Source organism: Christiangramia oceanisediminis (assembly GCF_022570735.2).
GTDB lineage: Bacteria > Bacteroidota > Bacteroidia > Flavobacteriales > Flavobacteriaceae > Christiangramia > Christiangramia oceanisediminis.
Genome location: NZ_JANCNS010000002.1, coordinates 57,672 through 519,044, shown reverse-complemented (window position 1 = coordinate 519,044; position 461,373 = coordinate 57,672). Strand labels below are relative to the sequence as shown.

Here is a 461,373-nt window from a genome sequence, read left to right as displayed (position 1 = left end):
CAAGAAAGAGGCATTGAGGTCTATATGCTCACGGGAGATAACAGTAAAACCGCATTAGCTGTTGCAAATCAGGTAGGAATAACAAATTACCAAGGCGAAGTAATGCCTTCGGACAAAGCGGCTTTTGTCGAGAAATTACAGGCGGATGGAAAGATAGTAGCTATGGTTGGCGATGGGATTAATGATTCCCACGCTTTGGCACAGGCGAATGTAAGCATTGCAATGGGTAAAGGTTCGGACATAGCAATGGATGTCGCAAAAATGACCTTGATAACGTCAGATTTGCAATCCATCCCAAAAGCATTGGAACTGTCAAAAAGAGCCGTGTTGGGCATACGTCAAAACTTATTTTGGGCATTCATTTATAACATCATCGGTATTCCAATTGCAGCGGGAATTCTGTATCCCGTAAACGGTTTTTTATTGGACCCGATGATTGCAGGCGCAGCAATGGCATTCAGTAGTGTATCTGTTGTTGCAAATAGCTTAAGACTTAAACGAGTAAAACTTTAATAATAAATAAATTCAATACTATGAAAACTTTAAAATTTAAAACAAATATCAATTGTGGTGGGTGTGTATCAAAAGTAACCCCTTTTTTAAACAAACAAGAAGGTGTAGAAAGTTGGGAAGTAGATACCTCTAATCCTGATAAAATCCTAACCATTGAAAGCGATGGTGCAACCGAAGAAGATGTAAAATCGGTTTTGCAAAAAGTGGGATTTAAAGCGGAAAGTTTAGATTCAAATTAATAGATGTTCCTTAATGGCTTCATCAATATGACGTACACCCTTATTTTCGGACTTATTCTTCTGTTCATATTTTTTCTTGTTTCGAGAATTGGAGGAAAAAAGGTCGAGTCCTTTACCGAACAATGGCATCCTTTGCTGAAGGAAAATGTACTTTTTTATCGGAACCTTTCCACAGAAAAACAGGTGGTTTTTCAGCAAAAAATGATGCTGTTTTTAAGTGAGGCCTATATCGACACTGTGAAGCTTGAATTGGAAGAATTGGACAAGATTTTAATTGCGGCAAGCGCAGTAATCCCTGTTTTTGGCTTCGAAGAATGGCACTACACCAATTTAAGCGGCATCCTTTTATATCCAGATAAATTTAATGAGGATATGCACTCTAGTAGTAAGGATAACGCATGGAATATTGGTGGAATAGTTGGGAATGGAAGGTTCGAGAAACAGATGATACTTCCTAAAAAAGCATTATACCACGGCTTTAAAAATACCAGCGATAAAAGTAATACCGGCATACACGAATTCGTACATCTTATAGATAAGTTGGACGACAGAACAGACGGTGTGCCAGAACAGCTAAGGGAACATCAATATGCAATACCTTGATTAAATTTAATCCATGAAGAGATGAAAGCGATAAATGATAACCATTCTGCTATTAGAAAATATGGAGGAACCAATCAAGCTGAATTCCTGGCCGTTGCTTCAGAGTATTTTTTTGAACGTCCAGACTTCCTAAAAAAGAAACATCCCGAATTATTCAAAATGTGATTAAATGTTTTAATCAAAAAATGACTGATGTTGCCTAAAGATGTGAGGTCTTAAAATGGATTGATAAGAACAGAATGAAGAGGAGCACATTCATTAATTCTATCGTTTTTTGGTACTAGAAGCTTTTCCCAAAATGTTGAGCTCTGAAATTGTCACTGATGAAGTTGGATAAACTTTAAGAGTAAAAGCATATTTAATTCTACAGAAGACCGAGCTGTAAAACGGATTGCTTTTTTCACTAAATTCGCTGCGCTATTCAAAATGGGAAAAAAGATTCAAATAGTGATAATTGTACTTACCCTTGGCATTTTTTTAGTGCCAACGAGCGTATGGGCACATATTGATCTTTCCCACCCATCTGAAAAAATCAGTTGTGCAGATAGTGCAGAACACTCAAAGAGCGATTGTTGCAAGGGTCATAAAAGCCAAGACAAGAAAGAAAAGGATTGCGATGGAACCTGTGGAAGTATTTCCTGCCATTGCCCATCAACCACAATTTTACCAATAAATTATTCTTCAACTTCAGAAGCATCAAATCCTGTTGCTATGGCTGCTTTCAAAAATCTTTGGAACTATGCAAAACAACAGCCAAAACCAGTCTATTTCCAGATTTGGTCCCCGCCAAAATTAAGTTAGTTCATCTACCTTGACAGCCAAAGCTATGTCAGATTGAAAACGAACTTCTTGTTTTCAAAATTAAAACGTATCAAATAATTCAAATCTTTTATAATGAAATCAATATTTAACATATTGATAGTGCTATCGGTGGTGCTATCAACAACTACGGGCTTCGCCCAAATTAAAAACCCAACAAGGGAAACTGTAAAAATTCTCGGTAACTGCGATACGTGTAAATCAGCTATCGAAAATGCGGGAAAGCTTAAAAATGTGGCCAGCGTTACTTGGAACAAGGACAGCAAAATGGCAGAAATAAGCTTCGATTCCGAAAAAACAAATCGGGACGAAATATTAAAACGCATCGCGTTGGCAGGTTATGACAACGACGAATATCTGGCACCGGATGCTGCTTATGCACAACTTGCCGAATATTGCAAGTACGAAAGACAGCAAAAGCAGCCCATAAGGGCTATGGACCATACCAAAATGGAGAAGAAAAAAAATAAACCAATGGAAGAAATGACAATGCCTGAAATGACGGAAACAAATCCAATGGAAGCCGTGTTCAATAATTATTTTGCTATAAAAGATGCCCTGGTAAAAACCAATGCGACGATAGCGAATGGAAAATCTGCGGAATGGTTGACTATATTAAAAAACTTGAAAACAGAAGCGTTGACGGCGGAAGGGCAAACCGCTGTAACCAAGGTAATGCCATCTTTAATGGAAGCCGCAAAAAGCATTGCAGCAACCAAGGATATTGGCAAGCAACGGGAAACATTCAAGGTTCTGTCAAAATATATGCACGATATAATTTCTGTTTACGATACCAATGAGACCCTTTATTACCAATACTGCCCAATGCAGGATGCCAATTGGTTGAGCAAGGACAAGACCGTTAAAAATCCCTATTATGGTTCTCAAATGTTAAGCTGTGGCTCTACCGTGGAAACTATTGACACTAAAAATTGAATTCAATAAAATTTGATTTTTGATACCAAAATGAAAAAAATTATAATAATAATCCTGTTTCTCGAAACGCTTTCCATAAAGGCACAAAATATAGTGCGCTACGACCTATATGTTCGTGATACCATCGTAAATTTTACGGGTAAGGAAAAACGTGCCATCGCAGTGAACGGACAAATACCAATGCCAACGCTAACGTTCACAGAAGGCGACATTGCCGAAATTTATGTGCACAATGAGTTGGATGAAGAAACAGCCCTGCATTGGCACGGTCTGTTTTTGCCCAATAAGGAAGATGGCGTACCTTACCTTACCCAAATGCCCATTCCGCCGCATACCGTCCATAAATATACCTTCCCAATCATACAGCACGGGACCCATTGGTACCACAGCCATTTTGGGCTTCAGGAACAGATTGGTATGTATGGTTCTATGATTTTGAACAAGAGACCGGACGATAAGACCTTCAGAAAAGGCATTGACGACCTGCCCACCATTCCCATAGTATTGAGCGAATGGACGGACTTGAAACCAGAAAATGTGCATCGTATGCTCCACAACGCATCCGACTGGTTTGCCATACAAAAAGGGACTACACAGAGTTATGCCGAGGCTATTAAAAAGGGGCACTTTAAAACAAAACTTCATAATGAATGGAAACGGATGCTTGCAATGGACGTGAGCGATGTGTATTATGACAAATTCCTCATCAATGGCAAAAGTGAAAATGAAGATACATCCCTCAAGGGCTTAAAAGCTGGCGATAAAGTACGGCTGCGCGTTTCAAATGGCGGTGCTTCCAGTTATTTTTGGCTTACCTACGCCGGTGGTAAAATAACCGTGGTGGCCAACGACGGTAATGATGTGGAACCTGTGGATGTTGATAGAATGTTTATTGCTGTATCAGAAACCTATGATGTGGTTGTTACCATTCCTGCGGACAATACTGCCTTTGAATTTTTAGTAACACCGGAAGACCGTACAAAATCGGCTTCCATATATCTTGGAGAGGGCATCAAAAAACTTACGGAACGGCTTCCAAAACTGAAATATTTTGAAGGTATGGAAATGATGAACGAAATGATGAAGATGAACGGCGATCTGGACCAAATGGGAATGAGTATGAGTATGCAGCAAATGGATATGAACGTGGTGATGTATCCTGAAATAACCGGTCCTGAGGATAACGGAAAAGACAAGAAAATGGAAATGGATGGCGAAGATCCTAATGGCCACAAAATCGATGGAAAACAGGATATGGATGGAATGAAGATGAGCGAAGCTATGTACAAGAGCAACGAACTTGCAAACATTACGACCCTCAACTACGCTATGTTGAAATCGCCTACGGTAACAAAACTTCCACAGGATGCACCCATAAAGGAACTGCACTTTACGTTAACCGGCAATATGAACCGTTATGTTTGGAGCTTGGACAATAAGGTTATTTCAGAAAGCGATAAAATATTAATAAAAAAAGGGGAGAAAGTAAGGATTACCCTGTATAACAATTCAATGATGCGACACCCGATGCACCTGCACGGCCACGACTTTAGGTTGCTCAACAGCCAAGGCGAGTATGCACCGCTAAAAAATGTAGTGGATATTATGCCTATGGAAACCGATGTTATCGAGTTTGAGGCCAATGTAGAAGGCGACTGGTTTTTTCACTGCCACATATTGTACCATATGATGAGCGGTATGGGCAGGGTTTTCAGTTATGAAAACCAAGAGCCAAATCCTTTGATACCAAACCCTGAATTGGCGTTAAGAAAATTAAAAGGTGACGACCGGGATTTCCACCTGATGGTAGAAAACGATTTTGCGACCAACGGAAATGATGGATTGCTGATGGCTCAAAGTACACGATGGAGTTTTGGCACCGAATGGCGTTTGGGCTACAATGATATGCACGGTTATGAAACAGAAACACACATAGGAAGGTATATTGGAAAAATGCAGTGGCTGATACCGTTTGTTGGGTTTGATTGGCGCTATAGAAAATTGGGACATAATGAGGTTGAGGAAAATTTGTTTAGCCAAAAAAACACCAAAGATAAACGCTCTTTAGTGAGCATAGGAGTCAATTACACCCTACCGATGTTGGTAATGGCACAAGCAGAAATATTTACGGACGGTAATATCAGGTTACAATTTGAGCGCAATGATATACCCGTAACCCAAAGGTTGCGTATGAACCTGATGTGGAATACAGATAAGGAATATATGGCTGGTTTGCGTTATATCACAACACGTAATTTGGGGATTACCACTCATTTCGACAGTGATATGGGTTTTGGAGTCGGTCTTAATTTAAATTATTAATGGAAAATTATGTCCATTCCATCATTGGTAAATTCAAAAATAGAATTTCTACGTCATCAAAAAGGAAATTAGGTTTTTCATACGGCGTTAGATTTCCAACTTGTAAAAATTAATGAATTAACAATCGAAAAAGATGGCAGATGTTGTTTTTTAGAAGTTCACCACACTATTCAGTACATCATCTGCTTCTTTATGGATAAAATTGCCCCATAATTCAAGGTGGTTTTTAAATCACTATGTCTATATAATTTGTAGCATTAAAGGATTAATGGAATCGCCGGCAATCTTGTATGTCTGGCGGTGTGATTAGAAAGACTTTTATTTTTTCTTTTTAGCTATTTTTTTTAATGTTTTTTAGAAGGTTCGTAGTAATCTGATCATAAATAAAATTGTTCAGTTTCTCTGTTTAAAGGTTCACGGAGGCATTAATCACTCCATCTTCCTCTGATGGGATTCTATTGCACGGAACCGTCAATAGTTGCAGCTAAATTCCAGTTTTTTATAATTATGTGTCATTCTGCTTTACCTTTCATTTTATTTTAAACCGACCAGATAATTTTTGCAAATTCCTTTTTAAAGCATTTAGGATTTCATTATTCGTGTAAGGATTGACACTCCCGGCATAGGGACACCAAAAACCCCTATTACTTTTTTGTGTTCGTAAATCTGATCAAAGGTACTATAATCCTGCGCGCGGTCCTTAAAATCGCCATAAATACCCGGATCGCCTGGTACGGGTTCCCAAAGGTTATCTTTTCTGTGTAGATCTTCTTGCTCATTTGTTAACTGACCCTCAATCCCGTATTTTGCCATATAATGGTCAAGAAAATCGGGCACTAATTTATTTCGTAAAATTGTTTGAATCGTAGGGTATCCTACCATCCTTAGCCGATCTACTGTTTTTCGACTTCTACAATGGCCCTGGCCGCAACTTCCGGCTGGTATATTTTTCCCACAGGCATAGGTTTTTGGATAAACCTTGTTTTTACCCAGACTGCTCCACTTCAAAATCCTGTAATTCTTTCAGAAGCCTTTCGGTGCCTTCCACAGTAATTTTTTGATAAAGAGGGCTGGATTCTCATGAAAAATCATAATAAGCCGCAAGATGCACCACAGAGGCAATTCTATTTCCATAGGCAAAACGTACTCGTTCAAAGGCATTTTTTATACTGGTATCTGAGGTGAAGTCTATACATACACATTCTGCCGTGGGTGGAGGAAAGGGATAACCCACATTATCCAGCCCTACGACAAGATACTTTTTAGCAAGTTCGTTAATATGGTTAGCCCACTGCTTCCACTCACAACAATAACTTCTTTATTTGCCTGAATTGCCGGTTTGTCCATGCCTTATATTATACTATAAATTTTATACTTCGTCCATCTACCCTATCTCTTTTATGGGATTTAAATTCATATGCTTCACATCAGGATCGTCACACCAACTTCACTGTCACCTTCCAAATTTTTTCAAAAAAACCCGGACGTGGCCGGGTTTTTAACAAAACTTGATTTAAATCTTTAAGCTTTAAAAGTAGCACAAGCTTCTGCACATTCGCGACATGCTTTCGCACAATCCTTACAGTGCTGTGCATCATGTTTATCACATTCCTGAGCACATTTTTCGCATACTTTTTTGCAATAATCAACTAACCCCTGTACATCTTTATAACTGGTTGCTAAAATTTGACTTAAGGCAGAACAGGCTTCAGCACAAACATGGTCTATACGAATACAATCTACCATCATCTTTACATCATCTTCATCAAGACAGGCATCTGCACAAAAATTACAATGGTTAATACAATTTCCAAGGGCTTTAATTAGTTTTTCATTTCTCATAATTTATTAAATTTTTTGATTCTACATAAAATTAAGCATGCACATTAAAAATTACTTTTAAAATTATGCTAAGGTCTTTCTGTTTTAAATTATTTTAACTTAGATGTAAAATAATTAAGAATATTTTGTGTCTACATGTTCCCAATTCCATCCTTCCTGACGCACTAAAGTTTTGAAAAATAGACGATTTTTGCTCACCTTTGCTGAAAACCCATCCGTATCAAAATTCTCCAGTATAAGTTCCTTTTCTAAAAGCCTATGAGTAGTTGAAGCCGGAGGGCCCGAAGGTAAGAGCCTCATGTGGGTTACCTCGGCGATTACTTCAAAATAATTATCATAAGCTACTATTAGTGGTTTTATGTCTTTAGAATCAGGTCTGAATTCCTCTTTAATTTGATCTGAAATAATCAACAAAGCTTCATAAAGCCTTGCCAGTTGCAGAATAATCGCATTTTTCCCTTTATTATTATGAAAATAGTGAATTACCGGGTAAGCCCGGTGTTGCTGGCTATATTTGATTATGGAGTCTGAAATTTCATCAATTTTACCTGTTAGCCGATCGAAATTTTCACCATTCCAGGCACTCATTACAATTTCTTCGGGACTGCTTCCCAGTGTACTTAAACTTATGCCAAGTTTACGCTGGTCTATGACTGCTGAAAGGACCGGAATAAAATAGGTGACAGACATGGTGAGGAGAATAAGCCCTGTAAAGGAATATATAGTGGTAAGTACCCTCCAAAGATCGGTGGAGGCTACATAATCCCCCATTCCTAAAGTTGAAACCGTAAATCCACTATAATACGTAATTTGCCAGAAACCGGCCGGAATTTTTGTGGTACTATCTATAATAGAGCCAGGAGAAGAATAAAGTATAAAAACCATGCTCGCCCATAAAAAGAATACCCAGATTAGCACAATAGAAATTAGTAGAAAATAACCCGCATGGGCCAGCAATTTAGAATTACCGTTCCTGCCAGAAATCAGCAATAAAAACTTCCAGAAAAAATGTGAAAAACGGCTGGTAAGCCAACCCCCACCCTGCATGGATAAAGTGGTTTGCAGAATATCCAGAACTATGGCGACATACAGGATTATTCCGATAATTAGATAAATTTCCATATAGGTATTTTTGGTTAGTTAAATAGGCCGAAAAATTAAGGCATTCAATTATTTTGATAGAGAACTAAATAAAATTTGGTCTAAGTTCATGCCGTATCGAGCCATTCTATTCAGGATATTAAAATTTTTAAATGATGGTGAAAAATATCCGGTGTCAAAATTAAAGCTTAGATTTTATATAAGAAATCAAGTAAAGATAACATAATGTAAGGATTATCATAAGATTAAACTTAAGAAAGATAATCTCAAATTAAAAGTTAATAACACTATCCAGAGCTTCATCAGCATCACGATGAATAAAATTTGCCTGATAATTTAAAGTGGTTTTTAAATCACTATGTCTATATAATTTTTGCAGCATTAAAGGGTGAATTCTATCACCTGCAATATTTCCAAAGCTATGACGGGCTATATGATTCGATAATGTTTTATCAATGCCACAGAGTTTAGCTATTCTTTTTAAATATTTATTGAGAAGTTTAGTGGTGCTCTTTGTCCTTGTATAAATTCGTTCAGCTTGGGTTTGATCTACTTCCCGTAAAAAAGGGAATAAATATCCGTTATTTAATTTCTTATCTGGGCGATAGTAATCAATTATAATCCTAGCTTTATCAGGAATTTTTAAACTTAAAGGCTTACCATTTTTTTCCATGACATAGTATAAACGGTTATCCTTGAAATCAGACCATTTTAATTTAATTACATCTGAGATTCGCATCCCGGCAAAATAAAAAGAAAACAACCATATGTTGTGAGTATGCCATATAGTTCTGTACTTCTCTAATTCGAGTGATTCTATCTTCTCAATTTCTTCTACATTCAATCCAATTTTATTACCTGAGGATATTCTAATTTTCTCTTTCTCACCAGCAAAAGGATAATATTTCTGGGCAATTACTCCTTCTTTAATTGCAATATTATAAAGAGTTCTAATGAAAATAAGCTGATTGGTTATTGTCCTTGGTTTATGATTCAGGTAAGAAGAACAAAATGTCTTATATTTTCTAATAAAAGATTCGTCAATATCCCTGAATCTTAGGTTATCATTTTTTTTAAAATATGCAACGCCATCCATCCAGTGATATTTAGATCTTCTTGCCTCGCTCACTCGCTTTAACCGTCTTTGTTTAATTTCTTGGATGATTTTTGCCTTACTTCTCGAATTCTTTAGTTGTATAAATTCTTCAATATTATATAGTATTGATAACTGCGCTTTAGCAACTGAAAAAACTCCCGTGTCATATTTACTTTGAATATGTTCAGTGGCAACAGTAAAGAAAGATTTAGAGCCATCTGGCCCTTTTAATTTTTGTTTTATTTGCCTTGGCGTAATTTTTTTCTCTGCATTGAAATAGATATCATTGACTTCAATCATCCTTTTCATCAAAAAGTTATTTAACTGCTTAAAGTTTGGATGAGTCTTTTTAACCTTACAAGCAACGTTATCCCAATCTTTTTCAAATACAGAATGTCCCAGCCAAACATAATTCGTTTTATAATTTTCGCTAATTCTTAAGGCCAGAGGTATCCTTCCATCCTTCTTTTTCATGTTTTTCCTCAAAACAATCTTTAAATTTGCCATACAGTTAGGATTTAAAACCCTGTAATATAATAATTTACACCTAAAAACTAGTACAGAATAAGTACAGAATCGGTTGATTTTAGGCCATATTATATAATATCAAAATTTATCAAAACAACATTAACTAATTGATTTTCAGGTGTTTTAGATAGATTTAACTTCTAGCAGAATATTTTCATAACCCGGAGGTCCCGAGTTCAAATCTCGGTCTCGCTACAATAAAAAATCCCTGCATTTTTGTAGGGATTTTTTTATGGAAGAATTTGTTACTTATGTACTGTATTCTGAAAAATTCGATAAGATCTATATCGGGTACACTTCCTCGTTGATCCAACGATTCTATTCTCATAATTTTTATTCAAGTACAGGACATACCGCCAGGTTCAGGCCCTGAAAGGTTATTTTATTAGCTATATTTTGATCAAACCTATTCGCTTGAGGATTTGAGATAATACTAGTGAAAATGTTGAGAATAGAAGAGCAATAACTAAATGTTCTGATTTTAAAACCTTCAATGAGAGCGCTTCGCTGAGGAAAGGAATGGCATACCCCAAATAAGTTATAAATAAAGAGACTGCAATGGAAATCCATACCCACTTATTTTTGGTAACCTCATTTTTTAAAAATGAGACTTTCCTGGAAGGCAAATTAAAAATGTTTAATAACTGGGCCAGAACAAGCGTATTGAAAGCGATATTATTAACCGCTGTGTACTCTAGTTTTAAATAAAAATGGGAATAGATCACAGCTCCAATTACTGCGATAGTGACCGAAGTACCATATATGATAGTAGCAATCCAGTGTTTTTGGGTGATGATCTGTTCATCCGGTGGCCTTGGAGGCATTTTCATGATCCCACTACTCCCCTTCCCCAAGCCCAGGGCAAGCGCAGGAAATATATCGGTAATCAAATTGAGATATAAAATTTGCAATGGCAGTAATGGTAATGGTAGTTTGGTAAAACTAGCCGCCGCAACCGAAATCACCTCGGCCAGGTTACAGGAGATTAAAAATATCACGAAATACCTGATATTTTCAAAAATAGCCCTCCCCTGTTGAATGGCTAGTTTAATCGCTACAAATTTATCATCAAGCAGGATTACATCTGCCACTTCCCTGGCTGCTTCGGTTCCTCTAATTCCCATGGCGATCCCGATATCTGCTTCGCTGAGTGCAGGAGCATCGTTAACCCCATCCCCCAGCATGCCAACCACACCTTCATTTTCCTGCAGAAATTTTACCAGTTCCAGTTTCTGGGCTGGCAGCATTCTCGCAAATACCCGGGCCTCCAATACACGCTTTTTCTTTTCCTCATCAAGGTTTTTGAAGTCTTTTAAGTCGGTCCCCAGAAAGCTTAAATTTTCAATCTGGTCTGCAGCAACAATTCCAGTGGCTTTTGCAATATTAATAGCAGTTCCACGGTGGTCGCCGGTTATCATCTTTACCGAAATACCAGCCTTATTATAGACCTGAATAGCCTCAGCCACATCCTCCCTGGGTGGATCCAGGAATCCGGCAATAGCGATTAATACCAGATCCTGACTAAATTCAGTTTCTCCTGGCAGAGTATCCATATGTTTACTGGCAAAAGCCAGAACCTTTAACCCATCGGAAGCCAGGTCTTCAACCTTTTCAAGCCATTTCGCAGAATCCTGAAATTCCTGGATCTGTCCGTTTACGAGAACATACCGGCATCTTTCGAATATACTTTCGGGTGCGCCTTTAAGGTTAATACTAAACCGGTCTCCCTCCTTATTGACGGTCGCCATAAGTTTGGTTGAAACATCGAAGGGAAATTCCTTAACCTCGGGATGTTCATTGATGATTTTGATTAAATCTATATTGGTTTCATGTGCGAATCCCATCAATGCGTTTTCCAGTGCATCCCCGTTCTGGTTAGATCCAGATGGATTCGAATTATTACAAAGGACCGCAATCTTTAGAAATTCAGCCATCGAATCGTGGGATCTTGCCAAACCTGGGATATCCTGGTTTGTAAGCTCCAATTTTTCATCATGGAACTGAATAACTTTGAGCTGCATATCATTTTCGGTAAGCGTTCCGGTCTTATCGGTACAAATGGTATTGGTTTCTCCAAGAGTTTGAACAGACTCCAGCTTTTTGATCACAATATTTCTTTTGGAAAGTTTTACCATTCCCCTAGCCAGGGTAAGAGTGGCCACTACTGGCAATCCTTCTGGAATCGCGGCAACTGCCAGTGCAATACCGGTTTTGAACATAAGTTCAAGATCATTTTCTGAAAAAAGACCGGTAAGCACTATTATGGCCGAAAGTGACAGGGTAAGTATAATGAGCCAGTTAGTGAGTCTGATGAGCTTTTTTTGAAGCGGCGCTCTTTTTTTGCGGGCACTACGGCTTATTTCGCTAATCTCTCCAATCGCGGTCTTATCTCCCGTAAGGCAAACGATTACCTTTGCATTACCGCGGGATACCATCGTGCCATTAAAAACCATATTACTTTGATCGGTTATTCTAACTTCTCCTGATAAAATTCCACCATTTTTAACGACCTCATCACTTTCTCCGGTTAACATTGATTCTTTTACAAGCAAACTTTGTTGATCAATTATCCTTGCATCGGCCGGAATTACCTCACCTTCCTTGATCAAAAGAATATCCCCGGGAACCACCTGACTGGATGGAAGACTAATTTCTTGCCCATTCCTGATTATTCTTGAGTTAGTTTGAACCATCTTATTAAGGGCATCGAACGATTTCACCGCCTGGTATTCCATTGCGAAACCTATAATCGAATTGATTATGACAACCAGCAATATTGCGATGCCTTCAATCGTCTCGCTAAAAAGAAAGGCAAGTATCATTGCTCCCAGTAAAATGTACACAATGGGGTTCAAAAACTGCTCGAAAAAAATTTTCCAGGCACTCCTCGGTCTTTTCTGACTCAGGAGATTGGCGCCATATTTTTTTAGGCGCGAAGCAGCTTCTTCAGAACTTAAACCGGAATCAGCCCGGGTTCCAAGGCGGTTTAATAATTCATCAATTTTTACCGAATACGCATTTTGAATCATTTTTCTAATGATTTTTATACGGAAGGATTTATCACTCTTTAAATAATGAAACTAGACAATAAAATTATAACATTCTAAGAAACAGCAACTTACTATTATTTTTCGATTCCATTTGAGTAAGTTTTCAAAACTCTTGACTATCTTTATGAAAATGATATGTTTTGAAGTTAGAAGACGATTTAAAAGACCGATTTTATCAAAAGCTTGGAGCACTTTTTTATTCGGTGGCGGCTGCCGATAAAGTTGTGCACCCAAAAGAAATAAAGACCCTTAAGGAACTTATCCTCAAAAAATGGAAGGCAACCGAAGCCTATAAAGATCATTTTGGGTCTGATGTTATCCATCAAATGGAAGTGGTATTCGACTGGCTGGAGTATAAGAACACTGCTGCCGAAGAAAGTTTTAACACATTCAAGGATTACTATTTAGATAACAGGTCCCTGTTCACCCCCGAACGTAAAGACCTTATTATGAAAACCGCTTCCAAAATAGCTCACTCTTATGCAGATGTGAATAAATCTGAACTGATCATCCTTTCAAAACTGGACCAGCTTTTCAAAGATTGAGAATATATTTAGGTTGATCTATCATGCTTTGACGGTAAGAACCGGAATGTCTGAATGATTTGCCATTTTTTCCCCGAGACTATTGAAAATGATCCTGGACAGTCCCTTTCTACCATGGGTTGGCATCACGATTAGATCGGCCTTAACCTTTTCGGCATAATTGTAAATCCCAGCCTCTATATTAAAATCATTATAAAAGACTATCTTATTCTTGAACTCATCCCTTTTCATTCCCTGCTCCTCAAAGAATTTATCAACATCATTTTCCATTAAACCGGTACTCATAAAATCTTCAGGTGTGTTCACATAAATAAGGTCATAATGCAAAGAGTGATCTTTGAGGAATTCATCGGCTTTCTTAAAGGCCGGGATCATATCGGTATTCAGGTCGCAGGCCATGATCACTTTTTTCAGGTTAAAATATGGCTGCGTTTTTTTCACTACAAAAACAGGAACCCCGGCAGATCTCACCACCTTTTCTGCATTTGAACCAATAAACATTCCCTCAAGGCCGTGAGCACCGTGAGTACCCATAACGATCGCATCAAAATCAAGTATATCAGAAAGAGCTCCAATTTTATCAAATTCAACCTGTCTCCTGATCTCGGTTTTAACCTTTATCCCGGAAAGGAAATCTTTATCCAGGAATTTGTCGAAAGACTCATTTATGCGTTTATGATAATCGATATTTTCATATAATTCCATGGCTTCCTTACGGCTAAGGAATGCATCCTCTCTTTTTATCATGTATAGTGCGATGATCTCGGCATCGAACATACTGGCCAGGTTCGCAGCATATTTCAGTGCATAATCGGCAACTGGTGTGAAATCGGTAGGTAACAGAATTTTTTTCATGATCTTAGAATTTCAAAACTAATTTAATTCATGGTATGCGATTAAAATATGATGAAACTCAGTTTTCAGGCAATTCGGAAACAGACAAAAAAAATCCCGGTACAGGTCCGGGATATCCATTTTTATGATATTTAATCTTAGTCCTTTTCGGGAACTTCAGCATCTCTGTTCACATAGGCTGAAACGCCACGTATAAAATCATTTACGATATCTTCCATCACTTTTCTCGCATTTGAGGTCAGCGGGTAGGGTTCTGAATTAACATCGGAATAAAATGCCCAGTCATCGGTTCCACCAACAATCTGGAATGCTGGTGCATCTGGGCTGGAAAGCTCTACGATCTCTACGTCGTATCTAATTTTTTCATTTTCGAACCTAAAAGCCACATCAAACATGGCATCCCAGGTGAACGAACTACCATTATCTTCGATCGTGAATGCCTGGGGCACGAAAACCTGGTATTCCAAATACTGATCTTTAATCTCTCTTGTTCTCGCTTCCTGGGTGTTGGAAATGGTGAATTCAGCCCACATCTTAGCCGCCAGGAATAGCTGTGAATCGGTTTTACCTGGATATTCCCTCACTACAGAATCTTCAAATCCGGCGGGTGATAAAGTGAATTTTTCGGCAAGCTTTTGTGAATTCACTATAAATGGAAATAATAGGCAAATAAGTGCAATTCTCATCATCTGTATTTTATGGTTAATCCCAAGTTAAGGAATTAAGCTTCCGCAGAAAGTTAAGAATAAGGCAATAGCTGTTAAACTATCTTTAATTACCGGCATTTTTTCGTTGCTGTCTCTCCAGTTTTCTGAAATAACCGCGGAAAAGCCAGTTATGCCTGAGGGCTTCCATGTTTTCGTTCAGTTTTACTGAAGATTGCTTAATATTTAGCATCGTGGTATCAATATTCTCAACCAGTTCCCTATTCTGGCTAAGATAATTAAGCGCGCCTTCACCTTCTTTGATTTCGGTGATCATTGAATTCACCCGGGCTGTGATATCTATGATCTGTGAACTGGCAGAATCCAGGTTCCTGATCACATTTTCGATACGATCTCCTGAAAGGGTATCACTTAATAAAGTTCCAGCCACACTCTCCTGAATATTGATCCTGGCAAGCTCGGTATTGATTTTTCTCATCGCCCTGCTCGTTTGTGCGCTGGTTTCCTTTAGATTCGCAAGGGTTACCTGGATATCCCTGGCCAGCGTGGTATCGCTTACCAGCACACCAAGGGTTCCCCTGGCTTCCAGTATCTTTTCTGTGATCTTCAGTAGGTCTGAAGTGAGCAAAGCGGCATTCTCATTGGTAACGTTTAGTGTGGAAAGCATATCATCGGCTCCTATTCTACTATAAGTTTTAATGGTGTCGCCTGCGCTAATGGCCTTAAGATCTTCCTGGCCGGGTAAAATATTTACTACCATACTTCCAACGAGCCCATCTGAACCAATCGATGCGATAGCATCTCTTTTAATGAAACGAGCCGTGTTTTCTTCCACCATCATTTGAACAATGATCCTTGAGTCTCCTATCATCTCTATTTTACTCACTGTACCCACGTTAATTCCCGAGTAACGCACATTGTTACCAATTTGAAGGCCGTTTACGTTCTCAAATTCTGCAAAAACAGCCATGTTTCTGGTGAATAGATGTTGCCTGTTCCCAATAAAATACAGTGCCGCGATGAGTAATATTGATCCCAGGCTTACAAAAACTCCTAATTTTATTTTTTGTGAAGTCGATTTTTCCATGTCTTTAGGTTTTAAAAAAGGCCTGAACCTTCGGGTCCTGGGATTTAGCCAATTCCTCGAAGCTGCCTTCGGCATAATTGATCCCATCTACCAGGAGGATCATCCTGTTCGAGATCACCCTCGCACAATCAACATCATGGGTGATTATAAGAGAGGACGTATTGTAGGTCTCCTGTATGTTTCTCATTAGCTGAATGATTTCCTTAGAGGTAATAGGGTCTAACCCCGTGGTAGGTTCATCATAAAGAATGATCTCAGGCTTCAGGATCAAGGCGCGGGCCAGGGCCACTCGTCGCTGCATACCGCCGGAGAGCTCAGAGGGCATTGAATCGAGAGTATGTTCAAGGCCTACATTTTTAAGTGCCTCCAGAACAAGGCTTTCGGTATCTTCTTCCATTTTCAGCTGCTTTTTATGTCTTCTTAATGGAAATTCAAGATTCTCCCGCACTGTCATCGAATCATAGAGAGCACTGCCCTGGAACAAAAAGCCTATATGGGTTCGAAGCAGATCCAGTTCTGCCCTTCCTAATACTTCGATATCCTGTTCCTTGATCCTGATGATCCCACTATCGGCCTGTATCAGGCCAACCAGGCATTTAACCATGACCGACTTCCCGGAACCCGATTTTCCCATCACCACCAGGTTCTCTCCTTCGAATAATTTCAAATTAAAACCATTAAGAACATCCTTATCCCCGAAAGATTTTTTTAGGTCCCTTATTTCCAGGATGGGCGATATATTTTTCGAAGTTCTCATCAGCCATAATAAATATCGGCCACGAAGACCGCTATAAAGTCAATCACAAATAATAGCATAGAAGTGTATACAACCGCTTCATTCGAGGCTTCCCCAACTCCTACGGTTCCTTTTGAACAGTTATAGCCTTTATAACAGCCCACAAGTCCAATGGCAAAACCAAAAAAGAAGGTTTTGATAGTAGCTGGTATCAGATCTGAAAATTTGAGGGCGTCAAATACCTGGTTGAAATAAAGAAGAAATGAGACTTCACCTTTAAGGTTTTCTATAATCGCCGATCCCAGTAAGGCGATGGAATCTCCTAAAATGACGAGTAAAGGTATCATAAGCGTAGTAGCAACAATGCGCGTTACAACAAGGTATTTAAAGGGATTTGTTCCAGAAACCTCCATGGCATCGATCTGTTCGGTTACCCGCATCGAACCAAGCTCGGCTCCAATCCCTGATCCTATTTTCCCGGCACATATGAGGGCGATTATCACCGGGCCAATTTCCCGTACAATGGAAATACTCACCATAGAAGGCATCCACGATTCAGCTCCAAATTGCATTAAGGTAGGCCTGGACTGAAGGGTGAATACCAATCCGAGAATAAAACCGGTAACCCCAACAAGTAAAAAAGACCTGTTTCCCATTTGGTAACATTGCCTGAGCAATTCTTTAAATTCAAAAGGAGGTTTAAATACTTCCGCAAAGAATCGGCCGGTAAATAATACCAGCTCCCCGGCTTCCTCGAAAAACGCCCCTATCCTGTTGGAACTTCCAGTCACATCCTGACCAATTAAAGTATTAAAGATAAACAGAAAGACAGACTACTCAAAAAGCTGTAAAACAAGTTATTACAAATAAGATATAATCTTAAAAACACTTACCAGGTCTCCTTTCTGTTTATCTGAAATAAAGTAAGTTCAAATAGCTTAATCAGGCCATGATAAATATCAGGTTCTCAGCTTATTTCCAGGTGATATTCATTTATCAGAAAATTTGGGCATAGATAATAGAAGTAAAGCTTTAATCTTTCCATAATGCTGACCAGCCTCCGCCGTAGCCCTTTTTCACTTCACCTTTTATAGAAGACAAAATAAGAACTAGAACCCCAACGCTCATATCGCTAATGATCGCAACGGTAGTTTCATATCCAAGAATCCAGGGCGCTACCAGAAGCCAGATACCAACTGGAATATTCCATTTTCGAACTCCCCTGGTCGCTTCCCAAATGGCCACTACAGAGAATGTAATGATAATTGGCCCGGCAATATGACCACTGTCTGCGGCACTTTTAGGATAATTTAAAATGCCTGGAGCAATCATTAACCACAATCCTAATAATGTATTGATTATTCTTGCCCACATTTTATTCTACTTTTTGGATTTCAGAAGATGAACCCCAGAAAACTTTCCAGGTTGAAGCTCCGGCTTTACGGGCTCTTTTCATGAATTGAAGACTGGCCAGCATCTCGTCCATGGCCGGTCCTATCATCGCGATAGAGATAACCGCAGATGCCAGGCATAAAGTACACCAGGCCGAAAATAAAACCGGCTGGAAGACTACCAGCATAACACTCACAAAACCAAGTGGTCCAACTGCCAGGCCGAATACGATTACTATCCACGGCATTTTTTTCCATCGACCGGTACCACCTATTACCCCGGTTACAGCATCAAGTAAATAGCCAAAGGCTCCCAGTGCTGCATCAGGAATTGGTAGCACATGAGAAACTTTGGAATTAAGGATGGTGATACTACCATCTCCAAAAAAGGGTTCCCATACACTGTCTATTAACTCGAACTGATACAGTGATAGATAACCGGCAATAAAAAAACCGATCATTGCCAGGATCACAATAGGAATCCTTTCAGACCACGCTGCCGGATTATAATCCCAGCCTGGAGGAATCAGATTTTTTTTATCCGCCATAATCGAGATCATTTTCTTTGTACCATTTTTTGGGATCTCTCTTCAAATTCTGGATCATTTCAGGTATGGTATCCAACACCCTATGAGAAGGTTCCCAATCTAAAACTTTTTTAGCCCTACTAATGTCAAGTTCATAATGATCATCTGCCCGGTCTATCATCCATGGTTTTATAAAAGGATCGCCCATAAGATTTTGTGTCCAGGCTCCAGCTTTAGCAATGGATTTTGGCATTTCGTAAGTTTCCCATTCCTCTCCATGGATATGCTTTCCAATCACATCCTGTAGATCCTGATAAGTAGGTGAACTGGGTTCGCCAATATTGATAGGAATCTCACCCGGAAGATCTTTTCTCCGGTCTACCGTTTTGAGGATGGCATTTAATACATCATCCAGATGTACAAAAACATTTCCATGATCAAGTTCACCTGAATAAAAATGGCTTACCAGCTCTTTTTCGTAAATACGTTTAATTTGCTGACTTATAGGAATGGAGTGACAATGTTCATCATAGATACCGGCAATCCTTAAAAAAACCGTATCGATATCTTTATTGTTCTCCCTGATGAGATCTTCGGTCTGAATTTTTGATTCGGGATAACCCCAATTAGCTTCGACTGGACAGTCCTCATGGATCTTCTTTCCGGGTTCCGTAGGTTTATAGATCAAATTGGAACTGGCGTAAATGAACTGGTCTACTTCAAAGTCCTGTAATTGACTAAGAAACTTCCTGGTACCCTTAATATTGATCTCTTCGTAACCAGGACTTTCTTTGGTATTGAAGCTATAGAAGGCTGCAAGGTGAATTACCGATGCGATCTTACTTCCATAGCCATAACGGATTCTTTCCATAGCAGCATCGATAGCCTTTTCATCGGTAATATCAAAATTAACGCACTCGGCTTGCAGAGGTGGATACGGTGGACCTAACCTATCAAGGCCAACCACCCTGTAGTTTTTTGCCAGTTTCTCAATTAATGGAAATCCAACAAGACCACTACTTCCGCTGATGATAACGATCTCCTTTTCTTCATTTCTAGCACCCTGGTCTGGGTGTTCAATAATCTCGTCCATATTCAAATTGATTGGTTTTCCATTAATTTAAAAATTTACCCATGCAGCAGCAAGTTATTGGGAATCAACATTGGCTGTATTAACCTAACTTTATAAAACAGATCTGGGTTTACTGGTTTAGATAATGAAAAGCCTTTAAATAAAGTTAAAATTTAGCTAATCAATTTAGAGCTTTTCAGGTTTTAGTATTTTAATGAAAAATGTAACTATGAAAAAGCTAGGAAATACCAGCCTTAAAACTTCTCCTATAATCTTCGGCGGAAATGTGTTTGGTTGGACAGTGAACGAAAAGGACTCTTTTGACCTGCTGGATAGGATACTCGACATGGGCATTAACCATATCGATTCAGCCGATGTTTACTCTCGATGGGCAGATGGAAATTCGGGTGGAGAATCAGAACGAATCCTTGGAAACTATTTTCAGAAGCGCGGTAAACCAGACAACCTGATCATTGCAACCAAGGTAGGTTCCAGTATGCAGCAGGGAGGCGATAAGAACATTTCCAGGCAACATATCCTAAAAGCGGTAGAAGACTCCTTACAAAGGCTTAAAACCGATCATATAGATCTTTACTATACGCATTGGGACGATAATAAAACCCCTGTTGAAGAAACCCTGGGTGCTTATGAACAATTGATAAAGGAAGGAAAAGTTCGTTATATTGGTGCTTCTAATCTTTCAGCAGACCGACTTAAGGAGTCTATCGATGCTGCTCAGAATAATAATCTCCCTAAGTATGAAGTTTTTCAGCCAGAGTATAGTCTCGCACAAAGGGAGAAGTTCGAAAATGGTATTAGAGAGATCTGTATGGAAAACAACCTGGGAGTGGCAAGTTATTTTTCACTGGCCAGCGGGTTTCTAACAGGAAAATATGAATCGATAGATGATGTAAAAGGAACCGACAGGGAGATGTTTTTAAAGGATTATTTTGACGATAGAGGTAAAAAAATCTTAACTGCCCTGAAGGATATTTCAGAACAACGCAATCTGCCGCAGGCAGCAATAGCATTGCGTTGGATCATGCAAAGGCCGGGGATAACAGCGCCTATTGCCAGCGTTTCTAAAAAGGAACATTTAAAGTCTTTCGAACATGCGATGAAACTGGAACTAAGCGATGAAGAAATGAGTATTTTGAACATGGCAAGCGAATAGATAAGTAAGCCTCCTGCCGGGAGGCTTTTTTATTCTTCTTCCCTTACATCTACAACTTCATACATATTCTTGCTATCTACCTGTACTGGCTGATAATAGGTTTCCCCATACTTAACAAATGTCTGGTCCCCTATCCTAACTTCTTCGCCGCCTTCAGGCAAATTGGGTACAATGGTGCCAGCAGTTGGAGGAACCACCTTATAGACTTCCCCATCCTTTTCGTAATAGGCACCACCGTAATAATAGTTATTGGTGGTTTCATTAACCTGTACTGTCTGTGCTTCAGCAGGTAACTCCTTAACTTCGGCCCCAACAGGTGCCTGCACCACTCTGTAGCCATTATCTTCTTCAACATAATAGGTTCCACGGTCATAATGGTAACGCTGATTTTCAATACTAACGATAATTGCCGTGGTTGCTAAACTGGTAACGAAATAACCCCATGGATGCCAGTAAGGCCCCCAGTAGAATGGTCTGAATGGATGATAATAATAAGGCCAGTAAGTATAAAACCGAAATCCGCCAAAGATATATGGAGGCCTGATATAAACCCTCGAACTACGTCTTACCTGGGTATTCCTTATATTGATATCCCGGCTGTTGTCTATATTAATATTTATATTATCCCGGCTATTATCGATATCGATCTTGTCCCGACCTCCGGGATTCCTGTCTCCCGGATTCCTGTCTCCCGGATTCCGATCACCTGGGTTACGATCTCCAGGTCTCTCTTTGCTTATGTTTTCCCTGCCAGTGCTGGGCCTGGTGTTTGGTGGACGTTTCACTTCAGACCTATCCAGTTTTTTATCCCGGCTGATATCCCTGGAAGGCATTCGGTTATTACTGGCTTTAACATGGCCGCCATTGATAGACCTGTTTGTAGGCCTGGTCATATTTCGGGTATTTACATTTCTTGCAGGTCTGGAAGGCGCTGGTCTCGCTGCAGGTCTTGCGGCAGGCCTTGACATTTGAGGCCTTCCACCTCTGTTTATACGCTGGGCCTCCAGGTTTTCAACCGGAAAAATGAAAAATAATACGGAAATAATCAGGACCATATATGGAATTCGAAAAGAAAATAAAGTCTTCATCTGGATTTAGATTTAATTCTGTGGTCTAAAAGCTTTTTGTTGCCATAATAGCTATATTCTTCGCATTTGGCGGTGGCTCAAAGGAAAACATCTCGACTGGAAGTCCAGGATTGACCTCCCAGTTGGTGAAATTTACCAGGTATTGTTTGTAATCCTCATCTTTATGAACGATCAAAAATCGCTGCGGAAGAAAAAAGGCATCGTTAGATATCCATAATTGCACATTCGACGATTCATTTACCGCCATAATATGAAAGCACTTAAGACCGTCTACCTCCTTTTCACCCAGGTATTCAATATGATCGAAACTCTCTAGAAGAAGGTCCACGAAATCAGGAAAAAAAACATCGGCAGCGGGGAATTCTATTTCAAAATTTCTATGGATGCTGTCCATCATACTTACGATATCACCAGGAGCATCCACAACCGAGTAGTTATTTTCATCAAAGGAGTAATACACAAGGGATTCCCCATTATACCAATAGCCCTTATGCCCGTAGGTTCCATCTACCTGAACATGCATTTTGTCCGGCCCTACCATATAAACCTGGTTCTCCGAAAACTCCTTCACAAGACCATATTTGCTATCTTCGACATCCTGCGCTATAGTAGCGGTAAAACTAACCGCATTTAAACCGCCAATGAAATCGGCCATACGATCCAGAATCCTTACTGCCACCGTGTCCAGGGTTTTTTCGTTTTGAGAATGGACCGATAGATTACAGACCAGGAACAAAAAAATCATACTTTTTTTCATAGAAATCAACTTGATCTCTTTTCGCATTAAATCAGCAATTTTAAGGATTCAGGGGCGATATGTTTATTCTGAGATCTTCAGCGAAAAGAATTAGACAAAGATTGCTCTTGTAAATATAAACAACTAATTATTAAGTATTTACAAGTTTTCGATTTCCTGGTATTCTTTAACATCTAGACCCTTACCAAATTTCACCAGTAATTTCATTGACTGCTCACGTGGGATATGATGGTAAATACATTTGGATTCAGCAATAAGGATTATCTCCCCATTGTTGATTTCTGGAGCATCAGGAATAAATATGCTTAGGATTCCATTTTCACTTCTATGAGTGATGAAACCAATGTTGAATGAATCATCCCTTTTAAATAATATTGATTTCCAATCATCTTCATCACCAGAGTCTTCTTTAAACAACCTGAATTTCAGTCTTCTCAAAGCCGGAAAAAGAGTATAAATGGTTTCTTCAAAAGTAGAATTCCATTTATGCAGTAATCCCCGGTGGATCAATATTCCACTTACATAACACAGTAAAACAATAAAGAGTATTGCGAGCACGCCTATGGTCGCCCTTCCGAAGATGGTTTCGATCCCCATAAAATTTGCCAGTTTTTGCACAACAGGTCTAACCAGGTGGATAGCTTTGATAAGGATCGCTATAAAGATCACAATGGGACATAAAAAAAGCAGTCCCCCAACAAATAAAGAGCGGAAAGTAGTTTTGAAAGCAGACATGTTCTAAAATTGAAGTTTATTTTCTTAAGATAGTTCAAAAAGTTGATTTACAGAAAACTACAATTCTTAGAACTTCACAAAAAATCTCATCAAAATGAATTGAATGAGGGTTTTCAAATAAATTATTCAGTTATCAGGAGCTTAGTTTTTCCATTAATTCATCCAGGTTAATACTCACCTGTTCTCCAGATTTCATGTGCTTCAGGGTGAATTTTTGATTGTTCATCTCCTCTTCCCCGGCCAGGACGGTGTATGGAATATTCCTTTTATCGGCATATTTCATTTGTTTCCCCATTTTGGCTGAATCTGGGTACAGCTCGGCTGTGATATTGTTCGCTCTCAGGCTATTGATCGCCTTTAAGGCATATAAAGCTTCCTTTTCGCCGAAATTGATGAATAATACCTTCGTATTCTGTGAAACAGTTTCTGGAAAAAGACCCAATTCTTCGATCACGAGATAGATCCTGTCCAGGCCAAATGAGATCCCTATCCCGCTCATATCTTTTAACCCGAAAATGCCAGTTAGGTCATCATAACGGCCTCCACCTCCTATAGAACCCATTTTCACCTTTTCTGGAGCGGCCACTTCAAAAATGGCTCCGGTGTAATAATTGAGTCCACGGGCAAGGGTCACATCCAGGTCCAACCTTGCAGTTTTTAAAGGCATGGCTTCAATAGCGCCTTGAATAAACTGCAATTCTTCAATTCCTTTCTGCCCGCTTTCAGAACCTTCCAGAATACTTTTTAAGCCATCGATCTTTTCAGCAAAACTTCCTTTCAAATTAAAAATAGGCTGGATCTTGTTTATGGCTTCTTCAGAAATGCCTTTTTCACGCATTTCTTTTTTAACTCCTTCCTCTCCTATTTTATCTAGTTTATCCAGTGCCACGGTGAAATCGATGAGTTTATCCTGTTCACCTATCACTTCAGCAAAACCCGAAAGCACCTTACGGTTATTGATTTTGATCGTCACCCCTTCTAGGCCCAGTTTTGAAAACACAGCGTCGTAAAGCTGTACGAATTCAACTTCCTGCCAGAGACTTTTGCTTCCAACCACATCGGCATCACACTGATAAAATTCCCTGAACCTTCCTTTTTGTGGCCTGTCTGCCCTCCAAACCGGCTGGATCTGGTATCTCTTAAAAGGAAACTCGATCTCGTTCTGGTGTTGAACCACGTACCTTGCGAAAGGAACGGTTAAATCGTAACGCAAGGCCTTTTCGCTGATCGAAGAAGTTAACCTGGTGCTATCCATTTCAGAAATAGCCGACTTATCAGCCTTCTTTAGAAAATCTCCTGAATTCAGGATCTTAAAGATCAAACGGTCACCTTCATCCCCGTATTTTCCCATCAGGGTTGATGAATTCTCAAAACTGGGAGTTTCAATGGGTTGAAACCCGAATCGTTTAAATTCGGTTTGGATTGTTTCAAAAATATGATTTCGTTTCGCGACTTCTTCCGGTGAAAAATCCCTGGTACCTTTTGGTATTGACGGTTTTTGTGCCATGTTCTGTTTTAAGCTGAATTTGCTATTTAGGACTGCAAATATCTTAATTTTTGACCGAACCCAAACAAATTTGAAATTTTAAGTAACATTCCATTCACTTTATAGTCTAATCTTACAGGACCGAAAAAATCAAACATGTTTTCACTTTTCAGGGAAAATATCCGAATAGCCCTCGATTCAATAAGAAGTCAGTCACTTCGAACCATTCTAACGGTTCTGATCATCGCTATTGGTATCACCGCGCTCGTAGGAATTCTTAGTGCCGTAGCGGCTCTTGAAAACACCATCAGCAATGATTTTGCCTCGATGGGAGCGAACACCTTTAACCTGCAGCGCTACGAATTTCGAACTCAGAGCTTCGGAAATGAGGAAAGAAAGATAAATCCTATTATTAGCTATTCAGAAGTAACGGAATTCAAAGATAAATTCGAATACCCCTTTACCGAGACGGCCATCTCTTTTACCGGGACCAGTTCAGCCGAAATAAAATATGAAAATGAAAAAACCGATCCGGAAATTTCTGTTTTAGGTGTGAATGAATTTTACCTTCAGAATTCTGGGCTCGAAGTTGAAGAAGGACGGGAATTCAATGTTTTTGATATCGAGAACAATAACAACGTGGCTGTTATTGGTGCTGATTATAAAGATGGGATCTTTAATGGGATGGACCCTATCAATCGTACGATTAGTATTAGAGGTGCGAAATTCAAGGTAATTGGAGTGCTTGAATCCAAGGGAAGCACCTTCGGAAACAACCAGGACCTTCGGGTTTTCATCCCAATTCAGCACGCGCGATCCATCTTTTCCCAGCCAAACATCAACTATAACCTGAGCGTAAAGGTTGAAAACAAGGAGTTACTGGATGAAGCTATGGATGAGGCCATCATCACCTTTCGGAATATTCGGGGTTTAAAACCCATCGAAGAAAACAATTTTGGCCTGGAACGCAGCGATGATCTTATAAACCGGATCCTAAGCATTACCAGCGTTTTAAATATCGCCGCATGGATCATCTCTGCCATCACCATTTTTGGATCTTCGATCGCTTTGATGAACATCATGCTGGTATCGGTAACGGAGCGTACGAGAGAGATAGGAGTTCGTAAAGCTCTTGGAGCGAAGAAAAATACCATCGCTAATCAATTCTTCCTGGAAACCCTTGTTATTGGGCAAATTGGTGGCATTCTGGGAATAATGCTGGGAATACTTATTGGATACCTGGTCGCCAACTCTCTGGACTTCGATTTTACCACACCCTGGAAAGCCATGTTATGGGCCACAGGGATCACGATTCTAGTTGCTATACTAGCGGGAAGTTATCCAGCAGCAAAAGCAGCAAAACAGGATCCTATTGAGTCGCTTAGATACGAGTAAAATTAATTTGAAAATGTATTAATTTGAAAATGTATCAATGAATTTCGAAAATTGAACTTCTGAAGCATGGTTATCCACTAAATGCTATTCTAAAAATTGAAAATGTATCAATTGGAAAATTCACCAATGAATCGATCATTGAATTTCTCAACCATGGTTATTCACTAAATGCTACACTTAAATACTTCAAAATTCTTAAATTATCTCATTTTCAAATTTTCTCATTTTCAAATTATCTCATTCTCAAATTTTCAAATTGATCATTCCTGAACAATTTCCGCAAAATAGCGATACAGCTCTCCCTTTGTGATGTTCGCTCCCTGCTTGATAAGGGCAAAAATATCCTTATTTCGATCGTCGCCAATAGCTTTGGCAGATGTATACATATTTACAGAATCATCCATTAAATTATTCTGTAACCAGGAATAACCCTGGCGGGTAGTGATATCGATATTATCTGAATCGACTTTTATAGCGATCAGGTTAATGGTTACCTGGTCTATATGAAACAAGAACATTTGATTAGGTGAGAAATGCTCCAGGTATTCAACCTTATTAAGGACGCCTTCCCAGATAAGGTCGCTAAATACATCCATTTCCTGTTCGGCCACTTCAGGCTTTTCCTGTTTGATCTTTTGCCATTCATCTGCAGTGATAGACTGGGTCGCCAGGAAATTGATGAATTCCTGCTGCATCTCTTCAAACTGTTCTTTTGTTAGCCTTGCGTATTTCATAAATATTCCGATAATTATTAAAGGGATCCCGAAAAATCTTCAGGTTTAGTTCAACTAAGAGTTTGGTCTACAGTCAAAATTCAGTTTCACTAAAATAGAAAAGCCCACTCATGGAATGAGCAGGCTTTATGTTATGAGTAAAATAAATTAAGCTTCGCCTACAACGTCGAAGGTAAAGTTAGTCACTACTTCACGGTGAAAACGCAAAGTTGCTTCATACTGTCCCAGACGCTTGATGTTTCCACCAGCGATGCTAATATATTTTTTATCAATTTCAACACCTTCTTTAGAAAGTGCCTCGGCCAGATCTCCATTAGTGATAGAACCGAATAACTTGTCACCTGCTCCTGCCTTAGCAGTAAGTTTGATATCAAGACCGTTCAGTTTTTCAGCTTGTTTCTTAGCCTCGTCGATGTGTTTTTGCTCTTTATAGGCGCGCTGCTTCAAAGTTTCCTGAAGAACCTTTTTTGCAGAGGGAGTTGCCAGTTCAGCAAACCCTTGAGGAATAAGATAATTTCTTCCGTAACCGTTTTTTACAGTTACCACATCATCTGTAAATCCTAAATTATCTACGTCTTTTTTAAGTATCACTTCCATAACTGCCTCTTTTTATTTTAATAAATCACCTACGTAAGGCATTAATGCTAAGTGACGGGCGCGTTTAACGGCTGTAGCCACTTTTCTCTGGTACTTTAAAGAGGTACCTGTTAAACGACGAGGTAACAATTTACCCTGCTCGTTAACAAATCCCATCAAGAAATCTGGATCTTTGTAATCAACATACTTGATACCAGATCTTTTAAACCTACAGTACTTCTTTTTGGTTGTAGTCTCTATATTAAGCGGAGTTAGATACCTGATCTCTCCGTCTTTCTTTCCTTTTGCCTGTTGTTCAATAGATGTTGCCATACTTACGCTTTTTCCTTGTTACGTTTTCTTCTTTTTTCAGCCCAGGCGATCGCATGCTTATCTAACTTAACAGTTAGGTAACGCATCATGCGCTCGTCTCTTCTGAACTCAAGTTCCAAAGGCTCGATAGCTTCACCAGGAGCCTTAAATTCGAATAGGTGGTAAAAACCACTTTTTTTGTGCTGGATTGGGTAAGCAAGCTTTCTAAGCCCCCAATCTTCCTTAGCTACCATCTCGGCCCCTTTCGAAACAAGAAAATCTTCGTATTTCTTAACTGTCTCCTTTATCTGCTCTTCAGATAAAACGGGATTCAAGATGAAAACAGTTTCATAATTGTTCATAAAAATTTACTTTAAATTAAATCGGGTGCAAAAATAGAACTAATTATTGATTTATCAAAGCTTTAAATATTAGATAAAATACGAATTCTATCGTTGAAATTTTTTTTCACCTTGTATTTCTTATTTTTAATGAGTAATATTGTTAATGCCTAATTCTTAAACCGTGGAAGAAGTTTTACTCAAATGTGCTGTCGTAGATGATTCCAGCCTTCAAAGGCTATCAATTGTAAAATTGATCAAGGATCACCCCAACCTAAAACTGGTAGCCGAATATAACAATGCCATAGAAACTAAAAACGGCCTTCTTGATACGGAAACCGACCTGATCTTTCTGGATATTGAAATGCCAATTCTCTCTGGATTTGAACTGTTGGACAATCTTCCCAACAAACCGCAAATTATATTCGTAACCGGTAAGACTAAATATGCCTTTAAGGCATTTGATTACGACGCGGTAGATTATATCCACAAACCTGTGACCAAAGACCGGTTCAACAACGCGGTTAACAAGGCAGTAAACCTTTATAAATTAAAACATCAAACTGCGGCTCCTGAAGATGATGATTTCATTTTCGTGAAAAGCAATCTTAAGAACCGAAAGGTGTTCCTAAGCAAACTCAAATACATCCAGGCATTGGGTGATTATGTGAAATTTGTGACCGAAAAGGATAATTTCGTGGTACTCGCTACCATGAAGTCTTTTGAAAAGCAATTGCCCAGCGATCGTTTTCTTAGAACTCATAAATCGTATATCGTGAACCTGGACAAGATCGAACGCTATAATTCCAAGAATATAGAGATCGACAAGGAGAAACTTCCATTAAGCCGTCATAAGAAAAATGACCTGGTAGAAGCTTTAAGCGCTATACAGCAGTAAGAAATAAAATATTCAATTTAGAGCCGTTCCCTATGGAGCGGCTTTTTTTATTGAGGATCTACATTGGCCACTACCCTTACCGACCTATAGGCACCAATACTTTTAAAGCTATTCAGCACTTTTTGAATGATTCGCTTGGTTTTTCCCAGGGATTGCTTCTGCGGAATCTTTACCAGTATGTTCTTGTAATATTCATTCCTGATCCTGGCTACCGGCGGAAATTCAGGCCCCAGAACATACGGATCAAAAACGCTGTTCAGGGATCTTGAAAGCCATTCGGCAGCTTCATTGGTTTTTGAAAAGTCCCGGCAACGAACGGTAAGCCGCACCAGCCGGTAATAAGGCGGGTATTTGTACTGGTAACGGTCTTCCAGCTGCTCTTTATACATTTCCTTATAATCGGCCGTGGAAACCTGCTGGATGATCCTGTGATGCGGATTATAACTCTGAATAAGCACCTTTCCTCTTTTTTTCGTTCTACCCGAACGTCCAGCCACCTGGAGCATTAACTGAAAACTGCGTTCATGAGCCCTGAAATCAGGAAAATTAAGAAGATTATCGGCATTCATGATTCCTACCAGGCCTACTTTTCGAAAGTCAAGCCCTTTGGTAAGCATTTGTGTGCCGATTAGAATATCGGTTTCCTCGTTCTCAAAAGCGGCAATGATCTTTTCATAAGCGTATTTTCCTCGCGTGGTATCCTGGTCCATCCTTGCAATCCTGCTTTCAGGAAACAGGGCTTTCAATTCGGTTTCTACCTGCTCGGTTCCAAAGCCTTTAGTGCTGATCTCATTACTCCGGCAGGCCATACATTTATGCTGCATGGCGATATGATAACCGCAATAATGACAACGAAGCTGATTGTTATGACTATGATAGGTCAAACTTACATCACAATTAGGACATTGCGGCGAATGGCCACAGGTGTTACACTCCAGGATTGGCGAAAACCCCCTTCTATTTTGAAAGAGGATGATCTGTTCCCCCTCTTTAAGACATTCCTTGATCTCATCGATCAGCCTTTCAGAAAAATGCCCGGTCATTTTTTTCTTTCGATGGGCAGTTTTGATGTCTACCACCTCTACTTCCGGCATCAGGACATTTCCATAGCGACGGGTGAGTTCAACCAAAGCATATTTATTGTGATCGGCATTAAAATAGGATTCCAGAGAAGGCGTGGCCGACCCCAGAATGATATTCGCCTTGAATTTAGCTGCTAAAACCACGGCCGCATCCCTGGCATGGTAACGAGGGGCAGGATCAAATTGTTTAAAAGTAGCTTCATGCTCCTCATCTACAACGATTAGTCCAAGGTCTTTAAATGGCAGAAATATACAGGATCTTGCCCCAATTACGATCCTTCCTTTTTCTGAATTATTCAAAACATGACGGTACACCTCTACCCGCTCATTCAAAGAATATTTGCTGTGATAGACCAGCACTTTATCACCAAAATAAGACTGAAGGCGTTTTATGAGTTGAGTGGTAAGGGCGATCTCCGGGAGCACGTATAAAGCCTGCTTTCCATTTTGGATAGCTTTTTCAATAAGTTTAATATATAATTCGGTCTTCCCAGACGAAGTGACCCCGTGAAGTAAACAAACCCTGTTTTCCCTGAAATTATCCTGGATGTGCTCAAAGGCGTGCCGCTGATCCTCATTAAGATGGATCTCCTTGTTCTGGCTTCCACCATCAAATCCAACCCGATCTGTATCCAGGAAAAACTCTTCGAAAATTCCTTTATCGATCAGGCTTTTTAAGACCGAAGCACTTGCATTAGATTCTTTAATGAGTTCTTTTGTCTTCAGCGATTTTTTAGATCTAGCCGTAAGCGCAAAATAAGATAACAGGATCTCACGCTGTTTTGGGGCCCTGGAGAGTTCATCCAAAAGCTGGTGCATTTCAGCTTCTGCCGAATAAGCCTGATTTAGTCTTACATACCTAACCTGCTTAGGTTTGTATTGCTCGTAGATCTCCTGGTTAAGATCAACCAGAGTTCTGCTTACGAGCTTGTTGATAACCGGAAGCACTTTTTTCTTATCCAGCAACTGCTCGATCTCCTGTATCTTCATAGAAGACTGTCGCTGTAGGGCTTCAATAACCAGGTATTCTTCATCATTGAGAGCATCCCAGTCAACCTCTGAAGACTTCTTAAGTTTCACGATGCTTTCACTTTCCAGCAGGAAAGCGCCTGGCAGGGCAGCTTTCATAACTTCCCCTTCCGTACACAGATAATAATCGGCTATCCAGTTCCAGAACTCCAATTGTTTTTCAGTAACAACCGGCGATTCGTCCAGTATCTGATGAATGGGTTTCGCTTCATAAACCTTTGGCGGATCCTGATGTATCGCAGCCACTATCCCTGTATAGATCCTGTTCTTACCAAAAGGAACAGCCAGCCGCATTCCAGGCTGGATGAATTGAAACTCCTCTTCAGAAATACTATAGGTAAAGCGATTATCCAGAGGCAGGGGTAAAATAAGATCTGCGAAATAGGCCATTCAGGTTTGGTTTGGTCAAAAAAAGAAAAGCTGTCTTAAAAAGATCACTTTCAATTTCTTCAAAATTATAAGAATCCTGAAAATCTGAAAGTAAAATTTAAAGACAGCTTTGCCTAATTATTTATTCGGCTCTTTCCCAGGTACGAGTTTTATAGAACAGGGAAACATATCCTCTAACATTTAGTACATCTGGATTTTCATCATCGATCCAGATCTTGCATCGGTATTCTTTCCCGGTCTTAGGGTCCACAACATTACCGTCTACATATTCATCACCGTTCTTCTCCAGGCCCCACATTACCGTCATACCTTCAATAGGTTTGTTCTTTAGGTCTCCTTCACATTTGGTACAAACACGGTTTCGATCTTCTTCCCGTAAAATGCGTTCTACCTCTCCATAGATCTCTCCATTTTTTTCATATATCCTGATTATGGAATTAGGCTCACCGTTTTCATTGAAATTGGTCCATTTCCCAGTTACCTCCTGGCAATTTGAAGTTAGACCGAAAAAACAAAAAATGATGATATTTAAAAGCCGAAGTTTCATCTTACTTTCCTAACATGGCTTCCTTAAGATCGTCATCGGCAGGGTTGTTAGAAAGCCAGATCCCGAAGAGAGCCTTTTTAAACTCCATCCCTTCAATGGTTCCCAATTCCTTGTCGTTCTTGTAGGCTACCACACCTTTTGTCGGAAGATACACGATATCAAAAACATCGTTCTTGGTGATCTCTTCCATAAAAAAGCTTTTGAATTTATCTATTTTCGATTTTAGGGGAGCCGTATTCCCATTTGTAGAACTCTCAAATCCGTCATTTACAGCCTCGATCATCTTATCGCTTGAAATTAATTTAGAAACGATATGTAATTTAATGGCCATAGGCTCATTAGCGGCCATGATGGTAGAAGCGTTAGAAGATTTATTGGCAAGGTAAAGCCCGCCGGCATATAGATCTATCCATAATTTTTCTCTTACTCCAGCCCCATTCAGTTTCAGGCTTTCACCCTGGAAGGTTTCATTATTTGGAAGGCTCACCCCTCCAACTTTTGTCTGAGCTGAAGAAAGGTTAATACTCATAACGGCAATCATTAAAAAAAGTACTTTTTTCATAGTTTATTTAAGTTAATTATTGATTTAAAGTTATCTAATTTTCCTTTGCAGCCTAAGAAGCGAGGCGTTTAATTCGAATCCCAGTAATAACATATTGGAATTCAGCCATATATAAAACATCAAAATCAGCAAAGCTCCAATAGAACCGTATAATTCGTTATATCTGGAGAAGTTCGTGATATATAAACTGAACAAAAATGTAGTAAGCAGGATCAAAATGGTAGTAAATAATGCGCCTACCGAAAAGAACCTTGCCTTTCTACCTTCCCTTGTTCCGAAATAATAAAGTATAGCCACCGCTGTATAAATTAATACCACAAAACCTGCATAACTAATTACCTGTGCTCCCGGGCCATTTGGATCTACAATCCCAAGATCACCCAGATCATCTAGCGCATAGGCCAAGTAAACAGCCCCTATAACCGAAAGGAGCAACAATAATGCCAATATAAAGGAAACTCCCACGGCAACAGCATATTGCCTGGGGATAGACCTGTTCGCCTTGGTGTGATAACTGAATTCAAAACCGGTGAAAATCGCATTTACTCCATTCGTCATTAAAAATATGGAAAGAATAAAGGAGAACGAAAGCAAACCTCCTCTTGGGTTTTCAGCGATATCCTGGAAGAACGGACCGAAAAAATCGGAAGTCTCCGGTGGTAACAGGTCGTTCATGAACACCAGGAACTTGATCTGGAAATCATCTATAAATGTGATATAAGGGATCAGGTTAAGTACAAAAAGCAGGAATGGAAATATCGCCATAAAGAAGCTAAATGCAATGGAACTTGCCCTGGTAGAAAAAGTTCCCTTTACGATCCCACCCCAGTATATGATCCACAGGTTATAAAGCGTAAGTCCATCCAGACCCGGTAATATGATCTTTTTGGCCCGTGCTTTCAGGCCATTGGAGATCTCTGTGAGTTTGGAGTTGATCGCTTTCCTGGGAGCCATGTTACACGGCTTTTAGACTAAGATCAAGATTATGTACAGAATGGGTAAGAGCACCGCTGGATACAAAATCCACTCCACATTCGGCATATTCCCGTACTTTTTCCAGGGTGATGCCGCCACTGGACTCGGTGAGGCATTTTCCTCCTATCAATTCTACTGCTTTTCGGGTTTCCTCATAATTAAAATTATCGATCAGAATGCGGTAAATACCATCTGATTTCAGGATCTCGCGGATCTCCTCCATATCCCTGGCTTCTACAATGATCTTAAGATCCAGGTCATTTTCCTTTAAATAAGCTTTCGTTTTTTCGATCGCTTTGGTAATACCACCTGCAAAATCGATATGATTATCTTTAAGCATGATCATATCATAAAGCGCGAAACGGTGATTTTCCCCACCACCAATCTTTACAGCCCATTTTTCCAGCGCCCTGATTCCTGGTGTGGTCTTTCTTGTATCCAGGATCTTTGTTTTGGTTCCCTCCAGTTTCTGAACAAATTCAGAGGTTCTTGTTGCTATTGCGCTCATTCGCTGCATAGCGTTAAGCACGAGCCTTTCAGCTTGAAGAATAGACTGTGAGGTTCCTTCAATATAAAAAGCGACATCTCCTTTTTTAATTCTATCCCCATCATTCATCAAAATGTTCATCTTAAGATCTGGATCAACATATTCAAAAACCCTCCTGGCAAATTCGATCCCTGCCAGGACTCCCCTATCCTTTACCAGCAATTTTGCTTTTCCTTTAATTTCTGAAGGAATACAGGCCAGGGAACTGTGATCCCCATCTCCTACATCTTCCCGAATCGCATTTTTAATTATTATTTCAATTTCTTTTTCGAATTGTTCCGGTGAGATCATATTCTCTGCTTATTTTTGTAAATGTAGTAAAGTCTCTACTAAAATAAGGGAATGACAATAAAATTAGTCTGTATCGGGAAAACCGATAAAAAGGAACTGGAAGACCTGATCGATATCTATTTTGCCAGGCTTCAGCATTATGTAAAATTTGAGCTTGAGATCATTCCAGACCTTAAAAAGGCCAAAAATCTTGATGAAAATCAGCAGAAAGCAAAGGAAGGCGAATTGATCCTTGCGGGTGTTCAGAATGCTGATTTCATGGTTTTGCTGGATGAGAATGGCAAACAATTCAGTTCTGAAAGCTTTTCAGAATATATTCAAAAACGAATGAATACTGGCCTAAAGAGACTTATTTTTGTAATTGGCGGACCTTACGGATTTTCACCTGAGGTCTATCAACGAGCGAATTCAAAAATTTCACTTTCAAAAATGACCTTTTCCCACCAAATGGTAAGACTTTTTTTTACCGAGCAATTATACAGAGCCTTTACCATCCTGAAAAACGAACCCTATCACCACAGATAAATGAAATTAGTATTTGCCACCCACAACAAGAACAAGTTCAACGAGGTACAAACCATGTTACCTTCACATATTGAACTTCTTAGCCTGGAAGATATAGGTTGCACCGAGGAGATCGAGGAAACCGGCGACACCATTGACGAAAACGCCATTCTTAAGGCCGAGTATGTTAAAAATAATTACGGCCACGATTGCTTTGCAGATGATACCGGACTCGAAGTGGATTCGCTTGCCGGGGCTCCCGGAGTCTTCTCTGCACGTTACGCGGGGGAGCCTAAAGATGATAATGCCAATATCGAAAAATTATTAAGGCAATTAGAGAAACAAAATGACAGGTCGGCTAGGTTTAAGACCGTTATCGCTCTTAATCTGGATGGCAGGGAGAATTTATTCACCGGGATTTGTCAAGGTGTTATTTTAAAGGAACGAATTGGTTCTATGGGCTTTGGCTACGATCCCGTTTTTCAGCCTAAAGGTTATACAAAAAGCTTTGCGGAAATGAACATGGATGAAAAATCAGTTATCAGCCACAGGGGAATCGCTTTTAGAGAGTTGATCGAATATCTCTCCAAGTAATTTCTAAATTTCTGAATATTTTATTGCTGAACCGAAATTAACATTCTGCGGAATAGCCTGTAATAACAGGAGTCCAGGCAGCTTAAATTTCTGATTTATAAAGATTTAAACTTATTATTTCTAAAAACTCATTGAAACCAGAAATAATAGTGTACATTTGCCGCTTGAAAAATTCCTCAGGGTGAGGATGTGTTACTGGAAGTTTAGGTTTAAGTATGTCGATTCGCTTCTTATGTAACACTTACATATCATAATCGAATACTTACATAAACGAATGAACGCATTCCAAGAACTTGGACTGGACGCAGATTTGCTACAGGCCATTACCGACATGGGCTTTGAAACCCCAAGTGAAGTACAGGAAAAATCAATCCCAATTTTATTACAACAGGAAACCGACCTTGTGTCTCTGGCACAAACAGGTACCGGTAAAACAGCCGCTTTTGGTTTCCCGCTAATTCAGAAAATCAACCCGGGATCTAAAAAGACCCAGGCTTTGATCCTTTCTCCAACTCGTGAACTTTGTCTTCAGATCACCAATGAACTGAAGCTCTATTCAAAATACAAGAAATCATTGAACGTTGTCGCTGTTTATGGTGGTGCAAGTATCACCGAACAGGCGAAATCTATTTCCAGAGGTGCACAGATCATCGTGGCTACACCGGGAAGGATGCAGGATATGATCAGGAGAAACCTGGCCGATATTTCGAATATCGACTACTGTGTGCTGGATGAGGCAGATGAAATGCTGAACATGGGCTTTTATGAAGACATCAAAAGCATTCTTTCTCATACTCCACAGGAAAAGAAGACCTGGCTATTTTCGGCAACCATGCCAAAAGAAGTAGCGAAGATCGCAAAGAAATTCATGAGCAACCCGGTTGAAATAACCGTAGGTTCAAAAAATACCGGAACTGCTAACGTTTCTCACGAATATTACCTGGTAAATCATCGCAACCGCTATGATGCCCTTAAAAGGCTCGCAGATGCGAATCCAGATATCTTTTCGGTAATTTTTTGTCGTACCAAAAGAGATACGCAAAAGGTTGCTGAAAAACTTATCGAAGATGGTTACAACGCAGCAGCACTTCATGGTGACCTGAGCCAGAACCAGCGTGACCTGGTTATGAAAAGTTTCAGAACACGCCAGATCCAGATGCTGGTAGCTACCGATGTTGCTGCACGTGGAATTGATGTGGATGATATTACGCATGTGATCAACTACCAGTTGCCAGATGAAATAGAAACCTACACTCACCGTAGCGGACGTACAGGACGTGCAGGAAAACAGGGAGTTTCTATGGTGATCATTTCAAAAAGCGAAGTTCGCAAGATCAGGACTATTGAAAAGATCATTCAGCAGAAATTCGAGCAAAAGGAAATTCCAGATGGAAAGGAGATCTGTAAGATACAGTTATTCCATTTGGCAGAAGATATCAGGAAAACCGAGATCAATCATGATATTGATCCTTACCTTCCTACGATCAATGAAGCCCTTGAATCTTTCACTAAAGAAGAACTTATCAAGAAGTTCTTTTCGGTAGAATTCACCCGTTTCTTTAATTATTACGAGAAAGCGCCAGATCTTAGTTCAGAATCTTCCGGTGGAAGGCCAGAGGTTTCTGAAGGAAACACAAGATACTTCATCAATGTAGGTTCTAAGGACGGTTTTGACTGGAAGAGCCTGAAAGACTTCCTTAAGGAGGAATTAAACCTTGAAAGAGACGATGTATTTAAGGTAGATGTAAAGGGTAGTTTCTCTTTCTTTAATACCGATGAACAGCATACCGATCTTATTCTTAGCACCTTTAGCGAATTCAATCACAACGGAAGATTTGTGAACGTTGAAGTTACTAAAGACAAAGGTTCTGATAAAGGTGGACGTCGAAGAGATCGCGGTGGATCAAAACGAAACGGAAAGAACTTTGATAAAAAAGGAAGTGATTTTGGCGGTCGAAGAAGATCAGACAGAACTGAAAAAAAAGGTGGGCGCAAAGCCAACCGAAGCAAGAATATCGAAAATTCTCTGAAAAGGAGAAGATCGAAAGCCTAATTAAAAAGGGTTAGAAAAAATGCCAGACTTAAATCTTTAAGTTTGGCATTGTTTTTTAGGAGGATTTTATATTTTTAGCCCCCAATTGTTATGAAACAAACCTTACTCCTATTTTTCATGCTTTTTACCGCCATGGTTTCTGCACAGGACGTGGTGACCGGTACGGTAATGAACGCAGCAAATGACAATCCTATCGAGAATGTACACATCGTAAACCTTAACCAGGTTAAAGGTGCAGTGACCAATGAAGATGGTGAATTTGAATTACAGGCAACCGTTAATGATACGCTGTATTTTTCTTACCTGGGATTCAGATCCATTAGGGTAAGGGTTACCAACGACTGGTTAAAATATGGAAATGTTAAGGTAAAAATGACCGAACTTGGTTTTGCCCTCGAAGAAGTAACGGTTAACACCGTTAATCTTACCGGTTACCTTGAAATAGACGCCAAGAACATCCCGATCTATGAAAATTACAGGTATAGTATCTCGGGATTAAATACGGGTTATGAAGGCGGTGACACTTCGCCAAATGCTGTAACAAAGGCCATAAGGTCGCTTTCCAATCCTGCCGATCTGGTCTATAATATCTTCGGAAACCGGCCCCGGCAGATGAAAAAACTGCGGCAAATGAAACAGGATGAAAATATTCGTAATCTGCTTCGGAATAAGTTTGACAGGGAAACCTTAATGGCTCTACTTCAGGTAAACAAGGCTGAAATTAACGAGATACTAAATAATTGTAATTATTCTGAAGATTTCATGAAATCTGCGAACGATCTTCAAATCCTGGATGCCATCAGCAGTTGCTACGAGGAATACAAGGTGCTTCAGAAGAATTAAAGCAAAGTATTATTATTTATCAAGTATTCGTTTAAGTTGTCTTAAACCTATTTCCAGCTCCTTTCCAAAAGCTTTCTCTGGCGGATAAAATAAACTGATAATGGTCAAGGGAAATGCGAGGTTTCCGCGAATTCCCCATACCAGTTTTGACTTTTCGGGTTCCAGCTCCTTAACCCCAATATAGGTTATGGCGTTGACCTTAAATGGCTTTACGAAAAGAATCCTTGTTTCCAGGACTCTCCCCTGCTTTGTTTTGGTGATGCGCTGAATGCCCTCTCCAACCTTGCGATTGCCTTTCCAGTAAAAACTGGCTCCAACCTTACCATCGTCTCCCTTATATTTCATAACCGCATTAGAATCCCTCGTAAACCACGGATTCCAGTGTTGTTGTTTTTTCAATTGCCGTACGAAATTAAAAACCTCTTCACGAGATCTCCTTATGATGACGGTACGACTAATATCATATTCCTTTTTTACCCAGGCGTGCAAAAAGGCAAAAAAAGTGATGATCGCAATAATGAGATAAAAAAACAGAGTCATGACTTAGGGCTATGGTCGGTAAAAAGTTACGAATAATTACGATTTGAGAAAGCGTTCTATAATCTGATCTGAATTTTTTATCGTTTTTTTCATCCATTCCAGCCTGATCCTGAACTTTTCTTCGTCACTCAGACGCCAGGAAATTTGAGAATGCTTCAGCCTTTGAGTAAGACTATGAAGAATAATGGCCGCTGAAACCGAAATATTGAGACTCTCTGTAAAACCTACCATAGGGATCTTGATACAGGCATCTGCCTGCTCGATCATTTCCTGGGGTAAACCATCTTTTTCGGTTCCGAAGAAAATGGCTGCGGGCGATGTTAAATCGAATTCTTCAGGAGTGACCGCATTTCCATGCGGACTTGTTGCCACTATGCGATATCCATTTTTCTTCAAATTCTCCATACAGGCAGCGGTGGAATTATATCGATTGATGCTTACCCATTTCTGGGCTCCCATGGCAATCTCTTTATCGATTCGCCTCGGAAATTTTTCTTCGATCACATGAATGTTCTGAATTCCGAAAACATCGCAACTTCTAACCACAGCGCTGGTATTATGTAACTGGTATACATCCTGGGTAACCAGGGTTAAGTGGTTGGTCCTTTCAGCCAGAACCTTATCAAAAAGCGACTTACGTCTGGGGGTAAGATATTCTTCCAGGTAATTTGAAATACTTTCATCCATCATAGGAGGTAAAAATAAAAAAACCCGGCTTTAGGCCGGGCTTTTCCTTAATACTTATTTTCAGTTTTTAGTCATTCGCACCAATATCTCCCTGGGCTACAATTGTTGCCAGATCATCAGCACTTAAATGAACATTGATATAGCCATCATAAGTTATCAGATCTGAATAAGATACAGCCTCACCAGCATCCGTTTCAGATATAGGGGTCATACTCATTCCTGTATCTCCGTCTACCGATTCAAGTGATATTGCGATATCTCCTGGAGCTTCAGCTACCGATCCCATATGGATATGAGCCGGATGGCTTCCTCCTGCAGGAGTTCCTTCAATATCAAGAGTAACAAGGGTTTCACCACTCATTCTTTCCTCGAAAGTTGCGGTACCACTAATGCCATCTACATCCCTGCTATCCAAATCGTAGGTCATTGACTCACCTGTAAGTTCGTTAGATCCAATATCGGTTTGAGCAACTACGGTTGCAAGATCATCAGCACTAAGGTGCACATTGATATACCCGTCAAATTCAACCAATTCATCATAGGTGATCGCATCGCCAGCATCGGTCATATCGATCATGGTCGTACTCATTCCAGTTCCACCATCTACTGGTTCGAGGCTAATGGCAATTCCACCACCTTCAGCAGCCGAATTAAAATGAATATGCGCCGGGTGCATATTTCCACTTGATGTTCCGTTCAGGTCAAGTTCAACGGTAGTACTCCCGTCTTCATTTTCCATAAAAGTCGCGGTTCCCGAAACTCCGGAATCTGACCTTTCTTCCAGATTATAAACCTTCGTTTCTCCTTCAAAAGGAATGTCTACGGCATCGTCGTCATCACTACAACCTACCAGGCCTACAATACTCAATAATAAGATTGATAATTTTTTCATTTCTAAACAATTTTAATTTAAGTTCTTATGCTTCGAAGGTGGGAAATCCGTTAGTAGATGGAGTGAAAGTTTTCCTAAAATCTATTTGAAGTAACTAATTTTAACTCCAGGTTGTGAGTTCTGGCCCTACAAACTATAAAATGTAACTTTCTTTAACTTATCCCTGTAATTATCATAAAAATTTTTAAAAGGATCGTTTAAAATTCTGTTGCACAGGCCTGGACAAAAAAATACCCGGCACATGGCCGGGTATTAAAATCTCAGAGGACCTCAGTATTATTCGTTGGAACCAATATTACCCTGCGCAACCAGCACATCAAGCTGCTCGGCACTCAGGTGAACATTGATATATCCATCATACATGGTCAAGGTTTGGAAATCGACCATTTCAGCCTCTTCACCTTCAGCAGCATTAAATTCACTAACATTGGTAAGGCTCATCCCGGTTTCGCCCATTACACTATTAAGTGTGATAGCGATATCACCAGGTGCTTCAGCAACCGATCCCATATGTATATGAGCGGGATGCATTCCATCTACAGGAGTATTCTGAATAGATAGTGTCACCAAAGTTTCTCCATTCACCCTTTCTTCGAACATGGCAGTACCCATAATTCCATCAATATCTACACTACCTAGATCGTAAGTTGCAGATTCTCCGGTAAGGTCATTCTGGCCAATATCTCCCTGGGCTACAATCACACCTAGTTGATCAGCGCTTAAATGAACGTTCACATAACCATCATAATCTAATACTTCTTCATACCCGAACAAGCTTCCGTCATCAAGACTCGCAACATTGGTCATACTCATTCCGGTACTTCCATTAACCATGTTAAAGGTAAAAGCGATATCACCGCCTTCTGCTGCCGTGTTCATATGGATGTGTGCCGGATGCATTCCTCCATCAGGTGTATTGTCCAGCATAATAGTCGCAAGGGCTTCACCATTTATTCTTTCTTCGAAAACCACGCTTCCCATTATTCCGTCCACATCCTTAGATCCAAGGTCATAGGTTTTAGTTTCCCCGGTGAGTTCATTTTGTCCAATATCTCCCTGGGCTACCAGAGTACCAAGATCATCTGCACTCAAATGTACATTGATGTATCCATCATAATTCAGCAAGTCATCATAACCAAACATAGTACCATCATTAAGTTCTGCTACATTGGTCATGCTCATCCCGCTGTCTCCCATAACAGGGTTGAAAGTAAAAGCGATATCTCCACCTTCAATAGCAGTATTCATATGAATATGAGCAGGGTGTATTCCATCTTCAGGGGTGTTTTCAAGCATCAGGGTTGCCAGGGCTTCTCCATTAACTCGCTCTTCAAAAGTGGCAGTTCCCATAATTCCTTCTACATCTTTAGATTCCAGCTCATAGGTTTTTGATTCACCGGTAAGTTCGTTCTGTCCAATATCTCCCTGGGCAACCAGGGTACCAAGATCATCACTGCTTAAATGTACATTTACGTAACCATCGTAGTCCAGTACGGCATCATAGCCAAACATACTACCATCGTCAAGTGCTGCTACGTTGGTCATACTCATTCCAGAATCCCCATTAACAGGATTGAACGTGAAGGCTATATCACCCCCTTCAGCAGCTGTATTCATGTGAATATGTGCCGGGTGCATGCCACCGTCAGGTGTATTGTCTAGCATAATAGTCGCAAGGGCCTCGCCGTTCATTCTTTCTTCAAACATCACGCTCCCCATAATTCCGTCAACGTCACGGGATTCAAGCGTGTAGGATTTTGATTCTCCAGTAAGGTCATTTTCACCTATATCACCCTGGGCGATTAAGGTAGCAAGGTCATCTGCGCTCAGGTGAACATTGATGTATCCATCAAACTCGATAGCCTCCATATAAGTTATTGAAGTACCATCATCCAGAGCAGAAAATGTAGTAGTACTCATTCCTGAAGATCCATCAACAGGATCGAGGGAAATGGCTATATCTCCTCCTTCAGCTGCCGAATTATAATGAATGTGAGCAGGATGCATACCTGAGGTCGTGCCATCCAGGTCCAGTTCTACAGTAGTACTTCCATCTTCATTCTCGGTAAAGGTGGCGGTTCCTGAAACCGAAGAGTTCATGGTAGAAGAAAGGTCGAAGGTCGTGACCTCGCCCATAAAATCATCGCCTTCATCAACAGGCAGGTCGTCATCGCTACTACAACTCATAATTAGAAAAGGCATGGCCATTAGTAGCATTTGGAATAAATTTTTCATAAGTTCAATTAAATTTGATTAATTAATTTTTTGGTGAAAAGCATATTTTACTTTTCTGATCTACCTTACTTACGGGCTTAGGAGAGCTGCCGGACGTTAATTAAATCAAAAAACCATCTTAATTTTTTGTTAACATGAAGAAGCTGGTCATATTAAGCGGTGCAGGAATAAGTGCTGAAAGCGGTATTAAAACCTTTCGCGATGCCGATGGGCTTTGGGAAGGCCATGATGTAATGGAAGTGGCATCTCCGGTTGGATGGGATAGAAATAAAGAACTGGTCCTCAATTTTTATAATCAGCGAAGAAGGCAATTATTAAAAGTTCAGCCCAATAGGGCCCATGAAGCCCTAGTTGACCTCGAAACGAAATACGATGTACATATCATTACCCAGAATATAGATGATCTCCACGAACGGGCAGGTAGCACTCAGGTGGTTCATCTTCATGGAGAATTGCTGAAAGCACGCAGCACCTTTGATGATGACCTGGTGATGGATTGGAAAAACGATATACGAATAGGTGATTTTTGCGAGCATAACCGGCAGTTAAGGCCCCATGTAGTATGGTTTGGAGAACCGGTACCCATGTTTCAAAAAGCTGCTGAAATTATGGAAACGGCAGATATTGTTGTTATCATAGGTACTTCCATGCAGGTTTACCCTGCAGCCGGGTTGGTAGATTTTGCCCCTCGGGATGCCCGGTTCTATTTTATCGATCCCAGGCCAAATATTCGGGAATCAGACAGACTTGAAATTATTGAAAAAACAGCGGTAAAAGGAGTGCCGGAACTGGTAGATCGTTTGCTGAATTCCTGATTTATGGAGATTCGTAATATTCTCCAGGAAATGAACACCAGCCTGGCCTCGAGAGAAAACGCGGCCAAAATTTTAATAGGCAGACCCCGGTTGATCCAGGATGCAGTTTCTCTTTTAAATGAGAATGAAACGAAATTAAGTATCAAGGCACTCTACTGTCTTGAGATCCTTGCCAGAAAAGATATTGACTTGCTGATGGATCAACTCAAGCATTTAACCCATTATGCAAAAACTTCAGAAAATTCTTCGGCTAACCGATGCCTGGCAAAAATATTCAGCCTCGCAACAGAGAAGGATTCATTAGCTGGAAAAACCAGTTATCTCCCTTCAGAAATAAAAGAAAGCATTATGGAAACCTCGTTTTCATGGTTGATTAGGGAGGAAAGTATAGCTGTAAAGGTTTTTTCCATGCAGACCCTCTGGGATTTAAGATGTGAAAACGACTGGATAGCTGCAGAATTGAAGGCTGTTCTGCAAAACGATTTTCCAGGTGCCAGTGCGGGATACCAATCCAGGGCGAGAAAGATTCTAAGGAAATTGAACCATGAGTTTTCAGATAAGATTTGAAGCGGTATCTTTACGCTTTTAATTTTAAAAAGTAAAAGATGACATCGCTTACCGCAATCTCGCCTATAGATGGTCGTTACCGGTCGAAAACAAAGGAACTTGCTGCTTATTTTAGTGAAGAAGCACTTATTAGATACCGGGTTAAAGTAGAAGTTGAATACTTTATAGCCCTGTACGAGCAGGGATTACCACAGTTGAAGGATGTAGATAAGTCCAATTTTGAAAAATTAAGAGCTCTTTATAAGAACTTCAGCAGCCTGGATGCACAGGCAGTGAAGGAAATTGAGAAAATAACCAACCATGATGTAAAGGCCGTAGAATACTTTTTAAAAGAAGAGTTCGAAAGGTTAGGCATGACAACTTCCAAGGAATTCATTCATTTTGGTCTTACTTCACAGGATATCAATAACACGGCCATTCCTTTAAGCTTAAAAGATGCCATTGAAGCTGTCTATTTACCTGTTGTAAATGAAGTAATCGAAAAGCTTGAATCCCTGGCCGAAGAATGGAAGAATATTCCGCTTCTTGCCAGAACTCACGGCCAGCCTGCCTCTCCTACCCGACTTGGAAAGGAAATAGCGGTTTTTGTAGTAAGGCTAAAAGAACAATTAAAATACCTGAACAACATTCCGCATGCGGCAAAATTTGGAGGCGCAACCGGTAACTTCAATGCTCATAAAGTCGCATTTCCGGAGATCGACTGGAAAAAATTTGGAAGCGATTTTGTCGAAAATAAGCTGGGTTTACATCATTCATTCCCAACCACTCAAATTGAACATTACGATCATATAGCAAACCTTTTTGATGCGATGAAACGCATCAACACGATTTTGCTTGATCTTGACAGGGATATCTGGACCTATATTTCAGTCGATTATTTTAAGCAGAAGATCAAAAAAGGTGAGATTGGTTCTTCAGCCATGCCACATAAAGTGAATCCTATAGATTTTGAAAATAGTGAAGGAAACCTTGGGATTGCCAACGCGATATTTGAACACCTGGCGGCAAAACTTCCTGTAAGTCGACTTCAGCGCGACCTGACAGACAGCACCGTACTAAGAAATATAGGAGTTCCAATTGGTCACACCATAATTGCCTTTAAATCTACCTTAAAAGGTCTCAATAAACTTCTGCTGAACGAAGAAAAGTTAAATGCTGATCTGGAAGCTAACTGGGCTGTAGCTGCTGAAGCCATTCAAACCATTTTAAGGCGCGAAGGCTATAAGAATCCTTATGAAGCACTAAAAGGTCTAACCAGGACCAATGAAAAGATCACAAAAGAAAGCATTTCAAAATTCGTAGATGAGCTGGACGTTTCAGATGAGATCAAGGCAGAATTACACAAAATAAGTCCACAAAATTATACGGGCATATAACTAAAAAAGCCCCGGGCAGTCATTGCCCGGGGCTTTTTACTCAACTAATTAAAAATATTATTCTTCAGAAGTTGAATTCCCTGAATTCAAACTTTCATCAGAATCCTTAACCTTCCCTACAGAAGTAGAATCGCTCTTACTCATAGAAGGATCAATGATACCTGCAAGAGTTTCAAAGCCCTGCATATTGATGTCTTCTTTGTCCAGGGATTTCATCATTTGCATGATCTTTTCCGGATTCATATCCTTTCCCAGGATCCTGGCAACTCCCAGGCCTTTTTCATCGTCATATCCATATACGATCAATTCATCGATGGCATCATCTTCCCCTGTAAAATAGATCGCAGCTTTACGGTTCCCACCGCCATATTTCATAAGCATCTTATATTTCTCGCTGGTAAAGATCTCATCAAGCCTGGCTTTTTCAGTTTCGAATTTTTCCGGATACTGGTCTGCTCTCAGTGCAAGAACATTTACCTTTTTGATGCTTTCCATGGTTTCACGCTGTTCAGCATTCAGAGACTCAAGATTTGTGAACATACTGGTTGGCACATCAAGGGCCAGAAAATCGGTGTCTTCCTGACTTTCTACGTAATATTTCTGCAGACTTTTACTGTCATCACACGAAGTCATAAAAGCGGTGAAAAGCAGTACAGATAGAATTTTGATAGTTTTCATGATCTAGGATTTTTGATTGGCTTTTTTAAGTTCTTGGGCTCCGGGCATGTTAAGGTCCTCGGTTAACTTATACAGTTGAGACAGGTTAATATTACCGGTAATACTCAGAATTAGGGACATGGGTTCATTATTCTCTTCCCCTTCCAGGAACATCAGTAATTCCTTAACATAATTGTCACTGCTTCCGGGAACCGAATAGAATTTGATCAAGTTCCCAGATTCCTTTACGCTCATCAATTCGCTAAAAGGTTTTTTGTTCAGATAGGTCTTCACATCGGTAGACATCATCTTTCTAACCTCGGGTTTAGTGGTCTTATAGATCTGTATCTGCTCCAGCCCATCGATTAATTTTTTATAGGCAATAGATTCAGGATCATCTCCCATTTCAATCTTATTAGCCATTTTAAAGGCCTGTGGAGATACGGTGAACATATCCACCCCGGCCATATCTTCATATTTTTTAAAGTTCTGAGATACTGAAAGTGCCGGTAATAGGCCAATTAGCAAAATAATTAGTAGTCGTTTCATAGTTTAAAGTATTAGTCGGTTTTTAGAATCTTATTTGTTGTTTTATTGAATTCCTGAAGATAAACGAGGTCTGCAGTTCCTTCGTTCATCAACTGGGATACCATATTTAGGGTTTCCTTGGTTTTTTGAATGGCCATTTCCTCATCACTTACAGAGCTTATGTCATTCTGGTTCAGATCCTGGCTGGATTCATTAAAGAAATACAGACCCACCGCCACAATAAATATGGCTGCGATAGAAGACCAGGCGATCTTTCTGCTGGATGACCCCATTTTGGTTTGGGTCTCAAGCCTTTCATCCTTTTGCTCACTTGTATATCTAAAGATGAGTTTATAGGAACTTAGATGTGGAGGCACCTCATTTTTGAGAAAATACTCCCGAAGCAGGTTCTCCTCTGCTACCGAAGTTCTGCCTTCGTCATAGCGCTCCAGCAGTTTTTCAATTTTATTGAATTCCATAGTTATGTTTTTTTATCAAGTTTTCTCTAATCGCTTTTCTGGCCCTGGACAAAGCCACCCTGATGGCGGTCTGGTTCATTTCCATGATTTCAGCGATCTCTTCATATTCGTATTGTTCAATATCCCTCAGCTGAAATATCATTTTTTGCTGTTCCGGTAGTTTTTCAACTATCCTGCCAAGAAGGGCCATTTCATCATTAACTTCAATTTCTGACTGCAAGGAAGGTGCATTGCTTTCATAATTTTGATGCACGATTCGCAAATGGCTGTTCTTTTTCGATTTCAGCTGATCAAGACAGTAGTTTTTAGTTACCGTCATCGCAAAAGCCTCTACATTGGCATAATGCTTGATCTTTTCCTTTCGGTCCCAAAGTTTAAGAATAACCTCCTGGGTGGCATCTTCAGCCGCCTCCTTCGAAGTAAGGAGCCTTAATGCCAGGCGATACATCTTATCCTTTACAGGATCGATTATATTCAGGAAGGTTCGTTCTTTCATTTGGTTTGGTTGGTTTTATACTGCCTTCTCATCTTTACGACGAATCACAAATAGTTTTGTTACAATTATTTTTTGATTAGCCCTAACTAAGCTATTTTTAAAGCCTTATTAATTTATTAACCTATTACGAGTCTATGAAAATTTTTAAATATTTTATGTATTTCCTTCTAACAGGAGCTTTTCTCGTTTCATGTTCAGAAGATGACGGAATAGAACCCAATCCTAAACCGGAAGGTCCGGAACCAACCGGAAACCTTGAACTAGAGATCAAGGATTTCGTATGGAAAGGAATGAACGAGATCTATGTATATAAAGACCAGGTGGTTGTGCTTGGAGACGATTATTTTAATACCCAAACCGAACTTAATGAATATCTTGAGGAATGGGATACTCCTGAAGATCTTTTTTACGATGGTTTAACGATCCCACAGGATAGATTTAGTTTTATCACCGATGATTATATAGCCCTGGAAAATAGTTTCAGCGGAATTTCTGAAACCACCGGTGTGGATTTTAGACTCTATAGGTTTTCAAACAGCGATAATCTTTTTGGAGTAGTAAGGTATATCATTCCTGGAAGCCCTGCTGAAAATGAAGATATTGAAAGGGGTGACCTATTTAGAAGGCTAAACGGCCAGGAGATCACCATTTCTAATTACCGGGAAATTCTAGCCAGCAGCTCTATCACTTTTGAAATAGCAGAGCTGGTGGATAATACAGTGACGCCAACAGGAGAGTCGGTTACTATTGGCACACAAACCATTACTGAAAATCCAATTCTGGTTAACAAGGTGATAGATGTAGATGGATCTCCGGTAGGTTATCTTTTGTATAACAGCTTTGTAGCAGACTTTGACGAGGAATTGAATGCAGCTTTTGCCGAATTCAAAGCCAATAATGTTACCGATCTTATTATCGATTTTAGATATAATGGAGGTGGAAGCGTACGAACGGCTACCAGGCTGGCGAGTATGATTACCGGTCAGTATACCGATGAAATTTTTGCCAAGCAACAATGGAATAACAAGTATCAGAATTACTTCCTTGAGAACAATCCAGACAGGCTTTATAATCGCTTCACAAATACAATAGATGGTGAAATGATCAATAGCCTGAATCTTGATAAAGTGTATGCAATTGTCTCATCCTCTACGGCATCTGCGAGTGAACTGGTATTAAACGGACTCGAACCTTATATCGATGTTGTGATAATTGGCGATATGACGGTTGGAAAATCTCAGGCTTCTGTAACGCTTTATGATTCTGATGATTTCGGTAGAGGGAATGCTAATCCAGATCATAAATATGCTATTCAGCCACTGGTTTATGAATCGGTAAACGCAAATAATGTGGGTGTACCTTTTGATGGTCTTAGCCCTGATATTGAAATAACCGAAGATATTGGAAATTTAGGCGTCCTGGGTGAAGTATCAGATCCTTTACTTTCAACTGCTATTGAAGCTGTTAAAGGTAACAGATCTGTAATTGGTCTTCTGCAAAAACCAAACTGGTATGAGGGATATTCTGAATCTGGTGCTCTAAGTCCTACCTACCAGAGAATGTACACCGAAGAACTGCCTGAGATTCCAGGACAGAAGAAAAGATTGGATTTCGAAAAACAGTAAACCTAATAATTGGATATAAAAAAGCCTCGCTGAAATGCGAGGCTTTTTTTATACACTAATCTTTATTAATTAAAATAGAAATTATTAGGAGCAACACCGGTTGAAAATTCAGCAATAAAGATACCTGAGGTATCATAAATGGCAACACTACCCGCTGAAGCAAAATCTCCTGCATCTGAAGTGTAAATAAGTCCGTTTTCAACTTCAAAACCATACATCTGTCCATACAGTGAAGAGCTTTCGTAACTGAAAACAGGAGTTTCAGGAGCTACTGCTGAAGCAGTTTGCATTGCGTATACCGAAGTTCCCGACGTAAAATAGATCATTCCGTCTTCAATATCCAGATTGGCAGTATTACCAATAGCACTTAGATCTACCATAGCCGTCTGCTGAAAGTTTTCGGCATCTACTACGTACAGGTTTTGATTGGTTAGAGCATATAAAGAGCCATTTTCAACAGCTAAAGAGTTCAATCCTTCCATCTCCCCTTCTTCATTTTCGAATAACACAATATTTTCCTCAATACTGTTGGTATTTGGGTTGAAAACACGAACAGCGTTCCCAGTTCCATAGGATGCACCTTCAATATAGATCATGCCGTTGCTTTCAACGATTTCAGAAATCGTTCCTCCGGCTACAACAGCTTCTTCTACCTCAAGAGTTTCAAGATCAATAACCGCAACATAATCATCCTCCACAGAGCCAAAATCGGCTATATTGGTAACATAAGCCTTACCATTGAGAATCGTACCGTAAACCGGCACATTCAAACCGTTATCTACTGCTCCTTTATATTCAAAAGTATACCTATCCACCACGGTGATCATATTTGAACCGTTCGAGATGATATAAGCATTTTCCTCATCAAAAAAGATGGACTGCACATACAGCCCCAGGTCCATTCCCTGGTTCACCTGTTCAAAAATATTGTGTTCAACTGCATTGAGATCTTCATCCAGGTAAGATACGGTTCCAGCAGATTGTGACCCCTCATTCAATATAAGTACACCATTAGCATAATCTCCGGGTTGTTCTGTTTCTGGAGGTATTCCATCATCATCAGTGCTACAGGAATTCAGAAAAAAGGCACCTGCAAGGCCCAATAAAAAAAGTTTGCTGTTTTTCATAGTTAATTGATTTTATAAATTGATATTCAGAAAAATATTGAAATTGGTTCCCGGCATAAACCGGTCTTCCACATTTTGATAATCACTATTAAGTAGATTGTTTATTCTCGCCCCGGCGATCCATTGCCGTTTTTCATCCATAGCGTAACTGGCAGAAAAATTAGCCAACACATAGCCGTCAAGGGACTCACTATGGTCTGTTCTGGTAAAAACTTTAGCGTTATAAAGCAGCTGAAGTGAAGGCGTAAAACGTTTCCAGGTATAACCAGCAGTACCGGTTACCTTGTAAAACGGAACATATATAAGCTGCCTGCCGGTATCGCGATCCTGTGAACTGGTATAGGCAAAACTCGCCTGCACGTTCAATTGCTGGTTGTCTTCAAATAGTTTCTCCCAGGACACACGCGATTCGATACCCATTATTTGTACTTCATCTTCATTTCGGGGTCTCCACACGCCATTTTCACCTGGCAACCATCGAATCATTTGCTGAAGCTCATTATAGAAAAGCACCAGTTCAACATCTAAATCTCTTAAGCTGAATCGATTACCTATCTCACCCTGGATGGAAGTCTCTGGATCAAGCTCAGGATTCCCGGAATTGGTCCAGTACAGATCGTTATAGGTTGGTATTCTGAAGTTCTTAGAGGCACTTAGCTGAAGTGAGTAAATATCATTGAATTCATAATTCGCACCAAGAGAAAACAGCACCGGGCTCTCATAATTCTGGGTGATCTCTTTTCGTAAGCCGGCCTCGTATTGAAATTTATCAGAAAGAGCCTGTTTGAATAAAAATGCAGCTGAAAAGATATTCCTTGAATTACTTCCCAGATCACTGCCCTCTCCATCGATATAAGTATTTTGAAGCACCGTATTGATAAGGATGTTTTCTCCTGCCTCATAACTGAGGTCGTATTTAGCGATCAGGTTTTTTGCAACTCCAAGGCTATAAACATCAGATTCAATATTTGCATAATACCTGTAGTTTTCGGTGATATAGGCAAGAGTAGTGACCTGGTCAAAATCTGAGAATTCTGAATTCCATTCCAGTAAGTTTCTGGAATTTAAGTTTGTATACCTTGTTCTGGGTTCTGAAGGCCTGATGAGTGAAAAATGTCTCTCCCCTTCAAAAAGCTCACTAATAAGTTTGATCGTATTGTTAAGGTGGAACCTATGTCCTAGACTTAAATTAATGGCATTGTTATAATACTGGCCGTTCAGGTTCTCTCCCCGATCTTCAGGATATTCATAATCGTTATCACTGCTGTTCCTGGCAAGTGACAAATTAAAGCTCCAGTCATTTTTCGAAAGTTCCAGCTGGTATCTCGCGTCTATCGTATTAAAACTTCCATAGCGAAATACCAGGTGGTGTTCGGTTCTTTCTCTGAAACTAATGATATTGTTCAGGTGAACACTCCCCCCTATGGCACCTGTCCCGTAAACCACACTTCCGCCACCTCCGCGAATAGCGATCTCGTCATAAGCCCCGGAGTTTATCGTATTAAAGTCCAACTGCCCGTTGAACTGGGAGTTGATATTGATCCCATTCCACACTACAGCCGTTTGCGAGGCAGTTGTACCTCTAAATGAAGGGGAACTCACCATACCTCGCCCATTTTCCTTGAAATATACCGGGCTGTTAAAATTCAGGATATCGGTAAGTAACGGATCATTATTTCTGATCAGGGAGTCGGAAAGCTTATGAACCTGTTGACCTGTAGAAAATTCCAGCAACTTCTCGTCGCTCAATAGCACGGTGTCTAAAACGGTAATATCAGTCTGCGCCTTGAGAACAGGGCAAAAGCCAATAACAAATAAGGTATAGAATAGTATGTTTTTCATTAGCGGTAGACCTTTATCCCGAAAGTCACTCGATTTTAGTTTGAAATTCGGGCAGGTCTCCTGGCTCACGTACTGCAATTAACCTTCCCATCTACCTGAGGTAAACAGTGGTTTGAAGATGATTGCAGCCGCCCCGGTATATCGGGACAAAGCTTACAGTTGCGGGAACAGCTCAGGCTTTTGAAGTTAGAGATAAGAAGGTAGAAAAACGAACTCTGCTTCCAATCTGGATTTTACCGGTATGGAAAGCTCGCACTTCCCAATTCGTAAATCCCACTTTACCTGATTCCCTTTTAATCCACGCAGAAATAAATCGGCGCTGAACCAAAATTTCAGTGCGAAAGTAAACAAATTTGTTTAACAAGAAGATCAAAAAATTAAATAATCTTACTTTTGAACTCCAAACGAATGAACGTGCAGAAACTAATTTTCCTAATTCTTGCTCTCGGATTCCTGTCCTGTAAAAACCAGAAGGCTGAATCTGTAAACCAGACTGTAGGTGAAGAGGTGAAAATTGAATATGCATCCGGATTCAGTATAACAGAATTTGAAAATTACAGTTTACTGAAGGTGAATACGCCCTGGCCTGAAGCTGAAAAGCCATTCGTTTACCTTTTATATTCTGAAAAATCCAAGATCCCTGAAAACATTCAATACGATCAAAAAGTACAGGTGCCGGTAGAAAGTATCGTGGTGACTTCCACCACTCACATCCCGGCGCTCGAGGCTTTGAACGAGGAGAATTCCCTGGCTGGATTCCCGGGACTGGATTATATCTCTTCCGAAAAAACGAGGAAGATCATCAAATCGGGAAACATCTCTGAACTGGGCCAGAATGAAAATATAAATACCGAAGTATTGATAGATCTTGCTCCGGAGTTGGTCATAGGCTTTGCCATAAACGGTTCCAACAGCAGCCTGGAAACGATCCAGAAAACAGGAATTCCGGTGATGTATAATGGCGACTGGACCGAGAACAGCCCGCTGGGAAAGGCCGAATGGATCAAGTTTTTCGGAGCTCTTTTCAGCAAGAAAGAATTAGCGGCCAGTATTTTCGAAGATATCAAAACCGAATATCTCAACGCAAAAGACCTGGCTGGAAAGGCAGATGAAACTCCTTCAGTGATCGCCGGTTCGATGTTCAGGGACAACTGGTATATGCCCTACGGAAACTCCTGGCAGGCTCAGTTTTTTGAAGACGCAAACAGCAATTATCTATACTCCGATACCCGGGGTGAAGGTAGTCTTTCCCTTGCTTTTGAAAGCGTGCTGGAAAAGGCTGAAGATGCCGATTTCTGGGTGAGTTCAGGTCAATTCACTTCGTATGAAGAACTCATTTCAGAATCAGAGCACTACAATCGCTTTAGATCGGTTAGAAATGAGAATGTTTACAGCGTAAGTCTTTCAAAAGGCGAAACTGGCGGCATCATCTATTACGAATTGGGACCGCAACGCCCCGACCTTGTTCTAAAAGACCTGATCACGATATTTCATCCGGGCCTTTTAAAGGATCATGAACCGGTTTTCTTTAAACCTTTGAACTAATGCTGAACCAACGGAAATACTCCATAGCACTTATTCTTTTATTTCTGGCGGTTATAGTTACGGCCCTGTTCAACATAAGCCTTGGTTCGGTACAGATACCCGTTTCAGAGGTGACTTCGGCCCTGCTTGGGTTTGATGTTGAAAAAGACACCTGGAAATATATCATTTTAAATTACAGGCTTCCGAAGGCCATTACAGCCATTGTGACCGGTTCCGGACTTGCCGTAAGCGGACTTTTAATGCAAACCTTATTCAGAAATCCGCTTGCAGGACCTTATGTACTGGGTTTGAGCAGTGGCGCCAGCCTTGGGGTAGCCATCATTCTGATGGGTGCTTCGGTTTTTGGAGCCGCCTTTGCTTCCATTCTTCTTTCTGAATGGAGCCTCGTCATTGCTTCCAGCCTTGGAAGCTTACTGGTCATGTTCGCAGTTATCCTTGCCTCCGTCAGGCTTAGAGATACCATGGCAATCCTGATCATAGGTTTGATGTTCGCCAGCCTTACCGCCGCGATTGTTAGCGTTCTCGCCTACTTCAGCCCTGCTTCCCAGTTACAGCAGTATGTTTTCTGGTCTTATGGAAGCCTGGGCAACCTAAGCTGGGAAGAGGTGTATATCCTTGCTGTTTTCTGGCTGGCCGGGATCCTTATCAGCATAGCCAGCATCAAAAACCTTAACTCTCTACTGCTGGGAGAACAATATGCCAGAAGCCTGGGAACCAATATTAAACGAAACCGGTTTATGGTCATTATCGCGACCAGCCTGTTAGCGGGAAGCATCACCGCCTTTGCCGGCCCCATAGCTTTCGTTGGACTTGCTGTTCCACACCTGGTAAGACAAATCATTCCTTCATCGAATCATATTACATTAGTTCCTGCGGTGATATTTGGCGGGGCCATCTTAATGCTGATCTGCGATACCATCGCCCAATTACCCGGCAGTGAATATAGTTTGCCAATTAATGCCATAACTTCGCTTATAGGGGCACCGGTAGTGATCTGGCTGCTGGTACGAAAAAGAAAATTCAACTTTTAGATGAGCCTGGAAACCTCAAATATCGTCCTTGAAACCAAAGACCTTGGCATAGGTTACCGCAAGGGAAGTACCTCCCAGGTTGTGGCTAACGGTATCAATCTTAATATCAGGGAGGGTGAACTAATAGCCGTAATTGGTGTTAATGGAGCAGGTAAATCAACCTTATTACGAACTTTAAGCGGAATACAACCTGGTTTGAATGGCCAGGTACTTATTGATAACAAACAGATCACCAATACCGATCCCGCTGAACTTTCCAAAAACATCAGCCTGGTGCTTACAGAACAACTCATCTCCAAAAACCTGAGCGTGCTTGAGCTGGTCGCCCTGGGACGGCAACCCTATACTAACTGGATAGGCCGTTTGAGCCGAAACGACCTGAAAAAAGTGATGCATGCCATCAAGCTGGTTGATATTGAGAATATCAGGAATAAAAAGTGCCATGAGTTAAGCGACGGCCAGTTTCAAAAAGTTTTGATAGCACGCGCCCTGGCCCAGGATACATCGCTCATCATTCTCGACGAACCTACCACTCACCTGGACCTGTACCACAAGGCCTATGTGCTGAAATTGCTTCAGCAACTTAGTCGTGAAACTAAAAAAGCCATCATTTTCGCATCTCACGAGATCAATCTCGCACTCCAGTTATGCGACAAAATGCTTATTCTTAAAGATAAAAAAGCGCTTTTTGGAAAGCCTGAAGAACTTATTAAATCCAATTCACTTAACGACCTGTTTCCTGGTCATTTAATTCAATTCGATAAGGAATCCTCCAGTTTCAAGATAAAATAAGATGCCGGTAAATTTTGCCTTCCCATCTTTCGGGCGTTCATAAATAAGTATATTTGAAAAAAGCAGCTACTACATGAACGAATTTCTTCTAACTGGAATAATTGCCCTAGTTTCCCTGGGAACCGGTTTCTTTTTAGGCAGGCTAATCTCCAACCTAAGATCTAAAAACGAACAAAGCCGACTGGAAGAAAGAAACGCTCAACTAAAAATTCAAATAGAAGGTCTTAAAAATCAGGTTTACAATATTTTAGAAGAACATAAAGAAAACATTCAGCAACTAAAAAATGAGGCCTATTCCAATCTTCAAAAAGCTGAAAAGGAGCGAGAGGAGATCAGAGCTCAAAAGGAAAAATTAAGCCTTGAACTGGCCACGAAAATTTCGGAATATGATAACCTGAAAGAACGAAATGAGGAGCAAAAGGCAGAAGTAGAAAAATTACAGGAAAAATTCGCCAAGGAATTTGAGAATCTCGCAAACCGTATACTGGATCAGAAATCTGAAAAATTCACCTCTATCAATAAGCAGAATATTGAGAATATCCTGGACCCGCTTCAGAAGAAGATCAGGGAATTTGAAGATAAGGTGGTCAAAAGCGATTCGGAATCTGTAAAACGACATGCAGAACTTGGTGAGAAACTCAAATTCCTGAACGAACAAAGCCTGAAGATAAGTGAAGATGCGAATAACCTCACCAAAGCCCTGAAAGGTGATACCAAAATGCAGGGAAACTGGGGTGAAATGGTTCTGGAAAGGGTTCTGGAACGAAGCGGACTGCAGAAAGACAGCGAGTATTTCGTTCAGCAAAGCTTTCAAAGTGAAGATGGCCGAAGGCAAATGCCAGATGTGATCATTCATTTGCCAGGTGACAAAAAAATGATCGTGGATTCCAAGGTTTCCTTAAACGCTTACGAGCGCTATATCAACGGTTTGGAGGAAGCTGAAAAATCCAGTCATCTTAAAGATCATTTAATTTCGGTTAGAAACAGGGTGAACGAGCTTTCCAACAAGAACTACCATCATCTTTACCAGATGGAAAGCCCGGATTTTGTTTTGCTTTTCATCCCTATCGAAGCGGCTTTTGCGATCGCCTCAAACGAATACCCGGCCCTTTATAGTGATGCTTTCGAAAAGAACATCATCATCGTAACTCCTACCACACTCCTGGCGGTTCTGAAGACCATAGACAGCATGTGGCAGAATGAAAAGCAAAAGCAGAATGCCATAGAGATCGCCACTCAGGCTGGCGCGTTATATGATTCTTTCACAAATCTTACAGACGAATTATTAAAGGTGGGCAAACAACTGGGGACTGTTCAGAATTCTTATGAAGGGGCCATGAAAAAGCTCACCGGGAAAGGAAATCTTCTCAGGAGAGTTGAAAAACTTAAAAAATTAGGAGCCAAAGCCAGTAAACAGGTTGACCAGAAATTAATGAATCAGGCAGAAGTTGAATATCAAGGAGAGCAAATTGAAAATAAAATCAAATCATAAATGACAAAAACTACTTTTTTAAGCCTGCTTGCAGCATTTTTATTGTTTTTACAGGCAGGTGCACAGCAAATCTATTTTCCAGCCGCCGGTGAATGGCAGTCCAGGAAAGCCTCTGAATTCAACCTGAACTTACAGGCAGCCGTGGATTTTGCCCTGGCAAACGAGTATTCAGAATCGAAAGATCTCAGGCGGGCCATTTTAAAAGGGTTTCAGCATGAACCCTATCATGAGATCCTTGGCCCAACAAAACGCCGTGGAGGCCCTGCCGGGATGATCCTGAAAAACGGCTATGTGGTTGCAGAATGGGGTAATACCAAACGAGTGGATATGACCTTTAGCGTTACAAAAAGCTTTCTTGCTACCACTGCTCTTCTTGCAAAGAACCAGGGTTTGATCGCTAACTTTGATGATAAGTTGACCAATTATGTATGGGATGACACCTTTGAAGGTGAGCATAACTCAAAGATCACCTGGAAGCATTTGCTACAGCAAAACTCTGATTGGAGCGGGCAGCTTTGGGGTGGTTTTGACTGGGCAGATCGTCCGCCACGCGACACGGGTATCGATGATTGGAGATCAAGAGAACTCCACGAACCAGGAACTCATTTTAAATACAACGATGTTCGCGTGAACGTGCTTGCCTATTCTTTGCTGAATGTTTTCAGGAAACCTTTGCCAAAGGTCCTGAAGGACGAGATCATGGATCCAATAAATGCGTCTTCTACCTGGAGATGGTTTGGTTACGATAATTCCTGGACGACCATTGACGGTTTCAAAATGCAGTCGGTTAGCGGCGGTGGGCATTCCGGAGGTGGCATGTTCATCAATACCGAAGATATGGCGAGGTTTGGCCTGTTGTTCATGAATAACGGAAACTGGAATGGCAAAAACCTTATCCCTGCCAGCCTAATCGAAGAAGCTATACAGCCTTCAGAGCCAAATCCAGCTTATGGATATATGTGGTGGCTGAACAATGGTAACCGGGAAATGGAAAATATCGACAGGGATATTTTTTATGCTGCCGGATTTGGTGGTAATTTTATCGTTGTAGACAGGAAGAATCAGCTGGTGATCGTAACACGATGGCTTGAGCCATCAAAACTGGAAGATTTCCTGGATCTCATTTATAAAAACCTGTAATATGAAAAGAATTTTAGGCTATATCCTCGGTGGAATTCTGATCCTGTTCCTCGTTTATTTCGCGTTCATTTACTTTATCCCGTATAGTGAAGGAACCCGAAGCGGTGAATTGATCAAATTCAGCAAAAAAGGCGTGGTGTCCAAAACCTGGGAAGGCGAGATTAGCCAGGGAATCAGCGGGGCGCAAATCTTCCAGTTTTCAGTGATGGATAAGGAAAACGAAGTAATAGAAAAGCTGCAGGAATTTGAAGGCAATTATGTCAAGCTTACCTATATTGAACGCTACGATACGTTCTTCTTCTGGGGGGACACCAAGTATTTTATAACGGCCGTGGAAAAATCTGAAAGTCCGCATTTTAGAAATTAGACATGCAAAAAGATTATAAAAAAGTAGAAGCCAGCCAGGTGGTGATCTCAGAACTGATGCTTCCCTCCCATTCTAACTTTAACGGTAAGATCCATGGGGGCTATATACTTTCCCTGTTAGACCAGATCGCATTTGCCTGCGCCTCCAAGCATTCGGGTGCCTATTGCGTGACCGCCAGCGTTGATACGGTTGATTTTTTAAGACCTATCGAAATCGGTGAATTGGTGACGATGAAGGCTTCTGTTAATTATGTAGGCCGAAGCTCTATGGTGATCGGGATTCGCGTGGAAGCTGAAAATATTCAAACCGGCGATACCAAACATTGCAATTCTTCCTATTTCACTATGGTCGCGAAAAACAACCAGGGAGAATCTGTTGAAGTGCCCGGCCTTATTTTGCAGAATGATAATGAAATTAGACGCTTCGCTAAGAGCATCAAAAGAAACAAAATGAAGAAAAAAAGGGTTCAGGAGTTCCATGAAACCGATTTTTCCTCAGAACGCTACCTGCATCTGCTCGAGGAACATAAAGTGAAAATAGAGAAGGATTGAAGTCTTACGGTTTCATATTTGCCATTTTCATCGCCATTGGCATCGCTTATTTTTTTCCCGAAGGAGCCAGCCTGCTTCCGTTAAAGACCATTACTGATGTTGGTATAGGCCTGATCTTTTTCTTTTACGGGCTTAAACTCGCTCCTGCCGAATTTAAAGCCGGTTTATTGAATTACAGGGTGCATATAATCATTCATTTGACCACTTTTATAGTTTTTCCGCTCCTTTGCCTGGCTTGTCTACCCTTATTTGATGAAGGCCTGGCATCTGAACTCTGGATCGCTTTGTTCTTTCTCGGCACTTTGCCTTCTACCGTATCATCTTCGGTAGTGATGGTTGCCCTGGCCAAGGGGAATCTGCCAGCCGCCATTTTCAATGCGAGCCTTTCGGGTTTAATTGGAATTATCGCAACACCCCTCTGGATTGGATTTATACTTGAAAAAACTGCCGATTTCGACTTTCTGAACGTGCTTCAGAAATTATGCCTGCAGATCATCGTCCCGCTGGCTATAGGCTTATTCCTTCAAAGGTTTTTTGGAAACTGGGCCAGAAAATATGGCAAACAGCTGAGCCTTTTTGATAAAACAACCATTATCCTGATCATTTACTATAGTTTCAGCAATAGCTTTAGCTCAGACCTATTAAGAAGTATACAGGCCGAAGAACTACTCAAAATGGCAGTTATTGTACTGGTTTTATTTTTCGTGGTCTTTTACGGCCTTGCAGCAGTTAGCAATTTTATAGGCCTTAATACCGAAGACAAAATTACGGCCCAGTTTTGCGGAACCAAGAAATCTCTGGTACACGGTTCGGTTATGGTTAGGGTGATCTTTGGAAGCTCAGCGAATTCAGGTTTGATCCTTCTGCCCATCATGCTCTACCATTCGGCGCAATTGATCCTGGTAGCCTGGTATGCTGAAAAATATAGAAAAAGAGCCATTCAGCCAGCAGACTTCAGCTCTTAGAGATATAAAGCGATCTCTACAATATTGTAGGTAAAGAGAATCCAGCCTGCGATCAGGAATAATCCACCAATGGGAGTAACCGGACCGAGAATTTTAATTTTTTTGCCCCTTGAATCACTAAAGGTTAATCCGTAGATACTGAATGAAAACAGCATAGTGCCAATTATAAAACACCAGGCGGTAATGATCTCCCCTATTTCAATAAATGGAAATACGATCCCGGAAATTATCAGCATGATGGAATGATAAATCTGGTATCTCACGCCTACCTCGTAGCTTCTTAGCTGGTCATCATTAAAAGACCGCCTTAAAGCATGAGCCCCAAAAGCACCCAGAACTATAGCCAGTGTTCCGAACAAACCGCCAAAAATCAATACCGTTTCTTTCATACAGCAATAAAAAAAATCATCCTGAGCAGAAAATTAGAAATTTCGATTCTTACTCAGGATGACTTTAGGTTTATTTTAATGTTCGTTCTACTTGCTCAGGTACATTTTCCTTCTGGAATACAGATCGTAAAACTCATCATCCTTTAAGCTATCAATGAACAGAATGCTTTCACCGGTACTCTTCATTTCAGGCCCAAGCTGCTTGTTCACCTTCTGGAACTTATTGAAAGAGAACACCGGTTGCTTGATCGCGTAGCCTTCCAGTTGAGGGTTGAATTTGAAATCCTTGATCTTCTTTTCACCCAGCATCACCTTAGTCGCATAATTCACGTACGGCTCTTTATAGGCCTTGGCGATGAACGGCACTGTTCTGGAAGCCCTTGGGTTGGCTTCGATAATATATACCTTGTCATCCTTTATTGCGAACTGGATATTGATAAGACCTACCGTATTCAGTGCCAGCGCGATCTTCCTGGTGTGATCCTTAATCTGTTGCATCACCAGGTCTCCCAGGTTGAAAGGAGGTAGCAGTGCGTTGGAGTCTCCTGAGTGGATTCCACAAGGCTCGATATGCTCCATAATTCCGATGATGTAGACATCCTCCCCGTCACAGATGGCATCGGCCTCTGCTTCTATCGCTCCATCAAGGTAATGGTCTAATAACAGTTTATTGTTAGGGATCTTTCGAAGCAGGTCTACCACATGCTCTTCCAGTTCATCCTTATTGATCACGATCTTCATTCCCTGCCCACCAAGTACGTAAGAAGGTCGTACAAGGATAGGGAAATTAAGCTCATCTGCAAGGGCAAGTGCCTCTTCCGCAGTTTCTGCAGTTCCGAATTCAGGATACGGAATATCATTCTTCTGCAGCAGCGTGGAGAAACTTCCACGGTCTTCGGCAAGATCAAGAGCCTCAAAACTGGTTCCCATGATCTTGATACCATACCTGTCCAGCTTTTCAGCCAGTTTAAGAGCGGTTTGCCCACCAAGCTGAACGATCACCCCATCAGGATTTTCATGCCTGATGATGTCATAAATATGTTCCCAGAATACCGGTTCAAAATAAAGTTTATCGGCTGTATCAAAATCGGTTGAAACAGTTTCAGGGTTACAGTTGATCATTACGGTCTCGTAACCACATTCAGCAGCAGCCAGAACCCCGTGTACACAGCTGTAGTCGAATTCGATCCCCTGCCCGATCCTGTTTGGACCAGATCCAAGAACTACAATTTTCTTTTTATCAGAAACCTTGCTTTCATTAGCGATGGTGATCTCTCCGTCCCTGGTTCTTATCTCCTCTTCAAAAGTTGAATAATAATACGGGGTTTCAGCCTTAAACTCGGCCGCACAGGTATCTACCAGTTTGTACACCCTTTTTACACCAAGCTCTTCTCTTTTCTTATATACTTCGCTTTCCCAGCAATCAAGCATATGTGCGATCTGCCTGTCGGCGAATCCTTTTTGTTTGGCCTCCAGGAGTAATTCTTTTGGAAGCGTATTGATGTCGTAAGTAGAAATTTCGGTTTCCAGTGCATGAAGTTCTTCATACTGCTTCAGGAACCACATATCGATTTTAGTGATCTCGTGGATCCTGCTCAGTGGTATTCCCATCTGGATCGCATCGTAGATCACGAATACCCTGTCCCAGCTAGGATTGGTCAGTTTATCGATGATCTGGTCATAATCGGTATAACCTTTTCCATCGGCACCAAGACCATTTCTTTTTATTTCAAGGGATTGAGTTGCCTTATGAAGGGCTTCCTGGAAAGATCTTCCAATCCCCATCACCTCTCCTACAGATTTCATTTGAAGACCCAACGTACGATCTGCTCCTTCAAATTTGTCGAAATTCCATCGTGGTATTTTCACGATCACGTAATCCAGTGACGGCTCAAAAAGAGCTGAAGTAGATTTCGTGATCTGGTTTTCAAGCTCATCAAGATGGTATCCCAAAGCCAGCTTTGTCGCTATTTTGGCGATTGGATATCCGGTAGCTTTTGAAGCCAAAGCAGAAGACCTGGAAACACGAGGATTGATCTCAATAGCGTAGATATCTTCCTTCTCATCCGGACTTACAGCGAATTGTACGTTGCATCCACCTGCAAAGTCACCAATATTGCGCATCATTTTGATCGCCATATCTCTCATTCGCTGGAAGGTCTTATCACTTAAGGTCATCGCCGGAGCTACGGTAATGGAATCTCCGGTATGTATCCCCATGGGATCCATATTCTCAACGGTACAGATGATCACAACATTATCATTCTTGTCCCGCAATAATTCTACCTCATACTCCTTCCAGCCCAGAAGCGCCTTATCTATAAGCACCTCGTGAATTGGTGAAGTTTCAAGACCATAGGTTAGCATTTCGTCAAAATCTTCGGCCCTATGTACAAAACCTGCTCCACCACCACCAAGAGTGAAGGAAGCCCTGATTACTAGCGGGTAACCAAATTCCTGTGCCACCTCTTTTCCCTGAAGATAGGAAGTAACGGTTTTAGCAGGAGCAACAGGAATCCCGATCCTTCCCATTAATTGTTTGAACTGTTCCCTGTCTTCACAAATATTGATGGCATCGATATCCACACCAATAAGACGAACATTAAAATCGTTCCAGATACCCTTTTCATCTGCCTCGATCGCAAGGTTCAACGCGGTTTGTCCTCCCATAGTTGGCAGAACTGCATCGATCTCTGGATGCGCCTTCAGGATCTCAACGATTGATTTTGTAGTAAGTGGCTTCAAATAAACATGATCGGCCATCGCCGGATCGGTCATGATGGTTGCCGGATTGGAATTTATAAGAATGGTTTTTATCCCTTCTTCTTTCAGTGATCTTAACGACTGGGTTCCTGAATAATCAAATTCACAGGCCTGTCCTATAATGATTGGTCCAGATCCTATAATTAAAACGCACTTGATGTCTTTGTTCTTTGGCATGATAAAATGTTGTGTTTCCGTATAGTTGTGATTTGCTAAAATTAAGAAGCGCCTGGGTATAAAAAAAGGCGTTACTCAAAAAGTAACACCTTAATTATTTCGAACACCGTGAATCATTAGTGTTTATGTCTGTTTTCAGAAGATACAGATAATTTCTTTCTACCTTTAGCCCTTCTCCTTGCAAGGACCTTTCTTCCGTTTGCACTGGCCATACGCTCCCTGAAACCGTGCTTATTTTTCCTTTTCCTTTTAGATGGTTGAAACGTTCTTTTCATTGTGAGTATCTTTTATCTTCTAAAAATTCGTTTTTGGCTGTCTTTAAAACTGCGTGCAAATATACAAAGCTTTTTAAGTACTGCAAATACTAAATTAAAATAATTTTTATTTGTTTTTATTACCTTTGCCGCCTGCAAAACCAAAACTATAATGTTCAATAAGAATATCAAACTAGTCATAGCCGGATTAATCATTGCTGCTTCTATCTGGCAATTCGTAGAAGGAAACATAGGGAATGGGATCTTTTTGATCCTTCTTTCAACTATTTTTATCTTCCTTTATTTCAAAAACGAAATGATCCTGTTGGCTTTTCTGCGTCTTAGAAAGCAGGATTTTGAAGGAGCCAACAAATGGTTGAGCAAAATCAATGACCCTGAAAAAGCTCTTACTAAAAAACAACAGGGCTATTACTGGTATCTTCACGGACTTATGGTTTCGCAGTCCAATATTACCCAGGCTGAAAAATTCTTTAAAAGAGCGATTAAATTAGGCCTTTCCATGGATCACGATCTTGCGATGGCCAAATTGAACCTGGCAGGGATCGCCATGACCAAACGCCGAAAAAGAGAGGCTACCAACCTCCTGAATGAAGCCAAGAAGCTGGACAAGCATGGTATGATGAAAGACCAGATCAGGATGATGAAGGAACAGATGAAGAAGATCTAGTCAACTTTTCTACATTTTAACTAAAATACAGGCAGTTTAACGAAAATATTTTCGTGCAACATCAGTGAGGACTACATTTACCCTTGTAACAGCCCCACAATCGTTGCATGAAAAAACTAGTATTAGTTTTACTTCTTATTGGCCCCATGGTTTTTTCCCAGCAAAATTTGCAGGATAGGATCTACTTCTCTGAGGCTCTCTTCGAACATCTTTCAGATTATAACAAAAAAGCTGACCTGGCGTATAAGCATAATGATTATGAAAAGGGGAAACAGTTGTTCGAATCTTTTACTTCCAATAAGCTCGAAGGCTCTTATATGGACAACTTCAAATTCAAAACCCTAAGGAAGAAAGAAGTACAGCTTTACCAGTTCAAAAAACCAGTATTCCTTATTACCTATGCATCCTGGTGTATCCCTGGCAAAGGTGAAATTCCAGCCCTGAATGAACTGGCCTCACAATACGGCAATCAAATAGATTTCGTTGTCCTGTTCTGGGATAAGCGTGAAAAGGCAAAGGAACTTTCGGAACAGTTCTCTTCAAAAATATCGGTTGTATATGTAGATGAAACCCAAAACCAGGGAGCTTACGTGGTAAAACAATTGAAACATTCCCTTGGATTGCCCACCTGTTTTCTGCTTTCGGGTAATAAAAAGATCATGGATATACGCCGAAGCGTCTTTCCTTCGCTACAAACTTCAGCCGAAACCGCTTACCGCGAAAACTTCATCGCCCTTGAAACATCGATCACAAAAAACCTGATCAACCAGCAGTTCGAAGAAGTTTACGCAGAAAATGTAAGTCTCGATTAAGAATAGTTCTTATCTGCTTTCCGGATAATATCCTTCGGCGGGAATATCGATATAATACGTCTTTCTAGAGGCATTCTTAAGATGGTCGTCTCTTAACCACGGGTTATGTACTTTCAGCACTTTATAATTGATACCAAATTTCTTCGCGAAATCAGGAAAATCCTTAACGACCGTATCTACCTTTACTTTATTGGTGGGGATATGCCCGTAAAGATCGGTTTCCTCGAAATTGAAACCATACTTATCAGGGTTATTCATGATCTCCTTCACCGCAAGTATCCTAAATACATATCGTCCGGTCTCCTCACCTAACAGCAAATCGTAATAATCATTAACTTTTTGTCTCTCCAACTGCTTATCAATCCCATACTGACCGGCATTATATGAAGCTGCAGCCAGGGTCCAAGAACCAAACCGTTGTTTCGCTTTTTTCAAATAATCTGCCGCAACCCTGGTAGATTTTTCAATATGGTAGCGTTCATCTACATTATCATTGATCTCCAACCCGTATTCTTTCCCGGTAGCTTCCATGATCTGCCAGAACCCTATCGCCCTTGCCGGAGATATTGCCTGGGTCAATCCGCTTTCTATCACCGCCAGGTATTTAAAATCTTCTGGTATCCCCTCCTCTTCCAGAACAGGTTCAATAATTGGAAAATACTTGTTGGCTCTTTTCATAAGTAAAAGAGCATTGGACTGCCAATAGGTATTTACTAGCAGCTCCCTGTCCATTCGTTCATAAACATCGGGATCTTCCAGTGGAACAGCTTCACCGGCAAATTCCATTTCCTTGGGAATCGGCAATGCCTTGATGCGGTAGGATTCAGCAACACTTTTATCATCTCTTTCCCGGGCTTCATTATTTGTCACTTCCCGGGATTCTTCAGAATCGGCATCTCTTTGTACCGCATTGATGCTTACTCCACATACCACAATAAGTCCTATCGCCAAAAGCGCATTTTTCAAGATTTTCATCATCATTTAATTAATATGTTCCTGTTTCTTTTTTATTTTCAACTTTCCCGAAAGTATCAGTTCCGGAAGATGTTCGTTAAACCATTTATACCGGTTAATGATCATAACATGAGTACCACCTTTAATAACGATGGCATTCTTGATATGTCTAATCGGGAACACCTCGTCTTTATCCCCATGGATATGGATGATCTTTTCATCTGGTTTTTCGCATTTCCAATTAACCATATTCTTTATAGCCCAGTCAAGATATCGCTTGTCTGTGATCGAAATAAACTGCCTGTATAGTTTAGCTCTTTTCTTGAGAAAATCTCCAACGGCAATTTTCTCGAAATATTCCTTATACCCTGCCAGGCTGGTAGGTATCAACCTGAAAAGACCTGTCTTCGAAGCGAACTTCATTCGAGTTGGAAGCTCATCGGTACATTTCACACTGGAAATGATGATAAGCCTCTTAAGCTTCAGCATCTTTGCTAATTCCTGCACAATAACCCCGCCAAATGACACGCCTATAAGAACAGGATTATCATGATGAATCATTTTTGCGATCCGCCCGGTATAATGCTTCAAACTTTCGTTCTTTTCCGGGATCAGCCATTGGAGCATATGAACTTCAAAGGTATTCTTTGGAAGGCTTATCTTTTCAAAAATAGCCGAATCGGTTGCCATCCCCGGCATGAAATATACATGTATAGGCTTTTCGTTCTGTTTCATTTTAACATGTATATAACAAGATTTACTGGCATTAAATCGTAAATTTAACAGTCAAAATTAATGCTTAAAACTCGTCTTTCAAATTTACCAGGAACAAAAAATGGAGAAAATATTTCATCCTGCAAATACGCGGGGAAAGGCAAATTTCGGCTGGTTAAATGCTAGTTATTCCTTCAGTTTTGCCAATTTTTTCGATCCTAACAAAATACAATTCGGCAAATTAAGAGTATTAAATGATGACTATGTAACGGGTGGAATGGGTTTTGGAACTCATCCTCATGAAAATATGGAAATCATAACTATTCCACTAAAGGGGCAGCTTCGCCACAAAGATTCTATGGACCATACAGCAGTGATCAAGGCCGGTGAAGTTCAGGTGATGAGCGCTGGTACAGGTGTTGAACATAGCGAATTCAATACTGCTAAAGAAGAATTGAATATGCTTCAGATATGGATCTTTCCTGAACAAAACGGACTGGAACCCCGGTATGATCAAAAAGACTTTTCAGAACTCATCAAAAAGGACGAATTGATCAATGTTGTTTCTCCTAGGTCAAATCAGAACAAAGATGCCTTATGGATCAACCAAAAGGCCTACCTTCACCTGGGGGAATTCGATTCTGGCAAAAAAATTGATTATCAATTACATGACATAAAACACGGAGTGTATGTTTTCCTGATTGAAGGTGAAGCCGAAGTTGGTGGAAAACTCCTTCAAAAAAGGGATGCGATAGGAATATGGGAAACCAATGAGATCACTCTGGATATTAAAAACCCTTCAAAGGTACTGTTAATTGAGGTGCCTATGAACTAAACCGAATTGATATGAGTAATGAGGACCTAATAATTACCGATAATGAGTTTTTGAGGCAGTTTGAAACGCGGATCAACGAGGAACTCGCAACAATCGAATATTCTCAGCAGGACCGAAAAATTTTCCTCACCAAAATAATAATGCCTGAAAATACCGAAGATCGGCAGGAAGATTTTATCAAGGCCGTCCTTTCTGAGATAAAGGAACGAAACACCAGAGTTGTTCCAACCAGCCCCGAAATAGCAGGGTTTATGAGAAGGAATCGCCGCAAGTACAAAGACCTTCTGCCGGTTGGGATCAATATCTAAACAGCAACAGGCTCCGGAAGCTCTTCAAATCTCACCATACCGTCATCATCGATCTCGGTAAGCCTTATCTTTTGCAGGGTATTCACCTTGTTAGGGTTCCAGGGCGCTTTCACTTTCACATAATTTTCGGTAAAGCCGTGGATATAGCCTTCCTTATTCTCTCCCTCAAAAAGCACTGTTCCGGTTTTCCCTAACTGATTTTCATAAAAGGCCCTTCTTTTCTTGGCGGAAAGACCACGTAACATCTTACTTCTTTTTTTACGAACCTTCAAAGGCACCACTCCATCCATTTCAGCAGCCGGAGTATTATCTCTTTCAGAATAAGTAAAAACGTGTAGATATGAAATATCAAGCTCGTTCAGGAAATTATAGGTTTCCAGGAAATGCTCATCGGTCTCGCCGGGAAATCCTACGATCACATCAACACCTATACAGGCATCGGGCATTACTTCCCTGATCCTATTAACGCGGTCTACATAAAGATCGCTCATGTACCGTCTTCGCATCAATTTCAAGATCTCATCGCTTCCACTTTGAAGAGGAATATGAAAATGAGGTACAAAAGTCCGACTCCTGGAAACAAAATCGATGGTTTCATTTTTCAACAAATTTGGCTCTATTGATGAGATTCGTAGACGTTCGATTCCTTCCACTTCATCCAGAGACTTAACCAGGTCTAAAAAGGTATGCTCGTGCTTTTTATTGCCAAACTCTCCTTTCCCGTAATCTCCAATATTTACACCGGTAAGAACGATCTCTTTGATTCCCTGTTCCGAAATTTGAGCGGCGTTCTTCAGTACATTTTCCAGTTTGTCACTTCGGGATATCCCGCGTGCCAGGGGAATCGTACAATAGGTACACTTATAGTCGCAGCCATCCTGTACCTTCAAAAAAGCCCGTGTTCGATCCCCAATGGAATAAGAACCTACATAAAAATCGGCTTCATTGATCTCGCAGGAGTGCACTTCCCCGAAGTCGTTTTTGGTAAGGTCATTCAGGTAATCGGTTACCTTAAATTTTTCAGTGGCACCCAGAACAAGGTCTACCCCATTTACTTCCGCCAGTTCTTCGGGTTTTAGCTGGGCGTAGCAACCTACTGCGATAAGAAATGCATTTTCATTAGCCTTTTGCGCCTGTTTTACGATCGTTTTGAAACGTTTATCGGCGTTCTCGGTAACCGAACAGGTGTTGATCACGTAGATATCGGCCTTTTCAGTGAATTCCACTCTCTGAAATCCGTCATCTTCGAAGTTTCTTGCTATGGTAGAAGTCTCGGAGAAATTGAGCTTACAACCCAGGGTATAAAATGCAACTTTTTTAGCTTCCATAAACCATCATCTAAATTTCCCATTCCAAAAATGGGCTGCAAAGATACCAACTAAATATGGTTCTTTAAAATGCTTTGAAAACAATAGCAATCTCAGGCTTAGGGCCTTGCTTAATTTTTCCGGATTTTTTCGTATATTCCCTATCCTTTTTTAAAAATATTGTCATGAATTCCGGGAATACCAAAGGCGCCATTTTAGGCCATACGAGCACCAAGCGCCAGCCAGCACTCACCACATCACCCGGGACTAATTCCGGGAACAGTTTTAAAGGGATTTTACAGCGAAGCAAGCTTACCGAGCAGGACCTGGAACAATTTCAGCAAAGCATTATCGAGGCTCACCGCAAAAAGAATTACAGGGTGCTCTTGATAACCGGTATTATTTTCACCTTTATTGGCAGTTTAGCTTACTACTTTTTATCCTAGTCTCTTCTCCATTTAGAAGTTTGCTCGAAGACATGCTTAAGGATATCTTTATCCTCTTCAGTAAAATCTGTATTCCTCCTTTTCAGGACTAATTCTGCTGTTTCGTAGACCTTCTCAAGTTTGTAAGTTGAAGTTCCGGCACTTCCTCCCCAGCTAAAACTAGGAATAAAATTCCTTGGAAAGCCGCTTCCGAAGATATTTGCACTTACGCCTACCACGGTACCGGTATTAAACATGGTATTGATCCCGCATTTACTATGATCACCCATGATCAGCCCGCAAAACTGAAGTCCGGTTCTGGCAAAACGCTCGGTCTCATAATTCCAGATCCTCACTTCGGCATAGTTGTTCTTCAAATTGGAATTATTGGTATCGGCTCCCAGGTTACACCATTCTCCCAGAACCGAATTACCTAGAAAACCGTCATGGCCTTTGCTGCTGTTCTGGAACATCACCGAATTATTGATCTCACCCCCTGCCTTGCAAAAAGGGCCGATGGTAGTAGCTCCATAAATCTTAGCGCCCATCTTCACCACGGCATTATCACAGATCGCAACAGGACCTCTAAAAGAAGAACCTTCCATCACCAGCGCATTTTTACCAATATAAATGGGACCAGATGAAGCATTCAGCGAACAGTTTTCAACCTCGGCGCCTTCTTCAATGAAGATATTTTCAGCAGCCTTCGTATAATTAGAAGGGTGAATTTCCTTGGATTTTCGGCCTTTGGTCAGCAGCTCAAAATCCATTTTCAGAGCTTCATCATTCCTGGAGAAAATATCCCAGGTGTTGGCGATGTGTATAAGATCTGTCTCAACTTTGATCTCTTTGAGACTATCTGTTTCTGCTGAATTTTCTGAATTCTGAAAATAAGCAAGCAATAGACCATTCCAGGTTAACTTCTCACCTTCCTTTAGATCCCTTACTTTCTGAATGAATTCTGAAGCTGGTAGAACCGAAGCATTGATAAAAATATTCTTTTCCTGAAGTTTCAGCGGCCATTTGCCGGAAAGATATTCCTGGGTTTGGGTAGAAGTTTGAACCCCAAGAATCTTTTCCCATTTTTCCCTGATGCTCAATATCCCGATCCTGATATCGGCAACAGGCCTGGTAAATGTAAAAGGAAGTAGGTCGTTCCGTGAAGGTCCGTCGAAAAGAATATAATTCATCGTGCGTTGATTTTTGTCAAAATTAAAAGTTCCTGTCTACTATAAAGTGAAAGAAATCAAAAAAAGCCGCTGAATAGCGGCTTAGGATATATTATTAAACAGGAAAAATTACTTTTTCTTGAATTTTGCGTATTTGTTCTTGAACTTATCGATTCGTCCCGCACTATCAACCAGTTTGGTCTGACCAGTGTAATATGGGTGAGAAGTTCTGGAAATTTCCAGTTTTACCAACGGGTACTCAGTTCCGTCAACTTCAATAGTTTCTTTTGTCTTTGCAGTAGACTTTGTGATAAATACGTCTTCGTTAGACATATCTTTAAAAGCTACTAATCTATAATTTTCCGGATGGATTCCCTGCTTCATCGCTTTGATCTTTATAATTTTCGAGATGCAAATTTAAGTATTAACTCTCGAACTGCAAATATTTTTCCAAAAACTTTTTGTTGAATTTAGATGTAACGATTTCCTATATTTGTTAACTAACTACTAAAACAACCAAAAACTTCAATCCTGATGGAACAATCCTCCAAAAAATTAGCAACCAGTTACGGACTATACCTTGGTATTTCTTTCGTAGTTATCCTTGCTCTTGCCTATGCATTCGATCTTTCTTTATTCACCAAATGGTGGTTTGGCATAGGATTAATAACCTTTGGTATTGTCCTGGCTGCCATGGCAACCAGCAAGGCAAAAAAATTGAGCAGCAGCCTTTTTAGCTTTAAAAATGCTTTTGGCACCTATTTTCTCACTATAGTAATAGGAACTTTTATTTCCCTGGTATTTAACATCATCCTTTTCAATGTAATTGATCCTCAGGCCGCTGAAACCCTTACCGAACTTACGATAGAAACATCAAGAAAAATGATGGAAAGCTTCGGCGCGCCGGAATCACAGATCAACGAAGCCTTACAAACAATGCAGGATGAAAACCAGTATTCAGCGATCAATCAGTTAAAAGGTTATGCCTTTCAACTAATTATGTATGCTGTAATAGGTTTGATCGTTGCCCTGGTAATTCGTGAAAAAGACACTACAAACGCTTAATAAATGCAAATATCGGTTGTAATACCTTTACTAAACGAGGAACAATCTCTGGTAGAATTATATAATTGGATCGCAAAAGTACTGCGATCCAATTCCTTTTCTTATGAGATCCTTTTCATAGACGACGGAAGTACTGATGGCTCCTGGGAAACCATAGAGGCTCTGGCTAAAAATGATGATCGGGTAAAGGGAATCAGGTTCAACCGAAATTACGGAAAATCACAGGCTCTCCACGCCGGCTTTTTGCAGGCACAGGGAGATGTGGTGATCACTATGGATGCCGATCTTCAGGATAATCCCGAAGAGATCCCGGAATTATACAACATGATCGTAAATCAAAAATATGACCTGGTTTCGGGCTGGAAAAAAAAGCGTTACGATAATGTAATCACCAAAAATCTTCCTTCTAAAGTCTTTAATGCTGCCGCCAGAAAAACTTCCGGTGTGAAACTTCATGATTTCAACTGCGGATTAAAGGCTTACAAAAAGGAAGTGATCAAGAATATTGATGTTTACGGTGAAATGCATCGATATATCCCGGTACTGGCTAAAAATGCCGGGTATTACAGGATAACCGAAAAAGAAGTTCAGCACCAGGCCCGTAAATACGGAACCACCAAATTTGGAGTAAACCGCTTTATCTATGGTTTTTTAGACCTTATAAGCATTTGGTTTCTTTCTAAGTTTGGGAGACGTCCCATGCACCTGTTCGGCGCGCTTGGCGTACTCATGTTCATCATTGGTTTTGTGACCGCTGGCTGGATAGGTCTTTCCAAATTGTACAAGCTCTATCATGGAATTCCCAATATTCTGGTTGTAAATAATCCATGGTTCTATATCGCCCTGGTGGTAATGGTAATTGGTACCCAATTTTTCCTGGCTGGCTTTTTAGGTGAACTCATCCTTAGGTCAAAAAGAGAGAAAGATCGCTACCTCATTAAGAAAACCACCCCCAATATTTAAGGCAAATAAAGGATTAATCCTTATTTTTGCTAAGCAAAAAATTAATTTTATGGCTACTATTAAACCTGAGATCCTTCAGAAGGCCAAGTCATGGCTAACCGATATATTCGATACCGAAACAAAAGATGAGATCAACCGCCTCATCAAGGAGAACCCGAAAGAATTAGAAGAAAGTTTTTACAAGAATGCTGAATTCGGAACTGGCGGAATGCGTGGTGTAATGGGAGTTGGAACCAACCGGATCAACAAATACACCCTTGGAAAAAACACTCAGGGCCTCTCAGACTATCTTAAAAAGTCTTTTCCTGATGAAGATCTTAAAGTAGCCATTGCATATGATTGCAGGAATAATAGCCAAAAACTGGCAAAGGTGGTTTCTGATGTATTTTCAGCTAATGGGATCAAAGTATTCTTGTTTTCTGAACTCAGGCCTACACCAGAGCTCTCATACGCGGTAAAGGAGCTTGGATGCCATTGCGGGATCGTTCTTACTGCCAGCCATAATCCACCGGAGTATAACGGTTACAAGGTTTACTGGCAGGATGGCGGGCAGCTTGTGCCGCCTCAGGATACCGAGCTTGTTGAAACCATTAACAACCTGAAGTATGAAGCGATCAATTTCAAGGCTAAAGAAGAACTTATCGAAAAAATAGATTCGAAAGTTGACGAATCTTTCGCAAAGGCTTCGGTAGAAAATGGGAGTTTCGACATTCCGTCTTCGGCCAGGGAAAACCTAAAAGTTGTCTTCACTTCCCTGCATGGAACTTCTATTACCATGGTTCCCGAAGTTCTTGAAAAAGCAGGCTTTAGCAATGTAGCCATTGTGGAAGAACAGCGAGAGCCAAACGGAAATTTCCCCACCGTGGAATCCCCGAATCCGGAAGAGCCGGAAGCTTTGAAAATGGCGCTGGAACTGGCCGATAAAAATGGTTCAGATATCGTTATTGGCACCGATCCTGACTGTGACCGATTAGGAGTTGCGGTAAGAGACCTTAACGGGAAAATGATCCTGCTTAATGGAAATCAAACCATGCTGGTAATGACCTGGTTCCTGCTGGAGCAATGGAAGAAAAACGACAGGATCAAAGGAAAGGAATTTGTAGCCTCCACCATCGTTTCCACACCTATGCTTAAGAATTTAGTGGAAGATTACGGCGTTAAATACATGGAAGTCCTTACCGGCTTCAAATGGATCGCCAAACTTATCAAAGATCATCCAGAACTGGATTTCATTGGTGGCGGTGAGGAAAGCTTCGGTTATATGGTAGGTGATTTTGTGAGAGACAAAGATGCGGTAACCTCTACCCTGCTGGCTTGCGAGATCGCGGCTAAAATGAAATCAGAAGGCAGTTCGTTCTACCAGAAGTTGCTGGAACTTTATAAAGATTACGGCCTATATAAAGAAGAACTCATTTCGCTGGTAAAGAAAGGTATCGAAGGTGAGAAAGAGATCAAGCAAATGCTCATAGACCTTCGCGAAAACCCCTGGAAAGAGATCGATGGGGAGAAAGTGATCCTTATCGAAGATTATAAAACTTCTGTAGCCAGGAACATACAGGATCATTCAGAAAACAAGATAGCTATTCCAAAATCCAACGTGCTTATCTATTACACCGAGAACGGCACTAAAATAGCAGCAAGGCCCAGCGGGACAGAGCCTAAGATCAAATTCTACATCAGTGTTAATTCAGAGTTGGCAACTATCGAGGATTATTTTAAAGAAGACCAGAAACTAAGTGTGAAGATCGCCCGGATCAAACAGGAATTAAAATTGGGCTAATCAAAATTTAAATGAGTTATTTCCGGAAAATACTTCAGTTCGCGAAACCATATAAGCGATTCGCGATCCTGAACATCATATTCAATGTTTTATATGCCATATTCAGCACACTTTCATTCCTGGCGTTCATCCCGATGCTGCAGGTGCTCTTCCAGGAAAAGGAACCTATCTTCGTAAAACCGGAATGGAACGGTAAACTGGTAGATCTTGATGATTATGCAGGAAATTATGCCAATTACTTTCTAAACCAAAGAGTGGAAGAATATGGCGAGATCTCGGCATTGATCACCATTTGTCTCGCCGTCATCGTTCTGTTTTTCCTGAAGAACCTGTTCAATTACCTGGCGATGTTCTTTATTGCCAACCTTCGGAATGGTATGCTGAAGGATATCAGGAATAAGATCTACGATAAAATAGTTGAGCTGCCAATTTCATTCTTTTCAGAAAAGCGAAAGGGAGACTTTATTTCCAGGATCACCAGTGATGTCCAGGAAATCCAGTCCTCTTTTCTCAGCATGCTGGAAATGTTCATCAAAGAACCTCTTACGCTCATTTTTACGCTTGCAGCGATGATCGCTATTAGCCCGAAGTTAACCTTATTCGTTTTTATATTTCTACCCATAGCAGGGCTACTGATCTCTTCAATAGGAAAAAAGCTGAAAGCAAAATCTACAAGTGCACAGCAGGAAAATGCCAATTTTCTTTCGCTGGTGGAAGAAACTCTATCCAGCCTGAAGATCATAAAGGGATTTAATGCTGAAGACCGATTTCGCCAGAAATTTCATGATAGTACCGGAAAATTGAATAGTATCCTGAACGGTCTCCTTCACCGGCAGGACCTCGCCTCCCCTATGAGCGAATTCCTGGGAGTGGTGGTGATCACTGTAATTCTATGGTTTGGTGGAAATATGGTTCTTATTGAAGAATCTATGGATGCTTCAACCTTTATTGGTTTTCTGGTTCTTACCTATAATATTCTTACGCCCGCAAAGGCTATTTCTAAAGCCACTTACAGCATACAAAAAGGAAATGCAAGTGCCGAAAGAATCCTGGAGATCATTGAAACCGAAAGCAATATCAAGGACAATCCAGATGCGATTAACAAAGCTTCATTTGATTCGGCAATCGAAATAGAGGATATCTCTTTCAGCTATGAAAAAGAAAAAGTACTAAAGCATTTTAGTATAAAAGTACCGAAGGGAGAAACGGTAGCACTGGTAGGTCAGTCGGGATCAGGAAAATCTACCATTGCCAACCTTATCACCAGGTTTTATGATGTGAATGAAGGAAGAATAAAAGTTGATGGGACCGATATTAAAAATATTAAAAAATCATCCCTTCGCGATCTTATGGGACTGGTAACCCAGGATTCCATACTTTTTAACGATACGATTCGCAACAATGTGCTGCTGGGAAAAAGCAATGCAACAGACGAACAGATCGTTGAAGCACTAAAGATTGCGAATGCGTGGGAATTCGTGAAGGAACTCCCGCTTCAGCTCGATACCAATATTGGTGATAGCGGAAACAAACTTAGCGGTGGCCAGAAGCAAAGATTATCCATTGCGAGGGCCGTTCTTAAAAATCCGCCCATTATGATCCTGGATGAAGCCACATCAGCTCTGGATACCGAAAGCGAAAAACTCGTTCAAAAGGCGCTGGAAAACATGATGAAGAACCGCACCTCTATCGTGATCGCTCACAGGCTGTCTACCATTCAAAATGCCGATAATATAGTGGTCATGCAACGTGGAGAAATTGTGGAACAGGGAAAACACCAGGACCTAATCGCAGCAGACGGCACCTATCGCAAACTGGTAGAAATGCAGTCTTTTGACTAAAAAACCTTGACTTAGAAGAATAAAAAAATGGATGATAGCAATATCATCCATTTTTTATCATAGTTTATTTCCACTTTGGGGCAAATGAAAATAAATCGATTCAATTCGTTTTTTGGGGCAAAAAAAGATTAAATCATTTCTGGGGCTAAATATACAACTATATTCATTTTAAGCAAGTAAATTTGACATTTAATCATGCTTTTTATTCCTTTTATCGATCAAAAAGGCCTGTATTGCGCATTTTTTCTTACATGATAATCGATAACATTTAGTCTTTTTAACCTATTACCAATTAATTACCTTTGCATCTGCTTTAAGGGAAATTTAATTAAGCCAGGATCTTGCAAAATTCCGAATACCAGTTTGTAAGTAGATTACAGGATAAGTCTACATGTGAAGAAGCTTTTAGGGAGCTAATTGCTACCTACAAAGAAAGGCTTTACTGGCATATACGTGGAATTACTAAAGATCATGACGATAGCGATGATATTCTTCAGAACACTTTTTTAAAGATTTACCGCAACATCGATCAGTTTAAAGGTGACAGCAAGCTATACAGTTGGATGTACAGGATTGCGACCAATGAATCCATCACCTTCCTTAACAAGAAGGCCAAACGCATGAAAATTTCTTCAGAAGAATTACAGAACCAGATCATCGATAATCTGGAAAGTGATGTTTATTTTGAAGGAACTGAAATTCAACTTAAATTACAGAGAGCCATTGCTACCCTGCCAGATAAACAGCAACAGGTCTTCAATATGAAATATTTTGAAGAACTAAAATACCGGGAAATGTCTGAAATTCTGGAAACCAGCGAGGGTGCTTTAAAGGCTTCCTACCACCATGCTGTAAAAAAAATTGAAGAATTTTTAAAAAATAATTAAACCTTTAAGTAGATTACTAGTCAAATAACTGATGAAAACCAATAATTCAAAATATCAGGATAAATCTGGATTTAGGGTTCCCGAAGATTATTTCGAGAGCTTTGACGCCCGAATGATGGATAGATTGAAAGAAAATTCTTCTTTCGAACTGCCTGATACAGCAAGGCCATTTAAAGTTCCTGCCGGCTATTTTGATGATTTGGAATCCCGCATCTTAGATAAATCAAGGCAACAGCCAAAAGGCCGGGTGATAAACCTTTTCCGAAGTGAATATTTGTATTATGCAGCCGCTGTTGCAGCTATATTTATCCTGATGCTTGGGAATTTTTATAAGGTAGAAACCACCGAAGAACTTGGATGGGATGATATCGAAATCTCTGTAATGGAAAATTACATTGATGAAGGCTATGAAATGGGCTATATAGATCTCAATACTTTTGACCATTCAGAATTTATTTCTGAGGATGGTACGCTTATTGACGATTCAGACTTTGAAAATGTAAGTACACAGGACGCTCTGGATTATTTGGATGAAAATCTGGAAGATCCTACCTATATACTAGAATAGATGATGAAAAAAGCTATATTAATACTATTCGTTCTTTTCGCCAGCTCGAACCTGATGGCGCAGGAGACCGATTCTGATCGGTGGGAACGCATAAAAGCACTGAAGGTGGCCTTTTTTACTCAGGAAATGAACTTTACCAATAAAGTTGCTGAAAAGTTCTGGCCAATCTACAACAAGTATGAAAAATCAAGGAGAGAGCTTCATAGGCGTGAGCATGTTGATGTTGAGAATGTTGAATGCATCAGTGAACAGGAAGCCAACAGACTCCTTGAAGAATTTCTAAATGTTGAAAATGAAGAATACCAGATAAAAAAACAATTGTTCCGGGATCTTAAGGAGATCATTTCGGCCAAGGATATCATCAAACTTCATAAACTGGAAGGTGAATTCCATAAAAAGTTAATTAAAGAATATCGTTCCAAAAAGGAAAATAAAGATTCTAATAGCAGTGAATAGCCTTGCTATTCATTTTTAGTTTTTTGGTTAGTTAGTAGTTAATAATCCGGCAATTCTTTTGCCGGATTATTCGTTTTTATAGAAGTTTAGTTTTGCGATCCTGCCTTTACCGGCTGCGTAGGCCGTGGTATCATTAAGAAATCTCAATGTGTAAAATCCGTCATCTGAAAGCTTTTCCCAGTTTTCGCCTCCGTCCTTAGAGTAATTGATCCCTTTAAATCCAACAGCTACAACCTCTTTTCCACCAGAATTTGGAACATATCGAACGCTGCTTCTGTAACCGGGCTCCTTGCCTTCAGCCACAAGTTCCCATGTTTTTCCACCATCTGTGGTGATGGCTTTATTTCCATAATTACCCTCTGGATTGGTATAATCGCCACCAATTATGATCCCTGTATTTTCATCGTAAAAGTCCATGCTGTATCCTCCGGTGGTAGGCTTTCCCTGTAAAAGTGGAGTGTCATAGACTTTCCATGTTCTGGCTTTATCAGGAGAATAGAGAATTCTCGACTTAGTTCCTCCGGTAAGAATCCAGGTTTTATCACCAACAATGGAAATATTGGAGTTACTGGCGGCAAAAGCCGCCTCTCCTTCTGCAGCCTGGGGCAGGGATTCACAATCCAGCTTACTCCAGCTGGAACCACCATCACGAGTAACAAGAATGGAAATGCAGGTCTCTGTAGGATCACCCATAGCAATTCCTTCCTGATCGTTCCAGAATGCCATCGCATCATAGAACACTTTTTCGTTTTCTTCTTTATAGACGAGTTCCATATTGCCAGAATTTCCGGTTTTAAATAACAATCCCGGATTTCCTACGCTCAACATAAAGAAATCATTGGCAGTGCTCGCAACTGCCCTGAATTCAGGCGTAATACTGTCAAAATTCTGAACACTGGTTTTCCACTGGCCGTTAGAGGAATTGTACAATCCATAGACCCCGTTACTACCGGCAAAAGCGAGGTTATTCCCAATCACTTCGATAGCCCTCACACTTAAGGAATCATCCTCCAGGATCACTTCGGTCTTTACCGATCCAAAATAAGTAGGTTCGGCTTCAACATTTTTATCGGCATCATTTTTACATGAAAGAATACCTAAAACAAGCAGAAAATAAAGTCTTTTCATAAACTGGATTTTGGCCAAATATAAATTAATCCCATTCAAAAAAACGTAACTTTGCCGCTTTAAAGCAAATTTATGCGCCTACATAGAAACCTGGTTTTTGCAACTGTTGATGCCCTCAATGAGATCTTTAATAATGGAGAATATGCCGATAAGGTTATCGAGAAAACCCTTAAACGTGACAAACGATGGGGTTCTCGAGACAGGAGTTTTATTGCCGAAACCACCTACGATATTGTTAGGTGGAAAAGGTTATATGCCGAGATCGCTGATGTAAAAGAACCTTTTTCCCGTGAAGATCTTTTCAGGATCTTCGCTGTTTGGTGTGTTTTAAGAGGGCTTAAATTACCTGATTGGCCACAATTTGAAGGTACCCCGGTGCGTAGGATTAAAGGTAAATTCGATGAACTAAGCCGAATTCGTAAATATCGGGAATCTATTCCAGACTGGCTGGACGAACTTGGGGTGCAGGAACTCGGTGAAACGAAATGGACCCAGGAATTAAAGGCGCTTAATGTTCAGGCTCCTGTTGTGGTTCGTACAAATACCCTGAAGATCAAACCTTCTGAACTCGCCGCTAAGCTGGAAGAAGAAGGCATTGAAACCTCGAATCTCAGAAATTATCCAGAAGCCCTGGAATTAAAGGAACGGGCTAATATCTTCAGAACACAGGCCTTTAAAGAAGGTTTTTTCGAAGTGCAGGATGCAAGTTCCCAGCGCGTAGCTGAATTTCTGGATGTAAAACCCGGGATGAGAGTTGTGGACACCTGTGCCGGCGCCGGTGGAAAAAGTCTGCATCTTGCAGCCCTTATGGAGAACAAGGGACAGATCATTGCCCTTGATATCTACGGAAATAAATTGAAGGAATTAAAGCGAAGAGCTAAAAGAGCCGGAGCCCATAATATTGATACCCGCAGTATTGATTCTACCAAGGTGATCAAAAAATTATACGATACGGCAGACCGTGTTTTGATCGATGCTCCATGCAGCGGTTTAGGAGTTCTTAGCAGGAATCCAGATGCTAAATGGAAGCTGCAGCCTGAATTTCTTGATTCTATAAGGAAAACTCAAATTGAAATCCTTCAGAAATATTCCAGGATCGTTAAAAAAGGTGGTAAAATGGTTTATGCAACCTGTTCGATCCTGCCTTCAGAAAATGAAAAACAGGTTCAGTTATTTTTAAAAACAGAAGAAGGTTCACAATTTCAGTTGAAAAAAGAGAAAAAGATCCTCTCCCATGAAAGTGGTTATGATGGATTTTACATAGCTCTGCTGGAAAGGAATCAATAAACTATTTTACAGGATTTTATTGGATGGATTGAAGCAACAGGTCTCCATTAGGTCCATGTAAAAAACTTGCGGTCACCTCTTCACGGGTCTCTAGTTGTTCCTGCAAATCTGGGCACATGCTTCTGCAGTCTATTTTATATCGATCATGAAGATACATGGTGTTTTCCCGGTTGGTGATAAAACTGGTGCCATCCCATTTGATTTTTACATCAAAGACCTCGGTGTCAGGAACCTTTTCTTTAGACCTCTGATTGACCAGAATATATAAAAATCCAGAAGCATCCTGTGGCGGATCTGCAACTTTCACCTTCCTAACCCTTAGGCTATAAATATAACCTGGTTCATATTCAAATCCCTCAATGGGATCATAGAAATAAGACCAGTCTTCCCCTCCTATTTCATCGCCCTCCTGGATTAGATAGACAAGTTGCGGGAACGGGCCAAAGCCGGTTACCTGGTAATGGTTAACCTTCATCTGTACGACGCTGGTAGATTCAAGATCTCCAATTAGTTCACAGGAATACAGGCTAAAAACCAGTAGTACTCCCAATAGCGGATTGATGTTTAATTTGAATAACATGATTGATGAATTTAGAATGATACTATTAAGATAATCATTAATGCAATAAATAGGAATTTTACTTTCTTAAAATATTTAAACTCCTCGAGAAAAATCTTAAATTTGTCCCTTTAAAAAACAACACAAAAACAACATATGATCCTTTTCTTCGGGAATCAAACCACTAAGGTTTTTGCAGTAGAAACTCACTCCGAGCTTTCTGCTCTGGAAATTTCAAAATTAAACTGGCTTTTCGGGAATACTCAACAAATCAATAAATCTGCGCTGGCAGATTTTTTTGTTGGTCCACGTGCGGCCATGATCACTCCCTGGAGTACCAATGCTGTTGAGATCACCCAGAATATGGGAATTCATGGCATTATTCGAATTGAGGAGTTCCTAAGGGTAGATGAGCATTTTCATGATTTCGACCCTATGCTCTCTCAAAAATATGAAAGCCTAAACCAGGACATATTTGATATACATATCAATCCGGCTCCCATCATCGAAGTGGAGGATATCGAAGCATTCAATCAACAGGAAGGCCTGGCATTGAATGCTGAAGAGGTAACTTATCTTGAAGATCTATCTAAAAAACTGGGTAGAAAGTTAACCGATTCGGAAGTATTTGGATTCTCGCAGGTAAATTCAGAGCATTGCCGCCACAAGATCTTCAATGGTACATTTGTGATCGATGGCGAGGAAAAACCGGTATCTCTTTTTAAGCTGATCAGGAAGACTTCAGAAGAAAATCCAAATGAAATCGTTTCGGCCTATAAGGATAACGTAGCCTTCATCAAGGGTCCGAAAGTGGAACAATTCGCGCCAAAGGCTCCCGATGTTCCGGAATATTACCAGGTAAAGGATTTTGATTCGGTGATTTCCTTAAAAGCCGAAACACATAATTTTCCAACTACCGTAGAACCATTTAATGGCGCGGCTACCGGAAGCGGAGGAGAGATTCGGGACAGGCTTGCAGGAGGAAAAGGTTCCCTCCCACTCGCCGGAACTGCGGTTTATATGACCTCCTACTCCCGACTGGAGAAGGACAGGAAGTGGGAAAACGGAATGAAAGAACGGGACTGGTTATACCAGACTCCAATGGATATCCTTATCAAAGCTTCCAACGGAGCTTCTGATTTCGGAAATAAATTCGGGCAGCCGCTGATCTCAGGATCTGTTCTAACCTTTGAACATTCCGAACATGACCGAATGCTGGGTTATGACAAGGTGATCATGCTTGCGGGTGGAATTGGATATGGAAAAGAAAACCAGGCCTTGAAAGATGTTCCGAATAAAGGCGATAAGATAGTGGTGCTGGGTGGTGAAAATTACCGGATTGGAATGGGAGGTGCTGCAGTATCTTCGGCTGATACCGGAGAATTCAGCAGTGGGATCGAATTGAATGCTATTCAGCGTTCAAACCCGGAAATGCAAAAACGTGCTGCCAATGCCGTTCGCGGGATGGTAGAAAGCGATGAAAATCCAATTGTTTCCATTCATGATCACGGGGCGGGCGGACATCTGAACTGCCTGAGTGAGCTGGTAGAGGAAAAAGGTGGAAAAATTGACCTGGATGCCTTGCCTGTTGGCGATCCAACCCTTTCAGCAAAAGAGATCATCGGGAACGAATCCCAGGAACGAATGGGTCTTGTGATAGGAGAAGCCGAAATCGCCAGGTTGAAAAGAGTGGCTGATCGCGAACGCTCTCCCATGTATGAAGTTGGTGATGTAACGGGTGACCACCGGTTTACCTTTGAAGGAGAAAAATCTGGTCAGAAACCTATGGACCTGGAACTCTCTGATATGTTTGGAAGTTCACCTAAAACGGTTATGACCGATAAAACGGTTAAAAGGAATTATGAAGAGGTAGATTATTCAACCGCGAAAGTTCATGAATACCTTGAGCAGCTTTTACAACTCGAAGCAGTGGCCTGTAAAGACTGGTTGACAAACAAAGTAGACCGTTGTGTATCTGGAAGGGTAGCCAAGCAGCAAACTGCCGGTCCATTACAGCTGCCACTTAATAACTGTGGTGTCATGGCACTGGATTATAAAGGCAAGGAAGGTGTAGCTACTTCAATAGGCCACTCCCCTGTTTCAGCCCTAGTAGATCCTGTTGCCGGTTCCAGAAATTCTATTGCTGAATCATTGTCCAATATCATATGGGCTCCCCTGGAAAAAGGTTTAAAGTCTATCTCGCTTTCAGCTAACTGGATGTGGCCATGTAACAACGAAGGAGAAGACGCCAGGTTGTACGAAGCGGTTGAAGGAGTTTCTAATTTCGCGATATCTCTGGGAATTAATGTTCCAACCGGGAAGGATTCGCTTTCCATGAAACAGAAATATAAGGATGGTCAGGTGATCTCTCCGGGAACGGTGATCATTTCAGCTGCCGGACATTGTAATGATATTACGAAGGTTGTAGAGCCGGTTCTTCAGAAAAATGGTGGAGATATCTACTATATTAACCTTTCTCAGGATTCCTTTAAACTGGGAGGTTCTTCATTGGCCCAGATCCTGAATAAAATAGGAAACGTAGTTCCAACCATTCAGGACGATAAAAAATTCGCTGAAGCTTTCAATAGCGTTCAGGAGCTTATTAAAAAAGATCTCATCCTTGCCGGTCATGATATCGCTTCAGGCGGGTTGATCACCAGTTTACTGGAAATGTGCTTCGCCGATAACGATCTGGCTGCAGACCTGGATCTTTCAGCTTTGAATGAAAAAGATATCGTAAAACTCCTTTTCAATGAAAATTGCGGACTCATCTTCCAGGCAAAAGATGCTTCAGTTGAAGAGATTCTGAAGGAAAAAGGAATTGAGTTCTTTAATATCGGGAAGGTAATTTCAGGCAAAAATCTAAAAATCAGGAACGCAGGTGCCGATCTTAGCTTCAATATTCCTGAATTACGGGATACCTGGTACAAAACCTCATTCCTGCTGGACGAAAAGCAAAGCGGTATAGATAAGGCTACCGAGCGTTACCATAATTATAAAGAACAGCCTCTGGAATTTAAGTTTCCAGAACATTTCACAGGAAAACTGCCAAAACTTGACCCTTCAAAACCAAGGATCAAGGCAGCCATCATCCGCGAAAAGGGATCAAATTCTGAAAGAGAAATGGCACGTGCCATGTATCTTGCAGGTTTTGATGTGAAGGATGTTCATATGACCGACCTGATCTCTGGAAGAGAAACCTTAGAAGACATTAGATTCATTGCTACCGTGGGTGGATTCTCAAATTCAGACGTTCTGGGAAGCGCCAAGGGTTGGGCCGGTGCTTTTCTCTATAATGAGAAGGCAAAACAGGCGCTGGACAATTTCTTCGCTCGGGAAGACACGCTTTCATTAGGAGTTTGTAATGGCTGCCAGCTATTCATAGAACTTGGATTGATCAATCCAGATCACGAGCAAAAGCCAAAAATGCTTCATAACGAATCCCATAAGTTCGAATGTAATTTTACTTCGGTTGAAATACAGGAAAACAATTCGGTGATGCTATCTAGCCTGGCCGGAAGTAAGCTGGGTATCTGGGCTGCTCATGGTGAAGGTAAATTCAGTTTCCCATATGAAGAGGAGAAATACAATATCGTTGGGAAATATGGTTATGAAGGATATCCTGCAAACCCGAATGGATCTCACTACAACACGGCGGTACTAACTGATGATACGGGAAGACACCTGGTAATGATGCCTCACCTGGAGCGATCTACTTTCCAGTGGAACTGGGCCCACTACCCTAAAAACAGAAAAGATGAAGTTTCACCCTGGTTGGAAGGATTTGTCAACGCAAGAAAGTGGTTAGAGAATAAATAAAAAAAGGAGCTGAAAAGCTCCTTTTTCAATTATATACTTCAAGATTATTTATTTAGAGGATATTCCTTGAAAATATCATTTACCATATCCTGGATCCCACCTACAGTGGTTTGGTTATAGATATCATTAGAAGCTACACCTCTCCAAACGGTATTTTTAGTCTCGCTGTCTACCAGCTGTACCACTAGCGTACCTTCTTCATAAGAATAAGTATCGGTATTATATCCTACTACACTATTGTAATTGGTATAGCCATAGTAATAATACGGTTCGTAATAAGAGTTAACGGCCGTTACTCCGGTGGTATATGGATAGGTAGCATAAGCAGGATCTACGTCTCTGGCCACTTCCTGATCAACTTTGGTACTAACAAGAACTAGAAGATCTGGATTTTCTCTATCCAGGGCATAACCTTCCTGCTTGAGATTCTTATTGATGACATCTACTATGGTTGCATTAACTTCTTCATCGTTATAATTACGGTTCTCTACCTCAGCATTGGTATTTGGCAAGTAGGCGAAACTATCATATTTGCCCAGATTAACCTCGGTTGGCTGACTTGTGTTCACTCTTGGACCGCAACCAATCAATGTTAAGGCCATGATGAACAACATTAAATTCAAACTTTTCATAACTATTTTTTTTGATTTAGAATATAAGATAAGAACCAGTTAGGGCAAAGGCGAATAAAACCAGTCGTTTAGAATGAATTTAACCTTAGGCCGGTAATTTTAAAATATTTTATAATAAACCACTGGCTTTTAGTTTAGAAAATGATAAGCAATTGCAAAATTCCTAATCTTACAAATGTAATTTTGTAAAATTTCATTTGAATCAGCTATTAAAATTGCTATTTTGCAAGGAATATCATAAACGACTAACTTCGATGAACGAAATTAAAAGACTCTTTGACTTCCCATATTATCAACTCGATAATCATCCTCTCAAAGAAGCCTTCGCCACTAAATATAATGGCGAATGGAAAAGCATTTCAACTCAAAAATATATAGACCAGGCAAATACGGTTAGTAGGGGGCTTTTAAAGTTAGGTGTAAAACCTAATGATAAGATCGCTGTGATCTCTACTTCTAACAGAACCGAATGGAATGTTCTTGATATTGGAGTTTTACAGATTGGTGCTCAAAATGTCCCTGTATATCCAACTATTTCTGAAGAGGATTATGAATATGTGATTAATCATAGTGAGGCTATTTACTGCTTTGTTTCAGATAAGGAGGTGCTTGATAAAGTAAATAGTATAAAAGAACGCACCAAACTCAAGGAGGTTTATAGCTTTGATGATATTAAATCCTGTAAGAACTGGCAGGAAGTCCTCAAATTAGGTGAAGACAAGGCCAACCAGGACGAAGTTGAACAATTGAAGAAATCAGTGAAGCCAGATGACCTGGCCACTCTTATCTATACTTCCGGGACAACGGGACGTCCTAAAGGAGTTATGTTAACTCATGAAAATATCGTTAGTAATGTGCTGGGCAGTGCACCACGTGTTCCCTTTGAAGTGGGATCTTATGTAGCTTTAAGCTTTCTCCCGGTATGCCATATTTTCGAACGAATGATCCTGTACCTTTACCAGTATTATTCGGTTTCAGTCTATTTCGCGGAATCTATAGATAAGATCAGCGATAACCTGAAAGAAGTAAAACCACACGTGATCACAGCGGTGCCTCGATTGCTCGAAAAAGTATATGATAAGATCGTTGCCAAAGGTTCAGACCTGGGTGGAATTAAGCAGAAACTATTTTACTGGGCGATCGAACTTGGCCTGGAGTACGAACCTTACGGAGCTAACGGCTGGTGGTATGAACAGCGTTTAGCCATTGCTCGAAAACTAATTTTCTCCAAATGGAAAGAAGGTCTTGGAGGTAATATTGAACTCATCGTTTCAGGAAGTGCAGCCCTGCAACCCAGACTTGCCCGGGTTTTTGCCGCGGCCAATATCCCCGTGATGGAAGGATACGGTTTAACTGAAACCTCTCCCGTTATCGCCGTAAATGACCAGCGTAATCATGGATTCAGGATCGGAACCGTTGGAAAGGTGCTTGACAATGTAGAAGTGAAAATCGCTGATGATGGGGAGATACTTACCAAAGGTCCAAACGTGATGAAAGGATATTTTAAGGAACCTGAAAAGACCGATGAAGTTCTGGATAAGGATGGATTCTTTCATACAGGGGATATTGGAGAAGTAGACTCAGATGGTTTCCTTAAGATCACCGACAGAAAAAAAGAAATGTTCAAAACTTCAGGTGGTAAATATGTGGCCCCTCAGTTAATAGAAAATATCATGAAGCAATCGAGATTCATCGAGCAGATCATGGTAGTTGGAGATGGTGAAAAAATGCCAGCAGCTTTAATTCAGCCAAATTTCGAATTTATCCAGGAATGGGCTAAACGAAAAAATATTGACCTGGGTGACGGCAGCAATGCAAGCATTGCAAACAATTCTGTAGTGAAGGATCGAATTGAGGAAGAGATCGAATTCTATAATCAAAAATTCGGAAAATGGGAACGGGTGAAAACCTTTGCACTCACACCGGACGTTTGGTCTATTGAAGATGAGCACCTTACTCCTACCATGAAACTGAAACGCAGGAATATTAGAGACAGATACCAGGAACTTTATGAGGAGCTATACGGCAGGTTCTAAATAAAGCATTGACAGATTGATAGAAAAAACTCCTCCCGCAACGAGGAGTTTTTTTGTTTTAACATTTTTAGAGCATATAAATTCAGAAATATGAAAATTTTAAATTATTTTATTATGCATGCATAATATTTTTTTCTAAATTTGGGTGCATTCAAATTAGAAATGAAAGAAAAAACTATAGATTATGTATTGAGGGCTACCTGGATGGCCGTCTCAAAAATGTATAATGAAGAAGCGGGAAAAGCCGGTAGTACTATGGCCACTGGTTTTGCCCTATTAAGTATAGATCCCGAAGAAGGAACCCCATCTACTTCGCTTGGCCCCAAAATGGGAATGGAAGCGACCAGCTTATCTAGAATGCTTAAAACCATGGAGGAAAAAGGACTGATCATCCGGAAGAAGAATCCTCATGATGGTCGCAGCGTGCTGATTTACTTAACCGAATTTGGAAAGGAAATGCGTGATTATTCACGCCGTGTGGTACTTAGATTTGATGAAGCCGTAAAAGAATCGGTTTCAGAGGATGACTTAAAGACCTTTATAGAAGTGGCCAATACCATTATGGATTTGATCACTGAAAAGAAGATCTATACCGAAGAAATTAAAATAAGATAAAAATCAAGGTTCTCTGAAGATCACGGGACCATTAAACAATAAAAACCAACAAATGAAAAGAAGGATTAATAAAGTTGCAGTTATCGGATCCGGAATCATGGGTAGTGGTATCGCTTGTCATTTCGCCAACATAGGCGTGGAAGTGCTACTGCTCGATATCGTTCCGCGAGAACTGAACGAAAAGGAAAAGAAAAAAGGACTAAGCCTTGACGATAAGGTAGTTCGCAACAGGATCGTGAACGATTCTCTTCAGGATTCGGTAAAATCGAAACCCTCTCCTATCTATCATAAGGATTTTGTGAACAGGATCGAGACCGGTAACCTGGAAGATGATATCCATAAAGTCTCGGAAGCAGACTGGATCATTGAAGTAGTTGTTGAGAAACTTGATATTAAAAAGCAGGTTTTTGAAAATCTTGAAAAGCACAGAAAACCGGGAACTTTGATCACTACAAATACGTCCGGGATCCCTATCAACTTCATGACCGATGGAAGAAGCGATGACTTCAAAAAGCATTTCTGCGGAACTCACTTCTTTAATCCTCCAAGATATTTAAGATTATTCGAGATCATTCCTGGAAAGGAAACTTCAAAAGAGGTTCTTGAATTCCTTGAAATGTATGGTAGCAAATACCTTGGGAAGAAAACAGTTCTTGCTAAAGATACTCCTGCCTTTATTGGTAATAGAATTGGTATTTTCTCAATCATGAGCCTTTTTCATATGGTAAAGGATATGGGAATGACCATCGAGGAAGTTGATAAACTAACTGGCCCGGTGATAGGTCGCCAGAAGTCGGCAACCTTTAGAACCGTAGACGTTGTTGGCCTGGATACTCTGGTACATGTCGCTAATGGTCTTTATGAGAATGTTCCCAATGATGAACAGCATGAACTGTTCAAATTGCCAGATTTCATCGAAACCATGATGGAAAATGAATGGTACGGAAGCAAAACCGGACAGGGTTTTTATAAGAAGATCAAAAAAGATGACGGTTCCAGCGAGATCAAATCCCTTGACCTGGATACCATGGAATACCGGGATAAAAAAAGCGCTTCGTTCGCAACTCTTGAGCAAACCAAATCTATCGATAACGTGGTAGATCGCTTTGAAGTTCTGGTAAACGGAGATGACCAGGCCGGAGAATTCTACAGAAAGACCTTCTCGGCATTATTCGCTTATGTTTCGAATCGTATTCCGGAAATTTCAGATGAGCTATATAAGATAGATGATGCCATGAAAGCCGGCTTCGGCTGGGAACATGGTCCGTTCCAGATCTGGGATGCGATCGGGGTTCAGAAAGGTATTGATATGATGAAGGAAGAAGGTTACGAGCCGGCTTCCTGGGTGAATGAAATGCTCGAAAGCGGTAATGACAGTTTTTATACCGTTAAGGAAGGGAACACCTACTATTACGATATTCAGGATAAAAAACAGACTAAAGTTCCCGGGCAGGATGCATTTATCATCCTGGACAATATCAGGGAATCGAAAGAAGTATTCAAGAATAGCGGCGTAGTCGTTGAAGATCTTGGAGATGGCATCCTTAATGTTGAATTCAGAAGTAAGATGAATTCCATTGGTGGTGATGTATTAGATGGGATCAATAAAGCTATCGATATTGCTGAAAAAGATTACCAGGGACTGGTTGTTGCCAATGATGGTAAGAACTTCTCGGTTGGAGCCAATATCGGGATGATCTTTATGATGGCTGTGGAACAGGAATACGATGAGCTGAATATGGCGATCAAGTATTTCCAGGACACGATGATGAGAATGCGCTACTCCTCTATTCCAACAGTTTCAGCACCACATGCCATGACACTTGGTGGTGGATGTGAGCTTTCCCTACACGCAGATAAAGTTGTAGCCGCAGCTGAAACTTACATTGGCTTAGTAGAATTTGGTGTTGGTGTGATCCCCGGAGGAGGTGGAACCAAGGAAATGACCCTTAGAGCCGCCGATACTTTCCAGAAAGACGATGTAGAGTTAAACCGACTAAGAGAACACTTCCTGACTATTGGAATGGCGAAGGTTTCCACTTCAGCACACGAGGCGTATGACCTGAACCTCCTTCAGAAAGGAAAAGACATCGTGGTGGTAAATCCAGATATGCAACTGGCAATCGCTAAGAAGCATGCATTGCTAATGGCAGAGAATGGATATACCAGACCTATTGAACGAACCGATATCAAAGTTCTGGGTAAACAGGCATTAGGAGCCTTTCTTGTGGGAACAGACCAGATGGCTGCCGGTAACTATATCAGCGAACACGATAAGAAGATCGCCAATAAACTGGCTTATGTAATGGCCGGTGGTGACCTTTCAGAAAATCAGAAGGTAAGTGAACAATATCTATTAGAACTGGAACGAGAAGCCTTCCTATCACTTACCGGAGAGAGAAAAACCCTGGAAAGACTTCAGCATATGTTGAAGAATGGGAAGCCCCTTAGAAATTAGTATTAAGTATTGAGTAATTAGTTTTTAAAAAGATGCACAAACTGAATGATCTTAAAATTTGGAATAAAGCGATGATTATAGCTGAAGAAATATATAAGCTCAGCGCTGGATTCCCTTCCGATGAGAGGTTCGGTTTAACAAGTCAAATAAGACGTTGTGCTATTTCCATACCTTCTAACATTGCAGAAGGAGCTGGAAGAGAAAAAAAGGGAGAATTTAAAAACTTTCTAAGCATTGCATCCGGATCTTCCTACGAACTTTTTACTCAACTGACTCTCGCATATAAACTGAACTTAATTTCAAAGGAATTGGTTGATCCAATCCTTGAAAAGGTAACAGAAATTCAAAAGATGAATTATTCATTAATAAAAAGTTTAAAACAGTAATGCAGTTCTCAATACTCATTACTCAAATCTAAATACTAAAATGAAGACAGCATATATAGTAAAAGCATACAGAACCGCGGTAGGAAAAGCTCCACGCGGAGTATTTCGCTTTAAAAGACCAGATGAACTGGCAGCGGAAACCATCGAATATATGATGGATAAACTTCCCGATTTTGACAAAAAACGTATCGACGATGTGATCGTAGGTAATGCCATGCCTGAAGCAGAGCAGGGATTGAACGTAGGTAGATTGATCTCCCTGATGGGATTGAAGATCGAAGACGTTCCCGGAATGACCGTGAACCGGTATTGTGCCTCAGGACTTGAAACCATATCGATCGCTACCGCAAAGATCCAGAATGGAATGGCCGACTGTATCATTGCCGGTGGTGCCGAGAGTATGAGCTACATACCAATGGGTGGTTACAAACCGGTTCCCGATTATAAACTCGCCAAGGAAGGTAATGAAGATTATTACTGGGGAATGGGATTAACTGCCGAGGCAGTTGCTAAGAAATACAAGGTATCTCGTGAAGACCAGGATGAATTCGCTTACCAGTCACACCAAAAAGCGATAAAAGCCCAGGCTGAAGATCGATTCCAGGACCAGATCGTTCCGATCAAAATCGATGAAACCTTCGTGGATGATAATGGAAAAAAACAAACGAAGTCTTATACGGTAAATAAGGATGAAGGTCCAAGAAAAGATACTTCAGTTGAGGTGTTGAACAAATTGAAACCGGTTTTTGCTGAAGGCGGAAGCGTGACTGCCGGGAACTCCTCACAAATGAGTGATGGTGCTGCATTTGTGATGGTAATGAGCGAAGAAATGGTAAAGGAGCTGAACCTTGAACCAATCGCCAGGATGGTGAGTTATACCGCTGTAGGTGTAGAACCAAGAATTATGGGGATAGGACCAGTCTATGCGATCCCAAAGGCATTGAAACAGGCCGGTTTGAAACCCCAGGACATGGAACTTATCGAGCTGAATGAGGCCTTCGCTTCCCAGTCTCTGGCCGTGATCAGGGAATTAGACCTTAATAAAGATAAACTGAATGTAAACGGTGGAGCCATTTCTATGGGTCACCCGCTGGGTTGTACCGGAGCGAAACTATCGGTTCAGATCTTTGACGAAATGCGCAAACGCGAATTGAAGAATAAGCATTGTATGGTGACCATGTGTGTGGGAACAGGACAGGGTGCTGCCGGAATTTTTGAATTCCTCAACTAGACTTAAGATCTGAGAATCTAGAAAAGAGACTATAAAAAGAATAAATATTATCAATTAATTGAGTTACTGAGTCTAATATCTCACTTCTCAATACCAATATCTAAATAAATGAGCACAGATACAGCAAAAAAAGATCTTTTAAGAGGTGGTCAATTCCTTGTTAAGGAGACCAAGTGTGAAGATGTCTTCACCCCTGAAGATTTTAACGAGGAACAAAGAATGATGCGCGATTCAGTTAAGGAATTCGTAGATCGCGAAATTTGGCCTCATAAGGAAGAATTTGAAAAGAAGAATTATGAACTTACCGAAGAGGTGATGCGCAAAGCAGGGGAACTTGGTTTCCTTGGGGTTGCCGTACCAGAAGAATATGATGGCCTGGGAATGGGCTTCGTTTCTACAATGCTGGTTTGTGATTACATTTCTGGAGCTACAGGTTCTGTAGCTACTGCTTTTGGAGCCCATACGGGAATTGGAACAATGCCAATTACTCTTTATGGAACCGAAGAGCAAAAGAAAAAATATGTTCCAAAACTGGCTACCGGTGAGTGGTTTGGCGCTTACTGTTTGACAGAGCCGGATGCAGGATCTGACGCAAATTCAGGAAAAACAAAAGCTGTCCTTTCTGAAGATGGTAAATATTACAGCATCAGCGGACAAAAAATGTGGATCTCCAATGCTGGTTTTGCCGACGTGTTCATCGTATTCGCAAGGATCGAAGACGATAAGAACATCACCGGGTTCATCGTTGAAAACGATAAAGAAAACGGGATCTCTTTTGGAGAAGAAGAAAAGAAACTCGGAATCCACTCCTCCTCTACCCGCCAGGTATTCTTCAATGAAACCAAGGTGCCGGTAGAAAATATGCTTTCTGAGCGTGGCAACGGATTCAAGATCGCGATGAACGCGCTTAACATTGGCCGAATCAAACTGGCTGCCGCTTCACTGGATGCCCAGAGAAGGGTGACCGATCTGGCCGTTAAATATGCCAATGACCGCGTTCAGTTTAAAACCCCTATTGCCAAATTTGGAGCGATCAAATCTAAACTTGCTGAAATGGCAACTTCAGCTTATGTTGGGGAAGCAGCAAGTTATCGTGCCGCCAAGGATATCGAAGACCGAATCAATATACGCCTTGAAAACGGTGCTTCACATTCCGAAGCTGAACTAAAAGGTGTGGAAGAATATGCCATTGAATGTTCCATCCTGAAAGTCGCCTGTTCAGAAGATATTCAGAATTGTAGCGACGAGGGAATTCAGGTTTATGGTGGTATGGGATTCTCTGCCGATACACCAATGGAATCTGCCTGGAGAGATGCTCGTATCGCCCGTATCTATGAAGGTACCAACGAGATCAACAGAATGTTATCTGTAGGAATGTTGGTGAAAAAAGCGATGAAAGGTCATGTAGATCTTTTAGGTCCAGCTAAAAGCGTGGCCGATGAGCTAACCGGAATTCCATCTATGGATAAACCGGATTATTCAGAGCTTTTCGCTGAAGAGAAAGAAATGGTCGCGAAGCTTAAGAAGGTATTCCTGATGGTTGCGGGAAGCGCCGTTCAGAAATTCGGGCCAGGCCTGGAAGAGCACCAGCAATTATTACTTGCCGCTGCCGACATCCTGATCGAAATCTATATGGCAGAATCTGGAATTCTTAGAGCTGAAAAGAACGCGAAGAAAAACGGAGAAGAGAATCACAAGGAAGAGATCGCCATGGCCAAATTATACCTGTACCATGCTGTCGAGATTGTAAATACCAAGGCTAAAGAGGGAATTGGATCTTTTGCGGAAGGTGATGAGCAACGTATGATGCTTATGGGACTTAAGCGATTCACCAAGTATCAGAATATGCCTAATGTGGTTGCATTAAGAAATACGATCGCAGAAAAACTTACTTCTGAAAACAAATATTGTTTCTAAGGAAACATTCTTTAAACTGGAAAAAGCCACTCGATGATTTGAGTGGCTTTTTGTTTTCACCCTACCGATAATAACTCAAGTTGCCGGTTTTTAGAAGATTTCAGGAAATATGGTATATTAACGATTCTGCTAATCGATTTTGAATATGACCCTGAAAACTATAAAGCTGGCCATATTAGCCATCCTCTTTCCCGGATTCGTCTTACTTGCACAGCAAGGCGCCGATAGCATAGACCAATCTGATGATCACAAATTACCACCCAAGGAAATTCTTATTGAGGATAGTACTGCCAATGCCGGAACTAATCTTGCGGAATATGAAAAGGCTTATTTTATTGCAAGCCGCTGGAATGCAGGTATAGGATATCCTCCGGAAGATATCAATTTACAAACACCACAGGCAACACTTGAACATTTCATCATCAATTCCAGGAATAAAGATTACGAGCAGGCTGCGTATGCCTTAAATCTCAATTTGCTGCCAGACGACATTAGCCAGGAAGATGCAGCTATGCTTGCAGAAAAACTCAATTTCGTACTGGAGCAGCGAATTTCAATTGGTTGGGACGGATTATCAGACAGGCCAGATGGACAGATCGATGTAAGTACCTCGACCAACCAGGCCGTGGCAGGCCAGCCACGCCGAAGTATCAGTTTCGGGCAAACAGATCTTAATAACCGCGTTGTTGATTTCAGGCTGCAACGCCTTAAGTATAAAGACAACAGCCCTGTGTGGCTCATTTCGGCTCAAACGGTAGAAAATATCGAACCTTTATACAAGGCTTTTGGCCCGCGAAAGCTGGACAGGTTGATCCCGGGATGGATGAGCTTCGAAGTATTCGGCATTCCCATCTGGAAAACCATTGGTACGATCATCCTGATGATCATGGCCTATTTTATTGCTAAGATCGTTTCCCATTATCTTCGGAAATTGTTCTCAAATACTGAAAAGTACTGGATTCGAAATATTGCTTACCGGCTCGCTTCTCCCGCTGGTGCTGTTGTAGGGATCCTATTTTTCTACCTTTTGCTCAACAACCTGATTTCCTTTACAGGTCCGCTGGCAAGAGGTATTTATGCCTTACTACTTATAATCATCATCAGTATCATAACCTGGCTGGTCATGAGAGTGATCGATTATATCATGGACTTTTTTGCCGAGCACAAGGTTGGCGATTTGAACCAGGAAGAAAATGCACAGGCTAAAAAGCTAATGACCTATATTTCGGTAGGCCGGCGCATCTTCATATTTGCTATAGTTATCATTGGTGCCGCGATAATTTTCTCACAGTTTCCCTCGCTGGAACAACTTGGTATTTCCCTGATGGCCTCTGCGGGAATAGCAACGGTGCTGTTTGGTATCGCTGCGCAGAGCACATTGGGCAATATTATAGCCGGAGTGCAGATAGCAATAACCAAACCGGCCAAAATTGGTGATGCTGTGATCATTGATGATTCCTACGGTTTTGTAGAAGATATCACCTTCACCTATATGATCGTAAAGACATGGGACCTGAGGAGGAAGGTAATTCCTCTGAAGACCGTCATTTCTGACAGTTTTGAAAATCTTTCCATGACCAATGCTCAAAGCATAGAAGCTGTTCAGGTGTACGCTGATCATCGAATTGACGTGGACCTCGTTAGGAAGAAGTTTTCGGAGTTGCTAAAAGCTTCAGATCTATGGGATGAAGATGAAGAAAAAACACCCATGGTACAGGTCACTGAAGTTGATAATAAATCCATCAAGATTAGATGTTTATGCAGTGCTAAGGATTATCCCACTACCTGGGACCTGCATTGTGAACTCCGGGAAAAGATCGTTGCCTATATATCTGAACTGGAAGATGGCTTTTACTGGAGCAAGGAACGTGTGGAACTGGAAGATAAAAGAAATCAAAGTGCTTCTGAGAAAAATGACTAGGCATTTATCCTGTTTGCCCTCAGTTTTTAATTGGCACCTTGAACATTCATATCAAGTTTATAGATCGCCTTACTCGCAGTAATGAACAGGGTTTTATTATTCTGTCCTCCAAAAGTGACATTTGCTGTCCAATCCTGGTCTACAGGTATATTAGCGATCTTACTGCCTTTTTCATCAAAAATTGTTACTCCCTTTCCGGTTAGGTACACATTCCCCCGTTCGTCAAGGGTCATACCGTCTGACCCCATTTCAACAAACAGTTCCTTATCAGTAAGACTTCCATCTTGCATGATCTTATAGGAATAGGTTTTCCCGGAGCCAATGTCACTGATATAAAGTAAAGCCTTATCTGCAGAACCGATTATCCCGTTAGGCTGAACAAAATTTTGAGCTACCACCCTAACTTTACTTCTGTCTGGAGACAAATAATATACATTCTTAGATTCGAGATCTGGTTCCTTTCTGTTCCAGTAAGCTCTCTGGTAATAAGGATCGGTGAAATAGATTCCGCCTTTCTCATCTATCCAAAGGTCGTTAGGGCCATTCATTCTTTTACCATTGATATCTTCCAGGATTACCTTTACGTTTCTGTCAGGATCAATTTCCCATAATTCTGAATTTTCATCTGAACATGAGATCAAATTTCCCTTGTTGTCAAAATATAGACCATTGGCTCTTCCGGTGTTTTCCATCCATAACGAGATTTCGCCGCTGTCTGCAGACCATTTGTAGATCCTGTCGTTAGGCTGGTCCGTAAAGAATATATTTCCTTCAGAATCGGCAGCTGGTCCTTCAGTAAATTGAAATTCATCAGATAATAATTGCGGAGTAGCATTCGATGGAATAATTTCTTTTTGCCCACAGGAACTAAACGAGCAAATAACTATAGCGAAAAGAAGGCTTTTAAAAGTTTCAATCATAACTACAAATTTCGCTTAAATGAGATCTGGATAAAGAATTGATTTACTTTTTCCACGAAATCCTTTTTGGTTAAAATTCCTTTAAAGCATAGCCTAAAATATCCATAGCGCCTCATTTTTAGTAGTTTTAAGTTAAAATAATGAAAATATATGATGGATCTTAAAATGAATACCACCACCTATATAATTTGCGGAATCCTGGTTTTAGTCTTACTGTTTTCAATTAGTTTCTATATTCTGAAAAGACTGGGAAAAGATCCTCGAAACATACTCCCGGTAAATTTTGCACATAAGATAAGGATTCCCTTGTTAATCTTTCTTGCCTCCCTACTGGTGAAAGTCGCTATTCTGGGTGATATTTTCGGATATGAAACCACAAAGGAAATTTTTGGCCATTCCAGTACTATCGGAATTATTTTTAGCCTTGCCTGGCTACTTATACTTTTATTCAAGGTAGTTAAAAAACGAATGCTCAGAAAATATGATCTTGAAACTGAAAACAACCTAAAAGCACGGAAGGTCTATACGCAGTACATGATCCTTGAAAATATCGTCATTTTTATTATCGTGATCCTGGCACTGGGTATAAGCCTGATGAGTATAGAAAGCATACGGTCTATTGGCGTAAGTGTACTTACCTCCGCGGGTATAGCCGGTATCATCATAGGTCTTGCCGCCCAAAAAGCGATTGGTACCCTTTTGGCGGGGATTCAAATCGCCATCACGCAACCAATAAGGCTTGATGACGTCGTGATCGTAGAGGGTGAATGGGGTTGGATCGAAGAGATCAATCTCACCTATGTGATCGTGAGAGTCTGGGATAAACGAAGACTGGTGGTTCCCACTACCTATTTTATTGAAAAAACCTTTCAGAACTGGACAAGAACTTCAGCAGATATACTGGGTACCGTGTTTATATATACAGATTATGCCCTTCCGGTAGATTCTATTAGAAAGGAACAAACCAGGCTTTTAAATTCTACCGATTTATGGGATGGAAAGGTAAATGTTTTACAGGTTACCAATACCACAGAACGTACGGTAGAGCTACGCGTCCTGGTAAGCGCCAAAGACTCGCCTACGGCCTGGGACCTTAGGGTGTTTCTAAGGGAAAAATTACTTGATTTTATCCAGAGGGAATATCCACAGCATCTGCCAAAAACCCGAATAATGGTCAACGACAAGGCCGCGAACGATCATTCCTGAAAAAGCATCCCCTCAGATATTCCCTTGCTAAAGTTAGCCGCAGTTTCTATAAGAGCCAGGTGAGAATATGCCTGGGGAAAGTTTCCTAACAAACGCTTGGTCTTAAAATCGATATCCTCGCTAAAAAGTCCCAGGTGATTGCTATAGGATAAAAGCTGGTCAAACATATCCTTTGCTTTTTTCTCCTCTCCAATTTTATAAAGGCTGTCTATCAGCCAAAAGGTACAAATGGTAAAAGAAGAGCTAGGCTTCCCAAAATCGTCATTATTGCGATATCGATACATCAAACCGTCTTCACATAGTTCCTTTTCAGTAGCTCTTACCGTACCTATAAATCTTGGATCATCTGCTTCTATAAAGCCGTAAGATTGCATCAACAAAGTAGAAGCATCCAGGTCATCTGATCCGTAATACTGTGTATACGCCTGTTTTTCCTCGTTCCAGCCATTTTCATAGATATCCTGGTAGATCTCCTCCCTAAGCTCTTTCCAGTGCGTATCATTGATTCCCATCCTAAGTACCTCGCCTATCTTGATGGCCCTGTCTATGGCTACCCAGCATAATAATTTGGAAAAAATAAAGTGACGGTCTTCGGTTCGCAATTCCCAGATTCCCTTATCGGGTTTTTTCCAGTTTTCTTCAACGATCATCACAATACCGCGTACCACCGTCCAGAGTTCTTCCGAATTTTCAAGTGAGGTTTCGAACATCAGGAATTGCTGGTAGATCACTTCCATCAGAATTCCGTATATATCGTTCTGCTTTTGGATATAAGCTGCATTCCCGGTTCTTACCGGAGAAGAACCCTCATAGCCTTTTAAATGGCTAAGAATATGTTCGGTCAATTCCTTTTCACCATTGATACCATACATGATCTGTATCTTTTCATCCTTATGCGGAATAATATCTATGATAAACTGAAGGAAATCCTTGGCAGATTTAATATGCCCTAGTCCAGCCATTACTTTAATGACCATGGAGGCATCCCTGATCCAGCAAAAACGATAATCCCAGTTTCGCTCCTCCCCGATCGTCTCGGGAAGCGAGGTAGTAGCTGCAGCGAGCACTGCACCTGATTTTTTATAGCTCAATGCCTTAAGTACCAGGGCACTTCTCATGATCTCATTACCATAATGAGTGTATCTCGTGGATTTATCGCTCCAGTTCATCCAGTAAACCTTGGTACGCTGGAATTTGAGATAAGATCTGTCCAGGGATTGTTCCACCAGCTTCTCATGATATCCTATAAGGCAATATTCATTGCCTTTCAAGGTAATTTCCTTGCTTTCCAGAACATCATCAAGGTTAAAGCTGGAGTAAAAATAAATGGAATCGTATTTCCCCTCTTTGGTAAAACTTTTTATATAATCACCTTTATTCTCATTATAGGTCTTCTCCTTCGAAAAATCCAGTTTAGGATCATATTTGATCCTCAATTTTGGAGCTCCCCCGGTTAACCTGAAAAACCGAATAATATCTGGGGGGGCATAATACTGCCCGTCTTCCTGGGCATACCTTGGCATAAAATCGATTAGCTGAAAGGAATCTGTACCATTGTCGAAGGTAGTACTTAGTATATTGGTTTCCCACAAATACTCCTGGTTGATCTCATAATCATCATCTACCAGGATCTCGAAACTTCCCCCTATCTCCTCGTCCAGAATTTTGCAAAAGATCGCCGAAGAATCAAAATTTGGTAAGCAGCACCAATCTAAAGACCCTGTTTTTGAAATGAGCGCGGCACTTTTACAATTTCCAATTATTCCGTAATCCAAATTATCCATATATCTTAAAAATCCTTTAAATGAATGGCTGTCTGAAATGATTTTCGGAAATTTAATAAAATTCAAATTCGTCACAACAGTATTTACATTAAATTATGAGTAAAACCATCATCCTTTCTAACAGGCTACCACTTCAAATATCCATAGAAAATGATAAGCTGGATGTCACTCCCAGCGTTGGAGGACTTGCAACCGGCTTAAAATCATTTCATAAAGACGGCGATAGTGTATGGGTTGGCTGGCCCGGTCTTACAGAAGAAGAGATTCCCGAAGATCTGAAAGAAGATGTTCAGAAAAAAGCTAAAGAAGAAAACTGTGTGGCGGTACACCTTACTTCGGCCGAAATCGATGGTTTTTACTATGGTTTCAGTAACCGAACCGTTTGGCCTCTCTTCCATTATTTCATGGAGTATACTGAATCTGATGAAGAACACTGGCAGATCTACAAGCAGGTAAATCAGAAATACGCCGATAAAATACTGGAACTATATAAAGACGGAGACGTGATCTGGGTGCATGATTACCAGTTACTGCTGGTTCCCAATATGATCAGGGAACAGGAACCCGAAGCCGTTATCGGGTTTTTCAACCATATCCCTTTTCCATCCTATGAAGTTTTCAGAACGCTTCCCTGGAGAGATGAAGTTCTAAAAGGTGTATTGGGAGCAGACCTCATAGGATTTCATACCTACGATTATGAGCGTCATTTCCTGAGTTCGGTAAGTCGTATTTTAAGACATCAGGTAGATTTTAATGAGATCACCCTGCCAGACAGGATCGTAAAAGTAGATTCCTTTCCTATGGGAATCGATTACAGGAAATTCGAGCAGGCCGCATTAGATCATTTTGAAAAAACCAGTGAAACTAAATCTGAACTGCAACGCAGGCTGGATCACCACCTCGATGCAACTCCAGACGCTAAACTGATATTAAGTATAGACAGGCTGGATTATACTAAAGGGATCGCCCACCGCATCAGGGCTTACGAATATTTCCTGGATAGAAATCCGGAATATATTGAAAAGGTAAGGCTGGTCATGCTGGCGGTGCCCTCAAGATCAAATGTTCCACAATACCGAAGACTCAAGCGCGAAGTTGATGAACTGGTAGGTAGGATCAATGGAAAGTTCTCTACCGTAAACTGGACACCTATCTGGTATTTCTATAGGTCAATGCCATTTGAGAATTTGATAGATCTGTATACTACCTGTGAGATCGCCCTTCTTACTCCAATTCGAGATGGAATGAACCTGGTAGCAAAAGAATATATCGCTACGAGGACAGATAAAACCGGAGTCCTCATTCTAAGTGAAATGGCTGGAGCGGCACATGAAATGAACGAGGCCCTGATCATTAATCCGAATAATTTTGAACAGGTTTCTGAAGCTCTCAAAACAGCCTTCCATATGCCAAAAGAAGAGCAAATGGAACGCAATAAAATGCTTCAGAAGCGACTTCGAAGATACAGCGTAGAGAAATGGGCTCAGGATTTCATGAAAGCCCTTAGAACCACTCGTGAAAACAGGGATGCGTTCAAATCTATCCGAATCACTCCGGAGATTTCTGATGAAATCCTGAAGCAATTCAGACAGGCAGAAAAACGCATTCTCTTTATAGACTATGACGGAACCCTGGTAGATTTTGTTGATAAGCCTGAAAATGCAAAACCAGATGAAGATCTGAAAGAATTGATACGCGCGCTGAACGAATCTGAAAATACCGATGTGGTCCTGATAAGCGGAAGAGACAAGAACACGCTTGGAAGCTGGTGGCAGGACGTTCCTGTAGAATTGATTTCAGAACACGGGGTATGGATGCGCCAGATCAACGGTGAATGGGAACTGGCAGAAAATGTAAAAAGCGAATGGATGGATGCCGTAAGGCCCGTAATTGAAAGTTTCGTTGACCGTACTCCGGGTACTTTCATTGAAGAAAAGAATTATTCCCTAGCCTGGCATTATCGAAAGGCAGACCCCGAACTTGGTGAAATTCGTGCCAACGAATTGAGCAACACGCTCAAAGAACTTATCGCTAATCGTGGTCTAAGTGTTCTGGAAGGAAATAAGGTTCTCGAGATCAAAAGCAGTGATGTGAATAAAGGTAAAGCCTGTACCAAAAAACTGGTTGGAGAGAACTACGATTTTATATTCGCGATCGGAGACGACTGGACAGATGAATATATGTTCAGGGAATTACCCGAAACCTCCTACACCGTTAAGGTAGGAATTAAAAAGACCAGTGCAAGATACTATGTTGAGGGGACTCCAAGGGTTCGCACCCTGCTTGAAAAATTCAATGAAAATTCCTGATACGATCGCAGTGTTAAAATATTAGCAATTCGTAAAATCTTTTAAAGATAGATTAACTCGCAGGCCGCGGTAAGGCTTTAATTTCTGCTTAATTTTACATTGAAACTTAAATCAAATCAATTTAAAACCAAAATTTATGAAATCAGGAAAAATGTTAGTAGGGCTATTATCTGGTGCAGCATTAGGAGCTGCTGCCGGACTACTTTTTGCACCTAAGAAAGGAAAAGATACAAGAAAAGCTATCACCGATAAAGGAGATGAATATATCAAAGGTGCCAATAAAAGCATTCACGATTTTACCGATTCCATTAATCATAAAGTGGAAGCACTAAAATCAAGAACAAAAGCTAATTTAGCCGGATCAAAATCCAAAAAGAAAATTAATGAAGCAAAAGCAGAGATGCATGAAATGCGTGCCAGCTAATTTGTAGAAATTGATTAAGTTTAAAACCCCGGGAAAAATTTCCCGGGGTTTTATTTTTTAGATATCCGCCAAACTTCTGTATTTTAGGATGCCAAAAATATAATTATGATTAAAACAATCCCCCAATTATTTATTCTGTGCCTTTTTTTAACTGGCCTTAGCACTAGCCTACATTCACAGGAAACCGATAAGAAACTTTATGAAATTATCGATAAGGTATCCTCAGACAGTATTGAACACGATATTAGAAAGCTTGCCGGTTTCGGTACCCGAAACACCTTCAGCGATACCGTCTCAGACACTCGTGGAATTGGTGCGGCCAGAAGATGGATCAAATCTGAATTTGAAAGTATTTCAACACGTTGCAATAACTGTCTTGATGTTTTTTACCAGAAAGATTATGTAACGCCTGAAGATGGACAGCGCATCCCTAAGGAAGCCTGGGTTGTGAACGTGGTCGCCATTCAAAAAGGCAAAAAGTATCCTAACAGATATGTCATCATGAGTGGAGATATAGATTCCAGGGCCAGCAATACCATGGATTATGAAACAGATGCTCCCGGAGCCAATGATAATGCCAGTGGAATGGCCGGAACCATGGAAGCTGCAAGGGTTTTATCTCAATATGAATTTGACAGCAGTGTCATTTACGTGGGGCTTTCAGGTGAAGAACAGGGATTGTTTGGAGGTAAAGGCCTGGCTGAATATGCCAAAAAGAACAACTGGGATATTATTGGAGTTCTGAATAATGATATGATCGGGAATATTGAAGGAGTCGATGGAGTGATCGACAACCGAAGTTTTAGAATATTTTCAGAGCCCGTCCCTCCTACCGAAACCGAGGAGGAACGAAGAATGCGCAGATTTTATGGTGGCGAGGTCGATGGAATCTCAAGACAATTGGCGCGCTATATCCATGAAAATGTAGAAACCTATATGCCCGAGATGAACCCGATGATGATCTACAGGTTAGACCGGTTTGGAAGGGGTGGTCACCACAGGCCGTTCAACGACCTGGGATTTGCCGGGGTTCGAATTATGGAAGCCCATGAGAATTACAACAGGCAACACCAGGATATCAGAACCGAAGACGGAGTAGCCTATGGCGATGTGATTGAAGGAGTAAACTTTGATTACGCCAAAAAATTAACTGCTGTAAATGCCATTAACCTGGCCAGCCTTGCCTGGGCTCCACCAGCGCCTGAAAAAGTTGAAATTGGAGGCATCGTGGAACCAAGTACCAGGTTAAGATGGGAACCAGTAAAAGGCGAAATTGCCGGGTACAAGATCTACTGGAGAGATACCACTTCACCGCAGTGGCAATATTCTAGATTTGTTGGTGATGTAACAGAATTCACGCTCGACGGGATCGTGATCGATAATTACCTTTTTGGCGTAGCCGCTGTTGGTAAGAATGGCCATGAAAGCCTGGTAGTATTTCCTTCAGGAACCTTTAGATAAAAGACTCAAGACCATGAAAAAATTCAATCCTTTTTTACTTCTGTTCCTAATTGCCCTTGTAAGTACTGGCTGCAGGAACGAGAAAAAATCTGATGAAGTTTCAGTTTCTGAAAATCAGAAGTCAGAGACTACAAACATGGAGTCTAAAGGTCTTTCAGATTCTCCAAGACATCACGAGTGGGTTACGCTCTCTTATGATGACAGGAATTTAGAGGCATTTGTAGTGTATCCAGAGAAAAAGGATAAGGCCAAACCCGTTATTTTAATTCATGAGAACCGGGGATTGAACGACTGGGCAAGACTCTTTGCAGATAAACTTGCCGGAGAAGGATACCTGGTCATCGCTCCAGACCTTATTTCGAATACGGTTGAAGGAAAAAAGAAGACAACCGATTTTGAAGATTCTGATGCTGCCCGTGAAGCTATTTACAACCTTGACAAAAATCAGGTTACAGCAGATCTGGATGCCGCCTTCCAGTATATTAAAAATGACCCTGCCTCTACCGGGGAAGTTGCTGTGGTAGGCTTTTGCTGGGGTGGTTCTCAAACTTTCAGATATGCCACGAATAACGAAAAAATCAGCAGCGCCCATGTTTTCTACGGAACGGGTCCTGAGGAAGCTTCAGAAATAGCCGAAATCAACGCACCTATTTATGGTTATTATGGCGGAAATGATAACAGGGTAAATTCCACGATCGAAAAGACCGAAAAACTGATGAAGAATGCCGGAAAAACCTATGAGTATAAGATCTATGAAGATGCAGGTCATGCTTTCATGAGAAGCGGGCACCAGCAAGATGCTGAGCCCGGGAATAAAAAAGCACATGACCAGGCCTGGAAAAGATTACTGGAACTTCTGGACTAATAATAGGTACTTCTTTATACTTTAAAACCCGCATCCTGATTGGATGCGGGTTTTTAATTTACACCTGTTTCCAGTCAACTAATTAACAATACTTTACCGGTTGCTTAAACAAATTTGGGAAATGCTATAATTATTTTAGTTAGATCAATCTAACGGATATATTATGACAGATATTAGAGTAGAAAAAAAGAAACCAAAATGGCCCTGGCTGTTTATGATCTTTATCATCCTTGCCATCTTGCTTTTCCTGTATTTCTATGGCGATACTGAAAATGACGATACTGAAATGGAAACAACCGAAATGGAAGAGGTGACCCAGAGTTTTGGAAGAACTAAATTAGTTGATCTCCATGACGAAAGAATTAACTGTTAAAAAACATAGTTATGAGTGAAGCAGAGAAGAGATTATATTATATGAGCGAATTAAAGGATTACCGGGTCAATAAAGAAGATTTTGACATTCGGGGCTGGATATTAAGAGACCTGGACAACCGAATCGTTGGAGAGATAGACGATTTTCTTGTCAATCTGGACCTGGGTAAAGTGGTTTATGTAGACGTAAAAGTAGACCAGTCGATTATTGAAACTAATCATGATCCCTATGCCGCGAGTCCGAATTCAGAATTAAGGGAATTCATAAATAAGGACGGTGAAAACCATATTATAATTCCCGTGGGTTTGGTCAATATCAACCGTAAGGAAAAGTATGCTTATACGAGAAGTATCAATTACCAGACCTTTGCCGATACCAAGCGCTACCAGAAAGGAACTACGATTAGTAGAACCTATGAAGAACAGGTTATGGAATCTTATGACCGGAGAAAGGAGACCTTCGATACCAAAAACTCACCAAATAGGAGTAAACAGTATACCGATGCAGAACTGGCAGATCTGGCCAGGCAACATCCGGATAAGAAAAATGCCGGAATAGTGCATGAAGAAAATCGGGAACAAATTAAAAGAGAAAAAGCCCGTTTACGCAATGAATCAAATCCGGAAGAACCGATGTATGACGATTATGAAGCTGAAAAGATGCATCGTACCAATCTGGGCAATATGAGACCAGAACGCAGCCTGGACGACGACAGCGAATGGCTGCATGAAGACCATGGCCTGATCGATACCGACCCGCATGTAAAATCGCAACCCAAAAAACGGGTTACCGATAAATTCTACGATAGAAAAGAATTCAGGTAAGACGATCCATTATTTCTAAAAATCAAAACTTTAGCAAAGGGAAGCCGTATCGGCTTCCCTTTTCCTTTTTCTATACCGCATAGATATTTTTATTAAAATTGTATCTTGAGGCTCATTTTCGATAAAATCAGTAATAAAAAGCCAACTTATCTATGAACAAAATTTTCCTGAGTTTGTCTCTTTTGCTTATCACTTCAATAGCCATGGGACAAAAACCTGATCTTAACCTTTTTAAAGAAAAAACGCCCCGAAATATTGGTCCAGCTGGAATGAGTGGTCGGGTTACTTCGATAGACGTAGTAACCAAAAACCCAGATATCATGTATGTTGGAACCGCTTCTGGGGGATTATGGAAATCTACCAGTGGAGGCGTTAAATGGGAACCTATATTCGATGACCAGGTAACTGCTTCTATTGGTGCAGTGGCGATCGATCAATCCAATCCTTCTGTGGTCTGGGCAGGAACCGGCGAAGGAAATCCACGAAACAGCCTTAACGGTGGCTATGGGATATTCAAGTCCCTTGATGGGGGAAAGACCTGGAAAAATATGGGACTGGAAGAAACCAGGCATATTCACCGGGTGATCATTCATCCAAACAATCCCGATATCGTTTATGTAGGTGCTATTGGTTCGCCATGGGGAGCCCACGAAGAACGAGGAGTTTATAAAACAACCGATGGCGGAAAGACCTGGGAAAAGATACTGTATTCCAATAACCTGACAGGTGCTGCAGACCTGGTTATGGATCCCAACAATCCTAATAAATTGATCGCAGCCATGTGGGAGCACAAAAGAGACCCATGGTTCTTTAAATCTGGAGGCGAAGGTTCCGGGCTTTATATCACTTTTGACGGTGGAGAAACCTGGGAAGAAAGAACCTCTAAAGATGGCCTGCCGGAAGGCGAATTAGGCCGAATGGGGCTTGCGATCGCGCCCAGTGATTCAGACATTATTTATGCTTTGGTTGAATCCAAGAAGAATGCACTTTATAAATCGGAAGATGGTGGTTTCAACTGGAAAATGATCAACGATAAGGATGAAATTGGAAACAGGCCATTTTACTATAGCGACATTTTTGTTGATCCTCAAAATTCAAACAGGGTATATTCGGTATTTACCTATGTAAACGTTTCAGAAGACGGAGGAAAAAGCTTTGAAGAGCTTATGCCTGCCTATGGCGTAAGCAATGGTATACATCCAGATCATCACGCCTGGTGGATACATCCGGAAGATGGAAGTTTTATGATGGATGGAAACGATGGCGGACTGAATATTACCCGGGATAAGGGAGAGACCTGGCGTTTCGTGGCGAATTTGCCAGTGGCCCAGTTCTATCACATCGCGGTGGATAATGAATTTCCGTACAATGTGTACGGCGGAATGCAGGATAACGGAAGCTGGAGAGGCCCCGCCTATGTTTGGAAATCCCAGGGCATTCGCAATTCCTACTGGCAGGAGATCTCTTTTGGAGATGGTTTTGATGTGGTGCCAGACAGGGACGATAGCCGCTACGGCTGGAGTATGAGTCAGCAGGGATATGTAAGTCGCTATGATTACCTAACCGGAAACAACTACACTGTAAAACCTACCCATCCCGATCCCGAAGTTGAATTACGATTTAACTGGAATTCGGCGATCAATATCGATCCTTTTGATAACAGTACTATCTACTTCGGAAGCCAGTTCGTGCATAAAAGCACCGATAAGGGCGAAACCTGGGAAGTGATTTCACCAGATCTTACCACGAACGACCCTGAAAAGCAGAAACAGGGAGAAAGCGGTGGGCTTACCATGGACGCAACCGGAGCCGAAAATTTCACCACTATCCTGGTGATCGAACCTTCACCGGTAGAAAGAGACATGATGTGGGTTGGTACCGATGATGGAAAAGTTCATTACACCACAAACGGTGGAGAAAGCTGGACCGATGTAAGCAATAATCTTCCTGGTCTGCCGGAAGGAAGCTGGATCGTTCAGATCAAGGCGTCTAATAAGAATAAAGGTGAAGCACTTCTGGTAGCCAACGATTACAGAAGATACAATTATGAGCCTTACGCTTATAGAACTACCAATTACGGGAAGAGCTGGAAACGAATCGTGGATAGTGATGATACCGAAAGTTATGCCCTGAGCATCGTGGAAGATCCTGAAACCAAAAATCTGCTGTTCCTTGGAACCGATGACGGACTTTATATCTCATTCGATGCCGGAGCGAACTGGCAAAAGTATACGAATGGTTTCCCTACGGTTTCGGTAAAAGACCTTGTGATCCATCCACGGGAGCATGACGTGGTAATCGGAACCTTCGGAAGAGCTGCATGGGTACTGGATGATATTCGTCCTTTCAGGGCTGTTGCTGAAAAACAGGACATCCTGGATCAAAAACTCGAGCTTTTCGAACCGCCAACAGCTTACCACGCCGCAAACCAGCAACCAACCGGAAGCAGGTTTGGCGGTGATGCCATGTACCATGGAGATAACAGGGATCGAGGTGCCAGGATCACTTATTTTGTTCAGGTTCCGGAAAAAGATAGCTCGGCTGAAAACAAGAAAAGCGAGCAAGATGCTGAGAACAACGAAAAACAGGAGAAAAAATCTGATTCAATTTCTCTTAATATCTATGATGGCGACCGATTGATAAGAACTCTTAAGAGGAAGCTGCCAGACAGTACAGGCCTATACACCATGAACTGGAACCTGGATGAAAAGGGTGTGGAAAGACCTTCCAGGTCAACCAGGGAACGCAACAGGGAGCCCGGAGGTGTGGATGTAAAACCTGGAACCTACAGGCTTGTAATGAGTGTTGGTGATACCTCTTCCGAAGAAATGATCAAAGTAGAATCTGATCCCCGCCTGGATATTTCCCAGCAAAATATAGAGGAAGTTTATACCAGTCTTAAACAACTTCAGGATATGACCGAGGTTGCGGGCGAAGCTGTAGCACAACTGGTGGAAAGCAAAAACATCGCTGAAACTTTTCAGAAGGATATGAAAGCTGAAAAAGATGGAAAGGAAACCTACAAGGAAGAACTGGAGGACACCAAAGAGATCATCAAATCTATAGATGAGCTGCTGGCCTTGTATCTTGGCAAGGTAGACGAACGCCAGGGAATCACCCGTAACAGTGAAATGACGGTAATGGAACGAATTGGCCAGGCCTCAGGTTATGTGGGCAGCAGGCAGAACGGAATGACAGCTACCGAAGAAAGGTTGATCACTTATGCCGAAAATGAGCTAAATGAGGCTCTTGAAAAGACCAACGAATTCTTCAAAAAAGACTGGAAGGAATACCGGTCAAAAATGGAAAATATTGAGATCCCTGTTTTTGAAGAAGTAAAAACCTTTGAATTAAGGAATTAATTCCAGCTCTCGAATATATAAAAGCCTCGCTATTGCGGGGCTTTTTTTATATGATTCCATGTTCCGCGGAATGATTGATGGCCTTATCGCTATCCCTAAAATAACAGGTGCTCACGCCCATATCGTTTAGATTGGAAAGTACATTCTTAACTTTTTTGTTCTGCTTACTGGAAGTTTGCCTGATGTAAACCGCGCGAATATTCACCGGAAAGGTCTTGCAAATGCGTTCATACAAATACGGGTCATGTTGCGAATCGTCGCCGAGCAACACATATTTTAAATGAGGATAGAACGAGATAATGTCTTTGATCTTAATGAATTTATGGTCATGGTCTCCCCTGCCCGATTTTACAAAATCACGAAGGCCTGTTTTGATCTTCTTCAGTTTGATAACCGCCTTGGGTAGTTCATGAAGGTGGGCAAATTCTGAAATAAAATCATACAGATTCCATTCACTACTGGAAACAAAAAAGAACGAATTGGACGCTTTTGAATTGTCATCCTGCCCGGCAAGACTTAGCTTCTGGTAATGCCTTACCACGTCATCAAAAACCTTTCGCTTGTTGATGTTTTTGGACAGCATGACATATAATTTCTTGAAAAAGCTATTGCTGTGCGAGATCAGGAAAGTATCGTCAATATCAGAAATGATCGCCAGTTTACTTTCATAAGGCTTTAATAATTCGCCTTTTTCAATGATACCAAAATCGAACATTCTACAACTCACCTCGTATTCATGCCAGCCCGGTTCCAGCTCTTCCTCGAAGGGAACGCTAAATCTAAAATAACCGTCGTCCATGGTTTTGGTAGTGACTTCCATTTCCCGGAATTTTAGACGCACCTCGTAATTCTGCAAAGGCTTTATCCTGAATTTGTGAAGGATGGAATAGGCATGTTTTACACCTTTTTTATCGACACTGTACTTATCTGGCGCCCAGGATTCGAACAAATGTCCAAAAACCACTAATTCTTCATTATTTACGTAACCCCTGTAAAGTTTAAGATCGAGTTTCAAAATATTAGCCTTTTTTTTAAAATTCCTTCTATTCAAAATAAGTATTTTAGACCGATTCTTAAACAGGCTTACATGAATTTTAAGGAAGTTTTATTGATTGTAAATCCCATTTCAGGAGATATAGACAAGCAAAGAATCATCAATAAAGTAAAAGAAGAGGTTCAAAGAAGAAACGCAGATTTTCATCTTTACAGAACTACAGGGGAAAATGATATCGAGAAAATAAGAAAATTTCTCGATGTTCATGAAATAGGTCGTGTACTTGTTGCAGGAGGAGACGGGACCATTAACCTGGTTGCTGAAACCATCAGGAAATATGATCTGCCAATGGGAATTATTCCGGCCGGTTCGGCTAATGGTCTTGCTTTAAACCTCGAGCTTCCAGACGAACTCAATCAACAGGTCAAAATAGCAATGGGTGACAATTTTATCAATTATGACATCTTAAGTTTAAATGATACTATTTGTTTACACATGAGTGATCTAGGGATCAATGCAGAATTGATAAAAAATTACGAAAACTCTAATTTCAGGGGTAAGCTGGGATATCTCATCCAGTCCATTCCTACGCTTATTAAAAGCGGATATCCTTTCGAGTTCGAGATACAGTCAAAGGGTGAAGACCGGGAAGCCCAGGCAGCTCTGCTTGGAATTGCCAATGCTAATAAATATGGTACTGGTGCCAATGTAAATCCAATAGGAAGACCAGATGACGGACTTTTCGAGATTCTTATATTTAAACGAATAAGCCTTGGTGAAGTATTAAAAACCCTTAGAAATGAAACCAATTTAGACCCCGAATTCCTGGAGATCATTCAAACCAAATCTGCTAAAGTAATTTGCAAAAAACCGGTTTCCTTCCAGATTGATGGTGAATACATTGGAGAAGAAACTGAAATAAAGATTAGTATCCTTCCGGAAAAATTGAAGATTGCGGTTCCCGCTTAGGAAAACTAACAGTACCAATCCAAACATTATTCTTACAAAAACAGCCAGTAGACCGAAAACTCCAGGTAGGTTTTCAATCTTGACTGGCTGTTTTTAGTATTATTTCTGAAATCTGCCTTTCTAAGGTTGTTTTTCCATCACTGCCAGAACTTCTTCTGCCTGTTCTGTCTCATTGATCTTAATCAACAGCAGGTTATCACTATTCCTCGCTGCAAGAATATAGGTAGCCTTTGAAGTCGTAAGAGTGGCCATATCCTTAACATCTCCCGGAACAAAGAAACCACTGTTCCTTGCCTCTACGGCTTTAAAATTCCCTTCGCCATCGCCTTTAAGCAACAATCCAATACCGGCATCGGCACGTGGGGTTTCTACTTCAGAAGCATACAGATTCCCGGCGATCAATACATCCAGATTTCCGTCTCCATCAAAATCCTGGGTGAGAATACTATTGATCGGTGAGATCTGAGCTTCCGGAGGGAGTTGATGAAGCACAAATCCGTTTTCGGTATTTTCTATATAAACACTTGCAAATGATTGAACCTTGTAATGCAATGCATTCTCAAGATAGTCGGTTGTATATATATCCTCAAGATTGGCATTTGCGTAAGAATTGTAGTCTTCAAATTTCTTTTTGATTCCGGGCATTTGTTGTGAAGAACATTCTCTTCCTCGAACAGGAAATTTTTCACCATCATTAAAATAGCTTAAAACGATATCCTTTTGCCTGTTTCCATCAAAATCATAATAATAGATATCAAAACTCGCATCTTCACTGGCTTTATACTTATAGTTCATGCCAAGGTTTCCTACTATAAAGTCCATATCTCCGTCATTATCAAAATCACCTGCCTCGATACTGAACCACCAACCTGTGGTATCACCTAGTCCAAGCTGTTCTGAAACCTCTATAAAGCTACCGCCATTATTCTTAAACACCCTAATAGGCATCCATTCACCAGCAATTACCAGATCTGTCCAGCCGTCCTGGTCGAAATCTGTCCAGGTCGCACTGGTAACAAGCCCAAGATCCTGGAAGCCAGGCGCAACCTTGGAAGTAACATCTACAAATTTCGGATTTCCGGGTTGAGACCGATTTTCAAGCAAATAACTACTGGCAGGGGCAGGATAATTTCCAGGAACCAGTCTACCTCCCACGAACAGATCCAGATCACCATCTTTATCGTAATCATAGGCATAAACATTAGATCCACTGGTGATCATTTCTGGCAAAGCTTCCTTAGAGCGCCTGAATTCACCATTTTCGTTAATATACAGTCGGTCTTGTAACATATTTGAATTCTTATCGAACTCATTACCACCACTCACTACATACAGGTCGTTATCTCCATCTCCATCTGCGTCAAAAATGAGGGCTCCAAGATCTTCATGCATTTTATCATTGGTGAGGTCACTGAATTCCTTTCTTACAAAATTACCTGCATTAGTTTGAAAGTAGACTCCTGGAGCATACTGCGAGGCAGCTCCTACGAACACATCATCAAGGCCATCACCGTTGAGATCGCCAACCGCAAGACCAGGCCCAAACATGGAGGTTTTATGCGGAAGCAGTACCTCCTTATCGAAGTCATTATAGATATTTTCCCTGTGCTCGTAATCCAGATTTAGATCGGCAGCTGTAACCTGCGAAAACATTGGTTTTTCAGGAGTTTCGATCTTATTTGGTTGCAACTCCCTGGCATCGGCATAATTTATAGTTACCAGCTGATCTGCGACCATATCTTTGAATAGCTGTTCCTTTTGATCTGGCCATACCACGCGTACCTCCTCGACGCTCTCATTAGGCCCAAGTCCAAAATGCATTCTGGGCGCAACCGAAGACTGGAAACCCCTGGTAAGTTGAAGTTCCTGCATCTGGGCTTTCTCCCCGTTTTTTAAATAGACCCTGGCACCAATCCCATCAGGATTTTTTTCCGGCCCGTTGAAATCGAAAGCCAGGTAGTGGTTATTTGCAATATTGTTGTTAACAAAAACACTGGCTTCATCATCTATATTATTGGTTACGATCTCAAGGTCACCGTCGTTATCCAGGTCTACATATACAGCACCATTTGAAAAGCCTTTATAGCTTATTCCCCAGTTCTCGTTCACTCGTTCAAAGCCCAAATCACCTTTATTTCGGTAAACGAAATTATCTATTTTTTCAGAAGGAATTTGAAGAGACCTGGCTAGAAGGCTATCCTTATTAGTTGGCAATTTTTTGATCTTATTGAAATAATCCTTATTGTTGATCTCCCTCCTGGTACCGTTTGAAATATAAACATCTTTCCAACCATCATTATCCAGATCGGCAAATAAAGGTGCCCAGCTCCAGTCTGTTGCCTGAATTCCTGCCTGGTTGGCCAGGTTGCTAAAGAATGGTTTTTCACCCTTAAGGTTACCCGCACTGGTTTGCAGGGAATTATACATATACTGGTAATGAAATCCTGAATTCACAGTTCCCCAGAACAGATCGGGATTCATACTTGCCATATTTGCTTTTGCACGACGATTATTTTTGGCCGCCATATCTACCTGAAGAATATCAAGCAAACCATCATTATTATAATCGGCTATATCAACCCCCATACCGTAGAAAGAGGTTTGGCTGGTGGCATCCTTTATAATATCGGTAAAAGTACCATCCTGATTATTCATCCACATATAGTCTGGCATGCTGAAGTCATTGGATACATAGATATCTGGCCAGCCGTCATTATTAAGATCTCCAATAGTAGCGCTTAGAGAGAGTCCGAAGGATCTAAGCCCGGCCTCATCGGTAACCTTAGTGAATTTCCCTCCATCGTTACGATACAGGTTATCGGTTTCCGTATCCTTAACGTTCTGCATCTTATAAAGATAATATCCGTTAGGTGCATCGAAATTCGTAGGCGGGTAATTAGCTACATAAAGATCTAAATCCCCATCCAAATCGTAATCGAAAAAGGTTGCCTGCACGCTGTGTCCCTTATCTGCAATCCCGTATTCTTCAGCCATTTCGGTAAATGTACCATCGGTATTATTAACATATAATAAATTTTCCCTGGGTTCGAATTTTCCGGAAGCAGATACATAAATATCCAGATAACCGTCATTATTAATATCAACCATGGTAACTCCTGTAAACCACCTGTTATCACCTTGAAGGCCTGCCTTCTCTGTAACATCTTCAAATTTCATATCACCTTTGTTAAGGTACAGCCGATTAGGCACCATATTGCCAGTAAAGAACAAATCGATAAGCCCGTCATTATTGACGTCACCCGCAGCAATTCCTCCACCCATGTACAGATAGGAATAACTAAAATAATTTATACTGTCGTTCTCTTCCAGTATGTTTTTGAAATCGATACCGGTTTGTTCCGCATTCAGCCGGGTAAAGTTCTTTTCCTCTTGTTGTTCCTTCACATCGGTTACACAAGCGCCCAGGCTTAGGAGGGAACCAATAAGTCCCAGGAAAAGATTTTTCTTCATTAATCTGCTTATCTGCTTATTCATAAAGTTGAAATGAATGTTTAATGCAATATCTCCTATAAAATCAAGAGCCCGCCAAAATAGATCATTTGATCTATTTAAGCCAGCTCTTGGTTAGTTTTTAATTATGGTATTCTACTCTCTAATTCGCTGAATTAGTATCCAGGATTCTGCTCTAAAATTCCTCCGGAAAGGTCAATAGCGGTAGTTGGAATAGGCATGATCACCATATATGGTCGCCATGGAGAAGTTTTTGGACCAAAGTTAGGAATGGTTGATGTTTCATTATCAACATATTCCTCGATTACATTACCCATGTAATCTGCTCCCCATCTTGCAAGGTCAAAGTATCGGTGACCTTCCATGGCAAGTTCAAGCCTCCTTTCAAAGCGTACTGCTTTGATAGCAAATTCCTGGTCTGGAAAAGAATCGTATAATTCAATATTATAATTTGCTGCAGGTGAACCATCTTCAGCCATCACCACTGTCATGTTCATGGCTCTTTCCCGAACCCTGTTAACATAGTCCAGCGCAGTATCAAGGTTACCAAGTTCAGCAGCAGCTTCAGCAGCCATCAATAATACTCCTGAAAATCTCATCACGTTGTAATTGATTCCGGAATGTTGCTGACCCCAGGCACCGGTTCCTTTGTTTACATCTTCCCCAGCCTGGTATACATTCTTCTTTGGAAGATATGGACCAGAAATATCTGCAAAACTGTTACGTATCCATTCCTTTCCCGGATGTACACCATAACCATTATACTCTATACCACGTCTTCCTACTGTATAATCCAATCTTGGATCCAGCGGGCCGGTTTCCGGAGTAAATGGCTCTGAACTTTCTATCCCGTAATCAGTCGCAACATCAGTATTACCATAAGTATCCAGCATAGGCAAACCGTTTTCGGTCTTGTAGGCATTCACAAGGTCCTGGGTTGGCACGTAGAAACCACAGCAAAAACCAAGTGCGTTCGGGAAGTTAAGCGTACCTCCCACGTTTCCATTAAAAGACTGTCCTCCATCGGCTGCAAACTGAACCGCGAAAACCGATTCAGCACTGTTTTCTCCAGCAGCTGTAAAATTCGCAACGAATTCCTGGTTTAATGCGTAAGGTCCATTTTGGATCACATCCTGTAAGATGTTAAAAGCATCCTGCCACTTCTCCTGGAATAAATAGGCTTTTCCTAAAAAGGCTTTTGCTGTCCAGGAAGTTGGTCTTCCTGCCTCAGCCTGCATTTCTGGTAAATTATCCACTGCGAATTGCAGGTCAGCTTCTACCTGATCCCAGATAGGCCTAGGATTTGGCTGGTTAAATTCGCTATTTACGTAGTTCTCTACAGAAATGAACGCAGGATTCCCAAACATTTTTTGTAGCTCAAAATTATAATAGGCTCTCAAAAATCTTGCTTCCCCTTCTTTTGCTGAAAAGTCTTCAGCCTCAATTCCGTTAATAACGCTAATTACAGAGTTTGCCCTGTTTACACCGGCATATAATGCCTCCCATCTACCTAAAATATATGGGTTAGCAGGGGTGAAAGCATAGGTCTCCAACAGGAACAGATCCAGCTGATCCCCATCGGTACTTCCCTTATGGGCATCGTCTGACATTACATCGAACCACCAGTTATCGGGTCCAACCGCAAATACGTTCCCGCCATTATTATTAACAACACCGGTAAGTGCAGAATAGGTTCCTGTAAGTAATAGGTCTACTCCCTGTGGATTCTGTAAAGCTTCATCACTTAAGGCTCCCACAGCAGGGGTTTCGGTAAATTCCTCACTACAGGCGATAAAGGCCAGTATAGGTAGGAAATAATAAAATATCTTCTTTTTCATTTCAATTAGATTTTAATATTGATACCAAATGTATAAATCTGAGAAACCGGGTAGACGGGTTGATAACCGTTACCGATACCTCCACCGGCATCTACTCCTAAAGTAAGACTGTCAAATGATGCTATTTCAGGATCCAGGCCGTCATAACCGGTAATAGTGAACAAGTTAGTACCTTGGACGAAGATTCGCAAGTCCTGAAATCTTAATTTTTCGACGATAGTTTCAGCAAAATTATATCCAATCTGCAGATTGCTCAATCTTATAAAAGAACCATCTTCCACAAAGAAGGAATTTGGATTTGTTTCAGCATTCCTAATCGTTTGGCTAAGCGCCGGCATAGAAGCATCTGGATTTTCTGGAGTCCAGGAGTCTAACACCCTGTCACTTCTGTTCGCATTAAAGAACAATGGGAAATCTGTAAACAACTTCTGATAGTTATAGATATCATTTCCCTGAGAACCATTAAAAAATGCGGAAATATCAAAGCCTTTATAGGCTGCAGTAAGGTTAAGACCGAAGGTATAATCTGGATGAGGAGAACCAATATCGGTTCTATCATCATCATTGATCACGCCATCTCCGTTTATGTCGGCATATTGCAAACGCCCCACCCCATCAGCAGGATTAGCAAAACCCTGGTCTGCAGCGGCAGCAACTTCTTCTTCTGTTCTAAAGATCCCTACAACCTCTCTACCGAAGAAATAAGATAAAGGTTTACCTTCTTCGGTTCTGGTAATAGCTCCACCTCTAAAGCCCACATTTCCGGTCTGGAACTCACTAATAAGATCGGTTACCTCATTCCTGTAGTGAGACAGATTGAAGTTCGCGCTCCAGGTAAAATCCTTAACAGGATCACTATAGTATCCAATGCTAAAATCAACACCGGTATTCTTAATAGAACCAACATTCACCCAGGGAGCCGAGGCATCGATCGCGGTGGTACTTATCGTACTAAAATCCTGTGTGATGAGATCTTCAGTGGTAATTTCATAAAATTCAATTCTGGTTTCCAAACGACTGTCCAGCATGTCTAAATCTAACCCAATGTTTTTGGTAACACTGGTCTCCCATTTCAGGTTAGGGTTTCCTACCTGGCTTAGAACAGCACCAGAAGTAATACCACCATTACCATTAAATGGGTAATCAGCAACCTGATTGTTAAGATTAGAAATGTTTATTGTAGGGTTACCTACTGGTAAGGACTGATTACCAACCTCACCCCAGGATCCTTTGATTTTTAGCCTGTTCACAAAAGCATCAGTGGGATAAAATCCTTCCTCACTAATCACCCAACCTACACTAAATGATGGAAAAACATCGCTTTTGTTATCTCCCCTGAATCTTGAAGACTCATCCCTTCTTAGGGTACCGGAGAAAAAATATCTACCAGCGTAGTTATAGTTCACATTTCCGAATAATGAATAAAGTGTATTGGTTTGATCGAAGGCATAGTCGATAATCGGGTCTCCTGAACCATTGGTAAGAAGATAAAAATCTTCATCTTCAAACAAATATCCATTACGAGATATTCCTTTTCCTTTCCCTCTGTTAGACAACGACTCAATACCTGCCACTGCATCTACGCTATGATTTCCGAAGTTTCCACCGTAATTAATGGTGTTTGTCCAGATCCACTGATAATTATTGGAATCCTGCTCGGTTAGAGTGTTAGTTGAACGTGGCTCTGAGTGTTCAGGGTTCACTGGAAGAAAGAATCTTCCGTCATAGGTTTGTAGATCTCCGGCGATAGAAGTTTTCACATTTAGCCCTTCTACGATCTCTAAAACAGCATATAAGTCTCCAAATACCCTTAACTGTTTATTATAATTGTCTGATGCTCTTAGCAAATTAGCTACCGGGTTGGTTGGGTTACTTAAACCGGCGGCCGCATTATAGGTACCTGTAAAATTCCCGTTATCGTCTCTAACCGGCAATAGGGGAGATTGTCTTAAGGCATTATTTACCTCATCAGATTGTGAACGTTGATTGCTAAAAGAAACATTCAGGTGATTACCTACTCTTAATCTGTCTCCGATTTTGAATTCAGAGTTTAAACGAGTAACAGCCCTTTGATAACCTGTTTCAAGCTGGATACCTTCTCTTTTAAGATAATTCACAGAAAGAAGAAATTTACCAAATTCGTTTCCATTCTGTAAACTAACCGAAGCATTATAGGTAGGTGCTGTTTGAAATATTTCATCCAGCCAGTCTGTTCCTCCTGGAGGCACGGTTACGTCTACTGGAATTCCCTGGATCATATTGGGGATTACAGGTTCTGGCCCGCTGCCGTATTGAGGATGAGTTACCTCTGCCCCATCATTTCTTAAAGACTGGAAAATCATTTCTCCATGTTGTTGCGGGTTAAGAAGACCAGGTAAATTGGTTGCCCTGGCGAAACCTGCATAGGTATCTACTGCAATTGACGGACCAGTCATTCCATAATTACCACCCTTAGTAGTAATAATAACCACCCCGTTGGAAGCCCTTGCTCCGTAAATAGCAGCGGCACCATCCTTTAGAACGTTCATCTGTGCTATATCGCTTGCATTTAAACTGTTCAGGATAGAAGGGTCATCTGTTTGCACTCCGTCTATAATATATAAAGGGTTGTTGTTATTGCTGGTACCAAAACCACGAATCCTCACCACTGGAGTACCACCTGGAGAGCCGTCATTCTGCACCGTTACACCTGTAACCCGACCCTGAAGCGCTTCTGCGGCGTTTACAATTGGAGCCTTGGTAGCTTCCTCGAGATTTACAGAGGATACAGATCCTGTCACGTCGGCCCTGGTTTGCTGGGTATATCCCAATACAACGATCTCATCAAGTTGGCTGGCGTCTTCCTCCAGCCTAACATCGATCACATTGCTTTCTCCAACAACGATCTCATTAGTCTGGTAGCCTACGTAACTAAATACCAGAGTTGCTCCTTGAGGTGCGTCCAGGCTGTAATTTCCATCAAAATCGGTTTGAGTACCTGTATTGGTACCTTTGATAAAAACATTCACGCCAGGCATCGGTACAGCATTTTGGTCAGTAACCGTTCCCGAAACTGTTTGCTGGTCAGTAATTTCCATCGCGTTAAAGGCGAAAACATTTGTACTACTCATACTAAAAAGCATGATGCCAATACAAACCCCTAAGAAAATACTTTTTCTTTTTCCCAGTGGAAACCACGCTGGGAGAGTAGAGATTTTCATGTTCATAATTTAATTAATAGTTAATTAGTTAAAGAGTTAACACTAAATGTAAATAAAATCTTAACAAATCCACAAAAACACTTCTTTAAAATTTTCAATTTATTTGAAAAGACTTCCATCTTTTTATAATATTTCAACGAAAACGTTATCGTGTTTACAACTATCTAACTTGTTGTTTTACAGTTATTTACGAATAGATAAATCAAAAAATGAATTGTGAATATTTACTGAAAATAATGGTTGATAACTTTAGCAATAATATGCCGTATACCTCAGAAAATTAATGAAATAGGGTGTATTGAAGGCCATTTTAAGGCATAATGAAGCCTCGTAATTATAGTTAAAAAGTCATTTAAAGACTGTTGAACCAAAATGAATTGATCAAAATAGACCTGAAATTCCCAAAAAGGGATAGGAAAAAATTTAATAAAACAATAGGAAGATAGTAGAGAGATTTTTGAAATAATCAGGTAAAATTGAAAAATTTATTTCCAGGTAACTTTAAAAAGAAAATGTTAATACTTTCTCTTTTTGGTTCTGCCAGAAATCTGGCACTCTTTTGAGCTTATAAAATAGACTATTTGTTTTGAATCTAATTGCATTGACATTCGCAGTAAAACCAGGAATTATTATTTAATATCTGGATTTAATGGTTAAAAAAAGCCTCTGGAACTAAATCCAGAGGCTTCTTATTCCAAATCGATAAAAACTAATTTATAGGCTCATCGCCTTTCCATTACCAAGCTCATCTACTGGCCCGCAAGGAATATATTGCCCTGGAATTGGATCATACCAAAGCACATTCTCTCCAACTGCTTCAGAATTCTTCCAGGCCCAGATGCCAAGATCTCTTACAGTATTCAGGTATTCATAGGCACCAGCGTCTGGATTCATCTCGGTTTCCTGTTCCTGAGGTAATGCATCCTGGGTTTCGGTAGTACGCTTAAGAAATTCTTCCTTTTGAGCAGGTGTAGCCTTTAAATATTTTTTGATGATAGCTTCAAAATCTTCTCCACTGCCGTCATCCTGGTTTTTACCGAACTCATTCTCAAAAGCCTGTGAAAAGTTCTCCGCACCCCTGTTGAAACGCTGTCTCTGATCTTCGCCGGCCACTTCGTCCATATAAGCATCGATGAATTGAGCTATATTAAGATCGGATGCCCCTGGAGTTTCTGTAGTTGGTAAGATCACATCAAGGATCCTTTTAAGAGCAAAACCGTGAGAGGCACTTAAAAAGACAGGTTGCCAGTCATATTCCGGTTCATTTTTACAACTTTGTAACAAACTTAAAGCGCTTGGTCCCATAATTAGGAACCCAGCTCCCATTCCAATATTTTTTAAAGCTTTTCTTCTATCCATAATATTCTAATTAGGCGTTGGATTTTTTAAAGTTTTTCGCCGCATGATCGGCTGCCCTGGCTGTTAATGCCATATATGTTAAAGAAGGATTCTGGCAACCCGAGGAAGTCATACAGGCACCATCGGTTACATAAACATTAGGTACGGCATGAACCTGGTTGTAGGCATTCAACACAGAAGTTTTAGGATCCCGTCCCATTCTCGCTGTTCCCATTTCATGAATTCCAAGACCTGGAGCACCAAGAACATCATAAGAGCTTATATCCCGGAACCCTGCTTTTTCGAGCATGGCAACTGCCTGTTCACGCATATCCTTACGCATTTTGAGCTCATTTTCCTTAAATTCTGCATCAAATGTAATGGTTGGTAAGCCCCATTCATCCAATTTATCATAGTCCAGGGTCATTTTATTGTCATGATATGGCAAACATTCACCAAAGGCCAGTAGACCCATGGTCCAGCCACCTGGCTCTGAGATCGCTTTTTTCAGTTCCGTTCCGTAACCAAGTTCGGCAACAGTTTCGCTCCAGTCAGACCTGCTTGCTCCGCCCTGGTAACCATATCCCCTAAGGAAATCCACATCGCTATCCTGGCCATTCAAATTCCGGAATCTTGGGAGATAGATCCCATTGGGTTTTCGGCCTTTGTAATAAGAGTCTTTGAATCCATCGTATTTCCCTGAAGCTCCAACCCTGAAGTGATGGTCCATAATATTATGCCCAAGTTCTCCACTATCATTACCAAGTCCATCTGGAAATCTATCAGATTTAGACTGCATAAGTATACTGGTGGAAGCCATTGCAGATGCACACAGGAAGATCACGTTCGCATAATATTCGAATTCTTCCTTGGTCTCAGCATCGATAACCTTTACCCCTTTCGCCAGTTTCGTTTCCGGATCGTAGATCACTTCAGAAACTATGGAATGAGTTCTCAAATCCATATTTCCTGTTTTACTTGCAGCTGGTAAGGTGGAAGAATTACTGCTAAAATATGCCCCATAAGGACAACCGCGAATACAGCGATTCCTGAACTGGCATTTAGACCTGCCCTCGAACTTTTTATCGCCTGTAATATGTGCAACCCTTCCGGAAGTCATCACCCTTCCGTTAAAATTGTTTGCGATGCTTTGTCTAAGATGATCTTCCACACAGTTCAGATCCATTGGAGGTAAAAATTCACCATCTGGCAACTGGTTCAGGCCTAATTTTTCGCCACAAACTCCAATAAAGGATTCAACCTTATCATACCATGGGGCGATATCTTTATACCTGATTGGCCAGTCTACCGCGATATTATCTTTTTTATTCGCCTCAAAATCAAGGTCGCTCAACCGGTAACTGTGTCTTCCCCACATGATAGACCGGCCACCAACGTGATAGCCTCGCATCCAGTCAAATCGTTTAGTTTCATTATAGGGATGTTTGATATCATCTACAAACCAGTGTTTGCTGGGTTCTGAAACCGTATAGCCTGTCCTGGCCTGTTTATATTGCCTTTTCTCATCTTCCCTGGTTACCTGGCCTTTAAATTTATAATCCCAGGGATCGTCGTTCATGGTTGGATAATCCTTAACGTGTTCCACCATCCTTCCCCTTTCCAGGACAAGTGTCTTAAAACCTTTTTCGCAGAGTTCTTTGGCGGCCCAACCACCACTAATCCCTGTCCCTACAACTATTGCATCGTAGGTATCATCTTCATAGAAGTTGCTCACAATTTTTGCTTTTTAGATAAAATATTCATTCGAAGTCTCTCAAATATATAAATTTATGGCTATTATTTTGCGTCTTTAAAAAAAAGACTACTTTTAAATTGAAGTAATCCAAAAATTTTAATCAACTCAACTAATTAACTCTATGGCTTCTACAAAATACGGAATTTCCTCCTTACTATTCCTATTTATCATCATTACCAGCTTAGGCTTTGGTTCGTGTAAAAATGATACTAAAAAAAATGATCAATCCACTGCTGAAAAGACCCAGCAAGCCACGAAAGACTCTTTGTTCTTCGATATTTCATTGGCTCAATGGTCGCTTAACAGGCCTATTTTCGCTGGTGAACTGGATCCAATGGATTTTGCTAAAAAAGCTCACGAAATGGGTTTCACCGGAATTGAATATGTAACCGGTTTTTATGCTGAACGAATTAAAAATGCCAATGACCCTGAAGCTGAAATGCAGGTAGTTCTGGACAGCCTCAAGGCTAAAAGTGAGCGTTATAATGTAAAGAATTTACTGCTAATGGTAGATGGTGAAGGAGATATGGCTGTCAACGATGCTACATCCAGGGACCAGGCTGTGGAAAATCATAAAAAATGGGTAGATGCAGCGCAATTCTTGGGATGTCATTCTATTAGAGTGAACTTATTTGGTGCTACTCAAGAGGAAGAATGGAAAAAAGCAGCGACCGATGCACTTACTAAATTATCAAAATACGCCGCAGGAAAAAATGTAAATGTTCTCGTGGAGAATCACGGGCAACTTTCCTCAAATGCTGACCTCCTGTTAGAAGTAATCGAAGCTGTAAATATGGAGAATTGTGGTACCCTACCCGATTTTGGTAATTTCTGTATCAAAAGAGAAGGAGGCGAAAGATGGGAAGCTAAATGTATTGAGGAGTACCCAAAATATGAAGGAGTTCAAAAAATGATGGCGCATGCTAAAGCCGTTAGTGCGAAGTCATATTCTTTTGATGACCAGGGCGAAGAAGAGGTTATAGATTATCGAAAAATGCTTGAGATTATTAAGGATGCCGGTTATACCGGATATATTGGGATCGAATTCGAGGGAACAGAGATTCCAGCCGAAGAAGGCATCATGGCTACCAAAGACCTTTTAATACAAGCCGGAAGACAACTATAAACCAAACCAAGCACCTACACTATGACTAAACTTGTTAGATTTCAACTTTCCCTGATGATGTTCCTGGAATTCTTTATTTGGGGAGGTTGGTTTGTAACCCTTGGAACTTTTCTTGGAAATAACCTTAACGCTACCGATGTACAGATCTCTACCGCCTTTTCAACCCAATCATGGGGTGCTATTATAGCACCATTTATCATTGGGCTAATCGCAGATCGCTTTTTTAATGCAGAACGAATTCTAGGCTTTCTACATATTATAGGAGCAATATTGCTTTATATGATGTACATCAGCACCGATTTTTCAGGATTCTATCCGTTGGTTCTGGGTTATATGATTGCGTATATGCCCACTCTTGCACTTGTCAATTCGGTTAGTTTTAACCAGATGACAGACCCGGCAAAGGAATTTTCATTCATCAGGGTTTTTGGAACTATAGGCTGGATCGTAGCCGGACTAGTGATTAGCTATGTATTCTTCTGGGATGCTCCGGCGGCGAGAGAAGAGGGAATGCTAAAATACACCTTTTTAATGGTGAGCATCGCTTCGGCATTTTTGGGATTATTCAGTTTTACGCTCCCAAAAACTCCTCCAAGTACCGATAAATCAAAAAAAGTAAGTGTTGTGGAAACCCTTGGGCTGGATGCGCTGGGATTACTTAAGGATAAAAATTTCCTCATGTTCTTTATAGCTTCGGTACTAATTTGTATTCCACTGGCTTTCTATTATCAAAATACCAATCCGTTTCTTTCAGAAATAGGTGTTGAGAACCCTACTGGTTTAATGACCATCGGGCAGGTATCTGAAGTGCTTTTTTTACTGCTTCTGCCCTTTTTCTTTAAACGCTTCGGTTTCAAGATCACGATTATTGCAGGTATGCTGGCCTGGTCTTTAAGATACATTCTTTTTGCCTATGGAGATACTGGTGAATTGATGTTCATGCTAATCACGGGAATTGCACTCCATGGTATTTGTTATGATTTTTTCTTTGTTTCTGGACAGATTTATACCGATTTTAAGGCAGGTACGAAATACAAAAGTTCTGCACAGGGCCTTATCACCCTTGCTACTTATGGGGTGGGAATGCTGGTAGGTTTTTATGTTGCCGGCCTGATAACCGATGCTTACCTGGTAGGAGATAAATTACATGACTGGCAAAACATCTGGTTATATCCCTCCTCATTTGCATTTGTAGTTTTGGTACTTTTTGCCTTATTTTTTAAAAATGAAAAGATCGATAAAAAGGAAATAGAAATATAAGCAACCAAATTATGAAAAAGATAAAACTGGGGATCCTGGGCGGTGGTGAGGAATCCTTAATAGGAATTCTTCACAGAGTAGCAGCAAACATGTTCGACCAGTATGAGATAGTGGGCGGGGTCTTTGATTCTGAACACAGCAGAAGTGTTGATTTTGGAAATAAACTACAGCTGGACAAATCGCGTATCTACCGCGATCTTGACCATTTAGTTGAAGCTGAAATGAAGTTGCCAGAAAACGAAAGGATGCAGGTGATTTCGGTTTTAACACCTAATTTCCTGCATTTTCCCATGTCTAAACAATTACTGGAAAATGGTTTTCATGTAATTTGTGAAAAACCCCTTACCACTACCCTGGAAGAAGCAAAAACACTCGAAAAGATTCAGCAAGAGAAAGGAAGCATTTTCGGAGTTACCTACACTTATACCGGCTACCCAATGGTAAGGCAAATGAAAACCATGATCCAAAATGGCGAAATTGGCTCCATTCAAAAGGTTGATGTACAATATTACCAGGGATGGATCAATCCGCTTATACATGACAAGGAAAAACGTAGCACAACATGGAGACTGGATCCCGAAAAATCGGGCATCAGTTGCTGTATAGGAGATATAGGAACCCATGCATTCAATATGGCCGAATATGTGACCGGTTTGAAAATCCAGGAGATACTGGCAGATCTTAATTATCTTTACGAAGATAACCCCATGGATATCGACGGTACCGTTCTTTTAAGATTTTCAGAAAAAACCAAGGGCGTACTTAGAGCCAGCCAGATCGCAACTGGGGAGGAAAATAATTTTACCGTAAAGATCTACGGAGATAAGGGCGGATTAAAATGGGAACAGGAAAACCCTAATTATCTTTATCTATTGAAAGAAGGTCAGGCTTTGCAGGTACTTAAACCGGGACATCCCTATAATAGTGAATTTTCACTGGAGGGAACAAAATTACCCCCAGGACACCCGGAAGGGATCTTTGATTCTATGGGTAATATCTATTTCGGGATTGCCAGGGCGATCAGAAAAGAAAAAGGTTTTGAAGGGGCTTTCCCTAAACTAAGCGAAGGCGTTCGTGGAATGAATTTCATTGAAAAAACCGTCGAGTCTCACAAACAGGGAAATACCTGGGTAAAATTATAGAATGAAAAGCTTTCAAAAAAGAAAAGATTATGAATACCATTAAAGGACCGGCCGTATTTCTGGCTCAATTTGTAGATGATAAAGAACCCTTTAATTCACTTGACGGCCTTTGTAAATGGGCTTCAGACCTTGGATACAAAGGCATTCAAATCCCAACCTGGGAAACGGGCCTCATAGATCTCAAAAAAGCTGCAGAAAGTAAGACCTATTGTGACGAGCTAAAAGGAAAGGTAAATTCTTACGGACTTGAAATCACCGAACTCAGCAGTCACCTACAGGGCCAGCTTGTTGCAGTTCATCCCGCTTATGATATCATGTTCGATAATTTTGCACCGGATAAATTTAAAGGGAATCCTAAAGAACGTACACAATGGGCTATAGACCAGTTAAAGTATGCTGCAAAGGCCAGCAGAAACCTGGACCTTGATGTTCACGGTACCTTTAGTGGTTCACTTCTCTGGCATACGGCACATCCATGGCCACAAAGACCAGACGGTTTGCTGGAGATGGGTTTTGCTGAACTCGCCAAGCGCTGGCTACCTATTTTAAACGAATTTGATGAACAGGGCGTTGATGTTTGTTATGAGATCCATCCGGGAGAAGACCTGCATGACGGGGTTACTTTCGAACGCTTTCTGGAGGCTACCAATGCGCATAAAAGAGTAAATATTTTATACGACCCCAGCCATTTTGTGCTGCAGCAACTGGATTATATCACGTATATAGACCATTACCACGAATACATCAAAATGTTCCATGTTAAGGATGCCGAATTTAATCCAACCGGCAAAAAAGGAACTTTTGGTGGTTATGCAGACTGGAAGGATCGCGCAGGAAGATATCGCCACCCGGGAGACGGACATGTTGACTTCAAAAGCATCTTTACCAAATTAACCGAGTACGGCTGTGATGTTTGGGCCGTTCTGGAATGGGAATGCTGTATCAAGTCTCCTGAACAGGGAGCACGCGAAGGTTCTGCATTTATTCAGGACCACATCATAGAGGCTACTCAAAAACGATTCGACGATTTTTCGGGATCTAAGCCAGATCAGGAGAAATTAAAACAAATTCTAGGACTCAATAAAAACTAAAAAATGAAAAGATCAATTATTTTAACCTGCTCTATTCTGGCAATTCTATCTTCCTGTAAGGACGTGGAGAAAAAGGAAGAAAATATCGCCAAAACCGAAACTGAAGAAAAGATGACTGAAGACAAACAGGAAGAATGGCAGGAACTTTTCAATGGAGAGAACCTGGATGGATGGAAAGCCTATAACAGTGATAAAATTTCAGAACAGTGGAAAGTAGAAGATGGTGCAATAGTCTTTAGCCCGATGAAAAAGGTAAAAGGCTCGGAAAACCTGATAACCACCGAAGAATTTGAAAGTTTTGAACTTTCACTTGAGTGGAAAATTTCAGAAGGTGGAAACAGTGGCATCATGTGGGCCGTACAGGAAAAGAAGGAATTCGGCGAGCCATATATTACCGGGCCGGAAATCCAGGTTCTGGATAATAAAAGGCATCCAGACGCTAAAAATGGTGAGGATCGTACCGCAGGTGCACTTTACGACCTGGTAGCTCCTTCACAGGATGTTTCCAAAGCGGCTGGCGAATGGAATAAAGAAGTAATTCATATAGATTACGAGAATAACACCGGCTGGGTAGAACTAAATGGAACCAAAATAGTAGAATTCCCCTTACATGGCGAAAAATGGCAGGAGCTGGTTAATAATTCCAAATTCAAAGACTGGAAGGAATTCGGAACTACCAGGAAAGGACATATCGCGTTACAGGATCACGGCGATAAAGTATGGTTCAGGAATCTCAAAATAAGAAAACTATAATTTTCACTTAAAGCTGCCATCAGGCAGCTTTTTTTTTGGATTTTTATATCTCAATTAAAATGTAAGAGATGGAAGCGATCAAAGTGAAATTCAAGAATAAAGACTCGCAGGAGCTTAGTGGTGTCCTGGAATTACCTGGCATTAAACCACCTGCCAATTTCGTAATATTCGCCCATTGTTTTACCTGTAACAAGAATTTTCACGCGCCGAAAAATATCAGTGAAACACTGGCCTCGAAAGGTTTTGGGGTACTTCGTTTCGATTTTACAGGACTGGGCGAAAGCGAGGGCGACTTTCCTGATACCAACTTTTCAGCCAATGTAGAAGACCTGATAGCAGCCGCAAATTTCCTGGAAACCGAATATAATGCACCAACCATCATAATCGGCCATTCTTTAGGCGGTGCTGCAGCGCTGTTTGCCGCTAAGAAGATTTCATCTATTAAGGCCGTGGTTACGATCAACGCCCCTTCCAAACTGGAACACGTTAAAAAACATTTTTCATCTAGCCTGGAGGAAATTTCGGCCCAGGGCTATGCAGAGGTCAAGATTGGGGGAAGAACATTCCGGATCAAGGAGCAGTTCGTAAAAGATCTGGATAAGAATCAGGAATCCCTTGCCTTAAAAGATCTTAAAAAAGCATTTCTAATCCTGCATTCACCACAGGACGAAATCGTTTCGATACAACATGCCGAAGAGCTATATACGGCAGCCTGGCATCCAAAAAGTTTTATCTCACTTCAAAACAGCGATCACCTGCTAAGCAAAGCCGATGATGCCAGGTATGCCGGTAAATTAATTGCCGCATGGTCTTCCAAATATGTCATTGAGCCTGCGACCAGGGAACTGGAAACCGATCATGAAGTTATGGCCAACCTTGGAAAGGAAGGTTTTACAACTCATATCGTGGCCGGGAATCATCATTTTGTGGCTGATGAGCCTAAAAGTGCTGGTGGAAGTGATTTGGGACCAAATCCTTATGAATTATTATCAGCGGCGCTCGCGGCCTGCACTTCCATGACGCTTCAAATGTATGCTCGACGAAAGAAATGGGTGCTGGATAATGTCGAGACCCATGTTAATCACTCCAAAAAGCATCCGGTGGATTGTGAGAACTGTGAGAAGGATTCAGCAAAAATAGACCAATTTGAAAGAGAGATTCTTATTCACGGACAGCTGGACAACGCCCAAAAAAATCGATTGCTGGAGATCGCAGATAAATGTCCGGTGCATAAATCACTGGAAGCCCAGGCTAATATTAATACCAAATTAATAAGCCCTGAAGATTGATTGCAGGATCATCTCATTGTTAAGCTATACTTAAAACTTTGGTAGTACCTGCTATTACATTTAATTTAGTTAGTAACAAATTGTAAAAAACCAATCCAATAACTATGAAACGTATTAGTTTATCACTTCTTGTTTGTGGCAGCCTTTTGATCTTTGGCTGTAAAAATGAAAAAAAAGATAGCGACGAGGTCAATTCTGAAAACAATACAGAAATGACTTCTGATATGAACAAGGAGACCGAAGAAGTAAAAAAGATACAGGTTGAAATGAATGCGGTTAGCGATTCCAATCTTAGCGGAAATGTGGTTTTCACCGAAGAAAATGGCGAAGTTTCCATGACGGCTATTATTAGTGGTCTTGCCGAAGGACGACATGCTATTCATATTCATGAAAACGGCGATTGCTCTGCAGCAGATGGTTCATCGGCCGGTGGGCACTGGAATCCAACAGACCAGCCACATGGAAAATGGGGTAGCTCTGATGGTTTCCACAAGGGAGACATCGGGAATTTTGAGGTAGATGCCAACGGTAATGGAACTGTGAATTTAACTACCGATGAGTGGTGTATAGGTTGCGGGGATCCAAATAAGGATCTTAAGGGTAAAGCCGTGATCGTACACGACGGAGTAGATGATTACACTTCTCAACCTTCCGGTGCCGCCGGGACAAGAGTTGGTTGTGGTGTAATTGGAATGTAGTTCCATTAAAACCTAAAAAAGGAGCGGCTTTCCAGCCGCTTTTTTTTTGATTTAAATAAAATCCTCTATTTTTAGATACTGAAACCTATTATATGCAACAGGACGGGCTAATTCTGGAATTACAAAATGGTAACCAGAGGGCATTTGAAAGATTGTATGAACTCTACTCTGAAAGCATCTTCGGAATAATTTACAGTATAGTTCAGGACGAAAAAATCGCTGAAGAAATTCTCCAGGATGTATTTTTAAAGGTCTGGGATAATGCCGGTTCTTATAATTCTGATAAAGGCCGATTCTTCACCTGGATACTTAATATAGCCAGGAATGCTTCCATAGACGAATTGAGATCTAAACGGCATAAGAACAAACAAAAAAACCTCAAGGCCGATAATTTCGTAAATGTATTAGAGAATAGTACACATTTCTCCAACCGAACTGATGCAATTGGTATTAAGAAATATATCGCCGTTCTTAAACCGGTTTGTAAAAAATTAATAGACCTCCTGTTCTTTAAAGGTTTTACCCAAAAGGAAACGGCTGAAGAATTAAAAATGCCTTTGGGAACCGTTAAAACTAGAAACAGAGCCTGTATTAATAAACTTCGGGAATTATTAGCTGAATAATGGATATAAAAGAATACATATCGTCTGGTATACTTGAATTATACGTATATGGTGCTCTTACCGAGGAGGAAAGCCGTGAGGTTAGCCGCGTATTAAAAGAACATCCTGAGATCAGTAAGGAAGTAGAAGAGATAGAACAAGCCTTACAGGAACTTTCTACAGCTGCGGCTCCATATTATCCTGAAGACATTTTAGCGAGGATAAGAAGCAAGATAACCAATAGCAGAACAATTCCGCTGAAACCAAAAACCAGGACTAACTGGGTTTCTTATATAGGCTGGGCGGCCTGTCTACTTTTATTTGTTGGCCTTTTCTTTCTGATGAGAGATAATAATCAATTGAGGGATCAGCTTAACTCAGAGCGGGTTAAAGTAGCTCAACTGGAACAACAAATCGCAGATGCACGCAATGACGCCGAAAAAACACGTGAGCTGCTGGCCGTACTTAGGAGTAAGAATATCTCAAGGGTTCCACTACAGGGACAGGCACCGGCACCAGAAGCCTATGCAACCGTATACTGGAACCAGCAGGAAAACAAAGCCTATATCGATGGAAAGGATCTGCCTGAACCACCTTCGGGAATGGTTTACCAGGTCTGGTCACTTAAACTTGACCCGCTTACACCTACAAGTATTGGATTGCTAAGTGAATTCCAGGAAGATGATAATAAGATTTTTACCCTGGATAACGCAAACGAATCGGAGGCTTTTGGAATCACACTTGAACCGGAAGGCGGTAGCGAAACACCAAACCTGGAACAACTCTATGTGTTAGGTACCGTTGCAGCGGCTCCATAAGAAGAATATTTCATAAACAGAAAAGCCCTATGCATCGCATGGGGCTTTTCTTTGAACACCCAGAGAGAATTTCCGGGGAAATTTCCTGCTCTCCAAGTATCTAACCAACCAAAAAATCAAAACCTCAAATCTAAAATTTGAGAAACAAGAAATTATGTACAGAACTCTAAAGTTCTATATTAAAATATACGAAAGGTTGGTATTTTCGGTTTTAAAAAACTGTGTATTTAACAATTAAATATCAATTGTTCAGCCAGGATTTGAAGTCTTTAACCCGCTCCCTGCTTACTATCAGAGGGAATTCATCAAATTTATCAAGTTTTATCTGAAGTCTCGAATTCGTATAAGAGAGGATATCTTTGATGGAGCCTATATTAATGATACATTTTCGATTGATCCGGTAGAAATGTTTTGGATCTAATTCGTCTTCCAATTGCTCCAGCGGAACATCAACCGGATAACTTCGGCCGGAAAAACTATAAAGGTAAGTTGCCTTATTTTCAGAATAAAAACAGGCGATCTCAGAAACCTCCACCAGCTTTAGATGCTGTCCCACCTGGGCAGTATATCTAGACTTATAGCTCTTTTCCTTAACCGGCAGGTTTAAAAGGCTTCTTAGGTGGTGAAGATCAACCTGCTCATTTGGCTGTATTGATTTCCGAAACTTGGCTATGCCAATTTCAAGTTCTTCTTCATCAATGGGCTTAAGAAGATAATCTATACTATTAAGCTTAAAAGCACGAAGGGCATATTCATCATAAGCAGTGGTGAATATTATAGCACTTTCTGTATCAACATGCTCGAAGATATCGAAAGATAAGCCATCGCTCAACTGGATATCCAGAAAAATAAGGTCGGGATGCTCTTCGTTCTTTAGCCATTCTACCGATTCAGTTATAGAATGTAATAAGGAGATGACCTTTATACCATTTCTTTCAAGCATACGCTGCAACCTTCGTGCTGCCGGCTTTTCATCTTCAATAATTATAGCTCTAATTGCTGCCATATCTATTATTCCCAGGTTTTTCTTTTGTCCCGGTCCATGATCTCACGGGTCTTACGCTCTTCCCAATCCCTGCCAAAGAATAAGCTGGATCCAAAGACGCTGGCCCAGTGAGCGAATAAGCCTATTCCCCAGAAAAAGATGGTAGAATAATTAGAAATGTTGGTCAACCCGTTGATAAACCCTTCATCCTGCGTTGTTACTATAAAAATAGCCGCATTGATAAACAGGAATACAACCAGGTGAGTGTAAAACCCTTTAATGCTTTCTACCTTCTTCTGAGCTTCTTTATAACTCATACGTTTTTTATAATCTGACTCCATTATTTCCATGATTTAGATCGTTGTTCTTCTTTTTCCATCAATTCCTGAATTTTACGTTCTTTCCAGTCTGAACCAAATCCAAAAACCGAGAATCCATGGATGGTTAGACCTATCCCCCACCCGAATAAAGGAAACCAAAACCACTGAAAATCCCAGTAAGTATAATAGTTCACAAATATTAGAAAAGGAATTACCACTGCGTATGAAATAAGGTTTCCATAGAATTCCTTGATCTCCTTTACGCGTTGTTTTGCCTTGAAGTAGGCATTTTCCTGAAGTTCATCATCTGTTTCCATAATTGAAATTTGTTTGGTTAATAGAGGTAATTTCACTCTGAAGAGCTCGTCATTCTGTTCTATTTCCAGTTTGCGGCTGGTGACTACGTCATAGCGGTTCACGATATTCTGAAGCCCCACCCCTTTTCTGGTACTCAGGACTTCTTTTTTCTGAAAATTATTTTCCACCACGAGATAAGCATCGCTTTCATAGATTCGAATTCTAAGCGGTTGATTTTCACTTACGATATTGTGCTTTATCGTGTTCTCAAGAAGTAATTGAAGAGAAAGAGGAACTACCCTGGCATCTTCATATTTCAGCTTATCTGGTATCTCGAAAAAAATAGAATTCTCGAACCTCATTTCAAGCAATTTAATATAGGTGCTCGCAAAGTTCAATTCTTCCTGTACGCTAACCAGTTCCTTGTCTTTTTGTTCCAGGACATAACGATAAACCTTAGATAAAGAAGTAGTGAATCGCTGCGCCTGTGCAGGATTTTCATCTATCAGTGAAGCCAGTACATTCAAACTATTAAAAAGGAAGTGTGGGTCTAATTGATTTTTTAAGGCATCGAACTTTGCCGAGGCGGTTCCTGCAATAATCTTTTGTTCCTTCACCTTCTTTTCCTGTATCGCCTTATACGTATAGATCAGGTGAAAGAAGAGCGAGACGATGGTGGTGAATAATAACGGGAATAAATAATAATTAATTCGTTCGTTCTGAATAAATTCATCGAATGGCATTCCTTCGAAAATTGTCTTATTTACTAACCGGCAAAAAAAGAATCCGGCCAGGGTAACGGCGATCGTTCCAAACGAAGCGAGGATCACGGTTCTTAGATTTGCTCCTTCGTATCCAATCTTGTTCACGAACCAGATGATATAAAAGCCGTTCAACATGGTTAGCACAAAAGAATAGAAATAATACATGCCCCAGTATTCAGGATCGGTAAGCTTTTCAAACCTCATACCTGAAAAGGTCGTATCAAGAAGAATCACGATAAGACAAACGACCACGCTAACCTTCAGTATTTTTAATAGATCCTTCATTGTATTTTAATTCTGATGCTAATTTGGGATGAAACTGGAAAAACTTAAAATCATAGTTTCTGAACTGTCAGATTTCCTTACCCAATTGTCATTCGGTTTCTTTTAGCTTTTCCTTTCTGAAAATTAAATAATCTTTAACAATTAAATGAATAACTTGGATGCTAAACCAAAAAATTAAAGAATGACCATTTTTGAAGCACTCAGGCAGGAGCATGAGATTCAGCGGGATCTTATCGCAAAACTCATCGAAACTGAAGGAAAGACCGAGGAACGAAAAAAGATATTCAGCGACCTTAAACATGAATTGAAGATCCATGAAGATGCCGAAGAAAGACATTTCTATGTGCCTTTAATGGAGAAGGACCTTACACAGGAGAAAGCAAGACACAGTGTAGCCGAACACCATGAAATGGATGAACTGGTAGAAAAGCTGGAAGATACTGAAATGGACGCTTCCAACTGGCTGAAGATCGCCAAGGAACTGGAGCATCAGCTTATTCATCACCTGGACGAAGAAGAGCATGAGGTCTTTCAGATGGCTGGCAAGGTTTTAACCGAAAAACAAAAAACCGATCTGGCTTCAGATTATAACAAGGAGATCAGAAAGAATCGATAAAAAAATCCCCGCCTTTTGAAGCGGGGATTTTTTTTAAACTTTTTCCTTATCAAGGCTCATTCGCTCCTCGTGGCCTTTAAATGGCCTGATGATAAGTCTCGCTGCCTTGTCATAATTGATATAATTATAGATCCAGTTGAAAAAGGTAACGGTTCTGTTCCTAAAGCCTACCAGGAACCACAGATGCACGAACATCCATACGAACCACGCAAAAAAGCCTGAAAATTTCCATTTATGAAGGTCTACGACAGCTCGGTTTCTACCCACGGTTGCCATGGTACCCTTGTCGAAATATTCAAAAGCTTCCAGCTTCTCCCCTCTTATTAAACGCTTGATGTTCTTTGCCAGATGTTTTCCCTGCTGGATAGCAGGTTGAGCAACCATAGGATGACCTTTTGGAAATTCTTCGGTTTGCATAAGCGCAATATCACCAATAGCAAAAATGTTCTCATAACCATTTACCTGGTTAAAGGCGTTAACCTCATATCTATTCGCTTTTTCAACTATGGCCGATGCGTTCAATCCCTTGACCGGGGCTCCGGTTACCCCCGCAGACCAGATAAAGGTTTCGGTCTTGATGGCGAGATCGGTATTGGTTTCTACAAGATGGCCATCATAAGACTCCACCATAGTATTCAGGTGAATCTTCACTCCCAGTTCTTCGAGCATCTCATGCGCCTTTTCTGAAGCATGTTCACTCATAGGTGGCAATACCCTGTCCAGCCCTTCCAGTAAATGAATGTTCATTTCATTTGGATCAAGATCTGGATAATCTCTTGGCACTATATGGTTTCGCAGCTCGGCTATCGCACCGCTTAACTCAACCCCTGTAGGCCCGGCCCCAACCAGCACAAAATTCAATAAGGATTTTCTTTTTTCAGGATCATCAGTAATAGTGGCCTGTTCGAGATTTTCAAGGATCAGGCTTCGAATATTCAATGCCTGCGGAACTGTTTTCATCCAGATACCATGCTTCTCGATACTTTCATTTCCGAAGAAATTGGTTTTGGAACCAGTGGCGATCACCAGGTAATCATAGACCAGATCACCAATATTGGTATGAACCGTATTCTCTTCGGCAGAAATGGATTTAACCTCTGCAAGCCGAAAAAAACATTTCTCGCTGGAACGGGTTATTTTTCTTAAAGGATAGGCGATCGAATCAGGTTCCAGCCCTGAAGTGGAGACCTGGTATAACAAAGGCTGAAAAGTATGATAATTATGGCGATCCAGTAAGACCATTTGCATATCTTCTTTAAGGATCTTGCGTGCGAGTGCCATTCCGGCGAAACCACCTCCTATAATTACAACTCTTGGCAGACTGGTTTTTGGGATATTCATGTATTCGGCGGGTTTTATCCAAATTTAATATTTATAGAAGTAATTAAGGAGCGATTAACTTTAAATTAAAGTTTTTTGTAACAAAACCTCTATTTTAGGTACCTATCCTTTGCTAACCAAACTTTCGTGAACAAGGAATTAGAACATCAGTTTGTAAAGAACCTGGAGAAGCATCAGAACATAGCGCACAAGATCTGCAGGATTTACACTCATGACCAGGAATCTCACAATGATCTTTTCCAGGAGATAACCATTCAGCTGTGGAAGGCCTATCCCAAATTCAGGGGGGATGCCAAGTTTAGCACCTGGATGTACCGCGTAGCCCTGAACACTGCCATTACTCTTTACCGCAAAAAAAAGAGAAGCATTAAAACCCAGGATTATGACAGTGTTCACTTTAAAATAAAGGCCGAACCTTATGATGATGAGATCGAAAAGCACTTAAAATTGATGTACGACGCAATTCGGGAACTCAATGATATAGATAAAGCCCTGGTTTTTCTTTACCTGGAAGACAAGAATTATTCAGAGATCTCGGAAACCCTTGGAATAAGTGAGGTGAACGCACGGGTAAGAATGAATAGAATAAAAACAAAATTAAAGAATATTATTAATCCTTGATAGTATATGGATAACCTAGATCTGTTAAAAAAGGATTGGAAGAAACAGGAGGCGAACCTTCCTCATCTATCCTACGACCAACTCTACAAAATGATATGGAAGAAATCTTCCTCTATCGTAAAATGGATATTTGTTATTAGTATTCTGGAATTTATTCTTGGAGCTGCGCTTAATATCATTCTGGTAGACGAGGAATATTGGGCTGAAATGGAGAAATACGGGCTTACTGAATTCACCATAGCCGTATATATAATTTCTTATTTAATAACCTTTTATTTTATATACAGGTTTTACAGGAACTACCAGCGTATCTCTGCTACAGAAAGTGCGAGAATTTTAATGCAGAATATTATCAGAACCATTAAAACCGTAAAATATTATATAGGTTTTATCCTGATTTCCACCGGGATCGTATTTTTAGCAACCTTCGTACTGATGATTCGTTCGCATGCATTGACGGCCGATTCCAATGGAACCGATATGTCCTTTGACACGAAACAATGGATACTTTTTATAGGTGGGACACTACTGGCCCTAGCAATCATTCTTGGAATAATATGGTTGCTCTACCGGGTGGTTTATGGAATTTTGCTTCGTCGTTTGAACAAGAACTACAAAGAACTCAAGAAGTTAGGGATTAATTAATTAGGTATCTGTTTTAATTTAAAGGCCTGCTATGCCGGGCCTTTTTTATTTGAATGTATTTAATACCCCCAACGTCTCTGCTCGTTGAGATCTTCCATAGCCTGGATCTCCTCGGCAGGAATAACCTTTAGGAACGAAGGATGCTGTTCAATCGCGTACTCCAGCTTTTCAACGATCTCTTCAATCGATTCATTTTCATAATCGATATCCAGCGGTTCCTTGATCTGAAAACTCTGAAGAATTCCACGTTTTTTTATGCGCAATCCTTTCTTGTCAAAAGATCTTCGAAAACCATCTATCACGATAGGGATGACGATAGGCTTATGGTTTTTTATAATATGCGCCGTTCCTTTTCTAATAGGTTTGAATGGCTTGGTAGTTCCCTGCGGAAAGGTGATCACCCAACCATCTTCAAGGGCTTTCCCAATATTTTCGGTATCATTGGGATTCACCTCTCTTTTTATCTCTTTTCCTTTAGACCGCCAGGTGCGCTCTACGGTAATAGCACCTGCATAGGCCATGATCCTTGCAAGTAAACCCGCTCTCATGGTCTCCCTGGCAGCAACGTAATAAATATTAAGTTTAGGTTGCCAGATATAACCAACATTCTTGATACTGTCTACCCTGCCGCTAAGGCTGGCATTAAAAACATGGAACATGGCAGTAACATCGGCAAAATAGGTTTGGTGATTGGATACGAAAAGCACATTGGTTGGAGGCAGGTTTTTGATAATCTCTGAGCCTTCAATCTGTAATTCATTGAATCCTCGATATCTTCTATGGGTAAGCACTCCAAATATTCGAATTAGCCATTTCTTTAATATCAGATAATGTCCAAACGGGTTTTTCTTCAACAATCCCATGATTTTCACTTCAATTTTGCAAATTCCGAAAAGAATTGCCGACAAATATACTAATTTCCTTTCCTATTGGATCTTTAAAAGCATTTCTCTTATCTCACTTAGCATCATGCCTGTAGCACCCCAAACCACGTAGCCGTTAAGTTTATAGGCTGGCACTTGTATGTTTTTGGCGTAAGAAGTCGTGAGGTTCTCACTTATCAAATTCTTATCATCCAGGAAATCGAATAAACTCACCTCCAGTATCTTTTCCACTTCAGATTCCTGCGGAATCATTCGCGGGTTATTTTCAACCAGTCCAAGGTATGGTTGAACCCAGAAATTGGAAGGTGGGATATAGAGCTTAGTTAGCTTTTTGATCACCTGTATATGATCTCTGGGAATTCCTATTTCTTCTTCCGTCTCCCTTAAAGCTGTTTCTTTGAGATCACGGTCACTCTTCTCCAGTCTTCCTCCCGGAAAACCTACCTGCCTGGAATGCACCCCTTCATAAGCGGTTCGTAAAATCAAAGCCAGTTGAGTGTTCCTGTCTGAACCAGGATAAAAAACGGCCATTACACCTGCCTGCTGCGGGTTTCGTTCAGCCATATTAATCTGGGACAATTCCTGGATTCGAAGCATTGGAGCCAGTTTTCTATGAGCGGCTTCCCCGGGAAGCGGCATTTTTTTTAACTTTGAAATTCTGTTTTTAAAAATTTCGAATTCCATGTTTAGAAATCTTTCTTTTTTTGCAATTGTTTTTTTTGCGGTTTTAGCAAGTTGTGAAGATAAGCAATCTTCTTCTAAAGCTAATAAACAGCCAACAGCGGAAGAATTGAAAAAGCAACGGAAAGAAGACTCTATCCAGCGAGCCAGGGATAGTATATTCGAATTAAGAAAAAAGGAATTGGCAAAATCTGACGAGGAAACAAAGATCGAACAGAATCCTATGTTTCCTATCGTACAGGAAGAATTTATTCCTACCATGCTCGAATACGGAAAAGAGAATCCCGAAACAAAGGTTAGAATCAAGACCAAATTTGGAAATATTGACGTTCAGTTATATCGCGACACCCCTCTTCACCGGGCAAATTTCATCATGCTGGTAAAAAACGACTATTTTAACGACACTTTCTTTCACCGGGTGGCACCTGGTTTCGTGATCCAGGGTGGAAATGCTGACAACCGCATCACTGCCAGAAACCGCGGCGATGTTGGAAATTATCTTATTCCAAGCGAATTTGATGCCGGGCATAAGCACACCTACGGAGCATTTTCAGCAGCCAAATATGCTGAACAGAATGTGAGCAAGGCCTCTTCACCATTTGAATTCTTTATCGTGATGGATAAAGGCGGTACACCGCATCTCAATAATGATCATACGGTTTTTGGAAGGGTGATAAACGGAATGGATGTGGCTGAAAAGATCGCGCAGGTAAAAACCGGTAATTCTGAATGGCCTATCGATAATATTGAAATGGAAGTCGAGATTCTGGATTAATTAACGTTGCGTGTAGTAATTATAATCCTGGATCACGCGTTTCACAAAATCAATAGGGCGTTCTTCTATTTTAACCTCCAGCAATTCTTCTAATTTTTGGCTAAGAGATAGGATGATATGATGCTGACCTTCGCGTTTTGCAGTTCGGTACAGGTTCTTCACTTCCTGGATATCAGTGTCGCTCAAAACCGTCACCTGAGGGTATTTTGGCTGGTAATCTTCAGGGATCTCCACCATGAGGGTTTGTCCCAGATTTAGATCACTTCTTTCAGAAATTACCGTGGTTCCGGCCGCGATATCGCCAAGACGCTGACCTTTCCCGTTCAGTAATATAGTCACCACTGCTACCCCACCACTGGTTAAGCTGATGTCTATGATTCTTAATAACCACCTTACCAGGAAATTTGAAAATTCGGGACGAGTGCCGTCTAATTTCACTACCCTGATATGTAAAAGTGCTTTTCCGGGCGTGCGGCCGTTCCAGGTGGTTTCCCAAATCAAATAATATAAAAACGAAGGCAGGCCCAGGACCAAATAATACATAAATTCGCTGCTGCCTATATTGCTAAGAGCACCCATCATAATACCTGCCATCACCATATAGACGACGATGATTGCCAGGTCAACAAAAAAAGCCAGGATGCGTTCCCCTATTCCCGCCACATTTTGCTCTATGCTTATATTTTGAGCAGTTTCGATTTGAAAATTATCCATTAAATATGTTACTTTGGGTTTAATTCAGAAAAAATGCGCGAGGCTGCTTTTATAAAGCAAAATAAAGATAAATGGGTTAAGTATGAAAGCCTCCTTCAAAATTATCGAAGCCTGCCTCCAGAACAACTTTCAGACATTTATATAGAGTTAAGCGACGACCTTAGTTATTCCCGTACGTTCTATCCCAAAAGCAATACGGCCCGGTATCTAAACGGTTTGGCTTCAAAGGCACATCAGTATATTTATGGCAACAAAAAAGAATCTGGAAACAGGCTCATCAGGTTCTTTAGCCTTGAGTTCCCTTCCCAGTTTCATAGATACCAGAAACAGCTGTTGCTGAGTTTCCTGATCTTTGGCGTTTTCACCCTTATTGGTGCCTATAGTTCGTCGACCAATTCGGCCTTTGTCAGGTCTATACTTGGAGATGCCTATGTAAATATGACCCTGGAGAACATTGCGAACAATGATCCCATGGCCGTTTATAAAAAAATGGCTGAAACCGATATGTTCCTGGGCATAACCATCAATAATATCAAAGTTTCCCTGATGGCATTTTCACTGGGAATCCTGGCCGGCCTGGGAACGGTTTACCTGCTTATGCAAAATGCGATCATGCTGGGCAGTTTTCAGTATTTCTTTTATGAAAAGGGATTGCTTTGGGAGTCTGCCAGAACAATATGGATTCACGGCACCATCGAGATCTCGGTGATCATCGTGGCTGGTTGTGCAGGCCTTGTGGTGGGAAAAAGCATCCTGTTCCCCGGCACTTACACCCGGCTCAAATCCTTTACCATGGGTGTTAAGGATGGAATGAAGATCGTAATAAGCACCATCCCGTTCTTTATTGTCGCTGGTTTCCTGGAGGGCTTTGTTACCCGTATCACCGGAATGCCAGACTGGCTTGCGATCCTGATCATTACCGGTTCACTGGCTCTTATAATTTTCTATTATGTTTACTATCCCTTATACCTATTAAAAAAATCCAAAAATGACTCAGGATTACATCAAATTCAAGAAACACCATGAGCTGGGAGAGATCTTAAGCCTTACCTTCAAATTCATTAGAGAAAATTATAAGCTGGCCAGTAAGATACTTCTTAAGGTCGTGGGTCCGGTATTCCTGGTACTGGTCGCCGCGATCGCGTATTATTCCTTTGCAACTATGGGCAGTATCTATGGCGAAGGAAATGGCTTTAGCGGGATCCTCATTCCCATGCTTGTGCTTTACCTTGCTTATATGCTGTATGTATCAACAGTAACAGGCACTGTCTACCACATCATTAAATCTTATAACAGGCATAAGGGTGAGATCGTGGAAACCGAAGTGGTGGAAGGTATGAAAACCGACTTTGGTAAACTCCTGCTATTAACCTTTCTTTCATGGATTATCATGATCGCCGGCTTTATGTTCTTCCTAATTCCCGGTATCTACCTGGCAGTGCCAATGAGCATGGTCAACGCGATCCTGGTTTTTGAAAGGAAAGGCATTGGTGAAAGCATTTCCCACAGTTTCCAGCTTATCAAACAAAACTGGTGGATGACCTTTGCAAGTATCCTTTGTGTAGCTCTTATCGTTTATCTTATTGGGCTGGTTTTCCAGTTACCCGCAATAATTTACATGATCTTTAAAACCATAATAAGCGCGACTGAGCACTCTGCCAGTGATGGCAGCAATATGTTCGGAACCGGTTTTGTAGTGTTGAACGTCATAACCTCCATTATCCAGTATATTATATACAGTATTACCCCCGTAGGTTTCGCACTTATTTATTTTGACCTGAATGAAAAGCAAAATTTCACCGGAACTTACGAAGCTATAGAAAACCTGGGAAAGAACTAAAATTGAAAAAAATCCTCTTAATAGTAATTCTTTTGATCGCCTGCGGAAGTCTTTCTGCACAGGATGCCGATAGTATTTCTGAAACCCGGCAAATACAATACGACCTGGATTCAGATTTGGAACCAGTAGCATTCGATCGTGAAAAGATCGAAGAGTATAGGTCTCAACCTGAATATTCCTATATAGAAGTTAATGTAAAAGAAAGCTGGTGGAGCCGGTTCAAAAAATGGCTGAACGCGAAATATAACCAGTTCATCAATTGGTTATTTGGAGAATATCAACCCAATTCCCTGCTGGCTTTTTTCATTTCCATCATTCCATACCTGTTACTGCTATTATTACTTGGCCTTATAGCATGGCTGTTTTCACGGCTTAACCCGGGGAAACAGGTTTTACGTACTCAAAGGCCTTCCGAAGTTTTTATTTCAGAAGAAGAAGAACTCGTAAAGGGAGAAGATCTTCCGGCACTTATCAGTAAGGCCATCGGGAATAAACAGTATAGACTTGCCGTAAGGTACCATTACCTCAACAGCCTGCGCAAACTGGATGAAAAGCATTTAATAGCTTATGCCTTCCAAAAGACCAATAAAGATTACCTGGAGGAGATAAAGAATGAGGCTTTAAAACGGCAGTTTTCCGAGATTAGTAAATTATACGAATTCATCTGGTACGGCAGTTTTGATGTTTCGGAACCTGATTTTCACCTGGCTGAAAAAGGCTTTTCCCGAATGGATAGGCACCTAAAACAGGAAGCTTATGAATAGGACCTACAAAATAGCCCTTGGAATGTTCCTGTTCTTGGTAATTTCTATAACCTGGCTGGAAAGCACTGAACCAGAACCCATCAACTGGACTCCCAGCTATACGAATCTGGACAGGATACCTCTGGGCGCCCGAATTTTCTTTGAGAGCTGGAAGGAGACCAACCCGGAGATCAGGGAAATTGAAATTCCGCCGTATGAATTCCTGGATTCAGATGCGCCTGAAGGCACCTATTTTTTCCTGAACGATCGTGTAGGTTTTGATGATAATGAGCTCGATCGTTTGCTGTCATGGGTTTCAGCAGGAAACAGGCTGTTCATTTCGAGTTATGGTTTTGGGGAAAACCTGGAGGATACCCTTAACCTGGAACTGAGCTCTTATATAGACGCTAAAGCATTCACCTCCAGGCCAAAAATGAACCTGGTTAATCCAGATCTTGAACTGGAAAAGAGTATCGAATTCGACCAGGACCTGCCTTCAGTCTACTTCAGTAAGATCGATACCAGCAGCCAGGTTGCACTGGGTACTTCTCAATTCGACCTGGAAGACCCCCAAAAATACCTGAATTTCATAAAAACCGACTTTGGCGAAGGTGAGATCTATTTACATTCCGTTCCGCAGGCATTTAGTAATTACTTTCTCTTAAAGGACAAGAATTATCGATATCCAGAGGCTTTGCTCGCATATTTACATGCTGAACCTATCCTCTGGGACGCCTATTATAAATCTGGCAAAAGTTTTTTCACCTCCCCTTTATATATTCTACTGAATAACCGGTCCTTAAAATGGGCTTACTATTTCATGATACTGGCCGCGATATTATTTATACTTTTTGAAGGAAAAAGGAAACAACGAGCAATCCCAGAGATTTCACCGGCAAAAAACAAAAGTGTTGAATTCACCAAAACTATTTCAAGTCTTTACCTGGAACAGAAAAGATTCCATGAACTCGGGCTGAAGAAAATCGCATTGTTCGAAGAATTCATCCGCAATCAATACAGGATGGAAACCGGTAATCCTAATAGTGATTTTCAGCGTAACCTGGCCGCAAAGAGCGGAAATAGTCTGGAAGAAACAAAGCGACTTTTTGATAGAATACGTACTTTTCAGCAAAGCAAGAACAATTCAAAACAGGAGTTCTTTGAACTCAGCAAATGCATCAACTCATTTAAAGCATCAAATGGAAAACAATAATCCCAATCAAAGCGAAGAATTAAAATTTGAAAACAGGATTCCCCTGGATGACCTGAAGGACTCGGTTCAAAATCTAAAAGACCAGCTTTCAAAAGTGATAGTTGGTCAGGAAAATTTTGTGGAACTCCTAATTGTCGGCCTTTTATCCAATGGTCATGTTCTCATAGAGGGAGTTCCCGGAGTCGCAAAGACGATTACCGCCAAATTATTCGCCAAATGCCTTCAAACCGAGTTTAGCCGGATACAGTTCACACCAGATTTGATGCCGAGCGATGTCCTTGGAACTTCGGTCTTCAACATGAAAACTTCAGAATTTGAATTTAAGAAGGGTCCTATTTTTTCTAATATCATCCTGATCGATGAAATAAACCGCGCACCGGCCAAAACCCAGGCTGCGCTTTTCGAGGCGATGGAGGAAAGACAGGTCACCATAGATGGACAAATGTATACGATGGAGCCGCCATTCATGGTCCTGGCTACCCAGAATCCAATTGAACAGGAAGGTACTTATGCCCTACCCGAAGCCCAGCTGGACAGGTTCCTTTTTAAAATAGACGTGAATTATCCAAATTTAGAGGAAGAGGTACAAATTCTTCAAACACACCATAACAGGAAGGGAAAATTACCCGAGGCTGAAATTGAAGCGGTTTTAAGCCCGGAAAAGATTGCCGGTTTAAAAGAGCAGATCCATTCTATTATTATCGAGGAAAAACTGCTGAATTACATAGCAGAACTGGTGAATAAGACCAGGAATCATCCTCACCTCTACCTGGGTGCCAGTCCCAGGGCTTCTATAGCGATCATGAATGCAGCGAAGGCTTTTGCTGCTATTTCAGGACGTGATTTCGTAATCCCCGAGGATATTAAACAGTCATTAAAACCTGTGATTGGTCACCGAATTATTTTGTCTCCAGACCGGGAAATGGAGGGAATGACGCCCGGAACCGTAATCGATATGATCACTCAGTCTGTTGAAATCCCTCGTTAGTGATACGGTTTATAAGATCCATATACTTTAGTGAGCGGTTTTTTTACGCCCTTTTCGCCATCGCATTTTTCTTTCTATTATCCTTCTGGTTTGGATGGCTATACCCGGTAAACTGGGTTGTTTCGGCTATTCTCCTAATTCTTGTATTTACTGAACTGATAAGCCTTTATAGATCGAATCTCCTTAAAGCTGAACGAATACTGCCAGAGAAGTTTTCAAATTCAGATAATAACAGGGTCGAAGTAATTATAGAAAATAAACATGTTTTCAAGGTTTTCGCTAAGGTGATCGATGAGATCCCGGTTCAGTTTCAGAAAAGGGATTTTTTAAAAAAGCTTGAGCTGCCTGCAAGGGATCGGGTACAATTTGACTATTTCTTAAGGCCGGTTCAACGTGGTGAATATAAATTTGGTGGCCTCAATATTTACGTTTGTAGTATTTTGAAACTGGTAAAAAGACGCTATATTTTTGACAGTGAAGCCATGGTAAAGGTCTATCCGTCATTTGCCCAGATGAAAAAACTTGATTTTCTGGCCATGGATCAAAAGATTAGCCTACACGGCATTAAACGCATCAGGCGTATTGGTCATACCATGGAATTTGAACAGATCAAGGAATATGTTAGAGGCGATGACGCCCGCACAATTAACTGGAAGGCGACAGCCAAGCAATCGAGTCTGATGGTCAATCAGTTCCAGGATGAACGGTCGCAACCAATCTATTCGGTCATAGACTGTGGGCGAGTGATGAAAATGCCTTTTGAAGGCCTAAGCCTTCTGGATTACGCCATCAACAGCAGTCTGGCTTTTTCAAACGTTGCCCTGAAAAAAAAGGATAAAGTTGGCCTTCTCTCCTTCTCCAACAAGGTGGACAGTTTGATCAAAGCCAGTTCAAAATTGAGTCAGCTCAACAATATCATGGAGGCTCTTTATAACGTGAACACCGGGTTTTACGACAGTGATTTCAGCCTGTTGTATTCAAGGTTAAGAAAACACATTGGTCATCGAAGCCTGCTGCTGTTATATACCAATTTTGAACATATGTCGGCTTTAAACAGGCAACTTCCCTATCTAAAAGCTCTGGCTAAACAACACCTCCTGGTTGTGATTTTCTTTGAAAACACCGAGCTTACCAGGCTCAACAACATAGAACCAACCAATACCAGCGAAAGTGCACACCAGGTTATTGCAGAGCAGTTCACCCATGATAAGAACCTTATGGTTCGGGAACTTGAAAGACATGGTATCCAGGCATTGCTAACACCTCCGCAGAAACTAAGCATCAACACCATCAATAAATACCTGGAAATAAAAGCAAGGGGACTTCTCTAACAGTTCGACCACTGATTTCTACAATTCGGTAAGTTGGTTTTTTAAAACGGGAATTCCAGGCTTAGGTTTGTTTCATAATCAAAAAACTAAAGTATTATGAAAACTCTAATCGTATTATTAGCAATCGCAGTAGGATCATGCACCCTGTCCCAGGCACAAAACACCGGAAACATCAGCGCGCAGGTCACCAATTTGACCAGTGCTGAGGGAGAGGTTCTTTTCGCCCTTTATACCGCCGATAAGTTCATGAAACAGGAACCTGACTTTTCTGGTAAAGCATCGATCACAGACGGACGGGCAAAAGTGGTATTTGAAAATGTACCTGCGGGAACTTATGCTGTTGTAGTACTCCACGACAAAAATGGAAATGGTCGTATGGACTTTGACTCATCGGGTATGCCTATGGAAAGTTTCGGAACCAGCGGAAGTAATTTTCAGTATGGTCCTCCCAGCTGGGCCGAAGCGAAATTCGATTACGAGGGCGGTCAAAAAGAGGTCGAGATCAGGTTATAATCGTTTATCATCAATCAAAGGACTATTCATTTTTTCATCTGCTGAAACCCTTCCTGTCAGGAAGGGTTTTTTCATAGATAAAACATAGTTAAAACTTAAATAGAATAAGAAAAACCTATAACTTTGTAAGCGTAAATTAAACATCATGACCATAACCCAGCTTCATTACGTACTTGCCGTAGCCGAACATAAGAACTTCACCAAGGCTGCGCAAAAGGTATTCGTAACCCAGCCTACTTTAAGCATGCAGATCCAGAAACTGGAAGAGGAACTGGAAGTTACTATTTTCGACAGGACCAAAAAACCCATACAGCTTACCGAGGTTGGACAGAAGATCGTTCAGCAGGCCCGGAACATTGTAAACGAAAGCGACAGGATACAGGATATCGTTGACCAGCAAAAAGGATTTATTGGCGGAATTTTCCGCTTAGGAGTGATACCAACGGTTATGCCCACTCTACTGCCAATGTTCATCAAGAATTTCATCAATAAATATCCAAAGGTCAAGCTTAAGATCGAGGAATTACATACCGAAGCCATCCTGGAAAAGCTTAAGGAAGGCCACCTGGACGCCGCTATTGCCGCTACTCCACTGGAGCTTGAAGGAATTAAGGAAAACGTCCTGTACTATGAACCCTTTGTAGGTTATATTCCGGAAGGTCATTCATTACACAAGTCAGATAAATTAGATGTGACAGAGCTTGATATCAACGATATGTTACTGCTGGAAGACGGGCATTGTTTTAAAGATGGGGTTATCAACCTATGCAAGGCATCCAGGGATTACGAGGAAGAGCAATTACAGCTGGAAAGCGGAAGTTTTGAAACCCTGATCAAACTTACCAATGAAGGACTGGGGATGACCCTCTTGCCCTACCTGCATACTCTTGATATGAAAGAAAAGGATAAAAAGAACCTCAAAATGTTCAAAGATCCGGTGCCTGCCCGTGAGGTAAGTCTTATTTATAACCGCAGTGAATTAAAGATGCAGATCATCGAAGCCTTGCGAAGTACCATAGCAGGCGTGGTTAAAGGAGCTATTACCTTCCAGAACGTTAAGATCATAAGCCCATTAAACAATAAAAAGGAGCTTAAACTAAATTAGAAAAAGCGGCCTGAGGCCGCTTTTTTTTGTTAGGTATTTAAATAAATTAAACATTGATTTAGTTCGGGATTCTGCCGGGTTAAAGCCAGGATCCAAAGTCTTAATTCCTCAATTTCGTGAGGCAGTAAACGTTGAATGGCCTTTCGAACCTCCTTGCAGAACAAGTTTGCATCAAAACTTACCTTATCCAGTACAGTCTTGGTGTATTCAAACATCGCTCTCGCCATAATTTGAAATAGTTTAAGTTAAAGTTAGGTTGATAAAAAAGTAGAAGTGTACTATAGGCTTAGTGATTTTAATGTCTTAAATATACTAAATCTAATTATAGTTTAACAATTTTGTAGGATTTTAACAAAATCAAAATCGGTTATCGCCGCTCAAAACGTCTCCTATACCACCAAGGATACTACCTTCTCCTTTATCCTTACCACCACCCTGAGGTGCCGCCTGGTGAATCCTGCTCGACAATCTACTAAAAGGCAGGGATTGAATAAAAACAGTTCCCGGGCCTGTAAGGGTAGCGAAGAACAAACCTTCTCCTCCAAAAACGGTGTTCCTGATGCCACCTACGAATTCGATATCATAATCCACGCTTTGAGTGAAACCTATGATACATCCCGTATCCACTTTAAGTTTTTCCCCGGCGTGTAATTCTTTTTTGGCCATAGTCCCACCTGCATGAACAAAAGCGAGACCATCACCTTCAACCTTTTGCATGATAAAACCTTCTCCTCCAAAAAATCCTCTTCCAATTTTCTTACTAAATTCGATACCAATACTTACTCCCTTCGCGGCACACAAAAAAGCGTCTTTCTGACAAATGAATTTCCCGTTAAATCGGGTCAGGTCAATGGGTATGATCTTTCCTGGATATGGAGATGCAAAGCTGATTCGTTTTTTGCCCTGTAGTTCATTCGAGAAGATGGTCATAAAAAGGCTTTCACCGGTAAGCAGGCGCTTTCCGGCCCCAATTACTTTACCAAGAAAGCCTTCATTCTGTTTAGAGCCGTCACCAAAAATGGTATCCATCTTAATGCCTTCATCCATCATCATAAAGTTTCCTGCCTCGGCTATCACCGCTTCTTGTGGATCCAATTCCAGTTCTACATATTGCATCTCTTCGCCAAATATCTGGTAGTCTATTTCGTGTGCGTTCATTATGTTAAGCTTTTGGCTTAAAGCCTATAGCTCTAAGCATGGTTGTTATTCTATTAATAGTGCTATTAAGCTTTCAGCTTATTGCTTAGGACTCTTAAGCTTTACGGTCCACTCGAATTCAAAGACTGAAACCTCCACTCCTTCTTCATTGATACCTACAGACTTCATCCAGAAGGTTTGTCCTTCTCCATTAGCGATGGTCTTCTCAAGGGCTTCATTAACCTTTTTTCCATCATAACAGGTAAATCGGATTTTGCCGGTTGCCTTTTTAGAAAAAGTTGATCGATTCTGCGCCACCAGCATGGAAATTTTCTCATTGGATGCCTGGATGCGGTTCATCACCAAAGCGCCCGTACTAAGTTCGGCGGCCATGGCCTGTACCGCGAAATACATGGAATTGAAAGGATTTTGGTTGATCCACCGGTGGGTCACTCCTACCTCGCATTCGGTTTGGTCTATATGTTTTACTCTCACTCCACACAGCCAGGCACTTGGCAGTTTCAGCATCAGGAAGTTGTTCAGTTTTGAGGGAGAAAGCTTCATTTAATGGTTTTTTGATTGGTTCAATTGTAAAAATAGGAAATATTATCCAGCCTTAAATTCCTAATATTTTGTTAAATTTAGGTACTTTGTTTTGCATAATACCTTCTTTTAGATATATATTTGTATAAGATTCTAATAGGTTATATATCATCAAATCAAAAAGTCATGAAAACATCATCAATCAATTCAGCAATGGCTTACACAAATTCCGAATTTGGAATAAGCCGAAAATTTCAGATCTATATGGTTATAGCATTCATCTATCTATTTTTTATAACCAATATGTTCCTTTAAGGAAATAATTAAAAACAACATCAATGACATCATCAACAAACATCAATCAAAACAGGACTCTGGCAACCGTACTTCATCTATCGGTATTTTCACAGTTCTTTATCCCGTTGGGGAATTTCATTTTTCCAACGCTGTTATGGCTAAGCCGCAAGGAAGACCCTTTTGTAGATCATCATGGAAGAAATGCCTTGAACTTTCAGTTAAGCATCTTTCTCTACTCGGTATTCTTAATTGCGGCAGGAGCTGTAACGATCCTGTTTTTTGGATTACAATTAGGAGAAGGAAAACCCTTCTATTTTGGAGACGACCAGTTCATGCTAGGTGATTTTTCAAAAGCTATTCCATTTATAGTGATCATCAGTATCCTGGGGATTATCTTACTGGGTCTTTTTATTCTTGAAATATTCACCGTGATATCTGCCAGTATCAGTGCTCATGAAGGTAAAGCATATAAATATCCATTAACCATCAATTTTTTAGGATCTATTGATCCACAAAGTAATCATCAATTCAATCAATCAAAAAATGAACAGTTTAATTCTACACAAAAACAAGCACTATGAAGATAGAGAACACAAAAGCCCAAATGCGTAAGGGTGTACTGGAATATTGCATTCTCTCGGTTCTCCGGGATGAAGACGCCTACGTGGCCGAGATTCTGGATACGCTTAAAGACGCCAAGTTGCTGGTGGTAGAAGGGACCATTTACCCTCTTCTAACCAGGCTTAAGAATGCAGGACTTCTTTCCTATAGATGGGAAGAGTCTTCCAGCGGGCCACCACGTAAATATTATGGTCTCACCGAGACCGGGAAAATTTTTCTCAGGGAATTAACCGGAACCTGGGATGAACTGCAAACAGCAGTGAACATTGTAACCACTCAAAAAAAGAAGAACCATGAATAAGACAGTAAATATAAATCTTGCCGGCATTTTCTTTCATATAGATGAGGATGCATATGCCAAGTTACAGAGGTATCTGGAGGCAATAAGGCATTCTTTCTCCAATACGCAGGGACGCGATGAGATCATCTCTGATATCGAGGCCCGTATTGCTGAATTATTTAATGAAAAGATCAAGAATGAACGGCAGGTAATAAGCAGTAAGGAAGTTGAAGAGGTCATCACTATAATGGGACAACCCGAAGATTACCTGGTAGATGATGAGATCTTCGACGATGAACCGGGAAGAAGCCGAAGCACGAAATCGGTGGGTAAAAAATTATTCAGAGATACTGAAAACGGATATGTTGGCGGAGTTTCCTCCGGACTGGGACACTACCTGGGAATAGAAGCCATCTGGGTGCGCCTTTTGTGGATTCTTTTGACCATTTTTTCCAGTGGTGCCTTTATCCTTATTTATATCGCCTTCTGGATCTTTGTTCCGGAAGCAAAAACCACGGCCGATAAACTGGCCATGCGCGGAGAGGAGGTTACCATCAGCAATATCGAAAAGAAGATACGTGAGGGTTTTCACGAGGTTTCAGATAGTATAAAAAATGTAGACTACGAGAGATATGGAAGGCAGGCAAGCGCCGGAGCCAGCTCGGCAGCTACAACCCTTGGTAATATTATCAAGTTCTGTCTGAAACTGATCGTAAAATTCGTTGGGATCTTATTATTATTAATCGCAGGTTCTACCTTAATCGCTCTTTTTGTTGGGCTGTTCGCAGTAGGCACCTTCGGGATCGTAGACGCACCATGGACCGATTATATAGATATGGTGAACAGCGGCGCTCCATTATGGTTAATATCCTTACTCACGTTCTTTGCAGTTGGAATCCCGTTTTTCTTCCTGTTCGTATTAGGACTAAAGATCCTGGTGAAAAACCTGAAGTCCATAGGAAGGATAGCTTCGCTTACCCTGCTGGGACTGTGGTTAATTTCGGTGATAGGTTTAAGTGTAATAGGTGTCAGCCAGGCTACTCACCGTGCATTTGATGGGGAAGTTGCCAGCTCTGAGAACCTGATGGTTACTCCAGAGGACACTCTTTTCCTGAGAATGCGTAACAACCCGGAACTTTCCAGGAAGACCTGGAAAAGTTCCGATTTCAGGGTTGCCTATGAAAATGGCAACAAGGTACTGGTGGGTAACGACATCAGGCTTATCGTGAAGTCTACGAAGGATTCCATTGGAAAGATCGAGGTGCTTAAATCGGCAGAAGGAAAAGATTTCCAGGATGCGCGAGAACGTGCCGAAAACATCAATTATTCCACGAGTCTTTTAGGGAACGAATTGTTACTGGACAGTTATTTCACCTCCGATTCCAGCTTTGGCTACAGGGATCAGGAAGTACAGGTAACGGTCTTCCTCCCGGAGGGGATCACTTTCTTTGCTGATGATAATACGTCATCTTTCCATAGAAACGCCGATTACTATGGGGATATTCTTATTAGCGGCGAGGAAGAGCATTTCCTGAAGGTACTCGAAGGTGAGACCAGCTGTGAAGACTGTCCGGTAGAAAGCTGGGATGAGGATTCCAACGAAAACTGGGGAGATGAAACTGAAGACAACGACCCTTCAGACGACTTTAACGCCAGGGTTGATGTGGATGGAAAGGAAGTGAACATTCGAGTGAATGAAGAAGGAATTGAAGTGAACGATAAAAAAGCTCATCGAATCACCATAGACAGCAACGGAATCGAAATTAATAACAATTAGTCATGAGTTCATTGATCAACCTTTTAATTAGTTTTTTGATGGGAATTTTTTTCGGACAGGAAATGATTCAATCTGAAACAGCACAAAGCGATCCTCAGATAGAGCAGGTCGAGGTTTTTAAGGAACTTCAGGTCAAACAACACATATTGAACAGCTAATCTTCCAAAGAAAAAGCCTCCTCGCGGAGGCTTTTTTTATATTTGATAAATCTAAATCTTCAATATGTATAAATTTCTACCCTTATTTCTGCTATTATTCGTAGTTCCTTCGAATGCCCAGGATAAATTAAAAGGCAGCCGGAATGTGAAAACCGAGCAATACGATCTTTCAACATTCCACTCCATAAAAGTGTCTGGCGAACTGGAAGTAGGTATCCTTAAAGGAAACCAACCTATGGTAGAGATCGAAGCCGATGATAACCTACACGATTATATACTTACCGAAGTTCTTGACGGTGTCCTGGTGATCAAACCGGTTAAGGAATTTCAGAAGGCCAAAAGACAGGAACTTAGAATCACGTTTACTGACAGTCTCAAAAGTATCACAGCAGAAGACGAGGTAGAGATTTCCGGGCTTCAGGATATTTATTCCGGTGATCTAAGCCTTCAGGTAAAGGATAAAGCAAGGGCTTACTTTACCATCAAAGCCAGGGTTTTCAGCCTTACCCAGCATGATGATTCAAAATCTGAACTCAATATCAATTCGGAAAAAGCTCGGTTCCAGATCAACAAATCTTCCCAGGTGGAAGCCCTCGTCAACAGTCCGGCCTTCGAGATCGATCTTTACGAAAAGGGCTCGGCCAGTATTGAGGGAGAAATCCAGGAATTACAGGTTCGAGCAGACCAGTCATCCAAATTCGATGGTGAAAATCTTAGCAGTTCACAGGCCGAAGTACTGGCCCAGGGAGATTGCGAATTAAAGATAAATGTTACCGAAACGCTCAGGATTCATGCTACCGGAGATAGCGAGATCGAAATTTATAATGAGCCAAAGATCGAAATTCTGGAATTTAAAGGAGAAGCAAGTATTTCAAAAAAAGAATTCAGCAGCGGCCTGTTCAAATAAATCTTTACTATTAAAGTTTTCCAAAAAATATCCTGCGCAAGCAGTGATAACCTATTTTTACCTCTTCATTTAAAAACAGATAAAAATGAAAGGTATAATAAGAAATCTTGGTATAGTACTTTTTTTGAGTCTTGCTTTTGTTTCGTGCAGAAATGCTGCAAACGAAGAAGAGAAATCTGAAGTTGAGCAAATGATGGAAGATCCAAATAACGAGGTGAAAGTGAAAGACGGAGGTGATAAGATAAAAATCGAAACGCCCGAGGGAGATGAGATCAAGATCAAAAAAGACGAAGACGAATATAAAAAGAAGGTAGATCGGGCCGATGGCAGCGAGTCTAAAGTAAAGATCGACGGAGACGAGGTCAAGGTCAAAACCGATAACTAACAGAGAGCCCTGAAAAGCAAAAAATCCCGCAAATGCGGGATTTTCTATTTATATACACTTCTCAAACTTATACGGTTTCTGGCCTGGTTTGAGGTTTTTCGATGTCTTCTTCGGTTTCGATCTCTGCAAGGTATCTTTCTGCATCAAGCGCTGCCATACAACCGGTTCCAGCTGCTGTGATCGCCTGCCTGTATACCTTATCCTGAACATCTCCCGAAGCAAAAACTCCAGGAATATTGGTTTTAGTAGTCTTGCCTTTGGTGATCACGTATCCGGTTTCATCCATATCCAGCCATCCCTTGAAAATATCGGTATTTGGCTTGTGACCAATAGCTACAAAAAATCCGGTGATTTTGATCTCCTCTTTTTCCCCGGTCTGGTTGTTTACCATACGTAAACCTTCCACAACCTGGTCACCAAGGATCTCGTCAACTTCGGTGTTGTACCTAAGGTCTATATTTTTCGTGGTTTCAACCCTGTGTTGCATGGCCTTAGAAGCCTTCATATAATCTTTACGAACCAGCATGGTCACCTTGTTACAGATATTGGCAAGATAGGTTGCCTCTTCTGCAGCAGTGTCTCCACCTCCTACGATGGCAACATCCTGGCCTTTATAGAAAAATCCGTCGCAAACGGCGCAGGCAGATACTCCTCCCCCACGCAATCTTTGTTCGCTTGGCAAACCAAGGTATTTAGCGGTAGCGCCGGTAGATATGATCACACTTTCAGCTTCGATCCAGGTCTTGTTATCTACGCAGGCCCTGTGGATGCCACCAAATTCCTTTGAAAATTCCACTTCAGTGATCATTCCTATTCGAACTTCAGTTCCAAAACGCTCGGCCTGTTCCTGAAGATCCATCATCATCTTTGGTCCATCAATTCCCTGAGGGTAGCCTGGAAAATTATCCACTTCGGTTGTAGTGGTAAGCTGCCCACCTGGTTCAAGACCTGTATACATCACAGGTTTCATATCGGCACGCGCCGCATAGATCGCAGCGGTGTAACCTGCAGGACCTGAACCTATGATCAAACATTTTATTCTTTCAGTATTTTCGCTCATCTTACTTATTTTTCACTTTTGTAAAAGTAGGTAGTTTAATCAAAAACTTACAATGATTGTTATTAAGATCCTCTATTTGTTAATAAAGGCCAAAAATCAGGGCAAAAACTGCCTGAGCCTGAACAAAATTAAAAGATAAAATTACCTTTGCCAAGTATGGAAATGAGTTTGTTCAACATCTTCGACCTGCTTGGTACCGTCGCTTTTGCCATTTCCGGTGCCCTGGCAGCTATGAACAGGCGCATGGACCTTTTTGGTATTTTTATCATAGGTTTTGTTACCGCTACAGGTGGCGGTACCTTAAGAGATGTTTTAATTGGCCAGACACCTGTTAACTGGATGCACAACTTATTTTATGTTTATTTGATAGGCATTTCGGTCATTATAGCGATCATTTTTCGCAACAAACTGGAATATCTTAAAAAGTCTCTTTTTCTATTTGACACCATTGGTCTTGGAGTATTCACTATAACCGGTGTGGAAACCGGAATACAGAATGGCCTGCATCCTTTGATTTCCATTGCCCTTGGGGGTATGACAGGTGCTTTTGGAGGTGTGATCAGGGATATCCTGTGTAATGAAATTCCCGTTATCTTCCGCAAGGCAGAACTTTATGCAACTGCATGTATCATTGGCGGACTGTTCTTCGTGATCATGCACCGCTACCAGGTAAACATCGATGTGATCTATGTGGTCACTTCCCTGATCGTTATAATCATCAGGCTTTTAGCTGTAAAATACCACCTTACCCTGCCTAATTTTTATCCAAAATCCACTAAAGCTGATTAATATCATCCTAATATAAAAGCCTGATTAACAATAGTTTCAGTATCTTTATGCAAAGCTTTCCATATGCAAAGAGATACGAGGATAGTCATAGTTGAAAATAATTTATGCAGGGCTGCCAAATTATCCCTGCAGCTGGATCAACTGGGTTATCAAATCACCGGCATTTTTTCACGAGCCAAGGAGGCTTTAAGTTTTATTAAACAGGAGGCGCCAGATTTGGTTCTGCTTGAAGACCGTCTTTCCGGAACCTTGAACGGCTTTGAGTCGAATTCGAAAAATTCGGCTTTCCCGGTATTGCGTTTTAAAGAGGAACAACCCGCAGAGAAGTTGCTGAAGAAGCTTTCCCAGCTTAATTTTCAGAAGCGATTAAAGAAAACCTTTAAGCAAATAAAACCTGCACAGCTGGCACCTCCCCGGGCAGAACATTTTATTCTGAAAGACCGCATTTTTATCAGGGACCGGGATAAAATGCTTCGCATTTCACTGATGGATATTCAATATGTGGAAGCAGACAGAAACTATTGCAGGTTGCACACCCGAACCAGAAAATACCTGCTGGTCACTACTTTGAAGGAAGTGGATGAAAAACTTTTGAATTCCAACTTCCTGCGCATTCACAGGTCTTTCCTGGTTAACCTAAACCATATAGATGAGATTGGTAAAAATTACGTCATCATCAATTCAAAATATATCCCACTAAGCAAGGCCGTAAGGAACGAATTACTGGAACATTTAAGGGTATTGTAAGGAATACTGAATTTTGCCAAAGTTGCTGTTTCTGCTAACTCATTTGACCACTACGGTAAAAGAATCGGGTGCTTCGTCCTAAACCAAAGCAAACCAACCTTAATATTAATTAAATTTCGGTTACCCATCATCTATCGTTGAACCAGCCATTAATCAAATCAAAAAACAACGTAAGATGAAAACAAAAACACAACTGCTAGTTCCTATCCTTCTACTACTCCTCAGTTTTAATTTAAATGCTCAAAAAGACAGGTACCAAATGTACATGGTTCATGAAGATCATGTTGTAGACGGCAAGATGGATAAACATATCGAAGCCGATAAAACGGTGCTAAATGCCATTAAGCAGCACAAGATCAATACCAGCTGGGTGACGTTTCAAAGCGAGGATAACCGGGTGATGTACCTGGTCCCAATCAACAAAATGGCCGATCTGGATAATGATCCGTTCGAAAAGCTGGGTAAAAAGATGGGACAGGAGAATTTGGAGAAAATGTTCAGTGCCTTTGACGATACTTATAGTCAACATGGAGATTATATCCTGATGCTGGACAAGGAATTAAGCTACATGCCAACCGGCATCACGCAAACACCAACAGGAAAGAATTTCAGGGAAATCACTTATTACCATATTCCGCCAGGAAAAGAGAAAAAAGCTGAAGAAGTAGCTCGAAAAGCCAGAGACCTCTATACCAAAAAAGGATCTAAGGTGCATTACAGAGTCTATAAAAGCGGTTTCGGAAATATGGGCAATTTCTACATGGTCGCTGTGGCAGCAGAAAACAAAGATAGCCTGGAGAAGATGAGAGCTGAGAATCAGGCGCTTTTAGGAGCAGAAGGTGAGCAGCTGGCAAACGAAATTCAGGCAACCATGCCCAAACAGGATAGATACCATGGCAATATGAGGATGGACCTCTCTTACGCATCTAATAACTAATACCAAAAAATCAATATCATGAAAAATTATTTGAAAAACATCGGATTCCTTTTAAGCTTAATATTTTCACTTTCATTATTCGCTCAACAGGCTAACCAGGCCTTCTGGATACACGAAGACCAGGTAAAACCTTCGATGATGGAAAAATATATGAGCATTTCTAAAAATTTCGTGGAACAGTGCAAAAAGCACAATCTTAAAGATGCTGAATGGAACACGGCCTATATGAATGATGGTACTGTGCTTTCCATAACTCCAATAAGCAGTCTCAGCGATATTCAGAACATGTCTTTTGAACCTCTAAGGGAAGCCATGGGAGATAATGAATTCCAGAAGATATTCGAGGATTTCGACAAATGTTACGACAGGCATGGTGATTACGTGGTAGTATTGGATGCAGGCCTTTCTTATATGCCAGATGGACTGAATACCGAAACCCCGGGGAAAAATCACAGGGTGTGGCACCGAATGGAGGTTTCTCCTCAAAACCTGAGTAAAATAAGAAAGGAAATGACCGATCTTAAACAGGTTTTTGCTGATAAAGGCTCCAAAATGCATTATCGCATCTATAGAAGCGGATTTGGCAATGTGGGTAATTATTTCGTCGCGGTAATCTCTACAAAGGACGCTGCTGAATACGCGACTATGGCCGCAGAAAATGAAAAAGTTATAGGTGAGGAAGGAAAAAAAGCTTTTGACGATGTCTTCCAGTATGTGGAAAAATATGAGGTGAAACAGGGTGGAATGATGCCAGACCTTGGATATAAAGGTGAATCTTCAACTGCTCAGGTAACCAAAAACTAAAATATGAAACGTATACTTATAAGCTTATTTGCAGGTCTTCTAATGATCTCCTGTAATAATCAGCAAAAAGAATCAGAGCCTGAAAGATACTCCCAGGATTCTGAAGAGATCAATACCCTCAAATCTGCGATAAGCGATTATGAAAAAGGAGACTGGGAAGCGATGAAAAAGCATTATGCTGATACCGCCCAGGTTTTCCACAACAGCAAACAGGGGAAAAAGATCGGAGAGATCGTCACACAGCACCAGGAAAGTCTTTCAGATTTACCTAGTTATGGGTTTGTTGATGAGGACAATGACTTTGAAATGGTACTGACCAACGACGGCCATACCTGGGTGAATTTCTGGGGTGACTGGAAGGCTACTCTTCCCCGAAGTAATCAGGAGGTCATAGTGCCCGTTCATCTTACAGCACAGTTCAAAGATGGTAAAATAGTAAGGGAGCACGGTTACTGGGATAGTGCCATTATGAGCATGGCCATGCAGCAAAACGATACGGTTCAGGAAACTCCTGAGTAAGCTTATGAATTCTAAATAAAAAAAGATGATACATAGAAAATTAATGCTTGTCGTCCTGTTGTTCTCTATATTTATGATGTTTGATCTAAAAGCACAAGATGCTACAAGAATAGATCCTGAGCATTATAAAGTTGAATTAGAGAATGATCAGGTTAGAGTTCTGAGAATTAAGTATAATCCGGGGGATGAATCTAAAATGCACACTCATCCTGAAGGTGTAGCTGTATTTCTTACCGATCATTCCGCTAAAATGAAGGCTGGAAATGGTGGTGAAATGCAGTTAGACGGAAATGCCGGGGATGTTTTATGGGTAGACAGGGCTCAACACCAACCTAAAAATACGGGTCAAAATACGTTTGAATTGATCCAGGTGGAATTAAAGAACAGTACAGCAGGCAAGAAAAGCCTGCACCTATTCAAACTACCTGATGGAGTTAGTGAAAAGCAATTGCGGGATTTCCTTCAGGAAATGAATACTGCCATAAGCGACGAGGGCTATCCAAATGCAGGATATCACCTTTACAGGATAACTGACGATCATAATGAGTATAAATATTTTATGGAAGGAGTCTGGCCAGATGCTGCAACTTATGATAAGATTCATGAATCCAAAAGCTGGAAGGCAGCTGCCGATAAAGGCAGGGATATGATCGAAAAGATCCAGGCCCAGGAATTATATCTCAAGGCTGAAAGAGTGAAGTAAGCCTGAAAATTTTAAAATAAAAAAGGTGCTGAAAATCTCAATTTTCAGCACCTTTTTCTATTCTCTTTATTTCTAATGCGGAAGCTTCTTTCGTAACAGTCCGTACACGAATGTTCCAAAAATAGCTGCCAGGAACAACACAATTACCGAAACATAGCCAGCACCGATAAGGGTGTAAATAGGTCCCGGGCAGGCACCGGCAAGGGCCCATCCTAAACCAAATATAATTCCACCAAACATATACCGGCTAAAGCTCCTGTTCTTCGGAATGAACTGTATCTCTTCACCATTCACATCCTTCACATTTTTCTTTTTGATCAGCTGTATTCCCAGCACACCTAAAACGAGTGCAGAACCTATGATCCCATACATATGGAACGAGTCAAAACTGAACATTTCATAGATCCTGAACCAGGAGGCGGCTTCAGATTTGAACATAACAATTCCGAAAAATATACCTGTAACTAAATATCCTACTACTTTCATATCTTAAAATATTATTGGAAATAACAGGTGGATCATAACCAGTCCACCAATGAAAAATCCTACTACGGCGATCAGGGAAGGCAATTGCAGGTTACTTAAACCTGAAATCGCGTGGCCAGAAGTACATCCACCAGCCCATCTCGCACCAAAACCTATCATAAATCCGCCAATTATAAGGATGGCCAGAGATTTCCAGTTAGTAAGCGCCTCAAGACTATAGAGCTCGTCCGGGAGGTAAGCTTCCCCGGTGCTCTGAAAACCTAGTTCCTTCAGGTTCTCAACCGTATCAGGGTTGATCTGTACTGCCGGATCGGCAGTTAAAAAGTTCATCGCTATAAAACCTCCAATCGCAGCCCCAAGGATCACTATTAGATTCCAGCGCTGGGCTCTCCAGTTAAAATCGAAGAAACTGGCTTTTGAATCGGCACCGCACATGGTGCAAATAGTTCTGAGGTTAGACGACATCCCAAACTGTCTTCCCTGGAAGAGCAGCAGGAACATGATTAGCGCAATTAGGGGCCCGGCCACATACCAGGGCCAGGGTTGCATGATTAATTCCATAAGCTATTTTTATTGAGTTGCAAATAAACGATAAGAAAGCGCTTCATTCAGTAACAATGGTTACATAGAGGATTTCTAATCGTTTTCCTTAAAATAGTCTGCAATGTTTTGTAGCACCTTTTGTGAAAGCCTTACAAGGGTTTGAGAGCTGTAACCAGCGCTTTTATCAAAGGCGATCACATTTTCCATCTTTTCAGTGTTTTCTGAAAGCTCCTTTTTTCCATCCCCATCGAAAATGGCATAATTATTTTCAGCTGATATCCATTCAGCAAAAGCTTTCTGGTCAAAAGGAAGGCCCAGTGACGTATTGATCAGGATCTTTCCATTCCCAAATTGGTCAAATTCACTGTTTCCCATGATCTCTGTATTTTTCGGAAGATGAAATGAGATCACTTCACAGGTTCCCAGGAGCTTCTCTAATGGCAGGTATTCGATCCCATCTTCCTTTTCTTCTTTACGAGTCCGGCTGAAGTAATAAAGTTCAGGCCCAAAAGGTTTCAGGCATTTAGCAAGCAACTGCCCGGTCACCCCAAAACCAATGATCCCGACTTTTAGATCGGTTAACTCTCGAGGCAGGTCTTTCCACTGTTTTCCCTTATAACCATTCAGCAGTTGAATAAGTTCAGAAATGATAAACTCAGCAACGCCGGGATCCCCGTAATCGAAAATACCTTTTACGACAATATTGCGTTCCCTGGCAAAATCCACCGCAACGTTAGCCGACTCGTCATCATAAAGGCTGCAGGCCATTCCAATATATTTCAGATTCCCGCAATTTTTAATGACCTCCTCTCCTATCTGGGTTCTCCAGGAAACAATGACCGCTTCGGCATCCCCTATCCGTTCGATCACCTCCTTTTCCGTTTCCGGATAATCATGGTAGACCTTAACCTCATCGGCATATTTTTCCAGATCGTTAATGCCCTCTTTATTCAGTTTGGTTTCATCTACGCAAACAATCCTGTTGAATTTCATAAAGGAGGTTTTTAATTAATATTCGTCATCCTGAACTCGTTTCAGGATCCATATAAAATGAGTTTCAATCTGAGATGCTGAAACAAGTTCAGCATGACAGCAATCAAAAACAAAAAAGGCCCGAATCTCTTCCGGCCTTTTCTAGTTATAATGGAATATTCCCGTGTTTCCTGTTTGGCCGCAAGACATGTTTATTCTCCAGGGCACTGAAAGCTTTTATAAGTTTTCGCCTGGTATCTCTTGGCATGATCACTTCGTCGATAAACCCACGCTGGGCCGCCTCGAACGGAGTGGCGAATTTCTCGGCATATTCGGCCTCTTTTTCGGCCAGTTTGTTTTGAGGGTCATCTGAAGCTGCGATCTCTTTTCGGAAAATGATCTCCGAAGCTCCCTTAGCCCCCATTACGGCAATTTCAGCAGTTGGCCAGGCAAAGTTAAGATCGGCTCCAATATGCTTGGAGTTCATTACATCATAGGCTCCACCATAGGCTTTTCGGGTAATTACCGTGACCTTTGGAACGGTAGCCTCGCTAAGCGCATAAAGTAGCTTCGCTCCGTGTAAAATGATCCCATTCCACTCCTGGTCGGTTCCGGGAAGGAAACCAGGTACATCCACGAGTACCAAAAGCGGAATATTAAAACAGTCGCAAAAACGGGTAAATCGCGCTGCTTTTTTAGAGGAATCCACATCTAAAACTCCAGCAAGGCTCATAGGCTGATTCGCGATCACGCCCACGCTCCTGCCTCCAATCCTCGAAAATCCTACGATGATATTATCGGCATAATCCTTATGGATCTCAAAGAACGAATCGTCATCGATGATACCTTTGATCACTTCATGCATATCATAAGGTTTGTTGGAACTATCCGGAACGATGCCTTCAAGAACCTCCCTATGCTCATCACCCAGCTCATAAGGCAGTTTTTCAGGCGCCGACTGATTATTCTGTGGCATATAACTGATCAATTGCTTGATCTTCTCCAGCGCGATAATATCATTGGCTGCCGTTAAATGAGTTACCCCGGATTTTGTGGAATGTGTACTGGCACCTCCCAGTTCTTCTGAAGTTACCGACTCATTGGTTACGGTTTTTACCACGTTAGGTCCTGTAACGAACATATAGGACGTATCCTCTACCATGATGGTAAAATCGGTCATCGCGGGAGAATAAACGGCTCCCCCGGCGCATGGTCCCATGATCGCCGAGATCTGCGGGATAACTCCTGATGATTTCACGTTCCTGTGAAAGATATCAGCATAACCTCCCAGGGAACGAACCCCTTCCTGGATACGGGCGCCACCAGAATCGTTCAAACCAATTACCGGCGCTCCTACCTTTACAGCCATGTCCATGATCTTACAGATCTTTTCGGCATGGGTTTCAGAAAGAGAACCTCCAAAAACGGTAAAATCCTGCGCGAACACGTAAACCAGTCGGCCATTGATGGTCCCGTAACCGGTGATCACCCCGTCACCGTAAAATTTCTGTTTTTCCATCCCGAAATCGGTGGTTCGGTGCGTGACCAGGATCCCGATCTCTTCAAAGGAATTTTCATCTAACAAGTATTCCACACGCTCACGGGCGGTTAATTTCTTCTTTTCGTGTTGCTTGGCTATGCGTTTTTCACCTCCACCCTTATGAGCTTCGGCTAACTTTTCTTTTAATTTATCTAGATTCTGACTCATTGTCTATGATTCTGAATGGTTAGTTTTGTGGAATTCTAAGCTGTTCCTTATCCTGAAGGTACTGTTTCAGGGCCATTAAAGCGGCCAGCCTTGCTTCCTCTTCGGTTTCCTCCTTTAAAGCCTCCGGCGAATAGTATTTCTTTACGAAATGAGTATCGAAATTTCCTGATCGAAAGGCCTCATGCTGAAATACGAACTTTCCGAAAGGCAAAGTGGTGCTCACCCCTTCCACGATATAATGATCGATGGCCTTGATCATCAACTGAATCGCCTCTTCCCGGGTTTTCCCGTAGGTAATGAGTTTCGAAAGCATGGGATCATAATAGATTGGCACATCCATTCCTTCCTCAAATCCATTATCAATCCTGATCCCTTCTCCTGAAGGCAATTCATATTTTTCCAGGTTTCCGGTGCTTGGCATGAAATCCTCTAGTGGATCTTCGGCGTACACTCGCAATTCCAGGGCATGACCTTTGATCTTAAGATCTTTTTGGCTCATCTGAAGTTCTTCACCCCTTGCGACCAGGATCTGCTGTTCTACCAGGTCGATCCCGGTAATCAATTCGGTTACCGGATGCTCTACCTGCAGCCTGGTGTTCATTTCGAGGAAATAGAAATTCCTGTTTTCGTCAAAAAGGAATTCCACGGTTCCGGCGCCAACATAATCACATGCCTGGGCTACTTTAACCGCTGCCTCGCCCATTTGATTCCTCAGGTTCTCATCGAGCACTACTGAAGGTGCTTCTTCCACTACTTTCTGGTGTCTTCGCTGTACGCTGCACTCCCTTTCAAAAAGGTGAAGGAAGTTGCCGTGAGTATCGGCTAAAACCTGTATTTCGATATGCCTTGGTGAGGCTACATATTTTTCAATAAAAACAGAACCATCCCCAAAGGCCGACTCGGCCTCACTGATGGCTCGTTTCATCTGGTCTTCCAGGTCCTTTTCCCTTTCCACGATTCGCATTCCCTTACCTCCACCACCGGCAGAAGCCTTTATCAGGATAGGATATCCTATCTCTTTCGCGATCTCCTTGGCCTTTTGGGTATCGGTGATCGCTTCATCGATCCCTGGTACCATAGGGATTTCATAGGCCTTTACCGCGTCTTTCGCGGCCAGCTTACTTCCCATGATCTTAATGGCCTTTGAACCCGGGCCTATCCAGGTGATGCCGTTTTTTTCAACCGCTTCGGCAAAACCTGCGTTTTCACTAAGGAATCCGTAGCCTGGGTGAATTCCGTCTACATTTAGCTTTTTAGCTACCTCGATTATTTTATCGCCTTTCAGGTAAGATTCGCTGGAAGCTGCACCGCCTATGCAAACCGCCTCATCAGCAAATTTCACATGAGGTGCATTCCTGTCGGCAGTTGAATATACAGCCACGGTATCGATCCCCATCCTTTTGATGGTCTTCATCACACGCAGTGCGATCTCACCCCGGTTGGCTACTAATATTTTTTTCATATACTTTCTTTAAATGACCTCTAGACTCTTGTCGAGGTTACTTGCATTAATAAAGTAATTCGTACTTCTAATTTCGTCCTTCTAACTTCGTAATTCGCCTGGTTTACTCCATTTCAATGAGCAACTGGTTCTTCTCTACGGTATCCTTTTTTTCTACGCTAACCGACTTTACCACTCCGTCCCGTGGCGCGGTTAAGGTGTTTTCCATTTTCATGGCCTCCAGGACAAGCAGGTAATCGCCTTCTTTCACCTCGTCGCCTTCCTTGACGTTCACTTCCAGGATAAGACCGGGCATTGGAGCCTTGATGTCATTCACCTGCTGCGAACTACCAAGAGAAAGTCCCATTTCGCTGATTAGCTGGTCCAGTTCATTGTTGATCTTTACCGAATACAGGTTCGAATTGATCTTGATCTCGTAATTTCGTTTCAGGAATTCCGGCTTAAAGATCTCGGCCGTAAATGATCGATGTTCTTTTAGGAGGTGGTATTTGTTTTTTGAGACCTTCTGGGTGTCCAGAGCTTCGATCTCTTCACGGGTAAATTCGAATTCGAAATTCCCGTTCACTTTTACCTTGTATTTATTATCCATAAATCGCTTTATGTGTTGGTTTTTATATACAGAAGCGTAAATATAGAAAATTTAAGAGGTATGAAGTGTTGTGGAAATCTCAAAATATGGGGCAGTTTCCTATAATTTCTGCATAAACTGGATCGAAATGAGATACCTGGTTTTTGATTTTGCAGGAATTTTAGGTCTCGAATCTGATCGACCTGACATTACAATTTAGGTCATTCCGAAGGAGAGAAGCGACTGAGGAATCTATTTTCGATAGGTCTCGACTACGCTCGACCTGACAATGGTTTGTCATCAACTTTACAACTAAGCTAGATTGCAAGATATAAGGTCTCGACTCCCTACCAACTGGCAGGCAGGCGTTCGGCTTGACAATCCAATTTAGGTCATTCCGAAGGAGTGGAACGACTGAGGCAATCTCTATGAATCATGACTCAACTTGAAAAGAGATCGCTTCGCTGCGCTCGACCTGACACTAAAAAAAGCAACCTTATTTAGGTCATTCCGAAGGAGAGAAGCGACTGAGGAATCTATTTTCAATAGGTCTCGACTCCGCTCGACCTGTCACGACAAAAAGCAACCTTATTTAGGTCATTGCGAAGGAGTGAAGCGACTGAGGAATCTATTTTCGATAGGTCTCGACTCCCTACCAACTGGCAGGCAGGCGCTCGACCTGACATTGCTAAAACCAACCTTATTTAGGTCATTGCGAAGGAGTAAAACGACTGAAGCAATCTCGATAAAACCTGAACCTTCTTTTGGAGAGATCGCTTCGCTGCGCTCGCGATGACTTCTAAGAGTCATTGCGAAGGAATGAAGTGACTGAAGCAGTCTCTATTAATCTGAAATCAACTAAAAGAGTATCTCTTCGCTACGCTAGCGATAATACTCAAATTAATTAAATTTATAATATGCCTAATTCTTTTGTCTATATTCTAAGTAGCAGAAATAATTCAGTTTTATATACTGGGGTTACTTCTAACCTTTTAAAGAGACTTATCGAGCATAAAACAAAATTTTATCCAAATAGCTTTACAGCTAGATACAATTGCAGCAAACTGGTTTACTTCCTGGAATTCCAAAATATAAAGGATGCTATATCATTTGAAAAGAAAATAAAAGCTGGGAACAGAAGAAATAAGGAAAAATTGATCCAAAGCCTCAATCCAGATTGGAAAGATCTTTCAGAAGGCTTGATTATGAAACCATAGAGATCGCTTCGCTGCGCTCGCGATGACTTCTAATAGTCATTGCGAAGGAGTAAAACGACTGAAGCAATCTCTATAAAACCTCAATCTGTTTTTGAAGAGATCGCTTCGCTGCGCTCGCGATGACTTCCTAAGTTTATTACATAGGTCTCGACTCCGCTCGACCTGACACAAACAAATCCTTTCTTTGGTCATTGCGAAGGAGTGGAGCGACTGAGGAATCTATTTTCGATAGGTCTCGACTCCGCTCGACCTGACAATCCAATTTAGGTCATTGCGAAGGAGTAAAACGACTGAAGCAATCTCTATAAAACCTGAATCTACTTTTGAAGAGATCGCTTCGCTGCGCTCGCAATGACTGCTGAGAGTCATTGCGAAGGAGTAAAACGACTGAAGCAATCTCTATGAATCATGACTCAACTTGAAAAAAGATCGCTTCGCTGCGCTCGCGATGACTGCTGAGAGTCATTGCGAAGGAGTGGAACGACTGAAGCAATCTCTATAAAACCTGAACCTTCTTTTGGAGAGATCGCTTCGCTATGCTCGCGATGACCTGCTATCTTGCTTTGTGGTTCAATTCATCTAACTATGTCACTGCGAAGGATGAAGTGACTGAAGCAGTCTCTATGAATCTGAAATCAACTAAAAGAGTATCTCTTCGCTACGCTAGCGATAATACTCAAATTAATTAAATTTATAATATGCCTAATTCTTTTGTCTATATTCTAAGTAGCAGAAATAATTCAGTTCTATATACTGGGGTTACTTCTAACCTTTCAAAGAGACTTATCGAGCATAAAACAAAATTTTATCCAAATAGCTTTACAGCTAGATACATTTGCAGCAAACTGGTTTACTTCCTGGAATTCCAAAATATAAAGGATGCTATATCATTTGAAAAGAAAATAAAAGCTGGGAACAGAAGGAATAAGGAAAAATTGATCCAAAGCCTCAATCCAGATTGGAAAGATCTTTCAGAAGGCTGGATAATGAAACCATAGAGATCGCTTCGCTGCGCTCGCGATGACATAAAAAACCCGGGTCATCAGCCCGGGTCTCATTCATCAATCATTTATAAACATCAACCTATTTGAACTCCTTTATCGCTTCACTAAGGTCATAAACCTTGGTAGATTCGAATAATCTATCCAAGATACTGCTTCCGGCTGCCGACCTGTATCCGCCTGCACAATGAACCACTACGGGTTTATGCGATGGGATCTCGGTGCTTTCTTCCCGAAGCTCGTTCAACGGCACAGCAATGGCCTCCTCGAAGATCTTGCCTTCGGCTAGCTCAGAATTGTTCCTGATATCTACTATGGTATAACTATCCCTGTTCTTTTTAAAATCTTCCAGGTCAAATTCAGCAGATTTCGCCTGAACCTCTTTGCCCAGTGTGATTACTGCTTTTACCTGTTTTTCATAGCCTATCTTGGCGGTGCGCTCCAAAAGTTCCTCCAGTTTATCAACGCTATCCAGCACCAGGTAGAAATCCTCTTCAGGTTTAACGATGGCGCCAAGCCAGGTCTCGTATTTGTCATCTTCAGACCGTGCCATGATATTGATCGAATTGGGAAGATGTGCCTTTTTGAATTTAGACTCGTCACGGGTATCCACCACCAGCACATCCTTATCCACTTTATCAACATTCAGCATAAGCTTGTTGGCCCATTTGGCCCTTTGTACATTTTCAGGACCGGTCTTATTGATATCTACATTGAATCCAAAATAAGAAGGAATAAACGGCTGATCTTTCAGGATCTCTTCTATGAATTCCTCTTCGGTTTGATCTTTAAAGGCCCAGTTGCCCTGGCGTTCGTTACCCAGTGTACTTGAAGAAGCATCACTCATATTCTTTCCGCATAATGATCCGGCGCCGTGAGCGGGATAAACCAGTGCATCATCTGGAAGATCAGTAAACTTATTTTGAATGGTGTGATACATTTGTTTGGCCAGGTCTTTCCTTTTGGCTTTCATATTCCCGGCTTTCTCCCGAAGATCGGGCCTTCCCACATCCCCTATAAAAAGCGTGTCACCTGTGAAAAGGGCTGTTTTTTCATCATCTTTTGCGATAACCGTAATACTATCAGGTGAATGACCTGGCGTGTTGAGAGCTTTGAATTCCACTTGTCCGATCTTAAGGGAATTTCCCTCATCAAAGGCTTTATGTGGATAATCGGCTCCAACTTTATCACTTGTGTATATGGTCGCCCCGGTTTCTTCATGTATCTGCATATGACTGCTCACAAAATCGGCATGAGGATGTGTTTCGAAAACCGCAACGATCTTCGCCTCCTGTTCTTCAGCATACAAGTAATATTGCATCGGGTTTCTCGCTGGATCCACAAGCGCCATTTTACCATCGCTAACAATAGCGTAGGAATAATGTGCTAAAGGACCGTCCTTGAATTGTTTTATCGTCATTTCTCTATGTTTTAAGTTTTACTTGCTTTCAGTTTATTTTCCTTTCGGAAGGGATACAGTGTTTGATTCTTAAAGTCTTCGGGGAAATTTTCATCTCCGCTAAAGCCTAATTCTATCTGCCTTCCGCTCTTTGGAATATAAGCCGTTCCGAACAAATAATCCCAGATGCTCAGGCTCAGGCCGAAATTCATTCCGTAGGGATGATCTTTAGGCAGATCTTTAGAATGGTGCCAGATGTGCATCTTCGGATTATTAAAAATATATCCCAGCGGGCCATAGCTCCAGCCCAGGTTCGCATGATTGAGATGCCCAACCAGCACCGCGAACATATGAACCACGAAGAATTCCTTTATTCCGAAGCCAATCATCGCCAATGGAATATACTGCACCGTTTTGTAAATAATGGTCTCCATAAAATGAAACCTGAACTGGGCAGCAAATCCCATTTCCTTTACGCTATGATGGATCTTATGGAACTGCCATAACCAGGCTCTTTTGTGCAATTGCCGGTGAACGTTCCACTGGATGAAATCGGCGATCACGAACATGATCAATAACTGGCTCCATACCGGCAACTGGTCTATACGAATGGCCACGATATTCTCGATCCCGAAAAGGGCAAGAAAATCATTGAACAGTTCCACCCCAATATTGCTCAGGGCATTATACCCAATGAGCGAAAAAAGGAAAAAATTGAACAGAATATAAAAAGAATCCAGCCAGAATCCCTTTCGGAAAACCTTCTGATCCTTTCTCCAGGGAATGATGACCTCCAGGAGCCAAACCAGAATTGACAATCCAATAAGCCAGTAAAAGTAACTGGTCCAGGATGGATTGGTGATTTCATTAACCAGGTAATTGAAATACCCGGTAAATGAATTCTGTATGATCTCTAAATACTTGTTCAAGGCTTTTTTAATTTTCGTTTACAAAAATAGGATTTTAAGACAGAGCAGGAAGTAACCTTTGTTACAGAGCTTTTTGATAAGCTTAACGCCTTAAGAATTCAATTGTTAGAATGAGTTAAAAATTCCGTGTTCCGCTGGCATCTTTTTATTTTTAGATTGAAAAAGTTGAATTATGAGCAGAGATATTTTAAAACATAAGATAGGCCTGGGAGGTGTGGCCATAGGAAATGGATTTAAGGTAATGAGCGATGCTCAGGCCCACCAAACTTTGGAAGCGGCCTGGAACGCTGGCATCCGATATTATGACACCTCACCCTGGTATGGCCATGGCCTAAGCGAGCGCCGATTCGGCCACTTTTTACATAACCAGAAAAAAGAAGATTATATTTTGAGCACCAAGGTTGGAAGGCTTTTCTGGGCTACTAAAAATGTTCCCAAAACTATGTGGAAGGAGCCTTCGCCTTTTGATTATAAATATGATTATTCGGCTGAAGCGGTGCGAAGGTCGGTAGAAGACAGCCTGCAGAGACTGGGCGTGGAAAGCATCGATTTTGCCTTTATCCATGATCTTTCTCCAGATCATAACGATGAGTATAAAGACGGAACTACCTGGCTGGACCATTTCGAGGTGGCCCGGAAAGGTGCGATGCCTGAACTAACAAAAATGCGTGAAGAAGGCCTGATTAAAGGCTGGGGACTGGGTGTAAACACCATAGAGCCGATCCTGAAGACACTAGAGGAAACCGATGCCGATCCGGATATTTTCCTGTCGGCCATTCAATATTCCATCGTAGATCATAAGGATTCAATAGATAGACTATTCCCGACAATTGATAAACATAATGTCGCCCTTATCACCGCAGCTCCCTTTAATGCAGGATTGCTTTCAGGGCAGGACCGTTATAACTATGGTGGTGAAATGCCGGATGAAAAAGTCAAAAAACTGAACGGCATCAAGAAGATCGCAGAAAAGCATGAAGTAGATCTAAGTACGGCTTCACTACAGTTTTCTCATGCTCCCAAAGTAGTGAATACCGTTCTTGCCGGGGCCAGTAAACCGGAACAGGTTCAGGAAAATGCTAAAGCATTTGATATACAGATCCCTTCAAAATTCTGGAAAGATCTAAAAAAGGAAGGATTAATAGACGAAAGAGCCGAGGTTCCCGGTTAATCGAAATCGGGTAATTCTTTTAAAGTCAGATACTGGTGCCTTCCGAAGCTTATATAAAAAAACCAATACCCAAATAGCATCATCATTAAAGTACCAAGAAATAAGCTATTGATACCATATTTCAGGTAAATAATAAAGTATAGTGAGCATATAACCATGGTAACCGGGAAAAGATAAGTTGACCACATAAAGCCTGTGATCTCTACATTTTTAAGTTCCCCTTCCTTGAGATTTATATATAAGGGTTTACTCCCACACCAGCCCATTTTGGCGATCAGCTGGTACTCTCCTTCGGGAACTTCAAAAGAAAGGATCTGGTTATGTTTTATCCTGCTGAATTGAACCCCGTTCAGGTAGAGATCAAAAGTTCTCATTTTGTTGGCCCACTCGGTATTTCGTCTGATCAGCAATTTAGGCATCCCGATAAATTATGCTTTTGTGTAACATTTGTTACAAAACTATTTTGGCTAAGTATCTACTTTTGAGCGCACTAAGAAATTAGTGATTTTCATAATTTGATCAAAGTTTTGATCACAGCCGGTTCTGCCCTACACAGAACTGGCTTTTTTATTTATAGAATTCACTTATTTCATCAAGACTTTTTCTGTCCAGATCTGGTACCATAGCATCCTGGGCCGCATAACCAACCGGAAGCAACAGGTAGGCACGCTCATTCCTGGGACGGTTTAAGATATTGGCCAGGAAATTCATGGGACTTGGTGTATGCGTGAGGGTGACCAGGCCTGCCTGGTGAATGGCCGTTATGAGCATTCCGCAGGCGATCCCAACCGATTCGTTCACATAATAATTAGTGTGTTTCTCCTCGTTCTCATCCAACCCGTAAACCTCCTTAAACACAACGATAAGCCAGGGTGCGATCTCCAGGAATTCCTTATTGGCATCGGTTGCGAGGGGAGCCAGATCCTCTAACCAGCGATCGCTCATTCTCCCGCTGTAATTCTCCTTTTCTTCGGCTTCTGCTGCCAGTCTTATCTGGGATTTTAGTTGCGGATTAGATATTGCGCAAAATTTCCAGGGTTGCTTATGAGCTCCGGAAGGAGCAGTTCCGGCGGTCTTTAAAAGGTTCTGAATAATTTCTTCGGAAACTTCCCTGTTCGAAAACTCCCTAACCGACCGCCGGGAGTTCATTTCCCTGTAAAATTCTTCAGATAGTCTTTGCATTTCGGCTGCAGATACCTGCTTTGAATCATAGGCTAAATGACGGAAACCGTTAATAAATTTTTCCCTGGTGGACATGGCTGGTTGTTTCCTTCAAATTTAAAAAACAGAATCGAGAACTTAACAGTCCAAGACTCCGGAAAATGATCAGACCCTGGATAGTTTCCCCATGAAATGAATCAATTTCTGTTTAAAACCTGTGAATGGCGGATGCAGCATATCTGAAGCGGCAAGCGATCTCTGGTGCATAACGGCTCTTTTCTTGGAAAAGGTCTGGAAACCATCAAAACCATGGTAATGCCCCATCCCGCTATTTCCAACTCCACCAAATGGCAGGTTGTGCTGGGCAAGGTGGAAGATCGTATCGTTGATACAAACCCCGCCTGAAAGTGTATGTTTAAGCAAATGATCGATACGCTTGCGGTTAGAGTCGAAATAATAAAGGGCCAAAGGTTTAGGGTGTTCGTTTACATACCCGATCGCCTGTTCAACATCGGGCCGGTTCACAACTGGCAATAAAGGCCCGAAGATCTCTTCCTGCATGATCTTCATTTCATCGCTAACATCGAACAGCAATTTCGGACTCATCTTTTTGTGTGAACTTACCTCTTCTTCTGAAAGCTCAACTATCCTAGCGCCCTTTTGCCTGGCATCTTCAAGCAGTGAATGCAAGCGGTCATAATGACCCTGGTTGATGATACAGCTGTACTGGTTGTTTTCTGAAAGATCGGGATAAGCCGAACCTACCTTTTCCCTGGCTGCTTTTTCAAATTCAGAATTGAGCGAAGCAGGCATGATCACATAATCGGTAGCGACACAGGTTTGTCCGCTATTCAGCAGTTTTCCAGCCATGATCCGGCTTACCGCTTTTTTGATATCGTATTTTTCATGGATAATGGCCGGAGATTTCCCGCCGAGCTCGAGGGTAACCGGTGTAAGATTAGATGCCGCGGCCGCCATTACTTTTTTCCCAATATTGGTAGACCCGGTAAAGAAAAGGTGATCCCAGGGCATCGAAGAAAAATCCTGGGCCAGACCGGCATTTCCGGTAACACAATGGATATATTCTATTGGAAATGTTTCATTGATCATTTCCCGAATCACTTCTGCCGATCGGGGAGCAATCTCTGAAGGTTTTAATACCGCATGATTTCCGGCGGCGATCGCATCTACCAGTGGACTTAAGGTTAGCAAAACCTGGTAGTTCCAGGCTCCCATGATGCCAACCGATCCCAATGGCTGGAATTGATAATACGCACTACTGGGCAATAAGAACCAGGATGAAGAAACCTTTTGCCTTCTCATCCAGGTTTTCAGGTTGCTCATCGCGTGCCGGATCTGGTCATGCAGCGGGAAGATCTCCAGCACCAGGGTCTCTTCCTCGGCCCGAAGGCCAAAGTCGGCAGAAACGGCACTGACCAGGTTATCTTTGTATTTTTCAACGGCATCGGCCAGGCTCTTCAGGCTTTCCATTCGTTTTTTGTAATCTGGAGGAGCCGCCTTAAAAGATGCCTTTTGTTCTTCCAGTATTTTCTTCAGTTCATGTTTGTTCATTTTGCCTTCCTTTAAAATGGTCCATAGAATGATGTATCCCGAAAACTCTTCCAACTATAACATCCAGCCAGCGTTTGGGTAGTATTCCCTTGAGAAAAGGCAGGGTATAGACGATACCAGGCATTCGCAGGATGATGCGATCGCGTTCAATGGCCTTCATGATCTTTTTAACCGCTTTTTCAGGATTCAGGATAGGAATGATAGGCGATCTTACCCCTTCAAACATCCCGGTATCGATATAATAGGGAGTTACCGTAAGCACCTGAACACCGGTCTTTTTTCTTTCCATCTCCAGCCGAAGTGAATCAGACCAGCCGGTCATCGCCCATTTACTGGCACAATAAACGCTCATCCCGGGATTGGATAGCATACTTGCCGCCGAGGAGATATTCACGATATGGCCTCTGCCCCTGTTCACCATGCCCGGCAGCAATTTCAGGCATAATTTCATGGGGGCGATGGAATTCACCTGCATGTCTCTTTCGATATCGGTAGCGGTATGCTGTAAAAAATCCTTCCCGGTGACCACTCCTGCATTATTGATCAGGATGTCTACCTCCCAACCTTTTTCCGTTATTTTCTGAATTGCCCCCTCAACCTCTTTTTCCAAGGTAATATCTACCGGCAAACATAGCAATTGATCCTCCCGCACTTCTAATTTCCCCTTTGCTGAATGTAAAGCCTGTTCATCCCTGTCTAATAACACGAGGTTTTTAGCGCCCTTTTGAATGCTTTGGATGGCCAATAACAAACCGATACCAGAGGCTCCGCCCGTGATCAATACGGTGCTGTTCCTGAATTTTGTCAAAATAAGAATACTAGTTATCCCTTAAAAATAGGTTTTTAAACCCAGACTGCTTAAATCAAAAACAGGGAATCATTAGATCCTTATTCGTATTCTTGATGAAAAGCTGATTGCGATGGATCTACAAACAAGAAAAATAGAATTTGTTCAGGAGTTTTTAAAGCTTCAAAGCGAAGAGGCTGTTATACGGCTTGAAAAGGTTTTAGAAGAAGAATTATCCTCTCATTCTGAAACTCCTTCTATATCTGCCGAAAATCTAAATAAAAGAATAGATCATTCGATGAAGGATTCCGAAGCTGGGAGATTGACAGAAAACGAAGACCTAATTTCAGAAATAAAAAATTGGCGCTAAAGATCTTCTGGACGGATTTTGCGAAGAAGGAACTGCGGGAAAACTTCAACTATTTAAAGCAAAATACAACACTGAAAATTCCTCGAAAAGAAACTCAAAAAATTATCCAGGCAACTGAGAGATTAAAGCAATAACCGGAACCGTGGATATTTTTGATACTCAGCAAAATCCCTTAAAAATTAGCAGATCGAAGTAACTATTTCCAAGTCTAACGATCATAATCCTAATTCTGAATTCATTATTTCTTCCTGAAGAGTCCAAAACTGAAGTTCTGGGTAGCATCCCAGGGAGTTGAATGGTCCATGTTCTGAAGGCTGATCACTTCAAAATCAGACTCCAGCATTTCTTTAAGGTCTTCAGTGGAATATTGCCTGATCTCGATGCCGCTGCATTTGGTAGGTCCCTTATCAGAAAAAGTAGCCAGGATGAGATATCCACCCGGTTTGAGGTAAGAATTCAGTTTTTCCAGGTATTTTTCAACCTGTTCATCTTCTGTTAGGAAATGAAAAGCAGCCCGGTCATGCCAAAGGTCAAATTTTTCTTCGGTTTCAAAAGTGGTAACATCACTCTCGATCCATTTCACCTCATCGGCTTTTGATCCCAATCTATGCTGAGCTTTTTCTATAGCGATACCTGAAATGTCCAGCACATTGAGACTCTTATAATTCAGCTTCAGCAGGTTATCAACCAGGAAAGAATCACCTCCACCAATGTCGATGATATTCGCATTTTTGGATAATGCGAGGGATTCGATCAGGTTCAGGGATGACTCCGGCCTAGACTGGTACCAGCTGGTCTCTTCGAATTCCTTTTTTCCGTAGATATCGTTCCAGTGTGACTTTAGATCTTTCATTTCAATCAAATTTTAGAAGCCGGCACAGTCTCCAGAAGGGACATTAACTCCGGCGGCCTGTTCATAGACCAATTCGGCACCCAAGTGGCCTACGTAAACCAGGATTCCGCTGCCGGTAAGCATGACCAGCACAACAAGTATTCGCAGGATCTTTCCGGAGAGCAGATCGAACCTGTTAATAAGGTCCAGCAACAGTGACCCGCTGAAAAACCATGCAGTAAGATACGCATTATTTTCATGGGTTTTTAACACGGTTGGATCGCAAATTTGGCGGGAGACGATGCCATCGGCGAGGTTGCCGGTATAGATCGCAATCCATATCCCCACAACTCCGAGAGCCAAAAGCAGGCTACCTCCCTGTCGCCAGGTTGGGGTTGGAATCCAGATGCCTACCAGTTTAAAAAGACTGGCGACAAGTAATAAGGTTATTGGAAAATGAACGGACAGAGGATGATAAACCTCTGTCCGTATAAATTCTGGTAATTCGATCATTAGTTACTCCATGATCTTCACAGAGATAGGATCCAGTCTTTTTCCAACTTTCTCTACCTCTACCTCTACTTTCTGTCCTTCTTCCAGTTCAGAAAAATCAACCTCGCTACCATTACGGGTAAGGCTGGTAGTTTCAGTGAAATATAGTTCCAGCGTTTTGTTATCGTCTGTACTTACGTAGATCTCTGTCTTTTCAGGTTCTACTTCCTTAATAGTTCCCTGGTAAGTTCCAGATTCCACTACATCGGTGCTTTCGCCACAGGCTACAAAAAGCATGATAGCACTTACGAAAAGGCCTTTCAAAATTGAAGATTTCATAATGTTTGTTATTTAGTTACGTTTTTCAGCCGACCAAATTACCTAAAATAGGCAGTACTCCCAAGCTGTTAGTGACTTTTACCATTAATTTAGGATAAGTATTTAAGTATCAGTCTTATTTCCTGATTCGAATATTGATCATATTAAAAGATTTCATCAAGTGATAGAGTCCCGGCAGGATGATGGCTCCTCCAATTATCAATGAGATCGCCAAAACCTTGATCACGGGCTCTGGCGCCGTGCCCTCCAGCAAATTCAATTCCCCATTCGAGGTAATGATCAAATTGGGAAAATGGGCATGCACCGCGGCAAAGATAACCAGCAAAATCTGTATCCCTGCCAGCACACGAGTTAAAATACTATGTTCCCTGCGAATGCTTCGCCATAAAAAGATGAGCAAAATAGCTGAAAGACCTATGGCCGCTAATGATATCCAGTTCTGTAGAAAATCCATCACGAAAACCATCCTGGTCAAATACCCATATAAAAGCACACAGCCCCCAACAATGACCAGCACCACGGTATAAAAGGCCGATTTTCTGCTATAGATCTTCCTGGGTTCATCTGCGGTTTCCCCAATCAATAAGGTAGCTGCAAGAAATGCGCATAATGCCGCATAAAACAGCCCGGTTAGAATCGCGAACGGATTTAACCAGGGATCTATAAAAATATCCTTAAAACCAACGGATGCATAATCTTCGGTAAGCAGTATCTCCCCTGAAATAAGGGCTCCAAAACTCATTCCCAGGAAAACAGGAGTGATAAAACTGGAAATCCGGAACACCCGGTTATACCATACCTGGGAGGCATCCACCACCGCGTCATAATGCCTGAACACGAATGCCACTCCCCTGAATGTGATTCCCAGCAATACCAGCGTAAGCGGGATATGCAGGTGAATAATGATGACATTGAAATAGGCCGGGAAGGCGATCCACAGAATGACAATAAGAATGATCAACCAGATGTGATTGGCTTCCCAAACAGGTCCCATCACGTTATAGATGGTTTCACGATTGAGGTCCCTGTCTTTTTTAGACGAGAACAATTCCACGATCCCGGCTCCGAAATCGGCTCCACCGAGAAACACATAAAGGAACAGGGAAAAGAAGGTGAAGAACAGGACTATATACAGCATGGCTTAATCTTTAGATTCGTTTAAAACTTTGATCTGCCTGGCCATCAACCAGCTCACGGTAAGACCTAAGGAAAGATAGACCAGCAAATACATGAAAAAACTATATTTAAGCCCGGGCATGGGTGTCACTGCTTCAGAAGTTCTCATTACCTGGTAGACGATCCATGGCTGGCGGCCTACTTCGGTCACCACCCACCCAGCTTCCAGTGCGATAAACCCGAGCGGGGTGAGCAGGGCAAAGAACCACCAGAATTTCCGGTTGTTGAACCAGCTCTTTTTCTTTTTTAAGGCAACAAAATATATAAGAGCGGCCAGCATCAGCAAGGTTCCAATGCCTACCATCACCTGGAAGGCATAATGAACGATGGCTACCGGTGGCAATTCATCTTCTGGAAATTCATTAAGTCCTTTCACTTCAGCATCAAAATCCCCAAAAGCCAGAAAAGACAGGGCATTTGGAATCTCTATCTTGTGGGAGACCTCTTTTTTCTCTTCATCAACCAGCCCACCGATAAAAAGCGGAGCGCCCTTTTCGGTCTCAAAATGCGCTTCCATGGCCGCGAGTTTAACCGGCTGTCTTTCGGCTACATCCTTGGCGGAAAGATCCCCGCTAATAGGTTGAAGCAGGGCAGCGACACCTCCAAAAACGATAGCGATCTTGAAGGCCTTTTTATGAAGTTCTGGCTGTTTATTTCGAAGGATCTGAATGGCATGAATACCTGCCACCGCGAAACCGGTCGCAGCAAAAGCAGCCAGGGTCATATGCAATGCCTGGGTAAACCAGGCCTCGTTAAGAAACGCTGCTACGGGATCTATATTCACGAATTCCCCGTTCACGACTTCAAAACCTGCCGGTGCGTTCATCCACGCATTCGCCGAAACTACAAGAATTCCCGAAGCGACTCCGGAAATCCCAATGATGATACCCGTGATCCAGTGAAAGGTTTCGGGCAACTTCTTCCAGCCATACAGGTAAAAACCAAGGGCGATGGCTTCCACGAAGAAAGCAGCGCCTTCCAGTGAAAAGGGCATCCCAATCACAGGGCCGGCATGTTTCATAAATTCCGGCCAGAGCATTCCCAGTTCAAAGGAAAGAGCGGTACCAGAAACGGCACCGGTCACAAAGAATATAGCCACTCCTTTTAACCAGGCCTTGGTAAGTTTAAGGTAAATTGGATTGCGGGTATTGAGCCATTTGCGGTGTGCCACGACCATAAAGAATGGCATTACCATCCCGATACAGGCAAAAATGATGTGAAATCCAAGGGTAAATGCCATTTGAAGTCTGGCGTAATCAAGGTTTTCCATTTACGGAATTTTGGGGTTGGTGAACAACCTGTTTTGGATGCTAAATTTACGGAATTTAGCACAGGAGACCTTAGGCTACGGCAGTGAATTTTCTGAAAGAATCATTAAAAAATCCGGATAGATGGAAAGCCAAACCATTCTAAAGAAACCTTGTGAAACAAGTATCTCCTGGTCTCCTTTCAGGAAGTCTTACACGTTTTGTTTTCCCCCCGTTTAAAAACCAGAATTGCGATCCAAATACCCGGACAAAAAAATTCGGAAGATATTTTAGCCTTTACAACTCCAACACCTTCCGAATCAGCTTTTTAATTTACGAAAAAAATCTATAACTCTTTCCAGATAATGTAAATTCCCATGATCAGGACGAAATATCCGAATGCTTTCTTCAGTTTTTGTCCGTTGATGAAATTATTCAAAAATACTCCCAGCCAGATTCCTCCAACTGACAAACCTGAGAAAATGAGTAGGAAAACCCAGTCTATCTCCATATTCTGAACATCCCCAATAAAACCGATCAGGGATTTGATGGCAATAATAAGTAAGGAAGTGGCAACGGCCTTTTTCATGGGGAGCTTGGCAAGCAGGACCAGCGCGGGAATAATGAGGAAACCTCCTCCAGCACCAACTATCCCGGTTAGCACTCCTACCACCAGACCCTCAATGATAATAAGCGGGTAATTATATTTTACTTCGGCTTCAGGCAGGTTGGTTCCATTATTCCGTCCCATGATCATGGAGATCGAAGCGATGATCATGATGATCGCAAAGAACAGCATGATCCCAATATCCTTTGTAAGTGTAAAGCCAGAGATGGTAAAGATCTCATCCGGGATCGCGGGAACCATATACTTCCGGGTAAGATAAACGGCCAAAAAAGCCGGGATGGCAAACACGATAGCCGTTCTAAAATCGATCAATTTCTTCGGAATATTCCGCAGCGCGCCCACCAGGGATGAAGTCCCAACCACGAAAAGTGAATATGCGGTGGCCGTTACCGGGTTTATCGCCAATAAATAAACCAGCACCGGTACGGTTAGGATAGAGCCTCCCCCGCCAATTAAACCCAAAACCACACCAATTAGCAATCCTCCAACGTAACCTAATATTTCCAGTAATTCCATTTCTTAAATTTATTCAGGGCAAAAGTATGGCCAGAACAGGGCTTACACAGTAACAAGTGTTACAGTACCTAAAGATCGATCACTTTAATCTGGTTACGCTGCAGGGAAATACGGCCATCCAGCTCCAGTTTTTTGAGCAACCTTGAGATCACGACCCTGGAGGTATGAAGGTCGTAGGCTATTTGCTGGTGGGTACTTTGAATGTTCTCATCGCCATTGATCTTAGCCTTGTCACGAAGGTACCGCATAAGGCGCTGATCCATATTCAAAAAGGCCAGGGCGTCTATGGTTTCCAGCATTTCGGAAAGCCTGGAGTGATAGGACTCAAAAACGAAATTACGCCAGGATTTATATTTTCCGGTCCATTCTTCCATTTTGGAAATAGGCACCATTACGAAGGTCGTATCACTTTCAGCCACCGCCCTGATCTCGCTTCGGGTTTGTCCCAGGCAGCAATTAAGGGTCATGGCACAGGTGTCACCTCGCTCGAGGAAATAGAGCAAAAGTTCATCGCCATCATCATCTTCCCGGAGAATCTTGATAGCCCCGCTAATTAGCAAAGGCATACCGGTAACATAATCCCCTATTTCGATGATCTTTTCACCGGCAGAAACCTTTTTCAGGGTGCCGGTACTGGCGATCTCATCGATTAGTTCTTTTTCGAAAAGGAAGCCGAAAGCTTCTTGTAATTCCGAGAGCATTCTTTTAAGTTTTATGGACTAAAATTATAAAGAATAAACAAGAACTAATCCCAGCGGAATGCTAGGGTTTAGGTTAGGAGTTGTCTTTTTTTTATGATTTCGGGTTCAAGGTTTAAGGTTCAAGGTTGGGAATTGGGAGTTGTCTGTTTTACAATTCCGGGTTCAAGGTTTAAGGTTCAAGGTTGGGAATTGGGGAGTTTGGAGTTCGGGGTTGTCTGTCTTAAAATTCCAGGTTCAAGGTTTAAGGTTCAAAATTTAGGAGTTGGGGGGTGTCTGTTTTTATGAATTCGGGTTCAAGGTTTAAGATTCAAGATTGGTAATTGGGAGTTTGGATTTCGGGGTTGTCTGTTGTCTGTTGTCTATTGTCTTTTGTCTTTTGATATTATCTATAATCTATTGTCTAATTTTATATTAAGCCTTCAGGTTACTTCTTAATACTATTATCACTATAAAATACCCACTGAATACTCATTACTAAATACTGATTACTCAATACTCAATACTAGTTTAGGAAAACTTTAATTCCGCAAGGCTTTTTCAGGCCATTGTTTAACAGCTTCTTATTACAGAATAGCTGCCGTAGTGGATATATTTAGTTCAGAAAAAAATTGCGAACTAAAATTTAAATTATGTCTGATCAAAAAGAATTAAAAACCTATAATCCGGCTACCGGAAAGGAGCTAAAAACCTACCACTTCATGAGTGACCAGGAAATGAACGATGCCGTACAGGCCTGTCATGATGCTTTCCTGGAATGGAAATCAAAGCCCGCTAAGGATCGTGCAGCGGTGATCAAAAAAATAGGCGAAAAACTAACCGAGCGTAAGGATGAATTTGTTGAGTTGATGACCCGGGAGATGGGAAAACTCCTGAAGCAGGGTCACCAGGAGATCGAGCTTTGTTCGGCCATTTGCGAATATACAGCCATGAACGGTCCTGAATCGCTGCAGGACGAAGAGCGCGAGTTACCGGAGGGCGGTAAGGGTTATATCACCTACTCTCCTATTGGAGTTATTTACGGAATCCAGCCCTGGAACTTTCCGTGTTACCAGGCCTTGCGCTATTCTATCGCTAATTTGATGGCGGGGAACGGAGTACTCTTAAAACATGCTGAAAGTGTTACCGGCAGTGCCCTACTCTTGCAGGAGATCTACGAGGAAGCCGGGCTTCCGAAGAATTTATTTAAAGTTCTAAGGATTTCGCATGAGCAGAGCAATCATGTGATCAAAAATGACCTTGTGCGAGGAGTAACCTTAACCGGAAGTTCTGAAGCAGGGAAAAAGATCGCGAAAATGGCCGGAGAGGAACTCAAGAAAACCGTACTCGAGTTAGGTAGTAACGACGCCTATATCGTACTGGAAGATGCCGATCTTGACCTGGCGGTAGAAACCTGCGTACAGGGAAGGATCTATAATAATGGAGAAACCTGCGTGGCCGCCAAGCGATTTATAGTGGTTGACGAGGTTTATGAAAAGTTCAAAGAGTCATTTGTGAAGCAAATTTCCAAGGTAAAAGCCGGGGATCCTACCAGGGAAGACAGCGATATTGGCCCTATGGCGCGCGAAGACCTGAGGGACCAGCTGCACGAGCAGGTAGAGGAAAGTGTGAAAAAAGGCGCTAAAATATTATGTGGCGGCAAAAAGCCAGATGGTGAAGGTTATTTTTATCCCGCCACTGTGCTGGCGGATCTAAAGCCTGGAATGCCGGCTTATGACGATGAGCTTTTTGGACCGGTAGCTTCCCTGATCAAGGCCAAAGATGCTGAAGATGCGATGAGAATAGCCAATAGCAGCCGGTTTGGCCTTGGCGGTGGTATCTTCAGCAAAAATGAGAAGAAAGCTCACGAACTGGCAAAATATCATTTTGATACCGGGATGGTCTTTATCAATTCCTTCGGACTTGCCAAACCTAACATGCCTTTTGGCGGCGTGAAAGATTCCGGTTATGGAAGAGAACACGGCGGATTTGGTTTACACGAATTTGTAAATACCAAGGCGGTGATGCTGCCAGAATAGAATATTTATTCTGAAATTTTCAACCGGGACTAATGTCCCGGTTTTTTTTGATCATTTTTTCACAAAAAAACAAACCTAAGAGTCTGTTTTTCAACTATTTTTACACATCTATTCTGTTGATTATGAAAAAGGTGACGCTGTTCTTTTTTGAACACCGGGACGGGCTCAAGGTGGGCCTGGACTTCAAGTATGATTTACCGCTGAAGGAATTTCTGAAGCAGTTCCCGGGCCTGCGCTGGACAAAGACCTTCGCATGTTTTTATATCAATTCCAACCGGGAGCAACTTGATGCACTTATCAGGCACCTGGAAAAAGGCGGTGTAAAATATGATGATTCGCTGCTGGATTATTCAGAATTAGCAGAAAAGGCACTTCCTGCACAACCGCTGAATTCAAGGTTACAGGGATTTGAGCGATACCTAAAGGGGCTAAGGTTCAGCAAAAGTACGGTTAAGACCTATCTTAATTTTGTGAAAAAATTCCTGGAAATGTATCCCGAAGTGACCACCTATACCGAGAATGACCTTGCTCGCTTTATCGAGGAGCAGGTCGCCTCCAGGAAATACGCGATAAGCTCCCACCGGCAATGTATTAGTGCTTTAAAGCATTATTTTGAATTCTCCGGGCTTGCCCTCTTTGATATGGACAAGCTAAAGAGACCTAAAAAGAGCAGTTTTCTCCCAACGGTTCTCAGCAAAGAAGAGGTTCTGGACCTTTTACGGCTCACCCGGAACCTTAAGCATCGCTGTGCCCTGGCGATGGTCTATTCTTCTGGACTTCGGATTGGAGAATTGCTGAACCTGGAGCTTAGGGACATCGATATAGATCGGCGGCAAATATTCATAAGACAGTCTAAAGGCAGGAAAGACCGTTATGTGATGCTGGCCGAAAGTTTTTTACCCTTATTATATAATTATCTGCAAACATATATGCCGAAGCGTTATTTCCTGGAAGGCTTTAGCGGAAAACAATATACGGCCTCGGCAGTTAGAAGCTTTTTAAAGGATGCCTGCAAGCGGGCGAACATCAAAAAGAAGGTTTCACCACACACGCTACGGCACAGTTTTGCCACTCATATGCTGGAGAACGGGACCGACTTGCGATATATACAAACCTTGCTGGGTCATGCCAAGCCGGAGACCACGATGATCTATACCCATGTGGCGCAGCAGGATGTGGTAAAGATACAGAGCCCACTGGATGCGAGCATCAAGGAATTATTGGAGCGTGGGGATAAGCGCGAGGCAAACCTGCGTTTATCCCAAAACTTTCTCGGATAAATAACTATATTGCTGCGGATATAACGAGTTAGCCACAATGTCAATAGATGTACTTTCCTGAAATAGGTTGACTAAAAATTAAACCTTTTAGCACTATACCTAATGAAAGAACAAAATCAACACTGTCGAAAAACTTCCTACAAAAAAGTAGGTTATGATCTTAAGCTGGTTATCATCGATCAAATCCAAAATGCACAGATCTCGATCAATCATGCTTCCGATAAGTATCAGGTTTCAAGAGCTTCCATCTATTACTGGTTGAAAAAATACAGTACTTTAGAACAAAAGAAACAAGGGATGAGCAAGAAAGATGAAATCAAGAAACTAAAAGAAAAGATTGAGGAACTGGAGTTTGTAAAAGACTTCCAACAAGACATTATTGCTGACATGGAACTTATTACGGGGGTTGATATGTCAAAAAAGTCATTGCCCAAAACATTAGCAGACGAGATCGAAAAAAAGAAGCAAAACCGTTTAAAAGAAAATGGTTGATCCAATGTTTTGGGGTTTCTAAACAAGCTTTCTATAAGCGGTTAAAATCTCATCAGAAAAGGCAATGTCAACAACAGATTATCATTCGCCTCATCAAAGAGTATCGCAGACAATACGGACTGCGCACCGGTGGAATTAAACTATATCAGGAATTAAAGGCTGATATGAAAAGACTCGGTATTAAAATAGGAAGAGATAAATTCTATCGTATAATGCGAATGAATAACCTGCTCGTTCCTAAATTAAAGCGGTTCCATATCACAACCGATTCAAAACATCGATTCTTTAAATACAAAAACCTGGTAAAAGATAAAGTTCCCACCAGACCGGAACAACTTTGGGTAAGCGATATTACCTATATCAAAACGCAGAACGGACACAGTTATCTGGCATTAGTCACAGACACCTATTCCAAGCAAATTATGGGGTATAAACTGGCAAGCCATATGAAGACATCACTGTGCATCGATGCCCTTAGAATGGCCATTAAAAATAGAAAATACAAGAATCAGAAACTCATCCATCATTCAGATCGTGGAATTCAGTATTGCAATCCTCAATATACCAGCTTTGCTGAGGAACATGGAATACAAATGAGCATGACCGAGAAGTACGATCCCTACGAGAACGCCGTGGCTGAGAGAATCAACAGAACCCTCAAATATGAATATGATTTAATACGAACTATAAAAAATACTAACTTAGCCAGGAAGATGGTCAAACGGGCTGTGGAGATTTACAACAACAAAAGACCCCATTTTAGTCTCAAACTGAACACCCCTAACTTTGTGCATATGAATAGAAATGTAGACTATCATTCCTACAAAAGGGACAAACAAAATTTAGAATTATTGACCATTTAAACTGTCGAAAATTGAATCAAAAATGGTCAACCTATTTCAGTATAATACAAGAAAGTCCTGAGATTAAAAAGTAAAAATTCAGATTCTAACGTATCCTCAATTTTAGTAAATTTCTCAAAACTTACATCATATGACAAAAGAAGAAATGGATGATCTACTAGATTCATCGTTTGAGAAATGGAATAATCGTATAATACATGAAAAAATAACTTTAGACATTCTAGATTCAATTCCAGACTCAGAATTAGAACAAGCTATATTTGATAATATATGTTTAGCTTTTAATGAAGACTTTGCTAATGAATTTGAAGTTATCCAAAATATGAATATTGGAAAACAAGCTTTTTATTCAACTTGGATTCTGGAAGGAGAGGTAAATAATGGTGGATTTAATCAATTCTATTTCAATTCAAGTGGCGAATTTGCTGAAATGGCAGAAATAGGATTTTCGGTTATTGGAGCACATAAATATGCACAATTAGCTAAAGAAGCGAACAAAACTTTAAGAGATAATTTTGAGTGGCTTTCAAAATTTGATGATGGAACTCTTGATAGCTTTCAAGAATCTTACAAAGACAATCCTCTGAATGAAATCGATGATAGGTTTTATGAATTGGAGGAGAAAGAAAGAATTAGCGATTTAAGAATTAAATATATCAGGAACAATAGAAAACAATTTATTAACTAGACACTGTGGCTAACAAAGAACTAAGGTAAATTCCAAGTCCTTTTAAGCTAATTTCGACATATAATTTTCCTGGTAATAAGTTCCGGACTTAGCGATGGCAAATGCCTGTTTCAGGAGTTTATTACATACTGCTATTAGTGCCAGTTTCTTACTCTTTCCCTTCTCTACGATTCGCTCATAGATTTCCCTGCAGGCCTTGTTGGTTTTACAGGCAGTGAAGCTACACATGAAAAGTAAATTCCGAAGCTTTCGATTGCCTACCTTGCTGATTCGACTGCGACCTCTTACACTGGTTCCGGATTGCCTAATCGTCGGAGTGATGCCGGTATAACAGCAAAGCTGCCTGGCGTTCTCAAAACTGGTAAATCCGTCTGTGAGAACGATCAATAACATCGCCGTCTTCTTTCCCATTCCCGGAATGCTGGTTAATTGCTCCAGTTGTTCTTCCTGGGTTTTCCTGACTAGGGATTCCAGCTTGGTTTCAATCTGATCTAATTCCTTCTCTAATTGCTTCAGCATGCGTAATAACGATCTACTGACCGTATTTGAAGGTGTTCCCAGAGCTTTCTCTCCATGGATCTTGTTCTTTACGGCTGTACGTTGCTTCAGGTAAAGATCCTGCAGACTCAGCAGCTGCAAACATTCTGCCTGAACAGAATTTCTAGCCGTATATAAAGGAACTTTATTGGCTTGGGCATATTCACAGATCGCTCTGGCATCACTTTTATCCGTCTTGACCTTGGAGAGCTTCATCTGAATAAAACGCTTCACCGAAAGTGGATTCACAACCGACACCGCTATACCTTTCTCATACAGATACTGAGCTAATCTGTAATGATAATAACCAGTGGCTTCCATAACTACCAAACTGTCTTTATTAATAAACTTCAGTAAGCCCTTAAAGCCTTTTTCATCATTGGAGAATTGATCATGCTTGCCATCCTGGTCAACTACATCAAAGAATGATTTACTGATGTCTACTCCGTAAAAATGTTTAATTTTATCCATAAGAGAATGATTGGAAAGAACAGCTACTTTGGTTTTCATCGACTTAAAAACGAGATCCAGGTCTCACAGAACTAAACGAAATTAAAGTAGAAAAGAGAGGGGATCACCATTGTTGACGGAATCTCAAGTTCCCACGGTTCATGTAATCTTATTCCTCTCTTTTGTTCTTTCTGGTTATACATTCAAAATTTAGAGAAATTAAACTTAAGACGGCTTATCGCAAATAACGGGTATTACCGAAAAAGTGTAATTTTAGAAACCAGGAAAGAAAACAAATAATCCGACAACTTCGCGTCCCAACTCCCGCAACTTGCGATAACCGCAGCCGTTGGGCGTAATTATTTACAAAAATTCTACTCCATTTTAAATAATACGGATATTTTAACTATTTTTGTACGTATAAATATTTGTTTTATGGATACAAAGCTGACATTAAAACTTAACCAGGAAATAATTGAACAAGCGAAAAAATATGCTTCCGATAAGAAAATGAGCTTATCAAGAATTGTAGAAGCGTATTTACAATCGCTGACTACTGACAAAAAAGATTCAGATTTTGAAATTTCTCCATTTATTAAAAGTCTAGCTACTGGAACAAAAATTCCGACTGACTTAGATTATAAAAAAGAGTATTCAGATTCATTATTGGAGAAATATAAATAAATGAAAAAAAGATTATTTCTAGATACAAATGTCATTCTTGATTTACTCGGGGAACGAGATCCTTTTTATGATTCCATTGCTAAAGTAGCATCGTTAGCCGACAAAGAACAATTAACAATAGTTGTTTCTCCAATATCATTTGCCACATTAAACTATTTTCTTTCCAAATTTGAATCTGCAAAAATTGCTCAAGAGAAACTGAGAAAATTCAAAATCATATGCGAAATCTGTAAACTTGATGAACACATTATTGAAAAGGGATTGAACTCTGATTTCAAGGATTTTGAAGATGCCTTACAATATTTCAGTGCGACTGATTCAGATTGCGACATCATAATAACCAGAAATGGAAAAGATTTTAAAAAGTCTTTGCTACCAGTGATGACTGCAAAAGAATATTTGCAGAGTATAAAAACAAAATAACTACGCCCAACAGCGGTTCATCTCAAATTCCGGGTATTGAGGAAAAAGTGTCATTTTAGAAAACAAGAACTAAAACGGTAAGCCGACAAGTTTGCGTCCCAACTCCCGCAACTTGCGATAACCGCAGCCGTTGTGCACAATTTTATAACAGATGAAAATCACTTATTTAATAATATTTTTTTCTACAATTTCGGTTTATAGTCAAGAAATTGAATACGAACTTATCTTTAAAGATTCTTGTTCTGAAAAAATTATTGAAAGTGATTTATACCATCTTGAAAAGAATGGAAAATCCTACTCAACATTTGAATCAGATGAAGGAAAAATAATACTTCCTGAAAAGGGATTATACAAACTTTTTGCATCAGAAATAGGAGAAGTTCATCAGGTGGAAATAAACCAGGAGATAAATTCAGACACTTTATATATACCTAAAATTAGAGAATATCTTTTAACTCACACTGAACCGAATTACATCTTTAGAAAATGCGACAAAAAATGTGAAGGTATTGAAACAGGATATTATTCAAATGGTACAATTCGGTTGGTAGGAGAATTTAAAAATGAACTCGTAGTTGGAGAATTAAAACGATTTTATCCTAACGGGAAAATTAAGGAGGTTTCTATTTACAATAAACGTGGTTTTTTAACCAAAAAAACTGAATTTGATGAAAATGGGGAATTAATCAAATAAAACTGTGCACAACAGCGGTTCATCTCAAATTCCGGGTATTCCGAAAAAAGTGTAATTTTAGAAACCAAGAAACAAAACCGGTAAGCCGACAAATCCGCGTTCCTACTCCCGCAACTTGCGATAACCGCAAACCGTTGGCACTAATGCAAACAATAAATTTGAATGAATAAACAGGATTTAATAAAGAGAACTGACAAACTTATTGATCAAGGTAGAAAAGTCTTAGCAACTAAAAAATTTGTAGAGTTATCTGGAGAAATAGTAGATAGAGGTTTAAAAGATGGATTCCGAACTGCATCCTTATCATTTATTAAAAATTTATACGGTGATTCTCATATTTATTATAAAGATTTTGAATCCAGAGTAAAGGGAGTAGGTTTCCGAGAGATTGAAAGTGGAATAAACATTTTGCTCGCTATAAAAGATGAAATAGACAATGATTGGCTATTGGCAATAACTATGATGATTTCTGCTGAAATTTTCTCAGATTTTCTTGAAATGGGTAAATACTTACTCGATCAAAATTATAAAGATGCTGCGGCTGTAATGATTGGTTCTGTATTAGAAGAACACTTACGTTTAATCTGCAAGAAAAATTCAATAGATATTGAGTTTACAAATAATGCTGGAGACACTAAAGCTAAAAAAGCAGACACAATGAACGCAGATCTTGCTAAAGCTAACGTTTACGGAGTTTTAGAGCAGAAAAATGTAACTGCCTGGTTAGATTTACGAAATAGAGCTGCTCATGGTAAATATACTGAGTATACCAAGGAACAAGTTGAGATTATGTATCAAGGAGTTTTAAATTTTATTATGACTAATAAGTAGCACTAGTGCCAACAAAGAACTAAGGTAAAATCCAAGTACTTTTAAGCTAATTTCGATATATAATTTCCTTGGTAATAGGTTCCTGATTTGGCAATGGCAAATGCCTGTTTCAGCAGCTTGTTACATACGGCAATCAATGCCAGTTTCTTACTCTTCCCCTTCTCTACGATTCGCTCATAGATTTCCCTGCATGCTTTATTGGTTTTGCAGGCCGTGAAGCTGCACATGAATAGTAAATTCCGAAGTTTACGGTTGCCAACCTTGCTGATTCGACTACGACCTCTTACACTTGTTCCGGATTGCCTTATCGTGGGAGTAATCCCTGTAAAACAGCAAAGCTGCCTGGCATTCTCAAAATTGGTAAATCCGTCTGTAAGTACAATTAGGAGCATCGCTGTTTTCTTTCCCATTCCTGGAATGCTGGTTAATTGCTCCAGTTGCTCTTCCTGGGTTTCTCTGACTAATGATTCCAGCTTGGATTCGATCTGACCTAGTTCCTTCTCTAATTGCTTTAGCGAACGATTCAAAGATCGAGTGACTGTCTTCGAAGGTGTACCGAGGGCTTTCTCCCCATGCGTCTTGTTCTTCAAAGCAGTACATTGTTTCAGGTAAAGATCCTGAAGACTCAGTAGCTGCAGGCATTCTGCCTGAACTGCATTCCTGGCTGTATACAATGGAACTTTTGTAGCCTGAGCATATTCACAGATCGCTTTGGCATCGCTCTTATCGGTCTTGATCTTGGAGAGTTTCATCTGAATAAAACGCTTGACCGAAAGTAGATTCACAACCGACACCGTTATACCTTTCTCATATAGATACTGGGCTAACCTGTAATGATAATAACCTGTGGCTTCCATGACTACAAGGCTATCTTTCTGAATAAACTTAAGTAAGCTCTTAAAGCCTTTTAAATCATTGGAGAATTGATCATGTTTACCATCCTGATCTACTACATCAAAGAATGATTTGCTGATGTCTACTCCGTAAAAATGTTTAATTTTATCCATAAGAGAATAATTGGAAAGAACAGCTACTTTGGTTTCATCGACTTAAAAACGAAATCCAGGTCTCACAGAACTAAACGAAATTAAAGTAGAAAAGAGAGGGGATTATCATTGTTGACGGAATCTCTAGTTCCCACGGTTCATGTAATCTTATTCCTCTCTTTTGTTCTTTCTGGTTATACCATCAAAATTTAGAGAAATTAAACTTAAGACGGTTCATCGCCAATAAGCGGCACCGTTAGAAAGAAAATAATTATCTTGACCAACAAACCAATACTAAGCCGACAAATCCGCGTCCTCACTCCCGTGACTTGCGATAAGCGAAACCGTTGTGCAGCATTTTAAACAAAGATTTTCTAAAAAATAGAATAAAAGCAATAATCTTTTTGTGTAAAATCTTAAAAGAAAAAAAGAAGCTTTAAATTTAATACACCAGATTAAGCATAAAATACATGAAAAAAATTTTTTTAATACTCCTATTTTTTCCATCACTGATATTTAGTCAAAGTTCAAATGATTTAAAGCAAATGAGTCTGGCAGAGCTAAACGATTATTTATTCACAGAAATGGCTTTAAATAAAAACACAGAGCCTTTAAATAAAATTGCAACTGATGATTTTGTTTTAATTGCTGCGCCTGGCATGATTGAAAACAAAATGCAGGCCATTGAGGGAGTTGATAATTTGAATATATCTTCTGTCAAAGTAACGATTGATAAAATTTTAGAAAAAGAGAACATCGGAATTGTAATAGGAGTTTTAGAAATGGAGGGGACAATTATGAATAGACCCGCACCAAAAAGAATAAGGTATTCAAGTGTTTTTATTAAAGAGGATGGAATGTGGAAACTTCAAACTCGAACGATGACCCCAATGAGGATGTAGAGGATTAATTATACTCATTTTGCTTGTTTCATTTTCCTATAAAGGGATAAATATTAATTGCAGAGGGAATGGACTAACATGCTCTGGTTACAAAACAATTAAGTAATTAAAACGCAGCACAACAGCGATTAACGAGACCAATATGCGTTATTCCGGGAAAAACAATAACTTAGAACTCCAAACAACAAAATAACAAGCCGACTACTCCGCGTGCTAATCTCCGCAAACTGGCGTTAATCGCAACCGTTGTGCAGCATTTTAATTGAAAGCTTTAAAAAAATTACATGACGTCAATATAGCTTCATTCTTTTAGTAGAGCATTTTAAAAAAATAAATCAACTTTCTTTTAAAAGTTTTAAATTTATTAATAAGACGGTTAAGGATTCCCCCTCTTCTTATGGATAAACATTCAACTAATACACCTATATTATGAAAAGAAAAAATCAAATTCGCCGAGTCCTTTTTCTTTTTATACTTTTTTCAGTGTGTCTTAATGCTCAAAACGAGCCGATAGCTTTATCAGGAGTAAATCTTTGGCATAATGGTAGCTTTACACCGAATAGGACAGTTCTAATTGAAAAAGGAATTATAAAAGAAATCTACGAAACTGGTGCCAAAAAACTTATTGATTCTGTCAAAGAAATAGATTTGAAAGGTCATTATATTATTCCCGGCCTTATCGATACCCATGTTCATATGGGAATGGGAAATAGGGCTCTTCCTCGTTCTCCTGATACCGCCAGATTAGAATTCAAAAGATGGATTTACAGTGGTGTAACTTCTGTAAGGGATATGGGTGGAGATGCACGCTTACTGGCCTATGAAAACAGGCTTATTTTTCGTAATGAAAATCCTGGTCCTGAAGTTTACTTTTCATCAACATTTGGAGGCAATGATATGATGGATAAGGATATTCGTATGAAAATAATAACACAAGGTGTGGAAATGGAAAATGCAGGATGGACACAGAGGGCTACTCCAGAAATGGATGTTAAACTGAGTGTTACACTGGCCAAAGGTAGCCTGGTAAGCGGGATTAAATTCTATGCGGGAATTGATGCAGACTTAATAAAAGAAATTACTGAGGAAGCTCACAAACAGGGCCTGAAAAGCTGGGGCCATTTAACTGTTTTTCCGAATAGGCCTATAGAAGTGATTGAGGCTGGCGTAGATGTGGTGTCTCACGTTTGGGGAGCATTCTGGCAAGATGAAGATGTGGATCCTACTAAAAGAATCCCTTTTACCCACACTAATTTCAACAATGCTCGAACTGCTATTTATCCAGCGGATCTTTCGAATCTGAACGCCGACAGTCCCGAACTAAAAATGTTACTGGATGAAATGGTGAAACGAAATGTAATCTGGGATATCAATTACTCGGTATATAATACAAAAATGCACGATTTATATAGAGCATATGCCATGGCTGCTAGTAATGCAGGAGTAATGCTATCTACGGGCACAGATTATTATAATGATATTACCGATCCATATCCAACTGTCTTCAAGGAAATAGAAGATCTGGTAATTGATGGTATACTGACAACTGCACAGGTACTTGAAGCAGCTACTTTAAATGGAGCTAAGGCAATAGGTATTGAGAATACACACGGTACAATAGAAAAAGGTAAAATTGCCAATTTAGTAGTGTTAAGAAAAAATCCAATAGAGGATATAAAATCTATAAGGGCAATTGAGTTTACGATGAAGAATGGAAATATTTTTTACAGAAAAGATTACAAATAAATCACTATACAAGGTGTAACCTTGTGTTCTAATGCATAATTCAATATTAAAACGCAGCACAACAACGCATAACTCAAATAGGCGGCACCGTTAGTAAGAAAAAGTTTATATTCACCAAGAAACAAAATAGGTAAGCCGACCAAGCTGCATAACCTACTCCGCCAACTTGTGTTATGCGAATCCGTTAGCTGCAATATTTCCACAAAATAAAGTTTCCATATATAGAAACTTTTGTTTAATTTTGATTCAAGTTAATTTGATAAAAATTGAATGAAAGAAAAATTTGATGTTCTCTTTTTGGACCAGGCAATAGACTTCATAGAAAGTTTGGATCCGAAATCCAGGAAGAAAATAATCTACAATATTGATAAAGCTAAATATGTAAATGATCCAAGGTTATTTAAAAAGCTGACAGAAAATATTTGGGAATTCAGAACAAAATTTAGCGGAATTCAATATAGATTATTTGCGTTTTGGGATAAATCTGATAACAAAGAGACTTTAGTAATTTCAACACACGGAATTGTCAAAAAAGTCAGTAAAGTTCCAAAAGCAGAGATTGATAAAGCAGAAAAAATCAGAACTGATTATTTAAAAGAAAAGTAAGAGTTATGGAAACAAAGAAGAAAAATAGAAGAATGACTTTAGACCAAATGAAAGATAAACATATTGGGGAAATTGGTTCTGAAGAAAGAGAAAAATATGAATTTGATTTAAGATTAGATGTACTTGGAGAAATGATAAAATCTGTTAGAAAAGAAAGACATCTAACTCAAGAACAACTCGGAGAATTGATTGGTGTCCAAAAATCTCAAATTTCAAAATTAGAGAGGAATGCTAAAAATGTAACTATTGAAACTATTTTAAAAGTTTTCAAAGCGTTAAAAGCAAATATTAAGTTCAGTATAGAAATGGCCGATGGAGATTTCAAGATTGCCTAGGACAAGAAATACAGCAGCTAACAGCGGTTAATCTCAAATTACGAGTATTGCGAAAAAAGTGTAATTTTAGAAATCAAGAAATAAAACGGTAAGCCGACAAGTCCGCGTCCCCTACTCCCGCAACTTGCGATAACCGCAGCCGTTGTGCAAAATTTTTAGATAATTATCCGATTATGAAACCTATCGTAAGAATAATATTATTTCTTTTAATTACCACATTACCTAGTTGTAATTCAGAAGAAGAAAAAGCTCTAAAGTTGACAGGAGAAGTTATTGATGCCAAAACTGATACTATCATTTTAATTAAACCTAATCAAGATGTAAGATTTGATTCTTTAATCAAAATCCCTGTCATAAATGGAAAATTTGAATATAACGAAATGCTTAAAAACCCAGAAGTTGTTCAACTAGCATTTGCCGAGTCAGTTAAAAATGGTGCTTATAGACCTATGCCGTTATTTTTAGAAAATCAAAAAATCAAATTGACAATCTATCCAGAAGATGAATTCGATAGAAATAAAATTGAAGGTGGTGAATTAAATTATGATCACGAAAAATATAGAGACAAATTCGAAGCAAAATTCAATACTCAAATCACTCCCATTCGAGATAGTTTAAGTCAATTATTCAAGACCAATAATTACTTTAGTGAAAAGGCAAAAAAGCTTCATGAAGAATTAAGAATATCAAAAAGTCAAGATGAAAAGCTCACTATTTTTAAAGAATTAGAAAATTTAGAAAAAAACGAACAGCATTTGAGCCAGGCAGCTGAAAAATTAGAAGAAAGATTATATCCTATCCTAGAAAAACAAAAGCAATTTCAACAATCTTATATAGAGGAAAATCCTTCATTAATATCTTATCACCTATTTTTAGATAATCTTATTTACAATAAAGAAAATATTGATTTAAAACAGGCAAAAAAAAATTATCAAATTCTCTCTAAAGCCAACCCAGGCCATCCCTACAATGAATTATCTTCTAAATTGATATCTGCGATTGAAAATTTAAAAGTCGGAAAAAAATATATAGATTTTTCTGCTCCGGATTTAAATGGTAAGAAGATAAAATTATCTGACAAAATTGAGGGAAAAGTTGCCTTATTAGATTTGTGGGCTACGTGGTGCGGACCTTGTATCAAAAAAACCAGAGAAATGATTCCTATTTATGAAGAATATAAGGATCAAGGATTTACAATTGTAGGTGTAGCTGGTGAATTTAAAAATACGGAAAGATTAGAAAGATTTCTTGAAAAGGAAAAATGGCCTTGGAAAAACTTGGTTGAATTAGATCGTAAAAATAACATTTGGCAAAAATATGGAGTTGATGGTAGCGGAGGTGCTCTTTTCCTTATTGACAAAGATGGAACAATACTTTCTAAGGATCCTACTGCCAAAGAGGTCACACAATTACTTAAAAGTCATCTTTAGTACTAAAACTTTGCACAACAGCGGTTAATCTCAAATTCCGGGTATTGCGGAAAAAGTGTAATTTTAGAAACCAGGAAAGACAATGGTCAATCCGACAAGTCCGCGTACGTACTCCCGTAACTTTCGATAATCGGAACCTTTGTAAAAAAATGGTGCTATTCAAAATCCGTTTCTATATTGCAATGGAAAAGATGAATTTATTTTCTAAAGATAGCTCAGATATTATGACCTTCAAGAATCTGACATTTGGTTTAATATTTCTATTGGTTTCATTCAAACCAGAGTTTAAATATCAAGATCAAGCTTTACTTAACGATATTTCTAGGGGATTACTTAGAAGCGGTAATAAAACGAAAAAAGCATATTAGAAATCAGATAGTAACGGATATTAATGGAAAACATTGGACTTCCAACTTAACTTATACTAACCTGAATAGGATAAAAAATTTTGATATTGAAAAAGATTCTGATATCATAGACTTCAATAGGGTTTTTAGTAAAGAGAATTTTCAAGTTTTAAAAAAAGAAAAGCAGTATAAAACCTGGTCAAAAATTTTTCCTGATTTGAAATTTCACAAAAAGAAGGAATCAAATTTTATTGTATCCCTTCCAATTTTAAACGAAGAAAAAAATTATGCAATATTCTATGTTGGAGACGATTTTAGCGGAAATCTAGTTGTTTATAAAAAAGAGGGTAATGAATGGAAATATTTTGCCATAGGTTCAATTTGGATATCCTAAAGTGTAGAAATAGATTTCTAGAGATTTTATTATAAGCATCACATTTTACAACAGCGGTTCATCTAAATTTCGGGTATTGCCGAAAAAGTGTAATTTAGAAAGCAATAAAGAGAAACGGTAAGCCGACTAATCCGCGTCCTCATTCCTGTGACTTGCGATAGCCGTAACCGTTATAATGTGTTTTCAGAAACTAAAATCTATATAAAATGAAATTATTGCTCCTTCTATCAATAGTAATTCTGTTCAATTCGTGTGTTGAGAATTCTCAGGAATCTTTAATAGGAAAACAGTTTTCGGATCATAAAAGAATAGCTGCCCTAGAAGATTTTGAAAAAGTATCTGATACAACCTTTTATATTAATCAAGAAATTGAAAAAGAATATAGTCTACTAAATTTGAAAAAGGCGAACACTGATCTTATCGTTTATTCCCTGATTAATTCAGATCCAAATGAAAAAAGATCTTATACAATTTTAGATACACTGATGATTAATTCAAAAAAATCAGAAAAAATAACAATTGGTTATTGTGAATTTAATTTAAGGAACCAAAGCGCAGGAAATATCATAGCCCTGGTTGAAACAATAGATAATAAAAAAATGTTTAATCAAAGTATTAAGGCAGCCTGGAGTGCAAATTCCCAAACTGAAAAAATCGAACATATAAATAATTTAAAGAATATCCAGTGCCTTAATGCCTGGTACGATGGTGAAAGCGAAACCATTACTTATGACGAATTAGAAGACTAGCAAACGCACTACTACAGCGGTTCATCTAAAATTTTGGGTAGTGCAAAAAAATGTAATTTTAAACATCAAGAAAGAAAATGGTTAGTCCTACAAACCCGCGTCCCATACTCCGCGAACTGGCGATACCGGGACTGTTCTAGCAATTAACCCTCGATACCTAGTTCCGACTTCTAAATCAGCCTAACTAACTATAATTCAGATTTTTAATTTAAATTAGATTATGACCAAAATAATCTGAAAAATGAAAAATCTAGTAACAGCATTTATAGTTTTTAGTCTTATTTCTTGTGATAACAACCACAAGAAAATAGTAAATACCGACGATAATTCGATAGATGTGAAAAATGAACTTGCTTCCATTGAAGAAACAAGAAATAATTTTGAAATGGCTATTGCTGAAAAACGCTATGAGGATCTAGCCAAGTACGCGACTGAAGATCTAATTTCATTGACTCCAATATGCGGAGACTGGGAAGAATATAAAAAAATGATGAAAGATCCTTCTGGACTATTTAGCTACGATAGCATTCGAATGAAACCAGGAGAAACTATTTTATTAAATGATTCAATTGCTTATGATTTTGGAACCAGTTCAAGTTTCTATACTAATTCCCAGGGTAAGGCAGTAGAAATAAAAGCTTCATTTTTAGCTATTTTGAAAAAAGATAAAACTGATGGAGTTTGGAAACTCCATAGAGAAGTTGCTACCACCAATACAAAAGACTAATAATAAAAACATACTTGTGCAAAGGCTCCTTGCTGCAACAGCGCGAATCCCAAATATCGGATAGTCTGGAGAAAATGCTTATTTTAGAAATTTGAAATCACAAGGCCTGCAACATCGCGTCCGAAGTTGTTATTGCTAGATTTATACTGCAGCAAAAGGTTTCGAAATAGTAAAAAAACAATTCAATGATCAAAGGAAAACGCCTTTCTCCCTGTTTGTAAGTATCAAAATTCACAACTCAAAAAATGGTAAAATTTTTAGGTCATTTCCGCATTATGAAGTATCATAAAATTTTCTTGCTATTACTTTTTATCAATTCAGCTTATGCTCAAGATATACCTTCAAAGACTGAATTAGAAAATGAAATAATTGGAACCTGGCATCTGGAAAAAAGTCCTGAAGATAAGATTGTATTTTTCAAAGATGGAACTTTAAAAAGGTTTATTGGAGATATTTTGAAGTCAACAAGTCACTATAAGATCACAAAAGACTGTAACGGAGAACAGCTTTTAGATAATTGGTTTCTTAAAGAAACAGATAGTGATGGAGTTTCTAATTGTGTTTACATTGAAGGGATCAATGCTAATAATAATGGGATTTTATCTTTAATGACTACATCTCAAGGTAAGATAGTGATTTATACAAAAGAGGATTAAACCAAGTCTCTGTAGATGGAAACTTGCAATACAACCCATATTTACAATTCAGGTCCTCTTTAAACAGAAAATTCTATCAATGAATTAGATATAAGCCTATTAAAGGTTGACCATTCTTGGTTCTGTTTTTAGAACATTTGAATGGTGCTTAGCAAGTAATAAACATCATTTCACTCCTACTTTTCTGTCATCCATATGCCATTTATTCATAAAGTTAAAAGTTCCAATTCATGGTTTGGAAATACTTTTGATCAACCTCAAAAAGTTTTCCTTGACAAACGGACTTGGTGCATTATCTAGAATGATGCTATTATCCTGATCCAGGATGATATACCTCGGAATACTTTGAACCTTAAAGAATTTTACAAGGTCTGATTCAAAGTGATTTTCAATCCAGAAACTATTAGAGCTGTTTAGATTTGGATTTAGGTCTTGGACTCCTTTTTTCCATTTTTCAGTAGTGGTGTCTAATGATAAATAGATCCATTGGATATCAGCAATTTCCTTTAGCTCTTCCTTAAGGCCAGAAGTTTCCCGAATGTCCCTGATACAGGGAGGACACCAGCTGGCCCATAGATCCAGGATTTTTAATTCCGGGCCTTGCTTCAAAATTTCCTGCAATGTTATACGCGCTCCGGAATGGGTCACCAATTCCGATTGTAAGACTTCTTCGGAAAGTTCAAAATTAAAATTGCTTAATTCGTCGCTGATTTCGGCCATTCTGGATTTATAGCTGTCTTTCTCGAACCTGGGCTCATATTCAGAAATTGCCGATTTCAAAGTTTGGATGTTATTTTTACTGGAGCCAAAGCCTTTGTTATGATAGTCACTGATCATTCTGGCTATGGCATAATCTCTTACTTCACCTTCAAAATGCTCTTCAATGAACTGTTTTTCAGCTAAAAATTTCTCCTTGGTATAAGGCAGGTTTTCTGAAGACAAAAAATAATACCTGATAAACGGATTGATCGAGTTTTTGTAGAAAGTATTGGTTATATCTGGATTAGTTGAAAAATCCTGGACATCGATGCTTCCGAAATATTCACTGTAAGAGAACATGGTTTCAGATTTCCCAGCTTCTCGCTGAAGAATCGGGAGCAAACCATCCTGCTCATTAAAGTAAAACTCACGGTTGCTGGACGGAATATTCCTGGGTTGGATCAGGTTATTGAAATATTCGTATTTCAGATCTTTACGAATGCTTGAAATTGCATTTTCAGTTAGATCTTTATTATCTGAAATATATGCTCTCAAAAATTCAAGTTTCTTTTGATAGATAGCTGCTATGCTTTTCCCGTATTCCTGAATGTCACCCGAGTAATTATTTTTAGCGTAATCTGGGGTTGCATCATATAGATCCTGGTAAAAACTATTTTCAGGATCGTCGGGTCCCAGGGAGTGAATTTTACCATCTTTCATTTCAAACCGGACGGTTTCGCCGGGTTTGATAAAAAACTTGGTTCTGTAATACTTATTATCGCCTATTGCCATAATTTCCATGAACTGTGGACTATCCAGCGAATTCAATTTCAGCCTCATGGAATCATTGCTAATCTCCTTTTCCTCATCCTTATGATTTGTTCCGAACAAATATGAATGATTAATTACATTGAAGTATTTAAATGCTTTGGCATCGTCCCCCTTCCCAATGAGAACAGCCGGTTTTGGGGTGCTGATCTCTGTGTTGTCTACCTGACTCTCACTTTCCAAAACTGCTTCCTGTTCGTCGGTTTGCCTGGCATCCTCTCTGCAACCGGCTATGATAAGGCTAAATAAAACTAAAAAGATGAGGCGGGGGCACTTATTCATTAGGGTCAATTTTCTGAAAAGGTATATAAAATGAAGCATCCGGCTATAAACACACCCTCATTTTAACATACTACACCGTTATTTGTTTTGATAATACGCATATAAGATTTGGCCGAAAAAAATTTAGACTTGTCTTTTAACCCTTTAAATTTCAACTTAGTTCTGAGGCCTTGACCAACTGGAAAGATAATTAGCGTGTAAAAAATTAAAAACTTATGACTTCAAAACGATCAATTTCAGATTCAGATTCAGAAGCTATCATTAAAATTTTAAAAGATCGCTTCAACAAGGCCCATGAAAGATTTCCCGGCCTGGATTGGGCACTTATTCAGAAAAAACTGGAACAAAATCCTGGAAAACTCTGGTCTATCATTCAAATGGAAAGAACGGGTGGTGAACCAGATCTACTGGATTATGATAAAGACACGAATCAATTAACTTTTTGCGACTTTTCAAGAGAAAGTCCTAAAGATAGACGAAGCCTTTGCTATGATCAAAAAGCGCTGGAATCAAGAAAAAAATTCAAGCCAAAAGATAGTGCCATGGGAGTTGCTTTAAATATGGAAGTCGAATTAATGACCGAAGCTCAGTACAGGAAATTGCAGCGAATTGATAATTTCGACACCAAAACTTCCAGCTGGTTACAAACCCCAGAAGAGATCCGGGAATTGGGAGGAGCTATATTTGGTGATTTTAGGTACGGTCGCGTCTTCATCTACCATAACGGTGTAGAATCTTATTATGCTGCCAGGGGATTCAGGGCTATGTTGAAAATTTAGATCTTTAGTTTCTGAATTAATCACCTCCATTTTCCCCGATCTGTTGCTAATTATTATATTTATCGAATACTTACTCAAACCAGAAATACAGCTTCATGAAAAAAATCCAGGTGGGTTTTTTGATGTCTTACGATTACGAATTGCTCAGAAACTCCATTCCGTTAGTCTATGAGCATTCAGACTCCATAACCATTGCCCTGGACATTAACTTCAGAACCTGGACCGGTGAAAGATTTACTGTTCAGGAATCTTTCTTCAACTGGTTGGAAGAGATGGATACCAAAAATAAAATCCAGGTATATAAGGATGATTTCTATGATCCCAACATGGATCCCATGGAAAATGAAGTGAGGGAAAGAAAGATGCTTGCGGAGAGGATGGGCACCAGGAATTGGATCATCCAAATAGATAGCGATGAATATTTCACCGATTTTGAAGCCTTTACCCTGGAGTTAAGAAACCGGGATAAATACCTTATAAACCCAGAAAAGAATAAAATACAGATCGCCGGTTATTATGTGAACTTATATAAATATACAAATGATGGGATTCTGTACGTTTCTGGAGTGCGTAATCAGAAATTCGCCACCAACTATCCCAATTACGTTACCGGTAGAAATACAAAAGAACGGGTAATCTACGTACCTGTTATCGTAATTCATGAATGCCTGTCCAGAAGCGAGGAAGAGATCAAACAGAAATTATCCAATTGGGGTCATTCACATCAGATCAAGGCCGATGCCTTTTTGGAAAAATGGCGAAAAGTTGATGAGACCAATTTCAAGGAGTTTCAAAACTTCTTTTACCTGGAACCCGAAAAATGGAAATCCCTTGAATTTATTAAGGGCAGATCCCTGCAGCAACTATCAAAAAAGCTTTCAGAAAGAAAGCTTGAACCATCCCGGTTCTACCTTGCAAAAAAGAATTTTGGCCAGTGGTTCAAATTCCTGTTCAAATAATTTTTTTCAATAAGGGTCCCTGGTTCAACTTTGAGCATCCTGTTCAAACGATTATTCCATATCCACATGAATTAACCAATAACTTTTCCTGGTTTAAAAAAGACACCTATTACTAATCCTGATTTTAACACTTTTAGTCCAACGGACTGTGATCATAATCTGGATGGAAAAATACTTTATCTTTAATACTCTACTAAATATAAAAAAGAACCGGGAGCAATATCCTCCTCCTTATTCCCTACCGATTTGACAATGACATTAAATTCGGTTTTGGCCTCATATCCCAGGAAACTGGCGGTTACATTATAAGAGCCGGGTTCAATATTTTTAATTACGAACAAACCATCTTCATTCACGGTAGAACCTTTCTGTGTTCCATCTAAAACCACGGTGGCACCGAATAATGGAAAGCCCGTATCATCATAAACATATCCTCTTAATTCTCCTGTGGGATCCTGGGCAAACAGTACACCTGTATTCATCAATATAATCAACAGGTAGAAGATCTTTTTCATAGGTTTTTGGCTCATGAAGATTTGTAAGGCGAAATTATATCAATAATAAATCAGGTTTTTATTCGAATTAAACCAACCGCAAAATTAACTTCTTGCTTAATTTTTATTAAATGTATAGGTTTTATTTAACTCCTGTTGAATCTTAAGGAGTTCTAAAAGTGCATCGGCTTCTGGCTCAAAAATACTACCTTCAAAGACACTCCTTATACCTGGTAAAAAAGAATTCAATCTTCGCCAGGCTAAGTTGTCGAAATCGATTCAACCATTTAAAAGCAAGTTATGAAAGCAGTGCATATTACAGGATACGGCGAGTTTGAAAAAAATTTGGAATTTAAAGATGTTGAAAAACCAGAGATCTCTGAAAAGGAAATCCTGATCGCTGTAAAGGCCGTGTCTCTTAACCCTATAGACTACAAGATCGTAAAAGGAAACCTTAAGGAACTTCTTCAACTTGATCTTCCTGCCGGTATCGCTTATGACGTAAGCGGTGAGGTGGTAGAAACAGGATCTGCTGTTGAAAATTTTAAAGAAGGTGATGCCGTTTTTGGAAGGGTTCCCCAGGAATACATGGGTACTTTGGCTGAATTTGTGAAGGTAGATCCTGGCGTCATGGCTCACAAACCCGAAAATGTGACTTTTGAAAAGGCTGCGTCTCTTCCTTTGGTTGGACTTACAGCTATTCAGTCTTTGGAAAAAGTAAATTTAAAGGAAGGAGACCGTATCCTCATTCATGCGGGATCTGGCGGAGTGGGTAGTTTTGCCATTCAGTATGCAAAAGAAAAAGGCGCCATCGTTTACACTACTACCAGCAGCAGTAACCTGGATTGGGTAAAGGCCCTTGGAGCAGATAGGGTCATCGATTATAAAAATGAAGATTATAAGCAAGTTGCGAATGATCTGGATATTGTTTTTGACACTTTAGGAGACGATTACACTTTCGAGGCATTCGGAATTATAAAAGAAGGAGGTAAGGTAACCAGTATTGCGGGACCACCAGATGAAGAATCGGCCAGTCAAATGGGAATTCCAGACTATGAATTACCAGGAAAATTAGAAGATTTAAAGAAGCAAAAGTCAGCCGATTATAAATTTACATGGATGCAGCCAGATGCAGGCCAGCTAAAAGAGATCAAAACAATGATTGAGGAACGGAGCATCAGGCCGGTAGTAGATCTTATCTACTCTTACGAAGATTCTATAAAAGCATTTGAATACCTGGCAAAAGGACATGCACAGGGCAAGGTGATCATTAGTTTACAGGAAAAATACAATACAGGAAATTAAACTTTCAAACTGTATCTTTAGGCTTGATTCAAGATTAGTTCCGCTTTACGCAACAAAGCATAAATAGTTCAGTCTTTAGAACAAAACATTTATAGTATGAAAGGGATCCTTATTTTAGCCTGTTCTTTCCTGTTATCTGCACAAGCTATTAGCCAGTCAAAAAGCATGTTTTCAAATTCTGAAGTTCAGGATGACCTCGATTTCCTGTATAATTCGTTGATAGATGCCCATTACAATGTTTTTGCCTATACCAGCGAAGATGAGTTCAAATCAACTTACCAGACCATAAAAAAATCTATCCAGAAAGACTCTTTAAATTTACTCCAGGCTACCAGTTACCTTCAACAATTAACCGCTGCCGTCAAAAATGGCCATACGGCAATTGAATTTCCCGGCCAGGCTTATGCCGAATTTGTTTATAATGGCGGAAAGGTCTTCCCGCTGGAACTGGCATTTGAAAACAGGAAAGCATTAGTAAGAAAGAACTGGTCTTCAAATGCAAATATTCAGCCTGGACAGGAAGTTCTAAGCATTAATGATAGGTCCATAAAGGATGTTGTAGATAGCATTTCAAAACAGATTTCTGCAGAACGCAGCTATTTTACCCAGGTAAAGATCGAAATGTATTCTTTTCCCAGGTATTACTGGCAGGTGTTCGGAGAACAGGAAAACTTCAGTATAGAGATCTCGGAAAATAAGGATGTTGACTCCTATACTCTAGAGGCTATAAAAGCGCTGGATGAGTATGAAATGAAACGCAAAGAAGTTATGAACGCAAAAATGAAGCTTGATTTCCTTTCTGAAGCTGCCTATTTAAATCCCGGAAATTTTGGTGGTGATGAAAAGATTTATCAAATATTCATCGATTCGGCTTTTACAGAAATAAATAACAGGAAGACTGAAAATCTTATCATAGACCTTCGCAATAATATGGGTGGCGATAACTCCTTTAGTGATTACCTGGTATCTTATTTTGCGGATAAACCTTTTCAATGGAATTCCAGCTTTACCTTGAAGACAAGTAAATTTTTGAAAGAGAATGTTCGCAAAACCAGGGACACGACCAATCCCTTCTGGAAAGAAGCACTTGAACATGCCGATGGGGAAATCTATGATTATGCATTCGACTCCTACCAACCTCAACCAGCATCCAGAAGATTTGAAGGCAAAGTGTATGTTCTGGTCAACCGGCAATCACATTCCCAGTCTGCAGTGACAGCAGCACAGATCCAGGATTATGACTTCGGAACTATAGTTGGCGAAGAGACCGGTGATTATCCTTCTTTATATGCCTCTATTTTCGGCTTTGAACTTCCGAATACAGGCATCAATGTAAGCGTGTCAAAAGGTTATATGGTAAGGGTAAATGGCAGTACTGCAGAAGAAGGGGTAATACCAGATATACCTATACGTGACCATTTGCTGGATGAAAACGATGAAATCCTGAATATTTTATTAGGAAAACTGGAAGCAGACTGATCAAAAAACATTTATTAGGCCTGTCTTTGAGCGACGATCAGATTATATATTTATAAAATAGTATAGGAAACTGTTCTATAAGCTAATCATAATATTTGCAAAACCTTCGCATAACCTCTCTCTGTTAGCTTTGTAAAAAAGCTGCCTGTGACTATCCAGAAATTTCTTTTAAAATTTTTATCCTTACCCTTATTTGAAACTGAAAAAGTTTTCTGCTTTTACCTGGAAAAGAAAAAACGGCTCGGGTCTTACAGGGTAATTCATTTGAAGGACTGTGATTTGCTACCCGCACGCAAGGGCCGGGTCAAACTGGGTTATTTTGAAAGTTTTGAAGACCTATTGGAATCTTCAGAAAAAGAATTTGGAAAGGTAAAATTGTGCAAGCAGTGCTGTAAATTTTCCGCAGATCTGTAAAAAAAAGGGTGTACTCATCCCCCACCTGATGTACACCCTTAACTAACTTAAATAATCGTAACTACTCTTCAAAAATCGGTAATTCGATCCTTATATATGTTTCCGGTTTATTAGTAAAACTTTAAACCTTTGATAGCTCATTTAAAATATGGAATTTGCCAGTAGGAGCATAATTTATCATGCAGTCTTGATGCTACAACCAACCGCCTTGGTGGAAGCAGGTTCCGGTTGCCCTCCTTTTTCCATAGATTGGATGGCCTTTTCCACGAACTTTTCATCCACGCTTCCTGGATCGCGAGGGCTATCGTCTATTGCACCATGGTAACGTAAAACCCTGTTGGCATCTACTAAATAGACTTCCGGAGTTCTCGTGGCTCCATATTTTGGAAATATTTCCTGACCTTCGTCAATAAGGTATAAAAATGGAAATCCTTTTTCCTTTGCATTCTCTTTCATGGCCTGGAAACTATCTCCTGGTTGTACAGCCGGATCATTCGGTTGGATCGCTACCACCGGGTAACCTTTAGGTGCATACTTTTTATGCAGCTCGATAAGTCTTTCTTCATTGGCAACAGCATAAGGACAGGTGTTACAGGTGAAAACCACAATATAGCCCTTGGGTTTGTTTCCATTCGCATCCATGATATTATCGAAGCTATACATCTTCCCGTCAATATTTTTCAAGTTAAATTCAGGGGCCTTATCCCCTACCTCGATTCCACCGGAATTGGTAATAACAACAGGCTGCTCAGCCAATACAGAGTCTGAACTACTGAACGAAAATATGCCCAATGCCAGAATTAAAAATAGTGTTCTCATGATCTTTGATTTTTGATTTTATAAAAAAGCATTTAGTTCCTTTTTGATCTCTGAAGAATTCTCGAAAGAAGTTCCAATCAGTTTGTTTTGATTCTTATTGTAAATGTAGGTAGCCGGAATCGCTCCAGACCATTCCGGTGAGACCCTGTCTATCCAGTCGTTATATTTCCCATCCAGCAGCACTACAACTTTTGAATTCAAATTCCTTTCCTGTACGAACGGAACCAATTTGGTCTCTACTTGGTCCGGGAAATCAAGACTTACCAGAACAACCTTCAATTTACGGTCTTTATAGGCTGAATCGATTTCTTCAAAATATGGCAGTTCCTTGATACAGGGTTTACACCAGGTTGCCCAGAAATTGATAACATACGTAGTATCGTTTGTAAAATTAAAGACCGGTTCCAGGTCTTCGAACTTCTCATAAACAGGTATTCCCTCTAATCGCGTATTGGGTTCTGGCCATTTTTCCGATCCTTCTACAGGGGAAACAGAGCTGTGCCTGGTTTCTTCGGCAGTTCTGGTATCCTGATCCTTACAAGCATAAAAAAAGACTGGCAGGCAGCAACTGGCGATAAGAACCGGAATTTTATTTAAGAAAGTGATTTTAAACATTTTGATCTAATTCATCAATTTTTTTGAAAATTGAATTTACGCAATATTTAGTTATCTCATTATAAGCGCATCACAAATTAATAGAACAATTGGTTACTTATTTTCACTTGGCCATGTAAATCCTTACCTGGATATTCTTATTAAACCTCTGGACATTTATAAGTCAGAAAATCACAGAAATGTGATATTTGTTACTTTCCGATCGAATAGCATGGTCTACTTTTGTACCATAATGTTGAATTATCAGGATTCAGAAAATTGAGAATTATGAAAATAGAACAGATTTATACCGGTTGTCTCGCCCAGGGAGCTTATTATATTGAAAGTAACGGAGAAGTTGCGATCATCGATCCCCTTCGTGAGGTGCAACCATATATTGATAAGGCTGAAGAGGCTGGTGCCAAGGTCAAATACATTTTTGAAACCCACTTTCATGCCGATTTTGTCTCTGGTCACGTAAGTCTTTCAGAAAAGACAGGCGCACCGATCATCTATGGCCCCAATGCCAATCCACAATTTGATGCGATCATAGCTGAAGACGGACAGGAATTCAAATTAGGTGAGCTAAGCTTCGTTGTACTTCACACCCCGGGTCATACCATGGAAAGTACTACTTATCTATTAAAGGATAAAAATGGAAAGGATCATGCCCTGTTCACAGGTGATACCTTATTCCTTGGAGATGTAGGCCGTCCCGACCTTGCCCAGAAAGCGGCCAGTATGACTCAGGAGGAACTGGCTGGTATTCTATATGACAGCTTAAGGAACAAGATCATGCCACTTGCCGACGATATTACCGTTTATCCGGCTCACGGTGCCGGTTCAGCCTGCGGAAAGAACATGATGAAAGAGACCGTGGATACTTTGGGTAACCAGAAAAAAATGAACTATGCCTTGAGGGCAGATATGACCCGTGATGAATTTATAAAGGAAGTTACTGATGGTCTTCTTCCTCCCCCAGCCTATTTCCCTATGAACGTACAAATGAATAAGGAAGGTTACGCCGATATCGATGATGTGCTGAAAAAGGGACAAAGTGCGTTAAGCCCGGATGCTTTTGAAGCTGCGGCTAACGAGACCGGGGCGGTAATGCTGGATATTAGGCACCAGTCTGAATACGCGAAAGCTCATATTCCTGGTTCCATATTCATTGGACTTGATGGAAGTTTTGCTCCCTGGGTTGGAGATTTAATAAGGGATGTTCAGCAGCCAATTCTGCTTATTGGTGATGAAAATAGAATTGAAGAGGCCATTACCAGACTTTCGCGAGTTGGTTTCGACAATACCCTTGGATATCTCGAAGGCGGATTCGAATCCTGGATAAACGCAGGTAAGCAAACCGATTCGGTGAGATCGATCCCGGCAGACCAGTTTAAGGAAGAGGCTAAAGATGCACCGGTATTCGATGTTCGCAAGCCGGGCGAATTCCAGGCAGAACATGTTGCAAATGCAACCCATACCTCGCTTTCAGAGATCAATGACCACCTGGCTGAATACCCTGAAGATAAAACCTTCTACCTGCATTGTGCCGGAGGTTATAGAAGTATGATCGCGGCTTCTATTCTAAAAAGTCGTGGCATCCATAACCTGGTTGATGTTCAGGGTGGATATAAGGCAATTAAAGAAGCAGGAGTTGAAACGACCGATTATGTGTGTCCTTCAACCTTGAAATAAGATGAATGAATGATTGATGAGGGCGGCAGCAATGCCGCCTTTTTTATTTTCTCAAGACCAGGGTCGTCATGGCCCTCTCATCCTGGACATTGGTCGTCTTCACTGGTTCAATAAGCCCGAGCCCGAAATTCTTAGAAATATCTGCAATTTGTTGTCGTGAAATAAAGAATTCGGCGCTTTGTTTGCTTATAGTATCCTTCAGCCTAATCGACCTTTCTTCAAATCCAATGTTTGAAGCCGTTCGAATCAACAAACTGCCACCAGGTTTTAGAACTCTTTCCAGTTCTGAGAACATTTCCAGGAATTGTGCCTCGCCTTCAGCAAAATGAAGTACGGCACAACAAAGGATATGATCAAAAACAGCCTTTTCAAAAGGCAGGTTGGTTAGGTTGGCCCTGATGAAACTATTGGAAGATTCAGGATATAAATTTTTTGCCTGCTGAAGCCTTTCCTCGTCAACGTCTACCCCTTTGAAATCGAACCGGCAGTTGTAGAACCACTTCAGGTTTCTGCCATTTCCGCAACCGGCATCGAGAATATTCTGGCCATGCTGGTATCTTTTTTTCAGGATCTGGTCGATCACGTAAATATCCATATTCCCAAAAATATCAAGGGTCTGCTGAAGCTCCATATTATTGAATTTATGCCCAAGTTAATGTAATTTCATCATTTGAATTTGGTAACCAAGGTTACTTTCCAGGATCACTTTTAAACCTACTTTTACGCTATGAATAAAATACTGATCATTATGTCGCTATTTACAACATTATTTGGAAAAGCCCAGGAAGATGAAAATATCAAAGTCCTCGCCCCTTCTGAGTACGAATCTGCAGTATGCGCAGGTGAAGTCCAGTTAGTAGATGTGAGAACTCCGGGAGAATTCAACCAGGGAGCAATCGAAAATGCCCAGAACCTCGATTTTTTCAATCAGAAGGCTTTTCTGGCCGGGCTGGAAAAACTGGATAAAAATAAACCGGTATATGTTTATTGTAAATCCGGTGGACGAAGTCAGAAGGCTGCCCAGATCATGAAAAAAATGGGTTTTTCAAGGATATTCGACCTTGAGGGTGGCTTCAGCAATTATAAATTTTAAAAACATGAATCTAATTGGTCTCATTGGCGGTACCTCCTACCATTCCACGATCGTTTACTACAGACTGATTAACGAAATGGTTCAGCAGGAAATTGGACCACAGGCCAATCCACCCTTGCTTATCTACAGCCAGAATATCGAATTGATGCGTGCCCAGGAGATCGATAAAATTAATGCGGCCTACCTGGAAACTTCCAGGATGCTGCAGAATGCAGGTGCAAAAGCAATTGTGATCTGTGCTAATACTCCGCATATGGTTTTCGATTTTGTGCAGCCAAAAATCAATATCCCTATTCTCCATATTGCTGATGCCGTTGGGAAAGAAGCGAAAAAACGGGGTTTGAAAAACCTGGGACTACTTGGAAACAGGCCCACTATGACCATGGATTTTATTCCGAAGGTGTTAAAGGAAAATTATGGTATCAACATCATAATTCCTGAAGACCATTGCCTGGGACAGGCTCATCATTATGTATCTAAAGAACTTACCCAGGGGATATTTTCTAAAGAGGCCAGAACCTTCTTCTTAAACCAGATGAAACTGTTGAAAGAACGGGGAGCAGATGGAGTCATTCTTGGTTGCACGGAATTGCCGATCCTGTTTGAAAATACTGAATATGAGCTTCCCCTATTATCTACCACCGACCTTCATGTTCAAATGGCGGCCGATTTTATACTGAACAAGGAAAACAAAAAATAAAAAAGCATCCTTTTTCCAGGATGCTTTTTTCTTATTCAGAATATCTGACTTATAATTATTCAGCGATCTGCTCTTCTTCTACCAGTTCTTCGTTAATTTCTTCGGAAGATACTGTTTCCGCATCTTCAACTCTAATGTCATTCAATTCCTCCTCACCATCGAAATATGGGAACACATCCAGGATGGGTGATTCGGTTATAGCCGGAATACTGAATTCGCCCATGGTATTCTGCATGGCCTGATTAGTATTGTCGAATGCCTCTTTTACATCATTGGCCTGGATAAGCATATACATATTAGACTTTTTCTCCTTGCCGCTTTCGTCATCAAAAGCGATCAGGGTCACCTTACATTTGAACCAGCGATCGGAATTCTCAAAAGGATGCACCTCTGCCAGGTTGGCCACCTTGATGTTGGTGATCATGAATTCCTCGCTCGTTAGGGTTTTCATCTCTTCACTAATTCGGGCCTCGGCTTCGGTATACGAAACTGCATCCAGCAAATAGGTTTCGGTAGTTGGTTTTTGTTCCCCGCTGTCCAGGGTCTTTCTATATTTCACTTTACATTCGTACCAGGTTGCGCTCATATTTTCTGTTTTTTTAGGGTGGACAAATATAACGGAGTCGATAGTACCTTCAGGTTAAAATCGGGATTAGATATCCACAATTATTTCCGTAGAAATAAAGAAAGGGAACCTGTTTAAGATTCCCTTTAAAATTGAATTTTCTAATTTATTTCTTATCAGCAAGTTCCCGGGTTAACCAACCTCTCCTGCTTGCCGTTGCGATGGCATACGGGGTGATCCAGAACAACCCGAATGTATACAGAATACTGTATGAATAAGCCCAGAACGATTCAGAAAGTTTATACTTCTTCGCATAGAACAACACCGGGAAACTGGACCAGATCAGGATGCTTAACAGCGTAGAACTGATGAACAGTAACGGGTGCGTGAAGATGAAGAAAAGCATGAACAACACGAACGGGTAACTCATGATCAACTTAAGAATCTGGTTGATGAACAGGATCCTTGGCCCAAACTTGGAACCTTCCCTGAAGTTAGTGAATACATATTGCGCCATAGCAAGGTTCTCACGAACATTACTTCTTCCCCAGCGTATGAACATTTTATAAAGTCCGCTGTACTTTTCAGGTACATTGGTGTAGGCATAGGCGTTTCTCTGGAAAAGCACGTGATAACCGTTTTTCAGGATCATATTGGTCATGGCGCGATCTTCACCAATATCTGAAGGCTGCCCCATAAAGGTCTGGTTGATCCATTCCGGAAGAACCTTGAAAACCGCCTCACTCCTATAGGCTGCCAGCGCACCCGGGGTACATAGTACCGATTCCAGGCTGCTTTCTGCTGAACGAACGAATTCAAAGCTCAATACAAAACTCACGTCCAGCATCTTTGGAAGCAGTGCTTTTTTGGTATTATTCAGTACACGAATATTTCCTGCTACCGCACCACACTTTTCATTTACCACGAACGGACTCACCAGGTTTCTCAAGGTATCCTTGCTAACGATGGAATCACTATCTACCGTAACAAAGATCTCTCCGTTTCCAAGCTGGAAGCCGCGGTAAAGTGCATGGCGCTTTCCTTTATTAACAGGCTGCTGGTAAATTGAAAGTCTGTCACCCAGCACTTCCTTTGCTTTCTGCATCCATTCCCAGGTATCATCCTTACTTCCGTCATCGATTGCCAGTAATTGCAATTTATCAACCGGGTAATCAGATTCTGCAAGGCTCATCAGTGTTGCCCAAACCTGTTTTCCCTCGTTATATGCGGGAACGATCACCGTGGTGGTAGGCAACCGGCTATCCTCCACTCCTTTTACTGCTTTATACCTGATGTACAGGTACAGGTTGTACGCAAAAAAACCGATCTTAAAAACAAATAACACGGTTAAGAGTGAAAAGAACAGGTATCCCCAGATGGATTCCACTCTTCCCAGTTTATAAGCTGTAAAATCATTCTGAAGCAGATACGCCATATAGGCTGCTGCGATCAATAAAATAAAGCTACTGGCCCTAACCAATACCCCCTTTAAATTTCTCGAGGTTGCAGGCTGGTCTTCCTCGAAATAGACCGGCTTTTTAGCCTTTCCTGCCTTATTATTTGTTGAATTGCTTGAATTCATATTATTAAATTTCATCGTTTTCTCTTTTGATTCGAGCCTTTTAGTATCCCGGCTGTCTGCATTGGGCCTAGCAATTCATATGCCAATTCGCAATGCCTTATTATACAGTGTTTTGAAAACGGTTATTTTGAGAGACTGTGGTGTCATACCACAGTTTTCGAATCAGAATTACCCACAATCAGTGTGGAAAGATCAAAAAGGTGTAAGCGAATGTTTCAGAATTAAATTCGTTAATACTGCTTAAAACTGATCCTGTATTTACATGTAATTGATTAATTTTAAGATATATAGCATATTTATTTAAAACCTTTAATTATGAAGTACCTGGTAATTCTATTGTTCCTGGTTGGATTTTCCGGGATCGCACAAAACGACAACTGGAAAAAGCTGGCTGAAAAGAACGTGGCTTTTAAGAATGAAACCGATAAGATCAATCTTGTAGGAAATGAACGCAACGTAGATAAGATCAAGATAAAATGTGTACAGGGAACCGTACAGCTTAGAAAAGTTAAGATCATAATGGAAGGTGGCGAGGAAAAAGAATATGACGCCCGGGGCGTTGGAATCCTAACCAAGGGGATGTCTTCCACGGCATTCGCGGTTCCTGGAAAAGACGACAAGGTTAAACGCGTGGAACTGGATTATGACTCCAAGGGAAATGTTGTGCTCACCAAAAGGGCCAAAGTGGAGATCCTGGGCAGGAAAGGCAAAGATGATGATGACGATTAGCTTATAATTAAAAATCGTAATTTTCAGAAAAAACAATCAGTACTTCAAATGGCCTGATTTCTGCTTGATTGCTATCAACCTTTAATTAATCTTCATATGAAAAAATTATTGCTACTTGGTTTAATAATCGCGGGAAGTATTTCCATTTCCTGCAAAGATCAATCTGAAAATACTTCTAATGATACGGAAGCTATGTCTGAAAAAACAGTTCAAAAAGCAAATCTCATAGACGGCAGCTGGGAGGTGAACTATATGGCGGCAACGCCAAAACCGATGGATTCGCTTTATCCCAGGGTCAAACCTACAATGATCATCAACACAGAGAAATCCCAGATATCCGGAACAACTGGCTGCAACAACTTCAGCGGCAGCCTGAACATCGATGGCAATCAATTCAATCTTGGGGATGCCATCGCCCTGACCAAGAAAATGTGTCCCGATATGACCGGCGAAGAAGCCTTTATGAAAAATCTTGAACGAGTAGATACTTATTCGGTTACCGAAAAAGGCCAGACGCTTAACCTGATCAGTGGCGACATTGCCATTATGAGGCTGGAAAGGAAGAAAGAATAGACTTCAGATCCTGGTCTGAAAAGCATTCCACAAAATCAATCGCAAACCAACATAGAAAATAAGAACGGCGGTAAGTATTCCCAACAGCTTGAGGTTTAATTTTCTGCTCGAGAGGTAGGACCCAATACTACCACCCAGAATAACAGCTATTGCCAGGTTAATTAACAGGCTTCCGTCTATTCGGAAAGTTCCGGCCATATTCAGTCCAACAAGCCCAGAAACTGAATTTACCAGGATAAAAACCGATGCCAGTGAAGCAATGACCCGTGGGTTTTGCCATCCTAAAAGGTTGAGGCCTGGCGACAGGAATATACCTCCGCCTATCCCGGAAATTCCTGAAAGAAGACCAATTCCACCACCCAAAATCAATTTCTTGAAAATGGGGAATTCAGATGACCTTTTCTTCGGCCTTAAAAATTTCAATATCATAAAAATTCCTGCAAGCATTAATCCGCAGCCCAGTATCAAAAAGAACAAATATTGGGGGAGTTTTATCACAGCACCGAGGTACGCCATGGGAATACTCAAAACAAAGAAAGGCCAGAAACTACCAGGTTTCATTACTTTATTTTTCAGGAAAACAAGGCTGCCAATACTCACCACGCAAATATTCAGCACAAGTGCCATCGAACGGATCTCGTAAAAATCGGTAAGCACAAGGCTAAGAATGGCCAGGTAACTGGAACCACCTCCAAAGCCAACTGAACTGTAGAACAGGGCGATGATGAAAAAAATAACAGGCAGGTACTCCAGGGCCATTTCAGGAAATTAAATAACAGGTAACTGCTTCACCTTTTTTAATGAGGGTCCCGGCATCTATATAAGCTAGTGCGTTGCTCAATGCCATCGATCGGATCATAGAAGAGCTCTGGCCACCGGAAATTTCAACCGAATTATTCTTAATTCGTGCCTTAAGAAAGCAAGGCCGGTCGCCTTTATTTTCGATATCGCGTAAAGCGGGGATTTGGATCTTTGGTAGCCCCGCATTATTTGATCCTGAACTGAGTTGCAGAAATGGCAATACATACATATAAAAGCAACTAAGCGAAGATGCCGGGTTACCCGGAAGCGCAAAAACAAAACTGTTTTCTCTTCTTCCGAAGTATAGCGGTTTTCCGGGTTTCTGAAAGACCTTATAGAACTGTTCCTGAACCCCGTTCTCCTCCAGGGCCTGTTTTACGTAATCATAATCACCAACCGAAATTCCTCCTGAAAGTATAAGAACATCACAGGTTTTTAATGCCTCTGCTATGCCCGAACGAATCTTTTCAAGGTCGTCCTCTATCTGGACCCGGCTGGCGCAGCTAAAACCAAATTGTTCACAGGCAGCTGACAGGGCATGACTATTCGATTCGTAGATATGTCCGGCCTTTTTAGGAGTACCGGGCTCTATCAATTCATTCCCGGTTGCGATGAGGTGAACAACCGGCTGTTTAAAGACCCTAACACGGGCAATTCCTAGTGATCCTAACAAACCAATCGCAGCAGGATTGATGCTGAATCCTTCTTCAAATACGGGATCTCCTTTTTTAAACTCCTCGCCCTGCCTTCGAATACACTGGCCGGGCCTGATTTCTCCCTCGATGACTATTCGGTCATTCTCCCTTTTTACCTTTTCCTGCATTATCACGGCGGTGGTTTCGGCAGGCACCCGGGCACCTGTAAAAATGCGAACCGCTTCACCGTCTTTGAGCCTGACCTGATCAATATCACCGGCGGCCACTTCCCCGGTAACCGTATATTCTGAATAATTTCCGCATAAGGCGTAACCGTCCATCGCCGAATTATCGAAGGAGGGCATATCGAATGGGGCCTTAACTGCTTCAGCGAGATTAAAGCCAAGACAGTCATCCAGATTTCTGAACTCTGTTTTTAATTGAGGATCCTGGTTCCTGATTATGTTGAAAGCTTCCTGTATACTTACCATTATCCGCCTATTGAGATCATGGACCGATTATTTTCATAATGCGCTGCGTCCATTTTTACATCCATACCGTCCCTGGAATATTTCTTGGTTTTGATGGCATTAAGAATAACCGGTTCTATTTGCTCGCCACCCCGAAGTGGACCAAGCAGGTCGGTTTCAGAATTGGAAAAAAGGCAGTTCTTTATTTTCCCGTCAGCCGTTAACCTGATGCGGTTACACTCAGCACAAAATGGGTTGGTAATGGTGCTCACAATAGCAAATTTGCCCTTGTGGCCTTTAACCCTGAAATTTTTCGAGGTGCTGTGTTTCGGGTTTTTCAGCTCCTGGACCCCATCATATTTCGCTGAAACTATATCCAGGATCTCCTGTTCGCCAACGCCTTTGCTCCAGTCCCATTTGTTTCCTTTGAAGGGCATGAATTCGATGAATTTAGCCGTGAGATCTTTGTATTTCGTTAACTCTATAAAATCGTTGATCTCTTTATCGTTCACACCTTTGATCAAAACGATATTCAGTTTTACCTGCATTTCCATTTCGAGTGCCAGTTCCATATTTTTCATGATCCTGTCGAAATAATCCCGTTTGGATATAAAGACTGACCTGGCCTTATCCAGCGTATCCAGGCTGAGATTGATCTTTTTCAGGCCGATTTCACGGAAGAGATCCAGGTATTTATCGAGCAGTATTCCATTAGTAGTGATCTTAAGAGTCACGCCCAGTTTGGCGAGCTCCCTTACCAGATAGCCAAAATTCTTCCTAACCAGCGGTTCGCCCCCGGTAAGCCTGATCGTGTCCACACACAGATCACGGAATTTTCTGGAAATCTCGATGATCTCCTCAAGGCTCATGATATGCTCCTTTTCCATTAGTTGTATACCTTCTTCCGGCATACAATAGAAACAACGCAGGTTGCACCTATCTGTCAGCGAGATCCTGAGGTAATTATGAACCCGTCCAAAATTATCGATTATTCGTTTTTCTTCAGTCATGTCTTTTTCCCTTTATCACTTTAAACACATGCAGGACATGTGGAAAAATCGCATCCATACATTCTGCGGCTCCACGCGTGGATCCTGGAAATGCCAGCACGAGTTTTTCGTTCATGATCCCTGCAACCGAGCGGGAGAGCATGGCATAAGGCATACGCTGCTGCCCGTAATTTCGCATTTGTTCTTCCACCCCGTACAGCCGAATATCCAGCAAAGGCTCAACGGCCTCGGGAGTCCTGTCACGCGGGCCAGCGCCTGTTCCGCCGGTAAATATGATCAAATCGGATTCTGAATTTTTAAGGGCAGAGCTTATTTCAGAGACCACATCCGGGATGATCCTTACTTCGGAAACTATCCCCAGTTCTTCCAGTTTTTCTGAAATGGTCTTTCCTGCCCTGTCCTCTCCTTCTCCCCGCGAGATCGTATCTGAACAGACCACCACCAGGGCGCTCAATCCTTCTGAAGCAGGTTTAAAATCAGATTTACCTCCTTTTTTAGATTCCAGGCGGATATTTTTGATCTCAACATTCTTATCTATGGGCTTTAGCATATCGTACATGGTTAAGGCCACGATACTGGCACCATGCATGGCTTCCACTTCAACACCGGTTTTATAAATGGTTTTCACACTAAGCGTGATCTTTATTTCCAGGCCCTCGATATCAAACTCGACCCCGGTATATTCGATTGGGATGGGATGACAGTCGGGTAATAATTCCGGAGTTTTTTTAACGCCAAGTAAACCGGCAGTTTTGGCCATTTCGAAAACGTTACCCTTCGGAACTCGATTATCCCTGATCGCATGGATGGTTTCATCTTTTGAAACCCTAACGATCGCCACAGCTTTCGCCTCTCTTAAAGTTGAAATTTTATGCGTTATATCTACCATCTATTTATTTACTTTCCATTGGTGCGTTTCATCTTCAAGGATCTCTTTTCCAAAAACCGGAACCTTTGCCTTGATCTCCTCTACCAGCCAATTACAGGCTTCGATCGCGATCTTTCGATGTGCGGAAGAGGTAAAGACAAAAAGGCATATCTCCCCTGTTTTAACAGTTCCCAGGCTATGATAAATATGAGCACAGGTCATATCGAATTTTGAAAATGCCGCTTCCCTGATCTCGTGAAATACCTTTTCAGCCATTTCTTCATACGCCGAATACCCAATGGCCTGTACCGTTTTACCCTCGATCTCATCGGCCCTTATCTGGCCAAGAAAGATGCTGTGAGCGCCGATACTGGTCTTGCTCTGGTGATTGGCTATCGAGTTAGCGATCTTTTCTGGCGGGATCGCGCCGTTCATAAATACTTTCTTCGGTTTTTTGTTCTTCATTTAATGCTAGATTCTTTCGGTTTTTGAAGCATTTGAGTGGTTCGCTTCAGATTCTTTTGAAATGATATTGTCGATGCCTCCTTCAACATTCTTCAGGTTCTTAAAACCATATTCAGAATTCAGAAGATCAACTATTTTTCGGCTTCGCTTACCCGACTGGCAAAAAACCAGTACCTCTTCCTCCTTCGGAATTTCCCATAAGCGTTCATCCAGTTGACTTAAGGGTATTTTGATCACTTTTTCTGAATCCAGTTTTGGCTGCTCGAATTCTTCCCTGATATCGAGATAGATCCTGGACTCATCGGCCAGTTTACATTCAAGTTTTACAGGCTGGATCCCGGATTTATAAATTTGGTCAATTTCTTCTGGTCTTTTAGTAATTTTTAAAACCTGATATTGTCCTGATAAGCTATTCAGAACTTTCAGTTTTCCAGCTAGAACTTCCCCAATTCCAAGAATAAGTTTCAAAACTTCTACGGCCTGTAGCACTCCCAGTAATCCGGCCGTTACCCCCAAAACCCCGGTTGCTTCACAACTGATATTTTCCCGGGTGGTTTTAGGAAATAAACACCGGTAAGACGGGCCGTCCTGGAAATTAAAAACCGATAGCTGTCCCTCATTTTTAAAGATCGAGGCATAGACCCAGGTTTTTCCAGTAAGTATGCAGGCGTCGTTGATAAGGTATTTGATTTCAAAATTATCGGTGCCATCCAGGATAATATCGTAAGATCGAAAAATAGTCTCGGCATTCGTGATGGTGAGCGCTTCTTCTATCGTGTCAATTTGAATTTCTGAATTTAGCCCGCCAAGTTTTTCGGCTGCAACAAAGGCCTTTGGTCTGCCGATATCCGCTTCAGTAAAAAGGATCTGCCTGTGCAGGTTAGAAAGTGAAACCCGGTCATGATCCATCAGGCCTATTCTACCCACTCCCGCACCTGCAAGATATTGCGCTGCCGGACATCCAAGCCCACCAACACCCACGATCAAAACACTGGCTTTCTGTAGTTTTTCCTGGCCAGAAACCCCGATTGAGTCTAATTGTATTTGTCGGTCATATCTCATCATCCTCCCGCAAATGGTGGTAAAAAGGCTATTTCGTCACCTTCGGTTAGTTCCTTGTCATCTACCAGGTCCTGGTTAACTGCTATCTGTACCGAATCGGGATCTGGTATTTGATATTGCTTTATTTGTTTTAGCTTGAATTCCTTTAAACTCGCTCCTTTTTCCAGCTCGAGCTTCTCTTCGGTCTTTCCGGCCGCTTCGGCCACCTGCCCGAAATATTTCACATTGACTTTCATCTTACTCCATCTGTTTTAATAATTTGACATCTTCCGGGGTATCCACATCAAAATTGCCTTTCTGGATCGGTATGCTTTGTAAATCCAGGTTCAAAGCTGAGATCAATTTTTTAGCACCCTGATCACCCTTAAGCTTTTCCAGTTCAGAAAACAACTTTGCTGAAAAAACTGCTGGAACTCCCACTGTGCTAGCATATTCTGAAAAAGTGGCTTCTTTCTCATTTTTTAAATGCGCCTTCAGCAATTCTTCGATTTCCCTGGAAGTGATAAATGGCTGATCAGATACCAGGATAACCAAATGCTCGAGATCCGGATTCATTTTCAGGGATTCTCCCAAACCAATCCTGATACTGGACGCCATACCTTCCTCCCATTTTGGGTTCAATACAATTTTAAACCCGGTCGTCTCTACTTCTTCCTGGATCATCGTTGAACGGGCACCAAGCACCAACACTTTAGTTTGAAGAGGTAAATCCTTTACCGCATCGATCGCATGCTGAAGCAGGGACTTAGCTTTAAATTCAACCAGTTGCTTGGGGTGACCTAGCCGGCTGGAAGAACCTGCTGCCAGTATTAGTACGCCTATTTTACTCTTTTCGTTCAAAGCTTTACTTTATTGAAACTATTATTCGTTTTGTCATGGATAGGCGCCTGCTTTTCCCGAAGTGGCCTTGCACTTTTCCCGGTAAGCACTGCCTGGATCTCCGCAAGTATCGAAAGACCGATCTCGGCCGGGGTTTCAGCTCCTATTTCAAGCCCAACCGGGGCGTAAATCCTGTCGAGAAAACGTTCATCGGGTTTCACCCCTTCTTTTTCCAGATCATCAAGCATTCGCTGATACTTTTTCCTGGGACCTAGGATCCCGATATATGCCAATTGTGACTCCTCTTTTAGTAATTTCAGCACGGCCAGATCATATTTATAATTATGACTCATCAGGACTACGAATGTTTGCTTATCTATAGCTATATCCTTTAAACTATCTTCGGGTTTTGAAACGATCACCTGGCAGGAACTGCCAAAACGCCTACTATTGGCATGCGTAGGCCTGCCATCGGTCACGATCACTCTCCAGCCCAGTAAATCTGCCTGGCGAGCCAGGATCTGTGCATCATTTCCCGCTCCTACCAGGACAAGTTTTATGGGCGGCCGGTAATTCTGAATAAAAAACTGAAGACTGCTGCCACCCAGGTTAGCTTCTCCAAAATATGGAATATCCTGCTCCAGGCATATTCGCGCCTGTTTCATGATCACCGATTGCAGTTCAGCTGGAATATTTTCCCTTAAAAATTTCCTTGTTTGGGCCAAAATCAGGCTCGTTCCCTTTTGAGGGGCAGAGCTGTCTAAACTGAAAACAATGGCTATGGCCGCCGGCTGTTCGTTGAGAACTGCCATTTTCAACAATTCACAGGAGTTCTTATCATTTTGATAATCCTGGGGTTCAAACAGAACCTGGATAATACCGTTACATCCCAGCTGTGCACCAATCACTGCATCCTCTTCATCGCTGGTATCATAAGTGATCAATTTATTCTTTCCCTGGTTCCAGGCGAGCAGGGCCTTTCTCAATGCATCTCCTTCGAGGCACCCACCGCTAATGGCACCGGTGATATTGCCAAATTCATCGATAAGCATTCTCGCACCAGCTCTTCGGTAAGAAGAACCTTCAACATGAACCACCGTCGCCAGAACACAGCCGGTTCCGTCCATTTTCAGGCGGTCATATTCAGCAAGGATCAATTCCAGTTCCCTCATACCAGTTCTTTTTTGAGATTTTTAATAGCCGAATGTATCTGCTCAAATGCAAATTCAATATCCACCAGGCTTGTAGGTCTTCCAAGGCTGAACCTGAATGAAGACAGGGCTTCCCGGTCACTCAGCCCCATGGCCTTTAAAACATGACTTGGTTTTACAGTATTGGAACTACAGGCCGAACCTCTTGAAATAGCCAGCTTATTCAATCTTTTAAATAACAAATCTCCATCAACATCATTAAACCTGATATTGGTGGTGTTGGGAATCCTTTCCGAATTTGCTGAATTAACCTCAACTTCCGGTAAACTAAGGAGTCTTTCTTCCAGTTGATTTCTCAGATCATCCAGCCTCTCAAACTCATTTTCCATTTCGGCCCCTAGAATTGAAAAGGCCCTTCCAAAACCCACAATCCCTGGTACGTTCAGGCTGCCGGGGCGAAGGCCCTGTTGCTGCCCCCCGCCAAAAATATAGGGCTGAATATCCTTTTTAAGATCTCTATTTAAATAAAGGGCTCCTACTCCCTTTGGTCCATAAATTTTATGAGAAGAAAAAACAGCCAGGTCAATACCCAGGTTTTTAAGATCCACCGGTATTTTTCCAACGGCCTGGGTGATATCGCTCATCAGTTTTATCCCTTTGGAATGAACCACGCCAGAGATCTCTTTTATAGGATGAATAAGCCCGGTTTCATTGTTCGCCAGCATAATACAAACCAGGATTGTTCGAAGAGTGATTGCATTCTTTAGCTCATCCAGGTCTATATTCCCGGCAGCATCAACTTCTAAATAGGTCACTTCAAAACCCTTTTTTTCCAGCGACTGCATACAGTCCAGGATAGCTTTATGTTCGGTTCTACAGCTAATGATGTGGTTACCTTTAGAGCGATTTCCTTCACAAAATCCGAATAACCCAATATTGGCGGCTTCGGTAGCTCCGGAGGTAAATAAAATTTCGGAAGGTCTTGCATTTAATACGCGGGCGATCTGTTCCCGGGACTCTTCTACTGCTTCAGCTGCTTCCCAGCCAAATAGATGGTCACTACTTGCATTTCCGAATTTCTCTCTGAAAAAAGGCATCATAGCCTCCAGCACCCGCTCATCAACCGGGGTGGTCGCATTATAATCCAGATATGCCATTTGAGGTCTGTTCATAAAATCGTTATATATTCATGTATATATCGGTTTTCAAAAAATCGGAATAAAAAATACCGTGCATCATTTTGCTTATTTTAAGGTATCTATAAAATGCTGCTGCTTTTCAAGCACTTCCTTTAATTCAGCCTGAAGTTTTTCAAACCTCTTCATAACATTTAGTCCATGCTCGGTTACCGCTGCTCCACCCCCATGCGAACCACCTTTCTTAAGAATAACCAGGGGTTCTTCTGAATGCTGGTTAAGCCGCTTTACGATATCCCAGGCCTTTTTATAGGACATCTTCATCTCATCAGCCGCTTTAGATAAGGAACCTTCCCGTTCGATAAACCTCAGCAATTCATTAGGGCCCGGGCCGTATACCTTTTCTCCATCTTCCTCCACCCAGCATTTAAACCTGAATTCTTTCATTCAAATAAATCGATCTAGGTTTTCAACTCGGTTTGTTTTCCATTAAGCTGATTTATATACGGCTGATCATAAAATCGCTGTCCGGTAGCTTTATAAAGTGCATTAGCCAGAGCCCCCATAATTGGTGGAAATGGTGGTTCTCCCAAACCGGTTGGATCTATGCCATTTTCAACAAAATGAACATCTATCTTTTTAGGTGCCTCACTATGTCTTATTAACCTGTAGGTATCAAAATTATGCTGCTGTGGAACGCCATCCTCAAAGGTGATCTCACTGTAAAGCGCGTGGCCAATCCCGTCTATCGTACCTCCCTCGACCATATTCTTGGCAGCATCAGGGTTTACCACGATCCCGCAATCTACTGCGCAAGTCACTTTATCGATCAAAGGCTGATTATTTTTAACCGACATATCCAGGATCTGCGCCACGTAGGAATTGTGACAATAATAGGCAGAAACACCTCGACTTAAGCTGCTACTGCCATTGCTCCAGCCCGATTTATCTCGAACCAGCTCTAATACACCAGCGTAACGTGCAGCATCATAATCATTATTTTCTCCAACGGGATCGGTTTCGGCCCTTTTTAGCATGTCAAGCCTGAATTGTATTGGATCCTGTCCCATTTCTTCTGCCAGCTCATCCAGAAAGGATTGCTCTGCTCCAGCGATGAAATTAGATCGTGGCGCTCTGAATGCTCCTACCGATATATTGGACTCCAGCGTCCAACTTTCAGCGAGATAATTATCGATGGCTCCAGCCGGAAACCTGTTGGCAAAAAGCGGACTCTCAGGAATACCGCCGGCGTTTACATGTAAAGCAGTAAGCTTATTATTCCCATCAAGCGCAGCACGGTAAGCCACGTGATAGGCCGGGCGGTAGACACCATTGGACATATCGTCTTCCCGGGTATAGATCAGTTTTACGGGTTTGCCCAGTTTATCTGAAATTACAGCTGCTTCCACGAGGAAATTTCCATATAAGCGCCTTCCAAACCCTCCTCCCATTCGGGTCATTTGTACATCAATATCTTCCAGGGCTAAACCAAGACGTTTGTTAACCGATTTTTCGGCGTATTCTGGTGTTTGAATTGGCCCCAGTAATTCAGCTTTCCCGCCAGAAACATTCGCATAAAAGTTCATGGGTTCCATACAGTTATGCGCCAGGAATGGGCAGGTATAGGAACGCTCAATTACCCTGGCTGCATTTTTAAAAGCCTTTTCAGGATCACCATCTTTTCTTACGACTTCCGCTTTTTTAGATCCTATTTCGGCCATCAGGGAGGCATGAAGTTTACTGCTTTCTAGTCCCGATGTATCCTCCATAGCGGCACTCTTTTCCAGGATCTGTATCTGTTCAACAAGATCTGGTTTTAATTCCCATTCTATCTCTAATGCTTTTTTGGCTTTCATGACCTGCCAGGTGGATTCTCCAACGATCACGGCCAGTTTCGAGAAGGCCGTTACGTCGCTCCATTCTTTTTCCATATCCTCGGGATAGGTGTCTATGGTAAAGACATCCACGATGCCCGGCATTTCCTTAATCTTTTCAGCATTCATAGTTTTAAGCTGCATTCCAAAGGCAGGCGGCTGAACCATCATGGCAATCAGCATTCCTTCTTTATCCACATCAATGCCATACAACGGCTGGCCGGTAACGATCTTTTTCGCATCCACGTTCTTGCGCGAGGTTCCAATTATTTTGAATGAATCATTATCCTTTAATTCAACTTCTTCCGGAACCTCAACCTGAGCTGCAGCTTTGGCGATCTCACCATAACCCATGCTATTTTCACTATTAGCATGCTTGATTATTCCATTTTCAACTGAAAGTTCGGAAACCGGAACTTCCCATTGGTTAGCCGCTGCGGTTAGCAACATTTGCCTGGCCGTGGCGCCGGCTGTTCTCAGGGATTCCCACCCCTGTCTAATAGACTGACTTCCTCCGGCAAGCTGTCTTGTGAAAATATCGGTATTCAAAGGAGCCTGTTCAACGATCACATTATTCCAGTCTACATCAAGCTCTTCTGCAACGATCATTGGCATGGAAGTCTTTACGTTCTGGCCAATTTCAGGGTTGGGTGAGTAGATAGTTACCACACCGTTATCCCCAATTTTAAGATAGCCGTTAAGCTCGAACCACTCATCGGGCATTTGCATGGCCATTTCCTTGCCTCCTTCTTCAGTAGCCTTTTTACATGCCATCCAGTTGAAGCCAATTATCAGGCCTCCACCCGCGATCGAAACACTTTTAATAAAAGATCTTCTTCCTATTCCTGTTTTAACCTTGGTCATTTTTCTAAAATTTTAATTGAATTGTGGCTTAGGCCAACTGAGAATCTGAAGCCGTTTTTATCGCCGCCTTGATACGGGTATAGGTTCCGCAGCGACAAATATTCCCATTCATCGCATTCTCGATCTCTGAATCGCTCGGGTTTGGATTGCGATTCAGCAATGCACTGGCGCTCATGATCTGGCCCGCCTGGCAATAGCCACACTGCGGAACATCATGTTCCAGCCAGGCTTTCTGAACCGGATGATCTCCATTTTCTGAAAGTCCTTCTATTGTAGTGATCTCATTACCAGCCGCCGAAGACACAGGCAACTGACAGGATCTCACGGCAGAACCGTTGAAGTGTACGGTACAGGCACCACACTGGGCAATACCACATCCATATTTGGTTCCAACCAGCTTTAGGTGATCGCGTAATACCCAAAGCAAAGGCGTGTCTGGATCCAGATCCAGACTCTGTTTTTTTCCGTTGATTGTTAGACTGAATTCTGCCATGATAAAATTTTTCAAAAAATTAGTAATTAAATTCCGAATACCCTAAGATAATCTATCTTTTAATACTTGTTTTCCGGCTAAAAAATTCAGACCTAAACAATTAATATTCAAACAATTGTATATTCTGAAAAATTTCAGAAAATGGAAGATAAGTTTAGACCTGCTCAGTTTTAATTCGTATTTTCGCCATATCAGCAGGCTTCCCAATCTACCAACCAAGGAATACCCCAATTTTTATAAATCTTGTTTTAACCTAAAGGCTAAACTTATGCGACTTCTTAGTCTTTCAAAAAGTGGAGATAATTACCTGGTCAAGGCGAGGACCATACGGCGTATATTTGGAATTACCATAAGCACAACCGTGCAGGAATATATTAACCGGGTAAATGAAAATGAGTGGTATAGTATCGAGGGAAAAAAGATAACCGATTACCGAAAAACACAACTAGACAAATGGTTAAAAGACCATCAAAGATTCATTGAACATTAGCTCATTTCCTTCAATATCAGGATGGGTACCTTTGTATTGAAATCGACTTCTTCGATAACTGCTTTGCTGAATAATTTTGAAAAGAAACCCTGTTTCCTTTTATAAAGAGCTAACAAATCGCTTTCCCGACTTTCAATGAATAAATGTACGCCAGTGGTTACACTGGTTTTGGTAAGATTATGGAAACTGAATTCTATATCGCTTAAAAGTCCGGCCAGGTTTTCTTTTTGAGCTTCCTGTTCCTCAGTCATTTTCTTATTATCCACATTGATATAAAGCACTCTTACCGATGCGTTGAGATAAGAGGAAAGATCTATTAATGCGCTGAGTTCCCTGAGCTTATATGGGCTCCTGAAATTAGTGGGAAATACGATCTCCCTTTCTGGTTCGTCGATCAGCTGAATACTTTCAGGTACCACCAGGATCGGACAATTTTCAACTTTATCGATAATCCGGGAGATGGCATTGTCGTAAGCCACGTTAACCGCAGCGCTATCTCCTATTGCTCCAAGCAAAATAAGATCAATACCATGAGTATCCACCGCTTCCTGAACTCCTTCGGTTAAACTTCCATCATGGGCGATAGTTTCAAAATTATGTTTCGGGTTCTCCTTTCTGAAGCTTAAACCTTTCATCAACTTGTCAAGCCCGTGGGTAGCCAACTTTTCGGGATCATTTTCCTCATCTTTTAATATAGACAGGTTGTCACCAAGAAAGTTAGCAGAGCCAAATGCATTTAATATATAAAAGGTACAGGCTTCTTTTCTGTAGATAGCCAGTCCGTAGATCAATGCATTCCAGGCGTGTTTCGAAAAGTTGGTAGGGACCAGGATCTTCTTTTCCATAAGGTTCTAATTTCCGGCTTTGAAGTTTAGAATATAACGTAAATATATACTAAAGTGAGGCTTATAAAAATAGTGCCACTAAATTATTGGTTTATTGAGCAGCTTTATGCTCATTTAACATTGGTCCCAGAACCTCCCAGACATTACTTGCCACTATTTCCTGGCCTTCGGCGGTAGGGTGTATCCCGTCATCCTGATTGAGATCAGGTCTCCCGGCGACGTCTTCCAGAAGAAAGGGAATTAACTCCAAATTGTTTTTAGCGGCTAATTCCGGAAAGATCTCTTTGAACTCTGAAGTATATTCAGGTCCCATATTAGGCGGAATTTGCATTCCGGCAAGAATGATCCTGGTATCAGGATTTTCCTGTCTAACAAAATCGATGATCTCCTGGAGATTATTCCTGGTTTCGGATAGCGGGATTCCTCTTAGACCGTCATTGGCCCCAAGTTCCAGCACAAAAATATCAACGTTCTGCTTCAACACCCAGTCTATGCGGTTCTTCCCGCTTGCCGTGGTCTCCCCGCTTAAGCCCGCGTTCACCACTTTATAATTATATCCCAGCGAATCTATCTTTTGCTGAATTACTGCCGGGAAGGATTCTGCAGAATCAAGGCCAAGCCCTGCGGTTAGACTGTTCCCAAAAAAGAGAATGAACTTTTCAGGCTCTTTGGTTTCGGTCTCAGGGCTTTCCGAAACTTCTGGGTTTTGAGCTTCCTCCTTCTTTTCAGAATTCCCACACGAGATTAAAAGAAAAGAAAAGATCATAAAGGTCAACCCGGTATATCGAGATATCGTTGTATTCATAAAATCTGAAGTCATTTTTAAGCCTAAAAAGGTAAGGAACAAGACTAATAAAATGAAAACCGATACTATAATTAATTTAAGATTCATAACATTCCTGAAATCGCACAATAATAGACCGTCTAATTCCCCGAAAAATTTCATTTTTGCAGTCGATAAAATAGATTCTGCATTCTGACTAAAACTGTCAAAAAAATACCATCCCTTTTATTTTTAGGATTGCACCTGTGCTTCCTGATGGCTGCAATGCTTCAACCTGGCGCAGACCTATTACATCAATTTTCACTGATACTGACAGGTATCTTTCTGGGCATATTTTACCGGGAATTCTTAATTAAAGAGAAAGGTATATTTAAAAAGACCGATCTCGTATTGATAATTTTTACTGGCCTAGGAGCCCTCATTACCTACTGGTTTAATGTTTTTTTTCAACTGGGACCAGTTCTCGCCGCTGGAATTATAGGACTAGCCGGTTCTTTCATTCCTTACCTTAACCGGAAATCGGATTTGTTAAGAGAATTGCCCGTAGCCCTTTATTGCGGTGCCTTCGCCGGAATGACCTCTCCCCTGGTAGCTGGCAGCTATTCCTTTATTATTCTGGCTGGTTTGATGAGCGGAATTATCCTGGCCATTTCAAAGACCAGCTTTCACGGCTTCGGCGGAAAACTGGGTACCATCGCTTTTGGCGGCGTTTGCTGTGTTTCCCTCATAATTTATATCCTGAATTAAAATGGAAACGACCATCATTCTGTTTTCGGGTTCGCTGTTCGCATTGCTTACTTTCTACATCAACAATAAGTTACAGCTCGGCGGGATTATGGCTTCGGCAGCAATTTCGGTACTGGCAGCCCTTTTTTTTAAATTCTCACCCAACCTACTTTCCCCCTATCTAACCGCCACCATTCCAATTATCGCAATGGGAGCTTCGTTCGTAGGAATGGCCAGCTCAAGGGTGATTAGAAAATACTGGGTCATTGGCCTGGCAGGACTGGTTTTTTCAGTAATGTTTCTAATTGGCAGTCCGTTTTTTGATGGATTTGGCGGAAGCCTTGGCAGCTCGGCAGCGATCGCTCTGGGAAGTGTTTACGGGTTTAAGCGTCTCAAAGCTACCATATCCCGATCCTTATCACGCTAGAACAGTACTGAAACGAGCGTTAAAACATTAGGAGACTTCTCTTAATCTTTAGCGATAAATTGAAATCATTTCTTATTTTACCAATTGGGAAATTTAGCAGAAAAACATGGCTCATATTTTAAAGGTTAGTAACCTGAAGAAAACCTATTCAAGCGGTTCAAAAGAATTAACCGTGCTGGAAGATATCAATTTCGAAATTCAAGAAAAGGAAACCTTCTCTATTGTTGGTCCTTCCGGAAGCGGAAAGACAACACTTTTGGGATTATGCGCAGGCCTGGACCAGCCAGATTCCGGAGAAATTGAACTGTGCGGCACGAATCTTCAGCAACTCGATGAAGATGAGCGAGCTTTTCTCCGAAATAAAAAAGTAGGTTTCGTCTTCCAGGATTTTCAACTCATCCCTACCCTTACGGCACTGGAAAACGTGGCAGTTCCTTTGGAATTGCAGGGTGATCCCAGGGCAGAAGAAATAAGCCGTGAACTGCTAAGCAAGGTTGGGCTTAAAGACCGGTTCGACCATTACCCTTCCCAGTTATCGGGTGGAGAGAAACAACGGGTAGCTGTGGCGAGAGCCTTCAGCAACCGTCCTTCGATCTTATTTGCAGATGAACCAACCGGAAACCTGGACGAAGAGACCGGCCAGAAAGTAGTGGAATTGCTTATGGACCTGAATAACGCTGCCGGAACAACCCTGGTGATCGTCACCCACGACCTGGAACTTGCGCAAAAAACCCAGCGCATACTTCGTTTAAAAGGCGGACGAATCCTGAAAACCGAAGCGGTATAATGAGCAAAAGTTCAACGAAAACCAATTTTGGATGGTTGTTAAAAATGGCCATAAGGGACGGAAAAGCCAGTACAAAAAAACTTATGTTATTCATGGCCTCCATCGTTCTTGGAATCGCCGCGGTCGTATCCATCCAGTCATTCAGCAATAATTTAAAGAAAAACATCGCCCTGCAATCAAAAGCATTGATGGGTGCAGATTATATCATCGACAGTGACAAACCAATCACTCCGAGAGTTGAATCGATCATCGATTCACTTGGTGGAGCAGACGGCAGGGAGATCAGTTTCGCCTCAATGGCAGCCTTTCCTGGCAACCAGGGAACTAAACTGGTCCAGGTTAGGGGTATCGAAGGCGGCTTTCCTTTTTATGGCGAACTGGAAACCAATCCTGCAACAGCCGGGATAGAATTTCAGCAAAAAGATGCTGCCCTGGTCGATGCTACGGTGATGCTTCAGTTAGGACTCAAGATCGGGGACCCCATCAAAATCGGGAATATTTCCATTCCTATCGCAGGCGCCTTAAAATCGGTACCGGGTAGTTCCTCCATATTCAGTTCGGTTGCACCACCGGTTCTGATCCCGCATAATCTTATCGAAAAAACAGGGCTTGTTCAGACCGGTAGCCGAATCGATTATAAGTATTATTTCGTTGCTGAACCAACTACCGATATGGACAGGCTGGACCGCGAACTCGACCCGATGCTCGATGCCAACGAAGCCGATCTGGATACGCATACGTCCACCAGTGACCGATTAGGGCGAAGATATGAGAACTTCGGGAAGTTCCTGAACCTGGTGGCTTTTATTGCTTTGCTGTTAGGCTGCGTTGGAATTGCCAGCGCCATCCATATTTATATCAAGGAAAAGCTGAAGACCGTTGCTATTTTGAAATGCCTCGGCATCAGTAAAAAGAATAGTTTCCTCATCTTTCTGTTACAAATAGCCGGGATCGGGTTTTTAGGAGGTGTGATAGGGACCTTCATTGGAGTGCTGCTTCAGCAATTATTCCCTTTGATCTTACAGGACTTTATTCCTATCGAGATCGAGATCTCCCTGGAACCACGGGTGATCTTTATTGGAATTTTACTGGGAGTTTTGATGTCTATCCTTTTTGCCCTTTACCCGTTGATCGGGACGCTCTATGTGTCCCCTTTGCAAACGCTGAGGGTCGAGGAAAGCAATCCGGTACGATCCAGAAAGGCGGGCCTTTTCGTGCTGGCTGGAATCTTTTTATTCATATTTCTGTTTTCATACTGGCTGCTGGAAGACTGGTTGTATGCGTTATCTTTCGTGGGCGGTGTGATCGTTACCTTCGCGCTGCTGGCTGGTGTTGCCAATCTTTTTATGAAAGCCATCAGGAAATATTTTCCAAAATCCTGGGGTTTTGTTCCAAGGCAAAGTCTTTTAAACCTTTTCAGACCACAGAATCAAACGCTGATTCTCGTGATCACCATTGGTGTTGGTACTTTCCTTATTAGTACGCTCTATTTTACCAAGGATCTGCTCCTGGCCCAGGCCTCTTTGGAAGAACAGGCTAATAGCCCAAATATGATCCTGCTGGACGTTCAGAATGATCAGCAGGAAAAAGTGACGAAGACTATCCAGTCACAGCAAATACCGGTACTGGAAAATATTCCCATCGTGACCATGAGGGTGGAAAGCATCAAAGGCCGACCTGCGGAAGAGATACAGGAAGACACCACGTCCAGGATTAATGGCTGGGTACTAAGACATGAATTCAGGACCACCTACCGGGATTCCCTTATTTCGTCTGAAGTGCTTCAGGAAGGAGAATGGATTGGAACTGCAAGTATGAACGATACGGTACCGATTTCTATCAGTGATAATTTTGCTGAAGATGCCAAGGTTGGACCTGGTGATGCCGTGAGTTTCAATGTGCAGGGCGTTATTCTGAACACGGTGGTAAAGAGCGTTCGAACAGTAGACTGGAGCCGGATGCAGCTAAATTTTTCGATCGTTTTCCCAACTGGTGTGCTTGAAGATGCGCCACAGTTCAGGGTTTTGACCACCAAGGTGCCAGACGAGGAGGCTTCAGCGAATCTTCAGCAGATTCTGGTAGACCAGTTTCCGAATGTCACAATTATCGATCTTCGCCAGGTTTTGAGCATAATAGAAGACCTGCTTACCAAAATTTCGTGGCTGATCAATTTTATGGCTTTCTTTAGCATACTTACCGGAATAATCGTGCTGATTGGTGCGGTAAGAACCAGTAAATATCAACGCATCAGGGAAAGTGTTCTTTTGAGAACCATTGGCGCCCGCAGCGAACAGATCCTAAAGATCCTTGCCCTGGAGTATTTATACCTTGGAGTCCTGGCAGCTTTATCTGGCATCCTGCTATCCCTTATCAGTTCACAAATGTTGGCCTGGCTCGTCTTCGAGACTACCTTTATCCCGTCGTGGAAACCTTTCTTGATCCTGTTCCCAGGGATTATTTTGGTGGTACTAATTGTTGGACTCAGCAATAGCCTGGGCGTGATCAAAAGTCCGCCACTGGTAGTATTGAGAAAAGAACTTTCGTAAAATTATGCACAATTAAACCAGGCTAATATACTGGTCAATTACGGCCATTACACTATTTTCCATAAATGCCCCATCCCTCAGGTTGAAGAATAGAATAAGCTGTTTTATAAAATAGATGCCATACTCCACCAGCTTATTAGCGGTAATTAAGACCAGGAAAACAGCTCCCAGGGCGCTTAGAGTTAAATAGATAGGTTTAAAAAATCCTACTACCAGTAAGGTGATGATCAAACCTAACAACAATCCGTTAAGCAGGGAAATTTCAAGCCCGAAGACGGTAAGTGCGGTTACGCTGGAGGTGGTTAGCAGCGATGCAACTTCCTTTATAAAACCTTTCGTCTTTTTAACTCCCCTGGAGAATTTAGAGTTCACTGGATTAAGATCCTGAGGTGTTGGATAATGCTGTCTGGCACTCCCCTTCAGGTCCTTAATAATCGAATGTCTGGTAACTTTAGTTGATGAGACCATGATACTTGTCTTTAAATGATGAATAAAGACATGGTAGAATAACTGGGCTATCAAAAATTAAACAGTACTAAGATAGGTTGTAAAGTAAAACCAAAACAGGGGAAAATAACCCTTATTTATTGATATTCAGAACTTTAAAAAATTTCGACTGCCTTTTTAGTATAAGTTTAACTCCACATATACGGGAAGTATCAGCCTCAGCAGTTAACTTTAAAAACCTTAACTTTTAACAAACACTAACGATTTGGAAATGGAAACATATCATTTGGAGTTAAATGATGTAGAAGATTTCATACCAGAATTAGCCAAAAATTTCGAATTAGACTACAGCGAAAATCTTGGAGAATACCACCTTGACATTCCTTCAAATATTGGTGAGGGTTATATCGAGGGTATTAATTTCCCCAATGGAATTGGCTTATATACCTATAAATGCAACTTTCACGAAAACTTAAAATTGAAAGTTTCGCTTCCTACCGTTAACCCGATTCGGTTCCTATACTGTATTGAAGGAGAAGTAGACAGTTATTTTCTGAATGCAGAAGATATGGTCCATCTTGATGATCATCAATACCTGATTGCCGCTCCAAAAGAAGCTGAAACGCATAATCTGGTGTTTAAAAAGAATACCTGTTTCACTTTATGTTACCTGGAAATAGACCGACTCAAATTTCAGCAATACTTTTCTTTTGACCTCAACCAGCTTGAACCTATCTATTACAAGATTTTTAGTGACGTAAAGGCTAAAAACAGAATTTGTGATACCGGCAGTTTTAGTCCTAAAACCGCTGATATTATAAGGGAAATCAAGGATTGTAAGCTCGAAGGCTTCCCAAGGGTCAATTTTATAGGGGCAAAATCCCTTGAAATACTCAGTTTTATGCTTACCCGTTTTAAGGAAGAAGGAGAAAGTCTTTACAAGACACATCTAAAAGACAGGGATCTAAAATCTGTGGAAAAAGTGGTAGAGTACATCAATGAGAATCTTGCTCAGGCCGGAACGGTAGATTCCCTCGCAAAAATTGCCGGTATGAATTCCAATAAATTACAGGAAGCTTTTCAAATAGTCTATGGCAAGACGGTAAACGCATATGTAAGAGACATAAGGCTTACAAAAGCCCTGCAAATGCTTTCCAGCGGAAATAAGAATGTGAGTGAAGTGGTTTATGAGCTGGGATTATCCAGCCGAAGTTATTTCTCCAAAATATTTAAAGCGAAGTACGGCATATCTCCACGCAATGTTTTGGTGAGACATGCCGCTAGATAATTGTTCTTGAATAGTCTGATTTTTAGGACTTACCTTTCTTAACCCAGGTAGCAACCTCTAAGGTTCTTTTAACCTGGTGTTCTACGGCCTTTTGTACTTTTTCATTCAACTGTCCCTTGGAGACACTCACTCCGTATGGATTTCCTCCCGCATCAAAGATAGACTGGTCTGTATAAGAAGGTGGTACCACGATTGCTCCCCAGTGGAACATGGTTTTATATAAAGATAATAAGGTGGTTTCCTGACCTCCGTGTGGGTTTTGTGCACTGGTCATCCCGCTCACCACTTTATTTACCAGTTTTCCATTAAACCATAGCTGCCCGGTTGAATCGATCAGGGATTTGAATTGGTTAGGAAGGTTACCGTACCGAGTTGGCACACTGAATATATATGCATCGGCCCAATCCAGGTCGTCTACAGAAGCGGTAGGGACATCTTTTGTGCTTTCAAGATGTTTTTTCCATTCCTCGTTTTGAGCAATAGCTTCAGAAGGCGCTGTTTCTTCCACCCGCAACATTTTCACTTCGTGATCTCCGAGCTTTTTGGCTGCTTCTGTTGCCCACTTGGCCATTTGATGGTTAGTACCAGTGGCACTGTAATAAATTACTGCTAGTTTCAATTTTTCCATGATTAAATTTTTGCTTTAAAATACCTATAATTAATCCCTTAAGATTCTAAGGTTTTTATAAATTTTTGTTATAAATATTCATTTAGGGGAATTATCCCCTTTCGCAGCAGGTTAAATAACAGTACTTTAGCAATAGAAATTAGAAGTAGTATTCTAATCACCCCCCTGAAAAACTGAAAATTGCCCCAAAAAAGTTCTTGAAAATTCAGTACTCCCCCCGAAATAATAATCATCAATCAATAACTAAAATTTATTCATCATGGCAATTTTTTCAAACATCAGTTCAAATTTCGGTTCATCAAACGAAGGAGACTTAACACATCACAAACCATTCATGAACCAGCGATCCTCTAACGGCAGAAGCTGTTGGTATAACCGAAGAAAGTTCGGTGTATAAATCATCATCAAAATTCATCAATCATGAAAGCGATCTTAAAAGCCCACATCAGGCAAAAGCCTAGAGCAATGCACAACGGCATTGGCTTAAATAGACTGGCAGAGACCGTTGTGATTAGGAGCTATTAGGTGTACGTCCGGGTTTAACCAGGTAATTTATAATCCAAACGGGGTAACATTCATCAATCACAATCTTCATTAGGAAGAAATGGAAAGCAAAAAATCTTTTCATACCCGAGCAATAAAAACCTATCTGTTGAATTAGTCAATAAACCCGGACCCACATCTTAGTTATTAAAATTCGATTCAAACATAACATCTGTATTCATCACTGGTATCCCGGGTCTCATCAATCCGGGATATTTCTTTCATAGCCATTCCTCTGTTCCATGCTTTCCCGGAATTTGAAATGTTCGTATATTCCCGCCTATCTTCAAATTTTACCTGATGAATCGAATATTCAAAAGATCTTTTGCCCTCACCAGCATTGTGGCTGTTATTGCCTGTGGCAAAAATGTAGAAAACAAAGAAAACGAAACTATGGATAATCCCCTGCTAGCCGAATGGACCGGTCCCTATGGAGGCGTTCCTGCCTTCGACCAGATGAAAGTAGAATATGTAAAGCCAGCCATGAGAAAGGCCATGCAGCTTCATTTAGATGATATCGAACGCATTGCCAATAACGAGGAAGTCCCAACTTTCGAAAACACGATAGTCCCTATGGAAAAGGCGGGCAAGGAACTGGAGCGGGCCTTTACCTATTATGGCATCTACAGCAGTAATGTTTCAAGCCCGGAGTTCAGGGAAGTTCAAAAAGAACTGGCGCCAGAGATCTCTGAATATTCTTCAAAGATCAGCCAGAACGAGAAACTTTTCCAAAGGATCAAAACGGTTTACGAAGACTCAAAAGAAAATCCGCTTCCAGAGGCTGAACAACGAGTGATCGACCTTATATACGAAGAATTTGCCATGCAGGGTGCAGATCTTTCAGCTGAGGATAAGAAGCGCTATGCCGAGATCAACAAACAACTATCAGAACTTTATACCAAGTTTTCTAATAATGTCCTTTCAGATGAAGAAAATTATGTGCTTTACCTGGACGAGGATCAGCTTGGAGGTTTACCGGAATCCTACGTAAAATCGGCTGCCAATGCAGCTGAATCCAGGGGTGAGGATGGCAAGTACGCAGTAACCAACACCCGTTCTTCCATGGATCCGTTTCTTACTTATTCCACCGAAAGGGACTTGAGAGAAAAAGTATGGAAAACCTATTATTCACGTGGTGATAACCAGGATGAATTCGATAACAACGAGATCATCTCTGAAATTCTTAAGCTAAGAGATGAGCGCGTGGAACTGCTGGGTTATGATAATTATGCGCAATGGCGCTTGCAGAACAGGATGGCCAAGAATCCTGAAAATGCCATGGACCTGATGATGAAGGTATGGCCGGCTGCCCTAGCACGAGTTGAAGAAGAAGTTGCCGATATGCAAAAAATAGCCGACCAGGAGAATGCCGGTATCACCATTAAACCATGGGATTATAGATTCTATGCTGAAAAAGTAAGACAGCAGAAGTACGACCTGGACAGCGAAGAAGTGAAACAATACCTGGAATTAGGCAATCTTACCCAGGCTTTATTCTTCACTGCAGGAGAGTTGTTCAACTTCGATTTCAGCCCTGTTGAACAAGGAAGCGTTCCTGTATTCCATGAAGATGTAAAAGTATGGGAAGTAACCGATAAGGATTCCGGGGAACTCGTAGGACTTTGGTACCTCGACCCGTATGCCAGGCAGGGAAAAAGATCGGGTGCATGGGCAACGACCTACAGAAGCTACAACGAACTGGAAGGCGGAGCCGCGGTCCTTGCTTCCAATAATTCCAATTTCATCGAGCCGGCTCCCGGAGAACCGGTTCTGGTTTCATGGGATGATGCCGAAACCTTTTTTCACGAATTTGGTCATGCGCTGCATTTTCTTTCCGCAGATATCAAGTACCCCACTTTAAATAGCGGTGTTCGCGATTATACCGAATTCCAGTCTCAGCTGCTCGAAAGATGGCTTTCTACCGATAAGGTGATCAACCAGTTCCTGAGACATCATGAAACCGATGAAGTGATCCCTGATGAACTGGTGGAGAAGATCAAAAAGGCGTCTACCTTTAACCAGGGCTTTGCCACGACCGAATTTCTAGCCTCAGCCATCATGGACCTGAAATATCACACCACCGATCCTGAAAATATCGACCCTGTGGAATTCGAAAAGAATACGCTCGAAGAATTGAATATGCCTGAAGAGATCGTGATGAGACACAGGAGTCCGCATTTTGGCCATGTTTTTTCCGGTGAAGGATATGCCGCCGGTTATTACGGGTATTTGTGGGCTGATGTTCTTACTTCTGATGCTTCGGAAGCTTTCGCAGAAGCTCCCGGAGGATTCTACGATAAGGAGGTTGCCAGGAAACTGGTGGATTATCTTTTCGCTCCAAGGAATGCAATGGATCCGGCTGAAGCCTATAAGAAATTCAGAGGTCGTGATGCCGAGATCGATGCTTTGATGCGAGATCGCGGATTTCCTGTTCCCGATGAAAACTAAGATCCTAAAATCCATAAATATCCTCTAAAATCGAAGCATGAAAAAACGAATCCTGCTAAGCAGTTTTTTCCTGGCCATTAACATGTTGGTCCATAGCCAGGAACATATGGAAGGCCCGTTCAACCAGTTGATCATTCGAGGGGTGACCCTCATCAACGGGAATGGCGCCCCACCAATGGGCCCTGTTGATATTAGCGTTGAAAATAATAAGATCACCGGTGTTCATAACGTTGGTTACCCTGGCGTAGAGATCAATGAATCAGCAAGGCCTAAACTAAAGGATGGCGGCAAGGAACTGGACGCAACTGGCATGTACCTGCTACCAGGTTTTATTGATATGCATGGACATATTGGCGGCAAAGCCCAGGGAGCCACACCTGAATACGTTTTCAAATTGTGGATGGCTCACGGAGTAACTACTGTTCGAGAAGTAGGCGGTCCCGGAATTGAATGGACGCAGGATCTTCAGAAAAAGATCGAAAATAAAGAAATGGCCGGGCCCAGGATCATTAGTTATACCGTTTTTGGAAATGGCAGCGAAAAGCCTATCACCACTCCTGAAGAAGCCAGGGAATGGGTTCGTAAAAATGCAGATGCCGGTGCAGATGGGATCAAGTTCTTTGGCGCAGCTCCCGGGATCATGAAAGCAGCCCTCGAGGAGAATGCCAGATTAGGCAAAGGTTCAGCCATGCATCATGCACAGTTGAGCGTTGGCCGCTGGAACGTGCTGAATTCGGCTAAAGCCGGTCTTACCAGTATGGAACACTGGTATGGACTTCCGGAAGCGCTTTTCGACGATAAAACTGTTCAGCATTATCCGCTTGACTATAATTACCAGAATGAGCAGCATCGCTTTGCTGAAGCAGGAAAACTTTGGGCCCAGGCAACCGAGCCGGGTTCTGAGCACTGGAACCAGACCATGGATACGCTGCTGGCTTTGGATTTTACCCTGGATCCTACCTTCAATATCTATGAAGCCAGCCGGGACCTGATGAGAGCCCGAAGAGCTGAGTGGCATGAAACCTATACCCTGCCCTCGCTCTGGAAATTTTACCAACCCAGCAAAATATCACATGGATCTTACTGGCATTACTGGGGCACCGAAGAAGAGGTGGCCTGGAGAGAGAATTTCAGGATCTGGATGCAGTTCGTGAATGATTATAAAAATCGTGGCGGAAGAGTTACAACGGGGTCTGATTCAGGTTTCATCTTTCAGCTGTATGGCTTTGCCTATGTGAGAGAATTGGAATTGCTCCGTGAAGCAGGCTTTCACCCTCTGGAAGTGATTCGAGCGGCTACCCTGAATGGTGCCGAAGCAATTGGAATGGAAGATAAACTCGGAACTGTTGAACCTGGTAAACTTGCCGATTTCGTGATCGTGGAAGAAAATCCGCTTCAGAATTTTAAGGTTCTCTATGGGACCGGCGCGATCAAACTCACCGAAGACAACGAGGTGGTACGCGTTGGTGGAGTAAAATATACCATTAAAGACGGTATTATTTACGATTCCAAGGGACTTCTCAACGAAGTAGAACAGATGGTTGAAAAGGCCAAGGAAGAAGAAGATTTCAGGATCACACAGCCAGGAATGGATTAAATTGAAACAAATTACAGGTTATAAATTCCTCCTTTTTACAGGGAGGAATTTTTGTTTAATTTCGGCACATGCACCGGCATTTCAAAATATACAAACCCTACGGATATCTTAGCCAGTTCATCACCAACCAGAAGAAGGCCGGCAAGCATCAATTGCTTGGTGAGCTTTATGATTTTCCCGAAGGATGCATGGCCATTGGCCGCCTGGACAAAGATTCTGAAGGCCTGTTATTACTTACCACAAATGGAAAGTTAAGCACTAAGATCACCGCAGGGAATTCTGAAAAGGAATACTATGTTCAGGTTGATGGAAGCATTACGCCGGAAGCAATCGCACAGCTTCAGCAGGGCGTTGAGATCAGCATCAATGGTAAAAAATATAAAACCCTTCCCTGTAAAGCTGAAAAACTGAAGCGCCTTCCGCAATTTCCGGAACGAGCAAAAAAGATAAGGGATGAGCGACATGGCGCCACCAGCTGGATAAGCATCACCTTAACCGAAGGAAAATTCCGCCAGGTAAAGAAAATGACAGCTGTGGTAGGCTTCCCTACGCTTAGGCTGATTCGTGTTCGAATTGGTAATGAAAAACTAGACGGGATGCAGGCCGGAGAAGTGCGGGAAATAGAAAAAGTTAATCTTTAATAACCCGAAGCCTTTCCATCATAACTCCTGGAATCGGCAGCACCGAATATCAGGTTTTCCTTTGAATCTATCATGATCCCCATCGCACTACCCTGGCTCCATCGTTTTATGATCTCATGACCCATTTCCTGGTAGATACGCTCGGTATCAGGTGAAAAGCCCCATTCTTCAAAATAACTGGTATCTGGAAGCCACTGGTGATGCATCCTGGGAGATTCGATGGCCAGGGCGATATCCATCTCATGGTCAATGCTATTCACGATTACCTGGAGCACAGTATTTATAATAGTTCTACCACCGGGAGTGCCAATAATGATATAAGGCTTGCCGTCTTTTGCGACAATGGTAGGAGTCATACTCGATAACATCCGTTTTTCAGGCTCTATTTGATTGGGTTCTGTACCTATTCTTCCCTTGGTATCGGTATAACCTGGGATCGCATTAAAATCTCCCATTTCGTTATTCAGTAAAAAACCCGCTCCCTCTACAACGATCTTAGAACCATAAGACTGTTCAAGGGTGTAAGTAAGGGATACAGCATTTCCTTCTGAATCCAGCACCGAGAGATGCGTGGTTTCAGGACTTTCATAAGCGAGATGTGCTTTATTGAATTTTGCAGAATCACTTACAGAAGCCCTGTCTTCCTGTATATTTTTTCTTAATTGATCGGCGTATTGCTTTGAGATCAGCTCGTCGATTGGCATGCCTGAATTGAAATCTGGATCGCCAAGATATTGGGCCCTGTCGGCGTATGCACGCCTCATAGCTTCGGTTAAATAATGCAGGCTTTTAGCCGAATTATGCCCGGCCTTTTTGAGGTCAAAACCCTCCAATATATTCAGCATTTCAATAAGAGCTACCCCGCCGGAACTTGGAGGTGGCATGCTAATAATGTCATAACCGCGATAGTTTCCTTTAACCGGGTTTAATTCCTCAGCTTCATATTTCAACAGGTCCTCCTTGATAATAAGCCCACCCTCTTTTTTCATAAAATTGGCAATTAGATCGGCCGTCTTTCCTTTGTAAAATCCGTCTGGTCCTTCGTCCCGTATCCGTTTAAGGGTTTCAGCTAGATCCTTCTGGATTAGAAGGTCACCATCTTTATAGGGACTGCCATCTTTTTTCAGGAAAACCGCTGCTGTGGTTGGATACTCATTTTCGTACCGCTTCAGCATATTTGAGAATCCGGCGATTGGCTGGCTTACCTGGAAACCCTTTTCAGCAAGATCTACAGCTGGCTGAACAAGATCTTTCCAGTCCAGTTTTCCATATTTCTGGTGTGCTTTATACAACCCGGCCACTGTGCCTGGTACGCCTACTGAAAGAATTCCCTCGTGGTTGGAATTGTCTTTTACTTTCCCGTTCTGACCCAGGTACATTTCCCTGGTCGCGGCCAGCGGGGCTTTTTCACGGAAATTGAAACTAGTGGTCTCGCCATTGCTCCCATGGTAGATCAGGAACCCGCCTCCGCCAATATTTCCCGCAGCGGGCAATGTTACCGCAAGTGCAAATGCTGTGGCCACCGAAGCATCAACTGCTGAACCTCCCTGCTTTAAAATTTCGCGACCAACATCGGAAGCCAGGTGATGACTGCTTACCACCATTCCATTTTCAGCCGGAACGGGGATGCGTCCAGCCTGGGCATAAATTAATGCATGCGAAAGGTTAAAAACCAGGAAGCAGATTAGGATCTTAAAGCTGTGATTCATTTCCGAAAATTAAGGTTGCAGAATTAAACCTAGTTATTATTTTCGGTATTCGCAATAAGAAGTTAGCAATTACCTGGAACGGTATCAAAAGCCTGTTCAAAAAGGAGAAAGGTCTCTTTGGCCTTATCACAGGCCTTATTTACCTGGTTTTGATCAAATTCCCTGGAACGAAGAAACTTCAGGAATTTATTCCAGCCGGCCATACTGCTTCTTTCACCGGAAAAAAAATGTTGTTCTGATATCAGTTGCGAGATCTGGCAATTCTTAAGTTCTTTCCCAATCATAAGACCTCCCATGGCAGAGCCTTCAAGCACGTAGGCTGCTCCAATGGCTTCCATCTCATCTTTGCAGTCAAAATGGATATCATGCTCCTCGCCTGGAACCGGAACGCCCAGACTTTTCAGGTCTTTTTCCAGTTGGGAAGTTTTCTGCATTTCAGCAATAGGAAGAAAACCACTGATGGCTTTTTCAACACTTCTATAGGCAATAAAATTCTGGTAGATGAGCAGTTTATATTCTTCCAGGCTTATGGAATGATCCATAATTTTACCAGTAAGATTTTCACCTTCCAGTCTATGATGCAATTCGGCAGTGGCCTGTCTTAAACTATCAAGAATCTTCATCGTCGTTTACCTTAAACCTGTTAATCGCCGACTTAATCTTCTCAATATTTTCTACGTGTTCCTTATTATCAGTATTGATCTGATCCAGATAATCATAGATCTGGTTAACTGTGATCTTATTATTTCGAATTCGTTCTCGAAGCTCTTCCCTGGCAACCATATTAACCACGAGCTTTTTAAATAGTGGCTCAAGTTTTTCACTGAGCACATTCATATGTTTTTTAAGAATATAGCCCGAAGCTCCACTAAGAATTGTATTTGCTGCCAGTTCTTCATCCTGTATGGTCCCGGTGATAAAAATGAATTCGATCTCGCTGTCAAAATCCTTCACCAGCTCCATAATATCCAAACCGGTGCAGGTAGGCAGGTTATAATCTGAAAGAACCACGTCTGGCGCAAAATTCACGAGATGCTGCCTGCAATCCTCCATATTTTCACACACTTCGATAAGAGGAGATTCCACGATCTTACCAATCTGCCTTTTGATTAGCTGGACATCGGTTTGGTTATCTTCAACCAATAATATTCTTAGGGATTTTATCATTTATAATCTGTTCCGGATAGGAATGCGAAAATATTACAAAAGGTCAAATCTGGCAATTAAGAATTGTTAAACATGGAAATAGAAGGTTGAACCCTCACCGGGCTCACTTTCGGCCCAGATCATTCCATTATGCTTTTCAATGATCTTTTTCACGATGGCAAGGCCTATACCGGTACCCTTGAAGTTATCTCCGGAATACCTTGAAAACAGGTTAAAGATATCTTCTTTATATTTCGGATCGAATCCTATTCCATTGTCCTTAACAAAATAGGTGGTTTTCCCGTTGATGCCCCTGGCCCCAATTTCAACAATAGGCTCTTTTTCCCTTTCGGAATATTTCAGAGCATTGGCCAGCAGATTGGACCAAACCTGAAGCATCATCCGTTTATCGGCCATCATCCTGGGCAAATCTTTTTCCATTACGATTTTCGTTGCAGGATAAGTAGATTTCACATTGAAGGATTCGAGGATATCCTCTACCATATAATTCACCGAAAAAATGTTCTTTTCGATATTCTGGCCAGTTACACCTGCGAAGGAAAGTATATTATCTATATGTTCCTGCATTTCGCTGGTTGAGCTCAAAATAGTATCGATAGCCTTCTGGCCATCACGGTCCAGGGATTGGTAATGGTCTTCTTTAAGAATATGGGCATAGCCGTCAATTCCTCTTAATGGTGCTTTAAGGTCATGGGAAAGTCCCTGGCTAAACAACTCCAGTTCATCATGAGCCACTCGTAACTGATCGTTCAATTTGGCGATCTTGATCTTTTGTTTTTCCTGGATCAGGTTGCTTATGCTTTCACGTATCGCCCTGGCTGCACCCAACTGGTAATCCATCCATGGATCTGAAACCCCGGTTAGCTCCTGGGTCCATTTTTCGAATGATTTCCTGGGAGTGATGCGTTGTTTTGTTTCATCAAACGAAGCTTTATTGTCGGGATTGCCTCCCCAACTAACGTTCTGGACAACTTCTGGCCGGAACCACATCAGGAAATCCCTGTCACTTCTACCCAGTTTTACGCTGAGGATCCCGGAGGCAGTTTCAGTGAAACGGCTGGCGCCTGGATATACAGCAGATAAATTTTTGGTAAAAAACAGGGAATCAGGCTGTTTGGATAAAAACTCGTCAACAAGTTGATGCACCTCTTTCTTTCCTGGTGTTTTCCCTATCAAAATAATTTTTCCGTCGAGCAGTAAAGCTCCTCCCTCACATTCCATCAAATCGGTGAAAAGCACCTTCATCTGGGATAATCCCTTTTTTATCTTACCCTTTTCTTCTACCTGTTTTACCAGTTTTTCCCTAACGATCTCCCATTCATCCAGTTTGGCGATATATTTACTGGATTCCTTCAGGCTAAGTTCATTAGAAAATATCTGGGTTAGGAATTCACAGGTTTGCCTTTGATAATAATTAATATGTTTGGAAGAATAATGATGACAGGCAAGCAGTCCCCATAATTTGCCGTTGCTGATAAGTGCAGCTGTAAGTGATGCTCCCACATTCATATTCTGAAGGTATTCTATATGAATTGGTGAAACTCCCCTTAATTCAGACCGGGAAAGATCCAGCGGTTCATGGTCAATTGGAGAAAGTTCGGGTTCGATTGGCACAGGTTCGTAATTCACATCGCTTATGATGCGAACCCGGTGCTTCATGAACAAGGCTCTAGACTGCTTCGGAATATCGCTCGCAGGATAATGCAGTCCCAGCCAGCTTTCCAGATCTTCATTTTTCTTTTCCGCGATCACTTCACCGTTCCATTCTTCATCGAACTTGTAAACCATTACCCGATCATATCCAAAGACATCCCGGGTTATCTTAGCTGCATCATTACAGAGGTCTTCAGGCGTTTCAGAAGCATTAAGAATATTGAGAATATTTGATAGCTGTCGCTGGTATTCGTATGGGTTATGATTCGAGGCGATTGGCTCAAAATCAATGATGATGCTTTTCCCAGAAAAATGAGGAACCATTATGAACTCGGTACCATTTATCGTGATCTCCCTTTCAGGAAGACGGGCATCCTCAGTACCCCGGTTATCAAAGATCCTGATAAGCTCTTCACCTATCAGGTCTTTTAAGGGTTTACCAAGAAGTTGGGTATATGGCATCCCAAAAAAATCTTGAGTATTCTGCCCCGTTTGGGTGATTATAAGTTTCGACCTGTCGCAGGCAATGATGACTCCGTGAGATTGAGATTGCCCTATTATATGAATAGGTTCCTTATCACAGTTCGTGATATCCACTTTTTCAGGATAGCTTATTTGGGGCATTTAGTCTGCTTTAAGTTTAAAATAAAAGGTACTCCCTACCCCTTCCTGGGAATCTACCCAAATGCTTCCTTCATGAAGCAGAACGATCTTTTCTACATGAGCCAGTCCTACTCCGGTACCTTCCATATCTTCGTTTCCAGGTACGCGGTTGAATATGGTGAAAATATTCTTCTGATCTTCCTTGGAGATCCCAACACCATTATCCATGATAGAGAAAACCCAGTACTTTCCTTCTCTATAGGCCGAAATCCTTATTTCCGGCTTTTTGTCTTTAGGAACATATTTTATGGCATTGCTAATAAGGTTCTGAAAGAGCAAACGAAGTTCGACTTCATAAGCCTTGATCTTGGGAAGATCTCCAATATGGATGGTAGCTTTCCTGTCCTTAATACTTTTGCCAAGGTCATATTTTACCACTTCTACGGCTTCGCGGGTATCTACCAGGGTCTTCTTACCATTCTTTCCAATCCTGGAATGTTCCAGTAAGGCCCTGATCTGTGATGAAAGCCTGTCTGAAGCATTCTTAATATATTTTATATAGTTCTCACCTTTCTCATCCAGTTGGGCTGCATACATTTTCCCCAGCACATCACTACCAAATTTTATGGTCGCTAGAGGCTCCTGAAGGTCATGTGAGCAGATGGATACGAATTGTTCCAGGTCCCTGTTGGCACGTTCCAGGTCGTTCTTCTGTTCTTTTAATTGATTCTGAGCCTCCTTTAAAGCTGAAATATCCACACAGGTATACCTGATGGTCTTGATATTGTTGGTTTCATCTCTCTCCGCGGTAGCATTGAGGATTACCGGCAATACCTTCTTCCTTTTGGTGAGCATCTTGAGTTCCACATTCACTACCTCACCAAACTTATTCACACCTTTTTTAAGGTTTAGACTTGGCAATTTGGAGTCATCATCAAAAAGGTCAAAGATCTCCTTCCCAACAATACTTTCTTTAGAACTATACCCCAGCTTTTGCACCGTCTTTTTATTACACTGTACAATTCTGGAAGATTTAGGATCCACACTTATATGGAGTACCGGATCATCTTCGTAAAAAGATTTGAATCTTTTTTCACTGGCGATGAGCTTTTCCTTGGATTTCTGAATATTCTCGATATCGATGAATGTAATCACTACACCGTTAATATTTTGATCGGAATCCATATAAGGAGAAATTCGCTGCAGGTAATTTTTACCTTCACGCGATACGATATGCTTCTCCAGGATTTTACCGGTCTTCAGAACCTTGTGGCATCGATCAAGAAAACTTTGTTTCCTGCTCAATCCAAAACTATTAGTGAAATTATCGATAGGCCTGCCAATATCACCGTTCAATAGGCTAAAGTGTTTCTTGATGGCCGGTGTAAATTTCCTGATCTTGAAATCTGAATCCAGGAAGATCACCCCAATATCGGTACTTTTGAGCAGGTTGTTCATATCTGCATTCAAGGCTGCCAGGTCATCCATCTTCTGGATGTTTTCGGCATTCACCGTATTGATTTCCTCGTTTACACTCTGCAGCTCCTCGTTGGTACTTTGCAGTTCCTCGTTGGAAGCCAGCAGTTCTTCATTGGCGGCCTGCAATTCCTCATTACTTGTTTCAATCTCCTCGAGGGAAGTTTGCAAATCTTCCTTTGTTCTCTTCAATTCATCTTCCAGGCTGGCTACATACTCTTTCGTTTGATTTGAAGGGCTTATTCTTGCCACCTCGGTAAGGTCCTGGGTTTTGATCTCCTTTTCGACAAAGGTGATCACGTAGCTGGTTTCTCCTTCCAGGTTGTGCTCCAGAAAAGGTTTGATAATGATATCTGCAGCCAGTTTTCCTTCTTCCTGTTTAACCGGCGCATCCTTATAGATCACTTTTTTCTGGTCACGATGTGCTTTGGAAAGGGTGGACTGAACTATGTATTTTAGATCACTTTCCAGCATGTCCAGCAGGTTAATTGAAAAACCGCTAACCGGAAGGTTCGCATATTTCCTAAATTCTCCTACTGCCTGTAAAATATTATAATCAGAATCAATAAAAATAGAAGCTCCTCCAAACTGGTCAAGGATCGCTTCGTTAAGTTCTCCCTGTAATTTCTGTCTTATAGGATTTGAGCTGGTACGGAAGTTCTTACGGGCCCTGTTAGACCTGTTTTCCATAAGCTTATTCTCCTTCCCAGGCAAGGTGGGAGATGGACTAATTCCGTTCTTAAGTCGCTTGCTGGGCTTAATATTTCGGTAGATCTTCCATCTGCGATCTATTTCCTTGAAATGATCTTTATGTGAATGCACGCTTTCGCTGGTTCCCAGAACCAATACTCCATCTTCCTTTAGCGAATAATGCAACATATTCAAAGCCTTTCTTTGAATACTGTTCTGGAAATAGATCAACAAATTCCTGCACACCACCATATCCATATTGCTGAATGGCGGGTTCTTAATAATATTATGCTGGGAGAAGATCACCATTCTCCTAATCTTTTCGATGATCTGATAACTGTTCGCCTTGCTTAGAAAGTACTTTAGCAACATGTCTTTAGACACATCGGCAACAATACTTTCGGGATATATACCTTTGCTTCCAATATCAAGATGCGGCTGCGAAATATCTGTAGCGAAGATTTTAATTTCGAGATCCTTGCCCTGTTTTTCCATTTCCTCATGCAGGCACATCGCAAATGAGTAAGCTTCTTCACCTGTGCTACATCCCACATCCCATACTTTAAGGACGTCCCCATCTTCCTTATCTTCGATCAATTTAGGGAAGACCTTTGTCCTTAAAACCTCCCAAACCTTCTCATCCCGGAAGAACTTGGTCACTCCAATAAGGAATTCCCGGTACAGGATATCTACCTCTTCTTCATTATTAGTTAGGTATTCGTAATATTCTTTTAAGTTGGTGCATTTGCAAATATTCACCCTTCTGGCCACTCTTCGGGCCAGGGTTGCATACTTATATTCTCTAAAATCCAGTCCGGCCTTTTCGTCTATATAAGTAAGTATCTTATTCAGTTCTTTTTCATCATACTGAACATCACCATCCTTGAAATGAAAAATGGGTGGGGTAGAAATAAAATTCTTTAGTTCAGGTCCCATCTCGCCAGCTGACAGGATATAATCTATAAGACCAGTATTAATAGCGCTTTTAGGCATACCGTCAAATTTGGATTCAGCCGGTTCCTGTACCATCACCATTCCATCATTTTCCTTGATCGCTCTAACACCCCTGGTTCCATCGCTTCCTGTTCCACTAAGAACAATTCCAATAGCTTTTTCCTTACGTTCTTTAGCTAAAGATTCGAAGAACAGATCTATTGGAAGATTAAGAATCTGAGTTTTAGGTTTTTCCTTCAGAATCAAAAGGTCATTTTCAAGAATAAGGTTATTCGCCGGAGGAATAAGATAGATGTGACCAGGTTTTACCTCCATCTCGTCTGATATCTGGACAATGGGCAGATTGCTGTTCTTTTTAAGTAATTCTCCCATCATGCTTTTATAATCCGGGGAAAGATGCTGAATAACAACATAGGCATTGTTGTCTCCAGCGGGGATACTTTTGAAAAACATCTTTAAAGCTTCAAGGCCACCCGCACTGGCGCCTATGGCAATGATCCTGGTTTGATCCGAAATTGTTTCACTAGCGGGCTCTAAAGCAGGACTTTCATTATTATTTTCCATTAATTAGGGTAGTAGGTTTAAAATTTAATCCCGAGGATTATTAAAAACAGCATTATATGCATTTTTAGCCAAACCATTTATTGCATATCAAACATTTATTGATCAAATGCCTACAAAGCTCTAATTATAGCTAAAATACGCCTATTTTGGCAGATTTTGATAATGATAAATATTGAAATTCTGTAAATACTGACAAAATTTCCGGTTATTGCCAAAAGTGCAAATATGGAAGAATTAGCAGCATTTGATATTAATTATAACATTTTTTTAATAAACCTCAATCTTCAATCAAACTGCTCAATACCAGATTCGCATTTATGGCTCCTCAGTTTAACGATAAATTTAATAATTCTTAGACCTGGCTGTGCTTTTATCAGGTATGCTCAAATAGAATTTAGGATATTTTAATAGAATTTATGCTTTTATTAGGGCCTCTTTCCTCAAAATCAGGCTAAATTATTCCTTCAAAACAACGTGCCCCAATTAAATTTCCATTTATCGCATGGTCTTTGCGCCAATTGGGGCGAATTAAGAAATGGTAAAAAGCCATTTAAAAAATGAAAACCAAAAAACACAAGATGAAAACATTAGTTATTGGAGCAGGAAACATGGGTTTAACCTACGCCGAAGGAATGGCGAGATCGGCCGTTCTTAATCGAAGAAATTTAATGGTATTCGATAAATCGGCAGATGTTATTGCCCGTTTAAGTGAACTTGATCACTTCGACGTTTACGAAAAACTGGAAGACTGCCTGCCCCAAGCCGATATGGTATTCATAGCAGTAAAACCTTACCATTGCGACGAACTCTTTGAAGAGATGCGTTCTATGGTTAATAAGGAGCAAATATTTGTTTCCCTTATGGCCGGAGTTACCATTGCCAAAATACAGGATGGCCTTGGTGCTAAAAAGGTCGTAAGATCCATGCCCAACCTTCCGGCACAGGTAGGTAAAGGTGTCACTTCTTTTACCGAATCTAAGGAAGTTTCGAGAGTGGAATTACTTATGGTAAGAAACCTGCTCGATACGACCGGGGAATCCATCCATGTTAAGAACGAGAATTATATAGATGCTTCCACCGGTATCTCGGGAAGCGGACCAGCTTATGTATTCTATTTTATGCAGTCAATGCTGGAAGCTGCCTTAAAAATGGGATTCTCTAATAACGATTCCAGGGTGCTGGTTAGCCAGACCTTCGAGGGAGCGGTGGAATTGTTCAATAGAAATGACCTTTCGCCAGATACCTGGATGGAACGCGTTGCATCTAAAGGTGGAACTACCAGAGCTGCCCTGGACTCCATGGATGATAATAATGTAAAGGAACTTATTAAGGAGGCCGCTTATGCAGCCTTTGACAGAGCGGTTGAACTTGGAGAAGAAAAATAATTAACCATATACCAAAAACGAAAGACTCTAAAAGATGGATAAAAAGAGAAGGATTGTTGTAAAAGTTGGTACCAATGTAATGACCAACAAAGACAATAGAATTTTAGGCCCAGTTTTGAAGAGCCTGGTTCGCCAGATTGCCACTTTATATGAAGAAGATATTATGGTGGTACTTGTATCTTCTGGTTCTGCTATTGCCGGTAAGGAGATCCTTGGCGAGATCAGCATTAAGGACGATAGTAAAAGAAGACAGGTGTATTCTTCGGTTGGTCAACCAAGAATGATGCGCCACTACTACAGTATTTTCCATGATTACGGAATGAGATGTGCGCAGGTACTGGCCACAAAAAGAGACTTTAGCCCAGGAATTCACAGGGAAAACATGATCAATTGTTACGAATCTCTGTTATCTGAAGGAATCATTCCTATCGCAAACGAAGATGACGCTGTTTCGGTAACCATGTCCATGTTCTCTGATAACGATGAACTGGCAAGCCTGGTTTCTGAACTGATCGGGGCCGAAAAACTGATCATCCTTAGTGACACCGAAGGACTTTATACCGGTCACCCTGAAGATGACGATTCAGAAAAACTGAACAAAGTACAGATCGATGAAAACGTTGAAAAATACGTTCAGGAAAGTGATAAAGGTGAAGGCGAAGGCCGTGGTGGTATGGAATCCAAGATCAAGATCGCCAAGGGAACTGCTGCCAAGAACATCCCAACTTATATCGCCAACGGGAAAAGAGATAATGTGATTCTCGATATCATGAGCGGTAAGGATGTTGGTACCAAATTCACATCTTAAAAAATTATTTGATAAACCAAAAGGAATAGAAAATGAAACTGATTAAAACTGAAATAAAAAATAAGGTCTTGAAATCCATGATGAACATCCTGGACAGGAGACGAAATGAAATTATCGAAGCGAACAAAAAAGACCAGGACGCATTTAGCCGTGACGACCAGGCGCTATATGACAGGCTCGTTGTTGACGATAAAAAAGTTGATGATATGATCCGTTCGGTTCGTGAGGTTATGGAGCAGGAAGATCCCGTTGGTCAGGTCATAGAACACCGTAAACTGGATACCGGGCTTGATATTACTAATAAAACAGCACCTTTCGGAAATATTTTGATCATTTACGAATCCAGACCTGATGTTACGATCGAGGCTGCCGTTCTTGCTTTTAAGGCTAATAATAAGATCTACCTTAAAGGTGGAAAGGAAGCCATTAATAGTAATAAGATCCTCGAAGAATGCTGGCATGAAGCCCTGGAAGAAAACGGGTTAAGCAAGGATTGGATCGAATTGCTGCATATGGACAGGACCGAGACCCAGGAATTTCTTAAAAATCCACCAGAACATTTAGACCTCATCGTTCCTCGTGGTGGAGAAAGACTGATAGGTTTTGTAAAAGAACATGCTACCGGCGCTGTATTGGTAAGCGGTAGAGGAAACAATTTCCTATTTGTATCAAAAAATGCCGATTTTGAAGTAGCGAAGAAAGTAATTCTTAATGCGAAGACCGATAAGATCTCCGGATGTAACGCACTGGATAAGGTTCTTGTAGATAAGAATATCGAAGATTTCGAAGGAAAAGTAAAAGAGCTGGAACAGGTATTCAAGGAGTTCAAGGTCAACATTCTTGTAGATGAAGAAGTTTCCAAGATACTTACAGAAGAGGAAAAAATTCCTTCTGAAGAAACCTGGTATGAAGAATTTCTTGCAATGAAGATCGTAATAGGAGCTATAGACGGCCTGGATGAAGCAATTGAAAAGATCAACAAATATTCAGGAGGTCACTCTGCTTCTATTATCACTAAAGATAAAAATGAAGCTCTCACCTTTATGGAACAGGTAGACAGTGCAGCGGTATATCACAATGCTTCCACTCGTTTTACCGATGGAGGACAGATGGGCGTTGGCGCCGAACTGGCGATCTCTACAGACAAGCTACATCACCGTGGACCATTAGGATTGAAGCAGCTTGTAACCAATAAATATTATGTATTGGGTGAAGGCCATGTGAGAGTATAATCCAATCGATAAGTTAGTTATTAAAAAGACGTCAGAAATGGCGTCTTTTTTTATTTACAGCATAATTTGAATAATTCACATCACTAATCTGGCGTTCTAATTCAGAAGGCACGAAAAGAAAATATACTGAATGTAACTTTCGCGCCCGAATTGAGTCTTATAAATAAACAAAACTTCATGAAGAAATTACTGACGGGATTAGCTGTATTTTCCCTGCTTCTTGGCTGTAAATCTACCCAGACTCCCAATGTGGAACAACCGGTAATCGCACAGATTGACCTGGTAGATGTGCAGGACGACAAAGTTTGGGTAACAGTAGATCCAGACCGATTCACCACCGAAACTACTACTTTTTATATTCCAAAAACAGTTCCCGGAACCTATTCTACCGATAACTACGGGAAATTTTCCGAGAATCTTAAGGCTTACGATTACAAGGGCCGAGAAATGCCGGTTACCAGGATCGATGAAAACAGCTGGAGCATCGAAAATGCTGAAGATCTCGATAAAGTAACCTACCAGGTGAACGACTCTTTCGATTGGGAAAATGAAGGTGGCGTATATTCCATGGCAGGAACCAATATCAGGGAAGGCGAAAACTTCCTTTTAAACCTACACGGTTTTGTAGGATATTTCAAAGACCTGAAAGAGAAGCAGTATCGACTGGAGATCAAAAGACCGTCCAGTCTCATACCCGGAACTTCACTCACTGTGAACCAGACCGTTGATGCTGAAAACGGGAATATCAAAACAGATATTTTCAATTTAAACAGGTATTTCCAGGTTATAGACCATCCAATCATGTATGCTGAACCGGATACGGCCAGTATCATGGTTGATAACATGGAAGTTTTACTCAACGTGTATTCACCAACAGGAAAGTTTTCGTCCCAGGACATCAAACCTTCGATGGAAAGGATGATTAGCGCACAAAAGCGTTTCCTGGGAGATATAGATAACACGAGCAAATATGCTATTTTGTTATACCTATCTGGTGATGAAGGCCCTGATGCCGGGAATTTTGGTGCACTGGAGCACCACACCTCAACGGTAGTGGTTCTCGATGAAAGCACATCTCTAAAAGGTCTTGAGGAATCCATGATCGATATCGTTTCCCATGAATTCTTCCATATTCTAACTCCGCTGAACGTGCACTCCAACGAGATACATTATTTTGATTACAACGATCCTAAAATGTCTCAACACCTTTGGATGTATGAAGGAGTTACTGAATATTTCGCAAACCTTTTCCAGGTAAACCAGGGATTGATCTCAGACCAGGAATTCTACAACAGGATGGTAGACAAAATCGAGATCTCAAAAAGGTTTGATGACACTGTTCCATTCACCGTGATGAGCAAAAATATTCTGGATGAAAAGTATGAGAATAGCTACTATAACGTTTACCTAAAGGGGGCACTTATAGGAATGGCGCTGGACATCAGGCTTCGCGAATTAAGCGGTGGCAACATGGGACTTTTAGACCTGATGAAGAAACTAAGTGAAAAATATGGCAAAGACAGGCCATTCGAAGATGATGAGTTGATTCCTGAGATCGTGGCCTTAACTTATCCAGAAATACAGGATTTCTTTGACACCTATGTCACCGGAACAACACCTATTCCTTACTACGACTTCTTTGCAAAGGCCGGCCTCGAAGAAAGAGAGGTCCTTAAAGAAGTAGATTACTTTATCAACGGTCAAATCCCATACATCGGGCCTAACCAGTCCACAATGCAGATCGTATTTAGAAACGATATCGAACTGAATACTTTCCTTAAGGATCTTGGTGTAGAGGGCGGTGATACGCTTAAAAGCGTGAACGGAACCGAGTATACCCTGCAAAATGTTTACGACCTGATTTCGGTCTCCCAGGGCTGGGAAACCGGTAATGATATTAGCATGACGGTAATTAGGGATGGTGAGGAAATAGAATTAAAAGGCAAAATTAGCACTCCAAAGGATACGGGAAAAAGTCTTGTTCCCCTTCAAAATGCCGATGGAGATCAAATAGAACTACGCAATGCATGGTTGAAAGGTTAATAGATTTAGGCCAGGCATAAAAGCGGCAGGGAAACCTGCCGCTTTTTTTTGCTCAAATTCAGGCTTAAAAATTTTTACTTAGTATCTTTAAAATCAATAAAAGCTAACCATTTATGGAAATCCCTATCCTTCAGGACATTGTTATAATATTGGGTTTATCAATTGTGATCATCCTGATCTTCCAGAGGTTGAAACTCCCCGCAATCCTTGGTTTCCTGTTAGCTGGTATCATCGCAGGTCCCTATGCCTTTAACCTCATCAGTTCTCAGCATGAAGTGGAATTGCTTTCCGAAATCGGGATTATTTTCCTGCTTTTTGTGATCGGGATCGAGCTTTCCTTAAAAGGCCTGGCATCCATAAAAAGAATCATATTTTTAGGAGGTGGTCTTCAGGTGGGCGGTACCATTCTTATCACCGCCGGAATAGCCAGCTTAACAGGTCTGGAATTGAATACCTCTATTTTTCTTGGTTTCCTCTTTAGTTTAAGTAGTACGGCCATTGTACTCAAATTGCTACAGGAAAAAGGAGAGATCGCATCACCACATGGCCGGATTAGCCTGGGTATCCTGATATTTCAGGATATCGTGGTAGTTCCCATGATGCTATTCACTCCTCTTCTGGCAGGTGAAACACCCAATATCCTTTCTACGGTAGCCATTATGGCCCTTAAGATACTGGCAGTACTTATAATCGTCTATATCCTGGCCAGATACGTGGTTCCAAAGGTTTTTGGATGGGTAGTCAAAACAAAAAACCAGGAATTATTTATTTTAACCGTAGTGGTGTTTTGTTTTGGAGTTGCCTGGCTCACCTCTACGGTAGGACTTTCTTTGGCACTGGGAGCCTTTTTCGCAGGATTGATTATTTCTGAATCAGATTACAGTCACCAGGCTACTGCCAATGTGCTACCATTCCGGGAGATCTTTATCAGTTTTTTCTTTATTTCGGTTGGAACCCTGCTGAACCTGGAATTTTTCTTCAACAATATCCTCCTTATAATCCTGCTGGTAATTGGAGTGATCTTATTAAAAATGACGGTTGTGGGAGTTACCGGTTTTTTGCTGAAGTATCCTGCAAGAACTGTTTTTCTAACTGTTTTCAGCCTGTTCCAGGTTGGGGAATTCTCCCTTTTATTATCTGGAGTAGGAAAGGACAACGGCATCATTCCTGAAAATATCTATCAGTATTTCCTGGCCATATCGATCATTACCATGGGAATCACGCCATTCCTGATCTCTTACGCGCCTCGAATCACCTATTCCCTGCTGAAGGCTCCAATCCCACCGGCAGTGAGAAAAAGACTGGAGAATATTAAAAGAAGCACCCAGGCCGATTCGGAATTTTCAGAAGAGAACCTGCATGATCACCTCGTGATCATCGGTTTTGGAATAAACGGAGAAAACATTTCCAAAGCTGCCAGGCATGCCGAAATTCCATATGTGATCATAGATACAAACCCTGAGACCTTTCAGAAAGCGAAGAACAAACAGGAACCGGTTATTTTTGGGGATGCCACACAGTCGCTTATTTTAAAACATGCTCATATCCAGGAAGCCAGGGTGATCGTGATCGCGATTTCCGATCCCAGCGCAACCCGGAAGATCCTAACCACTATTCGTCAATTCACCCAAACCGCGACTGTGATCGTAAGAACCCGATATGTGCGCGAGATCGAAGAGGTCATTAAATTAGGCGCCGATGAAGTGATCCCTGAAGAATTCGAAACTTCCATAGAAATATTTACCAGGGTATTAAAAAAATATCTCGTGCCTTTCGACGAAATACAGGGTTTTATCAACCAGATACGATCTTCAGATTACGAGATGCTAACCTCGATGAAAAAGACCGCCCACTCCCCTGCCCTGCAGCATCTTAATATTCCAAATAAGGAAATAGTAACGGTGAAGGTTCAGCGGGATAATAAAAACATCGTGGGTAAAAGTATCGAGGAATCGGGAATTGGTAAGAACTACCGTCTAACCTTACTTGCGATCCAGCGCGATAACAGATATCTCACAGAAATTTCTCCTCAAACCATTGTGCAGCAGGGTGATCTGCTATACCTTTTCGGGCATCCTAATAATATTAACCATTTTAACAAGATGCTTTCATTCTGATTTTTATAAATTTAAAAACCTAACCATTTTAATGATCCATGAGCAACACACCCGATAAGATCAGGAGGTATTATAAGTTCATACGTTTTATGCTGAAATACTGGAACAGCGATCTGTTTCGCAAGACCAGTTCAGTCGCACTTAATGATAATATAGAAGAAGACAGCGATCACGATTTCGACCAAAGCCCGGAAGAACTGGTTGAAGACCTGAAGGCTATGGGGCCAACCTATATCAAATTAGGACAATTGCTTTCTACCCGGCCAGACCTGTTACCAGATGCCTATCTAAATGCACTGGCCAATCTGCAGGATAATGTTTCCCCGGTGCCTTTTGAAGAGGTAAAAAAGATAGTAGAAGAAGAATTAGGCACAAGGATCTCTAAGGCTTTCCAGTGGTTCGATGAAAAACCTATGGCGAGCGCTTCAATTGGCCAGGTTCATCGCGCAGAGCTTCATTCAGGAAGGCCGGTAGCCGTAAAAGTTCAGCGGCCGGGCATTAGGAAGCAATTCCTGGAAGACCTGGAAACCCTGGATGAAATGACGCAGATGGCTGTGAAACACCTGGAAACGGCCAAAACCTATGCGATAGATGAAGTTTTTGCTGAATTAAGACGCATCCTGGTAAATGAGCTGGACTACAAAAAGGAGGCTCAAAACCTGAAAACTCTTAAAAATAATCTTCAGAATTTCGAACATCTCATCGTACCTGCGCCGGTAGATGATTACAGTGCTTCCCGTATCCTGACCATGGATTTTGTAAGTGGTAAAAAGATCACTTCCCTTTCGCCGCTGAGGCAACTGGAGAATGATTTTTCTGAACTGGTTGAAGAACTCGTTGAAGCTTACCTTCAGCAGATCATTAATGATGGATTTGCACATGCCGATCCGCATCCCGGGAACATCAAATTCACCCAGGACAATAAGATCGCGCTTATCGATCTTGGTATGATCGCCAGGTTCACACCTCACCTCCAGGAAAACCTAATTGAGCTGCTTCTAGCGATTAGCCAGAGCAATGGTGAAAAAACGGCCAAAACCTTACTGAAAATGAGCGAGCAAACCGAGGATTCCAGTCCACGGGAGTTTGCCAAAACGGTGAGCAGCGTAATCATGGAAAGTGAAAACAGCCGTGCAAAAGATCTTCAAACGGGCCGTATCTTAATTCAGTTAAACAGGCTTGCCTTAAAGACCCATATCAAATTACCGGTTGAGATCAACATCCTTGGAAAGATACTCCTGAACCTGGACCAGATCGTGGCCATGCTCGACCCGGAATTCGACCTTAGAAATGCCATCCAGAGGAATGTTCATGAGATCATGCGCAAGAAGATGCTTACCGAGCTTAAACCGGAAAACTTTTTTAGCGCGCTCATCGAGAGTAAACATTTTCTGGAAAGGATGCCTGAACGGATGAATACCATTTCAGAAAATCTTGCCAATAATGATTTTAAATTAAAAATAGATGCGATCGATGAGAAACGAGTTACAGATGGTTTCCAGAAAGTAGCCAACAGGATCACGCTCGGGCTGATCATAGCTGCTATGATCATAGGAGCTTCCATGCTCATGCAAATACCTTCAGATTTTACTATTTTTGGCTACCCGGGTCTGGCGATGCTATTCTTTCTACTGGCCGCAGCAGGTGCTATCATATTGAGCTATGTAATCATTTTCAGAGATGAAAACCTTAATAATAAAAATTAAATTCAAATACCAGAACTCCCCATCAACATGAGAAAAATTGCTTTTTTGTTCAGCTTTTGTCTTTTTATCAGTTTCACAGTAAATGCACAAAAAGTTGAAATTCCCCTCGACACTTCAGTAACTACACAGCATTCGGTAAGTATAAATGGAAAATCCTTTGATTACTCTGCCGAAACAGGTATGCTCCCTTTATGGAATGAGGCCGGTGAACCGGAGGCCAGCCTTTTCTATACCTATTACACCAGGAATGGGATCAAGAACAGGGAAAACAGACCTTTGGTAATATCCTTCAATGGCGGACCGGGTTCAGCTTCTGTTTGGATGCATATCGCCTATACAGGACCAAGAGTGCTTAAAATAGATGACGAAGGATTTCCTGTTCAGCCTTACGGCATAAAGGAAAATCCGCATTCCATCCTGGATGTTGCAGATATCGTTTACGTAAATCCAGTGAATACAGGTTATTCAAGGCCTATTCCTGATAAAGATGGAAAAGTAGACCGGGAACGCTTCTTTGGCGTAGAGGCCGATATCGAGTACCTGGCAGAATGGCTGAATACATTCGTTACCCGGAAAGGACGCTGGCTATCTCCTAAATACCTTATTGGAGAAAGCTACGGAACCACAAGAGTTTCCGGCCTGGCGCTGGAACTACAGAACAGCCAGTGGATGTACCTGAATGGAGTGATACTGGTTTCTCCAACAGAAATTGGCCTGGATCGCGAAGGTCCGGTAGAAGTGGCTAACAGGCTTCCCTATTTTGCTGCTGCGGCCTGGTATCACAACGCATTGCCATCTGAATTACAAAATAAGGAACTGGAAGAACTATTGCCTGAGGTTGAAAATTATGCCATCAACGAGCTGTTGCCTGTTCTGGTAAAAGGTGGCTTCATGGAAGATTCTGATAAGGAAGCCGTAGCTGAACGCATGGCCTATTACTCCGGGCTTTCAAAAAAAGTGATCCTTCAGAATAATCTTGAAGTGCCTTTTGGATATTTCTGGAAGGAACTTTTAAGGGACAAAGAAGGATATACCGTTGGAAGGCTTGATTCCAGGTATAAAGGCCTTGATGCCAAGGAGGCCGGAGAACGTCCGGATTATAATTCTGAATTGACTTCCTGGCTGCATTCCTTCACTCCGGCTATCAATCATTACCTAAGGGAAGAACTTGATTTTAAAACAGATCTGAAATATTTTATGTTCGGACCTGTTCATCCGTGGGATAGAAGCGGCAATAATACCGGTGAAAATTTAAGACAGGCCATGGCCCAGAATCCAAACCTGGATGTTTTGATCCAGTCTGGTTATTTTGACGGAGCCACCACCTATTTCAATGCCAAATACTCCATGTGGCAGCTTGACCCTAGCGGAAAAATGAAAGACCGCCTTAGCTTTAAGGGCTACCAAAGCGGTCATATGATGTACCTAAGAAGTGAAGATCTTGAAAAGGCCAATGACGACCTTCGGGAATTCATTCAAAACACCTTACCAGGAGAAGGTACTCCGGCAAAATACTAAGGTCTATTCATCTAAAAGAAATCCTTTCAGGTCTTCATAAGTTTTGATCTGAAGGGATTTTTTTTGTTTAGTCATCAGGTCTTTAATCTCTTCTGGCAGGGGAACTTTTTCTCCAATCACTTCTTCCACCGTCTCCAGGAATTTAACGGGATGAGCAGTTTCCAGGAAAACCCCTTGATATTGAGGATGATCTTTTAAAAAATCCTTTAAACCAAGGTACCCCACTGCTCCATGAGGATCCATGAGATAATCATATTCTGAAAACACTTCCTTAATGGCCTTTTTTGTTGCTTCATCATCATAGCTATAGGCTGAAAACTTATTCTTCAATTGGGAGAACTCCTGCTGAAAGATCTCCAGAACCCGAACAAAATTACTGGGGTCTCCAACATCCATCGCATTCGAAATGGTTTGAACACTTTTCCTGGATTTGTATTTCCCTGTACGCATAAAATCTACCACTGTATCATTACGATTGTTAGCAGCTACGAAATGACTCACTGGCAATCCCATCGCGTTCGCTAAAATACCAGCACAGATATTGCCAAAATTCCCGCTGGGAACAGAAAATACTGGTTTGGCATTTACCTTCAATTGCTGATAAGCCAGAAAATAATAGAACATTTGGGGCAACCACCTTGCCAGGTTGATCGAATTAGCCGAAGTGAGTTTTCGTTGAGTAGTGATGGCCTCATCTAAAAATGCTTTTTTAACCATGGCCTGGCAGTCGTCAAAAGTACCCTCTACTTCCAGGGCACTGATATTTCTACCCGGGCTCGTCAATTGCTTTTCCTGGACCTCGCTCACCTTTCCTTTTGGATAAAGAATCACCACATCTATTCCTTCTACCCCTAAAAAACCATGTGCTACCGCGCCTCCAGTATCCCCCGAAGTGGCTACAAGTACAGTGACATTCCCCAGGTTTCCTTTTTTGATAAAATATCCCAGGCAGCCTGCCATAAAGCCTGCACCTACATCCTTGAACGCCATAGTGGGACCATGAAAGAGTTCCAGTACACTTATATTTTCATTCAAGGGCACAACTGGAAAATCAAAATCAAGACTTCTTTTAATGATCTTCAGCAATTCGTCTTCAGGAATCTCTGTACCAATGTAAGGCCGTATGACCCTTAACGCGATCTCTTCCTTGTCAAGATCTGCAAGCTGATCAAAAAATGAATCTGGCAGCCTTTCAATTCTTTCCGGAAAATACAGACCCTTATCGGGAGCAAGCCCCCGTACCACCGCATTTTCGAAATCGCTGGTATGCTTCCTGTCATTTAAACTATAAAACCTCATAAAATTTTTACTCCTTCCCTATTAATTTTAGAAACATGCAGTTCGAAATCGATCCCTTTCTTGCCATAAAAGATATTGATTTCTTCTTTCAGCTTTTGGGCGTTTTCATCTCCCCTGCAAAGTGCATAAACAGCGGGGCCCGATCCAGATATTCCAAATCCAAGTGCTCCACAGTCCTGGGAGAGCAATTTTAACTCCCTGAAATACGGAATTAGAATGGACCGCACTGGTTCTACGATTTCATCTACCAGGCTTCTCCCAAGCAGATCATAATCATTGGTATACAATGCGCTAATAAAAGCTGCCAGGTTCCCCCATTGATTGATGGCCGATTTAAGACTTACCGTTTGTTTGATAATCGACCGGGAATCCCGGGTTTTGATTTCGATAAGCGGATGAAGTATGACCACTCTCAAGTCTTCAGGCACTGGTAAGGCCAGAACTTCAAGAGGACAATAACTTCTAACCAAACTAAAGCCACCCATTAAAGCGGGGGCAACATTATCGGCATGCGCATTGCCGCTGGCGAGCAATTCGCCCTTCATGGCAAAAGAAACAAGCTGGGTCTTATCGAATGGATCACCTAGTAATTTGTTCACAGCGAAAACAGCCCCTGCAGAACTGGCAGCACTGCTACCTATCCCGCTGCCGGGTTTGATCCTTTTATTAATTTCTATATCAAAACCTTGCTGAACCTCTAAATCCTTTAAAAGTGCATTTACAGCTACCCCGGCAACATTTTGATCTGCATCCAATGGTAGATCCTGTCCTGTTATTTTGGTGATCCTAGTCTTATTCAGGTCATTCTTTCGCACGATCATTTCGTCTCCCACGCTATCGAGGCAACATCCCAGAACGTCAAATCCACAGGATAGGTTGGCTACTGTTGCGGGAGCAAAAACCCTTAATTCTTCCATAATTATTTTTTTCCGGTTCTTATGATGTCGGCAAAGATCCCTGAAGCTGTTACATCGGCCCCGGCTCCTGCTCCTTTTACGATGAGAGGCTGCTCAGGATACCGATCTGTAAAGAACAATACGATATTATCGCTTCCGCTTAGTCCGAAGAACGGATGCTGAGATTCCACTTCCTGAAGACCTACTTTAGCTTTCCCGTTTTCAAGCTGTGCTACATACTTCAATTCGGCATTCTTCCCGGCGGCCTGCTGATACATTTTTTGAAAATGCGGTTCATCTGACTTCAATATTCTGAAAAATTCTTCATTATTATCAGATTTCAGACTCTCTTCAGATAAAAAATCATCCCGCTCGATATCTTCCAGTTCTAACTGGTAGCCACTTTCACGGGCCAGGATCAGGATCTTCCTGGCCACATCTACCCCGCTAAGATCAATCTTTGGATCAGGTTCTGTATAACCTTCTTTCATAGCCGTTTCAACAACATCGTAAAATGGCTGTTCGGCCTTATAATTATTGAACACGAAGTTCAAGCTACCAGACAGAACGGCCTGTATCTTCTGGATCCTGTCGCCTGAAGCTATCAAATTCTGCAAAGTATCGATAATTGGCAAACCTGCACCTACATTGGTTTCATACAAAAAGGACGCACCATATTCCCTGGCCAGGTCTTGCAGATGTTGGTAATTCTCGAATGAATCGGCACAGGCTATCTTATTACAGGTCACCACCGAAATGGAATTTGCAAGATACTGCTTGTACCAGCCAGCGATTTCAGGACTGGCCGTGTTATCAACAAACACGCTATTCCTCAGGTTGAATTGCCGTACCGAATCAAAGAAGGAAGATTTATCTGCCGGTTCTCCCTGTTCTAAAAGTTGCTTCCAGTTATCCAGGTCAATCCCATTCTCATCAAAATACATTTTTCGGGAATTGGAAAGACCCAGAACGCGGACCTTCAACCGCAGTTTATTCAACAGGTAATGCTCCTGTTTCTTCAATTGGTCCAGCAATTTACTACCTACATTCCCAACCCCTGTAATGAACAGGTTCATTTCCTTGGAAGGCACTTCGAAAAATTGTTCGTGAAGGGTATTTAGCGACTTCACCACATCCTTTTTCGCGATGACGGCAGAAATATTTCTTTCTGAAGAACCCTGGGCGATCGCCCGGATATTGATATTATTATTTCCGAGTGCACTGAACATCTTCCCGCTCAAACCATGGTGACTCTTCATTCGGTCGCCAACCAGGGCAATGATCGCTACATCCCCCTCGATCTCTACTGGTTTGATCTTCTTATTTTGAATCTCCACCTCAAAAGCGGCATCCAGCGCTTCCTTGGCCTGGTCAGCCTCATCATCCTTAACGGCCACGCAAATGCTATGTTCTGAAGAAGCCTGGGTGATCAAAACCACGTTGATATGCTCGAGGAACAATACTTCGAAAAATCGCTTGGAAAAGCCTGGAATTCCAACCATTCCGCTTCCTTCCATGTTCAATAACTTGATTGAATCTATATGGGTAATCCCTGTAACCCAGCGAAAATTCTTTTTACTGCTTTTAGAGATCAAAGTTCCTGGTTCATCAGGTTCAAAGGTGTTCTTGATATGAATTTCGATATTCTTATCAACCAGTGGCTGAAGCGTTGGGGGGTACAAAACCTTAGCACCAAAATGGGACAATTCCATGGCCTCTTCATAAGAGATCTCTTTTAGAGAATAGGCCTGCGGAACCATAGTTGGATTGGCGGTAAACATTCCGTTTACATCAGTATAGATATAAACTTTTTCCAAATTAAGTGCCCCGCCTATGATCGCAGCTGTAAAATCTGAACCTCCACGACCTAAAGTTGAAGGTACTCCCTGGTCATTCTTGGCAATGAAACCAGGAAAGATATATAGTTCTGCTTCATTCTGTTTAAAGAAACCTGCAAGGTTTGCGTGCGTTTTATCGTAATTCACCTGAACTTTCTCGTTTTGATTCTTACAAACAATAAGCTCCCTGGAATCGGCCAGCAAACAATCGGTGCCAATACTTTTGAAGTAAGAAGTTATGATCATTGAACTTAAGATCTCTCCAAAACTCGAAATCACGTGCAGGGTTTTATCAGACAATTCATTGAGCAGAAAAACCCCTTCATAAAGTGTTTCCAGTCGATTAAACTCAGTTTTGACCTGGCTTAAGATCCCGCTTTGTTCATTTATTGGAATCAAGGTCCGAACGGCATCGAGATGCCTGGTTTCATTTTTTTCAAGGATCTCTTTATAGGTAAGATCTGAATTTGCCGCCAGATCGGCCATTAACAAAAGGTCATTGGTAACGCCACCAAAGGCTGATAATACCGTGATCACGGAGTCTTCCTTAAGATATGATTGAACTGTTTTAGCGACCAGCCTTATGCGATCTGGTGTAGAAAGGGATGAACCTCCAAATTTCAGGATATACATGATTGAATGCAGTTATAAATTAGTAAGAAGTAAATTGAAAAATATACAGGTGTGCGGACGGAAATTATATAACTAGAACCCCAAAAGGGGTAATACCTGTAATCATGGTCATACCAATAATCAAGATCCCTGAAAAAGATCTTTCGGAATAATTATGAATATTTGAATGAGGTATGGTCACTTTCTTGTTTCGTGTTGAGTAAAGTTATTCAAATAAAATTACTGGAAAAACATTTTAAACAATTGTAGATCAGTTTTTTCATATTCATAATTTACCGAATAAAAAAGCCCGATAATTGAAATTATCGGGCTTTTTTTTAAGAATCTTCAATTGAAATTAAAGTCCGCTAATGTAACTTCCGTAAAGATCCTTGAATTGCATTCCTTTGGCAAAACGGTGTTTGCTCAATTTTTTATGCTCAACAAGAGCCCATAGCAGGAACTCCTTCATAAAATATCGATCTTCTTTGGGCGTATCTGGTTGATACTTATCAATAAGTTTATCAAGTGGTTCAACAGAATCCAGCTTTTCACGGTATTCCTTATCCGGAAGGTCATCTGGTAATTCAAAACCAGAACCGTCAAAGAACCATTCTACCAGTTCATCATAAGGAGTCGTCTCATCTGGTCTCTTTAACTTTTCAATTTTAGGGAAATAATTAGGGAACAGACTTTTCACCGCATCCCCAATTAATTGGAGGGCTACTGCTGCAGCTCCCTCCTGTTCTCCTTCGTATACCAATTCAACCTTACCCGTAATACTCGGAATTACTCCCAGAAAATCTCCAAATCTAAGTGTAGTGGATTCTTCGCCATTTTTGATACTGCGTCTTTCGGCAGTGCTCAGCAGGTTTTCAAAAGCCGTGATGCTCATACGGGCACTCACACCACTTTTGTGGTCAATAAATTCGCTATCCCTGGCTTCAAAACTTATCTGCTCCAGAAGATCCCTTGCTGGTTCAGGCACATATACCAACTCTTTCTGCCTTTCATCCAGCTGGGCTTCCTGAGCCGTTATGATCTTGGCAATTTCGATGCTTTCAGGATAATGTGTAAGTATTTGTGAGCCTATCCTGTCCTTTAAAGGCGTTACAATACTACCCCTGTTTGTATAATCTTCAGGGTTTGCTGTAAATACGAATTGCATATCCAGTGGAAGCCTAAGTTTAAATCCCCTAATTTGTATGTCTCCTTCCTGGAGAATATTGAATAGCGCTACCTGGATCCTGGCCTGAAGATCTGGCAATTCGTTGATCACAAAAATACTTCGATTGGCCCTTGGGATCATCCCGAAATGCAGCACCCTTTCATCGGCATAACTAAGCTTGAGGTTCGCAGCCTTGATAGGGTCTACATCACCTATAAGATCGGCTACGGTCACATCTGGGGTTGCCAGTTTTTCGAAAAATCGCTCATCCCGGTGAACCCAGGAAATTGGAGTTTGGTCTCCTTTGGTATTTATCAGGTCTCGGGCATACCGGCTAATGGGGTTAAATGGATCGTCGTTGATCTCTGAACCCTCTACAATAGGCATCCATTCGTCCAGAAGACCTACCATAAGCCTGGCAAGCCTGGTCTTTGCCTGACCACGAAGCCCTAGAAAGTTAATATTGTGCCTGGAAAGAATAGCTCGTTCCAGTTCAGGAATCACACTGTATTGATACCCGTGGATCCCACTGAAGGCCTCCTCATTATTCTTTATTTTAAGTTTCAGGTTCTCCCTAAGTTCATCTTTGATACTTCGGCTCTTGTAACCTGATTTCTTTAATTCTCCAAAAGTTTTGATCGTGTCTTTATTCATATTCTTTTTCTTAGCCTCTAATTCTTTTTTTACGGTTGATCTCGTAATCTTCAAAGATCATTTCTCCCAGGCCTTTTAAGCCGGTATAAAATGCCTTGCCCTGGTTTGCCATCGTAAATTCCTGAACAAACCTCGTTAAATAGGGATCCTGTGCGATCATGAACGTGGTTATGGGAATACGAAGTTTCCTCGCCTGCCTCGCCATATTGTAGCACTTATCCAGGATATAAGGATCCAGCCCCATACTATTCTTATAATATTCCCCATTCCGCTGGCGAATACAACTGGGCTTTCCATCGGTGATCATGAAGATCTGTTTATTAGTATTTCGCTTGCGTCTCAATAAGTCCATAGCCAGTTCCAGACCCGCTACGGTATTGGTATGGTAAGGTCCTACTTTTAGATATGGAAGCTCGGCTATCGAGATTGGCCATGCATCATCACCGAAGACCAGGATATCCAGCGTGTCTTTTGGATAACGGGTGGTGATTAGCTCAGACAAAGCCATGGCTACTTTTTTAGCCGGAGTGATTCGATCTTCGCCGTACAGGATCATACTGTGACTTATGTCGATCATCAGTACCGTACTCATTTGGGATTTATAATGCGTCTCCTCTACTACGAGGTCATCTTCAGACATATGAAAATCTCCAATCCCATGATTTATCTGGGCATTCCTGAGACTTTCGGTCATGGATATTCGGCTCAATGAATCTCCGAATTGGTATTCCCGGAAATCGCCTGTATGCTCATCCCCGGTTCCTATCCGGTTGGTTCGATGGTTTCCGGCATTCCCTTTCTTAAGTTTTCCGAAGATCTGTTCCAGGGCATGTTTTCGAATCGCTCTTTCGGTTTTGGCAGTTATTGACATCCCACCCATACCATCCGAATCAATTTCTTCCTTAATAAAACCTTTTTTCTTGAGGTCCTCTACGAAATCATCCAGGGTATAATCCTCTGTGGTGAGCTTATATTCCTCATCTAATTGCTTCATCCAGTCCAAAGCCTCATCCAGATCACCCGAAGTATGGGTGATGATCTCCTTGAAAATCTCAAAAAGTTTATCAAAAGCTGACTGTTCCGGCTCATCGAACTGGTTGAATACAAACCCTCTTATTTCTCTTTCAGCATTCTTCTTCATATCCTTAAAATTAATTCTTTTTACACAGAATGCGAAAGCAGCGCTTCTAAACACAAACTAAACTTATGTTAATTCCAGTTCAGAAAGAGAAACTGGCATATTGTTATTCTTTTCTTAATTGGTCTTGGTTTTATTCAGGATAATTAAATATTTGAAAAAAAATAAATGAAGAAATTCCTACTTTTTCTAATAATCGCCCTGACCGTGAATAGCCTCATATCACAGGAAAATCAGTCACCTTATTCCACAAATTTATTGGGAGACGGTGCCTGGATAGTTGGTGGAGTTGGATTAAATGTTCTGGGTGTAATTTCCATTCAGAACAAACCAGACTTATCCCAGGAAGATCTCGCTTCGCTTGATAGAAATGATATCTGGAAAATAAACAGAGGGGCTGCCGGCAATTTTTCAAAAAATGCCGATGAGCTTAGCTATATCCCATTTTACGGAAGTTTCGCCACCCCCCTATTATTTCTATTAGGAGAAGACGAGCGAAACAATTTTGGTCAGATTTCGGTTTTATTCATAGAAACCATGGCTACAACTGGAGCTGCATTTACCCTAACCGCCGGAAATGTGGAAAAAAGTCGGCCTCTTGTTTATAATGAAGATCTTCCAATGGAAGATCGAATCAATTCTGATGCTCAACGATCCTTTTTTGCGGGGCACACTGCAGCTACAGCTGCCGCTACCTTTTTTACCGCTAAGGTATTTAATGACTACCATCCCGATTCTCCTGCAAGACCATTTGTATGGGCAGGAGCGGTCGCAGTCCCGGCATACGTGGGTTACCTGAGAACAAAAGCTGGTAAACATTTCCTAACAGATAACATTATTGGTTTCGGGATTGGAGCAGCATGTGGAATTTTAATTCCCGAAATTCATAAAAAAGGCAACGAAAATTTAGATATTTACCCAACAGTAAGTAATAATATTTTAGGAACCGGAATCGACTCCAAAGGAATAGCATTATCCTACGAGTTTTAAAATGAATTAAATGAACACAGGAGAAATAATCGTTCTCTTTTTTTCAGTATTGATGTGTATCCCTACTTTGGCCTCCATAACGAGGTTTGATCAATGGTGGATAAGAGGGTTTGATTTTCCACGTATACAGATCAGTTTTTTGATTTGTGTTGTAATCATTGCATCATTCATCGTTTACGATCTTGACGAAACCTGGCACTGGATATCCATTGGCATCCTTTTTCTAAGTCTCGTTTACCAGTTAGTAAAAATATATCCATACACCTGGTTTTCCAGAAAACAGGTTTTGAAATTCAATGGAACTGATCCAAATGGCACCATTTCGCTCCTGGTAAGCAACGTACTTACACCCAATAAAAATTACGATAAATTAATAGGCCTCGTAAACAAGAGAGAACCAGACATCGTTCTAACTCTTGAAAGCGATAAAACCTGGGAAAAAGAACTGGAAGTCCTTGAAAAGGATTACGAATACACTGTGAAGATCCCTCAGGACAATTTATATGGAATGCATTTGTATTCGAAGTTGAAACTGGAAGAGATCAATGTAAGCTACCTGGTTCAGGAAGATATTCCCTCCATTCACGCCTATGTCATTCTGCGAAACGGTAAAAAGATAAGACTCCACTGTCTTCATCCAATGCCACCCAGCCCTACTGAAAGTGATACTTCAACCAACAGGGATGCCGAGCTCTTGATGTTGGGAAGAGATATAGATGTTGAAAAACAAACGACTCTGGTCATTGGAGATCTTAATGATGTGGCGTGGTCACGTACAACCAAATTGTTTCTGAAATTAAGCGGTATGATGGACCCCAGAATTGGAAGAGGATTTTTTAACACCTTCCATGCCGACTATTCTCTATTAAGATGGCCGTTAGACCATGTGTTTCACAGCAAGGATTTCACTCTACTGGATATCGCCAGAGAGAGCAATATAGGATCAGACCATTTCCCGATGTATATAAAGCTCAATCATGAACCTACGGCCGAAGTCGTGAATGAAGATACAGAGCAGGCAGATCATGAGGAAGAAGAATGGGCTGAAGAAAAAATCCAGAACGCAGATCCTCTTCAGCAAAAGATCCCATTCAGTTTTCCTGAAAATAGTCAGCTAAAACGGAGATTCCTTTCAATTTAGCACAGTGTCTGGCTGAAACAGGCTTCTCGATGAAATCCACTACCAGGTCGTTATTGGCAGCCTGTCTTTTATCTTTTCGATCAATCGAAGAAGTGACCATCACCACGTGGCACTGGTATTTGGCTTCCAGTTTTTCCAGTTCTTCCAGAAATTTCCAACCGTTCATTGAAGGCATGTTGATATCCAGCATAATGAGGTAGCGACCTTCATCTTCAAGGTCTTCCCTTAGAAAACACAGGGCTTCTTCCGGTTTTTTAAAAACTCTTGGATCTGAATCCAGGCCAGATTTACTAACAATTTTGTGCTGTAAAAAACTTACAATAGGGTCATCGTCGATAATTAAAGTACGTAACATTATAGGTCTGTTTAGGGTCGATTTATAATTCTTTTTCGGTTTCTATTGATATCTTTCGGATGATGGCATCAAGTTCCTGAGCAGAAATTAAAATATTATTCAACAAATCATCCACATTGTCCATGTTATCCCTGTAATGGATAAGAAGGTCTACAAGCCCCATTACCTTTGCCAGCGGGGCTCTTACTACGTGAGATTGTGTCCAGGCTATTTCCTTTAGCCTTTTGTTGTGGTTTTTTATTGCAATAAGATGTTGTTTTCGTTCAGTAATATCCTGCATGGAACCTATAATCCTTTTTGGCTTGTTGTTATCATCGGTAAGGAGGTAACTCCTATCCAAAATATATTTATAAGAACCATTGGCACAACGAACCCTGTATTCGGTACTCAATTGTCTTAAGCCATCCTTTCGCATCTTACTGGCAAGTCTTTTTACTTCCTCCCTGTCTTCAGGATGAATTTTATCATCCCACCAGGCACCTTTATTTCCAATTTCTTCCCTGGAATATCCCAGCATCTTAGAAGCAGCTTTATTCACTTCAACCACATCATTTTCAAGGTCATGATCTGTAATGATATCACTGGTTGCCTTCGAAACGATATCATAGCGTTTCAGACTTTGTTTTACTTTTTTTTCCTGAACTATGAATTCTGTGATATCCCGGGAATTTAAAACAATACCACCCACTGCCGGATCGTGGTTAAGATCGGTAACTATAGTTTCGATCCATCGCCAGCCTTTATCGTTGAGTTTTATCCTGTAGGAAGGCAATTGAAGCCTTTTGTTTTGTTGTAACTTTTGAAGAGTTAGCTTTAGTTTTTGAAGATCCTCCTGATGGACGTAATCCAGAAAATTAGTTGTATTCAACTCTTCTGAATTCTTTCCGAATACCATGAAGGAAGCCGGACTGTTGTAAAGAAATTTGAAGTCTCCGTCTACGATCGAAATAAGGTCTGATCCCTCCTGAACCAATGACCTGAACCTTTGCTCACTGTAAAGCAATTTCTTTTCGGCCAGAACCATGGCCGTAATATCGGTTACATGTGATACGCGAGATCTGCGACCATCAAATAGCAAGGGGCTACTTTTAACCGCAACATATAACCTCTGCCCGTCTTTTGTTAAATGCTGTGTCTCCACCTTAAAAAGCACTTCCCTGTTTTGGTCTACAAGTTTATTTAACCTGGTCTCCTGCCCTGGAACCCACAAATCTCTAACCGTCATAGACTTGAACTCCTGCTCAGAGTAGCCATACAGTTTCACCGCGGCCTTATTTACGCTAAGGAATTTAAGGTTTTGTCTATCCAGCACCCACATTGGTAATGGACTATTTTCGAATAGTTTCCTGTAATTCTCCTCTGAAATTTCAAGATCTCTCTGTATTTGTTTTCGCTGAAGAATTTGAGCCGTCAATTTCGCATTTACCTCCTTTATAGGAGTGATATCAGTTCCAAAGGCATAAACTACATTTTCATCCTCGAAAAAACGGGAAAACCGCCAGGATACCCAAAGATATATTCCATCTTTTCTTTTACAACGTATTTCAAATTCCGAATCGTCAACAGAAAGACCTTTAATGGCCGAGTTAACCTTCTCAAGATCATCTGGGTGGATGAATTCAATAAATGGAATACTGAGCAATTCTCTTTGGGAATATCCAAATTTATTCTCGAAAGACGGGTTGGTTAGCTTTATGAAGTTATCCGTCCCGAGAACGGCAATCAGGTTTAGAGAATATTTAAAAAAGTCATTAAACTGATCCTGACTCCTTTTATTCATTATGGCAGCAGCTATCTGAAGGGAAACACCTTCCATAAGATCCAGCTTTATTTCCTTCGATACATTTTTTGATCCCAGGAAAATAAATGCAATTTGTTTGCCTTTAAATAAAATAGGAAAACCTACTCCAGTTTTCAGTTGCTCCCCTGCATACTCGCTAAGCTCAACTAATTCCCTGTCTACTTTGCTATAGACCTTTGCCGAATCCAGATCCCAAAACCGGGACTGGTAAGCTGGCTCGTTCTCTTTCGTTTTCCAGTCAGAAAATCTAATTTTACTTTCTTTAAAGACCGCAAGTTTTATGAATTTATCCTGGCCCAGATTAGCTTTGTAGGCTTCAGCATAATCAAAATCGAGCTCCTTGCAAAGAAGGCTAATCACTACACCAAGGGCTTCAGCAAGATTTTCACTTTCAGCAAAAGACTTTATGATTTCCAGAACAAGTTCCTGTTTTTTTTGGTGATTAAAACTACTGGTAATGTCTCTTGCAATCCCAACTAGGCCACTTATTTCATCATTAGTGTCCCTAAGGGGGACCTTTGTGAGAAGAACCCTTTCTTCCTTTCCCTGTTTACTTATTACAATATCCGGCCTATTGATAACCGGTAAACCAGATTCCATGACCCTTTCATTATCTGCCACTATCTTTTCAGCCTTTTCAGTTTCCAGGTAATCATAGGGGGTATATCCCAGCTCCTCTGTTTCCTTTCCTAAAATATTCTGATGAAATTTTCTATTGGTAAGAATTGATTTATGATTTCGATCTTTCACGAAGATGTAATCGGGAATATTATCGATGATTGCCCTTAACATTTTTCGTTCCTTATAAACGGTTTTATCTAAAACCGAGGCATGTTCTATTGCAATTACCAAACGGGAATAATTCATATTTTCATCAGGTACCGGTGTAATATGAAATTGAATAGTTTTGCTATTATACAGGTAATCGAAAATTTGGATACGCCCACTTAGCGCCGTAACCAGCTTTTGATAAAGACAAGGCCTTTCTAAATCGGGAAAAAATGAAATAAAACAAGAAGAGGTGGAGATCTCACGGAAAATGCTCGTAAAAAAGTTGCCGGCCTCTTCATTAAAGGCAATTACCTTTAATTCAGTGTCCAGGCTAATCACCGGATGTACCGGTAAATGCGAAGCAGGGGTCTCTTCGTTCAAAATGATAGGTTATAGTCTGATTTGGTTGCAGGTCAAATTACAAAAAAATCAGCAGTACCCATGCTAAAAAATCGTTTTGCTGAAATTTAGCCCAACTCCGAAATTAGAGTTCTCATTTAGATTAAGATCGGCGCCGAATTGCGCCTTAAGCTGATAATCTGAATCTATCAGGTTAAGTTCTAAAAGAGTGGAAAAAATTTCTTCTTTCTCTTGAAAAAAGGAATCCTTCCTTCCTAAGTTTTGTCTATAACTAAGAAGAAACCTATATGGGTATCTTTCCACTATTTCACCGCTCATCCCCAGGTGATGAACAGCAGTGATGTTGGTCCCTATTCTAAAGCGATTATCATTCAAAAGAATAAAGGGCACCCCTATAACCTGATTCTGATAGGTCCAGCCAGAACGATACAGATTATTATTAAAATAGTTGTCGGCACCATCTACCTCAGAGCTTTGTCTTGTTCTACTTTGATTTTTAGTATAGTAAAATTCATACATGAAGGCCTTTAACCAAGGGACGCCCCAGAATGAATCCCGATTATCCTCAAAATAAATAGCATATCTCCCATCTGGAAAATTTCCCATTTTCATCCCTGAACCATCTTCAAAAATGCTGTTATACAGTATCGTAAAATCTATATCTTGAATCTTGGAGCTTAACTTGATCTCATAACTTCCGAGCTGATTTCCCAGGGCGTTAACCTCCTGGCCATCTCCTACATCATTCTCACTGGGTCTTGAAAAGAAAATCCTTAAATAATCATCGAAAGAATTGGGAAGCTTACCAAATTCTTCAGAAATCCCTGCCCATTGAACAAAATGATAGCCACCAATAGAAATTTCAAAATCGCCCTGGCTGCGGTAAACCAGTTTACCGAATTTATGATGTAAACGAGTGTTTTCTATATACCGCTCATCATTCAGAAGATATTCTTCAAGGCCAGCCATAAAACCGATTCCGTGATCTTCGGCGAACAGAAAGACAGGCTTTCTTGTGAAAATTTGAATTCCTGGAATTGCAGGGCTATTTAAAGACCATAAAATGTTTTCATTAGTTGCACTCAGGCCCTTAAATAGAACTTCCTTATGCTTTTTCCCGAGGATAACTTCCAGCTTGCTAGAATTGATGGAAACATAGGCCTCATCCAACCTTATTCCTTCTTCGTATCCGTCTTTATACATAAGACTCAGGCCAAAATCAGCTTGAATACCACTGGGATCTTCAAGCAGGTAATTTGTTCGGAAAAGACCATACAGATGGGATTTTTCATCTAAACGTCCCAGGGTATTAGAATGCATCCAGAAGGGTGATTCTTCACCTGTAAACAACTGACCCTGCCCTTCAAATTCTGATTGAAAAAAAGACTGGCCTTTTGTACTGAAAGAAATAAAAAGGACTAGTAATAATGTAAGTTTGAGTATCCTCATGGATTTTTGCTGGAGCAATGCAAATATTACTAATTAGAAATTAAATTATGTAATTTTGAAGCCTAAATTAATAAGGATGTTTTCGATTTTCAGTAAAAAGAATTATCTGGCAGATCTACTGGGAGGATTTATCGATTTTCACAATCATATCCTTCCTGGAATTGATGACGGCGCCCAAAATATCGAAGACTCTCTTCAATTAATCGAGGAGTTTAAAAATATTGGAATTCATACAATAGTTGCTAGCCCGCACGTAATGGGTGACTTCTACCCTAACAGCAAGACTCAGATCCGTGAAGCCCTGAATAAGGTTAAACACAAGATCCAGGATAATTTTGATATTAGTGCAGCCGCGGAGTATATGATGGATCAGAATTTTCTCGATTTATTAAAGGCTGACGAAATCCTGGCGGTTCATGGAGAACATATTCTGGTAGAAATGTCTTATTTCCAGCAGCCGATCAACCTGTTCGAGGTGTTGTTTAGTATTCAAAATCGTGCATACATCCCTATACTGGCTCATCCAGAGCGATATACTTACCTCCACGAGCGAAACCTGGAGCGATATCGGGACCTGAAGACCAGGGGATGCAAATTTCAAATAAATATGCTATCACTTTCGGGGCATTATGGTGAAGGAGTTCAGAAAACCGCTTATAAACTTCTAGAAAATGATTTAATAGATTTCATCTGCACCGATGCCCATAAAGTAGATCACGTCCTGAAAATTAAACAAATCAAGATTGGGAAGAAGCATTTAGCTACAATCCAGAAAGTTATTGAAAACAATTTAGATTTATTCAGTTAGGCTTAACTAAACAATCTTCTCTTTATCCGTTTCCACCTGGTTTCCTTTTCAACACCATATCCATAACCATATCCATAAGAATAACCATACTGAGCTCCATACGAAAACTTGGAATAGTCTACATCGTTAAGAATGGCAGCTACATTTTTCAGTTTCCCTTGTTTTTTCAAGTCTTTTGGAAATTCCAGCAGGTTCTTTTCGGTAAAATCTGCTCGAACTACATATAAGGTATAATCGGCTAACTGACTGATCAGCAAAGTATCGGTTACGATCATGGTTGGAGCTGTATCGACGATTAGATAGTCGTATTGCGATTTACAACCATTTATCAATTTTTCCATCCGGTCATTCATCAATAATTCAGCGGGATTAGGAGGAATAGGACCTGAAAGGACTACATCTACTGGAATTCCTTCGTCTACGGTTTTGGAAATAACGTCATTGGTGGTTACTTCATAATCGTATAAAAAGTCGGATAATCCTTTTTCCTGTGCTCCCTCTGTTGTACTAGTATACCTGTGTAATTTCGGATTACGAATGTCAGCTCCGATGAGCAAAACAGACTTCCCCGTACTAGCAAGAGTTCGTGCGAGGTTATAGGAAATAAAGGTCTTCCCTTCCCCCTTAACCGTAGAAGTAACATATATAACATTACCTTTTTGTCTCTCTTTATTCTGAATCAAATAAGCTAAGTTAGTTCTCAAAATCCTGAATGACTCCGCTAATGGAGATCGGTCGTTTTGATGAATAACGTCGGTCTGATCTGCTCCAATCCTAGGCACCTCCCCAACAAAAGGAATGACCTTAAGAAGAGGTGCAAGATCACCTTTATGATGTACTTTGGTATCTAAAAAGTTCTTTACAAAAATTATTAACAATGGGATAAGTAGGCCTATTACAAATCCTCCTACGAGAATAAGCCAGGGTTTGGGATCTACTGGAGTATTATTGGTGAATGCTTTATCTATTACACGAGCTACAGATGCCGTTGCAGCGAAAGAGATGGCAGCCTCTTCTCTTCTTTGCAGTAAGAAAAGGTACAGTTGTTCCTTGATTTGCTGTTGTCTCTCAATACTTCTCATCCCCTTCTCCAGGCCGGGGAAATTACTAAACCTCCCCTGTGCAATATCTTCCCTTTGATTTAACTCCTGTAGCCTTACTCTAATTGATCTTCTAGTGCTTTGAATATTATCATAGATATTCTCTCTAAGCTGATCAAGTTGATTGGATATGTTTTCAACAACAGGATTCCTGGTGGTGGAGTTCTTCAAATAGGTATTTCGCTCTATGACCAAGGTATTATAGGTATTCGTAAGACCTGAAATACCTCCTTCGGTAACCCCCACATCCGGAAGAAGCTCATAATTTCCTTGCTCTCTTAACAGCTCTTCGACAGATTTTAAAAGTTCTAATTGTGTTTCTAAGTTAAATATTTCCTGTTCAGCCTGAGAAAACTTTGATTGAAATTCGGAAGCACCTGATTCAATACTCATCAACTGGTTTTCACGCTTAAAATCAGCGATCCCAACTTCTACCGAATCCAGTTCAGTTGTAATTCTTTCTAATCTTTCCTGAATAAACCGGGTTGTATTCTCAGCTACCTCCTGCTTATCTTCCACACCTTCTTCATTAAACCTTAACATCAGGTGATTTAGAAAGTCCTCTGATTTCTGGCTTACAGGATCTACCATGCCTAATGACAGTATATCCTTTGCCTGGCCTTTTGGTGATATAGTTAAACTTTGAATGTAGTAATTGGCCACTTCCCTAACCGGCAATAATCGTATGTGAACTGTACTGGTTTTTTTAAAGCTACCTTCCTGTCCTCCCCCACGAGGGAGTATGCTAAACTTTATTCCGTCAAGTTCAATGATTTCACCTATTTCGTGAATGTTAGAATACTCCTTACTTTCTTCTTCAAGACGAAACGATGTATCGGAAACTGGTGTAATGAATAAATTTGCATTTATTGAATTAACAATCGAATCAGGACTGATAAATTCTATTAAAATCGGACTGGATTTATATGCTTCCACTGTTATAACATTCCCCTCTATGAAATAGGAAATGTTTAAGTTAAGGTCCTCAACAACCGATTCAACTAGTTGCTTTGACTTTAGTTTTTCTATATGACTTTGTAGGTCATCATTTTCTAGTGAAAGGATGGATCCACCTCCAGAGGGTAAAGCGCTCATGACATTCTTTTCGCCCTCGTCAACAATTAACATTGTTGCCTGAGTCCAGTATTTTGGTATGGTATATCTGTTATATAAATATGCGATAACTCCCCCCAAGATAAAGCCTAATAATAACCATTTCCAATAAGCGATATATTTATATATCTCCGCTTTTAAATCAAAATTTGATTCATTCCTTTCTTCTGAAAAGTCGTTTAATTCTTCCAAAATTAAAGGCTGTTAATTAATAAATAAAGACTGATAATGGTTGTTCCTAAAGATATAATTCCCTGATAGCTTGTAAAGAAACCAGCTGATTTGACTGCACGGTAACTGGGCTCAACATACACTATATCGTTTTGTTTTAAATAATAATATGGACTTGAAAAGAGATCGGTTTCCGTCATATCAATCTGACCCACACTTTTAACTCCATTTTCCTCCCGGATAATCATTATGTTCTCACGTTTCCCGTCATAACTAATGTCTCCTACCATGGCAATCAGCTCTGGCATGGTAACCCTTCCATCCGTAATTTGAACTCTCCCAGGGCTATTGACTTCTCCTAAAACAGTCACACTAAAATTTACGATCCTAACATCCACAATAGGATCTGTTACATATTCTTGAATTTCCCTTTCAAGAGCAACTTGCACTTCCCCCCGGCTAAGACCTTTTACCTTAACCTTTCCCAAGACAGGAAAATTTATAAATCCATCGGGACCAACCAGGTAACCAGTAAGAGATAGGTTCTGCCCTCCACCGGCACCACCTCCTCCCTGTCCTGATTGGGATGGCATTTGGAATGGCTTTACAATCTCGTCAGTGACTGACGAAGAGGATACGTTTATTCGCAAAACATCATTAGGTTCGATTACAGGTTCATAATCAAGTAGATTTTCCGTTCCTGCCAGTTGCTTTGCACCATGAAAATAAACGATCTCATCCTTGGTAGCACAACTATTAAAAAGAAAACTGGCAAAAAGCAGAAATAAAAATTTCTTCATAAATAAGTAGGTTAATCTCTATTGAGTTCAGGAGCGTTATCTAAACGTTCGTAGAGTGAATTATTGCTTTTAAATTCGGGGATAAGATCTTTCAGTTTAGCGACCACTTTATCATTCTTCAGCTTATCGGCCGATTTTATAATCTTCTCGATCTTTTCATTTACAACCTCATAATTGCGAACTACATCCTGACCTATCATAATCTTTTTATGATGAGTTGGGAGGGTTTTACATTCATCATTCAGCAGTTCTTCATAAAGCTTTTCTCCGGGACGTAAACCGGTAATTCTAACTTTTATATGCTTATTAGGCTGATATCCGGCAAGTTTAATCATTTTTATAGCCAAATCCATAATTTTAACCGGCTCTCCCATATCAAATACAAATATTTCACCTCCCTTACCCATGGCTCCCGCTTCTAAAACAAGCTGACAGGCCTCGGGAATGGTCATAAAATATCGGATGATATCCGGATGAGTGATGGTTACGGGACCACCCTTTTCTATCTGTTCTTTGAATAATGGAACAACAGATCCATTGGAGCCCAGAACATTACCAAACCTGGTAGTAATGAACTTAGTATTACCCCAACCCTGTTTTACCTGTTCATGATACAAAGACTGCACATACATTTCTGCAGAACGTTTAGAAGCCCCCATAACATTAGTTGGATTTACAGCCTTATCTGTCGAAACCATCACGAAATGTCCAACACCATATTTAACAGCCAGATCTGCCAGGTTCTTTGTTCCTTTAATATTTACAAATATGGCCTCATGAGGGTTATTCTCCATCAACGGAACATGCTTGTAAGCCGCTGCATGATAAACTACGTCTATCTGCCTGTTTTTGAACATCCTTTCCAGCCTCATTTGATTACTCACGTCACATATAATCGCCTCGAAATCCAGATCCTGAAATTTAGATTCGATCTCTAATTGTAGATTATGAAGGGGAGTTTCGGCCTGATCCAGTAAAATCAAATGCTTTGGATTATATTCAGCAACCTGCCTTACAATTTCACTACCAATTGAGCCTGCAGCACCGGTTACTAGAATAGTTTTTCCGGTAAGCTGGTCTATCTTGTTCTGTACTTCCAGCTGTATAGGATCTCTTTCAAGAAGGTCTTCAATTTGAAGAGTCTTGATCTCACTTCCCAAGGGTTGATCTTCTTTCCAGGAAGATACCAGGGGTGCATTGTAAACAGCTATATCATTTTCCAGGCAGTCCTCAACAATTTTAAATTTCTCTTCAGGTGTGAAGGCATTTTCAGAAAAGATAATGGCATTTGCACCAAGCGATTTCACCTCTTTATGAATCCTTTCAGTATGCTGTAAAACAGGTTTATCTAAGATACGAAGACTTTTATGAGAATTTTGAGTTAGAAAACCTACAATCTTAAACCGCCTCGGATGCTCAATATCCAGTGCCCCGGCAATGGAAATAGCATTTTCGTCTACACCTATGATAACTGCGTTAATTAATGAATCTTGCTTTTGAATAATCTTAAAATATTCATACACCTGTTTTACTCCTAATCTGAAAAGAAATAAAAGCGAGAAAGAAATCCACAGGTTAATGAGTAATCCGCCTATAAGAAAAATCTTTTCGCCGAAAACAAGTTCTACTAGAAAATTTAAAACTAAAAGTGCAAAGAAGGAACTTATGGTCGCTAAAAGCAATTTTAGTGCATCAATATTACTGGAGTACCGAATAATCCCGGCATAGGTTTTAAAAACATAGAAAAAAACAATATTTACCGCAAGTATCAATATCGTTTTTTCAACAAAGCTCAATAACTGATACTGAAAACTTGAGAGATCCAATAAGATCAATATGGTTAAAACAGTAGATACAGCTACCAAACCAATATCGATCAATAGCACAACCCACCGAGGGAGGTATTTGATATTTCGGATATCGAGGGAATTATCGGGGCCAGTAAGAATTTTTTTCAGGGCGATGTGAAATTTCCCCATAATGTGTTTTTATTTTTTCAAACAATTCATAATTGCCTGTTCTATCCTGGATCTATCTGAATCTGTAAGATTAGATCCACTGGGCAAACATAAACCTGAGTTGAACTTCTTTTCCGCAACCTGCGTGCCATAAAACGGATAATCCTTAAATACGGGTTGCATATGCATCGGTTTCCACAAAGGTCGACTTTCAATATTCTCTTTTAATAAATATTCTCTCAGTTCTTCTTTATTTACACCTAATTTCTTTTCATTCAACTCAATTACACTTAACCAATGGTTACTAAAATATTGGTCATCAGGTGCATGAAAGACCGTCACTCCATCAATTTTATCGAACAAATTTACATAAAAATGGAACATATCCCGTCTTGCCTGTACCCTTTTATCTAAAACCTCCATTTGCCCCAGGCCAATTCCTGCACAAATATTGCTAAGCCTGTAGTTATAGCCAACTTCACTATGTTGATAATGCGGAGCATCGTCCCTTGCCTGGGAACCAAGGAAAATAGCCTTTTTCTTTACTTCTGCACTTTTGGTTACCAAAGCACCACCTCCGGAAGTAGTGATGATCTTATTTCCATTAAAAGATAGAATCGAAAAATCACCAAATGTACCACATTTTCTGTTCTTATACGTACTTCCAAGCGCTTCTGCACTATCCTCAATTACGGGAATATCATATTGCCGTGCCACATTATGTACAGCTTCAACATTATACGGCATTCCATACAGGTGAACAGCAATTATAGCTTTTGGCTTCTTCCCTTTTGAAATCCTACCTTTAATAGCTCGTTCAAGTTGTTCAGGGCAAATATTTAACGTCTCTGGCTCACTGTCGATAAAAATAGGCACAGCTCCCTGATAAATGATCGGATTTGCAGATGCCGCGAAAGTCATACTCTGACATATGACTTCGTCTCCACTTTTCACCCCCAACAAAATTAAGGCTAAATGCAGTGCTGCAGTCCCGGAACTTAATGCAGCAACTTCAATTTTACTTTGCGGGTCATTATCCAGATAGGATTTTATACTTTTCTCAAATTGAGTAACATTAGGACCCAGCGGTGCAATCCAGTTCTCAGCGAAAGCTTTATTAATATAGGTTTGTTCGTTTCCTCCCATATGCGGGGAAGACAACCAAATCTTTTCTTTATCCATTTTGATGGGTATTGTATTTTATAATTTTACCAGGATTACCTACTACCACAGCATTATCTGGAATATCATTTATAACCACAGCTCCGGCACCTATAGTAGCCCATTTTCCAATATTTATGCCTGGAATAACCGAAGCACCGGCTCCAATTTGGGTTCCTTCGCCAATTCGAACTCCACCTGTTATTACTGTGCCAGGAGAAATATGAGCAAAGTTCCCTATCATCACATCGTGTTCAATAATACATGAAGTATTCAAGATGCAGTGTTCCCCAACTTCTGCTGAAGCGTTCACCACAGCCTTTGCCATTACCACACTACCATCCATAATTTCTGAATATTCTGAAATAATAGCAGAATTATGAATTAAGGCTTTAACAGGTTTAACAGGATATTTTTCTGAAAGTTCCTTTCTTATATGATTATTACCAATGGCATAGACTATTTCCTGATTCTCATCTTCTGGTAATTTATGCAAAACAGGTAAACCTAGCAGAGATCTGATTTCAAGATTATCATCTATGATATAATCTATAGTTCCATGCCTTCCTGATCTAATTATATCAATAATAACTTTTGAATGTCCGCTTGCTCCGTAAATAATCATTAGTTATGCCCGTTAAATGGTTCGGTAGTTGCCATATTCTTCGTATTAATTCCTTCAGCAAACAAAACCTTTTTCACCGTTTTAAATAAGATTTTTAGATCAAGTAAAAATGAAATGTGCTCAACATACCAAACATCATATTCAAATTTCTGACTCCAGCTAATAGCATTGCGCCCATTTACCTGTGCCCATCCTGTTATTCCTGGTTTTACTAAATGTCTTTTTTTCTGCCTCTCATTATAAAGTTCTAAATATTGAGGTAATAACGGCCTGGGGCCAATTATACTCATATCACCTTTTAAAACATTGATCAATTGGGGAACCTCATCGATCGAAGTTTTACGCACAAATTTCCCAACCGTAGTTAAGCGATCTTCATCTGGTAATAATTCTCCGTTGGCAGCCCTTTCATCGGTCATGGTTTTGAATTTAACTATTTTGAAATTCTTACCATAAATGCCCGGCCTATTCTGCAAAAAGAATGGCTTACCATTATTTTTCACCAGAAGGAGAAATGTGATAATGATTAGTAACGGACTAATGAGTACCAGGCCTATTAACGCGACAAAAAAATCAAAAAATGGTTTAACAAGCTTGGTATACATCAATAAAATTGAAATCTATTAATTTCCGCGAATTTAATCATGTTTATAGAGCAGCTCTAATTCTTTATATTCTTTTAACAAAATATCCCAGAATTGTGCTCTTTCATATTTCTCCTGGATCAATTTACGGGCTTTACGAGAGATTCGCGAAAATAACTCCCCATCTCTTTTAATATCAAGCATGGCTTCATATAAGGCACTTTCGCTCTTAACTGGTATAATCATCCCATTTTCACCGTTTTCAACGATTTCGTTACAACCATTGATGTTGGAAACTATCGCTGGTAAACCCATAGCGTTGGCCTGCATCACAACATTCGGAAAACCTTCCCGGTAACTGGGAAATGAGAGAACATCTGAAACGGCAAAATATGGCCTTACATCTTCCTGATATCCTGTGGTGAAAATTTTTGGATGTGTTTTTATGATTTGCATTATCTCTGCATCAAGAGGATCAAGATCATCTTCGAACGGTCCCACCAGTAATAAAGTGGTATCAGGATATTCCTGATTAACTTTTTCAAAAGCCCGCACTAACTCATTTATTCCCTTTTCCCTAACTAATCTACCTACGAATATATAGATGAAATCAGAGTCAGGAATTTCTAAATCTTTCCTGATCTTTCTTTTATCAGAAGTGCTGAATAAGGCCGGATCGAAGTATTTTGTATCAATACCATTCGAACTTCCATGGCCCAATACTTTAAGTTTACTCTCATTAGAGTAACCAAGCTGAAGAATAATTTTTTTTAATTCAAATGAATTTGGGTATACACGCGTTGCAAGGGAATAGGTAAGCTTTTCAACTTTATCAAGGATTTTGCGCTTTTTGCCCTGAACTTCCAGGAGAGGCAGCCCTGCAACAGTGTGTAATCTTATGGGGGTCCCAGCCAATTTCCCAGCTAACATTCCAATAATACCAGCCTTTGGTGTATGGGTATGGATTATCAGAGGATTTTCCTTTTTTAGAAATCTATATAATTTAAAAAGTGCCTTGAGATCTTGAAAAGGTGTTATTTCGCGTGTCATCTCTACTGGAAAGCTCCTAACTCTGTTATTTTGCCCATAGCGTTTTAACCGTTCTTCTTCTGCAGAAATCGCAATAACTTCGTAATGTTTATTCATAAAAGTCAACTGACCTTCAAGCAATTTTTCTAAAGAAAGAGGAATAGTGGTTACACGAACTAATTTTGTCACGAATCAGGGTTTTGAGCGCAAATCTAGGTTTTTTAAGATAATGTCTCTATAAAATTTCATAAAAGGTCTTAGCTAGCATACCATAAATAAAAAACGGGCATTTTAAATGCCCGTTTTTTTAAATCTAAATTTAAACAAATTAGTCTGCAACAACCCTAATCGTTAACTCAACTGAATCGGTGCAATCACCGTCTGTTATGGTGTAAGTAGTAGTGTAATCTCCTAATCTGCTTGCCCTATTGGGATCGTTAAATGCATCTATTAAATCCCAAATTGAAGGATCAAATTCACCATTTCTTGGAACTCCGGGATCTAAAAGACTTAGGTATAACTTCCTAACTTCATCCCAACTTGGGATTGCAGCTGCATCACTTTCTTTCATTTCGCGAATTTTATCAGATCCAGCATCAATATCGCACTCAATTGGATCTGTAAAATTAGGAATAACTTTAATTGTGAGTTCAACCGAATCCTGGCAATCTCCTTGCGTAATCGTATAGGTAGTTGTATAATCTCCTAATTTGGATTCCCTATTAGGATCACCAAAAGAGTCGATCAGATCCCAGATGGATGGTTCGAACTCTCCATTTCTGGGAACCCCTGGAGCTAATAAACTCAGGTATAGCTTTCGAACCTCATCCCAACTAGGAATTGCTTCCGCCTCAGACAAGGTAATCTCCAAGAAATTATCTGGACCCGCACTAAAGGCCTCACAGGGGTCGGTATTTACAGGATCAGCAATTACATTGATGGTAAGTATCACTGAATCTGTACAATCGCCGGTTAAGGAATAGATAGTTGAGTATTCGCCTATTCCTCTTACTTCAAAATCATGGATAAGATCCCATATAGAAGGATCAAAGGTTCCATTTCGGGGAGTTCCAGCTGGTAGCAAACTTAAATACAACTTTCTAACCTCATCCCAGCTTTCGATTGCTGAGGCTTCAGAAAAAGTAATATTCTTAATTTGATCTGCACCCGCGCAGCCAGGATCCCCTGTTTCAGAATTCAGGGAAATAATTTGATCTTCACCGATCTCCTCTTCTATAGGGTCTACCGAACAACTCAATAGACTGAACATAATAAAAAAAACAGGTAGTAATTTTGATTTCATAGCTTTATAATTTAGAATGGATAAATAAATTTACGCCATCCAATCATGCTATTTTAATAATTTCGATATGAGGATAAATTACTTGTTAAACACCTGCGCTTTCCTACTTTAAGAGTTTATTTGAAGTCTTTAAGATTTAATTTGTAGTAGCTCATTTGAAGTTCACTGATTTCAAATAAATCTGGATTATAATGGATCAGCCACTACCCGCAAGGTGAGCTCTACTGAATCTGAACATTCTCCCATTCCTAAGGTGTAAGTTGTGGTATAATCTCCTAGTTGCGTTTCCCGATTAGGGTCATTAAAGTCATTAATTATATCCCAGATACTCGGATTATAAGTGCCAGCTTTTTTAGGTATTCCCGGGTCTAACATGTTGGCATACAACTTGCGAACCTCATCCCAGCTTGGTACAACCTGTGCTTCAGAAAGATATATTTCCCTAACCTGATCTGTTCCTGCATAAAATGGAAATTTTTCAACATGGTATAAGAAATAAAAATTTCCACCCAATAATTCTTCATCCTCAACAAATAATTCTTGCTTATTTCTACCTGAACCAAATTCCGCGGCAGCCGTGACATATAGGTTTTCACCAGCCATGACACCGAGTTCATCAAAATTAAAACTAGCAGTGACTTCACTCATTCCTTTACTTACATTCTCGGAATACGTGAATTTAGAAGTATTCAAATCTCCTTTTCCATTACGGGGAAATGCATTGACATTTTTGGTAAAATGAATACTTATTTTATTTAAATCCAAATTCCCCGTTTTGGTAACTGTTACTTCTAAATAATCATAAAAATTTCTGAAGCTGATAGTTCCTTCCTGCCCGAAATTTAATTCATAGACCGAACAACCGTCAATAGTAGTCGTGGCATTAACTTCCCTAACCTCGTTAGAAGTAATACCATCATCTTCAACATTGCAAGCCACGGCAAAAACCAGCAGGCTCACCAACAATAACTTTCTCATAATTAGTGGTTTGATTAAAAATTTCCTTGAATTTAAATCACCAGAAGTTTAGTAAGAAATTTATTACCATGTTTTCGATATAGATAGCTATTCCCTCGATATAATTCCAAAATTCAAGAATTGCTTAAGTATTATAATGTAAACTCTAACATGAGTTCATCCTAAAAAGGATATATTTGAAGATAAGTTCAATCAATTGGTAATGCGAAAAAACATTATAGTTTATGGCATTGGAAAATATGCTGAATACGTTTCCTATGCATTTCAAGAGGACAGTGGTTATGAGGTTGTGGCTTATACTATAGAAGATCATTTATACGACCCTCATTTACAATTAAAAAAGCCCCTCGTTCAATTTTCGAAAATACATCAAAACTTCCCGCCTGAAGAAAATTCACTTTTTATTGCGGTTGGTAACAACCAAATTAGAAACAGAATTTTTAAAATGGCAGTTGAACTTGGTTATACCTTGCCAAGCTATATTTCTTCACAATGCCGAAAATGGAATAATTTGATAGTAGGAAGGAATACCTTCATCGACGAGGGATGCGTTCTTCAACCTTTTGTTCAGATAGGAGACAATTGTGTTTTATTTACCTCTAATATTGGACATCATACTAAGATTTGTAATCACAGCCTAATGAGCGGAGCAAAAACTGGTGGGAATGTTACTATTGGAGAGTATTCATATATCGGATTGAACGCTTCGATCAAACAAAATACTAAAATTGGAGAAAATTCTATTATAGGAATGAATTGCGCAATAGAGAAAGATACTCCAAAAAATTCTGTTTTTTCCAATAAAGGTACAGTAAAAAGAGATATTGATTCGCAAGTCCTCGGAAACCGTTTTTTAGGATAATGAACTTTGAGAATTTTAAGCTAAAGTACCTGAAGAAAGAGGTGGAACATTATCAGAATTCCGTCCCTGACACTGTTAAGGTAAGTGTTCTGGTTCAAACCTATAACCACGAGCAATTTCTTGAGCAATGTCTTGATTCAATTTTAACTCAAAACACAAATTTCGATTTTGAAATTATTCTGGGAGAAGATCAATCTTCAGATAATACACGTTCTATATGCTTGAAATACGCCAGGGAATTTCCTGGTAGAATAAGGTTGCTTTTACATCAAAAGGAAAATAAAATAAGCGTAAACGGAATAATCACAGGAAATTTCAATGCTATCTACAATCTTTTTTCAGCAAGAGGTAAATTTATAGCATTTTGCGAAGGAGATGATTATTGGACTGATTCCTCAAAGCTTCAGAAACAGGTGGATTTTTTAGAGCAAAATGTTGAATTTTCTTGTTGTTTCCATCGATTTAAAGAACAGGATGTTAAAGGCCGAATGATTTCCTCCCCTCTTGAGCAGCCAGAGAATGATATAACTTCCGAAGACTTACGTTCCATTAAATTTCATCCACTGCTATCCACTTTTTGTTTTCAAAAAATACAAGAGGTTCATTCAGATATTTTGAAGGTATTAAACGTAGACACTTTCATACTTTGTATTTTAGGTTATATGGGAAAAGCAGGGTTTCTAGCAACTATCGAACCTACAATATATAGGAGGCACAAGGATGGAGTATGGTCTTTAGATCGTTTAAAAAAATATATAATAAAACAGAATACATTTATAATCCTAGAAAAATATCATCGGAATAAAGGAGATCTGCATGCTGCTAAAAATTTTCGACTTTATTTAAGAAATATAAGAAAAAGTGCCTTACTGGAATCAATTAGAAACCTGAAAATAATTAGCTGCCTCAAATTAGGTTGGAAGCTTTTTAAAAATAAATAAAATCCTTTTTATTTGTGGTTTCCAATATAAATTTCTGATTTTACCAGCTTTTTTGTAATATTCAATAGCTTCTCCATATCTTCCTAACTTCTCATTTAAATAGCCGATTTGATATAATAGCCTAGAATAAGAATATGAGTCTTTCTTATATAGACATTCATGCTTTATTAAAAGGTGGTCTAACGAATTCAACTTTAGACTAGGTTCGGTACTGGGCCGAAAATTTTCGTTCAAATGATATTTTAAATAAACCTGGGAAAGATTTTTTGTTTTTAAATTTGGAAATTGAGCCAGCCTCATTCCTAACTCATAGTTCTCACCAAATTGTAAATTCTGATCAAATCCGCCAGTTCTAAGTAAGAGTTCCTTTTTATAACATACGCTTCCCGAAAGGAAGGTTGCTTTTAGGTTGTTGTAAATTTTTTCAAGTTTCACAGGTTTCCAGACAATAGATTTTTTTTCAGTTATTTTTAATGCCTTCCAAAAAATTAAATCAAATTGAGAAAAACTGGAGGTTTGAAGGTCTGAAAGTAGACCAGGCAACAACTCATCGTCAGAGTCAAGAAAAATTAAATATTTAGCCCGAGATTTTTTTATTCCAAGATTTCTTGCTGCCGCTACACCCTTATTTTTTTGATAAGAATAGGTAATCCTCGATTCATGCAAATACGGGGTAATATTCTTGCGTAAATCATCAGTTGAACCATCATCCACAATGATCAACTCCCAATTACTATAAGTCTGGTTAATAACACTTTCTATAGCTCTCTCAATAGTATTTTCACCATTAAATACAGGAATTATTATGGAGAAATCTGGCCTATGCATTTACCATTAAATCATTCAGTGATTCCATAGACTGTGATTGAAACCCGTATTTGTGTTTACAGGTCGTAAAATGTTGAAGAATATGGCGTAATTCGTTCAGGCTTTTGGACGGACTATTTCCAAAATTATGTGGATGCCACCAGAGGTGGTAAACTTCGCCATTCTTTGCAGCCTGATAAATTTCATCAACTATTCTCTTCAGCCTCATTCTATCCAGTAAAGTATTGCCAGAAACTGGTCTAAAAAACCTACTTGCTGGCTGCAAGACAACATTTGAATTTTCCTTAATTTTCGCTTGCTGATAGGATTTATCCTTTGTCCCAAGATAGGCATCACCAGATCGAAAGATTTTTTGCATCAAGGAATCTTTTTCGGTTGCTCGCCAGTACCAGGTGTCGGGATTTGAACGTGCGATTTTAATCCCATTACGATTACAACAAGAAAGGTATTCTTCATTTACCTGATTACGAGGGAAAACAATGGAACTCATTTCGATATCTAAGTCTGCTGCAAGCCTTGTAGCTGTTTGCAAATCTGCCTCAAAATCCTCCAACCTCTGCCCTTTCTCTTTTAGATAATAATGAGAATAGGTATGGGTACCAATACTTTGATTCCTGGAATTCTTAATAAGGGAAATAAGATCTGGAGCAAAACATAGTTCTTCGTTTTTGGGACTTTGCACTGCCTTCCCGTATCTATAGGAGGACAGGGCTTCATTTTCATATTCGGGAAGTCTGTCTGGCAAATTAGCATTCCACTCATCCCAGCCTGAATTGAATAACATTCCTACGCAAGCCCAGGTACATGATATGTGGTATTCCTCAAATAATGAGAGAATTTCAGGAATTACTTTTCGGGTATTTCGAAAATATTCAACTTTATCTGTCCATTCAACCTTATCGAAGACTCCCCATAACAATTCAAAATCAAGTGATATTACAAGGCTTCCGTTTTTTTTAATTAATTTATTCATTTGCTACCAAATAATATCCTACGCAGAGTTTAATTCAGACTGTTTCCGGGCAGTTAATTTTAATTTATACTTCTTAATTTTCAATAACTTATCATATTTTTTCTGTGCGAGAAAATAATAAATGACGAAAAACAGAAAATACATGACCATTGATTTCTGACGCATTATGATTCCCAAATTTGACATAACAAAAGACATGGCAAGGGAAGCTAAAAAGAAAACCGTAAGGCTCATTTTCACAGTAGTGGGTGATTTTTTAAGGAAGTTAATGAAATCTTTTCTCAGGATTTTTAGGAATAATAAAAGATAAATCAAGTTTTCTACTGATACAATTAAACCTAACGCGCCAGGAGCATCCAGAAATAAAGGTCTAAACCAAAAGGTAAACAATTTTAACGGCAGCGGATAATTTGTCATGTTTACACCTGAGCCAGATTTAGCTAATTCCGAACCTCTGTCTTCTGAAAATTGTTCAAAACCCTCAACTAAATTTTCTGATTCATCTAATCCAGCCATGCCCAAAATAGTATCTTGCACAAAAATTAAACTCCCTATCATTCCAAAATAAATAAGAAGTTTTTTCCAAAAAGCAATTTTTTCTTGACCAGTCATATACCCTAAAACCGTTCCAGCGGCAATAAATAAAAAAACATGTGGACGAATAAAATAAATCATAACTGAACTAAAAATCAAGATTAATTTACGATTTGCTGGTCTTTTTATTGCATATGCAAAAATCATTAGCCCCATAAATATAGGTGCCCCCTTTCCTAGGGAAGCGGTCCAAAAATGCATATTTGGTAGGAAAAGAATCAGGGTTAGGAAGTCTATATTCTTAAAAATTTTGATTTTCAAAGGGATATTTTCTCGAAAAAAAAGATACGCAAATAAAAATCCCAAATAACCCATCCACGAATATAAGACCATCATCATCTCATAATTAAAATTGAAATAGTGAATGAATGGATAAGATAAAAAATCTATAAAGGTAGTACTTGTCCCAAAATAACTCCACCAACTAGAATCAGAAAGCTTTGGTCGCCAAAAATAGAGTTTGGAATCTGAATTATTAAAAAGTGCATAAGTATAATAGACTCCGGCAAAGAAAAAATGATAAAAAAACAAATAATTCATCTTCCTTCTATCAAAAAACCTATGCTTCTTACTAAAAGATTTGAAAATTCCCTGGCTAACAAGAAATAAAATGAATATTAAAAATACACCGCCTATCATAAATTAAAACAGTTCTAGATCACCTATAGTATACTTCCATTCCTCCTCATTTAAGAACCGAATATGCTTTTCTTCGGAACAATTAATGTTCTTAAAAGTAAGAACCGGACCAAATTTGCCATTCAATTCTAAATTAAATAGTCTACCATCGAAACTATAAGAAATGAAATTAGGCTTATATAAAGTAGACCATTCCCCTATTACTTTCTTAGCCCTCTTTTTACCGATAGTTGAACTGTAGATACATTCCGAAACTCTTAATTCCAAAAAACGTCTTCTATCTTTTAGATAGGAAGCTACAAAGATGTCCTTATCATGGTAGACAAGATAAGGCTGAATTTTGTTTTTCAGGTATCGCCACTGTAGATATCCTAAGGATTTAGGAGTGAATAATTTATTGCTACTTATCAACCTGTTGTTATAATTTTCTAACAATGGCTCGAGATTAGCGTCAAATTCCGATAATTCGTAGTCAGGTTTTTGAGCAATTTTTCTTAACAACCGAAAGGGAGATTGGGGCACAATATTAATTCGAACTTTTCCAACTTCTTTCCAGCCCATTTTTAAGTATCCTGGTTTACTCTGATCATTTGGTGTGTTGAAAACGAAGTGATCTCCGTTTGCTTTTCCTTCCTCCAGAGCTTTATAGGTAAGTTTTTTAAATATTCCCTTACCCTGATGTTTAGGGTGTGTTGCTGTATCTACAGCTCGAAAAGCATCATAGCTATTAGAACCATATTGCCATTTCCAACGCATAAATGCTCGAACTCCAATAATTTCCCCGTTCTCCTCAGCAACCAACACTAAGCTCTTTCCAAATGGATTGTCCACATGTTTGTATTGCCAAACATCCATAGTCTTTTTTGAAGAAGTTTCTCCAAGACTAGCTCGCAGAACATTTATAATAGACTCTAAATCTTTATCGGTTGCTTCCCTTATTATCATAACGTTAGTTCTGAATAATTTTCCTCGAGGTTTTTGACCATAGATTTCAAACTGAATTCTGAAACAACACGTTCCCTGGCAGCTTTTTGCAAATCGTTTAATTTTTCTGAATCTTCAGAAAGGAGTACTAATTTTTCAGATAACTCCATCCAGTTCTCAACATCAACCATAAAACCATCTTTATCATCCCTGATCACCTCCTTTATTCCTCCTGCATTGGTAGTCACTATTGCGCATTCCATACTCATGGCTTCTAAGAGAGCTATTGGTAGTCCCTCAAAGGAAGAACTCATCATAAATATATCCATGGCATTAAAATATGGTTTTGTTTGCTCCTGGAGACCTGGCATTATAATCTTATCCTTCAGATTACAATTTACAACCTCCTGTCTTATTTCATCTTCAAGCGGCCCTGCCCCTACGATTAACCCATATACCTCCCTTTCAGAATTAGCCATAAATGCCATCAAAATCTTAATCCATATTTTTATCCTTTTTTGAAACCTGAAAACAGATACAAGACCAACAACTAGGGCATCATCAGAAATCCCGTATTCCTTTCTTATAGCAGAATCGTTATAATTACGTACAAATTTATCAGTATTCACTCCATTTAGAATGGTCTTTACCGGAATCTGAGGTTTTATATTCTTCTCAATTGAATCTGAAACATCCTGTGAAACGCCAACAGCAAGACTTTGAAAATTGAATGATCTTTTATTCAGTATTTTAGTAACTGGATGATAACGCTCCTGCATGTTATGTTCAGTGTAAATCATTGGTATTTTAGTTTGTTGATGAACGATACGCCCAACAAAACCAGCCCATGGCAAATGACAATGAATCACATCTATCTCATTCGAATTACAATATTTTATAATTTGCGGAAATTTAGCAATTAATTGAAAATTATTCTTCGCCTGCAAGCATTGTACCTTTCCTCCTTTCTTTTCAATCTCTGAGACCATCTGATCTTTCCAGGGAAGAAAATATATAAAATGAAATTCAAATTTATTCTGATCATGAATCGCTAAGGTTTCTGGTAGCAACATTTCAGCTCCTCCTCTCCCCAGGGATTTTATAATATGTAAAACCCGAATCTTCCTCATTTCTCGTTTCTTTTTAAGATGGTTTTCTTATAAACCTGCAAGAAATTTTCTGCTAAAACAGAATTATTGAATTTAGTGGAGACTAATTTTTTGGCTTCAGAAATTTTAGATGACTGATTTTCTTTTAAAGCTACCTCCATAGATTTCACAAATGACTCCAGGTTATTAGGCTTAACCAAAAAACCAGTATTATTATTTAAAACTTCTGAAATTCCTCCCACGTCATAAGCTACGACAATGGTTCTTAGCTTCATGGCTTCTAAGATTACACCAGGCAAGCCTTCAATTAAGCTAGGAAGAACCAGCATAGTTGCATATTTAATATATGCTTCAGGGTGGCGCATTTCCCCGTATAATACAACATCTTTGTCCAGTTTTAATCTATTTACCTCTGTTTCAATTTCCTCTTTTAAATCACCCTCCCCAATAATATGAAGCTTAGCACCAGGATTTTTATTCAGGAACATTTTAAAGATATATAGAAGCTCTAAATGATTCTTTTCAATGGTCAAAGAACCAACATGAACAATATTTGGTCCGCACGATTTATAAGGATTCTCCGAGTCAACATCTAGGTTTATATCTACCCCATTACTAATTACCTCGGTTTTTTGATTCGTAAATGGAAAAAGTTTATTTAAATCCCGTTTAGATGATTCCGAAACTGAAACAATATAGTTTACCTTCTGGAAAAGAAAATGATTAAGTTTTTTAGATAATTTACCCGTGACATAATAACTGGTAACACTCGCATTTCTAAAAATAATTGGGGTGCTCCAACCGAAAAGTTCTTTAGATAACACCGTATATTTAAGGGTGTCTGAGGCATTAGCCTGGACAATATCAGGCTTAAAATCATTGATGATCTCTGCAATCGCCTTCCATCCATAAAAATCTGTATAACGGAGAACCTGTTTTCTTTCTAAGGATTCAATAGGCTTTATGAATGGTAACTTGGCATTTCCATCGTAAATACTGTAAATTTTAACCACATGACCTTTTCTCTCCAACTCATTTCCTAACTGACAGCAAAAAATTTCGGCACCTCGGTATTGCTTTTTCTGAATAATTTGTAGAATTCTAAGCGAATCTTTTTTCTTATCGATCTTAACCTGTATACCCGCTAGTCTAGCATATAAATTTTCAAATTTCTTGGCGTTTTTAACCGGATTAAATTGGTCTATAACTAGGTGCCTGGCATTTTCACCTAACTGCTGCCTAAGCTGAGGATCCATGCAAATTCTAGCTAATTTTTCACTGAAATCCCGTTTGTCAAAATTATCGATTATAAAACCGGTTTCACCATCTATAAGAACTTCTTTTACTCCACCAACATTAGACGCGACCGAAGGCTTCCCCTGCACTGCAGCTTCTAAGATCACACCGGGGACACCTTCCACAAGGGATGAAAGAACGATACAATCTGATGCAGAAAGCAGTTCGGGTATATCCTTTCTAAAACCTAAAAGGTAAACCGCATCCTTTAGATTTCTATTATGAATCTCCTCCTGAATATTTTTAAAAGTAACTCCATCACCTACGCAAACTAGTTTAATTTCAGGATGATCCTTTTTTAAATCTTCAAATATTTCCAGTAACAGAATATGATTCTTTTCAGGACTAAAATTGCCAACATGCATTACAATCTTAGCATCCTTATCAAGCCCTAGCTCCTTCCGAATTTTATCGTAAAACTTGCTTCCTTCAATTTTTTTATTCGGTATACCTCTTCTAATTACTGAAGTTTGTTCTTCAGGATATTCCAAAGTAGTTATTAGATCCTGTATGGATTCTGAACCAACAGATGTTACATGGTCTACCTTGGAAAAAATTTTTTTGTAAAGTGTAAGTTTTATATCCGAATCCAGCCACTCGCTAATAGTACTAATATTACGGTATAGAATGGGTTTTTTCTTAACCATAAATCTTGCAGCAATCATATATTTTAAGGTATCACTACCATTACACTGTATCACATCTGGATCTTCATTTTTAATCAAATCAATAAGACTTCGCAGCAAGCTAAAGGAAAAGTTATTGTGCTTTTTATTGGAAAGATCAACATTTCGCGCATCCTGAACTTCAAGAATATTAGATTCATTTTTATAAAGTCCAGCAAATATTATAGTATGTCCAAGAGCAATAAGCTCCATACTTAAATTAGCGGCAAAAACCTCTGCCCCTCTATACTGACGCTTAGTAACTAATTGAAGAATTTTCATGAATGGATTAATTCATCATAGGTCAATTCATACTTATTTACTATTTTCTTAATGGAAAAATCTTCTATTGCCTTTTTATATGCTAATTGCAATTTTTTTTCCCATAAAATGTCTGTAGCCTCATTCAATTTTGACACAAGATCTTTGATATCACCTGCTTTAAAAGTTAAACTAGTATCACCATTAATACATTCTAGGTTTTCCGGAATTCCCGAAGCTACTATTGGAGTTTTTGAAAACATCGCTTCGACAAGAGCCCCTGGTAAGCCTTCGTAATAGGAGGGGAAAATGAAATAATCGGTCAACGTCAATATTTCCGGTATATCATCTCTTTGACCTAGTAATAAGATTTTTTCTTCGAGGTCCAAAGCTGTTATTTTCGCTTCCAGATCATTCCTTAACGGTCCCTCTCCTACTAAAAGCAATTTACTATTTGGATGTTTCTCCAAGTGTTCTGAGAAGGCTGCAACCAGATCAAGCTGGCCTTTTCTCCCAATCAACCTACCAACACAGGTATAGAGAGTTTCATTCAACTTCTTTAGATCTTTTCGCAAAACATCTGCATCAACGTCTATAAATACTTCAGGATCTCTACCACGATAAATTACTTTAATTTTTGATGTATCGATCTTTAATGCCCTGACAGAAGTATTTTTTATAGTTTCAGAATTCGAAAAAAAATAGTCCACCTTGGAAACAGACATAAAGTCTCTAAGTTGAGTATAAAACAGTTTTGTAGCTCTTACGGGGCTTAAGGTCCTATAGCGCTGAAATCCATAGGTATTGTTCACCAGACTATTGATCAATTTAACAGAAGGCTTACGCTTTAATTTCCTTGAAATAAGGCACGATCTTATCAAAGTAGCATGGATAATCTGCGGATTTTTATCATCCAGAATGGCCTGCAGGCGATTTAAAATTATATGTTGTTTGGTGCCGGATTTGAAATCGAGACCTATAACTTCAATTCCTCTTTTAATATACTCCTGTTTTAATGCGTCCCCCTCAAATAAACTAACCAAAATGGGATTATATTCCGAAAATCTGCTTGCAATTTCCAGAATACTTCTTTCAGCCCCTCCAACCTCTAAGGTGTCAATTATAAAAAGTACTATTTTCTTATCTTCCAAACTTCTGTCTTTAACGGGATAATTGTTTGTGTAGTTTGATTGCTTGGTTTGTAGGGAAAATCCTGAAAATTAAATACAGGAATCCAGCTTTTGCTTTCCCATCCCTGATTTTGCTGTATGTTTCCCTGGCAAGACTAAAATCGTTGTCATACAAAGAAAGCCAGAATAATTTATAATACCACTTCCTGCTCAGTTTAGGATCATTATCGATTATATTTTTATGCTTATCTATAATTGTGGCATATGATTTCTTTTTTTCACTAAAATTCGCTCTAACACTTCCGGGTTGAGTATGGATATTAAGCATAATTTCCTGAAGTATAGTAAAGGTGAAATTTTGCCGTAATCGAATCAGGAAATCTGTGTCGACTGCCGTTCGCAAACGCTTATCAAACTTTAAACCGATAAAACACTCCTTCTTAATCAAAAAACCTCTTCCTATACCTACATGCAGCTCATACAAAAACTGGTTTGGATGTTTTTTAGTTTGAGGAACCCAAATACGATCGTAATAACTCCCGTCTAAATTGACAGTTCTGGTACCCGACCACAAAAAAGAAGCTTCCGGTACATTTTCTAACCGGTTCAATGCTTTATCTAAAAAGTCTTCAAGAAATTCATCATCGCTATCCAGAAAAGCTATATAGTCTCCTCTAGCATTTTGCACACCAACATTACGGGCAACAGCATTTCCTCCATTTTCTTCATAGCTAATATAACGGATTCTTTGATCATCAAACCTATTGACTACCTCCTGGGTATTATCGGTGGAGGCATCATCCACTATCAGATATTCAAAATTCTCATAAGACTGGTTAAGAACACTTCGAATCGCTCGTTCAATTAGGTGTCCTCGATTGTATGTAGGAGTTATAACAGAAATTAGATTACTATTTTCGTTATCCATCATTTAGATTGTTTTTATCAACAATAAACCTAAGTATTTTTATATAGGATTTTAATTTAAATGGCTTTTCTTTAATCGCTTTAATCTGCCACTCAATAGCCTCCTTTTTCTTCCCTATTTTAAAAGCATTATATGCTGATACTTCAGAAAAGAGAAATAGAAGGTTAGGGCCTAAATCTGAATTGTCCTTATATTTATTATACAGATATTTATAAGAATTAAATGTATCAATATTTCTTTTAAGATTTTTTTCTATACTATGGTCACTATTATATTTAAAGGTTACAAAATTTTCAGCTAAAATCTCCATTCCTTTTTTATCACAAATATCTACAAGCCTTATAAAAAGTTCCCAGTTCTCTGATTGCGAAAGGTTAATATCATACCCCCCCACTTCTAAAAAAATTTGCTTACTAACTATATAAGATCCAGATAAATTATTAATTAAATAATTATTGAAGTACGAACCTTTATCTCTCGGATAATTTAATTTGTTAAAAATATCAATGTAGGCACCTGAACAAATTCCCGGCGTTTTTGTCTCCAAAACATTCGAAAAATTTTCGATCGCAGTATTAAACAATTCATCATCGGCATCTAAGAAAATAATATAGTCTCCCAGACTCTCTTTTACACCTACATTTCTCGCTGCAGCAACTCCTTTATTCTTTTGATAAAAATATTTAATTCTGGTATCGTCGTATCCCTTTATGATCTTTTCAGTGTCGTCAGAACTGCCATCATCAACGATTATTAGTTCCCACTTTTTATAAGATTGTTTTACAATTGAGTCTATTGCCTTAGTAATTGTGTGAGCTGAATTATATGTTGCTGTTACTATAGAAATCATAATTTATTTTCAATAATGATTGCGTTTTCAAATTATTCACGTGAATTTATAATGATTAGTAAATTTTGAGATATTCTGTTTATACATTCTTTCTATTTTTAAAAGTAACATATAGTTTCTCTAAATCTTTTTTATTTAAAATATAAGTTAAAAAAGTTATAAGGGTAACTAGACAAAAAGCCTTTAGAATGGGTTTGAATATAAATTCAGAATCAAAATAAAAAAATATAACATAACACATTATCAAAGAGATTAAAGAAGGAAGGAAACCTTTAAAAAACTCTTTTAGAACAATTATCGATGAGAGGTTTAACCATCTCTCCATTACAATTAAATTAATAACCGCTCCTAATATCCTGGAAATCAAAACACCGGATGCAGCACCTACAATTCCATTGTAAATAACCCCTAAATATATTAGTGGAAGATAGAAAACTAAAACTTTAATTGCTTCTATCTTGAATTCAAGACCAGGCAAATTGTTTGCCCTCAATAAGCTAGGGAAAGATGTGGTAATAGTTTCTATTATAGCAGAAATAGCGATTATCTTGATTATGATTAAACTAGCCTCCCATTTATCACCAAAGAATATTAATAATGCATTAGTAGCAAAAAATAAAACGCACATCAAAGGAACTATAGTCAAAGAATTATAAAAAATACTTTTTGTATATATTTTAAATTGCTTACTCTTTTCATCCTGATACTGGGAATAAACCGGAAATAGTACCGAATTAATAACAGATTTGATTTGGGATCTTATTGCATCTGTTATTATAAATGCAAAGGAATAGAGTCCCAACTCAATCTTTCCTATAAACTTACCAATTAATAGATAGTCTCCCTGATTCGCAAATCTTGAAATAAGTGCTGAAGAAGATGTAAAAATTCCAAATCCAAATAAATCTTTAAAAGATTCTTTATTCCATATTAATTTAGGTGTCCACTTAGTGGCAAAAAAATATAGTGGTACAGCTATTAAAAATTGGGCAATAGTATTAAAAATTAATGCCCAGACGCCAAAGCCGGTATATGCCAATATAATCGCTAAGATTCCAGCCCCTATATTGCTGGAATTGTTAATGATTGCCAGTTTTTTAAAATTTAAATCCCTCGTGAGTTTAGCCCGATGAACTAGAATAATGGGATTTATCAAAACACTAACTCCCAAGACCGGAATAATTTTGTTTAAAATTTCTTCCCCATAAAACCAGGTAGAAAATGGGCCAATAATAAATGCGATTATTAAATATATTATTATAGACCATCCAATATTAGTCCAGAACGCTGTATTATAATAGTTATCAGATAGATTTTCCTTTTTTCTTTGAATTAATGCCTGGCCAAATCCTAAATCACTAAATACCTGTATGAAACTTGTAAAAACGACAGCCATTCCAACAATACCAAAATCTTCCGGAAATAATAAACGCGCAAGGAATAATTTTACCAGGAATCTGAAGGCTCGTTGGATTACAGCCTGCATGGAAGTCCAGAAAATTCCAGAAAAAATCTTATTGGTTGTACTCATCAAGTAATTTCATGTGATTATACTATAGGTTTAATTTCAAATTCCTTAAAAACCCTTACCCATTCACCGCTAATTTTATCAATTGAAAAATTATCACTAATTACTTTTTGATTTGATGATCGATGGTCAGCCGTAATTTTAATATTATCTTTCAAGCTTATTAAGATCTCCCTTAGACTTTCAAAATTATCGAAGGTTTTATAATATAGACCAAAATCCCGGAAGGTGTTATACGGCAACCAACTTCCAACGATAGCGAGGTTATTGGTATAAAGAAACTCCGTTAAAAAAGCACTTAGGCCATCAGTTGTAGGACAGTGAATGTAGACGTCGCTAATGATTTTAAGTTTTGCCAACTCTTCCCAATCCATAAAATCTTCAATAAACTGGAATGAAGTAGAAATCTCCTCTGATATTTTTTTAACTTCTTGAAGATATCCTTTTTTATGATCACCATAAGTAAAAGGAAAGATCACATGAAACTCATTAGCTATATTCTCAGGCAATTTGGATAGAGTTTCTAAAAACTGTATATGGTTATTTTCAAAATGACCATTATGTCCAAAGAGAATAATTATTTTTTCAGGAGGTATATTAAAATCTGTCTTAAAACCTTTCTCCCATCCGCTATTTGAAATTAAGTTTGCTGCTAACTCATAATAGCTACTGTCATGTAAAAAACGAGCTCTTCTTATCTTATACTTATATTGAAAGCCAAAACGAGAAAGTAAAGTGAACTCCATTTCAGGAGTTGCCATAGTAATTAAATCAACCGAATCTAAACTGGAGTTTTGAATTTCATGGTCTATCCAGGAATCAATGCGATAGATATCAGAGCCCCAATAAGTCCATATCTCTTCATAATCCTTTTTTAAATATTTAAGGAAAAGGGCGAATATATGTTTAGGGAAGTGTAAATGAATGATATCAGTGTCTGTTTTTCTATCAATAAAGTTGGCATAATAATACGCATTAACATGTCTTAAAAACAGTCTCAATCCTCCATTTGAAAAAATATTGCCTTTTTCCGCAATATACATAGTTAAATCTTTCCAGAAATACCTGTTTAGGAGAACAGGGACTATTGCCCTGCTTAATGTGAGTATATTTTTTAAATCTGGCTTAAAAAAATATACTCTATTAAAAACGGACACAGCTTGTACTTCTATTTGCTTATCCCCAAAATCTTTAAGGTTGAATGCATTAAAGGAAAAGCCGGGTAATTTAGGAGCAATTTCACCATATAATTGCATGATATAATTCGCCTGTCCAATTCCGGCTACTAGAACATTCTTTTTCATGAAGATCTGGTTTAAGGCTTTCTATAGATTAATTCCAGGATAACCCAATTTTTGAGAGGTCTTATTGTATTCATCCCATTGACCAATATCCATCCAGCTTCCTTCACTTACAGGAAAGATCCCAACTTTGCCATTTCTTTCCATTATCTTCTCAATGAGTGTAGTAATGTGGAAAAATTCATCTTCAGGAATTTCTTCCAGAAGGTGAGGCTCCAGGATATACATTCCTGCATTAATAAAAAAGTTATACTCAGGCTTTTCTTTTAATTTTTCCAGTACACCATTCTCTCCAAACTCCAGAGTACCGTAAGGGATCTTAAAGTGCTTTACCGCACTTACAGCAGTGAGTTCATTCCCATTGGACTTATGATATTTCAGCATTTCAGAATAATCATCCTTGATGAGAATATCACAATTAGTAACAAAAAAAGTTTCTTTTAATTTACCTTTTAAAAGGTGAAGGCTGCCGGCAGTACCAAGTGGCTTATTTTCTTCAAAATAATTAATGCTATAATCCCTTTTGGGTTGATTCGCAAAATAACTGCGAATCATATCCTGTTTGTAATTTACTGTCAAATGAAAATTCCTTACTCCTACCTCATTAAAAGAATCTATTATCCACTCCAATACAGGTTTGTCTCCAAGTGGTATAAGGGGTTTAGGGATAATATTTGTAATAGGTTTTAAACGAGTTCCCTTTCCCCCAGCCATGATCACTACGGGGATATCAGGAAGAGTATTTACCATGCCCTTCTTTTCCGAAAAAATCTGATCCCAGAAAATAACATCTATCACGTTCTGCTCTTCATCAACTACTGGCATTGCTTCAATACGATGTTGAAGCATAAGATTACGCACATCCTCCTCATTATCCTGATCTGAAGCGATAATAATCTGGTTCCTTAAAATAGAGCTTATTTCTGCATCTAATGAATGATTAGAAAGGATAGCTCTCTGGATATCTCCAATACTCAAAACAGATTTGAACTTATTGTTTATGCATACAAGAAGCAGTTTTGATCTTACCTCATCCATAAGCTGCATTGCAGATCTTATATTCTCTTCGGGTTCAATTATTAATTTTTTCCAATTATCCATATACCTTTTACTTGGCGGGTATCCCTTTAACTATTTTATTATTCTCAACATTTTTGGTAACAACGGCTCCTGCACCAACGGTCACATTATTCCCAATTTTCACATTAGGCAGAATGGTGCAGTTTGCTCCTATATAGCAATTCTTCCCAATTCCCACATTCCCCAGTATTACGGCGTTAGGAGCAATAGTAGAGAATTCTTCAATCACACAATCATGCATAATATTAGCCCCAACATTTACTTTACAAAATTTTTTAATTTGAACTCCAGCCGAAATATGTGCATTCTGACTGATAATACAACCATTTCCAATTTCAGCAAACCTGGAAATCATTGAATATTTTGAAATCAGTGTGAAAAAGTTATTGGCAAAGCGGGAATATTCTTCAAAAAGCAGCCTTCGGATATTACCGCTATCCGGAGTGATAATCAACTTACTGTTAGGGAAACGTTCCAGTTTGGTTTGAGCTTCCTTATCACCTCCAAGTACCGGAATACCATAATATTCTCCTGTTTTATTATTATCGATAATTGCCATCAGCTCCAGGTCTAAAGCAAGGACCTGCTCAATAACCTCATGAAAACCACCAATAAGAATAACTTGTTTAGACTGCATACTCTTTAAGTTTCTTACAAATATAATCCACCTTCTCCTCTGCCAATTTTCCGTACATTGGCAGGGTGATTAACCTGTTATATACCGATTCGGTTTTGCTTAAACCTCTTTCTTTCTCATCATAATAAATATCGAATAAATGTACAGGAGGATAATGAATACTTGTCTGAATTCCAGACTTATGAAGCAAATCCCTGATCTCATCTCTTGACTTTTCTACATTTTCAGAAAGAACTATTGGAAATATATAGTTTGAACTGAAATAAGGATGATTCTTGAAAGGAACTTTAATGTTGTTCACTGATTCTAAAGCTCTTTCGTAAGCAAATCTCACTTTGCTTCTTTTTTCGAGATCTTCGGGAAGTTTACCCAATTGAACAATTCCCAGGCTCGCTCTTATATCGTCCATTCGATAATTGTAACCTAAAGCCACTACATCATAAGAAGTGGAATGACCTTTTGCACGATTATAAGACATGGTTGTCATACCATGTGAACGCATTAGTTTTGCTTTTTCAGCCAACTCCCTATTATTCGTAAGTAACATTCCTCCCTCACCGGTACTTAAATTCTTATTACTAAAAAAACTGAAACATCCAACATCACCTATAGTTCCAAGCTTTTTATCTTTAAATTCTGACAATGGTCCATGACAGGCATCCTCAATAACCTTGAGATTATTTTCTCTGGCTATAGATAGTATTTCATCCATTTCACAGGCAAATCCTGCATAGTGCATTACCACTATTGCCTTGGTCTTATCCGTGATAAGCTTTTTAATATGTTCAGGATCTATAGTAAGCGTTTCCTCACTTTTTATATCGGCAAAAACGGGTTTAGCTCCTACATATCTAATGGCATTTGCTGTTGCAACAAAGGTCAAGGATGGGCAAATAACTTCATCTCCTTCCTGTAGCCCTAAAACTTCCATAGCAAGATGTAAGGCTACGGTGCAATTGGTCAAACTTACCGCATGCTCTACCTTAAAGTATTCGCAAAACATCTCCTCCAGCTCTTGTGATTTAGGTCCTGTGGAAATCCATTTGGAGCGCAGAACATCAAGTACCGCATTCTCTTCCTTATCGTCATAATTAAGATCGAATAATGGTATATTATAATCCATTGAGTATTGTTTTTATTTAAAGAATTTACCCGCTCCAATTACAGAGTTTTCAATTATTTTCATTCCATTTGAAATGGTAGAATGACTACCAAGAAAACATCCATCTCCTACAGTGCAATCTCCATTAACAATGGATCCTGTAGAAACATGACAAAAATTGCCTATAATTGAGTCATGCTCAATTCCAGCATTAGTATTGATAATACAATGCTTTCCTATTTGTGCATTAGCATTAACAAAAGCATTATGCATAACCACAGTTCCTTCACCTATCCTTGCGTGACGTGAAACATAAGCTCTGGGAGATATTACAGAAGCTATCTTGCATTCATGCTTCTCCAAAAGTTTGGCGAGTTTCAGCCGTACTGAATAAGATTTAATTTGACCAACAGTTATTAAAAAGTAAACCTGATCTTTAGCTAGGTGAGGAATATCTTTATCAGCACCAATTATCTTATAGTCAAGAATATTATGGTTGATAGGGAGATTATTATCAATAATTCCCTTTATAATGAACATATTTTCCTGTTCAATAACATCCAGCACAGAATGGCAGTGACCACCTCCTCCAACTAAAACTATTTCGGGTTTTACAATCAAAATAATTATTACATTTTACTATCCAGATACTTCCCTGTTTCCAGGTGCCCGAAGTTGGGAATCATATAAAAGAAAAGTTCAACAAGCTCCTCTTTGGTCCATTGGTGTTTCTTTCGCATCTCACCTATCACATTCTCAAATTTTTGAAGCTTATCATTTTCAACATTTAATGCATTTTTTATAACTCCCAGATTTGTAAATTTTTCAAGTTCCAGAGTCTCATTATCGGTAAAAAACTCTTCAAAATCCTTTTCTCCTGTGGTATCACTTCCGGTGAACAGGCAAGGCCATTTATTTTGTTGAGGAAGTGTATTGATCAGTTCCCTGGCTTCATCTTCATCCCTACATAGATAAGCTTCATAGCCTCTTTGATTAAGGAATTTAACGGCAATATCGGCGAAGGAAATCAAATGTAGTTCCTCACTAAGTTTAGGAAAAAATATATCCCTGTTCTCTCCAAAAATGCAGGACATCAGGCAAAGTTCCCCACTTTCCTGAGGTGTAACAAAATAACGTTTTACATCATTGGGTGCGACGATCGGTTGTTTTTTCTGAATCCTTTGATTAAACCCGTGTAACAAAGAACCATCCGAAAATGCAACATTTGCAAAACGGGCAGTAGAAATCGAAATGTCCCTGCTTCTTCTCATCAGGAACATTTCCATAATTCTTTTGGAAGCACCCATCATATTAACCGGATTTGCGGCCTTATCGGTAGAAACGCAAAAATATTTCTTCGTTCCTTTATCTATCGCCTGAGCTATGGTCTTATCAGTATTAAATATGTTTACATCTATCATACGCATCAAAGTGAAAGGATCCTTCTCACTTCGAACATGTTTAAGTGCCGAAAGGTTTAAAATATAATCATACTTACCATCGGCTTTAATAAAAGCATTATATTCTATAGAACCTATATCCAGTGCAAATGTCCTGAACTCCCCTTCAATATAACCAAAAGAACTTCTTATATCCCTTACCAGCTCCACAAGATTGTTCTCACTTATATCAACTACATGCAGTTTCTTTGGCTCTCTTTTAAAGATCTCCCTGGTTACTGCCTGCCCTATGGATCCCGCTCCTCCTAAAACCAAAAAGCTTGAATTAGAAACTTTTGATTTAAGCTCCCTTTCATTCTCACTAATATCCTCCAGAAAAAGGGCCTTATCTCTTCCTATTAATTCAAGTATTTCATTCATCTATTAAGTAGATTTAAATCTGATTAGGATTGTAAGTAATAATTCTTATACCAATTTACAAAGGCTTCTACCCCTTTCGATATAGTGGTATCTGGTTTGTAAGCAAAATCTTTTTTCAGTGATTCAACGTCTGCCCAGGTTCTTTGAACATCTCCGGGCTGCATTGGCAGCATCTCCTTTTTAGCGGATATACCAAGTTTCTGCTCTATTTCTTCAATAAATCCAAGCAAATTCACCGGTTGACTATTACCGATATTGTACAGCGAGTGACCTTTATTTTCCCGCTTATCAACTATTTTTGCAACTCCCTTTACAATATCATCTATAAAAGTGAAATCCCTTTCCTGGTCTCCATTATTAAAAACTTTTATAGGTTTTCCTTTTATAATGGCATCGGTAAAAAGGAACATGGCCATATCTGGCCTGCCCCAGGGGCCATAAACCGTAAAAAACCTCAGACCTGTGGTTGCAAAACCATATAAATGACTATAGGTGTAGGCCATAAGTTCGTTGCTCTTTTTTGTGGCGGCATACAGGCTTATAGGATGATCCACATTGTCTTCAGTAGAAAAAGGTACTTTTTTATTCTGACCATACACACTTGAACTACTCGCATATATAAGTTGCTTTACCTTATGCTGCCTGCAACATTCCAGTAAATTTGCAAAACCTACCAGATTACTATCTATATAAGCATCGGGGTTTTCTATGCTGTATCGTACTCCTGCCTGAGCGGCAAGATTTACAACCTTCTCGAAATGGAATCTTTTAAATAGCTCTGGAAGGCTTTCCCGATCCTCTAGGTTCAACCTAATAAATTCAAAATTTTCAAATTTGCTACCTGAACAGATCTCATTGAATTTACCAGCATCCTCTTTTGAAATCCCAAGCTCATTTAACCGGTCATACTTTAATTGCGGATCATAATAATCATTGATATTATCCAGGCCAACGACTGTATGTCCCGATTCAACCAATAATCTGGATAAATGAAAACCAATAAATCCGGCTGCGCCGGTCACTAAAATTTTCATATTAACTCCCTATAGCATAAAATTCGAAGCCTATTTTTTCCTTTGTCTTTCTTTCCAGTAATCTTCTACCATCAAAAAGAAAAGCCGGCTTTAACATGCTTTCATATATCTTTTTCCAGTCCAATTCCTTAAATTCATCCCACTCGGTAAGCAATGCCACGGCATGTGCCTCTTCACAGGCTTCGTAGGCTGAGTTTACAACCTTAACCTGCTTCCGGTTTTCTTCTTCGGTTCTGGTATTCAAATAATCCAGATCGGCATAAATTTGTTCAGCCCTTACTTTTGGATCGTAGATGACGATTTCTGCCTGCTCATTCAAAAGATAATCGGCGACATAGATCGCTGCAGACTCACGGGTATCATTTGTATCTTTTTTAAATGCCCAGCCCAGAAAAGCTATCTTTTTTCCTGAAACTGTGTTGTAAAGGGTTTTGACGATGTTGGATGCAAACCGCTTTTTCTGGTGGTCGTTCATAATAATCACCTGCTCCCAGTAATCAGCTACTTCATTTAACCCGAAGCTTTTAGCAATATAAACAAGGTTTAAAATATCCTTTTGAAAACAGGAGCCTCCAAAACCAACCGATGATTTAAGGAATTTGGAACCTATCCTGGAATCCATGCCTACCGCTATCGAAACTTCATTAACATCAGCACCTGTCTTTTCACAAAGCTCAGACATGGCATTGATACTGGAAACACGTTGTGCAAGAAAAGCGTTTGCCGTTAATTTTGATAATTCTGAAGACCAGACATTGGTAGTGAGAATCCGATCTTCTGGAACCCAATGTGCGTATATATCTACAAGTGCCTGAACGGCTTCCTCACCTTCAGAAGTATCGATGTCCCCTCCTATTAAAACACGGTCTGGATCCATTAAATCATCCACAGCGGTTCCTTCAGCAAGAAATTCAGGATTGGAGAGGATCTGATAATTCACTCCATTCCCGGTATTATCGAGAATATCTTTCAATGCCTGGGCAGTTCTTACTGGAAGAGTAGACTTTTCTACTACGATCTTATCGTCCTTTGCAACCCTGGCAATCTGCCTGGCACATAATTCAATGTATTTAAGATCGGCAGCCATACCCTTTCCAATTCCATAGGTCTTGGTAGGAGTATTCACAGATATAAAGATCATGTCTGCCTTATCAATGGCAGCATCAATATCGGTTGAAAAAAACAAATTTCTATCCCTAGCTTCTTCAACGATTTCCGAAAGCCCTGGCTCGTAAATTGGAATATTATCGACATTCTCATCATTCCAGGCAGCAATTCTTTTTTCGTTTATATCGACAACCGTTATATCTATTTCAGGACATTTCTGAGCGATCACAGCCATGGTTGGTCCTCCAACATAACCAGCCCCAATGCAACAAATATTTTTTATTTTCATATTTATATTATTTGCAGAAAACTTAGATAATTAAAGCTTTCTATCGCATTTATCCCCCAAAACGCCTTTAACATCATAAACAACAGCACCATTCGATTTTAAGGAGTTTAAATCAATATTTAAAAACTCTTTATGTGCCACGGTAAGAACAATAGCATCAAAATCATCCTTCGGTATTTCCCTCGTTGTTTGTAAACCGTATTCATGTTTAACCTCTTCAGGATTGGCCAAAGGATCGTGAATCGTTAGCTCCACACCATAGTCATTAAGGTTTTTAATTACATCAACAACCTTGGTATTTCTTACATCAGGGCAGTTTTCTTTAAAAGTGATCCCCAATACAAGAACCTTTGCACCTTTTACTTTCAGATCATTTTGCAACATTAGTTTAACCACTTCGCTGGCTACATATTGCCCCATACTATCGTTCATTCTCCTACCAGCAAGGATTATCTCTGGATGATAACCTATTTCCTGGGCTTTCTGTGCAAGATAATACGGATCAACACCAATACAATGTCCGCCTACCAGACCAGGTTTAAAAGGTAAAAAATTCCATTTAGTTCCTGCTGCTTCTAAAACTGCCTGAGTATCAATATTCATCATATTGAAAATCTTGGCAAGTTCATTTACAAAAGCAATATTTATATCCCGTTGAGAATTCTCAATCACCTTAGCAGCTTCGGCCACCTTAATGGTGGGTGCAAGATGAGTTCCGGCCGTAATTACAGAGGCATATAATTCGTTTACTTGCTCTCCTATTTCGGGAGTTGAACCTGCAGTAACTTTAAGAATCTTTTCTACGGTGTGCTCCTTATCCCCAGGGTTGATACGTTCCGGAGAATATCCTACAAAAAAATCTTCGTTAAACCTTAACCCGCTTTCCTTTTCCAGAACGGGAACACATTCATCTTCAGTTACCCCCGGATAAACAGTTGATTCATAGATCACTATATCATTCTTTTTCAGAACTTTTGCTACCGTTTCGCTACTTTTGTATAGAGGTGTCAAGTCTGGTCGATTATTTTTATCTACCGGCGTAGGCACTGTAATTACGAAATAATTACAATCCTTAATATCATTTATATCAGTAGTACAGTAAAGCCCGCTTTCACCGGAAACCTCAGTTTTGAGCACCGATTGAAGCAAGTGATCCTCAACTTCTAATGTAAGATCCTTTCCCTGCATGAGCTCGTTCACACGATTGTTGTTGATATCAAATCCCACGACAGGATATTTCGTTGCAAAAAGGCGAGCTAAAGGCAATCCAACATAACCTAGCCCTATAACGGCGATCTTTCTATTGTTCATTAAAATATTGTTTATTATAAGTTATTCCAATACCATTTTACCGCTTCTCGTAGACCTTCATCGATATGGTATTTGGGATCATAATTCAGTAAATCTTTAGCCTTTTGCACAGAAGCAAGCGAATGCGGAATATCACCAGGGCGGTTAGGCCCATGTTTCACTTCCACTTTTGCGATTTCCGGGTCAAATGCAGATAAATGCTTCTTAAGCAATTGAGTTAACTCTACCAGATTTGTACGATCCCCTACCGCGGTATTATATACCTGGTTCACAGCCTTTTCATCCTGGACTGTCATAGCTAAAAGATTCATCTGAATCACGTTATCTATATAAGTAAAGTCCCTGGAGTATGTACCATCACCATTAATTACCGGGCTTTCATACTTCATGAATTGCATTACAAATTTCGGTATCACAGCTGCATAGGCTCCATTAGGATCCTGTTTTCTACCGAATACATTGAAATACCTTAAACCTATTGTATCCAATTGATATGATTTTTGGAAAATATCGGCATATAATTCATTCACGTATTTTGTAATGGCATAGGGTGAAAGTGGCTTTCCGATCTTATCTTCAACTTTTGGTAGTTTTTCTGAGTCACCATAAGTAGAAGAGCTAGCGGCATAAATAAATCTCTTAACGCCAGCATCCCTGGCAGCAACCAGCATATTCAAAAACCCACTAACGTTCACCTCGTTACTGGTAATTGGATCTTTTAAAGACCTGGGGACGGAACCCAAAGCTGCTTCATGAAAAATATAATCTATTCCTTCACATGCTTTGTGACATGTTTCAAGATCCCTAATATCACCTTCAATAAGCTCAAAATTGGGGTTATCAATGATCGCATCCAGATTGCTTTTATAACCAGTAGCAAAATTATCGAGGCATCTAACCTTAGCTCCTAGGTCGATAAGTTTTTCACACAAATTAGAACCAATGAATCCGGCACCTCCTGTTACCAGTATTTTTGACGTGGAAATTATTTCTTTCTGAGATTCAGATATCAAGACAATTTTTTTTAACATTTTGGAATTGGCAAATATAAAATTTCAAATAGAACAATAGTTAATCAGAATCTTAAAGAATTGCCAAAAGTAGTTGGCAGAAATATCCTAAATCAAAGTTTTCTAAGGTACTCTCCATAATCGCTAGAAGCTAATTCTTCGGCAAGTTTTTTAAGGGCTATTTTATCTATAAAACCTTTCCTATATGCTATCTCTTCTATACAGGCGATTTTTAATCCCTGGCGCTTTTCAATAGTCTGGATAAAATTCGAAGCTTCCAGTAATGAATCATGAGTCCCCGTATCTAACCAGGCATACCCCCTACCCATCAGCTCCACATTTAATTGCTGCATTTCAAGATATTTTTGATTTATATCTGAAATTTCAAGTTCTCCTCTTGGACTTGGCTTAATTCCTTTAGCGATCTCGACAACAGAATTTGGATAAAAATAAAGGCCTGTAACCGCAAAATTACTTTTAGGCTGTAATGGCTTTTCCTCGATACTTAATGCGTGACCATTTTCATCGAAATCTACCACTCCATATCTTTCAGGGTCGTTGACATAATAGCCAAACACTGTGGCAGCTTTTTTGACTTTAGAATTTTGCACCGCTCTTTTTAACAATTCCCCAAAACCCTGACCATAAAAAATATTATCACCCAGAACAAGACAAACATCCTGATCTCCGATAAACTCCTCACCCAAAATAAAAGCATCGGCCAGGCCACGAGGTTTCGTCTGTTCCTTATACTGAAAATTCATTCCAAGACTTTCGCCCGTGCCCAGCAATTTCCTAAAGTTTGGGAGATCCTTGGGAGTCGAGATCACTAAAATTTCTTTTATTCCGGCCAGCATTAATACCGACAAGGGGTAATAAATCATTGGTTTATCATAAACTGATAATAATTGCTTAGAAATCCCTTTGGTTATTGGATATAATCTGGATCCCGTTCCTCCTGCGAGAATAATTCCTTTCATTTGTTTCTATTCTTTAAGATTAGAATTAATAATTCTGGAAATGGTCCTCACTTCTTCTTCCCTCAAGCCTGAGTAAAGCGGTAGACATAATATCCTTGATGCTATTGATTCTGAAACAGGCATATCAACTTTTCTTACATAAGGTAGATTATTAAGAGAAGGATAAAAATATCGGCGAGGAAAAATGTTCTTTAAATTTAATTCTTTTTCAATTTTTAATAATAATTTCTCGTTGGATAAGATTATTGGATAATAGCTATAATTTAAACTAGCTCCAGGTCTTAAAACCTGTTTCCTTATTTGTTCAAAATCCAGATTTTCGTCATACCAGGCATATACCGTTTTTTTATCTTCTTTTATCTGTTCTACATATGGTAGAACAGCCATTCCCATTGCCGCCTGCAATTCGCTCATTTTTGCATTTATTCCTAACCCCTGGAATTCCAGTTGTCCTTTGTGACCAAAATTATGTCTATAAAATAACTCTTCAAATAAACTTTGGTCTCTACAAAACATAGCTCCTCCTTCCCCTGTATGAAAGGGTTTAGTGGCGTGGAAACTACAGGTGCTTATATCACCAAATTTGAAAATACTTTTTCCCTTATACTGGACACCAAAAGCGTGAGCTGCATCATAAATCACCCTTAATTTATATTTTTCTGCAATTTCACTGATTTTTTCGAGGTTACAAGGATTACCAAATACATGGGTTGCCAGGATCGCCCTGGTATTTTCGGTGATAGCTGCCTCAATTCTGGATTCGTCGATGGTTAAATACTCAGGGCAAATATCTACAAAAACGGGCTTAAAGCCTTCCCAAACTATAGCTGAAGCTGTAGCTACATAACTGAAAGGAGTAGTGATCACCTCTCCTGCACCAGCAATAGTTTTTAAGGCTATTTGCAACGGCAAAGTCCCGTTTGTGGTGAGAACAATATTAGAAACATTTAGATAATCCTTAAGTCTTTGAGTCAATTTCTGATGAAGCTTCCCTCCGTTAGCGATCTGGTTGGAATCCCAAACTTGCTGAAGTATAGCTTCATATTCCTCCTTTGGAGGTAAAAAGGTTTTTGTAACCTGAATCATTTTAAATTTTTATTTTCTGAAGAAACAATTTCTTATTGAAATTTTAATTCCAAAAAAGACTTACCAACCTATATTGTAAATGAAATATTTAATGCTTAACATAATCTTCGATATATAACCAATCATTCCCTAAATTGGTACATTGTCCTCTATTATTTTTTAAAACTCTAAATACAGAATGTTTGTAGGGAAAAAAATGGACGTGTAAGTCAAAGGTATATTTATATTCACGTTGTCTCGGTAAAACTATGATTAGCCGTTTACTACAAACTCTTCGCAACTCGCTAATTCCTTTCTGAATATTTACTACATGCTCCAAAGTATGGGCGCAAATTACGGTTTCAAACGAGTTATCTGCAAAAGGTATATTTTCAATTTTGCCTTCTACAAAAACAGGTTTAATAGAATTTTTAAGATCTTCAGGGATGATAAAATCTACACCTGTTACATGAAGATCATGCGTCTGTGCAATTTTATTGGCCAGGTAGCCTCTGCCACAGGCAATATCAAGAACCGTATTCCCGATAATATTGCTCATTATAAAGTCGACCGATTGCCCGTTAAGATCTGTTTTACGCTGAATATGAACATCAGAGAGGTTTTTATAAAATTCGATTACCTCAGAATTATTTAGATAATTAACCTTATCCTTAAACTCCATAAAGTATCTTGCTTTTCCTTTGAAAACCAACCAGAACAAAGGATAAGTGAACATTTTTGAATCTCTTATTAGTGGAGGAATTAGGTTGTCGAGAATCCAATTAAATATGTTTGTATAGTTTCTGGAAATTTTCAATTATGATTTCTTTGGAAAAAATGGTATCTAATGGGTAAACGAAAAACGTCCCAAAACATTTGTAGTGACACTTTTGATAATCTAATTGTAGAAATAGAGTTCCCTTGAAAAACAACAGGTATTCTTTTTATTTCATAATCAAACTTATAACAATAATACAGTGCTTCTACATCAAATGCAAAACCTCTGATTTGAATATTCGAAAATAATTTTTCTGCTATTTCGGCTCTAAATCCTTTTATGCCACATTGCGTATCTTTTACACCAGTAACCACATAGCGAGAAATTATAAGAGTAAAAACTTTACTTGACAACCTTCTTAGCTTACTAATCTCCTGTACATACCTAGATTTTATTGACTTTCGGTTTCCAATACAAACGTCAAATTCTTTAAAATCGAGATAGTATATTATATTATCAACAATTTCTAAACCATATGGAATATCTGAATCTGTAAAGATTCTAAAATCCCCCGTTGCCTCAAGCATTCCAACCTTAACAGCATACCCCTTTCCTTTATTATATTCATAGGATATAAATTTTATAGAACCATCCTTTTTTTGAACATACTCTTCAATTAAGTTTTTAGTTAGGTCAATACTCCCGTCATTTACCAAAATAACTTCTGTCTCATAATAAGCTTTTAATTTCCATTTTGTTACTTTTTTTAATGTATCTAGTATAAATATTTCGGCATTATATACTGGTATTATAAGACTCACCTTTTGATCTTTCTGCATTTAGCAATTCTTAGGATTAATAGTTTTTAGGGAAATAGACCTTCAAATTAGAGTCTTCATTCGGAAAGTAAACTTCGCCTACCTCATTATATTCACCTGGAAAGGAAATACCTTTATTTTGCATCGCAGTCAATAATTTATCATTTATGGATTTATTACCTGGTAACAAAATTATTGGAAGTTGATCTTGAGAATACAGAGTTCTAAAAGCCATCGCATCTCTTTCCTTATTGTAATAATATGGTACTGCCGGTGATATACCGTTTAATAAAAATACTACTCCAGGCACATGAAAACCAATTATTGGGTCGCCATCCTTAAAATTATTTTTATCTAAAATTTCCTTGAGCTGTGTTAAAAATGTTTTTGTTTTCTCATCAACATAAATTTGATCAAGTTGTGGAATATTCTCAACTTTTTCCGTCTGTCTAAAAAAATCAGACTTGTTTTGATTAAATACAGAATAATAGGGTGAAAATAAATTTCCATCCACAATTTGAGATGTTGTGATGAGCGCCGGAAGCAAAATAAAAATTAAGAAGATAAGCTGTTTATTAATGATTGCGGTTAAATGAACTGATAAAATCAAATAAACTGCAAACCAGCTAGCCGAATGAATTAAACTATTTGCGAATATTGGATTTGCAGTTCCCAGTGCACCAATAAATGGAGATACAATTAAAAGCGAAATAACCAGTATCTTCTTAAAGTGGTCGCTAAGCAACTGTCTAATATTACCGTTTTTCCTGAGTACAAGAGTACCTAATAAAATTATTTGAAGGATTATTACCATTAAATAAAAATAGGTGTTTACCCAGTTTTGGTTAGTAAACATTGACCTGTGAAAGCCAAAATAAAATAACTCACCTATTAGAACTGAAAAGAAAGAAAATAGGATAAAAATTCTCAGGACGCGAAGTTTAACTGAATTGATTTTCCCATTAAATTTATTTTGAAATACTATTAAAAGCGGAATTAATACCAACCAGGAAAAATATTTGATTACGAAGATTATGAAGGCATAGAATTCGAACAGATAACCTTTTAAAAGAATTGTAGATGAATGGTCTGAGAGTATATTATATTCTCTGAAAAAGTTAATATACCATTCACTCGCGGCCTGGAATATGGAAAAATACGCAAGAGCCCCAGTAAAAACTCCTAAAAAAAAGATAAAGATCAAATTTAATTTTTCAATCAGACTTCTCTGATAAAAATAAAAGAATATAATTAATGGATAAAGGCCTATCTGTATAACCCCAGTTGGGAACTTCACAAAAAAGCTGAATATTGAAAAAAGGCCCAGCGAAAATAGCAGAGTTATATTTTTCAAATCTAATGATCTCCGCCCATCCCGAGCAAATAAAATCAATACAATTCCTGTTGATGCCTGTAAAAAAAAATTAGTTAACGTATTATTGTAAATAGTCAATATTCCGGGAAAATAGAAAAGAAAATTTCCTATTGAAGTATAGAAGAATAAAAATAAAAATTTTAGAAATAACCTATCCTTTCTATAAAAATTGTTTAACCACCTGTATAGGCCCATGGTAAGGATTAAAGAAGATACAAGAGTTATCACAATTGAGAACCATCTGTAGGCTATTAATCCAGGTTTCAGCCATTCAGTAAGTTTATTTATAATGATATGGTAATTATAAATACCACCTCTATATGTTTCAACATTCTTATAACTTAAAAGAAAACCTCCCTCATCAGTAAAATCAAAACCTCTATTAATTGATATTGTTAATATTATGAAGATCACTCCAAATAAGGAGGCTAAAAAGGAAGTACTGTAAAATCTAAATCTTTTTTCTTTCAATAGCATTATTAAATGTTTGGAAAAGCTGAATCATCTTTTCTTTAGCAATTTGATCAATTCTGATAGTGAATTAAAATTAAGTGCTCTCGCCAAAGCTAAATAAATAATTACACCCGTACCTATGCCTAAAAAGATCCTGAGAAAATCTTCTAACGTCCTTATAAAAAAAACATCCAGGAAATAAATCATTATTCCGCTAATGAGAGAAAGGCTAATAATAGGCAATATATCTTTCAACTGCTCCAGGGCTGGATAATCAATGAACTTCCCGGTGTAATGAGAATTGACAAAATAGATGATGATTGAAGCAAATACCTGCCCGTATAGAAGAGGTTTTATACCAAAGGGAATGGTCGCTAGCAAAATAACCACAATCACTACCTTTTTAATTATTTCAAGACGTAAAAATAGATCACTCCTACCTTTCACATTCAAGATCCCCAAATTATATGAATGAAGAGGTAGGATCATTCCCGTAACGCAAAGTATTTGAAAATACGGCACAGCTGGTAACCATTTTTCAGTAAACAGAAACCGAAATACCGGCTCTGCCATAATAGCTAAAAACAGAAGGACTGGTGTTACGATGAAAACCACCATTTTCATTAGCCTTTTGTAAATGTCCTTCAATCTAGTATTATCATTTTTTATTTTAGCAAATAATGGAAATGTCACCTTATCCAGGGCACGTGATATATTCTGAACTGGAAGCTGATTCATGGTTTCGGCCCGGGTATAAAATCCCAACTGGGTAGCTGAAAAAAACCTTCCTATTGCTATCAGGTAAATATTTTTGAAAAGTCTGTCAAGGATCTCTGATAAGGTTAACCGATAACCAAAATCCAGGTGTTGCTTTAACTTTATCCTATCAAATTCAAATCTTGGGATCCAGCCAACTAAGATCCAAAGCAATGCCGTATTCGTAAAATTAGTACTTAGGTGACTCCATACCAGGCTCCACACTCCAAAACCTTCTGTTGCCATGTAAATACCCACTCCACCGCCAACTATTGCCGCTGGAATAGCAGTCAACGATTGCGTTTTAAAGTCCATTTTACGGGTTAACCTGGCCAGGGGAACCAATGCGAAGGCACTTATAATAAAAGTAAGACTATATAGCCTGATAATATCAATCAGAATTAATCTCTCATAGAAATCAGCAATTAGAGGTGCACAGAGGTAAAGAATCAGATAAATAATAATACTAGCCAGGAAATTGAAATAAAAAACACTGGAATAGTCATTTTCATCAATGTTATCGCTTCGTATAAGTGATTTGCTCATTCCCCCATGAACCATTGCATTTCCCAAGGCAATAAATACGGCGATCATTCCTATTAGACCAAATTCTTCCGGAAGTAAAATCCGAGCTAGAATAATAGAGATCACGAACCCGATCAACTGGTTTCCGAATTGTTGGGAAAAAGTCCATACGAGACTTGTAGCAGCTTTCTTTTTTAAAGACATTTAATGGTTGATCCGGGAATTAATGGTTAGCAACAAATGTATCAAATTCAAAATTTATATCTTCAACCACCCAATCATTTCAAAGGATGACTGAAATCAAAATCTGGTTTACTGATTTTTATCAGGGCTTCGACGCCCGTAACAACCCATTTACAAATTTGCTGTCTGAGCATTACAAGATTATTCTGGACAAGAATTCACCTGACTTTCTCTTTTTTTCTTGTTACGGACATGATTTTTTAAATTATGACTGTGTAAGAATCTTTTATACCGGCGAGAATATTAGACCAGATTTCAATCTAAGTGATTATGCCATAGGGTTTGATTATTTACAGTATGAAGATCGGTATTTAAGGTTTCCGAATTTTGCTCTTTTCGAAGGTCAGTTTGAAGAACTGAAAAGAGAAACAACTTATACTCCTAAATTGGAAAAAGAATTTTTCTGCAATTTCATCTATTCTAACCACCAGGCTAATCCAGTTCGGGATCAGTTCTTTCAAGCGCTGAATGATTATAAACCTATTACTTCTCCCGGTACTCACCTGAATAATTCGAAGATCAGCATTGGTGGCAGATTTTCAGAGAACTGGATGTTCGATAAGATCGAATTCCAATCCAAATGCAAATTCACTATAGCTTTTGAAAATAGTTCTTCACCAGGATATACTACCGAAAAGATCATGCATGCGTTTGTAGCTGGCAGTATTCCTATTTACTGGGGTGATCCAAAAGTTACAGCCGATTTTAATAAAGAAGCTTTTATCAATGTTCATGATTTTGAAAACCTTTCTGAAGTCGTAAATAGGGTAATCGAAATTGACCAGAATGCTGAAGCTTTTCAGGATATGTTGGCTCAGCCACCTTTTAGGCGTAACAAAATTCCATCAAACCTTAAGATGGAACGACTAACCGAATTTCTTACATATATTCTGGACCAGGATAGGAAAGTAGCAACTAGAAGACCTAAATTTGGAACTACGCCTAATTACGAGCAAAAACTGAAAGGCTTATTTTCCACAAAGAATTCAAAAGGTTGGAAAAGATTATTTAAATCTTAATTATACTGGTTGTTATAATATTCTCTGTACTCTCCACTTGTAATATTTTGAAGCCAGGTTGCGTTCTCCAGGTACCAGTCGATCGTCTTGCTTAATCCTTCTTCGAAAGTGACCGAAGGCTTCCACCCCAATTCCTTATCGATCTTTGAAGCATCTATGGCATATCTTTTATCATGTCCCGGCCTATCTTTTACGAAAGTTATCAATTTCTTTGAAGTTCCTCTTTCCCTGCCAAGTTTTTCGTCGGCTAGATCACACAACAGTTTTACAAGCTCAATATTCTTCCATTCGTTAAGTCCGCCAATATTATAAGTTTCCTGCAGATTAGCTTTATGAAAAATAAGATCTATTGCTTTCACATGATCTTCCACAAACAACCAGTCCCGGGTATAATTTCCATCACCATATACAGGCAATTCCTTTTTCTCCACTATATTATTGATCATAAGCGGAATTAACTTTTCAGGAAATTGAAAAGGGCCATAGTTATTGGAACAATTCGAGATCACATATGGGATTCCGTAAGTTTCTCCGTAGGCCCGGACAAAATGATCAGAACTGGCCTTGGAAGCCGAATAAGGTGAATTAGGAGAATAGGCTGTAGTTTCTTTGAATAAGCCAGTTTCTCCCAGGGTACCATATACCTCATCGGTACTGATATGGTAAAAGAGCTTTCCATCAAAATTATCGGCCCAAACAGATTTAGATGCATTCAAGAGGTTGATCGTCCCATTAATGTTGGTCTTAACAAATGCTAAAGGATCTTTTATAGACCTATCCACATGTGATTCAGCAGCCAGATGGATTACTGCTTCGAACCGATATTCCTTGAATAGTTGATTCACCAGATCTACCTCGCTTATATCACCTTTTAGAAAATGATAATTCGGTTTTTGCTCGATATCCTTTAGGTTCTCAAGGTTTCCGGCATATGTTAGTGCATCGAGATTATAGATCTGATAATCCGGATATTTATTTACAAAATGTCGAACCACATGTGAACCGATAAAACCGGCTCCACCAGTAATAAGAATGGACTTTTTGTTGCTTTCCATAAGATTTTTAAAACTTTGTAGACTCCAAATGAACCAGGCTGGTCGCGATGATACTTTCTTTGAATTGACCTGGTTTGTAGTTGCCCTCGAGTCGGTTATTCAAAATTTCCATAGCCTTCGAACCAACTTCCACTGGGTGCTGTTCGATATAGCTCAAAGAAGGGGTGAGAAACTCTGCCACTTCCCGGCCAATATAACCTATCAACTTTAACTGTGAAGGAACCTGGATATTTTCCTCGTAGGCGATTCGGGTAGCCAGAATAGTGCTTTCAAAATCGGTGCAGAGCAAAGCCTGAACCTTATCCTTGGTAAGAAGACTTTTAATTTTCTTCCTTAACTCTTCCGGCACCGTGCTGCAGGCAAGATGTTGCTCATTTTCCCCGGCGAGTGCTTTTTCATAACCTTTGATCCTCAATTTTCCAATTCCAACATGATGAATTGCCGAAGCCAGCCCAATATTCTTTACACCTCTTGAAATGAAATAATTGGTTGCATCGAAAAAGCTCTTTTCATCATCCACCCCTACCTTATCGGCCGGGATATCGATATTGATTCGATCATAAAGCACCAATGGAATATCATAATCCACCAGCGAAAACAAGTGATCATATTCCTGTTTTTTTTGAGTTTCTTCAGAGACCGCGATCAAAACCCCATCCACGAGACCCGAAGTAAGCATATCACAAATTTGTCTTTCTCTTTCTATGGATTCGTTTGAAATATAAGTAATAACCTGCTGATTCTTTTCCTGTGCCTGGGCTTCAATCCCCGAAAGGACTCTCGCAAAAAAACTATTCGAAATATTCGGAATAACCACCCCAATGGTTCCCGTCTTACTGCGCTTAAGATTTACCGCTACCGGGTTAGGCCTGTAATTATGAAGTTTTGCAAGTTCCTTCACCCGTTCGGCAGTTTTCGGGCTAATTTCAGGACTGTCATGCAAGGCTTTGGAAACCGTAGAAACTGAAACGTTCAGCAACTTGGCGAGCTCTTTTAGGGTGATCTTACTTTTCATAAACCTGTTAGGGATTAGCTTATAAAGGTTAAAAATATTATCTGTTACTACAAATCACAGCAGTATCCTGATTTGAACCTTGACCTAATTTTCGGTAATTTACCCGAAAAAACTGCAAAGTTGTTTAAAAAATTCGAATATACCGAAAATCCGCCATCTGAGGATACTATGATCTGGGACGGCAAATGTGGCTTTTGTAAATTCTGGAAAACCAGGTGGGAAGTGAAGACTAAAGGCATTCTCAAATTTGAAACCTACCAGGACGCTGCTCACAAATTCCCCGATATTCCCCTAAAAGAATTCAAAAAGGCAAGCAGGCTCATAGAAACTGATGGAAAAGTCTACGACGGCCCCGATTCGGCCTACCGAAGCCTGTGGCATACCGGGACTAAAAGATGGCATCAATATTACAACTCTTCAAGCCTTTTCAGGAAAATGAGTGACCACGCTTACAACCACATTGCCAAGAACAGGTCGTTCTATTTCTCGGTCACTAAAATGATGTTCGGAAAGGATCCTCTTAATTTTAAACCATACTGGCTTTTATATCTGGTGATTTTCGCTTTAATTTTGTGGTGGCTATGAAAATCCCCAAATCATACTGGTTCTTTATCATCGCAGCCTTGATCACGATAATTGGAATCGTGACCGGCTGGTATTTCTTTTTACTCATTTTATTTCCATTAGGCTGGTTTGGGTCCAATAAAAAATGACCTAAGGCCGAAAAAAGCCTGAATTCGGGCGTTAAACTTATCCTAAACCCTTAGCTCTTCTTGCTAATGCCGGGCTTTCACAGTAAATTAATTTTGAATAAAAATTGAAAGTAACAATGAAAGATTACGGTACATTATCTCAAGCCATTAATAAACTGAAACTGGAAGAAGGATATGAGCATGACTTCAACCTTTTAGATGAAAAGCTCGAACTAAAAAAAGAAAAAGAAACCTTTAATGTGGAAGAATTCGAAGTGGATAAAGTGCTTCGGTTCGAAGGTATGAGCAATCCCGATGATAATGCTATACTTTACGCTATTACCACCTCCAATAATCGAAAGGGGATCCTGGTAGACGGTTATGGCACCTCTAGCGGACAGGTATCCAGTAAAATGCTGAAAAAACTGGACCTTAAGGATCATCGGGACCTCGGGTAATCCTAGTTAAACTTGTATTAAACTTAGCCACTCGCTTGGGCATAAGTCTAAATCATATTAATTTTATATTGAATTTAAAAAAACAATAAATAAAAACTATGAACTATTTAGGTTTGGACGCAACTAAAACAAAGAATACGGTTAAAGAACTCAACGTATTACTGGCAGATTATCATATATATTATCAAAAGCTCAGAAATTTTCACTGGAACGTGATAGGTAAGAATTTTTTCGATCTTCATGAAAAGTTTGAAGAGCTCTACGACGATGCCAAATTAAAGGTGGATGAGATCGCTGAAAGAATACTTACTTTAAGATTTCAGCCTACCAGTAATTTAAGCGATTATCTAAAGGCCTCTAACCTTGAAGAAGCTTCATCTGATCTAACTGACAGCAAGATGATCGAGCTTCTTTTGAAGGATCACGGTCTTATTCTTAAACAGATGAGAAAAGTAGTTGAAACGGCCGATAAAGCCAATGACGAAGGTACTATAGACCTGATAGGAGCTTATATTAGAGAATTGGAAAAAACAAGCTGGATGCTCGATGCCTGGAAAATGAAAACCAGTGAGCAACATAAGCCTGTCAATAAATAGACACCTAAAAAATGGAAGATTTCAACCTTCAGGAATCAATTAAAGGTATATGGGATAAATTAGGCGGATGGCTGGATTCTTTAATCCTGAATCTGCCTAATTTCATTCTGGCCGTATTGGTATTCATCCTGTTTATCATTATTGCCAAATACATTGGTAGGATATTCGAAAGGATCACCCGGAAGCATATTAAGCAGGATTCTATACGGCTGATGGTCGTTAAGGTTATTAAGGCCATCGTAATCCTTATTGGTTTCTTTATAGCACTTGGCCTGCTGAATCTTGATAAAGTACTTACATCTGTACTCGCCGGTGCGGGAGTTGTTGGTCTTGCCATAGGTCTGGCACTTCAGGGCACGCTGAATAATACTTTTTCAGGGCTTATTCTCAGTTTTCTACCGGAACTCCAAATTGGGGATTGGGTGGAGACTAATGGCTTTGCAGGTACGGTAACCGAAATCAATCTTCGGAATATCGTGATCAAACAATCAGACAATAATTACGTGGTGATTCCAAACGCAAAGATCATCGAGGAACCTTTTAAAAACTTTTCCAGGACACCCAGGTCAAGAATTTTTGTAAGTTGCGGTGTTGGATATGAATCAGATCTCGAAATGGTAAGAGATCTTACGTTACAGGTTATCAAGGATAAGTTTCCTCAAAGAGGAAATGAAGAAGTTGAATTTCTTTACGAAGGATTTGGCGATAGTTCTATCAATTATGTAGTTCGCTTCTGGGCCGATGTAACTAAGAACAGGGATATCATCGGGGCAAGGCATGAAGCGATCATCGCTATTAAAAAGGCCTATGATGAAAAAGGAGTCAATATCCCATTCCCAATTAGAACCCTGGATTTCTCTAAAAATCAGTTATCAATTAAAAATAAATCTGATTAATACAGTTATCTATAAAATTAAAAAATCCGGCCATGATGCCGGATTTTTTTATTCCTTTTTAAAACTTGAGTCCTAATCCAAATTCGAGACGGGCACCTTCGCTGCCGGCAAACACACTAAATGTCCCCTGAATAGCTTCAGCGCTGTTCACCCAGAATCCGCCACCGTAACTGTCATGCCAAACATTACTGTTCTCTCCATCAAACCAAACACGCCCCAGATCATATCCACCGAAGATTCCTAACTGGAAAGGCAAAAAGTTAGTTTTTACGGTATTAAAGGAATATCTAAGGTCTGCACCGGTACCAAAGGAACTTTTACCGGTATATCGCTCCAGCCTGTAACCTCGCAGTCCACTTCTAGCTCCCAACTGGGCTGCCTGGTAAAACTCGAATTCCTGCCCTATGTTAATATGAGCTTCAGCCCTGGTTTTCAATACCAGTTTCCGGTTGCGTGTTAGTGCATTATAAAAACCCATATACGGCTTAAAGTATCCATATTGCCTGTCAGTATCAACTGTATTTAATTTACCTCCAAGATTGAGTTCAAACAGCATCCCTCGTGTTGGGTTCAATTTGTCGTCATAACTTTCATAGCGGTACATGGCGTCCAGGCCGGCAAAATACTTACGGGAAAAGAAATCAGGATCATCTGTTGTAAATTCTTCAGTTAAAAACCTTACAGAATCATCTGTCACTTCAATTCCTTCAAAACTGGCTGTAAAACCAAAAAAACTACCGAAAGGTGTTTTGTTGACCAGGGCAACTTTCCCTCCAAATTCATTTAAACCAACCCGGTTGTAATCCATGCCGAGTTCATCTTCCGGATTGAAAGTTTCATTTCCGAAGCCAAAAAAGTTTTTGCTGTACTGTGGACTTGTGAAATTCGCACCTACCTGGAGATTATACTTACCAACTATCCTGGCAAATTCGGCTTCATATGCTAAGGCAAAACCATTGGTTGCTGAGTGGAATTCCCCTGAAAAGCTATGCTGGGAAGTAAATGGATTTCTTTTGAACTTATTAATTGATTTTACAAATTGAATTCCAACTCCAAAACCTTCATCGGGATTGTACTCCAGGTTAGGCAGAATACTTCCCGAAGAGAATGTCTTCTTATCCTTATCGTAGGTATTGATCTCATAATTATCAGTGAACCTAAACTTTGCATTACCCGCTTTTTTTACAGTATTTGGCAGTGATTTGTGGTCATAGATCTTCAGGTTTTTACCATTTTCTACCGAATAAACATCATTGTTCTGGCCTCCGATCACTCTTAAAAAGATCTTTCTGGGACCAGTTCCCTTAACAAAGATCTCATCGTCATCATCTAGCCCATAAACCCAGATCTCTTCGGTTTCATTTGCTTTATAAATCTTATCGCTTAATATTTCAGCTCGTTCACCACCTTTATTCCTGGTTACGGTAACGCGGGTATTGCCGTCGTTTAACCTTTCAATATCGATAAAATCATCTTTATCGGTTCCGGTAACGATGGCCAGGCTGGACAGGTGTCCATAATAGCGCTCTGCAATTTCAACTATATTGTCACGCCTACCCATTACGTTTTCCATTAGGTCTTCTGTTGCCGGACCCTGTGTTTCATCAGGTAATTTCGAAAAAGCCTCTTCAATAATCTCTTTGGTTATGTTCTCCTGGATGAATTTTGCCTGTTCCATCCAGGTTTCCTTTCCGGTATTCTGAAGAAGCGACCTGTCTAACCCAAGAGCAGCGATATTGAACCATTCCACATCTTCAATATTATCGCCATAAACCGCGAACTGGTTCGCAAAACCGGATAAAGATCGAAGGGTTCCGAAGAATGCCCCATCGAAATTTGAAAAAACCTGATCCCTATCCCGCGGAATAGGTTTGAAAATGTGATTACCTTCTTCATCTTCAATTTCAGCCCATCGCCACTGGTCCTGGTGCCTGTCCCAGTCACCAATAAGCATATCGAAAAGTCGGGCCCTTACATAGGCAGCTTCATCAAGAATGTATTTCTCGTCGCGACGCAATCTTTCCAGCATTCCAGAAGTGCTCACAATATCATGATCTGGCTTTCCAAAGCTCTCATAACCTTTCCATCCATCTTCTGGCCTTTCAACAATCATATAGATCTCATCTCCATGAACCGAATTATATTTACCAAGGGCCTTTTGCTTTGGCAGGTAAAAGATCTTTGGATTGGTATGGTACACTCCTGCAGCTTTACTTAGAGTAGGAATTGCAAGGAAACCATATGGATGTGCCGCAGTATAGAAATCGGCCATCAGGTCTTCAGCTACCGTATTTTCCAATTTATCTTCAACCGGCTGGTTCTTAAATGCGACATTCTGAAGAAAACGTAAGGCATCCTTTCGAACCCTCCTTATATTATATTCTCTTCCCAGGCTGTCCTTTACCCTTAAGGAGACCGTTTGATGGCCTCCGCCTTCTCGCACCACTTCCAATCCGCCGTACAGGGTATCGAGTACTGCAACAGGCAGGGTCACCTCAGTACCATAAAGTTCCCTATATCTTTCACCCCAAACTGTATTGTAAACATTGCTTTTACTGGTTTCCTCCTCATCATATATTGAAACGGTTTTTTGAGCTGGAAACGAACTCGGGTATTCCTTCAGTTCAAAGGGAACCGGCGTTTCAAACATCTCCTTCTGGTATAAAAGTTTCGGTTTGTTATTCTCATTCCCATAAAAACTAATCCATGAAGAACCATCCTTAAAAATATCCAGCACTGCAAAGCCCTGCCCGTTATAGGCAAATAGCCCGTCATTACTCAAATTAGCATAAGAGGCTTTAGACCCCGATCCAGATACCACCTGCCTAATACTATCATGCATGATATACTGTAGCGAATGCTCATGTCCCGATACGAAAACGAGCCGTTCAGAACTTTGAGCAATAGTAGAAAGGCGATCGGCCAGGGATTTGTACCTGTTATTCTGAGCATCCTGTATGGAAACTCCACCGGTAGTCCTGATAAGCGTAGCAAGAGAACCCAGAATTGGTATGGGAATCTTCTTTTGGGAAGGAAAGATATGCCTGTCAAAACTATACTGCCCGCCATGCACCCCATTGGTATAAACCGGATGGTGTAATGCAACCACAATGGTTTTATTCTGGTTCGATTTTATTTCAGACTCAAGCTCGAGAAACATGGCTTCACGGGTTTTGATCTGCTCGCAATTGTCATTGATCTTCGGGTTACGATCCCAGTCCTCGAGATACCACTGAGAATCGATTACGATCAATTGGATATTTTCTGAAATTTCAATCGATTCGAGACCGCAACCAATTTCAGGACTCCAAACGAGGATATCCTCAAACTTTTCCTTTAAATAATCCTTCTGACGTTCGAGACCTTCCAGTTTTTCATTATACCAGTCATGATTCCCAGGGATAACCACTACCCTGCCCTTATAATTTTCTATCGCGTCCAGCTGGGCATCCAGCCTGTATTCTGCTGCTTCACGGTTTGGAGAGTCCTTTGCCGGCATTCCATCTGGATAGATATTGTCACCCAGGAATATGGTATAATTTTCGGTTTTTTGAACCGAATCCAAAAAGGTTTTAAAGGCAATCAACCCGAGAGAGGTTCCTCCGGGCGGAGAATAACCTCCGTCTCCCAATAAGTAAAATGATTTTTCGATTTCCTTGTTTTCCGGATATCCGAAATTGGATTCCGGTTCCCCATCTTTGTATTTCGGTTGGACCGTAGCGCAGGAAAAAACAAGGCTTAAGGCAAAAAGAGGGGCAAAAAGTTTAACTTTTTTCATAGAAAAGAGTGGTCAATTTTTTGGTAATTTGGTCCGTAACTAACAACTTCATGTATGAACAATCTCATTGAGAAAGCTGATAAATTTGTTGAAGAATTATTTAGAGAAAAACTGCCAAACACCTTTATTTATCACAACTACCAGCATACTGAGCGGGTGGTTAAAAGTACTAAAGAATTAATCGATAATTCTGAAATTAATGTTAAAGACAGTGAGGCGCTAATCCTTGCTGCATGGCTGCATGACACGGGATATATTCATAAATATGTAGGACATGAAGAGAAAAGTGCTGAGATTGCTGAATCGTTCTTAAAGGACCAGAATGCAACTCCCGAACTTATCGAAAAAGTAAAGAAATTCATTCTCGCAACCAGGTTTACGAAAGTACCTGAAAGCCTGGAAGAGAAGATCATCAAAGATGCCGATTCTTCGCACTTCGGGAAAGATTACTTCGATGAAACCAGTGAATTTTTAAGGCAGGAACTTGAACTCCATAATATTAAGAATTTCACCAATGCCGAATGGCTGGAAGAAAATATCATGGTCTTTACAGAAAAGCACCAATATTATACCGAGTATGCCAGCAAAAACTGGAAGCCTAAGAAAGAGGAAAACCTGCTTTCGCTGATCGAAAGTAAGAACAAGCAGCAAAAGAAATTAAAGAAAGAAGAGCACAAGGCCCGGATGAAGGCCAAGTATAAAAATGATAACCCAGAGCGTAGTATTCAAACACTATTCAGGGTGACTTTAAGAAACCATATTAAGCTCAGTGATATTGCAGATAGCAAGGCAAATATCCTGCTTTCGGTAAATGCGATAATCATTTCGCTGGCAATTGCCAACCTAATCCCAAAACTGGAGGCTGCTTCCAACAGGCACCTTTTAATCCCGAGTTTGGTCCTGATCCTTTTTAGCGTTGCGTCCATGATCCTTTCCATCCTGTCTACCAGGCCGAATGTGACCAGTGGTGAATTCACCAAGGAGCAGGTAGAAAACCGTGATGTGAACCTTTTGTTTTTCGGAAATTATCATAAAATGCCATTTGAGCAGTTCAAATGGGGTATGAACAAACTTATAAAAGACAAGGATTACGTTTATGAAATGCTGATGCTGGATCTGCACCTGCTTGGAAAGGTCTTACACCGTAAGTACATACTTTTACGGCTTACCTACACCGTCTTCATGGTTGGGATCATCCTTTCGGTACTTGCCTTTATCCTGGCATTTTACCTAATGTAATTCTTCCATCAGGTCTTCATAAGTTATGGTCTCTTCAGGGTAATTGGTATCTTTCGAATAAAGAATATTTACCCTGATAGCCTTTAAACCAACCACGCCCTGTACATCTTCGAGCTCAAGGACTTCTACCTCGTCTCCAAAGTAATTCTTAGCCTGAAGGTACTTGATGTATTGCAGATACTCTCGTTCATCACTGCTTTGTGAATAAACGATAGTCATTTTTCCTTTTTGAGTGACTCGTTCTTCAGTGCCTTTTACATGAGCTTTATCAATTCGCTTTTTGATAATTTCATAACGGGCATTGTAAGTACCGTCTACATCGAACTTCTTCTCATCCATTCGATACCTTATGGACATGGTGCTGTTATAAACCAGTATAAGGGAGGCCGCGTCAAGTTGAATGGGGGTGCTTTCCTGTAAACGGTAGAAGTGATTTTCCATTTCACACATCGTGCTCAACTGCCACAATCTTAAATTAAAAAGGTAAACCTTATTGAATGACCGTTTATAGGCCATTGAAGCACCAATATAGATATTATGGTCTACTCCATCTGTCTTATATCTCTCAAAATAATGCGGATAGATATCCTGGGCCTGAACCTGTTTTTTATCGATATAACGTGACATGGTCCTGTTGATCTGCTGGACGGTCTCATCGTATTTTTTACGGTGGTTGTAGACGATACCTGTCTCAGGATTCAGCTTCTTTTTATATTCTTCAACAAGATCCTTGATATCATCAGATTGTTTTTTGAGATGGCTCATCAAAGGATTTACTTCCTTCTGAAGTAGGTTAAATACCTTTTGCTCACTGCTGGCATTCAGTTTTTCTTCGATTTCTTTTTTGAAGTCAGAAATCCTGTATTTCACCTGGTCATAAATAGGAAGTTCTTCTATTTCATACGCCTTCTGAATAATATTCAGAATAATATCCAGTTGATCCAGTAAATCCTGTTTGATCGCCTGGTTACGAGCATCTGAAGAGGCCACTATATCTATCTGCCCGTATAAGGGATAGACATCCTTGAAGGAGATATCTTTAAAAGATGCAAGGCCATCCTTATCCAGGTCTCGAATGAATTTCTTGGCTTCTTTTTCAAAAACCCACAAAACACTGGGATGAATGGAAGTGCATTCACTTTGAATCACGGCCTTCACCCTGTTTTCAAACTCGTTCCGGTTACGTTCCACCGTAGTGACTATATAAGGAAGAATATCATCCAGTTTGATCGCATTGATACTGTTAAGCTCGTTCTTTCTTTGGGAAACGAGTTCCAGAATACCCAGTAATTTGCCATTTTTGGCAATTGGCGCAAGCAAACAGCTCTTTATATCGTTCTTCTTGAGATTTTTGGCCAGGAGATTATCGTTGTTCTTTATGTAATTCTCAACATTGGAAATCGTAAAATAAGTGTTCTCCTCAATTAATTTCTGAAAGGACTCTTCACAAATACCCGTATCACAATCATTCACAAGCTCCTTGTCCAGGATAAAGCTCGTCGCCTCATTATTATCCATACGTTCAAAGACCATGTCTCTTCGATTAAATACCGTGAACCCTACTCTAAGGTCGGGCACGTGATAGATGGACCTGAAAATTTCCTGAAGTTTCTTTAATTCCTCAACCTCGTTGATCTCTTCAAATAAAAGAGTGGTCTTTAATTCAGAAATAGCATCATCAATGGTTACATCGGTTAAGTTAATGATGGTAAAGCCTTTAAACACATAACTTTCTGGTGGTATTTTTTCCTTCCATAGCTTCGTGTTATCCACATTCTGAACTAAAAGATCTACATCTTCCTGGGTAATCTCCGGAGCCTCATCCTTTGGATAGATTTCAACAAAATCAGCATTCATGGCAATACGATAATGCCGATTTATTCCATTTTCATCGGGAATATCATAATACAAAGGCCTTGAAACATCAACCTTATAATTATAATAGTTCTTGAGTATCTGGATGCACGCGATAACGTAAAGCAGGTCCTCGTCGATGTTGCGAAGGCCTAAATGAAAGTCGTCACCCGCCTTTTCCAGTATCTGGCTAAGTCGTTGTGAGGTATTGAAAAGTATATTATGAAAAGGCACCGATGCTGCCTTGATCTCGTTATTTGTAAGTACCGTTGGGAACAGGTCGTTAAGCAAAACTTTGATAGGTTCCTGGTATTTTTTTAAGAGTTTGGGATCTTCAAAACCTTCCGAAAGCTCTGGATAATCCTTGATATAATCCAGCATCTTTCGGGTATATTCCCGGGAAATATTGCTTTCTATATGATCCAGCTGATTTTCATATTGTTCAATAACTTTATGAAAACTGATCTCAATATCGAAAGGAAAATTTTTTAATTGCTGCACCATAATCTGATAATTTAGGTAAAATTAAATTTTATAGCAGGCTCTGAAAGACGTAAATATTTAAATTAACATTATTTTATAAAAATGGCAGTCTTAAGCGAAGGCAGTTCATTATTTTTGTGTAAAATCAATTCAGAATATGAAAAAAACAGGAATTCTATTTACTCTTCTAGGTTTGCTACTGGCAGGCTGTGCAGACGATAAAGGTTATTATCTTACCGGTTCTGCAGAGGGCGTGGAAGATGGAAAGAAAATTTATATCGCCCAACTCGATCCTTCCACAAGAGCACCTAAAATGATAGATACCGCTACCGTTTCAAATGGCGAGTTCGAAATCGATATGGAAGAACAGGATGCCCCTAATTTGAGTTTTCTAAGATTAGAAGGTTCTAATGGTAATGTTGTTTTTGTTTCAGAAAATCAACGCATTCGTTTCGAAATAGATAAGGATACACTAATGAATAGTGTGGTTGATGGCGGAAGTGAAAATAAAGCGCTCCAGGAGTATCTCAATCATATCAAGGAAATGAATCGGAAAATGACCAATATCCAAAAGGAGAGTCGCCAGGCCATGATGAACCAGGACCGTGAAAAACTAAGTAGTCTTAGGGAAACTCAGCAAGAATTACAGGAAAACGACAAGGTGGTAAAAGAAGAACTTCTTAAACGATATAACGACGCTTATGTTTCTGTAATGATCCTTTCAGATATGCTGAATATGAGAAGTCATACCCCGGCAGAAGTTGGAGAATATTATGATGAGGTTTCAGACCGGATCAAGCAAACCACTCTTGCCAAAAAGCTTGAAGAAGACCTGGAAAAACGCAGCACTTATGAAGTTGGAAGTAAGGCACCAGAATTCTCAGGTCCTACTCCCGATGGTAAGGAATTGGCTTTAAGCGAAAATCTTGGTAAAGTTACCGTTGTAGATTTCTGGGCTGCCTGGTGTAAACCATGCCGTGTAGAAAACCCTAACCTGGTAAAGACCTATAACAAATATAAGGATGACGGTCTAAATATCATTAGCGTTTCCCTGGACAGACCAGGCCAGAAAGATCGCTGGATTCAGGCAATTAAAGAAGATAACCTGGAAGACTGGGATCACGTTTCGAATCTTCAGTTCTGGAATGAACCAATCGCAAAGAAATACGGTGTAAAAGCCATTCCTGCTACGTTCGTTCTGGATGAAAAAGGAACCATCGTTGCAAAAAACCTGAGAGGAGAAGCTCTTTCCGAAAAAATAGGGGAACTACTTCAGTAAAAACGGATTTGATAAAAAAAAGAAAGCGCCCTAGTGGCGCTTTTTTTATTGAAGCAATTCAAAGCTTACATTCACCCTGATCTTTAATTCCATTTCTCCTGGAGCAATGGTTTGCTCATCGGTCTTGGCCATGCTCATATCGGCCATTTCTTCCATTCGATATAAAGGTTGAACGTTATTGTAATCCATTTCAGAAATCGAAATAGCCTTTCCAATTTCCTGACCCAATGGAGAAGCCAGTTGTTTTGCTTTATTCTGGGCATCAAGAACAGCTAATCTTCTCGCCTCCTGCTCATACTTTTCAATTTCAGAAGATAGAAATTGAATACCGTCAATACGATTGAGTCCGTTTTCCAGTAACCCCTTCATGATCCTCTCATAATTCCCTATATCCTTCAGCTTAATCGTAATAGACTGGTTTGCTATATATGTATAGGTCTTTTCATTATAATCGTAGCGTTTATTGAGATTCACATAGTTGGTTTGAAAATCCTTTTCATCGATACCTTCAGCCTTCAAATAGTTAATGATCTTATTTACAATCTCATCGTTTTGTTTTTTCACCGATGTGGCTGAAGGTCCCTCATGTTCGATCCTGGATTTAATCAGTACCTGGTCTGGAACAATTTTAATAATCCCCTCCCCGCTTACTGAAACTGAAGGGTTCTGAGAGTTCTGCGCCATCACCGGAACAGAGAGTAAAACCACAAAAAGCAGCATAAATTTTTTCATAATTAGAAAGTTTCGTTTAACCGCCTAATTCAATAAGAGTACCAAATTTTATATGTACCCCGTTCTTTGAAGAAAAAACAGGATTACAATAGGCACAGCCAGAAGAATTACCATTAACAAGTGAGATTCGAAAACCCAGGGAGCAAAGACCATGGTGAGCAAATATCCTCCCGTAGCGCCACCAAAATGAGCATCATGACCAATATTGTCCCTTCGGCTTTTCATTCCGTAGATGGTATAAAGAAGATACCCTATACCAAAAACATAGGCAGGGATAGGGATCACAAAGAACAACCCAAGGGTCATATCGGGTTGCAGAAGAATAGCCGAATAAAGTATTCCCATCACCGCGCCACTGGCGCCCACAGCGGTATAATTATAATCGTCTTTATGAAAGAAATAGGATAATAAATTACCCAATAAAAGACTTCCGAGATAAATAATAAGAAAAGCTATGGAACCGAGGCTGTAGATGACCACATTGGCAAAAAAATACAGCGTCAACATATTTACAAAAAGGTGAGCAGTATCTACATGAAGAAAACCGGAGGTGAAAACCTGATATTTTGCACCCCGTTTTAGATCGGCTATATTGAATTTATATTTATTGAAAAATGACTGATCACTAAAACCCTTGAAAGAAACTAACACGTTCACCCCAATTATGATGAGTGTTACAAGGTTTAATTGTCCCATAGAAGCTTAAGTTTAATTTCAAATATACCATATATTTGCCGAAAGCGTTTTTATGCAAGGATTAGTTTTCTGGATAGTTTACCCAATTCTCTGGCTTATTTCCATCCTGCCCTTCAGGTTATTTTATGCCTTTTCAGATCTTGTCTTTTTTCTTGTTTATCGAGTCTTCGGATACCGCAGGAAAACGGTTCAGCAAAATTTGAACCTGGTCTTCCCAGAAAAAGACGAAAAGGAAATCAAACGAATAGAAAAGGATTTTTACAGGCATATGTGCGATATGTTCCTGGAAATGATCAAAAGCATCTCTATTAGTGAAGAAGAGTTGCAGAAAAGATTCGTTCTTAAAAATGAAGAATATCTGCGGGACCTGGAAAGCAGGAATAAGAGCCTAATCGTAATGTGCGGGCATTATGCCAGCTATGAATGGATGATCGCTATCCAGTTGCTAGGTCTTAAGTTCAAATCTTACGGGATCTATAAACGAATAAGGAATACATATTTTGACAACCTTGTAAAAAGGATTCGCGGTCGTTTCGATGGAATTTTAATTCACACCTATATAGCGACTGAAACTATTATAAAAAACCAGGAAGCGGGTGTTCTGGCTAATTATGCTATGATCGCCGATCAAACTCCAAAACTGAGCAAATCCAGGCTTTGGATCGATTTTTTAGGAATTAGAGTGCCTGTTTTTGACGGTTCAGAAAGACTGGCCAGGAGACTGGATATGAATGTGGCCTATTTACATGTTGAAAAAGTTGGTAGAGGATTCTATGAAGCCAGACTAAAACCGATTACGGAACATGCAGCTCAGGAACCCGATCATCATATCACCAGAAGCTTTATCGGGATGCTCGAGGAACAAATTAGGAAAAAACCCGAATATTATTTATGGACTCATAAACGATGGAAGCACCGCAATGAGCCCATACCTGAAAATGCTGAAATTATAGATTAAGCAATGATCTCTTTGATCTCCCGGATCATTTTCTGGGCCAGTTCATCGGCCTCTTTTTGAGATTTTGCTTCGGTATAAATCCTGATGATAGGTTCGGTATTCGATTTTCTCAAATGAACCCAGTTTTCAGGAAAGTCAATTTTCACACCATCCACTGTAGAGATCTCTGCCTTAGAATGTCTTTCTTCAACTGCCTTCAGAATTCCATCCACATCAAGATCTGGAGTAAGTTCGATCTTATTTTTACTCATATAGTATGAAGGATACTCTTTTCTAAGCTGCGACACCTTCTTGCCGTTCTCAGCCAGGTAAGTAAGAAACAAGGCGGTTCCAACCAATGAATCTCTTCCGTAGTGCGATTCAGGATAAATGATACCTCCATTTCCTTCCCCGCCGATCACAGCATTCTTTTCCTTCATCATTTTCACTACATTCACTTCTCCTACCGCGCTGGCGAAATATTCACCATTATGTTTGGTTGTAACATCTCTTAAGGCCCTGGAGGAGGAAAGATTGCTTACCGTATTTCCCGGGGTTTTAGACAGGACATAATCTGCACAGGCCACGAGGGTATATTCCTCCCCAAACATCTCCCCATTCTCATCAATAAATGCCAGACGGTCTACATCGGGATCCACAACGATACCAAAATCAGCTTTCTCCTTTTTAACCAATTCACAAATATCCTGCAGATGTTCTTTTAGAGGCTCCGGGTTATGCGGAAAATGACCGTTTGGATCACAGTATAACTCGATCACTTCAACTCCCATTTTTTTAAGCAATGCAGGAATGGCAATTCCGCCTGTGGAATTCACACCATCCACGGCCACCTTTAAAGCAGCTTTAGAAACCTTTTCAGCATCTACCAGCTTCAGCTTCAACACCTCATCTATATGTTTATCGATGTAATCTTCAATGCTTTCGATGCTACCCAGGTCATCAACCTCTGCAAAACTGAAATTTTCCTTTTCTGCGATCTCCAGTATTCTGGAACCCGCTTCGCCATCCAGGAACTCCCCTTTTGAATTCAGTAATTTTAATGCGTTCCATTGCTTTGGATTGTGGCTGGCGGTTAGTATGATTCCGCCATCGGCCTTTTCCATTGGAACCGCGACTTCCACGGTGGGTGTAGTAGACAAACCAAGATCAATTACATCTATCCCGAGCCCTGTAAGGGTATTCATGGTTAATTCCTGGATCATTCTTCCAGAGATCCTGGCGTCTCGGCCAACCACCACTTTTATTTTATCCTTCCCGGATTCCGTCTTTAACCAGGTGCCATAAGCAGCAGCAAATTTCACCGTATCCAATGGCGTTAAATTATCACCGGTTTTTCCGCCGATGGTTCCCCTGATCCCGGAAATAGATTTTATTAAAGTCATATGCTAAAAAAATAGTTTGATTATAATTAGTAACTAGTGTAGGGAATTAGTTACTGGCAAATATAAGTGGATGCTTAAATCCGTCCCAATCCTTAACACAAATTAACCCTCTTGTTGCATTATTTCAATATCTTCACCATATGAATTTCCTGGCGCATATTTACCTTTCTGGCAATGATTATGAGATCAAAATTGGCAATTTCATGGCTGATTCTATTAAGGGCAAAAAATATCTCGAATATCCCCAGGGAATTCAAAATGGAATTATTCTCCACCGTGCAATAGATTATTATACCGATACGCACCCGGTTTTTCAGCAATCAACCAGCCGACTTTTTGAAAGATATGGTCATTATAATGGTATTATCGCAGATATTTTCTATGATCACTTCCTCGCGTCCAACTGGAACGATTATTCTGAAACGCCTCTCGAGCAATACACGGAGGAGTTCTATGATTTACTTCGGAATAATTACGAACTATTACCGGCAAAAGTCAGAAGTTTTCTGCCGTATATGATAGAAGGAAACTGGCTCCTGAGCTATGCTGAAATAGAAGGAATTCAACAGGTGCTGGTTGGGATGAACAAACGAACCGGGAGAAAATCGGGCATGCACCTAGCTGTAGAAGAACTGGTGGAGTTTTACGAAGAATTTCAAAAGGAATTTCGCGAATTCTTTTCAGAAGCTATTGAATTCAGCAGGATAAAATTGCAAGAACTAAAAAAATAAAAAAGGCCGGAAAAACCGGCCTTGTAGCAATTTATTTGACCATTCTCCAACGGCCATCTATCAATTCAACTTCTTTCCAGTTCTTACCTTTTTGCACCCACCATTTATCATCTTTACGCAAAACCATCACTCCTTCGATCATATAGAATTCACCATTGATATACTCAGTTTCTGGCTCCGGCTCAGGCTCGGTAGGTTCTGGCTCGGTTGGTTCTGGTTCTGGTTCTGGTTCGGTAGGCTCTGGAGTTACCACTTCACCAGGATAGATCACATTAATACCTTCCACATCTCCTGCGGAAAGTCCGCTCCTTTGCGCTCCATATAAGGAACCATCTAAACGGGTGATGGTTGGTTGGCCGTTAGCAGAAAAAGAATATGGGCTGTACATCATGATAGAGCCAAGGTCAAGACCGGCGGTATATTCCTCACCATCGTATCCCGCTTCCTCATAGGTGTAGAAATTATACTCTCTTCCTGAAAGTATATTATCGAAATGAACAGTAATGGTTTGATCTCTATCAGCACGGCTTTGTTCATGCCATAGACCAACAGCATGGCCAATCTCATGGATTGTATTCCCTGTGGAACAGGCATCTGCCAGCGTTATATTTTGCTTTCCTCCAACCATTCCAACATAGGAAGAACAACCTGAACCAGGAGTAAAGTAAACATAATTGCTTTCACCCGAACGTCTCACAAAACGCACAGCTGTATTGGCTTCCCAGTGGCTAATCGCATCTGTAACCCTTGCCTGATTGGGTAAATTAGGATCAATGTCATAAACTACCGTATTATCTGGCCAGTGGAATTTAGTACGGCCCACACTTTTGTTCTGTTCCTGAACTTTCTCATTGGCGTCGAGAACCAGTTTCACCGGTGATTTAGAAGTTTGATCTTCCGGAAGAAAAATATCTCCCTGGTACACGAATTTGCCATTCACCTCTTCAACAGGAAATTTCTTCCCTGCAAAATAAACGTCGCTGAATTTTCCGGTATGCTCCGGAAAGGCAATTTCGGTAAAGTCATCCTGGAACTTAGCATTTTCGGTTTGATCGGGTTGATCGGTTACAGGATCATCGCTACAGGCAATACCAGCCATTAGCGGAATAGCTAGAAAAAATTTTAAGTTTCTCATAAGTAGGTTTTTGATTAGAATCAGGATCTATTGAAAAGAATCATAGCTACTTTCATCGATTTTTTAAAGCATTATATCGATTTGGAAATTCAGGTAGATATTCAGGAATGTTAAAATTTTAACTGTGTAATTATTCCTCACATTTGAGGTTTTAACAAATCATTTACACATAAAAAAACCCTCCTGAAAATTCGTTCAGGAGGGTTTTTTCTATTTCTTAGGCCCAGTACCAGGTTCCATTTTCATTTACAACCTCTCTCCATCCCCATCGAGTATAATAATACCATGTATCATTGTACCTCAATACGGTGAGACCATCAATAGTATAATATTCTCCGTTTACATAATTGGTAGTAGTTCCACCACCTCCAGATGATGAATACATACTATTAACACCGGTGATATCTCCACTAGACAAAGAGGATCTCTGCGCTCCATATAAAGAACCATCTTTTTTGGTAATGGTAGGTTCTCCATTAGCAGAAAACGAATAGGGGCTATAAAGCATGATCGACCCAAAATCAAGACTCGTTGTAAATTCATCTCCATCGTACCCAGCATCTGCATAGGTTTCAAAGTTATACTCTCTACCACTCTGGATATTCTCCCAGTGAATAGTGATATGGTTATCTCTATCTACACGGCTTTGTTCGTGCCATAGACCAACAGCGTGACCAATTTCATGAATGGTATTACCCGTAGAACAACCGCTGGCAAGCACTATATTCTGCTTACCTCCAATCATTCCAACATAAGAGGAACATCCAGATCCAGGTGTAAAATAGATGTAATTTGATTGTCCTGAACGTTTAACAAATTTCAAATTGGTGTTGGCCTCCCAGTGATTAATCGCGTCAGTCACACGGTTCTTATCCGGCAGGCTACCATCGATCTCGTAATATACCGTGTTGTCTGTCCAGTAAGCAGAAGTTCGCCCAACACTTTTGTTTTCAGGTACTTCTTCTCCCTTTTCATAAACCAGTTTAACCGGGCTTTTACTTGCTTTATCCTTAGGGATCATGATATCTCCCTGGTAGATCATTCTTCCATTTACGTTCTCAACTGGTATCTTCATTCCTGTATAGTATACTTCAGATACTTTACCAGTTTCATTAGGAAAAGCTAATTCGGTAATGTCATCTTTGAATTCTACGGTTTGGGTTTCCGTTTCTTCAACAGTTTGTTCTGAAACTGTGTCTTCACTACATGCAATAATTCCGAGTAGGGGCAACATGTAGAAAAAATTCCATTTTTTCATAAGTAGGTTTTTTGTTTTAATTTTCAATTCTATTAATTTCATTTTCCGGTCAGGGAATTACAAAGTCTATTCCAAAAATTTTAACCAATCTGTAACTTAAAATAGCGTTAAAATTTTAACAATCAAATTCTTACAATTAAGATCAAATTTAATTTTAAATGCGATTTGGGTACATTTTCATTACTCTGATCTTTTAACCTTTAATTCGCCCTGAAGTCGCTATTTTCAAGGGAATTAACATGAATTGGATTCAAGAATAGGCCCTGTATTTCACTGAACAACAATCTCTAACATATAATTTTTTCTATACTCCAAACAATTTTTTCAATTTTAAACATAAAAAAGGCTGTCCGGAAAAGATTCCGGACAGCCCATACAACTATCTCCAATAGAGGTAGTGTATATTAACCCGCAAAATTAGTCACCCCCCGGTCAAATAATTTCAGTCGGGTTAATTTCTTCAAGCTACTCAGTAGCGGGACAAACATTCAATCTAACTGAAACATCATTCAGCGGATAGCTGAAATCCGATGTACCGTCAATTAAGTAAGTTGCTGTTCCCGGATATTCTGTCTCATCGAAACAAGAGATTTCATTTCCAATTGCAACCTCAACTTCATCGATTAAATATCCTCCTGTCACAGTTAAAGCTACACCTAACTCTACATTGCCATCATTATTTATATCAAATGTAAGATCTCCAATCTTTTCACCGTTTAGGAAAATTTCCTGAGGGAAATTATTACTAACATCACCTGTAAAAGTAGCTGTTTCACAACTTAGTGTGGAATCTGGAGCAGGCAAACATGGTTCTAACTCATCCTCACAGCCATCACCGTCTAAATCGGTTGACGCTGCATCATTAGGACAGCTATCATTACCATTGAGTACGCCGTCACCATCACAATCGAATGTTGCGTAATTAGGATTATCCTCGTCACATTTGTTCAATGTGCCATCATTATCACAATCAGCTTCTGGATCATTTTCGTCACATTGAGCAACATCTTCACAGCCATCCCCATCTTCATCAACTGTTGGTGCAACTTCCGGACAATCATCTTCTGAATTAATTACTCCATCTCCGTCACAATCAAATGTTCCATAGTTTGGATTATCTTCGTCACATTTGTTCAAGACTCCATCCCCGTCACAATCGGCATCTGGATCTGTTTCATCACACTGGGAAACATCTTCACAACCATCTCCATCTTCATCTACCGTTGGTGCGAATTCAGGACAATCATCTTCTGAGTTAATTACCCCATCCCCGTCACAATCGAATGTTCCATAGTTTGGATTATCTTCGTCACATTTGTTCAGTGTTCCATCATTGTCACAATCGGCTTCTGGATCTGACTGGTCACACTGGGTCACATCTTCACATCCGTCTCCATCTTCATCTACCGTTGGATTCTCTTGTGGACATTCATCCTCACCATTGGGGATTCCGTCCCCATCACAATCGGCATCTGGATCATCAAGATCACATGGCTCCGGTCCATCATCATCAGCACAATTAAAGAATACATGCCAGTAATCTACAGTAGAATTATCGTCATCTCCTTCAACTGTTAGCCAGTCTGAGATCTGGTTCCAGGTTAAGTAACCTGATTTCACCATTGGTTCTGCATCATAATAGCCTTCCCAATCGTTTAATCTAATCTCATAATACAAGTATGGCGTAGATGCACCCTGTCCTTCCGCCGGACCTGGAATGGCCAGACATAAAGGATCTGCATAAAAAGATCCATCGTCATTTCCTGTTTCAGGAGTTTCACCCATATATATATTTGTGTAGAGAGCTGAATCTGTAATCGGATTTTCTTCGGCCTCCATACCTGAATAAGTGTAAAGGTCTAATTCATAATTCGCCGTAAAATGTCTTCCGGCATCGGTGCAGTAGTTCGCGAAAACACAAAGTTCATAAAGCGGAACTGGTGTAATATCAAAGAATTGATATCCATACAAATTCACATCTCTATCATCAAAACAAATCACTTCAACTTCCTGGTAATTCTTAGAACCAGCTCGTAGTTCCCAGACTATATCCAGGGGATCTGAAACGAATTGAGCAAAATCGCTACCTTCTTTAGGTGCGGCCCATATCACTTCATCTGGAGTTCCATCTTCGTTTTCGTCACTCCAAACCAGAAAATCAGTTAAGGTAACACTAACAGAATTTCCTGAAGTAACGGGAATCTCCAAAGCCTCGTCGTATGCGGTAAAAAGACCCTCATCATCTTCCAGTATTGGAACCACAAGTTCAATAGGGGTGTTAGCATCCCCAAAGGTTAGCCTTATCTGGGCGAAAGCTGGAGTTGCCTCGGAACAATCTGGAATTTCCTGCTCCTGTTGCCTTCCTAACTGATCGTTTAGTACAGGCCCCAAATAGAGCATTGCGACATCAGGCGATACAGCCTCGTCGTTTACCTGAATATTCTCTTCCTGTGTACAGGAGGAAAACAACAAAGTAATTACGGCAATAGCCGCTAAATATTTATTTAACAATCTCATAATTTTTGGTTTAGGGGTTATTTTAAGAAGCAATAAAACCTAACCCGGATTTTCTCCGGGTTAGACTTAAAAAATTTGCTACTTATATTGGAGTGGTAGCTGCATTCCCACTTGGACCATCTTCTTCATCACAATTGAAGAAAATATGCCAGTAGTTAACAGTTTCATCATCACCATCCCTGTTCAATAAGGATTCTACAACATCCCAGGAAACCTGAGTTCTAATAAATGGCTCACTTCCCCCTGCATCTCCGTAATAGCCAGGCCAGTCTGTTAAAGTGGCTTCAAATACTAGATATGGAAGGGATGAATCGTCTCCATCATATCCAGGAATAGCTACACATAGCGGATCTGCCCAAAAAGTTCCATTATCATCACCGGTCATTGGAGTTAATCCTTCATAGATCATTTCTCCTTTTCCGTCTTCTCGATTTCCATCATAGTAGTATAATGCAAACTCGTAATTGGCGGTATAGTGTCTACCTTCATCGCTACAATAGTTTGCGAAAATACAGAACTCGTAAAGTGGCTTAGGTGTGATATCAAAGAATTGATATCCATACAGGTTAACCTCTCTATCATCAAAACAGATCACTTCAACTTCCTCATAATTTTTAGAGCCAGCTCTTAAGGTCCACATATTATTTAGAGGATCATCAACAAACTGTGCGTAATCGCTTCCATCCTTGGGAGCGATCCAGATTACCATGCCTGGGTTTCCGAAGCCGTCATCAGACCATACAACGAAATCAGTTAAGGTAACATCCACAGTTGTTTCACCAGATGGAATAGGTATTTCAAGGTCATCGCTATATAAGGTAAATAACCCATCTTCATCTATTCCTATTGGAACTATAGTTTCTACCACAGTTGGCCCATCTCCATATTCCAGGCGGATCTGTGCAAATGCGGGTGTTTCATCAGAACATTGAGGTGTCATTTCCTGCCTACCCATATCACTTAAAACAGGTCCTAAAGTTAGACTGGCAACATTATCAACAACATCTGGATTGGTTCCAGCTACTTCATCTTTACTACAGGAAGTAAGGACCAATGAGAATACGGCGAGCATCGCCATGTAGAATTTAATTGTTTTCATAATTCAAATTTTAGTTAATATTTAGAATGGTTAAAATTTATTTTATCCTGCCGGGATAAGTCCCGGCTGGATTTTTTATTAATCATCTTCTCCACATGCCACAGCATGTACTACGATCCAGAATGGTTCGCCTGGATTATCAAGGGTATAAAGTCCGCTTAACTGGTCTCCTTCTTCATATCCATACGTGTATTGGCCAGGAGCCTGAACCTGTGAACCGGTTGGCTCGCTAGTGAATACATCTATATGAACCTCGGTAAACTCATATCCATCTGCCCATGAAATATCTACGAGGATGTCGTCTCCATCTACAGATACTGTTGCGGAACCTACTGGCATGTCGGTTTTATAGTTATTGCCTGCTGCTGCGTAAATGGTATAAGTTCCAGTTCCATCAGCAACCCAACCCCATCTGCCAGGAGCATTATCCAGTTCGTTAAACTGAATATCACCAAACATAAAGGCAGTTTCACAATCTTCCCCTGGTTCATCATCATCACAACCATCAGGTATTCCATCTCCGTCAGAGTCAATTGAATCATCATAGCCTTCACAAACGTCACATTCGTCTCCTACTCCGTCACCGTCAGTATCGGTTTGCGATTCATTTGGAATATCTGGACAATTATCACAAACGTCATTTATTCCGTCTCCATCAGAATCCTCTCCTTCTAAACAAGGATCATCAGGACATCCAAATGAGCCTTCAGAACCTGGTTCTTGTGGACACTGGTCACAGGCATCACCGATTCCATCACCATCACTATCCAATTGATCTTCATTGGCATCTTCTGGACAATTATCACATTCATCGCCTATGCCGTCTCCATCTCCGTCAGCCTGATCTTCATTTGGAGTGTCTGGACAGTTATCGCACACATCATTAATTCCATCTCCATCAGAATCATCTCCTTCAAGGCATGGATCATCTGGACAACCAAATGAGCCTTCAGAACCTGGTTCTTGAGGACACTGGTCACATGCATCGCCTACTCCATCGCCATCACTATCCATTTGATCTGCGTTGGCATCTTCCGGGCAATTATCACAGGCGTCTTCAACTCCATCACCATCTCCGTCTGTTCCATCTCCTTCAGGACATTCTTCACAATTGAAGAAAAGGTGGATATAGTCTACTGTAGAATCATCACCATCCTGTTCCAGATACATTTTAACCTGATTCCAGGTTAAATAACCAGAAAGCTCGTAATCAGGCGCTTCGCCATAATATCCGTCCCAGTCCTCAAGAGTTACTTCGTAGTATAAGTAAGGAACATCTCCATTTTCATCATCTCCCCTTGGAATAGCAACACATAATGGATCTGCATAGAATGTATTTCCGTCCTGACCAGTTGCTGGCATTCTATCTGAATACAATTCACTATAAAGACCTGAATTACTTATAGGGTTTGCTTCTGGTTCTGAACCTGAATAAGAATATAAATCCAGGCTATAATTGGCAACTCTGTCACGCCCGCCAGGGGTAATACAGTAGTTGGCAAAGAAACAAAGTTTGGAAAGTGGAATTGGGTTGATATCAAAGAATTGATAACCATAAAGATTTACATCACGATCATCAAAACAGATGACTTCAACATCCTGGTAATTCTTAGAACCTGCTCTTAAGGTCCATTCGATATCCAATGGGTCATCGACAAATTGAGCGTATTCACTACCGTCTTTTGGCGCAACCCAGATCACATCGCCTGGCTCCCCCATTCCGTTATCAGTCCAGACTACAAAGTCTGTTAAGCTAACATCTACTGTGGTTTCGCCTGCAGGAATAGGGATTTCAAGATCATCGCTGTATAAGGTGAACAGCCCGTCATCATCTAAACCAATTGGCACTACCGTTTCAACCACAGTTGGGCCATCTCCATATTCTAATCTAATTTGAGCAAAAGCAGGAGCTTCCTCAGAACATTCTGGGACTTGCTGCCTTCCTTCCTCGTTAAACTGGTTTAAAACCGGCCCAAGATAAAGGCTGGCTACATTATCGCCAATTACTCCCTGTTCTACCGGTTCTTCTTCGCTACACGAAGTGAAGAAAAGGAAGGTTAAGGCGAAAAATGCCATATAATATTTGAAATTTCTCATAATTAAGTTGTTTTATAAATTAAGATCCCAAACCCTGAAACAGGATTTGGGATTTTTTTGATTGGTTAATATTCTTCTAACTCACCGCACAACACAGGAGTTGATGGGCTGTATTCGCCATTTACATCCTTACCATGGACCACCACGGTTCGATCTTCAACGTTCTGAAGAAAGAAGCCGGGAATTGCTTCGGCATAATTCATAAATGAAATACCAAGGTCTCCAATTTCAGGAACTGGGAATCCACCTTCGTTATAATCAAGTGGTACTTCTACCCCTCCAGGATTATCACAGGATGCATTTGTATGAATATGCTGCGGATGCATCACGCCTGGTTTCAATCCGAAGGCCTGTACAACAGCGATAGCCACGGTACCCTCAACGGAGATATAGGCATATCCTGCGGTTTCATCAGCACTGTCTATATATTTAAGACAGGCTTTATACCTCATTGCCTCAGGTCTTCCAAATGGTGGAGGAACTCCGTCTTCACATCCATACTGGAAGTGGTAGTAATCTAGTGTTCCTTCAGGTCCGAAGAAAGCTTTGATTTCATCTACCGAAATTGGTCCTTCACCAACAAGTTCCCCAGCTCCATTATATCCAGGAGTATCTGGTAAAAGTCTTATTTCGATATAATATTCCTCTTCAGTGTCATCAATATCTAACCTGTCTGGCAGGAAGAAACATAATGGATCGGCATAGGCGTCATTGCCTTCTCCAACCACATTGTTTTCTAACCCATCATAGATAAGTTCACCTTTCTGGCCATCTTCACTATACCATACACTTATACTGTAAGAAGCAACATAATGCCTACCTTCTGGAGTACAGTAGTTACCAAAAAAGCAAAACTCAATAAGTGGTACAGGTGTAATGGTAAAGAATTGATATCCATAAAGATTCACATTACGATCGTCATAACAAATAACATCTACATTTACATAATTCTTTGAACCAGCACGAAGATCGAAAATGAAGTTTTCGCCAACCGGCTGATCAACAAAATCTGCAAATTCACTGCCTTCGATTGGCGCCACCCAGATCACATCTCCAGGGTTTCCGGTCCCATCATCGGTCCATACGACAAATTCAAGTAAGGTTACTGAAACGCTGGTTTCTCCTGAAGGGATTGGAATTTCCAGATCTGGACTATAAAGTGTAAAAAGGCCCTGATCATCCTCTCCAATTGGAATTACGGTTTCCACAAGAGTAGGACCATCACCATATTCAAGAACTACCTGCGCGAAGGCTGGTTCTTCCTCTGAACAATCGGGAATTTCCTGCTCCTGGCGGGTTTGCATGTCATTTAACACAGGTCCCAATTGTAGAACTGCAGTGTCTGATGAAATTGGGTCTTCAGAAGTACCCGGGTCATCTTTAGAACATCCAGCGATTAAAAGTGCAAATACTGCACAAAAAGCCAGATAGTGGTTAATTTTTTTCATAATCACAAAGCTTTGGTTAATAATAATTTAGAATGGTTAATAATTATAAACAGTCCTGGCTGAAATAATAGTCAACAAGGATTGGTAACAGATCAAAAACGATTTGGATCGATTATCTAAGTAGGTGGGAGTGACTTTACTTTTTCATATACATTGGTTTTTGGTTTTTAAATATTTAGAATGGTTAATAAATATCATAAACAATACCTCCTGAACAGGAGTTGCATTTAATTCACTTCAAAAAATTTTGAGATTTGGGGGGTTGTAGGGGCTGGTTAAACCGAAGAATGAAGGGGTGACATTTTTTCGTTAACTCAACGTAAATGTATGAAAGAGTTCGAGTGATGATTATGGGGGAAAACCCCTATAATTGATTATTACCCCTTAATTAACAGTAATTTATGAAAACGGAGAATCTACAAGATTGTGATTTATGGCAAAGATCACACTTTCCAGGATCGTCTCCGAATTCGTTCTTTTGATGATATTAGAGCGATGTTTTTCGATGGTCTTTGGTGAAATAAATAGAGCGTCTGAGATCTCCTTGGTCTTATATCCCTTACATAATAATCCTATGATCTCCTTTTCACGCTTGGTAAAGCTAAACTCGGCTAATTCGCTATTCTCCTTAAAACACTCTTCAACCTGGTTAGAATGGCTTCCAATACGCTGATCAATGGTATAAGTATCTCCAGAAAAATCGATGATCATAATAAACTGGTCGTTGATATTTCTGCAAAGTTTGGAGAAACTAATTCTGGCATTTCTAAGTTTATCAGAATGTACCACTAAAGAAGTGGTAGTGACGGCTTTCATATGCTTACCACGAGAAAAATTACGAAGGCTGGTCTTGACCTTTGCTTTGTTTTCAACATTAACAAAATCTGTAAGCTTAAGCCCTTCTGTACTGTCTACCCTGAAGGTCTTTTTAAAAGCATCATTCATTGCAATAATATTGTTCTGTTGAAGCAGCACTATAGGCTTAGCCATTAGATTGAACAATCCCATGAAGCACTCGTACCAGTAATTTATTTTCAGTGCATGACCGGCCTTCTGAACAATATCACCCACCTTTTCAAAATCGTTTTTGTCTGAAATATATTCGTCAATAACCGATTTATACCGGTTCTTCAAGGCCTTGAATTCTTCCTGTTTGCCATAAACGATCAAATAAGTCTTATTTAAAAAGTGGGTAGATTTGAAAGTTTTGATTGCTTTAAAGTCTGAAGCTTTTTCAAAGGAGTTTTTATCGAATAAAATAGTATCGGGTAATAAGGTTAAAGCTAGATTATAGGCTACATGAATCGACTTTTCAACAGTTACTTCATAATTTAGACTTACATAGACCCCTACTTTATGAATTAACTCCTCATTTTTACTTACGATCAATAGTTGTTTTTTTTCCATCACCACGCCTGCGTTTAAAAATTATTAATGTAAAGTCGAATTGGGGCATGCACAAGGAAGGTTACCGAAGTCTAATGGAACGAGAAAATGTGATTTAAATAGGTAGTTAGGTGCATTTCAAATATAGGTGATTCCATGTAGTTCACGTAAAATTACAGGTAATATTATACTGACAATGAACACACTAAACACTGGACAAAAAAACCATTTTAAGATTCATACGGGGTTACTTAACATATACTTTAAACCATTTCCTAAAATATTCACAACTTAATGGCAATCGCCATTTTGAAAACATTACATCTATCTTAACATCAGCCACTTCTCAATTGCTTTTTAAATATTAATACAATAAGTAACTTTGCCATCTTGAAAAATTCTATGATAGAGACTGAAGACAGAATTGAGGTTTTAGGAGCACGAGTCCACAATCTTAAAAATATAGACGTTCAGATCCCGAGAGAAAAACTGGTGGTTATAACCGGTCTTTCAGGATCTGGAAAATCATCACTGGCGTTTGACACTATATATGCTGAAGGCCAGAGACGTTATATCGAAACATTTTCGGCATATGCCAGGCAGTTTCTTGGCAGCCTGGAAAGACCAGATGTAGATAAAATCGATGGACTTTCACCGGTAATTGCGATCGAGCAGAAAACCACCAGTAAGAATCCACGAAGTACCGTAGGAACCATTACAGAAATCTATGATTTTCTCCGTCTTTTATTTGCCAGGGCGGCAGATGCCTACAGTTACAACACTGGGGAAAAGATGGTGAGTTATACCGACTCCCAGATCAAAGATCTAATATCCAAAAGTTTTAAAGGGAAAAAAGTGAACATCCTGGCTCCGGTTATTCGTAGCAGGAAAGGTCATTACCGCGAACTTTTTGAACAAATCGCAAAGCAGGGCTTTTTGAAGGTAAGGACCGATGGAGATGTTGTGGATATTGAAAAAGGAATGAAACTCGATCGGTACAAAACCCACGATATCGAGATCGTGATAGACCGGTTGAAGATTGAAGAAAAACCAGATTCAGATAAAAGACTCGAAGAGAGCATTAAAACGGCCATGTATCATGGAGATGATACCCTGATGATCCTGGAACAGGACAGCAGAAAGATTCGATATTTCAGCCGAAACCTGATGTGTCCAACAACAGGGATAAGTTATCCTAACCCCGAGCCTAATAGTTTTTCTTTCAATTCCCCAAAAGGAGCATGTCCTAAATGTAACGGGATTGGAACACTTTACCAGGTCAACGAAAAAAAGATCATCCCTGATCCTAAGAAATCGATCAAAGCGGGAGGCCTTGCTCCGCATGGACCACAAAAGAAGAACTGGATCTTCTCTCAGCTGGAACTTATTGCCGAACGCTTCGACTTTAGCCTGAACGATCCTATTGAAAAGGTACCTTCAGAAGCTATGAATATGATCCTGAATGGCGGAAAGGAACGATTTTCCAAGGAATCAAAATCACTGGGAATTACCCGTGATTATAAGATCGATTTCGAAGGGATTTCGACCTTTATTGAAACTACCTATAGAAACAATGAATCTACTTCTTTAAGGAGGTGGGCCAAAGACTATATGGATAAGGTCATCTGCCCGGAGTGCGAAGGTTCAAGGCTTAAGAAAGAGGCGCTGTATTTTAAAATTCATGACAAGAATATAGCCGAGCTGGCGCAACTTGATATTACCGATCTTACCGACTGGTTTGCCAATATTGAAAAACAGTTAAGCGAAAAACAGTTAAAGATCGCTGAAGAAGTGATAAAAGAGATCAGGGCCCGGCTTCAGTTCCTGGTAGACGTTGGATTAACCTATCTTAACCTTAACCGTAGTTCAAAATCACTATCGGGCGGGGAAGCTCAAAGAATACGGCTTGCAACCCAAATTGGTTCCCAGCTTGTGGGGGTACTTTACATCCTTGATGAACCCAGTATTGGCCTTCACCAGCGCGATAATGAAAAACTGATCAATTCCCTCGAATCCCTGCGGGATATAGGTAATACCGTGATCGTGGTGGAACACGACAAAGATATGATCGAACGTGCCGATCATGTGATCGATATAGGTCCGCGTGCAGGGAAACACGGAGGTGAGATCATCAGCGAGGGAACGCCGTCTGAACTCCTGGAACACGATACCCTTACCGCTCAATACCTGAACGGTAAAAAGGAAATACCGGTTCCAAATGAACGTAGAAAGGGGAATGGCAAAAAGATCGAATTGAAGGGTGCCACCGGGAACAATCTTAAAAAGGTTAATATCAGCATACCATTAGGAAAAATGATCGCGGTGACGGGAGTATCAGGAAGTGGAAAATCTACCTTGATCAACGAGACCCTCTACCCTATTATGAACGCTCATTATTTTAATGGAGTCAAAAAACCGAAACCTTATACCAGTATAAAAGGCCTCGAGCATATCGATAAAGTGATCGATATCAACCAGTCACCTATAGGTCGCACCCCTCGATCCAATCCTGCTACCTATACGGGAGTTTTTTCAGAAATAAGAAGTCTTTTTGCGAAAACACCGGAAGCTCAGATTAGGGGATATAAACCCGGAAGGTTCAGTTTTAATGTGAAAGGCGGAAGATGCGAAACCTGTAAAGGCGGTGGTCTACGAGTAATTGAGATGAACTTTCTGCCAGATGTTTATGTAGAATGTGAAACCTGCCAGGGTAAAAGGTTCAACCGTGAAACACTGGAAATAAGGTATAAAGGCAAGTCTATAGCAGACACGCTTGAAATGACCATAGATGAGGCCACGACTTTTTTCGAAAACATTCCGAAGATCTATCGAAAACTGAAGACCATTCAGGATGTTGGTTTAGGATATATTAGCCTGGGACAGCAGTCTACGACCCTTTCGGGCGGGGAGGCTCAGCGAATCAAGCTGGCGACCGAACTGTCCAAAAGAGATACCGGGAATACATTTTATATTTTAGACGAGCCAACCACCGGACTTCATTTTGAAGATATCAGGGTACTAATGGAAGTTCTCAATAAACTTACCAATAAAGGAAATACGGTTCTGATCATTGAACATAACCTGGATGTGATCAAAATGGCCGACTATATTATCGATATTGGATATGAAGGCGGAAAAGGCGGAGGCCAGGTTGTAGCCAAGGGTACTCCTGAAGAAATTATAAAGAATAAAAAAAGTTATACAGCAAAATTCCTGAAAAAGGAACTAAACTAACCAAGAAATGATAAAGCATAACAGAAACTGGAACGAGATCAAGACCAATGATTCCTGGGCGATCTTCAAGATCATGGGTGAATTTGTAAACGGATATGAAAAATTAAGCCAGATTGGCCCTTGCGTATCCATATTTGGTTCAGCCAGGACAAAGCCAGACATGAAGTATTACAAACTGGCAGAAAAAGTTGCCAAGAAGATCGTTGATCATGGCTACGGAGTTATAACTGGAGGTGGCCCCGGGATCATGGAAGCTGGTAATAAGGGAGCCCATCTTGCCGGCGGAACTTCTGTAGGTCTTAATATTGAATTGCCTTTTGAACAGCACGACAACCCATATATCGATAGCGATAAAAGTCTCGATTTCGACTATTTCTTCGTTAGAAAAGTGATGTTTGTAAAATATTCACAGGGATTTGTGGTCATGCCGGGTGGTTTTGGAACCCTTGATGAATTGTTCGAGGCAATCACTCTTATCCAGACCAACAAAATAGATAAGTTCCCAATCATCCTGGTTGGAAGCGAATTCTGGAGCGGGCTTGTAGACTGGATAAGAAAAACACTTTTAGACAGCTTTCAGAATATTAGCGAGACAGATATCGATCTGGTTCAGGTAGTTGATACCGAAGATGAGGTCATTGAGATCCTGGATAAATTCTATGATGAATACAACCTAAGTCCTAATTTCTAGTTAATGCCGCCAGAGGTATTAAACTTTGAGTATATTTAGGCCTGATTGCTATTTATCACCAAATTCTTATTAAAGTTGAGATACCTCCGGCTCTTCCTTTTATGCATACTGTTACCGGGATGGCTTTCTGCACAGAATAGCATAGAAGTGCGTGCTCGCCTTATAGACAGTATTCGCACGCTGGAGATTGAACAAAGCATTGAATTCATCAACACCGGCCAAAGAGAGCTTACCAGTATCTATCTCAATGACTGGAACAATGCCTTTAGTTCGAAATCTTCGGCCCTGGCGAAAAGGTTTGCTGAAGATTTTGCACGGCGATTTCATTTTGCAAAAGACCAGGAAAGAGGTTATACTTTTATTGATTCCATTCAGGATGCCAATAACTTCCCTTTAGAATGGGACCGGCCGGGAGCAGTTCCAGACCTGATCAGGGTCAAACTTCAAGAACCCCTCGCTGCTGGCGATTCTGTTACTCTTCATTTAAGTTACAGGCTTAAGATACCTGATGATAAATTCACCCGCTTTGGTACAGACCAGTTTGGCAATTACAAATTGCGCTACTGGTACCTGGTTCCGGCTCCGCTGGAGGATGGATGGAAACTTTATAGTCATAAAGACCTGGGACTTCAGTATGTTAAGCCCTACAACATCTTTGTATCGATTGATGTCCCTACCGAATTCTATGCTGCTTCGGCATTAAACCTTGTAAGGACAGAGACCAAACCAGGTTTTAAAACGATCACTTTTGAAGGCAGGAACCGGTTAGACAGCAAGATGTACCTCACCAAATCTTATATTTTCGAATCGATAAATTCCGGGGATTTACAGGTGATCACCAATATCGAAGATGAAGATATTCAACTTAAAGCAAAAGACACGATCATAGACCGTGTTACTGGCTTCCTGCAGGAAAGGCTTGGAGAATATCCGCATCAGAACCTATTTGTAACCCAGGAGGATTACGCTAAAAACCCTATTTACGGCCTGAATCAATTACCTAGTTTTATAAGGCCCTTCCCTGATAATTTCCAGTACGACATCAAGGTTTTTAAAACCCTCACCAACAATTACCTGGAAAATACCATCCTCATTAATCCTCAAACCGAAAAATGGGTAACAGATGCCATCATGATCTCTCTATTTATAGATTATGTAGATACCTATTATCCTAAAATGAAATTAATAGGGAACCTCAGCAATATTATCGGGATTCGATGGTTTCATGCGGCCGACCTTGAATTCAATGATCAGTACCAGTTCCTGTATATGAACATGGCCAGGATGAATTTAGATCAGCCGTTGATCACCAGGCAGGATTCACTGGTAAAATTCAATAAGAATATTTCCAATGCCTATAAGGCTGGTATCGGTTTGAAATACCTCGAAGAATTCCTGGGTGACGAATCGGTTGCAGAATCGATTTCAGAATTCTATTCGAATTACAGGTTAGAACCGGTCACCGACGAAGATTTCTTCCAGATCCTTCAAAAAAATGCTGAAAAGGATATCGACTGGTTCTTCGAAGACTATGTAAAAACAAGTAAGAAAATAGATTTCATGATCAGTGATCTCGATCGGGAACAGGATTCCTTAAAGGTCACTATCAAAAATCTCCGGGATAATGATATGCCAGTAAGCCTTTACGGTCTAAATGACGGTAATGTGGTCTACAAGACCTGGGTTGAAAAGATCAGGGATACCAAAAGCGTGAGTATCCCGAGAAGAGATATCGAAAGGTTAGCGCTGAACTATGAACAGGAAATTCCTGAATTCAATCAGCGAAATAATTACAAAGCTGTTACTAAGCTGTTGGACAAACCTTTCCAATTCAGGTTATTTCAGGATGTGGAAGACCCAAGATATCATCAGGTTTTCTTTATGCCGGAATTTGATTATAATCTATATGATGGGATTTCCCTTGGACCCAAACTGTATAATAAAACCATCCTGAGGAGAAATTTTAATTACGCAATCTCACCCAAATTCGGTTTGAATAGTAAAACCGTGGTAGGTTCGGCATCCTTTTCCAATACGCATCAGTTTGAAGATCAAAATCTTTATGCCATCACTTATGGAGCCGGCGGGACGCGATTTTCCTATGGATTTAACCTGTTCTATGAGAAATTCACCCCTTATCTTTTTTTCCTTTTCCGCGACCCTTATCTAAGAAGTAATGAGCGGCAGCGTTTAATGATCAGGAATGTACTTGTAAGCAGGGACCAGAATCCCGAAGAGCCGCTATTATATCCAAAATACAATGTATTCAATGTAAATTACCTGTATAGTAATCCCAATTTTCTAAAGCATTTAACCGCTTCGGTAGATTACCAGCTTTCAGATAAGTTCAGTAAAATTGCGGTAACTGCTGAATACCGTAAACTTTTCAAGAATAACAGGCAGGTGAATTTAAGGTTTTTTGCGGGTACTTTCCTTTATAACGATGTGAGGACCAATGATTACTTCAGCTTTGCACTGGACCGCCCAACCGATTATCTTTTTGATTACAATTATTACGGTCGTAGCCAGGGAAGCGGACTTTTCAGCCAGCAGATCATCGTGGCAGAAGGTGGTTTTAAATCGCAATTACAACCCGAATTTGCCAACCAATGGTTAACTTCCATGAACGCGAGTACCAATATCTGGAACTGGATACATGCCTATGGTGACATAGGACTGGTAAAAAACAAGGGGGATAATGCCGAGTTTTTATTCGATTCTGGAATTCGGGTTAGCCTGGTTCAGGATTACTTCGAATTGTTCTTTCCGGTGTATTCCAACCTGGGATGGGAAATAACCGAACCGGATTACGACCAGCGCATCAGGTTCATTGTAGCCCTGGACATCAACACTCTAATCAGGTTGTTTACCAGACGCTGGTATTAGAAAAGACGCCTGTTTTCCGAAGTTCACAACGCAATTCCATTATCTTCAACAAATAATTAATTACAAACCGTATTATTTAATAATAAATAATAAATAAAGGTTAAAATTATATTATTATCAATTTAACGTGAAAAAGTTGAATTGTATTTAAACATACTTTTCGCTACATTTGTTACCATTCAAATACATGTTCATGCAAAGCGAAACACAAACGGAAAGTTCAATTTCTTTTGACGAATTCAAGTCACAAATCCTTGAAGACTACAAAACCGCTGTAACAAGCAGGGAATGCAGTTTACTGGGAAGGCGGGAAGTTCTTACCGGAAAGGCGAAATTTGGAATTTTTGGAGATGGAAAGGAAGTGCCGCAATTAGCCATGGCCAAAGCATTTAAGAATGGAGATTTTAGATCTGGTTACTACCGTGATCAAACCTTCATGATGGCCATTAATGAACTAAGCCCTGAGCAATTTTTTGCCGGCCTTTATGCCGATACCGATATGGAAAATGAACCCATGAGCGCCGGAAGGCAAATGGGTGGTCACTTTATGACCCATAGCCTTGATGAAAACGGCGATTGGGTAAACCTGATGGAAAAGAAAAATTCCAGTTCAGATATTTCTCCTACTGCAGGCCAGATGCCAAGACTACTAGGTCTGGCGCAGGCCTCAAAGATCTACCGTAACGAAAAGTCCATAGATGCCGAAAAATTCACCGATAACGGGAACGAGGTTGCCTGGGGAACTATTGGAAATGCCAGTACCAGTGAAGGTCATTTCTGGGAAACCATCAATGCTGCCGGGGTGCTGCAGGTACCAATGATCGTGAACGTATGGGATGATGAATACGGAATTTCGGTTCATGCAAAACATCAAACTACCAAAGAAAATATTTCAGAAATCCTGAAAGGTTTTCAAAGAGATGAAGAAAATAAAGGTTACGAGATCCTCGTGGTTGAAGGCTGGGATTATCCCAAATTAATCGATGTTTACCAGAAAGCCAGCGAGATCTCCCGCAAGGAACATTGCCCAGTTTTGATCCACGTGATCGAACTTACTCAACCTCAGGGACACTCAACTTCAGGCTCTCATGAAAGGTATAAGAGCGAGGATCGCCTTAAATGGGAAAAAGAGCATGATTGTAACCTAAAATTCAGGGAATGGATCATTGCCAATGATTTTGCCACTTCAGACCAACTGGACGACCTGGAAAAACAAATAAAAAAAGAAGTAAGAACTGCAAAGCAACGAGCCTGGAGCGCTTATCTTCAACCAACACTGGACAGGAAAAAGGAATTGGTTAAGATCATCGAAAAAGTTAGTGCTTCCAGCGCGAACTCAAATTTTATCGATTCCATTAAGGATGAGCTTGCCGGAAATAAAGAGCCTCTTAAAAAAGATCTTGTTTCAGCAGCCAGGAAGATACTTCGTTACCTGATAGGTGAAACTGGCGAGCAAAAAGACAATTTAATCGCCTGGCTGGATAATTATTCAGTTGAGACTACCAAAGACTACAGTTCCGCTTTATATATAGAAGAAGATACCCAAACCGAGGTACTTCCCGAATATGCTGAAGAACCTAATGAGGTTGATGCCAGGATCATTCTTCGGGATAATTTTGACACTATATTCAACAACAGGCCCGAAACCCTGATCTTTGGAGAAGACTCCGGAGAGATAGGAGATGTGAACCAGGGGCTTGAAGGTCTTCAGAAAAAATACGGCAAATTTCGCGTATCTGATACCGGAATTCGTGAAGCCACCATTCTTGGCCAGGGAATTGGGATGGCCATGCGTGGACTAAGACCTATCGCCGAGATCCAGTACCTGGATTACGTCATGTATTGTTTACAGGGAATGAGCGATGACCTGGCTACCTTGCATTATAGAACCCGTGGAAAGCAAAAAGCACCGCTTATCGTTAGAACCCGGGGTCACAGGCTGGAAGGTATCTGGCATAGTGGATCGCAAATGGGCGGTTTACTGCATTTGCTTAGAGGAATGTATGTTTTGGTACCTAGAAACATGACCAAGGCGGCTGGATTCTACAATCATTTACTTGAACTTGACACCCCGGCGATCGTGATAGAATGCCTTAACGGATACAGGTTAAAGGAAAATCTTCCTACCAACCTTGGAGAATTTAAAACGCCTATTGGTTATACCGAAACCATTCGAGAAGGTAGCGATATTACCCTTGTTTCATATGGTTCGACTTTGCGAATAGTAGAAGAAGTTGCCAACGAATTACAGGAGCTGGATATCGATGCTGAAGTGATCGACGTGCAATCATTGCTTCCGTTCGATCTCAACCACGATATCGTAAAAAGCGTTGAAAAGACCAACAGGCTGCTCGTGATCGATGAGGATGTACCTGGAGGGGCTTCTGCTTATATCATGCAAAAGATCCTTGAAGAACAGAATGCATACCGATTCCTGGACAGCAAACCTCAAACTTTGACTGCAAATGAACATCGTCCTGCCTATGGTACCGATGGTGATTATTTCTCCAAACCTTCAGCTGAAGATATCTTCGAGAAGATATATGGCATCATGCACGAAGCGAATCCTGGGAAATATCCAAAACTGAGATAAATTCGATTCAAAATAGATCTAAAAGCCATGCAAAACTGCATGGCTTTTTTAGTTGAAGAGATTTTGGGTATTTTAGGCAGAATAGTGATGGCAAAGAATGTTGCAATAGTAATAGAAGAACACGAAGCTTCTGGATATTATCTGGATATTGAAGGAGTCAAAACCTTTGTTATGGACCAGGGTTCAGGAGAGGCCGTTCTTTGTGTACACGGCGTTCCTACTTCCTCTTTTCTCTATCGAAAAGTAGTTCTAGACCTTGCCGAAAAGGGATTCCGGGGAATATGTATCGACCTTCCCGGCCTGGGCCTTTCAGACCGACCGGAGAATTTTGATTATCGGTTCTCGAATTTCGCCTTATTTCTGGAAAAGACTTTAGAACGATTGAAAATCTCTAATTTTCATTTAGTAGTACATGACATTGGTGGACCTATTGGTTTTGCACTCGCAGCAAATAACCTGGAGAATGTTCAGTCTCTTACTATTTTGAACACCATGGTAGATATTGCCAATTTCACCAAACCGTTCGTGATGCGGCCTTTCGAATTTCCTGTCCTGGGAGAACTGGAATTAAAATGCATTACACATCTTACCTGGCCGGTGATGTTTGGCCTAATGGGCGTGGTGAATTCAGAAGGAATTTCTTCGGAAGAGATCAAGGCCTACGTAGATCTTTTAAAACGGCAGGATAATGGAAAAGCCTTTCTGAAGATCATGCGAAATTTCGAACAATCTGAAGCCTTTCAGCAGCTATGTGATAAGACTCTTAAAAATGTTGATTATCCCATGCAGGCGATCTGGGGTGAGAAAGATCCCGCCCTCGATATAAAAAGATATGGAGATGCGGTTTTAAAACATACCGATGTTAAAAAGATACATGGCCTAAACTCAAAGCACCTCTTACAGGAAGAGGTGCCTCAGGAAATTGCAGATCTTATCATTGTCCAGGCAAGGTCAATCAGGCCTGAATAACTGAGTTTTTAAGGTATCCAGCGCTTTTGGAAATTCGGTTTGCGCTTTTCCAGGAAGGCATCTCTTCCCTCCTTAGCTTCATCGGTCATATAGGCGAGTCTTGTCACTTCGCCTGCAAAAACCTGCTGGCCTACCATTCCGTCATCGGTCATGTTCATGGCGAACTTCAGCATTTTTATAGAAGTTGGCGATTTAGCCATGATTTCCTGCGCCCATTCGTAAGCAGTATCCTCCAGTTCATCATGCGGGATCACCGCGTTCACCATTCCCATTTCATAGGCTTCCTGGGCCGAATAATTACGACCTAAAAAGAAGATCTCCCTGGCCTTCTTCTGCCCTACCATTTTCGCAAGGTAAGCTGATCCATAACCAGCGTCAAAGCTGGTCACATCGGCATCGGTTTGTTTAAAGATAGCGTGTTCCTTACTGGCCAGGGTGAGGTCGCACACAACGTGTAAACTGTGTCCGCCTCCTACAGCCCATCCGGGCACCACGCAAATCACGGCTTTCGGCATAAAACGGATGAGACGTTGTACTTCAAGAATATTAAGCCTGTGGTAACCATCATCTCCAACATAGCCCTGGTGTCCCCTGGCCTTTTGATCACCTCCGCTGCAGAAAGACCATTTCCCATCCTTTGAAGAAGGTCCTTCTCCAGACAGTAAAACGGCACCGATAGTGGTATCCTCGTTGGCATCATGAAATGCTTCCAGCAGTTCTGAAGTTGTCTTTGGCCTGAAAGCGTTACGTACATCTGGCCTGTTAAAGGCGATCCTGGCCACACCATTGGCCTTTTTATAAGTAATATCTTCGAATTCCTTTACGGTCTTCCATTCGATCTTTGACATGGTATAAATTTTAAGGTAAAAATAGCCTTTTCGTTTCAGTATAAAAAGTCATAAAAAAAGCCCTCTGGGTTGCAGAGGGCTTTTAAAATCCTGATAGAATTTCCTAATTCGTGTACTTCATGATAAGTGGCTGAAGTTCCTGACCCCATGCCTGACCTATTTCCATCGCTTTTTTAGTAAGTTCTGGAGTGGTCTCTACCATCTTTTCTCCAACCGGAGTATCATAAAACGCAAGGATCTGGTCCAGTTCCTCTTCACTGAAATTATCGGTATAGACAGTTGCCAGCTTTTTATAGAGCTCTCCCGTACTCGCCTTCAATTCTTTTTTAAAAGCCTCCTGGTTAGCTTCAGGAACCATGTTCACCAAAGGTTCCGTCATAATATCGAATTGTTGCCCGGAGGTCATTTCGATAAGCTTAATTGCCTTTGCTTCCTTCGTACTGGTTTCCTGAGCCTGAGCGCCGAATGATATTACTGCGATAAACAGAAAAAATAATGTTCTTTTCATAAAATTAAATTGTATTGAATAAAGTTGGTTACGAAAATAACCCTTTCAGCTAAAAAACCGTCTTTAATAAAATTAATTTTATCCTTAATTTTGTTATCTGTTTGCATCATTTTTGATTAAAGTAGTAAAAATCGAACCATGAAATTCAAAATTCTATTTTTTCTCTTATTTGTTGGCCTAGGCCTAAATGCTCAGGAATACTGGGATCGTGAGGATTTTGAGATCGGAAATCGTGGAATCGAGAACAGCTGGAAAGAAATAGGTTTTACCTGGCAAACCGAATCAAAGTTCAGTTTACCAGATGGCAGTTTTCTTCATTTAAAGGACTATAATCCCGGACAGCAAATAGATATGGTCGCCATCATAGACCAGACGAACCGGTCTAAGATTCAGCGAAAAGTAGAACTGGGTTCTCCTCTTCCCTACGCCAAAAAGGATAAGAAATTCATGGAAGTTAGCCTGGAGCCCAGACTAAGAGATCAAAATGACATTTTAACCAATCCTTATTACGCCAACCCGTTCCTTAATAATTATAACTACAGGGGTTTCGGAATGCAGCAACGCTATTACACCAGGTTTGATTACTGATCCTTCAGATGTATCCCGTCTTCTTTTATTTCGATCATTCGCTGCTTATATAAACTCCCGGCTGCACGTTTAAAACTTTTCTTACTCATTTGTAACCTGTCCTGAATCTCCTGGGGATCAGACTTATCTGAAAGATCAAGAAATCCTCCGGCATCCTTCAGCCTATCCAGTACCTTCTGTGCATTTGGCTCGATACTACGGTATCCCGGGCGCTGAAGCACCACGTCAATCTTATTATCGCTTCGTATTTTCTTGACCCATCCCTTTACCCGATCGCCTTCCTTTATCGATTTGAAGACCTCATCTTCATATAATAGCCCCAGGTGCAGGCCATTGATAATAACATTGTAACCCAATTCGGTTTTGTTGCTAATAATGAGTTCTATCTCTTCAAAAGGTTCTACGGTAAGCGTGGAATTATCCAGAAAAGCGTGAACCTTGGAGGAAGCTGCCAGTCTTTCGGTTTCCAGGTCCAGGTAACAGAAAACCAGATATTCCTCTCCTTTCTGCATAGGAACTACCTGCTCCTTAAATGGCACGAACAAATGTTTTTCGAGCCCCCAGTCCAGGAAAGCGCCGTATTTATTCACGTCTACACATTGGAGAGTGCCAAATTCATCCAGCTTGATCTTGGGTTCCAGCGTAGTGGCGACCGGCCGCTCTTCGTGATCGAGATATACAAAAACGCTGATCAATTCTTCAGGTTTCCAATTTTCGGGAACGTATTTATTAGGTAGCAGCACCTCGTCACCTTCCTGGTTTTCGAGGTAAACCCCAAAATCGGTTGAGCGTTTCATGATGAGTTCGTGAAAATCCCCTAGCTGAATCATAATTTCAAAATTAAGTGCACAAAGATAGGCTTAATCATATAGAAAAAGATCCGTTTAAAGGAATATCCCCTAAACGGATCTTAATACATGGATACAAATTTTTATTTGAACTGGCTTTCCTTGCCAAAATGTTTGGTAAGCAGGTAGTAGATCACCACGCGATACTTATTTCGGTTTGATTTACCATACTTTTCCAGGACCTGGTTCACAGCTTCGTTCACCTTGCCTTCATCGGTAATTCCAAGCTTCTTCATCACGAAGTTCTTCTTAACGGTTTCGACCTCAGATTCGCTGGAACTGGAGACCGTCTCGGCATCGGCATTATAGATACTGGGGCCCATGGATTGTGCTATCTTCCTTAAAAGATCAACATCTGGATTGCTTTCACCTACCTTCGATTTTAAGTCGTCCAGGTACCTACCTACTTTTTCATCAAGTTTGCTCATAATAATAAATTTTAGTTGATCGAGAATATAGCCAAAATGTTTCTGAACAAATGTTAGCCTAAACTTAAGATTTCATAAAATTAAAGTATTCCAGCAACACCTCGTCGTTGATCTTTCGCGGAGTAAAAATTTCCAGTAGTCGGGGTTTTTCAGAGGCATCAAAGAAATCTTCGAGATTCTCTTTCACTTCAACTTCGTTGTTCGCCTTTCGGTATTCGAAGTCATACAGGTCGCAAAGCGGTTTTGCTTTCAGATCATGGATGGTTTCAAAATAGGTATCAAAATTCTCTGAATTCTTGTTACCAGGGAGTATTCTGAAAATACCGCCGCCATTGTTATTCAACACGATGATCCTGAAATTTGAAGGGATGTAATTATTCCAAAGCGCATTGCTGTCGTAAAAGAAACTAAGATCACCGCTGATCATCAACACGGGATCGCCGGAAACAGCCGCCGCACCCACTGCAGTAGATGTACTGCCATCGATACCACTGGTTCCGCGGTTACAGTAGATCTTAAGTTCTGGATGCCACTGAAATAATTGTGCATACCTGATCACCGAACTGTTCCCAAAATGTACAATGGCCTGTTTAGGCACCACGGGAACCACCTGCTGCATGGCTTTAAGGTCTGAATATGGGATCTCTGCCATATACTGCTCATGTCGCTTCTGCCTCCTGGATCTCACCTCTTTCCAGTAATCGCCGTAATCGCCCTCGGAATTTTCAGTAAGCGGAAGAAAAGCCCGGAAAAAATCGTTCACTTCGGTTTCGAAATGTTTGTTGAGGCAAAAGAAAGTATTGTAAGCTTTTTTTGGATCCACATGCCAATGATGAGCGGGATTATATTTTCTGAGAAATGCCTTGACCTTTTTGGAAACTATCATGCCACCGAATGTGAGCAGGATATCCGGCTTCAGCATCTGGAACAATTCTTCCCTGTTCTCATCCTTTTCGATGGGGCCAATGATGGTATCGATACGGGTGAAGAATTCCTCCTGGTGCATGTTGGAGGTGGTTTCAGTAAAAACAATAGTGCCGGGATCCTGGGCCAGCTTATCCAGAAATTGCTGCTCAACCGCATCGGGCTGGGCAACTCCAACGATGACCATCTTTCTTTTTGCCTTATTCCATACTTCGGCGTAAGCCTTCAACTGATTTTCAGAATAATGCTTTTCCCTTAATTCCGGCAGGATCTCCAGCGGAGAAACCTCAATGTCCTCTACCGTATCGTATAAAGGCTCATAAAAAGGAACATTTATATGTACCGGTCCGCTGCCTTCAATCGCTTTATTGAGTGCAAGATTGATCTCGCGTTCGTTGTGTTTCTGGGCCTCGAATTGCTTCTGCTGAAGTTTTGGGTCTATGGCCTTATCTTCCAGAACCAGTTCAGAATACAAATTAGCAGAATACAAAATATGATTCTCAAAAACGTTCTTTTGGCGAATGGTTTGCCCATCCCCAATGTCGATACGTTCGATAGGCCTGTCGGCAGAAATCACCACCAACGGAATATCGCTGTAAAAAGCTTCGGCAATAGCCGGGTAATAATTCAGTAAAGCCGAACCAGAGGTACAAACAAGAGCTACGGGCTTTTTAAGCTGCTGGGCCATTCCGAGTGCAAAAAAGGCAGCGCACCTCTCGTCAACAACGCTATAGGCATTAATCTCATCGTGATGAGTGAACCCAATGGTGAGCGGTGCATTTCGGGAACCCGGAGAAATCACCACATTTTTAATATCCTTGGCGACGCAAAGAGCCACCACAGAACGAGCGACAGGAATCTTGGAATATTTCATAGATGCCCAAAATTACAATTTACAGCGTATTTGCCGGAAGCTTTTTGAGCTTATTTAACAAGCACGGCTTTCATGGTCTGCGATTTGTTCACGGTCTCCATCCATTCATCGGCCGCATTGGAATCTTTGGTAATTCCGCCACCGATAAAAATCCTGGCCTGGCCTTCCTTAAGTTTCATACAACGCAGGTTGACGAATAGTTCGGTTTTTTTGGAAATGGCCGAAAATTGCCTGTTTTCCTGGTTTCTCCTGTTCCCGCTTCGGTGAGTCGTCGATTTCAAGTTCAATTCTCCCAGGTAACCCGAATAGAATTCCCGGTCATGCTCCTCATTTTTTAAGATGAACTGAAGTGCTTCCTGTTTGGGCATTCCGCAAACCGCGGGTGTTGGATGTAAGGTCGAGATCACCTTCTCCAGATCTCCAGGATCATTCATTTTTCCTGAAATATCCGTTCGAATATGAAGCAGGCTACCGGCTCTCGAAGAATAAGGCTCAGAAACTTCCAGTTCTTCTACAGCTTTCAGGTTCTTCAAGGAGTCAACTATATAATCGGTTACAAAAGCCTGTTCCTCGGCTTCTTTTTGACCCCATTCCACGTTTTCTTCACCTCTGTAAAGCTGGGTCCCGGCCAGTGCCATCGTATGGAATTTATTTCGCTCAGACCTTAGCAAAGTTTCAGGAGTCGCACCCAGCCAGGTGCCGGTTTCAGGATGAAACCATAAGTAAACAAAAGCTTCGGAATATTTATTCAGCAGTTTTTTGAAGATCCTGAGGGGATCCGGGTCATGAACCTGCACTTTTTCTGATCTTGCCAGTACCACCTTCTGAAATTCTCCATCTTTGATCCTATCGATGCCTTTCTGCACCAGTTTTTCATGAACTTTCTGGTCTTCTTCCATCATTTCAAAATCGGTCGTAAGCGACAGGGATTCGAAAAGCTCACTATCGATATTTTCTGCATCCTTATTGTCGAATTCAAGGAAATCCGATCCTTCTGAAGGTATAATATAAGCCGCTCCATCTGCCTTGAAAGGTGCGAATATGAACCCGCTTTCATTCAGATCTATTAATTGATGGACGCTTTTATCATTTTGAAGAAGGGCATTTACGAGATGGTCCCCCGGCCTTGAATAGGCAACAAATGCTTTTCCGGCCTTCAGCTGCTCACTTATTTTTTTATAAAATTCAGAAGCCTGCGTCATCTTTTTTCCTTTGGCAGTGAGATAGTGGTTAATTTTACGATTGAAATCAGGTTCGCGGCCTCATCGGTGATCCTGATCTCGAAAAGCTGCGTGGTTCTACCCTTATGAATGAAGGTAGCTTTGGCAAAAACCCAGCCTTCCTTAATACCTTTGAGATGATTTGCTGAAATTTCGATCCCTCTCACAAAAAATTTTTCGTTGTCCAGGAATGCATAACTGGCCAGGCTTCCCACACTTTCTGCAAGGGCCACGCTGGCGCCGCCGTGTAAAACCCCGTCTGGCTGGTGCACCCGAGAATTCACCGGCATTCTGGCTATTAGATAATCCTCTCCAATTTCGGTGAATTCAATTTCCAGTGTTTCCATAAGAGTGTTTTTACACACCTTCCTGGAAAGCTCGAGCATCTCATCTTTCGTCATCTTATAAATGATTGGTTACTTTGTAAAAATACGAAACCAGAAACAACATGCATAAAGAGAATAAGCTTTCTTATACGATTTCAAATACCTATTCAACCTTAAATAAAAGGACCGCCACTAAAAACGTCTGGCTCGCCTTCCACGGTATCGGATATTTGAGCAGGTACTTCCTGAAATATTTCAAACACCTGGATCCGGAAGAGAATTACATCATTGCCCCTCAGGCGCAATCAAAATATTACCTGAATGGTGAATATCGGCATGTGGGTGCATCGTGGCTCACCCGGGAGAACCTGGAAGAAGAGATCGAAAATATGCTGAGTTACCTGGATGCGGTTTATGAAGCTGAAAACCTGGCTGAAGCTGAAAATCTTTACATCTTCGGGTATTCCCAGGGAGTTTCGGTAGCTACCCGTTTCGTGGCCAGGAGAAAGATAAATTGCAGCAAGCTTATTCTTCATTCGGGAAAAGTGCCTCAGGAGCTTAAAACTGAAGATTTTGAACACCTTTCAGATACCGAGATAAAATTCATTTTCGGCACCCAGGACGAATACCTGAATCCCGAAATTTTAAAGACCGAAGAAAAGCGGCTACATGAGTTGTTTCCAAAAAACCTGGAGATCATCAGTTTTGATGGTGGCCATGAAGTGAACCGGGATCTCATCACCGATCTTGCGAAATAAAAAAAGCGCGACCCTGGGTCGCGCTTTTCAATTCTCAAATACAAGTTTTTATTTTTCCAGACCCGGACTTCTTTGAAGGAATTCTTCATAAAGCTCGGTATGCCTGCTTTGCATCGGGATCTTCCAGCCGTTGATAAATACGTGCTCCACATCTGTGGATGTTTCAAAAGGATGGCCGGTTGAAATGAACAAGGTAGCTTGCTTACCTTCTTCCAGCGATCCAAGTTTGTCAGAAACCTGGAACAATTCAGCCGGAATGATGCTAATGGCCTTAAATGCCTCTTCTTCTGTCATTCCGTAAGCCGCAGCAAAACCAGCATTATAAGGGAGATTACGTACATTTTCGGCTTCAGAAGTCCTGATGGCTACCTTAACCCCGGCCTCCATAAGATCAGAGGGATTGGTATAAGGCCTGTCGTAACGATCGTAATCCCTGGCCGGTGTACTAAGCGTAGGACCAACGATCACCGGGATTCCCGCTTCTGCGATCTCATCGGCAACGCGAAAACCTTCTTCTACTCCGGTAAGAATTGCTCGCACCCCTGTTTCTTCAACCCATTCAAGGGCTTTGCGAATATCCTTCTCTTTATTTACCTCGATCATCAACGGTACTTCTTTTCGATATACCGGAAGCAGGGCCTTCATTTCAGGATAATAATCCATGCTTACCGAAGTTCCTCCGTTAGCCTTGATGCTATCCAGCTCATGGTACTGCTCTACCTTCGTCCAGATATCGGCCAGTTCTTTCATGTTCTCCCTGGTTTCCTTTTCGATCTCTTCGTCTGAACGCCTGTCCCACCAGCCTCTTTTTCCGGAAGATGGAAAGTTCATGACCGCAGCAGAAAATCCTGCCGACATTTGATCTGGAGTATAGCCGTGAAGATTGATGAGGGCTGCCTGACCTGGAAACAACCCGCCTTCTGGAACGGTTAGTACGGTAGTAACCCCGCTCACCCTCGTAACAGGTATCAGGGCCGAATTTGGGTTAACCGCAGTTAAAGCTTTCATGTGTGGGATCACATTCCCGATCTCCCTGGAGTCATCAGTTCGGTCAACCGAACTCACCTCAACCAATCCAAGGGAAGTTCCGCTATCGATCATTCCCGGGAAAACATGCAAACCACTACAATCGATCTTTTTAACATCGGCTCCTAAAGAGCCCAGTTCACCGATCCTGGCGATCTTCCCATCTTTGATCAAAAGATTCGAATTCTCCAGCGTACCATTGGTTACGGTATGTATCGTGGCATTCATCAGGGCAAAACTGCCGCCTTCAGCCTTTGGGTTTTGAGCTGAACAAACACCTATTATCGCTATCAATAGTATAAAACTTAGTTTTTTCATCATTTTCTTTTAGTTAGTTAAGAACCATTCAGCATTCGCCATGCATTTTTCATGTTCGGTCCTGCTTCTCATCACATCGATGTCTTCGCTTGGATCCACGTAAATACGCATATCGTCCTGGTCGTCGCTGATGTCGAAGTATTTCACTCCGTCTACGAAGGTCATTTGCGGAACCGCGTAAATAGAGAGCGGATGATTCTTGAAGATTACCACATCTCCATCCTTTCCAACTTCCAGAGAACCTACACGGTCATCAATTCCAAGCTGCTTGGCGGGATTCAGCGTGATCAGCTTTAATGCTTCATCATCGCTAAGATCACCATATTTCTGGGTCTTCGCCGCCTCGTGGTATAAATGCCTGATCAATTCACCACTATCTGAATTGATAGAAGTGGTTACTCCATTTTTAGTCAGAATTGCAGCGTTATAGGCCGTTGAATAATAAACCTCGAACTTGTAAGCCCACCAGTCGGCAAATACCGAAGCTCCTGCTCCGAATTCTGCCAGTTCAGGTGCTACTTTAAATCCTTCGTTCACATGCTGGAAAACCAGTTTTTCAACTCCGTAATCCTTAAACACATCCATTAACATCAGGATCTCATCGGCACGATACGAATGACAATGAACGATGATCTCTCCTCTAAGAATATCGGCAACCACCTCTTTCTGAAGATCATATTCAGGAGCCATTCCCTTATACCCTCTTTTGTTCTTATTGGCATTATATTCGTCCCAGCTTTCCATGTATTCTTTAGCTTCAGAAAAAGCTCTTCTGAATACCTGCTCCACTCCCATTCTGGTACGCGGAACGATATTGTTACCAGCTCCGTGAACGCGGGTTGGATTCTCACCCAAAGCGAATTTGATGGTTCTTGGAGCTCCTTCCATACGCAGGTCATCCATTTTCACCGTTCCCCATCTATGCTTGATGGTTTCATTCTGGCCACCGATGGCGTTAGCCGAACCGTGCATGGCATGAGAGATAGTTACCCCACCTGCAAGCGCACGATAAATGGAAACGTCAAACGGATCCAGCGCATCACCTACCCAAACCTGGGCGGTTACAGGACTGGTTGCCTCATTAACTGCATCCAGCGCAATATGCGAATGCGCATCGATGATCCCCGGCATTACATACTGCCCGGTAGCATCTACAACGGTGGCGTTCGATGAGGCCGAAAGATCGGTCCCAATTTTAGAGATCTTACCGTCTTTGATATACACATCGGTATTTTCCTTGGTGCCATCGGTAATCGTGATCACCGTGGCATTCTTGATCAATACTTCACCTTTTTTCGTTTGAGCCCAGATAGAGACCACAACGAACTGAAGTATCATTATAAAGATTAATTGTTTTTTCATTTCTTGAATGTTCTGTTTTTGAAATCTCCTGAATTATTTGCTTTTCGATGGAACCTTATTTCCTTCTACCGGGAAACTTTCACCGCTTCCGGCTATTTCCATAAAGCCTTCAAAGCTTTCGCCAGATATGGTTAGCGAAGTTTCGATATCCATATTCTGACTTTGATAGGTTACGCTAAAAGCGAAGGAAAGTACATCTTCAGAAATCCTGATATTTCTAAGGGATTTTTCCTCACCGGTTACGCTGTTGTAAATACTTCCTGAAAAATCTCCACCTTCATCTTTCAATATGGAAATAGTCCCGGTCATGGTTCCGGCAGGAGTATCAGCCTCGAAAGTCCATTCTCCGCTAACGATATCCATAACCTCTGCATCGGGCTTTTTAGATTCCTTAAGATCATATTCGTATAGTTTACCTTCGATCATCACGTACTTGATCTTGGCGTCCTTTTCGAAATAAGGTTTATTAGATACCAGAAGGTTTGCAAGCTTTCCTGCTTCTACTGTTCCAATGCTCTTTTCCATACCAGCCTGTTGTGCCGGAGTGGTAGTTAAAGCTTGGAGCGCTGCATCGGTGCTTAAACCGTTTTCAACGATCTTCTGAAGTTTTTTCTGAACATCCTGAGGTTTTACATCGATCCCGGAAAATGAAAATTGGATCCCGGCTGAGGCATAATCGGCCATTTGAGAGTAATATTTCTTCAGGAATTCCTGTTTTCTTTTTTCAAGCTGAGTTTTTTCTTCTGAATTTTTCTCAGTTTTGGCAGAATCTTTCTTCTTTTCATCCCAATCTGGCAGATCCAGGCTGAATTGCACTCTGGAATTACTCGATTTTACATCCTCTACCAGGTCCCAGCCTTCTTTTAATTCAGTTAAAACAAGGTCGAAACCTAGATCCTTTTTCAGAAGCATCGCACGCTGGGCGTCAAGCACCTCTTCGGCCTGAAAGAAAACAGGTATCTGTTTCTTTACAACCGGATAGAAGGCTTCAAGCGTTCTGTTTTTGGCAGGTCGTTTTCTGCCTGACGGATCTTCCTGAAAAGAATTGCTATAATTCATAGCCTGGTCGGCCTGCCTGTATAACTGTCGGTAATGAGCCATCACACCCAGGACAGTTGCAGGATACATACGTCTTGCACCATCAAAGGTGGAATAAAGACCGGTTTCGGCCTTCATAATTGGGTTGTCTGTATTCCCTCCTAACAGGATCAAAGATGTTGTTCCTGGAAGCATTCCTCCAGATGGAACAGTTTGAGCAACGGTGAAACCGGCCTCTCTCCAATCTGAAACCGACTTCTCACCCATCGTTAGGTATTGATAAACCTTTCTTTCGGGAGTTATTCCAGCAAGTTCGTTTGGTGGATTTCCTGGATCCTCGACTTTCGCATTCTGGGCTTCCTTATTTTCAGGCATTTTGATACCTGCATGAGAAAGGCCTAGAATAAATCCAGGATAGAGGTGCATACTGTCGGCTTTTACGATTCGGGCTCCGGGAGGAACCTTAACGTTTGCACCAACGGCTTCGATCAAACCATCCTTGACCAGCACCGTTCCTTTATCGATCTTTTTACCCGGTTCGGGAACGATCGTGACATTGGTTATAGCCACTGTCCCGGTCACAGGAGCCAGTTCCTTATCCTGTGCCAAACCGGAAAAATTAATAAATAACAAGAGCAAAAATGCCCAGGTAATTTTCTTCATGTTTAAGAATTTAAGAATTGAGTTGCTGAAGATAAAAGATTTTAGCCGATTGCTCAACCTAAAACCACTTCATATACAGATATTCTTGCAGGCCTTATTAATTAAAACATACTGTAGTTGATTGAGAATCTTTGAATAAATTATTTAATATGTTCAATTTTATAGTTATTTGAAGCTGAAAAATTAATTGATAAATAATCTTTTCCAGGAAAAAACATGAACCAGCCCACTTCGTCAAAAACCTCATTTTTAAAGAGCATTGGCCCCGGATTTTTGCTCGCCGGAGCAGCCATTGGAGTTTCTCACCTGGTGCAGGCCACACGCGCGGGAGCCGACTATGGCTTTCTTTTATGGTGGGTGCTGGTTTTAGCCTGTATCACAAAATATCCTTTCCTGGAATTCGGCCCAAGATACGCGGCAGCTACGGGAAATCACCTTATTACCGGCTATCGAAAACTGGGAAAATTCCCCTACTGGATCTTCATTTTGGTAACAGTAGGAAGTATGTTCATCATCCAGGCAGCCGTTACCATCGTTACCGCCGGGCTGGCAGAACAACTTTTCGGGATGGGATGGAACAACTTCCAGTGGAGCCTGGCCATTCTTGGAGTTTGCATCGCACTGCTTATGATAGGAAAATACCCTGCACTGGACCTTACCATGAAAATAATCGTTAGCCTGCTTGGCCTGGCAACTCTTACCGCAGTGTTGCTTGCGGTTGGAGAAGGCCGATTGGAAAACGCACTGGAGATAACGCCACCCGATGTTTGGAATAAAGCTGGGATCGCTTTCATTATTTCCTTTATGGGGTGGATGCCGATTCCATTGGATGCATCCGTATGGCATTCGATCTGGACCAGGGAAAAAGCCGAAGGCAACAAAAGACAAACCAGCCTCAAAGAGGCTTTTACCGATTTCAATGTTGGGTATTTCGCAGCAGCACTGATCGGGGTTCTGTTCTTTTTAATGGGTGCCATGATCATGTTTGGGAGCGGAGTGAGTTTTTCTGGAAACGGGGTGGAATTCTCCGCACAACTAATCGACCTATACGGAAAGACTTTGGGAAAATGGAGCAAACCCATCATCGCTATCGCCGCCTTTATAGCCATGTTCTCCACTACCCTGGCAGTAAGTGATGCATTTCCAAGGGTGATATCAGAACTTTTTGCCGAAAATAGGAAGGATCAGAAACCGGCACTAAAATGGCGAAATTACAGGATAAGTGTGATCATGATTCCTATGATCTCCCTAATCATACTTTATTCCTTTACGGCGTCCTTTACCGGGCTGGTAGATTTCGCAACCGCACTTTCCTTTTTGTCGGCTCCTATTCTGGCCTGGTTCAATTATAAGATCATTACCGGCAAACAGATGCCCGAAATGGCTAAACCCGGGAGAAGCTACCGGATTTTCTCAATTTCAAGCCTGGTGATCCTGGTTATTTTTAACCTGGTTTATCTGTATACTTTGATTCTTTAAACGTATTATATAATTCCAAGTACACAACAGATCTCCAACCTAGGTTTTCCAGGCTTCAGTTCAGGCTTAATCCAAACTATTAATTGAAAATATGGGATGTAAGCATGGACTTTATTGGCTAATTCATTCAGTTTTGTACTGAAATTCCGGGTGGCCTGCTTGCCATAAACCAAAAGAAAGGTTCCTTGCAAAATTCTTTTTAAAATCTTCATAAGTCGCCATTCCATGGCCCTGGGAAAAATCTACGGCAAATAGAACTGGCTTTTCTGAGGAGGTATAGTTCTGAAGTTTGGCAGCATATTTCCCTGGAACATAAGGTAAAATTCTAACATCATTATAACCCGCAAAAACTAAGGTGGCAGGATATTCAGTATCCTTTTTCAAATGGGTGAAACTGTTCATTGCCTTTACGATTTCGAACTCTTCGGGATCATTGACATCACCGAATTCAGGATTATTAACCTTTGCAGTGGGGAGCTCATTTTTATTCATCAGGCTTACGGCACCAACTTCGTTAATAACGGCTCCAAAAAGATCAGGTCTTTCATTCATAGCCATGCCTGCTGCAATTCCCCCTGCACTTGCTCCCAGGAGGATGATCTTATCGGCTGTGGTATAACCGGTGGAGATAAGATATTCAGCACTTGCAATCACATCTTTCCAGGTATTGTATTTCAATTCTTTTTGGCCGGCCTTATGCCATCCCTCACCAAGCTCTCCTCCACCCCGAACGTGAGGAAACGCGCATATAATATCAAGGTTAGTAATGGCCATTATCTGCGGAATGTAATCTGGACCATTGTTCTGGCCATAGGCTCCATAAACCATCATCAGGATGATATTATCTGAATTCTTTTCCATTTTGCTATGATGCAATAGCGACAACGGCACTTTCACATCGTCATGAGATGGCACCATCAATTCTTCAACCACCAGATTCTCTATTTCTGGAAGAGGTTTATGTTTAACCAATACTAAATCCCTGAAGGAATCGGTTTCATAATTATAGATAAATCTTCTTCCCGGGGTGGTCCATCCGGAAACCGAAATTTCGATCTCTTCTGAACCTTTTATCTTTATTACACCTATATTGGAAGCTGCAACCGGAAGTTCTATTTTTCTTACTTTTTGGGAAGCAAGATCTTTAAAATATAAATTGCTTTGAACACCGTTCTTTTTGATCACGTAGAAGATGCCTTTATCTGTGGAAGTATAGCTGGTGATATTGCCGTCTTCAGGTTCCGGAACGATTTCTTCGGCATTTTCAAATGTAGGATCATCCAGGGAAGACCTTAAAATCCTGAAATTAGGTGAATCCTTTCCGCTTTTAAAATAAATACCATTTTCAGTTACTTGCAAACCGCTTACTACATCATCGATTGAGTTCAATGCTTCCCAATTATCACCCCGCTTTAAAAAACTTTTATAATATCCAAGCGTGGTGTAAGCATTCGCAAGATAAAGACCCAGATCAGGATAATAGGTCACATGGGGACTTTCTTCCGGGCTTATTTGAAGTTCTGGAAATTTTTCAGCAGAGAAAAATAATTGATCTGTCTTTTCACCGTCTCTTATACTGCTATGGTATACTTCCCTGTTCAAAATTTCTTCCCCACGATTTTTGGTAACTAAATAGTTCTCTTCATCGATCCACGACAAAGGCTGAGTTGGAATATTATACAAAGTATCCCCTATAAATTTCCCTGATCTCAAATCGATGAATATTAATTCCCCTTTTTCCTCACCCGAATTGGGGTTGAGAATGATAGCCAGTTTAGTACCTTCTGGACTAGGGCTAATCCTTCGAATATGGTAACCTTTTTCCGGTTTATAGGTAAGTGGATCGAAAATCATTTCAGCATCCCTGCCCTCTAAAGCCTTCATAAAAGCTCTTTCAGGCCGGCCATCGGGTTCTAGCTGCTGATAAAAATAGCTGCCATTGTCTAACCTTATAAGATTTGACACAGAAGCCGACATGTTTTTTTCTATTTTGGCCATTTCCTCCAGAATACGGTCCTGACCTGTGATTTTATCCAATACGGATTTTGCATAATCGGCCTGGGCTTTATACCAGTTGGCAACCTCTGGGTCTTTATATTCTTCCAGGTAAGAATAGGGATCTACTACCTTATTCCCGGCAAACATCAAAGTATCTGGCCGTTCTTCAGTAGACGGAGGAGAAAAAGATTGCTGTGAAAAAACATTATGACCAATAAGGTAAATGACGGTGAATAATAGCCTGGCTTTCATAAGTATAGGATGTAATAGTTAAACAGGAAAAAAGCTGAGTAGGCAATTATTTAAAAGTAGAAGAAATTACCATAACAAACAATCCCTGAAATCAGGGAGTTTTAATTCATCTGCGGATGGAAAAATACCTGCTTAAAAGCGAAGCCGTATTCTTAACACCGAATTTTTGAAGGAGATTCTTTCGATGGCTTTCAACAGTATTAAAACTTATATCCATACGGCGGGAAATTTCTTTACTGCTAAGGCCCTGGGATAAGAAATCCAGGACTTCCTTTTCCCTGCTGGTTATTTCTCCAGCAGATCTAAGATTAGAAAAACGTTCACGATTTTCCCTAACGTAATTTTGTTTAAGACTGTTCAGAAGACCCTCTGAGGTCCTTGTAATTTCGTCAAATTTATTTTTCTCAATCTTCAACAGGTCTATATAAACACATGCTATCAATAAGGATTCAGGCTCTCCAACGCTAACATCGAGAATAGTACCGATAAATTTCACAGGTTTTACAGAACCGTCTGAAGTACGCAAAGCTCCATTCGCCTTTAAGATATTTTGCTTTTCGTAGTAGGTCTTATGTTTTTTTAATTCCTTGAGCTGTGCATTGAGTTCTGAGAAAATAGTTGAAATAACCTCAGAAGGAGTTATGGATTGAAGAAATACGACGCCATTGTTTCTGAAATTATAATAAGGATACCCAAGAATGCTTTCTACCTTCTCACTTATAAACATATAATCATAGTAAGATGTCCAGGAAATGGCAAGGAAGGAATTTTGAATTCCCTCCAGTTTCTCCAGGATCTTTTGAATTTCTTCCGGAGAATCTTCCGCCAAAACTTTAGAAACTTCCGTAGCGTTCATAGTATAACAAACTTGGTAGCTAACCTAAATTACTCTTTTTTTATGAATTCAATTTTAAATTTGTTTCTTTATGATCATAAAAAAGCCCCGCATTGCTGCGGGGCTTTTTCAATATCTATTAAGTTTCGATTTTGTGAAGATCCCTCGCGGTGCTCGGGATAAGCCCTTCGACTACGCTCAGGACAAGCTAATCACAACATTTTGCTTAGCAAAATGTGTTCACTGCTTACTTTACCTCTTCAAAATCTACATCTTCTACATCATCTCCACTCTTGGCGTCTCCACCTTCAGCTCCGGTTGCACCTTGTTGTGGTCCACCTGGCTGTCCGTTTGCTCCGCCCTGAGCTTCTGCCTGTGCTTTGTACATCTCTTCTGAAGCGGTTTTCCATGCTTCATTGATCTTGTCTAAAGCTGGCTGAATGGTTTCAACTTCTTTAGTTTCATAAGCTTTCTTAAGCTCTTCCAATGCATCTTCGATTGGCTTTTTCTTCTCATCAGAAAGTTTATCACCAAATTCTTTCAACTGCTTTTCAGTCTGGAAGATCATTGCATCAGCTTCATTCAGCTTATCAACTTTCTCTTTTGCTTTCTTATCAGCATCGGCATTTGCTTCAGCCTCTTTCTTCATTTTCTCGATCTCCTCTTCAGTCAATCCTGAAGATGCTTCGATACGAATGTCCTGAGACTTACCAGTTGCTTTATCTGTAGCGCTTACTTTAATGATACCATTGGCATCAATATCGAAAGTCACTTCAATTTGAGGAGTTCCTCTTGGCGCTGGTGGAATTCCGTCTAAGTGGAATCTACCAATTGTCTTGTTATCTGCCGCCATTGGACGCTCTCCCTGAAGCACGTGGATCTCAACAGATGGCTGATTATCAGCTGCAGTAGAGAAAGTTTGTGACTTCTTGGTTGGGATCGTAGTATTGGCTTCGATCAGTTTAGTGTTCACTCCTCCCATGGTTTCGATACCTAGAGAAAGTGGAGTAACGTCTAGAAGCAATACGTCTTTTACGTCTCCGGTAAGTACACCACCCTGGATAGCTGCACCAATTGCCACAACCTCATCTGGGTTTACACCTTTTGAAGGCTTCTTACCAAAGAATGCTTCAACTTCTTCCTGGATCTTAGGGATACGAGTAGAACCACCAACAAGGATCACCTCGTCGATATCAGATTTTGAAAGACCAGCATCGCTAAGCGCTTTCTTTACTGGCTCCATAGATCTTGTTACCAGATCTGCTGCTAATTGCTCAAATTTAGATCGGGTAATAGTCTCTACAAGGTGTTTTGGTCCGCTGGCAGTTGCAGTAACATATGGAAGGTTGATCTCTGTTTGAGAAGAAGATGATAATTCGATCTTCGCTTTCTCAGCAGCTTCCTTCAAACGCTGAAGTGCCATTGGATCTTTTCTTAGGTCGATATCTTCAGCTTTCTGGAAGTTATCGGCCAGGTAATCGATCAATACTTCATCAAAGTCATCACCACCAAGGTGGGTATCACCATTAGTAGATAGTACTTCAAATACACCATCACCTAGCTCAAGAATAGAAATATCGAAGGTACCACCACCAAGGTCATACACAGCGATCTTCTGATCCTGAGATTTTTTATCCAATCCGTAAGCCAATGCCGCAGCAGTAGGCTCATTGATAATTCTTCTTACTTTAAGACCTGCGATTTCACCAGCTTCTTTTGTTGCATGACGCTGAGAGTCATTAAAATATGCAGGCACGGTAATAACCGCTTCGGTAACATCCTGTCCCAGGTAATCTTCAGCAGTTTTCTTCATTTTCTGAAGTACCATAGCTGAAAGTTCCTGTGGAGTATAAAGACGACCATCAATTTCTACACGAGGAGTATCGTTATCACCTTTCTTAACGGTGTAAGGTACGCGGCTCGCTTCTCTTTCAGATTCAGAAAACTTGTTCCCCATAAATCTTTTGATGGAAGAAATGGTTTTCTGTGGGTTAGTTACTGCCTGACGTTTCGCAGGGTCACCAACCTTTATCTCGCCACCTTCTACGAATGCGATCACAGAAGGCGTAGTTCTTTTTCCTTCGGCATTAGGTATCACCGTTGGCTCATTACCCTCCATTACGGCAACGCAGGAGTTGGTGGTACCCAAGTCAATTCCAATTACTTTACTCATAACTATATAACTTGTTTTTTACGTTAGTCTTTTAATTTCACAGTCACTAAAAGTCAATCATTATGCCAGCACAAAACTTATGACAGACTGTCATTATTTTTCTCCATCCTGTCATTAGTATCTTAAATCCAACCTAATTCAGCAATATTATTTTCTCAATTTTTCATGGGCAGGATTAGCAATTCATTATTTTTGCGTTCAAATTCTTACTCTCAATGCGAAAAATAGAATGCATTAGCGTTTTTGATATGCTTAAGGTTGGCGTAGGCCCTTCCAGTTCTCATACCCTTGGCCCCTGGAGAGCCGCGCAAAGATGGATAGGTGAACTCAAGCAGAAGGGAAAATTTGAAGAAGTTGAAAGGATCCACGTTGATCTTTACGGTTCTTTAAGTCTTACCGGAAAAGGGCATGCGACCGATATTGCTACTGTTCTTGGTTTGTTAGGCCACGATCCAGTGACTATGGACATTTCTATTATTGAAGCTGAAATAGAGAGAATTAAGGAAATGGGGAAACTTAATTTCAATGGGGAACGTGAAATTGACTTCAGCATGGCCGAGGATGTCAAATTTAACCGAAAATTCCTTGAATTCCATCCTAACGGAATAACCTTTAGAGCGTGTCTTTATAATGGTAAAAAATCTTCCTCTTCATTTTATTCGATTGGTGGCGGATTCGTAGTTAAAAAAGAGCGTAAGAATGCCAGCAAGAAAATGAAGAATTTCCAGGAATTCCCTTTCCCGGTGGAAAAGGCAACTGAGCTGCTGGCTTATTGTAAAGCCGAAAATAAACCAATCTCTTCCATCGTCCTGGAAAATGAACGTTCCTTAAGAACCGATGAGCAGATCGAAGCCAATTTCAAACAGGTATGGGATGTCATGCTGGAATCGATGTATATTGGCTGTCATACCGAAGGTACACTTCCCGGCGGGCTCAATGTAAAACGCCGCGCCTTCGAAATGCATCAACGCCTGATTGGTGATACTGAATATTCAGGAGTCGAAGACTGGATCCCGGCCATTCGAAAGACCGAAGTGAAATTCCGCCAGATCCTTAAATGGGTAAGCTGTTTCGCCCTTAGTGTGAACGAAGTGAATGCTTCTCTGGGAAGAGTGGTTACCGCGCCAACCAATGGTAGTGCAGGAACCGTTCCCGCCGTGATGATGTATTATATGTGTATCGAAAACCACGATGCAACTTTCGAAGACCTGAAAAGATTCATGCTGGTTGCCGGAGAAATTGGAAGCCTTTTCAAAAAAGGAGCGACCATTTCTGCCGCAATGGGAGGTTGCCAGGCCGAAATTGGCGTATCTTCAGCCATGGCCGCAGGAGGTTTAACCGAATTGCTGGGCGGAACACCCGAGCAGGTTTTGATGGCCAGCGAGATCGCCATGGAGCATCATTTAGGTCTTACCTGTGATCCTATCGCCGGACTCGTTCAGGTTCCATGTATCGAAAGAAATGCCATGGGCGCCATCAAAGCGATCAATGCAGCAGAGATTGCCATGGAAAGCGATGCCAGTAAGGCGAAAGTTCCACTGGACAAGGTGATCGAAACCATGTGGGAAACGGCCAAGGATATGAATAAAAAATATAAGGAAACTTCAGAAGGTGGCCTTGCCGTGAAGGTAAGCCTTAGTGATTGCTAATTGAAAAAATTTGAATGTTCTAAGGGAGAATAACTTTAATCTGAAGCTGAAGAACCTTTTCAGGAATTTCATGCTGATGATCCTGTGTTATTTCATCTTCTTCTTTTTACTTGGGATTTTCAACCTTTTTGTTCTGGAGCTTGATCTTGATAAATATCAGCAGATCGAAATCCTCGAAATCCTGAATGAAAACCCCTGGAAATTTGCTTTCCTGGCCATTATTGCTGCACCTATAATTGAAGAAAGCGTTTTTCGCAGTCTGCTGAAACCATCCAAAAGCACGCTCCGAATCTTTATCTGTTCTATTCTCTATATGATTGGAATCGTAATTATTCCTGAAGAAGCGCATTGGAGCTTGCGATATTTGCTGCTTTTCGGTTCCATGGCTTTTCTATATTATGCCCTTGGAGAATTGATTGGTGAAAACTTATACCGAAAAATATGCTTCTATTTTCACCGGTATTATATGGCTATCTGGATAGGTGGAGCCATACTTTTCGGTTTTGTGCATATCTTCAACTATGTAGATAGCTTTCAGATGGACCTCGCGCTTTTCGTAATGATCTTCCCAAGGATCATTGCCGGTTATTTCTTCGGAAAGGTAAAACTTGAGAACAAAAACCTCATTTGGCCAATCTTACTTCATAGCATGAATAATTCCCTGGTCATCATCCTATTACTACCCTTCAACCTTTCCTAATTAACATTGTCTTAAAGCATTTTTGGACTTCCGTTTCGTAACTTCTGCCAACAATTAAAAGAATGAATGGTTCAGGTAAACTCTTCTGATCTAAAAAGATCTTCCTGTTCTATGATAACCAACTAAAAATATAGTAAAAATGAAAGCAGCAGTAATTGAAGAAGCAGGTGGTGATTTTATAATTAAAGACGTAGATAAACCAAGCCCTGCTGAAAATGAAATATTAATTAAGGTAGAGGCCTGCGGAATTTGCCACAGTGACAATTTTGTAAAAGCAGGTGGTTTCCCCGGACTGGAATATCCAAGGATCCCGGGCCACGAAGTAGTAGGAATAGTTGAAGAAGTAGGTAAAAATGTCTCCAACTGGAAAAAAGGTCAGCGAGTAGGTGTTGGCTGGCACGGAGGACATTGTTTTGAATGTGAGCCCTGCCGCAGAGGTGATTTTATTAACTGTGAGAATGGAAAGATCAGCGGTATTTCTTATGATGGTGGATACGCGGAGTTTATGACAGCTCCAAAAGAAGCGATCGCGGCTATTCCGGATGAACTTTCTTCTGCCGATGCCGCTCCCCTGCTTTGCGCCGGGATCACGGTTTACAATGCTTTACGAAATTCAGGAATTCGGGCCGGAGACCTGGTTGCCGTTCAGGGAATTGGTGGGCTAGGACATTTAGCGATACAGTATGCCAATAAAATGGGAATGAGGACCGTAGCCGTTTCTCACAGCAATGATAAAAAGGATCTGGCCACTAAACTGGGTGCACATCACTTTATCAATACCGGTGAAAAAGATGGCTCAGAAGAACTTCAAAAACTGGGAGGAGCCAAACTGATACTCGCTACTGCACCACACAGTGATGCGATTTCAGCAGTAGTTGACGGACTGGGAATCGACGGAAAATTGTTGATGGTTGCAGCTACTGGAGAACCAATAGAGGTTTCTCCAATGCAATTACTGATGGGAAGAAAGTCAGCCGCGGGTTGGCCAAGCGGTACAGCAATGGATTCTGAAGACACGCTTAATTTCAGCGCAATGACCGGCACAAAACCTATGATAGAAGAATTTCCGCTGGACAAGGCGAACGAAGCTTTTGAAAAAATGATGAATAATAAGGCAAGATTCAGAGTGGTGTTGAAACCTTAAGAATCCGAATACTAGCCTTTTGGACCGGAAGATCGAGTGATTGATCTTCCGGTTTTTATTTATTCTTTACAATCCTTCTTAGTTCGGGTATCGATAACATAAGTGATTTTCCAGGTATCATCGAATTGGACCATTTGAAAGCTATTCACCCCGCAATGACTAAGGTTTCCGTTAAAATAAAAGCTATAAGGTGTGGTTACGGTAGCAAGCACTCCGTTCTTTTCCACCCTGTATTCATGCAGAACTTCTTCAAATTCTGAATCGGCAGGGATAGATGCTATTCGTTCCAGGAATTGCGAATAATCCATAGAACTGAACTGCACCTTTCCCTGTTCATTTATAGAAGCCGTTTCCATCCTGGTTCCAGGTTGGGCATAGCTTTTAAGAGCCACCGTATCCTGGGCGTGAAAAGACCTAAAAAACTCCTTTACAAGACTTTCGGGTTCTGATTGGGCAAAAGCAGAAATATTAAGAAATATAAGACCTAATACGAATAGTTTTTTCATTTGTAGCTAGTTTTGAATGTGGCTCACGAATTTACTACTTTTACTCAAATTTAAATTATAGCCGATGTCTGTTGCTAAGAAAGAATACAAGCGTATCACCACCAAATCCCTGGTAGATATGAAAGCGAATGGTGAAAAGATCGCCATGCTTACTGCCTATGATTATTCCATGGCGAAAATTGTAGACGGTGCCGGGATCGATGTGATCCTGGTAGGTGATTCTGCCAGCAACGTGATGGCCGGCCATGAAACTACCCTTCCAATCACCCTGGACCAGATGATCTATCATGCCACCAGTGTGGTTAGAGCGATCACCAGATCCCTGGTAGTAGTTGACCTTCCTTTCGGAAGTTACCAGAGTGATCCAAAAGAAGCATTAAGATCGGCTATCAGGATCATGAAAGAAAGCGGTGCACATGCCGTAAAACTGGAAGGTGGAAAAGAAGTAAAGGATTCGATAAAACGAATTCTGCACGCCGGAATTCCGGTAATGGGACATTTAGGACTTACCCCTCAGTCCATCTATAAATTCGGAACATACACGGTAAGAGCCCGCGAGGAACAGGAAGCAGAAAAACTAAAAAGCGATGCCAAAATGCTCGAAAAAATGGGCTGTTTTGCGGTAGTACTTGAAAAAGTTCCTGCTGAACTGGCCAAAGAAGTCGCTGAAAGCATCAGTATTCCGGTAATAGGGATCGGTGCCGGAAAAGGAGTTGATGGCCAGGTGCTGGTTGTTCATGATATGCTTGGAATGACACACGAGTTCAATCCGCGTTTCCTAAGAAGATATGCCGATCTACATACCGAAATGACCAAAGCCTTTGAAAACTACCGGGATGATGTAAAAAGCCGGGATTTCCCTTCAGATAAGGAACAATACTAGCGAGGTACGAGGTTAAAAGTTCGAAGTACGAAGTTTGAAAGGGTTAAATTCAGAATTGAGAATTAAGGTCAATTCTAAAAACTTATCAATATTGGGTTCAGAAAAAACACTTTCCAATAAAGACAATCTGGAGGTTCTTTATGAAGACAACCACATCATCGTGGTTAATAAAAGACCGGGCGATATCGTTCAGGGTGACAAGACTGGCGACAAGCCTTTAAGCGAAGTGGTAAAATCTTTCCTCAAGGAAAAATACAACAAGCCAGGGAATGTGTACCTGGGTGTGGTTCACAGGCTGGACCGCCCTACCAGCGGGATCGTGCTGTTTTCAAAAACCTCTAAAGCCCTGCCACGGTTGAATAAATTATTCCAGAATAAAGATGCCCAGAAGACCTACTGGGCCGTAGTGAAAAATGAACCGCCCAAACAAAAAGACAGCCTAATTCATTTCCTAAAACGAAATCCAAAACAGAATAAATCTTACGCACATATAAAGGAAGTTCCGGATAGTAAGAAAGCCATCCTCCACTACGAACTCATCAAAAAACTGGATAATTATTACCTGTTTAAGATCGATCTGGAAACCGGCAGGCATCACCAGATAAGAAGTCAGCTTTCAGCGATTGGTTGCCCAATAAAAGGCGACCTGAAATATGGTTTTGACCGAAGTAATAAAGATGCGAGCATTCATTTACATGCACGAGAATTGAAATTTCAGCATCCGGTTAAAAATATACCGGTACATGTGATCGCGCCTCCCCCTTCAGATCCTATCTGGGACGCCTGCGTGTAAGTTTTCAGGCTTTATTATTCCTGATAGACAGCAGGCTTTCGATAATTACAGCACTGAGGATTAGTAACCCGCCAATGATAGTATTAAATCCCGGAATTTCATTCAGGAAGATCACTCCGAGGATAATTCCGTAAACTGGCTGAATACTACTCATGATACTGGCAGCGGTAATGCTGAAATTCCGGAAGCTTTTTAAAAATAAGGTATGTCCAATACAGGTTGTTAGCACTGCCAGCAGCAATAGAGGTTTCCAGTTATCAAGCACCAGGTCAAAATCACTGAAAAAAGTCGAAGGAAAAAGACAGATCGCCACTACCAGGATCTGGTAAAACATGAGCGCAGTTCCGTTATAGCGCTCTACTTCGCGTTTCATCAGCAAATTTCGAAACGAATAAAACACAGCCGAAGCGATCCCGAAAATGATCGCGATAAAATAATCGTTCTCCAAATCGAATTCCGGGCTTAGAAAATAAATACCAGCCAGTACCAGCAATCCCAGACCAATATGCACTTTATTGAATTTAATCTTAAAAAGGATAGGTTCTAAAAAAGCGGTGATCACCGGGTAGGTAAACAGGGATAAAAGCGCGATCGCTACGCTGCTGTATTGAAGGGAATAAAAATAAGTGATCCAGTGACCTCCCATCAGTATCCCACCCAGAATCATTTTTAAAAGATCCCTCTTATTATCGACTTTCAGTGAGATCTTCTGCCATTTGCAGAAAAAGTAAAAAACGATCACCGCCAGCACACAGCGATAAAAGATCGTAAAAACGGGATGCAGGCTAATATACCGGCCTAGTGCTCCCGAGGTGCTGATCAGCATCACGGCAAGGTTTAGCTGGAGGATATTGACTAGATGCTGGTTTTTCTGGGGCAAATCGCTTCAGTTTATCTCGATAAAGCTTCGCTTTTTTCTTTCATGATATCCTTAACAGGCCGGTTTTCGATCTTGCTCTCCAGCCAGGAAATAATATCCAGGTATAAAAATGCCCGTTTTTCGTAAGGATGATCTTCAAATTTCTTCAGTTTCGCATGCAGTTTTCTGAATTCGTCTTTAATATTCAGCGGCGAAACATCAGGCATATTCCTCAAAAACCGGATCATTTCTTTCTGAACCTCGTGCAGGTCATCCATCTTGATCAAAAACTTATAGGTAGACTTCACCAGGCTGTCCAGGTGATAATCCAGCCCCGCTTCATAATGAGCTACCAGGTTAAGGATACGCGCGAAACACATTAAATCTTCCCGCATTTCCAGCGATTTATTGGTGATGATCTTCTTAAGATACTCAATACACTTCTTGTTATCACCGTCCCCAAAATACAAACAACCTATCTTATAGTAGAACACCATGATATGATGTTCATCCAGTCTGCCGCGGAATTTATTGATCTTCTGAATGATCTTTTCCACCAGTTCTTCTGCATTGCCAAACTCGCCTTTCATAAACCTTAAATTCAGTTTATTAGAATACACATATAAAAAGGCTAGGGCCGAGATATTATCATCATGAGGAATGCGCGGATCCCGAAGCGAATCTTCAAGATGTTTCAAGGTCTCCTCAAAAAGCTCGATATGGCTTAGGTAAAAAAGCGATTCCAGCAAATAATGGTTCCCTTTTAAATACGAAACCGGGTGAATAGGGATCAGGTGCTTGTAATCCTTAAAGAGATCATTCCATTTTGAGGAATACCGGTAACAACCCAAAAAGTCCTGGATCAGGAAGCTGTACCATAAATGGGCTTTATAAAGCCACAGCTTTTCCCGGAAGCCTAATTCCGAAAAATCATATTCGGGCAACTGTTTCTGAAAGTAGTCTTTTATACCCTCAGCCTCTTCTTCAGTCCGGCAATAGCCCATCTTCAGGAAGATGGAATATAGTTCCAGGGACAGGTTGGAAAGTTTGCCCGAAACAACATTCAGTTTATTGAGTTCTTCAGTTTGTTTGATCAATGTTTCCGCACGGTTCTTAATACTACGGGTGATATATTGAGATTCGATGATCTTTTCCAGTTCCAGGATCTCGTAGGCCACATTCTTTTCCTCGTAAGTAAGAGCCGTGCTTTTCACCTTATCCAGGATCTTGAGGCTTTGTTTGTAAAGGCCTTTATGATAAAGAATATAGGCAAAATCAAGCTGTTCCCTGATCTGAACCGGAATATCCTGGTGCGCCGGATTCAGCCGAAGCGAGATCAAAAGCTGTTTATACAGGTGAGATTTCACATTGGATAATTGCAGCTTGGTGATCCTTGTACTTTTCAGGATCTCGGCTTCATTATATTTTTTCTGACGGGACATAACCTTGTATAAATTCAGAAATTTCGAATCTGAATTCACTCCTACCCTGCCTACATAAAGGGAAAATTGTCTTTTTTCTGAGGCTGAAAGGGATTTTATTAGAGAAAACAGGTTTTCGGTTAAGTCATTGGTCATTGTAAATCAATATTTTATAAACCACTATAAAACAAGAGGTTAAGAGCTTCATAATCCAAATTCAGTATCGTAACGCTTTTCATATTCCAGGGCTGAAAGCATTCTTATTCCGATACTTTAGATAAAGATATAGTAAAATAAATCTCATATGCGTACTGAAAAGGTAGAAATTTTTGACACTACGTTGAGGGACGGAGAACAGGTCCCCGGCTGCAAACTGAATACTGAACAAAAATTAAAAATTGCTGCTCGACTGGATGAACTGGGTGTTGATGTGATCGAGGCCGGTTTTCCGGTTTCTAGTCCTGGCGATTTCAAATCGGTTAGTGAGATTTCAAAACTCGTAAAAAATGCCACGGTTTGTGGCCTTACCCGCGCCGTGAAGAATGATATCAGGGTTGCTGCAGATGCACTGAAATATGCCAGAAAGCCAAGAATTCATACTGGAATTGGAACTTCCGATTCTCATATAAAATATAAATTCAAGGCCAGCAGGCCCGAGATCATCGAAAGAGCCGGTGAAGCCGTTGCCTACGCTAAAAGTTTTGTAGACGATGTTGAATTCTATGCTGAAGATGCCGGCAGAACCGACAATGAATTCCTTGCCAGGGTTTGTACGGAAGCTGTTAAGAACGGGGCAACCGTCTTGAATATTCCAGATACCACCGGTTATTGCCTTCCTGAGGAATACGGCAAAAAGATCAAATATCTTAAGGATAACGTGGTTGGGATCGAAAATGTGATCATTTCCTGCCATTGTCATAATGACCTTGGTTTAGCCACAGCTAATGCCATTGCCGGAGTTTCAAATGGAGCAAGGCAAATCGAATGTACCATTAACGGGATCGGCGAAAGAGCCGGAAACACTGCTTTGGAAGAAGTCGTCATGATCTTGAGGCAACATCCGTATTTGAATTTAAATACAGACATCAACCCACAGTTGTTATACGACACCAGTAAAATGGTCTCCAGGGAAATGGGCATGTTCGTCCAGCCCAATAAGGCGATCGTCGGTGCAAATGCCTTTGCACATAGTTCGGGCATTCACCAGGATGGCGTCATTAAGAACAGAGAAACATACGAAATCATAAATCCAGCCGATGTCGGGGTCACCGAGTCGGCTATTGTTTTAACTGCCCGTAGCGGAAGAGCTGCATTGGCCTATAAGGCGAAGAAAATGGGGTACAATCTAACCAAGTTGGAATTGGACTGTGTCTATACCGAATTCCTGAATTTCGCCGATGCTAAAAAAGAAGTGGCAGACCATGATATTCACACTATCATGGATATTTATAAAAAAAGTGCAAGAGCAATTGCTTAATGAATATGAATAAAACCTTATTTGACAAAATATGGGACTCCCATGTGGTGGAGAGCATTCCTAACGGACCAGATATTCTGTATATAGATAAGCACCTTATACATGAAGTGACGAGTCCGCAGGCATTTAATGAATTAAAAGAGAGAAATATTCCAATTTTTCGCCCCGAACAAATCGTTGCCACGGCCGATCATAATACACCCACAAAAGATCAGCACCTTCCGGTAAAAGATCTTTTGTCCCGAAAACAACTGAAGGAGCTGAGCCAGAACTGTGAAGAAAACAATATTACTTTATACGGACTCGGCCATCCCTACAATGGAATTGTCCATGTGATGGCTCCCGAGTTGGGTATCACTCAACCCGGGATGACCATCGTTTGCGGCGATAGCCACACCTCTACTCATGGTGCCTTTGGAACAATAGCTTTCGGAATTGGAACCAGCCAGGTAACCCAGGTTTTTGCGAGCCAGTGCCTTCTGGTTGAAAAACCGAAAAAATTGCGGGTGAATGTCAATGGAAAACTGAAAAAAGGAGTGCTCCCTAAGGATGTGATCCTTTATATCATCAGCAAACTCGGAACCAATTCAGGTACCGGTTATTTCTGCGAATACGCTGGGAATGTATTCGAGGAAATGTCTATGGAAGGTCGAATGACGGTTTGCAATATGAGCATCGAAATGGGTGCCCGTGGCGGACTAATTGCTCCCGATCAGACAACTATTGATTATGTGGAAGGAAGGGAATTCGCTCCCAAAGGAGCTGAATTTGAAAAAATGAGAGCTCACTGGGAAACTTTGAAAACCGACGAAGGAGCTGAATTTGACCAGGAATATTCTTTTGAAGCTGAAGATATCGAACCTATGATCACCTACGGAACCAATCCGGGAATGGGAATCAAATTGACAGGTTCAATTCCGGTAGAAGGCAATAAAAGCGACGCAAAAGCGCTGGCCTATATGAATTTCAAACCGGGGGAAACGCTACTTGAAAAACCTATCAACTATATTTTTATTGGAAGTTGTACCAACTCAAGAATAGAGGATTTCAGGGTAGCTGCATCTTATATTAAAGGCAAAAGGAAAGCTGATAATGTAAATGCGCTGATCGTTCCCGGGAGTCGACAGGTAGCAACGCAAATCAAAGAAGAAGGCCTGGATAAGGTTTTCGAAGAAGCAGGATTCACGCTAAGGCAACCGGGTTGTTCCGCCTGCCTGGCCATGAACGATGATAAAATTCCGGAAGGTGAATATTGTGTATCTACCAGTAATAGAAATTTTGAAGGTCGACAGGGCCCTGGTTCCAGGACTATCCTGGCGAGTCCGCTTACGGCCGCAGCTACAGCGATCTCCGGAAAAATTTCAGATTACACTCAAACATTGAACTGATGGAAAAATTTATAAAACTTACAGATACAGCCATACCCTTGGATGCCGAAAATGTGGATACCGACCAGATTATTCCGGCTCGTTTCCTGAAGGCTACCGACAAGGAAGGTTTTGGTGAAAACCTTTTCCGAGACTGGCGTTTTAATAAAAATGGAGAACCTAACGAAGATTTTGTTCTGAACCAGGATAGGTATTCAGGTTCTATTTTGATCGCCGGAAATAATTTTGGCTGTGGTTCCAGCCGGGAGCATGCCGCCTGGGCACTTAAAGCCTATGGATTCAAAGCGGTTGTTTCCAGTTATTTCGCTGATATTTTCAAAGGTAACGCTTTGAATAATGGGGTTTTACCAGTACAGGTAAGCCCTAATTTTCTGCATAAATTATTCACCGCAGTAGAAAAAGATCCGAATGAAAAGGTCACTATTGACCTGGAAGAACAGAAAATTAAATTAGAAAGTTCAGGACAGAACGAAAGTTTTGAGATCGATCCCTATAAAAAAACCTGCCTGCTGAATGGCTATGACGACATAGATTTCCTTACCAACAAGCTGGATGCTATTGAAGATTTTGAACAGAAAAGGTCCGAAAACCTGAATAGATTAGAAGAAACCCTACAAAACTAAAATTATGAAATTCAATATAGCCGTATTACCCGGAGACGGGATTGGGCCCGAAATAACTCAGCAGTCAGTTAAAGTGCTGAAAGCTGTTGCCGATAGATTTGATCACGAGTTCAATTTTGAAGAAGCTGTAGTGGGAGCTGCTGCAATCGATCAATTGGGGGATCCGTTGCCTGAATCCACACTCGAACTCTGTAAAAATTCTGACGCTGTGTTATTTGGTGCCATTGGAGATCCTAAATATGATAACGATCCATCGGCAAAGGTTAGACCGGAACAAGGTCTTTTGAGATTAAGAAAAGAGCTCGGACTTTTTGCCAATATCAGGCCGGTGAGGGCTTATGAAAGTCTGCTTCATAAATCCCCTCTAAAACCTGAAAATATTGAAGGAGCTGATATGGTGATCTTCCGGGAACTCACCGGTGGAATCTATTTTGGTAAAAAAAGCACTGCCGAAGATGGAAGATCGGCTTCAGATCTTTGCACCTATTCTGTAGAAGAAATAGAGCGGGTAGCTCACCTTGCTTTTAAAGCTGCTGAAGACCGAAGAAAAAAACTAACTCTTGTTGACAAGGCGAACGTTCTGGAAACTTCACGTTTATGGAGAAAAACGGTAACCGAAATAGCCAGGCAATATCCAGAGGTTAAGGTAGACTATCTTTTTGTGGATAACGCCGCAATGCAAATGATCTTGAATCCTAAACAATTTGACGTGATCCTTACTGAAAATATGTTCGGAGATATCATTTCAGATGAAGCCAGCGTGATTGGTGGAAGTATAGGATTACTGGAATCTGCTTCCGTAGGAACTAAAAATGCACTTTTTGAGCCTATTCATGGTTCCTATCCTCAGGCTGCCGGAAAGGGAATCGCAAACCCGGTGGCTTCAGTACTTTCAACTGCCATGTTGCTGGATCATTTAGGCCTTAAAAAGGAGGCAGAAACAGTTCGAATGGCAGTAGAGTTAAGTATAAAATTAAATGTTTGTACCAACGATATTAATACCGACAATCATTATTCTACCGAGAGAGTGGGAGATTTCCTGGAAAGTGTGATCAGCGATACTGAAGGTCATATTGTGAACAATGAAAATCTCAATCTTGGGCAGATGACCATAATTTAATTTTGCTTCATTTAAGTTTGAACCTCCTGAATCATTTGATCAGGAGGTATTTTTTATAACTTCTGAAGTTTCGCTCTTATCATGTTCAGCGAGAGGTTATCCTTGCTCCCGGTGTGTGAATGTTTCATCCCTTCTGAAGCCTCATAAGATCCTTCCTGAACCTGTGTGCCAATGATCTGGTAGGCATCTCTGAAGGACTTCCCGTTAATCACCAGTTCATTAATACTATCTACCGTAAACAGGTATTTATACTTTTCATCCTGAAGATCTATATCTTTTACTTTAACCTGTGCGATGGAATGAGTGAAAATATCCAGGATCTCCTTCATGTTTTCCACTGCATAAATGCTGTTTTCCTTGATCAGTTGAAAATCCCTGTGATAGCCACTGGGAAGGTTATTGGTGATCAGGATCATTTCGTTGGCAATAGCCTGGAGTTTATTACACTTACCTCTAACCAGTTCAAAAACGTCGGGATTTTTCTTGTGCGGCATGATGCTGGAGCCGGTTGTTAGCTCATCGGGAAAAGTGATAAAATCAAAATTCTGACTCATATAAAGGCAGATGTCCATCGCAAATCTCGAAAGTGTATTCGCCAGCGAAGCGATATTCGAGGTTACCGTTCTTTCACATTTCCCCCTGCTCATCTGCGCAGCCACTACATTGAATTTCTGTGTTGAAAATCCTAATTCTTCTGTTGTAAATTCCCGGTCAATTGGAAATGAAGAACCGTACCCGGCCGCTGATCCCAGCGGATTTTGATCTACGATCTTTAATCCCGCTTCCAGAAGATACAAATCATCGATAAGTAATTCGGCATAAGCTGAAAACCATAATCCAAAGGAAGATGGCATTGCCACTTGCAAATGCGTGTAGCCTGGCAGTAATTTATTTTTATGTTCCTCGGCCAGGCCAAGAAGAACATCGATCAAATCCTTTGTTTTTCCTGAAATATCCTGAAGATTTTCCTTAAAATACAGCTGTTGAGCAACCAGAACCTGGTCATTCCTGGATCTCGCGGTATGGATCTTTTTGCCGGTATCACCCAGTTTTTTGGTCAGTTCAAATTCTATTTTAGAATGCACATCCTCAAAATCTTTTTCGATCTGAAACTGGCCATTTTGAAGCTGTACCTTCAAGTTTTCCAATTCCGCAACCAGAGCGTCGACTTCCTCTTCGCTTAAAATCCCGACTCTCCCCAGCATTTTTGCATGCGCTTTCGATGCCTGAATATCATATTTAGCCAGGTGCATATCCAGTTCCCGGTCGTTTCCCACGGTAAAATTCTCGATCTTTTTATCTATTGAAATACCTTTATCCCAGAGTTTCATAGTTTTTTATTTATGTCTGCTCGAGCGGAGTCGAGAGCTATTTATAATAGTTCCTTTTTTCTGTATCATATACGACTGAAGAACCGCAGATCTCTCACTTCGTTCAAAATGACTTTAAATTTTATTTTTCGTCATCCTGTCCCGAAACTTCGGGAGGTTCAGGATCTCAAGGGAAGCTGAAACAAGTTCAGCTTGACGAATTATTTGTTGTTTGCTGCACTGAGCCTGTCGCACTTCGACAGGCTCAGTGCGACTTTTATTTCAACGCCTTCTCAAGCAATCTTATATATTTTTCAATTCCTTCCTTGATCTCTTTAACGTAAATGAATTCATCTGCTGAATGCGACCTGGTGGAATCACCTGGCCCCAATTTTACCGAAGGACAACCCAACATCGCCTGGTCAGATAAGGTTGGTGAACCATAAGTTTCCATGCCCAGTTCGATCCCGGCTTTTACCAGGTCGTGATGCAGCGGTATCGAAGAGGAATTCAGTCTTAAACTACGGGCATTGATCTCATCCACCGGAGCCATATTTTTTAAAATCTTTTCAATTTCTTTATTGCTGTATTTATCATTCACCCGAACGTCTATCACCAGGTGGGTCCTTGCCGGCACCACATTATGCTGACTCCCGGCATTGATCTGGGTTACGGTGACTTTTACCTCACCTAAAGTTTCAGAAACCTTTTCCAGTTTAAAATTTTCGAACCATTCCAGAACCCTGGCTGTCTTATAGATAGAATTATCGTTATTTGGATGAGCTGCATGCGAAGGTGTTCCCTTAACCACCGCATCAAAAACGATCAGGCCTTTTTCGGCTACAGCCAGGTTCATCAGGGTAGGTTCTCCTACGATAGCCACATCGATCTTCGGAATTTCAGGGAGTAATGCGGCGATCCCATTTTTTCCATTGATCTCCTCCTCTGCCGTTCCTGCGAAAAGCAGATTATAACTAAGACCTTCTTCAGAAAAAAGATAAGTGAAAGTCGCCAGCAGGGAGACCAGGCAGCCCCCGGCATCATTACTGCCCAAACCGAATAGTTTCCCATCCTCGATCTCTGCCTTGAAAGGATCCCTTGTGTATGCCGAATTCGGCCTTACAGTGTCGTGATGGGAATTCAATAACAATGTTGGCTTGGAGTCCTCAAAATGCTCATTCACCGCCCAGATATTGTTCATCTGCCGGTGATGAGGAATTTTATGTTGATTTAACCAGTCCTGAAGCAGATAAGCCGTTAGGTTCTCCTCACCAGAAAATGACTGAGTTTCTATCAGCTTTTTCAGTAAATCGATAGCCTGTTCCTGAAGTTCCTTAACCTGCATTATTTTATGATTTTGGTATGAGTTGCATTTCGCTTTAACAATCCGGAATCACCAAGCAAAACCGAATCTACTCCTCTCTCTATGGCCTGAAAACAATTATGGAGTTTCGGAAGCATTCCGTCTGTGATCACTTTCGAAGCAACCAGTTTAGTATATTTTTCCGAATCAATTTCAGAGATCACTGAGTTTTCGTCATTGATATCCTTAAGCACTCCCTTTTTTTCTGAACAGAAATAAAGCTTGGTTTGAAAAAGTTCACTCATCGCAATGGCGATTTCCGAAGCTACCGAATCGCCGTTCGTATTAAGCAGCACTCCATCCTCTGTACTCGAAATTGCCGAAAAAACCGGTACTATTCCCTGTTCCAGTAAGGAATTAATGAATTTAGTATTCACTTTTTCCACATCTCCCACAAACCCATAATCGATCTCTTTCACCGGTCTTCTTTTCGAGATTAGCACATTCCCATCCGCACCACAAAGCCCGATCGCGTTCTGTTTTTTGGACTGAAGCCTGCCAACTATATTTTTATTTAAAAGTCCGCCGTAAACCATAGTGATCACCTCCATGGAATCCTTATCGGTAATTCTCCTTCCGTCGATCATTTTGGTTTCAAACCCCAGTTTGTCGGCAACTTCAGTAGCCTTATTTCCCCCGCCATGACAGAGGATCTTCGGTCCTTTTAATTGTACGAAATCATCCAGAAAGGAATCCAGCAAGGCTTCGTTTTCTATAAGCTTACCTCCTATTTTTATGATTTTCAGGTTTGGTTTCATGCTTTTATTTTTTGCCACGAATACACTAATATCTCAAATAGATATTCCAATTTTTGTCATTGCGAGTCTGCTTTTGCAGACGTGGCAATCTCCTTCAGGAGATTTCTCACTCCGTTCGAAATGACTTTCTTATTATTATTTAGTACACTCCAAAATCCGTTTCAACACCACCTGGGCGGCAAAGGTCCTGTTATTTGCCTGCTGGATCACGATAGAATTCTCACTATCCAACACGTCATCAGCGATCACCACATTTCTTCTAACCGGAAGACAATGCATCACTTTCGCATTGTTCGAATTCTTCAATTTCGCCTGATCAACTGTCCAGTTCTTCTGAACGTTTAGAACCTGCCCGTAATTTTCATAGCTACTCCAGTTCTTTACATACACAAAATCGGCATCTTCAAAGGCCTTTTCCTGGTCATGCTCTACTTTGGTATCCTTCCTTATATTTGGAGCCAGGTCGTAACCTTCCGGATTCGTGATCACCAGATCCACTTCCAGCCTTTGCATCATCTCAACAAAGGAATTAGCAACCGACTGTGGTAAAGCTTTTGGGTGCGGGGCCCAACTAAGGACTACTTTTGGCCTTTTTACCATATTGTTCTCCTGAATCGTGATCGCATCTGCCAGCGCCTGTAAGGGATGACCCGTAGCGCTCTCCAGATTAACAACTGGTACCGAAGCATATTTTTTAAAACTATTCAGCACCTGTTCAGACTCATCTTTTTCCCTGTCTTTTAAACCCGGAAAAGCTCTTACGGCAATAATGTCGCAATATTGAGATAGCACTGCGGCCGCTTCCCTGACATGTTCGGCCTTATCTGAATTCATCACTGCACCATCCTCAAATTCCAGTGCCCAGCCATCGGTTCCAACATTCATCACCATCACTTCCATTCCCAGTAGTTTCGCTGCTTTTTCGGTACTTAACCGGGTACGCAAACTGGGATTAAAAAAAAGCATGCCTAAAGTTTTTCCGGTTCCAACCCTTGATTCGGGATTCTTAACTTTTAAACTTCTGGCTTCCCTGATGATCCCTTCCAGGTCGTCTATGTCTGAAATGCTGGTATAATTCTTCATATTCTACTCTTAATTTTGTCATCCTTTCCCGAAATTTTGAAAGATTCAGGATCTTAAAAGAAGCTGAAACGAGTTCAGCTTGACGCGATTTTATCTATTTGTTGATTCTTCAGTGCTTTCTTGATTGCCCCGAAGAATATCTCAAAATGTTCCTTTTTTATATTCAATGGTGGCAGGATCCTGAGCAGTTTTTTATTGGATGATGCCCCGGTAAAAATTTGGTGCTCAAATAACAATTCCTTCCTCAAGGCTGCGATCTCAAAATCGAATTCCAACCCGATCATCAGTCCGCGTCCCTTGATCTTTTTGATCTCAGGAATTCTGGAAGCTTCTGAAATTACGTATTCAGATACCTCTTTAGCATTTTTCATCAAATTCTCTTCTGCAATAACGTCCAGTACCGAAATTCCAGCAGCACAGGCCAGATGATTTCCTCCAAAGGTCGTACCTAGCATTCCGTATTTAGCTTCAATATTATCGTCAATTAGAATACCACCAATCGGGAAACCATTCCCCATGCCTTTAGCCATAGTGATGATATCAGGGCGAATTCCATGTTTTTGAAAAGCGAAGAAATCTCCGGTCCTTCCATAACCCGACTGAACTTCGTCTGCGATCAACATAACCTCGTTCTCTTTGCAAATATCAGCTGCTGCTTTATAGAATCCAGATTCGGCTTCGTCGAGTCCACCAACTCCCTGGATCACTTCAAAGATCACTGCAGCCACGTCTCCTTTTTCGATCTCGTTTTTTAAAGATTCAATATCGTTAAAAGCAAGTTTTGTTGCTTTATGGCCAAGATTAAAAGGTGCTTTGATATTCTCATTATCAGTAATGGCCACTACTCCGGAAGTCCTTCCGTGAAAGGCATTATTAAAATAGATCACACGATCCTTCCCAGTATGAAAAGAAGCGACTTTTAAAGCATTTTCATTCGCTTCTGCTCCTGAACTGCATAGAAAAAGTGAATAATCCTGAACACCCGAAACTTTTTCCAGTTTATCGGCCAGCTCCTGCTGAAGTGGATTTTTGATGGAATTGGAATAAAAACCAAGTTTTGCAGCTTGCTCCTGGATTGCTTTCACATACTCCGGATGTGCATGCCCAATAGAGATTACGGCATGGCCACCATAAAGATCCAGATATTTTTTGCCTGTTTCGTCAAAAACATAACAGCCTTCACCTTTTACTGGCGTGATATCATAAAGCGGATATACATCAAATAATTCCATAATTATTGATCTGAGATATTATTAATTTTTTTGAATGACGCCTGAATTCCTTTAATCAGAGAGGAACTGAGTCCATTATGTTCCATTTCGTTAAGGCCTTCAATAGTACAACCTCTCGGGGTAGTCACCTTATCTATCTCCTCTTCCGGATGTTTTCCAGACTCAATTAACAGACTCGCTGCACCAAGGCAGGTTTGCATAGAGAGCTGCTGAGCGTCTTTTGCGTCAAAACCGAGTTGTACTGCTCCCTGGGTCGTAGCACGTATCAAACGCATCCAGAACGCGACTCCGCTGGCGCAGATTACGGTGGCTGCCTGCATTTTGCTTTCAGGAATGATTATACTGGTGCCTAGTCGGTTGAAAATAGCCTCGGCGATCTTGATCCGTTTTTGTCCCACCTCATTACTGCAAAGGCAGGTCATGGATTTTCCAACAGCGATCGCAGTATTTGGCATAGATCGAATGATAAAATGATCTTTTCCAACGATCTCTTCCATTCGAGAAATCTTGAACCCGGTCACCGTAGAGATCAATACATGTTTATCGGTAAGCTCAAACTTGATCTCCTCTAAGATTCGTTCAAATTGAGTCGGCTGAACCGCGAAGATCAGGATATCAGAATTTTTCACAGCCTCCAGGTTATCTGAAGTGATGCTTACTTTATTGTATTCTGAAAACTCCTGAATATCCTCAGTTTTCCTTTTTGTGAGATAAAGCGTGGTAAATGCATTGCTGAAGATCAATCCCTTCGCGATCGAAACTCCCAGGTTCCCGGTACCGATAATTGCTATTTTCATATTATCATATTTTGAATAAATCCGTCAAGCTGAATTTATTTCAGCTTCTCTGAGATCCTGAAACAAGTTCAGGATGACGTTCATTAGAAATAACTCGCCTTTAAATTCAAGCCCAACTTCTCATCCAGCCCGAACATCAGGTTCATATTCTGAACCGCCTGTCCGGAAGCTCCTTTCAGCAAATTATCGATCACGCTGGTGATCAATAATTTATTTCCGAATTTCTGTAACCTCAACAAACACTTATTTGTATTTACCACCTGCTTTAAATGCAATTCTTCATCGGTAATAAAAGTGAAAGCGGCATCCTGGTAAAAATCGGCATATAACTTTTTCGCCTCATCCAGGTCTCCTTCAAATTTGGTATAGGCGGTTGCATGAATCCCCCTCGAAAAATTTCCCCTGTTCGGGATGAAATTGATCTCAGCATCATGATCGGCCTGCAACTGCTTCAAACTTTGCCCTATTTCATTCAAATGCTGATGTTCGAATGATTTATAGGCTGAAAAGTTATTATCTCTCCAGCTAAAATGAGTGGTTCCGGAAAGCGATGTTCCCGCCCCGGTCGCACCGGTTACGGCATTTATGTGAACCTCATCTTTCAACAAAGCATTTTTCGCCAGTGGAAGGATCGCTAGTGTGATCGCGGTGGCAAAACAACCGGGATTGGCGATCAAATCGGCTTTTTCAATGTCTTTTTTATTCAGTTCAGGGAGGCCGTAAATGAATTTATGATCATCAGATTTTTGCCTGAAATCGGTACTCAGATCAACAATTTTCGTTTTTGCTGAAAATTGATTTTCAGCGAGGAACTTTTTAGAGTTTCCATGACCTAGACAAAGGAATACTACCTCCACTTCGGTATTGATCTTATCGGTAAACTTAATTTCTGTGTCGCCAATGAGATCCTGGTGAATACTGTAAATGGGCTTTCCTGGTTGGGAAGTGCTGAAAACGAAATTCAGATTCACCTCAGGGTGATTCAATAATATCCTGATAAGTTCCCCGGCGGTATAACCCGCACCTCCTATAATTCCTGCTTCGATCATGAATCCTGGTTTACGTGTTGATAGATCTTCCCGGAATTGGAGAGGATCTTGATAAATCCTTTGGCATCATCGGCAGTCCAGGCTTTGTTTTCCTCTCCGTAGTTTCCGAAACTGCTATTCATAAGGTCATGCTTGGATTTAATTCCGTCTAGATTAAACCTGTAAGGCTGAAGTGTCACGAATACATCGCCGCTAACTTTAGCCTGGGAACTCTCTAGTTGAGCTTCAAAATCTCGCATTACGGGATCCAGGTATAATCCTTCATGCAGGTGCATTCCGTACCAGTTCGAGGTATAATCCTTATGCTGAAGCTGCCATTTACTCAAGGTGTGTTTTTCCAGTAAATGATGAGCTTTAATGGTAATTAGTGCAGCTGCGGCCTCAAAACCGACTCTTCCTTTAATTCCAATAATGGTATCACCCACATGAATATCCCTGCCGATGGCATATTTTGAGGCAATACCTTCAAGGATCTCAATATTCTTTTCCGGTGCATTTTCTTTGCTGTCTATAGCCGTAATCTCTCCCTTTGTGAAAGTAAGTTTAACCTGTCTAGCTTCAATTTCGTTCAATTGAGAAGGATAAGCCGTTTCTGGTAATGCTTTTTCTGAAGTTAAAGTTTCAGCTCCACCTACACTGGTTCCCCAAAGACCTTTATTTACTGAATATTTGGCTTTTTCCCAGTTCATTTCCACTCCCTTACTTTTCAGGTAATCTATCTCTTCCTGCCTGCTGAGCTGCTTGTCTCTAATTGGAGTAATGATCTTGATCTCAGGTGCGATGATCTGGAAGATCATATCGAACCTAACCTGGTCATTTCCTGCACCGGTACTTCCATGCGCAATATGTCCGGCCCCGATCTTCTTGGCATAATTAACGATCTCGATCGCCTGGATTATTCGTTCAGCACTAACAGAAAGAGGATAGGTATCATTTTTAAGAACATTTCCGAAAATGAGATATTTTACCACTTTATTATAAAATGAGGAGATCGCATCTATATTCTTATAGCTGCTTGCTCCTATTTTTTTAGCATTCTCCCCTATCTTCTGGATCTCTTCATCTGAAAACCCGCCTGTATTCACACTCACCGCATGAACTTCAAAACCTTCTTCTTCCGATAAATATTTAGCGCAATAAGAGGTATCTAATCCCCCGCTGTATGCTATGACTACTTTTTTCATTTTTTATTGATTCAATTTTGTCAGCCAGACCTCTCGCCCCTCGACTCCGCTCGGGATGACGCGCTCGAGGTGACGGCTTAATTAATTATTCCTTTTCTACCTTTTCCTTTTTATAGAAAAGCGTTTGTTTGATATGTTTTAGCCTCTGAAAAGCCTTATCGTTGAATTTGCTTTTAGGTTTCTCAACTTTTTTAGTGTTCTTCTTTTTCTCGGGATCATATAACATTCCGGTGCACAGACACATCTTATGCTCGGTCCTGGTAAGAACATCGTAGTTCTTACAGGTCTGGCAACCTTTCCAGAAAGCTTCGTCATCGGTAAGTTCAGAGAAAGTAACCGGCTGATAACCTAATTCATAATTGATCTTCATCACTGCGAGGCCGGTGGTGATCCCAAAGATCTTTGCCTCGGGATATTTTTTCCTGGAATGTTCAAAAATGACATTCTTGATATCCTTTGCCAGCCCCTGGTTTCTGAAGTCCGGATGCACGATCAACCCGGAATTGGCCACATATTTATCGTGGCTCCAGGTTTCGATATAACAGAAACCGGCAAATTTTTCACCATCCAGAGCAATCACGGCATTTCCCTTCTCCATCTTATTGATGATATATTCAGGAGTTCTGCGCGCAATACCGGTCCCACGGACCTTGGCCGATTCTTCTATGGTTTGACAAATGATCTCAGCATAAGAAGCATGAGATTTATTAGCAATGATAATCTTCATCTGCTAAAAAATTTATGTTGAAAAAAAAGTTTTTGATCTGGGTTTTCGAGGGCGGAACCGGACTCACCTAGGTTCCATAGATATATAGACGCACTTACGTGCGACGGGGGAAACGGCGGCGCATAGGAGAAATATCAGAAAAAGTTCTGATCTCAATGTTTTGTTCTATGCTGTATGTATAATTCAAAATGGGAAAAATCAAATAATATTAAAAGAAAAGGGTTTCAGGGATCACTGCCTAGAAGCGGCGGGGCCTGAAATGAAAGCGGGGTAATATTATTTGTTTGATCGAAATCATGTTACAAATGTATACAAAAAATTAAACCACAGGCCTTTACTAGATCAAAAATTGAAATAAATTTGGATTATCATTCAAATATTCTCCAAAAAAGTTCTTCTTTTTCATGCGATCCACGAGTGGTCCAAAATCCTTAGGATCTTTCAATTCTATACCTACCACGGCAGGTCCGTTTGACCGGTTGTGTTTTTTCGAATATTCAAAATGAGTAATGTCATCGTTAGGACCCAGTACTTTCGCCACAAATTCTTTTAAGGCTCCGGCTCTTTGTGGAAAAACGACCACGAAATAATGTTTCAGGCCCGAGTAAAGCATGGCTCTTTCCTTGATCTCAGCCATCCTGATGATATCATTATTACTTCCGCTAACGATACAAACCACATTTTTTCCTTTAATTTTTTCGGCATAAAGATCCAGGGCTGAGATCGCCATCGCGCCTGCCGGTTCCACTACCATGGCATCCTGGTTATAAAGATCAAGAATAGTCTGGCAGATCTTACCTTCGGGAATAGTGATCATTTCATCCAGGTTTTCCTGGCAGATCGCAAAATTACGGGATCCTACCTTCTGTACGGAGGCGCCGTCCACGAAACGTTCGATATTTTCCAGTTCTACTACTCTTCCCTCTTTTAAAGAGGTTTTCATGGAAGGAGCACCTTCAGGCTCAATGCCAATAATTTTAGTCTCCGGAGAAAGCTTTTTGAACATGGTGGAAACGCCCGCCAGTAAACCTCCGCCGCCAAGTGGAGCAAAAACATAATCTATAGGAGCATCAGCCTGCTCCAGAATTTCCAAAGCGATGGTAGCCTGGCCTTCTATCACTTTTTCATCATCAAAAGGATGAATAAATACAAGGCCCTGCTCTTCCATATGTTTCATCGCGCTTTTAAAGGAATCATCATAGGTGTCGCCCTTTAAAACCACTTCTACCCATTCGCCACCAAACATCTGGGTTTGTTCAACCTTTTGCTTTGGCGTAGTTCCGGGCATATAGATCACTCCTTTTACCTTTAGTTTATTGCAGGCAAAAGCAACCCCCTGAGCGTGATTCCCGGCACTGGCACAAATAACACCTTTTTCGAGTTGCTCCTTGGGCAGGCTGGAAATCTTGTTATAGGCACCGCGAATCTTATAAGAGCGGACCTGTTGCAGGTCCTCTCTTTTAAGCATGATATTCGCCTGAAAACGTTTACTGTAAGTAAACGATTCAGCTAAAGGGGTCTTTAAGACCACTTTGGAAATTCTTTTAGCAGCCTGTTTAACGGCTTCATGATCGGGCTTGTATATCTTCTCTTTTTCCAGCAAAGTGTTCATTATGCGTATATTTTCTTCATTGCGGTCATGGCGGTTCTTAATTTCGCGCCAACCTTTTCTACCGGATGATTCTTTATCTCCTCATTTATTTTCGTCAATTTCTGCTCATCTACTTCTGAACCTTTATAGGTTTTACCGGCTACTTCTGGCTCGAGAGAATTCACGTAATCCTTGATCAACGGCTTAGCAGCGTGATCGAACAGGTAACAGCCATATTCCGCGGTGTCTGAAATTACACGGTTCATTTCGTACAATTTCTTCCTGGCAATAGTATTTGCAATAAGTGGAGTTTCATGAAGCGATTCATAGTAAGCCGATTCTTCAATAATTCCGGCATCTACCATGGTCTCAAAAGCAAGCTCTACTCCCGATTTTACGAAAGCAACCAAAAGAACTCCTTTGTCAAAATATTCCTGTTCGGTGATCTCTTCGGAAGTTGCTTCGGTTTTCTCAAATGCGGTATTCTCGGTTTCAGCTCGCCAGGTATGCAATTCCTTATCGTCGTTCGCCCAATCTTTCATCATTCGGCTACTGAATTCACCTGAAATGATATCATCCATATGCTTCTGAAAAAGTGGACGCATAGTTTTCTTAAGATCTTCGGAAATTTCATAAGCCCTTAATTTTGCCGAATCTGAAAGGCGATCCATCATCTGGGTAATGCCGCCATGTTTCAATGCTTCGGTAATGGTTTCCCAACCATACTGAATCAATTTCGCGGCATAATTTGGATCTACACCTTCAGCAACCATTTTATTGAAAGTGAGGATCGATCCTGTTTGAAGCACCCCACAAAGAATGGTCTGCTCTCCCATCAGGTCTGATTTCACTTCAGCAACGAAAGAAGATTCCAGCACTCCGGCACGATGACCTCCGGTAGCATAAGCATAGGCTTTTGCCCATTCCAGGCCAATTCCGTGAGGATCATTTTCAGGATGTACCGCGATAAGCGTAGGTACGCCAAAGCCACGTTTGTATTCTTCACGAACTTCAGAACCCGGACATTTTGGTGCGACCATTATCACGGTAACATCTTCGCGGATCTTCATGCCTTCCTCCACGATATTGAATCCATGAGAATAGGAAAGCACGGCATCCTTTTTGAGATACGGCTGAATCGCTTTAATAACTGAAGTATGCTGCTTATCTGGGGTAAGATTGATCACCAGATCTGCTTCCGGGATCAATTCTGCGTATGTTCCGACGGTAAAATTATTCTCGGTGGCATTTTTCCAGGACTGGCGTTTCTCTTTAATGGCGCCTTCCCGTAAAGCATATGAAATATTGAGTCCGCTGTCGCGCATATTAAGGCCCTGGTTAAGACCCTGGGCGCCGCAGCCAACAATGACTATTTTCTTATCTCTTAAAGCATCAACTCCGTTGTCAAATTCCTCAAGCTCCATAAATCGGCAGGTTGCTAACTGGGCTTGTTTTTCGCTGGATGAAAGGCTGTTAAAATAGTTGGTCATGATAATGAGTTTGTGGTATTAAATTTTTCTAATATTCCTGAAATTGGCATTTCGTTCTTGGTTACCGCGATGGTTCCAGATCTAACGAACTGCATCAATCCGTATGGTTTTAAAGTTTCATAAAGTGCGTCTACCTCGCTTCGTTTTCCTGTTTTTTCGATCACAAAGAATTCCTTGGTAACCGTCACGATACGCGCATTGGTCTCTTTGATAAAATCCTGGATATTATGATCGTCGAGAAAATCTTGAGACCTTATCTTATATAGCGCCGTTTCCTGGTAGATGGTTTCGGCATCGGTATGATAAAAGGCCTTGATCACCTCGATCTGTTTCTCCAGCTGACCCACGATCTTTTTGATCTGTTCTTCGGTCACATTCACGATGATGATAAATCGCATCACTTCATTGACTTCACTTGGCGAAGCCGTGATACTCTCAATGTTGATGTGCCTCTTTAAAAAGATGGCCGCGATCCTGGACAATAATCCAAGATTGTTTTCGGTGTATATAGATACTGTATAATTCTTCTTTTCCATTATTCTAATAATATGTCTGAAACTGCCGCTCCTGTTGGGATCATAGGAAAGACATTTTCTTCCTGTTCAACTTTTACTTCAAGGAAAAAAGCTTCATTGCTGTCCATCATTTCCTTAACCGCATCTTTTAACTGACTTCTTTCAGTAACCTGAACGGCTTTTATATGATATCCCTTCGCAATCGTTATAAAATCAGGATTGATCATGGTAGTGGAAGCATAGCGCTTATCGAAAAATAACTGCTGCCACTGTCTCACCATTCCCAGGAAACCATTATTTAAAAGCACGATTTTCACCGGAACTTTGGTTTGAAAAATAGTCCCCAGTTCCTGGATTGTCATCTGGTAACCACCATCTCCTATTACCGCTACAACATCTCTTTCCGGTTTGGCCATTTTCGCGCCGATAGCTGCCGGAAGGGCAAAACCCATAGTTCCCAGGCCACCAGAAGTCACATTGCTTCGTGTTCCATTGAATTTAGCATAGCGACAGGCTGCCATCTGGTGCTGCCCAACGTCTGAAACTATGATCGCATCGCCATTGGATTGCTTATTGATCTGCTGAATAACCTCAGCCATCCCCAGATCCTTTTTATTTTCATCCAGGTTTCCTTTAATGACCTTTTCATATTCGGTCTTATACATATCCTTGAACTTCTGATGCCATTCTTTATGAAAATTAGGCTCTAATAATTCAAGTAAGGCTTTCAGGCTTTCTTTCACATCTCCCAAAACAGGATAATCTGCCTTTACGTTTTTATTGATCTCGGCAGGATCTATTTCGAAATGTATTACTTTAGCCTGTTTGGCGTATTTTTCCAGATTTCCCGTAACCCGGTCATCGAACCTCATCCCGATAGCGATCAACACATCACATTCATTGGTGAGCATATTCGGAGCATAATTTCCATGCATTCCTACCATCCCCACATTCAGGGGATGATCTGTAGGTAAAGCCGAAAGTCCTAAAATGGTCCAGGCCGCAGGGATTCCTGCTTTTTCCACAACCTGCTTAAACAGCTCTTCAGCTTCTCCAAGGATCACTCCCTGGCCCCAGACGATCAAAGGTTTTTTCGCATTATTGATCACTTCAGCAGCACGTTCCACTTCCAGAAGATTCAATTCCGGGATTGGTTTATAACTGCGAATTCCAGAACATTTTTTATAACTGAATTCCAGCGAAGCAAACTGGGCGTCTTTGGTAATATCGATCAAAACAGGTCCAGGTCTGCCAGATTTGGCGATATAGAAAGCTTTCGCCATTACCTCCGGGATCTCTTCGGCTTTAGTGACCTGGTAATTCCATTTAGTAACCGGTGTGGAAATACCCACAATATCGGTTTCCTGGAAGGCGTCGCTTCCCAGCAAATGAGAACCTACCTGGCCGGTGATACAAACCATAGGCGTTGAATCGATCTGAGCATCAGCGATACCGGTGATCAGATTCGTTGCTCCCGGTCCTGAAGTAGCCACAGCGACTCCAACCTTACCTGAAACCCTGGCATAACCCTGGGCAGCGTGCGTCGCTCCCTGTTCATGCCTGGTGAGGACGTGGTGAATTTCGTTCTGGTATTTGTACAGTTCATCATAGACGGGCATGATCGCCCCTCCCGGATAACCATAAATAGTATCTACACCTTCTTCAAGCAAACATTTAATCACCGCTTCAGCTCCTGAAACAGTCAAGGTGTTCTTTGTGTTTACCTTTTCGAAACTCGCTGTTTTTACCTGCATAATTCACCGTATTAAAATTCATCGGTCACACAGCCTTCTGAAGCTGATGCCACCATTTTCGCATATTTATAAAGTACTCCTCCTTTAGCCTTGAAAGCCGGAGCCTTCCAGTCTTCTTTCCTTTTTTCGATTTCCTCATCACTCAAATGAGCCTGTATTCTGTTGGTTTCAGCATTTATACTGATCTCATCCCCGTCTTTTAGAAGAGCGATAAGTCCGCCCTCCTGGGCTTCCGGGGTTATGTGCCCAACTACGAAACCATGGGTTCCACCAGAAAATCTTCCATCGGTAATAAGAGCAACCTCTTTTCCTAATCCAGCGCCCATAATTGCTGATGTTGGTTTCAACATTTCCGGCATTCCGGGTCCTCCTTTAGGACCCTCATAGCGAATGACGACCACATCTCCTTTTTGAACCTTCCCGGAGGAAATACCTTCGTTGGCTTCAAATTCACCGTTGAACACTCTCGCCTTTCCTTTAAAATACAAACCTTCCTTTCCCGTAATTTTCGCTACGGAACCCTCAGAAGCCAGGTTACCGTATAGTATTCTGATATGTCCGGTGGCTTTGATAGGTTTTTCAACCGGATGTATCACATCCTGGTCGTCTGGCAATGGTTTTACATTTTCAAGGTTTTCGGCAATGGTTTTTCCGGTAACGGTCATACATTCGCCATGAAGCAATCCTTTTTCAAGCATATACTTCATCACAGCCGGGATTCCCCCTATCCTGTGAATGTCTTCCATTAAATATTTTCCGCTCGGCTTTAGGTCTGCCAGGAATGGAGTTTCCTCGCATATTCTTTCAAAATCCTTTAAGCCGAAATTAATCTCAGCAGCTTTGGCGATTGCTAAAAAATGTAATACCGCGTTAGTTGAACCGCCAAGGACCGTTAATAGCCTGATAGCATTCTCCAGGGATTTTGCAGTTACAATGTCCTTAGGTTTCAGATCTTTTTCCAACAAATATTCCATCGCTTCTCCAGCATTTACGCTTTCCTGGGCTTTCTCTGGACCGGTCGCGGGATTAGAACTATTGAAAGGTAAGCTCATTCCCAAAGCTTCGATTGCAGAAGCCATAGTGTTCGCAGTATACATTCCGCCGCAAGCACCAGCTCCCGGACAGGCTTTTTCTATTACCTGCTGATATTCTTCTTCCTGCATTTCTCCCGAAACTTTAGAGCCCCAGGCTTCAAAAGCAGAAACCACATCCAGTTTTTTACCATTATGACAGCCAGAAGCGATCGTTCCGCCATAAACCAAAACTGAAGGCCTGTTCAATCGTAACATGGCCATCAAAGCACCCGGCATATTTTTATCACAGCCTACTACAGTCACCAGTCCGTCATAAGACATGCCTTCAACCACGGTTTCCATAGAATCTGCAATTAGATCCCTTGAAGGCAATGAAAAACGCATGCCTGAGGTTCCCATGGAAATTCCGTCGCTAACTCCAATGGTGTTAAAAATAAGTCCGTTTAATCCTGCTTTCTGAGTTCCTTTTTTTACCTCTTTCGCGAGATCATTTAAATGCATATTACAGGGATTCCCTTCATAACCGGTACTCCCGATGCCTACGAATGGTTTTTTAAGATCTTCCCGACTTAATCCAATGGCATGAAGCATAGCCTGGGAAGCCGGTTGAGAATCGCTTTGTGTTATTTTGCTGCTATATTTGGTATTCATTCTGTACTTTTCGGTTTCAATAAGATTTAAAAATACTTGGTTAAGTATACTGTTCAGGATTTCTTCCCGAAGCTGAATTAATCCCAAACCAAAATTAAAATATTTAAAAAACTGGTTTTCAATGTTTTAAATCATTTTTATTTACGATAGCTAAATGATCTTAAATAGTCAAAACTTACTTTCAGGGAATAAAAAAAGCCATCTAAAAAGATGGCTTTGATTTATACTGAAGAGAACGCACATCTTTTAGGGTCGGTTTTCGATAATGAAAATGACCTCAATAATAAAAGATGAAATGTTCTGGATTGACTTAAACATGGTTCTAATGTAGAAAAATAATTTTTAAATAATTGATTTTTAGATTTTTAATTCTATAAAAACGTCATTCTCAACTTATTTCAGAATCTCATATCCCTTACCTATTTTAAATATCTAAGACCCTGAAATGAATTCAGGGTGACGATTCAGTTGAAAAGTCAGGTCTCGACTCTTCTTCGACTACGCTCAGGACAAGCTGCTCGACCTGACATCTACAATTAACAGATTCGCATTAAAAATGGCTTCGACAAGCTCAGCCTGACATTCTGAAAAAACGTTCAGGATACAGGTCTCGACTTCGCTCGACCTGACACTACTTTTTCTTTTTTAAGGAATAAAGATCCTTTCTACGGTCTTTCATATTTCGAACGCTTCCGAAGTTATGTAGTTCTTTTAGAAGATCGAGGTCAACGTCAACCAGAAGGGTGCTTTCGGTATTCGGAGTGGCCTCAGCCTTAATTCCGTTTACCGGGAAAGCAAAGTCAGATGGGGTTAAAACGGCACTCTGAGAATATTGGATATCCATATTATCAACTTTCGGAAGGTTACCTACAGAACCGGCCATAGCCACATAACATTCATTTTCCACCGCCCTGGCCTGGGCGCAAATTTTCACACGAGAGTAACCATTCTGAGTATCGGTCATAAATGGAACGAAAAGTATATTCATCCCTTCTTCGGCCAATAACCTGGATACTTCGGGGAATTCCACATCATAACAAATAAGTACGCCAATCTTGCCGCAATCGGTATCAAAAGTTTCCAGTTTATTTCCACCTTTCATCCCCCAGGCAGTCTCTTCGGCAGGTGTAATATGAAGCTTTTCATAGCGCTCGTAACTACCGTCCCTTCGGCATAAAAAGCCTACATTAAACATATGCTCCCCAATAGCCTGGGGCATACTTCCGGTAATGATGTTGATATTATAATTAATTGCAAACTCTCTGAATGTTTCGAGCAATCTATCGGTATAACTGGAAAGCCCTCGAATGGCTTCGGGTTCCGACAGGTGATTGAACTGGGCCATAAGCGGCGCATTGAACAATTCCGGGAACAGGATAAAATCGCTTTGATAATTGCTTACCGCATCCACAAAAAATTCGATCTGAGAGACCAGGGCTTCATAGTCCTTGAACAGTCGCATCTGCCACTGCACCAGGCCAAGCCGCACTACGGTCTTCTTGGTATTAACCAGCTTCTCCGGCTTGGAATAGTAAATATTATTCCACTCCATAAGGGTAGCAAATTCCTTGCTTCTTTCGTCGCCGGGCAGATATCCCTTGATGACCTTTTTTACATGGAAATCGTTGGAAAGCTGGAACGACAATACGGGATCATGTATCTCCTGCAGCTTTACCTTTTCGATATATTTTTTGGGCGTAAGCTCATTCGAAAATTTCGAATAATTCGGAATTCTACCCCCAAAGATGATCGATTTCAAATTCAGGTGTTCACAAAGTTCCTTCCGGGCTTCATATAAACGCCTTCCCAGTCGCATTCCGCGGTAATCGGGATGAATAAAAACGTCTATCCCGTAGAGGACATTTCCGTTCTTGGTATGAGTGGGAAAATTTTCACCGCCCAGGATCTCATCATAGGTATGGTTATCATCAAATTTATCATAATCCACAATTATGGAAAGTGCACAACCGGCAATCTTATTGTCGATGGCGATACATAGCTGACCCTCCGGGAATTTATTGATCAGGGTCCTGATCTCTCCTTTGGTCCAGTATTCATGTGGCATCTCATGATAACTTTTAATCATGGAAACCTTCAGTTCTTCATAGTCCTTCACCCTAAGGTTACGGAGCTCGATTTTAGCAGAGTCTAACACAGTTTGCGTTCAATTAATGCGCCGGAGCGATCCGGCATTAAAAATAAATTATTCGGAAATTAAATTTTGAAGATACCTTCCTTGATGGCGAACATTACCAGGCCTACCCGGCTTTTAACCTGAAGTTTACTAAACAGGCTCTCGCGGTAATTATCCACGGTCTTCGGACTTAAATGCATCTCCTCGGCGACCTGTTTATAGGTGAGTTCGCTGCAGGCATGGGTTAGGAACTCCATTTCCCTATCGGTTAGTTCTTCATATTTCTTCTTTCGTTCCTCATGGCTTAAAGCATCTGAAATGGTCTTATTGGAATAATAGCCATTTCGGTCTATGGCATTAAGGGCATGTTCAAATTCTTCGGGTTCGATGTCTTTCAGCAAATATCCACGGCAACCAAGTCGCAACATCTTAATAATCGTCTCATCTTCCTGGTCTACCGTAAGAGTAAGAACCTTTTGATCTGGCCTGTTTTCCTTTAGCCAGGCCATGGTGCTCATTCCATCCATTACCGGCATTCGCATGTCCAGCAGTAAGATATCCGGACCTTCGTTCCCGGCCTCCAGGTATTTGACCAGCTCTTCCCCGTTCTTAAAAGTTTTCACCACTTCAAAACCCGAAAATGAATTCACCAGGATCTGCAGGGATTGAGCGAAAAGCTTATGATCGTCAACGATTATGATCGTTTTGTTCATTTGTTCGTGTCTTGGTTGGATATCGTAAAGATAGCGAAGTTCCTTTTCCTACCGAAGAATCGAGATGAAATTCGGTATCGATGATCTCTGCACGGCTTTTCATGTTCAGCAATCCTGAGCCGGTTTCCTGTTGGGAAATATCAAATCCCTTTCCATTATCTGAAGCACTTATTCGCAATTCTTCAGGCCGGTAATCGAATTCCACATCCAGCCGGGAGGCATCGGCATATTTGATCACATTGGAAAAGAATTCCTGAAGTATACGAAACAAGATCACCGTGTCCTCGGTTTTTATCTTATGAGGTTCGCCTTTTACCCGGAGTTCAGCTTCCAGTACACCGAGGCGATTAAAACGTTCAATCTCATTTTCGACGGAACCTTCCAGGCCTTTCTGGTCTACTACCTCGTTGTTCAGGGAGCGCGAAAGTGCACGTACTTCGGTAAGGGAATCACTTACCATATTTTTCACTTCGGCAAAGGCCTTTTGATTCTCCTCCACCACCGATTTGGATAAAAGATTGATCTGCATTTTAGCAATTGCCAGCAACTGGCCAATATTATCGTGCAGTTCCCAACTCACATTTTTGAGAGTAGCTTCCTGTATCTCTAATCTTGCATTGGATAGCTCGGCCCTGAATTTCTGTTCTGCCTCGAAATTTTCTTTAAGCAGCTTGTTCTTCCGCTTTTGATAGGTAATAAAGAAAAGCACCGTGAATCCTGCTAGAAACAGGATCACCAGGATGAAGTAGACGATAAGCAGGATCTCTTCCTTCCGAAGCATATTTTTGGCCGATTAGTATAACAAGTATACGTAAAATTTAAGTTTTTAACGGGCTCGGTTCCTTACTCAACCGGTAATCGGCATAGAACCCGAGAATATATATAGAATACATGAAAATATTCATATAGCGCAGAATTTCAATATCAAGGTTTCGGAAAGCCTCATTGTCCAGATTATTGTATTTACTATAAATATCCAGTGGCGTCTTTAACAAGGTCCATAAGACAATAGCAACCGAAATAAAAAATTTTACATCGCTATAGAAATTGATAATCTTATTTGACTTAAGTATCTCGAAATACCAGAAACATACACTTAGGAATATGAAAAAGGTCTGCAAGGCACTTACATAAGAATCGGTATAGGAAAAGAAAATACCGGCGCTAGCCAACCGTACGACACTAATAATAAGAACTGCTGCCAGTCCATAATATAAAATTTTGCGTTGTGTCTTGCTGGATAGGCTTCTAATGAAAATCTGCGAAAAGCATATGGTATTGATGACCAGATTTAGATTACCATACCAATTATTGGTACGAAACACTGAATCTTCATAAAAACTCAGGGACTCGTAATCGGTAAGCCATGCATAAATGGGTAACAACGCGTAATATTCAATAAAGACGATATAACACAAATAATATATAAAAATCTTTACCTGAGGTTCTACGAAGACTGACTTCCGAAGATAGATAAGTCCGGCTATCGCCGCCAGCAATTCAAATATAAGGTGATAGAATTTTTCTTCTATTAAAAATTCAAGCATCTAAAGATTTATTTCTTAACTACTTACTGCTAATTTCAACCGAAGTTATTGATTTTTTCTTCGACCGATATTCCATGTAAAATCCTAAAATACAGGTACCGTAGAGCAAAATATTTGCATACCGAAGTACAGTTGCAAAAACTTCAATAAAAAGTTCATTTTCTTCAATAAAATGATTGACAAAAATCTCTATTGGTGGTATAACCAGGTACCAAATAAGCACCCCGGCAAAGACATAATTGAACAAATTCCTGGAAAACCCAGTTATGTATCTACTTACCAGCATATCATAGAAATAGAGAAAAACACAAACGACAATTAGAAAGGTACCCGCTATAATAGTGCTTATAATGTAAGTGGTAAAAAACTGGCCACTGAAAACCATATTATATACAGCGTAGATTATAAATAGGATCGTGCCCCATTTTATAAAATTTCTTAGGTAAGCTTCTCTTACCAGGTAATAAAGTAAATAACAATACACAATGATCCGATAAACTTTTGCCAGGTTATACCACCAGAAACTTCTGGTAAAAAGCGAATCTTTTAAGAAAGGAAAGGTTTGGTAATCGTCAAAATAGGCCCAGATCGAATAACCTCCTAATATATCAATAATAAAAACAGACCATAAGAACCATACAAATTGTTTTCTCAGCTTTCCGAAGCTTTGAGCCTTAATAAGATAAAGACTGCCCGCCAGGGCAGCCAGAAATTCCATTAAAAGGCTAACATATACTTTTCTTTCTACTAGGAAATCAAGATAATCCTGCATTTAAAAACTTAATTTTATGATCTAAATAAGTTATAAGTTTTTAATAAATACCGGGAGGCCATACACCCTGTCCGTCGTTATAGGGATCTATGTCTTCATTTTCTTCAAAATCATTTTCATCTTCGGTATAGGTTCCGGTAGCTTTCTTTTTGGTAGGAGATAAGAAAACAGTGCTATAGCCTCTTTTCTTTTTCGGAACTTTTTCATCATCTTTTGGATAGGAACCTAACCAAATGGATATACCAGCTCCTTCTGTATCTTCAGAATTTTCCTTTACATAGGCAATATATTCTTCCAGCTCGGCAATACTGAAATTCACCGCACAAACATCTTCATGTTTAATAGCTCCTTTAATTGCTTCACCACGCGAGTTCCACCAGGTTTTTGAAAGATTCCCTGCCTCTGATCTTGAAATACACTTTTTTGGTTTTTCCATAATTGAAATAATAGGTTGGTAATTGGTTTGTTAAAAATATAATTTTCAAACAATAATTTCATATCAAAAGTCAAAAGGGGGAAAAATCCCCTTGTCCGGCTTTAGTACACAACCTACATTTGGTATAGTCATTTTAGTAAAGCTAAAGTGTTTTGGGGCAAAAAAGTGCTTTTGAGGTTATGTTATAGTTCTGAGTAGGGTCTTTACTATAATTTAGTACCGAGAAAGCACTTTTTTATTTATAAGCACCTTTCATTTATTCTTTGCTTCTCTTTTTTATATCCATAAAATTCTGAAAATTCACGACTGAAAATCAGCATGAAAACGTGCTAAGCCCAAATGATTCCCTTTTTAGATTGAGAATTGGAATATTGTAACTGATCCTTATTCCGGAAAAAGCCTTAAGCTTTTGCCGCTTTTTTCAGTTGGGAATTATATTGAATTTGTTTGATGAACCCGAAGATAATGATGGAATACAGCAAAATATTGGCCAGGTCCAGGACTATCCCATATACCTCTTCAAAGTTTTCACTTACTCTAATGTATCGCTGGAAAATAAAAAGCGGCGTTATAGCCAATTTATAGATCAATAATCCAAATGATACGTAGATCGCCAATTCCGATTTAAAATTTAAGATCCGATTGGTTTTTAATAATTCCAGGTAATAAATCGCAATTGCAAAACAGATCAGGAAGGCGCTTAAAACATAAGGAAATGGTGCTGTAGTTGTAAAGAAATAATCTGTAAGAAAATAACTTATTATTGAAACCAGTATATAAATGATCGTTGAAAATAAAATTAGTTTCCTCCAGAAGTGCGAACCTAGCTGAAAGGCAAAATACGAAGTATAAGCCGTTGTTGTAATGAGCGATGCGATGTTCGCAATCCACCAGTGCCCTTCAAACCTGGTTCCCTTTAAAAATTCTATGAATTTATAATCATATACATAACCGTACATGGCATATACAATCGCGAACAGATCAATGAAAAATAAGAAAATCAAGAAATAGACTAAAAATCTATTGGGTTTACTAACTTCATTCGATTGTTTGAGATAAATAATTCCAGCCAGGGCCGTTAAGAATTCCAAAACATAAGTTGGATAAAGGCGCTTTTCGATAAAGATCTCCCACACAATTCTTAGCTATTATATTTTGCTAGGCGGCCATTTAGTGCTTCCATCATTATAACCATCAATTGACTCGTTTAGTTCATAACTACTTCCGGATAAAGGTAATATTACATCGGTTTTACCTGATTCATTTTGAACAACCGCGTTTTCGCTCTCGGAAGTTTCTTTAGTCGCCATAAGGAAAATTGTGGAAAGACCATCTTGCTTACCTTTACTATCCTCAGCTCCAAACCATATACTTATTCCCGGATGCTCAACTCCCTGTTCTGCTGATAAATCCCTCACATAATTCAAATATTCCTGAAGTTCGTCTAAACTATACCATACTTCGCAGGAATCCTGATAATCTTCATTTTCTTCGAAAAACTTTCCCCTGGTGTCTCTCCATTTTTTTTGCAGTTTTCGTGCTTTGTCGATTGTAATACATTTGGCTGGTCGTTTCATAATTTTTCAATTTTAAGGCTAATTATCTGCCAATTAGTTAATTACTCTTAAAAGTACTAATAAAAATATATGAACTCATATTTAAGATTGAGAAAGGGGAATTTTCCCCTTGTTGGAAAAAAGACATAGAGATACATTTGAAATGTCATTTTAGATAAAGCTAAAGTGTTTTGGGGCAAAAAAGTGCTGACCAAGGTTACGTTATAGTTCTGAGTAGGGTCTTTTCTATAACTTTAATACCTAGGAGGCACTTTTTTATTTTGCCCCATTATGGGTATAGTTGATATTCTTTAAACTAATCCTTTCTCCAGGCATCTTCTGCGCAAGCGCCTGTATTCCCGTTTCAGATAATTGAAGTATCCTGGGATATCCTCCTGTAGTCTGGCAATCGCGCATCAAGATAATCATTTTACCTGAAGGAGTAAGCTGAATAGTTCCAGGCAAAACCGGTCCCGTAGTAATTGGTTCAAGTTCATTTTGCAGGGTTTCCTTTAACTGCACCGCCATACGATTGCTGGAGTCTTCTATACCAAAATCAGCATTGAATAGCCGGGTTCGATGAGTTTGAGGAAGCAGTTCGAATTCGGGTCCCGGGTATACTTCTATTTCTCCATCTTCTAGATAATCCATATCGATCCGGATGGATGAATGCGTATCAATTTCTGATACCTGTTCTGCCGAATAGGCCAGCCTCATTCCTTTTTTTAACCTGAATTCTGAAGTAATACCTTCATACCAGCTCTGGCTACCCATAACTTCCCCGGTATCAAAACCGCCTTCTATTGCGAGGTAAGACCGAAAGCCTCGTTTCCTCCGGCCAAATTTTAGCTCATCCCCTTCCTTAACCTGAATTGGTTCGAAATTCTCTACAGGCTCATTATTTAATTGAGGTGAAAGATCTGCACCTGTGATACAGATCCTGGTTGGCGAATTGAATTTGAGTTGCGGTCCCTGGAAGGTCATTTCCATGACCGAAGCCTCCTGCAGGTTACCTAACAATAAATTCCCAATTCGCATCGCGTATCTATCCATCACTCCAGACTGCGGTACTCCATATTTCTGAAAACCGAATCTGCCAAGGTCCTGGATACTCGAAAATAATCCCGGTTGTAAAACTTCCATTTCAGCCTTCATGCTTTTCAAATTTTAGGGAGTAATTTCCAGATTTCATGTCTTCCTCAATCTCGTAAAATTCATCTTTTGAAACCGAAAAGAATTTGATCTTATCACCTGCTGAAAACGGACTCGGAATTGCTTTGTTCTTATCGAATAATTCCACCGGAGAACGGCCAATAATTTGCCATCCTCCCGGGCTCGATTTTGGGTAAATTCCGGTTTGGTTTTCGCCTATCCCAACGGCTCCTTTTTCAACCGATTTTCGGGGTGTGTTTTTTCGCGAAATTTTAAGCTTTTCATCCAGTCCTCCCAGGTATAAAAATCCGGGTAAAAAACCGGTGAAATAGATGAGGTATTCCGGCGCAGTATGAAGCTCAATAATTTGCTTTAGACTTAAATTATTTTCTTCAGAAATATGTTCTAGATCCAATCCAAATTCAGGGTCATAACACACGGGAATCGAGAAGGTTTTATAGTTGGTCTTTTTTGTTATATTAGCCCCGGAAATAAGCTGTTCTAACCTCGAAACCTCACCATAGACATCTTCTATAGTGAATACATAACTAATTAATAACGAGTCGTATGTGTTTGTTACTTCAAGTTTTTGTTTAGACTCCGCATTCTGAATGATTTCTTTATAAAAAAGTAGTTTATGAAGAAGATCTTCACCCACTTTTTCATCGAATTTGATCAGGATCCCCCGATCTCCCAGCGGTGATATTTTTGGATTTTCTGCCATCAGGAATTCTTTACTCCTATTCCTTTTTCTGCGAATTTTTTATGAAGATAATGCAGGATTTCTGCCGAAGATGGCGTGTCGCTATGCAAACAAAAAGTATCGGCTTTTGCCTCGATTTCTGCTCCCGAGATCGTCCTTATTTTTTTATCATTATACATCCTGAAAACATGCTCAAAAACAGCTTCTTTTTCGGTGATCAAAGCATTATTTTCCTGACGGGAAACCAGGCTGAAATCCGGGTTATAATTCCGGTCTGCGAAGGCTTCAAAATACAGGTCGAATTTACCATAGGCGAGTTCCGAAATTTTTGAATTCAGAGGCACAAAAAGTTTAAAATCGGCATCCAGATCTTCGAGACATTTTATGATATTTTCAGCGATCCTTTCATCTTTTGCTGCATCGTTGTAAAGTGCTCCATGCAACTTTACATGACTCAGTTTTCCACCTTCCGATTCGGCGATCTGTTTCAAACTTAAAACCTGACCTTCGATAGAAAGCCGAAGGTCCTCCTCGTCCATTTCCACATGTTTCCTTCCGAAATTCTCCCTGTCTGGATAAGAAGGATGCGCTCCTATTTCCACATCATGTTCCATGGCTAACCTGACCGTTCGATGCATGCTCTCCAGGTTTCCGGCGTGTCCTCCACATGCAATATTGCATGCAGAAACCAGAGGCATCAGTTTTTCGTCGAACTGTCCGCCCTCGCCCAGGTCACAGTTAATATGTATTGTCTTTTCCATCTATAGATTCTGAATTACACTAAAAATTGACTTCAGCCCCAAGAAGACCGCCAGTGCGATCACGATCGATCCCACCAGGTTTTGCATCAGGTTGTTCTTATGCTTACCCATCACCGAAGCCTGATTAACTATCCAAAATAAGAAAATTGCAATGATTGGCAGCATAAGTCCGTTAGCAATTTGAGCAAATTGGATGATCTCAACAGGTTTAATACCCAGGGAAGAGAAGATCACTCCAAGGATAATGATCAACATCCAGACAAGCCTGAAACGTTTGGATTGCATGCCTCCCTTCCAACCAAGGCAACCCTTTACCACATAGGCGGCCGCAAGCGGAGCAGTAATGGAAGAGGTGATCCCGGCAGCCAGTAATCCGATCGCCAGGAATATCGTAGCTGAACTGCCAAACAATGGCTCCAGGCCAACGGCAAGGTCGGCTGCGCTTTCTATGTTCGATATATTAGAGGCAGCGGCACAGATGACTATAGCCATGGAAACCGTTCCTCCCAGGAAAAGGGAAAATACCAGTTCCTTTCTTACCGCTCCAAGATACTTGTCCCCGCTCCATTTTTCACTTACCAGAGAAGCATGAAGAAACAGGTTGTAGGGCACTACGGTAGTTCCCACCAACGCGATGATCGTTAAAAGACCTGCATCAAAAGATCCAGGAATAAAACCTTTGAAGACTTCTGTAAGATCTGGTCTCGTCAATATGGCGGTTACCAGGAACGAAATACTCATCAATAGTACCAGAACTATAAAAACCTTTTCAAGCTTCTTATAGCTTCCCAGGAATAGCAGTAAAAAGGCGATTCCGCCAATCAGTAAGCTCCACATGTTGATCTGAAGGCCGGCGATATTAAAAGTGACCGAGGAAAATACAGCTTCCATTCCCAGCACGGCTCCACTAATATTCCCGGCTTCATAGGCTGCATTTCCCAGAACTACCGCCGAGAATATCAAAATAAGCGTGATAATCCTGAAAATTGGATTTTTGACCTCATCCCTGATACAGTCGCTTAGACCTTTTCCGGAAACCAGCCCGAGCCGGGCCGACATTTCCTGCAGAATGATACAGGCAATCACTGAGATGAGAAGAGCCCACAGCAGCGAATATCCAAAAGTTACCCCTGCAAGACTGCAAACGGTAACCGTGCCAGGGCCAATAAAGGCTGCTGAAACGAGTAATCCTGGTCCAAGGTCTTTGAAAAACTGCCTCACTTGGCAGGCTTATTTCCCGCCTGTTGCAGTGCATAGATCGCAAAGGTTCCCAGCCAGTGCCCGCCTTCATAACTATCCCCCACCACATTTGGAAAAGAATGGGCTACATGCTCATTGGCTACCGACTTCAAATGTCCGAATTGCTCCGGATACTGATTGGCCAGGCTGTAAAAGATCCAGGCCCGGCTGAAGTTGAGCCCATCGAGATGCACAAGTTTCCCGTCAGTTCTATCTGAGACTTCACCAACCTCCAGAGAAAAGTCCTCATTCTTAAGTTGCGGCATAAAATCGTCTATCCACATGCTAAAGGCATTTTTTGGCAACACCCTGCGCATAATATCTACTTCAGCAAGACAGGGTGAAATAAAATCATAACCGCTAGGCTCCCATCCCATAGGGCAATCGTCATCCTGAAGGTAGAACTGTTGAGTTCGCTTTTTAATTGCTTCTTCGAATTCAGTTCTCCCAGATGTTACTGCATAGTCATAGGCAAAGCCAAGTCCAAAAGCTGTATTGGTATGCTCGCCCACCCGGATAGGATAATTAAGCTTAGGAAGAAATTCCATATATCGCTCAATGATGAGATTAGTAAGAGGCTTAAGATTTTCGGCCAGCTCCTGCCCTAACGGATCCTCCCACGTTTCCAACTCTTCAGCCAGTTTTAATAACCATGCCCATCCATAAGTGCGCTCGAAAGATGTGCTTTCCTTTCGATTGAAATATTCCAGCTCTCCCTGTATATTTTCCGCAGAAAGAGATTGTTTTAGAGCTTCTCTAATGGCCTCTTTCTTTTCCAGATCTGGAAATTGCTTGAGAAGACTCACCAGGGACCAGTGTGCATGAACTGAAGAATGCCAGTCAAAACACCCGTAAAATGCAGGATGCAGTTCGTGCGGCTCACCCATAGCTTCTTTATTTTCCAGGGTTTGCCCCAGTTTATTAGGATATTCGGTGTCAATGCAATTAAGTGGCAGCTCTGCCAGCTTATTTGCCTCGGCGAGCGTGAGCACTATTGGATCTACCTCCATAAAGCTTTTGGTAATATCTTCAGTAATACTATCGGTTTTAGGTTCTTTAGGTTGGTTATCCTGGGATTTATCACCTTTACAGGCAATGATCGCCAGGCAAAAAATTGCGGCAAATAGTCGTTTCATCTTTTTTAGTTGTTCCTGCGAATAAAATCCCAGGTTTATCAAGCTTAGGTTATTGGTATTTTCAAAAATATAAAAAAGCCTGAAAGGTTTAGTTAATTTAAACTCAAGATATTCAACCAAGCCAGCCTTCTCGGTCCAGGCTGCGATACTGAATGGCCTCACCCAGGTGATCACCCTGTATATCCTCGCTTTGAGCAAGATCTGCGATACTCCGGGCAACTTTAAGGATACGGTCATAGGCCCTGGCGGAAAGATTCAGCCTTTCCATGGCCGTTTTCAGCAGCTGTCTGGAAGCATCATCGAGCCGACAGAATTCCTTGATCTGCCTCGGCCCCATCTGGGCATTATAATGAATATGGCCAATTTCACTAAATCTTTGAGACTGGATATCCCTTGCCCTGATCACCCGTTCCCTGATTTGAAGACTGCTTTCGCCCTTGCGTTCTTCATTTAGCTTTTCAAACGGAACCGGCGTGACCTCGATATGTATATCAATTCTATCCAAAAGGGGACCGCTTATTTTACCTAAATATCGCTGAACCTCGATAGCAGAAGATCTCACCGGCGCTCCAGGTTCATTGAAATATCCGCTGGGACTAGGATTCATACTGGCCACCAGCATAAAACTGGAAGGATAGGTAACCGTGAACTTAGCCCTTGAAATGGTGACTTCGCGATCTTCTAGCGGCTGTCTCATCACCTCGAGCACACTGCGCTTGAATTCTGGCAATTCATCAAGAAATAACACACCGTTATGGGAGAGGGAAATCTCACCAGGCTGCGGATAAGCCCCGCCGCCAACCAATGCGACGTCTGATATCGTATGATGCGGACTTCGGAACGGACGTTGGGACATCAATCCAATGTTTTCTCTTATCCTTCCCGCCACGCTATGAATTTTGGTGGTTTCCAGGGCTTCCTGAAGGGTCATGGGAGGAAGAATGGAAGGCAAACGCTTGGCAAGCATGGTCTTCCCTGCCCCAGGCGGACCTATCAGGATGATATTATGACCTCCTGCTGCAGCGATCTCCATACAGCGTTTAATGGATTCCTGTCCCTTGACATCGGCAAAATCAAATTCCAGGTTATCCAGCTGACTAAAATAGTTTTCCCGTGTATTTATCTCAGTCCTTTCTAAAGCCTCATCTTCATTAAAGAATTTGATCACCTGGTTTATGTTATTAACCCCATACACTTCCAGGCCAGCGACGATCGCAGCTTCATTGGCATTCTGTTGCGGCAGGATGAAGCCCTTAAATCCATCTTTTTTTGCCTGTATGGCAATAGGTAGCGCTCCTTTAATAGATTGCAGACTTCCATCAAGGGATAATTCACCCATAATGATATAATCTGAAATACTTTCGGCCTTTATTTGTTTTGATGCCGCCAGAATACCCATTGCGAAAGTTAGGTCATAAGCCGAACCTTCCTTCCGAAGATCGGCAGGAGCCATATTGATAATGATCTTTTTTCCAGGAAGTTTAAAACCATTGTTCTGAAGTGCGGCTGCGATGCGGTAGCTCGATTCCTTTACGGCATTATCTGGCAGCCCAACCAGGTGGTACCCTATTCCATTAGTAATATCTACCTCAACAGTGATCACGGTAGCATCTACCCCGAAGACTGCGCTTCCAAAAACCTTAATAAGCATGCTGAAAATTTGAATGAATATAATTCATTTTTACTTAGCATGCTGTAAAACAACACATTCCAACGGGAAATAAATAAAAAAGATTCAGAAGCAAACGGATTAGACAGAAGCATTTAATTGACTAACGGTTTACTTCAAAGAGAGATTCAGAGACATTTCAGGGGATATCAAAAAAAAAAGGCCCGCATAAAGCGAGCCTTTGAAATCTTATGAGTACAAAATCTTATTCGGAAACTTTGATCACATGATTGCGGTAATATTCGATAAGCGCATCTATAGGTCTTCTTACAATGTTTCCAAGCTCAATATTATAAGGCTGCAACACAGCTTTAATGATATCTTCACTGAAAAACGCTATACTTCCAATAAAATGTACCGGAACCGAAGTCACCTGCGGATAGATCAATACCCTGGAATGAATGAAATCTGTGATCCCTTCATGCAGCAATTTGTAAAAATATCCATTACGTTCGTTCGTAAAAATAAATTCAGCGAAATGAGCCAGGTAGGTATTCGGGTTTTCCTTTCGATAGAGGTTCATTTTAATCGTATCTGAATTCAGATCGAACTTCTGCTCGAATTTTTCGGCTACTTCAGGAGGCATTCTTTTGTAATAATAGTCCCTGATAAGTCTTTTTCCGAAGTAATTACCACTGGCCTCATCCATAAGGATATAACCTAGTGAATCCACTGCCTGGGTTATCTTTTTCCCGTCAAAATAGCAACTATTGGAACCGGTACCCAGGATACAAACTATTCCAGGTTCGGTAGTAGCCGCATAGACAGCCGCTACGGTATCTTCCATTACCTGCACTTCATCAGCATTGGTAAAGTAATTCGCGATGATGCTACGAAGCAATTCCCTTGGCGTAGGTGTACCGCACCCGGCACCATAAAAATGAACTCTTTCTATAGAATCTTTAACTTCGGCCAGTTCAGGATTTTCGGCAAGCCTTTCTTCCAGCACTGCTTCCTGAAAAACTGCCGGGTTAAGACCTTTACTTCTGGTCTTAAATACCTGTTCACCTTCGTTATTTAGAAGAATCCAATCACATTTAGTGGAACCTCCGTCAGCGATTAAAATCATGTGTTATTTTAAGAATTAGAAAAAACCAAAGCCATTTCAGTTTTGGAGCGGCTAAAAGTAGTAAATAATCCGCTCCAATACTGAATTTTCTTTAGCTGTAAGGCTTATAAAGTTGCCACGTGAGCTGCCAGGTCTATCAACTTAGCTGAATACCCGTATTCATTATCATACCAGGCGATCAATTTGAAGAAATTATCGTTCAGGGCGATCCCTGCTCCTGCATCAAAATTACAGGTATGAGCATCTGAAACGAAATCCTGACTTACCACTTCTTCTTCAGTATACGAAATGATTCCTTTTAGTGGTCCATCTGCCGCCTTTTTGAACGCAGCTTTGATCTCATCATAAGAGGTGTTCTTTTCGGTACGTACGGTAAGGTCAACTACAGAAACATCTGTGGTTGGTACACGAAATGCCATCCCGGTAAGTTTTCCTTTCAATGAAGGAATTACTTTGGTCACTGCCACTGCAGCTCCGGTTGAACTAGGAATGATATTCGCCATGGCGCTTCTTCCCAGTCTGAAATTCTTTTTAGATGGCGAGTCTACTGTGAATTGGGTAGATGTAGACGCGTGAACGGTTGTCATCAATCCTTCAACCAGTCCAAATTCATCGTCGATCACTTTTGCAAGTGGTGCAAGACAGTTGGTAGTACAGGAAGCGTTAGAAACGATATGATCGTCTGCCTTTACATCCTGGTGGTTTACACCCATTACGAACATAGGAGCAGTTTTAGAGGGTGCAGAGATCACCACTTTTCTGGCTCCGGCGTCAAGGTGAGCCTTGGCGTTATCTTTATCGGTGAAGATCCCGGTACAGTCCAGTACCACTTCAGCTCCAACATCTCCCCATTTAAGGTCTGCCGGGTTCTTTTCTGAAGTTACACGAATCTTGCTTCCGTCAACGAAAAGATTTCCATCTTTTACCTCAACTGTTCCATTGTATTTTCCGTGAACAGAATCGTATTTTAAAAGGTATGCCAGGTGATCTACATCCAGCAGGTCGTTGATCGCTACAACTTCTACATCTTTATTTTGAGCCGCAATTCGGAAAGCAATTCTCCCGATACGTCCAAATCCGTTAATTCCAATTTTAGTACTCATCTTATTTTGGTTTTTAAATTATACCGAAGTGATGTCTGCCACCCTTCGTAATTCTTTATCTAGTTTAACTTCTCCTTTGATTGCTGTAGTAAGGTCTACAGTAACAACTTTTTTATGATGTAAACCTATCATGACTTCAGTCTTTCCTTCCATTAAAGCCTCAACAGCTCCAACTCCCAGTTTACTGGCCAGAACCCTGTCAAAACAACTTGGGCATCCACCTCTTTGAATATGACCAAGAACCGAAACCCGGATCTCGTATTCATCCATATTCTCTTCTATATAATTGGCAAGTTCGAAAATGTTCTTTCCGCTTTTATCTCCTTCTGCAACCACGATGATACTCGAAGTTTTTCCAGATTTCTTGCTCCTTTTAAGGGAGTCGATCAATCGCTCTACTCCAAGATTTTCTTCCGGGATCAGGATTTCCTCGGCACCGGCACCTATCCCGCTATTCAACGCGATATCTCCGGCATCCCTTCCCATAACCTCTATCAGGAACAGCCTATTATGCGAGCTCGCGGTATCGCGAATCTTATCGATTGCTTCTACCACCGTATTAAGTGCAGTATCGTACCCAAGGGTATAGTCGGTCCCATCTATATCATTATCGATAGTTGCCGGGATCCCAACAATAGGAAAATCAAATTCCTGGGAGAACTTCTGCCCTCCAGTAAAGGTTCCATCTCCACCAATCACCACAAGGGCGTCAATATTGTTGTTCCTTAAACTTTCGTAAGCTTTTTTCCTACCTTCCTTGGTTTTAAAATCTTCAGACCTGGTAGATTTAAGAAAAGTTCCTCCTTTATTGATAATATTTCGAACAGACCTGGCGTCCAATTTTTCAAAATCGGCTTCTATAAGCCCCTGGTAACCTCTGTAAACACCTGTACAATCAAGGTTATAGAACGAACAGGCACGAACAACAGCTCTAATGGCGGCATTCATTCCAGGAGCATCTCCTCCAGATGTTAAGACCGCTATATTTTTAATTTTTCCCTTCATTTAGCTCAAAGCTATTTCATTTCAATAGGATAACCTAATTTCGGAAAAAACTAAAACGTTTTCGGTTAATAACTAATAATTTTAGGCCCTTTTACCGCAATTTTTGCAAATATTTAGCACTTTAATTACCTAATTATCAAAAATGAGCGTTTGGAAAGGCTTATTCACAATTCAAATCATGCCAATTTTCAGAAATCATAACAAACAAAAAAACCCGCCAGATTTCTCTGCCGGGTTTTTAATATTCTGAAACAGTTTTTAAGAAAGTACTTCCTGTACCTTATCTGCAGCCTCTTTGAATTCAACTGCACTATAAACTTTGAGTCCGCTGGAGTCAATAAGTTCCTTGGCTTTTTCAGCATTGGTTCCCTGAAGTCTTACGATAATTGGAACATTGATCGCGTCTCCCATATTCTTATAGGCATCTACGATTCCCTGTGCAACACGGTCACAACGAACGATTCCTCCAAAGATGTTCACAAGTATAGCTTCTACCTTATCATCCTTAAGGATCAGTCTAAAAGCTTCCTCTACCCTTTTAGCATCTGCAGTACCACCAACATCCAGGAAGTTAGCAGGTTCTCCACCGGCCATTTTAATAAGATCCATGGTTGCCATTGCCAATCCGGCACCATTCACCATACATCCTACGTTACCATCAAGGTCTACATAGTTAAGCCCCACTTCCTTAGCTTCTACTTCGGTTGGGTTTTCCTCTCGAATATCTCGCATTTCTGCATAATCCTTATGACGGAATAGCGCGTTATCATCCAGAGTCACTTTTGCATCTACTGCAAGGATCTTGTCATCGCTTGTCTTTAGAACCGGGTTGATCTCGAATAAGGAAGAATCAGATTTTTCGAATGCTTTATAAAGAGACATCACGAATTTGGTCATTTCCTTAAATGCCTGGCCACTAAGCCCAAGGTTAAAAGCAATTCTTCTTGCCTGGAAGCCTAGCAATCCGGTTGCCGGATCAATTTCTTCGGTGAATATCAGGTCTGGAGTTTCTTCAGCCACGGTTTCGATATCCATTCCACCTTCAGTAGAATACATGATCATATTGCGACCGGTGTTACGATTCAGAAGAACAGACATATAGTATTCTTCCGGCTCACTGTCTCCAGGATAATAAACATCTTCAGCAACCAGTACCTGGTGTACTTTTTTACCTTCAGCAGAAGTTTGAGGTGTTACCAGGTTCATCCCGATTATTTCACCTGCGATCTCTTCTACTTCTTTAAGGTTCTTGGCCAGCTTTACACCTCCACCTTTACCACGGCCTCCGGCATGCACCTGAGCCTTGATCACGTGCCATCCGGTACCGGTTTGTTCGGTTAGTTCCTTTGCGGCATCAACCGCCTCTTTGGCGTTTCTGGCCACGGTCCCGCGCTGAACACGCACTCCGAAGCTGCTTAAAATTTCTTTTCCTTGATATTCGTGTATATTCATAATCAGCTTTTTCTTCTTGATTAATTACGGAAGGCAAAAGTAACAAATACATACTATTGTACCAATCTTTTTTGAGCTTCTTAACGCTTAAGACCTCAGGTAATTCAAGTAATATGAAAGCATCATCATTTAAAACCCAGGTTCGAAAAGGTTATCGGTTAAAATTCCTTAAATGACTTCCTAATCATTTGTGCTGTTGTAAATTGCAGGCTTAATTTTGAATATGAAAAAGGCTTTATTAGCATTGGCCATTGGTGGGTTTGGAATTGGGATGACCGAGTTCGTGATCATGGGAATCCTGCCTGAGGTAGCCGGTGCCCTGGAAATCTCCATTCCCAAAGCCGGGCATTTTATTTCTGCCTATGCCCTGGGTGTGGTAGTTGGCGCTCCCCTGCTTACCGCCTTCGGAAATAAATGGCCAGCTCACAGAGTGATGCTTATGCTCATGGTCTGGTTCACCGTTTTCAATACGCTTTCGGCCTTTTCAAATTCTTATACCTGGCTTTTAATTTCAAGGTTTCTCTCTGGTTTGCCTCACGGTGCATTCTTCGGAATAGGTGCCGTGGTAGCCGGTAAACTCGCAAAACCCGGAAAAGATGCCCAGGCTATTGCCATTATGTTTACAGGCTTAACGGTCGCAAATGTGATAGGAGTACCACTGGGAACCTGGCTGGGACAGAACTTTTACTGGGGAGTATCTTTCCTGGCCGTTGGCGTGGTAGGTATCCTGGCAATCCTAAGCATTAAATTCTGGATGCCGGAATTACCAAAATCGAATTCCAATGGTTTTAAAAAGGATGTTCAGGTTCTTAAAAAACCGGAATTATGGCTGGTTATTTTACTCACCACGATTGGTACAGGCGGATTCTTTGCCTGGTATAGCTATATCGCTCCTTTAATTACCGATGTTGCCGGCTGGAACGATGGTATTGTTAGTTACGCGATGATCCTGGCCGGGCTGGGAATGGTAATTGGTAACTTACTTGGAGCAAAACTTGCTGAATTGTTCAGCCCGATAAAGGCCGTTATCCTTGCTCTTATTCTTATGGTGATCGCGCTGATCTCCAACAGTTTCCTTGCTTATAATCAGATTGGCGTACTTGTAATGACCTTTATTATACCGGTGATCGCATTGTGTCTGGCCACTCCCATTCAAATGGCGGTGATCAATTCGGCTAAAGGGTCTGAAATGCTGGGATCTTCCTTAAACCAGAGCGCCTTCAATATGGGAAATGCCAGTGGAGCCTATCTTGCAGGCCTGCCTATTGCCTATGGCTACGGAATCGTATCTGCACAATATGTAGGTGTTGCCATGGCGGGAATAGGAATTTTTCTGGGACTGAGCGTGGTTTTCCTGAGAAGACACAAATCGGTTCAAATGGAAATAAGCAATTCATAATTTTTCAAATTTCAGAAATAACAAATTGACCAAATCGGTTATATTTGATGTACGCCTTGATCATAAGTGTTAAGGAACTTTATTTTTGCCTAAATTTTTAAAAAATGACACAAAAGGAATTACTATCGGTTGCTGAAGAATTTGGAAGCCCGGTCTATGTATATGATGCTGAAAAGATCATTTCACAATATAACCGGCTTACCAATGCCTTTAAGGTAGACAACCTTAGAATTCATTATGCTGTAAAAGCACTTTCCAATATTTCCATTTTGAAATTACTGAATTCTCTTGGCTGCGGACTCGATACCGTTTCTGTACAGGAAGTGAGGTTGGGAATAAAGGCCGGTGTAGATCCTTCCAAGATCATCTATACTCCTAACGGAGTTTCCCTTGAGGAAATCGAACAGGTCGTAAAGCTTGGTGCCCAGATCAATATTGATAACCTTTCCATTCTTGAGCAATTTGGGAGCCGACACCCGGAAATCCCGGTTTGTATCAGGATCAATCCTCATGTGATGGCAGGTGGAAATTCGAAGATATCAGTAGGACATATCGATTCCAAATTCGGAATAAGCATTCACCAGATGCCACATTTGTTGAGAATAGTAGAAAATACAGGCATGCATATAAACGGAATTCATATGCATACCGGTAGTGATATCCTGGATATTGGCGTATTCCTGCATGCTTCCGAAATACTTTTCGAGGCTGCCAGGAACTTCAAGGAACTTGAATTCATCGATTTTGGAAGTGGCTTTAAAGTTCCATATCGTGAAGGAGATATCGAAACCGATATTGAAGACCTTGGAACCCAGCTTACCGAGCGTTTCAATAACTTTTGCAAGGAATACGGAAGAGAGCTAACCCTGGCTTTTGAACCTGGAAAATACCTGGTAAGCGAATCTGGTAAATTCCTGGCGAGAGTAAATGTGATCAAACAAACCACCTCCACAGTTTTTGCCGGAGTAGATTCAGGCTTTAATCATTTGATCAGGCCTATGTTCTATGGCTCTCATCATGATATCAAGAACATCTCCAATCCTAACGGAAAATCAAGATTTTATAGCGTGGTAGGATACATTTGCGAAACTGACACCTTTGGAAGCAACAGGCAGATCGCTGAAATTCGTGAAGGAGATATCCTGGCGTTCAGTAATGCCGGAGCCTATTGCTTTTCCATGGCGAGTAATTTCAACTCAAGATATCGCCCGCCGGAAGTTTTATGGTATAATGGAAAGGCTCATTTGATTAGAGAAAGAGAGACTTTTGAAGATCTAACCAGGCATCAGATTGAAATCGATTTTGAAACAGCTCCGAAGGAGCTGGCAGAAAAGAAATAATCTAATTTTAATATAAGATTTAAAAAGCAGCCAATTGGCTGCTTTTTTTATTCCTATTCAAGGAACTGCTTTCGATAACCTAGTTTTTCATATTTACAATATCAACACAAATCGCAAATTCCGTTTAATAGGCTCCTATAATCAGCTTCCTTTTAATAAAACTCTAACCATTTCTATTGATACAATTCAGTATCTTAAAAACAAAAATCCCGTATGGCCTACAAACTCGAAAAAGAAAAGAATCTGAAAAAGAATATCACAGAAGTAGCAGCCGAAGAGCTACAGGGATGCCTGGATGCTTTGGATCAAATGAACGTTCACGAAGCCGTTCATGATATCCGGAAAAGATTGAAAAAACTTAGGGCCCTGGCCAGGCTGGTGCGTGACGAACTGGGAGAGGATAATTACAAGTCCATCAATATCTATTTCAGGGACCTTGGCAGGGAGCTTTCCGATTTACGGGATCTTACTGCTCATATCGAAACGGTTGGTATTCTTAGAGAGCGTTATGGCGATCACCTTTATGTGAACTTCTTCAATTCTATCATTAAAAAGATCGAGACAGAACGAGATGAAATGGAAAAGCAATTGAAAGAGGAGAATTTCTTTGACATACATCTGCCCGAAAAACTGAAACATGCCCAGAAAGAACTGGTAAAATGGCCCATTGAGAATAATGAAATCAATATCATTCTTCCCAGCATCAGGCGGGTATACAAAAGAGGAAGAAAGGCGATGCTCAAGGCCTTTGATGAACCTGGGAAAGAAATCTACCATGAGTGGCGGAAAAGAGTAAAATATCTCTGGTATCAGATCCTGCTATTGCAGGAGTCCTGGCCGGAAATCTTTAGTACTATGGAAGCTGAAGTGCATCTGCTTGCCGACTACCTGGGCGATGATCACGACCTTATGGTTCTCAGGGATAAACTGGGAAAAGAACAAGATTATTTAGAAGACGATACCCAGAAAGAATTAATTAACGCGGTGGTGAACCAGTACAGCGAGCACCTTAGAAATGAAGCCCATCTCAAGGGAAAACTCATTTACGCAGAGGAACCGGATGACTTTGAAAAACGTATGTCCAGTTATATTTCTGCAGGCTGGGAATAAATTGAAAAAACAGAATCATGAAAAAGCTTTTTATTTATCTCCTCATTCTCTTACCACTGGCCGGATCTTCCCAACAACGAAACGGGGAACTGGTCGATCTCACCCATTCTTTTTCCCAGGAAAGCCTGTACTGGGTTACGGCCAAACAATTCAAGCTGGAAGAAGTTGCCAAAGGAGAGACCGAGAAAGGCTACTATTATTCAGCCAATAATTTTGAAACCGCAGAACATGGCGGCACCCACATCGATGCGCCCATACACTTTGCCGCGGGCGGTCAAAGTACCGATGAGATCCCGTTGGAGAACCTGATAGGCGATGCGGTGAAAATCGATGTTTCGGATAAAGCCCTCAAAGATCCCGATTACCTGATAAGCATAGCAGACCTGAAAGATTGGGAAGCAGTAAATGGTGAAATTGCTACTGGAAGTATCGTACTATTTCAAACAGGCTTCGGAAAATATTATCCCGACGCCAAAAAATACCTTGGCACCGAAGAACGCGGTCCGGATGCCGTTGCTAAACTGCATTTCCCGGGACTATCTGCCGAGGCGGCATCATGGCTAATCGAAAACAGGAAGATCAAGGCTGTGGGTATCGATACCGCAAGTATCGATTACGGGCAATCGACCGATTTTGCGGCCCACGTAGCCCTGATGACCCAAAATGTGCCGGCATTTGAAAACGTAGCGAATCTGGATAGGTTACCCGCAAAAGGGTTCAGGGTGATCGCCCTTCCAATGAAGATCAAGGATGGTAGCGGAGGCCCGTTAAGGATCATCGCCATCAAATAAATCCATTCATGTCAACTAAAAGGGATCCTCTTTATTTTATCTGCCTGATGCCTCCTTCCGGGATAAAATCAGAGATCGAAAAAATCAAAAAAGAGATCCAGGCAGAATTCGGGATAAGCCATGCGCTCAAACTTCCAGCCCATATAACGGTTAAGATTCCATTTCGATTTAACGAGAATAAGGAAGCCTCACTCCTGAAAAAACTTCAGAATTTTTCGGCTGAATTAAAGCCAATTTCGATTAATCTTAAGGATTTTGGCAGGTTCGATAAAAAAGTGATCTTCATCAATGTCCTGGATCATGAACCGATAATCCAACTACATACAAATCTACAGGGTTTCATTGGTGAACTTACCCAGCTTAAGAAACATGAGTTAGCTTCCAAGATCCATCCGCATGTGACCATTGCGACCAGGGATCTCAAGAGAACCGATTTCCCACAGGTTTGGGCAAATTTTAAAGATCGGTACTTCGCGGCTTCTTTTATCGCCAAGCATCTCTTCTTGCTCAAACACAATGGCAAGACATGGGATATCCTCCGGAAATTTGATTTCAATAAAGAATAAGATTTAAATTGATTTCCCAACAAATCTATTCAGAACTATTCGTTAGGATTAGAATTCCTTGTTGGCAGATCGCTTACCGATAATCCATACTTAAAAGATCATCGAACCAAAAAATACCGAATTGATGAATAAGCGTTGAGTTTCCAGCATCATAGCCCTGAAATTTGGATCGTCACTGAACATAATCACTGTACCCTCTCCTTTTTTCCTGGCCAATATGGCTGCCGAATTTTTGATAAGCTCCAGGTTTTCAGGATGAATATATCCGCTGATATGCGGATCGTTTGTAAATAAAGCTACTTTCTGAAAGGCATTAGTTCCGGGTTCTAGAAATACCGTACTATTTTTATAAAGCGAGAGGTTACGATTGGTATATCCGAAACCTACCGGATGTGTTATATCGAGGTCTACTTCGTAAAAAGAGCCTCCAACAGCACGTGAGCCATAATAGGCACCAGATTTTGCATAATTCATCCGTGCAGAACTATCCTGTTCTTTTTCCGCTTTTTTTAGCTCAGCTTCCACCAGCTTCTGGTTAATCACCCATTCGGTTGCTGTTCGCTGGGTGATCAGCACTCCGCCGTTTTCTGTCCATTTCGCGATCCTTTCCTGGTCTAAATCATTATAATTTCCGGAAACCAGGATTAGAACATCATAGTTGTTCAGCGGGAGGCGCGAGAAATCATTCCGGTCTGCCTTTGTAATAGGCATCCCAAGGTACTGGTCCATGGTGAACCAGATCTCCCCGGCTTCATAGCCGCTCACTCCCTCCCCGGTAAGCATAAGTACCTTCGGAAGGTCTATATCCCTGAAATCGGGACTTCCCAAATCAATTCCGTTAAGACTTCTTCCAGATGCGACCGCATTGATCTCGACTTCAGCATCCCTGGCTACTTTGGTAATGATGGAAAACAATTCCTGCTCATCAACAGGCTGATCGGCCGTTGAGATCATAAGACTTCCGTAGCCAAAATCACTGCTGCCCGTGGTTGTTTCGGTTTTAAATGGTGAAAAGGCAATTTTTACATTAATATCCTTTTCTAAAAGCTGGTAAAGTGCTTTAGGTGCAGAGAACTGAGACCAGTTGATGAGATAGGCATATTTCGATTGGACTGGCAGAGAAAGGTCTCTTTGAATAGCTTCAGAATCAAGCCTGGGCCCAAGGTTAAGTTTTCCGGCCTTTGTAATTCCATTTTCGATCCCATAGGCCAGGGCCATAGACCAGGCCGACGTATCATAGAATACGCTGTCAGCAAAACTGGTCACATTTTCAAAAATAGATCGCACCATCAGGTTTTGCGTCTGAGCTTTTGGAACCGCATAGGCGTATTCGGTTTGAAAATTTTGGTCATTGATGCTTACATCGTTCTCCAGTTCATAAACCTCTATCTGGTGATCGAGCAATAACTGGGTGAACCTTCGGTTAAGCCCAGGCCGTTCTTTAGTTCCATAAACATAGACTTCGTTCGAACCTGAACTGATATCCTCGAAAAATTTTCGCTGCCAATCTAACAGCAACTCCCGGTTATCTATCGTTGCCTCGATGGTGGCCAGGCTGGTTCGCAAGTGATTCCTGATCGTAAAAGGAAAGCTGATCTTTTCACTGCCAGTCTGCTGCACATGCCCCCTGGAACTTGCCTGTTCATAAACGATTCCCAACGCACCATGTAAATCGGGATAGGTAGAACCATAACCCGGATACGAATTATCGAAACGCTCGCCGGTAAAGTAAAGAGACCCGATTTCATCTAAAGCCCGCTGGTGATATTCTGCGAAGATCTTATTGAGCGTATCATAGTTATACCTTGGAACAATGGGATTTTCTGAGCCGTATTTTTTGGTGGGCTCAAAAAAGTATGTGCTGTTAGTGCCCATTTCATGATAATCGGTTACCATATTCGGCAACCAGGTATGATAGAATTTAACGCGGTTCTGGCTTTCAACCTGGGTAAGGGGCAGCCAGTCCCGATTCAAATCGAACCAGTAATGATTGGTCCTTCCCGAAGGCCAAACCTCGTTATGTTCACGATCCCAGGGATCTGCCACTGCTGGATTTCCTTTATTGCTGTTCACCCAGGTAGTATGCCTGTCCCTTCCATCGGGATTCAATGCCGGCTCTATATGAAACACTCCATTTTGAAGATACTCTTCAACCTTCGGGTCCTGCGATGCCAGCAAATAATAGGCAACCAGCATAGAAACCTCGCTGCTTGACGGTTCGTTACCATGAACATTATACCCCAAATGAACTATGACCGGCATTTCTGAAACATTTCCTTCATCCTCCTTCGGATTGGCATGCGCCAGATGCTCCTGCCTGATCTGTTCCAGGTTATTAAGATTCTCTTCAGAAGAAATTGTAAGGATGATTTGAGGCCTGTGTTCATGAGTATAGCCGATGGTTTGGATCTGCGCGTTCGGAGAAAGTTCAGCGAGCCTTTCCATATAATGCACCAGGCTGTTATACCGGGTATGCCACTCTCCTATTTCATATCCCAGGAATTCCTGTGGAGAAGGAATATTTTCATCGAATTCTGAACCTTTCGGAAAGAAATAATCATTTTGAGATTGAAGGGAATTAAAGGTAAAAAGCAGAAAAAGAACGGGCAGGAGTTGAAGAGTCTTCATGAATATATTTTTCAAAAAGACCAAAGATAGAAAAATTACCATAGCGGGTTGTAGATCGACCGGCGCTAAAAGGCAGCTTCAGGAGGTAATAAAAAATAATAGATGCACACAAAATGAGCGAAGGTACCCAGTAGTACGAAAATATGAAAGACCGCATGGTTAAATGGAATTTTATTCTGCATAAACAAAATTGCCCCAATCGTATAAGAAATTCCACCTCCTATGAGCCAATAAAGCCCCGAAGGTGACAAACTCTCTGCCAGCGGTTTTATGGCAAAAACAATGATCCAGCCCATCACCACATACATGATGGTTGAAAAAAGCTGGAAGCGGCCTGCATAAAAGATCTTAAAGATGGCGCCTATGATCGCCATGCTCCAAACAATGGCCAGGATGGTCCATCCCCTTGTCCCGGCCAGGGTAATGATCGCAAAGGGCGTATAGGTACCTGCGATCAAGAAATAAATGGAGGCATGATCCAGGATATTCAATCGAATACGGAGTCTTTTGGACTTTGCGCTATGGTAAAAAGTAGAGGCAGCATAAACCAGCACCATACTGGCGCCGAAAATAGTAAAGCTTACCAGGTGTTCCACATCGCCCAGCCTGTCGGCCTTCAAAATAAGAAGGATCAGGGCCAGGATACTTAAAACAAAGCCTATTCCATGAGAAATGATATTGAACCTCTCCTCAGCCGGCGGGTAAAAATGACAGGGTAATTTTCTATCCATATCTTCAGAGTTAGATATTTTGAAAAAAGGAGGAAAATTTATGGAAAGGGGATCATCTTAAATTTACGAATAATTGATCCTGATTTGCGCTAAAGCTTTCTTAAAGTTCCTGTTTAAACTTTAAGGCTTTTCCTTTATCGGCAGACTGAAAAATAGAAGAAAATTAAAAGAGAAGAATTGCTTATTCGGGAATCTTTATGATGGTTTCCACGCCAGAATTATCGGCTTTATTTCTAACCTCGAAAAAGTAATCGCCATTATAAAGATTCTTTAATCGGTCGTTAATATTGGTTAGCCCTACCCCTTTTTTCATAAGCTCGGCATGGCTCAGGGAAACGGGTTCCCCATTATTCTCGACCTTGATCACCAGCCGCTCCCCTTCCTGGTACACCGAAATGGTGATCTCCAGGTTAGTATGGTCATACGAATAGCCGTGTTTTATAGAGTTTTCAATGAGGGGCTGCAATAGAAGAGCGGGTACTCTTTTTAACAACAAGGATTCATCGATATTCTTTTTGATCTTTAAATGGTCAGAAAACCTTACATTAACGATGTTCAGGTAATATTCCAGGATCCTTAATTCTTCATCCAGGCTGATCCTGTTGCTATCGGAATTATAGAGGATCTCCCGTAGAAAATCACTGAGGTCGGCTATGGTATCTTTAGCCTTCTTGGCATCAATATCGGTTAAAACCGAAATGGAATTCAGGGTGTTAAAAAGAAAATGTGGCTGCAGTTGTGCAGAAAGCATTTTCATACGTGTGCTTACCAGCTGGGTTTCCAGTTTGGAATGCCTTTTTTCGGCCTCCTTGACCTGCTTCAGGTAATAATAGGTATAGATGATAAAAACCATGGCGAAATAGATCAAAAAGTTAAGATCTATCACATACACAAAGGCGTTGATACTTCTTCTAAGGCTGAATTCGTCCAGGCTTACCCTTCCGGCAAGGATAGAATAGGCATCTACCACAAACCTGATAATAATACCTATCAAAAGGGAGAAAATAGTATGGATGGAAATGATCTTTACCCAGGAATAATTCTTGTTGAGAAATCTTTTGGTACTTATTCCTACCAGGGTCATATAACTCACTACCACTATATAATCAAACAAAAGATTTTGTACCAGGTAATCTGGCCAGGAAAAATCCTTCGGGAAATCCCGGGGCATCCATTCCTGCATATAGGCAATCTTTCCGATAACCACGATATCAAAAAGCAGGTAAAAACCTGACAGTAATAACACCAGGTTGAAATCGATATACTTCTGTTTAATGTTAGTCAAGCTCATTTAAATGCCTATTTTTTCCAAAAATTCCTTTTTATGGGATTTGCTTACATGAAGCAACTTCCCGTCGGTCATCTTCGCGTCTATTTCAGAATAATCTGAATGGATGATCTCTTCCACAAAGTTCAGGTTAGCGATGGTAGACCGGTGTATTCGTACAAATGAATTGCTGTCTAATATCTCTTCCAGGTTATTGAGAGATTCCCGAAGCACATACTTTTTTGCCTTAACATAGATTTCTGCATAATAGCCCGAAGCGAGGATATACAGGATCTCCTTGGGATCCACCAGAGACGTTTTATTGCCCTGCTTTACCGGGATCTTGGAAACCGAGTTAAGCTTCAAACTTCCGTTCGAGTATTCATGGAAGAACTCGACCAGCCGTTTCTCGAAATTGGTATCGGCCTCTGCCCTGGTGGTTTTTAAGACCTTGTTGATGGTTTTGAAAAACCTTTCGTCCTTAAAAGGTTTCAGAAGAAAATCGAAAGCTTCCACGTCGAAGGCCTTCAGCGCATAATTATCATAGGCCGTCACAAAAATCACGATAGGTTTGGGGGAAATCTCAACCCGTTTAAGCACTTCAAAGCCATTCATGTCTTTCATGTTGATATCGAGGAACAACAGGTCTGGATTCTTTTCATTGATCATTTGAACGGCGGTTTTCCCGTTAGAGCATTCTCCCATCACCTCTATTTCATCAACATCTTCCAGTAGGTTGAGTACCCTTTTCCTGGCAAGCTCTTCATCGTCGATCACGAGTGCTTTCATATCGTTTTAACAAATGTTAGGTTAATGCAATTTAAAACTATTTGGAAACTATCATTTATAATTTTTTGTATTCCTTTTCTTCAGGATTAATTCCCAGCTCCAAATCACGATTTAAAAAAAAGGCCATCAAAACCTTAGGTTCTGATAGCCCTGCCAAACTCAAACAACTTATTTAAACATTTCTAATTCTTAATTATTACTGGCTACACTGGTTCTGGCAACCGATCTGGGATCTAACTTTATATTGCGTTTGCTTTTTCCGTTCTCCAGTTTGATCTTGTAAGTCTCATTTTCGATCAATTCCCCTCTTCCCGAAGCGATATATTTATTAGAAACCATGGTCCAGCCTTTATTGGAGTTGTAAAGCTCTCTTCTTACATCAAGAGGCAGTACGATATCTGTAAATTTCTGATAGGTCTTTACAACCTCTCCATCGTCATCGAATTCGGCTTTTAGATATCCCTTTCCGTTCTGAAAAGTGATGTGATACCTGTCAAATCCACGATCTTCATAAATTTCTATAAAGCTCTGGATATCGAAATTGGCCTTCATAAATGCAATTGGGTCATCAACAAATTCTCCCGAATAAGCCTCGTTCACGGTATAGGTAAAGCTGTCGTCGTCTTCAAATATGTCTGCTTCCAGTGGAGCAAAGCCTACCTTGGCCTCTTCAAGTTGGGTGATTTCCTGTGCCTGCGCAAAAGTGGCGGCGAATACTAGTACTAAAGAAAAAATTAAAGTTTTCATGATGAATGATTTTTTAATGAATGAATAATTTTTAACTGTTAATTCAATGATCAATGATGATTTATACCGCTAATTTACAGGAGAAAGCCCCCCAGCATTTAAGAATGATCTGAGACACCAATCTATGATACCAGATCACTGATTTTAAGCAATGAAGTACCTATTGATCTGCAGTTTTGGGCTGTTAGTATCTTAATGCCTACCCAATTCAACTTGTAGGTTATTCGTATCAAAAAGCATATATTTCACCGGCGAATCGCTAAAAACATCAATAAAAACTGGCATTTCAGACCACTATTCCATGAAGTTTTCGAGTTATATTGAAAAGGCTTTCCGTAAGTTTATACCAGCACCCTTCACCCTGGCGGTATTGCTGAGCCTATTTACCTTGATCATCGCCTATTTGTTTACAGGTGATCAAAGTCTCAACTCATTCGGAAATATTTTAGACACCTGGCAAAGGGGAATGTGGGATCCCGGGTTACTGGTATTTGCCGTGCAGATGATGCTCATCCTGGTTCTGGGACATATACTGGTGCTCAGCAAACCCGTTGCCAGGCTTACCGAAAAACTAACGGGAATTGTGAATGGTAATACCAGTGCGGTACTGATGGTTTCTGTATCTACCATGCTGGTGGCTTTCTTTAACTGGGGCCTGGGACTTATTTTTGGCGCTATCATGTCCAGGAAAGTAGCTGAAGCCGCTCACAAAAGAGGATTTGAAATTAATTATCCCTTGGTGGGTGCTGCCGGATACAGCGGATTAATGATCTGGCATGGTGGGATGAGCGGAAGCGCGCCGCTCAAGATCGCTGAAAATGGCCATATTCAGAGCCTGTTTTCAGGAGCTGCAGGTCAGGAAATCTTACGGCAACTACCTGAACAGATCCCTACCAACCTTACCATATTTTCAGGCTGGAACCTTATTTTATTCGGAATATTATTGATGCTGGTACCATTTACTTTATGGCTGATGGGAAGAAATACTTCAACGCGGCCGGTCGATTTTCCGAAGAAAAAAGCTGAAAGTAAAAAATTAATCATTTCGGGAGCCGAAAAGCTCGACCACTCCGGTTATCTAAGATTAGGTTTTGGAACTGTTCTACTTCTGGCATTTTTCACCAGTTATTTTCAGGAGATAAGCTCTGGAAATCTCACTCCGAATATGCTGAATTTCCTTATGCTAGGATTATGTATCCTGTTGCACAAAAGCTTTTTCAGCTTTTTGAAGGCCCTCGATGAGGCAGTAGTTGGAGCGGGCGCGATCTTGATCCAGTTTCCCTTATACTTCGGAATTATGGGTGTGATGAAAGATACGGGGATCATCAATGATATTGCAGGTTTCTTTACGGCGATTTCCACCGAAACTACCCTACCTGTATTTACATTTTTGAGCGGTGGCCTGGTGAATATTTTTGTACCGAGCGGCGGCGGACAATGGACCATCCAGGGACCAATCGTAATCGAAAGCGCCCTGAATCTAGGTGTACCATTGAATAAGGCGATCATGGCCTTTGCCTACGGCGACCAGATCACCAATATGCTACAGCCGTTCTGGGCTTTGCCTCTACTGGCCATCACGCGCTTAAAAGCCCGTGAAATTCTACCCTATACGCTCATTATAATGCTAGTGGGATGCCTGGTTTATATAACTGGCCTGCTAATAATTTAGATAAAGTAAAGACCTATACATTCTCCCTGTTCTTCCTGTTGTATCGAAGCCCGGAAATCTCTTTGAGATGCTTGGAAATGAGTTTTTCCTGCCTGGCATTGTCCTGAAGTAGGCGAATCCAAATGTAGCCTATAATTATTATGAGAGCCCCTCCCAAAAGGTAAAAAGGAATTGAATCCATGAGTAAAATAGTATTTGAATGAAAATTTGAGTAGGGGAATACGAATATATGGGAATTTTAAAGTTTTAACCTACTTTTTACCCGTTAATTGTAAAAAAATTAACAGGAAAATTCCTGATTGTAGAATTGCAATCTGACTGTAGGGATAAGCAGTTTAGGAAAGGAAATATAAAAAAGGGTAACTAGAACATTTAAACCATTTTCCAGTTACCCTTCGCAATTATTATTTTACTAATAATTACTTCGATAAATATAGTTCAAATAAGCCATTTAATGCGTTAAGCGAAAGCTAAAAAAAGCTAAGGAAATACTAATTTACTATATTTCCGCTCGCGTGCTTTAATCGAAATGGCATTTATTTATAAGACATAAAAAAAGGGCCGTGACTATCATTTCAGAATTGACCCTTTCTTTCTTTCTCTTAGCTATTTTATTCAAAGATACCCAAAGCCTGTAGGCACGCGGTTATCTCAAGGTAAACAAATAGCAATCAAATCATTAAATACCTAACTTTTAATAAAGCACCCTGAAACGAATCGTATCCTGTATTCCCTTCAGTTCTTTTATCACCTCGTTATCATATTCCTTGTCTATATCTGTGATCACATAACCAATGGTTTCATTAGTCTTTAAATACTGGCCTACGATATTGATATCATGAGCTGCCAGGATCCTGTTGATATGAGCAATGATTCCCGGTTTATTGTGGTGGATATGGATGAGGCGATGTGCGTTCTCCAGGATTGGCAGTTGTAAATTCGGGAAATTCACCGAATTGGTCGTGCTACCTGTATTGATATATTCAATGATCTTCCCGGGTACAAAATTCCCGATATTTTCCTGTGCTTCTTCGGTGCTCCCTCCAATATGAGGAGTAAGTATCAAATTAGGTGTTCCTCTTAAAACCGATTCGAATTCTTCTTTATTGGTCTTTGGCTCCTTCGGGAATACATCTACCCCTGCTCCACGTATCCTGCCAGATTCCAGGTGGTTTTTAAGCGCATCCACATCAACCACCTGCCCACGTGCAAGGTTCAGAAAAACAGATCCCTCTTTCATCCAGCTAAACTGCTTGTCCCCGATCATCCTGGTATTTTCCTTTCGACCGTCCACATGCAGGCTCACGATATCAACTTTTGAAAAAAGTTCCTTTAAACTGCTGCATTTGGTTGCATTACCCAGGGCGAGTTTCTCTACCAGGTCGTAATAATAAACATCCATCCCAATAGCTTCGGCAACAACCGATAGTTGGGCTCCAATGTTTCCATAACCAACGATACCGAGTTTTTTTCCGCGAATTTCGTAACTGTTCTTAGCCGATTTATTCCATTCTCCCTTGTGCATTTCAGCGATACGATCTGGAAGATTTCTCATTAACAGGATGATCTCTCCAATTGCAAGTTCTACTACAGAACGGGTATTGCTGTATGGCGCGTTGAAAACTGCCACCCCTTTCTTAAGACAGGCCTCCAGGTCTATCTGGTTAGTTCCTATGCAAAAGGCTCCTACGGCGATAAGCCGATTCGCGTTTTTTAAAACCTTTTCGGTAAGATTTGTTTTGGAACGTATTCCAAGAATGGAAACATCCTTTATTTTTTCCGCCAGCTCATCCTCATCAAGTGCCCCGGAAATGGTTGTAACATTATAACCTTCATTTTTCATGAGGTTAACAGCATCAGCGTGAACGTTTTCCAGTAAGAGAACCTTAATTCGGTTTTTAGGGTAGGAAATGGCTTTATTCATTTTATGAAGGTATAGAAATTCATCAAGGCTTGGAGTGATATGGTCGGCTTTTTCAAGGATATTGCCACGTTCCACATTTTCGGTAAAGGCATAGAATTTATTGGCCAGCCCGGCGGCTTTGATCTCGTAATCGTTATAACCGTCGCCAATCACATAAACATCTCCCTTCAGCTCTAATTGCTTAAGCAATTCAACCTTTCCGTTGTTTGATGAAAGTACATTGGTTTCGTCAAAACCGGTGATATTGCCCTCCTCATCATATTCAAAAGTATTGGCATAGACGTTATCTTCCTTTACTCCCATCGCCTTTACAATGGGAAGTATCACTTCCTTGAAGCCACTTGAAATAATATAGATACGGTCTTTATATTCCTGGAAAAACTCTTCATTCCTAACAAAGGAAACCGAAACTTTTTGCTTTAACCTGTCAACCACCTGCGGCAACATACTCTTATGGGCTTCCAGAATGTTTAACCTTTTTTCCAAAGATTCTCTGAAGGCCAGCTCACCTGCCATGGCAAGATCTGTTAGGTTCTTTAGTTCTCGTAATTTCTGATCTTTTTTAGGATTTTTTTCCAGTGAGATCTCGCCCAGTACATCCAGGGCTTCCACCTGCGTGAATGTACTGTCAAAATCTATTACAAAATACCTTTTGTCTTCCATATCGAAGTTAAATGCGGGTTGATTGAAATGCTAAAACTAAGTCTTTTTGGAGCATTTAGAAACAGGCCGGAAAAGGAAAATTACAGCTTTTGCACTATTCTTAATCATTCCCTTATAAATTTTGAAAATCTGGAAATTAGCAGGCATTTTCAGCTTTTTTTTGAATGAAATATAGCTTTCTGCATCAAATTATTTTCAGGAATTTATTACCTGCCTGGTTGAACAACCCTATCCATCCGGAATTATAAAAACCTGACTTTCAACCAAATTATTTTAAACATACGTTAAATAATAGTAAAACTATTAATTATAACACTTTTACTATTATTTTTGAAAGCAAATAAACTAGCACATGAAGCAGTTCTTTCATGACATTAAAATAAGCGTGAATGAAAAGATCTACGTTAAGGATCCCGAGTCTACCGAATTGGGACAACGCATCGTAGAGAATGCAATTCTACTGATCCATGAGATTGGATTCGAGAATTTCACGTTCAGGAAACTGGGAACTAAAATAAAATCGAACGAAAGTTCTATTTATCGCTATTTCGAAAATAAGCATAAGCTCCTGGTTTACCTTACTTCCTGGTACTGGGGCTGGAAAGAATACCAGTTGATCTTTGCCACGCACAGTCTTACCGATCCCAATAAACGATTATTGAGCGCTATAGAGGTGGTTACCAAAACCGTTCAGGAAGATGCTTCATTCAGCCATATAAACGAGGTCGCCCTTAACCAGATTATCATTAACGAATCTTCTAAATCTTACCTCACCAAAGAGGTAGATACCGAAAATCGTGAAGGCTATTTCCTGGTATACAAAAGACTGGTCAAACGCCTTAAGGAAATGATCGCCGAAGTAAATCCCGATTATCCATATCCCGGGAGCCTGGCGAGCATGATCATAGACGGATCACTGCATCAACATTTTATAAAAGATCATTTTACAAGTATTACAGATTGTAATGAAAAAGTTTCACCCACTATCTATTTCCACGACCTGGTTATGAGAATCCTAAAAATTGAAGAGAATGTCTAAAAGTAAACTTACAACCTGGCAGCGATTCCTTGGCCTCCTGAAACTGGAAAAAAAGGATTTTCTTCAAATCCTGTATTACGCGATCTTCGCCGGAATTGTAAACCTGTCGGTTCCACTGGGAATACAGGCCATTGTAAATATCATACAGGGAGCTCGTATCACCACTTCCTGGATCGTCCTGGTTAGTTTGGTAACCCTGGCCGTAGGTTTTGTGGGAATTCTTCAGCTCATGCAAATCAGGATCCTGGAAAATGTTCAGCAAAAGATCTTTACCCGGGCGAGCTTTGAGTTTTCCTACCGGTTCCCAAAGATCAAAATGAGCGAACTGCATAATTTTTATCCTCCTGAACTGGCGAACCGATTCTTTGATGTGATCAGCATTCAAAAAGGTATTTCCAAGCTGGTAATTGATTTTCCGGCAGCCATATTCCAGATCATATTTGGTCTTATCCTGTTATCCCTATACCATCCGTTCTTCATTATTTATGGATTACTGCTGGTCATCCTTATCTATCTTGTTTTCAGGTTTACTGGGAAAGCGGGCCTAAATACCAGTATAAAGGAGTCCAAGATGAAATATAAGATCGCGCACTGGATACAGGAAGTAGCGAGAACACTTATAAGCTTTAAAGTTTCCGGAAGAACGAGTTTGGCGGTTACTAAAAACGACAAACTGGTTAGTAGTTACCTGGATGCCCGTGAAAGTCACTTCCAGATCCTTCGTTTACAATTCATCCAGATGATTGGCTTCAAAGTACTTATCACAGCTGGTTTACTGGTAATTGGAGGTATACTGGTACTTAACCAGCAGATGAATATTGGGCAGTTCGTAGCGGCCGAGATCATTATCCTTCTTATCATAAGCAGTGTTGAAAAGATGATCGTTGGCTTGGAGAACCTTTACGACATGTTGACCAGCCTGGAGAAACTGGGTGAGGTCGTGGACAAGGAACTGGAGGTCTTTCAGGGTGATCACAGCTTCAATGGTGATCAACAAATGGATATCGAATTGAAAAATGTTGGCTTTGTTGCGACTGATGGAACCGAGATCCTTAAAAATATCAATCTGCAGATCAAAAGCGGAGAAAAAATAATACTCGAAGGGCCCAATGGAGCTGGTAAATCTACTCTCTTAAAAATCATAGCCGGTTTGCTGGAGCCAACCTCAGGTAAGATATTCGTAAATGGTATTTCCCTGCAGCATGTAGACCTCAACTATTACAGGTCATTAGTTGGGCAATCTCTTACTGAAGAGACTCCTTTTGAAGGAACGCTACAGGAAAACCTGACCTTCGGAAACCAGAATATTACCCAGAAGCAAATTTTTGATGTTCTGGAAAATATTGGCCTCGCATCTTTTGTAAGGGAACAACCAAAAGGCCTTAATGCTCTCATTTACCCGGAAGGAAGACAGATGGCTTTTACCACTTCTAAAAAGATCGTGTTAGCCAGAAGTATCGTTAAGAATCCTAATCTTTTAATTCTTAACGAACCACTAAACCAAGTAGATGAAGACGAGTCTATCAGGATCATGGAATATCTTTTTGACAGTAAGCATTCCTGGTCCATCGTCGTTTCCAGCCATAATAAATTATGGAGAAAATATTGTAACCGTCGAATTAGGATCAATAACGGAGAAATAGAAAAGACCTTGTAAAAAAAATGCTGAATATAACCACAAATACACTACATAAGGATGTTGACCTGAAACAATATGATTCAGGTAAAAAGGTTTTTCACGAAAAACACAACTCCTATTTTAATCGCTTTCTTAAAGGTTTTGCGATCTCTGGCATAGTGATACTCTTTTTACCATGGACGCAAACAGTTTCGGGGACGGGTAATGTAACTACCTTGCAGCCAGAACACAGGCCTCAAACCATACAGTCACCAATTCCAGGGCAGATCGCCCAGTGGTATGTACAGGAGGGAGACCGGGTACAAAAAGGTGATACCATATTAAGAATAGCCGAGGTGAAAGGTGAATACCTGGATCCAAACCTTGTAGAGAGAACAGGACAACAGGTTAGAGCCAAGTCTGGCTCACTTGTCTCGTATGATGAAAAGATATCTGCCCTGGAAAACCAGATCACCGCATTACAGCAGGAACAGGAGTTAAAGCTCGAACAGGCTCAGAACAAACTGGAACAGGCCAAACTTAAAATTCGCAGTGATAGCATCGATCTGCAGGCTGCAGAAACCAACCTAAGCATTGCCGAAACACAGTTTAACCGTACCAAACAACTTCAGGAAGAAGGTTTGAAAGCGATGACCGATGTGGAAGAAAAAAGGCTTAAACTGCAGGAAACGCAGGCCAAGCTTATCTCACAGGAAAACAAACTGCTGGCCAGCCGGAATGACCTTATTAATGCAAGGATCGAATTAAATCGAATTCGTGCCGAATATTCCGATAAGATCTCAAAGGCCCGAAGTGAACGTTCTACCGCCCAGTCCATGAGGTTCGAGACCGAAGCGGAAGTAAGCAAACTGGAAAATACCTTTGCGAATTATGAGATAAGGGACAGCCTTTATTATATCAAGGCTCCACAGAATGGTTACATCAATAAGGCCATAATCGGTGGGATTGGAGAGACCTTCAAGGAAGGTGAAAAACTGGTAAGCATCATGCCAGCAGATTACCAGCTGGCTGTAGAAACCTTTGTGGAACCTCTGGACCTTCCCCTTTTACATGTAGGTGAAAAAGTAAGGGTACAATTTGATGGATGGCCGGCAATCGTATTTAGCGGGTGGCCAAATATTTCTTATGGTACCTATGGCGCCGAGATCGTGGCTATTGAAAATTACATCAGCACCAACGGGAAATACCGTGTGTTGCTGGCGCCAGACCCTGATGATCATGAATGGCCAGACGCGCTAAGGGTTGGGTCAGGAGCAAATACACTGGCTCTGCTGGAAGATGTTCCTATCTGGTACGAGATCTGGCGTCACCTGAATGGTTTCCCTCCAAATTATTATACTCCGGAGAACGAAAAAGCTGCCGCAAAATGAGACATCTAAAGATATTTTTGCTGCTGATTCTAACCTGCCCGCTTTTTATGAAAGCGCAGGTACAGGACAGCACGTATCTGGGTTTCGAGGAGTATCTCAATCTGGTTAAGACCTATCACCCTGTGGTAAAACAGGCGGGGCTTATTACGGAACGTGCAGATGCAAACCTTAGGAGTTCCAGGGGAAACTTTGATCCTAAAATAGAAGCTGGTTACGATAGAAAGGATTACAAGGAAACCGAATATTACGACCTTCTGAATACCAGCTTTAAAATTCCAACCTGGTTCGGGGTGGAACTGAAGGCACAGTATGAGAACAATTCTGGCGTATACCTGAATCCGCAGAACACCGTACCCGAAGACGGACTTTTCGCAGCCGGAATTTCGGTACCGGTTGGTCAGGGCCTGTTCATCAATGAAAGAATGGCAACCCTAAAACAGGCCAAGGTGTTCGTAAGACAGTCTGAAGCCGAACAGCAGATAGCAGTCAACGACATTCTTTACAGGGCTTCACAAGCCTATTTCGACTGGTTCAGTTCTTACCTGGAAATGGAACTTCTAGAAGGATTTCTGGAAAACGCCCAGATCAGGTTTCGAGGTGTCGTTCGTAGTTACCAGGCCGGAGACAAACCAGCTATAGATACCACCGAAGCCAAACTTAATATCCAGAACAGGCGATTAAGCCTGGAACAGGCAAGGCTTGATTATATAAAGAATTCCCTGCAGCTATCAACCTTTTTATGGAATCAGGATAATGAGCCGTTAGAATTAAGGGAACAAACCTACCCCGCTCCGGCCAGTATAGGCCAGGTAGATGAGATTCTTGATATACAGGCACCATCGACCCTGGAAGAGCATCCCGTAATACGATCTTTAAACTATAAGATCGAGATCCTGGAATTGGAACAACGATTAAAAGCGAACAAGTTATTGCCTAAAATAAACCTTGAATATAATTTTCTTACCGAGGAAGCTACAGAGTTCAACAGTCTCAATTACGACAACTATAAGTTTGGCGTCAATTTCAGTTTCCCTTTATTCCTCAGGAAAGAAAGAGGCGAGTTGAAACTGGCTAAACTTAAAGTCGAAAATGCCGATTTTGACCTTGTAAACAAACGAATTGAATTGCAGAATAAGATACTCGCCTTGCGAGAGCAGGTGAATTCACTACGTGAACAAACCATAATAATGGAGGAGCTTATAGACTCCTACGAACGTATGCTTGAAGGAGAGGTGCGTAAATTCGATCTTGGGGAAAGTTCGATCTTTCTTATCAATACCAGGGAGAGTAGTCTACTCTCTGCCCTGCAAAAGGAGATTCAGTTACAGAATAAACTGCTAAATTCAAAAGCAGAACTTTTCAGGATCCTGGCTACGATCCCGCAAATTTAAATCCTGGAATCTATAAAGGAACAAAGGGAACAAAAATGATCTAACATTCATTGTTCCCTTTGAGTGTCATACTCTTTATCCAGCATTATCTGGACAATCCACAGGTATAATCTCAGCTCAACTTAATGTAGCACCCTGCATGACATTATAAATTTACAAAAAATACACTTCACTACGAAAAATTGCACCTAAAAAATTGAGCCTGAGCAAAGTCCCTGTTTATAACCAAACCGACATAAATCGAATTTCAGGCTGCCTGTTTTAATAAATCTTATAAATAGTTTATTAATCATTTAACCACTATTTCCATTTGTAAATAGTAGTTTGAATAAAACCTAAAAATGAAGTTATGAGAAATTTAGAGGACTTATTTGAACACCAGTTAAAAGACCTTTATAATGCAGAAGGACAATTAGTGAATGCCCTGCCTAAAATGAGGTCGGCAGCCCATAACGGCTCGCTTAAGAAAATATTCGAAGATCACCTAAACGAAACCAGGCAGCATATCGAACGCCTGCGGGAAATTTGCAAGGAACTTGATATTGATCCAAAAGGCGAAGAATGCAATGCCATGAAGGGAATTATCCGGGAAGGCGAAGAGTTCATGGAACTCAATATAGATCCAGATGTAAAGGACGCAGGACTGATCAGCGAGGCACAGCGAATAGAACATTATGAAATAGCCGGTTATGGTACTCTCGTACAGTTTGCTGAAGAACTTGGCTATGCTGATATAGCTGAAAAGCTTACGCAGAATCGAAATGAAGCATACCGCACAGATGAACGTTTCAATGAACTTGCCAAGGAACGTTTGAATAGAAAGGCAAGATAATTTGACCCAAATAATTGTTCAAGTAAAAAGTCCTGGCTCTCCAGGACTTTTTTTAGGCTAATTCGTAATTAAAATTTTTCTTTTAAAAACGTGTTGTCTAATCAATTAAAATACTGTTTCCATTTCACCTCCTTTTTTAGTATATCTATAATACAAACGTTAAAAATTGATGTATGGTTTTACCAAACCGAACTTTTAAATCAATCTTTCTCGATTCTCTTTCCTGATTCCAATTGTTTTTGGCTCTAAAAAAGATGACCCTAAACCGGGAATTGGCAATACTACCAGCGGTGAACCAAACAAAGCATTTTTCACTGGATACGGGAGAATAACTAGAAAAAATATCATTGGGAAAAGCTTCTGAAACTTTACCTATACTATAACACAGGCCAGGTATCCTAATGGTTAATTTGCAAAAAAGAGTTCCTGAGCAGATCAAAGCCTATTCGGGGATCAGTAAACCTAAAAAATTAGTTATGAACGTATTATTTGTACTTACTTCACATGATGAACTGGGAGATACCGGAAATAAAACCGGATTCTGGATTGAAGAGTTCGCAGCTCCCTATTACAGGATGCTCGACAAAGGCGTAAAAGTCACGGTTGCCACCCCTAAAGGTGGAATGGCACCAATAGATCCAAGCAGTGATACCGAAGATGCCCAAACCGAGGATACTAAAAGATTCAAAAGCGATGAAAAAGCCCGGGAGGTGATCAATAACACGCATAAGCTTTCAGAAATGGATCCTGCAAATTTTGATGCCGTCTTCTACCCTGGTGGCCACGGCCCATTATGGGATCTTTCAAAAGATAAAGATTCGATAAAACTGATAGAAAGTTTTAATTCGGCTAAAAAACCGATCGGCTTTGTATGTCACGCTCCGGCGGCCTTAAAGAATGTAAAAAAAGGAAATGGCGAACCGCTGGTAAAAGGTAAAAAAGTCACTGGTTTTACCAATTCTGAAGAAGAAGCCGTGGAACTTAAAGATGTAGTGCCTTTCCTTGTAGAAGACATGCTCAAAGAGAATGGAGGAATTTATTCCAAAGGCGATGACTGGGCAGAATATGTGCTCGTTGATGGGAACCTGGTAACCGGGCAAAACCCGGCTTCATCTTCCCTGGCTGCTGAAAAGCTTTACGGCTTGATCAAATAGGAATTAAATCGAGAATAATTTAAAACCTGCCGGGCAACCTGCAGGTTTTTTATTGCTGAATTTTTTAAGATCAAAATTCAATGCCGTAAGGCCAGATTTGTTAAATTCGGTTTTATAGAACAAAAAACAGGTTATACAAAGATTCTTTTGGGCTGCTAATCCCGGTTTTAAAGAAAAGATTGCGTTTACCTGAAACCTCAACCAAGCTAACGTGGAGTCTAAAGAAGACGAAAGAAATTCCAAAAAGTGGTTAAAGAATGTCGGCATGATCCTGGCCGTGCTTTTCCTGGTTCCCGCTTTTCTTTTTACTCTTGGATATTTCAAGCGGGATTTCCTTATAGATGAGTTGCAGGACTGGTATAATGAAAACAATAATGGCAGCCTTGAAATTGGAGATGTACAGGCCACTTTCCTGGAAGGTTTTCCCAATGTTGGTTTTACGATCAGGGATATCAACCAAACCGGTTTTGATACCATTCTCGACAAAAGAACCTCCATAGGCATTAAGGAGGCCAGGGTTAGCATAGGCGCGGTAGACCTGTTGATGGGGCAGATCGAGTTCAAGAATATAGAGATTGACCAGGCAAATATTCAGTCTCAGGTGATCTCCGAAAAAACACTGGAAGAATACATACGAGTAAAAATTGAAAAGCAGGGCGATCCCAGTTATGGACTCAGCTTCCCGTTCTGGCTGGATACCGAACGCACCAATTTCAGGTTGCGGGATATTCGCTTTGTTTCAAAAGACAGCATGCTTAATAAATACTTCGACCTGGAAGTACGGGAAGCTAGCGGCAGAATAAGAAAAGATGATGACATGGTTCACGGAAACCTCAATTTTGAGGTCCTGGTAAACGATCTCGGTTTTAATACCGAAAAGGGCAGCTATATCAACGGTGCAGTGATTTCAGGGAGCCCGCGTTTCACCTTAAATGAAGACCGCGACCTGCTGAGCCTGCCTGAATTTATGCTTGAAATTGGTGAACAGAATTTTAACACGGAAGCAAAATTCGATTTTGACGGCATCAATTCGTATGAATTCACATTCCTTAATTCAGAAACCAATTTTCAGCAAACCAGGAACTTGCTTCCAGACAGTCTGGCGGCCAAACTTGCCAATTATGAGTTCAGCGATCCACTGGAAACCCGGCTCAACTTAAAAGGTACATTCCAGTATGGCAATGTCCCTTATATAACAGCCAGTTTTTCTACCACAAACAACCGCATCCAGCTAAGGGAAAACCTGGCCCTAAGCGATGTGAACATTGAGGGATCTCTTACCAACAGTTTAACGGAGGCCGTTAGTGAAGGAAAACAACATCCGGGAAAGCGGGACATCCGGATCTATTTCAAAGATTTTACGGCTCAACTGGAAGACATCCAAATCGCGGCAACAGACTCCTATTTTCAGTCATCTGAAGAGGCCATGAACTTCGTAAAGGCAAACCTCAACATGTCTGGTTCCAACGAAACTTTGGCAAAAGCTCTCCAAGCCAATAATTTTAATTTCATTGGTGGCACATTTTCCCTGGAAACTCAAATTAGTGGGGATATCGCGAGCCCAGCCGGGATCTTCGATAAGTCTACCGGGAATTTCAAACTCATCAATACCCGGGTGGTATTGACCAAAAACAATATTCAGCTTCCGGTTGAGGTGCTCGATGTGGCCCTGACCAACAGCAATTCTATCCTTGAAGAACTGCGTATCGCCCTGCCAAATGGAGAGCAACTGGTTTTTAGGGGAAGTGTTGATAATTTCTCGTCCCTTTTGGTAGATAATCCCGAATCGCCTGCCTCTACCGATGTAAGCCTGGATTCTGAAACATTGAACATAAACGATCTCCTGGCTACCGCCATGGAATTCGTACCCGCTTCCAACCAGGATACCAGGAAGTATAATACGCTACATGAAACCTTTGAAGCCATCTATAATAAATTCCAGCCCCGGTTCAGGCTGGACCTCAACACGGTGATCTATAACGAGAATGAGTTCCAGGATCTCGATGCCGATATCCGGTTTATAAATTCAGAAACCATTCAGCTTAAAAACCTGAGCTTTAATTATGATAATGCGATCACCAAAATCAACGGATCGCTACGAATTCCTGATCCCGGCAGGGAATTAAAAGAACCTGTATTCATCGACGTGGAGGCGCAATCCTCCGGCCCCATTGGTGTTTTCGACAGGCTTTTCAATATTCAACTGCTGGATATCAATGCCGGAAGCTTCAATTTCTCCGGGAAGGTGACCGGAAACCTTCAAAAATTTCGAGAGCTGCTCAATAACGCTGATGGAGATCTTTTGCTTAGCAATACAAGGTTTTACTACCCAAAGGCAGCTATAGACCTGGAACTGGACAGTCTTAAGATTGGTATCCACGATTCAAATATCGAGGTGAAACCATTTACGATCGCCATAGACGATCATAAACCTTTTAGCTTTGAAGCAAGGGTAGAGCAATTTCCAGGATTCCTGGTAGATAGCCTGGAAAGCAATGGTCGCATTTTCATGGCACTGAAAGCTCCTTACATCGACCTTGAACAGTGGGTGGACATGGTAAGCAGTTTGGAGCCCGATACCACTAAAACAGTTCAAAGCAAACCTGACCTGAATGCCGTTTTTACTGATATCTACCGGTTCCATCCGGAATTCAAATTAAGCGTTGATTCCCTGAAGTATGGTAACCTGGTGTCCGAAGATCTTAGCGCTAGAGTCTATTTTGAAAATGATTCTATTCTCAAACTGGATGATCTGCATGTTGCCTACCTGGATTCAGAAGCATTTATAAGCGGCCAGGTTGAGGCACAGAACAATCCGAATTCTGGGAGCGACCGTAATCCTTTCGACTTTGAGTTTTCTATAGCTGCCGAAGGAAAATCGAAAGACCTGAACGAGTTGCTTCAAACGGTGAACTTCCTTTTAAGATCTGGTGATTTCAAATTTAACATGAGCTATCGTGGTGAAGCCAGCGACCTGAAGATCATGAATACCAGTGCTCTTGGGGAGTTGAGTTTCACCAATACAAGTGTGGATATTGAAGGAACCGATATTCGGCTTCCGGTAGACAGTTTGCATTTGCTTATCGAAAATGACCTGGCCTATCTTGAAAACCTCGATATAAACCTGCCCGGGAAAAGTTCCCTGGCAATTACAGGACAGATCGATAATTTCTCCAGCTTTATCAATACCGAAAGTTCCAATAACACCCATACCTCTTCATTCGAGATCAAATCGCCTTATTTACATAGCGCAGACCTGAAGGAACTGCTGGGCACAACCGGAAAGAGGAAAGACAGCGCAGACCGAAAGAAGCTTGAAATTAAAAATTTAAAGCAAATTCTTAGCAATATAAATCGATCTTACCGGCCCTCGGCGGGCATACAGATCGATTCTTTGATCTATAGGGATCTCGGTGTTTCAAATTTTAATTCCAGGATCGAATATGACGATTCGGGTGCCATTCGTATCGCAGATACCAGGCTTCGATACGATGAAGGACAGATAGACCTGCAGCTGGAAGCCGGTGTGGCAGTAGAAGAAAATCTGCCAGTGAATATTAAGATGAATATCGAGGACATCGATCTTGAAAATCTGATAAAAGACCTGGATTATCTCAAAAATAAAGACCTTCGGAATGCCAAAAAGATCAAAGGAAAACTCGACCTGGAATTGGACCTAAGAGGTATCCTTAAGGATAGCGGAACGGTGGCGATCAATACTTTAAATGGAAAGCTTAAAATGAACCTTCGCAACCTGGCCATTCATGAATTTGATCCCATCACCGAGAATGTGATCCTGTTGAAGGAAGAGCGATTCAAAAACCTTGAATTTCGCCCTATCAAACAAAGTTTTACGATAAACAACGGGATGATAGAAGTGCCCCGCACCGAAATTCAATCTACTGCCCTGCATTTCTTTATTGAAGGCCGCTCTAAAATAGGCGAATATCATAATATCTGGATCTCCCTACCCTGGAACAATATCTTTAAAAGCAGAGATGGCCAGGAACTACCAGAAAAGATATCCTTTGAAGAATCTGGGGCCAAATTCTATATACAGGTGATCCAGGACAAGGAAAGTGAAAAAGAACGCAAACAAAAACTAAGAACCAAATTCAGGCTTGGTAACAGAAAGCTTGAAAAGGAAAAAGAAAATTGAAAACATCCACACTAAAAGGGAAACTGCCAGGAGTTTGACCCAGGCAGTTTCACCAATTACCAGGTTGAAGGCAGGGGGACTGCAATTAAAATCTATAGCCTATAGCGATCCCGGCACGTATTCCTCCCCAGGGTCCGTCTACCTTAATGTTGGCTCCCCGTGAATCCACTTCATGGGTAAAATCTCCCACCGGCATATCTATATCGCTAAGTACCTCATCAAGGTCCTGTTGCTCCTGTTCAGAAAGAGTTTCGGTAGTTCGTCCCAGAAGGTCTCCATTACTTGTGCCATAATGTGGCCCAATTATGAACCAGTCCAGGACAAGCCTGTTACCAAGGTTAAACTGGCTTCCAACCTGTAAGCCAAAAGTATTGCTTTTAAGCTCTCCACTGGTCACTACTACTTCTTCATTGCCTTCATCAGAATCATAATAGAATTGTATCCCTTTTAGATCGTAATTGGTATGCCTATAAAAAGGCGCCAGGTAAAATCCCTTTCCATAACCATCTCCAAAATAAATCCTTATTTCTGGCGTAAAACTGGTGTATTTGATAGAGGAATTCTCCAGGTATCGGTTGAGATCCTCTTCCTCGTCTGCCGATTCAAGCAGCAGGTCTTTAAAGGGAAAATCTCCCTCTGGAATGGTGGAATAGGTTAAGGCTACAGAGAACCTTTGATTTAAAACCCTTTCATACTGAAACTGAAAATTTCGAAAGACCAGGCTCGTGGGCGCGAACTTTGGAATGTTCTTCCGCTGGGTATAGATAGGTTTTAGTTCTTCCTCCTCTTGAAAGGCTTGATTGGTTTCCTGGCCAAAACTTAGGTTCAGGGCTAGAAAAAACACGATTAACAAACTGGCATTTTTCATATTCTTAAAATTTAGAGGTGAATTAGATCCGGCAAAAGTGAGAGTTGGGGAAGCCACTTGAATCGCATTATAGGGAATACGAAAATCCATTGAATTTAGTTCAGAAATGAAAGCCCTACAATACCTTCAGGAGGGTATTTTTAAGGAGAACCACTGCTCTTTAAACCTATATAGCCATTAGATGCCGACTTCGGTTCCCGCCATAAATGGAAAAGTGCCTGTGTTTCCTTAATTTTAGAGAAACGAGAAATTGGATATGGAAACCTTTAAATACTTATTACTTGTTATAGCTGCTTTAAGCTTCTTTCAGTGCAAGGGTCAGACAAACGAAAAAGATGAAAATTATACCTATCAAAATGGTAGTTTCGATGGGATTGGCAAATTTTACAAAGGACGGGAGATCGCTCATGTAATGGGGTTCCAGGGGATTGGCTGGCTGGAGCGGCCAGAAAGAGAAAAAGAGGAAAATACCAGCCGATTAATCAAAAATATGGATATTCAACCCGGAAATACCATAGCCGATATTGGTGCGGGCTCTGGTTACCATGTTTTTAAAATGGCTCCTCTGGCCGAAAATGGGTTGATTTATGCCGTAGATATTCAGCCCGAAATGCTGCAAGCCATCGAGAAACGTAAAAAGGCTGCTGAACAGGAGAATATCAGGCTTATCCAGGGTTCAGAAAAAAGCACAAAACTTCCGGAAAATTCAGTAGACAAGATTTTGATGGTAGATGTGTATCACGAATTTAGTTATCCGGTTGAAATGCTGGAATCCATGCACGCTGCCTTGAAGAAAGACGGAAAAATTTACCTGATAGAATATAAGGGCGAGGACGATTCCATTCCCATCAAGAAATTGCATAAAATGACAGTAGCGCAGGCAGTAAAAGAGTTTGAAGCGAACGGCTTCAGGCTTATGGAAAATATAGATAATCTTCCCTGGCAACATTGTATGATATTCATAAAGAAATAAGCTCGGTTCGAACTGATAATTTCAGGTAGATTCTGGAATTCTTTAACTTTCCGCATTTTTATTTACCCGGGGCGCTAATCTTTAAGTTATGCATATTATTTTAGCGTTACTCAGGGATTAGGCCTGAAAACTAATTGAAGTTAAATCTTATGATCAAAGTAGTCATTATCGACGACGAAATAGGTGCCCAAAGCCTATTGGAAAAGACCCTGCATAAATATTTCCCAAATAAATTCATTATAGCTGACAAATGCCCTTCAGTAGATTCAGGAGTACTTGCGATCAAAACTTATGAGCCAGACCTTGTTTTCCTGGACATCCAGATGCCTGAAAAGAATGGTTTTGAATTGTTCAGATATTTTGATGCCATTAATTTTGAAGTCATTTTTACCACTGCTTATAATCAATTTGCGATTAAGGCTATCAGGCAGAGTGCGCTTGATTATTTGCTGAAACCTATTAATCACCTTGAACTGGCCGAAGCGATCAAAAGGTTCGAGGCCAAAAACGAAAGCAGTTCTGCTCAAAAGAAACTATCGCTGCTGCTCGAAAACCTGAACGTGAACGACCAGAACGTGAGTAAGATCGCATTTCCAACCCTTGAAGGTTTTGAACTTATTCACTCCAACCAGATCCTGTACTGTAAGGCAGACAGTAATTATTGCGGAATTAAAAAGATAGACGGCAGCCAGAGGATGGCCACGAAAACCCTGAAATATGTGGAGGAAATTCTGCCCGCACCCTTTCTAAGAATTCATAAGAGCTATGTGATAAACCTGAATTTCGTGGTGAGATATCATAAAGCAAATAAGGAAGTTGAACTAACCAACGGGGAGAAACTGCCGGTCTCCTTTAGAAAAGAAGAAGAATTTATAAATGCCATTCTCCAGAATCACTAGACTTCTACTCTTCTTCCTTTTAGCCTGTAATGTGGTTTTCTCCCAGAACCTGCCTGGAAATCACTATACCTCGGCCAATGAATTGCCCAACAATACCGTAAGATCCTTACTGGTAGACAGCAATAATATTCTCTGGATTGGCACCGATAATGGAGTTGTAAAGAAGGAAAACGATGCCTTTAAAAGCTATTTCGAGGAAGATGGGCTGGCTTTGAACAGCTGCTGGGCAATAGCCGAAGATGCAAACGGTAATATCTGGTTTGGAAGCTATGGCGCTGGTCTTAGCATTTACGATGGAGAGAAATTCAGGGTGATCTCAAAAAAAGACGGACTTGCACACAATGAGATCAACAGGTTGTATTCTTACCGGGATCACATGTATATTGGCACCAGTGATGGAGTTTCCCGGGTAAACATCAACAGTTTCGAGGTGCTATCCTGGAAATCGCCTTTAGAAGACGAGTTGTTGCGGGTCACAGGTTTCTTTCTACATGATCAGGAAGTTTATATCTCTACCTATAAAACCGGGATTTATAAGCTCACCCAAAATAGGGAAAACCCAGATCTGGTAAAGGTTAATGACCATCGATTCATCTATTCGGTTTTTCCTGAAAATGACAGTATCTACAGTAGCAATAAAGGATTTTTTACTAAAACAGGTATGGAAGACTATATCCTGAAAAAGCATCCAGAATTTGCTCAATATGGCTCTTCTATCATCTGGGATCATGTAAAGACCGCCAATAATAAGATCTATGCAGCTGCCTGGGGTATCTATGACACTAACGGTGGAATCTTCGAGATCAAGGACAACCAAATGATCTCAAGGGCTGGCGACTTCAATATTCCCAGCAAAAAGATCATTTCACTGGCTTATGATAAAAACTTCGGAAAATTATATGCAGGAAGCATGGATGCAGGCTTGTTCGAGGTGCAACTCGATCCTCAGGTAGAATTTCATAGCATTCCTGGCCGTGATGTATATGGATTCAGCTTCCGGGGAAAAAATGCAGCAGTATTACTTGATGATGGTATTTTTTTAAAAAGCAGGCTGGGCGAAAAGTTCATTTCTCTTGATCAATTAAAAGACTGGCAAAAGGCCTATGTTGCAAATACCGAAATCCCCCTGCCCAAATATGAAGACTCTTTTTACGAACTGGATTATTCCACCCCGCCTGCAGAGATCAGCTTTTATGATATCAAAGCTTCTGAAGGCAGTTTCTGGGTGAATACCAATATTGGGATTTTTGCTATTAAAGCTTCCGGAAAACTTCAGCGCTATATTCCGTTGCATTCTGAAGAGATCAATTTCTCTGAAGGCGGAGAGCTTATTGAAACCCACCCCTATGGAGGAGTGCGAATCTACAGCGACCTGGAGGATTTTGAATATACTCACTTCAGGCAGGAAGATCCCTTAACGCCTACCATGGTGGTCAATAGTTTGAAAAAAGCGGGGAAAACCTATTTGGTTTCGGTCTTTTCCGGGCTATATAAATGGGAGAATGGCGCTTTCAGATCTTACCTTGAAGACGGCACCTGGCAGGAAAAGAAATTAAGACATATCACTCAACTGAATGAAAACCTGGCCATGTCGAACGAGTTTGGCGATGTTTTTATCGTAAATGACGAGGAAGAATTCCGAATCCTGAAAAAAATTCCAAGAGCCAGCATTGAAGGAAACAGTATTTCATTCCTCAAATCGCATAATGGGAGTCTGCTTATTGGAACCGAAAAAGGTCTTAACCTTTATAAGGACGGCAGTTTTATTTTTCTGAATGAAGAGCAGGGACTGGAACAACCATTCCTGGGTGCAGAACTAAATGAAAATATACTTTCCATAGGAAGCAGGGGTGGCTTTTATCAAATAGACCTTAGCCGGGTCACCGATACAGAACCCCTGATACATAACCTGGATATTAAGGAGGTTTATGTTAATAACGGTCATTTTCCAGTAAAAAATATTGCCGATAATAAGAGGATCGAATTACAGCATGATGAGAATACGTTATTGCTGAAGTTCAGCACCAATGCTCACCCCTATCCTAAAAAGTTAAGTTACCAGTATCGCCTTAACCCAAAGGATGAATGGAGTCTTCCCTCTTCCAAACCGGATATATTTTTACCTTTCCTGCCACCCAGGAAGTACGAGGTATCTGTAAATGTGCTGGATTCGAGCACCGGTTTAAATCATACACAAACCCTGGCAGAGCTATCCATATTACCACCCTTCTGGCGCACCTGGTGGTTTGGGTTACTGGTATTTAGCAGTTTGCTGTTGATAGTTTTGGGCGTTTACAGGTACCAGATCAATCAGCACAGGCAGTTTGAGGAGCAGAAAAGACTGATCCAACAACGGGTTGAAGAAACCAAGATGGAGGCCTTACTGGCACAAATGAATCCGCATTTCATTTTCAATGCGATGAATTCCATTCAAAATTATATCCTGGACAGTGATATAGACAACGCAACGGTTTTCCTGGGCGATTTTGCTAAATTGATCAGGCTGAACCTGGATCATTGTACTCAGCCAAAAATTCTGCTAATCGAAGAGATCGAATACCTTAGGTCTTACATCAGGCTTGAAAATACGCGTTTTGATAATTCGGTAAAGGTCGCAATAGAAATCGACCCGGCTATAGATCCTTATGATATTGAAATTCCAACCATGTTGTTGCAAACCTTCGTGGAGAATGTATTTGTACACGCGTTCCCGGCCAGTGTTCAAGAACCCACTTTAGAAATTTCATTCAAACTACTACCTGGAAATATCCTGCTATGTAAAATTGAAGATAATGGAGTTGGCTATTCCCCGGGTGTCTCGAATTCAGTTCACCAGTCTAAAGGAATTAGCCTGGTAAAAGAACGTCTTTCCCTCCTGGGGTATCATGTTACGGAAGCTTTACAGGTAAAGACCTCAAAAAATAAAGGTACAACGGCGCTACTGAAACTTCATATATAACGATAACTTTAAAAATCCATACGTTTACTAAACGCAGTGCTTTGCTTAAAACTTAAGAATTAGCTTTACCTGAAAATTAGAGCTAGTGACAGCTAGACCAAAATTGGGGCGTTTCCTGAAGTTCATCTTATGAGTAGGGTCGTATTTGAATACAAGGAACAAGTATAGCGGTCACTTCTCTGATTTTTTTCATCGATTAACATCTAGCCTGCCTGTTCATTCCTAATTGAACTTTTATAATTAGCCTATCCAAAATTCTTTTGGAGCTCGATCTAACAGTTAAATAATTTATAATTATGTTTATTGTTTAATTAAAAACATTAAACATATTGTATATTTATGTACTTATAAAAAGCTAAAGAAGCTTATTCAAAAATGCATGCAAGAACTGAATAAGATTTTATAAAGAAATGCGCGTTGCAACAAAAAAAACTCCTGCCGGGATACGTCCGGGCGGAAGTTTTTTTATTTATCTAAAATATTTGGGGATAAATTAAAAATCCGGTTAATCCTAAGGCTATATGGATTAACCACGTTGATAAAAAAAGTAGATTCTTATATGAAACACCAAACTTACCTCTTCGATCCTATTTTGTTTTTACTCAGGCAGCAAAGAAAAAAGGATTAACTGCATTGATCCTGGGTGGGGAATCCAGCAAGAAAAATCCAGGCTACGTTCTTAGGATTAACTGCGTTGATCCGAAGAGGGTATCCAATACTTAAATTAAAGACTTAAGGGCGCTGGGCTTAGAAAAGGATTAACTGCATTGATTCTGGGTGGGGAATCCAGCAAGAAAAACCGCACTGCTCAAAGGCAGTGCTTTTTTGTTTTTGCTCAGGCAGCAAAGCCAGAAGGGATTAACCGGGTTGATCCCAAGTGGAGAATCCTGCAAGAAAAACCCAGGCTTCGTTCTAAGGATTAACTGCGTTGATCCGAAGAGGGTATCCAGTACTTAAATTAAATGCTTCAGGGCGCTACGTGACCTGGATCTGTATTTCACAAAATGGGATTAACTGCGTTGATCCTGGGTGGAGAATCCAGCAAGAAAAACCGCACTGCTCAAAGGCAGTGCTTTTTTGTTTTTGCTCAGGCAGCAAAGCCAGCTTTGCGCCTGGCTAAAAACAAAAAACCCGCAATTTTCATTGCGGGTTTTCCTTGCGGAGGAAGAGGGATTCGAACCCCCGGAGGTGTGACCCTCAACAGTTTTCAAGACTGCCGCATTCGACCACTCTGCCATTCCTCCCAGATCAGCTATTTGCTGAATGCGGGTGCAAATATAACACGCTTTTTTAATTATCCACAACTAAATCCTAAACTTTTTTTGGCCAATTTCCAGACTTCTCTCAACCTTCTAATTCCCAATATTTTATTTTCCGGCCAGTTCCTTTTTGTAAATTAATCCCAAAATTGTTCTCCATGAAAAAATCTATATTCAGCCTTATCTTTCTATTTGTTTTTATTTCTTTAAATGCGCAAAATCAAAATTATAAAGAACTAATGGAGCAGGACTGGCCCGAACTAAAACGCTACCACGAAGAGAACCAGCAGATCATTCAGAATAAAACCTGGCCTAAAGTTGTCTTTATGGGAAACTCCATCACCGAAGGCTGGGTAAACATGCATCCGGAATTTTTCAGCAATAATAATTACGTGGGAAGAGGAATCAGCGGGCAAACCAGTCCGCAAATGCTCATTAGGTTCACTCCAGATGTGCTCGACCTTAAACCTGAAGTAGTGGTGATCCTGGCCGGGACAAACGACCTTGCCGCGAATACAGGTTATGCTTCGGTAAAAATGATCAGCGATAACATAAAGGCCATGGCCACACTTGCAGACCAGAACGACATCAGGGTTGTTCTTTCCTCGGTGCTGCCGGTTTACGATTATCCCTGGCGACCAGGGCTTGAACCGGTTTCCAGGATCCAGGAACTCAATACATGGATGGAAAAATATGCCAGGGAACATGGATATGTTTACCTGGATTATTTTAGCAACCTTAGCAACGCTCAAAAAGGCATGAAAAAGGAATATTCTGAAGACGGAGTGCATCCCAACGCAAAGGCGTATTCGGTAATGGAACCACTGGTACAGGAAGCCATAGCCAATGCTCTTGATCAATAGAAAGGTCTTATGATCTTTGCACGGTAAAAGATTCTGGGTGGAGGGATAAATTCATTCCATTCAGTTTTAAACCATTTTGCTTCTTTCCTGTCTATTATTATGAGACCTTAATCCAAACTTTAACCCAAAAACCGCTATATTGGCGGCAATTATTAAAAAATTAAATCTGAAGATGAAAAGATTATTGATACTGGCCATCCCGGCACTGCTTACAGCCTGTGGGGCACAGAACAAAAAGGTGGAGAATGCGAATCCTATGGAATACGCTAACACCATTACCTCTGCTGAATTAAAAGAACACCTGTATATCTTCGCTAGCGATGAGTTCGAAGGCCGCGAAACCGGCGAACCGGGTCAGAAAAAAGCTGCTGAATACCTGAAAAAGGAATATAAGGCTCTAAACCTGCCTTCCCCGCTTGGAGGTGATGACTATTACCAGGAGGTGCCTACCAGCTATTTCAAAAGAGGAAATGTAAAATCTACAGAGAACGTAGTAGCCTTTTTAAAGGGCTCAGAAAAACCAGAAGAGGTGCTGGTCATTTCTTCTCACTATGATCACGTTGGTATTGATGACCAGGGAAGGATTTATAATGGGGCTGATGATGACGGTTCTGGAACAGTGAGTATCCTTGAGATCGCTGAAGCCTTTGTTCAGGCCAGCAAAGATGGATATACTCCTAAGAGATCCATATTATTCCTGAACGTAACCGGTGAGGAAAAAGGACTGGTTGGTTCTAAGTTTTATACAGACGAGCCTATATTCCCGCTTGAAAATACGGTTGCAAACCTGAATATCGATATGATAGGTAGAATAGACCCTGCACATGAAGGCAACGATAACTATGTATACCTGATTGGAAGCGATAAGTTAAGTACAGATCTACATGAGCTTAGCGAAAACGTGAACGAGAAGTATATCAATCTGGATCTTGACTATACATACAATGATGAGAACGATCCAAATCGTTTCTACTATAGAAGTGACCATTACAACTTCGCCAAGAACAATATCCCGATCATTTTCTATTTCAACGGAACTCACGCCGATTATCACAAACACACCGATACCCCTGAAAAGATCGAATATGACCTGCTTGCCAAAAGAGCAAGGCTTGTATTCCTTACTGCCTGGGAGATCGCCAACCGTGATGCAAGATTAGTAGTGGATAAAACCGATGCTACCGCCGCTTCCAAAAAATAGATCTGGTATTTTATAAAATTAAAGCCTCGTTGTCAAGACGGGGCTTTTTTTGTTGGAAATAGTTAGTATTGAGTATTGAGAATTGAGATGTGAGATTTGAGAATGAGAGAATGAGTTAATGAGTTAATGAGAAAATGAGATAATGAGAAAATGAGATAATGAGATAATGAGATAATGAAAAAAGGGGGTAATAAAACAATTAAGTAATGAATGGAGGAGAAATCTTGAATCTTGAACCTGGAATTTTGAATCCACTGCACTTTCAACTTTCCAACCTTAAAACTGTAGCACTTACTTACCAGATCTCTCCGTCGCTTCGCTTCTTCGAGATGACCCAAAAAAGAGGAGAAATCTTGAATCTTAAACCTGGAATTTTGAATTCACTGCACTTTCA

The 461,373-nt window shown here is 40.7% G+C and carries 415 protein-coding genes, 1 tRNA gene, 1 pseudogene and 1 riboswitch (1 of these 418 cut by a window edge); of the genes and pseudogenes, 187 read left to right on the top strand and 230 right to left on the bottom strand.

All coding sequences use genetic code 11. From position 1 onward, the window contains the following. The 6 genes and pseudogenes from MKO06_RS09685 to MKO06_RS09660 all read left to right on the top strand — a co-directional run. Positions 1-513, top strand: the end of a protein-coding gene (locus MKO06_RS09685) for a heavy metal translocating P-type ATPase (protein ID WP_241551975.1). Its footprint begins 1,746 nt before the window's first position; 513 of the gene's 2,259 nt are visible here — the last part of the coding sequence; the start codon falls outside the window, past its left edge; its stop codon occupies positions 511-513. 20 nt (positions 514-533) lie between these two features. Then, on the top strand, positions 534-752 hold the full coding sequence (locus MKO06_RS09680; protein ID WP_241551974.1) for a heavy-metal-associated domain-containing protein: 219 nt from the start codon (positions 534-536) through the stop codon (positions 750-752). A 27-nt stretch (positions 753-779) separates the two neighbouring features. Beyond that, positions 780-1,558: pseudogene (locus MKO06_RS09675) on the top strand (M90 family metallopeptidase). 223 nt (positions 1,559-1,781) lie between these two features. Continuing rightward, a complete protein-coding gene (locus tag MKO06_RS09670) occupies positions 1,782-2,156 on the top strand; it encodes a hypothetical protein (RefSeq protein WP_086047670.1) in 375 nt (124 codons plus the stop codon). Positions 2,157-2,249: 93 nt separating this feature from the next. Continuing rightward, positions 2,250-3,110, top strand: a complete 861-nt coding sequence (locus MKO06_RS09665) for a DUF3347 domain-containing protein (protein WP_083645360.1) — start codon at positions 2,250-2,252, stop codon at positions 3,108-3,110. Positions 3,111-3,140: 30 nt separating this feature from the next. After that, entirely contained in the window at positions 3,141-5,432 is a 2,292-nt protein-coding gene (locus MKO06_RS09660; protein ID WP_241551973.1) for a multicopper oxidase family protein, read from the top strand. Between the two features lie 582 nt (positions 5,433-6,014). On the opposite strand, the gene MKO06_RS09655 is transcribed toward MKO06_RS09660, so the two are convergent. The 4 genes from MKO06_RS09655 to MKO06_RS09640 form a co-directional block, all read right to left on the bottom strand. Beyond that, entirely contained in the window at positions 6,015-6,440 is a 426-nt protein-coding gene (locus MKO06_RS09655; protein ID WP_241551972.1) for an SDR family oxidoreductase, read from the bottom strand. A gap of 513 nt (positions 6,441-6,953) precedes the next feature. After that, a complete protein-coding gene (locus tag MKO06_RS09650) occupies positions 6,954-7,274 on the bottom strand; it encodes a four-helix bundle copper-binding protein (RefSeq protein ID WP_083645356.1) in 321 nt (106 codons plus the stop codon). Positions 7,275-7,388: 114 nt separating this feature from the next. Further along, entirely contained in the window at positions 7,389-8,396 is a 1,008-nt protein-coding gene (locus tag MKO06_RS09645; RefSeq protein ID WP_083645355.1) for a potassium channel family protein, read from the bottom strand. Between the two features lie 250 nt (positions 8,397-8,646). Next, positions 8,647-9,978, bottom strand: a complete 1,332-nt coding sequence (locus MKO06_RS09640; protein ID WP_241551971.1) for a site-specific integrase — start codon at positions 9,976-9,978, stop codon at positions 8,647-8,649. Between the two features lie 253 nt (positions 9,979-10,231). Between MKO06_RS09640 and MKO06_RS09635 the strand changes: the two genes are divergently transcribed. Beyond that, a complete protein-coding gene (locus MKO06_RS09635; protein WP_256946171.1) occupies positions 10,232-10,372 on the top strand; it encodes a GIY-YIG nuclease family protein in 141 nt (46 codons plus the stop codon). 16 nt (positions 10,373-10,388) lie between these two features. On the opposite strand, the gene MKO06_RS09630 is transcribed toward MKO06_RS09635, so the two are convergent. Next, positions 10,389-13,028 carry a cation-translocating P-type ATPase gene (locus tag MKO06_RS09630; RefSeq protein WP_241551970.1) on the bottom strand — a complete coding sequence of 880 codons (2,640 nt, stop codon included), beginning with the start codon at positions 13,026-13,028 and terminating at the stop codon, positions 10,389-10,391. 161 nt (positions 13,029-13,189) lie between these two features. Here MKO06_RS09630 and MKO06_RS09625 point away from each other — a divergent pair, with 161 nt between their 5' ends. Further along, a complete protein-coding gene (locus MKO06_RS09625) occupies positions 13,190-13,594 on the top strand; it encodes a hypothetical protein (protein WP_241551969.1) in 405 nt (134 codons plus the stop codon). A 21-nt stretch (positions 13,595-13,615) separates the two neighbouring features. Here the strand turns inward: MKO06_RS09625 and MKO06_RS09620 are convergent, their stop codons facing one another. The 8 genes from MKO06_RS09620 to MKO06_RS09585 all read right to left on the bottom strand — a co-directional run bounded on the left by MKO06_RS09620 (position 13,616) and on the right by MKO06_RS09585 (position 19,948). Beyond that, complete coding sequence (locus MKO06_RS09620; RefSeq protein ID WP_241551968.1) at positions 13,616-14,449, bottom strand: universal stress protein; 834 nt, start codon at positions 14,447-14,449, stop codon at positions 13,616-13,618. Positions 14,450-14,586: 137 nt separating this feature from the next. Further along, positions 14,587-15,138 (bottom strand): hypothetical protein, encoded by a 552-nt coding sequence (locus MKO06_RS09615; RefSeq protein WP_241551967.1) that lies wholly within the window; start codon positions 15,136-15,138, stop codon positions 14,587-14,589. 82 nt (positions 15,139-15,220) lie between these two features. Then, a complete protein-coding gene (locus MKO06_RS09610; protein ID WP_241551966.1) occupies positions 15,221-16,201 on the bottom strand; it encodes an MlaD family protein in 981 nt (326 codons plus the stop codon). A 4-nt stretch (positions 16,202-16,205) separates the two neighbouring features. Further along, complete coding sequence (locus tag MKO06_RS09605) at positions 16,206-16,958, bottom strand: ABC transporter ATP-binding protein (RefSeq protein WP_241551965.1); 753 nt, start codon at positions 16,956-16,958, stop codon at positions 16,206-16,208. Further along, on the bottom strand, positions 16,958-17,728 hold the full coding sequence (locus MKO06_RS09600) for an MlaE family ABC transporter permease (RefSeq protein WP_241551964.1): 771 nt from the start codon (positions 17,726-17,728) through the stop codon (positions 16,958-16,960). Before MKO06_RS09600 ends, MKO06_RS09605 begins: the two co-directional genes overlap by 1 nt. 241 nt (positions 17,729-17,969) lie before the next feature. Next, positions 17,970-18,311, bottom strand: a complete 342-nt coding sequence (locus MKO06_RS09595) for an SPW repeat domain-containing protein (RefSeq protein ID WP_241551963.1) — start codon at positions 18,309-18,311, stop codon at positions 17,970-17,972. Position 18,312: 1 nt separating this feature from the next. Further along, the gene (locus MKO06_RS09590; RefSeq protein ID WP_241551962.1) at positions 18,313-18,876 is read right to left on the bottom strand and encodes a vitamin K epoxide reductase family protein; all 564 of its coding nucleotides are present in this window, start codon (positions 18,874-18,876) and stop codon (positions 18,313-18,315) included. After that, positions 18,866-19,948: an NAD-dependent epimerase/dehydratase family protein gene (locus tag MKO06_RS09585; protein ID WP_241551961.1), complete on the bottom strand. Its 1,083-nt coding sequence runs from the start codon at positions 19,946-19,948 to the stop codon at positions 18,866-18,868. The genes MKO06_RS09590 and MKO06_RS09585 overlap by 11 nt, the downstream gene beginning before the upstream one ends. Positions 19,949-20,156: 208 nt before the next feature. On the opposite strand from MKO06_RS09585, the gene MKO06_RS09580 reads away from it, so the two are divergent. After that, positions 20,157-21,101 (top strand): aldo/keto reductase, encoded by a 945-nt coding sequence (locus tag MKO06_RS09580; protein WP_241551960.1) that lies wholly within the window; start codon positions 20,157-20,159, stop codon positions 21,099-21,101. A gap of 29 nt (positions 21,102-21,130) precedes the next feature. Here MKO06_RS09580 and MKO06_RS09575 read toward each other — a convergent pair whose 3' ends face one another. The 4 genes from MKO06_RS09575 to hisS all read right to left on the bottom strand — a co-directional run bounded on the left by MKO06_RS09575 (position 21,131) and on the right by hisS (position 25,188). After that, positions 21,131-22,189 carry a DUF6515 family protein gene (locus tag MKO06_RS09575; protein ID WP_241551959.1) on the bottom strand — a complete coding sequence of 353 codons (1,059 nt, stop codon included), beginning with the start codon at positions 22,187-22,189 and terminating at the stop codon, positions 21,131-21,133. 25 nt (positions 22,190-22,214) lie between these two features. Further along, positions 22,215-22,946, bottom strand: a complete 732-nt coding sequence (locus MKO06_RS09570) for a DUF2092 domain-containing protein (RefSeq protein ID WP_241551958.1) — start codon at positions 22,944-22,946, stop codon at positions 22,215-22,217. Between the two features lie 138 nt (positions 22,947-23,084). Then, positions 23,085-23,681, bottom strand: coding sequence for a DUF502 domain-containing protein (locus MKO06_RS09565; protein WP_241551957.1), 597 nt, complete (start codon positions 23,679-23,681; stop codon positions 23,085-23,087). A gap of 133 nt (positions 23,682-23,814) precedes the next feature. Then, complete coding sequence (gene hisS, locus MKO06_RS09560; RefSeq protein WP_241551956.1) at positions 23,815-25,188, bottom strand: histidine--tRNA ligase; 1,374 nt, start codon at positions 25,186-25,188, stop codon at positions 23,815-23,817. A 135-nt stretch (positions 25,189-25,323) separates the two neighbouring features. On the opposite strand from hisS, the gene MKO06_RS09555 reads away from it, so the two are divergent. After that, complete coding sequence (locus tag MKO06_RS09555) at positions 25,324-26,562, top strand: ABC transporter permease (RefSeq protein WP_241551955.1); 1,239 nt, start codon at positions 25,324-25,326, stop codon at positions 26,560-26,562. A gap of 260 nt (positions 26,563-26,822) precedes the next feature. On the opposite strand, the gene MKO06_RS09550 is transcribed toward MKO06_RS09555, so the two are convergent. From MKO06_RS09550 to rpsF, 4 genes are all read right to left on the bottom strand, one after another. Then, positions 26,823-27,296, bottom strand: a complete 474-nt coding sequence (locus MKO06_RS09550) for a DUF6495 family protein (RefSeq protein ID WP_241551954.1) — start codon at positions 27,294-27,296, stop codon at positions 26,823-26,825. A 147-nt stretch (positions 27,297-27,443) separates the two neighbouring features. Next, positions 27,444-27,893: a 50S ribosomal protein L9 gene (gene rplI / locus MKO06_RS09545; protein ID WP_241551953.1), complete on the bottom strand. Its 450-nt coding sequence runs from the start codon at positions 27,891-27,893 to the stop codon at positions 27,444-27,446. Between the two features lie 12 nt (positions 27,894-27,905). Beyond that, the gene (rpsR, locus tag MKO06_RS09540; protein ID WP_241551952.1) at positions 27,906-28,205 is read right to left on the bottom strand and encodes a 30S ribosomal protein S18; all 300 of its coding nucleotides are present in this window, start codon (positions 28,203-28,205) and stop codon (positions 27,906-27,908) included. 2 nt (positions 28,206-28,207) lie between these two features. Next, entirely contained in the window at positions 28,208-28,546 is a 339-nt protein-coding gene (gene rpsF / locus MKO06_RS09535) for a 30S ribosomal protein S6 (protein ID WP_241551951.1), read from the bottom strand. A 163-nt stretch (positions 28,547-28,709) separates the two neighbouring features. Between rpsF and MKO06_RS09530 the strand changes: the two genes are divergently transcribed. Then, positions 28,710-29,423: a LytR/AlgR family response regulator transcription factor gene (locus MKO06_RS09530; RefSeq protein ID WP_241551950.1), complete on the top strand. Its 714-nt coding sequence runs from the start codon at positions 28,710-28,712 to the stop codon at positions 29,421-29,423. A 47-nt stretch (positions 29,424-29,470) separates the two neighbouring features. On the opposite strand, the gene priA is transcribed toward MKO06_RS09530, so the two are convergent. The 5 genes from priA to nadC all read right to left on the bottom strand — a co-directional run bounded on the left by priA (position 29,471) and on the right by nadC (position 34,846). Next, complete coding sequence (priA, locus tag MKO06_RS09525; protein WP_241551949.1) at positions 29,471-31,924, bottom strand: replication restart helicase PriA; 2,454 nt, start codon at positions 31,922-31,924, stop codon at positions 29,471-29,473. A 121-nt stretch (positions 31,925-32,045) separates the two neighbouring features. Continuing rightward, the gene (locus MKO06_RS09520) at positions 32,046-32,471 is read right to left on the bottom strand and encodes a DUF2147 domain-containing protein (RefSeq protein WP_241551948.1); all 426 of its coding nucleotides are present in this window, start codon (positions 32,469-32,471) and stop codon (positions 32,046-32,048) included. A gap of 1 nt (position 32,472) precedes the next feature. Beyond that, a complete protein-coding gene (locus tag MKO06_RS09515; protein ID WP_241551947.1) occupies positions 32,473-33,033 on the bottom strand; it encodes a chalcone isomerase family protein in 561 nt (186 codons plus the stop codon). Positions 33,034-33,063: 30 nt separating this feature from the next. Beyond that, positions 33,064-33,987: a YihY/virulence factor BrkB family protein gene (locus tag MKO06_RS09510; RefSeq protein WP_241551946.1), complete on the bottom strand. Its 924-nt coding sequence runs from the start codon at positions 33,985-33,987 to the stop codon at positions 33,064-33,066. Between the two features lies 1 nt (position 33,988). Further along, positions 33,989-34,846: a carboxylating nicotinate-nucleotide diphosphorylase gene (gene nadC / locus MKO06_RS09505; RefSeq protein WP_241551945.1), complete on the bottom strand. Its 858-nt coding sequence runs from the start codon at positions 34,844-34,846 to the stop codon at positions 33,989-33,991. 51 nt (positions 34,847-34,897) lie between these two features. Here nadC and rlmH point away from each other — a divergent pair, with 51 nt between their 5' ends. The 4 genes from rlmH to MKO06_RS09485 all read left to right on the top strand — a co-directional run bounded on the left by rlmH (position 34,898) and on the right by MKO06_RS09485 (position 38,840). Next, positions 34,898-35,371 carry a 23S rRNA (pseudouridine(1915)-N(3))-methyltransferase RlmH gene (rlmH, locus tag MKO06_RS09500; protein WP_241551944.1) on the top strand — a complete coding sequence of 158 codons (474 nt, stop codon included), beginning with the start codon at positions 34,898-34,900 and terminating at the stop codon, positions 35,369-35,371. Then, entirely contained in the window at positions 35,372-35,944 is a 573-nt protein-coding gene (locus MKO06_RS09495; protein ID WP_241551943.1) for a non-canonical purine NTP diphosphatase, read from the top strand. Positions 35,945-36,218: 274 nt separating this feature from the next. Further along, complete coding sequence (locus tag MKO06_RS09490; protein WP_241551942.1) at positions 36,219-37,997, top strand: DEAD/DEAH box helicase; 1,779 nt, start codon at positions 36,219-36,221, stop codon at positions 37,995-37,997. 90 nt (positions 37,998-38,087) lie between these two features. Continuing rightward, positions 38,088-38,840 carry a carboxypeptidase-like regulatory domain-containing protein gene (locus MKO06_RS09485; protein WP_241551941.1) on the top strand — a complete coding sequence of 251 codons (753 nt, stop codon included), beginning with the start codon at positions 38,088-38,090 and terminating at the stop codon, positions 38,838-38,840. Positions 38,841-38,852: 12 nt separating this feature from the next. Here the strand turns inward: MKO06_RS09485 and MKO06_RS09480 are convergent, their stop codons facing one another. The 4 genes from MKO06_RS09480 to MKO06_RS09465 form a co-directional block, all read right to left on the bottom strand. Then, complete coding sequence (locus MKO06_RS09480; RefSeq protein ID WP_241551940.1) at positions 38,853-39,380, bottom strand: SRPBCC family protein; 528 nt, start codon at positions 39,378-39,380, stop codon at positions 38,853-38,855. A gap of 36 nt (positions 39,381-39,416) precedes the next feature. After that, positions 39,417-40,070, bottom strand: a complete 654-nt coding sequence (locus MKO06_RS09475) for a TrmH family RNA methyltransferase (RefSeq protein ID WP_241551939.1) — start codon at positions 40,068-40,070, stop codon at positions 39,417-39,419. 64 nt (positions 40,071-40,134) lie between these two features. Continuing rightward, on the bottom strand, positions 40,135-40,959 hold the full coding sequence (locus MKO06_RS09470; RefSeq protein ID WP_241551938.1) for a CHRD domain-containing protein: 825 nt from the start codon (positions 40,957-40,959) through the stop codon (positions 40,135-40,137). Between the two features lie 276 nt (positions 40,960-41,235). Continuing rightward, a complete protein-coding gene (locus MKO06_RS09465; RefSeq protein WP_241551937.1) occupies positions 41,236-43,194 on the bottom strand; it encodes a CHRD domain-containing protein in 1,959 nt (652 codons plus the stop codon). A gap of 134 nt (positions 43,195-43,328) precedes the next feature. Here MKO06_RS09465 and MKO06_RS09460 point away from each other — a divergent pair, with 134 nt between their 5' ends. From MKO06_RS09460 to purB, 3 genes are read left to right on the top strand one after another with little or no spacing between them, the layout of a single operon-like run. Then, positions 43,329-44,009: an SIR2 family NAD-dependent protein deacylase gene (locus tag MKO06_RS09460; protein ID WP_241551936.1), complete on the top strand. Its 681-nt coding sequence runs from the start codon at positions 43,329-43,331 to the stop codon at positions 44,007-44,009. A gap of 3 nt (positions 44,010-44,012) precedes the next feature. Beyond that, on the top strand, positions 44,013-44,576 hold the full coding sequence (locus MKO06_RS09455; RefSeq protein WP_241551935.1) for a hypothetical protein: 564 nt from the start codon (positions 44,013-44,015) through the stop codon (positions 44,574-44,576). 38 nt (positions 44,577-44,614) lie between these two features. Further along, complete coding sequence (gene purB / locus MKO06_RS09450; protein WP_241551934.1) at positions 44,615-45,952, top strand: adenylosuccinate lyase; 1,338 nt, start codon at positions 44,615-44,617, stop codon at positions 45,950-45,952. Between the two features lie 57 nt (positions 45,953-46,009). On the opposite strand, the gene MKO06_RS09445 is transcribed toward purB, so the two are convergent. From MKO06_RS09445 to MKO06_RS09430, 4 genes are read right to left on the bottom strand one after another with little or no spacing between them, the layout of a single operon-like run. Further along, complete coding sequence (locus tag MKO06_RS09445; RefSeq protein ID WP_241551933.1) at positions 46,010-46,630, bottom strand: DUF4252 domain-containing protein; 621 nt, start codon at positions 46,628-46,630, stop codon at positions 46,010-46,012. Positions 46,631-46,633: 3 nt separating this feature from the next. Beyond that, positions 46,634-47,158, bottom strand: a complete 525-nt coding sequence (locus MKO06_RS09440; RefSeq protein ID WP_241551932.1) for a DUF4252 domain-containing protein — start codon at positions 47,156-47,158, stop codon at positions 46,634-46,636. 11 nt (positions 47,159-47,169) lie between these two features. After that, positions 47,170-47,616, bottom strand: coding sequence for a hypothetical protein (locus tag MKO06_RS09435; protein WP_241551931.1), 447 nt, complete (start codon positions 47,614-47,616; stop codon positions 47,170-47,172). Further along, on the bottom strand, positions 47,603-48,112 hold the full coding sequence (locus MKO06_RS09430; RefSeq protein WP_241551930.1) for an RNA polymerase sigma factor: 510 nt from the start codon (positions 48,110-48,112) through the stop codon (positions 47,603-47,605). The genes MKO06_RS09435 and MKO06_RS09430 overlap by 14 nt, the downstream gene beginning before the upstream one ends. Positions 48,113-48,267: 155 nt before the next feature. Here MKO06_RS09430 and MKO06_RS09425 point away from each other — a divergent pair, with 155 nt between their 5' ends. Further along, complete coding sequence (locus MKO06_RS09425; protein WP_256946170.1) at positions 48,268-49,737, top strand: S41 family peptidase; 1,470 nt, start codon at positions 48,268-48,270, stop codon at positions 49,735-49,737. A 65-nt stretch (positions 49,738-49,802) separates the two neighbouring features. Here the strand turns inward: MKO06_RS09425 and MKO06_RS09420 are convergent, their stop codons facing one another. Both MKO06_RS09420 and MKO06_RS09415 read right to left on the bottom strand, forming a co-directional pair. Further along, positions 49,803-50,864 carry a YncE family protein gene (locus MKO06_RS09420; protein ID WP_241551928.1) on the bottom strand — a complete coding sequence of 354 codons (1,062 nt, stop codon included), beginning with the start codon at positions 50,862-50,864 and terminating at the stop codon, positions 49,803-49,805. Positions 50,865-50,876: 12 nt separating this feature from the next. Beyond that, complete coding sequence (locus MKO06_RS09415) at positions 50,877-52,706, bottom strand: TonB-dependent receptor (protein WP_241551927.1); 1,830 nt, start codon at positions 52,704-52,706, stop codon at positions 50,877-50,879. Between the two features lie 33 nt (positions 52,707-52,739). Continuing rightward, positions 52,740-53,050: riboswitch (cobalamin riboswitch) on the bottom strand. A gap of 64 nt (positions 53,051-53,114) precedes the next feature. On the opposite strand from MKO06_RS09415, the gene MKO06_RS09410 reads away from it, so the two are divergent. From MKO06_RS09410 to MKO06_RS09375, 8 genes are all read left to right on the top strand, one after another. Continuing rightward, positions 53,115-54,251, top strand: a complete 1,137-nt coding sequence (locus MKO06_RS09410) for an ABC transporter substrate-binding protein (protein WP_279346207.1) — start codon at positions 53,115-53,117, stop codon at positions 54,249-54,251. After that, the gene (locus MKO06_RS09405) at positions 54,251-55,282 is read left to right on the top strand and encodes a FecCD family ABC transporter permease (protein WP_241551925.1); all 1,032 of its coding nucleotides are present in this window, start codon (positions 54,251-54,253) and stop codon (positions 55,280-55,282) included. Before MKO06_RS09410 ends, MKO06_RS09405 begins: the two co-directional genes overlap by 1 nt. Next, a complete protein-coding gene (locus tag MKO06_RS09400; RefSeq protein WP_241551924.1) occupies positions 55,283-56,074 on the top strand; it encodes an ABC transporter ATP-binding protein in 792 nt (263 codons plus the stop codon). It abuts the gene before it with no gap. Positions 56,075-56,147: 73 nt separating this feature from the next. After that, complete coding sequence (locus tag MKO06_RS09395) at positions 56,148-57,566, top strand: DNA recombination protein RmuC (RefSeq protein ID WP_241551923.1); 1,419 nt, start codon at positions 56,148-56,150, stop codon at positions 57,564-57,566. Beyond that, entirely contained in the window at positions 57,567-58,706 is a 1,140-nt protein-coding gene (locus MKO06_RS09390) for a serine hydrolase domain-containing protein (protein WP_241551922.1), read from the top strand. A 1-nt stretch (position 58,707) separates the two neighbouring features. Further along, positions 58,708-59,073, top strand: a complete 366-nt coding sequence (locus MKO06_RS09385; protein WP_241551921.1) for a 6-phosphogluconate dehydrogenase — start codon at positions 58,708-58,710, stop codon at positions 59,071-59,073. A 2-nt stretch (positions 59,074-59,075) separates the two neighbouring features. After that, positions 59,076-59,624: an acyl-CoA thioesterase gene (locus MKO06_RS09380; protein WP_241551920.1), complete on the top strand. Its 549-nt coding sequence runs from the start codon at positions 59,076-59,078 to the stop codon at positions 59,622-59,624. After that, the gene (locus MKO06_RS09375; RefSeq protein ID WP_241551919.1) at positions 59,621-60,589 is read left to right on the top strand and encodes a bile acid:sodium symporter; all 969 of its coding nucleotides are present in this window, start codon (positions 59,621-59,623) and stop codon (positions 60,587-60,589) included. Before MKO06_RS09380 ends, MKO06_RS09375 begins: the two co-directional genes overlap by 4 nt. On the opposite strand, the gene MKO06_RS09370 is transcribed toward MKO06_RS09375, so the two are convergent. The 3 genes from MKO06_RS09370 to rpmH all read right to left on the bottom strand — a co-directional run bounded on the left by MKO06_RS09370 (position 60,586) and on the right by rpmH (position 64,193). Next, the gene (locus MKO06_RS09370) at positions 60,586-60,978 is read right to left on the bottom strand and encodes a DUF423 domain-containing protein (RefSeq protein ID WP_241551918.1); all 393 of its coding nucleotides are present in this window, start codon (positions 60,976-60,978) and stop codon (positions 60,586-60,588) included. The genes MKO06_RS09375 and MKO06_RS09370 overlap by 4 nt on opposite strands. Before the next feature lie 87 nt (positions 60,979-61,065). After that, positions 61,066-63,918 (bottom strand): carbamoyl-phosphate synthase large subunit, encoded by a 2,853-nt coding sequence (gene carB, locus MKO06_RS09365; protein ID WP_241551917.1) that lies wholly within the window; start codon positions 63,916-63,918, stop codon positions 61,066-61,068. 116 nt (positions 63,919-64,034) lie between these two features. After that, complete coding sequence (gene rpmH / locus MKO06_RS09360; RefSeq protein WP_011708966.1) at positions 64,035-64,193, bottom strand: 50S ribosomal protein L34; 159 nt, start codon at positions 64,191-64,193, stop codon at positions 64,035-64,037. 151 nt (positions 64,194-64,344) lie between these two features. Here rpmH and MKO06_RS09355 point away from each other — a divergent pair, with 151 nt between their 5' ends. After that, on the top strand, positions 64,345-64,860 hold the full coding sequence (locus tag MKO06_RS09355) for a tetratricopeptide repeat protein (protein WP_241551916.1): 516 nt from the start codon (positions 64,345-64,347) through the stop codon (positions 64,858-64,860). A 107-nt stretch (positions 64,861-64,967) separates the two neighbouring features. Beyond that, positions 64,968-65,672 (top strand): TlpA family protein disulfide reductase, encoded by a 705-nt coding sequence (locus MKO06_RS09350; protein ID WP_241551915.1) that lies wholly within the window; start codon positions 64,968-64,970, stop codon positions 65,670-65,672. Between the two features lie 9 nt (positions 65,673-65,681). Here MKO06_RS09350 and MKO06_RS09345 read toward each other — a convergent pair whose 3' ends face one another. Together MKO06_RS09345 and MKO06_RS09340 are read right to left on the bottom strand one after the other, a co-directional pair. Beyond that, a complete protein-coding gene (locus MKO06_RS09345; protein WP_241552042.1) occupies positions 65,682-66,647 on the bottom strand; it encodes a lytic transglycosylase domain-containing protein in 966 nt (321 codons plus the stop codon). A gap of 6 nt (positions 66,648-66,653) precedes the next feature. Further along, entirely contained in the window at positions 66,654-67,361 is a 708-nt protein-coding gene (locus MKO06_RS09340) for an alpha/beta hydrolase family protein (protein ID WP_241551914.1), read from the bottom strand. 100 nt (positions 67,362-67,461) lie between these two features. On the opposite strand from MKO06_RS09340, the gene MKO06_RS09335 reads away from it, so the two are divergent. After that, complete coding sequence (locus tag MKO06_RS09335) at positions 67,462-68,175, top strand: pirin family protein (protein ID WP_241551913.1); 714 nt, start codon at positions 67,462-67,464, stop codon at positions 68,173-68,175. An 11-nt stretch (positions 68,176-68,186) separates the two neighbouring features. Further along, positions 68,187-68,483: an N-acetyltransferase gene (locus MKO06_RS09330; RefSeq protein WP_241551912.1), complete on the top strand. Its 297-nt coding sequence runs from the start codon at positions 68,187-68,189 to the stop codon at positions 68,481-68,483. Here the strand turns inward: MKO06_RS09330 and mtaB are convergent. Beyond that, positions 68,480-69,811 (bottom strand): tRNA (N(6)-L-threonylcarbamoyladenosine(37)-C(2))-methylthiotransferase MtaB, encoded by a 1,332-nt coding sequence (gene mtaB, locus MKO06_RS09325; protein ID WP_241551911.1) that lies wholly within the window; start codon positions 69,809-69,811, stop codon positions 68,480-68,482. The two genes, MKO06_RS09330 and mtaB, sit on opposite strands and share 4 nt — an antisense overlap. A 164-nt stretch (positions 69,812-69,975) precedes the next feature. Between mtaB and MKO06_RS09320 the strand changes: the two genes are divergently transcribed. After that, positions 69,976-70,236, top strand: coding sequence for a hypothetical protein (locus tag MKO06_RS09320; protein ID WP_241551910.1), 261 nt, complete (start codon positions 69,976-69,978; stop codon positions 70,234-70,236). Here the strand turns inward: MKO06_RS09320 and MKO06_RS09315 are convergent. Both MKO06_RS09315 and MKO06_RS09310 read right to left on the bottom strand, forming a co-directional pair. Beyond that, a complete protein-coding gene (locus tag MKO06_RS09315; RefSeq protein ID WP_241551909.1) occupies positions 70,233-71,405 on the bottom strand; it encodes a GlmU family protein in 1,173 nt (390 codons plus the stop codon). The two genes, MKO06_RS09320 and MKO06_RS09315, sit on opposite strands and share 4 nt — an antisense overlap. Positions 71,406-71,513: 108 nt before the next feature. After that, entirely contained in the window at positions 71,514-71,768 is a 255-nt protein-coding gene (locus MKO06_RS09310) for a type B 50S ribosomal protein L31 (protein ID WP_072552382.1), read from the bottom strand. 150 nt (positions 71,769-71,918) lie between these two features. Here MKO06_RS09310 and MKO06_RS09305 point away from each other — a divergent pair, with 150 nt between their 5' ends. The 7 genes from MKO06_RS09305 (at position 71,919) to MKO06_RS09275 (ending at position 78,944) form a co-directional block, all read left to right on the top strand. Beyond that, positions 71,919-72,449: a DUF4199 domain-containing protein gene (locus MKO06_RS09305; RefSeq protein ID WP_241551908.1), complete on the top strand. Its 531-nt coding sequence runs from the start codon at positions 71,919-71,921 to the stop codon at positions 72,447-72,449. Between the two features lie 3 nt (positions 72,450-72,452). Next, the gene (locus tag MKO06_RS09300; RefSeq protein WP_241551907.1) at positions 72,453-73,412 is read left to right on the top strand and encodes a glycosyltransferase family 2 protein; all 960 of its coding nucleotides are present in this window, start codon (positions 72,453-72,455) and stop codon (positions 73,410-73,412) included. 49 nt (positions 73,413-73,461) lie between these two features. Then, positions 73,462-75,192 (top strand): phospho-sugar mutase, encoded by a 1,731-nt coding sequence (locus tag MKO06_RS09295; RefSeq protein ID WP_241551906.1) that lies wholly within the window; start codon positions 73,462-73,464, stop codon positions 75,190-75,192. A gap of 11 nt (positions 75,193-75,203) precedes the next feature. Next, on the top strand, positions 75,204-77,033 hold the full coding sequence (locus MKO06_RS09290; RefSeq protein WP_241551905.1) for an ABC transporter ATP-binding protein: 1,830 nt from the start codon (positions 75,204-75,206) through the stop codon (positions 77,031-77,033). Positions 77,034-77,374: 341 nt separating this feature from the next. After that, entirely contained in the window at positions 77,375-77,920 is a 546-nt protein-coding gene (locus MKO06_RS09285; RefSeq protein WP_241551904.1) for an RNA polymerase sigma factor, read from the top strand. Positions 77,921-77,951: 31 nt separating this feature from the next. Further along, on the top strand, positions 77,952-78,488 hold the full coding sequence (locus tag MKO06_RS09280) for a hypothetical protein (RefSeq protein WP_241551903.1): 537 nt from the start codon (positions 77,952-77,954) through the stop codon (positions 78,486-78,488). Continuing rightward, positions 78,489-78,944, top strand: coding sequence for a hypothetical protein (locus tag MKO06_RS09275; RefSeq protein WP_241551902.1), 456 nt, complete (start codon positions 78,489-78,491; stop codon positions 78,942-78,944). A gap of 66 nt (positions 78,945-79,010) precedes the next feature. Here MKO06_RS09275 and MKO06_RS09270 read toward each other — a convergent pair whose 3' ends face one another. Further along, positions 79,011-80,072, bottom strand: a complete 1,062-nt coding sequence (locus tag MKO06_RS09270; protein ID WP_241551901.1) for a WD40/YVTN/BNR-like repeat-containing protein — start codon at positions 80,070-80,072, stop codon at positions 79,011-79,013. Between the two features lie 72 nt (positions 80,073-80,144). Between MKO06_RS09270 and MKO06_RS09265 the strand changes: the two genes are divergently transcribed. Next, entirely contained in the window at positions 80,145-81,359 is a 1,215-nt protein-coding gene (locus MKO06_RS09265; protein WP_241551900.1) for an RsmB/NOP family class I SAM-dependent RNA methyltransferase, read from the top strand. Between the two features lie 16 nt (positions 81,360-81,375). Here the strand turns inward: MKO06_RS09265 and MKO06_RS09260 are convergent, their stop codons facing one another. Continuing rightward, complete coding sequence (locus MKO06_RS09260) at positions 81,376-81,939, bottom strand: DUF4377 domain-containing protein (protein ID WP_241551899.1); 564 nt, start codon at positions 81,937-81,939, stop codon at positions 81,376-81,378. Positions 81,940-82,074: 135 nt separating this feature from the next. On the opposite strand from MKO06_RS09260, the gene purL reads away from it, so the two are divergent. Continuing rightward, positions 82,075-85,737 carry a phosphoribosylformylglycinamidine synthase gene (gene purL / locus MKO06_RS09255; RefSeq protein WP_241551898.1) on the top strand — a complete coding sequence of 1,221 codons (3,663 nt, stop codon included), beginning with the start codon at positions 82,075-82,077 and terminating at the stop codon, positions 85,735-85,737. A gap of 44 nt (positions 85,738-85,781) precedes the next feature. Here purL and MKO06_RS09250 read toward each other — a convergent pair whose 3' ends face one another. Further along, positions 85,782-86,369, bottom strand: a complete 588-nt coding sequence (locus MKO06_RS09250) for a DUF4136 domain-containing protein (protein WP_241551897.1) — start codon at positions 86,367-86,369, stop codon at positions 85,782-85,784. A 254-nt stretch (positions 86,370-86,623) separates the two neighbouring features. Between MKO06_RS09250 and MKO06_RS09245 the strand changes: the two genes are divergently transcribed. From MKO06_RS09245 to MKO06_RS09215, 7 genes are all read left to right on the top strand, one after another. Then, positions 86,624-88,405, top strand: a complete 1,782-nt coding sequence (locus MKO06_RS09245; RefSeq protein WP_241551896.1) for an AMP-dependent synthetase/ligase — start codon at positions 86,624-86,626, stop codon at positions 88,403-88,405. 162 nt (positions 88,406-88,567) lie between these two features. Then, the gene (locus tag MKO06_RS09240; protein WP_241551895.1) at positions 88,568-89,020 is read left to right on the top strand and encodes a MarR family winged helix-turn-helix transcriptional regulator; all 453 of its coding nucleotides are present in this window, start codon (positions 88,568-88,570) and stop codon (positions 89,018-89,020) included. A gap of 52 nt (positions 89,021-89,072) precedes the next feature. Then, complete coding sequence (locus MKO06_RS09235; protein ID WP_241551894.1) at positions 89,073-91,478, top strand: 3-hydroxyacyl-CoA dehydrogenase/enoyl-CoA hydratase family protein; 2,406 nt, start codon at positions 89,073-89,075, stop codon at positions 91,476-91,478. A 32-nt stretch (positions 91,479-91,510) separates the two neighbouring features. Beyond that, entirely contained in the window at positions 91,511-91,864 is a 354-nt protein-coding gene (locus tag MKO06_RS09230) for a four helix bundle protein (RefSeq protein ID WP_241551893.1), read from the top strand. Between the two features lie 40 nt (positions 91,865-91,904). Then, on the top strand, positions 91,905-93,095 hold the full coding sequence (locus tag MKO06_RS09225; RefSeq protein ID WP_241551892.1) for an acetyl-CoA C-acyltransferase: 1,191 nt from the start codon (positions 91,905-91,907) through the stop codon (positions 93,093-93,095). 108 nt (positions 93,096-93,203) lie between these two features. Beyond that, a complete protein-coding gene (locus MKO06_RS09220) occupies positions 93,204-95,012 on the top strand; it encodes an acyl-CoA dehydrogenase family protein (protein WP_241551891.1) in 1,809 nt (602 codons plus the stop codon). 145 nt (positions 95,013-95,157) lie between these two features. After that, positions 95,158-96,933, top strand: a complete 1,776-nt coding sequence (locus tag MKO06_RS09215; protein ID WP_241551890.1) for a mechanosensitive ion channel family protein — start codon at positions 95,158-95,160, stop codon at positions 96,931-96,933. Between the two features lie 26 nt (positions 96,934-96,959). Here the strand turns inward: MKO06_RS09215 and MKO06_RS09210 are convergent, their stop codons facing one another. Continuing rightward, positions 96,960-97,853, bottom strand: a complete 894-nt coding sequence (locus MKO06_RS09210; RefSeq protein WP_241551889.1) for an SMP-30/gluconolactonase/LRE family protein — start codon at positions 97,851-97,853, stop codon at positions 96,960-96,962. Between the two features lie 150 nt (positions 97,854-98,003). Between MKO06_RS09210 and MKO06_RS09205 the strand changes: the two genes are divergently transcribed. After that, the gene (locus tag MKO06_RS09205; protein ID WP_241551888.1) at positions 98,004-99,059 is read left to right on the top strand and encodes a mechanosensitive ion channel family protein; all 1,056 of its coding nucleotides are present in this window, start codon (positions 98,004-98,006) and stop codon (positions 99,057-99,059) included. Here the strand turns inward: MKO06_RS09205 and MKO06_RS09200 are convergent. Further along, positions 99,050-100,843, bottom strand: coding sequence for a glycoside hydrolase family 15 protein (locus MKO06_RS09200; RefSeq protein ID WP_241551887.1), 1,794 nt, complete (start codon positions 100,841-100,843; stop codon positions 99,050-99,052). The genes MKO06_RS09205 and MKO06_RS09200 overlap by 10 nt on opposite strands. Positions 100,844-100,938: 95 nt before the next feature. On the opposite strand from MKO06_RS09200, the gene MKO06_RS09195 reads away from it, so the two are divergent. From MKO06_RS09195 to MKO06_RS09165, 7 genes are all read left to right on the top strand, one after another. Beyond that, positions 100,939-103,152 carry a bifunctional alpha,alpha-trehalose-phosphate synthase (UDP-forming)/trehalose-phosphatase gene (locus MKO06_RS09195; RefSeq protein WP_241551886.1) on the top strand — a complete coding sequence of 738 codons (2,214 nt, stop codon included), beginning with the start codon at positions 100,939-100,941 and terminating at the stop codon, positions 103,150-103,152. A 136-nt stretch (positions 103,153-103,288) separates the two neighbouring features. Beyond that, entirely contained in the window at positions 103,289-103,576 is a 288-nt protein-coding gene (locus MKO06_RS09190) for a YtxH domain-containing protein (protein WP_241551885.1), read from the top strand. A gap of 105 nt (positions 103,577-103,681) precedes the next feature. Further along, on the top strand, positions 103,682-105,037 hold the full coding sequence (locus MKO06_RS09185) for a M28 family metallopeptidase (protein WP_241551884.1): 1,356 nt from the start codon (positions 103,682-103,684) through the stop codon (positions 105,035-105,037). 13 nt (positions 105,038-105,050) lie between these two features. Beyond that, a complete protein-coding gene (locus tag MKO06_RS09180; protein WP_241551883.1) occupies positions 105,051-105,902 on the top strand; it encodes a dienelactone hydrolase family protein in 852 nt (283 codons plus the stop codon). A gap of 163 nt (positions 105,903-106,065) precedes the next feature. After that, positions 106,066-106,275, top strand: coding sequence for a hypothetical protein (locus MKO06_RS09175; protein ID WP_241551882.1), 210 nt, complete (start codon positions 106,066-106,068; stop codon positions 106,273-106,275). A gap of 11 nt (positions 106,276-106,286) precedes the next feature. Further along, the gene (locus MKO06_RS09170) at positions 106,287-107,099 is read left to right on the top strand and encodes a hypothetical protein (protein ID WP_241551881.1); all 813 of its coding nucleotides are present in this window, start codon (positions 106,287-106,289) and stop codon (positions 107,097-107,099) included. A 152-nt stretch (positions 107,100-107,251) separates the two neighbouring features. After that, positions 107,252-110,461 (top strand): WD40/YVTN/BNR-like repeat-containing protein, encoded by a 3,210-nt coding sequence (locus MKO06_RS09165; RefSeq protein ID WP_241551880.1) that lies wholly within the window; start codon positions 107,252-107,254, stop codon positions 110,459-110,461. 46 nt (positions 110,462-110,507) lie between these two features. On the opposite strand, the gene MKO06_RS09160 is transcribed toward MKO06_RS09165, so the two are convergent. Then, on the bottom strand, positions 110,508-111,476 hold the full coding sequence (locus tag MKO06_RS09160; protein WP_241552041.1) for an App1 family protein: 969 nt from the start codon (positions 111,474-111,476) through the stop codon (positions 110,508-110,510). 72 nt (positions 111,477-111,548) lie between these two features. Between MKO06_RS09160 and MKO06_RS09155 the strand changes: the two genes are divergently transcribed. Next, positions 111,549-112,424, top strand: a complete 876-nt coding sequence (locus MKO06_RS09155) for a diacylglycerol/lipid kinase family protein (RefSeq protein ID WP_241551879.1) — start codon at positions 111,549-111,551, stop codon at positions 112,422-112,424. Positions 112,425-112,544: 120 nt separating this feature from the next. Here the strand turns inward: MKO06_RS09155 and MKO06_RS09150 are convergent, their stop codons facing one another. The 5 genes from MKO06_RS09150 to MKO06_RS09130 form a co-directional block, all read right to left on the bottom strand. Continuing rightward, complete coding sequence (locus tag MKO06_RS09150) at positions 112,545-115,919, bottom strand: VCBS repeat-containing protein (RefSeq protein ID WP_241551878.1); 3,375 nt, start codon at positions 115,917-115,919, stop codon at positions 112,545-112,547. Positions 115,920-116,050: 131 nt separating this feature from the next. Further along, entirely contained in the window at positions 116,051-117,733 is a 1,683-nt protein-coding gene (locus tag MKO06_RS09145) for a RagB/SusD family nutrient uptake outer membrane protein (RefSeq protein WP_241551877.1), read from the bottom strand. A gap of 5 nt (positions 117,734-117,738) precedes the next feature. Continuing rightward, on the bottom strand, positions 117,739-120,933 hold the full coding sequence (locus MKO06_RS09140) for a SusC/RagA family TonB-linked outer membrane protein (protein WP_241551876.1): 3,195 nt from the start codon (positions 120,931-120,933) through the stop codon (positions 117,739-117,741). Positions 120,934-121,647: 714 nt separating this feature from the next. After that, positions 121,648-122,292, bottom strand: a complete 645-nt coding sequence (locus MKO06_RS09135; protein ID WP_241551875.1) for a gluconate 2-dehydrogenase subunit 3 family protein — start codon at positions 122,290-122,292, stop codon at positions 121,648-121,650. A gap of 10 nt (positions 122,293-122,302) precedes the next feature. Next, positions 122,303-124,006, bottom strand: a complete 1,704-nt coding sequence (locus tag MKO06_RS09130; protein WP_241551874.1) for a GMC oxidoreductase — start codon at positions 124,004-124,006, stop codon at positions 122,303-122,305. 142 nt (positions 124,007-124,148) lie between these two features. Here MKO06_RS09130 and MKO06_RS09125 point away from each other — a divergent pair, with 142 nt between their 5' ends. The 9 genes from MKO06_RS09125 (at position 124,149) to MKO06_RS09085 (ending at position 132,806) form a co-directional block, all read left to right on the top strand. After that, complete coding sequence (locus MKO06_RS09125) at positions 124,149-125,153, top strand: sugar phosphate isomerase/epimerase family protein (RefSeq protein ID WP_241551873.1); 1,005 nt, start codon at positions 124,149-124,151, stop codon at positions 125,151-125,153. Positions 125,154-125,174: 21 nt separating this feature from the next. Further along, positions 125,175-126,413 carry an MFS transporter gene (locus tag MKO06_RS09120; protein WP_241551872.1) on the top strand — a complete coding sequence of 413 codons (1,239 nt, stop codon included), beginning with the start codon at positions 125,175-125,177 and terminating at the stop codon, positions 126,411-126,413. Between the two features lie 8 nt (positions 126,414-126,421). Beyond that, positions 126,422-127,555 carry a Gfo/Idh/MocA family protein gene (locus MKO06_RS09115; protein ID WP_241552040.1) on the top strand — a complete coding sequence of 378 codons (1,134 nt, stop codon included), beginning with the start codon at positions 126,422-126,424 and terminating at the stop codon, positions 127,553-127,555. 29 nt (positions 127,556-127,584) lie between these two features. Further along, the gene (locus tag MKO06_RS09110) at positions 127,585-128,646 is read left to right on the top strand and encodes a sugar phosphate isomerase/epimerase family protein (protein WP_241551871.1); all 1,062 of its coding nucleotides are present in this window, start codon (positions 127,585-127,587) and stop codon (positions 128,644-128,646) included. Between the two features lie 3 nt (positions 128,647-128,649). Beyond that, positions 128,650-129,399, top strand: a complete 750-nt coding sequence (locus MKO06_RS09105) for a 3-keto-disaccharide hydrolase (protein WP_241551870.1) — start codon at positions 128,650-128,652, stop codon at positions 129,397-129,399. 68 nt (positions 129,400-129,467) lie between these two features. Then, a complete protein-coding gene (locus MKO06_RS09100) occupies positions 129,468-130,688 on the top strand; it encodes a bifunctional alpha/beta hydrolase/OsmC family protein (protein WP_241551869.1) in 1,221 nt (406 codons plus the stop codon). Between the two features lie 104 nt (positions 130,689-130,792). Then, complete coding sequence (locus MKO06_RS09095) at positions 130,793-131,386, top strand: superoxide dismutase family protein (protein WP_241551868.1); 594 nt, start codon at positions 130,793-130,795, stop codon at positions 131,384-131,386. Between the two features lie 92 nt (positions 131,387-131,478). After that, entirely contained in the window at positions 131,479-132,009 is a 531-nt protein-coding gene (locus MKO06_RS09090; protein ID WP_241551867.1) for an RNA polymerase sigma factor, read from the top strand. Then, positions 132,009-132,806, top strand: coding sequence for an anti-sigma factor (locus MKO06_RS09085; RefSeq protein ID WP_241551866.1), 798 nt, complete (start codon positions 132,009-132,011; stop codon positions 132,804-132,806). Before MKO06_RS09090 ends, MKO06_RS09085 begins: the two co-directional genes overlap by 1 nt. A gap of 241 nt (positions 132,807-133,047) precedes the next feature. Here MKO06_RS09085 and MKO06_RS09080 read toward each other — a convergent pair whose 3' ends face one another. From MKO06_RS09080 to MKO06_RS09070, 3 genes are read right to left on the bottom strand one after another with little or no spacing between them, the layout of a single operon-like run. After that, positions 133,048-133,803, bottom strand: coding sequence for a LytR/AlgR family response regulator transcription factor (locus MKO06_RS09080; protein WP_241552039.1), 756 nt, complete (start codon positions 133,801-133,803; stop codon positions 133,048-133,050). A gap of 14 nt (positions 133,804-133,817) precedes the next feature. Continuing rightward, positions 133,818-134,141, bottom strand: a complete 324-nt coding sequence (locus tag MKO06_RS09075; protein WP_241551865.1) for a 2TM domain-containing protein — start codon at positions 134,139-134,141, stop codon at positions 133,818-133,820. Further along, on the bottom strand, positions 134,132-135,457 hold the full coding sequence (locus MKO06_RS09070) for a 2TM domain-containing protein (protein WP_241551864.1): 1,326 nt from the start codon (positions 135,455-135,457) through the stop codon (positions 134,132-134,134). The genes MKO06_RS09075 and MKO06_RS09070 overlap by 10 nt, the downstream gene beginning before the upstream one ends. A gap of 181 nt (positions 135,458-135,638) precedes the next feature. Between MKO06_RS09070 and MKO06_RS09065 the strand changes: the two genes are divergently transcribed. Further along, positions 135,639-136,073 (top strand): hemerythrin domain-containing protein, encoded by a 435-nt coding sequence (locus MKO06_RS09065; protein ID WP_241551863.1) that lies wholly within the window; start codon positions 135,639-135,641, stop codon positions 136,071-136,073. A gap of 33 nt (positions 136,074-136,106) precedes the next feature. Here MKO06_RS09065 and MKO06_RS09060 read toward each other — a convergent pair whose 3' ends face one another. Further along, complete coding sequence (locus MKO06_RS09060) at positions 136,107-137,414, bottom strand: NAD(P)/FAD-dependent oxidoreductase (protein WP_241551862.1); 1,308 nt, start codon at positions 137,412-137,414, stop codon at positions 136,107-136,109. 126 nt (positions 137,415-137,540) lie between these two features. On the opposite strand from MKO06_RS09060, the gene MKO06_RS09055 reads away from it, so the two are divergent. Together MKO06_RS09055 and MKO06_RS09050 are read left to right on the top strand one after the other, a co-directional pair. Then, positions 137,541-138,035, top strand: coding sequence for an RNA polymerase sigma factor (locus MKO06_RS09055; protein ID WP_241551861.1), 495 nt, complete (start codon positions 137,541-137,543; stop codon positions 138,033-138,035). 6 nt (positions 138,036-138,041) lie between these two features. Then, the gene (locus MKO06_RS09050; protein ID WP_241551860.1) at positions 138,042-138,680 is read left to right on the top strand and encodes a hypothetical protein; all 639 of its coding nucleotides are present in this window, start codon (positions 138,042-138,044) and stop codon (positions 138,678-138,680) included. Positions 138,681-138,739: 59 nt separating this feature from the next. On the opposite strand, the gene MKO06_RS09045 is transcribed toward MKO06_RS09050, so the two are convergent. Beyond that, positions 138,740-139,543, bottom strand: a complete 804-nt coding sequence (locus tag MKO06_RS09045) for a lysophospholipid acyltransferase family protein (RefSeq protein ID WP_241551859.1) — start codon at positions 139,541-139,543, stop codon at positions 138,740-138,742. Positions 139,544-139,606: 63 nt separating this feature from the next. Continuing rightward, the gene (locus tag MKO06_RS09040) at positions 139,607-140,248 is read right to left on the bottom strand and encodes an NUDIX hydrolase (RefSeq protein WP_241551858.1); all 642 of its coding nucleotides are present in this window, start codon (positions 140,246-140,248) and stop codon (positions 139,607-139,609) included. On the opposite strand from MKO06_RS09040, the gene MKO06_RS09035 reads away from it, so the two are divergent. Continuing rightward, complete coding sequence (locus MKO06_RS09035; protein WP_241551857.1) at positions 140,247-141,020, top strand: peptidylprolyl isomerase; 774 nt, start codon at positions 140,247-140,249, stop codon at positions 141,018-141,020. The genes MKO06_RS09040 and MKO06_RS09035 overlap by 2 nt on opposite strands. Here MKO06_RS09035 and MKO06_RS09030 read toward each other — a convergent pair whose 3' ends face one another. Beyond that, positions 141,021-141,734 (bottom strand): RDD family protein, encoded by a 714-nt coding sequence (locus MKO06_RS09030; RefSeq protein WP_241551856.1) that lies wholly within the window; start codon positions 141,732-141,734, stop codon positions 141,021-141,023. 33 nt (positions 141,735-141,767) lie between these two features. On the opposite strand from MKO06_RS09030, the gene MKO06_RS09025 reads away from it, so the two are divergent. The 8 genes from MKO06_RS09025 to MKO06_RS08990 all read left to right on the top strand — a co-directional run bounded on the left by MKO06_RS09025 (position 141,768) and on the right by MKO06_RS08990 (position 149,467). Continuing rightward, on the top strand, positions 141,768-142,760 hold the full coding sequence (locus MKO06_RS09025) for a stage II sporulation protein M (protein ID WP_241551855.1): 993 nt from the start codon (positions 141,768-141,770) through the stop codon (positions 142,758-142,760). Then, positions 142,723-143,574: a YciC family protein gene (locus MKO06_RS09020; protein WP_241551854.1), complete on the top strand. Its 852-nt coding sequence runs from the start codon at positions 142,723-142,725 to the stop codon at positions 143,572-143,574. Before MKO06_RS09025 ends, MKO06_RS09020 begins: the two co-directional genes overlap by 38 nt. A 2-nt stretch (positions 143,575-143,576) precedes the next feature. Further along, positions 143,577-144,338: a DUF4129 domain-containing protein gene (locus MKO06_RS09015; protein ID WP_241551853.1), complete on the top strand. Its 762-nt coding sequence runs from the start codon at positions 143,577-143,579 to the stop codon at positions 144,336-144,338. Next, positions 144,331-145,530 (top strand): DUF4350 domain-containing protein, encoded by a 1,200-nt coding sequence (locus MKO06_RS09010; RefSeq protein WP_241551852.1) that lies wholly within the window; start codon positions 144,331-144,333, stop codon positions 145,528-145,530. Before MKO06_RS09015 ends, MKO06_RS09010 begins: the two co-directional genes overlap by 8 nt. After that, positions 145,517-146,518, top strand: a complete 1,002-nt coding sequence (locus MKO06_RS09005) for an AAA family ATPase (RefSeq protein ID WP_241551851.1) — start codon at positions 145,517-145,519, stop codon at positions 146,516-146,518. Before MKO06_RS09010 ends, MKO06_RS09005 begins: the two co-directional genes overlap by 14 nt. Next, positions 146,518-147,849 carry a DUF58 domain-containing protein gene (locus MKO06_RS09000; protein ID WP_241551850.1) on the top strand — a complete coding sequence of 444 codons (1,332 nt, stop codon included), beginning with the start codon at positions 146,518-146,520 and terminating at the stop codon, positions 147,847-147,849. Before MKO06_RS09005 ends, MKO06_RS09000 begins: the two co-directional genes overlap by 1 nt. A gap of 96 nt (positions 147,850-147,945) precedes the next feature. Continuing rightward, on the top strand, positions 147,946-148,362 hold the full coding sequence (locus MKO06_RS08995; protein ID WP_241551849.1) for a DUF2141 domain-containing protein: 417 nt from the start codon (positions 147,946-147,948) through the stop codon (positions 148,360-148,362). Positions 148,363-148,507: 145 nt separating this feature from the next. Then, entirely contained in the window at positions 148,508-149,467 is a 960-nt protein-coding gene (locus MKO06_RS08990) for a LysR substrate-binding domain-containing protein (RefSeq protein ID WP_241551848.1), read from the top strand. Positions 149,468-149,496: 29 nt separating this feature from the next. On the opposite strand, the gene MKO06_RS08985 is transcribed toward MKO06_RS08990, so the two are convergent. The 3 genes from MKO06_RS08985 to MKO06_RS08975 form a co-directional block, all read right to left on the bottom strand. Then, positions 149,497-149,694 carry a hypothetical protein gene (locus MKO06_RS08985; protein ID WP_156284810.1) on the bottom strand — a complete coding sequence of 66 codons (198 nt, stop codon included), beginning with the start codon at positions 149,692-149,694 and terminating at the stop codon, positions 149,497-149,499. 130 nt (positions 149,695-149,824) lie between these two features. Further along, positions 149,825-150,625 carry a TIGR00266 family protein gene (locus MKO06_RS08980; protein WP_241551847.1) on the bottom strand — a complete coding sequence of 267 codons (801 nt, stop codon included), beginning with the start codon at positions 150,623-150,625 and terminating at the stop codon, positions 149,825-149,827. Between the two features lie 78 nt (positions 150,626-150,703). Beyond that, positions 150,704-151,168 (bottom strand): DUF4442 domain-containing protein, encoded by a 465-nt coding sequence (locus tag MKO06_RS08975; protein ID WP_241551846.1) that lies wholly within the window; start codon positions 151,166-151,168, stop codon positions 150,704-150,706. Between the two features lie 165 nt (positions 151,169-151,333). Between MKO06_RS08975 and MKO06_RS08970 the strand changes: the two genes are divergently transcribed. The 6 genes from MKO06_RS08970 to MKO06_RS08945 all read left to right on the top strand — a co-directional run bounded on the left by MKO06_RS08970 (position 151,334) and on the right by MKO06_RS08945 (position 155,572). After that, positions 151,334-151,462, top strand: a complete 129-nt coding sequence (locus MKO06_RS08970; protein ID WP_256946169.1) for a hypothetical protein — start codon at positions 151,334-151,336, stop codon at positions 151,460-151,462. A gap of 23 nt (positions 151,463-151,485) precedes the next feature. Continuing rightward, a complete protein-coding gene (locus MKO06_RS08965) occupies positions 151,486-152,025 on the top strand; it encodes a DUF4870 domain-containing protein (protein WP_241551845.1) in 540 nt (179 codons plus the stop codon). Then, a complete protein-coding gene (locus MKO06_RS08960) occupies positions 152,022-152,366 on the top strand; it encodes a PadR family transcriptional regulator (RefSeq protein WP_241551844.1) in 345 nt (114 codons plus the stop codon). The genes MKO06_RS08965 and MKO06_RS08960 overlap by 4 nt, the downstream gene beginning before the upstream one ends. Then, positions 152,359-154,122 (top strand): PspC domain-containing protein, encoded by a 1,764-nt coding sequence (locus tag MKO06_RS08955; RefSeq protein ID WP_241551843.1) that lies wholly within the window; start codon positions 152,359-152,361, stop codon positions 154,120-154,122. The genes MKO06_RS08960 and MKO06_RS08955 overlap by 8 nt, the downstream gene beginning before the upstream one ends. Positions 154,123-154,344: 222 nt before the next feature. Beyond that, entirely contained in the window at positions 154,345-155,187 is an 843-nt protein-coding gene (locus tag MKO06_RS08950) for a GIN domain-containing protein (protein WP_241551842.1), read from the top strand. 85 nt (positions 155,188-155,272) lie between these two features. Next, the gene (locus MKO06_RS08945; RefSeq protein WP_241551841.1) at positions 155,273-155,572 is read left to right on the top strand and encodes a hypothetical protein; all 300 of its coding nucleotides are present in this window, start codon (positions 155,273-155,275) and stop codon (positions 155,570-155,572) included. Between the two features lie 67 nt (positions 155,573-155,639). Here MKO06_RS08945 and trxB read toward each other — a convergent pair whose 3' ends face one another. Continuing rightward, the gene (gene trxB, locus MKO06_RS08940) at positions 155,640-156,632 is read right to left on the bottom strand and encodes a thioredoxin-disulfide reductase (protein WP_241551840.1); all 993 of its coding nucleotides are present in this window, start codon (positions 156,630-156,632) and stop codon (positions 155,640-155,642) included. A 156-nt stretch (positions 156,633-156,788) separates the two neighbouring features. Here trxB and MKO06_RS08935 point away from each other — a divergent pair, with 156 nt between their 5' ends. The 6 genes from MKO06_RS08935 to MKO06_RS08910 all read left to right on the top strand — a co-directional run bounded on the left by MKO06_RS08935 (position 156,789) and on the right by MKO06_RS08910 (position 161,131). Then, on the top strand, positions 156,789-157,421 hold the full coding sequence (locus MKO06_RS08935) for a trimeric intracellular cation channel family protein (RefSeq protein WP_241551839.1): 633 nt from the start codon (positions 156,789-156,791) through the stop codon (positions 157,419-157,421). A 63-nt stretch (positions 157,422-157,484) separates the two neighbouring features. Beyond that, entirely contained in the window at positions 157,485-158,168 is a 684-nt protein-coding gene (locus MKO06_RS08930) for a LytR/AlgR family response regulator transcription factor (protein WP_241551838.1), read from the top strand. A gap of 175 nt (positions 158,169-158,343) precedes the next feature. Beyond that, the gene (locus MKO06_RS08925) at positions 158,344-159,105 is read left to right on the top strand and encodes a hypothetical protein (RefSeq protein ID WP_241551837.1); all 762 of its coding nucleotides are present in this window, start codon (positions 158,344-158,346) and stop codon (positions 159,103-159,105) included. 18 nt (positions 159,106-159,123) lie between these two features. Then, positions 159,124-159,909, top strand: a complete 786-nt coding sequence (locus tag MKO06_RS08920; protein ID WP_241551836.1) for a hypothetical protein — start codon at positions 159,124-159,126, stop codon at positions 159,907-159,909. Between the two features lie 3 nt (positions 159,910-159,912). Beyond that, on the top strand, positions 159,913-160,428 hold the full coding sequence (locus MKO06_RS08915) for a nuclear transport factor 2 family protein (RefSeq protein ID WP_241551835.1): 516 nt from the start codon (positions 159,913-159,915) through the stop codon (positions 160,426-160,428). Between the two features lie 25 nt (positions 160,429-160,453). Continuing rightward, the gene (locus MKO06_RS08910) at positions 160,454-161,131 is read left to right on the top strand and encodes a cupin domain-containing protein (RefSeq protein ID WP_241551834.1); all 678 of its coding nucleotides are present in this window, start codon (positions 160,454-160,456) and stop codon (positions 161,129-161,131) included. 72 nt (positions 161,132-161,203) lie between these two features. Here MKO06_RS08910 and MKO06_RS08905 read toward each other — a convergent pair whose 3' ends face one another. The 6 genes from MKO06_RS08905 to MKO06_RS08880 all read right to left on the bottom strand — a co-directional run bounded on the left by MKO06_RS08905 (position 161,204) and on the right by MKO06_RS08880 (position 166,891). Then, complete coding sequence (locus MKO06_RS08905; protein ID WP_241551833.1) at positions 161,204-161,617, bottom strand: YeeE/YedE family protein; 414 nt, start codon at positions 161,615-161,617, stop codon at positions 161,204-161,206. A gap of 3 nt (positions 161,618-161,620) precedes the next feature. Then, a complete protein-coding gene (locus MKO06_RS08900; RefSeq protein ID WP_241551832.1) occupies positions 161,621-162,178 on the bottom strand; it encodes a YeeE/YedE family protein in 558 nt (185 codons plus the stop codon). Positions 162,179-162,253: 75 nt separating this feature from the next. After that, positions 162,254-163,153: an NAD(P)-dependent oxidoreductase gene (locus MKO06_RS08895; protein ID WP_241551831.1), complete on the bottom strand. Its 900-nt coding sequence runs from the start codon at positions 163,151-163,153 to the stop codon at positions 162,254-162,256. 145 nt (positions 163,154-163,298) lie between these two features. After that, positions 163,299-164,840, bottom strand: a complete 1,542-nt coding sequence (locus MKO06_RS08890) for an acyl-CoA carboxylase subunit beta (RefSeq protein WP_241551830.1) — start codon at positions 164,838-164,840, stop codon at positions 163,299-163,301. A 19-nt stretch (positions 164,841-164,859) separates the two neighbouring features. Further along, positions 164,860-166,302: an acetyl-CoA carboxylase biotin carboxylase subunit gene (gene accC, locus MKO06_RS08885; RefSeq protein WP_241551829.1), complete on the bottom strand. Its 1,443-nt coding sequence runs from the start codon at positions 166,300-166,302 to the stop codon at positions 164,860-164,862. Between the two features lie 103 nt (positions 166,303-166,405). After that, a complete protein-coding gene (locus MKO06_RS08880) occupies positions 166,406-166,891 on the bottom strand; it encodes an acyl-CoA carboxylase biotin carboxyl carrier protein subunit (protein ID WP_241551828.1) in 486 nt (161 codons plus the stop codon). Between the two features lie 896 nt (positions 166,892-167,787). Here MKO06_RS08880 and MKO06_RS08875 point away from each other — a divergent pair. Then, positions 167,788-168,087, top strand: coding sequence for a GIY-YIG nuclease family protein (locus MKO06_RS08875; protein ID WP_241551827.1), 300 nt, complete (start codon positions 167,788-167,790; stop codon positions 168,085-168,087). A 698-nt stretch (positions 168,088-168,785) separates the two neighbouring features. Next, entirely contained in the window at positions 168,786-169,085 is a 300-nt protein-coding gene (locus tag MKO06_RS08870; RefSeq protein WP_241551826.1) for a GIY-YIG nuclease family protein, read from the top strand. Between the two features lie 85 nt (positions 169,086-169,170). Here the strand turns inward: MKO06_RS08870 and MKO06_RS08865 are convergent, their stop codons facing one another. Together MKO06_RS08865 and MKO06_RS08860 are read right to left on the bottom strand one after the other, a co-directional pair. After that, positions 169,171-170,508, bottom strand: coding sequence for an MBL fold metallo-hydrolase (locus tag MKO06_RS08865; RefSeq protein WP_241551825.1), 1,338 nt, complete (start codon positions 170,506-170,508; stop codon positions 169,171-169,173). 11 nt (positions 170,509-170,519) lie between these two features. Continuing rightward, positions 170,520-171,416, bottom strand: coding sequence for a sterol desaturase family protein (locus MKO06_RS08860; protein WP_241551824.1), 897 nt, complete (start codon positions 171,414-171,416; stop codon positions 170,520-170,522). 172 nt (positions 171,417-171,588) lie between these two features. On the opposite strand from MKO06_RS08860, the gene MKO06_RS08855 reads away from it, so the two are divergent. Beyond that, the gene (locus MKO06_RS08855; RefSeq protein ID WP_241551823.1) at positions 171,589-172,587 is read left to right on the top strand and encodes an aldo/keto reductase; all 999 of its coding nucleotides are present in this window, start codon (positions 171,589-171,591) and stop codon (positions 172,585-172,587) included. Here the strand turns inward: MKO06_RS08855 and MKO06_RS08850 are convergent. From MKO06_RS08850 to MKO06_RS08835, 4 genes are all read right to left on the bottom strand, one after another. Then, entirely contained in the window at positions 172,584-173,006 is a 423-nt protein-coding gene (locus MKO06_RS08850; protein WP_241551822.1) for a hypothetical protein, read from the bottom strand. The two genes, MKO06_RS08855 and MKO06_RS08850, sit on opposite strands and share 4 nt — an antisense overlap. 148 nt (positions 173,007-173,154) lie before the next feature. Further along, a complete protein-coding gene (locus MKO06_RS08845; protein WP_241551821.1) occupies positions 173,155-173,844 on the bottom strand; it encodes a nitroreductase family protein in 690 nt (229 codons plus the stop codon). A gap of 69 nt (positions 173,845-173,913) precedes the next feature. After that, the gene (locus MKO06_RS08840; protein WP_241551820.1) at positions 173,914-175,320 is read right to left on the bottom strand and encodes a coniferyl aldehyde dehydrogenase; all 1,407 of its coding nucleotides are present in this window, start codon (positions 175,318-175,320) and stop codon (positions 173,914-173,916) included. Further along, entirely contained in the window at positions 175,307-176,128 is an 822-nt protein-coding gene (locus tag MKO06_RS08835; protein ID WP_241551819.1) for an SDR family oxidoreductase, read from the bottom strand. Before MKO06_RS08835 ends, MKO06_RS08840 begins: the two co-directional genes overlap by 14 nt. A gap of 112 nt (positions 176,129-176,240) precedes the next feature. On the opposite strand from MKO06_RS08835, the gene MKO06_RS08830 reads away from it, so the two are divergent. After that, positions 176,241-176,477, top strand: a complete 237-nt coding sequence (locus MKO06_RS08830) for a hypothetical protein (RefSeq protein ID WP_241551818.1) — start codon at positions 176,241-176,243, stop codon at positions 176,475-176,477. Between the two features lie 238 nt (positions 176,478-176,715). On the opposite strand, the gene MKO06_RS08825 is transcribed toward MKO06_RS08830, so the two are convergent. The 7 genes from MKO06_RS08825 to MKO06_RS08795 all read right to left on the bottom strand — a co-directional run bounded on the left by MKO06_RS08825 (position 176,716) and on the right by MKO06_RS08795 (position 182,408). Beyond that, positions 176,716-177,330, bottom strand: a complete 615-nt coding sequence (locus tag MKO06_RS08825; protein WP_241551817.1) for a class I SAM-dependent methyltransferase — start codon at positions 177,328-177,330, stop codon at positions 176,716-176,718. Positions 177,331-177,342: 12 nt separating this feature from the next. Continuing rightward, positions 177,343-177,822 (bottom strand): DUF2231 domain-containing protein, encoded by a 480-nt coding sequence (locus tag MKO06_RS08820; protein ID WP_241551816.1) that lies wholly within the window; start codon positions 177,820-177,822, stop codon positions 177,343-177,345. Positions 177,823-177,825: 3 nt separating this feature from the next. Further along, entirely contained in the window at positions 177,826-178,140 is a 315-nt protein-coding gene (locus MKO06_RS08815) for a hypothetical protein (protein ID WP_241551815.1), read from the bottom strand. 115 nt (positions 178,141-178,255) lie between these two features. Next, entirely contained in the window at positions 178,256-179,278 is a 1,023-nt protein-coding gene (locus tag MKO06_RS08810; RefSeq protein ID WP_241551814.1) for a cytochrome d ubiquinol oxidase subunit II, read from the bottom strand. A 3-nt stretch (positions 179,279-179,281) separates the two neighbouring features. Beyond that, positions 179,282-180,586, bottom strand: coding sequence for a cytochrome ubiquinol oxidase subunit I (locus MKO06_RS08805; protein ID WP_241551813.1), 1,305 nt, complete (start codon positions 180,584-180,586; stop codon positions 179,282-179,284). Between the two features lie 323 nt (positions 180,587-180,909). Further along, on the bottom strand, positions 180,910-181,707 hold the full coding sequence (locus tag MKO06_RS08800) for a sulfite exporter TauE/SafE family protein (protein ID WP_241551812.1): 798 nt from the start codon (positions 181,705-181,707) through the stop codon (positions 180,910-180,912). A gap of 68 nt (positions 181,708-181,775) precedes the next feature. Then, positions 181,776-182,408, bottom strand: coding sequence for a Crp/Fnr family transcriptional regulator (locus MKO06_RS08795; protein WP_241551811.1), 633 nt, complete (start codon positions 182,406-182,408; stop codon positions 181,776-181,778). 629 nt (positions 182,409-183,037) lie between these two features. Between MKO06_RS08795 and MKO06_RS08790 the strand changes: the two genes are divergently transcribed. The 5 genes from MKO06_RS08790 to MKO06_RS08770 all read left to right on the top strand — a co-directional run bounded on the left by MKO06_RS08790 (position 183,038) and on the right by MKO06_RS08770 (position 187,746). Continuing rightward, positions 183,038-184,423 carry an NAD-dependent succinate-semialdehyde dehydrogenase gene (locus MKO06_RS08790; protein ID WP_241551810.1) on the top strand — a complete coding sequence of 462 codons (1,386 nt, stop codon included), beginning with the start codon at positions 183,038-183,040 and terminating at the stop codon, positions 184,421-184,423. A gap of 122 nt (positions 184,424-184,545) precedes the next feature. After that, positions 184,546-185,703, top strand: a complete 1,158-nt coding sequence (xerA, locus tag MKO06_RS08785; protein ID WP_241551809.1) for a site-specific tyrosine recombinase/integron integrase — start codon at positions 184,546-184,548, stop codon at positions 185,701-185,703. Between the two features lie 102 nt (positions 185,704-185,805). After that, positions 185,806-186,195, top strand: a complete 390-nt coding sequence (locus tag MKO06_RS08780; protein WP_241551808.1) for an IS630 transposase-related protein — start codon at positions 185,806-185,808, stop codon at positions 186,193-186,195. Continuing rightward, positions 186,192-187,058, top strand: a complete 867-nt coding sequence (locus tag MKO06_RS08775) for an IS3 family transposase (RefSeq protein WP_241551807.1) — start codon at positions 186,192-186,194, stop codon at positions 187,056-187,058. Before MKO06_RS08780 ends, MKO06_RS08775 begins: the two co-directional genes overlap by 4 nt. A 130-nt stretch (positions 187,059-187,188) precedes the next feature. Continuing rightward, a complete protein-coding gene (locus MKO06_RS08770) occupies positions 187,189-187,746 on the top strand; it encodes a DMP19 family protein (protein ID WP_241551806.1) in 558 nt (185 codons plus the stop codon). A 42-nt stretch (positions 187,747-187,788) separates the two neighbouring features. Here MKO06_RS08770 and MKO06_RS08765 read toward each other — a convergent pair whose 3' ends face one another. Further along, positions 187,789-188,754, bottom strand: a complete 966-nt coding sequence (locus MKO06_RS08765) for an IS110 family RNA-guided transposase (protein WP_241551805.1) — start codon at positions 188,752-188,754, stop codon at positions 187,789-187,791. 414 nt (positions 188,755-189,168) lie between these two features. On the opposite strand from MKO06_RS08765, the gene MKO06_RS08760 reads away from it, so the two are divergent. The 4 genes from MKO06_RS08760 (at position 189,169) to MKO06_RS08745 (ending at position 191,365) form a co-directional block, all read left to right on the top strand. Further along, a complete protein-coding gene (locus tag MKO06_RS08760) occupies positions 189,169-189,417 on the top strand; it encodes a DUF6364 family protein (RefSeq protein WP_241551804.1) in 249 nt (82 codons plus the stop codon). Beyond that, complete coding sequence (locus MKO06_RS08755) at positions 189,418-189,840, top strand: type II toxin-antitoxin system VapC family toxin (protein WP_241551803.1); 423 nt, start codon at positions 189,418-189,420, stop codon at positions 189,838-189,840. 151 nt (positions 189,841-189,991) lie between these two features. Continuing rightward, the gene (locus tag MKO06_RS08750; protein WP_241551802.1) at positions 189,992-190,534 is read left to right on the top strand and encodes a toxin-antitoxin system YwqK family antitoxin; all 543 of its coding nucleotides are present in this window, start codon (positions 189,992-189,994) and stop codon (positions 190,532-190,534) included. A gap of 162 nt (positions 190,535-190,696) precedes the next feature. Then, positions 190,697-191,365 carry a hypothetical protein gene (locus MKO06_RS08745; RefSeq protein ID WP_241551801.1) on the top strand — a complete coding sequence of 223 codons (669 nt, stop codon included), beginning with the start codon at positions 190,697-190,699 and terminating at the stop codon, positions 191,363-191,365. Positions 191,366-191,406: 41 nt separating this feature from the next. On the opposite strand, the gene MKO06_RS08740 is transcribed toward MKO06_RS08745, so the two are convergent. Next, complete coding sequence (locus MKO06_RS08740; protein WP_241551800.1) at positions 191,407-192,372, bottom strand: IS110 family RNA-guided transposase; 966 nt, start codon at positions 192,370-192,372, stop codon at positions 191,407-191,409. 449 nt (positions 192,373-192,821) lie between these two features. On the opposite strand from MKO06_RS08740, the gene MKO06_RS08735 reads away from it, so the two are divergent. The 9 genes from MKO06_RS08735 to MKO06_RS08695 all read left to right on the top strand — a co-directional run bounded on the left by MKO06_RS08735 (position 192,822) and on the right by MKO06_RS08695 (position 200,243). Further along, the gene (locus MKO06_RS08735; protein WP_241551799.1) at positions 192,822-193,253 is read left to right on the top strand and encodes a nuclear transport factor 2 family protein; all 432 of its coding nucleotides are present in this window, start codon (positions 192,822-192,824) and stop codon (positions 193,251-193,253) included. Positions 193,254-193,682: 429 nt separating this feature from the next. After that, positions 193,683-194,999: an amidohydrolase family protein gene (locus MKO06_RS08730; RefSeq protein ID WP_241551798.1), complete on the top strand. Its 1,317-nt coding sequence runs from the start codon at positions 193,683-193,685 to the stop codon at positions 194,997-194,999. A 270-nt stretch (positions 195,000-195,269) separates the two neighbouring features. After that, positions 195,270-195,605, top strand: coding sequence for a type II toxin-antitoxin system RelE/ParE family toxin (locus MKO06_RS08725; protein ID WP_241551797.1), 336 nt, complete (start codon positions 195,270-195,272; stop codon positions 195,603-195,605). Between the two features lie 5 nt (positions 195,606-195,610). Continuing rightward, positions 195,611-195,940: a helix-turn-helix domain-containing protein gene (locus tag MKO06_RS08720; RefSeq protein WP_241551796.1), complete on the top strand. Its 330-nt coding sequence runs from the start codon at positions 195,611-195,613 to the stop codon at positions 195,938-195,940. Positions 195,941-196,113: 173 nt separating this feature from the next. Next, positions 196,114-197,370: a TlpA disulfide reductase family protein gene (locus MKO06_RS08715; RefSeq protein WP_241551795.1), complete on the top strand. Its 1,257-nt coding sequence runs from the start codon at positions 196,114-196,116 to the stop codon at positions 197,368-197,370. A gap of 564 nt (positions 197,371-197,934) precedes the next feature. Then, positions 197,935-198,111, top strand: a complete 177-nt coding sequence (locus tag MKO06_RS08710; protein ID WP_241551794.1) for a hypothetical protein — start codon at positions 197,935-197,937, stop codon at positions 198,109-198,111. A gap of 206 nt (positions 198,112-198,317) precedes the next feature. Beyond that, positions 198,318-198,860: a hypothetical protein gene (locus MKO06_RS08705; protein ID WP_241551793.1), complete on the top strand. Its 543-nt coding sequence runs from the start codon at positions 198,318-198,320 to the stop codon at positions 198,858-198,860. Between the two features lie 241 nt (positions 198,861-199,101). After that, complete coding sequence (locus MKO06_RS08700) at positions 199,102-199,587, top strand: YybH family protein (RefSeq protein ID WP_241551792.1); 486 nt, start codon at positions 199,102-199,104, stop codon at positions 199,585-199,587. A 245-nt stretch (positions 199,588-199,832) separates the two neighbouring features. Next, positions 199,833-200,243: a hypothetical protein gene (locus MKO06_RS08695; protein WP_241551791.1), complete on the top strand. Its 411-nt coding sequence runs from the start codon at positions 199,833-199,835 to the stop codon at positions 200,241-200,243. A gap of 228 nt (positions 200,244-200,471) precedes the next feature. Here the strand turns inward: MKO06_RS08695 and MKO06_RS08690 are convergent, their stop codons facing one another. After that, positions 200,472-202,052: a TlpA family protein disulfide reductase gene (locus MKO06_RS08690; RefSeq protein ID WP_241551790.1), complete on the bottom strand. Its 1,581-nt coding sequence runs from the start codon at positions 202,050-202,052 to the stop codon at positions 200,472-200,474. A 215-nt stretch (positions 202,053-202,267) separates the two neighbouring features. Between MKO06_RS08690 and MKO06_RS08685 the strand changes: the two genes are divergently transcribed. Next, positions 202,268-202,831, top strand: coding sequence for a DUF4256 domain-containing protein (locus MKO06_RS08685; protein WP_241551789.1), 564 nt, complete (start codon positions 202,268-202,270; stop codon positions 202,829-202,831). Between the two features lie 95 nt (positions 202,832-202,926). Continuing rightward, on the top strand, positions 202,927-203,790 hold the full coding sequence (locus MKO06_RS08680) for a hypothetical protein (RefSeq protein WP_241551788.1): 864 nt from the start codon (positions 202,927-202,929) through the stop codon (positions 203,788-203,790). A gap of 182 nt (positions 203,791-203,972) precedes the next feature. On the opposite strand, the gene MKO06_RS08675 is transcribed toward MKO06_RS08680, so the two are convergent. Continuing rightward, positions 203,973-204,305: a carboxypeptidase-like regulatory domain-containing protein gene (locus MKO06_RS08675; protein ID WP_241551787.1), complete on the bottom strand. Its 333-nt coding sequence runs from the start codon at positions 204,303-204,305 to the stop codon at positions 203,973-203,975. A gap of 279 nt (positions 204,306-204,584) precedes the next feature. Between MKO06_RS08675 and MKO06_RS08670 the strand changes: the two genes are divergently transcribed. Both MKO06_RS08670 and MKO06_RS08665 read left to right on the top strand, forming a co-directional pair. Continuing rightward, positions 204,585-205,589, top strand: coding sequence for an NADP-dependent oxidoreductase (locus MKO06_RS08670; RefSeq protein WP_241551786.1), 1,005 nt, complete (start codon positions 204,585-204,587; stop codon positions 205,587-205,589). A gap of 96 nt (positions 205,590-205,685) precedes the next feature. Further along, entirely contained in the window at positions 205,686-207,068 is a 1,383-nt protein-coding gene (locus tag MKO06_RS08665) for a S41 family peptidase (protein ID WP_241551785.1), read from the top strand. A gap of 591 nt (positions 207,069-207,659) precedes the next feature. Here MKO06_RS08665 and MKO06_RS08660 read toward each other — a convergent pair. Continuing rightward, positions 207,660-208,301, bottom strand: a complete 642-nt coding sequence (locus MKO06_RS08660) for a thioredoxin family protein (RefSeq protein WP_241551784.1) — start codon at positions 208,299-208,301, stop codon at positions 207,660-207,662. Positions 208,302-208,319: 18 nt separating this feature from the next. Then, positions 208,320-208,916, bottom strand: a complete 597-nt coding sequence (locus tag MKO06_RS08655) for a TlpA disulfide reductase family protein (RefSeq protein WP_241551783.1) — start codon at positions 208,914-208,916, stop codon at positions 208,320-208,322. Positions 208,917-209,183: 267 nt separating this feature from the next. Here MKO06_RS08655 and MKO06_RS08650 point away from each other — a divergent pair, with 267 nt between their 5' ends. Next, positions 209,184-210,590 carry an MBL fold metallo-hydrolase gene (locus MKO06_RS08650; protein WP_241551782.1) on the top strand — a complete coding sequence of 469 codons (1,407 nt, stop codon included), beginning with the start codon at positions 209,184-209,186 and terminating at the stop codon, positions 210,588-210,590. Positions 210,591-210,633: 43 nt separating this feature from the next. On the opposite strand, the gene MKO06_RS08645 is transcribed toward MKO06_RS08650, so the two are convergent. Continuing rightward, on the bottom strand, positions 210,634-211,221 hold the full coding sequence (locus MKO06_RS08645; protein WP_241551781.1) for a class I SAM-dependent methyltransferase: 588 nt from the start codon (positions 211,219-211,221) through the stop codon (positions 210,634-210,636). Positions 211,222-211,317: 96 nt separating this feature from the next. Here MKO06_RS08645 and MKO06_RS08640 point away from each other — a divergent pair, with 96 nt between their 5' ends. Continuing rightward, positions 211,318-211,683, top strand: coding sequence for a rhodanese-like domain-containing protein (locus tag MKO06_RS08640; protein ID WP_241551780.1), 366 nt, complete (start codon positions 211,318-211,320; stop codon positions 211,681-211,683). Between the two features lie 4 nt (positions 211,684-211,687). After that, entirely contained in the window at positions 211,688-212,383 is a 696-nt protein-coding gene (locus MKO06_RS08635) for an aspartate/glutamate racemase family protein (RefSeq protein WP_241551779.1), read from the top strand. 55 nt (positions 212,384-212,438) lie between these two features. Here MKO06_RS08635 and MKO06_RS08630 read toward each other — a convergent pair whose 3' ends face one another. Both MKO06_RS08630 and MKO06_RS08625 read right to left on the bottom strand, forming a co-directional pair. Further along, positions 212,439-212,969 carry a DUF4494 domain-containing protein gene (locus tag MKO06_RS08630; protein ID WP_241551778.1) on the bottom strand — a complete coding sequence of 177 codons (531 nt, stop codon included), beginning with the start codon at positions 212,967-212,969 and terminating at the stop codon, positions 212,439-212,441. 145 nt (positions 212,970-213,114) lie between these two features. Continuing rightward, a complete protein-coding gene (locus MKO06_RS08625) occupies positions 213,115-214,530 on the bottom strand; it encodes a glycosyltransferase family 2 protein (protein WP_256946168.1) in 1,416 nt (471 codons plus the stop codon). 315 nt (positions 214,531-214,845) lie between these two features. Here MKO06_RS08625 and MKO06_RS08620 point away from each other — a divergent pair, with 315 nt between their 5' ends. Further along, positions 214,846-215,259: a hypothetical protein gene (locus tag MKO06_RS08620; protein ID WP_241551776.1), complete on the top strand. Its 414-nt coding sequence runs from the start codon at positions 214,846-214,848 to the stop codon at positions 215,257-215,259. Between the two features lie 96 nt (positions 215,260-215,355). Next, complete coding sequence (locus MKO06_RS08615; RefSeq protein WP_241551775.1) at positions 215,356-215,832, top strand: META domain-containing protein; 477 nt, start codon at positions 215,356-215,358, stop codon at positions 215,830-215,832. 3 nt (positions 215,833-215,835) lie between these two features. On the opposite strand, the gene MKO06_RS08610 is transcribed toward MKO06_RS08615, so the two are convergent. The 13 genes from MKO06_RS08610 to MKO06_RS08550 form a co-directional block, all read right to left on the bottom strand. Next, positions 215,836-216,591: a sulfite exporter TauE/SafE family protein gene (locus MKO06_RS08610; protein WP_241551774.1), complete on the bottom strand. Its 756-nt coding sequence runs from the start codon at positions 216,589-216,591 to the stop codon at positions 215,836-215,838. Position 216,592: 1 nt separating this feature from the next. Further along, positions 216,593-217,759, bottom strand: a complete 1,167-nt coding sequence (locus MKO06_RS08605; RefSeq protein WP_241551773.1) for a molybdopterin molybdotransferase MoeA — start codon at positions 217,757-217,759, stop codon at positions 216,593-216,595. After that, positions 217,759-218,748 (bottom strand): GTP 3',8-cyclase MoaA, encoded by a 990-nt coding sequence (gene moaA / locus MKO06_RS08600; RefSeq protein ID WP_241551772.1) that lies wholly within the window; start codon positions 218,746-218,748, stop codon positions 217,759-217,761. The genes MKO06_RS08605 and moaA overlap by 1 nt, the downstream gene beginning before the upstream one ends. After that, entirely contained in the window at positions 218,741-219,637 is an 897-nt protein-coding gene (gene moaCB / locus MKO06_RS08595) for a bifunctional molybdenum cofactor biosynthesis protein MoaC/MoaB (RefSeq protein WP_241551771.1), read from the bottom strand. Before moaCB ends, moaA begins: the two co-directional genes overlap by 8 nt. Then, entirely contained in the window at positions 219,638-220,081 is a 444-nt protein-coding gene (locus MKO06_RS08590; RefSeq protein ID WP_241551770.1) for a molybdenum cofactor biosynthesis protein MoaE, read from the bottom strand. A 6-nt stretch (positions 220,082-220,087) separates the two neighbouring features. Then, the gene (locus MKO06_RS08585) at positions 220,088-221,146 is read right to left on the bottom strand and encodes a HesA/MoeB/ThiF family protein (protein WP_241551769.1); all 1,059 of its coding nucleotides are present in this window, start codon (positions 221,144-221,146) and stop codon (positions 220,088-220,090) included. Then, entirely contained in the window at positions 221,143-221,379 is a 237-nt protein-coding gene (locus tag MKO06_RS08580) for a MoaD/ThiS family protein (protein WP_241551768.1), read from the bottom strand. The genes MKO06_RS08585 and MKO06_RS08580 overlap by 4 nt, the downstream gene beginning before the upstream one ends. A 1-nt stretch (position 221,380) precedes the next feature. Then, positions 221,381-221,983 (bottom strand): nucleotidyltransferase family protein, encoded by a 603-nt coding sequence (locus MKO06_RS08575; protein WP_241551767.1) that lies wholly within the window; start codon positions 221,981-221,983, stop codon positions 221,381-221,383. Beyond that, positions 221,980-223,134, bottom strand: a complete 1,155-nt coding sequence (locus tag MKO06_RS08570) for an XdhC family protein (protein ID WP_241551766.1) — start codon at positions 223,132-223,134, stop codon at positions 221,980-221,982. The genes MKO06_RS08575 and MKO06_RS08570 overlap by 4 nt, the downstream gene beginning before the upstream one ends. Then, positions 223,131-224,270 carry a cysteine desulfurase family protein gene (locus MKO06_RS08565; RefSeq protein ID WP_241551765.1) on the bottom strand — a complete coding sequence of 380 codons (1,140 nt, stop codon included), beginning with the start codon at positions 224,268-224,270 and terminating at the stop codon, positions 223,131-223,133. Before MKO06_RS08565 ends, MKO06_RS08570 begins: the two co-directional genes overlap by 4 nt. Before the next feature lie 87 nt (positions 224,271-224,357). Then, complete coding sequence (locus MKO06_RS08560; protein WP_241551764.1) at positions 224,358-224,696, bottom strand: winged helix-turn-helix domain-containing protein; 339 nt, start codon at positions 224,694-224,696, stop codon at positions 224,358-224,360. 14 nt (positions 224,697-224,710) lie between these two features. Continuing rightward, positions 224,711-226,987 carry a xanthine dehydrogenase family protein molybdopterin-binding subunit gene (locus MKO06_RS08555; RefSeq protein WP_241551763.1) on the bottom strand — a complete coding sequence of 759 codons (2,277 nt, stop codon included), beginning with the start codon at positions 226,985-226,987 and terminating at the stop codon, positions 224,711-224,713. Positions 226,988-227,015: 28 nt separating this feature from the next. Next, complete coding sequence (locus tag MKO06_RS08550; RefSeq protein ID WP_241551762.1) at positions 227,016-227,480, bottom strand: (2Fe-2S)-binding protein; 465 nt, start codon at positions 227,478-227,480, stop codon at positions 227,016-227,018. A gap of 268 nt (positions 227,481-227,748) precedes the next feature. Between MKO06_RS08550 and MKO06_RS08545 the strand changes: the two genes are divergently transcribed. Further along, entirely contained in the window at positions 227,749-227,970 is a 222-nt protein-coding gene (locus MKO06_RS08545; RefSeq protein ID WP_241551761.1) for a hypothetical protein, read from the top strand. Here MKO06_RS08545 and MKO06_RS08540 read toward each other — a convergent pair. Together MKO06_RS08540 and MKO06_RS08535 are read right to left on the bottom strand one after the other, a co-directional pair. Continuing rightward, complete coding sequence (locus tag MKO06_RS08540) at positions 227,967-228,815, bottom strand: universal stress protein (RefSeq protein WP_241551760.1); 849 nt, start codon at positions 228,813-228,815, stop codon at positions 227,967-227,969. The two genes, MKO06_RS08545 and MKO06_RS08540, sit on opposite strands and share 4 nt — an antisense overlap. 91 nt (positions 228,816-228,906) lie before the next feature. Continuing rightward, positions 228,907-229,620, bottom strand: a complete 714-nt coding sequence (locus MKO06_RS08535; RefSeq protein ID WP_241551759.1) for an arylesterase — start codon at positions 229,618-229,620, stop codon at positions 228,907-228,909. 504 nt (positions 229,621-230,124) lie between these two features. On the opposite strand from MKO06_RS08535, the gene MKO06_RS08530 reads away from it, so the two are divergent. The 4 genes from MKO06_RS08530 (at position 230,125) to MKO06_RS08515 (ending at position 234,085) form a co-directional block, all read left to right on the top strand. Further along, entirely contained in the window at positions 230,125-230,346 is a 222-nt protein-coding gene (locus MKO06_RS08530) for a hypothetical protein (RefSeq protein ID WP_256946167.1), read from the top strand. 1 nt (position 230,347) lies between these two features. Beyond that, a complete protein-coding gene (locus MKO06_RS08525) occupies positions 230,348-230,752 on the top strand; it encodes a hypothetical protein (RefSeq protein WP_241551757.1) in 405 nt (134 codons plus the stop codon). 106 nt (positions 230,753-230,858) lie between these two features. Further along, complete coding sequence (locus MKO06_RS08520; protein ID WP_241551756.1) at positions 230,859-231,539, top strand: ABC transporter ATP-binding protein; 681 nt, start codon at positions 230,859-230,861, stop codon at positions 231,537-231,539. After that, positions 231,539-234,085 carry an ABC transporter permease gene (locus tag MKO06_RS08515; protein WP_241551755.1) on the top strand — a complete coding sequence of 849 codons (2,547 nt, stop codon included), beginning with the start codon at positions 231,539-231,541 and terminating at the stop codon, positions 234,083-234,085. Before MKO06_RS08520 ends, MKO06_RS08515 begins: the two co-directional genes overlap by 1 nt. A 12-nt stretch (positions 234,086-234,097) precedes the next feature. Here the strand turns inward: MKO06_RS08515 and MKO06_RS08510 are convergent, their stop codons facing one another. Continuing rightward, positions 234,098-234,553, bottom strand: a complete 456-nt coding sequence (locus tag MKO06_RS08510) for a hypothetical protein (protein ID WP_241551754.1) — start codon at positions 234,551-234,553, stop codon at positions 234,098-234,100. 250 nt (positions 234,554-234,803) lie between these two features. On the opposite strand from MKO06_RS08510, the gene MKO06_RS08505 reads away from it, so the two are divergent. Next, positions 234,804-235,820 carry a helix-turn-helix domain-containing protein gene (locus tag MKO06_RS08505; RefSeq protein WP_241551753.1) on the top strand — a complete coding sequence of 339 codons (1,017 nt, stop codon included), beginning with the start codon at positions 234,804-234,806 and terminating at the stop codon, positions 235,818-235,820. 22 nt (positions 235,821-235,842) lie between these two features. Here MKO06_RS08505 and wrbA read toward each other — a convergent pair whose 3' ends face one another. After that, a complete protein-coding gene (wrbA, locus tag MKO06_RS08500) occupies positions 235,843-236,448 on the bottom strand; it encodes an NAD(P)H:quinone oxidoreductase (protein WP_241551752.1) in 606 nt (201 codons plus the stop codon). 843 nt (positions 236,449-237,291) lie between these two features. Between wrbA and MKO06_RS08495 the strand changes: the two genes are divergently transcribed. The 3 genes from MKO06_RS08495 to MKO06_RS08485 all read left to right on the top strand — a co-directional run bounded on the left by MKO06_RS08495 (position 237,292) and on the right by MKO06_RS08485 (position 241,677). After that, positions 237,292-239,439 carry a M3 family metallopeptidase gene (locus MKO06_RS08495; protein WP_241551751.1) on the top strand — a complete coding sequence of 716 codons (2,148 nt, stop codon included), beginning with the start codon at positions 237,292-237,294 and terminating at the stop codon, positions 239,437-239,439. Between the two features lie 37 nt (positions 239,440-239,476). Continuing rightward, a complete protein-coding gene (locus MKO06_RS08490; RefSeq protein WP_425248410.1) occupies positions 239,477-241,036 on the top strand; it encodes an amidohydrolase family protein in 1,560 nt (519 codons plus the stop codon). Positions 241,037-241,104: 68 nt separating this feature from the next. Beyond that, positions 241,105-241,677 carry a pseudouridine synthase gene (locus MKO06_RS08485; RefSeq protein WP_241551750.1) on the top strand — a complete coding sequence of 191 codons (573 nt, stop codon included), beginning with the start codon at positions 241,105-241,107 and terminating at the stop codon, positions 241,675-241,677. On the opposite strand, the gene ggt is transcribed toward MKO06_RS08485, so the two are convergent. The 5 genes from ggt to MKO06_RS08460 form a co-directional block, all read right to left on the bottom strand. Beyond that, complete coding sequence (gene ggt, locus MKO06_RS08480; RefSeq protein ID WP_241551749.1) at positions 241,674-243,386, bottom strand: gamma-glutamyltransferase; 1,713 nt, start codon at positions 243,384-243,386, stop codon at positions 241,674-241,676. The two genes, MKO06_RS08485 and ggt, sit on opposite strands and share 4 nt — an antisense overlap. 62 nt (positions 243,387-243,448) lie before the next feature. Continuing rightward, positions 243,449-244,009 (bottom strand): biliverdin-producing heme oxygenase, encoded by a 561-nt coding sequence (locus tag MKO06_RS08475; protein WP_241551748.1) that lies wholly within the window; start codon positions 244,007-244,009, stop codon positions 243,449-243,451. Next, positions 243,996-244,553: a response regulator gene (locus tag MKO06_RS08470; protein ID WP_241551747.1), complete on the bottom strand. Its 558-nt coding sequence runs from the start codon at positions 244,551-244,553 to the stop codon at positions 243,996-243,998. The genes MKO06_RS08475 and MKO06_RS08470 overlap by 14 nt, the downstream gene beginning before the upstream one ends. A gap of 66 nt (positions 244,554-244,619) precedes the next feature. Then, positions 244,620-246,830, bottom strand: coding sequence for an ATP-binding protein (locus MKO06_RS08465; RefSeq protein WP_241551746.1), 2,211 nt, complete (start codon positions 246,828-246,830; stop codon positions 244,620-244,622). After that, the gene (locus MKO06_RS08460; RefSeq protein WP_241551745.1) at positions 246,831-250,493 is read right to left on the bottom strand and encodes a CheR family methyltransferase; all 3,663 of its coding nucleotides are present in this window, start codon (positions 250,491-250,493) and stop codon (positions 246,831-246,833) included. It abuts the gene before it with no gap. A gap of 578 nt (positions 250,494-251,071) precedes the next feature. On the opposite strand from MKO06_RS08460, the gene proC (MKO06_RS08455) reads away from it, so the two are divergent. The 7 genes from proC (MKO06_RS08455) to MKO06_RS08425 all read left to right on the top strand — a co-directional run bounded on the left by proC (MKO06_RS08455) (position 251,072) and on the right by MKO06_RS08425 (position 261,302). Next, positions 251,072-251,878, top strand: coding sequence for a pyrroline-5-carboxylate reductase (proC, locus tag MKO06_RS08455; RefSeq protein WP_241551744.1), 807 nt, complete (start codon positions 251,072-251,074; stop codon positions 251,876-251,878). 34 nt (positions 251,879-251,912) lie between these two features. Then, entirely contained in the window at positions 251,913-252,686 is a 774-nt protein-coding gene (gene proB, locus MKO06_RS08450; RefSeq protein ID WP_241551743.1) for a glutamate 5-kinase, read from the top strand. A 32-nt stretch (positions 252,687-252,718) separates the two neighbouring features. Continuing rightward, positions 252,719-253,918 (top strand): glutamate-5-semialdehyde dehydrogenase, encoded by a 1,200-nt coding sequence (locus MKO06_RS08445; protein ID WP_241551742.1) that lies wholly within the window; start codon positions 252,719-252,721, stop codon positions 253,916-253,918. A gap of 177 nt (positions 253,919-254,095) precedes the next feature. Next, positions 254,096-255,961, top strand: coding sequence for a M61 family metallopeptidase (locus tag MKO06_RS08440; protein ID WP_241551741.1), 1,866 nt, complete (start codon positions 254,096-254,098; stop codon positions 255,959-255,961). 113 nt (positions 255,962-256,074) lie between these two features. After that, complete coding sequence (locus MKO06_RS08435; protein WP_241551740.1) at positions 256,075-258,078, top strand: monovalent cation:proton antiporter family protein; 2,004 nt, start codon at positions 256,075-256,077, stop codon at positions 258,076-258,078. A gap of 38 nt (positions 258,079-258,116) precedes the next feature. After that, entirely contained in the window at positions 258,117-259,784 is a 1,668-nt protein-coding gene (locus MKO06_RS08430; RefSeq protein WP_241551739.1) for an ABC1 kinase family protein, read from the top strand. A gap of 27 nt (positions 259,785-259,811) precedes the next feature. After that, complete coding sequence (locus MKO06_RS08425) at positions 259,812-261,302, top strand: S10 family peptidase (RefSeq protein WP_241551738.1); 1,491 nt, start codon at positions 259,812-259,814, stop codon at positions 261,300-261,302. Between the two features lie 3 nt (positions 261,303-261,305). On the opposite strand, the gene thrC is transcribed toward MKO06_RS08425, so the two are convergent. The 5 genes from thrC to MKO06_RS08400 all read right to left on the bottom strand — a co-directional run bounded on the left by thrC (position 261,306) and on the right by MKO06_RS08400 (position 268,910). Beyond that, positions 261,306-262,601 (bottom strand): threonine synthase, encoded by a 1,296-nt coding sequence (gene thrC, locus MKO06_RS08420; RefSeq protein WP_241551737.1) that lies wholly within the window; start codon positions 262,599-262,601, stop codon positions 261,306-261,308. Next, positions 262,598-263,518: a homoserine kinase gene (locus tag MKO06_RS08415; protein WP_241551736.1), complete on the bottom strand. Its 921-nt coding sequence runs from the start codon at positions 263,516-263,518 to the stop codon at positions 262,598-262,600. The genes thrC and MKO06_RS08415 overlap by 4 nt, the downstream gene beginning before the upstream one ends. Positions 263,519-263,520: 2 nt before the next feature. Beyond that, positions 263,521-265,968 (bottom strand): bifunctional aspartate kinase/homoserine dehydrogenase I, encoded by a 2,448-nt coding sequence (gene thrA, locus MKO06_RS08410; protein WP_241551735.1) that lies wholly within the window; start codon positions 265,966-265,968, stop codon positions 263,521-263,523. Positions 265,969-266,305: 337 nt separating this feature from the next. Continuing rightward, the gene (locus MKO06_RS08405; RefSeq protein ID WP_241551734.1) at positions 266,306-267,769 is read right to left on the bottom strand and encodes a magnesium chelatase; all 1,464 of its coding nucleotides are present in this window, start codon (positions 267,767-267,769) and stop codon (positions 266,306-266,308) included. Between the two features lie 10 nt (positions 267,770-267,779). Further along, positions 267,780-268,910 carry a vWA domain-containing protein gene (locus MKO06_RS08400; RefSeq protein ID WP_241551733.1) on the bottom strand — a complete coding sequence of 377 codons (1,131 nt, stop codon included), beginning with the start codon at positions 268,908-268,910 and terminating at the stop codon, positions 267,780-267,782. A gap of 165 nt (positions 268,911-269,075) precedes the next feature. Between MKO06_RS08400 and MKO06_RS08395 the strand changes: the two genes are divergently transcribed. Together MKO06_RS08395 and MKO06_RS08390 are read left to right on the top strand one after the other, a co-directional pair. Next, a complete protein-coding gene (locus MKO06_RS08395; RefSeq protein ID WP_241551732.1) occupies positions 269,076-269,897 on the top strand; it encodes a phosphatase PAP2 family protein in 822 nt (273 codons plus the stop codon). 10 nt (positions 269,898-269,907) lie between these two features. Next, a complete protein-coding gene (locus MKO06_RS08390) occupies positions 269,908-271,038 on the top strand; it encodes an endonuclease/exonuclease/phosphatase family protein (protein WP_241551731.1) in 1,131 nt (376 codons plus the stop codon). Here the strand turns inward: MKO06_RS08390 and MKO06_RS08385 are convergent. From MKO06_RS08385 to MKO06_RS08375, 3 genes are all read right to left on the bottom strand, one after another. Then, positions 270,989-271,393 carry a response regulator gene (locus MKO06_RS08385; protein ID WP_241551730.1) on the bottom strand — a complete coding sequence of 135 codons (405 nt, stop codon included), beginning with the start codon at positions 271,391-271,393 and terminating at the stop codon, positions 270,989-270,991. The genes MKO06_RS08390 and MKO06_RS08385 overlap by 50 nt on opposite strands. A gap of 22 nt (positions 271,394-271,415) precedes the next feature. Then, positions 271,416-274,346 carry a PAS domain-containing protein gene (locus tag MKO06_RS08380; RefSeq protein ID WP_241551729.1) on the bottom strand — a complete coding sequence of 977 codons (2,931 nt, stop codon included), beginning with the start codon at positions 274,344-274,346 and terminating at the stop codon, positions 271,416-271,418. A gap of 63 nt (positions 274,347-274,409) precedes the next feature. Continuing rightward, positions 274,410-275,774: a capsule assembly Wzi family protein gene (locus MKO06_RS08375; protein WP_241551728.1), complete on the bottom strand. Its 1,365-nt coding sequence runs from the start codon at positions 275,772-275,774 to the stop codon at positions 274,410-274,412. A 76-nt stretch (positions 275,775-275,850) separates the two neighbouring features. Between MKO06_RS08375 and MKO06_RS08370 the strand changes: the two genes are divergently transcribed. Beyond that, positions 275,851-276,582, top strand: a complete 732-nt coding sequence (locus MKO06_RS08370; RefSeq protein ID WP_241551727.1) for a tyrosine-protein phosphatase — start codon at positions 275,851-275,853, stop codon at positions 276,580-276,582. 2 nt (positions 276,583-276,584) lie between these two features. On the opposite strand, the gene MKO06_RS08365 is transcribed toward MKO06_RS08370, so the two are convergent. The 9 genes from MKO06_RS08365 to MKO06_RS08325 form a co-directional block, all read right to left on the bottom strand. Continuing rightward, the gene (locus MKO06_RS08365) at positions 276,585-278,777 is read right to left on the bottom strand and encodes a GumC family protein (protein ID WP_241551726.1); all 2,193 of its coding nucleotides are present in this window, start codon (positions 278,775-278,777) and stop codon (positions 276,585-276,587) included. Between the two features lie 212 nt (positions 278,778-278,989). After that, the gene (locus MKO06_RS08360; RefSeq protein WP_241551725.1) at positions 278,990-279,766 is read right to left on the bottom strand and encodes a polysaccharide biosynthesis/export family protein; all 777 of its coding nucleotides are present in this window, start codon (positions 279,764-279,766) and stop codon (positions 278,990-278,992) included. Positions 279,767-279,777: 11 nt separating this feature from the next. Next, positions 279,778-281,745 carry a polysaccharide biosynthesis protein gene (locus tag MKO06_RS08355; protein WP_241551724.1) on the bottom strand — a complete coding sequence of 656 codons (1,968 nt, stop codon included), beginning with the start codon at positions 281,743-281,745 and terminating at the stop codon, positions 279,778-279,780. A 9-nt stretch (positions 281,746-281,754) separates the two neighbouring features. Beyond that, positions 281,755-282,906, bottom strand: coding sequence for a DegT/DnrJ/EryC1/StrS family aminotransferase (locus MKO06_RS08350; RefSeq protein ID WP_241551723.1), 1,152 nt, complete (start codon positions 282,904-282,906; stop codon positions 281,755-281,757). After that, a complete protein-coding gene (locus tag MKO06_RS08345) occupies positions 282,899-283,510 on the bottom strand; it encodes an acetyltransferase (RefSeq protein ID WP_241551722.1) in 612 nt (203 codons plus the stop codon). Before MKO06_RS08345 ends, MKO06_RS08350 begins: the two co-directional genes overlap by 8 nt. Then, the gene (locus tag MKO06_RS08340; protein WP_241551721.1) at positions 283,510-284,115 is read right to left on the bottom strand and encodes a sugar transferase; all 606 of its coding nucleotides are present in this window, start codon (positions 284,113-284,115) and stop codon (positions 283,510-283,512) included. Before MKO06_RS08340 ends, MKO06_RS08345 begins: the two co-directional genes overlap by 1 nt. A 33-nt stretch (positions 284,116-284,148) precedes the next feature. Then, positions 284,149-285,312: a glycosyltransferase family 4 protein gene (locus MKO06_RS08335; protein ID WP_241551720.1), complete on the bottom strand. Its 1,164-nt coding sequence runs from the start codon at positions 285,310-285,312 to the stop codon at positions 284,149-284,151. A gap of 139 nt (positions 285,313-285,451) precedes the next feature. Next, on the bottom strand, positions 285,452-286,426 hold the full coding sequence (locus MKO06_RS08330) for a hypothetical protein (protein ID WP_241551719.1): 975 nt from the start codon (positions 286,424-286,426) through the stop codon (positions 285,452-285,454). A 186-nt stretch (positions 286,427-286,612) separates the two neighbouring features. Beyond that, positions 286,613-287,404 carry a hypothetical protein gene (locus MKO06_RS08325; RefSeq protein ID WP_241551718.1) on the bottom strand — a complete coding sequence of 264 codons (792 nt, stop codon included), beginning with the start codon at positions 287,402-287,404 and terminating at the stop codon, positions 286,613-286,615. A gap of 202 nt (positions 287,405-287,606) precedes the next feature. Between MKO06_RS08325 and MKO06_RS08320 the strand changes: the two genes are divergently transcribed. Both MKO06_RS08320 and MKO06_RS08315 read left to right on the top strand, forming a co-directional pair. Continuing rightward, on the top strand, positions 287,607-288,266 hold the full coding sequence (locus MKO06_RS08320) for an acetyltransferase (protein ID WP_241551717.1): 660 nt from the start codon (positions 287,607-287,609) through the stop codon (positions 288,264-288,266). Further along, entirely contained in the window at positions 288,266-289,207 is a 942-nt protein-coding gene (locus MKO06_RS08315; RefSeq protein WP_241551716.1) for a glycosyltransferase family 2 protein, read from the top strand. The genes MKO06_RS08320 and MKO06_RS08315 overlap by 1 nt, the downstream gene beginning before the upstream one ends. Here the strand turns inward: MKO06_RS08315 and MKO06_RS08310 are convergent. The 26 genes from MKO06_RS08310 to MKO06_RS08185 form a co-directional block, all read right to left on the bottom strand. Further along, positions 289,178-290,035, bottom strand: coding sequence for a glycosyltransferase (locus MKO06_RS08310; protein ID WP_241551715.1), 858 nt, complete (start codon positions 290,033-290,035; stop codon positions 289,178-289,180). The genes MKO06_RS08315 and MKO06_RS08310 overlap by 30 nt on opposite strands. After that, the gene (locus MKO06_RS08305; RefSeq protein WP_241551714.1) at positions 290,028-291,008 is read right to left on the bottom strand and encodes a polysaccharide deacetylase family protein; all 981 of its coding nucleotides are present in this window, start codon (positions 291,006-291,008) and stop codon (positions 290,028-290,030) included. The genes MKO06_RS08310 and MKO06_RS08305 overlap by 8 nt, the downstream gene beginning before the upstream one ends. Positions 291,009-291,026: 18 nt before the next feature. Beyond that, positions 291,027-292,241 carry a hypothetical protein gene (locus MKO06_RS08300; RefSeq protein WP_241551713.1) on the bottom strand — a complete coding sequence of 405 codons (1,215 nt, stop codon included), beginning with the start codon at positions 292,239-292,241 and terminating at the stop codon, positions 291,027-291,029. Positions 292,242-292,244: 3 nt separating this feature from the next. Then, positions 292,245-293,186: a GNAT family N-acetyltransferase gene (locus MKO06_RS08295; RefSeq protein ID WP_241551712.1), complete on the bottom strand. Its 942-nt coding sequence runs from the start codon at positions 293,184-293,186 to the stop codon at positions 292,245-292,247. Further along, a complete protein-coding gene (locus tag MKO06_RS08290; protein WP_241551711.1) occupies positions 293,183-294,154 on the bottom strand; it encodes a glycosyltransferase in 972 nt (323 codons plus the stop codon). Before MKO06_RS08290 ends, MKO06_RS08295 begins: the two co-directional genes overlap by 4 nt. Positions 294,155-294,291: 137 nt before the next feature. After that, complete coding sequence (locus MKO06_RS08285) at positions 294,292-296,517, bottom strand: glycosyltransferase (protein ID WP_241551710.1); 2,226 nt, start codon at positions 296,515-296,517, stop codon at positions 294,292-294,294. Continuing rightward, positions 296,514-297,647, bottom strand: a complete 1,134-nt coding sequence (locus tag MKO06_RS08280) for a glycosyltransferase (protein WP_241551709.1) — start codon at positions 297,645-297,647, stop codon at positions 296,514-296,516. The genes MKO06_RS08285 and MKO06_RS08280 overlap by 4 nt, the downstream gene beginning before the upstream one ends. A 10-nt stretch (positions 297,648-297,657) precedes the next feature. Continuing rightward, positions 297,658-298,557 carry a glycosyltransferase family 2 protein gene (locus MKO06_RS08275; protein WP_241551708.1) on the bottom strand — a complete coding sequence of 300 codons (900 nt, stop codon included), beginning with the start codon at positions 298,555-298,557 and terminating at the stop codon, positions 297,658-297,660. Beyond that, a complete protein-coding gene (locus tag MKO06_RS08270) occupies positions 298,547-299,404 on the bottom strand; it encodes a glycosyltransferase family 2 protein (RefSeq protein ID WP_241551707.1) in 858 nt (285 codons plus the stop codon). The genes MKO06_RS08275 and MKO06_RS08270 overlap by 11 nt, the downstream gene beginning before the upstream one ends. Before the next feature lie 79 nt (positions 299,405-299,483). Beyond that, positions 299,484-300,935 carry a lipopolysaccharide biosynthesis protein gene (locus tag MKO06_RS08265; protein WP_241551706.1) on the bottom strand — a complete coding sequence of 484 codons (1,452 nt, stop codon included), beginning with the start codon at positions 300,933-300,935 and terminating at the stop codon, positions 299,484-299,486. A gap of 17 nt (positions 300,936-300,952) precedes the next feature. Further along, positions 300,953-302,236, bottom strand: a complete 1,284-nt coding sequence (locus MKO06_RS08260; protein WP_241551705.1) for a glycosyltransferase family protein — start codon at positions 302,234-302,236, stop codon at positions 300,953-300,955. 21 nt (positions 302,237-302,257) lie between these two features. Beyond that, complete coding sequence (locus MKO06_RS08255; RefSeq protein WP_241551704.1) at positions 302,258-303,334, bottom strand: nucleotidyltransferase family protein; 1,077 nt, start codon at positions 303,332-303,334, stop codon at positions 302,258-302,260. Positions 303,335-303,341: 7 nt separating this feature from the next. Then, positions 303,342-303,950 carry an acetyltransferase gene (locus MKO06_RS08250; RefSeq protein ID WP_241551703.1) on the bottom strand — a complete coding sequence of 203 codons (609 nt, stop codon included), beginning with the start codon at positions 303,948-303,950 and terminating at the stop codon, positions 303,342-303,344. Continuing rightward, entirely contained in the window at positions 303,940-305,073 is a 1,134-nt protein-coding gene (locus MKO06_RS08245) for a DegT/DnrJ/EryC1/StrS family aminotransferase (RefSeq protein ID WP_241551702.1), read from the bottom strand. The genes MKO06_RS08250 and MKO06_RS08245 overlap by 11 nt, the downstream gene beginning before the upstream one ends. Positions 305,074-305,085: 12 nt before the next feature. Beyond that, positions 305,086-305,673, bottom strand: a complete 588-nt coding sequence (locus tag MKO06_RS08240) for an acetyltransferase (RefSeq protein ID WP_256946166.1) — start codon at positions 305,671-305,673, stop codon at positions 305,086-305,088. 8 nt (positions 305,674-305,681) lie between these two features. After that, positions 305,682-306,872 carry a UDP-N-acetylglucosamine 4,6-dehydratase gene (locus MKO06_RS08235; RefSeq protein WP_241551701.1) on the bottom strand — a complete coding sequence of 397 codons (1,191 nt, stop codon included), beginning with the start codon at positions 306,870-306,872 and terminating at the stop codon, positions 305,682-305,684. Between the two features lie 23 nt (positions 306,873-306,895). Continuing rightward, a complete protein-coding gene (locus tag MKO06_RS08230) occupies positions 306,896-307,906 on the bottom strand; it encodes an NAD-dependent epimerase (RefSeq protein ID WP_241551700.1) in 1,011 nt (336 codons plus the stop codon). Position 307,907: 1 nt separating this feature from the next. Further along, positions 307,908-309,302 (bottom strand): nucleotide sugar dehydrogenase, encoded by a 1,395-nt coding sequence (locus MKO06_RS08225; protein ID WP_241551699.1) that lies wholly within the window; start codon positions 309,300-309,302, stop codon positions 307,908-307,910. Positions 309,303-309,332: 30 nt separating this feature from the next. Further along, positions 309,333-310,613: a nucleotide sugar dehydrogenase gene (locus tag MKO06_RS08220; protein WP_241551698.1), complete on the bottom strand. Its 1,281-nt coding sequence runs from the start codon at positions 310,611-310,613 to the stop codon at positions 309,333-309,335. A 14-nt stretch (positions 310,614-310,627) separates the two neighbouring features. Then, positions 310,628-311,644: an SDR family oxidoreductase gene (locus MKO06_RS08215; RefSeq protein ID WP_241551697.1), complete on the bottom strand. Its 1,017-nt coding sequence runs from the start codon at positions 311,642-311,644 to the stop codon at positions 310,628-310,630. A 92-nt stretch (positions 311,645-311,736) separates the two neighbouring features. Further along, the gene (gene rfbA / locus MKO06_RS08210; protein ID WP_241551696.1) at positions 311,737-312,603 is read right to left on the bottom strand and encodes a glucose-1-phosphate thymidylyltransferase RfbA; all 867 of its coding nucleotides are present in this window, start codon (positions 312,601-312,603) and stop codon (positions 311,737-311,739) included. A gap of 6 nt (positions 312,604-312,609) precedes the next feature. After that, on the bottom strand, positions 312,610-313,689 hold the full coding sequence (locus MKO06_RS08205; protein WP_241551695.1) for a DegT/DnrJ/EryC1/StrS family aminotransferase: 1,080 nt from the start codon (positions 313,687-313,689) through the stop codon (positions 312,610-312,612). Between the two features lie 88 nt (positions 313,690-313,777). Then, entirely contained in the window at positions 313,778-314,350 is a 573-nt protein-coding gene (locus tag MKO06_RS08200) for a class I SAM-dependent methyltransferase (protein WP_241551694.1), read from the bottom strand. Between the two features lie 131 nt (positions 314,351-314,481). Next, the gene (locus MKO06_RS08195) at positions 314,482-315,225 is read right to left on the bottom strand and encodes a glycosyltransferase (protein ID WP_241551693.1); all 744 of its coding nucleotides are present in this window, start codon (positions 315,223-315,225) and stop codon (positions 314,482-314,484) included. A gap of 16 nt (positions 315,226-315,241) precedes the next feature. Beyond that, positions 315,242-317,056, bottom strand: a complete 1,815-nt coding sequence (locus tag MKO06_RS08190; RefSeq protein ID WP_241551692.1) for a hypothetical protein — start codon at positions 317,054-317,056, stop codon at positions 315,242-315,244. A gap of 24 nt (positions 317,057-317,080) precedes the next feature. After that, positions 317,081-318,517: a lipopolysaccharide biosynthesis protein gene (locus MKO06_RS08185; protein ID WP_241551691.1), complete on the bottom strand. Its 1,437-nt coding sequence runs from the start codon at positions 318,515-318,517 to the stop codon at positions 317,081-317,083. Positions 318,518-318,603: 86 nt separating this feature from the next. Here MKO06_RS08185 and MKO06_RS08180 point away from each other — a divergent pair, with 86 nt between their 5' ends. Next, a complete protein-coding gene (locus tag MKO06_RS08180; protein ID WP_241551690.1) occupies positions 318,604-319,575 on the top strand; it encodes a glycosyltransferase family 10 domain-containing protein in 972 nt (323 codons plus the stop codon). On the opposite strand, the gene rfbB is transcribed toward MKO06_RS08180, so the two are convergent. Then, on the bottom strand, positions 319,572-320,630 hold the full coding sequence (gene rfbB, locus MKO06_RS08175; protein WP_241551689.1) for a dTDP-glucose 4,6-dehydratase: 1,059 nt from the start codon (positions 320,628-320,630) through the stop codon (positions 319,572-319,574). The genes MKO06_RS08180 and rfbB overlap by 4 nt on opposite strands. Before the next feature lie 7 nt (positions 320,631-320,637). Beyond that, the gene (locus tag MKO06_RS08170; protein WP_241551688.1) at positions 320,638-321,645 is read right to left on the bottom strand and encodes a LacI family DNA-binding transcriptional regulator; all 1,008 of its coding nucleotides are present in this window, start codon (positions 321,643-321,645) and stop codon (positions 320,638-320,640) included. A 120-nt stretch (positions 321,646-321,765) separates the two neighbouring features. On the opposite strand from MKO06_RS08170, the gene MKO06_RS08165 reads away from it, so the two are divergent. From MKO06_RS08165 to MKO06_RS08145, 5 genes are all read left to right on the top strand, one after another. Then, positions 321,766-322,230, top strand: coding sequence for a thiol-disulfide oxidoreductase DCC family protein (locus MKO06_RS08165; RefSeq protein WP_241551687.1), 465 nt, complete (start codon positions 321,766-321,768; stop codon positions 322,228-322,230). Then, positions 322,227-322,358 carry a hypothetical protein gene (locus MKO06_RS08160; RefSeq protein WP_256946165.1) on the top strand — a complete coding sequence of 44 codons (132 nt, stop codon included), beginning with the start codon at positions 322,227-322,229 and terminating at the stop codon, positions 322,356-322,358. The genes MKO06_RS08165 and MKO06_RS08160 overlap by 4 nt, the downstream gene beginning before the upstream one ends. A gap of 116 nt (positions 322,359-322,474) precedes the next feature. Further along, the gene (locus MKO06_RS08155) at positions 322,475-322,795 is read left to right on the top strand and encodes a phosphoribosylpyrophosphate synthetase (protein WP_241551686.1); all 321 of its coding nucleotides are present in this window, start codon (positions 322,475-322,477) and stop codon (positions 322,793-322,795) included. A 98-nt stretch (positions 322,796-322,893) separates the two neighbouring features. Further along, positions 322,894-323,391 (top strand): Dps family protein, encoded by a 498-nt coding sequence (locus MKO06_RS08150; RefSeq protein ID WP_241551685.1) that lies wholly within the window; start codon positions 322,894-322,896, stop codon positions 323,389-323,391. Between the two features lie 11 nt (positions 323,392-323,402). Next, positions 323,403-324,287 (top strand): mechanosensitive ion channel family protein, encoded by an 885-nt coding sequence (locus MKO06_RS08145; protein WP_241551684.1) that lies wholly within the window; start codon positions 323,403-323,405, stop codon positions 324,285-324,287. Between the two features lie 58 nt (positions 324,288-324,345). Here the strand turns inward: MKO06_RS08145 and MKO06_RS08140 are convergent, their stop codons facing one another. Continuing rightward, positions 324,346-328,065, bottom strand: coding sequence for a metallophosphoesterase (locus tag MKO06_RS08140; protein WP_241551683.1), 3,720 nt, complete (start codon positions 328,063-328,065; stop codon positions 324,346-324,348). Between the two features lie 54 nt (positions 328,066-328,119). On the opposite strand from MKO06_RS08140, the gene MKO06_RS08135 reads away from it, so the two are divergent. Next, positions 328,120-329,304: a Pycsar system effector family protein gene (locus MKO06_RS08135; protein WP_241551682.1), complete on the top strand. Its 1,185-nt coding sequence runs from the start codon at positions 328,120-328,122 to the stop codon at positions 329,302-329,304. On the opposite strand, the gene MKO06_RS08130 is transcribed toward MKO06_RS08135, so the two are convergent. After that, positions 329,296-331,662 (bottom strand): GAF domain-containing protein, encoded by a 2,367-nt coding sequence (locus tag MKO06_RS08130; protein ID WP_241551681.1) that lies wholly within the window; start codon positions 331,660-331,662, stop codon positions 329,296-329,298. The two genes, MKO06_RS08135 and MKO06_RS08130, sit on opposite strands and share 9 nt — an antisense overlap. A 136-nt stretch (positions 331,663-331,798) precedes the next feature. Between MKO06_RS08130 and MKO06_RS08125 the strand changes: the two genes are divergently transcribed. Then, on the top strand, positions 331,799-332,920 hold the full coding sequence (locus tag MKO06_RS08125) for a TlpA disulfide reductase family protein (RefSeq protein WP_241551680.1): 1,122 nt from the start codon (positions 331,799-331,801) through the stop codon (positions 332,918-332,920). 45 nt (positions 332,921-332,965) lie between these two features. Here the strand turns inward: MKO06_RS08125 and MKO06_RS08120 are convergent, their stop codons facing one another. Beyond that, on the bottom strand, positions 332,966-333,652 hold the full coding sequence (locus tag MKO06_RS08120; protein ID WP_241551679.1) for an SIMPL domain-containing protein: 687 nt from the start codon (positions 333,650-333,652) through the stop codon (positions 332,966-332,968). Positions 333,653-333,700: 48 nt separating this feature from the next. Beyond that, entirely contained in the window at positions 333,701-334,348 is a 648-nt protein-coding gene (locus MKO06_RS08115) for a rhomboid family intramembrane serine protease (RefSeq protein WP_241551678.1), read from the bottom strand. Positions 334,349-334,400: 52 nt separating this feature from the next. Here MKO06_RS08115 and MKO06_RS08110 point away from each other — a divergent pair, with 52 nt between their 5' ends. Continuing rightward, a complete protein-coding gene (locus MKO06_RS08110; protein ID WP_241551677.1) occupies positions 334,401-335,306 on the top strand; it encodes a lysophospholipid acyltransferase family protein in 906 nt (301 codons plus the stop codon). On the opposite strand, the gene glmM is transcribed toward MKO06_RS08110, so the two are convergent. Next, positions 335,303-336,688, bottom strand: coding sequence for a phosphoglucosamine mutase (gene glmM, locus MKO06_RS08105; protein WP_241551676.1), 1,386 nt, complete (start codon positions 336,686-336,688; stop codon positions 335,303-335,305). The two genes, MKO06_RS08110 and glmM, sit on opposite strands and share 4 nt — an antisense overlap. Before the next feature lie 140 nt (positions 336,689-336,828). On the opposite strand from glmM, the gene MKO06_RS08100 reads away from it, so the two are divergent. After that, entirely contained in the window at positions 336,829-337,419 is a 591-nt protein-coding gene (locus MKO06_RS08100) for an acyl carrier protein phosphodiesterase (RefSeq protein WP_241551675.1), read from the top strand. Between the two features lie 31 nt (positions 337,420-337,450). On the opposite strand, the gene MKO06_RS08095 is transcribed toward MKO06_RS08100, so the two are convergent. The 7 genes from MKO06_RS08095 to MKO06_RS08065 all read right to left on the bottom strand — a co-directional run bounded on the left by MKO06_RS08095 (position 337,451) and on the right by MKO06_RS08065 (position 348,380). Then, on the bottom strand, positions 337,451-338,554 hold the full coding sequence (locus MKO06_RS08095) for a M12 family metallopeptidase (RefSeq protein ID WP_241551674.1): 1,104 nt from the start codon (positions 338,552-338,554) through the stop codon (positions 337,451-337,453). Positions 338,555-338,771: 217 nt separating this feature from the next. Then, positions 338,772-339,812, bottom strand: coding sequence for a M12 family metallopeptidase (locus tag MKO06_RS08090; protein WP_241551673.1), 1,041 nt, complete (start codon positions 339,810-339,812; stop codon positions 338,772-338,774). A 465-nt stretch (positions 339,813-340,277) separates the two neighbouring features. After that, complete coding sequence (locus tag MKO06_RS08085; protein ID WP_241551672.1) at positions 340,278-342,329, bottom strand: MSCRAMM family adhesin; 2,052 nt, start codon at positions 342,327-342,329, stop codon at positions 340,278-340,280. Between the two features lie 82 nt (positions 342,330-342,411). Beyond that, positions 342,412-343,428, bottom strand: coding sequence for a hypothetical protein (locus MKO06_RS08080; protein WP_241551671.1), 1,017 nt, complete (start codon positions 343,426-343,428; stop codon positions 342,412-342,414). Between the two features lie 78 nt (positions 343,429-343,506). Then, positions 343,507-345,525, bottom strand: coding sequence for a thrombospondin type 3 repeat-containing protein (locus MKO06_RS08075; protein WP_241551670.1), 2,019 nt, complete (start codon positions 345,523-345,525; stop codon positions 343,507-343,509). A 65-nt stretch (positions 345,526-345,590) separates the two neighbouring features. After that, positions 345,591-346,973 (bottom strand): superoxide dismutase family protein, encoded by a 1,383-nt coding sequence (locus MKO06_RS08070; RefSeq protein WP_241551669.1) that lies wholly within the window; start codon positions 346,971-346,973, stop codon positions 345,591-345,593. A 399-nt stretch (positions 346,974-347,372) separates the two neighbouring features. After that, positions 347,373-348,380: a response regulator transcription factor gene (locus tag MKO06_RS08065; RefSeq protein ID WP_241551668.1), complete on the bottom strand. Its 1,008-nt coding sequence runs from the start codon at positions 348,378-348,380 to the stop codon at positions 347,373-347,375. A 381-nt stretch (positions 348,381-348,761) separates the two neighbouring features. Here MKO06_RS08065 and uvrA point away from each other — a divergent pair, with 381 nt between their 5' ends. The 5 genes from uvrA (at position 348,762) to MKO06_RS08040 (ending at position 358,732) form a co-directional block, all read left to right on the top strand. After that, positions 348,762-351,593, top strand: coding sequence for an excinuclease ABC subunit UvrA (gene uvrA / locus MKO06_RS08060; RefSeq protein ID WP_241551667.1), 2,832 nt, complete (start codon positions 348,762-348,764; stop codon positions 351,591-351,593). Positions 351,594-351,600: 7 nt separating this feature from the next. Further along, positions 351,601-352,284: an LOG family protein gene (locus tag MKO06_RS08055; protein ID WP_241551666.1), complete on the top strand. Its 684-nt coding sequence runs from the start codon at positions 351,601-351,603 to the stop codon at positions 352,282-352,284. A 75-nt stretch (positions 352,285-352,359) separates the two neighbouring features. Next, positions 352,360-355,170 (top strand): gluzincin family metallopeptidase, encoded by a 2,811-nt coding sequence (locus tag MKO06_RS08050; protein WP_241551665.1) that lies wholly within the window; start codon positions 352,360-352,362, stop codon positions 355,168-355,170. Positions 355,171-355,363: 193 nt separating this feature from the next. Then, complete coding sequence (locus MKO06_RS08045) at positions 355,364-357,763, top strand: alpha-ketoacid dehydrogenase subunit alpha/beta (protein WP_241551664.1); 2,400 nt, start codon at positions 355,364-355,366, stop codon at positions 357,761-357,763. Positions 357,764-357,802: 39 nt separating this feature from the next. Beyond that, positions 357,803-358,732, top strand: coding sequence for an alpha/beta fold hydrolase (locus MKO06_RS08040; protein WP_241551663.1), 930 nt, complete (start codon positions 357,803-357,805; stop codon positions 358,730-358,732). Between the two features lie 8 nt (positions 358,733-358,740). On the opposite strand, the gene MKO06_RS08035 is transcribed toward MKO06_RS08040, so the two are convergent. Both MKO06_RS08035 and MKO06_RS08030 read right to left on the bottom strand, forming a co-directional pair. Continuing rightward, positions 358,741-359,580 carry a 1,4-dihydroxy-2-naphthoyl-CoA synthase gene (locus MKO06_RS08035; protein ID WP_241551662.1) on the bottom strand — a complete coding sequence of 280 codons (840 nt, stop codon included), beginning with the start codon at positions 359,578-359,580 and terminating at the stop codon, positions 358,741-358,743. A 103-nt stretch (positions 359,581-359,683) separates the two neighbouring features. Beyond that, entirely contained in the window at positions 359,684-360,088 is a 405-nt protein-coding gene (locus MKO06_RS08030) for a DUF2059 domain-containing protein (protein WP_241551661.1), read from the bottom strand. Between the two features lie 138 nt (positions 360,089-360,226). Here MKO06_RS08030 and MKO06_RS08025 point away from each other — a divergent pair, with 138 nt between their 5' ends. Next, the gene (locus tag MKO06_RS08025) at positions 360,227-360,676 is read left to right on the top strand and encodes a hypothetical protein (protein WP_241551660.1); all 450 of its coding nucleotides are present in this window, start codon (positions 360,227-360,229) and stop codon (positions 360,674-360,676) included. Here MKO06_RS08025 and MKO06_RS08020 read toward each other — a convergent pair. The 5 genes from MKO06_RS08020 to MKO06_RS08000 all read right to left on the bottom strand — a co-directional run bounded on the left by MKO06_RS08020 (position 360,670) and on the right by MKO06_RS08000 (position 365,371). Next, complete coding sequence (locus MKO06_RS08020) at positions 360,670-361,506, bottom strand: CvfB family protein (RefSeq protein WP_241551659.1); 837 nt, start codon at positions 361,504-361,506, stop codon at positions 360,670-360,672. The two genes, MKO06_RS08025 and MKO06_RS08020, sit on opposite strands and share 7 nt — an antisense overlap. A gap of 101 nt (positions 361,507-361,607) precedes the next feature. Further along, positions 361,608-361,952 carry a DUF2853 family protein gene (locus tag MKO06_RS08015; RefSeq protein WP_241551658.1) on the bottom strand — a complete coding sequence of 115 codons (345 nt, stop codon included), beginning with the start codon at positions 361,950-361,952 and terminating at the stop codon, positions 361,608-361,610. A 64-nt stretch (positions 361,953-362,016) separates the two neighbouring features. After that, positions 362,017-363,750 (bottom strand): 2-succinyl-5-enolpyruvyl-6-hydroxy-3-cyclohexene-1-carboxylic-acid synthase, encoded by a 1,734-nt coding sequence (gene menD / locus MKO06_RS08010; RefSeq protein WP_241551657.1) that lies wholly within the window; start codon positions 363,748-363,750, stop codon positions 362,017-362,019. 50 nt (positions 363,751-363,800) lie between these two features. Continuing rightward, on the bottom strand, positions 363,801-364,952 hold the full coding sequence (locus tag MKO06_RS08005; protein WP_241551656.1) for a chorismate-binding protein: 1,152 nt from the start codon (positions 364,950-364,952) through the stop codon (positions 363,801-363,803). Continuing rightward, positions 364,949-365,371, bottom strand: coding sequence for a PaaI family thioesterase (locus MKO06_RS08000; RefSeq protein WP_241551655.1), 423 nt, complete (start codon positions 365,369-365,371; stop codon positions 364,949-364,951). Before MKO06_RS08000 ends, MKO06_RS08005 begins: the two co-directional genes overlap by 4 nt. A 47-nt stretch (positions 365,372-365,418) precedes the next feature. On the opposite strand from MKO06_RS08000, the gene MKO06_RS07995 reads away from it, so the two are divergent. Beyond that, positions 365,419-366,054, top strand: a complete 636-nt coding sequence (locus MKO06_RS07995; protein WP_241551654.1) for an alpha/beta hydrolase — start codon at positions 365,419-365,421, stop codon at positions 366,052-366,054. A 48-nt stretch (positions 366,055-366,102) separates the two neighbouring features. Here MKO06_RS07995 and MKO06_RS07990 read toward each other — a convergent pair whose 3' ends face one another. From MKO06_RS07990 to MKO06_RS07980, 3 genes are read right to left on the bottom strand one after another with little or no spacing between them, the layout of a single operon-like run. Continuing rightward, the gene (locus MKO06_RS07990; RefSeq protein ID WP_256946164.1) at positions 366,103-367,401 is read right to left on the bottom strand and encodes an amidohydrolase family protein; all 1,299 of its coding nucleotides are present in this window, start codon (positions 367,399-367,401) and stop codon (positions 366,103-366,105) included. A gap of 6 nt (positions 367,402-367,407) precedes the next feature. After that, positions 367,408-368,760, bottom strand: coding sequence for an amidohydrolase (locus tag MKO06_RS07985; protein ID WP_241551653.1), 1,353 nt, complete (start codon positions 368,758-368,760; stop codon positions 367,408-367,410). Positions 368,761-368,793: 33 nt separating this feature from the next. Further along, positions 368,794-370,461, bottom strand: coding sequence for an amidohydrolase family protein (locus tag MKO06_RS07980; RefSeq protein WP_241551652.1), 1,668 nt, complete (start codon positions 370,459-370,461; stop codon positions 368,794-368,796). A 216-nt stretch (positions 370,462-370,677) separates the two neighbouring features. Between MKO06_RS07980 and MKO06_RS07975 the strand changes: the two genes are divergently transcribed. Next, complete coding sequence (locus MKO06_RS07975; protein ID WP_241551651.1) at positions 370,678-371,940, top strand: Nramp family divalent metal transporter; 1,263 nt, start codon at positions 370,678-370,680, stop codon at positions 371,938-371,940. Between the two features lie 123 nt (positions 371,941-372,063). Here the strand turns inward: MKO06_RS07975 and MKO06_RS07970 are convergent, their stop codons facing one another. From MKO06_RS07970 to dnaK, 3 genes are all read right to left on the bottom strand, one after another. Further along, on the bottom strand, positions 372,064-374,190 hold the full coding sequence (locus MKO06_RS07970; RefSeq protein ID WP_241551650.1) for a prolyl oligopeptidase family serine peptidase: 2,127 nt from the start codon (positions 374,188-374,190) through the stop codon (positions 372,064-372,066). Between the two features lie 106 nt (positions 374,191-374,296). Beyond that, positions 374,297-375,046 (bottom strand): LuxR C-terminal-related transcriptional regulator, encoded by a 750-nt coding sequence (locus tag MKO06_RS07965; protein ID WP_241551649.1) that lies wholly within the window; start codon positions 375,044-375,046, stop codon positions 374,297-374,299. Positions 375,047-375,272: 226 nt separating this feature from the next. Continuing rightward, on the bottom strand, positions 375,273-377,198 hold the full coding sequence (gene dnaK / locus MKO06_RS07960; RefSeq protein WP_241551648.1) for a molecular chaperone DnaK: 1,926 nt from the start codon (positions 377,196-377,198) through the stop codon (positions 375,273-375,275). Positions 377,199-377,413: 215 nt separating this feature from the next. On the opposite strand from dnaK, the gene MKO06_RS07955 reads away from it, so the two are divergent. The 3 genes from MKO06_RS07955 to MKO06_RS07945 all read left to right on the top strand — a co-directional run bounded on the left by MKO06_RS07955 (position 377,414) and on the right by MKO06_RS07945 (position 380,691). Further along, on the top strand, positions 377,414-378,847 hold the full coding sequence (locus MKO06_RS07955) for an L-serine ammonia-lyase (protein ID WP_241551647.1): 1,434 nt from the start codon (positions 377,414-377,416) through the stop codon (positions 378,845-378,847). Positions 378,848-378,857: 10 nt separating this feature from the next. Next, on the top strand, positions 378,858-379,547 hold the full coding sequence (locus MKO06_RS07950) for a CPBP family glutamic-type intramembrane protease (RefSeq protein ID WP_241551646.1): 690 nt from the start codon (positions 378,858-378,860) through the stop codon (positions 379,545-379,547). Positions 379,548-379,686: 139 nt separating this feature from the next. Beyond that, complete coding sequence (locus MKO06_RS07945) at positions 379,687-380,691, top strand: alcohol dehydrogenase (RefSeq protein WP_241551645.1); 1,005 nt, start codon at positions 379,687-379,689, stop codon at positions 380,689-380,691. A 59-nt stretch (positions 380,692-380,750) separates the two neighbouring features. On the opposite strand, the gene MKO06_RS07940 is transcribed toward MKO06_RS07945, so the two are convergent. Continuing rightward, the gene (locus tag MKO06_RS07940) at positions 380,751-381,197 is read right to left on the bottom strand and encodes a nuclear transport factor 2 family protein (RefSeq protein ID WP_241551644.1); all 447 of its coding nucleotides are present in this window, start codon (positions 381,195-381,197) and stop codon (positions 380,751-380,753) included. A gap of 64 nt (positions 381,198-381,261) precedes the next feature. Between MKO06_RS07940 and panB the strand changes: the two genes are divergently transcribed. Both panB and MKO06_RS07930 read left to right on the top strand, forming a co-directional pair. Then, positions 381,262-382,080 carry a 3-methyl-2-oxobutanoate hydroxymethyltransferase gene (gene panB / locus MKO06_RS07935; RefSeq protein ID WP_241551643.1) on the top strand — a complete coding sequence of 273 codons (819 nt, stop codon included), beginning with the start codon at positions 381,262-381,264 and terminating at the stop codon, positions 382,078-382,080. A gap of 91 nt (positions 382,081-382,171) precedes the next feature. Then, positions 382,172-382,873 carry an RluA family pseudouridine synthase gene (locus MKO06_RS07930; protein ID WP_241551642.1) on the top strand — a complete coding sequence of 234 codons (702 nt, stop codon included), beginning with the start codon at positions 382,172-382,174 and terminating at the stop codon, positions 382,871-382,873. A 4-nt stretch (positions 382,874-382,877) separates the two neighbouring features. On the opposite strand, the gene MKO06_RS07925 is transcribed toward MKO06_RS07930, so the two are convergent. Both MKO06_RS07925 and MKO06_RS07920 read right to left on the bottom strand, forming a co-directional pair. After that, positions 382,878-383,753, bottom strand: coding sequence for a DMT family transporter (locus MKO06_RS07925; protein WP_241551641.1), 876 nt, complete (start codon positions 383,751-383,753; stop codon positions 382,878-382,880). Between the two features lie 11 nt (positions 383,754-383,764). Next, a complete protein-coding gene (locus MKO06_RS07920; RefSeq protein WP_241551640.1) occupies positions 383,765-385,309 on the bottom strand; it encodes a hypothetical protein in 1,545 nt (514 codons plus the stop codon). A gap of 148 nt (positions 385,310-385,457) precedes the next feature. On the opposite strand from MKO06_RS07920, the gene MKO06_RS07915 reads away from it, so the two are divergent. From MKO06_RS07915 to leuB, 4 genes are read left to right on the top strand one after another with little or no spacing between them, the layout of a single operon-like run. Continuing rightward, a complete protein-coding gene (locus MKO06_RS07915; protein ID WP_241551639.1) occupies positions 385,458-386,630 on the top strand; it encodes a 2-isopropylmalate synthase in 1,173 nt (390 codons plus the stop codon). A 5-nt stretch (positions 386,631-386,635) separates the two neighbouring features. After that, a complete protein-coding gene (gene leuC, locus MKO06_RS07910; protein WP_241551638.1) occupies positions 386,636-388,018 on the top strand; it encodes a 3-isopropylmalate dehydratase large subunit in 1,383 nt (460 codons plus the stop codon). After that, entirely contained in the window at positions 388,018-388,641 is a 624-nt protein-coding gene (gene leuD, locus MKO06_RS07905; protein ID WP_241551637.1) for a 3-isopropylmalate dehydratase small subunit, read from the top strand. The genes leuC and leuD overlap by 1 nt, the downstream gene beginning before the upstream one ends. Positions 388,642-388,645: 4 nt before the next feature. Further along, entirely contained in the window at positions 388,646-389,761 is a 1,116-nt protein-coding gene (gene leuB, locus MKO06_RS07900; protein WP_241551636.1) for a 3-isopropylmalate dehydrogenase, read from the top strand. A gap of 53 nt (positions 389,762-389,814) precedes the next feature. Here the strand turns inward: leuB and argH are convergent, their stop codons facing one another. The 32 genes from argH to sucC all read right to left on the bottom strand — a co-directional run bounded on the left by argH (position 389,815) and on the right by sucC (position 424,746). Beyond that, on the bottom strand, positions 389,815-391,092 hold the full coding sequence (gene argH, locus MKO06_RS07895; protein WP_241551635.1) for an argininosuccinate lyase: 1,278 nt from the start codon (positions 391,090-391,092) through the stop codon (positions 389,815-389,817). Between the two features lie 256 nt (positions 391,093-391,348). Continuing rightward, complete coding sequence (locus MKO06_RS07890) at positions 391,349-392,416, bottom strand: M20 family metallo-hydrolase (RefSeq protein WP_241551634.1); 1,068 nt, start codon at positions 392,414-392,416, stop codon at positions 391,349-391,351. Then, entirely contained in the window at positions 392,416-393,192 is a 777-nt protein-coding gene (gene argB / locus MKO06_RS07885) for an acetylglutamate kinase (RefSeq protein WP_241551633.1), read from the bottom strand. Before argB ends, MKO06_RS07890 begins: the two co-directional genes overlap by 1 nt. Positions 393,193-393,327: 135 nt before the next feature. Continuing rightward, positions 393,328-394,275 carry an N-acetylornithine carbamoyltransferase gene (locus MKO06_RS07880; RefSeq protein WP_241551632.1) on the bottom strand — a complete coding sequence of 316 codons (948 nt, stop codon included), beginning with the start codon at positions 394,273-394,275 and terminating at the stop codon, positions 393,328-393,330. Positions 394,276-394,349: 74 nt separating this feature from the next. After that, complete coding sequence (locus MKO06_RS07875; protein WP_241551631.1) at positions 394,350-395,507, bottom strand: aspartate aminotransferase family protein; 1,158 nt, start codon at positions 395,505-395,507, stop codon at positions 394,350-394,352. A gap of 2 nt (positions 395,508-395,509) precedes the next feature. After that, entirely contained in the window at positions 395,510-396,304 is a 795-nt protein-coding gene (gene proC / locus MKO06_RS07870) for a pyrroline-5-carboxylate reductase (RefSeq protein WP_241551630.1), read from the bottom strand. A gap of 83 nt (positions 396,305-396,387) precedes the next feature. Further along, on the bottom strand, positions 396,388-397,353 hold the full coding sequence (gene argC / locus MKO06_RS07865; protein WP_241551629.1) for an N-acetyl-gamma-glutamyl-phosphate reductase: 966 nt from the start codon (positions 397,351-397,353) through the stop codon (positions 396,388-396,390). Next, complete coding sequence (locus tag MKO06_RS07860; protein ID WP_241551628.1) at positions 397,350-398,537, bottom strand: argininosuccinate synthase; 1,188 nt, start codon at positions 398,535-398,537, stop codon at positions 397,350-397,352. Before MKO06_RS07860 ends, argC begins: the two co-directional genes overlap by 4 nt. Before the next feature lie 85 nt (positions 398,538-398,622). Then, the gene (locus tag MKO06_RS07855) at positions 398,623-399,264 is read right to left on the bottom strand and encodes a GNAT family N-acetyltransferase (RefSeq protein ID WP_241551627.1); all 642 of its coding nucleotides are present in this window, start codon (positions 399,262-399,264) and stop codon (positions 398,623-398,625) included. A 337-nt stretch (positions 399,265-399,601) separates the two neighbouring features. Next, a complete protein-coding gene (gene ilvA / locus MKO06_RS07850) occupies positions 399,602-400,876 on the bottom strand; it encodes a threonine ammonia-lyase IlvA (RefSeq protein WP_241551626.1) in 1,275 nt (424 codons plus the stop codon). Then, entirely contained in the window at positions 400,876-402,345 is a 1,470-nt protein-coding gene (gene ilvC, locus MKO06_RS07845) for a ketol-acid reductoisomerase (protein ID WP_241551625.1), read from the bottom strand. The genes ilvA and ilvC overlap by 1 nt, the downstream gene beginning before the upstream one ends. Then, complete coding sequence (gene ilvN, locus MKO06_RS07840) at positions 402,342-402,881, bottom strand: acetolactate synthase small subunit (RefSeq protein WP_241551624.1); 540 nt, start codon at positions 402,879-402,881, stop codon at positions 402,342-402,344. Before ilvN ends, ilvC begins: the two co-directional genes overlap by 4 nt. Further along, complete coding sequence (gene ilvB, locus MKO06_RS07835) at positions 402,881-404,614, bottom strand: biosynthetic-type acetolactate synthase large subunit (RefSeq protein ID WP_241551623.1); 1,734 nt, start codon at positions 404,612-404,614, stop codon at positions 402,881-402,883. Before ilvB ends, ilvN begins: the two co-directional genes overlap by 1 nt. A gap of 11 nt (positions 404,615-404,625) precedes the next feature. Continuing rightward, the gene (gene ilvD, locus MKO06_RS07830) at positions 404,626-406,299 is read right to left on the bottom strand and encodes a dihydroxy-acid dehydratase (RefSeq protein ID WP_241551622.1); all 1,674 of its coding nucleotides are present in this window, start codon (positions 406,297-406,299) and stop codon (positions 404,626-404,628) included. 631 nt (positions 406,300-406,930) lie between these two features. Continuing rightward, positions 406,931-408,454 carry a carbon-nitrogen hydrolase family protein gene (locus MKO06_RS07825; protein ID WP_241551621.1) on the bottom strand — a complete coding sequence of 508 codons (1,524 nt, stop codon included), beginning with the start codon at positions 408,452-408,454 and terminating at the stop codon, positions 406,931-406,933. 59 nt (positions 408,455-408,513) lie between these two features. Beyond that, the gene (locus MKO06_RS07820; RefSeq protein ID WP_241551620.1) at positions 408,514-409,146 is read right to left on the bottom strand and encodes a response regulator transcription factor; all 633 of its coding nucleotides are present in this window, start codon (positions 409,144-409,146) and stop codon (positions 408,514-408,516) included. Next, a complete protein-coding gene (locus MKO06_RS07815; RefSeq protein ID WP_241551619.1) occupies positions 409,121-409,927 on the bottom strand; it encodes a sensor histidine kinase in 807 nt (268 codons plus the stop codon). The genes MKO06_RS07820 and MKO06_RS07815 overlap by 26 nt, the downstream gene beginning before the upstream one ends. Positions 409,928-409,964: 37 nt before the next feature. Continuing rightward, positions 409,965-410,693 carry a hypothetical protein gene (locus MKO06_RS07810; protein ID WP_241551618.1) on the bottom strand — a complete coding sequence of 243 codons (729 nt, stop codon included), beginning with the start codon at positions 410,691-410,693 and terminating at the stop codon, positions 409,965-409,967. Between the two features lie 19 nt (positions 410,694-410,712). Next, positions 410,713-411,465: a hypothetical protein gene (locus tag MKO06_RS07805; RefSeq protein ID WP_241551617.1), complete on the bottom strand. Its 753-nt coding sequence runs from the start codon at positions 411,463-411,465 to the stop codon at positions 410,713-410,715. Positions 411,466-411,505: 40 nt separating this feature from the next. Then, complete coding sequence (locus tag MKO06_RS07800) at positions 411,506-411,901, bottom strand: hypothetical protein (RefSeq protein ID WP_241551616.1); 396 nt, start codon at positions 411,899-411,901, stop codon at positions 411,506-411,508. Positions 411,902-412,302: 401 nt separating this feature from the next. Next, a complete protein-coding gene (locus MKO06_RS07795; RefSeq protein WP_256946163.1) occupies positions 412,303-412,905 on the bottom strand; it encodes a hypothetical protein in 603 nt (200 codons plus the stop codon). 144 nt (positions 412,906-413,049) lie between these two features. Then, on the bottom strand, positions 413,050-413,478 hold the full coding sequence (locus tag MKO06_RS07790; RefSeq protein ID WP_241551614.1) for a hypothetical protein: 429 nt from the start codon (positions 413,476-413,478) through the stop codon (positions 413,050-413,052). A 255-nt stretch (positions 413,479-413,733) separates the two neighbouring features. After that, on the bottom strand, positions 413,734-414,612 hold the full coding sequence (locus MKO06_RS07785) for a 5-oxoprolinase subunit C family protein (protein ID WP_241551613.1): 879 nt from the start codon (positions 414,610-414,612) through the stop codon (positions 413,734-413,736). Continuing rightward, a complete protein-coding gene (gene pxpB / locus MKO06_RS07780) occupies positions 414,602-415,333 on the bottom strand; it encodes a 5-oxoprolinase subunit PxpB (RefSeq protein ID WP_241551612.1) in 732 nt (243 codons plus the stop codon). Before pxpB ends, MKO06_RS07785 begins: the two co-directional genes overlap by 11 nt. Then, on the bottom strand, positions 415,333-416,073 hold the full coding sequence (gene pxpA / locus MKO06_RS07775) for a 5-oxoprolinase subunit PxpA (RefSeq protein ID WP_241551611.1): 741 nt from the start codon (positions 416,071-416,073) through the stop codon (positions 415,333-415,335). Before pxpA ends, pxpB begins: the two co-directional genes overlap by 1 nt. Continuing rightward, on the bottom strand, positions 416,074-417,294 hold the full coding sequence (locus MKO06_RS07770; RefSeq protein WP_241551610.1) for an Nramp family divalent metal transporter: 1,221 nt from the start codon (positions 417,292-417,294) through the stop codon (positions 416,074-416,076). Further along, positions 417,291-418,448, bottom strand: a complete 1,158-nt coding sequence (locus MKO06_RS07765) for a DUF2891 domain-containing protein (protein ID WP_241551609.1) — start codon at positions 418,446-418,448, stop codon at positions 417,291-417,293. Before MKO06_RS07765 ends, MKO06_RS07770 begins: the two co-directional genes overlap by 4 nt. Before the next feature lie 112 nt (positions 418,449-418,560). Further along, entirely contained in the window at positions 418,561-420,099 is a 1,539-nt protein-coding gene (locus MKO06_RS07760; RefSeq protein WP_241551608.1) for a YifB family Mg chelatase-like AAA ATPase, read from the bottom strand. 223 nt (positions 420,100-420,322) lie between these two features. Beyond that, positions 420,323-421,186, bottom strand: coding sequence for a BadF/BadG/BcrA/BcrD ATPase family protein (locus MKO06_RS07755; protein ID WP_241551607.1), 864 nt, complete (start codon positions 421,184-421,186; stop codon positions 420,323-420,325). 104 nt (positions 421,187-421,290) lie between these two features. Continuing rightward, complete coding sequence (gene gap, locus MKO06_RS07750) at positions 421,291-422,289, bottom strand: type I glyceraldehyde-3-phosphate dehydrogenase (protein WP_241551606.1); 999 nt, start codon at positions 422,287-422,289, stop codon at positions 421,291-421,293. Between the two features lie 18 nt (positions 422,290-422,307). Then, a complete protein-coding gene (gene pfkA / locus MKO06_RS07745) occupies positions 422,308-423,294 on the bottom strand; it encodes a 6-phosphofructokinase (protein WP_241551605.1) in 987 nt (328 codons plus the stop codon). A gap of 258 nt (positions 423,295-423,552) precedes the next feature. Beyond that, positions 423,553-424,746, bottom strand: coding sequence for an ADP-forming succinate--CoA ligase subunit beta (sucC, locus tag MKO06_RS07740; protein ID WP_241551604.1), 1,194 nt, complete (start codon positions 424,744-424,746; stop codon positions 423,553-423,555). 223 nt (positions 424,747-424,969) lie between these two features. Between sucC and MKO06_RS07735 the strand changes: the two genes are divergently transcribed. From MKO06_RS07735 to MKO06_RS07715, 5 genes are all read left to right on the top strand, one after another. After that, positions 424,970-426,145, top strand: coding sequence for an MFS transporter (locus tag MKO06_RS07735; protein WP_241551603.1), 1,176 nt, complete (start codon positions 424,970-424,972; stop codon positions 426,143-426,145). Positions 426,146-426,249: 104 nt separating this feature from the next. Beyond that, on the top strand, positions 426,250-427,485 hold the full coding sequence (lysA, locus tag MKO06_RS07730) for a diaminopimelate decarboxylase (RefSeq protein WP_241551602.1): 1,236 nt from the start codon (positions 426,250-426,252) through the stop codon (positions 427,483-427,485). A 213-nt stretch (positions 427,486-427,698) separates the two neighbouring features. Next, positions 427,699-428,595, top strand: a complete 897-nt coding sequence (locus MKO06_RS07725) for a CHAD domain-containing protein (RefSeq protein WP_241551601.1) — start codon at positions 427,699-427,701, stop codon at positions 428,593-428,595. 17 nt (positions 428,596-428,612) lie between these two features. Then, positions 428,613-429,386: a cyclase family protein gene (locus MKO06_RS07720; protein ID WP_241551600.1), complete on the top strand. Its 774-nt coding sequence runs from the start codon at positions 428,613-428,615 to the stop codon at positions 429,384-429,386. Positions 429,387-429,394: 8 nt separating this feature from the next. After that, entirely contained in the window at positions 429,395-429,952 is a 558-nt protein-coding gene (locus MKO06_RS07715; RefSeq protein ID WP_241551599.1) for a 2'-5' RNA ligase family protein, read from the top strand. A 90-nt stretch (positions 429,953-430,042) separates the two neighbouring features. On the opposite strand, the gene MKO06_RS07710 is transcribed toward MKO06_RS07715, so the two are convergent. From MKO06_RS07710 to MKO06_RS07690, 5 genes are all read right to left on the bottom strand, one after another. Then, complete coding sequence (locus tag MKO06_RS07710) at positions 430,043-432,580, bottom strand: M14 metallopeptidase family protein (protein ID WP_241551598.1); 2,538 nt, start codon at positions 432,578-432,580, stop codon at positions 430,043-430,045. Between the two features lie 65 nt (positions 432,581-432,645). Further along, positions 432,646-433,311, bottom strand: a complete 666-nt coding sequence (trhA, locus tag MKO06_RS07705) for a PAQR family membrane homeostasis protein TrhA (RefSeq protein ID WP_241551597.1) — start codon at positions 433,309-433,311, stop codon at positions 432,646-432,648. A gap of 181 nt (positions 433,312-433,492) precedes the next feature. Then, positions 433,493-434,602, bottom strand: coding sequence for a sensor histidine kinase (locus MKO06_RS07700; protein ID WP_241551596.1), 1,110 nt, complete (start codon positions 434,600-434,602; stop codon positions 433,493-433,495). Further along, a complete protein-coding gene (locus tag MKO06_RS07695; RefSeq protein ID WP_241551595.1) occupies positions 434,603-435,367 on the bottom strand; it encodes a LytR/AlgR family response regulator transcription factor in 765 nt (254 codons plus the stop codon). A gap of 189 nt (positions 435,368-435,556) precedes the next feature. Then, on the bottom strand, positions 435,557-436,114 hold the full coding sequence (locus MKO06_RS07690) for a hypothetical protein (RefSeq protein ID WP_241551594.1): 558 nt from the start codon (positions 436,112-436,114) through the stop codon (positions 435,557-435,559). Between the two features lie 301 nt (positions 436,115-436,415). Between MKO06_RS07690 and MKO06_RS07685 the strand changes: the two genes are divergently transcribed. After that, entirely contained in the window at positions 436,416-437,786 is a 1,371-nt protein-coding gene (locus tag MKO06_RS07685) for a short-chain fatty acid transporter (protein WP_241551593.1), read from the top strand. Between the two features lie 13 nt (positions 437,787-437,799). Here the strand turns inward: MKO06_RS07685 and MKO06_RS07680 are convergent, their stop codons facing one another. Together MKO06_RS07680 and serA are read right to left on the bottom strand one after the other, a co-directional pair. Continuing rightward, positions 437,800-437,967: a hypothetical protein gene (locus MKO06_RS07680; protein WP_241551592.1), complete on the bottom strand. Its 168-nt coding sequence runs from the start codon at positions 437,965-437,967 to the stop codon at positions 437,800-437,802. A gap of 513 nt (positions 437,968-438,480) precedes the next feature. Then, positions 438,481-440,373 (bottom strand): phosphoglycerate dehydrogenase, encoded by a 1,893-nt coding sequence (gene serA / locus MKO06_RS07675; protein ID WP_241551591.1) that lies wholly within the window; start codon positions 440,371-440,373, stop codon positions 438,481-438,483. 352 nt (positions 440,374-440,725) lie between these two features. On the opposite strand from serA, the gene MKO06_RS07670 reads away from it, so the two are divergent. The 7 genes from MKO06_RS07670 (at position 440,726) to MKO06_RS17145 (ending at position 451,957) form a co-directional block, all read left to right on the top strand. Further along, positions 440,726-441,412 carry a TetR/AcrR family transcriptional regulator gene (locus tag MKO06_RS07670; protein WP_241551590.1) on the top strand — a complete coding sequence of 229 codons (687 nt, stop codon included), beginning with the start codon at positions 440,726-440,728 and terminating at the stop codon, positions 441,410-441,412. Continuing rightward, positions 441,405-443,069, top strand: a complete 1,665-nt coding sequence (locus tag MKO06_RS07665) for a peptidase domain-containing ABC transporter (protein ID WP_241551589.1) — start codon at positions 441,405-441,407, stop codon at positions 443,067-443,069. The genes MKO06_RS07670 and MKO06_RS07665 overlap by 8 nt, the downstream gene beginning before the upstream one ends. A 5-nt stretch (positions 443,070-443,074) precedes the next feature. Then, positions 443,075-444,421, top strand: coding sequence for an HlyD family secretion protein (locus MKO06_RS07660; RefSeq protein WP_241551588.1), 1,347 nt, complete (start codon positions 443,075-443,077; stop codon positions 444,419-444,421). Then, complete coding sequence (locus MKO06_RS07655) at positions 444,418-445,812, top strand: TolC family protein (protein WP_241551587.1); 1,395 nt, start codon at positions 444,418-444,420, stop codon at positions 445,810-445,812. The genes MKO06_RS07660 and MKO06_RS07655 overlap by 4 nt, the downstream gene beginning before the upstream one ends. A 349-nt stretch (positions 445,813-446,161) precedes the next feature. Further along, positions 446,162-446,644, top strand: a complete 483-nt coding sequence (locus MKO06_RS07650; RefSeq protein WP_241551586.1) for a YciE/YciF ferroxidase family protein — start codon at positions 446,162-446,164, stop codon at positions 446,642-446,644. A gap of 476 nt (positions 446,645-447,120) precedes the next feature. Further along, entirely contained in the window at positions 447,121-447,798 is a 678-nt protein-coding gene (locus tag MKO06_RS07645) for a type 1 glutamine amidotransferase domain-containing protein (protein ID WP_341849953.1), read from the top strand. Positions 447,799-448,009: 211 nt separating this feature from the next. After that, entirely contained in the window at positions 448,010-451,957 is a 3,948-nt protein-coding gene (locus tag MKO06_RS17145) for an AsmA-like C-terminal region-containing protein (protein ID WP_241551584.1), read from the top strand. Between the two features lie 85 nt (positions 451,958-452,042). Here MKO06_RS17145 and MKO06_RS07635 read toward each other — a convergent pair whose 3' ends face one another. Next, on the bottom strand, positions 452,043-452,825 hold the full coding sequence (locus tag MKO06_RS07635; RefSeq protein WP_241551583.1) for a DUF3575 domain-containing protein: 783 nt from the start codon (positions 452,823-452,825) through the stop codon (positions 452,043-452,045). Positions 452,826-453,081: 256 nt separating this feature from the next. Here MKO06_RS07635 and MKO06_RS07630 point away from each other — a divergent pair, with 256 nt between their 5' ends. The 3 genes from MKO06_RS07630 (at position 453,082) to MKO06_RS07620 (ending at position 457,656) form a co-directional block, all read left to right on the top strand. Next, positions 453,082-453,798 (top strand): class I SAM-dependent methyltransferase, encoded by a 717-nt coding sequence (locus MKO06_RS07630; RefSeq protein ID WP_241551582.1) that lies wholly within the window; start codon positions 453,082-453,084, stop codon positions 453,796-453,798. Between the two features lie 149 nt (positions 453,799-453,947). Then, a complete protein-coding gene (locus MKO06_RS07625) occupies positions 453,948-454,697 on the top strand; it encodes a LytR/AlgR family response regulator transcription factor (RefSeq protein WP_241551581.1) in 750 nt (249 codons plus the stop codon). Next, complete coding sequence (locus MKO06_RS07620; RefSeq protein ID WP_241551580.1) at positions 454,675-457,656, top strand: histidine kinase; 2,982 nt, start codon at positions 454,675-454,677, stop codon at positions 457,654-457,656. The genes MKO06_RS07625 and MKO06_RS07620 overlap by 23 nt, the downstream gene beginning before the upstream one ends. 1,159 nt (positions 457,657-458,815) lie before the next feature. Here the strand turns inward: MKO06_RS07620 and MKO06_RS07615 are convergent. After that, positions 458,816-458,900, bottom strand: a tRNA-Ser gene (locus MKO06_RS07615). 173 nt (positions 458,901-459,073) lie between these two features. On the opposite strand from MKO06_RS07615, the gene MKO06_RS07610 reads away from it, so the two are divergent. Together MKO06_RS07610 and MKO06_RS07605 are read left to right on the top strand one after the other, a co-directional pair. Then, a complete protein-coding gene (locus tag MKO06_RS07610) occupies positions 459,074-459,778 on the top strand; it encodes an SGNH/GDSL hydrolase family protein (RefSeq protein ID WP_241551579.1) in 705 nt (234 codons plus the stop codon). Positions 459,779-459,950: 172 nt separating this feature from the next. Then, a complete protein-coding gene (locus MKO06_RS07605) occupies positions 459,951-460,979 on the top strand; it encodes a M28 family metallopeptidase (protein ID WP_241551578.1) in 1,029 nt (342 codons plus the stop codon). Positions 460,980-461,373: the final 394 nt, after the last annotated feature.

What these genes read in the sequence shown, in the direction of transcription:
- MKO06_RS09680 (WP_241551974.1), top strand. Translation starts at nt 534, where the DNA reads ATGAAAACTTTAAAATTTAAAACAAATATCAATTGTGGTGGGTGTGTA.
- MKO06_RS09670 (WP_086047670.1), top strand. Translation starts at nt 1,782, where the DNA reads ATGGGAAAAAAGATTCAAATAGTGATAATTGTACTTACCCTTGGCATT.
- MKO06_RS09665 (WP_083645360.1), top strand. Translation starts at nt 2,250, where the DNA reads ATGAAATCAATATTTAACATATTGATAGTGCTATCGGTGGTGCTATCA.
- MKO06_RS09660 (WP_241551973.1), top strand. Translation starts at nt 3,141, where the DNA reads ATGAAAAAAATTATAATAATAATCCTGTTTCTCGAAACGCTTTCCATA.
- MKO06_RS09650 (WP_083645356.1), bottom strand. Translation starts at nt 7,274, where the DNA reads ATGAGAAATGAAAAACTAATTAAAGCCCTTGGAAATTGTATTAACCAT.
- MKO06_RS09645 (WP_083645355.1), bottom strand. Translation starts at nt 8,396, where the DNA reads ATGGAAATTTATCTAATTATCGGAATAATCCTGTATGTCGCCATAGTT.
- MKO06_RS09640 (WP_241551971.1), bottom strand. Translation starts at nt 9,978, where the DNA reads ATGGCAAATTTAAAGATTGTTTTGAGGAAAAACATGAAAAAGAAGGAT.
- MKO06_RS09635 (WP_256946171.1), top strand. Translation starts at nt 10,232, where the DNA reads ATGGAAGAATTTGTTACTTATGTACTGTATTCTGAAAAATTCGATAAG.
- MKO06_RS09630 (WP_241551970.1), bottom strand. Translation starts at nt 13,028, where the DNA reads ATGATTCAAAATGCGTATTCGGTAAAAATTGATGAATTATTAAACCGC.
- MKO06_RS09620 (WP_241551968.1), bottom strand. Translation starts at nt 14,449, where the DNA reads ATGAAAAAAATTCTGTTACCTACCGATTTCACACCAGTTGCCGATTAT.
- MKO06_RS09615 (WP_241551967.1), bottom strand. Translation starts at nt 15,138, where the DNA reads ATGATGAGAATTGCACTTATTTGCCTATTATTTCCATTTATAGTGAAT.
- MKO06_RS09610 (WP_241551966.1), bottom strand. Translation starts at nt 16,201, where the DNA reads ATGGAAAAATCGACTTCACAAAAAATAAAATTAGGAGTTTTTGTAAGC.
- MKO06_RS09605 (WP_241551965.1), bottom strand. Translation starts at nt 16,958, where the DNA reads ATGAGAACTTCGAAAAATATATCGCCCATCCTGGAAATAAGGGACCTA.
- MKO06_RS09595 (WP_241551963.1), bottom strand. Translation starts at nt 18,311, where the DNA reads ATGTGGGCAAGAATAATCAATACATTATTAGGATTGTGGTTAATGATT.
- MKO06_RS09590 (WP_241551962.1), bottom strand. Translation starts at nt 18,876, where the DNA reads ATGGCGGATAAAAAAAATCTGATTCCTCCAGGCTGGGATTATAATCCG.
- MKO06_RS09585 (WP_241551961.1), bottom strand. Translation starts at nt 19,948, where the DNA reads ATGGACGAGATTATTGAACACCCAGACCAGGGTGCTAGAAATGAAGAA.
- MKO06_RS09580 (WP_241551960.1), top strand. Translation starts at nt 20,157, where the DNA reads ATGAAAAAGCTAGGAAATACCAGCCTTAAAACTTCTCCTATAATCTTC.
- MKO06_RS09575 (WP_241551959.1), bottom strand. Translation starts at nt 22,189, where the DNA reads ATGAAGACTTTATTTTCTTTTCGAATTCCATATATGGTCCTGATTATT.
- MKO06_RS09570 (WP_241551958.1), bottom strand. Translation starts at nt 22,946, where the DNA reads ATGAAAAAAAGTATGATTTTTTTGTTCCTGGTCTGTAATCTATCGGTC.
- MKO06_RS09565 (WP_241551957.1), bottom strand. Translation starts at nt 23,681, where the DNA reads ATGTCTGCTTTCAAAACTACTTTCCGCTCTTTATTTGTTGGGGGACTG.
- hisS (WP_241551956.1), bottom strand. Translation starts at nt 25,188, where the DNA reads ATGGCACAAAAACCGTCAATACCAAAAGGTACCAGGGATTTTTCACCG.
- MKO06_RS09555 (WP_241551955.1), top strand. Translation starts at nt 25,324, where the DNA reads ATGTTTTCACTTTTCAGGGAAAATATCCGAATAGCCCTCGATTCAATA.
- MKO06_RS09550 (WP_241551954.1), bottom strand. Translation starts at nt 27,296, where the DNA reads ATGAAATACGCAAGGCTAACAAAAGAACAGTTTGAAGAGATGCAGCAG.
- rplI (WP_241551953.1), bottom strand. Translation starts at nt 27,893, where the DNA reads ATGGAAGTGATACTTAAAAAAGACGTAGATAATTTAGGATTTACAGAT.
- rpsR (WP_241551952.1), bottom strand. Translation starts at nt 28,205, where the DNA reads ATGGCAACATCTATTGAACAACAGGCAAAAGGAAAGAAAGACGGAGAG.
- rpsF (WP_241551951.1), bottom strand. Translation starts at nt 28,546, where the DNA reads ATGAACAATTATGAAACTGTTTTCATCTTGAATCCCGTTTTATCTGAA.
- priA (WP_241551949.1), bottom strand. Translation starts at nt 31,924, where the DNA reads ATGGCCTATTTCGCAGATCTTATTTTACCCCTGCCTCTGGATAATCGC.
- MKO06_RS09520 (WP_241551948.1), bottom strand. Translation starts at nt 32,471, where the DNA reads ATGAAACTTCGGCTTTTAAATATCATCATTTTTTGTTTTTTCGGTCTA.
- MKO06_RS09515 (WP_241551947.1), bottom strand. Translation starts at nt 33,033, where the DNA reads ATGAAAAAAGTACTTTTTTTAATGATTGCCGTTATGAGTATTAACCTT.
- MKO06_RS09510 (WP_241551946.1), bottom strand. Translation starts at nt 33,987, where the DNA reads ATGGCTCCCAGGAAAGCGATCAACTCCAAACTCACAGAGATCTCCAAT.
- nadC (WP_241551945.1), bottom strand. Translation starts at nt 34,846, where the DNA reads ATGATCTCACCGGAACAATTCGAAAAAGAAATTGAAATAATAATTAAA.
- rlmH (WP_241551944.1), top strand. Translation starts at nt 34,898, where the DNA reads ATGACAATAAAATTAGTCTGTATCGGGAAAACCGATAAAAAGGAACTG.
- MKO06_RS09495 (WP_241551943.1), top strand. Translation starts at nt 35,372, where the DNA reads ATGAAATTAGTATTTGCCACCCACAACAAGAACAAGTTCAACGAGGTA.
- MKO06_RS09490 (WP_241551942.1), top strand. Translation starts at nt 36,219, where the DNA reads ATGAACGCATTCCAAGAACTTGGACTGGACGCAGATTTGCTACAGGCC.
- MKO06_RS09485 (WP_241551941.1), top strand. Translation starts at nt 38,088, where the DNA reads ATGAAACAAACCTTACTCCTATTTTTCATGCTTTTTACCGCCATGGTT.
- MKO06_RS09480 (WP_241551940.1), bottom strand. Translation starts at nt 39,380, where the DNA reads ATGACTCTGTTTTTTTATCTCATTATTGCGATCATCACTTTTTTTGCC.
- MKO06_RS09475 (WP_241551939.1), bottom strand. Translation starts at nt 40,070, where the DNA reads ATGATGGATGAAAGTATTTCAAATTACCTGGAAGAATATCTTACCCCC.
- MKO06_RS09470 (WP_241551938.1), bottom strand. Translation starts at nt 40,959, where the DNA reads ATGAAAAAATTATCAATCTTATTATTGAGTATTGTAGGCCTGGTAGGT.
- MKO06_RS09465 (WP_241551937.1), bottom strand. Translation starts at nt 43,194, where the DNA reads ATGAAAAATTTATTCCAAATGCTACTAATGGCCATGCCTTTTCTAATT.
- MKO06_RS09460 (WP_241551936.1), top strand. Translation starts at nt 43,329, where the DNA reads ATGAAGAAGCTGGTCATATTAAGCGGTGCAGGAATAAGTGCTGAAAGC.
- MKO06_RS09455 (WP_241551935.1), top strand. Translation starts at nt 44,013, where the DNA reads ATGGAGATTCGTAATATTCTCCAGGAAATGAACACCAGCCTGGCCTCG.
- purB (WP_241551934.1), top strand. Translation starts at nt 44,615, where the DNA reads ATGACATCGCTTACCGCAATCTCGCCTATAGATGGTCGTTACCGGTCG.
- MKO06_RS09445 (WP_241551933.1), bottom strand. Translation starts at nt 46,630, where the DNA reads ATGAAAACTATCAAAATTCTATCTGTACTGCTTTTCACCGCTTTTATG.
- MKO06_RS09440 (WP_241551932.1), bottom strand. Translation starts at nt 47,158, where the DNA reads ATGAAACGACTACTAATTATTTTGCTAATTGGCCTATTACCGGCACTT.
- MKO06_RS09435 (WP_241551931.1), bottom strand. Translation starts at nt 47,616, where the DNA reads ATGGAATTCAATAAAATTGAAAAACTGCTGGAGCGCTATGACGAAGGC.
- MKO06_RS09430 (WP_241551930.1), bottom strand. Translation starts at nt 48,112, where the DNA reads ATGAAAGAACGAACCTTCCTGAATATAATCGATCCTGTAAAGGATAAG.
- MKO06_RS09425 (WP_256946170.1), top strand. Translation starts at nt 48,268, where the DNA reads ATGTATTTCCTTCTAACAGGAGCTTTTCTCGTTTCATGTTCAGAAGAT.
- MKO06_RS09420 (WP_241551928.1), bottom strand. Translation starts at nt 50,864, where the DNA reads ATGAAAAACAGCAAACTTTTTTTATTGGGCCTTGCAGGTGCCTTTTTT.
- MKO06_RS09415 (WP_241551927.1), bottom strand. Translation starts at nt 52,706, where the DNA reads ATGAAAAACATACTATTCTATACCTTATTTGTTATTGGCTTTTGCCCT.
- MKO06_RS09410 (WP_279346207.1), top strand. Translation starts at nt 53,115, where the DNA reads ATGAACGTGCAGAAACTAATTTTCCTAATTCTTGCTCTCGGATTCCTG.
- MKO06_RS09405 (WP_241551925.1), top strand. Translation starts at nt 54,251, where the DNA reads ATGCTGAACCAACGGAAATACTCCATAGCACTTATTCTTTTATTTCTG.
- MKO06_RS09400 (WP_241551924.1), top strand. Translation starts at nt 55,283, where the DNA reads ATGAGCCTGGAAACCTCAAATATCGTCCTTGAAACCAAAGACCTTGGC.
- MKO06_RS09395 (WP_241551923.1), top strand. Translation starts at nt 56,148, where the DNA reads ATGAACGAATTTCTTCTAACTGGAATAATTGCCCTAGTTTCCCTGGGA.
- MKO06_RS09390 (WP_241551922.1), top strand. Translation starts at nt 57,567, where the DNA reads ATGACAAAAACTACTTTTTTAAGCCTGCTTGCAGCATTTTTATTGTTT.
- MKO06_RS09385 (WP_241551921.1), top strand. Translation starts at nt 58,708, where the DNA reads ATGAAAAGAATTTTAGGCTATATCCTCGGTGGAATTCTGATCCTGTTC.
- MKO06_RS09380 (WP_241551920.1), top strand. Translation starts at nt 59,076, where the DNA reads ATGCAAAAAGATTATAAAAAAGTAGAAGCCAGCCAGGTGGTGATCTCA.
- MKO06_RS09370 (WP_241551918.1), bottom strand. Translation starts at nt 60,978, where the DNA reads ATGAAAGAAACGGTATTGATTTTTGGCGGTTTGTTCGGAACACTGGCT.
- carB (WP_241551917.1), bottom strand. Translation starts at nt 63,918, where the DNA reads ATGCCAAAGAACAAAGACATCAAGTGCGTTTTAATTATAGGATCTGGA.
- rpmH (WP_011708966.1), bottom strand. Translation starts at nt 64,193, where the DNA reads ATGAAAAGAACGTTTCAACCATCTAAAAGGAAAAGGAAAAATAAGCAC.
- MKO06_RS09355 (WP_241551916.1), top strand. Translation starts at nt 64,345, where the DNA reads ATGTTCAATAAGAATATCAAACTAGTCATAGCCGGATTAATCATTGCT.
- MKO06_RS09350 (WP_241551915.1), top strand. Translation starts at nt 64,968, where the DNA reads ATGAAAAAACTAGTATTAGTTTTACTTCTTATTGGCCCCATGGTTTTT.
- MKO06_RS09345 (WP_241552042.1), bottom strand. Translation starts at nt 66,647, where the DNA reads ATGAAAATCTTGAAAAATGCGCTTTTGGCGATAGGACTTATTGTGGTA.
- MKO06_RS09340 (WP_241551914.1), bottom strand. Translation starts at nt 67,361, where the DNA reads ATGAAACAGAACGAAAAGCCTATACATGTATATTTCATGCCGGGGATG.
- MKO06_RS09335 (WP_241551913.1), top strand. Translation starts at nt 67,462, where the DNA reads ATGGAGAAAATATTTCATCCTGCAAATACGCGGGGAAAGGCAAATTTC.
- MKO06_RS09330 (WP_241551912.1), top strand. Translation starts at nt 68,187, where the DNA reads ATGAGTAATGAGGACCTAATAATTACCGATAATGAGTTTTTGAGGCAG.
- mtaB (WP_241551911.1), bottom strand. Translation starts at nt 69,811, where the DNA reads ATGGAAGCTAAAAAAGTTGCATTTTATACCCTGGGTTGTAAGCTCAAT.
- MKO06_RS09320 (WP_241551910.1), top strand. Translation starts at nt 69,976, where the DNA reads ATGAATTCCGGGAATACCAAAGGCGCCATTTTAGGCCATACGAGCACC.
- MKO06_RS09315 (WP_241551909.1), bottom strand. Translation starts at nt 71,405, where the DNA reads ATGAATTATATTCTTTTCGACGGACCTTCACGGAACGACCTACTTCCT.
- MKO06_RS09310 (WP_072552382.1), bottom strand. Translation starts at nt 71,768, where the DNA reads ATGAAGCAGGGAATCCATCCGGAAAATTATAGATTAGTAGCTTTTAAA.
- MKO06_RS09305 (WP_241551908.1), top strand. Translation starts at nt 71,919, where the DNA reads ATGGAACAATCCTCCAAAAAATTAGCAACCAGTTACGGACTATACCTT.
- MKO06_RS09300 (WP_241551907.1), top strand. Translation starts at nt 72,453, where the DNA reads ATGCAAATATCGGTTGTAATACCTTTACTAAACGAGGAACAATCTCTG.
- MKO06_RS09295 (WP_241551906.1), top strand. Translation starts at nt 73,462, where the DNA reads ATGGCTACTATTAAACCTGAGATCCTTCAGAAGGCCAAGTCATGGCTA.
- MKO06_RS09290 (WP_241551905.1), top strand. Translation starts at nt 75,204, where the DNA reads ATGAGTTATTTCCGGAAAATACTTCAGTTCGCGAAACCATATAAGCGA.
- MKO06_RS09280 (WP_241551903.1), top strand. Translation starts at nt 77,952, where the DNA reads ATGAAAACCAATAATTCAAAATATCAGGATAAATCTGGATTTAGGGTT.
- MKO06_RS09275 (WP_241551902.1), top strand. Translation starts at nt 78,489, where the DNA reads ATGATGAAAAAAGCTATATTAATACTATTCGTTCTTTTCGCCAGCTCG.
- MKO06_RS09270 (WP_241551901.1), bottom strand. Translation starts at nt 80,072, where the DNA reads ATGAAAAGACTTTATTTTCTGCTTGTTTTAGGTATTCTTTCATGTAAA.
- MKO06_RS09265 (WP_241551900.1), top strand. Translation starts at nt 80,145, where the DNA reads ATGCGCCTACATAGAAACCTGGTTTTTGCAACTGTTGATGCCCTCAAT.
- MKO06_RS09260 (WP_241551899.1), bottom strand. Translation starts at nt 81,939, where the DNA reads ATGTTATTCAAATTAAACATCAATCCGCTATTGGGAGTACTACTGGTT.
- purL (WP_241551898.1), top strand. Translation starts at nt 82,075, where the DNA reads ATGATCCTTTTCTTCGGGAATCAAACCACTAAGGTTTTTGCAGTAGAA.
- MKO06_RS09250 (WP_241551897.1), bottom strand. Translation starts at nt 86,369, where the DNA reads ATGAAAAGTTTGAATTTAATGTTGTTCATCATGGCCTTAACATTGATT.
- MKO06_RS09245 (WP_241551896.1), top strand. Translation starts at nt 86,624, where the DNA reads ATGAACGAAATTAAAAGACTCTTTGACTTCCCATATTATCAACTCGAT.
- MKO06_RS09240 (WP_241551895.1), top strand. Translation starts at nt 88,568, where the DNA reads ATGAAAGAAAAAACTATAGATTATGTATTGAGGGCTACCTGGATGGCC.
- MKO06_RS09235 (WP_241551894.1), top strand. Translation starts at nt 89,073, where the DNA reads ATGAAAAGAAGGATTAATAAAGTTGCAGTTATCGGATCCGGAATCATG.
- MKO06_RS09230 (WP_241551893.1), top strand. Translation starts at nt 91,511, where the DNA reads ATGCACAAACTGAATGATCTTAAAATTTGGAATAAAGCGATGATTATA.
- MKO06_RS09225 (WP_241551892.1), top strand. Translation starts at nt 91,905, where the DNA reads ATGAAGACAGCATATATAGTAAAAGCATACAGAACCGCGGTAGGAAAA.
- MKO06_RS09220 (WP_241551891.1), top strand. Translation starts at nt 93,204, where the DNA reads ATGAGCACAGATACAGCAAAAAAAGATCTTTTAAGAGGTGGTCAATTC.
- MKO06_RS09215 (WP_241551890.1), top strand. Translation starts at nt 95,158, where the DNA reads ATGACCCTGAAAACTATAAAGCTGGCCATATTAGCCATCCTCTTTCCC.
- MKO06_RS09210 (WP_241551889.1), bottom strand. Translation starts at nt 97,853, where the DNA reads ATGATTGAAACTTTTAAAAGCCTTCTTTTCGCTATAGTTATTTGCTCG.
- MKO06_RS09205 (WP_241551888.1), top strand. Translation starts at nt 98,004, where the DNA reads ATGATGGATCTTAAAATGAATACCACCACCTATATAATTTGCGGAATC.
- MKO06_RS09200 (WP_241551887.1), bottom strand. Translation starts at nt 100,843, where the DNA reads ATGGATAATTTGGATTACGGAATAATTGGAAATTGTAAAAGTGCCGCG.
- MKO06_RS09195 (WP_241551886.1), top strand. Translation starts at nt 100,939, where the DNA reads ATGAGTAAAACCATCATCCTTTCTAACAGGCTACCACTTCAAATATCC.
- MKO06_RS09190 (WP_241551885.1), top strand. Translation starts at nt 103,289, where the DNA reads ATGAAATCAGGAAAAATGTTAGTAGGGCTATTATCTGGTGCAGCATTA.
- MKO06_RS09185 (WP_241551884.1), top strand. Translation starts at nt 103,682, where the DNA reads ATGATTAAAACAATCCCCCAATTATTTATTCTGTGCCTTTTTTTAACT.
- MKO06_RS09180 (WP_241551883.1), top strand. Translation starts at nt 105,051, where the DNA reads ATGAAAAAATTCAATCCTTTTTTACTTCTGTTCCTAATTGCCCTTGTA.
- MKO06_RS09175 (WP_241551882.1), top strand. Translation starts at nt 106,066, where the DNA reads ATGACAGATATTAGAGTAGAAAAAAAGAAACCAAAATGGCCCTGGCTG.
- MKO06_RS09170 (WP_241551881.1), top strand. Translation starts at nt 106,287, where the DNA reads ATGAGTGAAGCAGAGAAGAGATTATATTATATGAGCGAATTAAAGGAT.
- MKO06_RS09165 (WP_241551880.1), top strand. Translation starts at nt 107,252, where the DNA reads ATGAACAAAATTTTCCTGAGTTTGTCTCTTTTGCTTATCACTTCAATA.
- MKO06_RS09155 (WP_241551879.1), top strand. Translation starts at nt 111,549, where the DNA reads ATGAATTTTAAGGAAGTTTTATTGATTGTAAATCCCATTTCAGGAGAT.
- MKO06_RS09150 (WP_241551878.1), bottom strand. Translation starts at nt 115,919, where the DNA reads ATGAATAAGCAGATAAGCAGATTAATGAAGAAAAATCTTTTCCTGGGA.
- MKO06_RS09145 (WP_241551877.1), bottom strand. Translation starts at nt 117,733, where the DNA reads ATGAAAAAGAAGATATTTTATTATTTCCTACCTATACTGGCCTTTATC.
- MKO06_RS09140 (WP_241551876.1), bottom strand. Translation starts at nt 120,933, where the DNA reads ATGAAAATCTCTACTCTCCCAGCGTGGTTTCCACTGGGAAAAAGAAAA.
- MKO06_RS09135 (WP_241551875.1), bottom strand. Translation starts at nt 122,292, where the DNA reads ATGGATAGAAGAAAAGCTTTAAAAAATATTGGAATGGGAGCTGGGTTC.
- MKO06_RS09125 (WP_241551873.1), top strand. Translation starts at nt 124,149, where the DNA reads ATGGCTTCTACAAAATACGGAATTTCCTCCTTACTATTCCTATTTATC.
- MKO06_RS09120 (WP_241551872.1), top strand. Translation starts at nt 125,175, where the DNA reads ATGACTAAACTTGTTAGATTTCAACTTTCCCTGATGATGTTCCTGGAA.
- MKO06_RS09110 (WP_241551871.1), top strand. Translation starts at nt 127,585, where the DNA reads ATGAATACCATTAAAGGACCGGCCGTATTTCTGGCTCAATTTGTAGAT.
- MKO06_RS09105 (WP_241551870.1), top strand. Translation starts at nt 128,650, where the DNA reads ATGAAAAGATCAATTATTTTAACCTGCTCTATTCTGGCAATTCTATCT.
- MKO06_RS09100 (WP_241551869.1), top strand. Translation starts at nt 129,468, where the DNA reads ATGGAAGCGATCAAAGTGAAATTCAAGAATAAAGACTCGCAGGAGCTT.
- MKO06_RS09095 (WP_241551868.1), top strand. Translation starts at nt 130,793, where the DNA reads ATGAAACGTATTAGTTTATCACTTCTTGTTTGTGGCAGCCTTTTGATC.
- MKO06_RS09090 (WP_241551867.1), top strand. Translation starts at nt 131,479, where the DNA reads ATGCAACAGGACGGGCTAATTCTGGAATTACAAAATGGTAACCAGAGG.
- MKO06_RS09085 (WP_241551866.1), top strand. Translation starts at nt 132,009, where the DNA reads ATGGATATAAAAGAATACATATCGTCTGGTATACTTGAATTATACGTA.
- MKO06_RS09075 (WP_241551865.1), bottom strand. Translation starts at nt 134,141, where the DNA reads ATGGAAATAATGGAGTCAGATTATAAAAAACGTATGAGTTATAAAGAA.
- MKO06_RS09070 (WP_241551864.1), bottom strand. Translation starts at nt 135,457, where the DNA reads ATGAAGGATCTATTAAAAATACTGAAGGTTAGCGTGGTCGTTTGTCTT.
- MKO06_RS09065 (WP_241551863.1), top strand. Translation starts at nt 135,639, where the DNA reads ATGACCATTTTTGAAGCACTCAGGCAGGAGCATGAGATTCAGCGGGAT.
- MKO06_RS09060 (WP_241551862.1), bottom strand. Translation starts at nt 137,414, where the DNA reads ATGAATATCCCAAAAACCAGTCTGCCAAGAGTTGTAATTATAGGAGGT.
- MKO06_RS09050 (WP_241551860.1), top strand. Translation starts at nt 138,042, where the DNA reads ATGGATAACCTAGATCTGTTAAAAAAGGATTGGAAGAAACAGGAGGCG.
- MKO06_RS09045 (WP_241551859.1), bottom strand. Translation starts at nt 139,543, where the DNA reads ATGGGATTGTTGAAGAAAAACCCGTTTGGACATTATCTGATATTAAAG.
- MKO06_RS09035 (WP_241551857.1), top strand. Translation starts at nt 140,247, where the DNA reads ATGTTTAGAAATCTTTCTTTTTTTGCAATTGTTTTTTTTGCGGTTTTA.
- MKO06_RS09040 (WP_241551858.1), bottom strand. Translation starts at nt 140,248, where the DNA reads ATGGAATTCGAAATTTTTAAAAACAGAATTTCAAAGTTAAAAAAAATG.
- MKO06_RS09030 (WP_241551856.1), bottom strand. Translation starts at nt 141,734, where the DNA reads ATGGATAATTTTCAAATCGAAACTGCTCAAAATATAAGCATAGAGCAA.
- MKO06_RS09025 (WP_241551855.1), top strand. Translation starts at nt 141,768, where the DNA reads ATGCGCGAGGCTGCTTTTATAAAGCAAAATAAAGATAAATGGGTTAAG.
- MKO06_RS09020 (WP_241551854.1), top strand. Translation starts at nt 142,723, where the DNA reads ATGACTCAGGATTACATCAAATTCAAGAAACACCATGAGCTGGGAGAG.
- MKO06_RS09010 (WP_241551852.1), top strand. Translation starts at nt 144,331, where the DNA reads ATGAATAGGACCTACAAAATAGCCCTTGGAATGTTCCTGTTCTTGGTA.
- MKO06_RS09005 (WP_241551851.1), top strand. Translation starts at nt 145,517, where the DNA reads ATGGAAAACAATAATCCCAATCAAAGCGAAGAATTAAAATTTGAAAAC.
- MKO06_RS08995 (WP_241551849.1), top strand. Translation starts at nt 147,946, where the DNA reads ATGAAAACTCTAATCGTATTATTAGCAATCGCAGTAGGATCATGCACC.
- MKO06_RS08990 (WP_241551848.1), top strand. Translation starts at nt 148,508, where the DNA reads ATGACCATAACCCAGCTTCATTACGTACTTGCCGTAGCCGAACATAAG.
- MKO06_RS08985 (WP_156284810.1), bottom strand. Translation starts at nt 149,694, where the DNA reads ATGGCGAGAGCGATGTTTGAATACACCAAGACTGTACTGGATAAGGTA.
- MKO06_RS08980 (WP_241551847.1), bottom strand. Translation starts at nt 150,625, where the DNA reads ATGAACGCACACGAAATAGACTACCAGATATTTGGCGAAGAGATGCAA.
- MKO06_RS08975 (WP_241551846.1), bottom strand. Translation starts at nt 151,168, where the DNA reads ATGAAGCTTTCTCCCTCAAAACTGAACAACTTCCTGATGCTGAAACTG.
- MKO06_RS08970 (WP_256946169.1), top strand. Translation starts at nt 151,334, where the DNA reads ATGAAAACATCATCAATCAATTCAGCAATGGCTTACACAAATTCCGAA.
- MKO06_RS08965 (WP_241551845.1), top strand. Translation starts at nt 151,486, where the DNA reads ATGACATCATCAACAAACATCAATCAAAACAGGACTCTGGCAACCGTA.
- MKO06_RS08960 (WP_241551844.1), top strand. Translation starts at nt 152,022, where the DNA reads ATGAAGATAGAGAACACAAAAGCCCAAATGCGTAAGGGTGTACTGGAA.
- MKO06_RS08955 (WP_241551843.1), top strand. Translation starts at nt 152,359, where the DNA reads ATGAATAAGACAGTAAATATAAATCTTGCCGGCATTTTCTTTCATATA.
- MKO06_RS08950 (WP_241551842.1), top strand. Translation starts at nt 154,345, where the DNA reads ATGTATAAATTTCTACCCTTATTTCTGCTATTATTCGTAGTTCCTTCG.
- MKO06_RS08945 (WP_241551841.1), top strand. Translation starts at nt 155,273, where the DNA reads ATGAAAGGTATAATAAGAAATCTTGGTATAGTACTTTTTTTGAGTCTT.
- trxB (WP_241551840.1), bottom strand. Translation starts at nt 156,632, where the DNA reads ATGAGCGAAAATACTGAAAGAATAAAATGTTTGATCATAGGTTCAGGT.
- MKO06_RS08935 (WP_241551839.1), top strand. Translation starts at nt 156,789, where the DNA reads ATGGAAATGAGTTTGTTCAACATCTTCGACCTGCTTGGTACCGTCGCT.
- MKO06_RS08930 (WP_241551838.1), top strand. Translation starts at nt 157,485, where the DNA reads ATGCAAAGAGATACGAGGATAGTCATAGTTGAAAATAATTTATGCAGG.
- MKO06_RS08925 (WP_241551837.1), top strand. Translation starts at nt 158,344, where the DNA reads ATGAAAACAAAAACACAACTGCTAGTTCCTATCCTTCTACTACTCCTC.
- MKO06_RS08920 (WP_241551836.1), top strand. Translation starts at nt 159,124, where the DNA reads ATGAAAAATTATTTGAAAAACATCGGATTCCTTTTAAGCTTAATATTT.
- MKO06_RS08915 (WP_241551835.1), top strand. Translation starts at nt 159,913, where the DNA reads ATGAAACGTATACTTATAAGCTTATTTGCAGGTCTTCTAATGATCTCC.
- MKO06_RS08910 (WP_241551834.1), top strand. Translation starts at nt 160,454, where the DNA reads ATGATACATAGAAAATTAATGCTTGTCGTCCTGTTGTTCTCTATATTT.
- MKO06_RS08905 (WP_241551833.1), bottom strand. Translation starts at nt 161,617, where the DNA reads ATGAAAGTAGTAGGATATTTAGTTACAGGTATATTTTTCGGAATTGTT.
- MKO06_RS08900 (WP_241551832.1), bottom strand. Translation starts at nt 162,178, where the DNA reads ATGGAATTAATCATGCAACCCTGGCCCTGGTATGTGGCCGGGCCCCTA.
- MKO06_RS08895 (WP_241551831.1), bottom strand. Translation starts at nt 163,153, where the DNA reads ATGAAATTCAACAGGATTGTTTGCGTAGATGAAACCAAACTGAATAAA.
- MKO06_RS08890 (WP_241551830.1), bottom strand. Translation starts at nt 164,840, where the DNA reads ATGAGTCAGAATCTAGATAAATTAAAAGAAAAGTTAGCCGAAGCTCAT.
- accC (WP_241551829.1), bottom strand. Translation starts at nt 166,302, where the DNA reads ATGAAAAAAATATTAGTAGCCAACCGGGGTGAGATCGCACTGCGTGTG.
- MKO06_RS08880 (WP_241551828.1), bottom strand. Translation starts at nt 166,891, where the DNA reads ATGGATAATAAATACAAGGTAAAAGTGAACGGGAATTTCGAATTCGAA.
- MKO06_RS08875 (WP_241551827.1), top strand. Translation starts at nt 167,788, where the DNA reads ATGCCTAATTCTTTTGTCTATATTCTAAGTAGCAGAAATAATTCAGTT.
- MKO06_RS08870 (WP_241551826.1), top strand. Translation starts at nt 168,786, where the DNA reads ATGCCTAATTCTTTTGTCTATATTCTAAGTAGCAGAAATAATTCAGTT.
- MKO06_RS08865 (WP_241551825.1), bottom strand. Translation starts at nt 170,508, where the DNA reads ATGACGATAAAACAATTCAAGGACGGTCCTTTAGCACATTATTCCTAC.
- MKO06_RS08855 (WP_241551823.1), top strand. Translation starts at nt 171,589, where the DNA reads ATGAGCAGAGATATTTTAAAACATAAGATAGGCCTGGGAGGTGTGGCC.
- MKO06_RS08850 (WP_241551822.1), bottom strand. Translation starts at nt 173,006, where the DNA reads ATGCCTAAATTGCTGATCAGACGAAATACCGAGTGGGCCAACAAAATG.
- MKO06_RS08845 (WP_241551821.1), bottom strand. Translation starts at nt 173,844, where the DNA reads ATGTCCACCAGGGAAAAATTTATTAACGGTTTCCGTCATTTAGCCTAT.
- MKO06_RS08840 (WP_241551820.1), bottom strand. Translation starts at nt 175,320, where the DNA reads ATGAACAAACATGAACTGAAGAAAATACTGGAAGAACAAAAGGCATCT.
- MKO06_RS08830 (WP_241551818.1), top strand. Translation starts at nt 176,241, where the DNA reads ATGGATCTACAAACAAGAAAAATAGAATTTGTTCAGGAGTTTTTAAAG.
- MKO06_RS08825 (WP_241551817.1), bottom strand. Translation starts at nt 177,330, where the DNA reads ATGAAAGATCTAAAGTCACACTGGAACGATATCTACGGAAAAAAGGAA.
- MKO06_RS08820 (WP_241551816.1), bottom strand. Translation starts at nt 177,822, where the DNA reads ATGATCGAATTACCAGAATTTATACGGACAGAGGTTTATCATCCTCTG.
- MKO06_RS08815 (WP_241551815.1), bottom strand. Translation starts at nt 178,140, where the DNA reads ATGAAATCTTCAATTTTGAAAGGCCTTTTCGTAAGTGCTATCATGCTT.
- MKO06_RS08810 (WP_241551814.1), bottom strand. Translation starts at nt 179,278, where the DNA reads ATGCTGTATATAGTCCTGTTCTTCACCTTCTTTTCCCTGTTCCTTTAT.
- MKO06_RS08805 (WP_241551813.1), bottom strand. Translation starts at nt 180,586, where the DNA reads ATGGAAAACCTTGATTACGCCAGACTTCAAATGGCATTTACCCTTGGA.
- MKO06_RS08800 (WP_241551812.1), bottom strand. Translation starts at nt 181,707, where the DNA reads ATGGAATTACTGGAAATATTAGGTTACGTTGGAGGATTGCTAATTGGT.
- MKO06_RS08795 (WP_241551811.1), bottom strand. Translation starts at nt 182,408, where the DNA reads ATGCTCTCGGAATTACAAGAAGCTTTCGGCTTCCTTTTCGAAAAAGAA.
- MKO06_RS08790 (WP_241551810.1), top strand. Translation starts at nt 183,038, where the DNA reads ATGTCTGATCAAAAAGAATTAAAAACCTATAATCCGGCTACCGGAAAG.
- xerA (WP_241551809.1), top strand. Translation starts at nt 184,546, where the DNA reads ATGAAAAAGGTGACGCTGTTCTTTTTTGAACACCGGGACGGGCTCAAG.
- MKO06_RS08780 (WP_241551808.1), top strand. Translation starts at nt 185,806, where the DNA reads ATGAAAGAACAAAATCAACACTGTCGAAAAACTTCCTACAAAAAAGTA.
- MKO06_RS08770 (WP_241551806.1), top strand. Translation starts at nt 187,189, where the DNA reads ATGACAAAAGAAGAAATGGATGATCTACTAGATTCATCGTTTGAGAAA.
- MKO06_RS08765 (WP_241551805.1), bottom strand. Translation starts at nt 188,754, where the DNA reads ATGGATAAAATTAAACATTTTTACGGAGTAGACATCAGTAAATCATTC.
- MKO06_RS08760 (WP_241551804.1), top strand. Translation starts at nt 189,169, where the DNA reads ATGGATACAAAGCTGACATTAAAACTTAACCAGGAAATAATTGAACAA.
- MKO06_RS08755 (WP_241551803.1), top strand. Translation starts at nt 189,418, where the DNA reads ATGAAAAAAAGATTATTTCTAGATACAAATGTCATTCTTGATTTACTC.
- MKO06_RS08750 (WP_241551802.1), top strand. Translation starts at nt 189,992, where the DNA reads ATGAAAATCACTTATTTAATAATATTTTTTTCTACAATTTCGGTTTAT.
- MKO06_RS08745 (WP_241551801.1), top strand. Translation starts at nt 190,697, where the DNA reads ATGAATAAACAGGATTTAATAAAGAGAACTGACAAACTTATTGATCAA.
- MKO06_RS08740 (WP_241551800.1), bottom strand. Translation starts at nt 192,372, where the DNA reads ATGGATAAAATTAAACATTTTTACGGAGTAGACATCAGCAAATCATTC.
- MKO06_RS08735 (WP_241551799.1), top strand. Translation starts at nt 192,822, where the DNA reads ATGAAAAAAATTTTTTTAATACTCCTATTTTTTCCATCACTGATATTT.
- MKO06_RS08730 (WP_241551798.1), top strand. Translation starts at nt 193,683, where the DNA reads ATGAAAAGAAAAAATCAAATTCGCCGAGTCCTTTTTCTTTTTATACTT.
- MKO06_RS08725 (WP_241551797.1), top strand. Translation starts at nt 195,270, where the DNA reads ATGAAAGAAAAATTTGATGTTCTCTTTTTGGACCAGGCAATAGACTTC.
- MKO06_RS08720 (WP_241551796.1), top strand. Translation starts at nt 195,611, where the DNA reads ATGGAAACAAAGAAGAAAAATAGAAGAATGACTTTAGACCAAATGAAA.
- MKO06_RS08715 (WP_241551795.1), top strand. Translation starts at nt 196,114, where the DNA reads ATGAAACCTATCGTAAGAATAATATTATTTCTTTTAATTACCACATTA.
- MKO06_RS08705 (WP_241551793.1), top strand. Translation starts at nt 198,318, where the DNA reads ATGAAATTATTGCTCCTTCTATCAATAGTAATTCTGTTCAATTCGTGT.
- MKO06_RS08700 (WP_241551792.1), top strand. Translation starts at nt 199,102, where the DNA reads ATGAAAAATCTAGTAACAGCATTTATAGTTTTTAGTCTTATTTCTTGT.
- MKO06_RS08695 (WP_241551791.1), top strand. Translation starts at nt 199,833, where the DNA reads ATGGTAAAATTTTTAGGTCATTTCCGCATTATGAAGTATCATAAAATT.
- MKO06_RS08690 (WP_241551790.1), bottom strand. Translation starts at nt 202,052, where the DNA reads ATGAATAAGTGCCCCCGCCTCATCTTTTTAGTTTTATTTAGCCTTATC.
- MKO06_RS08685 (WP_241551789.1), top strand. Translation starts at nt 202,268, where the DNA reads ATGACTTCAAAACGATCAATTTCAGATTCAGATTCAGAAGCTATCATT.
- MKO06_RS08680 (WP_241551788.1), top strand. Translation starts at nt 202,927, where the DNA reads ATGAAAAAAATCCAGGTGGGTTTTTTGATGTCTTACGATTACGAATTG.
- MKO06_RS08675 (WP_241551787.1), bottom strand. Translation starts at nt 204,305, where the DNA reads ATGAAAAAGATCTTCTACCTGTTGATTATATTGATGAATACAGGTGTA.
- MKO06_RS08670 (WP_241551786.1), top strand. Translation starts at nt 204,585, where the DNA reads ATGAAAGCAGTGCATATTACAGGATACGGCGAGTTTGAAAAAAATTTG.
- MKO06_RS08665 (WP_241551785.1), top strand. Translation starts at nt 205,686, where the DNA reads ATGAAAGGGATCCTTATTTTAGCCTGTTCTTTCCTGTTATCTGCACAA.
- MKO06_RS08660 (WP_241551784.1), bottom strand. Translation starts at nt 208,301, where the DNA reads ATGAGAACACTATTTTTAATTCTGGCATTGGGCATATTTTCGTTCAGT.
- MKO06_RS08655 (WP_241551783.1), bottom strand. Translation starts at nt 208,916, where the DNA reads ATGTTTAAAATCACTTTCTTAAATAAAATTCCGGTTCTTATCGCCAGT.
- MKO06_RS08650 (WP_241551782.1), top strand. Translation starts at nt 209,184, where the DNA reads ATGAAAATAGAACAGATTTATACCGGTTGTCTCGCCCAGGGAGCTTAT.
- MKO06_RS08645 (WP_241551781.1), bottom strand. Translation starts at nt 211,221, where the DNA reads ATGGAGCTTCAGCAGACCCTTGATATTTTTGGGAATATGGATATTTAC.
- MKO06_RS08640 (WP_241551780.1), top strand. Translation starts at nt 211,318, where the DNA reads ATGAATAAAATACTGATCATTATGTCGCTATTTACAACATTATTTGGA.
- MKO06_RS08635 (WP_241551779.1), top strand. Translation starts at nt 211,688, where the DNA reads ATGAATCTAATTGGTCTCATTGGCGGTACCTCCTACCATTCCACGATC.
- MKO06_RS08630 (WP_241551778.1), bottom strand. Translation starts at nt 212,969, where the DNA reads ATGAGCGCAACCTGGTACGAATGTAAAGTGAAATATAGAAAGACCCTG.
- MKO06_RS08625 (WP_256946168.1), bottom strand. Translation starts at nt 214,530, where the DNA reads ATGAATTCAAGCAATTCAACAAATAATAAGGCAGGAAAGGCTAAAAAG.
- MKO06_RS08620 (WP_241551776.1), top strand. Translation starts at nt 214,846, where the DNA reads ATGAAGTACCTGGTAATTCTATTGTTCCTGGTTGGATTTTCCGGGATC.
- MKO06_RS08615 (WP_241551775.1), top strand. Translation starts at nt 215,356, where the DNA reads ATGAAAAAATTATTGCTACTTGGTTTAATAATCGCGGGAAGTATTTCC.
- MKO06_RS08610 (WP_241551774.1), bottom strand. Translation starts at nt 216,591, where the DNA reads ATGGCCCTGGAGTACCTGCCTGTTATTTTTTTCATCATCGCCCTGTTC.
- MKO06_RS08605 (WP_241551773.1), bottom strand. Translation starts at nt 217,759, where the DNA reads ATGGTAAGTATACAGGAAGCTTTCAACATAATCAGGAACCAGGATCCT.
- moaA (WP_241551772.1), bottom strand. Translation starts at nt 218,748, where the DNA reads ATGACTGAAGAAAAACGAATAATCGATAATTTTGGACGGGTTCATAAT.
- moaCB (WP_241551771.1), bottom strand. Translation starts at nt 219,637, where the DNA reads ATGGTAGATATAACGCATAAAATTTCAACTTTAAGAGAGGCGAAAGCT.
- MKO06_RS08590 (WP_241551770.1), bottom strand. Translation starts at nt 220,081, where the DNA reads ATGAAGAACAAAAAACCGAAGAAAGTATTTATGAACGGCGCGATCCCG.
- MKO06_RS08585 (WP_241551769.1), bottom strand. Translation starts at nt 221,146, where the DNA reads ATGATGAGATATGACCGACAAATACAATTAGACTCAATCGGGGTTTCT.
- MKO06_RS08580 (WP_241551768.1), bottom strand. Translation starts at nt 221,379, where the DNA reads ATGAAAGTCAATGTGAAATATTTCGGGCAGGTGGCCGAAGCGGCCGGA.
- MKO06_RS08570 (WP_241551766.1), bottom strand. Translation starts at nt 223,134, where the DNA reads ATGAGGGAACTGGAATTGATCCTTGCTGAATATGACCGCCTGAAAATG.
- MKO06_RS08565 (WP_241551765.1), bottom strand. Translation starts at nt 224,270, where the DNA reads ATGGCATATCTGGATTATAATGCGACCACCCCGGTTGATGAGCGGGTG.
- MKO06_RS08560 (WP_241551764.1), bottom strand. Translation starts at nt 224,696, where the DNA reads ATGAAAGAATTCAGGTTTAAATGCTGGGTGGAGGAAGATGGAGAAAAG.
- MKO06_RS08555 (WP_241551763.1), bottom strand. Translation starts at nt 226,987, where the DNA reads ATGACCAAGGTTAAAACAGGAATAGGAAGAAGATCTTTTATTAAAAGT.
- MKO06_RS08550 (WP_241551762.1), bottom strand. Translation starts at nt 227,480, where the DNA reads ATGGCAGAATTCAGTCTAACAATCAACGGAAAAAAACAGAGTCTGGAT.
- MKO06_RS08545 (WP_241551761.1), top strand. Translation starts at nt 227,749, where the DNA reads ATGCGACTTCTTAGTCTTTCAAAAAGTGGAGATAATTACCTGGTCAAG.
- MKO06_RS08540 (WP_241551760.1), bottom strand. Translation starts at nt 228,815, where the DNA reads ATGGAAAAGAAGATCCTGGTCCCTACCAACTTTTCGAAACACGCCTGG.
- MKO06_RS08535 (WP_241551759.1), bottom strand. Translation starts at nt 229,620, where the DNA reads ATGAATACAACGATATCTCGATATACCGGGTTGACCTTTATGATCTTT.
- MKO06_RS08525 (WP_241551757.1), top strand. Translation starts at nt 230,348, where the DNA reads ATGGAAACGACCATCATTCTGTTTTCGGGTTCGCTGTTCGCATTGCTT.
- MKO06_RS08520 (WP_241551756.1), top strand. Translation starts at nt 230,859, where the DNA reads ATGGCTCATATTTTAAAGGTTAGTAACCTGAAGAAAACCTATTCAAGC.
- MKO06_RS08515 (WP_241551755.1), top strand. Translation starts at nt 231,539, where the DNA reads ATGAGCAAAAGTTCAACGAAAACCAATTTTGGATGGTTGTTAAAAATG.
- MKO06_RS08510 (WP_241551754.1), bottom strand. Translation starts at nt 234,553, where the DNA reads ATGGTCTCATCAACTAAAGTTACCAGACATTCGATTATTAAGGACCTG.
- MKO06_RS08505 (WP_241551753.1), top strand. Translation starts at nt 234,804, where the DNA reads ATGGAAACATATCATTTGGAGTTAAATGATGTAGAAGATTTCATACCA.
- wrbA (WP_241551752.1), bottom strand. Translation starts at nt 236,448, where the DNA reads ATGGAAAAATTGAAACTAGCAGTAATTTATTACAGTGCCACTGGTACT.
- MKO06_RS08495 (WP_241551751.1), top strand. Translation starts at nt 237,292, where the DNA reads ATGAATCGAATATTCAAAAGATCTTTTGCCCTCACCAGCATTGTGGCT.
- MKO06_RS08490 (WP_425248410.1), top strand. Translation starts at nt 239,477, where the DNA reads ATGAAAAAACGAATCCTGCTAAGCAGTTTTTTCCTGGCCATTAACATG.
- MKO06_RS08485 (WP_241551750.1), top strand. Translation starts at nt 241,105, where the DNA reads ATGCACCGGCATTTCAAAATATACAAACCCTACGGATATCTTAGCCAG.
- ggt (WP_241551749.1), bottom strand. Translation starts at nt 243,386, where the DNA reads ATGAATCACAGCTTTAAGATCCTAATCTGCTTCCTGGTTTTTAACCTT.
- MKO06_RS08475 (WP_241551748.1), bottom strand. Translation starts at nt 244,009, where the DNA reads ATGAAGATTCTTGATAGTTTAAGACAGGCCACTGCCGAATTGCATCAT.
- MKO06_RS08470 (WP_241551747.1), bottom strand. Translation starts at nt 244,553, where the DNA reads ATGATAAAATCCCTAAGAATATTATTGGTTGAAGATAACCAAACCGAT.
- MKO06_RS08465 (WP_241551746.1), bottom strand. Translation starts at nt 246,830, where the DNA reads ATGCCCCAAATAAGCTATCCTGAAAAAGTGGATATCACGAACTGTGAT.
- MKO06_RS08460 (WP_241551745.1), bottom strand. Translation starts at nt 250,493, where the DNA reads ATGGAAAATAATAATGAAAGTCCTGCTTTAGAGCCCGCTAGTGAAACA.
- proC (WP_241551744.1), top strand. Translation starts at nt 251,072, where the DNA reads ATGAAAACATTAGTTATTGGAGCAGGAAACATGGGTTTAACCTACGCC.
- proB (WP_241551743.1), top strand. Translation starts at nt 251,913, where the DNA reads ATGGATAAAAAGAGAAGGATTGTTGTAAAAGTTGGTACCAATGTAATG.
- MKO06_RS08445 (WP_241551742.1), top strand. Translation starts at nt 252,719, where the DNA reads ATGAAACTGATTAAAACTGAAATAAAAAATAAGGTCTTGAAATCCATG.
- MKO06_RS08440 (WP_241551741.1), top strand. Translation starts at nt 254,096, where the DNA reads ATGAAGAAATTACTGACGGGATTAGCTGTATTTTCCCTGCTTCTTGGC.
- MKO06_RS08435 (WP_241551740.1), top strand. Translation starts at nt 256,075, where the DNA reads ATGGAAATCCCTATCCTTCAGGACATTGTTATAATATTGGGTTTATCA.
- MKO06_RS08430 (WP_241551739.1), top strand. Translation starts at nt 258,117, where the DNA reads ATGAGCAACACACCCGATAAGATCAGGAGGTATTATAAGTTCATACGT.
- MKO06_RS08425 (WP_241551738.1), top strand. Translation starts at nt 259,812, where the DNA reads ATGAGAAAAATTGCTTTTTTGTTCAGCTTTTGTCTTTTTATCAGTTTC.
- thrC (WP_241551737.1), bottom strand. Translation starts at nt 262,601, where the DNA reads ATGAGGTTTTATAGTTTAAATGACAGGAAGCATACCAGCGATTTCGAA.
- MKO06_RS08415 (WP_241551736.1), bottom strand. Translation starts at nt 263,518, where the DNA reads ATGGAAGAATTAAGGGTTTTTGCTCCCGCAACAGTAGCCAACCTATCC.
- thrA (WP_241551735.1), bottom strand. Translation starts at nt 265,968, where the DNA reads ATGTATATCCTGAAATTTGGAGGTTCATCCCTTTCTACACCAGATCGC.
- MKO06_RS08405 (WP_241551734.1), bottom strand. Translation starts at nt 267,769, where the DNA reads ATGAATAAAGACACGATCAAAACTTTTGGAGAATTAAAGAAATCAGGT.
- MKO06_RS08400 (WP_241551733.1), bottom strand. Translation starts at nt 268,910, where the DNA reads ATGAAGAAGAATGCTGAAAGAGAAATAAGAGGGTTTGTATTCAACCAG.
- MKO06_RS08395 (WP_241551732.1), top strand. Translation starts at nt 269,076, where the DNA reads ATGAAGAAATTCCTACTTTTTCTAATAATCGCCCTGACCGTGAATAGC.
- MKO06_RS08390 (WP_241551731.1), top strand. Translation starts at nt 269,908, where the DNA reads ATGAACACAGGAGAAATAATCGTTCTCTTTTTTTCAGTATTGATGTGT.
- MKO06_RS08385 (WP_241551730.1), bottom strand. Translation starts at nt 271,393, where the DNA reads ATGTTACGTACTTTAATTATCGACGATGACCCTATTGTAAGTTTTTTA.
- MKO06_RS08375 (WP_241551728.1), bottom strand. Translation starts at nt 275,774, where the DNA reads ATGAGGATACTCAAACTTACATTATTACTAGTCCTTTTTATTTCTTTC.
- MKO06_RS08370 (WP_241551727.1), top strand. Translation starts at nt 275,851, where the DNA reads ATGTTTTCGATTTTCAGTAAAAAGAATTATCTGGCAGATCTACTGGGA.
- MKO06_RS08365 (WP_241551726.1), bottom strand. Translation starts at nt 278,777, where the DNA reads ATGAGCGCTTTACCCTCTGGAGGTGGATCCATCCTTTCACTAGAAAAT.
- MKO06_RS08360 (WP_241551725.1), bottom strand. Translation starts at nt 279,766, where the DNA reads ATGAAGAAATTTTTATTTCTGCTTTTTGCCAGTTTTCTTTTTAATAGT.
- MKO06_RS08355 (WP_241551724.1), bottom strand. Translation starts at nt 281,745, where the DNA reads ATGGGGAAATTTCACATCGCCCTGAAAAAAATTCTTACTGGCCCCGAT.
- MKO06_RS08350 (WP_241551723.1), bottom strand. Translation starts at nt 282,906, where the DNA reads ATGGATAAAGAAAAGATTTGGTTGTCTTCCCCGCATATGGGAGGAAAC.
- MKO06_RS08345 (WP_241551722.1), bottom strand. Translation starts at nt 283,510, where the DNA reads ATGATTATTTACGGAGCAAGCGGACATTCAAAAGTTATTATTGATATA.
- MKO06_RS08340 (WP_241551721.1), bottom strand. Translation starts at nt 284,115, where the DNA reads ATGTATACCAAGCTTGTTAAACCATTTTTTGATTTTTTTGTCGCGTTA.
- MKO06_RS08330 (WP_241551719.1), bottom strand. Translation starts at nt 286,426, where the DNA reads ATGAAATCAAAATTACTACCTGTTTTTTTTATTATGTTCAGTCTATTG.
- MKO06_RS08325 (WP_241551718.1), bottom strand. Translation starts at nt 287,404, where the DNA reads ATGAGAAAGTTATTGTTGGTGAGCCTGCTGGTTTTTGCCGTGGCTTGC.
- MKO06_RS08320 (WP_241551717.1), top strand. Translation starts at nt 287,607, where the DNA reads ATGCGAAAAAACATTATAGTTTATGGCATTGGAAAATATGCTGAATAC.
- MKO06_RS08315 (WP_241551716.1), top strand. Translation starts at nt 288,266, where the DNA reads ATGAACTTTGAGAATTTTAAGCTAAAGTACCTGAAGAAAGAGGTGGAA.
- MKO06_RS08310 (WP_241551715.1), bottom strand. Translation starts at nt 290,035, where the DNA reads ATGCATAGGCCAGATTTCTCCATAATAATTCCTGTATTTAATGGTGAA.
- MKO06_RS08305 (WP_241551714.1), bottom strand. Translation starts at nt 291,008, where the DNA reads ATGAATAAATTAATTAAAAAAAACGGAAGCCTTGTAATATCACTTGAT.
- MKO06_RS08300 (WP_241551713.1), bottom strand. Translation starts at nt 292,241, where the DNA reads ATGATAGGCGGTGTATTTTTAATATTCATTTTATTTCTTGTTAGCCAG.
- MKO06_RS08295 (WP_241551712.1), bottom strand. Translation starts at nt 293,186, where the DNA reads ATGATAATAAGGGAAGCAACCGATAAAGATTTAGAGTCTATTATAAAT.
- MKO06_RS08290 (WP_241551711.1), bottom strand. Translation starts at nt 294,154, where the DNA reads ATGGTCTCAGAGATTGAAAAGAAAGGAGGAAAGGTACAATGCTTGCAG.
- MKO06_RS08285 (WP_241551710.1), bottom strand. Translation starts at nt 296,517, where the DNA reads ATGAAAATTCTTCAATTAGTTACTAAGCGTCAGTATAGAGGGGCAGAG.
- MKO06_RS08275 (WP_241551708.1), bottom strand. Translation starts at nt 298,557, where the DNA reads ATGATGGATAACGAAAATAGTAATCTAATTTCTGTTATAACTCCTACA.
- MKO06_RS08270 (WP_241551707.1), bottom strand. Translation starts at nt 299,404, where the DNA reads ATGATTTCTATAGTAACAGCAACATATAATTCAGCTCACACAATTACT.
- MKO06_RS08265 (WP_241551706.1), bottom strand. Translation starts at nt 300,935, where the DNA reads ATGAGTACAACCAATAAGATTTTTTCTGGAATTTTCTGGACTTCCATG.
- MKO06_RS08260 (WP_241551705.1), bottom strand. Translation starts at nt 302,236, where the DNA reads ATGAAAAAGAATGTTCTAGTAGCCGGAATTGGACAGGCGAATTATATC.
- MKO06_RS08255 (WP_241551704.1), bottom strand. Translation starts at nt 303,334, where the DNA reads ATGGATAATTGGAAAAAATTAATAATTGAACCCGAAGAGAATATAAGA.
- MKO06_RS08250 (WP_241551703.1), bottom strand. Translation starts at nt 303,950, where the DNA reads ATGCAGTCTAAACAAGTTATTCTTATTGGTGGTTTTCATGAGGTTATT.
- MKO06_RS08245 (WP_241551702.1), bottom strand. Translation starts at nt 305,073, where the DNA reads ATGGATTATAATATACCATTATTCGATCTTAATTATGACGATAAGGAA.
- MKO06_RS08235 (WP_241551701.1), bottom strand. Translation starts at nt 306,872, where the DNA reads ATGAATGAAATACTTGAATTAATAGGAAGAGATAAGGCCCTTTTTCTG.
- MKO06_RS08230 (WP_241551700.1), bottom strand. Translation starts at nt 307,906, where the DNA reads ATGAAAATTTTAGTGACCGGCGCAGCCGGATTTATTGGTTTTCATTTA.
- MKO06_RS08225 (WP_241551699.1), bottom strand. Translation starts at nt 309,302, where the DNA reads ATGAAAATAAAAAATATTTGTTGCATTGGGGCTGGTTATGTTGGAGGA.
- MKO06_RS08220 (WP_241551698.1), bottom strand. Translation starts at nt 310,613, where the DNA reads ATGAACAATAGAAAGATCGCCGTTATAGGGCTAGGTTATGTTGGATTG.
- MKO06_RS08215 (WP_241551697.1), bottom strand. Translation starts at nt 311,644, where the DNA reads ATGTTAAAAAAAATTGTCTTGATATCTGAATCTCAGAAAGAAATAATT.
- rfbA (WP_241551696.1), bottom strand. Translation starts at nt 312,603, where the DNA reads ATGAAAGGAATTATTCTCGCAGGAGGAACGGGATCCAGATTATATCCA.
- MKO06_RS08205 (WP_241551695.1), bottom strand. Translation starts at nt 313,689, where the DNA reads ATGATTCAGGTTACAAAAACCTTTTTACCTCCAAAGGAGGAATATGAA.
- MKO06_RS08200 (WP_241551694.1), bottom strand. Translation starts at nt 314,350, where the DNA reads ATGGAGTTTAAGGATAAGGTTAATTATCTAAATAATTCTGAGGTAATC.
- MKO06_RS08195 (WP_241551693.1), bottom strand. Translation starts at nt 315,225, where the DNA reads ATGCAGAAAGATCAAAAGGTGAGTCTTATAATACCAGTATATAATGCC.
- MKO06_RS08190 (WP_241551692.1), bottom strand. Translation starts at nt 317,056, where the DNA reads ATGCTATTGAAAGAAAAAAGATTTAGATTTTACAGTACTTCCTTTTTA.
- MKO06_RS08185 (WP_241551691.1), bottom strand. Translation starts at nt 318,517, where the DNA reads ATGTCTTTAAAAAAGAAAGCTGCTACAAGTCTCGTATGGACTTTTTCC.
- MKO06_RS08180 (WP_241551690.1), top strand. Translation starts at nt 318,604, where the DNA reads ATGACTGAAATCAAAATCTGGTTTACTGATTTTTATCAGGGCTTCGAC.
- rfbB (WP_241551689.1), bottom strand. Translation starts at nt 320,630, where the DNA reads ATGGAAAGCAACAAAAAGTCCATTCTTATTACTGGTGGAGCCGGTTTT.
- MKO06_RS08170 (WP_241551688.1), bottom strand. Translation starts at nt 321,645, where the DNA reads ATGAAAAGTAAGATCACCCTAAAAGAGCTCGCCAAGTTGCTGAACGTT.
- MKO06_RS08160 (WP_256946165.1), top strand. Translation starts at nt 322,227, where the DNA reads ATGAAAATCCCCAAATCATACTGGTTCTTTATCATCGCAGCCTTGATC.
- MKO06_RS08155 (WP_241551686.1), top strand. Translation starts at nt 322,475, where the DNA reads ATGAAAGATTACGGTACATTATCTCAAGCCATTAATAAACTGAAACTG.
- MKO06_RS08150 (WP_241551685.1), top strand. Translation starts at nt 322,894, where the DNA reads ATGAACTATTTAGGTTTGGACGCAACTAAAACAAAGAATACGGTTAAA.
- MKO06_RS08145 (WP_241551684.1), top strand. Translation starts at nt 323,403, where the DNA reads ATGGAAGATTTCAACCTTCAGGAATCAATTAAAGGTATATGGGATAAA.
- MKO06_RS08140 (WP_241551683.1), bottom strand. Translation starts at nt 328,065, where the DNA reads ATGAAAAAAGTTAAACTTTTTGCCCCTCTTTTTGCCTTAAGCCTTGTT.
- MKO06_RS08135 (WP_241551682.1), top strand. Translation starts at nt 328,120, where the DNA reads ATGAACAATCTCATTGAGAAAGCTGATAAATTTGTTGAAGAATTATTT.
- MKO06_RS08130 (WP_241551681.1), bottom strand. Translation starts at nt 331,662, where the DNA reads ATGGTGCAGCAATTAAAAAATTTTCCTTTCGATATTGAGATCAGTTTT.
- MKO06_RS08125 (WP_241551680.1), top strand. Translation starts at nt 331,799, where the DNA reads ATGAAAAAAACAGGAATTCTATTTACTCTTCTAGGTTTGCTACTGGCA.
- MKO06_RS08120 (WP_241551679.1), bottom strand. Translation starts at nt 333,652, where the DNA reads ATGAAAAAATTTATGCTGCTTTTTGTGGTTTTACTCTCTGTTCCGGTG.
- MKO06_RS08115 (WP_241551678.1), bottom strand. Translation starts at nt 334,348, where the DNA reads ATGGGACAATTAAACCTTGTAACACTCATCATAATTGGGGTGAACGTG.
- MKO06_RS08110 (WP_241551677.1), top strand. Translation starts at nt 334,401, where the DNA reads ATGCAAGGATTAGTTTTCTGGATAGTTTACCCAATTCTCTGGCTTATT.
- glmM (WP_241551676.1), bottom strand. Translation starts at nt 336,688, where the DNA reads ATGACTTTAATAAAATCTATTTCCGGGATCAGGGGAACCATCGGCGGA.
- MKO06_RS08100 (WP_241551675.1), top strand. Translation starts at nt 336,829, where the DNA reads ATGAATTTCCTGGCGCATATTTACCTTTCTGGCAATGATTATGAGATC.
- MKO06_RS08095 (WP_241551674.1), bottom strand. Translation starts at nt 338,554, where the DNA reads ATGAGAAACTTAAAATTTTTTCTAGCTATTCCGCTAATGGCTGGTATT.
- MKO06_RS08090 (WP_241551673.1), bottom strand. Translation starts at nt 339,812, where the DNA reads ATGAAAAAATGGAATTTTTTCTACATGTTGCCCCTACTCGGAATTATT.
- MKO06_RS08085 (WP_241551672.1), bottom strand. Translation starts at nt 342,329, where the DNA reads ATGAGATTGTTAAATAAATATTTAGCGGCTATTGCCGTAATTACTTTG.
- MKO06_RS08080 (WP_241551671.1), bottom strand. Translation starts at nt 343,428, where the DNA reads ATGAAAACAATTAAATTCTACATGGCGATGCTCGCCGTATTCTCATTG.
- MKO06_RS08075 (WP_241551670.1), bottom strand. Translation starts at nt 345,525, where the DNA reads ATGAGAAATTTCAAATATTATATGGCATTTTTCGCCTTAACCTTCCTT.
- MKO06_RS08070 (WP_241551669.1), bottom strand. Translation starts at nt 346,973, where the DNA reads ATGAAAAAAATTAACCACTATCTGGCTTTTTGTGCAGTATTTGCACTT.
- MKO06_RS08065 (WP_241551668.1), bottom strand. Translation starts at nt 348,380, where the DNA reads ATGGAAAAAAAACAACTATTGATCGTAAGTAAAAATGAGGAGTTAATT.
- uvrA (WP_241551667.1), top strand. Translation starts at nt 348,762, where the DNA reads ATGATAGAGACTGAAGACAGAATTGAGGTTTTAGGAGCACGAGTCCAC.
- MKO06_RS08055 (WP_241551666.1), top strand. Translation starts at nt 351,601, where the DNA reads ATGATAAAGCATAACAGAAACTGGAACGAGATCAAGACCAATGATTCC.
- MKO06_RS08045 (WP_241551664.1), top strand. Translation starts at nt 355,364, where the DNA reads ATGCAAAGCGAAACACAAACGGAAAGTTCAATTTCTTTTGACGAATTC.
- MKO06_RS08040 (WP_241551663.1), top strand. Translation starts at nt 357,803, where the DNA reads ATGGCTTTTTTAGTTGAAGAGATTTTGGGTATTTTAGGCAGAATAGTG.
- MKO06_RS08035 (WP_241551662.1), bottom strand. Translation starts at nt 359,580, where the DNA reads ATGTCAAAGATCGAATGGAAGACCGTAAAGGAATTCGAAGATATTACT.
- MKO06_RS08030 (WP_241551661.1), bottom strand. Translation starts at nt 360,088, where the DNA reads ATGAAAAGAACATTATTTTTTCTGTTTATCGCAGTAATATCATTCGGC.
- MKO06_RS08025 (WP_241551660.1), top strand. Translation starts at nt 360,227, where the DNA reads ATGAAATTCAAAATTCTATTTTTTCTCTTATTTGTTGGCCTAGGCCTA.
- MKO06_RS08020 (WP_241551659.1), bottom strand. Translation starts at nt 361,506, where the DNA reads ATGATTCAGCTAGGGGATTTTCACGAACTCATCATGAAACGCTCAACC.
- MKO06_RS08015 (WP_241551658.1), bottom strand. Translation starts at nt 361,952, where the DNA reads ATGAGCAAACTTGATGAAAAAGTAGGTAGGTACCTGGACGACTTAAAA.
- menD (WP_241551657.1), bottom strand. Translation starts at nt 363,750, where the DNA reads ATGAAATATTCCAAGATTCCTGTCGCTCGTTCTGTGGTGGCTCTTTGC.
- MKO06_RS08005 (WP_241551656.1), bottom strand. Translation starts at nt 364,952, where the DNA reads ATGACGCAGGCTTCTGAATTTTATAAAAAAATAAGTGAGCAGCTGAAG.
- MKO06_RS08000 (WP_241551655.1), bottom strand. Translation starts at nt 365,371, where the DNA reads ATGACGAAAGATGAGATGCTCGAGCTTTCCAGGAAGGTGTGTAAAAAC.
- MKO06_RS07995 (WP_241551654.1), top strand. Translation starts at nt 365,419, where the DNA reads ATGCATAAAGAGAATAAGCTTTCTTATACGATTTCAAATACCTATTCA.
- MKO06_RS07990 (WP_256946164.1), bottom strand. Translation starts at nt 367,401, where the DNA reads ATGATGAAAAAACTAAGTTTTATACTATTGATAGCGATAATAGGTGTT.
- MKO06_RS07985 (WP_241551653.1), bottom strand. Translation starts at nt 368,760, where the DNA reads ATGAAAAAACAATTAATCTTTATAATGATACTTCAGTTCGTTGTGGTC.
- MKO06_RS07980 (WP_241551652.1), bottom strand. Translation starts at nt 370,461, where the DNA reads ATGAAGAAAATTACCTGGGCATTTTTGCTCTTGTTATTTATTAATTTT.
- MKO06_RS07975 (WP_241551651.1), top strand. Translation starts at nt 370,678, where the DNA reads ATGAACCAGCCCACTTCGTCAAAAACCTCATTTTTAAAGAGCATTGGC.
- MKO06_RS07970 (WP_241551650.1), bottom strand. Translation starts at nt 374,190, where the DNA reads ATGAAAGCCAGGCTATTATTCACCGTCATTTACCTTATTGGTCATAAT.
- MKO06_RS07965 (WP_241551649.1), bottom strand. Translation starts at nt 375,046, where the DNA reads ATGAACGCTACGGAAGTTTCTAAAGTTTTGGCGGAAGATTCTCCGGAA.
- dnaK (WP_241551648.1), bottom strand. Translation starts at nt 377,198, where the DNA reads ATGAGTAAAGTAATTGGAATTGACTTGGGTACCACCAACTCCTGCGTT.
- MKO06_RS07955 (WP_241551647.1), top strand. Translation starts at nt 377,414, where the DNA reads ATGCGAAAAATAGAATGCATTAGCGTTTTTGATATGCTTAAGGTTGGC.
- MKO06_RS07945 (WP_241551645.1), top strand. Translation starts at nt 379,687, where the DNA reads ATGAAAGCAGCAGTAATTGAAGAAGCAGGTGGTGATTTTATAATTAAA.
- MKO06_RS07940 (WP_241551644.1), bottom strand. Translation starts at nt 381,197, where the DNA reads ATGAAAAAACTATTCGTATTAGGTCTTATATTTCTTAATATTTCTGCT.
- panB (WP_241551643.1), top strand. Translation starts at nt 381,262, where the DNA reads ATGTCTGTTGCTAAGAAAGAATACAAGCGTATCACCACCAAATCCCTG.
- MKO06_RS07920 (WP_241551640.1), bottom strand. Translation starts at nt 385,309, where the DNA reads ATGACCAATGACTTAACCGAAAACCTGTTTTCTCTAATAAAATCCCTT.
- MKO06_RS07915 (WP_241551639.1), top strand. Translation starts at nt 385,458, where the DNA reads ATGCGTACTGAAAAGGTAGAAATTTTTGACACTACGTTGAGGGACGGA.
- leuC (WP_241551638.1), top strand. Translation starts at nt 386,636, where the DNA reads ATGAATAAAACCTTATTTGACAAAATATGGGACTCCCATGTGGTGGAG.
- leuD (WP_241551637.1), top strand. Translation starts at nt 388,018, where the DNA reads ATGGAAAAATTTATAAAACTTACAGATACAGCCATACCCTTGGATGCC.
- leuB (WP_241551636.1), top strand. Translation starts at nt 388,646, where the DNA reads ATGAAATTCAATATAGCCGTATTACCCGGAGACGGGATTGGGCCCGAA.
- argH (WP_241551635.1), bottom strand. Translation starts at nt 391,092, where the DNA reads ATGAAACTCTGGGATAAAGGTATTTCAATAGATAAAAAGATCGAGAAT.
- MKO06_RS07890 (WP_241551634.1), bottom strand. Translation starts at nt 392,416, where the DNA reads ATGCAGGTTAAGGAACTTCAGGAACAGGCTATCGATTTACTGAAAAAG.
- argB (WP_241551633.1), bottom strand. Translation starts at nt 393,192, where the DNA reads ATGAAACCAAACCTGAAAATCATAAAAATAGGAGGTAAGCTTATAGAA.
- MKO06_RS07880 (WP_241551632.1), bottom strand. Translation starts at nt 394,275, where the DNA reads ATGAAGAATTATACCAGCATTTCAGACATAGACGACCTGGAAGGGATC.
- MKO06_RS07875 (WP_241551631.1), bottom strand. Translation starts at nt 395,507, where the DNA reads ATGGAATTATTTGATGTATATCCGCTTTATGATATCACGCCAGTAAAA.
- proC (WP_241551630.1), bottom strand. Translation starts at nt 396,304, where the DNA reads ATGAAAATAGCAATTATCGGTACCGGGAACCTGGGAGTTTCGATCGCG.
- argC (WP_241551629.1), bottom strand. Translation starts at nt 397,353, where the DNA reads ATGATCGAAGCAGGAATTATAGGAGGTGCGGGTTATACCGCCGGGGAA.
- MKO06_RS07860 (WP_241551628.1), bottom strand. Translation starts at nt 398,537, where the DNA reads ATGAAAAAAGTAGTCATAGCATACAGCGGGGGATTAGATACCTCTTAT.
- MKO06_RS07855 (WP_241551627.1), bottom strand. Translation starts at nt 399,264, where the DNA reads ATGAAGATTATCATTGCTAATAAATCTCATGCTTCTTATGCTGAGATC.
- ilvA (WP_241551626.1), bottom strand. Translation starts at nt 400,876, where the DNA reads ATGAACACTTTGCTGGAAAAAGAGAAGATATACAAGCCCGATCATGAA.
- ilvC (WP_241551625.1), bottom strand. Translation starts at nt 402,345, where the DNA reads ATGACCAACTATTTTAACAGCCTTTCATCCAGCGAAAAACAAGCCCAG.
- ilvN (WP_241551624.1), bottom strand. Translation starts at nt 402,881, where the DNA reads ATGGAAAAGAAGAATTATACAGTATCTATATACACCGAAAACAATCTT.
- ilvB (WP_241551623.1), bottom strand. Translation starts at nt 404,614, where the DNA reads ATGCAGGTAAAAACAGCGAGTTTCGAAAAGGTAAACACAAAGAACACC.
- ilvD (WP_241551622.1), bottom strand. Translation starts at nt 406,299, where the DNA reads ATGAATACCAAATATAGCAGCAAAATAACACAAAGCGATTCTCAACCG.
- MKO06_RS07820 (WP_241551620.1), bottom strand. Translation starts at nt 409,146, where the DNA reads ATGAACAAAACGATCATAATCGTTGACGATCATAAGCTTTTCGCTCAA.
- MKO06_RS07815 (WP_241551619.1), bottom strand. Translation starts at nt 409,927, where the DNA reads ATGCTTCGGAAGGAAGAGATCCTGCTTATCGTCTACTTCATCCTGGTG.
- MKO06_RS07810 (WP_241551618.1), bottom strand. Translation starts at nt 410,693, where the DNA reads ATGCTTGAATTTTTAATAGAAGAAAAATTCTATCACCTTATATTTGAA.
- MKO06_RS07805 (WP_241551617.1), bottom strand. Translation starts at nt 411,465, where the DNA reads ATGCAGGATTATCTTGATTTCCTAGTAGAAAGAAAAGTATATGTTAGC.
- MKO06_RS07800 (WP_241551616.1), bottom strand. Translation starts at nt 411,901, where the DNA reads ATGGAAAAACCAAAAAAGTGTATTTCAAGATCAGAGGCAGGGAATCTT.
- MKO06_RS07790 (WP_241551614.1), bottom strand. Translation starts at nt 413,478, where the DNA reads ATGAAACGACCAGCCAAATGTATTACAATCGACAAAGCACGAAAACTG.
- MKO06_RS07785 (WP_241551613.1), bottom strand. Translation starts at nt 414,612, where the DNA reads ATGAAGGCTGAAATGGAAGTTTTACAACCGGGATTATTTTCGAGTATC.
- pxpB (WP_241551612.1), bottom strand. Translation starts at nt 415,333, where the DNA reads ATGGCAGAAAATCCAAAAATATCACCGCTGGGAGATCGGGGGATCCTG.
- pxpA (WP_241551611.1), bottom strand. Translation starts at nt 416,073, where the DNA reads ATGGAAAAGACAATACATATTAACTGTGACCTGGGCGAGGGCGGACAG.
- MKO06_RS07765 (WP_241551609.1), bottom strand. Translation starts at nt 418,448, where the DNA reads ATGAAACGACTATTTGCCGCAATTTTTTGCCTGGCGATCATTGCCTGT.
- MKO06_RS07760 (WP_241551608.1), bottom strand. Translation starts at nt 420,099, where the DNA reads ATGCTTATTAAGGTTTTTGGAAGCGCAGTCTTCGGGGTAGATGCTACC.
- MKO06_RS07755 (WP_241551607.1), bottom strand. Translation starts at nt 421,186, where the DNA reads ATGATTTTAATCGCTGACGGAGGTTCCACTAAATGTGATTGGATTCTT.
- gap (WP_241551606.1), bottom strand. Translation starts at nt 422,289, where the DNA reads ATGAGTACTAAAATTGGAATTAACGGATTTGGACGTATCGGGAGAATT.
- pfkA (WP_241551605.1), bottom strand. Translation starts at nt 423,294, where the DNA reads ATGAAGGGAAAAATTAAAAATATAGCGGTCTTAACATCTGGAGGAGAT.
- sucC (WP_241551604.1), bottom strand. Translation starts at nt 424,746, where the DNA reads ATGAATATACACGAATATCAAGGAAAAGAAATTTTAAGCAGCTTCGGA.
- MKO06_RS07735 (WP_241551603.1), top strand. Translation starts at nt 424,970, where the DNA reads ATGAAAAAGGCTTTATTAGCATTGGCCATTGGTGGGTTTGGAATTGGG.
- lysA (WP_241551602.1), top strand. Translation starts at nt 426,250, where the DNA reads ATGACACAAAAGGAATTACTATCGGTTGCTGAAGAATTTGGAAGCCCG.
- MKO06_RS07725 (WP_241551601.1), top strand. Translation starts at nt 427,699, where the DNA reads ATGGCCTACAAACTCGAAAAAGAAAAGAATCTGAAAAAGAATATCACA.
- MKO06_RS07720 (WP_241551600.1), top strand. Translation starts at nt 428,613, where the DNA reads ATGAAAAAGCTTTTTATTTATCTCCTCATTCTCTTACCACTGGCCGGA.
- MKO06_RS07715 (WP_241551599.1), top strand. Translation starts at nt 429,395, where the DNA reads ATGTCAACTAAAAGGGATCCTCTTTATTTTATCTGCCTGATGCCTCCT.
- MKO06_RS07710 (WP_241551598.1), bottom strand. Translation starts at nt 432,580, where the DNA reads ATGAAGACTCTTCAACTCCTGCCCGTTCTTTTTCTGCTTTTTACCTTT.
- trhA (WP_241551597.1), bottom strand. Translation starts at nt 433,311, where the DNA reads ATGGATAGAAAATTACCCTGTCATTTTTACCCGCCGGCTGAGGAGAGG.
- MKO06_RS07700 (WP_241551596.1), bottom strand. Translation starts at nt 434,602, where the DNA reads ATGAGCTTGACTAACATTAAACAGAAGTATATCGATTTCAACCTGGTG.
- MKO06_RS07695 (WP_241551595.1), bottom strand. Translation starts at nt 435,367, where the DNA reads ATGAAAGCACTCGTGATCGACGATGAAGAGCTTGCCAGGAAAAGGGTA.
- MKO06_RS07690 (WP_241551594.1), bottom strand. Translation starts at nt 436,114, where the DNA reads ATGAAAACTTTAATTTTTTCTTTAGTACTAGTATTCGCCGCCACTTTT.
- MKO06_RS07685 (WP_241551593.1), top strand. Translation starts at nt 436,416, where the DNA reads ATGAAGTTTTCGAGTTATATTGAAAAGGCTTTCCGTAAGTTTATACCA.
- MKO06_RS07680 (WP_241551592.1), bottom strand. Translation starts at nt 437,967, where the DNA reads ATGGATTCAATTCCTTTTTACCTTTTGGGAGGGGCTCTCATAATAATT.
- serA (WP_241551591.1), bottom strand. Translation starts at nt 440,373, where the DNA reads ATGGAAGACAAAAGGTATTTTGTAATAGATTTTGACAGTACATTCACG.
- MKO06_RS07670 (WP_241551590.1), top strand. Translation starts at nt 440,726, where the DNA reads ATGAAGCAGTTCTTTCATGACATTAAAATAAGCGTGAATGAAAAGATC.
- MKO06_RS07665 (WP_241551589.1), top strand. Translation starts at nt 441,405, where the DNA reads ATGTCTAAAAGTAAACTTACAACCTGGCAGCGATTCCTTGGCCTCCTG.
- MKO06_RS07660 (WP_241551588.1), top strand. Translation starts at nt 443,075, where the DNA reads ATGCTGAATATAACCACAAATACACTACATAAGGATGTTGACCTGAAA.
- MKO06_RS07655 (WP_241551587.1), top strand. Translation starts at nt 444,418, where the DNA reads ATGAGACATCTAAAGATATTTTTGCTGCTGATTCTAACCTGCCCGCTT.
- MKO06_RS07650 (WP_241551586.1), top strand. Translation starts at nt 446,162, where the DNA reads ATGAGAAATTTAGAGGACTTATTTGAACACCAGTTAAAAGACCTTTAT.
- MKO06_RS07645 (WP_341849953.1), top strand. Translation starts at nt 447,121, where the DNA reads ATGAACGTATTATTTGTACTTACTTCACATGATGAACTGGGAGATACC.
- MKO06_RS07635 (WP_241551583.1), bottom strand. Translation starts at nt 452,825, where the DNA reads ATGAAAAATGCCAGTTTGTTAATCGTGTTTTTTCTAGCCCTGAACCTA.
- MKO06_RS07630 (WP_241551582.1), top strand. Translation starts at nt 453,082, where the DNA reads ATGGAAACCTTTAAATACTTATTACTTGTTATAGCTGCTTTAAGCTTC.
- MKO06_RS07625 (WP_241551581.1), top strand. Translation starts at nt 453,948, where the DNA reads ATGATCAAAGTAGTCATTATCGACGACGAAATAGGTGCCCAAAGCCTA.
- MKO06_RS07620 (WP_241551580.1), top strand. Translation starts at nt 454,675, where the DNA reads ATGCCATTCTCCAGAATCACTAGACTTCTACTCTTCTTCCTTTTAGCC.
- MKO06_RS07610 (WP_241551579.1), top strand. Translation starts at nt 459,074, where the DNA reads ATGAAAAAATCTATATTCAGCCTTATCTTTCTATTTGTTTTTATTTCT.
- MKO06_RS07605 (WP_241551578.1), top strand. Translation starts at nt 459,951, where the DNA reads ATGAAAAGATTATTGATACTGGCCATCCCGGCACTGCTTACAGCCTGT.